The 461,373-nt window shown below is 44.4% G+C and carries 439 protein-coding genes, 11 tRNA genes, 5 pseudogenes and 4 riboswitches (1 of these 459 only partly in view); of the genes and pseudogenes, 114 read left to right on the top strand and 341 right to left on the bottom strand.

The window, feature by feature from the left end; translation table 11 throughout:
• Both fabV and G9G53_RS03630 read right to left on the bottom strand, forming a co-directional pair.
• Positions 1–633, bottom strand: the 5' portion of a protein-coding gene (gene fabV, locus G9G53_RS03635; RefSeq protein WP_029516672.1) for an enoyl-ACP reductase FabV. The gene continues 549 nt to the left of window position 1, outside the view; the window shows 633 of its 1,182 coding nt (coding positions 1–633); its start codon is at positions 631–633; the stop codon falls past the left edge of the window.
• A 219-nt stretch (positions 634–852) separates the two neighbouring features.
• Positions 853–1,209 (bottom strand): winged helix-turn-helix transcriptional regulator, encoded by a 357-nt coding sequence (locus G9G53_RS03630; RefSeq protein ID WP_165145371.1) that lies wholly within the window; start codon positions 1,207–1,209, stop codon positions 853–855.
• A gap of 191 nt (positions 1,210–1,400) precedes the next feature.
• Between G9G53_RS03630 and G9G53_RS03625 the strand changes: the two genes are divergently transcribed.
• Complete coding sequence (locus G9G53_RS03625) at positions 1,401–1,931, top strand: NAD(P)H-dependent oxidoreductase (protein WP_165145368.1); 531 nt, start codon at positions 1,401–1,403, stop codon at positions 1,929–1,931.
• A 92-nt stretch (positions 1,932–2,023) separates the two neighbouring features.
• On the opposite strand, the gene G9G53_RS03620 is transcribed toward G9G53_RS03625, so the two are convergent.
• Positions 2,024–2,108, bottom strand: a tRNA-Leu gene (locus tag G9G53_RS03620).
• Between the two features lie 394 nt (positions 2,109–2,502).
• On the opposite strand from G9G53_RS03620, the gene G9G53_RS03615 reads away from it, so the two are divergent.
• A complete protein-coding gene (locus G9G53_RS03615; RefSeq protein WP_165145365.1) occupies positions 2,503–2,943 on the top strand; it encodes an N-acetyltransferase in 441 nt (146 codons plus the stop codon).
• A gap of 27 nt (positions 2,944–2,970) precedes the next feature.
• On the opposite strand, the gene G9G53_RS03610 is transcribed toward G9G53_RS03615, so the two are convergent.
• Positions 2,971–3,477 carry a GNAT family N-acetyltransferase gene (locus tag G9G53_RS03610; protein ID WP_165145362.1) on the bottom strand — a complete coding sequence of 169 codons (507 nt, stop codon included), beginning with the start codon at positions 3,475–3,477 and terminating at the stop codon, positions 2,971–2,973.
• Between the two features lie 70 nt (positions 3,478–3,547).
• A complete protein-coding gene (locus tag G9G53_RS03605; protein WP_165145359.1) occupies positions 3,548–4,063 on the bottom strand; it encodes a hypothetical protein in 516 nt (171 codons plus the stop codon).
• A 299-nt stretch (positions 4,064–4,362) separates the two neighbouring features.
• Between G9G53_RS03605 and G9G53_RS03600 the strand changes: the two genes are divergently transcribed.
• Together G9G53_RS03600 and G9G53_RS03595 are read left to right on the top strand one after the other, a co-directional pair.
• Positions 4,363–4,857 carry a hypothetical protein gene (locus G9G53_RS03600; protein ID WP_165145356.1) on the top strand — a complete coding sequence of 165 codons (495 nt, stop codon included), beginning with the start codon at positions 4,363–4,365 and terminating at the stop codon, positions 4,855–4,857.
• A gap of 338 nt (positions 4,858–5,195) precedes the next feature.
• A complete protein-coding gene (locus G9G53_RS03595; RefSeq protein ID WP_165145353.1) occupies positions 5,196–5,696 on the top strand; it encodes a hypothetical protein in 501 nt (166 codons plus the stop codon).
• A 201-nt stretch (positions 5,697–5,897) separates the two neighbouring features.
• Here G9G53_RS03595 and nspC read toward each other — a convergent pair whose 3' ends face one another.
• The 7 genes from nspC to G9G53_RS03560 all read right to left on the bottom strand — a co-directional run bounded on the left by nspC (position 5,898) and on the right by G9G53_RS03560 (position 13,663).
• Entirely contained in the window at positions 5,898–7,037 is a 1,140-nt protein-coding gene (gene nspC, locus G9G53_RS03590) for a carboxynorspermidine decarboxylase (protein WP_029516665.1), read from the bottom strand.
• 8 nt (positions 7,038–7,045) lie between these two features.
• Entirely contained in the window at positions 7,046–8,245 is a 1,200-nt protein-coding gene (locus tag G9G53_RS03585; protein ID WP_165145350.1) for a saccharopine dehydrogenase family protein, read from the bottom strand.
• 314 nt (positions 8,246–8,559) lie between these two features.
• On the bottom strand, positions 8,560–8,829 hold the full coding sequence (locus tag G9G53_RS03580; protein ID WP_069012172.1) for a bacteriocin immunity protein: 270 nt from the start codon (positions 8,827–8,829) through the stop codon (positions 8,560–8,562).
• 157 nt (positions 8,830–8,986) lie between these two features.
• On the bottom strand, positions 8,987–10,867 hold the full coding sequence (htpG, locus tag G9G53_RS03575) for a molecular chaperone HtpG (protein ID WP_165145347.1): 1,881 nt from the start codon (positions 10,865–10,867) through the stop codon (positions 8,987–8,989).
• A gap of 180 nt (positions 10,868–11,047) precedes the next feature.
• Positions 11,048–11,671, bottom strand: a complete 624-nt coding sequence (locus tag G9G53_RS03570) for an SMI1/KNR4 family protein (protein WP_165145344.1) — start codon at positions 11,669–11,671, stop codon at positions 11,048–11,050.
• 154 nt (positions 11,672–11,825) lie between these two features.
• A complete protein-coding gene (locus tag G9G53_RS03565) occupies positions 11,826–13,139 on the bottom strand; it encodes a PQQ-binding-like beta-propeller repeat protein (RefSeq protein WP_165145341.1) in 1,314 nt (437 codons plus the stop codon).
• A 38-nt stretch (positions 13,140–13,177) separates the two neighbouring features.
• A complete protein-coding gene (locus G9G53_RS03560; protein ID WP_165145338.1) occupies positions 13,178–13,663 on the bottom strand; it encodes a DUF7716 domain-containing protein in 486 nt (161 codons plus the stop codon).
• A 132-nt stretch (positions 13,664–13,795) separates the two neighbouring features.
• On the opposite strand from G9G53_RS03560, the gene G9G53_RS03555 reads away from it, so the two are divergent.
• Entirely contained in the window at positions 13,796–14,926 is a 1,131-nt protein-coding gene (locus tag G9G53_RS03555; RefSeq protein WP_165145335.1) for a phosphodiester glycosidase family protein, read from the top strand.
• 136 nt (positions 14,927–15,062) lie between these two features.
• Here the strand turns inward: G9G53_RS03555 and G9G53_RS03550 are convergent, their stop codons facing one another.
• Together G9G53_RS03550 and G9G53_RS26305 are read right to left on the bottom strand one after the other, a co-directional pair.
• Positions 15,063–15,509, bottom strand: a complete 447-nt coding sequence (locus tag G9G53_RS03550; RefSeq protein ID WP_238794811.1) for a DUF6386 family protein — start codon at positions 15,507–15,509, stop codon at positions 15,063–15,065.
• Positions 15,510–15,733: 224 nt separating this feature from the next.
• Positions 15,734–15,832, bottom strand: coding sequence for a hypothetical protein (locus G9G53_RS26305; protein ID WP_014599622.1), 99 nt, complete (start codon positions 15,830–15,832; stop codon positions 15,734–15,736).
• Positions 15,833–16,555: 723 nt separating this feature from the next.
• Here G9G53_RS26305 and G9G53_RS03545 point away from each other — a divergent pair.
• On the top strand, positions 16,556–16,894 hold the full coding sequence (locus G9G53_RS03545) for a helix-turn-helix domain-containing protein (RefSeq protein ID WP_023987960.1): 339 nt from the start codon (positions 16,556–16,558) through the stop codon (positions 16,892–16,894).
• A gap of 204 nt (positions 16,895–17,098) precedes the next feature.
• On the opposite strand, the gene G9G53_RS26875 is transcribed toward G9G53_RS03545, so the two are convergent.
• The 8 genes from G9G53_RS26875 to G9G53_RS03505 form a co-directional block, all read right to left on the bottom strand.
• Positions 17,099–17,584 carry a DUF1036 domain-containing protein gene (locus G9G53_RS26875; RefSeq protein ID WP_165145329.1) on the bottom strand — a complete coding sequence of 162 codons (486 nt, stop codon included), beginning with the start codon at positions 17,582–17,584 and terminating at the stop codon, positions 17,099–17,101.
• A 297-nt stretch (positions 17,585–17,881) separates the two neighbouring features.
• Positions 17,882–19,021 carry a 5-methyltetrahydropteroyltriglutamate--homocysteine S-methyltransferase gene (locus G9G53_RS03535; protein WP_165145326.1) on the bottom strand — a complete coding sequence of 380 codons (1,140 nt, stop codon included), beginning with the start codon at positions 19,019–19,021 and terminating at the stop codon, positions 17,882–17,884.
• 123 nt (positions 19,022–19,144) lie between these two features.
• Positions 19,145–20,047 (bottom strand): LysR family transcriptional regulator, encoded by a 903-nt coding sequence (locus tag G9G53_RS03530; RefSeq protein WP_165145323.1) that lies wholly within the window; start codon positions 20,045–20,047, stop codon positions 19,145–19,147.
• Positions 20,048–20,226: 179 nt separating this feature from the next.
• A complete protein-coding gene (locus G9G53_RS03525; protein WP_165145320.1) occupies positions 20,227–21,636 on the bottom strand; it encodes a glycoside hydrolase family 1 protein in 1,410 nt (469 codons plus the stop codon).
• Positions 21,637–21,710: 74 nt separating this feature from the next.
• The gene (locus tag G9G53_RS03520) at positions 21,711–23,591 is read right to left on the bottom strand and encodes a beta-glucoside-specific PTS transporter subunit IIABC (protein ID WP_165145317.1); all 1,881 of its coding nucleotides are present in this window, start codon (positions 23,589–23,591) and stop codon (positions 21,711–21,713) included.
• Between the two features lie 183 nt (positions 23,592–23,774).
• Positions 23,775–24,632: a BglG family transcription antiterminator LicT gene (gene licT, locus G9G53_RS03515; RefSeq protein ID WP_029516650.1), complete on the bottom strand. Its 858-nt coding sequence runs from the start codon at positions 24,630–24,632 to the stop codon at positions 23,775–23,777.
• Between the two features lie 246 nt (positions 24,633–24,878).
• Positions 24,879–25,214: a carboxymuconolactone decarboxylase family protein gene (locus G9G53_RS03510; protein WP_069012182.1), complete on the bottom strand. Its 336-nt coding sequence runs from the start codon at positions 25,212–25,214 to the stop codon at positions 24,879–24,881.
• On the bottom strand, positions 25,211–25,597 hold the full coding sequence (locus G9G53_RS03505; RefSeq protein WP_165145314.1) for a tautomerase family protein: 387 nt from the start codon (positions 25,595–25,597) through the stop codon (positions 25,211–25,213). The genes G9G53_RS03510 and G9G53_RS03505 overlap by 4 nt, the downstream gene beginning before the upstream one ends.
• A 111-nt stretch (positions 25,598–25,708) precedes the next feature.
• Between G9G53_RS03505 and G9G53_RS03500 the strand changes: the two genes are divergently transcribed.
• Entirely contained in the window at positions 25,709–26,584 is an 876-nt protein-coding gene (locus G9G53_RS03500; RefSeq protein ID WP_029516647.1) for a LysR family transcriptional regulator, read from the top strand.
• A 153-nt stretch (positions 26,585–26,737) separates the two neighbouring features.
• On the opposite strand, the gene G9G53_RS03495 is transcribed toward G9G53_RS03500, so the two are convergent.
• From G9G53_RS03495 to G9G53_RS03480, 4 genes are all read right to left on the bottom strand, one after another.
• Positions 26,738–28,666, bottom strand: coding sequence for a PTS fructose transporter subunit IIABC (locus G9G53_RS03495; RefSeq protein WP_029516646.1), 1,929 nt, complete (start codon positions 28,664–28,666; stop codon positions 26,738–26,740).
• Between the two features lie 67 nt (positions 28,667–28,733).
• Positions 28,734–29,645, bottom strand: a complete 912-nt coding sequence (gene pfkB, locus G9G53_RS03490; protein WP_165145311.1) for a 1-phosphofructokinase — start codon at positions 29,643–29,645, stop codon at positions 28,734–28,736.
• A gap of 2 nt (positions 29,646–29,647) precedes the next feature.
• Positions 29,648–30,394 carry a DeoR/GlpR family DNA-binding transcription regulator gene (locus G9G53_RS03485; protein ID WP_029516644.1) on the bottom strand — a complete coding sequence of 249 codons (747 nt, stop codon included), beginning with the start codon at positions 30,392–30,394 and terminating at the stop codon, positions 29,648–29,650.
• Between the two features lie 407 nt (positions 30,395–30,801).
• A complete protein-coding gene (locus G9G53_RS03480) occupies positions 30,802–31,884 on the bottom strand; it encodes an ankyrin repeat domain-containing protein (RefSeq protein ID WP_029516643.1) in 1,083 nt (360 codons plus the stop codon).
• 206 nt (positions 31,885–32,090) lie between these two features.
• Between G9G53_RS03480 and G9G53_RS03475 the strand changes: the two genes are divergently transcribed.
• From G9G53_RS03475 to G9G53_RS03460, 4 genes are all read left to right on the top strand, one after another.
• Positions 32,091–32,765, top strand: a complete 675-nt coding sequence (locus tag G9G53_RS03475; protein WP_029516642.1) for a Crp/Fnr family transcriptional regulator — start codon at positions 32,091–32,093, stop codon at positions 32,763–32,765.
• Positions 32,766–32,841: 76 nt separating this feature from the next.
• Positions 32,842–33,654, top strand: coding sequence for a DNA alkylation repair protein (locus tag G9G53_RS03470; protein WP_165145308.1), 813 nt, complete (start codon positions 32,842–32,844; stop codon positions 33,652–33,654).
• Positions 33,655–33,742: 88 nt separating this feature from the next.
• A complete protein-coding gene (locus G9G53_RS03465) occupies positions 33,743–34,132 on the top strand; it encodes a DUF4183 domain-containing protein (RefSeq protein ID WP_238437662.1) in 390 nt (129 codons plus the stop codon).
• Between the two features lie 111 nt (positions 34,133–34,243).
• Positions 34,244–35,380 carry a hypothetical protein gene (locus G9G53_RS03460; RefSeq protein ID WP_069012187.1) on the top strand — a complete coding sequence of 379 codons (1,137 nt, stop codon included), beginning with the start codon at positions 34,244–34,246 and terminating at the stop codon, positions 35,378–35,380.
• Between the two features lie 169 nt (positions 35,381–35,549).
• On the opposite strand, the gene G9G53_RS26300 is transcribed toward G9G53_RS03460, so the two are convergent.
• From G9G53_RS26300 to G9G53_RS03450, 3 genes are all read right to left on the bottom strand, one after another.
• A complete protein-coding gene (locus G9G53_RS26300; protein ID WP_238437663.1) occupies positions 35,550–36,068 on the bottom strand; it encodes an ABC transporter substrate-binding protein in 519 nt (172 codons plus the stop codon).
• A 10-nt stretch (positions 36,069–36,078) separates the two neighbouring features.
• Positions 36,079–36,630 (bottom strand): hypothetical protein, encoded by a 552-nt coding sequence (locus tag G9G53_RS26295; protein WP_238437665.1) that lies wholly within the window; start codon positions 36,628–36,630, stop codon positions 36,079–36,081.
• 238 nt (positions 36,631–36,868) lie between these two features.
• Complete coding sequence (locus G9G53_RS03450) at positions 36,869–37,747, bottom strand: radical SAM/SPASM domain-containing protein (RefSeq protein WP_039269916.1); 879 nt, start codon at positions 37,745–37,747, stop codon at positions 36,869–36,871.
• Positions 37,748–37,975: 228 nt separating this feature from the next.
• Between G9G53_RS03450 and G9G53_RS03445 the strand changes: the two genes are divergently transcribed.
• From G9G53_RS03445 to G9G53_RS03435, 3 genes are read left to right on the top strand one after another with little or no spacing between them, the layout of a single operon-like run.
• Positions 37,976–38,731, top strand: coding sequence for a helix-turn-helix domain-containing protein (locus G9G53_RS03445; protein ID WP_069011193.1), 756 nt, complete (start codon positions 37,976–37,978; stop codon positions 38,729–38,731).
• A gap of 16 nt (positions 38,732–38,747) precedes the next feature.
• Complete coding sequence (locus tag G9G53_RS03440; protein ID WP_165145305.1) at positions 38,748–39,398, top strand: GNAT family N-acetyltransferase; 651 nt, start codon at positions 38,748–38,750, stop codon at positions 39,396–39,398.
• A complete protein-coding gene (locus tag G9G53_RS03435; protein ID WP_165145302.1) occupies positions 39,395–40,399 on the top strand; it encodes an alpha/beta hydrolase family protein in 1,005 nt (334 codons plus the stop codon). Before G9G53_RS03440 ends, G9G53_RS03435 begins: the two co-directional genes overlap by 4 nt.
• A gap of 341 nt (positions 40,400–40,740) precedes the next feature.
• On the opposite strand, the gene G9G53_RS03430 is transcribed toward G9G53_RS03435, so the two are convergent.
• From G9G53_RS03430 to nrdR, 3 genes are all read right to left on the bottom strand, one after another.
• Positions 40,741–40,813 (bottom strand) — tRNA-Lys (locus G9G53_RS03430).
• 12 nt (positions 40,814–40,825) lie between these two features.
• Positions 40,826–40,901, bottom strand: a tRNA-Ala gene (locus G9G53_RS03425).
• A gap of 129 nt (positions 40,902–41,030) precedes the next feature.
• Positions 41,031–41,498 (bottom strand): transcriptional regulator NrdR, encoded by a 468-nt coding sequence (nrdR, locus tag G9G53_RS03420; RefSeq protein ID WP_013309614.1) that lies wholly within the window; start codon positions 41,496–41,498, stop codon positions 41,031–41,033.
• Between the two features lie 105 nt (positions 41,499–41,603).
• Between nrdR and G9G53_RS03415 the strand changes: the two genes are divergently transcribed.
• Entirely contained in the window at positions 41,604–41,828 is a 225-nt protein-coding gene (locus G9G53_RS03415) for an alpha/beta-type small acid-soluble spore protein (RefSeq protein ID WP_025685069.1), read from the top strand.
• A gap of 116 nt (positions 41,829–41,944) precedes the next feature.
• Here G9G53_RS03415 and G9G53_RS03410 read toward each other — a convergent pair whose 3' ends face one another.
• The 15 genes from G9G53_RS03410 to citZ form a co-directional block, all read right to left on the bottom strand.
• Positions 41,945–42,508: a lytic transglycosylase domain-containing protein gene (locus tag G9G53_RS03410; RefSeq protein WP_029516633.1), complete on the bottom strand. Its 564-nt coding sequence runs from the start codon at positions 42,506–42,508 to the stop codon at positions 41,945–41,947.
• Positions 42,505–43,101, bottom strand: a complete 597-nt coding sequence (coaE, locus tag G9G53_RS03405; protein WP_165145299.1) for a dephospho-CoA kinase — start codon at positions 43,099–43,101, stop codon at positions 42,505–42,507. The genes G9G53_RS03410 and coaE overlap by 4 nt, the downstream gene beginning before the upstream one ends.
• Before the next feature lie 11 nt (positions 43,102–43,112).
• Positions 43,113–43,904 (bottom strand): MntP/YtaF family protein, encoded by a 792-nt coding sequence (locus tag G9G53_RS03400; protein ID WP_165145296.1) that lies wholly within the window; start codon positions 43,902–43,904, stop codon positions 43,113–43,115.
• Between the two features lie 111 nt (positions 43,905–44,015).
• A complete protein-coding gene (gene mutM, locus G9G53_RS03395) occupies positions 44,016–44,846 on the bottom strand; it encodes a DNA-formamidopyrimidine glycosylase (protein ID WP_069011196.1) in 831 nt (276 codons plus the stop codon).
• Positions 44,847–44,917: 71 nt separating this feature from the next.
• Positions 44,918–47,572 carry a DNA polymerase I gene (polA, locus tag G9G53_RS03390; protein ID WP_029516629.1) on the bottom strand — a complete coding sequence of 885 codons (2,655 nt, stop codon included), beginning with the start codon at positions 47,570–47,572 and terminating at the stop codon, positions 44,918–44,920.
• Positions 47,573–47,749: 177 nt separating this feature from the next.
• Positions 47,750–48,409 carry a phosphate signaling complex protein PhoU gene (gene phoU / locus G9G53_RS03385; protein WP_025721993.1) on the bottom strand — a complete coding sequence of 220 codons (660 nt, stop codon included), beginning with the start codon at positions 48,407–48,409 and terminating at the stop codon, positions 47,750–47,752.
• Between the two features lie 39 nt (positions 48,410–48,448).
• Positions 48,449–49,207 (bottom strand): phosphate ABC transporter ATP-binding protein PstB, encoded by a 759-nt coding sequence (gene pstB / locus G9G53_RS03380; RefSeq protein WP_023987922.1) that lies wholly within the window; start codon positions 49,205–49,207, stop codon positions 48,449–48,451.
• A gap of 127 nt (positions 49,208–49,334) precedes the next feature.
• Positions 49,335–50,459, bottom strand: coding sequence for a methyl-accepting chemotaxis protein (locus G9G53_RS03375; RefSeq protein WP_029516627.1), 1,125 nt, complete (start codon positions 50,457–50,459; stop codon positions 49,335–49,337).
• 159 nt (positions 50,460–50,618) lie between these two features.
• Positions 50,619–51,350, bottom strand: coding sequence for a response regulator transcription factor (locus G9G53_RS03370; protein ID WP_013309604.1), 732 nt, complete (start codon positions 51,348–51,350; stop codon positions 50,619–50,621).
• A gap of 128 nt (positions 51,351–51,478) precedes the next feature.
• Complete coding sequence (pnpS, locus tag G9G53_RS03365; protein ID WP_165145294.1) at positions 51,479–53,281, bottom strand: two-component system histidine kinase PnpS; 1,803 nt, start codon at positions 53,279–53,281, stop codon at positions 51,479–51,481.
• 119 nt (positions 53,282–53,400) lie between these two features.
• On the bottom strand, positions 53,401–54,270 hold the full coding sequence (locus tag G9G53_RS03360) for an SDR family oxidoreductase (protein ID WP_029516625.1): 870 nt from the start codon (positions 54,268–54,270) through the stop codon (positions 53,401–53,403).
• Between the two features lie 212 nt (positions 54,271–54,482).
• Positions 54,483–54,899, bottom strand: coding sequence for a hypothetical protein (locus G9G53_RS03355; RefSeq protein WP_023987918.1), 417 nt, complete (start codon positions 54,897–54,899; stop codon positions 54,483–54,485).
• A 315-nt stretch (positions 54,900–55,214) separates the two neighbouring features.
• Positions 55,215–56,156, bottom strand: a complete 942-nt coding sequence (gene mdh / locus G9G53_RS03350) for a malate dehydrogenase (protein WP_028542892.1) — start codon at positions 56,154–56,156, stop codon at positions 55,215–55,217.
• A 16-nt stretch (positions 56,157–56,172) separates the two neighbouring features.
• On the bottom strand, positions 56,173–57,468 hold the full coding sequence (icd, locus tag G9G53_RS03345; protein WP_029516624.1) for an NADP-dependent isocitrate dehydrogenase: 1,296 nt from the start codon (positions 57,466–57,468) through the stop codon (positions 56,173–56,175).
• Between the two features lie 151 nt (positions 57,469–57,619).
• Positions 57,620–58,732 (bottom strand): citrate synthase, encoded by a 1,113-nt coding sequence (gene citZ, locus G9G53_RS03340; protein WP_029516623.1) that lies wholly within the window; start codon positions 58,730–58,732, stop codon positions 57,620–57,622.
• A gap of 345 nt (positions 58,733–59,077) precedes the next feature.
• On the opposite strand from citZ, the gene ytvI reads away from it, so the two are divergent.
• Positions 59,078–60,196 carry a sporulation integral membrane protein YtvI gene (gene ytvI, locus G9G53_RS03335; protein WP_029516622.1) on the top strand — a complete coding sequence of 373 codons (1,119 nt, stop codon included), beginning with the start codon at positions 59,078–59,080 and terminating at the stop codon, positions 60,194–60,196.
• 29 nt (positions 60,197–60,225) lie between these two features.
• On the opposite strand, the gene G9G53_RS03330 is transcribed toward ytvI, so the two are convergent.
• The 7 genes from G9G53_RS03330 to G9G53_RS03300 all read right to left on the bottom strand — a co-directional run bounded on the left by G9G53_RS03330 (position 60,226) and on the right by G9G53_RS03300 (position 66,569).
• On the bottom strand, positions 60,226–60,624 hold the full coding sequence (locus G9G53_RS03330) for an FxsA family protein (protein WP_013309596.1): 399 nt from the start codon (positions 60,622–60,624) through the stop codon (positions 60,226–60,228).
• Entirely contained in the window at positions 60,621–61,139 is a 519-nt protein-coding gene (locus tag G9G53_RS03325; RefSeq protein WP_029516620.1) for an acyl-CoA thioesterase, read from the bottom strand. Before G9G53_RS03325 ends, G9G53_RS03330 begins: the two co-directional genes overlap by 4 nt.
• Positions 61,140–61,273: 134 nt before the next feature.
• Positions 61,274–62,563 (bottom strand): pectate lyase, encoded by a 1,290-nt coding sequence (gene pelA / locus G9G53_RS03320; protein ID WP_029516619.1) that lies wholly within the window; start codon positions 62,561–62,563, stop codon positions 61,274–61,276.
• A 287-nt stretch (positions 62,564–62,850) separates the two neighbouring features.
• On the bottom strand, positions 62,851–63,693 hold the full coding sequence (gene pstB / locus G9G53_RS03315) for a phosphate ABC transporter ATP-binding protein PstB (protein ID WP_039269891.1): 843 nt from the start codon (positions 63,691–63,693) through the stop codon (positions 62,851–62,853).
• 17 nt (positions 63,694–63,710) lie between these two features.
• Entirely contained in the window at positions 63,711–64,607 is an 897-nt protein-coding gene (gene pstA / locus G9G53_RS03310; protein WP_165145413.1) for a phosphate ABC transporter permease PstA, read from the bottom strand.
• Positions 64,607–65,539 (bottom strand): phosphate ABC transporter permease subunit PstC, encoded by a 933-nt coding sequence (gene pstC / locus G9G53_RS03305; protein WP_165145291.1) that lies wholly within the window; start codon positions 65,537–65,539, stop codon positions 64,607–64,609. The genes pstA and pstC overlap by 1 nt, the downstream gene beginning before the upstream one ends.
• A 106-nt stretch (positions 65,540–65,645) precedes the next feature.
• Positions 65,646–66,569 carry a phosphate ABC transporter substrate-binding protein gene (locus G9G53_RS03300; protein WP_039269889.1) on the bottom strand — a complete coding sequence of 308 codons (924 nt, stop codon included), beginning with the start codon at positions 66,567–66,569 and terminating at the stop codon, positions 65,646–65,648.
• Between the two features lie 208 nt (positions 66,570–66,777).
• Here G9G53_RS03300 and G9G53_RS03295 point away from each other — a divergent pair, with 208 nt between their 5' ends.
• A complete protein-coding gene (locus G9G53_RS03295) occupies positions 66,778–67,668 on the top strand; it encodes a LysR family transcriptional regulator (RefSeq protein WP_165145288.1) in 891 nt (296 codons plus the stop codon).
• Positions 67,669–67,767: 99 nt separating this feature from the next.
• On the opposite strand, the gene pyk is transcribed toward G9G53_RS03295, so the two are convergent.
• From pyk to G9G53_RS03265, 6 genes are all read right to left on the bottom strand, one after another.
• The gene (gene pyk, locus G9G53_RS03290) at positions 67,768–69,198 is read right to left on the bottom strand and encodes a pyruvate kinase (protein WP_165145285.1); all 1,431 of its coding nucleotides are present in this window, start codon (positions 69,196–69,198) and stop codon (positions 67,768–67,770) included.
• Positions 69,199–69,323: 125 nt separating this feature from the next.
• The gene (locus G9G53_RS03285; RefSeq protein WP_039269886.1) at positions 69,324–70,307 is read right to left on the bottom strand and encodes an acetyl-CoA carboxylase carboxyltransferase subunit alpha; all 984 of its coding nucleotides are present in this window, start codon (positions 70,305–70,307) and stop codon (positions 69,324–69,326) included.
• Positions 70,308–71,201, bottom strand: a complete 894-nt coding sequence (accD, locus tag G9G53_RS03280; RefSeq protein WP_029516612.1) for an acetyl-CoA carboxylase, carboxyltransferase subunit beta — start codon at positions 71,199–71,201, stop codon at positions 70,308–70,310.
• A gap of 180 nt (positions 71,202–71,381) precedes the next feature.
• On the bottom strand, positions 71,382–71,570 hold the full coding sequence (locus G9G53_RS03275) for a hypothetical protein (RefSeq protein WP_013309585.1): 189 nt from the start codon (positions 71,568–71,570) through the stop codon (positions 71,382–71,384).
• Positions 71,571–71,723: 153 nt separating this feature from the next.
• The gene (locus G9G53_RS03270) at positions 71,724–72,221 is read right to left on the bottom strand and encodes a phosphatidylglycerophosphatase A family protein (protein ID WP_023987905.1); all 498 of its coding nucleotides are present in this window, start codon (positions 72,219–72,221) and stop codon (positions 71,724–71,726) included.
• 165 nt (positions 72,222–72,386) lie between these two features.
• Positions 72,387–76,064, bottom strand: a complete 3,678-nt coding sequence (locus tag G9G53_RS03265) for a DNA polymerase III subunit alpha (protein ID WP_165145282.1) — start codon at positions 76,062–76,064, stop codon at positions 72,387–72,389.
• 137 nt (positions 76,065–76,201) lie between these two features.
• Here G9G53_RS03265 and G9G53_RS03260 point away from each other — a divergent pair, with 137 nt between their 5' ends.
• Entirely contained in the window at positions 76,202–76,531 is a 330-nt protein-coding gene (locus G9G53_RS03260; RefSeq protein WP_013309582.1) for a YtrH family sporulation protein, read from the top strand.
• A 12-nt stretch (positions 76,532–76,543) separates the two neighbouring features.
• Positions 76,544–77,041, top strand: coding sequence for a hypothetical protein (locus G9G53_RS03255; RefSeq protein WP_165145279.1), 498 nt, complete (start codon positions 76,544–76,546; stop codon positions 77,039–77,041).
• 42 nt (positions 77,042–77,083) lie between these two features.
• Here the strand turns inward: G9G53_RS03255 and G9G53_RS03250 are convergent, their stop codons facing one another.
• The 3 genes from G9G53_RS03250 to G9G53_RS03240 form a co-directional block, all read right to left on the bottom strand.
• On the bottom strand, positions 77,084–78,418 hold the full coding sequence (locus G9G53_RS03250) for a DRTGG domain-containing protein (RefSeq protein ID WP_029516609.1): 1,335 nt from the start codon (positions 78,416–78,418) through the stop codon (positions 77,084–77,086).
• A 198-nt stretch (positions 78,419–78,616) separates the two neighbouring features.
• Positions 78,617–78,901 carry a hypothetical protein gene (locus tag G9G53_RS03245; RefSeq protein WP_013309579.1) on the bottom strand — a complete coding sequence of 95 codons (285 nt, stop codon included), beginning with the start codon at positions 78,899–78,901 and terminating at the stop codon, positions 78,617–78,619.
• Positions 78,902–78,973: 72 nt separating this feature from the next.
• Positions 78,974–79,318, bottom strand: a complete 345-nt coding sequence (locus G9G53_RS03240; protein ID WP_013309578.1) for a YlbF family regulator — start codon at positions 79,316–79,318, stop codon at positions 78,974–78,976.
• Between the two features lie 162 nt (positions 79,319–79,480).
• Between G9G53_RS03240 and G9G53_RS03235 the strand changes: the two genes are divergently transcribed.
• Genes G9G53_RS03235 through G9G53_RS03210 form a run of 6 tightly spaced genes read left to right on the top strand, consistent with a single transcriptional unit; the run spans position 79,481 to position 86,254 of the window.
• The gene (locus tag G9G53_RS03235) at positions 79,481–80,851 is read left to right on the top strand and encodes a YheC/YheD family endospore coat-associated protein (protein WP_029516607.1); all 1,371 of its coding nucleotides are present in this window, start codon (positions 79,481–79,483) and stop codon (positions 80,849–80,851) included.
• 43 nt (positions 80,852–80,894) lie between these two features.
• A complete protein-coding gene (locus G9G53_RS03230) occupies positions 80,895–82,049 on the top strand; it encodes a YheC/YheD family endospore coat-associated protein (protein WP_029516606.1) in 1,155 nt (384 codons plus the stop codon).
• 12 nt (positions 82,050–82,061) lie between these two features.
• On the top strand, positions 82,062–83,432 hold the full coding sequence (locus G9G53_RS03225; protein WP_029516605.1) for a YheC/YheD family endospore coat-associated protein: 1,371 nt from the start codon (positions 82,062–82,064) through the stop codon (positions 83,430–83,432).
• Positions 83,429–84,538 carry a YheC/YheD family endospore coat-associated protein gene (locus G9G53_RS03220; protein ID WP_069011206.1) on the top strand — a complete coding sequence of 370 codons (1,110 nt, stop codon included), beginning with the start codon at positions 83,429–83,431 and terminating at the stop codon, positions 84,536–84,538. Before G9G53_RS03225 ends, G9G53_RS03220 begins: the two co-directional genes overlap by 4 nt.
• A gap of 16 nt (positions 84,539–84,554) precedes the next feature.
• Entirely contained in the window at positions 84,555–85,070 is a 516-nt protein-coding gene (locus G9G53_RS03215) for a GNAT family N-acetyltransferase (protein ID WP_069011207.1), read from the top strand.
• A complete protein-coding gene (locus tag G9G53_RS03210) occupies positions 85,052–86,254 on the top strand; it encodes a YheC/YheD family endospore coat-associated protein (RefSeq protein WP_165145276.1) in 1,203 nt (400 codons plus the stop codon). Before G9G53_RS03215 ends, G9G53_RS03210 begins: the two co-directional genes overlap by 19 nt.
• A gap of 103 nt (positions 86,255–86,357) precedes the next feature.
• Here the strand turns inward: G9G53_RS03210 and G9G53_RS03205 are convergent, their stop codons facing one another.
• From G9G53_RS03205 to G9G53_RS03195, 3 genes are all read right to left on the bottom strand, one after another.
• The gene (locus tag G9G53_RS03205) at positions 86,358–87,059 is read right to left on the bottom strand and encodes an HAD family hydrolase (RefSeq protein ID WP_081317560.1); all 702 of its coding nucleotides are present in this window, start codon (positions 87,057–87,059) and stop codon (positions 86,358–86,360) included.
• An 84-nt stretch (positions 87,060–87,143) separates the two neighbouring features.
• Positions 87,144–87,806 carry a class I SAM-dependent methyltransferase gene (locus G9G53_RS03200; protein ID WP_069011210.1) on the bottom strand — a complete coding sequence of 221 codons (663 nt, stop codon included), beginning with the start codon at positions 87,804–87,806 and terminating at the stop codon, positions 87,144–87,146.
• Positions 87,807–87,831: 25 nt separating this feature from the next.
• Complete coding sequence (locus G9G53_RS03195; RefSeq protein WP_165145273.1) at positions 87,832–90,648, bottom strand: bifunctional glycosyltransferase/class I SAM-dependent methyltransferase; 2,817 nt, start codon at positions 90,646–90,648, stop codon at positions 87,832–87,834.
• A gap of 429 nt (positions 90,649–91,077) precedes the next feature.
• Between G9G53_RS03195 and G9G53_RS03190 the strand changes: the two genes are divergently transcribed.
• The gene (locus G9G53_RS03190; RefSeq protein WP_029516598.1) at positions 91,078–92,148 is read left to right on the top strand and encodes a glycosyltransferase family 2 protein; all 1,071 of its coding nucleotides are present in this window, start codon (positions 91,078–91,080) and stop codon (positions 92,146–92,148) included.
• A 249-nt stretch (positions 92,149–92,397) separates the two neighbouring features.
• On the opposite strand, the gene G9G53_RS03185 is transcribed toward G9G53_RS03190, so the two are convergent.
• The 7 genes from G9G53_RS03185 to G9G53_RS03155 all read right to left on the bottom strand — a co-directional run bounded on the left by G9G53_RS03185 (position 92,398) and on the right by G9G53_RS03155 (position 99,091).
• Complete coding sequence (locus G9G53_RS03185; protein WP_029516597.1) at positions 92,398–92,967, bottom strand: manganese catalase family protein; 570 nt, start codon at positions 92,965–92,967, stop codon at positions 92,398–92,400.
• Between the two features lie 45 nt (positions 92,968–93,012).
• A complete protein-coding gene (locus tag G9G53_RS26700; RefSeq protein WP_029516596.1) occupies positions 93,013–93,462 on the bottom strand; it encodes a spore coat protein CotJB in 450 nt (149 codons plus the stop codon).
• Position 93,463: 1 nt separating this feature from the next.
• A complete protein-coding gene (locus tag G9G53_RS03175; RefSeq protein WP_029516595.1) occupies positions 93,464–93,688 on the bottom strand; it encodes a spore coat associated protein CotJA in 225 nt (74 codons plus the stop codon).
• A gap of 240 nt (positions 93,689–93,928) precedes the next feature.
• Positions 93,929–95,278, bottom strand: a complete 1,350-nt coding sequence (locus tag G9G53_RS03170; RefSeq protein WP_029516594.1) for a hemolysin family protein — start codon at positions 95,276–95,278, stop codon at positions 93,929–93,931.
• 16 nt (positions 95,279–95,294) lie between these two features.
• Positions 95,295–96,425 (bottom strand): radical SAM/CxCxxxxC motif protein YfkAB, encoded by a 1,131-nt coding sequence (gene yfkAB / locus G9G53_RS03165; protein WP_029516593.1) that lies wholly within the window; start codon positions 96,423–96,425, stop codon positions 95,295–95,297.
• 97 nt (positions 96,426–96,522) lie between these two features.
• A complete protein-coding gene (locus G9G53_RS03160; RefSeq protein ID WP_039269868.1) occupies positions 96,523–97,683 on the bottom strand; it encodes an HD-GYP domain-containing protein in 1,161 nt (386 codons plus the stop codon).
• The gene (locus G9G53_RS03155; protein WP_029516591.1) at positions 97,637–99,091 is read right to left on the bottom strand and encodes a bifunctional metallophosphatase/5'-nucleotidase; all 1,455 of its coding nucleotides are present in this window, start codon (positions 99,089–99,091) and stop codon (positions 97,637–97,639) included. The genes G9G53_RS03160 and G9G53_RS03155 overlap by 47 nt, the downstream gene beginning before the upstream one ends.
• A 317-nt stretch (positions 99,092–99,408) precedes the next feature.
• Between G9G53_RS03155 and G9G53_RS03150 the strand changes: the two genes are divergently transcribed.
• Positions 99,409–100,473 (top strand): HD-GYP domain-containing protein, encoded by a 1,065-nt coding sequence (locus tag G9G53_RS03150; protein WP_165145270.1) that lies wholly within the window; start codon positions 99,409–99,411, stop codon positions 100,471–100,473.
• A 169-nt stretch (positions 100,474–100,642) separates the two neighbouring features.
• Here the strand turns inward: G9G53_RS03150 and G9G53_RS03145 are convergent, their stop codons facing one another.
• Positions 100,643–101,497: a manganese catalase family protein gene (locus G9G53_RS03145; RefSeq protein WP_029516589.1), complete on the bottom strand. Its 855-nt coding sequence runs from the start codon at positions 101,495–101,497 to the stop codon at positions 100,643–100,645.
• A gap of 205 nt (positions 101,498–101,702) precedes the next feature.
• Between G9G53_RS03145 and G9G53_RS03140 the strand changes: the two genes are divergently transcribed.
• A complete protein-coding gene (locus G9G53_RS03140; RefSeq protein ID WP_029516588.1) occupies positions 101,703–102,542 on the top strand; it encodes a manganese catalase family protein in 840 nt (279 codons plus the stop codon).
• A 324-nt stretch (positions 102,543–102,866) separates the two neighbouring features.
• Here G9G53_RS03140 and G9G53_RS03135 read toward each other — a convergent pair whose 3' ends face one another.
• The 7 genes from G9G53_RS03135 to G9G53_RS03105 all read right to left on the bottom strand — a co-directional run bounded on the left by G9G53_RS03135 (position 102,867) and on the right by G9G53_RS03105 (position 109,541).
• Entirely contained in the window at positions 102,867–103,229 is a 363-nt protein-coding gene (locus G9G53_RS03135; protein ID WP_029516587.1) for a YmaF family protein, read from the bottom strand.
• A gap of 280 nt (positions 103,230–103,509) precedes the next feature.
• Positions 103,510–104,907, bottom strand: coding sequence for a Fe-S cluster assembly protein SufB (gene sufB / locus G9G53_RS03130; protein WP_013309556.1), 1,398 nt, complete (start codon positions 104,905–104,907; stop codon positions 103,510–103,512).
• 30 nt (positions 104,908–104,937) lie between these two features.
• Complete coding sequence (gene sufU, locus G9G53_RS03125) at positions 104,938–105,360, bottom strand: Fe-S cluster assembly sulfur transfer protein SufU (protein ID WP_165145267.1); 423 nt, start codon at positions 105,358–105,360, stop codon at positions 104,938–104,940.
• Complete coding sequence (locus G9G53_RS03120) at positions 105,350–106,573, bottom strand: cysteine desulfurase (protein WP_165145264.1); 1,224 nt, start codon at positions 106,571–106,573, stop codon at positions 105,350–105,352. Before G9G53_RS03120 ends, sufU begins: the two co-directional genes overlap by 11 nt.
• Entirely contained in the window at positions 106,570–107,874 is a 1,305-nt protein-coding gene (sufD, locus tag G9G53_RS03115) for a Fe-S cluster assembly protein SufD (protein ID WP_025719242.1), read from the bottom strand. The genes G9G53_RS03120 and sufD overlap by 4 nt, the downstream gene beginning before the upstream one ends.
• A gap of 23 nt (positions 107,875–107,897) precedes the next feature.
• Positions 107,898–108,680 (bottom strand): Fe-S cluster assembly ATPase SufC, encoded by a 783-nt coding sequence (gene sufC / locus G9G53_RS03110; protein WP_029516585.1) that lies wholly within the window; start codon positions 108,678–108,680, stop codon positions 107,898–107,900.
• Between the two features lie 390 nt (positions 108,681–109,070).
• The gene (locus tag G9G53_RS03105; protein WP_013309551.1) at positions 109,071–109,541 is read right to left on the bottom strand and encodes a Dps family protein; all 471 of its coding nucleotides are present in this window, start codon (positions 109,539–109,541) and stop codon (positions 109,071–109,073) included.
• Positions 109,542–109,853: 312 nt separating this feature from the next.
• On the opposite strand from G9G53_RS03105, the gene mtnK reads away from it, so the two are divergent.
• Together mtnK and mtnA are read left to right on the top strand one after the other, a co-directional pair.
• Complete coding sequence (mtnK, locus tag G9G53_RS03100) at positions 109,854–111,077, top strand: S-methyl-5-thioribose kinase (RefSeq protein WP_029516584.1); 1,224 nt, start codon at positions 109,854–109,856, stop codon at positions 111,075–111,077.
• Positions 111,078–111,082: 5 nt separating this feature from the next.
• The gene (mtnA, locus tag G9G53_RS03095; protein ID WP_165145261.1) at positions 111,083–112,192 is read left to right on the top strand and encodes an S-methyl-5-thioribose-1-phosphate isomerase; all 1,110 of its coding nucleotides are present in this window, start codon (positions 111,083–111,085) and stop codon (positions 112,190–112,192) included.
• A gap of 148 nt (positions 112,193–112,340) precedes the next feature.
• On the opposite strand, the pseudogene G9G53_RS03090 reads toward mtnA, so the two are convergent.
• The 3 genes and pseudogenes from G9G53_RS03090 to G9G53_RS03080 all read right to left on the bottom strand — a co-directional run.
• A pseudogene (locus tag G9G53_RS03090) lies at positions 112,341–112,541 on the bottom strand (YunC family protein); the annotation flags it as partial.
• 75 nt (positions 112,542–112,616) lie between these two features.
• Positions 112,617–113,744 carry a site-specific integrase gene (locus G9G53_RS03085; RefSeq protein ID WP_165145258.1) on the bottom strand — a complete coding sequence of 376 codons (1,128 nt, stop codon included), beginning with the start codon at positions 113,742–113,744 and terminating at the stop codon, positions 112,617–112,619.
• Between the two features lie 99 nt (positions 113,745–113,843).
• Positions 113,844–114,029 carry a helix-turn-helix domain-containing protein gene (locus G9G53_RS03080; RefSeq protein ID WP_013309546.1) on the bottom strand — a complete coding sequence of 62 codons (186 nt, stop codon included), beginning with the start codon at positions 114,027–114,029 and terminating at the stop codon, positions 113,844–113,846.
• Positions 114,030–114,319: 290 nt separating this feature from the next.
• Between G9G53_RS03080 and G9G53_RS26870 the strand changes: the two genes are divergently transcribed.
• On the top strand, positions 114,320–114,712 hold the full coding sequence (locus G9G53_RS26870) for a competence protein ComK (protein WP_425312577.1): 393 nt from the start codon (positions 114,320–114,322) through the stop codon (positions 114,710–114,712).
• Positions 114,713–114,863: 151 nt separating this feature from the next.
• Here the strand turns inward: G9G53_RS26870 and G9G53_RS03075 are convergent, their stop codons facing one another.
• The gene (locus tag G9G53_RS03075; protein ID WP_165145255.1) at positions 114,864–117,212 is read right to left on the bottom strand and encodes a hypothetical protein; all 2,349 of its coding nucleotides are present in this window, start codon (positions 117,210–117,212) and stop codon (positions 114,864–114,866) included.
• A gap of 899 nt (positions 117,213–118,111) precedes the next feature.
• The gene (locus G9G53_RS03070) at positions 118,112–118,843 is read right to left on the bottom strand and encodes a hypothetical protein (RefSeq protein ID WP_165145252.1); all 732 of its coding nucleotides are present in this window, start codon (positions 118,841–118,843) and stop codon (positions 118,112–118,114) included.
• A gap of 135 nt (positions 118,844–118,978) precedes the next feature.
• Between G9G53_RS03070 and G9G53_RS03065 the strand changes: the two genes are divergently transcribed.
• The gene (locus tag G9G53_RS03065; protein WP_165145249.1) at positions 118,979–119,332 is read left to right on the top strand and encodes a hypothetical protein; all 354 of its coding nucleotides are present in this window, start codon (positions 118,979–118,981) and stop codon (positions 119,330–119,332) included.
• A 550-nt stretch (positions 119,333–119,882) separates the two neighbouring features.
• Here G9G53_RS03065 and G9G53_RS03060 read toward each other — a convergent pair.
• The 24 genes from G9G53_RS03060 to G9G53_RS26200 form a co-directional block, all read right to left on the bottom strand.
• The gene (locus tag G9G53_RS03060; protein WP_165145246.1) at positions 119,883–120,167 is read right to left on the bottom strand and encodes a contact-dependent growth inhibition system immunity protein; all 285 of its coding nucleotides are present in this window, start codon (positions 120,165–120,167) and stop codon (positions 119,883–119,885) included.
• A gap of 256 nt (positions 120,168–120,423) precedes the next feature.
• A complete protein-coding gene (locus G9G53_RS03055) occupies positions 120,424–120,720 on the bottom strand; it encodes a hypothetical protein (protein ID WP_165145243.1) in 297 nt (98 codons plus the stop codon).
• Positions 120,720–121,937, bottom strand: a complete 1,218-nt coding sequence (locus G9G53_RS03050; protein WP_165145240.1) for an FtsX-like permease family protein — start codon at positions 121,935–121,937, stop codon at positions 120,720–120,722. Before G9G53_RS03050 ends, G9G53_RS03055 begins: the two co-directional genes overlap by 1 nt.
• A gap of 6 nt (positions 121,938–121,943) precedes the next feature.
• Positions 121,944–122,510 (bottom strand): FtsX-like permease family protein, encoded by a 567-nt coding sequence (locus G9G53_RS03045; protein WP_165145237.1) that lies wholly within the window; start codon positions 122,508–122,510, stop codon positions 121,944–121,946.
• 527 nt (positions 122,511–123,037) lie between these two features.
• Positions 123,038–123,484, bottom strand: coding sequence for a hypothetical protein (locus tag G9G53_RS03040; RefSeq protein ID WP_039272836.1), 447 nt, complete (start codon positions 123,482–123,484; stop codon positions 123,038–123,040).
• A 1,178-nt stretch (positions 123,485–124,662) separates the two neighbouring features.
• The gene (locus G9G53_RS03030; RefSeq protein WP_165145235.1) at positions 124,663–124,917 is read right to left on the bottom strand and encodes a CPCC family cysteine-rich protein; all 255 of its coding nucleotides are present in this window, start codon (positions 124,915–124,917) and stop codon (positions 124,663–124,665) included.
• A 20-nt stretch (positions 124,918–124,937) separates the two neighbouring features.
• A complete protein-coding gene (locus tag G9G53_RS03025) occupies positions 124,938–126,116 on the bottom strand; it encodes a WXG100 family type VII secretion target (RefSeq protein WP_165145233.1) in 1,179 nt (392 codons plus the stop codon).
• 710 nt (positions 126,117–126,826) lie between these two features.
• Positions 126,827–128,170 carry a helix-turn-helix transcriptional regulator gene (locus G9G53_RS03020; RefSeq protein ID WP_165145231.1) on the bottom strand — a complete coding sequence of 448 codons (1,344 nt, stop codon included), beginning with the start codon at positions 128,168–128,170 and terminating at the stop codon, positions 126,827–126,829.
• A gap of 662 nt (positions 128,171–128,832) precedes the next feature.
• Entirely contained in the window at positions 128,833–129,450 is a 618-nt protein-coding gene (locus tag G9G53_RS03015; RefSeq protein ID WP_165145229.1) for a recombinase family protein, read from the bottom strand.
• Positions 129,451–129,728: 278 nt separating this feature from the next.
• The gene (locus G9G53_RS03010; RefSeq protein WP_165145227.1) at positions 129,729–130,061 is read right to left on the bottom strand and encodes a hypothetical protein; all 333 of its coding nucleotides are present in this window, start codon (positions 130,059–130,061) and stop codon (positions 129,729–129,731) included.
• A gap of 739 nt (positions 130,062–130,800) precedes the next feature.
• Positions 130,801–131,052, bottom strand: a complete 252-nt coding sequence (locus G9G53_RS03005) for a helix-turn-helix domain-containing protein (protein ID WP_165145225.1) — start codon at positions 131,050–131,052, stop codon at positions 130,801–130,803.
• A 38-nt stretch (positions 131,053–131,090) separates the two neighbouring features.
• The gene (locus G9G53_RS03000; RefSeq protein WP_075154496.1) at positions 131,091–131,378 is read right to left on the bottom strand and encodes a hypothetical protein; all 288 of its coding nucleotides are present in this window, start codon (positions 131,376–131,378) and stop codon (positions 131,091–131,093) included.
• A 96-nt stretch (positions 131,379–131,474) separates the two neighbouring features.
• The gene (locus G9G53_RS02995) at positions 131,475–132,086 is read right to left on the bottom strand and encodes a hypothetical protein (protein WP_165145223.1); all 612 of its coding nucleotides are present in this window, start codon (positions 132,084–132,086) and stop codon (positions 131,475–131,477) included.
• Between the two features lie 29 nt (positions 132,087–132,115).
• Positions 132,116–132,436 carry a hypothetical protein gene (locus G9G53_RS02990; protein WP_165145221.1) on the bottom strand — a complete coding sequence of 107 codons (321 nt, stop codon included), beginning with the start codon at positions 132,434–132,436 and terminating at the stop codon, positions 132,116–132,118.
• Positions 132,437–132,492: 56 nt separating this feature from the next.
• A complete protein-coding gene (locus tag G9G53_RS02985; RefSeq protein WP_165145218.1) occupies positions 132,493–133,335 on the bottom strand; it encodes a CPBP family glutamic-type intramembrane protease in 843 nt (280 codons plus the stop codon).
• A 100-nt stretch (positions 133,336–133,435) separates the two neighbouring features.
• Entirely contained in the window at positions 133,436–133,600 is a 165-nt protein-coding gene (locus G9G53_RS02980) for a hypothetical protein (RefSeq protein ID WP_165145215.1), read from the bottom strand.
• Between the two features lie 13 nt (positions 133,601–133,613).
• Positions 133,614–134,090, bottom strand: coding sequence for a hypothetical protein (locus G9G53_RS02975; RefSeq protein ID WP_165145212.1), 477 nt, complete (start codon positions 134,088–134,090; stop codon positions 133,614–133,616).
• 88 nt (positions 134,091–134,178) lie between these two features.
• The gene (locus tag G9G53_RS02970) at positions 134,179–134,346 is read right to left on the bottom strand and encodes a hypothetical protein (RefSeq protein ID WP_165145209.1); all 168 of its coding nucleotides are present in this window, start codon (positions 134,344–134,346) and stop codon (positions 134,179–134,181) included.
• Between the two features lie 689 nt (positions 134,347–135,035).
• On the bottom strand, positions 135,036–135,653 hold the full coding sequence (locus tag G9G53_RS02965) for a hypothetical protein (protein WP_238437672.1): 618 nt from the start codon (positions 135,651–135,653) through the stop codon (positions 135,036–135,038).
• 34 nt (positions 135,654–135,687) lie between these two features.
• Positions 135,688–136,092 (bottom strand): hypothetical protein, encoded by a 405-nt coding sequence (locus G9G53_RS02960; protein ID WP_165145206.1) that lies wholly within the window; start codon positions 136,090–136,092, stop codon positions 135,688–135,690.
• A gap of 24 nt (positions 136,093–136,116) precedes the next feature.
• Entirely contained in the window at positions 136,117–137,049 is a 933-nt protein-coding gene (locus G9G53_RS02955; RefSeq protein WP_165145203.1) for a hypothetical protein, read from the bottom strand.
• Positions 137,050–137,090: 41 nt separating this feature from the next.
• A complete protein-coding gene (locus tag G9G53_RS02950) occupies positions 137,091–137,726 on the bottom strand; it encodes a restriction endonuclease (protein ID WP_165145200.1) in 636 nt (211 codons plus the stop codon).
• Positions 137,727–137,915: 189 nt separating this feature from the next.
• Positions 137,916–138,050 carry a hypothetical protein gene (locus G9G53_RS26695; RefSeq protein ID WP_274385761.1) on the bottom strand — a complete coding sequence of 45 codons (135 nt, stop codon included), beginning with the start codon at positions 138,048–138,050 and terminating at the stop codon, positions 137,916–137,918.
• A gap of 43 nt (positions 138,051–138,093) precedes the next feature.
• Positions 138,094–138,741, bottom strand: coding sequence for a hypothetical protein (locus tag G9G53_RS26200; protein ID WP_185156328.1), 648 nt, complete (start codon positions 138,739–138,741; stop codon positions 138,094–138,096).
• 187 nt (positions 138,742–138,928) lie between these two features.
• On the opposite strand from G9G53_RS26200, the gene G9G53_RS02940 reads away from it, so the two are divergent.
• Positions 138,929–139,162: a helix-turn-helix domain-containing protein gene (locus tag G9G53_RS02940; protein WP_165145197.1), complete on the top strand. Its 234-nt coding sequence runs from the start codon at positions 138,929–138,931 to the stop codon at positions 139,160–139,162.
• 159 nt (positions 139,163–139,321) lie between these two features.
• Here G9G53_RS02940 and G9G53_RS02935 read toward each other — a convergent pair whose 3' ends face one another.
• The 19 genes and pseudogenes from G9G53_RS02935 to G9G53_RS02845 form a co-directional block, all read right to left on the bottom strand.
• A complete protein-coding gene (locus G9G53_RS02935) occupies positions 139,322–139,957 on the bottom strand; it encodes a hypothetical protein (protein ID WP_165145194.1) in 636 nt (211 codons plus the stop codon).
• Between the two features lie 32 nt (positions 139,958–139,989).
• Positions 139,990–140,235, bottom strand: coding sequence for a hypothetical protein (locus G9G53_RS26290; protein WP_238437673.1), 246 nt, complete (start codon positions 140,233–140,235; stop codon positions 139,990–139,992).
• A gap of 78 nt (positions 140,236–140,313) precedes the next feature.
• Positions 140,314–140,595, bottom strand: a complete 282-nt coding sequence (locus G9G53_RS26285) for a hypothetical protein (protein ID WP_238437674.1) — start codon at positions 140,593–140,595, stop codon at positions 140,314–140,316.
• A 39-nt stretch (positions 140,596–140,634) separates the two neighbouring features.
• Entirely contained in the window at positions 140,635–141,171 is a 537-nt protein-coding gene (locus G9G53_RS02925; protein ID WP_165145191.1) for a hypothetical protein, read from the bottom strand.
• Between the two features lie 39 nt (positions 141,172–141,210).
• On the bottom strand, positions 141,211–142,551 hold the full coding sequence (locus tag G9G53_RS02920) for an AbiJ-related protein (protein ID WP_165145188.1): 1,341 nt from the start codon (positions 142,549–142,551) through the stop codon (positions 141,211–141,213).
• Positions 142,552–142,992: 441 nt separating this feature from the next.
• Positions 142,993–143,112, bottom strand: a pseudogene (locus G9G53_RS02915) (DUF1805 domain-containing protein); the annotation flags it as partial.
• 196 nt (positions 143,113–143,308) lie between these two features.
• Complete coding sequence (locus G9G53_RS02910; RefSeq protein WP_069012772.1) at positions 143,309–143,857, bottom strand: RNA 2'-phosphotransferase; 549 nt, start codon at positions 143,855–143,857, stop codon at positions 143,309–143,311.
• Between the two features lie 140 nt (positions 143,858–143,997).
• Positions 143,998–144,249, bottom strand: coding sequence for a hypothetical protein (locus G9G53_RS02905; RefSeq protein ID WP_029516580.1), 252 nt, complete (start codon positions 144,247–144,249; stop codon positions 143,998–144,000).
• 13 nt (positions 144,250–144,262) lie between these two features.
• Entirely contained in the window at positions 144,263–145,426 is a 1,164-nt protein-coding gene (locus tag G9G53_RS02900) for a WXG100 family type VII secretion target (protein WP_165145185.1), read from the bottom strand.
• A 122-nt stretch (positions 145,427–145,548) separates the two neighbouring features.
• On the bottom strand, positions 145,549–145,752 hold the full coding sequence (locus tag G9G53_RS02895) for a hypothetical protein (protein WP_165145182.1): 204 nt from the start codon (positions 145,750–145,752) through the stop codon (positions 145,549–145,551).
• 167 nt (positions 145,753–145,919) lie between these two features.
• Positions 145,920–146,705, bottom strand: coding sequence for an LPXTG cell wall anchor domain-containing protein (locus G9G53_RS26280; RefSeq protein WP_230584968.1), 786 nt, complete (start codon positions 146,703–146,705; stop codon positions 145,920–145,922).
• 25 nt (positions 146,706–146,730) lie between these two features.
• Positions 146,731–147,315 carry a C39 family peptidase gene (locus tag G9G53_RS02880; protein WP_238437679.1) on the bottom strand — a complete coding sequence of 195 codons (585 nt, stop codon included), beginning with the start codon at positions 147,313–147,315 and terminating at the stop codon, positions 146,731–146,733.
• 562 nt (positions 147,316–147,877) lie between these two features.
• Complete coding sequence (locus G9G53_RS02875; protein ID WP_165145179.1) at positions 147,878–149,293, bottom strand: tetratricopeptide repeat protein; 1,416 nt, start codon at positions 149,291–149,293, stop codon at positions 147,878–147,880.
• Between the two features lie 539 nt (positions 149,294–149,832).
• Positions 149,833–150,449, bottom strand: a pseudogene (locus tag G9G53_RS02870) (recombinase family protein).
• Between the two features lie 178 nt (positions 150,450–150,627).
• Complete coding sequence (locus G9G53_RS02865) at positions 150,628–150,960, bottom strand: hypothetical protein (RefSeq protein ID WP_165145176.1); 333 nt, start codon at positions 150,958–150,960, stop codon at positions 150,628–150,630.
• Positions 150,961–151,160: 200 nt separating this feature from the next.
• Entirely contained in the window at positions 151,161–151,439 is a 279-nt protein-coding gene (locus G9G53_RS02860; protein ID WP_029516574.1) for a hypothetical protein, read from the bottom strand.
• Positions 151,440–151,457: 18 nt separating this feature from the next.
• Complete coding sequence (locus tag G9G53_RS26275; RefSeq protein ID WP_230584967.1) at positions 151,458–152,630, bottom strand: YncE family protein; 1,173 nt, start codon at positions 152,628–152,630, stop codon at positions 151,458–151,460.
• Positions 152,631–152,695: 65 nt separating this feature from the next.
• Complete coding sequence (locus tag G9G53_RS02850) at positions 152,696–153,427, bottom strand: YiiX/YebB-like N1pC/P60 family cysteine hydrolase (RefSeq protein ID WP_029516572.1); 732 nt, start codon at positions 153,425–153,427, stop codon at positions 152,696–152,698.
• Between the two features lie 1,016 nt (positions 153,428–154,443).
• Entirely contained in the window at positions 154,444–154,761 is a 318-nt protein-coding gene (locus G9G53_RS02845) for a DUF3102 domain-containing protein (protein WP_230584987.1), read from the bottom strand.
• Between the two features lie 436 nt (positions 154,762–155,197).
• On the opposite strand from G9G53_RS02845, the gene G9G53_RS02840 reads away from it, so the two are divergent.
• From G9G53_RS02840 to G9G53_RS02830, 3 genes are all read left to right on the top strand, one after another.
• Entirely contained in the window at positions 155,198–157,474 is a 2,277-nt protein-coding gene (locus G9G53_RS02840; RefSeq protein ID WP_029516571.1) for a preprotein translocase subunit SecA, read from the top strand.
• A gap of 614 nt (positions 157,475–158,088) precedes the next feature.
• Positions 158,089–159,333, top strand: coding sequence for a hypothetical protein (locus tag G9G53_RS02835; protein WP_029516570.1), 1,245 nt, complete (start codon positions 158,089–158,091; stop codon positions 159,331–159,333).
• Positions 159,334–159,923: 590 nt separating this feature from the next.
• On the top strand, positions 159,924–160,163 hold the full coding sequence (locus G9G53_RS02830) for a DUF3139 domain-containing protein (protein WP_230584966.1): 240 nt from the start codon (positions 159,924–159,926) through the stop codon (positions 160,161–160,163).
• A gap of 265 nt (positions 160,164–160,428) precedes the next feature.
• Here the strand turns inward: G9G53_RS02830 and G9G53_RS26800 are convergent.
• The 4 genes and pseudogenes from G9G53_RS26800 to G9G53_RS02810 all read right to left on the bottom strand — a co-directional run.
• Positions 160,429–160,548: pseudogene (locus G9G53_RS26800) on the bottom strand (DUF1805 domain-containing protein); the annotation flags it as partial.
• Between the two features lie 659 nt (positions 160,549–161,207).
• Positions 161,208–161,987, bottom strand: a complete 780-nt coding sequence (locus tag G9G53_RS02820; protein WP_230584964.1) for a hypothetical protein — start codon at positions 161,985–161,987, stop codon at positions 161,208–161,210.
• Positions 161,988–162,704: 717 nt separating this feature from the next.
• Positions 162,705–163,193, bottom strand: coding sequence for a hypothetical protein (locus tag G9G53_RS02815; protein ID WP_029516567.1), 489 nt, complete (start codon positions 163,191–163,193; stop codon positions 162,705–162,707).
• Positions 163,193–164,536 carry a WXG100 family type VII secretion target gene (locus G9G53_RS02810; RefSeq protein WP_029516566.1) on the bottom strand — a complete coding sequence of 448 codons (1,344 nt, stop codon included), beginning with the start codon at positions 164,534–164,536 and terminating at the stop codon, positions 163,193–163,195. Before G9G53_RS02810 ends, G9G53_RS02815 begins: the two co-directional genes overlap by 1 nt.
• Before the next feature lie 386 nt (positions 164,537–164,922).
• On the opposite strand from G9G53_RS02810, the gene G9G53_RS02805 reads away from it, so the two are divergent.
• Entirely contained in the window at positions 164,923–165,162 is a 240-nt protein-coding gene (locus G9G53_RS02805; RefSeq protein ID WP_165145173.1) for a hypothetical protein, read from the top strand.
• Between the two features lie 140 nt (positions 165,163–165,302).
• Here G9G53_RS02805 and G9G53_RS02800 read toward each other — a convergent pair whose 3' ends face one another.
• From G9G53_RS02800 to G9G53_RS02755, 10 genes are all read right to left on the bottom strand, one after another.
• Positions 165,303–165,707: a hypothetical protein gene (locus G9G53_RS02800; RefSeq protein ID WP_165145170.1), complete on the bottom strand. Its 405-nt coding sequence runs from the start codon at positions 165,705–165,707 to the stop codon at positions 165,303–165,305.
• Positions 165,708–165,867: 160 nt separating this feature from the next.
• Positions 165,868–167,238 carry a transcriptional regulator gene (locus G9G53_RS02795; protein WP_165145167.1) on the bottom strand — a complete coding sequence of 457 codons (1,371 nt, stop codon included), beginning with the start codon at positions 167,236–167,238 and terminating at the stop codon, positions 165,868–165,870.
• Positions 167,239–167,671: 433 nt separating this feature from the next.
• A complete protein-coding gene (locus G9G53_RS02790; RefSeq protein WP_165145407.1) occupies positions 167,672–169,003 on the bottom strand; it encodes a helix-turn-helix domain-containing protein in 1,332 nt (443 codons plus the stop codon).
• Positions 169,004–169,226: 223 nt separating this feature from the next.
• Positions 169,227–169,682: a GNAT family N-acetyltransferase gene (locus G9G53_RS02785; RefSeq protein WP_029516562.1), complete on the bottom strand. Its 456-nt coding sequence runs from the start codon at positions 169,680–169,682 to the stop codon at positions 169,227–169,229.
• A gap of 100 nt (positions 169,683–169,782) precedes the next feature.
• Positions 169,783–170,457: a VOC family protein gene (locus G9G53_RS02780; RefSeq protein WP_029516561.1), complete on the bottom strand. Its 675-nt coding sequence runs from the start codon at positions 170,455–170,457 to the stop codon at positions 169,783–169,785.
• A 95-nt stretch (positions 170,458–170,552) separates the two neighbouring features.
• A complete protein-coding gene (locus G9G53_RS02775) occupies positions 170,553–171,077 on the bottom strand; it encodes a hypothetical protein (RefSeq protein ID WP_029516560.1) in 525 nt (174 codons plus the stop codon).
• 233 nt (positions 171,078–171,310) lie between these two features.
• A complete protein-coding gene (locus G9G53_RS02770) occupies positions 171,311–172,486 on the bottom strand; it encodes an MFS transporter (RefSeq protein ID WP_029516559.1) in 1,176 nt (391 codons plus the stop codon).
• A gap of 76 nt (positions 172,487–172,562) precedes the next feature.
• The gene (locus tag G9G53_RS02765) at positions 172,563–172,874 is read right to left on the bottom strand and encodes an ArsR/SmtB family transcription factor (RefSeq protein WP_023987858.1); all 312 of its coding nucleotides are present in this window, start codon (positions 172,872–172,874) and stop codon (positions 172,563–172,565) included.
• Between the two features lie 130 nt (positions 172,875–173,004).
• Positions 173,005–175,053, bottom strand: a complete 2,049-nt coding sequence (locus tag G9G53_RS02760; RefSeq protein ID WP_165145164.1) for an iron ABC transporter permease — start codon at positions 175,051–175,053, stop codon at positions 173,005–173,007.
• Positions 175,050–176,045, bottom strand: coding sequence for an ABC transporter substrate-binding protein (locus tag G9G53_RS02755; protein WP_165145161.1), 996 nt, complete (start codon positions 176,043–176,045; stop codon positions 175,050–175,052). The genes G9G53_RS02760 and G9G53_RS02755 overlap by 4 nt, the downstream gene beginning before the upstream one ends.
• A 168-nt stretch (positions 176,046–176,213) precedes the next feature.
• On the opposite strand from G9G53_RS02755, the gene infC (G9G53_RS02750) reads away from it, so the two are divergent.
• Complete coding sequence (gene infC, locus G9G53_RS02750; RefSeq protein WP_165145158.1) at positions 176,214–176,726, top strand: translation initiation factor IF-3; 513 nt, start codon at positions 176,214–176,216, stop codon at positions 176,724–176,726.
• A 185-nt stretch (positions 176,727–176,911) separates the two neighbouring features.
• Here the strand turns inward: infC (G9G53_RS02750) and G9G53_RS02745 are convergent, their stop codons facing one another.
• The gene (locus G9G53_RS02745; protein WP_029516554.1) at positions 176,912–178,609 is read right to left on the bottom strand and encodes a DUF4179 domain-containing protein; all 1,698 of its coding nucleotides are present in this window, start codon (positions 178,607–178,609) and stop codon (positions 176,912–176,914) included.
• Complete coding sequence (locus G9G53_RS02740; protein WP_238794812.1) at positions 178,566–179,147, bottom strand: RNA polymerase sigma factor; 582 nt, start codon at positions 179,145–179,147, stop codon at positions 178,566–178,568. The genes G9G53_RS02745 and G9G53_RS02740 overlap by 44 nt, the downstream gene beginning before the upstream one ends.
• A 609-nt stretch (positions 179,148–179,756) precedes the next feature.
• On the opposite strand from G9G53_RS02740, the gene G9G53_RS02735 reads away from it, so the two are divergent.
• The gene (locus G9G53_RS02735; protein WP_165145155.1) at positions 179,757–180,527 is read left to right on the top strand and encodes an ANT(4')-I family aminoglycoside nucleotidyltransferase; all 771 of its coding nucleotides are present in this window, start codon (positions 179,757–179,759) and stop codon (positions 180,525–180,527) included.
• Between the two features lie 450 nt (positions 180,528–180,977).
• Positions 180,978–181,526, top strand: a complete 549-nt coding sequence (locus tag G9G53_RS02730; RefSeq protein WP_029516552.1) for a hypothetical protein — start codon at positions 180,978–180,980, stop codon at positions 181,524–181,526.
• A gap of 106 nt (positions 181,527–181,632) precedes the next feature.
• Here the strand turns inward: G9G53_RS02730 and G9G53_RS02725 are convergent, their stop codons facing one another.
• The gene (locus G9G53_RS02725; protein WP_029516551.1) at positions 181,633–182,016 is read right to left on the bottom strand and encodes a DUF423 domain-containing protein; all 384 of its coding nucleotides are present in this window, start codon (positions 182,014–182,016) and stop codon (positions 181,633–181,635) included.
• 219 nt (positions 182,017–182,235) lie between these two features.
• Between G9G53_RS02725 and G9G53_RS02720 the strand changes: the two genes are divergently transcribed.
• From G9G53_RS02720 to G9G53_RS02710, 3 genes are all read left to right on the top strand, one after another.
• Complete coding sequence (locus G9G53_RS02720; RefSeq protein ID WP_069012792.1) at positions 182,236–182,709, top strand: hypothetical protein; 474 nt, start codon at positions 182,236–182,238, stop codon at positions 182,707–182,709.
• Positions 182,710–182,741: 32 nt separating this feature from the next.
• A complete protein-coding gene (locus G9G53_RS02715) occupies positions 182,742–183,593 on the top strand; it encodes a DegV family protein (protein WP_029516549.1) in 852 nt (283 codons plus the stop codon).
• 157 nt (positions 183,594–183,750) lie between these two features.
• Positions 183,751–185,376, top strand: coding sequence for an S-layer homology domain-containing protein (locus G9G53_RS02710; protein WP_165145152.1), 1,626 nt, complete (start codon positions 183,751–183,753; stop codon positions 185,374–185,376).
• A 69-nt stretch (positions 185,377–185,445) separates the two neighbouring features.
• Here G9G53_RS02710 and G9G53_RS02705 read toward each other — a convergent pair whose 3' ends face one another.
• Positions 185,446–187,035, bottom strand: coding sequence for an amidohydrolase (locus tag G9G53_RS02705; protein ID WP_165145149.1), 1,590 nt, complete (start codon positions 187,033–187,035; stop codon positions 185,446–185,448).
• Positions 187,036–187,080: 45 nt separating this feature from the next.
• Positions 187,081–187,779, bottom strand: coding sequence for a 4'-phosphopantetheinyl transferase family protein (locus G9G53_RS02700; protein WP_165145146.1), 699 nt, complete (start codon positions 187,777–187,779; stop codon positions 187,081–187,083).
• Positions 187,780–188,006: 227 nt separating this feature from the next.
• Between G9G53_RS02700 and G9G53_RS02695 the strand changes: the two genes are divergently transcribed.
• Entirely contained in the window at positions 188,007–189,476 is a 1,470-nt protein-coding gene (locus tag G9G53_RS02695; protein WP_165145143.1) for an RICIN domain-containing protein, read from the top strand.
• 109 nt (positions 189,477–189,585) lie between these two features.
• On the opposite strand, the gene G9G53_RS02690 is transcribed toward G9G53_RS02695, so the two are convergent.
• Positions 189,586–190,101, bottom strand: a complete 516-nt coding sequence (locus G9G53_RS02690) for an acyl-CoA thioesterase (RefSeq protein WP_013309488.1) — start codon at positions 190,099–190,101, stop codon at positions 189,586–189,588.
• Between the two features lie 99 nt (positions 190,102–190,200).
• On the bottom strand, positions 190,201–190,749 hold the full coding sequence (locus tag G9G53_RS02685; protein WP_029516544.1) for a helix-turn-helix domain-containing protein: 549 nt from the start codon (positions 190,747–190,749) through the stop codon (positions 190,201–190,203).
• A 336-nt stretch (positions 190,750–191,085) separates the two neighbouring features.
• Here G9G53_RS02685 and G9G53_RS02680 point away from each other — a divergent pair, with 336 nt between their 5' ends.
• The 3 genes from G9G53_RS02680 to G9G53_RS02670 all read left to right on the top strand — a co-directional run bounded on the left by G9G53_RS02680 (position 191,086) and on the right by G9G53_RS02670 (position 193,790).
• Positions 191,086–192,324: an MFS transporter gene (locus G9G53_RS02680; RefSeq protein ID WP_165145140.1), complete on the top strand. Its 1,239-nt coding sequence runs from the start codon at positions 191,086–191,088 to the stop codon at positions 192,322–192,324.
• A gap of 420 nt (positions 192,325–192,744) precedes the next feature.
• On the top strand, positions 192,745–193,470 hold the full coding sequence (locus G9G53_RS02675) for an AzlC family ABC transporter permease (RefSeq protein WP_165145137.1): 726 nt from the start codon (positions 192,745–192,747) through the stop codon (positions 193,468–193,470).
• The gene (locus G9G53_RS02670) at positions 193,467–193,790 is read left to right on the top strand and encodes an AzlD domain-containing protein (protein ID WP_165145134.1); all 324 of its coding nucleotides are present in this window, start codon (positions 193,467–193,469) and stop codon (positions 193,788–193,790) included. Before G9G53_RS02675 ends, G9G53_RS02670 begins: the two co-directional genes overlap by 4 nt.
• Positions 193,791–193,834: 44 nt before the next feature.
• Here G9G53_RS02670 and G9G53_RS02665 read toward each other — a convergent pair whose 3' ends face one another.
• The 5 genes from G9G53_RS02665 to G9G53_RS02645 all read right to left on the bottom strand — a co-directional run bounded on the left by G9G53_RS02665 (position 193,835) and on the right by G9G53_RS02645 (position 201,171).
• Positions 193,835–195,568 carry an ABC transporter ATP-binding protein gene (locus G9G53_RS02665; protein ID WP_238794813.1) on the bottom strand — a complete coding sequence of 578 codons (1,734 nt, stop codon included), beginning with the start codon at positions 195,566–195,568 and terminating at the stop codon, positions 193,835–193,837.
• A gap of 154 nt (positions 195,569–195,722) precedes the next feature.
• Positions 195,723–198,977 (bottom strand): lantibiotic dehydratase, encoded by a 3,255-nt coding sequence (locus G9G53_RS02660; protein ID WP_165145128.1) that lies wholly within the window; start codon positions 198,975–198,977, stop codon positions 195,723–195,725.
• On the bottom strand, positions 198,952–199,629 hold the full coding sequence (locus G9G53_RS02655) for a winged helix-turn-helix domain-containing protein (protein WP_165145125.1): 678 nt from the start codon (positions 199,627–199,629) through the stop codon (positions 198,952–198,954). Before G9G53_RS02655 ends, G9G53_RS02660 begins: the two co-directional genes overlap by 26 nt.
• Before the next feature lie 50 nt (positions 199,630–199,679).
• Positions 199,680–200,942 (bottom strand): lanthionine synthetase C family protein, encoded by a 1,263-nt coding sequence (locus tag G9G53_RS02650; RefSeq protein ID WP_165145122.1) that lies wholly within the window; start codon positions 200,940–200,942, stop codon positions 199,680–199,682.
• Between the two features lie 76 nt (positions 200,943–201,018).
• On the bottom strand, positions 201,019–201,171 hold the full coding sequence (locus G9G53_RS02645) for an FDLD family class I lanthipeptide (protein WP_023987834.1): 153 nt from the start codon (positions 201,169–201,171) through the stop codon (positions 201,019–201,021).
• Positions 201,172–201,368: 197 nt separating this feature from the next.
• Between G9G53_RS02645 and G9G53_RS02640 the strand changes: the two genes are divergently transcribed.
• Positions 201,369–202,730, top strand: coding sequence for a lanthionine synthetase C family protein (locus G9G53_RS02640; RefSeq protein ID WP_165145119.1), 1,362 nt, complete (start codon positions 201,369–201,371; stop codon positions 202,728–202,730).
• Here G9G53_RS02640 and G9G53_RS02635 read toward each other — a convergent pair whose 3' ends face one another.
• The 5 genes from G9G53_RS02635 to G9G53_RS02615 form a co-directional block, all read right to left on the bottom strand.
• Positions 202,731–203,465, bottom strand: a complete 735-nt coding sequence (locus tag G9G53_RS02635; RefSeq protein WP_165145116.1) for an ABC transporter permease — start codon at positions 203,463–203,465, stop codon at positions 202,731–202,733. It abuts the gene before it with no gap.
• Between the two features lie 14 nt (positions 203,466–203,479).
• Positions 203,480–204,187, bottom strand: a complete 708-nt coding sequence (locus G9G53_RS02630) for an ABC transporter permease (RefSeq protein WP_134903595.1) — start codon at positions 204,185–204,187, stop codon at positions 203,480–203,482.
• Positions 204,184–205,107, bottom strand: a complete 924-nt coding sequence (locus tag G9G53_RS02625; RefSeq protein ID WP_165145113.1) for an ABC transporter ATP-binding protein — start codon at positions 205,105–205,107, stop codon at positions 204,184–204,186. Before G9G53_RS02625 ends, G9G53_RS02630 begins: the two co-directional genes overlap by 4 nt.
• A gap of 144 nt (positions 205,108–205,251) precedes the next feature.
• On the bottom strand, positions 205,252–206,322 hold the full coding sequence (locus tag G9G53_RS02620) for a sensor histidine kinase (protein ID WP_165145110.1): 1,071 nt from the start codon (positions 206,320–206,322) through the stop codon (positions 205,252–205,254).
• Positions 206,319–207,038 (bottom strand): response regulator transcription factor, encoded by a 720-nt coding sequence (locus G9G53_RS02615; protein WP_165145107.1) that lies wholly within the window; start codon positions 207,036–207,038, stop codon positions 206,319–206,321. Before G9G53_RS02615 ends, G9G53_RS02620 begins: the two co-directional genes overlap by 4 nt.
• A 164-nt stretch (positions 207,039–207,202) precedes the next feature.
• Between G9G53_RS02615 and yhbH the strand changes: the two genes are divergently transcribed.
• The 3 genes from yhbH (at position 207,203) to G9G53_RS02600 (ending at position 211,053) form a co-directional block, all read left to right on the top strand.
• Complete coding sequence (gene yhbH, locus G9G53_RS02610) at positions 207,203–208,369, top strand: sporulation protein YhbH (RefSeq protein ID WP_029516533.1); 1,167 nt, start codon at positions 207,203–207,205, stop codon at positions 208,367–208,369.
• Positions 208,366–209,808: a SpoVR family protein gene (locus G9G53_RS02605; protein WP_069012807.1), complete on the top strand. Its 1,443-nt coding sequence runs from the start codon at positions 208,366–208,368 to the stop codon at positions 209,806–209,808. Before yhbH ends, G9G53_RS02605 begins: the two co-directional genes overlap by 4 nt.
• A 213-nt stretch (positions 209,809–210,021) precedes the next feature.
• A complete protein-coding gene (locus G9G53_RS02600) occupies positions 210,022–211,053 on the top strand; it encodes an aromatic ring-hydroxylating oxygenase subunit alpha (protein ID WP_165145104.1) in 1,032 nt (343 codons plus the stop codon).
• On the opposite strand, the gene G9G53_RS02595 is transcribed toward G9G53_RS02600, so the two are convergent.
• The 3 genes from G9G53_RS02595 to G9G53_RS02585 form a co-directional block, all read right to left on the bottom strand.
• Positions 211,040–212,221, bottom strand: coding sequence for a WD40 repeat domain-containing protein (locus tag G9G53_RS02595; RefSeq protein WP_165145101.1), 1,182 nt, complete (start codon positions 212,219–212,221; stop codon positions 211,040–211,042). The genes G9G53_RS02600 and G9G53_RS02595 overlap by 14 nt on opposite strands.
• Positions 212,222–212,343: 122 nt before the next feature.
• A complete protein-coding gene (locus G9G53_RS02590) occupies positions 212,344–213,927 on the bottom strand; it encodes a sensor histidine kinase (protein WP_165145098.1) in 1,584 nt (527 codons plus the stop codon).
• Positions 213,924–214,610: a response regulator transcription factor gene (locus G9G53_RS02585; protein WP_165145095.1), complete on the bottom strand. Its 687-nt coding sequence runs from the start codon at positions 214,608–214,610 to the stop codon at positions 213,924–213,926. The genes G9G53_RS02590 and G9G53_RS02585 overlap by 4 nt, the downstream gene beginning before the upstream one ends.
• Before the next feature lie 252 nt (positions 214,611–214,862).
• Between G9G53_RS02585 and G9G53_RS02580 the strand changes: the two genes are divergently transcribed.
• From G9G53_RS02580 to G9G53_RS02550, 7 genes are all read left to right on the top strand, one after another.
• A complete protein-coding gene (locus G9G53_RS02580) occupies positions 214,863–215,564 on the top strand; it encodes a response regulator transcription factor (RefSeq protein ID WP_069012810.1) in 702 nt (233 codons plus the stop codon).
• A complete protein-coding gene (locus G9G53_RS02575) occupies positions 215,561–216,922 on the top strand; it encodes a sensor histidine kinase (protein WP_165145092.1) in 1,362 nt (453 codons plus the stop codon). The genes G9G53_RS02580 and G9G53_RS02575 overlap by 4 nt, the downstream gene beginning before the upstream one ends.
• Positions 216,923–216,944: 22 nt before the next feature.
• Positions 216,945–217,538, top strand: coding sequence for a PepSY domain-containing protein (locus G9G53_RS02570; protein ID WP_165145089.1), 594 nt, complete (start codon positions 216,945–216,947; stop codon positions 217,536–217,538).
• Between the two features lie 118 nt (positions 217,539–217,656).
• The gene (locus G9G53_RS02565; protein WP_165145086.1) at positions 217,657–218,208 is read left to right on the top strand and encodes a PepSY domain-containing protein; all 552 of its coding nucleotides are present in this window, start codon (positions 217,657–217,659) and stop codon (positions 218,206–218,208) included.
• A 206-nt stretch (positions 218,209–218,414) separates the two neighbouring features.
• Entirely contained in the window at positions 218,415–219,425 is a 1,011-nt protein-coding gene (locus G9G53_RS02560) for an aminoglycoside phosphotransferase family protein (RefSeq protein WP_165145083.1), read from the top strand.
• Between the two features lie 18 nt (positions 219,426–219,443).
• On the top strand, positions 219,444–220,340 hold the full coding sequence (locus tag G9G53_RS02555) for an aminoglycoside phosphotransferase family protein (protein ID WP_165145080.1): 897 nt from the start codon (positions 219,444–219,446) through the stop codon (positions 220,338–220,340).
• A 246-nt stretch (positions 220,341–220,586) separates the two neighbouring features.
• On the top strand, positions 220,587–221,462 hold the full coding sequence (locus tag G9G53_RS02550) for an arylamine N-acetyltransferase family protein (RefSeq protein ID WP_165145077.1): 876 nt from the start codon (positions 220,587–220,589) through the stop codon (positions 221,460–221,462).
• Between the two features lie 41 nt (positions 221,463–221,503).
• Here the strand turns inward: G9G53_RS02550 and G9G53_RS02545 are convergent, their stop codons facing one another.
• Both G9G53_RS02545 and G9G53_RS02540 read right to left on the bottom strand, forming a co-directional pair.
• Positions 221,504–222,526, bottom strand: a complete 1,023-nt coding sequence (locus tag G9G53_RS02545) for a globin-coupled sensor protein (protein WP_165145074.1) — start codon at positions 222,524–222,526, stop codon at positions 221,504–221,506.
• Between the two features lie 291 nt (positions 222,527–222,817).
• A complete protein-coding gene (locus tag G9G53_RS02540) occupies positions 222,818–224,713 on the bottom strand; it encodes a PrkA family serine protein kinase (RefSeq protein ID WP_029516521.1) in 1,896 nt (631 codons plus the stop codon).
• Positions 224,714–224,996: 283 nt separating this feature from the next.
• Between G9G53_RS02540 and G9G53_RS02535 the strand changes: the two genes are divergently transcribed.
• The gene (locus G9G53_RS02535) at positions 224,997–225,830 is read left to right on the top strand and encodes a DUF2161 domain-containing phosphodiesterase (protein ID WP_165145071.1); all 834 of its coding nucleotides are present in this window, start codon (positions 224,997–224,999) and stop codon (positions 225,828–225,830) included.
• A 19-nt stretch (positions 225,831–225,849) separates the two neighbouring features.
• On the opposite strand, the gene G9G53_RS02530 is transcribed toward G9G53_RS02535, so the two are convergent.
• Both G9G53_RS02530 and G9G53_RS02525 read right to left on the bottom strand, forming a co-directional pair.
• Entirely contained in the window at positions 225,850–227,103 is a 1,254-nt protein-coding gene (locus G9G53_RS02530; protein ID WP_165145068.1) for an aminotransferase-like domain-containing protein, read from the bottom strand.
• 50 nt (positions 227,104–227,153) lie between these two features.
• Entirely contained in the window at positions 227,154–227,810 is a 657-nt protein-coding gene (locus G9G53_RS02525; RefSeq protein ID WP_029516517.1) for a response regulator transcription factor, read from the bottom strand.
• 275 nt (positions 227,811–228,085) lie between these two features.
• Here G9G53_RS02525 and G9G53_RS02520 point away from each other — a divergent pair, with 275 nt between their 5' ends.
• Positions 228,086–228,493: a hypothetical protein gene (locus G9G53_RS02520; RefSeq protein ID WP_029516516.1), complete on the top strand. Its 408-nt coding sequence runs from the start codon at positions 228,086–228,088 to the stop codon at positions 228,491–228,493.
• Complete coding sequence (locus G9G53_RS02515; protein WP_029516515.1) at positions 228,490–229,557, top strand: phosphodiester glycosidase family protein; 1,068 nt, start codon at positions 228,490–228,492, stop codon at positions 229,555–229,557. Before G9G53_RS02520 ends, G9G53_RS02515 begins: the two co-directional genes overlap by 4 nt.
• Before the next feature lie 98 nt (positions 229,558–229,655).
• Here G9G53_RS02515 and G9G53_RS02510 read toward each other — a convergent pair whose 3' ends face one another.
• From G9G53_RS02510 to G9G53_RS02455, 12 genes are all read right to left on the bottom strand, one after another.
• Positions 229,656–229,904, bottom strand: a complete 249-nt coding sequence (locus tag G9G53_RS02510) for an AbrB/MazE/SpoVT family DNA-binding domain-containing protein (RefSeq protein WP_013309439.1) — start codon at positions 229,902–229,904, stop codon at positions 229,656–229,658.
• A gap of 375 nt (positions 229,905–230,279) precedes the next feature.
• Positions 230,280–230,744: a tRNA (uridine(34)/cytosine(34)/5-carboxymethylaminomethyluridine(34)-2'-O)-methyltransferase TrmL gene (gene trmL / locus G9G53_RS02505; RefSeq protein WP_023987805.1), complete on the bottom strand. Its 465-nt coding sequence runs from the start codon at positions 230,742–230,744 to the stop codon at positions 230,280–230,282.
• A 239-nt stretch (positions 230,745–230,983) separates the two neighbouring features.
• A complete protein-coding gene (gene serC / locus G9G53_RS02500) occupies positions 230,984–232,075 on the bottom strand; it encodes a 3-phosphoserine/phosphohydroxythreonine transaminase (protein WP_185156330.1) in 1,092 nt (363 codons plus the stop codon).
• Between the two features lie 265 nt (positions 232,076–232,340).
• A complete protein-coding gene (gene glnA / locus G9G53_RS02495; RefSeq protein ID WP_029516512.1) occupies positions 232,341–233,765 on the bottom strand; it encodes a type I glutamate--ammonia ligase in 1,425 nt (474 codons plus the stop codon).
• Between the two features lie 271 nt (positions 233,766–234,036).
• On the bottom strand, positions 234,037–235,074 hold the full coding sequence (gene aroF, locus G9G53_RS02490; protein WP_165145062.1) for a 3-deoxy-7-phosphoheptulonate synthase: 1,038 nt from the start codon (positions 235,072–235,074) through the stop codon (positions 234,037–234,039).
• A 261-nt stretch (positions 235,075–235,335) separates the two neighbouring features.
• Positions 235,336–236,292: a 4-hydroxy-3-methylbut-2-enyl diphosphate reductase gene (locus G9G53_RS02485; RefSeq protein WP_165145059.1), complete on the bottom strand. Its 957-nt coding sequence runs from the start codon at positions 236,290–236,292 to the stop codon at positions 235,336–235,338.
• Between the two features lie 111 nt (positions 236,293–236,403).
• Positions 236,404–237,882, bottom strand: a complete 1,479-nt coding sequence (locus G9G53_RS02480) for a sensor histidine kinase (protein ID WP_029516510.1) — start codon at positions 237,880–237,882, stop codon at positions 236,404–236,406.
• Position 237,883: 1 nt separating this feature from the next.
• Positions 237,884–238,573, bottom strand: coding sequence for a response regulator transcription factor (locus G9G53_RS02475; protein ID WP_029516509.1), 690 nt, complete (start codon positions 238,571–238,573; stop codon positions 237,884–237,886).
• Positions 238,574–238,722: 149 nt separating this feature from the next.
• Entirely contained in the window at positions 238,723–240,309 is a 1,587-nt protein-coding gene (locus G9G53_RS02470; RefSeq protein ID WP_029516508.1) for a S1C family serine protease, read from the bottom strand.
• Positions 240,310–240,505: 196 nt separating this feature from the next.
• The gene (locus G9G53_RS02465) at positions 240,506–240,814 is read right to left on the bottom strand and encodes a hypothetical protein (protein WP_029516507.1); all 309 of its coding nucleotides are present in this window, start codon (positions 240,812–240,814) and stop codon (positions 240,506–240,508) included.
• 84 nt (positions 240,815–240,898) lie between these two features.
• Positions 240,899–241,474, bottom strand: coding sequence for a 3D domain-containing protein (locus G9G53_RS02460; RefSeq protein ID WP_013309429.1), 576 nt, complete (start codon positions 241,472–241,474; stop codon positions 240,899–240,901).
• A 61-nt stretch (positions 241,475–241,535) separates the two neighbouring features.
• The gene (locus tag G9G53_RS02455) at positions 241,536–242,417 is read right to left on the bottom strand and encodes a putative sporulation protein YtxC (RefSeq protein WP_029516506.1); all 882 of its coding nucleotides are present in this window, start codon (positions 242,415–242,417) and stop codon (positions 241,536–241,538) included.
• Between the two features lie 240 nt (positions 242,418–242,657).
• On the opposite strand from G9G53_RS02455, the gene G9G53_RS02450 reads away from it, so the two are divergent.
• From G9G53_RS02450 to G9G53_RS02435, 4 genes are all read left to right on the top strand, one after another.
• The gene (locus G9G53_RS02450; protein WP_029516505.1) at positions 242,658–243,053 is read left to right on the top strand and encodes a hypothetical protein; all 396 of its coding nucleotides are present in this window, start codon (positions 242,658–242,660) and stop codon (positions 243,051–243,053) included.
• 208 nt (positions 243,054–243,261) lie between these two features.
• On the top strand, positions 243,262–243,756 hold the full coding sequence (locus G9G53_RS02445) for a cation:proton antiporter regulatory subunit (protein WP_029516504.1): 495 nt from the start codon (positions 243,262–243,264) through the stop codon (positions 243,754–243,756).
• Positions 243,757–243,760: 4 nt separating this feature from the next.
• On the top strand, positions 243,761–244,987 hold the full coding sequence (locus tag G9G53_RS02440) for a cation:proton antiporter (protein ID WP_023987794.1): 1,227 nt from the start codon (positions 243,761–243,763) through the stop codon (positions 244,985–244,987).
• 83 nt (positions 244,988–245,070) lie between these two features.
• Positions 245,071–245,934, top strand: a complete 864-nt coding sequence (locus G9G53_RS02435; RefSeq protein ID WP_029516503.1) for a YitT family protein — start codon at positions 245,071–245,073, stop codon at positions 245,932–245,934.
• Between the two features lie 96 nt (positions 245,935–246,030).
• Here G9G53_RS02435 and mqnC read toward each other — a convergent pair whose 3' ends face one another.
• From mqnC to metA, 4 genes are all read right to left on the bottom strand, one after another.
• Positions 246,031–247,164: a cyclic dehypoxanthinyl futalosine synthase gene (gene mqnC, locus G9G53_RS02430; protein WP_029516502.1), complete on the bottom strand. Its 1,134-nt coding sequence runs from the start codon at positions 247,162–247,164 to the stop codon at positions 246,031–246,033.
• A gap of 432 nt (positions 247,165–247,596) precedes the next feature.
• Positions 247,597–248,775: an aminotransferase class I/II-fold pyridoxal phosphate-dependent enzyme gene (locus tag G9G53_RS02425; RefSeq protein WP_165145056.1), complete on the bottom strand. Its 1,179-nt coding sequence runs from the start codon at positions 248,773–248,775 to the stop codon at positions 247,597–247,599.
• Positions 248,772–249,956, bottom strand: coding sequence for a PLP-dependent transferase (locus G9G53_RS02420; RefSeq protein ID WP_069012830.1), 1,185 nt, complete (start codon positions 249,954–249,956; stop codon positions 248,772–248,774). Before G9G53_RS02420 ends, G9G53_RS02425 begins: the two co-directional genes overlap by 4 nt.
• Before the next feature lie 125 nt (positions 249,957–250,081).
• On the bottom strand, positions 250,082–250,999 hold the full coding sequence (gene metA / locus G9G53_RS02415; protein WP_039269776.1) for a homoserine O-acetyltransferase MetA: 918 nt from the start codon (positions 250,997–250,999) through the stop codon (positions 250,082–250,084).
• 118 nt (positions 251,000–251,117) lie between these two features.
• Positions 251,118–251,243: riboswitch (SAM riboswitch) on the bottom strand.
• Positions 251,244–251,795: 552 nt separating this feature from the next.
• Here metA and corA point away from each other — a divergent pair.
• Positions 251,796–252,731 carry a magnesium/cobalt transporter CorA gene (gene corA, locus G9G53_RS02410; RefSeq protein ID WP_023987788.1) on the top strand — a complete coding sequence of 312 codons (936 nt, stop codon included), beginning with the start codon at positions 251,796–251,798 and terminating at the stop codon, positions 252,729–252,731.
• Positions 252,732–252,891: 160 nt separating this feature from the next.
• On the opposite strand, the gene G9G53_RS02405 is transcribed toward corA, so the two are convergent.
• The 12 genes and pseudogenes from G9G53_RS02405 to G9G53_RS02350 form a co-directional block, all read right to left on the bottom strand.
• Positions 252,892–253,899 (bottom strand): HRDC domain-containing protein, encoded by a 1,008-nt coding sequence (locus tag G9G53_RS02405; RefSeq protein WP_069012831.1) that lies wholly within the window; start codon positions 253,897–253,899, stop codon positions 252,892–252,894.
• A gap of 166 nt (positions 253,900–254,065) precedes the next feature.
• The gene (locus tag G9G53_RS02400) at positions 254,066–254,944 is read right to left on the bottom strand and encodes an ROK family protein (RefSeq protein WP_069012832.1); all 879 of its coding nucleotides are present in this window, start codon (positions 254,942–254,944) and stop codon (positions 254,066–254,068) included.
• 222 nt (positions 254,945–255,166) lie between these two features.
• Positions 255,167–256,063 carry a 5'-3' exonuclease gene (locus tag G9G53_RS02395; protein WP_080710677.1) on the bottom strand — a complete coding sequence of 299 codons (897 nt, stop codon included), beginning with the start codon at positions 256,061–256,063 and terminating at the stop codon, positions 255,167–255,169.
• 72 nt (positions 256,064–256,135) lie between these two features.
• Positions 256,136–256,501 (bottom strand): arsenate reductase family protein, encoded by a 366-nt coding sequence (locus tag G9G53_RS02390; protein ID WP_141695545.1) that lies wholly within the window; start codon positions 256,499–256,501, stop codon positions 256,136–256,138.
• A 12-nt stretch (positions 256,502–256,513) separates the two neighbouring features.
• A pseudogene (locus G9G53_RS02385) lies at positions 256,514–257,467 on the bottom strand (RluA family pseudouridine synthase); the annotation flags it as partial.
• Positions 257,468–257,488: 21 nt separating this feature from the next.
• Positions 257,489–258,052: a cob(I)yrinic acid a,c-diamide adenosyltransferase gene (locus G9G53_RS02380; protein WP_029516494.1), complete on the bottom strand. Its 564-nt coding sequence runs from the start codon at positions 258,050–258,052 to the stop codon at positions 257,489–257,491.
• Positions 258,053–258,070: 18 nt separating this feature from the next.
• The gene (locus tag G9G53_RS02375) at positions 258,071–258,640 is read right to left on the bottom strand and encodes a hypothetical protein (protein WP_069012834.1); all 570 of its coding nucleotides are present in this window, start codon (positions 258,638–258,640) and stop codon (positions 258,071–258,073) included.
• Positions 258,641–258,741: 101 nt separating this feature from the next.
• On the bottom strand, positions 258,742–258,948 hold the full coding sequence (locus G9G53_RS02370) for an aspartyl-phosphate phosphatase Spo0E family protein (protein WP_069012835.1): 207 nt from the start codon (positions 258,946–258,948) through the stop codon (positions 258,742–258,744).
• A gap of 113 nt (positions 258,949–259,061) precedes the next feature.
• The gene (locus tag G9G53_RS02365; RefSeq protein WP_029516491.1) at positions 259,062–260,273 is read right to left on the bottom strand and encodes an aminotransferase class I/II-fold pyridoxal phosphate-dependent enzyme; all 1,212 of its coding nucleotides are present in this window, start codon (positions 260,271–260,273) and stop codon (positions 259,062–259,064) included.
• Positions 260,274–260,285: 12 nt separating this feature from the next.
• On the bottom strand, positions 260,286–260,786 hold the full coding sequence (locus tag G9G53_RS02360) for an Lrp/AsnC family transcriptional regulator (protein ID WP_069012836.1): 501 nt from the start codon (positions 260,784–260,786) through the stop codon (positions 260,286–260,288).
• A gap of 143 nt (positions 260,787–260,929) precedes the next feature.
• Positions 260,930–261,316, bottom strand: coding sequence for a spore coat protein (locus G9G53_RS02355; RefSeq protein ID WP_069012837.1), 387 nt, complete (start codon positions 261,314–261,316; stop codon positions 260,930–260,932).
• Positions 261,317–261,348: 32 nt separating this feature from the next.
• Positions 261,349–261,585, bottom strand: a complete 237-nt coding sequence (locus tag G9G53_RS02350) for a hypothetical protein (RefSeq protein WP_013370103.1) — start codon at positions 261,583–261,585, stop codon at positions 261,349–261,351.
• A gap of 114 nt (positions 261,586–261,699) precedes the next feature.
• Between G9G53_RS02350 and G9G53_RS02345 the strand changes: the two genes are divergently transcribed.
• A complete protein-coding gene (locus G9G53_RS02345) occupies positions 261,700–262,938 on the top strand; it encodes an NAD(P)/FAD-dependent oxidoreductase (RefSeq protein WP_165145053.1) in 1,239 nt (412 codons plus the stop codon).
• A gap of 75 nt (positions 262,939–263,013) precedes the next feature.
• Here the strand turns inward: G9G53_RS02345 and G9G53_RS02340 are convergent, their stop codons facing one another.
• The 4 genes from G9G53_RS02340 to G9G53_RS02325 all read right to left on the bottom strand — a co-directional run bounded on the left by G9G53_RS02340 (position 263,014) and on the right by G9G53_RS02325 (position 267,986).
• Complete coding sequence (locus G9G53_RS02340) at positions 263,014–264,267, bottom strand: MFS transporter (protein ID WP_069012839.1); 1,254 nt, start codon at positions 264,265–264,267, stop codon at positions 263,014–263,016.
• Positions 264,268–264,382: 115 nt separating this feature from the next.
• A complete protein-coding gene (locus G9G53_RS02335; RefSeq protein ID WP_029516486.1) occupies positions 264,383–265,090 on the bottom strand; it encodes a hypothetical protein in 708 nt (235 codons plus the stop codon).
• Positions 265,091–265,144: 54 nt separating this feature from the next.
• On the bottom strand, positions 265,145–265,558 hold the full coding sequence (locus G9G53_RS02330) for a DUF350 domain-containing protein (RefSeq protein WP_013309402.1): 414 nt from the start codon (positions 265,556–265,558) through the stop codon (positions 265,145–265,147).
• 58 nt (positions 265,559–265,616) lie between these two features.
• The gene (locus tag G9G53_RS02325) at positions 265,617–267,986 is read right to left on the bottom strand and encodes an endonuclease MutS2 (RefSeq protein WP_029516485.1); all 2,370 of its coding nucleotides are present in this window, start codon (positions 267,984–267,986) and stop codon (positions 265,617–265,619) included.
• A 149-nt stretch (positions 267,987–268,135) separates the two neighbouring features.
• Between G9G53_RS02325 and G9G53_RS02320 the strand changes: the two genes are divergently transcribed.
• Complete coding sequence (locus G9G53_RS02320) at positions 268,136–268,495, top strand: phage holin family protein (protein ID WP_029516484.1); 360 nt, start codon at positions 268,136–268,138, stop codon at positions 268,493–268,495.
• Between the two features lie 151 nt (positions 268,496–268,646).
• Here the strand turns inward: G9G53_RS02320 and zapA are convergent, their stop codons facing one another.
• From zapA to ilvB, 15 genes are all read right to left on the bottom strand, one after another.
• On the bottom strand, positions 268,647–270,671 hold the full coding sequence (zapA, locus tag G9G53_RS02315; RefSeq protein ID WP_165145050.1) for a cell division protein ZapA: 2,025 nt from the start codon (positions 270,669–270,671) through the stop codon (positions 268,647–268,649).
• A gap of 209 nt (positions 270,672–270,880) precedes the next feature.
• Positions 270,881–273,328 carry a phenylalanine--tRNA ligase subunit beta gene (pheT, locus tag G9G53_RS02310; RefSeq protein WP_029516482.1) on the bottom strand — a complete coding sequence of 816 codons (2,448 nt, stop codon included), beginning with the start codon at positions 273,326–273,328 and terminating at the stop codon, positions 270,881–270,883.
• 28 nt (positions 273,329–273,356) lie between these two features.
• On the bottom strand, positions 273,357–274,388 hold the full coding sequence (gene pheS / locus G9G53_RS02305; RefSeq protein ID WP_273041806.1) for a phenylalanine--tRNA ligase subunit alpha: 1,032 nt from the start codon (positions 274,386–274,388) through the stop codon (positions 273,357–273,359).
• Between the two features lie 451 nt (positions 274,389–274,839).
• Entirely contained in the window at positions 274,840–276,690 is a 1,851-nt protein-coding gene (gene abc-f, locus G9G53_RS02300) for a ribosomal protection-like ABC-F family protein (protein ID WP_165145404.1), read from the bottom strand.
• Between the two features lie 365 nt (positions 276,691–277,055).
• Entirely contained in the window at positions 277,056–278,096 is a 1,041-nt protein-coding gene (locus G9G53_RS02295; protein WP_165145047.1) for a polysaccharide lyase family 1 protein, read from the bottom strand.
• A gap of 269 nt (positions 278,097–278,365) precedes the next feature.
• A tRNA-Gly gene (locus G9G53_RS02290) sits at positions 278,366–278,436 on the bottom strand.
• Positions 278,437–278,543: 107 nt separating this feature from the next.
• Complete coding sequence (locus G9G53_RS02285) at positions 278,544–280,685, bottom strand: bifunctional diguanylate cyclase/phosphodiesterase (RefSeq protein WP_165145044.1); 2,142 nt, start codon at positions 280,683–280,685, stop codon at positions 278,544–278,546.
• Between the two features lie 341 nt (positions 280,686–281,026).
• On the bottom strand, positions 281,027–282,130 hold the full coding sequence (locus tag G9G53_RS02280) for an ATP-binding protein (protein ID WP_039269745.1): 1,104 nt from the start codon (positions 282,128–282,130) through the stop codon (positions 281,027–281,029).
• Positions 282,131–282,467: 337 nt separating this feature from the next.
• Positions 282,468–282,884, bottom strand: coding sequence for a hypothetical protein (locus tag G9G53_RS02275; RefSeq protein ID WP_029516478.1), 417 nt, complete (start codon positions 282,882–282,884; stop codon positions 282,468–282,470).
• 263 nt (positions 282,885–283,147) lie between these two features.
• On the bottom strand, positions 283,148–283,687 hold the full coding sequence (locus tag G9G53_RS02270; RefSeq protein WP_023987763.1) for a peroxiredoxin: 540 nt from the start codon (positions 283,685–283,687) through the stop codon (positions 283,148–283,150).
• Positions 283,688–283,997: 310 nt separating this feature from the next.
• Positions 283,998–285,074 (bottom strand): 3-isopropylmalate dehydrogenase, encoded by a 1,077-nt coding sequence (gene leuB / locus G9G53_RS02265; protein WP_029516477.1) that lies wholly within the window; start codon positions 285,072–285,074, stop codon positions 283,998–284,000.
• Positions 285,075–285,277: 203 nt separating this feature from the next.
• A complete protein-coding gene (locus G9G53_RS02260; RefSeq protein WP_069012849.1) occupies positions 285,278–286,819 on the bottom strand; it encodes a 2-isopropylmalate synthase in 1,542 nt (513 codons plus the stop codon).
• A gap of 124 nt (positions 286,820–286,943) precedes the next feature.
• Positions 286,944–287,936: a ketol-acid reductoisomerase gene (gene ilvC, locus G9G53_RS02255; protein WP_013309387.1), complete on the bottom strand. Its 993-nt coding sequence runs from the start codon at positions 287,934–287,936 to the stop codon at positions 286,944–286,946.
• A 163-nt stretch (positions 287,937–288,099) separates the two neighbouring features.
• The gene (gene ilvN, locus G9G53_RS02250; protein WP_023987760.1) at positions 288,100–288,585 is read right to left on the bottom strand and encodes an acetolactate synthase small subunit; all 486 of its coding nucleotides are present in this window, start codon (positions 288,583–288,585) and stop codon (positions 288,100–288,102) included.
• Between the two features lies 1 nt (position 288,586).
• Complete coding sequence (gene ilvB, locus G9G53_RS02245) at positions 288,587–290,332, bottom strand: biosynthetic-type acetolactate synthase large subunit (protein WP_029516475.1); 1,746 nt, start codon at positions 290,330–290,332, stop codon at positions 288,587–288,589.
• A gap of 613 nt (positions 290,333–290,945) precedes the next feature.
• Between ilvB and G9G53_RS02240 the strand changes: the two genes are divergently transcribed.
• A complete protein-coding gene (locus G9G53_RS02240; protein WP_029516474.1) occupies positions 290,946–291,386 on the top strand; it encodes a GNAT family N-acetyltransferase in 441 nt (146 codons plus the stop codon).
• 34 nt (positions 291,387–291,420) lie between these two features.
• On the opposite strand, the gene G9G53_RS02235 is transcribed toward G9G53_RS02240, so the two are convergent.
• The 9 genes from G9G53_RS02235 to G9G53_RS02195 form a co-directional block, all read right to left on the bottom strand.
• Positions 291,421–291,768, bottom strand: coding sequence for a hypothetical protein (locus G9G53_RS02235; RefSeq protein WP_023987757.1), 348 nt, complete (start codon positions 291,766–291,768; stop codon positions 291,421–291,423).
• Between the two features lie 261 nt (positions 291,769–292,029).
• Entirely contained in the window at positions 292,030–292,989 is a 960-nt protein-coding gene (locus G9G53_RS02230) for an ABC transporter permease (RefSeq protein ID WP_010349245.1), read from the bottom strand.
• Position 292,990: 1 nt separating this feature from the next.
• Complete coding sequence (locus G9G53_RS02225; protein WP_069012850.1) at positions 292,991–294,070, bottom strand: ABC transporter permease; 1,080 nt, start codon at positions 294,068–294,070, stop codon at positions 292,991–292,993.
• Positions 294,063–295,601: an ABC transporter ATP-binding protein gene (locus G9G53_RS02220; protein WP_029516472.1), complete on the bottom strand. Its 1,539-nt coding sequence runs from the start codon at positions 295,599–295,601 to the stop codon at positions 294,063–294,065. Before G9G53_RS02220 ends, G9G53_RS02225 begins: the two co-directional genes overlap by 8 nt.
• 141 nt (positions 295,602–295,742) lie before the next feature.
• Complete coding sequence (locus G9G53_RS02215; protein ID WP_165145041.1) at positions 295,743–296,780, bottom strand: BMP family lipoprotein; 1,038 nt, start codon at positions 296,778–296,780, stop codon at positions 295,743–295,745.
• Positions 296,781–297,158: 378 nt separating this feature from the next.
• The gene (rplT, locus tag G9G53_RS02210) at positions 297,159–297,518 is read right to left on the bottom strand and encodes a 50S ribosomal protein L20 (RefSeq protein ID WP_007429517.1); all 360 of its coding nucleotides are present in this window, start codon (positions 297,516–297,518) and stop codon (positions 297,159–297,161) included.
• Positions 297,519–297,569: 51 nt separating this feature from the next.
• The gene (gene rpmI, locus G9G53_RS02205) at positions 297,570–297,770 is read right to left on the bottom strand and encodes a 50S ribosomal protein L35 (RefSeq protein WP_013309379.1); all 201 of its coding nucleotides are present in this window, start codon (positions 297,768–297,770) and stop codon (positions 297,570–297,572) included.
• Between the two features lie 20 nt (positions 297,771–297,790).
• The gene (infC, locus tag G9G53_RS02200) at positions 297,791–298,288 is read right to left on the bottom strand and encodes a translation initiation factor IF-3 (RefSeq protein WP_010349250.1); all 498 of its coding nucleotides are present in this window, start codon (positions 298,286–298,288) and stop codon (positions 297,791–297,793) included.
• Positions 298,289–298,597: 309 nt separating this feature from the next.
• On the bottom strand, positions 298,598–299,836 hold the full coding sequence (locus G9G53_RS02195) for a glycosyltransferase family 2 protein (RefSeq protein WP_029516470.1): 1,239 nt from the start codon (positions 299,834–299,836) through the stop codon (positions 298,598–298,600).
• 610 nt (positions 299,837–300,446) lie between these two features.
• Here G9G53_RS02195 and G9G53_RS02190 point away from each other — a divergent pair.
• The gene (locus G9G53_RS02190) at positions 300,447–300,974 is read left to right on the top strand and encodes a phosphatase PAP2 family protein (RefSeq protein ID WP_165145038.1); all 528 of its coding nucleotides are present in this window, start codon (positions 300,447–300,449) and stop codon (positions 300,972–300,974) included.
• A gap of 51 nt (positions 300,975–301,025) precedes the next feature.
• Complete coding sequence (locus G9G53_RS02185; RefSeq protein WP_029516468.1) at positions 301,026–302,159, top strand: MGDG synthase family glycosyltransferase; 1,134 nt, start codon at positions 301,026–301,028, stop codon at positions 302,157–302,159.
• 41 nt (positions 302,160–302,200) lie between these two features.
• Here the strand turns inward: G9G53_RS02185 and trmB are convergent, their stop codons facing one another.
• Positions 302,201–302,914, bottom strand: a complete 714-nt coding sequence (gene trmB / locus G9G53_RS02180) for a tRNA (guanosine(46)-N7)-methyltransferase TrmB (RefSeq protein WP_165145035.1) — start codon at positions 302,912–302,914, stop codon at positions 302,201–302,203.
• Between the two features lie 104 nt (positions 302,915–303,018).
• A complete protein-coding gene (locus tag G9G53_RS02175) occupies positions 303,019–303,216 on the bottom strand; it encodes a hypothetical protein (RefSeq protein WP_013309373.1) in 198 nt (65 codons plus the stop codon).
• A 306-nt stretch (positions 303,217–303,522) separates the two neighbouring features.
• On the opposite strand from G9G53_RS02175, the gene G9G53_RS02170 reads away from it, so the two are divergent.
• The 4 genes from G9G53_RS02170 (at position 303,523) to G9G53_RS02155 (ending at position 307,235) form a co-directional block, all read left to right on the top strand.
• Positions 303,523–304,476, top strand: coding sequence for a TIGR01212 family radical SAM protein (locus G9G53_RS02170; protein ID WP_029516466.1), 954 nt, complete (start codon positions 303,523–303,525; stop codon positions 304,474–304,476).
• Positions 304,477–305,058, top strand: coding sequence for a class I SAM-dependent methyltransferase (locus G9G53_RS02165; RefSeq protein ID WP_029516465.1), 582 nt, complete (start codon positions 304,477–304,479; stop codon positions 305,056–305,058).
• A 169-nt stretch (positions 305,059–305,227) separates the two neighbouring features.
• Complete coding sequence (locus G9G53_RS02160; RefSeq protein WP_029516464.1) at positions 305,228–306,202, top strand: type I phosphomannose isomerase catalytic subunit; 975 nt, start codon at positions 305,228–305,230, stop codon at positions 306,200–306,202.
• 25 nt (positions 306,203–306,227) lie between these two features.
• Complete coding sequence (locus tag G9G53_RS02155; protein ID WP_165145032.1) at positions 306,228–307,235, top strand: alpha/beta fold hydrolase; 1,008 nt, start codon at positions 306,228–306,230, stop codon at positions 307,233–307,235.
• A 98-nt stretch (positions 307,236–307,333) separates the two neighbouring features.
• On the opposite strand, the gene G9G53_RS02150 is transcribed toward G9G53_RS02155, so the two are convergent.
• The 3 genes from G9G53_RS02150 to G9G53_RS02140 all read right to left on the bottom strand — a co-directional run bounded on the left by G9G53_RS02150 (position 307,334) and on the right by G9G53_RS02140 (position 312,199).
• A complete protein-coding gene (locus G9G53_RS02150; protein ID WP_165145030.1) occupies positions 307,334–307,864 on the bottom strand; it encodes a YfiT family bacillithiol transferase in 531 nt (176 codons plus the stop codon).
• A gap of 139 nt (positions 307,865–308,003) precedes the next feature.
• A complete protein-coding gene (gene odhB, locus G9G53_RS02145; protein ID WP_165145028.1) occupies positions 308,004–309,302 on the bottom strand; it encodes a 2-oxoglutarate dehydrogenase complex dihydrolipoyllysine-residue succinyltransferase in 1,299 nt (432 codons plus the stop codon).
• 5 nt (positions 309,303–309,307) lie between these two features.
• Positions 309,308–312,199: a 2-oxoglutarate dehydrogenase E1 component gene (locus G9G53_RS02140; RefSeq protein WP_165145026.1), complete on the bottom strand. Its 2,892-nt coding sequence runs from the start codon at positions 312,197–312,199 to the stop codon at positions 309,308–309,310.
• A gap of 520 nt (positions 312,200–312,719) precedes the next feature.
• Here G9G53_RS02140 and G9G53_RS02135 point away from each other — a divergent pair.
• Positions 312,720–313,991, top strand: coding sequence for an MFS transporter (locus G9G53_RS02135; protein WP_165145024.1), 1,272 nt, complete (start codon positions 312,720–312,722; stop codon positions 313,989–313,991).
• A gap of 222 nt (positions 313,992–314,213) precedes the next feature.
• Here the strand turns inward: G9G53_RS02135 and G9G53_RS02130 are convergent.
• Positions 314,214–314,287, bottom strand: a tRNA-Pro gene (locus tag G9G53_RS02130).
• 117 nt (positions 314,288–314,404) lie between these two features.
• Between G9G53_RS02130 and G9G53_RS02125 the strand changes: the two genes are divergently transcribed.
• Positions 314,405–314,710, top strand: a complete 306-nt coding sequence (locus G9G53_RS02125) for a hypothetical protein (protein ID WP_165145022.1) — start codon at positions 314,405–314,407, stop codon at positions 314,708–314,710.
• 43 nt (positions 314,711–314,753) lie between these two features.
• Here the strand turns inward: G9G53_RS02125 and G9G53_RS02120 are convergent, their stop codons facing one another.
• Complete coding sequence (locus G9G53_RS02120) at positions 314,754–315,158, bottom strand: hypothetical protein (RefSeq protein WP_165145020.1); 405 nt, start codon at positions 315,156–315,158, stop codon at positions 314,754–314,756.
• A gap of 284 nt (positions 315,159–315,442) precedes the next feature.
• Here G9G53_RS02120 and G9G53_RS02115 point away from each other — a divergent pair, with 284 nt between their 5' ends.
• Complete coding sequence (locus G9G53_RS02115) at positions 315,443–315,655, top strand: helix-turn-helix domain-containing protein (RefSeq protein ID WP_016820594.1); 213 nt, start codon at positions 315,443–315,445, stop codon at positions 315,653–315,655.
• A gap of 451 nt (positions 315,656–316,106) precedes the next feature.
• On the opposite strand, the gene G9G53_RS02110 is transcribed toward G9G53_RS02115, so the two are convergent.
• The 6 genes from G9G53_RS02110 to G9G53_RS02090 all read right to left on the bottom strand — a co-directional run bounded on the left by G9G53_RS02110 (position 316,107) and on the right by G9G53_RS02090 (position 319,749).
• Positions 316,107–316,829, bottom strand: coding sequence for a hypothetical protein (locus tag G9G53_RS02110; RefSeq protein WP_165145018.1), 723 nt, complete (start codon positions 316,827–316,829; stop codon positions 316,107–316,109).
• Between the two features lie 195 nt (positions 316,830–317,024).
• Entirely contained in the window at positions 317,025–317,399 is a 375-nt protein-coding gene (locus G9G53_RS02105; RefSeq protein WP_165145016.1) for a hypothetical protein, read from the bottom strand.
• Between the two features lie 145 nt (positions 317,400–317,544).
• A complete protein-coding gene (locus G9G53_RS26690) occupies positions 317,545–317,679 on the bottom strand; it encodes a hypothetical protein (RefSeq protein WP_274385797.1) in 135 nt (44 codons plus the stop codon).
• A complete protein-coding gene (locus tag G9G53_RS02100; protein WP_165145013.1) occupies positions 317,679–318,521 on the bottom strand; it encodes a barstar family protein in 843 nt (280 codons plus the stop codon). Before G9G53_RS02100 ends, G9G53_RS26690 begins: the two co-directional genes overlap by 1 nt.
• Positions 318,522–318,585: 64 nt before the next feature.
• On the bottom strand, positions 318,586–319,233 hold the full coding sequence (locus tag G9G53_RS02095) for a hypothetical protein (RefSeq protein WP_165145010.1): 648 nt from the start codon (positions 319,231–319,233) through the stop codon (positions 318,586–318,588).
• Between the two features lie 27 nt (positions 319,234–319,260).
• Positions 319,261–319,749 (bottom strand): HEAT repeat domain-containing protein, encoded by a 489-nt coding sequence (locus G9G53_RS02090; protein WP_165145007.1) that lies wholly within the window; start codon positions 319,747–319,749, stop codon positions 319,261–319,263.
• Positions 319,750–319,958: 209 nt separating this feature from the next.
• On the opposite strand from G9G53_RS02090, the gene G9G53_RS02085 reads away from it, so the two are divergent.
• Together G9G53_RS02085 and G9G53_RS02080 are read left to right on the top strand one after the other, a co-directional pair.
• Complete coding sequence (locus G9G53_RS02085) at positions 319,959–320,717, top strand: DUF2087 domain-containing protein (RefSeq protein ID WP_165145004.1); 759 nt, start codon at positions 319,959–319,961, stop codon at positions 320,715–320,717.
• A gap of 155 nt (positions 320,718–320,872) precedes the next feature.
• Positions 320,873–321,214, top strand: a complete 342-nt coding sequence (locus tag G9G53_RS02080) for a GIY-YIG nuclease family protein (protein WP_165145001.1) — start codon at positions 320,873–320,875, stop codon at positions 321,212–321,214.
• Positions 321,215–321,221: 7 nt separating this feature from the next.
• Here G9G53_RS02080 and G9G53_RS02075 read toward each other — a convergent pair whose 3' ends face one another.
• From G9G53_RS02075 to G9G53_RS02025, 11 genes are all read right to left on the bottom strand, one after another.
• Entirely contained in the window at positions 321,222–321,782 is a 561-nt protein-coding gene (locus G9G53_RS02075) for a GNAT family N-acetyltransferase (protein WP_165144998.1), read from the bottom strand.
• Positions 321,783–321,812: 30 nt separating this feature from the next.
• Entirely contained in the window at positions 321,813–322,370 is a 558-nt protein-coding gene (locus tag G9G53_RS02070; RefSeq protein ID WP_029516448.1) for a hypothetical protein, read from the bottom strand.
• 306 nt (positions 322,371–322,676) lie between these two features.
• Entirely contained in the window at positions 322,677–323,621 is a 945-nt protein-coding gene (locus G9G53_RS02065; RefSeq protein ID WP_029516447.1) for a class I SAM-dependent methyltransferase, read from the bottom strand.
• 115 nt (positions 323,622–323,736) lie between these two features.
• Positions 323,737–324,948, bottom strand: coding sequence for a rhamnogalacturonan acetylesterase (locus tag G9G53_RS02060; RefSeq protein WP_165145401.1), 1,212 nt, complete (start codon positions 324,946–324,948; stop codon positions 323,737–323,739).
• Between the two features lie 60 nt (positions 324,949–325,008).
• Positions 325,009–325,491 (bottom strand): ribosomal maturation YjgA family protein, encoded by a 483-nt coding sequence (locus tag G9G53_RS02055; RefSeq protein WP_029516445.1) that lies wholly within the window; start codon positions 325,489–325,491, stop codon positions 325,009–325,011.
• A 222-nt stretch (positions 325,492–325,713) separates the two neighbouring features.
• Positions 325,714–326,301 (bottom strand): GNAT family N-acetyltransferase, encoded by a 588-nt coding sequence (locus G9G53_RS02050; RefSeq protein WP_165144995.1) that lies wholly within the window; start codon positions 326,299–326,301, stop codon positions 325,714–325,716.
• A complete protein-coding gene (locus G9G53_RS02045) occupies positions 326,298–327,011 on the bottom strand; it encodes an HAD family hydrolase (RefSeq protein WP_029516443.1) in 714 nt (237 codons plus the stop codon). The genes G9G53_RS02050 and G9G53_RS02045 overlap by 4 nt, the downstream gene beginning before the upstream one ends.
• 250 nt (positions 327,012–327,261) lie before the next feature.
• Positions 327,262–327,819: a hypothetical protein gene (locus tag G9G53_RS02040; protein WP_039269707.1), complete on the bottom strand. Its 558-nt coding sequence runs from the start codon at positions 327,817–327,819 to the stop codon at positions 327,262–327,264.
• 25 nt (positions 327,820–327,844) lie between these two features.
• Positions 327,845–328,240 carry a hypothetical protein gene (locus G9G53_RS02035; RefSeq protein WP_029516441.1) on the bottom strand — a complete coding sequence of 132 codons (396 nt, stop codon included), beginning with the start codon at positions 328,238–328,240 and terminating at the stop codon, positions 327,845–327,847.
• A gap of 145 nt (positions 328,241–328,385) precedes the next feature.
• A complete protein-coding gene (locus tag G9G53_RS02030; protein WP_165144992.1) occupies positions 328,386–329,471 on the bottom strand; it encodes a saccharopine dehydrogenase family protein in 1,086 nt (361 codons plus the stop codon).
• Complete coding sequence (locus G9G53_RS02025; RefSeq protein WP_165144989.1) at positions 329,458–330,225, bottom strand: class I SAM-dependent methyltransferase; 768 nt, start codon at positions 330,223–330,225, stop codon at positions 329,458–329,460. The genes G9G53_RS02030 and G9G53_RS02025 overlap by 14 nt, the downstream gene beginning before the upstream one ends.
• Before the next feature lie 172 nt (positions 330,226–330,397).
• Between G9G53_RS02025 and G9G53_RS02020 the strand changes: the two genes are divergently transcribed.
• Positions 330,398–331,396 (top strand): LuxR C-terminal-related transcriptional regulator, encoded by a 999-nt coding sequence (locus G9G53_RS02020; protein WP_238437685.1) that lies wholly within the window; start codon positions 330,398–330,400, stop codon positions 331,394–331,396.
• A gap of 76 nt (positions 331,397–331,472) precedes the next feature.
• Here G9G53_RS02020 and G9G53_RS02015 read toward each other — a convergent pair whose 3' ends face one another.
• The 15 genes from G9G53_RS02015 to G9G53_RS01945 all read right to left on the bottom strand — a co-directional run bounded on the left by G9G53_RS02015 (position 331,473) and on the right by G9G53_RS01945 (position 342,606).
• Positions 331,473–331,652 (bottom strand): hypothetical protein, encoded by a 180-nt coding sequence (locus G9G53_RS02015; protein ID WP_013309345.1) that lies wholly within the window; start codon positions 331,650–331,652, stop codon positions 331,473–331,475.
• A 77-nt stretch (positions 331,653–331,729) separates the two neighbouring features.
• The gene (locus G9G53_RS02010) at positions 331,730–332,731 is read right to left on the bottom strand and encodes a sugar kinase (RefSeq protein ID WP_029516439.1); all 1,002 of its coding nucleotides are present in this window, start codon (positions 332,729–332,731) and stop codon (positions 331,730–331,732) included.
• Positions 332,728–333,789: an SPFH domain-containing protein gene (locus G9G53_RS02005; RefSeq protein ID WP_165144983.1), complete on the bottom strand. Its 1,062-nt coding sequence runs from the start codon at positions 333,787–333,789 to the stop codon at positions 332,728–332,730. Before G9G53_RS02005 ends, G9G53_RS02010 begins: the two co-directional genes overlap by 4 nt.
• Positions 333,790–333,956: 167 nt before the next feature.
• The gene (locus G9G53_RS02000) at positions 333,957–334,622 is read right to left on the bottom strand and encodes an HD domain-containing protein (RefSeq protein WP_165144980.1); all 666 of its coding nucleotides are present in this window, start codon (positions 334,620–334,622) and stop codon (positions 333,957–333,959) included.
• A gap of 146 nt (positions 334,623–334,768) precedes the next feature.
• A complete protein-coding gene (locus G9G53_RS01995; protein ID WP_103047635.1) occupies positions 334,769–335,803 on the bottom strand; it encodes an NAD(P)/FAD-dependent oxidoreductase in 1,035 nt (344 codons plus the stop codon).
• Between the two features lie 189 nt (positions 335,804–335,992).
• Positions 335,993–336,442 carry a hypothetical protein gene (locus G9G53_RS01990; RefSeq protein ID WP_165144977.1) on the bottom strand — a complete coding sequence of 150 codons (450 nt, stop codon included), beginning with the start codon at positions 336,440–336,442 and terminating at the stop codon, positions 335,993–335,995.
• Positions 336,443–336,470: 28 nt separating this feature from the next.
• Complete coding sequence (locus tag G9G53_RS01985; protein WP_165144974.1) at positions 336,471–336,992, bottom strand: GNAT family N-acetyltransferase; 522 nt, start codon at positions 336,990–336,992, stop codon at positions 336,471–336,473.
• Between the two features lie 47 nt (positions 336,993–337,039).
• Positions 337,040–338,038, bottom strand: a complete 999-nt coding sequence (locus tag G9G53_RS01980; RefSeq protein WP_165144971.1) for a phosphotransferase family protein — start codon at positions 338,036–338,038, stop codon at positions 337,040–337,042.
• 2 nt (positions 338,039–338,040) lie between these two features.
• A complete protein-coding gene (locus G9G53_RS01975; RefSeq protein ID WP_069012034.1) occupies positions 338,041–338,532 on the bottom strand; it encodes an 8-oxo-dGTP diphosphatase in 492 nt (163 codons plus the stop codon).
• 267 nt (positions 338,533–338,799) lie between these two features.
• Positions 338,800–339,756 (bottom strand): aldo/keto reductase, encoded by a 957-nt coding sequence (locus tag G9G53_RS01970; protein WP_165144968.1) that lies wholly within the window; start codon positions 339,754–339,756, stop codon positions 338,800–338,802.
• 105 nt (positions 339,757–339,861) lie between these two features.
• A complete protein-coding gene (locus G9G53_RS01965) occupies positions 339,862–340,674 on the bottom strand; it encodes a helix-turn-helix transcriptional regulator (protein WP_069012029.1) in 813 nt (270 codons plus the stop codon).
• A 36-nt stretch (positions 340,675–340,710) separates the two neighbouring features.
• Positions 340,711–341,172 (bottom strand): hypothetical protein, encoded by a 462-nt coding sequence (locus G9G53_RS01960; protein WP_069012027.1) that lies wholly within the window; start codon positions 341,170–341,172, stop codon positions 340,711–340,713.
• Between the two features lie 11 nt (positions 341,173–341,183).
• Positions 341,184–341,612, bottom strand: coding sequence for a GNAT family N-acetyltransferase (locus tag G9G53_RS01955; protein ID WP_165144965.1), 429 nt, complete (start codon positions 341,610–341,612; stop codon positions 341,184–341,186).
• A 296-nt stretch (positions 341,613–341,908) separates the two neighbouring features.
• Positions 341,909–342,262 carry a FlxA-like family protein gene (locus G9G53_RS01950; protein ID WP_165144962.1) on the bottom strand — a complete coding sequence of 118 codons (354 nt, stop codon included), beginning with the start codon at positions 342,260–342,262 and terminating at the stop codon, positions 341,909–341,911.
• Positions 342,263–342,348: 86 nt separating this feature from the next.
• Positions 342,349–342,606 (bottom strand): hypothetical protein, encoded by a 258-nt coding sequence (locus G9G53_RS01945; RefSeq protein WP_165144959.1) that lies wholly within the window; start codon positions 342,604–342,606, stop codon positions 342,349–342,351.
• Positions 342,607–342,893: 287 nt separating this feature from the next.
• Here G9G53_RS01945 and G9G53_RS01940 point away from each other — a divergent pair, with 287 nt between their 5' ends.
• From G9G53_RS01940 to G9G53_RS26865, 3 genes are read left to right on the top strand one after another with little or no spacing between them, the layout of a single operon-like run.
• Positions 342,894–343,469 carry a class I SAM-dependent methyltransferase gene (locus tag G9G53_RS01940; protein ID WP_029516416.1) on the top strand — a complete coding sequence of 192 codons (576 nt, stop codon included), beginning with the start codon at positions 342,894–342,896 and terminating at the stop codon, positions 343,467–343,469.
• Positions 343,470–343,484: 15 nt separating this feature from the next.
• Positions 343,485–344,090 (top strand): DedA family protein, encoded by a 606-nt coding sequence (locus G9G53_RS01935; protein WP_165144956.1) that lies wholly within the window; start codon positions 343,485–343,487, stop codon positions 344,088–344,090.
• Between the two features lie 39 nt (positions 344,091–344,129).
• Positions 344,130–344,219, top strand: a complete 90-nt coding sequence (locus G9G53_RS26865; RefSeq protein WP_367988533.1) for a putative holin-like toxin — start codon at positions 344,130–344,132, stop codon at positions 344,217–344,219.
• Between the two features lie 203 nt (positions 344,220–344,422).
• Here the strand turns inward: G9G53_RS26865 and G9G53_RS01930 are convergent, their stop codons facing one another.
• From G9G53_RS01930 to recQ, 3 genes are all read right to left on the bottom strand, one after another.
• Positions 344,423–345,736, bottom strand: coding sequence for an alkaline phosphatase (locus G9G53_RS01930; RefSeq protein ID WP_185156331.1), 1,314 nt, complete (start codon positions 345,734–345,736; stop codon positions 344,423–344,425).
• A 176-nt stretch (positions 345,737–345,912) separates the two neighbouring features.
• Positions 345,913–347,781, bottom strand: coding sequence for a B12-binding domain-containing radical SAM protein (locus G9G53_RS01925; RefSeq protein ID WP_165144953.1), 1,869 nt, complete (start codon positions 347,779–347,781; stop codon positions 345,913–345,915).
• Between the two features lie 54 nt (positions 347,782–347,835).
• Positions 347,836–349,734 carry a DNA helicase RecQ gene (gene recQ, locus G9G53_RS01920; RefSeq protein WP_029516412.1) on the bottom strand — a complete coding sequence of 633 codons (1,899 nt, stop codon included), beginning with the start codon at positions 349,732–349,734 and terminating at the stop codon, positions 347,836–347,838.
• Between the two features lie 223 nt (positions 349,735–349,957).
• Here recQ and G9G53_RS01915 point away from each other — a divergent pair, with 223 nt between their 5' ends.
• Positions 349,958–350,971: an RluA family pseudouridine synthase gene (locus G9G53_RS01915; RefSeq protein ID WP_165144950.1), complete on the top strand. Its 1,014-nt coding sequence runs from the start codon at positions 349,958–349,960 to the stop codon at positions 350,969–350,971.
• Positions 350,972–351,057: 86 nt separating this feature from the next.
• Here G9G53_RS01915 and G9G53_RS01910 read toward each other — a convergent pair whose 3' ends face one another.
• The gene (locus G9G53_RS01910; RefSeq protein WP_165144947.1) at positions 351,058–351,906 is read right to left on the bottom strand and encodes a hypothetical protein; all 849 of its coding nucleotides are present in this window, start codon (positions 351,904–351,906) and stop codon (positions 351,058–351,060) included.
• 684 nt (positions 351,907–352,590) lie between these two features.
• Between G9G53_RS01910 and speD the strand changes: the two genes are divergently transcribed.
• Positions 352,591–353,397: an adenosylmethionine decarboxylase gene (gene speD / locus G9G53_RS01905; RefSeq protein ID WP_029516409.1), complete on the top strand. Its 807-nt coding sequence runs from the start codon at positions 352,591–352,593 to the stop codon at positions 353,395–353,397.
• 273 nt (positions 353,398–353,670) lie between these two features.
• On the top strand, positions 353,671–355,089 hold the full coding sequence (locus tag G9G53_RS01900; protein ID WP_029516408.1) for an NAD-dependent malic enzyme: 1,419 nt from the start codon (positions 353,671–353,673) through the stop codon (positions 355,087–355,089).
• An 85-nt stretch (positions 355,090–355,174) separates the two neighbouring features.
• On the opposite strand, the gene G9G53_RS01895 is transcribed toward G9G53_RS01900, so the two are convergent.
• Together G9G53_RS01895 and G9G53_RS01890 are read right to left on the bottom strand one after the other, a co-directional pair.
• Complete coding sequence (locus tag G9G53_RS01895; RefSeq protein WP_029516407.1) at positions 355,175–355,855, bottom strand: serine/threonine protein kinase; 681 nt, start codon at positions 355,853–355,855, stop codon at positions 355,175–355,177.
• A gap of 137 nt (positions 355,856–355,992) precedes the next feature.
• Complete coding sequence (locus G9G53_RS01890) at positions 355,993–356,724, bottom strand: HAD family hydrolase (protein ID WP_165144945.1); 732 nt, start codon at positions 356,722–356,724, stop codon at positions 355,993–355,995.
• 358 nt (positions 356,725–357,082) lie between these two features.
• On the opposite strand from G9G53_RS01890, the gene G9G53_RS01885 reads away from it, so the two are divergent.
• From G9G53_RS01885 to G9G53_RS01875, 3 genes are all read left to right on the top strand, one after another.
• Entirely contained in the window at positions 357,083–357,937 is an 855-nt protein-coding gene (locus G9G53_RS01885) for a hypothetical protein (protein WP_165144943.1), read from the top strand.
• 113 nt (positions 357,938–358,050) lie between these two features.
• Positions 358,051–358,806 (top strand): threonine/serine exporter family protein, encoded by a 756-nt coding sequence (locus G9G53_RS01880; RefSeq protein ID WP_029516404.1) that lies wholly within the window; start codon positions 358,051–358,053, stop codon positions 358,804–358,806.
• 20 nt (positions 358,807–358,826) lie between these two features.
• A complete protein-coding gene (locus tag G9G53_RS01875) occupies positions 358,827–359,261 on the top strand; it encodes a threonine/serine exporter family protein (protein WP_013309318.1) in 435 nt (144 codons plus the stop codon).
• Between the two features lie 119 nt (positions 359,262–359,380).
• Here the strand turns inward: G9G53_RS01875 and G9G53_RS01870 are convergent, their stop codons facing one another.
• Entirely contained in the window at positions 359,381–359,893 is a 513-nt protein-coding gene (locus G9G53_RS01870) for a GNAT family N-acetyltransferase (protein WP_069012554.1), read from the bottom strand.
• Positions 359,894–360,090: 197 nt separating this feature from the next.
• On the opposite strand from G9G53_RS01870, the gene G9G53_RS01865 reads away from it, so the two are divergent.
• Together G9G53_RS01865 and G9G53_RS01860 are read left to right on the top strand one after the other, a co-directional pair.
• Complete coding sequence (locus tag G9G53_RS01865) at positions 360,091–360,819, top strand: MBL fold metallo-hydrolase (RefSeq protein WP_069012553.1); 729 nt, start codon at positions 360,091–360,093, stop codon at positions 360,817–360,819.
• Between the two features lie 72 nt (positions 360,820–360,891).
• Positions 360,892–361,980 (top strand): M24 family metallopeptidase, encoded by a 1,089-nt coding sequence (locus G9G53_RS01860; RefSeq protein WP_165144941.1) that lies wholly within the window; start codon positions 360,892–360,894, stop codon positions 361,978–361,980.
• 58 nt (positions 361,981–362,038) lie between these two features.
• Here the strand turns inward: G9G53_RS01860 and G9G53_RS01855 are convergent, their stop codons facing one another.
• The 3 genes from G9G53_RS01855 to G9G53_RS01845 form a co-directional block, all read right to left on the bottom strand.
• Entirely contained in the window at positions 362,039–362,737 is a 699-nt protein-coding gene (locus tag G9G53_RS01855; RefSeq protein WP_165144939.1) for a queuosine precursor transporter, read from the bottom strand.
• A 250-nt stretch (positions 362,738–362,987) separates the two neighbouring features.
• A complete protein-coding gene (locus G9G53_RS01850; protein WP_029516398.1) occupies positions 362,988–364,385 on the bottom strand; it encodes an L-cystine transporter in 1,398 nt (465 codons plus the stop codon).
• Positions 364,386–364,603: 218 nt separating this feature from the next.
• Complete coding sequence (locus G9G53_RS01845; RefSeq protein WP_165144937.1) at positions 364,604–365,839, bottom strand: PTS transporter subunit EIIC; 1,236 nt, start codon at positions 365,837–365,839, stop codon at positions 364,604–364,606.
• A 501-nt stretch (positions 365,840–366,340) separates the two neighbouring features.
• Here G9G53_RS01845 and G9G53_RS01840 point away from each other — a divergent pair.
• A complete protein-coding gene (locus G9G53_RS01840) occupies positions 366,341–368,041 on the top strand; it encodes a methyl-accepting chemotaxis protein (RefSeq protein WP_165144935.1) in 1,701 nt (566 codons plus the stop codon).
• A gap of 121 nt (positions 368,042–368,162) precedes the next feature.
• Here the strand turns inward: G9G53_RS01840 and G9G53_RS01835 are convergent, their stop codons facing one another.
• The 10 genes from G9G53_RS01835 to cobD form a co-directional block, all read right to left on the bottom strand.
• Complete coding sequence (locus tag G9G53_RS01835; protein ID WP_165144933.1) at positions 368,163–369,782, bottom strand: cobyric acid synthase; 1,620 nt, start codon at positions 369,780–369,782, stop codon at positions 368,163–368,165.
• Positions 369,783–369,820: 38 nt separating this feature from the next.
• Entirely contained in the window at positions 369,821–370,690 is an 870-nt protein-coding gene (gene cobS / locus G9G53_RS01830; RefSeq protein ID WP_165144931.1) for an adenosylcobinamide-GDP ribazoletransferase, read from the bottom strand.
• Positions 370,687–371,253, bottom strand: coding sequence for a bifunctional adenosylcobinamide kinase/adenosylcobinamide-phosphate guanylyltransferase (gene cobU / locus G9G53_RS01825; protein ID WP_069012672.1), 567 nt, complete (start codon positions 371,251–371,253; stop codon positions 370,687–370,689). Before cobU ends, cobS begins: the two co-directional genes overlap by 4 nt.
• Positions 371,250–372,320, bottom strand: a complete 1,071-nt coding sequence (gene cobT, locus G9G53_RS01820) for a nicotinate-nucleotide--dimethylbenzimidazole phosphoribosyltransferase (protein ID WP_029516392.1) — start codon at positions 372,318–372,320, stop codon at positions 371,250–371,252. Before cobT ends, cobU begins: the two co-directional genes overlap by 4 nt.
• Positions 372,321–372,363: 43 nt before the next feature.
• Positions 372,364–373,197 (bottom strand): ABC transporter ATP-binding protein, encoded by an 834-nt coding sequence (locus tag G9G53_RS01815; RefSeq protein ID WP_029516391.1) that lies wholly within the window; start codon positions 373,195–373,197, stop codon positions 372,364–372,366.
• Positions 373,194–374,240 carry a FecCD family ABC transporter permease gene (locus G9G53_RS01810; protein ID WP_029516390.1) on the bottom strand — a complete coding sequence of 349 codons (1,047 nt, stop codon included), beginning with the start codon at positions 374,238–374,240 and terminating at the stop codon, positions 373,194–373,196. The genes G9G53_RS01815 and G9G53_RS01810 overlap by 4 nt, the downstream gene beginning before the upstream one ends.
• Positions 374,237–375,244 carry an ABC transporter substrate-binding protein gene (locus tag G9G53_RS01805; protein ID WP_029516389.1) on the bottom strand — a complete coding sequence of 336 codons (1,008 nt, stop codon included), beginning with the start codon at positions 375,242–375,244 and terminating at the stop codon, positions 374,237–374,239. The genes G9G53_RS01810 and G9G53_RS01805 overlap by 4 nt, the downstream gene beginning before the upstream one ends.
• A 206-nt stretch (positions 375,245–375,450) precedes the next feature.
• Positions 375,451–375,642: riboswitch (cobalamin riboswitch) on the bottom strand.
• A gap of 122 nt (positions 375,643–375,764) precedes the next feature.
• Positions 375,765–376,517, bottom strand: coding sequence for a histidine phosphatase family protein (locus G9G53_RS01800; protein ID WP_029516388.1), 753 nt, complete (start codon positions 376,515–376,517; stop codon positions 375,765–375,767).
• Positions 376,518–376,566: 49 nt separating this feature from the next.
• Positions 376,567–377,538, bottom strand: coding sequence for an adenosylcobinamide-phosphate synthase CbiB (gene cbiB, locus G9G53_RS01795; protein ID WP_165144928.1), 972 nt, complete (start codon positions 377,536–377,538; stop codon positions 376,567–376,569).
• Positions 377,528–378,631 (bottom strand): threonine-phosphate decarboxylase CobD, encoded by a 1,104-nt coding sequence (gene cobD / locus G9G53_RS01790; RefSeq protein ID WP_165144925.1) that lies wholly within the window; start codon positions 378,629–378,631, stop codon positions 377,528–377,530. The genes cbiB and cobD overlap by 11 nt, the downstream gene beginning before the upstream one ends.
• 160 nt (positions 378,632–378,791) lie before the next feature.
• On the opposite strand from cobD, the gene G9G53_RS01785 reads away from it, so the two are divergent.
• Together G9G53_RS01785 and G9G53_RS01780 are read left to right on the top strand one after the other, a co-directional pair.
• Entirely contained in the window at positions 378,792–379,793 is a 1,002-nt protein-coding gene (locus tag G9G53_RS01785) for a lipoate--protein ligase (RefSeq protein ID WP_029516385.1), read from the top strand.
• A 162-nt stretch (positions 379,794–379,955) separates the two neighbouring features.
• Positions 379,956–380,756, top strand: a complete 801-nt coding sequence (locus G9G53_RS01780) for a Cof-type HAD-IIB family hydrolase (protein ID WP_029516384.1) — start codon at positions 379,956–379,958, stop codon at positions 380,754–380,756.
• A gap of 139 nt (positions 380,757–380,895) precedes the next feature.
• On the opposite strand, the gene G9G53_RS01775 is transcribed toward G9G53_RS01780, so the two are convergent.
• Positions 380,896–381,807, bottom strand: coding sequence for a DMT family transporter (locus G9G53_RS01775; protein WP_029516383.1), 912 nt, complete (start codon positions 381,805–381,807; stop codon positions 380,896–380,898).
• A 132-nt stretch (positions 381,808–381,939) separates the two neighbouring features.
• On the opposite strand from G9G53_RS01775, the gene G9G53_RS01770 reads away from it, so the two are divergent.
• A complete protein-coding gene (locus tag G9G53_RS01770) occupies positions 381,940–383,433 on the top strand; it encodes an aminotransferase-like domain-containing protein (RefSeq protein WP_069012424.1) in 1,494 nt (497 codons plus the stop codon).
• Between the two features lie 15 nt (positions 383,434–383,448).
• Here the strand turns inward: G9G53_RS01770 and G9G53_RS01765 are convergent, their stop codons facing one another.
• Together G9G53_RS01765 and G9G53_RS01760 are read right to left on the bottom strand one after the other, a co-directional pair.
• Entirely contained in the window at positions 383,449–384,219 is a 771-nt protein-coding gene (locus tag G9G53_RS01765) for an MBL fold metallo-hydrolase (RefSeq protein WP_029516381.1), read from the bottom strand.
• 189 nt (positions 384,220–384,408) lie between these two features.
• A complete protein-coding gene (locus G9G53_RS01760; RefSeq protein WP_029516380.1) occupies positions 384,409–385,470 on the bottom strand; it encodes a sulfate/molybdate ABC transporter ATP-binding protein in 1,062 nt (353 codons plus the stop codon).
• 221 nt (positions 385,471–385,691) lie between these two features.
• Between G9G53_RS01760 and G9G53_RS01755 the strand changes: the two genes are divergently transcribed.
• On the top strand, positions 385,692–386,093 hold the full coding sequence (locus G9G53_RS01755; protein ID WP_165144922.1) for a secondary thiamine-phosphate synthase enzyme YjbQ: 402 nt from the start codon (positions 385,692–385,694) through the stop codon (positions 386,091–386,093).
• Positions 386,094–386,266: 173 nt separating this feature from the next.
• On the opposite strand, the gene G9G53_RS01750 is transcribed toward G9G53_RS01755, so the two are convergent.
• The 3 genes from G9G53_RS01750 to G9G53_RS01740 form a co-directional block, all read right to left on the bottom strand.
• Complete coding sequence (locus tag G9G53_RS01750; protein ID WP_029516378.1) at positions 386,267–386,848, bottom strand: TetR/AcrR family transcriptional regulator; 582 nt, start codon at positions 386,846–386,848, stop codon at positions 386,267–386,269.
• Between the two features lie 5 nt (positions 386,849–386,853).
• Positions 386,854–387,486 (bottom strand): YigZ family protein, encoded by a 633-nt coding sequence (locus G9G53_RS01745; RefSeq protein ID WP_023987635.1) that lies wholly within the window; start codon positions 387,484–387,486, stop codon positions 386,854–386,856.
• A 148-nt stretch (positions 387,487–387,634) separates the two neighbouring features.
• Entirely contained in the window at positions 387,635–388,990 is a 1,356-nt protein-coding gene (locus G9G53_RS01740; protein ID WP_013369975.1) for a glucose-6-phosphate isomerase, read from the bottom strand.
• A gap of 250 nt (positions 388,991–389,240) precedes the next feature.
• Between G9G53_RS01740 and G9G53_RS01735 the strand changes: the two genes are divergently transcribed.
• Positions 389,241–390,140, top strand: a complete 900-nt coding sequence (locus G9G53_RS01735) for an NAD(P)-dependent oxidoreductase (protein WP_029516376.1) — start codon at positions 389,241–389,243, stop codon at positions 390,138–390,140.
• Positions 390,141–390,248: 108 nt separating this feature from the next.
• Here the strand turns inward: G9G53_RS01735 and ppnP are convergent, their stop codons facing one another.
• The 4 genes from ppnP to G9G53_RS01715 form a co-directional block, all read right to left on the bottom strand.
• The gene (gene ppnP, locus G9G53_RS01730; protein ID WP_013309288.1) at positions 390,249–390,563 is read right to left on the bottom strand and encodes a pyrimidine/purine nucleoside phosphorylase; all 315 of its coding nucleotides are present in this window, start codon (positions 390,561–390,563) and stop codon (positions 390,249–390,251) included.
• A gap of 214 nt (positions 390,564–390,777) precedes the next feature.
• Positions 390,778–392,823 (bottom strand): transketolase, encoded by a 2,046-nt coding sequence (gene tkt, locus G9G53_RS01725; RefSeq protein WP_029516375.1) that lies wholly within the window; start codon positions 392,821–392,823, stop codon positions 390,778–390,780.
• Between the two features lie 414 nt (positions 392,824–393,237).
• Complete coding sequence (gene purU / locus G9G53_RS01720; RefSeq protein WP_023987631.1) at positions 393,238–394,137, bottom strand: formyltetrahydrofolate deformylase; 900 nt, start codon at positions 394,135–394,137, stop codon at positions 393,238–393,240.
• A gap of 22 nt (positions 394,138–394,159) precedes the next feature.
• Positions 394,160–395,287 (bottom strand): deoxyribonuclease IV, encoded by a 1,128-nt coding sequence (locus G9G53_RS01715; protein WP_029516373.1) that lies wholly within the window; start codon positions 395,285–395,287, stop codon positions 394,160–394,162.
• Positions 395,288–395,704: 417 nt separating this feature from the next.
• Between G9G53_RS01715 and G9G53_RS01710 the strand changes: the two genes are divergently transcribed.
• Positions 395,705–396,619 carry a TIGR01777 family oxidoreductase gene (locus G9G53_RS01710; RefSeq protein WP_029516372.1) on the top strand — a complete coding sequence of 305 codons (915 nt, stop codon included), beginning with the start codon at positions 395,705–395,707 and terminating at the stop codon, positions 396,617–396,619.
• 74 nt (positions 396,620–396,693) lie between these two features.
• Here the strand turns inward: G9G53_RS01710 and G9G53_RS01705 are convergent, their stop codons facing one another.
• The 15 genes from G9G53_RS01705 to G9G53_RS01635 form a co-directional block, all read right to left on the bottom strand.
• Positions 396,694–398,496 (bottom strand): DUF6382 domain-containing protein, encoded by a 1,803-nt coding sequence (locus G9G53_RS01705; protein ID WP_165144919.1) that lies wholly within the window; start codon positions 398,494–398,496, stop codon positions 396,694–396,696.
• Between the two features lie 63 nt (positions 398,497–398,559).
• Positions 398,560–399,072: an A24 family peptidase gene (locus tag G9G53_RS01700; RefSeq protein WP_029516370.1), complete on the bottom strand. Its 513-nt coding sequence runs from the start codon at positions 399,070–399,072 to the stop codon at positions 398,560–398,562.
• Positions 399,073–399,158: 86 nt separating this feature from the next.
• Positions 399,159–400,154 (bottom strand): TadE/TadG family type IV pilus assembly protein, encoded by a 996-nt coding sequence (locus G9G53_RS01695; protein ID WP_029516369.1) that lies wholly within the window; start codon positions 400,152–400,154, stop codon positions 399,159–399,161.
• Positions 400,123–402,339 carry a DUF5702 domain-containing protein gene (locus tag G9G53_RS01690; RefSeq protein WP_165144916.1) on the bottom strand — a complete coding sequence of 739 codons (2,217 nt, stop codon included), beginning with the start codon at positions 402,337–402,339 and terminating at the stop codon, positions 400,123–400,125. Before G9G53_RS01690 ends, G9G53_RS01695 begins: the two co-directional genes overlap by 32 nt.
• A 40-nt stretch (positions 402,340–402,379) precedes the next feature.
• Positions 402,380–403,048, bottom strand: coding sequence for a TadE/TadG family type IV pilus assembly protein (locus G9G53_RS01685; RefSeq protein ID WP_165144913.1), 669 nt, complete (start codon positions 403,046–403,048; stop codon positions 402,380–402,382).
• Positions 403,048–403,239 (bottom strand): Flp1 family type IVb pilin, encoded by a 192-nt coding sequence (locus tag G9G53_RS01680; RefSeq protein WP_013309278.1) that lies wholly within the window; start codon positions 403,237–403,239, stop codon positions 403,048–403,050. The genes G9G53_RS01685 and G9G53_RS01680 overlap by 1 nt, the downstream gene beginning before the upstream one ends.
• A gap of 13 nt (positions 403,240–403,252) precedes the next feature.
• Positions 403,253–404,137: a type II secretion system F family protein gene (locus tag G9G53_RS01675; RefSeq protein WP_080658600.1), complete on the bottom strand. Its 885-nt coding sequence runs from the start codon at positions 404,135–404,137 to the stop codon at positions 403,253–403,255.
• A gap of 6 nt (positions 404,138–404,143) precedes the next feature.
• On the bottom strand, positions 404,144–404,935 hold the full coding sequence (locus tag G9G53_RS01670; protein ID WP_029516365.1) for a type II secretion system F family protein: 792 nt from the start codon (positions 404,933–404,935) through the stop codon (positions 404,144–404,146).
• Positions 404,932–406,179, bottom strand: coding sequence for a CpaF family protein (locus tag G9G53_RS01665; RefSeq protein WP_029516364.1), 1,248 nt, complete (start codon positions 406,177–406,179; stop codon positions 404,932–404,934). The genes G9G53_RS01670 and G9G53_RS01665 overlap by 4 nt, the downstream gene beginning before the upstream one ends.
• 15 nt (positions 406,180–406,194) lie before the next feature.
• Entirely contained in the window at positions 406,195–407,352 is a 1,158-nt protein-coding gene (locus G9G53_RS01660; protein WP_029516363.1) for a hypothetical protein, read from the bottom strand.
• Positions 407,353–407,885: 533 nt separating this feature from the next.
• On the bottom strand, positions 407,886–410,213 hold the full coding sequence (locus G9G53_RS01655; protein ID WP_165145395.1) for a histidine kinase: 2,328 nt from the start codon (positions 410,211–410,213) through the stop codon (positions 407,886–407,888).
• 215 nt (positions 410,214–410,428) lie between these two features.
• Positions 410,429–411,316 carry a metal ABC transporter permease gene (locus G9G53_RS01650; protein ID WP_029516360.1) on the bottom strand — a complete coding sequence of 296 codons (888 nt, stop codon included), beginning with the start codon at positions 411,314–411,316 and terminating at the stop codon, positions 410,429–410,431.
• On the bottom strand, positions 411,313–412,242 hold the full coding sequence (locus tag G9G53_RS01645) for a metal ABC transporter permease (protein ID WP_029516359.1): 930 nt from the start codon (positions 412,240–412,242) through the stop codon (positions 411,313–411,315). Before G9G53_RS01645 ends, G9G53_RS01650 begins: the two co-directional genes overlap by 4 nt.
• Positions 412,243–412,247: 5 nt before the next feature.
• Positions 412,248–413,012 (bottom strand): metal ABC transporter ATP-binding protein, encoded by a 765-nt coding sequence (locus G9G53_RS01640; RefSeq protein WP_029516358.1) that lies wholly within the window; start codon positions 413,010–413,012, stop codon positions 412,248–412,250.
• Between the two features lie 14 nt (positions 413,013–413,026).
• Complete coding sequence (locus tag G9G53_RS01635; RefSeq protein ID WP_069012200.1) at positions 413,027–413,998, bottom strand: metal ABC transporter solute-binding protein, Zn/Mn family; 972 nt, start codon at positions 413,996–413,998, stop codon at positions 413,027–413,029.
• Positions 413,999–414,236: 238 nt separating this feature from the next.
• On the opposite strand from G9G53_RS01635, the gene G9G53_RS01630 reads away from it, so the two are divergent.
• Positions 414,237–415,013 (top strand): DUF3153 domain-containing protein, encoded by a 777-nt coding sequence (locus G9G53_RS01630; RefSeq protein ID WP_049816931.1) that lies wholly within the window; start codon positions 414,237–414,239, stop codon positions 415,011–415,013.
• Positions 415,014–415,021: 8 nt separating this feature from the next.
• On the opposite strand, the gene G9G53_RS01625 is transcribed toward G9G53_RS01630, so the two are convergent.
• The 3 genes from G9G53_RS01625 to G9G53_RS01615 all read right to left on the bottom strand — a co-directional run bounded on the left by G9G53_RS01625 (position 415,022) and on the right by G9G53_RS01615 (position 416,446).
• Complete coding sequence (locus tag G9G53_RS01625) at positions 415,022–415,447, bottom strand: thiol-disulfide oxidoreductase DCC family protein (protein WP_029516356.1); 426 nt, start codon at positions 415,445–415,447, stop codon at positions 415,022–415,024.
• Between the two features lie 129 nt (positions 415,448–415,576).
• Complete coding sequence (locus tag G9G53_RS01620; protein WP_013309265.1) at positions 415,577–415,903, bottom strand: hypothetical protein; 327 nt, start codon at positions 415,901–415,903, stop codon at positions 415,577–415,579.
• Positions 415,904–416,026: 123 nt separating this feature from the next.
• A complete protein-coding gene (locus tag G9G53_RS01615) occupies positions 416,027–416,446 on the bottom strand; it encodes an organic hydroperoxide resistance protein (RefSeq protein WP_013309264.1) in 420 nt (139 codons plus the stop codon).
• Between the two features lie 584 nt (positions 416,447–417,030).
• On the opposite strand from G9G53_RS01615, the gene G9G53_RS01610 reads away from it, so the two are divergent.
• The gene (locus G9G53_RS01610; protein ID WP_165144910.1) at positions 417,031–418,350 is read left to right on the top strand and encodes an Nramp family divalent metal transporter; all 1,320 of its coding nucleotides are present in this window, start codon (positions 417,031–417,033) and stop codon (positions 418,348–418,350) included.
• 107 nt (positions 418,351–418,457) lie between these two features.
• Here G9G53_RS01610 and kdpC read toward each other — a convergent pair whose 3' ends face one another.
• The 5 genes from kdpC to G9G53_RS01585 form a co-directional block, all read right to left on the bottom strand.
• Positions 418,458–419,186, bottom strand: coding sequence for a potassium-transporting ATPase subunit KdpC (gene kdpC, locus G9G53_RS01605; protein WP_029516353.1), 729 nt, complete (start codon positions 419,184–419,186; stop codon positions 418,458–418,460).
• 19 nt (positions 419,187–419,205) lie between these two features.
• Positions 419,206–421,236 carry a potassium-transporting ATPase subunit KdpB gene (gene kdpB, locus G9G53_RS01600; RefSeq protein WP_029516352.1) on the bottom strand — a complete coding sequence of 677 codons (2,031 nt, stop codon included), beginning with the start codon at positions 421,234–421,236 and terminating at the stop codon, positions 419,206–419,208.
• A 37-nt stretch (positions 421,237–421,273) separates the two neighbouring features.
• Positions 421,274–422,950 carry a potassium-transporting ATPase subunit KdpA gene (gene kdpA, locus G9G53_RS01595; protein ID WP_165144907.1) on the bottom strand — a complete coding sequence of 559 codons (1,677 nt, stop codon included), beginning with the start codon at positions 422,948–422,950 and terminating at the stop codon, positions 421,274–421,276.
• A gap of 150 nt (positions 422,951–423,100) precedes the next feature.
• Positions 423,101–423,178 carry a potassium-transporting ATPase subunit F gene (locus G9G53_RS26860; protein WP_071559652.1) on the bottom strand — a complete coding sequence of 26 codons (78 nt, stop codon included), beginning with the start codon at positions 423,176–423,178 and terminating at the stop codon, positions 423,101–423,103.
• 183 nt (positions 423,179–423,361) lie between these two features.
• Positions 423,362–423,757 carry a hypothetical protein gene (locus tag G9G53_RS01585; protein ID WP_023987603.1) on the bottom strand — a complete coding sequence of 132 codons (396 nt, stop codon included), beginning with the start codon at positions 423,755–423,757 and terminating at the stop codon, positions 423,362–423,364.
• Positions 423,758–423,872: 115 nt separating this feature from the next.
• A riboswitch (cyclic di-AMP (ydaO/yuaA leader) is annotated at positions 423,873–424,045 on the bottom strand.
• A 466-nt stretch (positions 424,046–424,511) separates the two neighbouring features.
• On the opposite strand from G9G53_RS01585, the gene G9G53_RS01580 reads away from it, so the two are divergent.
• The gene (locus tag G9G53_RS01580; RefSeq protein WP_029516350.1) at positions 424,512–424,997 is read left to right on the top strand and encodes a glutathione peroxidase; all 486 of its coding nucleotides are present in this window, start codon (positions 424,512–424,514) and stop codon (positions 424,995–424,997) included.
• A gap of 145 nt (positions 424,998–425,142) precedes the next feature.
• On the opposite strand, the gene G9G53_RS01575 is transcribed toward G9G53_RS01580, so the two are convergent.
• A tRNA-Leu gene (locus G9G53_RS01575) sits at positions 425,143–425,225 on the bottom strand.
• A gap of 342 nt (positions 425,226–425,567) precedes the next feature.
• On the opposite strand from G9G53_RS01575, the gene G9G53_RS01570 reads away from it, so the two are divergent.
• Positions 425,568–425,789 carry a hypothetical protein gene (locus tag G9G53_RS01570; protein WP_029516349.1) on the top strand — a complete coding sequence of 74 codons (222 nt, stop codon included), beginning with the start codon at positions 425,568–425,570 and terminating at the stop codon, positions 425,787–425,789.
• A gap of 124 nt (positions 425,790–425,913) precedes the next feature.
• On the opposite strand, the gene G9G53_RS01565 is transcribed toward G9G53_RS01570, so the two are convergent.
• The 6 genes from G9G53_RS01565 to G9G53_RS01540 all read right to left on the bottom strand — a co-directional run bounded on the left by G9G53_RS01565 (position 425,914) and on the right by G9G53_RS01540 (position 427,901).
• Positions 425,914–426,297: a helix-turn-helix domain-containing protein gene (locus G9G53_RS01565; RefSeq protein ID WP_013309253.1), complete on the bottom strand. Its 384-nt coding sequence runs from the start codon at positions 426,295–426,297 to the stop codon at positions 425,914–425,916.
• Between the two features lie 93 nt (positions 426,298–426,390).
• Positions 426,391–426,765: a helix-turn-helix domain-containing protein gene (locus G9G53_RS01560; protein WP_029516348.1), complete on the bottom strand. Its 375-nt coding sequence runs from the start codon at positions 426,763–426,765 to the stop codon at positions 426,391–426,393.
• Between the two features lie 185 nt (positions 426,766–426,950).
• Positions 426,951–427,406 (bottom strand): MarR family winged helix-turn-helix transcriptional regulator, encoded by a 456-nt coding sequence (locus tag G9G53_RS01555; RefSeq protein WP_023987598.1) that lies wholly within the window; start codon positions 427,404–427,406, stop codon positions 426,951–426,953.
• 163 nt (positions 427,407–427,569) lie between these two features.
• Positions 427,570–427,652, bottom strand: a tRNA-Leu gene (locus G9G53_RS01550).
• Positions 427,653–427,667: 15 nt separating this feature from the next.
• Positions 427,668–427,743, bottom strand: a tRNA-Lys gene (locus tag G9G53_RS01545).
• 86 nt (positions 427,744–427,829) lie between these two features.
• Positions 427,830–427,901, bottom strand: a tRNA-Glu gene (locus G9G53_RS01540).
• Positions 427,902–428,143: 242 nt separating this feature from the next.
• Here G9G53_RS01540 and G9G53_RS01535 point away from each other — a divergent pair.
• Together G9G53_RS01535 and G9G53_RS01530 are read left to right on the top strand one after the other, a co-directional pair.
• The gene (locus tag G9G53_RS01535) at positions 428,144–428,905 is read left to right on the top strand and encodes a DeoR/GlpR family DNA-binding transcription regulator (RefSeq protein WP_029516347.1); all 762 of its coding nucleotides are present in this window, start codon (positions 428,144–428,146) and stop codon (positions 428,903–428,905) included.
• A gap of 69 nt (positions 428,906–428,974) precedes the next feature.
• The gene (locus tag G9G53_RS01530; RefSeq protein ID WP_165144904.1) at positions 428,975–429,850 is read left to right on the top strand and encodes a Cof-type HAD-IIB family hydrolase; all 876 of its coding nucleotides are present in this window, start codon (positions 428,975–428,977) and stop codon (positions 429,848–429,850) included.
• A gap of 179 nt (positions 429,851–430,029) precedes the next feature.
• On the opposite strand, the gene G9G53_RS01525 is transcribed toward G9G53_RS01530, so the two are convergent.
• The 3 genes from G9G53_RS01525 to G9G53_RS01515 form a co-directional block, all read right to left on the bottom strand.
• A tRNA-Ser gene (locus G9G53_RS01525) sits at positions 430,030–430,118 on the bottom strand.
• 1 nt (position 430,119) lies between these two features.
• A tRNA-Asn gene (locus G9G53_RS01520) sits at positions 430,120–430,195 on the bottom strand.
• A gap of 44 nt (positions 430,196–430,239) precedes the next feature.
• Positions 430,240–430,764: a SprT family protein gene (locus G9G53_RS01515; RefSeq protein WP_029516345.1), complete on the bottom strand. Its 525-nt coding sequence runs from the start codon at positions 430,762–430,764 to the stop codon at positions 430,240–430,242.
• Between the two features lie 144 nt (positions 430,765–430,908).
• Here G9G53_RS01515 and cmpA point away from each other — a divergent pair, with 144 nt between their 5' ends.
• Positions 430,909–431,043 carry a cortex morphogenetic protein CmpA gene (gene cmpA, locus G9G53_RS01510; protein ID WP_007429337.1) on the top strand — a complete coding sequence of 45 codons (135 nt, stop codon included), beginning with the start codon at positions 430,909–430,911 and terminating at the stop codon, positions 431,041–431,043.
• A gap of 104 nt (positions 431,044–431,147) precedes the next feature.
• Here cmpA and G9G53_RS01505 read toward each other — a convergent pair whose 3' ends face one another.
• The 8 genes from G9G53_RS01505 to G9G53_RS01465 all read right to left on the bottom strand — a co-directional run bounded on the left by G9G53_RS01505 (position 431,148) and on the right by G9G53_RS01465 (position 440,473).
• Entirely contained in the window at positions 431,148–433,370 is a 2,223-nt protein-coding gene (locus tag G9G53_RS01505; RefSeq protein WP_039269623.1) for a Tex family protein, read from the bottom strand.
• 179 nt (positions 433,371–433,549) lie between these two features.
• On the bottom strand, positions 433,550–433,900 hold the full coding sequence (locus tag G9G53_RS01500) for a type II toxin-antitoxin system PemK/MazF family toxin (RefSeq protein WP_007429335.1): 351 nt from the start codon (positions 433,898–433,900) through the stop codon (positions 433,550–433,552).
• A gap of 6 nt (positions 433,901–433,906) precedes the next feature.
• Positions 433,907–434,188, bottom strand: a complete 282-nt coding sequence (locus G9G53_RS01495; protein WP_007429334.1) for a CopG family ribbon-helix-helix protein — start codon at positions 434,186–434,188, stop codon at positions 433,907–433,909.
• A 291-nt stretch (positions 434,189–434,479) separates the two neighbouring features.
• Positions 434,480–435,676 carry an alanine racemase gene (alr, locus tag G9G53_RS01490; RefSeq protein ID WP_039269622.1) on the bottom strand — a complete coding sequence of 399 codons (1,197 nt, stop codon included), beginning with the start codon at positions 435,674–435,676 and terminating at the stop codon, positions 434,480–434,482.
• A gap of 269 nt (positions 435,677–435,945) precedes the next feature.
• The gene (locus G9G53_RS01485; RefSeq protein ID WP_165144901.1) at positions 435,946–437,232 is read right to left on the bottom strand and encodes an outer membrane lipoprotein-sorting protein; all 1,287 of its coding nucleotides are present in this window, start codon (positions 437,230–437,232) and stop codon (positions 435,946–435,948) included.
• A 486-nt stretch (positions 437,233–437,718) separates the two neighbouring features.
• Positions 437,719–439,350 carry a formate--tetrahydrofolate ligase gene (locus G9G53_RS01475; protein ID WP_165144898.1) on the bottom strand — a complete coding sequence of 544 codons (1,632 nt, stop codon included), beginning with the start codon at positions 439,348–439,350 and terminating at the stop codon, positions 437,719–437,721.
• A gap of 212 nt (positions 439,351–439,562) precedes the next feature.
• Entirely contained in the window at positions 439,563–439,871 is a 309-nt protein-coding gene (locus tag G9G53_RS01470) for a hypothetical protein (RefSeq protein ID WP_029516338.1), read from the bottom strand.
• A gap of 98 nt (positions 439,872–439,969) precedes the next feature.
• Positions 439,970–440,473 carry a DUF6933 domain-containing protein gene (locus tag G9G53_RS01465; RefSeq protein WP_029516337.1) on the bottom strand — a complete coding sequence of 168 codons (504 nt, stop codon included), beginning with the start codon at positions 440,471–440,473 and terminating at the stop codon, positions 439,970–439,972.
• Between the two features lie 305 nt (positions 440,474–440,778).
• On the opposite strand from G9G53_RS01465, the gene G9G53_RS01460 reads away from it, so the two are divergent.
• From G9G53_RS01460 to G9G53_RS01435, 6 genes are all read left to right on the top strand, one after another.
• The gene (locus tag G9G53_RS01460; RefSeq protein WP_029516330.1) at positions 440,779–441,486 is read left to right on the top strand and encodes a response regulator transcription factor; all 708 of its coding nucleotides are present in this window, start codon (positions 440,779–440,781) and stop codon (positions 441,484–441,486) included.
• Between the two features lies 1 nt (position 441,487).
• On the top strand, positions 441,488–442,432 hold the full coding sequence (locus G9G53_RS01455; RefSeq protein WP_049816929.1) for a sensor histidine kinase: 945 nt from the start codon (positions 441,488–441,490) through the stop codon (positions 442,430–442,432).
• A 108-nt stretch (positions 442,433–442,540) separates the two neighbouring features.
• Entirely contained in the window at positions 442,541–443,464 is a 924-nt protein-coding gene (locus G9G53_RS01450; RefSeq protein WP_165144895.1) for an ABC transporter ATP-binding protein, read from the top strand.
• Entirely contained in the window at positions 443,457–444,152 is a 696-nt protein-coding gene (locus G9G53_RS01445) for an ABC transporter permease (protein WP_165144892.1), read from the top strand. Before G9G53_RS01450 ends, G9G53_RS01445 begins: the two co-directional genes overlap by 8 nt.
• Before the next feature lie 122 nt (positions 444,153–444,274).
• A riboswitch (FMN riboswitch) is annotated at positions 444,275–444,419 on the top strand.
• Between the two features lie 170 nt (positions 444,420–444,589).
• The gene (locus tag G9G53_RS01440) at positions 444,590–445,537 is read left to right on the top strand and encodes a DMT family transporter (protein ID WP_165144889.1); all 948 of its coding nucleotides are present in this window, start codon (positions 444,590–444,592) and stop codon (positions 445,535–445,537) included.
• A gap of 240 nt (positions 445,538–445,777) precedes the next feature.
• Positions 445,778–447,808, top strand: coding sequence for a methyl-accepting chemotaxis protein (locus G9G53_RS01435; RefSeq protein ID WP_165144886.1), 2,031 nt, complete (start codon positions 445,778–445,780; stop codon positions 447,806–447,808).
• Positions 447,809–447,896: 88 nt separating this feature from the next.
• Here the strand turns inward: G9G53_RS01435 and G9G53_RS01430 are convergent, their stop codons facing one another.
• Together G9G53_RS01430 and G9G53_RS01425 are read right to left on the bottom strand one after the other, a co-directional pair.
• Positions 447,897–449,378 carry a carboxylesterase/lipase family protein gene (locus G9G53_RS01430; RefSeq protein WP_165144885.1) on the bottom strand — a complete coding sequence of 494 codons (1,482 nt, stop codon included), beginning with the start codon at positions 449,376–449,378 and terminating at the stop codon, positions 447,897–447,899.
• 153 nt (positions 449,379–449,531) lie between these two features.
• Positions 449,532–450,095, bottom strand: a complete 564-nt coding sequence (locus G9G53_RS01425; protein WP_028543060.1) for a GbsR/MarR family transcriptional regulator — start codon at positions 450,093–450,095, stop codon at positions 449,532–449,534.
• Between the two features lie 515 nt (positions 450,096–450,610).
• On the opposite strand from G9G53_RS01425, the gene G9G53_RS01420 reads away from it, so the two are divergent.
• Positions 450,611–451,834, top strand: a complete 1,224-nt coding sequence (locus tag G9G53_RS01420; protein WP_029516322.1) for a quaternary amine ABC transporter ATP-binding protein — start codon at positions 450,611–450,613, stop codon at positions 451,832–451,834.
• Entirely contained in the window at positions 451,809–454,406 is a 2,598-nt protein-coding gene (locus G9G53_RS01415; RefSeq protein ID WP_165144883.1) for a glycine betaine ABC transporter substrate-binding protein, read from the top strand. Before G9G53_RS01420 ends, G9G53_RS01415 begins: the two co-directional genes overlap by 26 nt.
• A gap of 97 nt (positions 454,407–454,503) precedes the next feature.
• Here the strand turns inward: G9G53_RS01415 and G9G53_RS01410 are convergent, their stop codons facing one another.
• The 6 genes from G9G53_RS01410 to G9G53_RS01385 all read right to left on the bottom strand — a co-directional run bounded on the left by G9G53_RS01410 (position 454,504) and on the right by G9G53_RS01385 (position 461,230).
• On the bottom strand, positions 454,504–455,727 hold the full coding sequence (locus tag G9G53_RS01410) for an ABC transporter permease (RefSeq protein WP_029516319.1): 1,224 nt from the start codon (positions 455,725–455,727) through the stop codon (positions 454,504–454,506).
• A 1-nt stretch (position 455,728) separates the two neighbouring features.
• Positions 455,729–457,093 (bottom strand): HlyD family secretion protein, encoded by a 1,365-nt coding sequence (locus G9G53_RS01405; protein ID WP_165144881.1) that lies wholly within the window; start codon positions 457,091–457,093, stop codon positions 455,729–455,731.
• 23 nt (positions 457,094–457,116) lie between these two features.
• Entirely contained in the window at positions 457,117–457,701 is a 585-nt protein-coding gene (locus G9G53_RS01400; protein WP_069011115.1) for a TetR/AcrR family transcriptional regulator, read from the bottom strand.
• A gap of 255 nt (positions 457,702–457,956) precedes the next feature.
• A complete protein-coding gene (locus G9G53_RS01395; RefSeq protein WP_165144879.1) occupies positions 457,957–459,321 on the bottom strand; it encodes an ABC transporter substrate-binding protein in 1,365 nt (454 codons plus the stop codon).
• Between the two features lie 125 nt (positions 459,322–459,446).
• A complete protein-coding gene (locus G9G53_RS01390) occupies positions 459,447–460,268 on the bottom strand; it encodes a carbohydrate ABC transporter permease (protein WP_029516315.1) in 822 nt (273 codons plus the stop codon).
• A complete protein-coding gene (locus G9G53_RS01385) occupies positions 460,265–461,230 on the bottom strand; it encodes a carbohydrate ABC transporter permease (RefSeq protein ID WP_069011113.1) in 966 nt (321 codons plus the stop codon). The genes G9G53_RS01390 and G9G53_RS01385 overlap by 4 nt, the downstream gene beginning before the upstream one ends.
• Positions 461,231–461,373: the final 143 nt, after the last annotated feature.

The following is a 461,373-nucleotide window of genomic DNA, read 5'->3' as shown; positions in this document are numbered from 1 at the left end:
ATCAGCTTCTTCCAACGCTTTTAGCCACAAGGACCAATCTTCGCCACCCATTACCGTGATGGTGTTCTCAATTTCCTCCTGCGTAGCCGGTTCCAGCGTAATTTCTGATACGACACCTGTATTCGTATTCACTGTTTTATTAGAAAAAGACTGTCCGATAGGCTTGAGAACGGAATTAAAAGTTTCACCCGTATCGGGATGTGTCCGTCGCGGTGAAGCGACACTATACACAATCAGGTCTACCTTGCCCAGCTTTTCCTTTACCAGCTTCAATGTCTCCTGCTTAATTTCATGAGAAAAAGCATCTCCATTAATGCTTTCTGCTATGTAGCCAGCTGCTCTGGCCGCTCTTTCAAAGGCTACTGTATTATACCAGCCTGCTGAAGCCGTGCGCCCCTCTGATGCGGGACGTTCATAGGATACCCCTACGGTATCCGCTCCCAGCCCAAAGCTCGCAGCAATACGAGAAGCCAGCCCATATCCAGTAGATGCTCCGATCACAAGTACCTTTTTAGCTCCTTGTATTGATGTACTGTCTTTGATGTAGTTGATCTGACGATTAACATGAGCCGCACATCCTGCAGGATGTGCAGTCGTACATATGAAACCACGAATTTTCGGTTTAATAATCATTGTAAATGGTCCCCCTACTTTGGCATTCATTTAATATGGATGGAATGGTTGTCCAGTCATTACTATATAGCAAATCAGCTTGTGGCTCAACATATAACATAGTCTTGAAGGTAACCGTTCATATACTACGACAACAGACATCCCCGAACTACCGACTCTATGAAAAAAAAGAAAATCGCCGTAAACATCATAGTCTACAGCGCTCTTTCACTCCACTATTCATTTTGGCTCACTTTCTAGCAACATTACATCTTCTCCTTGCTGTTGTCTTTTTTTGATATTCGCTCTTCCCCAGGTACACATTAAATCAATTATTTCATTTGCTGTTATACCATATTCCGTTATATAATACTCCACTTTTGGAGGCATCCGATTATACACATGTCTGCCAATGATGCCATCCTTCTCAAGTTCACGGAGCTGCTGTATAAGAACCTTTTGAGAAACGCCTGGAATACTACGCTGTAATTCACTTGTCCTCTTTCTACCAGACATTAGTAAGCATATGATTAAGGATTTCCACTTACCTCCGATGATCTCAAGTGTTGCTTCTATGCCTAAATTATATTGTTTCATAGTACCACCTTTTCAACGCTAAAATAACAAAGTTTATCTAATCTATAATTGCATATCATCACTCTAAGTCCAATGCACACTTTCAAGTAACTATCTTACTTTATTGTGTGTATTTACTTTTTTTAAAGCATACAGAATAATAATAGAGCATCTACTAAGGCAAATATGTTACGTAAGAAAGGTGATTTATGATGAAGACTCTCGTGATTTTAGCACATCCGAATATTGAAGATTCCAGAGTAAATCAAAGATGGAAACAAGAATTACTTCAGTATACCAATGAAATTACAATTCATGAGATTTATAAAGAGTATCCAAACTGGAGCATTGATGTTTTGAGAGAGCAAAAGTTACTTGAAACACATAGTAATATCATATTTCAATTCCCTTTATATTGGTATAGTTACCCACCTTTATTAAAAAAGTGGTTTGATGATGTTTTTACTCACGGATGGGCTTATGGTTCACAAGGTGATAAGTTAAAACGAAAGAAGCTAGGGATAGCCATGTCCATTGGCGATAAAAAAGAAAATTACATACCTACTGGTTCCGTTTCTTTCACTGTTGATGAAGTTATAGCACCTTTTAAAGCAAGCGCAGTACATGTTGGCGCCATAACATTACCCTATTTCGCTGTCTTTGGAGCCTCGTTTCAAGCAAGTGACGAAGACATTAATCAGAGTGCAAAGGATTATATCAAATATATATTTCAGTATAAATAAAATAGTTATAATAGTACACGCATCTTACCCATATAAAAACAGGCTCTTGGTGGCATCCAGCCAATCCAAGAACCTGTAAATGTTAGGCATGATGCGGTCGAGAGGACTCGAACCTCCACGGGGGGTTAGCCCACACGGACCTGAACCGTGCGCGTCTGCCAATTCCGCCACGACCGCATATTATGTATTCACACCGATGTTTTTCAATCACGGTAATTTAGATTATATCTTCCATAGAACATAAAATCAAGCTATTTTTATCTTATATTTTCTATGAATCATTCCCGTAAATATAAGAAAATCACTGGATATCACAAACCAGATATGGTAAAATGGGTCCATCAGGAAAGGAGGTGCGTCAACATCAATAATCACATGTTGAGCGTATCCCTTACCCGGTCCGTTATTCTCTAATTTACAGAGTTGACGGAGGCGCGGGATACGGATCAAGGCTTTAATTAAGCGCCACGGGTAGAAAGACCGTCCTCGGACGGTCTTTTTTATTTCAACAACATCTTTCTCATACTTGACTATCGGAATAGGATTACATACTGTGAAAAGAGGCGTTAAGATGTCGATTAGACCCGCGAATGTAGAAGAGTTCAAGGAACTGGCAGCCATCTGGCTGGATGCTTCCGTAGAAGCCCACCATTTTATTGCTCCGCAGTATTGGGCATCACAAGCTACTGAGATGGAGAACAGGTACCTTCCCCTCGCTCAAAACTACGTTATCATACAAGATGATCATAGCATCGGCGGCTTCGTTTCCATGTTGGATGGATACTTGGCGGCTCTATTTATACGTGTTGATTCTCAAAGAAAGGGCTATGGCAAGTTACTATTAGATTGGGTTAAGGAGCAACATGATGAGATTCAATTAAAGGTGTATCAGTCAAACACGAAAGCATTTAACTTTTATACTAAAAATGGATTTACCGTTCAAGCAGAATCTGTGGATGCCGAAACTGACGAGAAAGAATTTGTAATGGTATGGACAAATCATGAACGATAATGAAGTACCTTTAGCTATATAGTCTTCTTATTTAAGCCCATAAACCTCGGTATATAAAATCTTTTTAAACGGAGCAAAATCCTGTTCAGCCAGCGCACCTGGATAGCTCATAATTTGAAGCCGCAGATCAGCCTGTCCTTCTCTTAAAGGGGGCTGTACATAGTCAAAATGGTTCAGATGAAACCCCAAACGTTCATAAAAACCAATTCTTCTCTGAGCCCATTCATCCACTGGTGGCTCAACTTCCAGCATTACCGGTTTACCGGACTGTAAAATAAACTTGCTCATAAGCTCTTTACCTAACCCGCCACCCCGTATAGCCGAATCTACGGCAATATGCTCTACAAACCGAAAATCTGTAAACTCCCAGCCCGCCAAAAAAGCTATTGTTTGCCCTTGTTCGTCTTTTTTGGTAAGTAAACGATAACACGGATGATGAAGAAGAGCCCTCTGTGACTCGAATGTCCTGCATTCCGTTTCAGGAAAAGAAGCCTCCATAATCGCATATACTTGAGAGAATTCAAGTTCATTCATTTATACTTTCAACTCCTCTAACGTTAACTTGTTGGTCTACTAATGTTATCTACATTACGGTCCTAACCCTTTAGACCTTGTTTAATTCCATAAGCGTCAGCAATATGTGTTCCAACAGCTCTGGAATGTCTTCCATCTGATCTTCGTTAATTTGTCTGGAAAATCGGAGTTCAATCCTGTTTTGATATGTAGATGTCTTCTCTCCGTAAATCTGACTAAGCGTTTGTACCGGTCGAAGATCGGGCTTCCAAATTTCGGTCAGTATATTTTCAATCCGGTTGCATTGTGACTCAATTTCACGAATTTCCATGTAAAAACTCAGCAACAAGAGACATCCCGGAATTTGATCTTTGATTTCCAAAATTTCCGCAGCCAAGTTGTTTAAATCCGCCTTTAGTTGAACCTCTGCTGTCACACTCGGGTGTTCTCTCAGTCTGAATTGGACAGCAAATTCACGTGACATCACGGACATTTCCAATCTGTCGATCCGCTGTGTAATGTCAATACGTGAATTCAAATTATCCAGATCATAAACTGCATTTTCCATGGCTACTTTTAAATTATCAAAAACGGTTGGGTCGAACATGTGTAATTCACCTCCAGTTGTTGAGTATAACATAGCTTGTGTTACTCCTAAAATAGGATGCCCCTTTTCACAAAAGCATATTAAGACGGGATTTTATAGTATACAGTAAGTTGGCTAACTCTTAATTGATGTTTAGTTAATAAATTTGTAAAAACGCATAATTGTGACAAAAATATATATATTTTTGTTTAATGTTACATTTTTATTCCAATTCATTGGAATAAACTATATAATACTGGATGGGATTAGCAAATTCCATTGTATAAATCCCAAAATAAAAGAAGGGAAGAGATGATTAAATGAAAAAGGCAGTTTTTTCTACACTAGGTCTTGCACTTCTATTAAGCACATCCACCGCTGTTGCATCTGCTCAAGAAGCTCAAGAAGCAGCACCCGCATTACAAAAGGAATCTATCCAGCTCTTTGGAAATGGAACTGACAGAGAGCCTAATAACTGGTTCGATGAAGCTAGTGAAATACTGGTGGGAGTTGACATCTATGGGGAAATAGGCAAACACATTGATGGAGGTTATGACAATAGCGATTATTATAAGTTTAAAGCCTTTCAGTCTGGTTGGTATCAATTTAATATTCAAGGGGACATATATCCTAATACATGGCTGAGACTTGGTTTGGCTGACAGTAACGGACACTTCATTAGATATGCAAATGATCGTGAATACTCTTTAGGTAAAAATCTTGAAGCTGGCAAATGGTACTACCTGGTCGTAGAAACACCCGGTGCTGAGTTAGGACAATTATTCGACTATAGAGTTACTTCTACGATTAAATAGCTTAAAAGCTAAATTTGAGCATAACAAAAAACGTGATCCTTCTTCTTGGACCACCTTTTTACATTTTTGAACACCTATTGTCTTATGACAAAAGCAGCTATATCCTCGTAAGAGAACTGACGGATTACGTTAATACCTTCTTCGTGGTTGTAACTTGTTTCTACTTCTGCATCATAGAAAATCAACACCTTGTAACAATTTTATTATATTCATTCAATATAACTGTTCCTTTTTTAATAGCAAACATCTATTTAATTACACATAAAGATAATTTTGAAATAAATAACTAATATAATCACGTAAATGAATATAAACCAAAGAAGAGAGGTAGTTTATTCATGAAAAAAACGTTGTTAGCTTCATTAGGCCTTACACTTCTGCTAAGTACTTCTGCCAGTGTTGCTTTAGCCGAAGAAGCAAATTCCGTACCAGTTGCAAAGGAAACAACTATTGCCCCTTTACTTGAATATGATGAACAGGAGCCAAATGATACTTTTGAACAAGCTAACTATTATTTTATAGGTGATGGGGTCATTGGAACCCTCGGTGAAGAGAAGCATGGGGTGTGGGAAAACTACGATGTATATAAAATAATGGCAGAAAATAAATCAAGCGAAGTTCACTTTACAATTCAGGGACACAGATATCCCGACTCTTGGTTGGAACTAACCCTTTTCGATAGTAATGGTCAAAGCATTAAAAGTTCAAAAAATGGTCAATATTTTTTAAATGCAACTCTTGAGCAAGGTAAAGATTACTACCTAACCGTCAATGCGCTCGGGCTTCAATACGGAGGAAAAATGTTTGACTATAAACTCTCTTCTGAAGCTGTAAGGTAGACTAACTAAATTTATATAACTTTTCAAGTAGTGAATCATTATTTAATGCCCGTTGTCGTATTGGATACATGCAACAGGCACATATAAAAACTAAAAAATCCCTAACTACACCAAAAAGCCTCACCCCTTTCTCAAGGGGCGAGGCTTTTGTGTTCAGTCATTCTATTCGGTGCACTCAGTTCTTTTACCCCTGTATAAGTCTTACGACAAACGAGAGCTAAAGTCCTCGTAGGAGAACTGACGGATTACCTTAATGCCTTCTTCGTCGTTGTAGCTGGCGATGGCTGGCAGGTTGACTCCGTTGAACATATGGTTTTTGACCATGGTGTAATGGGCCATGTCGCAGAATACAAGCTTGTCTCCCGGCTTCAATGGCTCTTTAAAGGAATAGTCACCAATTACATCTCCGGCCAAGCACGTAAGCCCACCAAGTCTATAAGTATGTGCATACTCACCAGGTTTGCCTGCATCAATGATATTCGGGCGGTAAGGCATAGCCAGCACATCAGGCATATGACATTCAGCCGAAGTATCCAGAATGGCAATATCCATTCCGTTCTTCATCGTATCCAATACAGTAGCCACCAGATATCCAGTATTCAAAGCAATAGCTTCGCCCGGCTCCAGATAAACCTGCACACCATATTTATCCTGAAAATATTGAATACAGCGTACCAGCGTGTCCAGATCATAGTCTTCTCTGGTAATATGGTGACCGCCGCCGAAATTGAGCCATTTCATGTTCTTAATGTATGGCCCGAATTTCTCATCCACGACTTTAATGGTGCGCTCTAGCGTATCTGAATTCTGTTCACACATCGTATGAAAATGAATACCGTCCACGCCATCCAGATCCTCAGGTCTAAAGTTAGCCAGAGTCACACCCATTCTGGAGTTGTTGTAGCAAGGATCATACAACGGCGTTTCGATTTCCGAATATTCCGGATTCACCCGAATGCCGATGTCGATTTTTTTGGAAGTTACGCCTTGCACTCTGCTTTTGTAGCGTTTCAGTTGATCAAAGGAGTTGAAAACAATATGGTCAACATACTCCAATAGCTCATCAAATTCACTGTCAACATAAGCAGGTGCGTATACGTGAACTTCCTTGTCCATTTTTTCGCGACCAAGTCTAGCCTCGAACAACGAACTGGAGGTTACCCCTTTTAGGTATTTGCCAACCAGAGGAAAGGTCGAAAACATCGAAAATCCCTTAAGAGCGAGCAAAATACTGCAGCCTGTCCGTTCTTGAACGGAATTTAAAACCTCAAGGTTTTTGACAAGAAGTCTTTCGTCAACAAGATAACAAGGTGATGGAAGTCCTGTAATATCAATATTCATCGCAGACCTCAATCAAGCAACGTTGGCGTAAAGTTCTCTTGCCATGGCAATCCGTGTTTATTTAGGGCTTCCATAAATGGATCTGGATCAAATTCCTCAACGTTGTAAACGCCTGGTTTTTTCCAGAGACCTTTGATGATAAGCATGGCGCCGATCATGGCAGGAACACCAGTGGTGTAAGAAATGGCTTGGGAGCCAACCTCTGCATAACATTCCTCATGATCACAAACATTGTAAACATAATACGTTTTTGGTTTTCCATCTTTCATACCTTGGATGATGCAACCAATGTTCGTTTTGCCTTTTGTTCTTGGACCCAGAGAAGCCGGATCTGGCAAAATAGCCTTCAGGAATTGCAGTGGAATGATTTGTTGTCCTTCGTAATCAATAGGCTCGATCGAAGTCATGCCTACGTTTTGAAGTACATTCAAATGATTCAGATAATTGTCCGAGAACGTCATCCAGAAGCGGATTTTTTTCACGCCTTTAATATTCACTGCAAGAGATTCCAGTTCTTCATGGTACAAAAGATATATATTTTTCGGTCCAATTTCAGGAAGGTCGTATACCTTTTTCTCAGAAAGTGGCTCAGTTTCAATCCATTCTCCGTTTTCAAAGTAACGGCCCTTCGCCGTAATTTCACGAATATTGATTTCCGGATTAAAATTAGTTGCAAAAGGATATCCGTGGTCCCCTGCATTCGCATCCACAATATCAATCGTATGAATTTCATCAAAGTAGTGCTTTTGAGCATAAGCCGTAAATACTCCAGTCACGCCTGGATCAAAACCGCTGCCCAGCAGAGCTGTAATTCCTGCTTTTTCGAATCTTTCTTTGTAGGCCCATTGCCAGCTGTATTCAAACTTCGGCGTATCCGGCGGTTCATAGTTCGCCGTATCAACGTAATGAACACCTGTCTCAAGGCAAGCATCCATTATCGTCAAATCCTGATAAGGGAGAGCCACATTGATAACTACATCCGGTTGAAAGCTTCGAATCAAGTCAATGACCATGTCGGTGTTGTCAGCATCAAGCTGAGCCGTTTGAATCTTCGTACGACCTCCACCCAGCTTCTCTTTAAGCGCATCGCATTTCTCAACAGTTCTGCTTGCGATACAAATTTCTTCAAATACATCTGGGTTTTGGCAACATTTATGCACCACAACGCTGGCCACGCCACCGGCGCCAATAATCAATGCTTTTCCCAAAATAAAAAACCTCCTTATTCCATACGCTAATCGCTAATCATTCTTGCAAACAAAATGATTATAAAGACATCCCACCAAATAATCAAGAAAAACGATAATTTGCTGTGTCAAAATTCACAGGAGCATGTCACAAAAACTTTACAAAACCCAAAATTAGGCATAAAACTCCGTAAAGTGAACAGAAAACAACTATTACCCCATACACCCCAGGGAAGTCAGCACACGTTTAACGGAAGTTTTTTTGAATATAATGCTCATAGCCCTAAAGAATTAATACTATCTTATTTCTAAACAAAAGACCACCCCTCCACATCCTATGGAGAAGATTCATGGGGTGGTAAAATGATGGGCTGATAGCGTAATGCCTCATCTACGATCTCTGCCGCACTCAAATCACGATCATCCCAGTAGATCAAATTACTGATCCCCGGATGGGGCGTATTTTGCTTCACTATGGTCAGCATACTGTCGATTTCCTCTTCTGTTCCCTCATCTCTGATGATTTTTTCCACTAACTCTATAAGCTCACTTCGTTCTAAACGGTCTAAATTTTGGAGTTCCTGGTTGGCTTGATCCAGACTCATATAATTGCCCTCCTTTGTATTGAGTATGATCGGCAATGTGTGGGCCCATCCCTTCTTCTGTAAGCGCTATATGATCTATCATGAAGCTTTAGGAAACGTTTATGATAAATAAAGCCGCTCCCAGTACGGGAACGGCTCTATATAGTAATAAAGCTTGTTAAACCATGATTTTGCAAATATCGTTCGTGAATTCAACTGGATCTTCCAGTGGCAAGCCTTCGATCAGCAAAGCCTGATTATACAGTAATGCCGTATAGAGATTTACCTTCTCCTTATCCTTGTCAAAAGCTTCTTTCAAAGAGTTGAACACCGCATGGTTTACGTTGATTTCCAGCACTTTATTCGCTTTCACATCGGCGTTATTAGGCATGGCGTTCAAGATTTTCTCCATCTCAATCGTCACTTCGCCGTCTGCGGACAGACATACCGGATGTGTCTTCAAGCGCTTGGAGGCTTTAACACTGGATACCTTGCCTTCTAGCAAGCCCTTCATATACTCGAACAGCTCTTTGTTGTCGTTTTGTTCCGCTTCTGTTTCTTTCTCGTTTTCGTCAGGCTCAATGCCCAGATCGCCGCTCGATACAGATTTGAATTCTTTTTCTTTGTAGCTTAAGAGCATTTTAATAGCGAACTCATCAATATCATCGGTGAAGTACAGAATTTCGTAGCCTTTGTCAGCCACCATTTCGGTTTGCGGCAGTTTTTCAATACGCTCATTGGACTCCCCGGAAGCATAATAAATATACTTCTGATCCTCTGGCATACGCGATACGTATTCGTCCAAAGTAACCTGCTTTTTCTCTGTAGAAGAGTAGAACATGAGCAGATCCTGCAGAGTTTCTTTATGTCTGCCGTAATCGTTGTAGACACCAAATTTCAATTGTCTGCCAAATGATTTGTAGAATTGATCATATTTCTCTCGGTCATTTTTGAGCAAGGTCAGTAATTGGCCTTTGATTTTGCTTTCGATATTTTTGGCAATCAGCTTCAGCTGACGGTCATGCTGCAGCATTTCTCTGGAAATGTTGAGTGACAGGCTTTCGGAGTCAACCATACCTTTGACAAAGCTAAAATAATCCGGCAGCAGATCAGGAGATTTTTCCATAATCAGCACACCGTTGGCATACAACTCCAGCCCTTTTTCATATTCCTTGGAGTAGAAATCAAACGGGATATTCTCAGGAATAAACAGAATAGCTTGGTACACTACCGCGCCGTCCGCGCTGACGTGGATATGCTGGAGCGGCTTGTCGTAGCCATAGCGTTTTTCCGCATAGAAATTTTGATAATCCTCGTCGGTCAGCTCGCTTTTGTTTTTTCTCCAGATAGGAACCATGCTGTTGATACGCTGTTCTTCTTCGTAATCCTCGAACTCGTTGTCGCTTCCCTCTTTCAGACGCTTGCCTGTAATATCCATTTTAATCGGATAGCGGATAAAGTCGGAGTATTTTTTAATCAGTGCTTTTAAACGGTACTCGTCCAAATATTCGTCGTAGGACTCATCTTCGGTGTTTGCCTTGATTTTCAGAACTATTTCGGTTCCGACCTCTTCCTTTTCAGCTGCCTCAATGGTATACCCGTCTGCACCTGTGGATTCCCATTTATATGCAGTATCGCTTCCCAAAGCCTTGGTAGTCACTGTAACCACATCGGCTACCATGAAAGCTGAATAGAAGCCCACGCCGAATTGACCGATGATATCATGACCATCCTTGGATTCATTTTCATTTTTGAATGCCAATGAACCGCTTTTAGCAATAACACCCAGGTTATTTTCTAGTTCTTCCTTGGTCATACCAATCCCGGTATCACGCAGAGTTAGCGTTCTGTTATCCTTATCGGCAGTTACTTTGATATAATAATTTTCTTTGTCAAAGACCAGTTGATCATCCGTCAATGCTTTATAATAAATTTTGTCAATCGCATCACTTGCATTGGAGATCAGCTCTCTTAGAAAAATTTCCTTTTGCGTGTAAATCGAGTTAATCATCATTTCGAGCAGACGCTTGGACTCAGCCTGAAACTGTTTTTTCTCCATTCGGATATCTCCTTTCAGATATAAACCTATGTAAGGCCAGCGGATAAGAGCTATGCAAACGATCTATCTTTGTTAGCACTCCCATCATTCGAGTGCTAGCCTACCTTTTTTATATCATTCCTCATTTTTTATGTCAATATCTCGGTCGGCTGAACATTAAAATTACATTTTAGGAAATCACTAGTGTCTAATGTGCTTAAACATAACGTTAAACATTTCGACAGAAGATGGAAACAGCCCCTGTACATGGGGAAGCAGATTACTCCTGATCCGCAGCTCATCCTCATTTAAATGCTGTAGGTCCTCATGAAAGAACCAAACAATAGGATAATCGCCGTCCTTATGTCTGCTGCCTGCATTTAAACAAACGGGACCCTGGTCGTCCTCTGCTATTGCAAAAGGAATGTAGCCTGCTGACAGAAGAGGTGACCATTGATCAAGCAAATCATAAAAGGCCTTTAAGCCTTGACCTACAGGCAGGCGTGGAAACTCAACAAACGTACAATCGCTCCAGTATACTCCCGGAATGGACTCATTATCAAATTGTAAAGATACATAATGGTAGGACATGATAAAACTTCTCAGCAGGGGCGGCAGCTCAAAATGGTACTTTTCCTCCATCTCCAGAACTTCCTGTTCAGTAATCTGTGAAGGAAGAGGCTTCCACTTGATCCATCCCTCCTCGTCGACATTCCCATCACGCATTTCAATCGGTACATTTTCTTCCACATCCATAAAAAAGGCTTCATCCATCTGAGCAAATAGTTCCTTCATGGATGTGCGTATATCTGCTTTCTTGTCCATGTTCTCACACCTCTTTCCTCTCAATTCGCATTTTGCATCATGGGTTAATGCCAGATGCCTTTATCTGAAAATAGCATTGTAATCATGTGCTACTACACTTTTTAAGTTCAGCTTATCAGAACTTGCTTATATCACCATTTGCGGAATATTAGTATTACCAGCGCAACGGCTCATAGTTACGCCAGATCATCCAACGTTCTGTCTCGTGAATTAGAGCGGTGCCAATGCTATATTCGTCCTTCGTGCTGCTCTGCAAATCAATCAAATGTAGCATACCGCCGTACGTTCCAACCGCCAACATGCCTTCATCGGGTGTAACTGCCAGCCCGGATATCGTACTGCCGACAAAATAGCGCCAAAGTTCACGCCCCTCCCTGTCAATCAGACGGAGATAACCGTAGGCATCACCCAAAATAGATCCTTGCGTCAGTGCTGTTGCAGCGTATACTCGCATTTCTTCATTTATCATCGGCCACTCTTCCTTATTCTGAGCAAGACCCTGATCCACCTCAGCAATCGACACTTGAATGGTGGCGCCGTTGTAGAAATGACAGGCATTGTACCAGACATTCAAATCATCTTTGGAAAATACAGCATAATGCGGATAACTAGAATTTGGCTCCAATGTATGCACCGTCTTATCGGACAGATCTATAAGCATATGCTCACTCATCTGGCTACCGTAAGCGATCCAGCGTCCATCCCTCGACACAGCTCCATGGGCCATATCCACAATCGTGTCTTCCAGCTCTAGTTCTCTTCGTTCAGACGTCTTGGGATGGATCAAATCCACCTGATCACCAGCCAACAAATAAACGCCGTAACCGCATACCAGCAGAACTCGCTGTCCATCGCCAAACGGAATCACTTCATCTAATATATCCTCTGGATGCTCTTCATCTCCCAAGCACTCCAAATCAGGAATGGATGCTTTTAAGCGTCCTTGTATATCCTTCCACTGAAAATGTGCTGTCTCTTCTCCTTGCAGATTTAAGTCCGGTTGACGAACAATACGAATCCCCTGTCCATCCACCAACGCAAAATAAGTCCCGTCCGGCGAACAGCCTACTCGATGCAGTCCGGGGATTTGCAAGATTCTATCTTTTCCCGCCACATAGATCATTCCACATTCCCGAGGATTGCCCGCATGTAGAATGACTTCATTGCCTCCATTCATAAAAGCTATCGGCCTAACGGCTTGCAAAGCCTCCTCAAACGCTGCTGTAAGCGGCCAGGATGCAGCCGGAATTTCCCGACGTAACTGCTCTGTTTCCTCTGCCTGATTTGCGTCCTGAATCATACGAAAAATATCTTCAGCCAGTTTGGAGCGTTCGTCTTGCTTTGGCTCTGGCTGCTCCTGCTGCCACTGGCTTTCCATACCGATTCTGACAAATTCATTCACATCTGCAGCATACCTTTTTCCTTCCTGTCGCCACTTTGCTGCCATTTCATGATCCAACCAACTCATTCGCTTCCCCCATCCAGTGTATGTATGCCCCGTTTGTTCTACAGGCTTTGTTCATTCTGTTGGTGGTTTCTCACCTTTGTCAGCACAGACCACAGGTCTGTCACTGCCTTCACCTCTTCATAGTCCAGAAAGGTATCTCGTTTGTCATAGTATTTTACTGCCATAATCACCATCTGAAGCGTCACTGGCTGTCCAGCTGCCTTAAGGACTTCCACAATACTTTCGAAGGTTGCCAACTCAAACCAGGTTTGAACCTGACGATCCGGCACCCACTTGGGAATATACTCGCCCTGTTCGTTGGTTACGGCTGTACCCTCCTCTGCACATTCCTCTAGCCAATGCTCATCCCAATAATAAATCGGTGTGTGAACAGGGTCCTGATCCCATTGATCCACATTCACATATAACCAGTTATTATGCAGTTGCCCCACGCTACGCACCAATTCCTGCAATCCTTCAAATACACGATAAGACGGGCGCTCTCTGCGACGGTAATCCTCAAGTCTTGTCTCATACCTGCTCATCTTCAACCTCCCGCTTCCTATATCAGCTAAACACTCAAAATTCGCATAACATACATTTACAACTTATAAAACCCGATATAATTACAAGCACCTCGTAAAGTGTCAAGACTACATAAGGAGATTGATCTATTCATGAAAAGAATCACCGCACTTGTTATCCTGTCCTTGCTATTACTTGTATCCCCGATCTACGCTGCTGCCCCAGCGCCTATGCTGGTCTATGTGGACCAGAGTAACCACTCCTTCATCCCGCTTCGTCTCCTGAACAGCTATGAAGGAATCACATTCAACAAAACGGCAGCAGACAAAAAAATAGAAATTGCGCAAGGCAATACTCGGATCACCCTATTTACCGGAAAATCTACTGCCAAAGTGAACGATCAAACGGTCCGTTTGCAAAATGCTCCTTTTACCGATTATGGTTCGACCTATGTACCCTTGCAGTTCATCAGTCAATATCTAAACCTGCAAGTCTCATGGCAAAAGGAAACCTCAGCTGTACGCATTAAGCAGGGTACAACGTCCGTCACTCTTCCGGTACTTACCGGTAAGCTACCCGGAAATACTACACCCATTACGACGGCTCATAAAAGCTTCAAGGTCGGATCTCGTACCTTTTCCGCTAAGGTGGTCACCATCTCTATGCTCCATCCCAAGGTAAGCCTGGATGTGGCTCTGGCAGGCAATACTATCGGCAAAGTGGAAGACTTAAGCAGTCTCGCCAAACGTAATCAAGCGGTTGTAGCCATAAATGGCACATACTTTGATGCCTATACCAAAAGCTCTTACAAAACGCCTTACGGCTACCTGGTCAGTCACGGAAAGATGTTGAAAAAAAGCTCTGGCGACCAACGGACGGTCTTCACCTACGATGTTAATCATTTATCCGAGCTAATGTCGGGTTCTGCCTTCGAACAACGGTTAAGCCAAGGCAGTGTCGAAGGTGCCCTTCAAGCCGGGCCTCGTCTGGTCACGAACGGTCAGGTTTCCCTAAATGTCAAAGCCGAAGGCTTCAAGGACCCTAAAATATTAACAGGCGGCGGCGCCCGCAGCGCACTCGGAATGAGTCGGGATCATAAGCTGATCCTCCTGACCACAAGCGGAGCGACTATACCGCAGCTCGCCCAAATGATGAAGCAGGCCGGCGCTTATCAGGCCATGAATCTGGACGGCGGTGCTTCCAGCGGGCTGTATTACAACGGATCCTACCTCACCACACCCGGCCGCCAAATCAGCAATGCCATTATTGTAAAGTATCAATAGCCAATAGAATGATAAAGGGCTGTCTTCACGGATGTGTAAGCCGTGGGGATAGCCCTTTTTCCATTTTCTCTGGCTTCGGTTGTTCCTGCTTTCACCTGTTGAGGCGGCTGTATGGGGCGTTCGGGTTGCCTGCAACCTACAATCGAATCAGACCTGTAAAGCTATTGCTGCCTTCGCTTCCTTTTTTTAAAGAAAGATAAATACGGTTGTCTTCTCTGCTCGCCAAGCATTCATAAAGTCCCGGTTGCACAGAAAGGAACGTCCCTCCCCATACACATTCAGGCTCCAGTCCACCACTTGTGGCTTCCTCCCCTGCTCCAATAAATAGATTGCCTGAGGGAACCTTCAAAAACAGCCGCACAGCAGGCTTGTCGATATGATCTGTCATCACAACCTCATAGGTCCCATCCGCTCCCAGATTTAAAAAAGCTACATTTCCTTCGTTCAACTCGCCCAGCTCGTCCTCTTCGATGGACCACCAATCCGGATCATCGTCCAAACGATGCTTAAGTGCTTGCGTATCAAATAAGCAAAGAGTCGCCGTGTCTGTTGTAAATTGAAATGGACTGCTTGCTGTATTCATCATGCGATCCTCCTGATTTTGGTCAGCGAATTTCTGTTTTTCCACGTCTTACGCTATCCGTATTGCCATATATTTGAGGGAAAATCTCCCTGTATGTAAAGTATAGCAATGCTTGCAGGACCAGACAACATGTTGGGCTAACACCCATTCTGCATAAAAAAGCCCTCCTTCACGATGTCGTGAAAGAAGGCCGATTTGTGGATTTAAGCGATGCTAACCTGCTGTTAGATCAGAAAAGACTTAGTAATAATTACCAACAAAATGAACAATACCAAAATCGCTCCTGTGGATGTCCATGCTCCACCGTAACCTACTTCACCCATGTCTGAATCCCTCCTTGCATTAAAGCTTACTCTTATCGTATGTAGAAAAGCGGATAACGACAGGGCGAATCGGCAAGTTTATTTGCCATGGAGGGGCTTCTCAGAAAATGGACTGATACGTCTCGGATGGATCGCTAATCACTCGGGATGACAACTGGCAGAGAATGTCGTCCGTTCTTCGTAGTAACCTGCTCACATCCTTGTGCTTCATCTTTTGAAGGATCGGGGTTTCTAACTGGGATGAAAGAAATTGAGTGGTCCCTATAAATACGACAACATCCAATCCCGGGTTGGTTTCGGTATGTAATAAGTGCAGCAGATCAGTCATGGACATGAACCTGGGAGGGAAAAGGCTGTTGTTTTCTTTCATATAAAGAGCTTTTAACATGGAGGTTAACGCCCGGTCACATAGGATAATGCAGCATTGGACTTGATTGTGCTTGTACAGGATTTGGGCTAGTTTCATGTGGTAATGGGATAGAGTGTGGAAATCGGTTATTGATTTATGTAGGTGTTGTGAGGGGCTGGATGGCTGAGTGGGACTTGGAATACAGGTAGAAGGACCTTCTTTCATATCTATTCCTCCAGAGAATTTCAAGAATAGTCTTATTATACTCTAAAATAATACTTATAGATATAATTAATACTAAATATACGATTCTTAATCTCATGTTTACCCAAGAAAATCTTGTCTACACTTTTTAGTATGAAGGGGTGTAGATCATGCAGGACAAAGAAGTACTAAAGCTAGTTGGGGCTAGAATAAGAGTGTTACGCAAAGAAAAAGGCCTCTCACAAGAAGCTCTTGGGGAAAAAGGTGGCTTTCATTTTACATACATTGGACAGATCGAACGTGGAGAAAAGAATGTTTCTTTGATAAATGTAGCTAAAATCGCAAAAGCACTAGACGTAAACTTAGTTCAGTTGTTTTCATATGTAAGCGAGGACCCAAAAATCGTGGAATCTGATGAAGATATTATAGAAATTATTACGATGCTCAAAAAGTCGAGTCCAGAGAAAGTACGATTGGCGAGGAATGTGATACGGGAGATTACAAATTAAAAGGATTTTTTTGCACTAAATAAAAGAACCACCTTTAGTTAATAAGGCAGTTCCTATTGCACTATTGTTTTACGTAAGTTCAATACCCTATCGAAAATTAAATTAACATATATACATCCAGTATTAACTTAATTCAAGTTTCTTATATAAAAGTGCGAACTGAATCGAATACGAAATTACAAAGGATTCCCCTCCATTATGAAACTATTGGCTTCTAGGTAGTTTCTTGCGGTCATTCAATTTAGATTTTCTTTTTACCCTTTTTGTGGGCAATACCATACGAACATTTTTTAGCTTCGTTTTTCTTTGAGCACTATTTGTAATAAGGTTGACTGTAAAGTTCACAAAACCGCGTTGGATGTTAAGTGTTTTAAAACCAACTCTTCTGCAATTATTGCATAGATTCCCATTAATATTCCAGATCCAACATCCACTGAAGTTATAATTAGGAACATGTATGGGGAAACTACCTGACCACACAAGATTTCTTGATACGCTCTCAGCGTAATAATATATTGTTCTATCCCCTACGTTGCCAGTAACAACTTCCCTCGTTTGACCAGGCGCCAAACGGTACCAGGTAGACAATATACCAGTTTGTCCCACAAAGACAAACCCACATCTACTCGCGTGATAGAAAATAGCTACTTGTACGGTAGAATTGGTGCTGTTTCGAAAATAAAGACTCATTTTTTGTCACTCCCTCTTAATGCCATTCTACAATCCATTGTATGCAAAAGTTGTAAATAGGAAGTGGACAAACATAAAAGAGTCTTAGCCTTTTTTAGGATATTCAGAAATTATGCTTTTTTAGAGTTTCCCGCCATCAGTTTGGCGAAACCATATGACCATATTGTTTATGTTATGGAATTCATTCAAAAGAATACACCCACCTAATCTTGTAAAGATTAAAAAACACGTCAATATATGACGTGTTTTTTAATAAAATATCTTTAACTAATAGAACCTTTTAATTCCCCTAAACCCTTACTTCCAAATCTCGTCCGCAATCTCTTTAATGAAAGCAAGCTTTTTCCACTGCTGCTCTTCTGTCAGAATATTGCCCTCTTCTGTCGAAGCGAATCCGCATTGTGGGCTGAGGCAGATGTGGTTGATGTCGACGAATTGAGTCGCTTCCTTAATGCGGTTAATGACCGTCTGCTTGTCTTCAAGTTCACCCGTTTTGGAGGAAACGAGACCCAGTACGACCTGCTTTTGATCTTTCAGATGCTTAAGCGGTGTGAAATCGCCTGCACGGTCGGTATCGAATTCGAGATAGTAGCCGTCGATGTTGTCGATGCCGAACAGGGTTTCGGCTACAGGCTCATAGCCGCCAGAAGATGCCCAGGTGGAATGGTAGTTACCACGGCATACGTGGGTCGTAACGACCAAATCGGCTGGAAGATCCTTCACCGTTTCCTGATTCACACGGGCAAACAGCTTTTTGGTATCTTCCACATTCTCACCCGCATGCTGTCTAGCTTCCCAATAGTTTTTATCACAGAGCATCCCCCATGTGCAATCATCCAGTTGCAAACTACGGCAGCCTTCATTATACAACGCTTGGATCACGGATTTGTAGGCTTTGGCGATATCCGTCACCAGCTCATCCAGATTGCTGTAATACGTATCGGTTGTTTCTTTATTCTCTCCGCGCAACAGCTCGGCCAAAAACTGCGCAGGTGCCGGGATCGTTTGGCGCGCGATGGCATCCTCACCCGCTACTTGTTTCAAGAATTTGAAATCTTCAATGAAAGGATGACGGGAATGTCCGATTTTACCGGACAAGCGTGCGGTTTCCGCTCTTGTTTCCACACCTTGGAATTGGTAGCCGTTCGAAAGCTGTACCTTTTCCACACCGTCCAGACCCCACATAAAATCAAGATGCCACCAGGAGCGTCTGAATTCACCGTCTGTCACAGCTTGAAGTCCTACAGATTTTTGCTTTTCTACTAGCTTGATAATTTCGTTATTTTCAATCTTTCTCAGCTCGTCCGCAGAGATTTCATTATTTTGAAATTGAATTCTGGCGTCTTTAATCGCTTGCGGGCGCAAAAAGCTGCCGACCATATCATGTCTAAAAGGGGTCACTTTACGTTGGGATGCATTATCAAGGATGCTGCTCATTAGGGTTATCTCCTTTTTCGCTTCTGTAGTGAAGTTCTTGTAAGAAAGATAACATACATTTTCAGTTATAAGGTAACTCTAATAAACTATAGCTAGTTATAGCCTAAGGCTATACCGAACCTTTTATTCCCCTATCGCCTCATGCAGCGCTTCTACATAGACGGTGGCCAGCTTGGAGAGCGCAGCGTTTTTATGACAAATCCACCCCACATTAATAGACTCATCACATTCCAGAGGGACGGAAATAATTTCGTTACCGTTCAGATCCGCACTGATCACTCCGGTAGAAATCGTATAGCCGTTCAAGCCAATGAGCAAATTAAAAAGGGTCGCCCGGTCATGGACGCGAATGCTTTTGGGATGTGACAACGTACTGAGAATCTCCTCGGAAAAGTGAAAGGAATTGTACTCCCCTTGCTCAAAGGACAAATACGGATACGGATGAAGCTGGTCAATGGTCACGATGGACTGTTGGGATAGCGGATTATTGGCACTGATAAAAATATGTGGCTTGGCCGTAAACAGGCTGTTGAATTGTAGATTCGCATCTTTTAGCAGCTTGTTAATGACCTTGGCGTTAAATTCATTCAGATACAGAATTCCGATCTCACTGCGCAAGCTTTTGACATCCTGTATGATTTCATGGGTTTTGGTCTCTCGCAATGCCAATTCATACTCTTCTTGACCATATTGATTCACCAGATTCACAAATGCATTTACGGCAAAAGCGTAATGCTGCGTGGACACAGCAAAATGCTGTGGTGTAGGCTTGGCATCCAGATAGCGACTTTCCAGCAGCTCCGCCTGCTCAACGACCTGACGTGCATAACCGAGGAATTCCACGCCTTCCTTGGACAAAGAAATCCCCTTATTGGTACGCTCAAAAATGGTGATATGAATTTCTTCCTCCAGATCGCGAATCGCGTTCGACAGACTGGGCTGGGAAATGAACAACCGCTTCGCCGCCTCATTCATAGAACCGCGATTGGCAACCTCGATGACATATTTTAATTGTTGTAAGGTCAATGCATGATGTCCTTTCCGTTTGTGTTTCTTCTATTATATAATACACGATCACACTTCTAAGAAAAGGTATAGTCGTTACTTAAATGAGAACAGCCTCTCTCCCTAAGGTTTAAAAATATAAACACCTCCCTAAATGGAAATCTTCCTTCCAGGGAGGTGCTCTAGTTACGATGCTTTAATTAACGAATTTCACCATTCGTGGAGATCAGCTTTTGATACCAATAAAAGCTTTGTTTACGAATACGACGCAGATCCTTGAGATCAAACTCCTCACGATCCACATAGATAAACCCGTAACGCTTGCTGGAGCCTTGATGGGTACTCACCAGATCAATTGCAGACCACGGACAGAAGCCGAACACTTCTACACCATCTGTAATAGCCAGTTGAATCTGCTCGATATGTTTGTTGAAAAAGTCAATGCGGTAAGGATCATTCACTAGATCCCCTTCTTCAAGCTTGTCAAAAGCGCCCAAGCCGTTCTCTGTCACGATCAAAGGCAAGTGGTAGCGAGAATAAATTTGGCGTAACGTGGATCTAAAACCGACCGGATCAATCTCCCAACCAAACTCCGTCGTTTGCAGATTGGGGTTAACGGAACCTCGATATGCTCCGGGTTCACCCACAATTTCATGCTGATCTCCTGTATGTGAAAAATCATTCCCGTCATCTAAACTTTCTCCTACGGTTTGAGAGGTATAATAATTAAATGCGATAAAGTCCGGGTTCCCCTTCGCTAATATATCCATATCCCCTTCTTCAATGACAGGCTCATAGCCTTTCTCGACCAAATAGCTCCAGGCAATATGGTTGTATCGGCCAAACACAGCCATATCCAGATAGAGCCAGTTGCGAATGGCTGCATAGTTGTCCGCCGCCAGCGTATCTTCAGGCTTGGAACTGGCTGGATAAATGACCCCAATATTCGGTGCTGGTCCAATTTTCGCATCAGGCAGCATCTCGTGGCACAATACCATGGCTTTCGCCTGGGCTACTAACATATGATGATTTTGTTGGTACAGTACCTTTTGCGGATTTTCCAGACTTGCATCTAATGTGCCAATAGAACCGGGATGGAGAATCAGCATGTTCTGCTCATTAATGGTTAACCAATATTTCACCCTGTCTCCAAAGTTCTCAAACAATGTTTTGGCATACTGTTCGAAGGCATCAATCGTCTCTCTCTTGGACCATCCGCCTTGTTGTTCGAGAGCATAAGGCAGATCAAAATGATACATAGTAACAATCGGTTCAATCCCGTATTTAATTAGTTCGTCAATTAATGAGCTGTAAAACGCGATTCCCTTCTGATTCACTTCACCTGCACCCAGGGGATAAATACGTGTCCATGCAATCGAGAAACGATATGCTTTAAAGCCCATTTCAGCCATCAGGGCTACGTCTTCTTTGAACATATGGTAATGATCACTGGTTATCTTAAAATCAGTGACCCCTTCGACGTGATTAGCCATGTCAATGACAGAAGGTCCTTTTCCATCTTCGTCCCATGCACCCTCTACTTGATAAGCGGAAGTGGAACCTCCCCAGAAAAAGTTTTCAGGAAATGCCTTCAATTGATTATGTTTCATGCTATAGTCCCTCCAGTTATCGTTATATCCTTCTGATTTTGCAATTCATGAATGTGATGATAGGCTTTCCTGTATCACACAACCAACGTTAGCAATACTTCATTTTTTTGAATTTGCTCCTGATTTGTGTCAAACACATCCACTTTATTTTTTGTAAGCGTGACGATGACAGGGGTCACGATTTCGTATCCTGCTTCAATAATCTGCTCTCTGTCAAACTGGATTAGCAAATCGCCCTGTTTCACGCTGTCGCCTTCTTTAACCACTGGATTAAAATGCTTCCCTTTCAGCGCAACGGTGTTAATTCCGATATGAATTAATATCTCCGTACCCGCCTTTGAAGTCAAGCCGATGGCGTGTCCTGTGGGAAACAGCGAGGTTACAACTCCATCTATAGGCGCTACGACCTCACCGACAGACGGCTCAATGGCTAAGCCTTTTCCCATCGCCCCTGTAGAAAATGCCGAATCATTCACTTGGCTCAATGGTATCGTCTTGCCTGTGATCGGGCTGTAGATCGTTTCTTTCTTGATGTCAACAGCCTTGGTTGCTGTAACAACAGGTTCTGGTTCTGCTGTTTTCACGGATTCAACTGTTTCTGGGGTCTCCTCCTTCACCTTGCTTTCATACCCAAAAATAAGGGTTAGTGCGGTTGCTGCCGCGAATGAGCAGGCAATGGCAATCACGTATAACAAGGTTGGCGTATACACTGGAATCGCAAAAATGTTGTGAAACACATACGCCGTCATTTTCACTCCAAAATGTCCATTGATGGCACCGCCTAGAGCACCTGCGATAATGACAATCGGAATGACACGTTTATAGCGAAGCACCAGACCATACACAATCGGCTCTGTCACACCCGCCAGCAATCCTGTAATACTCGTGGAACCGGCAAGAGTTCTAAGTGTTTTATCTTTTCTCGCCTTCAGGAAGATACCAAATGCGACCCCAATTTGAGCAAATACTGCTGCTGCAGCCATCGCCTCAATCGGATCCCCGCCAACACCGATATTTTGAATCGTGATGGGTGTAAAACCCCAGTGAAGTCCGAAGACGACCATAAAGGTCATAAAACCGCCAAGAACAATCCCTGACAAAATGCCACTTACACCGATTAACCATGTCACACCTGAAGAAATCCAATCTCCTACCCCTGTACCGAAAGGTCCGAAAGCCATCGCAGATAGCGGAACCATAATCATTAAAGCCAACATCGGAACTAAAAACAATTGTAAATCTTTAAGAATGATCTTCTTCAAAAACTTATCTACCAACGCATAGATGCTAATGGATATAAAAATCGGGAAAACACTGGCGGAGTAGTTCATCATGACCACCGGTATTCCTAAAAACGATACATCAGAGCCTTTGTCCATCAGCCCCGTAAAGTTGGGTTCCATGAGAGCCGCACCGATCACACCAGCTACATAAGGATTCGCCTTCAGCTTTATACCAAGCGTAATCCCTAGTAAAATCGGCAAGAAGTAAAACACAGCATTCCCTGCAGCAGACAGGATCATATAAGTATCACTTGTTGCAGACATCCATCCTAGCAAGGTCAAAACCGTCAGGAGTGCTTTTATCATTCCCGAGCCCGCCATCGCTGGAATCAATGGGGAGAAACTACCGGAAATGACTTCAAAGATTGTGGATATGACCGATGTTTTTTTCCCACTGGATTCACTGGCTGCAGGGGAATTCGATCCAAAATCCCTATTTTTCATGATCTCTGCATATACATAGGCAACATGGCTGCCAATAACAACTTGGAATTGTCCTCCGCTTTCAACAACGGTAATGATTCCTTCATGCTTCTCAAGCGCTTCTCTTTCGGCTTTTCGTGAATCCTTCAGGTCAAATCGGAGTCGTGTAGCACAATGGACAAGTCCATTGATATTTTCTTCTCCTCCAACGAGACGTACGATGTCTTCGCCCATTTTCTTATGATCCATGTTCATTCTCCTCTTGGGCAGATTGCCTGAAAACAAAAAAATACCTAAACGAAAGGCCTGTATGATCAAAGAAAATGATCACTGCCATTCATTTAGGTATCGCCTGCTTAACCAGTAACAATCCTTATATTTAAGTTGTGAGCCTACTATAAATCACTTAGAAATCGTTTGCAAGCTTTTTTTCTAAGAACTAGCTATATCATTTCTGGAGGTTACACGCTGTATATGAATCGTCAAATACACTTTTTCATCAATCGACATAGCACTTTCATGCTTTAACTCTAAATATTGATTGATTAATTGGGTGCATTGAAAAGCCTTCTCGTATTTATCTTTGACTTGGTCATACAAGAAATTATCCCCTGAAGCTAGTTGTTCTTGTTCATTGCTCAGCAATCGTTGGGCAAAGTACTGCAAATGAGTAATAAAACGGGAATAATTGAACGAAGTTTCATCCAGTGTAATCTCGTAGTAATCGGTTACAATGTTGAAAATGTCATCAATAATCTCGGTAATCTCAACCGTTTGTTTCATTCCCTGACCGTCTTGTCTTGCATTTACAAAATGCATAGCAATAAAGCTTGCTTCATGCTCATCCATTTGGATGCCAAATTGAGCATGGATGATGTCCAATGCGTTCATTCCGATCATAAATTCTTTTTTGTAAAATTTTTTAATTTGCCATAACAGTGAATTTTTAAGTCCTACGGATTTTCTGTATCGAGAGATGGCAAATTGAATATGGTCAATCAGAGAAATATAGATATTGTCACTAAAAATATCTCCCATTTCCTTTTTTGCGCTGCCTACAATTTCATCCGCCACCTTTAAATACTCTACAGATGTTTCCCCAATAAGATCTATTAATTTTTGTGGAATTTTATCGGACTTTAATACAAAGGTTTTTTCTATTTTGTCTTCATCGACCCTCTGGCCATTTTTCTTTTTAAAGCCTAGACCATTCCCTATGACAACAAATTCATGACCCACCTGATTTTCGACTCGGATAACATTGTTGTTAAAAATTTGCCGGATGATCATTTATCTGCTCACCTCATTGATGTAATGACAAAGTTTGTAATAACAAAAAAAAACCAAATAACGACTAAATCAATTAGTCATTATTTGGGTATCGCCTGCTCACCAGTAACAATCCCGAAGGGCACTTCACCCCTCATTCAATTACTCTTACTATACCGCTTTCAATGCAGAATAACAATACAATCATGCCAAAAAACCGCCAAACACTCGGAATCCTTTGTGCTTAGCAGTTTTTTAGGTTCATGCTTAACTTTCTTGCTCTTTGCAAAACACCTCTTTGGCAACCTGAATGGCTGAGGCTGCCCGGGGCCATCCTACATAAAAGGCAAGCTGTGTAATGACTTCAACCAGTTCTTCCTCCGAAATCCCGTTTTCCTTGGCCAGGTTCAGATGATAAGGAAGTTGATTCACATGCTCACCCGCCACCAGAGCGGCAACTGTAATAAAACTCCGTTCCCTAAGAGACAACTCACTTCTTCTCCATACATCTCCAAAAAGAACATCCTCCGTATAGGTTACAAAAGCGGGTGCAAAATCACCGATCGTTTCCCGAACACTCGATTTGATTAATTTATGCTTCATACAATCATCTGGGCAAGTCCATTGCCAAAGGACCAATCCTCTAATTCAGTCTCTACCAGTGTCACAAAAACATCCTCCGGTCGGACTTTACATTCAATAGAGATGAGTTCGGCTAATCTTTGGTAAAAATCCTTTTTTTGTTCCGTAGTTCTACCCGATCCCATCGTAATTTGGATGTACAGCAGCTTGTCTGTTCTGGATACATTCAAATAATCGGGACTATAATAAAACTCGCTTTGCTTATGAGCATGAAAAACCTGAAAGTAATCCTTGGGCGGGACCTGAAAATGTTCGATCAAAGCATTCATGATACAGCGGCTAATGTCAGGCAGCTCTTGCTCTGTGTATTGTTGCTCCATGTAGCCAACTCGTACAAATGGCATGTTCATCTCTCCTATCCGTTGGGATAAGATGATTGTACTCCTCTACCCTTCATCTGTATAATTGAAAATAATCATAAATATATTCAATTTCATCGATGGAGATGAGCAAGCGTGGATCTGAAAGAATTAACTACATTTCGTACCATAATCGAAGAAGGAACGTTTTCAAAAGCTGCTGTCAAATTAAACTACGCTCAGTCTACAGTCACGAACCAAATCCAGAGGCTTGAAAAAGAGCTGGGATTTCAACTTTTTAAAAGGGGTTGGGATGCGGAGTTAACGTCCCCGGGCAAACTATATGCCGAGGAGATAGACGGACTTATTCAGCATTGGAATTTTGTAATGGACCAGGCGAAGTCGCTGAAAAAGGAGGAGATCGGCACGCTCCATATCGGTGTGCTTGAAACGGTAGCGGCTACCTTACTCCCCTTGGCTCTGCAGCAGTTTCGAGAGCATAAACCGAATATTACATGTCATTTTACAGTTGGAAACACGGATGCACTCGCACATGCTTTGGTGGATGGTAAGCTGGATTTTGCTATCTCTGGGGAACCTCACTCCATTCCTTCTTTACACTTTGAATCCATATTTCACGAACACATCGCCTTTATTGTGTCCCGTAATCATCCCTTCGCGGCAAAAAGTGAGCTTCAGCTCGAAGATCTGTACGCGTATCCGCTTATCGTCGGAGGTAAGAACTGCTTGTACCATATACGACTGGAGAAAGAGCTTTCACACTTCCCGTCGATGCCGTTTTTTTATACTGTCAGTCAAATCTCGTCGATCCCCACGTTCGTAAAAACGATTCCTTCAGTTGGAGTGGTTCTATCGTCAATGCCTTTGCCGGAGGAACTGGTCACCGTCCCCCTCCAGTTAACAGACCCTAATATTGCCGTTGGACTATTACAAAACAACCATCACCAGCAGTATATGTCTTCGGCCCGAAAGCTATTTATACAGCTGGTTAAGGAGCTTTGCAGGCTATAGCATCTATGAGAGACTACTAATAAGTTATATCATCTTTGCATAAAGAAAAAACCGCTAAACACTCAGAAACCTGGTGTTTAGCGGCTTTACTATTTTGAAGGCCTAAGAAAATGTGGCCCTCTCTTTATTTTTATACTCTTGTTGTCATACCTGTTATTTCGCTTCAAGCGGTTTTTTCCACAGTCCCAGAATGAGCGCGGAAATTACGGAACCAATCACCACTGCAAGCAAGAACAGCAAAGCATGATTGGCAAGAGCTGCTACAAAAATTCCGCCATGTGGAGCTGGAAGATTGATTTGCCAGAACTGCGTCAGACCACCAGCAATCGCTGAACCTACAATACAAGAGGTTAAGACACGCAGAGGATCAGCAGCTGCGAATGGAATGGCTCCTTCCGTAATGAAGGACAATCCAAGTACATAGTTCGTCAAGCCAGACTTGCGCTCTTGCTCAGTAAACTTATTTTTGAAGAACGTCGAAGCTAATGCGATTGCCAGCGGAGGTACCATGCCGCCCGCCATAACAGCCGCCATCATAGCTCCGTTCGTGTTACCACTGGAAGTAAAGACACCGATCGAAAATGCGTAAGCTGCCTTGTTGAAAGGTCCACCCATGTCAATCGACATCATTCCGCCCAGGATCAGACCCAAAATAACTGCATTACCTGTTCCTAAATTGTTCAGAACGTTGACAAGCCACGTATTAATACCACCGAAAATTGGATCAAACAGGTAGAACATAATCGCGCCTGTAATTAGGAGTCCGAATACCGGGTATAACAAGATTGGTTTTAAACCATCCAGCGTTTTTGGTAGACCTGCAAAAGCTTTACGCAGGAAGATCACCACATAACCAGCCAGAAAACCTGCTGCCAGACCGCCAAGGAAACCTGCATTGGAGTTTACAGCCATCAGACCCCCAACCATACCTGGCATCAGTGCCGGGCGGTCTCCAATACTCATCGCGATAAATCCGGCCAGTATCGGAATCAGGAAGTGGAACGCACCTGTTCCGCCGCCAATCGTTTGTAACAGTTGGAAGAATACATTATCTTCTCCCGCTACCTGTTCAATCAAGAAGGAAATGGCTAGCAAGATCCCCCCGCCTACAACGAATGGTAGCATATGAGAAATACCGTTCATTAAATCCTTGTAGATTTTGCTGCCTACGCTGCTCTTCTCCGCTTTCGACTCTTCAGCGCTGCCTTTACCTTCACTACGATAAATTGGCGCATCGCCGTTCAGCGCTTTGCGGATCAGTTCCTCAGATTTACGAATACCGTCACTTACCGGTCTTTGTAATACAGGTTTACCATCAAATCTGGCCATTTCAACCTTCTTGTCAGCTGCGACGATTACTCCTTTGGCACGACGAATTTCATCCGCTGTCAGTACGTTTTGTGCGCCTTCCGAGCCATTCGTCTCTACACGGATATTTACACCCATTTCTTTCGCTTTCTTAATAAGAGCATCTTCAGCCATAAACGTGTGTGCAATGCCTGTAGGACAAGCGGTCACTGCAACCACAAACTCGTCAGAATTCGGATTGCCAACGATAACGTCTGGCGTTTGCTGCGCTTTGGCTGCCTCTTTCTTAGCCTCTTTTGCTTTTTTGGCAGCTTCTTCTTCCGCCTGCTTGGTATCAAACAACACAGATACTTCATCCGGTGTTTGCGTTTTCATAAGGTTCCCGATAAAATCGGTATCAATTAAGAGCCGGGAAAGGGCTGCCAGTGTGCGAAGATGCGTATTTGCTGCTCCCTCTGGAGCCGCAATCATAAAGAACACTTTTGCCGGCTCACCGTCCAACGATTCGAATTCTACGCCTTTACTGCTTTTGGCGAAAACGACAGTCGCTTCATTCACAGCTTTGGTCTTGGCATGCGGCATCGCAATGCCGCCGCCGATTCCAGTGCTGGACTCTGCTTCACGTTTGTAAATCATTTCTTTAAACAAGGCACGGTCATTAATACGTCCACTTGCTTCGAGACTAGCGATGAGCTCCTCAATCGCCTCGTCCTTTGTCGTCGCCTGCAGGTCCATGATCATCGTTTCTTTAATCATCAGGTCTGTTATTCTCATTTTTCACACTCTCCTAAGTTCGGTCAGCGTGTCGATACACGCATAATAAGCTCATGATGCAGCCGGATTACCGTTTTGAAATCGTGACTTGCGGCCGTAATTGTTCAATTTTCTCTCTAGTAGCCAGATCATCGGAAAACGCAGTTGCGCTTCCGGATGCCACTCCTGCACGGAATGCTTCGATCGGATCGCCATGAAGAGCCAGCGTACCCACGAATCCAGCAATCATTGAATCACCTGCGCCTACAGAATTTTTAACCGTTCCTGCTGGTACATTTGCGTGATACACTTCATCTGCCGTAATGAACAAAGCCCCTTCTCCTGCCATGGAAATCAGTACATTTTTTGCACCTGCTTCCAGCAGCTTACGACCGTAAGTGACGATCTCCTCCTTTGAGTGAATACTTACGCCAAACAACTCAGCCAACTCGTGGTGATTTGGCTTGATGAGCAGCGGTTTATGAACCAGTGCCTTCATCAGCGCCTCACCTGTGGTGTCGATGACGAATTCAGCCCCAGTTTGCTGGCATACGCTAATCAGCCGATCATAGAAGTCTCCTCCAAGTGACGGCGGGATACTTCCCGACAAGACGACAATGTCATTTTTCTGGAGTGCGGCCAGCTTTTGCACCAACGCATCGGCCTCTTGCTCACGAATCACAGGTCCCAAACCGTTAATTTCCGTTTCATCGCCATGCTTGAGTTTAATGTTAATCCGTGTGTCATCTTCGATCATTACAAAATCAGTTTTAATGGATTCTTCCCGCAATGTATCGTCGATAAACCTGCCTGTGAATCCTCCTAGAAAGCCGATCGCCGTGCTATCTGCTCCCAGCTGGTTTAGTACACGTGATACATTAATTCCTTTACCACCTGGCAATTTCAAATCACGTTTCATCCGGTTCAAATCACCAAGCTTCAAATCGTCAACTTCCACGATATAATCAATGGAAGGGTTCAGCGTTACTGTATATATCATTGTTATCCCTCGATTATCTTAGTTTTCTGAGCGATGGATCGGCGTGAGCGTTCTGGCATCGATTCGGTAATAAGTATAGCTTCCTTGAGCTCGAACAGTTTGGCGAAGGTTACTTCTCCAATTTTGCTGGAATCGGCCAACACATACGTTTTGCCTGACAACTGATGGGCTCGCCGCTTGATTAGCGCCTCTTCAGGATCAGGAGTTGTATACCCCATTTCCATATCCACCCCGTTCGTTCCTAGAAAGCACTTGTCGAATCGAAAATTGTCCAAATTTTGTAGGGCAATACTGCCAATTACGGCTTTGGTATGAATTTTCATCATCCCTCCCAGTAGATAGCTTCTGATTCTTTTACTTACCAGTGCTTCTACGTGGGATAGACCATTCGTCACGACCGTCACGTCTTTAGCTTCAATGTAAGGAATCATCGCCATCGTTGTTGTTCCCGCATCCAGATAAATACATTCGCCATCCAAAATTTCTTTGGCTGCCATGCGGGCGACTGCGTTTTTTTGTTGAACGTTTTTGAATGTTTTTTCTTCCATGCCAGGTTCCTGACTTTTCTGATTCAGTAAGGTTGCCCCACCATGAATCCGTTTTAGCAACTGACGGCCCTCAAGATCTATCAAATCGCGCCGAATTGTTGATTCAGAAGCTCCCAACAGATCAGCCAATTCCTGCAACTTTACAACACCACGTTCTTGTAAGCGCTGTATTATTAACTTGTATCTTTCCTCCGTCAGCATCTTCATTCCCCCAACTGTTTATATCGTACCACAAACCTGATAAAAAACAATCATTTTTCTCCAAAAAGATTCAAAAAAATTCATTCCAACTTCATTTTTTTACAAAATGGTGAATTCCCGCTCTAATCGACATGATTGCGTTTACATTTTAAAGAAAATTCATCTACTTTTATGTAAATTCATTCTTCTTACATAGGAATTCAGCAGTAAACGTTCAAAAACGTTCTAAAGCTTCCATCAGTACTATTTTACCATTATGCGCACAATTCGTCCCAATTTCCCTGAAACCTCATTCAGCTCATACGTAACCATTCCTGATGAGCATTAGGCACCTGTGTACACTAGCGCTGTATTTTAAAATAACAAGAGCCATGACTGCGTGCATACCGCATTCATGGCTCACCTTGTTATGATACATATTCACCCTCAATAATCTTCTCCAGATAATCTTCCGGCTGTGCAAGAAACTCAGCAAAGCTGCACACATCCGCATATTCCTGATGCTCCTCGTCATAATAACCCAGGCACTTCTGCTTTGGATTCCACACCAATATAATATCCGAGTAATTATCTACGTTTAGAGACAGACGCAACAGCTTTTGCCGACCTACCTTCATCTCAACCGTATCGATAATTGAAAAGAACTCAACAAATTGAATATCAAGATCATTTTCTGGCAGGTTCACACGGAGTTGATTCCCTGTCAGAAAGGCTATTAAATCCTTCGGAAGCTTGTAGCTTTTCAAAGCATGTCGTTTATTTTCCAGATTATGAAATGCCGGAGGCTCTACAGACTTTAAATACTCAGCCATTTCTACGTTTTTATTACTTAGTGCAATTGTATATGCCCGTTCTCCATCTTTTTCTGCCAGCGTCACATCAGCGCCTAGTTGAACCAAATACTTCACCATCGAAAAATCGTTGTTGCGCGCCGCCACTGTCAAAGGCGTGGCTTTATATGGATATACCATATTAGGGGCATTGAAATTAATATCTACGCCATGTTCCAATAGTAAAGCTACTGTTTTCAAGTCATGCTCACTAACTGCGTTGCGGAGTGTTGCTCCAGCATGCTGCTTCATATCGAGGCCCAGCTCATGGATAAGCAGCATATTACTTTTGTTACCGTAGTAGGCTTGCTCATAAGCACCAGATTTGACATGATTTTTACCGTCCTGCTTGGCGCCATGGGCGACCACATAACGGACAACCTCTTCGGTACCATAGCGAACAGCCGTCAGGAATGCGGGATTATCCTTTACATTAAGTTGAACCCCCTCATCGACCAGTAGCTTCAAGACTTCCATTTGCCCAGTGATGAGTGTAATATCCAGTGGACTTAATGTCGTATATTTGCTGAGTACGATCCCTTGTTCTATATCCCAGCCTTCGGTCAGCGCCTGGCGTAAAGCGGATATATTGCCTTGAACGATATGCATCGCTATCTCAGGAAGAACCTTGAAATTGCCTACATCTTTTAATTTAATCATGGTTATTACCTCACTCTTTATGTATCTACTATTAATCATGTATATCTATTTTATACCAACCTCTCTTTTATATAAATCCAACAGATTCCCCAAAATTCATTATTCACTCTATCGCAAACAAGTGAGTAATAGAGGTCAAAATACCTTATAGAAGCTATAATTGTATTATGATTCTGTATACCCTGTGCAACCGAAAAGGAGAACATATGAATAGCATTCAATATTTGTCCCAATTTAATTTGCTTCATAGTCTCTCATTAGAAGATTTAATTGAAATGGATCAAATGACCTCCATTACGACTATACCGAAAAAAAACTTTATACAAACTCCAGAGACCTTTTCCGAGGGACTTTATTTTGTGAAAAAGGGCAAAGTACGTCTATATAAGCTAAATGCTGACGGGAAGCAATTTACTTTGGATATCCTCCGCGAGGGAAATGTATTTGGTGAAATGGATATGATTTCACTAGGAACAAGGGAGATGTATATAGAAACGATAGAAGAATGCGATATCTGCCGTATGGACAAAGACCGATTCGAGCATTTTTTAATAGAACATCCCAGGTTCATGATGAACATGATCAAGGTGTTAAGTGACCGAATTTCAGGAATGAGCAGTCTGGCCCAGCATTTAGCTTTGGGAAATTTACAGGATAAAATTTTGTATATTCTTCTGAAATTGTCCGATCAGTTCGCCCTCCAAAGCCGTGATGAGTATTGCAAAATCAATTTCCCTCTCTCTCATCAAGAAATTGCGAATCTGGTCGGGGCCACCCGTGAGGCTGTAACAGCTGCTCTTCAGGAGCTTGTCAAAGAAAAGGTCATTAAAACCGGCTTTAAGACGGTTTACATCCATCGCGAAAAGTTAGTGAAGTTGTAAACTACATTACATCTATACTCCACCCCAAAAAAGTATCGTATACCTATCAGACAATTTACGATATGGAGTGGATGAAATGTTACAACGAAAAGGTGCTCGCAAAGGGTCAGATATTCCTAGTGATGTGCTTCAGCTGCTACAGCAGGGGCGGCTTCAGACGGCGAATCTCACCGAATGGCTGGCTGTCGATCATGTTGTACTATTGCAAAATACTCTTGATGAATTTGACTTGCAGCAATCATTCGATGTCTTCCTGACCGAATTGAATGAGCTGAAGGAAAAGAAGATCATGAAAATGATACCCGCAATCGCGCGAGCGTGGCTTCATGTGTTTGAGCAACAAGCGATAGAAGAACGTATTCGCATCTTTGATGCGATGGCCTCGCATCTTTCAGACAGCATTCGCTGCTGGGCTGCCTACATCATCGGGGTTGATCCCTGTTTAAGTGTAGAGGAAAAATTGGCTGGCATTCGCCCCTTTGCAGCGGATTCCCATTTCGGAGTACGTGAAATAGCCTGGATGGCCGTGAGAGAATCCATATCCTTGCAACTGCTTGAAGGGCTTGCCCTGTTAGACAGTTGGGTGCGAGATGAGGATGCTAACATACGTCGTTTTGCCATTGAATTAACCCGGCCACAAGGCGTTTGGGCCAAGCACATCCCTGAACTAAAAGAACATCCCGAGTTGGCTCTTCCTCTCTTGAAGGCTGTTCAGTCCGATCCGGTCAAATATGTCCAGGACTCCGTTGGCAATTGGTTGAATGATGCCAGCAAAACCAACCCGGAATGGGTTCTTCAAGTTTGTAATGCATGGCTGATGGCTTCGGATACTAAAGAAACGAAGCGAATAGTAACCCGTGCCCAAAGAAGCTTGAACAAAGAGAAATAATTATAAGACTCCTCCCCATCCAATCCATATCTAGAATATTCACATAAACTATGATATTTATCTGGAGTATTGGGAATGAGGAATTCCTATGTCTATTATTCGAATCTATCTGGAAGCAGACAGTATCGTATCTGGAAACATTGCTATCACAACAAGTATCAATGTCACTCCAGTGGTTAATCGTTACACAGCTATTGTCGTGCTTGGTAATATATTTGGTGGAGTGACCACTATCCCAGCACAATATTTCATGAATGATAGTGGTACTTCAGTCGCGACAAACAGTCTTGTTGTTCCGACCAGTAGCGGATACTACAATGTATTTGTAAATGGGACGTTGCAGCGAGGCGGCTTAACAACGCTTTCTGCTACAAACCTAATTATAAATACAGGCCTGATTGTTGGCGCGACAGTAGTCGTTGAAGTTATTAATTTCAACTCTAGTGCCTCCTCAACCTCTGTCAACAATGTTCAGTAACGACTACCATAAGCGACTGAGCTACGTAAAACAGGACAAACGCCTCTTTTTTATAATTTTATAAAAGGGTAAAATTTCCTTTGTAAATATGAAACAGAGGGAGTTATTTCCATGAAATTCAATTTTGCGCATTTCCGATTTTATGTTATTGCACTGATCGCAGTGCTCATGCTTACCAGCTGCACCTCAAAAAATGCTGCAACTGCAGTCCAAACAAATTCTGATGTAGACAATGCGACTCATAGTACAACAGTTGTAGACAAAGAAAGTCAGCCTGTTCTACCCGTCACAGAGTCGCTGCCTCATACCGTTACCTCGGATAAGGATCTTGTGGCTCTTACCATTCCCGCTGGCTGGCGTAAATTTAAACAGGGACAACTGGATTCGGTGCTTAGTGTTTGTGACAAAGAAAAAAAGAATGTAGGTCTGGTTTTCCGTGTCCCCAAGTCAGCTTTTGCAAATAATATGACGCTCGACGAATTCGTACAGCAACGTGAAGAAATCTCCGCATTGGGCCTAGAAAACTTTAAGGCTGTGGATACTACCCCAATCCAGATTGATTCCACAACCGCCAGAACAGCCGATTATAGCGGGAAATACAATGGCCAACAGGTCTATTACTTCAGTGCCATGTTAGAGAGTAAGCAGCACTATCTTCAAGTATTAATCTATTCAAGGGGAGGCTCTGCAGTAGAACAACATCACGAATTTGCAACTATAGCCAGCTCCTTGAAAGTCTTAAGCGACTCACAAGTTAAGCCAGACCTTCGCTCAACAACTATTTTGAAAACATTTAAAAGTGAAGATGCCACGCAACAAATTCGTCTCCCTTATATATGGAAGACTGGTTTAATTCTTAATCCAGATGCGCTAATTCAAGCTTGGTATGAAAAAAACGATGCATACATGACGATCATCAAGGATTGGAAATCTGAACTGCCGTATGAGAAATCCTCAATGATCACATTAAAAGATTACGCTGAGTTTTCAGCTCAATTAGTACTCAAAAGGTCTGGAAAAGGGATTATTTCGACAGGACCAGTAAAGGTCAATATAAACGGGAATCAAGGCTTGCAATACGAAGTATGGGTAGAGAGTGATAAAGTAAAAATTGTATATCTAATCACTTATTTGGAACATTCCGACTCATTCTCTCAAATTATTTTTTGGACGAGAGCTGATTATTACGATAATCAAAAATCTGAATTTCAAAGATACACCAAAACATACAGAGAAGAAGAAATATAGACATGATAAAATCCGCCAAACACTTAGGAATCTTTGTGTTAAGCGGATTTTGTCTATATGACTATCACAGCTTGAAATTCTAAAAGCTTCCCCTTGTTTAGATAGGAGATGTTACTTGTACATCCTTTTATTTTTTGTGGGCTAATAAGAGATTAACTATGGTATCCAGCTAAAGGCCTTTCCATAGCTCACTATGCAGAATCTGATTAGCCCCTTCATCTTCTGAACCGTATACAAAGATGTGATCTCCCATATACTCGGGTAAAACCTCAAGTGAAATATTTTCAAATCCTTCTTTCATATTCAATGCCTTCTTGGTAGGTGGCAGCTTTAGCATCTGATAAATGGTCGGACTTCCGTAATTGCCGCCTTTCGCTGCCAAAACATATATCGATTTATTGGCGACTTGTACAATTGAAACCGTCTCTCCGTCCTTAACGATACCTTGAATTTTCATTCTGGCCTCTGCAGCTTTCTTCTCGTATTCAGTAATCCACTGCTCGGCTTCTTTCTGCTTGCCAAAGATTTCACTGATTCTACGGAATTTATCCAGTGCTTGCACTGCCGCTTGTCCATCGCTGTTGGATGTTGTCGCTGTATGATTAGCCTTCGTTTGCGAACTTCCATTTGTATTCGTCGGAGCCGAGCAAGCTCCCAGCATCAATGATAAACACAGCATAATCATCATGGCCGTTATTTTAACTCTTCCGTGCATGAGCCTGCGATACAAGGTCGGGCTTAAGAGGTTCGATGCCCTGCCAATACAACTGCTGCAACAACTCGTATACAAATTGATGAAACCAGGCTTTAACATGCAGTTTGCCAAGTCCAGAAGCTCCAGGCCATTCTTGCTCCAACAGCTTCACTTTCTCGTACAGGGACAGCGGGTAATGTGGTGCGAAAGCATACTGATTCTGAAAGGGATTTTCCTTTTCCAGCAATTGTGCTATCTCTTTGCGATCAGGCAGGGCCAACGTCGCCCTGTACAAAATGATGTAATATTCAAGCACATCCTCCGCCAGGATACTCAGGCACATTCCTTTTCCGCCATGCAGTACATGGAAACGCTCTATCCTGTGAATACTGTTATCCAACCGTACCCGTGGACTTCCACGCACGGCATATAAGAACGCACTGGCAGGAAGTCGATAGGCTCGAAGCTCCTCTCCTTTTTCGATCTTCCTATGATGAACATCCATCACCTGTATAAAAACATGATTCCACAGCAAAATGTGATCGTTCAACTTCATTACTACCGCTCAGCCCCCATCCAAACCGTTCCTTCAGTTCTTATTCCGTCCTATCAGAATTAAATTTATTATAATTGATAATCATTCTCACAAGCAATCGAATATATCCAACTTCCTCTGAATAGTTTAAAACCATTAATTATGTATGTATATATCAAAATATAAGTAAAAAAGCCCTGCAAAAGGGCTATCTTTCTTGCGATTCATTCTACTGTCGATTAAAGCTCTACCTGTATGGCTATGTTCCAAACCGTTTGCGGTACCCGCATTTTCGGCATAACTCTTCTACCGCTTCTCTTTTGGAGAACCCGAAGTACAGACGGTTTGCACGCTCCCCTTCCACAATGTCGGAAAAAGATTGCTCATGCACATTACCTAAATTAATGACACCTTCTCCATCCAGACAGCAAGGGACCACCGTTCCATCCACCAATATCGCTGCTTGGCTACGGAGTGCATGGCAAAAGCCTTTTCCGTCATCTTCCGGGGCACTGAGGCTCGGCCATTCAAATTCGTGGTCCTGATTCAAATAAACGTTTGGTGCGATTTTGACCCCACTACCCGGTATCACCTTTTCCTCAATCCGATAGTCCAGTCCAAACTCTTGCTCCAGTCGTTCAAGTGTTTCCCGATTGCGCTGACGCTGCACATTAGTCAAATTATCTTCAGTCAAGTTCCAGAGACGGAACGAAATAATGACATTGTGTTTCACCGCTTCTCTTACAAACGTGAAAATATTACCCAAATATCCTTCTCGATCCACGGAGCCTTCATGTCCGTCAAAACTATGGAGAGAGAAGTTCATCTGACGCAGCGCTGGTTGCCCAAGCAGCTTATGTCCGGTCTTCGGCAGCAAGGTACCATTAGTGGTAATATTGACCTTTAAGCCTTTCTCATGAGCACTTTCCAGTAAAAGATCAATTTTCGGATGGAGCAACGGCTCTCCTTTTACATGCAAATAGATATAATCTGTATGTGGTTTGACCTGATCAAGCACATTTCGAAAGACTTCCGGATCAATAAATTTTTTGACACGCTGTGTTTGAGGACAAAAGCTGCATGCGAGATTGCAAATGCTCGTTATCTCAATGTATACCTTTTTAAAAGTTTTCAACATGATTTCCCCATTCTAACCTTCATCCTGAGCATCTTGTTTATGCTCACTAATCTTATGATTATAACGGGTTATCACCGACAGGTAAACTCTCCAGTCTCCCCCTTGGTGTGGGCATCAAATGCTCGACACCTACGCCTATCCAAGATTTGTTTGATATTTTCTATTGACCCTAGGTCTGACCTAAGGTTTATAGTGGAGTTATTCAAATATCAGTAAGGAGTCCTCTCATTGAAAGAACACATTACGATCAGCCAGCTTGCTCAGCTTATGAATGTATCTGTACATCAACTGCGATATTTTGAAGAAAAGGGAATCCTCTATCCATCACATACTGAAGAAAATCAATATCGGATGTACGGGCTTCATGAGATTTATCAGCTATCGCATATTTTATTACTACGTAAATTAAATGTCCCTGTCGGTCAGATTCAAGAATGTATGACTTCCTATGCTGCCGATGATTATAACCAGCTTTTAGAGCATTCGTTGCAAAAAGTACAAGCTGAAATAGCTAACTTAAAGATGCATGAACAGTTTATTCACAAAGTGTTAGAAGAATATAATAATCGGACCCAGCAGGGCGATGAGTATCAAGTCAAACGATTAGGTCCCCGTCATTTAAAGCTATGGTTTGCATTGGAGAATGGTCAAGAGTTCACTGCCGGAAACCTATTTGAACACCGCCCTGCCCCACCTCGATTATTTGAAAATGACATGCATTACTTGCCTGATGCTGGACAGTTGAAGCTGTGTTATGAAACGGCGGATGTGGCTGACTATATTCTGGAAGAAGGCAACTATCTTTATAAGCATCTTTCCGTCATTGAAGAACCTGAGATTGATTATGAGATCAAACAAATGGAACGATATGTAGCTCATCACCAATATAACTGCCAAAGCAAGATCATTCTAGTAGAAAAATCTTATCTTTCGATGTTCGACAACAACAAGCTACAATATGAAATTCAAGTCAAAGTAGAATAAATCTTGGAGGTGTTACATGAGTGCAAAATCTTTTGACATTGTTGCATACCAAAAACAAGACCATGAAGCTGTTTGCAGTCTTTTAGTCGAATCGTTTAAAGCAAAATTCCAATCTCTTGTTACACTAGAGGATCAAGCTACACAGCAGTTGTTAATGCAGGTTTGGGTTCAAAATCCTTATTCTACATCTATGAAACAATTTGTAGCCAAAGAAAACGAAGAAGTTATCGGTGTTCTTTCCCTTAAATGGAAACCCTCCTACTCTTCACTTCCTGAAACAAACCCCATTTCTTTGACTCCGCTCCTAAAACAGTTTGGTTGTTTCAATGTATTTAAATTTTTGGCAGGTATGCATGCGCTAGAGTATACCCCCGCTGCAAATGAGTGTTACATTGATCATTTGGCGATTCGTTCAAGTCATCGTAATCAGGGAATAGGACGCCATCTTGTAGCTTTCGCACAGCAATTTTCGGTTGAATCTGGTTTTCATGCATTGACGCTTCACGTAGCGCATAAGAACCAAGGGGCTATCCGTTTGTATCACCAACTGGCGTTTGAAGTAAAACAATCCAAATATAATGGGTTACGGCATTTTTGGTTCAAGGAGCCTGTATGGCATCTGATGAGTTGGCAAGAGAACCTGCATTCGAGGAGAGAGCATCATTGAAAAAAACACTCAAGCTTACTTTTGGTATTGCGGCAGCTCTGGCTGTTGCCTTGGTACTCATTGTTCTATATCAAAATTCCTACAAGATGACAGAAGAAAAAATACAAATCACGACACCTAAAGGGCTGTTAACAGGTACATTAACTTTGCCTAAGAACTACTCGGGAAAGATTGGATTGGTTGTTTTTGTCCATGGGGATGGTCCTATTAATGACACCTATGATGATGGATACAAACCACTGTGGGAAAAGTTCGCTTCCAAGGGTTATGCCTCCTTGTCACTGAATAAGCCCGGTATTAACAGCGCTCCTGGTAACTGGCTCGCCCAAAGCATGGAGGACCGCGCACAGGAGATCCGATATGCAATAGACTGGGCAAGAAGCTTACCTATGATTGATAAGCAAAAAATCGGCCTATGGGGAGCCAGTCAAGCAGGATGGGTCATTCCGAAGATCGTTAAAGAGGAGCATGATATTGCATTCAGCATCCTTGTATCGCCTGCCGTGAACTGGATTTCCCAAGGACAATTTAATACCAGAAAAGAACTGGAGCGAGAAGGAGTTACTCCGCAAGAAATTCAAAAGACATTGAACTACGATCAAGAGATTCTACAGTTACTGAAAAGACAGGCTTCTTATGAAGAATATCTAAGCATAGCCGATCCTGACGATATGATTTCCAAAGAAAGATGGAGCTTTATACGCAAAAATTTTCTGTCTGATTCCACCGAAGAATTAAGTCACTTCCATACTCCTGTACTCTTGGTTCTGGCTGGAAAAGATATTAATGTCGATGCAAAGGATACCGAGCGAGTCTATCGCCAGAAAATACCTCCAGAACTGCTGTCCGTGATTCATTTACCTGAAGCCGACCACTCCATGATGGATGAAAAAATCGCGCGTTCAAAATATCTAACTTTTTTAACAGCCGTATTCGCCCCAAGAAAATTGGTGAATGACGAGTATCTCGAAATCCTTGCCAATTATGTCAGTGAGCGTTAAACAATGATGTTTTTTCCACACTTCTTTTGAATATGCTGATAAAAAATCCATCGAAAGATAAAAGGGTACATTTTTTTTGAGTATACGATTTTCTTAATGCGGTCTACAGACAGTCCGCATTGTTCTGAGAGTTCGTCAATGGGCAGCCCATGTCTGCAAATAACTAGTCCTTGCACTCGTGAATAATGGGTTGCAATTCAAAAAAGACGTCTATTTCCTATAGGATCTGTTTTCTGTGCATTCAGTTACGCGCTCATTCAACTCATAACTGTTCTCGGTTAGACTGGGAATAGATCTATAAACAACAAAAAAACGGCATCTCTGCCGTTTTTCTAAAAGGATGGACTCTCAGGGACTCGAACCCTGGACCAATTGATTAAGAGTCAACTGCTCTACCAACTGAGCTAAGAGTCCATAATAAAATTTTGGTGGAGCCTAGGGGGATCGAACCCCTGACCTCATCGCTGCCAGCGATGCGCTCTCCCAGCTGAGCTAAGGCCCCATCATAAGCAAGTTTTATCAACGTTTCAAGCGACTTCTATATCATATAAAATATTTAACCCTGTGTCAATACTTTTATAAAAAAATATAATTTTCTCCCTTCATGGCCCAGAAAAGATACAGTCAGCGATCAGTCGCTGGCTGTATCTTTAGATAACAGTGTTTTCAGTTCCTTCATAAACATATTGATGTCTTTAAACTGACGATAGACGGACGCAAAACGTACGTAGGCGACTTCATCCACTGGGTAAAGCTGTTCCATGACCAGCTCACCAATCTGCTGGCTATCCACTTCTGTGGCTGCTGTGTTGCGGATAGCGTTCTCCACCTGGGATACGATCATATCCAGTTGCTCGACGGATACTGGACGCTTCTCGCAGGCTCGAATGAGACCGCGCAGCATTTTATCACGACTAAACTCTTCACGGCTGCCGTCTTTTTTGATGACCATGAGAGGGGTTTCCTCCACCATTTCAAAGGTGGTAAAACGCCTGGCACACTGCTCACATTCACGGCGGCGACGGATGGACTTGTTATCATTCGCAGGTCGCGAATCCAGCACTTTCGTGCCATTGTAGGCACAATACGGACATTTCATAATCTCACCACTTTCTTTTTCCAATAAATTCCCGAAGACTTTTAGTAATAATTTTGTCAAAACAGATCATAATATGTTTACCATATCGCGAGGAGGTGAACAACAATGGCACAAGGAAACAATGGCAACTCCAACAATCTGGTAGTCAGCAGATCCTCCGGCGCTCTGGAGCAAATGAAATTTGAAATCGCTCAAGAGTTGGGTATCAGCATTCCTCAAGATGGATACCAAGGTAATATGACTTCCTATGAGAACGGTTCGATCGGGGGCTACATCACAAAACGCCTCGTAACGATCGCCGAACAACAATTGGCAGGTCAATACCAATAATCGCGGTAATAATGCAAAAATAACAAGAAAAAGTGTCTGGATGGGCTGGTAAAAACAGCCTGTCCAACGCTTTTTTCATTTTAAAGCGAAAAGCTCATCATGTCATTAACTTGGATTTAAAAATCATTATAAATTTTCGTGTATTGCCTGTAGTAATAAATGACCCGCTGTACATAATGTCGTGTTTCACCAAAAGGGATTTGCTTGATGGACTCTTCTTTTCCATCCCACACTCCCTTATCCAGCCACTCTTGAACTTTACCCGGCCCTGCATTGTAAGCAGCTACGATTGCTACAGGATTATCCTGAAACTTTATGGATAGGTTATGCAAATACCAGGTTCCCAGCTCAATATTGGTGCCAGGCTCGTGCTTGACACTGTCCAGCGGAACCTTTTGAATCTGGGCGCTGTCCATAATCCAATTTGCCGTATTCGGCATAATCTGCATCAGCCCTAGCGCCCCCTTATGTGACTGCTTACTGGTTTTAAAATTGGTTTCTACACGGATAATAGACGCCACCAAAAATGGGTCTACTTCATACGTCTGTGAATACTGCCGAATCTCATCCTTATATTGAATTGGATAGAACCAGGACATCCAATTTGAATTAAGGAATAGAATCAGGACAAACCCGACAAACAAAATGAGCAGGACTCTTTTCTTTCGCAAAATATTCATGCAAGTCCCTTCCGCTGCCAAAATTGATCAATTTGTCGCTTCGTCTCAGTCTGTGTTCCACTATTATCAATAACGATATCGGCCAAGCTTTTCTTTTGCTCAATATCCATTTGTGCGGACAGCCGAAGTCCAGCTTGCTCCTCCGTCAGACCGTCTCTGAGCACCAGACGCTGGAGCTGAATATCACGTGGTACGTACACAACCATAATTTCCTCGTACAAGCTCTCAAGCCCCGACTCGTACAGTAACGGAATATCTGCCAAAACAAGCTTGTCCGGCTGTTCCCGTTCAAATGCTTCCATGCGCATACGCATTTCCTCACGAATAGCAGGATGTGTAATATCGTTAAGTGCCTGCCGCTGGGCAGGGTCTCCGAATACAATCTCCCCCAGTTTTTTGCGAAGCAGAGTTCCGTCACTGTTCACTATAGCTTGTCCAAAATGCTGAATGACCGCCGCCAACACCGGATGCCCCGGAAGCATCACTTCCCGGGCAATGGCATCTGCGTCGATCAGCAGCGCACCTTTGGCGACCAAAAGAGCCGACACGGTGCTTTTTCCGGTAGCAATACCTCCGGTTAATCCGATATTCATGCTCTTTCACCTCATAACAGCTTCAATATGCCCATCATAATCAGTAATAATGCCGGCAATACACCCAGCGCCTTCATAAATCGAAATGCTGATAGAAAAAAGCCTGCCTTCATCCCTGCAATCAAAAATGTTCCACTGAATAACGTAATAGCCAGCGCAGTAGACAGTGGCTGAAAACCAAGCATAGCTGCCCCGAGTCCCGCTCCGAACGCATCGACCGATAATGCAATACCCAGCCAAACCGCTTCGGTAGCAGATATACTGCCGGAACGGTCCATATCCGCAGCAGACGGGCTTCGAAGAATCCGAATAACAAGCCCCCATTTGCGAAGCTCCAGAGAAAATACTGTTCGTTCCTGCTGCTCCACAGAAGCTTCTGCCGACAGATCTTTTCTTGAGCTAGGGAAAGACTCGGTATCAGCATTCTCTACACCCTTCTTCTCCCCAAGAACAGATCTGCTCGCTGGATCAGTCTGTTTTGTAAGAAGCAAACCCCGAGAGGGCTCCACTGAATCCTCTGGCAAATCCTCTTTGCGGTGCAGAGCTTGAATCAAAGAGTAACAGCCGATACAGATCAGGATGACAGCACCGAAAACGGTAGTATATACAGGAGACAGGGCACGAGATAGTAATGCGCCCAATTGCATGGATATGCCGATCACCAAACCTGAACATACGGAGATGATAGCAATCGACAACAGTGGAATTTTCATTTTGCGCAGACCATATGTAACACCGACTCCGAAACTGTCCAAACTTAGCGCAAATGCCAGTAACAGCAGGGCTCCCCAATGATTAGCCACTCCAATTCCCTCCCATTGCGAAGGCAGGGCCTTATAACAACCGAAACCCTCCGCAGTATTGGTACTTGGAACAATATATGAGAGGGATGGGCTTGGGGTGACTGTGCTTGTTTAGCGCAGAGGCTGGCAGACCGGACAATGATGTGTGCCCCGTCCGGCTACGACAGATTTTTCGATCAATGTACCACAGTTGATGCAAGGCTTCGCGTTACGTCCATAGATTTGCAATTGATGCTGGAAGTCGCCCGCTTCGCCCTGTCCATTCACGAATGATTTAATGGACGAGCCTCCAACCTGAATGGACGCACCTAGCGTGGAGACAATAGCTTCATGCAAGACATGAAATTGGCTATCCGTTAGGCTTTTGGCTGGCTGTGCTGGATGAATCCCCGCCTTAAACAACGATTCATCTACATAGATATTCCCGATGCCCACCACATATGACTGGTTTAACAGCGCTGCCTTGATCGAAGTCGAACGAGTTCCAACAGCGGCACGCAGCATTTCTGGTGTAAAGGCCTCGTCCATCGGTTCCAGACCAAGTTTGTTCAGCGGCTTTTCCAGCAAATCCTGTCCTGCTGGAAATAAGTGCATCGTGCCAAACTGGCGCACATCCTGATAACGCAACTCCGTACCATCTTTAAAATGAAAGATGACATGGGTATGCTTTTCCACAGGATCATGTTGTGAATATAATCCATATCGTCCTTCCATTCGAAGATGGGAGACCAGCACCAGCCCGTCCAGCAAAATCCGCAGAAACTTTCCGCGTCTCTCCACCCCTGTAATCCGGTGATCGGCCAATTCCATCGCAAAAGCGTGGATATCATCGGGCCGTTGAATGATCCGCGGCAGATTCACAGTGACATGATCTATATGTTTATCAACGATAAGCTCGTTTAGCGTTCGTTTAATGGTTTCTACTTCCGGTAATTCCGGCATGATGTCTTCACCTCACCCTATATTATAACGGAAGCAGCGTCAAATTGGGACTATCTACTCATTGAAATATCTTATTTGGCCTCATACCAATTGCTGCCATAGCTTACTTCGGCTTTGAGCGGCACAGCCAGCTTTAATGCAGCTTCCATGGTAGCAGGGACAAGCTCTTTCATCGTTTCCATTTCCTCAGGCGGAACCTCGAATACAAGCTCATCATGTACTTGGAGCAGCATTCTGCTACGAAGATTACGTTCACGTAGCGCTTTATCCATCTGTACCATCGCCAACTTGATAATATCGGCTGCGGTGCCTTGAATCGGCGTATTCATCGCTGTACGCTCGGCGAATGAACGCAGGTTGAAATTGCTGGCGTTAATCTCCGGCAAATAGCGTCTGCGTTCCAACAGCGTTTTTACGTAGCCGTCCCGCTTCGCATCCTTTACAATATCATCCATGTAACGGCGAACGCCTTGGAACACATCAAAATACTGGTCGATAAAGCGAGCCGCTTCCTTCCGCGTAATATTCAAATTTTGTGACAGACCATAATCACTGATCCCGTAGACAATCCCAAAGTTGACTGCCTTCGCAGAACGCCGCATATTGGAGTCCACATCTTCCGCTGCTACACCGAACACATCGGATGCGGTCTTGGTGTGAATGTCCATATCGTGGACAAAGGCTTCCTTCAAACGTTCATCATCCGAAATATCAGCCAGCACCCGCAGCTCAATCTGTGAGTAGTCTGCCGCCAAAATAGACCAGCCCGGTTCGGACGGAACAAATACTTTGCGGATTTTGCGACCTTCTTCAAGACGAATCGGAATGTTTTGCAAATTCGGAAATTGACTGCTCAAGCGTCCAGTTGCTGCAACTGTCTGCCGGAAATACGTATGCACCTTACCCGTTTTCTCCGAAATTTCTTTAAGCAATCCTTCAACATACGTCGATTGGAGTTTGGCAATGGTACGGTACTGCAAAATGTTTTGTACAATATCATGATAGGGGGCCAGCTTTTCCAGTACCTCCGCATCGGTCGAGTACCCCGTTTTCGTCTTTTTAATGACAGGTAAACCCAGTTTATCAAACAAAATCTCACCCAACTGCTTAGGCGAATTCAGATTGAACTCTACTCCGGCAATGCTGTAGATCTCGTTCACCAACGTTGCGATCTGGGCTTCAAATTCTTTACCCAAAGCACGCAGTTCTTCTACGTTCACCAAAATGCCCTGCTTCTCCATATCCGCTAAAATGCGGGACAACGGCATCTCCAGCTCATGAAACAGCCTGTGCATTTCCGTTTTCTCCAGCTCAGCCTGCTGCACAGGCACCAAAGCTTCAATCACCGCTGCCTTACGCGCCACATGATCAGACAGCACGTCCACGTCAGGAACTTTATATTTAGCTCCTTTGCCGAACACTTCTTCGTCAGGACGGATCGAAGACAAGCCATATTTGGCTGCCAATCCGCTCAATGTCTGGTTTGCATCAGTTGGGTCCAGCAAGTACCCTGCCAATTGCACATCAAACTCGGCACCTGCAAACTCAATTCCATGCCAGTGTAAAGCCAAATCCGTACGATGCAGATCATGACCGCGTTTTTTGCGTTCAGGGTCAGCAAGCCATTCGCGAATAGGTGTAGCTGTATCGCTTTGCAGTACATCCAGTGTCATAAAAAACTGCTGTCCCGTTGCGGCAAATATCAGACCTACGATGTCAGCATGATGCGGATTATCGCCATGCGTCTCAACATGCAGCACATCCACATGATCCAACACTTCTACCAATTTGCTAATCCGCTGCTGATCCAGCACTGTTACGTCAGCCGCGGCTTCCTCTACGTCTACCCCAGTACTGCCAACCTCACTTGAAAAAGATAAACGCTCCAGCAAGGACTTGAACTCCAGCTTCGCCAGAGCTGGTCCGGCCGTTTCTGCTTGCAGCCCGCCGAAGGCCACATCTTCCAGCTTCTTGTCCAACGTTACATCCCGATAAATGGTCGCCAAATCCTTGCTCATTCGCGCATCGTCAGCATGTGTCTCAACACGTTCTTTCATTTTGCCCTTCAGCTCATTCGTGTGCGCCAGCACTTCTTCGACTGAACCGTATTGATGCAACAGCTTGAGCGCTGTTTTTTCACCTACGCCGGGAATACCAGGAATATTGTCCGACGTATCGCCCATCAGGCCCTTAAGGTCAATAATTTGCAGCGGCTTCAGCCCATATCGTTCCTGAATTTGCTCAGGTCCATACGTCTCCACCTCAGTAACCCCTTTGCGGGTCAAGCCGACTGTGACATGGTCTGATGCCAATTGAAGCATATCCTTGTCCCCGGTCACGACCAGCACATTGAAACCGGCTTCGTCCGCTGTCTTGGACAGGGTGCCTATAATATCGTCCGCCTCATAGCCATCCAGTTCAAACTGGGCAATGCCAAAAGCGGTCAATAGCTCTTTCAGCAACGGAAATTGCTGAGACAGCTCTGGCGGTGTTTTCTCCCGTCCACCTTTGTAATCCTCGTATCCTTTATGGCGAAACGTTATTTTACCGGCATCGAAGGCAACCAGCATATGTGTTGGTTTGTGCTCCTCCAAGAGCCGCAATAACATCGTCGTAAATCCATACACCGCGTTCGTCTGCTGTCCGCTCGAATTCGTTAACGGTGGCATAGCAAAAAACGCCCGGTAAATGATACTGTTACCATCTATAAGCATGAGTTTATCCATTTAGCACCTCGCAAGTTCATCAATGCATTCGTAACGTTCTTACGTTTTACGCATTCCTCTTCCTATCTTAACATACAAGACTCCTTTTTCAGAAAAAAACGGCTGCTTCCTAACCAAATTTGCCTTTTGCTCAAAGACAAGTCTGGGTCAGAAACAACCGCTATATACCTGAAAGCTCTACTGGTTCAAATCTGGTCTCTCCCCTGTCACGAGATATACAGTGCTTTCACCGATATTCGTAGCATGGTCACCAATTCGTTCAATGTATCGTCCTACAAGCAGTTGCAGCATGGCTTGTGAAGCCTCTGCCGGCTTTTCTACCATAAAGGCGTACAGATCGCTGATCATGTGGCTATACATGGAATCCACACGATCATCCTCTTTGGCCATTTTGTAGGCCAGATCTGTGTTTTCATCCAAATAGGATTTGATCGCATCATCTATCATTTCTTTAACAATGGAAGCCATGTGCGGAATATCCACCAGCGGCTTAATGATCTGCTGCCCTTCCAAGCGAAGTGTCACCTTGGCAATATCAAGCGCCAAATCGCCCATTCGTTCCAGATCACTGGAAATTTTAAATGCAACAATGATCCGGCGCAAATCCTTCGCTACCGGCTGCTGGGTAATAATGAGCTTGGAACCCATATCAAGAATATTCTCTTCCAGCGTATTGAGGGATGCATCATTTTTGACCACCTGCTGAGCCAATTCTGTATTTTTGGTCTGCAAACATTCAATGGCCTGATCGAGCGCCTTCGAAACGTGTGCACCCATTTCGCGCAGTACGGCTCTCAGTTCATCTAACCCTTCATCAAAACCTTTTCTACGTATCATTTCGAAGTCACCCCTTCTGGCATATTCATCAGGTAGGCTTTAGCCAAATCGCCCTGAAATATAATCTTCCGTTCGTGAATCCTGCGGCGTGGAAAACATTGTCTCTGTATCCGCCGCTTCCACCACAACACCATTCAAAAAGAATGCAGTTCTACCAGACACACGAGCTGCCTGATGCATGTTATGCGTCACCATGACAATGGTATATGTGTCTCGCAATTCCTGAACCAGTTCTTCAATTTTCATCGTGGAGATCGGATCCAGCGCAGATGTCGCCTCGTCCATAAGCAAAATATCTGGTTGTACAGCAAGCGCCCGGGCAATGCACAACCGCTGCTGTTGTCCACCGGACAAGCTCAGAGCAGAACGCTTCAAAAAGTCCTTGACCTCTTCCCAGAGTGCCGCCTGCCGCAGGCTTTGCTCGACCAATTCGTCCAACTTGTCCTTTTGCCGAACTCCATGCAGACGCGGGCCGTAGGCCACGTTATCATAAATCGATTTGGGAAACGGGTTAGGCTGTTGAAAAACCATTCCCACCTGCTTCCGCAGAGTTTCTACTTCCATAGTATCGCCGTATATATCCTGGCCTGCGATACTCACGGTGCCTTCAATACGCGTACCTGGTATCATGTCATTCATCCGGTTCAGCGTACGCAGTAGGGTCGATTTGCCGCAGCCGGACGGGCCGATAAAGGCAGTTACCGTTTTTTCAGGAATATCGAGGTTTATATGTTTCAGCGCGTGAAATTTCTCATAATATAAATTCAGCTTATCAATCCGGATTACGGAATCATTCATGGATTTATGATCTCCTTCGTGTTGCAGTTATGATCCTCAAGCATTGCACCTGATTTGCACAATATGAAGATTATATAAGCTGTGTGTAAATTTAGTGTGGTGGATTTGTTAACGGTATGTAAAATGATCAAGAACTTAGCATGAGCTCAAGCTCCTGCGCAATTTCGGCTGCATTTAAAGCTGCTTCCTCTGCGGAACGGGACATTTCGCTGTTTTTGGCTTCAATTTCATCGACGGCCTGCAGTAGTTTGGCAAAAGTTTGTGTTCCGGCAGAAATATATTGAGAACCTGTATGAATCTGCTGCATACTCGTATCCGTCAGTTCAGCGGTGTCACGCAGCATTTGCTCGATATGGGTGAGTAAGCCTGTAATCTGCGTGGAAAAAGCTTTCGTCTGGAGTGACATATTCCGCACCTCCTGAGACACAATCTGGAAGCCTCGCCCGTGTTCGCCAGCATGCGCCGCTTCAATGGACGCGTTGATCGCCAGCAGTCCGCTGTGATCTGCCAATGCACGAATGGATGAGGCCATGCCCGCAATGTCATTCAGCGATTGCGTCAACGCCGTCATTTGCTCATGCTGGCGTTTCATTTGCTCCGTAACCGCACGATAGGAGAGCAAAACATCCTCCAGTTCTACTTTGCCTCGACGGGATAATTCACTCATTGAGCGGGTTAGCCGCACACTGTCATCGGCCTCTTTAGCTGCATCCAGCACAGTCAGCTGAATACGCTGGACTCCGTCATAGCTATGCCGAATCACATCTCCCCGCTCTTCGTCCGCTTCTCTTTGCATTCGCTGCACGACGGACAGGATATCACGAATCGTGAGTACACCGAGTAACCGTGTTCCTTCCTTAATCAACACACAGTCGTAAAAACGCTGATCTTCGCGCAGCATCGCCAGTTCCACAATGTCCGATGCCTGGCTTTTCAGATCCACAATTAATGTATCGGGGTCGGCAAATAGGGCCGCAGGCTTGTCATAGAACAACGCCGCAGCAAATCTGCCCGTAAAATGGCGATTGTACGCATCTCTCATAATAATGCCCAATGGAAGATCATTTTTATCCACAACAATGACACAAGGAATATCTTCCTGTGTTTTCATAAGGGCTAACAGTTCTTTACAAGACATATCCGTACCAATGATCGGAACCTCCCGGCATGGCACATAGGTAGTAATCGACTTGTATGCTTCACGTTCAATCACGGCAGTGGAGCTCGGCTGGGTCTTTGGTTCCGTTATCATCGTTCTGAAGTCCCCTTTTTTTAACTACTTGGAGTGACGGGAACATCATATCGGTCATTTGTTGATTCTAGCGTCTAGTTTTGTTAATGAAATGTAAAATCACAAAATGGACACAAAGGTCCCCGGACACTGCCCTGAATAAAGAAAAACGCTCCTCATTTATAATAAATGAGAAGCGCTTCTTTTTTTATTTACAACCAGCTTGTACCCCACTCCACGGATCGAATCAATATGAACCGAGTCGGGATCGAGCTCCAGCTTTTTACGTAAGGAACTGACGTGTACATCCACGGTCCGTTGCCCGCCAATGTAGTCAAAACCCCAAACAGCATTCATCAGATCATCTCGGGTTAATACCACACCCGGCTTGCGGGACAAATAAAGAAGCACCTCAAATTCCTTGGGTCTAAGGCTGATGGACTGACCTCCAAGAATGACTTCATATTTTTCAGGGTAAATCTCCAGCTCGCCCAATTGAATTTTGGAGCTATCTTTCTGATCAGACAACACTCCTTCATCCCCACCGGAAGTTCTTCGCAGCACAGCCGTCACGCGGGCCAACAGCTCAGAAACGCCAAAAGGCTTCGTGATGTAATCATCCGCACCCGACTTCAGCCCTTGGACAACCTCGGCTTCACCGTTTTTGGCCGTTAAGATAATAATAGGCGTCGTCAGCCCCTGATGGCGAAGTCTGCTCAGAATGTCCAGCCCGTTCATTCCCGGCAGCATCAAATCCAGCAGGATCAAATCGTAGGACTCTCTGGAGGCTTTCTCAAACCCGGCGCTGCCATGATCCTCTGTATCCACTTCGAAGCCTTCTTGTATTAAATTGTAGGATAGCAATCTGGCAAGCGTTGGTTCATCCTCAATAACCAGCAAGCGTTGTCCCATAAATAACTTCATCTCCTGTTTACCTGTTAAAGGCGCATTGGTCAAAATCCTGAAACTTTTTCCATACTCATGCGACACCCGTTTATTTTATCACGACATTGTTAACAGAATGTAAAAAATGTTCTAGTTCATTCTTCCTGTTGCAATAGCGGTAATTCAACTGTAAATGTGGTACCCAATCCAAGCTCACTTTCCACCGAAAGGGTGCCATGATGCAAATCGACCAAGTGCTTGACGATCGACAATCCCAGCCCCGTTCCGCCAGAGTTACGCGAGCGACCTTTGTCCACCCGGTAAAAACGCTCAAAGATACGTGGCAGGTCCTTCTTCGGAATTCCAATACCTGTATCACTGACTGTAAATACGACCTTTTCGGTGTCATTCTCGCGCTGTATCGTTAGAACCTTAATCTTTACCTTGCCACCATCAAGTGTATAGTTGATGCCATTAGACAAAAGGTTCAGGAAAATCTGCTGAAGCTTATCTTCATCTGCCTCCATAAACAGCTCATCCGGGATATCCATGTGTAGTGAAATTCTTTTTTTGGCAGCTACATTGTTCAGTTTTTCCAGCAATGATTCTATGAACGACGAAACGTGCACCGGCGAGCATTCCAGAGGGGAACGCTTGGACTCGATTTTGGACAGCTCCAGAATATCACCGATCAACCGATTCAATCGTTCGCTTTCATCATATATAATTTGCAAAAATGAACGGGCCGTCTCCTCATCTTTAACCCCGCCACCGAGCAACGTCTCGGCAAAACCCTTGACTGCGGCAATCGGCGTTTTTAGCTCATGAGAAACGTTAGCCACAAATTCGCTCCGCATATTTTCCAAGCGTCGAATGGCTGTAATATCCTGTAAAAGGAACAGCATCCCCCGGTATCCGCCTTCATCCTCATACATCGGAACACCGTCCAGCAACACGAGTCTCTCCTCGGGATTGTACAAATGAACTTCACCATGCAGCCTTTCTCGGCTTTGTATACTGCCCTCAATTAGCTTTGTGAGCTCATAATGCTTCTTCAGCTCATGATATGGCTTGTCTGTCACCCGTTTACCCATGACACCGAGCATTCGCTCAGACTCACGGTTTACAAGCGCAATACACTCACTTGCATCAATCATTAGAATCCCGCCTGTCATATTGCTCATAACGCTCTGGAGTAGATCCTCATTGTCACGTATCGTTTTCATTTGGTTTTGGAGACTATCAGCCATACGATTAATGGCTTCACCCAGCTGCCCTACCTCGTCCCGGCGCTGCACACCAACCCTTGCGTCATAATCCAGTCCTGATATACGGTTGGCTACCCCAGTAATATGTTCAATGGGCGAGGTGAGACTGCGAGCAATACGATAGCTCACCAGTCCAGCAGCAATAAACAGCAACACTAGACCAATCCCGATGGCCGTCCAGCCGCGCTGCACTCCCTCCTCCACCGCTTTCAGACTCATGGACAAACGGATATATCCGTCAAAACCCTTATCCGATACAACAGGCTCTGCAACGTATAGCATGTTCCGCTGCAAGGTTTCGCTGTAACGAATCGTGCGTCCAATCTTCTCTGTTGAAGCTTGCTGAATTTCTTCACGAGATGCGTGATTTTCCATCTTACGCGGATCGCTTAACGAATCTCCAACCACCGTCCCGTCCTTGCGAATGAAGGTCACCCGCGATTCCGTAAGACGAGCAATTTCCTTCGCCTTTTGAGAATAATAAGAGACATAATCCGTGCTGGACAGGGCATCTGCATTAACAAAAGGGAATGTAGCTCGAAGCAGGTCGATCTCCCGTCCCATGTTCTCCTCTAGCACCTTCATATTCGAATTTTTAAAAATTTGTCCCATCGTGATTCCAGCAGCAAGGACAGATACGCCAATCAAAATCAGCATGATCAGGGTAAGCCTGAAACGAAACGATTTCATAAAATATGCCCATCCTTTATGTAAGTTAAGTCTCATTCTACAGGCTACCTTCATTATGTTCCACTGTGAAAAGAAAAAAGGCTAGGGCATAACACAGCCCTAACCTTTCCCTTGTCCTTTTATCCGTTTATAACTTCACCGCCATTGATATGAATAACCTGTCCGCTTACATAAGAAGAATCATCTGAAGCAAGGTACACATAGGCTGGCGCCAATTCTTCCGGCTGACCCGGACGCTTCATTGGCTGCGCTCCTCCAAACTCGCTGACCGTCTTGGCATCAAATGTAGACGGGATTAACGGTGTCCAGATCGGCCCTGGTGCTACAGCGTTCACCCGAATGCCTTGATCCGCCAAATTGAGTGAAAGGGAACGTGTAAAGGATGTGATTGCCCCTTTGGTCGATGAATAATCAATGAGTGTTTTGTTCCCAGCATACGCGGTAATCGATGTGGTGTTGACGATCGTGCTCCCTTTCTTCAAATGCGGCAATGCTGCTTGCGTCAAGAAGAACATACCGAAAATATTCGTTCGGAACGTGCGCTCTAACTGTTCTTTGGTGATATCCTCCAGCTTTTGCTGTGGATGCTGCTCCGCTGCATTGTTCACAACGATGTCGAGCTTGCCCAGTTCGTTAACTGTCTGTTGAACCGCTTTTTTGGCAAATTGATCATCTCCGATATCGCCAGGAATCAACACGCATTTGCGTCCCTCCTGTTCCACCTGACGTTTTGTTTCTTCCGCATCCTTATGCTCATTCAAGTAGATGATGGCTACGTCCGCACCTTCTTTGGCATACGTGACAGCTACAGCCCGACCAATTCCACTGTCCCCACCAGTAATAAGTGCAACTTTACCTGTTAGCTTGCCAGCGGCTTTGTAAGTTGGTTTTTCAAATTGGGGTGCAGGCGACATTTTGGACTCAATCCCCGGTTGCTGGTCCTGATGCTGTGGGGGCAAAGTTTGCTGAGGTTGATTACTTTTAGACATTGTACATTCTCCCTTCAAAATCAGATATTTTTTAGGATGCAACATTTGCATCCACTCTACTCCTGAATTACCACACAAAGTTATTCGTTAAACGAAAAAAGAACAATGTAGTGATTTGAGCGCAAAAAAACGGCCTATGCTTATTCAGCACAGACCGTTTTTCAATTTAGCATTTGTCATCATTCGATTATAGACTCTCACTAAATGCATAATTAAATAATATGGCTGTATACCATTAAAAACGTAATTAAAATCAGGAAGACAGCAAGCAGCGTACTGAACATTCGCATTTTGCCAGCATATTGCGTAATAGGCTGTTGGCTACGAATCGCTTCCAGCGACAGCCGTAACGGCTTACCCATGGCTCCCGCAATACCAGAAATGGCGAGAAACAACAGCAAAACGACAACAATCCATGCTACCGAATAAGAACCCCAGGGAAAAATCATATAGATACCGCTAACAAGCACTAAGATCAGCGCAAATTGAGCCAAACGGTTCAATAGCTGAACAGCCGATATCGTTCCTTCCTGCACGCTAGGAGCCAATTTGTCGATTTTGCCCACCACGAAGGGGAGCAATAAATAAAAACCCATCGCCAGTGATCCAATAATGTGAATAAAAAACATTTTACAACCTCCACTTCTTTGTTTTCTTACAAACTTTTTTTCCATAGAACGATCATATTCCAACGAATGACTACCATCTTTTTCAGTGTTTTGGGACATGCTTTTCTATGTCAGGATTTTGCAAAGTCCTCATGTAACTATCAATGCATATGAACTCTATTATACCGGGGAAGTGAGTCAAAGCAAAGGAATAAGGAAGAAAACGAATAGATTCCCTATATTCTGTTTATGAGTAAAAGAGGTGTCCCGCGGCCATGACTATGGCTTAGGGACACCTCTTCAGGTAATAGTCACCGTTTTAGTAGAAAATTGAATCTAAACGGTAACTATTTTAATCACACTGCGGACCGACTCCGCGGATTGATCGAGCGCTGCTTTTTCTTCGGCTGTCAATTCCAACTCGAACACTTTTTCGATGCCATTGCCACCAAGAAGTGTCGGTACGCCAAGGAATAAATCCTGATAGCCGTACTCTCCCTCCAGATAGGCGATGACTGGGATAATCCGTTTTTTGTCTTTTACAATCGCTTCCGTCATCTGTGCAAGCGAAGCTGCCGGAGCATAATATGCGCTACCATTACCCAACAGGTTGACGATCTCTCCGCCACCGCCGCGTGTACGTTGTACGATCGCTTCGATACGTTCCTGCGAAATCAGGGTTTCGATAGGTATACCTCCAACACTGGAATAGCGTACCAGGGGCACCATATCATCACCGTGGCCCCCCATAACGAAGCCGCGCACGTCTTCGACGGAAACGTTAAGCTCTTGTGCAATAAAGGTACAATATCGCGCTGTATCCAGCACACCGGATTGGCCAATAACCCGATTTTTCGGGAAACCCAGTGTTTGGTAGGCAGTATAGGTCATAGCATCTACCGGATTGCTCAGAATAATAACAATAGAATCTGGCGCATACTTCTTCACGTTCTCACAAACGGATTTTACAATTCCTGCGTTCGTATTTACCAAATCATCACGGCTCATACCCGGCTTGCGTGCAATCCCAGCTGTAATAATGACGATATCTGAGTTAGCTGCATCCTCGTAATTGGAAGTGCCCGTGATCTGACTGTCAAATCCCTGTACCGGACCGGCCTCCAAAATATCAAGCGCCTTGCCTTTGGTCGGATTCTCTAGTTGCGGAATATCGATCAGTACGATATCACCTAGCTCCTTTTGAGCCAGCAGCAATGCGGTAGTGGCACCGGTAAAACCGGCGCCAACAATGGATATTTTTTTACGTTGAATGGACAAGTGGTATTCCCCTTCCTTACAGGTTACTAATAATGGTATCTGCGAACTCGGAGCATTTCACTTGTGTAGCACCATCCATCAGACGAGCAAAGTCATAAGTTACAATCTTCTTATTAATGGACGTCTCCAGCCCTTTGTAAATCAGGTCAGCCGCTTCTTTCCAACCCAAGTGTTCAAGCAACATTACGCCCGACAGAATGACGGAACCAGGGTTCACTACATCTTTGTCGGCGTATTTTGGTGCTGTACCATGTGTAGCTTCAAAGATAGCATGCCCTGTTACATAGTTAATGTTCGCACCTGGCGCAATACCAATTCCACCAACTTGGGCAGCAAGAGCATCGGACAGATAGTCCCCGTTCAGGTTGAGCGTAGCAATCACATCAAATTCAGAAGGACGAGTCAGTACTTGCTGAAGTGCGATATCAGCAATCGCATCCTTGATAATGATTTTGCCTGCATCTTCAGCTGCTTTTTGAGCTGCATTAGCCGCATCCTCACCGTCTTTTTCCTTGATTACGTCATATTGGGCCCAAGTAAATACTTTATCTGCAAATTCTTCCTCAGCCACTTCATAACCCCAGTTTTTGAAGGCACCCTCGGTAAATTTCATAATGTTACCTTTGTGTACAAGCGTTACACTCTTGCGTCCGTGGTCAACTGCATACTGAATGGCTGCCCGTACCAGACGCTTTGAACCCTCGGAAGAAACTGGCTTAATGCCAATACCAGAGGTTTCAGGGAAACGGATTTTGTTCACACCCAGCTCTTGCTGGAGGAACTGAATAACCTTTTTCACGTCTTCGGACCCTTCAGCATACTCGATCCCCGCGTAAATATCTTCTGTGTTCTCACGGAAAATAACCATATCTACCAATTCAGGACGTTTCACTGGAGAAGGAACACCGTTAAAATAACGAACAGGACGCAGACATACGTATAAATCCAGTTCCTGACGCAATGCCACATTCAACGAACGGATACCACCGCCAATAGGTGTCGTAAGCGGACCTTTAATGGCTACAATATACTCACGGATGGCTTCCAAAGTATCGTTAGGGAGCCATTCGCCGTATGTATTGAAAGCTTTCTCACCAGCGAATACTTCATACCAGGCAATCTTTTTGCTGCCGTTATATGCTTTTTCTACAGCTGCGTCCAGTACGCGCTTGGAGGCTTTCCAGATATCGCGACCCGTGCCGTCACCTTCGATAAACGGAATTACCGGATGGTTCGGAACCTGTAGTTGACCGTTATCAATCGTAATTTTTTCGCCTTCAGTTGGGAGCTCAAACTTTTCAAATTTCGCCATAAGTTCCTTTTCCTCCTCAGATATGAATGGGTACAGGACGAAAGACATGATCTTTATCACAGACAAAAACGTACATCTCTCGTCGTCCCCTCTATTGTACCTTATTTTTTAAATTCAGGGTATACAACCTCAATCTTCCTTCGACAAGGGGTTAGCGCAACTCTGGTGATACGTATTTTTGATCCATTGGACCTGTATATTCGGCGCGAGGACGAATCAGGCGATTATTTTCATACTGCTCTAAAATGTGCGCTGTCCAACCGGATACACGACTCATAGCAAAAATAGGTGTAAACAGGTCTCTCTTGATACCCAGTTGGGTATACACAGAGGCAGAATAAAAATCCACATTGGGCTTCAAGCCTTTTTGTCCTGTTACAATTTCCTCAATTCGAACTGACATATCAAACAACGTTGTGTCGCCGTTCATTTCCCCCAGCTCGCGGGACATTTTGTGCAAGTGCTTGGCACGCGGATCACCGTTTTTATAGACTCGGTGTCCAAAGCCCATAATTTTTTCGCGATTATCCAGTTTCGCCTGGATATAGGAGTCCAACTGATCCAAACCACCAATCTCCTCCAGCGTTTTGGCCACAGCCTCATTGGCTCCACCATGCAGTGGTCCTTTTAAAGCTCCAATTGCAGACGTGATTCCGGAATAAATATCCGACAATGTGGCTACCGTTACACGCGCAGCAAAGGTAGAGGCATTTAATTCATGATCGGCGTGCAGCACGAGAGCCTGATTGAACGCTTTAATAGCCGTCTCCTCTGGATCCTTGCCAGTCAGCTGATACAAAAAGTTTTCAGCGATAGAAATACCTTTTTTAGGCGCAATCGGCTCCAAGCCCTCGCGTATACGTGCTATAGCTGCCACAATGGTAGGCAATTGCGCCTGAAGCTTGACGGTTTTGGTCACATTAGACTCTCTCGACATATCATCCGCCTCTGGGTCATACAAAGCGAGAGACGATACGGCTGATCTCAAGGCAGCCATCGTGCTCAAATCTTTCGGATATAACTTTAATTGAGTAACAATTTCATCCGGAATAGCAGCGTATTCGCTTAACTGGTTGCGAAGCTCCTGCAATTGCTCTTTATCAGGTAATTTCCCAAACCACAACAAATAAGCTACCTCTTCAAAATCGGCGTTAACAGCCAAATCATCAATGTTATAACCCCGGTACGTGAGAACGCCATCTACGATAGAGCTTATGGAGGAAGTGGTCGCTACGATCCCTTCCAGACCTTTAGTCGCTGTCATCGTTACATCTCTCCTTTGTAAAAACATTGTGAACGGACTTGCAATGTAAACATTTTCAAAAGTAAGATATGCCTTTTAAATAGCCGAGTAATGTTAACGCCATATGTCAATATTTAAACCTTCTTTCACTATACTGGATTTTGTCGTTTATGTGAACATTGAGGGCTATTCCAACACATTCAAATGTTTTATCGCTTCCATAAATAAATTTTTGAAACCCCTTACAAAAAATATTGATTCATTTGCACTTTTTTACACAGGTCTTGTCTCCCCCCTTTCCCGCATATGTATAGTAGAGCATTTATTTTATGAAATACTATCGTAAAAGAAAGGAGTCGTGAGAGCTTGAGCCGGTTAATCCTGAATCGCATATTTCGTGCTCTATGGGTGGCAATCGTGATTGTAGCTCTGTTATTGGGCATATATGTGCTTTTCCCTCTCGTCTATCCTTTCCTATTCGCCTGGCTTGTGGCTTATGCCATGAATCCATTGGTTGGTTTTCTGCGTAACAAAGCCCGTATGCCACGTTGGACGGCTGTCACGGTCTCATTATTTGTATATTTAGGTGGAATTGCAATTATCCTGTCTGCAGCAATCACCCGCATGGTTCGAGAAGTTATAAAGTTAGCCATGACTTTTGACGGGCATATTGAGCGTTTTAAAAGCCTGTTTATCGATTGGACACAAAGCGATTTGATTCAAAATGTAATTATTGAAATTAACCATTTCATCCGGGATAATCCGGATTACCAACACACCATTAACAGTAATATTGATAAAACAACTCAAACCGTCAGTTCGGCTGTCACTACGCTAGTCGCTCAATTTTTTAATGGGGTTTTGAACTTGCTGACCTCTCTGCCTAATATGGGAGCAGTTCTAATGGTTATTGTATTAGCAGCTTTTTTTATTAGTAAGGATTGGGACCGACATAGTCGGATGCTCGCAAACACGGTTCCTGATACGATTCGCAAGCCATTGTCGGATATATGGCACGATCTACGTAAAGCACTGTACGGCTATTTGCGTGCACAGTTTATTATCATCTCCATTACGGCATTAACGGTCATTGTTGGGCTGTTCATATTGCGTGTGGAATCCGCCTTTACCATCGGTTTAATGATCGGGCTGGTGGACTTGCTACCTTATTTGGGGGTTGGCATTGTGATGATTCCGTGGATACTGTATACGTATATGTCTGGTAATTTGGCGCTAGGGGTAGGATTGTCGATCCTTTATATCATCCTGTTGATTGGACGACAGATCGTGGAGCCTAAGGTGCTGGCCAGCAGCGTGGGCTTAAACCCGCTTCCCACCCTTATCGGTATGTTCATCGGGCTCAAGCTATTTGGCGTTTTAGGACTCATTATCGGACCTGTATCACTCATTGTCGTTGATGCACTGAATCGTGCGAATGTCATTCAGGACTTGCGCAATTATATTCTCGCAGGAAGAGTCCGCTAGATCATGGATAGGAAAAACGGCAGCTCACGTCAAAACCGCCGAAACGTAATACTGCCGTTTTTCATTTTTTTCTCCAGCCACTTTAATAAAAAACGTCGGTACAACGCTCGTGTTAAAGGGAACACCAACGTAAAACCAATAATATCTGTTAAAAATCCGGGGATAAGCAGCAAACTCCCACCAAAAAAGACACATAATCCATCCAGCATTTTACGGCCGGGCATTTGTCCCCGATTCATTTCATTTTTCGCATCGGCAATCACCTTACGACCTTCAAATTGCATCATGGCAGCCCCGATTAGCGTCGTCAGAATGATGAGTAAAATCGTTTTGCCTGCTCCAATCCAGTGACTTACCCATATAAACCCGTATAGCTCCGCCAAAGGAATGAGCAGCAGCAACAGCCACAGACGTTTACGCATCATCATGACTTCTGTCCCTCCCCGCCTGTAAAAGCAAACCTTAATGCAGTGTACAGCTCAGGTAGCGCCTGGTCCAGTCGAACGGGCTTCCATTCGGTGTTCACCCATACGTGACGTGTCATCCCAGTGACGAGCAGCTCTCCCGGCAGCGTGTCTGCCTGGGTCCATACCTTTCCCAGATACCTTTGATGCTCATCATCCGTTACCCGCCGAACCTCATAGATATAGTTTAGACGCAGTCTGGAGAAGTCGGTAATTGCGGTATAAACGGTAATTAAATCATCATATCGAGCAGGACTCGCATATTTCGCATTGATTTCAATAACTGGCAGCAAAACTCCACGTTCCTCCATGCTCCGATAGTTAAAACCCGTCTGTCGGATCATTTCGGTACGCCCGATCTCAAACCAGTTCAAATAATTTGCATGATATACGACCCCCATCTGGTCGCTTTCCTGATAACGGACACGTAGCGGTGCGCCATACCAGCGTAATTCCGTTTGTTTCTCCTCTTGAGTCATACAAGCTCTCCTATCTTTGTGCATCTTTATCTCTATTTTGCCCTCTCTCCATTAAACCATATTTACAGCCCGGGAACAAAAAGAGGGCAGACCGACCGGTCCTCCCTCGCAAATCATATATAATAATGCCTTTATTATTGTGGCAACGGCTTGGACAGTTTATAATATCCGCTATCCGAAGCCAGCTTAAGCAAGCTCTTAGCTTGGCTTCCCGCCCAGGCGTAACCGAGTCGTCTTTCCTCACTAATTTTCATGATGTCGGTATACTTTTTGCCATCCCGGTCTGAAAAGAAGTATTTATTGTCTTCCACATTATAGAACCGATACCACATTACACTCGATGCGTCCTTTTGGAAAAACTCCGGACCTTGACGATTGTATTTCATACCGTCGATTCGGTTCGCGTCAAACCATTTCAAAGCACTTTGAGCCGCTTTTTTCACTTCAGCGGTTTGCGGCTGGGACATGAGAAAAGCAGTAATGCCTACTGATTCCGTAGTTGTTTTGGAAGGTAACTCAAATGCCCGGGCTTCAACAGATGCATAAGTAGCCGGATCGTGCTGTGCACCCCAGATTGTTGGTGTACCATTATTTACAATTTGAGATTTAATTGTGTACTGGATACCTTTGTTTAGCGCTTGCTGAAGTCTGGAGCGGTAAGAGTTATCCAGAATATCGCTATCAAACGGCTGCTTCTTGTTCACGATATCGTCAGCCAAAACCATAACTCTGACCATTGCATCATCATTATAAGTTACAGCATCGGAATAATTACCACGTTTAGGGTATACTTGAGGCCAGCCACCGGAGGAATATTGAGAAGTTAGTACGAAGTCAACTGCTTTTTGTACACTGATCTTAATGTCTTTATTTTTGGTTTTTTTGTATACATCCGCCAAAAAGCGAATCTCGGTTGTCGTCGCCTCGTTATCGAACGTTCCGAGTTCAACACCATCCTTGCTCTTCCATGTGGAGCGTGCAGCTTTGCCATCCCATTTGGATTTATAATTCTTTTCCATAGCTTTGAAGAATCCGCCATGTGGCAATTGCCAGGATACAATATTTAAGGCAAGTGTAGTATCCTTGGATGTATTCCCCGTAGAAAACTTACTGAAATCGCGCATCTTGTTTAGGATGCTGTCTGTATTGACAACAGCGGTTGGCTTCGCCACAGCCGACAGCCCAAATAATTGCTCACGATCCAACACACCTGAATTTACATCGTCACCATAAACGTCCCGTCCCACAGCTGAATCTGTGGTAAGCTCATAAGAAGCAGTAGCCGATTCACGTACTGAATCATATGTAGCCGGCACAATCTCCTGTGCCGCAGCCCATGAGGGACTTAGGAGCCCTGACGTTACTGTAATCGCCAAACTTGAAAGCGCTATCATCTTTACAGTTGGACACATCTTCTTCTTCATTTGAACCTCTCCCTTATTTTAAGTTGGGTCATTGCGTTCAGTTTAACCTATACATTCTTGCTGAGGATTCTTTTGGATAGTGAGAGGGACTGAACCACTATTTATGCATGATAAATAGTTAGTTGTATTATATGAAAATATATCCAAACGATCAATATATTTTAATTTACTAATAGATTAAAAAAGTTAAAAAACTTTGAAAACAATAAAAATCCTCTTACTAATGCCGGATTAGTAAGAGGATTTTACGTAAAGCTAATATAAAGTAGGTCGATGAGCAACATCGCTTACCCAAATCGACCCATGATGTACTCCTGAGTCAGCTCATTTTCAGGATTCGTGAAAATATCGTTCGTTTTCCCATGTTCAACCAGACTTCCGATATAAAAATAAGCAGTATAATCGGAAATTCGTGCAGCCTGCTGCATATTGTGCGTCACAATAACGATGCGCAATTCTTTTTTCAATTCGGTAATAAGCTCTTCTACCTTGCCTGTAGACACAGGGTCCAGCGCTGAAGCTGGCTCGTCAAGTAACAGAATTTTCGGTTGAACGGATAGAGCACGTGCAATGCAAAGCCGCTGCTGTTGCCCGCCAGACAGCGCTAGAGCGGAGTCGTGAAGGCGATCCTTGACCTCATCCCATAATGCTGCTTTACGCAGGCTGCTTTCGACGATTTCATCAAGCTGTTTCTTCTTGCGCACCCCACGATATTTAGGACCGAAGGCGATATTATTGTAAATGGATTTGTAAAAAGGGTTGGGACGCTGCCACACCATGCCAATTTGCTGACGCAGCTTGATCACGTCCGTTTCCGGTGCCGTCAAATCCTGTCCATCCATCCAGATGTGTCCCGTTGTAGAGGAAGATGCAATCTCATCATTCATCCGATTAAGGGAGCGCAAAAAGGTCGATTTACCGCAGCCGGAAGGCCCGATCAGGGCAGTCACTGTCTGCTCGGGAAAGGCTAGATTCACTTTTTTCACAGCCTCAAAGCTGCCATAATAAATACTCAAATCCTCAGTACTGAACGGATGCGGCGGTTGCCCCACAAGCTGTTCCGAACGCGTAGACTGAACGGATGTTGCTGGTGCGGCGGTTTTTGCCGTTCGCGTAATCACATGTTCCATTGTTCTCCATCCCCTTTCTAATCCATACGTTTGGCAGCTGTCAGACGGCGGTATACAACTCTTCCGAACCATCTTGCACTCAAGTTGAATGCAAGCACAAGCAGCACCAGTACGGCAGAAGCGCCTGCAGCAATATCTTTGGAGTCAGGAGCAATCCCCTCACTATTGACCTTCCAAATATGAACAGCCAATGTCTCAGCAGGTCGCATCGGGTTAATAGGCGATCTAGCATGCAATGGATTCCAATCAGTAAAATCAAGCGGCGGCGTACTCATCCCTGCTGTAAACAGCAATGCTGCGGCTTCCCCGAAAATACGGCCTGCGGCCAAAATGGTACCCGTAATCAAGCTTGGCAGCGCAGCTGGCAACAAAATGGAGGTAATGATTTTCCACTTGGACAATCCAAGCGCAAGTCCAGCTTCCTTTTGCTCCTTCGGTACAGCTCGGAAAGCCTGCTCCGTTGTGCGAACCATCAGCGGCAGGTTAAATACGGCCAAAGCCAAGGCTCCTGATATGAGGGAAAAGCCAAAATCAAACGTATTTACGATAAGTAGTAGTCCAAACAATCCGATGACGATAGACGGGAACGAGGACAATACTTCGACAACAAGTCGTATAAAGTCCGTAATTTTTCCCGGCTTTGCATATTGCGCCATGTAAATACCTGCGCCCCAGCCAATCGGAATGGTGATAATCAAAGTTAAGATTAACAAAAATACGGAATTAAATAATTGTGGTCCAATGCCACCGCCTGCACGTAATGTTTGGGGAGCACTGGTTAGAAAGTCAAAAGAAATATGACTGACTCCGCGGGCCAAAATGAAGCCCAGTAATCCCACCAAAAGTGCAACAATGAACAAGGCGAAGAAACAGATTACAAATGTAGCGATCTTGTCGGTCGTTTTAGCTTTCATCAAACCCGGTTTCTCCTTTCAAGCAGCCTTACCAGCAGCACGAAAATGAATGTCATGAGCAGAAGAACAAGCGCCATACTCCAGAGAGCATTGTTATGAACAGAGCCCATCGCTGTATTCCCCATGCTAAGTGTAATGACACTGGTCAAGGTCGAAGCGGATTCCAGCAAGGAATGTGGTATGTGCGGAGCATTCCCGATTACCATCTGCACAGCTAATGCTTCCCCGAAGGCACGAGCCATACCGAGAATAATTCCTGTTAAAAGAGCAGGCAGCAGCGTCGGAATAATAACACGGGCAATTGTCTGCCAGCGGGTAGCACCCAAAGCATAGGAGGATTCACGCAGCCCCCCCGGCAAGGAAGACAACGCATCCGCCATAATACTCGTAATCGTCGGCAAAATCATGACTGACAACACCAGGCAGCCTGCCAGAATACCGATCCCTTGTCCTCCAAACACGTTCCGCAGCAGCGGGACGATCACGGTCAAGCCGACAAAGCCATATACAACAGACGGAATACCAGATAATAATTCAATCGCGGGTTGAAGGATACGTTTACCCGATTTCGGTACAATTTCCGTCATAAATAAAGCCGCACATAAGCTGAGCGGACTGGCAATTAAAGCCGCCAGTATGGTTACTGCAAAAGAACCCGTAATAAACGGAAGTGCGCCGAAGGACTTAGGCTCGCCATCCGGACTCCATTTGGTTCCAAAGAAAAACTCTCGCAGACTGACTCCATTCACCGCAAATGTAGCTACACCTTTGGAGGCAACAAAATATACGATGGAGACAATAACCGCAACTAAAAAAACGACACAAACCGACGTATATATGCGGCCGGTCCATTCTTCCCAGTAATGTCTTTCTTTCATAACTCGGGATCGTTTATTCTGTTCCCTGTATGCCTTCCCTTCAATTGGTCCCATACTGTAACTCCTTTAACCGAAGAATAGAGGCCGGACGCTAGTCCGCCTCTTCTTCGTGAATATACTCGCGTTAGCTGCGTTCATCGAACAGGAGGTGTGACTCTCCTTATTTCGTGATATTACCGTCAGCATCACGTTTCACTTGCATACCTGCTACTGGAATGTATCCCAAGTCTACGACATCCGTTTTTTGGATTTCATCTGACAGAATGTAGTCCAGGAATGCTTTCACATGCTCTTTTGGCTCACCTTTAGTGTACATATGCTCGTAAGCCCACACTGGATATTTACCTTGTTCTACATTTTCAACGTTAGCTTCAACGCCATCGTATTTCAAAGCAGTTACTGTGTTGTCGATGTAGGACAGAGCCAGATAACCAATCGCACCCGGTGTTTCAGCAATCAGCTTTTTCACAGTACCGGAGGAATCTTCTTGAATGGAGCCCGGCAGATCTTCTGTTTTTTGTCCCAATGCGTATTTTTCAAATGTTGCACGAGTACCGGAGCTGCTTGGACGGTTTACAATAACGATTTTTTGATCCGCACCGCCAACTTCTTTCCAGTTTGTGATTTTACCTGTGAAGATTTGTACCAATTGATCTTTTTTCAGGTCTGTAACGCCTACTTTAGGATTCGCTACCGCTGACATGGCTACAACAGCTACTTGGTGATCGACCAGCTCATCTGCACCGCTCTCCAGTTTTTCTTTTGCAAACACGTCGGAGTTACCGATGTCCGCTTGTCCGCCGGAAACCTGAGTCAAGCCAGTACCGCTACCGCCGCCCTGTACTTGAACTGCAATGCCTTTATATTTATCGACAGCCATAAATTTTTGTCCCGCTTGCTCTACCAATGGTTGAAGTGCAGTGGAGCCCACAGCCAGAATGTTTCCTGTCAGTTCAGCAGCTGCTTTATTGTCTGTTCCTGTAGCAGCTTCTCCTTGTGGTGCAGCATTGTTACCTGATCCACAAGCTGCAAGTGCAAATACCATGGTGAGAGTCATCAGAATGAACGGCCATTTTTTCAACATTTTTTATTGTCCTCCCCTTAGTTAAGTGACGGTTTTTTATTTATGACCATCAACACTTTTACATTGTAGGCCTGGAATGTTAGACGAACGACGTGGTTTTGTAAAACAAATATAAAATATTGATAGATAAATTATTTTTCGGTATATAATTAATCTATAGTTTGAAATTCATATATGAATGGACATATAAGGAGAGCTGTTGGATTCCATGAATATTCTAAAATTGCGTATCTTGATGCTGATCGACAAATTCCATAAGGCGACGGATGTGGCCGAAGCTTTGCAAGTCAAACAACCTACCGTCAGCTTTCATATGAAAAGCTTGGAAAAGGAAATGGGTGTTTCCCTATTCTCTCTTCAACAAGGCAGGATTATGCTAACGGAAGCTGGAAAAAAATTATTACCTTACGCAAAGCAAATCATCTCTCTGGAGCAAGAAGCTAGACAAGCTGTAGATGAACTGACAGAAGAGTCACAGGGTCAATTACATCTAGGTGCTGAGTCGATATCAGGTACGTATCTCCTCCCCACTTTGATGGCTAAGTTTGCTGAGCGGTATCCAGATTGTCGTATTCAGTTAGAGATTCAATCCCCGGATGCAATTAGGCAGCTACTGAAACAGGGGGAAATTGATTTTGCTTTTCTCGACGATAGAGGATCTCTTCCAGAGTATACAGTGGCAGAGCCAGTGGCTTCAGATCAAGTAGGAGTTATCCGTTCTGCACGTGCACCTGAAGTCAAATTAGAGGAGTTCGATGGAACCGATATGCTGGACAAGCACACATGGGTAAAATATAGCGGTTCATCCGTTGTAGATCTGTACTCCTCGCTAGTTAAGCCCCATCTGGAAATCAACTCTTGGGAAGCGGTAAAGCAAGTCGTAAGCGGCGGAGAGGCGCTTGCCTTCTTTCCTGCAAGCGGAGTCGATAATCATGAAAATGCTGCTTCCTCGGTGGAGTGGCTTCCTTATCCCGAGGCTGATAACAAAAGGAGCCATTATCAAATAAACATCGTGTATCAACAAGATACACACATGAACTTAATGCAACAGGCATTCCTTGATTTCATACGACAAGAAGGACTAGAAATAAAAAGCTAGAGAACATAAAAAAGAGCATCCAAGTCTTATTGACTTGAATGCTCTTTTGCTTGTTGTAACGATACATACAGCCTCGGTATTATTTCACGGAGGCTTTAATTACGCTTGTGCTGGAACGCAGCTAATTTTGATCAGGTTCGTAGAACCGGAATCACCAAGAGGTACGCCCGCAGTAATCACAACCAAATCGCCCTCTTTAACGAGGCCAGATTTGCGACCACCTTCCAGCGCGTTGTCAAACAGACTGTCTGTTGTGTCAACGATTGGTCTGCCTTGTACTGCATGTACGCCCCAGATCAGAGCCAAACGGCGAACTGTTCTTTCCTGTGTTGTCACAGCAATAATCGGAGCTTCTGGACGGTATTTAGAAATCATACGCGCCGTTGTTCCGCTTTGTGTGGACGTCAGAATCGCTTTAGCATGCAAGTCAAGTGCAGAAATAGAAACGGATTGGCTGATTGCTTCTGTGATACTAATCTCTTGAGCCGTTCTTTGTTTTTTGAACAAATCACGGTAGTTCAGAGAGGACTCAGCTTTTTCTGCAATACGTGACATTGTCAATACGGATTCTACTGGATATTTACCCGCAGCTGTTTCGCCGGACAGCATAATTGCATCTGTTCCGTCAAAAATAGCATTCGCCACGTCACTTGCTTCCGCACGAGTCGGACGCGGGTTACGTTGCATGGAATCCAGCATTTGTGTTGCCGTAATAACAGGCTTGCCAGCTACATTACATTTGTTAATCATCAATTTTTGCGCCAGAGGTACTTCTTCAGCAGGAATTTCCACACCAAGGTCACCACGGGCAACCATCAGGCCATCCGAAGCTTCCAAAATTTCGTCCAGGTTGTCCACACCTTGCTGATTTTCGATTTTGGAAATGATTTGAATATGACTTGCGTTGTGTTTCGCCAGCAATTCACGAATTTCCAGTACATCACTTGCTTTACGAACAAAAGAAGCCGCGATGAAATCAATGTCCTGCTCAATGCCGAAAATGATATCATTAGCATCTTTCTCCGTAATACCAGGCAAAGAAATTGCAACGCCTGGAACGTTAACGCCCTTCTTGCTTTTGATCGTTCCGCCATTGACAATGCGGCATTTGATTTCAGTGCCTGATACTTCAATAACGGTGAGTCCGATCAGACCATCGTCGATCAGAATGGTGGAGCCGGGCTCCACGTCCGAGGGAAGATCTTTGTACGTAATAGAAATACGATCTTGCGTACCGAGAATTTCTTCCGTTGTCAGCGTAATGAACTCGTCCTGAACAAGCTCAATAGGTTCAACTTCGAGCTTTCCTGTCCGGATTTCCGGCCCCTTCGTATCGAGCAAAATAGCAACATTTTTGTTAAGCTCCTTACAAGCTTGACGGATGTTTTTAATCCGGTTGCCATGCTCCTCGAAATCACCGTGAGAGAAATTCAGGCGGGCTACGTTCATACCAGCCAAAATCAGTTTCTTCACATTTTCCAATGACTCACTGGAAGGACCGATGGTACATACAATCTTAGTTTTGCGCATTTGGGTTTTTCCTCCGTTTTCAAAGGTGCTACTCTTTATATCTTTTTCCAACAATTAAATCTACTACACTTTTTCCTATTTGTATAGGAAGTTCGTCATATTTATTGTTACCCGTTTACAGCGTATTACAACATAGGTTCAGTTTCCGAAGACTTCAAGAAGGTGTATTGACCTATTTTTCGGAATTTCTGATACCGATCTTCCCTCAATTCATCGCAGCTCATATTGGTAAGTTCCGCCAAATGACGTTCCAATAGCTCCTTGATTGCGGCAGCGGTCACTTCATAGTTACGATGCGCGCCCCCTTTCGGCTCCGGCACAATATCCTCGATAATTTCCATGCGCAGGAGGTCATTAGCCGTAATCTTCATGGCTTCAGCTGCCTGATCGGCCTTGGAAGCATCTTTCCATAGAATCGAGGCTGCACCGTTTGGAGAAATGGCCGAATAAATGGCATGTTCCAGCATCAGCACACGGTTACCGACTGCAAACGCAAGCGCACCGCCGCTTCCACCCTCGCCGATGACCACACAAATAACAGGCACCGAAAGCTTTGCCATCTCCCGCAAGTTGCGGGCAATCGCTTCCGATTGACCTCTCTCCTCTGCTGTATTACCCGGATAAGCGCCCTTCGTATCAATGAATGTAATAATAGGGCGTTTAAATTTCTCAGCCTGCTGCATCAGACGCAAGCCTTTACGGAATCCTTCCGGATGGGCACTACCAAAAAAACGTGCAATGTTATCTTTCGTATCCTTACCACGCTGCTGGCCAATGACGGTCACCGGAATACCATTCAGCTTGGCAATCCCGCCTACAACCGCCAAATCATCTCCAAACAAGCGGTCGCCGTGTAATTCAATAAAATCCGTAAACACCTGCTCTATCAAATCAAGAGACGTTGGTCTTTGATGATGACGAGCCAAATGCATTTTTTGTGGTGCTGTAATGTTCGAATATATTTCTTCTTCCATCTCGAGATAACGTTCCTCGAGACGGTTGATTTCATCTGTAAAATCAATTTGCTTATCCTGTCCGAATTGCTTGAGTTCTTCGATCTTCTGTCGCATCTCGACCAGGGGCTTTTCATAAGGCAATTCGCCAGCCATCTATTCCTCCCCTTTCACACTGTGTAGATCAAGCAGTTGCCCAAGGGTATCGCGCAGTTCCTTGCGATGTACAACCATATCCAATTGTCCGTGCTGCAAATTAAATTCGGAAGTTTGAAAATCATCCGGCAGCTTCTGTCTGATTGTTTGTTCAATTACAATACGCCCTGCAAAACCGAATACAGCTCCTGGCTCTGCGATATTAATATCTCCAAGCGTAGCAAAGCTAGCGGATACTCCACCTGTAGTCGGGTCGGTGATAACAGAAATATAGAGCAATCCCTGCTCATCCAGACGAGCAAGAGCAGCACTTGTTTTTGCCATCTGCATCAAGCTTAAAATACTTTCCTGCATACGTGCTCCGCCGGAAGTTGAGAAAATAATTAGCGGCAGACGCTTGTCTATTGCTTGCTCAATGGCGCGCGTAATTTTCTCTCCTACGACCGAACCCATACTACCAGTAAAGAAGTCAAAGCTCATCACAGCAACGACAACAGGATGTCCATAAATAAGGCCGTCGCCCGTAACGACAGCCTCTCGCAAGCCAGATTTCAGGGTCTGTTGCTCCAGCTTGCTCGCATATCCCGGAAAGTCCAGCGGGTCAACCGAAATCATATCGGCATCATATTCCGTAAACGTGTCTTCGTCGAGCACCATGCGAATGCGATCCATTGCATTCAAACGCATATGGTATCCGCACACCGGACACACTTTCAAATTTTTCTCTAGTTCTTTGCTGTATTGAATACTTCCGCACTTGCCACATTTGGTCATAAGACCTTCGGGAATTTCCCGTTTGGGACGATCCGGCATGTCCGCTTGATCGCCGCTCAGCGCCCGTTCCGAAGGGATGGTCGCGTATTTACGCTTCTTTTGGAATAAATCTTTAAACACAACTACACCTCTCCAGCCGTTTATTTGTCAGCCGTAACCGATACAAGGTCCTCTACCGTCTATGCGGCACCTCTAAGCATTATGTTCATACACACGTCAACGCCTGTTCCTAAAACATTACCGCCGATCGTGCATCCTTTGTTCCACTCATGCTGCTGTATCACTTCCGCCGTTCCGGACTCAAGGGCGCAAAATCGAATTAAGCACTTCCTGAATTTCTTCGACTTCACCCGAAGGCACAAGTATCTCAAACTGTTGCTTGGATGCGCTGATGGCCCGGGCCTGCACCATAAAACCTTCTTCAGACAGTTTGAGCTTAATCATGTCAGCCAGTCTGGCCGTCGGTGCAATATAAATCACCGTCCACATGCCTTGTTTCTACCCCCTAAGCCTCAAGTTTTGAGCCCATATAATAGACTCATGATAACATACCTTACTTTTTTCCCGCAACAAAAGCCCTCCTGATCATTTAAGTTCCGTCGGAGGGCCTAGAAAATCATCAACTCTGTTTACACAGGTCAACTAAGCGTCCAATGATGCAGGATAATGCTTGGCATGGAGACTCCGATGTGCAATTCGCGAAGAAGCAGCGGCAGCCAGTCCGGCGACAAGATCGTCTAAAAACACATGAATACCACTGCCTTTTTGGTTCAGCTGTTCGATAATCCCCGTCTTTTCCTTATCCAGATAACCAAAACTGGTTAAGCCAATCATGCCGTACACACTCGTAATTCCAAGAGCTAGTGTCTCGTCCACTCCGTACAGCGGTTCGTCTGCCTCCATAATGGCTTGCAGCGGCTGAGGGAGAAGTTTTTTTTCAGCCAATTCATCGAGCGCAATGCCTGTGAGCAACGTATATTGAACCTCGCGCTTTTGCAAAACCGCTTTGACACTGTCTATACATTCTTCCATCGTCAAATGAGGATAATATTTTAGCTGAAGCTGAAAAACAATGTCCGCAATGGACTCGATACGAATGCCTCTGCGATTTAGCAAAGTTTCTGCATATTCATAGGACATAATTTCCCTCCCGCTTTCACCGTGCAGTTCTATTCTTTCACCGTGCGGGACCTTATGGTGCAGTGTGCGTGTTGAACCCCTGTTCCGCCAGTTTTCCAAGTGTATGCGGGAGGGAAGGAAAATGTTCATTAAACCGTTACAATAAGGGCGGGTACTGTGTACCTATTATTTGACTTTCACCGTGCCTTCACCCAACATCGACTCCATTTGATCAAAAAGCTGAGGAGAGGGCTTAATACTGTAAGCATCGCTCAACGCCAGCAGACGCTGGTTGCTCTCATAAAAAAGTACGGTAGGCATAGCACCGGGATGCTCCTGTAGCAGCGCCTTGAGACTGACCAACAAGCTGGCGTCCTCCTCAGCCTGGCGGGTGATCTTGACAAACACCCGCTGACGAGTGGTCGGCTCCGCGCTGCGCGGGACCGGCACCTGCTCACCGCGAGCCGCTTCGACTCCGCGCGGTGAAGCCGCCGCCACGGGGCGATCCGCCTTCGATTGAGGCGAAGCAGATGCAGTGGCTGCCGAAGGCGGGGACGACACACGCGACGCGCTCCCGCCTGGGCCGCCAGCGGCAGAACCAGCAGCTGGTAAGGATGCTCCAGCTGCGGCGGACGAGCGCGTACTGGCACGTCGGCGCTGGAGGAGCCGTGCCAGCGAGTCTTCCGCCAGCGGGGCGGTCTCATCCGCAAGGAGCTTGAAGTGCTCGTCCTGCTGCTGCATCTTGGCTCGAAGCGTAAGCAAAGCCCCCTTTTCAATCCACTGCTGGCTCCGCTTCCACACCTCAGGAAACAACACAACCTCACAGCGCTCAATCTGATCCTCCAGCTCAATGAAGGCCATAGCCTTACCCTGCTTGGTCGTAATCGTTTTGAGTGACACTACCATGCCTGCGGTCACAACAACCGTTTCATCTGGCACATCGCCCAGCTCCATCAGACGATCCGCCTCGCTGTTTTCCAAAAGCGACTCAAAATCATCCAACGGATGCCCGGATAAATACAGTCCCAGCAGTTCACGTTCCAGCTCTAACTGCTGGCTGGCACTGAATTTGGGTACATTGGGGTATTCGATATCCCAATTGGGCATTTCCACAAAACCAAACATATCAATTTGCAAGTCATCCCGTTCCTTGCGCCACTTGACGGCTGCATCCACCGTTTCATCCAGCATGGCAAGCAACTGTGCCCGATGACCCGTCAATGAGTCAAAGGCCCCTGCCTGAATAAGCGATTCAATTACTCTCTTATTACATACTCGCAAATCGACACGTCGACAAAAATCGAGCAGGCTGTCGAAAGGCCGTTCCTTGCGAACAGCGAGAATGCTCTCCATCGCCTGTGTGCCAACATTTTTAATTGCAGCCAGGCCGAAACGGATGCTTCCTTGCTGTAATGGAGTAAACAGCACCCTGCTTTCATTTACATCAGGCGGCAACACTGCGATATCCATACGACGGCATTCGACGACATATTCAGCCACTTTCCGATGACTTCCCATCACCGCCGTCAGCATTGAAGCCATGAATTGTACTGGATAATGTGCCTTTAGATAAGCCGTCTGAAATGCTAGCACACCATAAGCAGCTGCATGAGCACGCGGGAAGCCGTAGTCAGCAAAACGAACAATCATATCGTAAACCCTGCCGGCCTCCTCCTCCGTGTATCCCTGCTTGATACTGCCTTCAACAAAATGTCCGCGCTCCAGATCCAGCACTTCGCGCTTTTTCTTGGACACAGCCCGGCGCAACAGATCGGCTTCTCCCAGGGAAAAGCCCGCCATGCGCGAAGCAATCTGCATGATTTGCTCCTGATACACAATAATACCGTACGTATCCTTTAAGATCGGTTCCAAGTCAGGATGCGGATAAGAAATCTCGATCTGACCATGCTTGGCCTGTATAAAGTTAGGAATAAAACCCATTGGACCCGGACGATACAAAGCCAGGACAGAAATGATATCCTCAAATACACTCGGCTTCAAATCCTTGAGTACCCGGCGTACACCGGCCGACTCCAGCTGGAATACACCTCCTGTATCTCCTTTGCCCAGCAAGTCATAGGTATGGGGATCGTTATCGGGAATACGGCTAAAATCAGGCGTGTCTCCATGCTCTTCCGCAATCCAGTGTATGCACCGTTCAATAATGGAGAGCGTACGCAGCCCAAGGAAATCCATTTTAAGCAAACCAATGCGCTCTAGATTTTCCATCGAGTACTGCGTCAAAGGTACTCCTTCGCTCCCCTCTTGCAGCGGAACCGCATCGGTCAATGGAGTCCGCGAAATGACAACACCCGCTGCATGTGTCGAAGCATGACGAGGCATTCCTTCAACCTTGATCGCCATATCCAACAGTTCACGTGTCTTGTGCTTCGTTTCATATAGCGTTTTCAGCTCCGGGGTAATTTCCAGCGCATGACGGATATTAATACCTAGCTGCGCCGGAATCAGCTTGGCTGCCTTGTCCACCTCGCCATACGGCACGTTCAATACACGGCCGACGTCACGGACAGCGGCTCTTGCCGCCAGCGTTCCAAAGGTAATAATTTGCGCTACATGCTCATTTCCATACTTCTGTACTACATAGTCGATAACCTCGTCACGCCGTTCATCACTAAAGTCAATATCTATATCCGGCATACTAATTCGTTCAGGATTCAGAAATCGTTCAAAGAGAAGGTTGTATTTCATCGGATCAACATTCGTGATGTTAAGCACATAGGCAACCAAACTGCCTGCTGAGGAACCACGCCCTGGTCCCGTTGCAATCTTATGCTTATGTGCGAAGGCAATAAAATCCCATACAATCAGGAAATAATCGCTGAAACCCATACTGTCAATGGTATTCAACTCATAGTTTAGCCGTTGGTTCAGCCTTTCCCGTTCCTCCGGCTGCTCCCATCCGGAATCGCTTCCATAGCGACGCTCCAGCCCTTGCATGCACAGATTGCGTAAATAGGACGAAGAGGTCATTCCTTCCGGTAGCGGGCGATATTCAGGTAAAATGGATTGACCGAATTCCAGCTCCAGTTCGCATTTTTCAGCAATACGCACCGTGTTGGCGATGGCTTCTGCCACATGCGGGAATAAACGAGCCATATCCTCCTGACTTTTCAGATACAACTGACGTGTTGGTATACGCAAACGCTCCTCATCGTCAACTGTCTTTCCTGTCCCGATACAGATCAGAACATCCTGCACGTCCGCATCTGGCTCAGTCAAGTAATGCACGTCATTCGTCGCGACCAGTGGAATATCCAGTTCCTTCGCCAGTGCGATCAAGAGAGGATTTACACGTTTTTGCTCCGAAAGACCATGATCCTGGAGTTCCAGATAAAAATCATCGCCAAAAATATTACGATATCGTTCCGCTGCGCGTCGTGCCTCGGCTTCCCGACCATGCAGTAAATGCTGCGGCACTTCACCGCCCAAACAAGCGCTCAGGCATATGATGCCTTCGTGATGGGCAGCCAAAGCCTCCATGTCGATGCGCGGCTTATAGTGAAAGCCCTCCAAATGGCCGATGGAGCACAGCTTCATCAGATTTTGATAGCCTGTTTTATTTTTGGCGAGCAAAATCAAATGATATATGGGCTGATCCTTGCGGCTGCCACGCTCCTTGCGCGATCCTGCCGTCATATAGGCCTCACACCCAATAATCGGCTTAATGCCGTTCTCTACACACGCTCTATAAAAAGGAATGGCACCGTACATGACTCCGTGATCTGTAAGGGCCAGCGCCTTCATTCCGTAAGCTGATGCCTGTTTGACCAACTCCGCGGTACGAGCCGCGCCGTCCAGCAGGCTGTACTCGCTATGAACATGCAAATGCACAAATGAACTCATGCGCTTCTCTTCCTTTCACCGCTTGATTTTCTTCAAACTATTTTATCATATCCGCGTTAGTAGCGCCCATAGAATAAAAGTACAGACCTCGGCGGACAAGCGCGGTCTTGATTCGTATACCTAAGGAGGAAAAGAGCATGAGCACTTTTATATCCAAAGCGATTCTCGACTTCTTCATTGCTTTCGGCATCGTGCTCGGTGGAGCCATGCTCGGCGGAATGGGAGCTGTGGTATCGCTTCAGCCGCCCACCCAGACGATGCTAGAGGTTGCCGGAAGAATTAAAATATGGGCGCTTGCTGCCGCTGTGGGGGGAACGATGGACCCGATCCGGGTCATTGAAAGCAATATGTTGGATGGTAATTTGTCACCTGCCATTAAGCAGATATTGTATTTGATTTTCGCCTTTTTAGGCGCTCATATGGGTGCAGAGCTGGTCAAGTGGGTATGCGGCAACGGACGACCGTGAGGTGAAACGACTATGAGAGTTCCCCCTTTTGAGCGCCTGCGTCCTTTTATGCAATTGTCCTCCGTCTTTGTACTCGGTATGATTACGGGAGGCATGATCTACAACGTCATCTGGCATGCCAGCTTCAATCAGCTATGGACGAACAACCAGGATCTCCAATTCCAGCTCCAGCAAGCCGAGGAGGACAACAAAACATTGCGCAAATACAGCAAGCGCCAAACCGTTGTCAAAGAAATCAAGCTGATCGCGGAGGAAGCTTCGGCCGAAAAAATTGATCCTATCAACCTGAAGGAACTTCTTCGCCGTGTCAGTCGTGATCTTGAGGTGCTGCGTGGCAGAGATATGTTCGAGATTGACTCTGACAGCAAGCTGGTACGTATGTTGCTGCACCAAAAAAAATACACCGTTCGTGACAAGGAGTATACGATCCAGGTCAAAACGATGCTTGTAATGGAAGGCGTGCTGCAAATTTGGCTGGAAGCAAAAGAAAGATTGCCTGAAAGCCACTAGTCGATCTATTCGACTTCACACCTTACTCCGATCCATTGTAGACTAACCATGTTCAATGGAATGAAGCGTCATCACTGCTTTGCATACCAAATGATTTTCCCGTGAAATTGCAATTTCTAGCTTGCAGGTGCGGCGACTCATCTCGAGCAGCATCGGACGAAGAACGACAGCATCTTCTATCTGTACGGGTCTAATAAAATATGTCGTCAAATTGTCCAGCACATAATCCTTGCCGCTCATGTCTCTAGCTGCCCGGTAGCCCGCTTGTGTCATCACGTTGACCAGTACGCCTTCCGAGATCGTACCTAAATTGGTCGCCATTTGCGGAATGATAAACCCGCGAAAAAATAACGATCCGTCCTCATTACGCTCCTCAGCAAACCCGTTCCAGATCAGCTGGTCGAACGTCTCGCCAAGTTGCGGCTGCTTTTGGGCGTTACGCAGCGCCTCCAGCACCTCACGCCGTGTAACGGACCCGAGCAGCTTGCGGTTGCGGTCCACGACCGGCAAATAATCCACACCTTCCCACGCCATCATTTGCGCGGCTGAAGCCAGCGAGGTCTGGTAGGTGACCGTTATCGGATTGCGGATCAGACATTTATCCATCGTATGCTCAGGTTGAAGCCCCTCCACATCTTTGCGGCTGACGATACCAATTAAACGATTCCATTCATCCACGATTGCAAAATGATGATGTCCGGTCGTCACCGAAAGTTCTTCAAACTCGGTAAGTGTGCTGTTGATTTTCAAGGTCAACGTTTTCGGTTTGCCTGCCGCAATGTCTTCAATCAGCATAATTTTCTTTTTGATCAAGCGGTCAAATATGGCTCTATTAATCATAGATGCCACTGTAAAAGTATCATGGCGTGAGGAAATAATTGGCAGACTGATCTTGTCTGCGAGCTGCTTAACCTCTCGGCTCGTACCGAAGCCCCCTGTAATCAGCACACCTGCCCCCTGCTCCAATGCAAGTGAATGCGCATCCTCACGGTTACCTACGATCAGCAAACTACCTGCGTCAATATAACGAGCCATAGCTTCCTCGCGCATCGCTCCGATCACATACTTGTGCAAAGGCTTCTCCAGCCCCTCACTTCCGCCCAGCACATGTCCCTCTACAATATTCACGACATCTGCAAAGGTCAGCTGCTCGGACAAGCCGCGAGGGCGCTTCTCCACTCGTACTGTTCCGATCCGTTCCTTGGTAATGACAATTCCTAGGTTTTCAGCTTCCTTCACGGCCCGATAGGCCGTTCCTTCGCTGACGCTCATTTCTTTAGCCAACCTGCGCACAGAAATTTTGGAGCCTATTTTCAACTGCTCGATATGTCGCAATAGCTGCTCATGCTTCGTAACTGTTTCATCTAGCCCGTCCAACTCTGTTACACCCCCAACGTTCAATCTGTATCATTCTGTATCTATTATAGCACAAAATCCCTTTATTAAGACCTTTGTTCATTTTGAGTTCTCTGCTTTGGAAATAGCAAAAAAGCGATCCCCTCTTTTACAAGGACCGCTTCTTACTATGATTGATTTGTAATCTGGGAGGCAAGCCCAGGACAAGCTAAAAAAAACTCACTGCATGCTGCCTTTGTCAGCTTTTTTATCCCATTTCATCTGCCACTGCTGCATTTTGGCCCGCCGCACACGCTCCAGCGTTTTGCGCTTTTCCTCATCCACACCCAGCAAAAAATGCATGTTCGCTCCGATGACTAGTAGCGCAAAAAGCACCCATACTATCCCAAAGCCGTTGACCCAGTTCAAACCGCCTGCAAGCGAGATGCGTGGTAACGCGACCAAGACCATAGCCAGCGCAATCAGTGTATACAAACCATGTTTCCATTTTTTAAAAGAACCCAATCGTATCCCTTCCTCTCCCTGTGACTCTATGTATCTAGTCTATGAGAGGACAGGAAGGAATATGAGACAAACTTACAGAGATGAACCGTACAAATCTTGAAGGCTGTCTGCAATAATTTTGTTAACGTCCTCAATAATCACACTCAGGCGACGTTCAGCGTCGAACAGGCGACGGATGTTGAGATTCAAACTTAACACCTCGAACAGCTTCTCCATCTTTTCCATCTCTTCCTGTGCTGGCATATCGCCGCTCATCATGCGTTGTTGTACTTCCATTTGGCGTTCACGGAAATCGTCGAGCATTTTCTTGGCTTCTGGATCGGTTTCGATCAGCTTCATCGCTGACGTAATTTCCTCTACCTCTTTGCTTTCCTTCAATGCTTTCGCTAAATCATGGGCTTTGTCGTAGATGTTCATGATTGTTTATTCCTCCAATACAAGTTTAGTGTCAACATTTCACATTGTCCGTCAATCACCAAGGGATATATGTCCTCATATGATGAATCAGTGCTATTACAGCCCATTCACGTTTCCCGTTACTTTCAAGACATCAAGTTGCTGCCCGGAAGGAGATCCACGATGTCCATCAAAAAAACAACGATTCAAATCATCGGATCGGGCATCTTGCAGGATGACGTACTCATGGTCGGCGAGTCCTTGCTTCGCAAATGGAAAATATCCGCTGGCCACCCCGTTCAGCTCGCCTTCGGTTCGTTCCGCCAAGAGGTTACCGTCATATCGGTGCCCCGCTATAGCGGCCTACGTGTGGGAAGCGTGCTAGCCCGAAAAATGGGGCTTCATGCCAATTGTGATCTGCGAGTAACCTACAGCCGAGGTCGCCGGACACTTCGAGTGGGCCCACTTATTAGCGTGCTGGTCAGTCGGGACTATCCCGAACAGCCCGACAAGCCTTTCGGGTCGATCACCCTGTTCTGCCGTGAACTAGTCGGGGAATGCCGCAGACAAGGAGCATATGTGTATTTCTTCACCCCGGAGCATATCGGAAGTCAGCCCGGGCGAGTTCAGGGATGGGTGTATGACGGAGGCTGGAAAAAGACGGTCATGCCCGCCGGCGATGTCGTCAATAATCGTCTTACCTCCCGTAAACTCGAGAACAGAACTAGCGTACAGCATTTCATGAAAGAAGTAAAATCGCAGTACGGCACGACCATTTTTAACGAAAAGTTTTTGGATAAGAATGAAGTATTTGATGCGCTTAAATCAAATTCTTCCCTGCGCAAGTATTTACCCGAGTCCCACTTGCTGCAAACTTTTGTTGTTTTCAAAAAAATGTGCAACCAGTATCCCGCTGTTTTTCTCAAGCCAGTGCGCGGAAGCCTGGGTAAAGGCATAATGCGCATTAACAAGCAAACCGATGGCACCTTTTCGGTGCTATCCACAACAGCAGGCACACCCCGCAAGCAAACGTATGCCAACGTCGATAAGCTGTACAAAAGCTTGGCGGGAAAAATGAAAACAACACGCTTTCAACTCCAACAGGGACTTACCTTGATTGATCACGGTAAGCGTCCGGTCGACTTTCGTGCGCTTGTGCAGAAAAATTCGTCCGGAACCTGGACCGTAACATCCATTGTCGCCCGGATCGCCGGAGGAAGCCACTTTGTGTCCAATCTGGCAAGAGGCGGCACGCTGAGTACTGTCAAGGAAGCACTTGCCAAGACCACGCTGCCCGCAACCGTTAAATCGAATGGGCATACCTCTCTCAAAACAGCAGCACTGGATATCGCAAGCGGAGTGGAAAAAGCAATTCCCGCCCATTTCGCAGAATTTGGTATTGATCTGGCAATAGACAGCACGGGGCGCATCTGGTTGCTGGAGGTCAATTCGAAGCCATCGAAGAATGACAACACGCCGTTAAATGATCAGAAAACTCGCCCGTCCGTTAAAAAAATGATTGAATACTGCTGTTATTCAGCCGGCTTCAAATGAATTCATCTCTTCCAGAGTCTGGCTGCCAAAGGAGCTGTTGTCGGTGTCTCTTGTTGTGCCAGGCACGCTGGGCGTGCTTGTTAGCCGGAATCAGGCCGCCACTCCCCCTATTACCGAAGCCGATTTTTGCCGCAGGCTAAGTCTGTTGGGCAGGCGCTCTGATCTTAGCGTAATGGCGTTTACCGTCGAAGGAGTTTCACCTGAAGATCACTCCATACGAGGTTATGTTTATCGTAACGGTGTATGGACATCCGGCCGCTTTCCGTTGCCGGATATTGTGTATAACCGCTGTCTCCATGTCCACGAGAGCCAGAATGTCAGGCGCACACTGGAAGACATGGCGGAGCAAAATTCGCGCAAGCTCATCTACTGGTCGCGTAACTTACCTGGCAAATGGCAGGTGTATCGCGCTTTGCATGCGGTAGATAAAGTACGTCCTTTTGTGCCGCCTACGGCGCCTTACCGGGACACGGCCCAGCTTGTGGAATGGCTAGGACGCCATTCGGAGCTGTTTATGAAGCCACAGACCGGAACACATGGCAAGAGCACACTGTATCTCCGACTGGCAGAAGGAGGCCAGGGACTACTTGTACAGGGTAGAGACTCCCGTAACCGTCCGTTCCGGCGTTTGTTTCCCGAATTGGATGCAGGATTGTCATGGATCCACGGAATTGCACACAAACGCGCTTATATCGTGCAGCCTTATTTGAAATTAACAAGCCAAAGCAATCATCCCTTTGATGTTCGCGCACTCATGCAAAAGGATGGCAACGGCCATTGGCGCCTGACGGGCTTTGCTGTAAGAGAAGGCAGAAAAGGAACTCTGACTTCTAATCTGCACGGTGGGGGCGAAGCCCATCCGGCTGAGCCTTACCTTCGTGAACAATTTGGCGCGGACACCACGCGTCTCATCATCGGGCAGATGAGGGCGCTGTCCTCGACCATTACCAGGGCGCTTGAGGAACGTTATGGCCGCCTTGGCGAGTTGGGAATTGATTACGGTATTGACCAGAGCGGGAACATCTGGCTATTGGAGGTTAATTCCCGACCTGGTCGGGCCGCCTTTTTTCAGACCCGTCAGCCGGAGTGCGCTTTCCAGTCGGTCAACCGCCCGCTCGAATATGCTCGATATTTAATGACCCATTCCAAAGCGACAGGGCCAAAGGGCGCGGGCGCCTCCCTTGAACATACGGTATAGGAGGATAAACAGATGAGTTTAACGCATTGCAATGTGCATTTCTCACAGCAGCCCGACAAGGTGGCGTATATATCCACTGCCTTGTTGAAAAGCCTTAAATTATCCGGAGCCAAGTCCGTTCGTCTGCGGCTCGGTAAGGATCAGATTCCCGCTACAGTAAAACCAATTCAGAAGGCGGGACGCCATCTATACTTGACCTCCGGCTTACGTAATGCAATCCGTGTTCCCAAAAGCGGGGCCATCTATTTGCGGAATCTGGATGGTGATATACAGCTAGGGCCGTTGATTGGCGTGCTGTCTGACGGTACCACCTCCACCACTCGCCCTTTCGGATCGCGCACAGGCTTTATTAAGCAACTGCTGAGGGAAGGCAGCAAAAAATCTTATATTTTTGCCTTCACCCCTCGGGATATCAACTGGCAAAATGATACGATTAACGGCTATTTTCTGTCATCCAGCGGGGAATTCACACGTAAACTTGTACCTTTGCCGGACGTGATCTATAACCGTTTGCCGAGCCGTCGCTCTGATTTTTCCCCGGCGATCAATCAACTACGCGAACGCTTTTCCCGCAAACGAATTCCCTTTTTTAACTGGAGTTTTTTCAATAAGTCCGATATCTATAATCTGCTGGAGAATAACCCAGATGTTAACCGCTATGTCCCTGAATCATATATGAATCCCAGCTCTGAACGTATCCGAGGTATGCTGGAGCGACATCAATTTGCTTATTACAAGCCAAGTGGAGGCAGTCTCGGTAAAGGAATCTATCGTCTGTCCCATGTTCCCAAGCAAGGATATTATGTGAGGTACCGTAAGAAAAGTAGCAATGTATTGCTAAAATTCGCCTCTTTTAATTCCATGCTCAGGATGCTTCACTCCAATCAGGGACAGATGTTAAAGGGTTATGTCATTCAACAGGGTATCCAGCTGATCGAGATTGACAATTGCCCGATTGATTTCCGGTTTCACATGCATAAAAATGGAAATAATCAGTGGGTCGTCGTCGGCATTGGAGCCAAAAAAGCCGGACGTGGCAGTGTCACAACCCATATCAAAAATGGCGGTTCTCTTATGACACCTGAACAGGCGTTGAACCGGGTATTCGGAGACCGGGCGGGTGAAGTGCTTCAACGTGCCAAGAACGTAGCAGTTACACTCGCTGAAGCCATTGAACACCATCACCAGCATCTATTGGGTGAAATCGGTTTTGATCTGGGCATTGATCAGGATGAAAAGGTATGGATGTTTGAAGCCAACTCCAAGCCAGGCCGATCCATTTTTCAGCATCCATCGTTGCGTGCGGAGGGTAAAGCATCCGTGGAGCATATTTTGGACCACTGTCTTTACCTCAGTAAATTCCGCAGAAAAGAGGAACTATGAATACCCGGGCGGAGCATAAGCCAGTCGTTGCTGTATTGACAGTGCACGACGAAGGGCAATTTTTCAAGGGCAATCAGCGCAATTTCAGGGATATTCTTGAAACGGGAACACGGATGGGATATCAGGTGTACATTGTTACCGTCAGGGACCTGAAACTGGCAGATGAGACGATTAAGGGCTATGTCTTCAACAAGAGCTTACAGACGTGGGAGGAACAGGATTTCCCACCTCCACAGGTCATTTATAATCGCATCCCCAACCGTAATTATGAACTTAAAACCTCTGTGCGCACAAAGTTGGATGAAATTTCACATGCCTCGGGCATTGAGCTGTACAATCCAGGCTTTTTTAACAAATGGGAACTGTTCAAGTGGTTGCGCACCTCAGAAACGACTCGTCAGCTTGTTCCGGCAACCAAACGGTTAAGCAACCTGTCTTCCTTAGGAAAAATGCTGTCTACGTATCCATACCTGTATCTCAAGCCGGAAAACGGTAAGGCCGGAAAGGGGATTATGATTCTTAAATTCCTCCCAGACCATCTAATGGCTTACAGACTGACCATTCAGCATGACAAAAAAAGTGTAACCTACAGATCTGTATCGCTATCCCGGCTGTGGGGACGTATCCGACGGGAAGCAGGCAACTCACCTTATATCATTCAACAGGGTATCGATCTGGCAACCCATCAGAAAAAACCCTTCGACCTGCGTATCCTGGTACAAAAAAATATCCGTGGCTCCTGGAGTATCACCGGAGTCGGTGCCAGACTGGCCGGTAAGGGGAGCATTACCACACATGTCCCGCGTGGCGGGAGTGTAGAGGACCCTTTCAAGCTACTGTCCTCACTGTTTGGGCCTGAGGACAGCACGGATCTACTGAACAAAGTTAAAAGTACGGCCATACAGATTGCACGTCAAATTGAACGCGCATCCGGTCTTTCTCATGGCGAAATGTCCATGGATCTGGGCGTGGATACGCTCGGAACCCTCTGGTTTTTTGAGGCCAATGCCAAACCAATGAAATTTGACGAGCCGGAAATCCGCCAAAAGTCGCTTAGACGCATATTCCAGTACAGCTCCTTTTTGGCCGGACGAATGAAATCATGATCAAGGAAGTGGAATCATGCCGCAAATTAGCGATGTTCAACATTTGCCTGCCCGGAGCTGGCTGCTGAGACGACGACAGTTGCTGTTTTTGGCCCGCAGCTCAGGGGGCATGCGCATTACTCGTAATGCTCTGCGGCAGTTGGCCGTTTTAACGCCCGAGCAATTGAACACCCCTGGCTCCTCCCTCCTGTGTGCATTTGTGCGCACGGAGAAGGGGCTGCGGATTGCCGGATTTTCCCTCGCTCTGAATTACGGGGAGGATGCTTGCATCGTAATTGTTCGTCCGCTTTACCGGGGCCGCAGACTGGGCGCTAGACTGCTGTCCGCCCAGCTCAAACAGCTGCGCCGTCTGACGTGCAGCGTAGCCGCCGACAATATGTCCAGTCTCAAAACCTGTTTCCGCGCTGGGCTTGTTGCGCATGAAATGACGACTGGACCAACCGGGAAACCCACGCTGATATTTCACGGAGAGTTATCCCAAGATAAGCAGACGGCAGAGGAAGGTGGAATGCTGTGCCAAAACCTGTCCTAGGCATCATGACTTTGTATTTGAACAACAAGAAGCAATTAGAGGAACGCGACATATATGAGCGCATGATTGCAGAAGGGAAACGGCTGGGACTGGATATGTATGTATTCACTCCTGCGGATGTCCATAAGGATCGCAGGCTGCTCCTTGCCCAAATCTATGATCCACACAGCGGAAAATGGAGCCGAAAGTGGCGAGAGTTCCCAGACATGATTTTCGACCGTTGTCGGGTACAGCGCAGTGAGCGATATCGTCAGTTGAAGCAGTTCCGATTGCAATACACAGACCTTGTATATTTAAACCGACCCCTGAGTAACAAATGGGTCATTCATCAGCAGCTTGCGAGAAGGTCTGCCTTTCGCCCCCATTTGCCTGCAACAGAGCTGTTCAGTGGATTTCATAGTGTCAAACGGATGCTCAAACAGAATTCACTAGTGTACCTCAAACCGATTAACGGTACGGGAGGCCGAGGTATTTTACGTATTGAACCTGTTAACAAGCAAGGAGGCCTGTATCTGATTGAGGGCCGCAATCGCAAACGCCATATCATTCCCCAGCAGCGGGTACGTCTTGACCGTCTGGAGCCGCGTCTGAGCAGCTGGAACATGGATAATTACATTGTTCAGGAAGGCATTCCTGTGCAGTTGCCGAATGGCAGAGTCCATGATTACCGTATGCTGGTACAGAAAAATGGCCAAGGAGTATGGGAGCTAACCGGATGCGCCGGGCGCATCGGGGCGCATCGGAGTGTCACTTCCAACCTGCATGGTGGAGGCAAGGCAGTACCGATGAGCCAATTGCTAACGCAATGGATTCGTGATGAAAGCCATAGAGAGAAAATCATCAAGCAAGGGGAAAAACTCGGACTGGACATCGCTGCGTATCTGGAAGAAAGCTACGGGGCATTGTGTGAGCTTGCACTCGATTTGGCAATTAATAAGCACGGTCATATATATGTGCTGGAAGTCAACCCGAAGCCAGCCCGCGAGGTCTTTTCGCGTATTGGTGAAAAAGAAACCTATCGCCGCTCCATCGCCAAGCCCATGGAATATGCCTTGTGGGTCTACCACACACAAATTAATCCAAAGCCTCAGGCTGACCACAAAGCAGAAGATAAAACAGAAGATAAAGCAGAAAATAAGACAGAGAATAAGACAGAGAATAAGACAAAGGAAGGCTCCGCGTAAAGTGGCTGCCTTCCTTTCTTTTTTTCATCTGTCCGACAGTAACAGCATGTTTAATTATATGGTGCGTCGAGCCTATTTATAACCAATAACCTGTGTTTCACAGTTACTCAGCGTTTTTATAAAGTGTAAGCAGTTGCGTAAAGTCTGTAATAATCGCATCGGACCCCTTCAACTCATCGTCCACACCAAATCCCGCATAAGCGCAACCGATCACCGTCTGTCCGTTCTTTTTGCCTGCTTCCACATCTGAGGAACGATCTCCTACCATCCATACGTTCGAAATATCGTGCTTGCTCAATAGAATTTCCAGCAAATTCACTTTGGAAAGCGTGCTGTACTCCCCAGCGCTGTACAGTCCTTCAAAAATGGGAACCATTTCATACGCAGCAGCGATCCCCTTTACATAGTCCTCCAGACCGTTACTAGCTACGAACAATCGGACACCTTGCTCATGAAGGGCCTGGAGTGTTTCTTTTACTTGTGGATACAGGGCATGACTTCCGCTCTTCAATCCCTCCAGTTCCAGCTGAAGCAGCAGCTCGTCCGCTCTTCTATGGGCCGCTTCGCTGGCTTCCGGCATCACTCTTCTCCAGATTTCATCCAGCAGCATGCCCAAACTATTCAAAATAAGCTCCTCGGGAGGAGTCTCTCCTTCATAAAGCCCTTCGGCGCGCAGCGTATCAAACAGCTTGTGGTACGCAGGAAGCAATAGCGTCTCCGTCTGAAAAAGTGTACCGTCCATATCAAATACCATAGCCTCAGGTTTCTTCAACACAGGTGCATTGTTCATGTAGTTATCAGTCATTCCTTTCCTATGTAGGTTTACAACTCTAACCCCTCTCATGATAAGCAATAAGAGAGGTCCGTGTAAACCTCATTGCGCATACCGCTAACTCTTATATTTTTTTAAAACAGTCCTGAAACAATGCAAACCACCCCACATATCCGTGTGTAAGGCACCCCTTGGAAGGTTGAGATCCACACCATTCCAATACGAAAATCCCGCCTGCTCTATCCATTGCTCCATCGCTGATAGATCCACTGTAGGGTAATCAAACGTCAGCAGAAGCATTCCGTCATCGCGTATGGTCCGGTGAAATTCATGTAAGGCTGCCAAAGACTCCTCAGGTGTTAAATGTTCCAGCACTGAAATACATACAATTTTGTCAAAACTGGCATCCTCATAAGGCAGAGCTGTCAGATTGGCATGTGCGGAGTGGAGCCGAACCGGTAAAATCTCCTGAATGCGCTCGGCAGCCTCCTCTCCGATATCCCGCCGCACCTCGGCCAAAATGGCATCCACGGAAACGATCCGTATATCCAGATCGCAAGCATAGACCTGAGCGCAACGGCGGGCCAACTCAAATTTGAATGGATGTGGAATTCCACACGCTGCATCCAGCACCGAATCTTGACCGGACATAAATTGAAGACACCACTCATACTCATAGGGGCGACTCCACCAGCTTTGGGGGAGTCTGTAAATCATGCTGGAGGAGTTGGGGTCAGAATATACAAAAAATCGAGACAGATACGGGTCAGACATGTTCATGGATGCTGCCTCCTTTTGGAGAGATTTAAATTACTCTTGCAACACAGCACAGTTCATGACCCCGTTTCTCGCCTTGGAGTTTGGCCAACAATCCCATTTGCTCCGTAAAGGCAAGATCACCGTACAAAGGATGGGCTTGCAGCAAGGCATCCAAACCAGAGGGAAGCTGGCGGGTAAACATAGCCACCGAGCGCAATCCAGACTTTTCCAGTAAGAGCACCAGCGTATGCTCAGAATAATGATATAAATGATCTTCCTCAGTAAATAAAGGTGAATAAACACCATAAGCCTCATTGGTGAACGAGTTTTTGTTGGGCACTGTAATATATAACGTCCCGTCAGGTTGAAGCTGTTCGCGTAAATCTGTCAAAAATGCAACAGGGTCCGCAATATGCTCCAGCACATGCCAGCATGCTACGGCCTCGTATTTGTGATCCAGTGGTAATTCAGTATCTTCTTCTACTTCTTGTATTTCTTGTGCTTCATTCAATTCCTGCATATCACATGCTTCATCGGTTTGAGTATCTTCTTCGGTTTCCCCGTTCCAGTAACCCGGCAATAAATCCACGTCATATTTGTGTTTGGCGTAAGCACGCGAGTCTATGGAAGGTTCAATACCCACTGCATCCCAGCCGGCTTGAAGGGCAGCATGGATAAATTCTCCGGTACCTGATCCAATCTCAAGCAATTTTCCTTTACCGGAGCTGAACATATCCAGTAGCATGAGTCCAAAAAGGGCATGATCCCCATAAGTTGACGCTGCTGCACTATCCCGCATAGCAACCCAATCGGCATTATAAATCTCTGCAATCATATCCTCCGGCTGTATATGATCCACATCATTACGAAAAACCAAGCCACAGGAGCCGCACCCCATCAAGGTAAAGCGTTCATAGTTATGAAATACTCCCGTGTCAGACGAACCACACAGTTTGCATTTACTATAAAATACGTTCTTTGTTTCACTTTTAATTTGTAGACCGGAATTATTCATAACCTGGACACTTGAAATCTCGGCAACATCCATGGCGTTCACATCATGGGTAGCTTCATACTCTGGTGTAGTTTCTTTTTCTCCATTTATGTTGTCCTGATCTACCCAAAGCGTGAGTCGGGGGTTCGGGTCCAAAATAGATTCATATTGCTCTTTCCAGCCATAACGAGCACTTGGATCAAGCAACTGATATCGCTGAAATTTGGCCATGCGAATAGCAGGTGTACACCATCCCCAATGCTGGATGCGGTAGTTGCTGATTTCACTGGGAAGGTCAAGCACATTTTCCGGAAATCTCCCACAGTGCAAGGACTGCTCCTTCCATTTATAAGAGAACCCTTCCTTATATCGAATTAAAAAAGGACGGTAATATTGATGAGCCTGCCAATAATCATCATCGCGGTAATGCGTGGAATTCCACATATCAAACAACCTGAAACAAATCGTATCCGCTTTCGTTCCCGCTAACAAAGAATGTACCCCTTGAGCAAAACGGGATTCGAACATTTCGTCAGCATCCATATTTAATATCCATTCCGGAAAAGAAGCCAACGTCTCTCTCCACTGTTGCTTACGTAGTTCCAATTCATTGGTAAAAGAAGCTGTTTCATTGCGTATTAAACGTAATGGGATTCCCTTTAGGATCTCACGGCACAACTCTCCGCTATCATCCTGACTGCCATCATCAATAATGACCGCTTCATCAATATATTCCCGATGACTCCGCAACACGTCAATGAGTTTGCGATCTGCCTCATTGTATACCGTCATGGTCAGCGTCAATTTGGGTTTGGAGACAGGCGGCGTATGAAGTTCACTTTGTCGTGGACCAGGGAACGTTTGTGGTATAACAAAAGAATCTGCCGTGTACTTGGCAAAGACAGCTGACTCACGGAGGTCATACGGTATAACAGGAGGTTCAGGGAACTTAGAGGGACTTGATGATGCAGAAGGATTCAAGGCAGGCGAGTTAGTAGAAGTATCGGAGTGATTTAGATATGCTAAATGTTCTGATTGGTCCGTATGAACAGCGCTCGTTGTAAAATAATTTAGGGTGAATAGTAGCTGCTCTGCCTTCATTCTGTCCGCTTCCCGGTACAGATGCATCGCCGGATAGTGTGTATCCACAAAAAGTGGAAATCCAAATGCAGCTGCCCGAATACAGAAATGTCGATCTTCTCCCCAATAGGAAACGTTTTTGATTTTACCAAAGTGAATCCCTGCTTCCAGTGCACGTCTGCGGATTAGGGTGCAAGCGCCTAGCCCCCCCACTTCGTACAAACCAGGAACATGCAATTGGTGTATAAAATGCAACTCGCGTTGTGCTCGCTCCTCTGCCGACAACACTTCGCCTTCTTCACGATGGAACAAATTATATTCATCACTAACCCACACCTGAGGCAATAGAGGCCCCTCCGGCTGCCAGCGTGTCCAGAAAATCTCAGATACAATATCCTTCTCCGCCTCCACCAGCTTACATAAGGTACGGGAATGGAGAATCAGGTCTGAGTCGACTAAAAACAGCGCGTCATAATTATGCTGAAGTGCATAATCAATAAGACGATTTTTGAAGTCGGCCACTTTCCAGACGAGAGCTGGCGGCCAATAATGAGTGTGCTCATCACTTCGGTTCTCCACTTGCTGTGGACCTGTTAACAAGGGCAAAACCCTGCCCGGCAGCCGATTGGAAAAATCGGCAAGCCATTGGCTTGAAGTCGGATTGTCATTATCATCGACAAATAAATAATCGGGCAGCACATCAGGTGCCTCCAGTCGCTCTAAAGCTTGAAGAAATAAAGACAATATTTCCGGTTTCTGGTGCACCGGGCTACCGATTAGTATACGCATGATTCAACGCCTCCATCAGGCAGAAGCCTCATAACCGTTCCCCCTCCATATCCTAAGGCATACCATAATTGCAACCGAGCGATATGGGAGTGAGCGTAGTATGAATGGACTTGCACCTGGAAATATCAATGAAAACGACATCCATACAAAAATACAATCTTACCATCCAAACAACTACTCTTTTTCAGTTTTCCACCCGTTTTCTAACTACATTTAGCCATCAAATTTATTTCCCGGTCGCTTGATAATATCGAATTTCGCACAATCTCCTCCCCCTCATATCAGACTTTGATTTTCTAATTTATTAGAGCAAGACTGAATTTATGATTATCACCATCCTCTCAACGAGCCCTCGGAATTACTACATAATGAGCAAGCTATCCTAATAAAATGGAGATTATACCAAGTTTTTTGGGAGGGACAAAGAGCATGGTAACTGTCAGCTTATGTATGATTGTCAAAAATGAAGAAGAAGCCCTTCATACCTGTCTGAAATCAGTCCATGACCTGGTAGATGAAATCATTATCGTAGATACTGGTTCCACTGACAGTACTCAAGAGGTCGCTGCATCGTTCAATGCTCGGGTATACCATTTTGAATGGTGCGATGATTTCTCTGCAGCCCGCAATTATGCGTTTGATCAGGCAACGCAAGAATATCAATTTTGGCTGGACGCTGATGACATACTGGAAGAAAAAGACCGAATATCATTTCTCAACTGGAAGAAACAAGCCACCCTCTCCTATGACAGCATTACGATGGATTATGTGCTGTCTGTAGATGAACAAGGACAGCCGTTGTATAAGCTCAAAAGAAACCGAATTGTGCGGCGTGATCGAAGATTCAGATGGATCGGCTTTGTGCACGAATTCCTGCATGTGACTGGCAGCACCTTTCACAGTAATATAGCGGTGACTCATAAAAAGACACGTGCCTACACTGATCGTAATTTGCATATATATCTCAAGCATCGGGAGCAAGGCACTGCATTTTCTGAGCGAGATCACTACTACTTCGCAAATGAACTATATGATAACGGACGCATACTAGAAGCCATCCAGCAGTACGAGCACTATCTGGGACTCGATCAAGGATGGATTGAGGATCGGATTGCTGCTTGCTTTAAGCTAGCGGATTGCTACGCCCACCAGGGTCAAAAACAGGAGCAGCGTATGGCTCTGCTTCGCACACTTAACCTTGATGTACCACGCGCCCAGTTCTGCTGTGTCTTTGGCAATTTGTTGATTGAAGACGAACAGTATACTCAAGCCATTTACTGGTTTCACCAGGCAACGTTGATAGAGCCTCCACAAGATGTGATGGCCCTAACCAATTCGTCGTACTATACCTGGTTTCCACACTTGCAATTATGCCTGTGTTACGACCGAATCGGTGACATCGAAAAGGCAAAATCGCATCATCGCATAGCTCAGTTGCACCACCCTACTCATCCAAGTGTTTTATATAACGAGAAGTATTTCGCACAACTGAAGCAATAGGGATGAGAAAGACGCGCCGGGGAAAGGTCGTTCAATGTAGCCGACCTTAGTCATCATGCCGATATGTGCTCGGCACGATACCCGGCGGACAGCCTGCAATTTTTCGGGGCTTTTATTTTTACCCCCTCTTATATATAAATGCCCATTGCTGCTCCTCGGGAAGGACCATTTCATTAGCTTAGATTACTTCAAAAGAAAAAAAGTCTCCTGCAAGCTTAAGCTCACCAAGAGACCTCGTATATCATTTTATCAGAACACTTTCTTCCGGTCTCTTTCCCCCTTCAAAATTTCCACTGACTCACGGAAACGGAGCGAATGGATTATTTCACGTTCACGTAGAAACTTCAGACTATCTTGCAAATCCACATCGTCTGTCAGATCAATCAGCCACTGATATGTAGCTCGAGCCTTTTCCTCTGCCGCTATGTCCTCATATAGATCAGCAATAGGATCGCCTTTGGCTTGAATATAAGCCGCTGTAAAAGGAACTCCAGCAGCGTTTTGATAATATAGCGCATGGTCGTGTGCCGCATAATATTCACCCAGACCGGCAGCCTTCATTTGCTCCACGCTCGCATCCTTGGTCAGCTTATAAATCATAGTCGCAATCATCTCGAGATGCGCAAATTCCTCCGTGCCTATGTCGTTCAGTACACCAATCACCTTATCGGGAATCGTATATCGCTGATTCAAATAGCGCAATGCCGCTGCCAGCTCGCCATCCGCTCCACCATACTGCTCCATAAGCAGTTTGGCCATATGAGGATCACATTTGCTGACACGTACGGGATATTGCAATTTCTTCTCATATACCCACATTCATGTCCCCTCCTTTATAAAAGGTTGTTAAAAGGTTGTACCTGCCTAGACCTGCCACGGCCAAGGGGATTGACTCCACTCCCAAGGATACTTGGAATAGGCACGACCAAAATTTTGTAAAGGCCCATATAGCATCTGATACTCGTTAGCAATCGCCGTTCTTTCCTGCGTCAGCTTATTGAACTGCTCGATGGCCTGTAAATCATCTGGGTGCGTATTCAGATACAAATTCAGCTCCACCAACACAAAATCCACCGCTTGGAGCTTCTCCAGCAACGCATAAAACTGGGCATCCCCCGGCTTGGTTTGGGGCGTGCAGCCTTGGGTCGGGTTTCCGGCTTGACTATAGCCCTGAGTTTGGTTCTGATACTGGTTCTGGTATGGATACGGATTTGAATAAGGGCTTTGATATGGATTCGGCTGTTGCTGTCCACTCTCATGCTGATTTTGCTGCTGGAATTGGAATGGGGACTGACCCTGATTTGGATTCTCCATTCTATTCGCCTCCCCCCTGGTTTCTTCTAGGCTCATAAGGGCTGTAAAGCAAAGGCCATAGCGTTCCCTTCGTCAGCGCCTCATCTGGACTGAATTGCGGTAGACCAGGGGGCTGAAATTGCACAAACAAGTTTGGCGGAAGCACATAAGTCTTGCACAGAACGGGCGGACACGGATCGAACGGGCCGACAAACGGGGCATACTCACCTTGCTGTGGAAATTTCACGGGCCGGGACCTCCTTTGGTTGATCCATCTGCTTTACTATTCAACATATGCCGCATCGCCCAAGTCTCGAACAAAAAATCACAGATAAAAATAATTGTTCAAAAAAAATAACTATAAAACTGTTTCTAATCAAAAAGAACCTTTAAAACCACGGTAACGTGGATCTAAAGGTTCTTGCTTCAGCACACTATAATAACTTACATACCTGAACTGATCTTACCTATCTCTGTGGATCAGGACTCAATCGGTAGAAAGCTCATCTTCAATCACAGGCTCAGGCTTGCGGTGAATCTTCACTCTCATTATGCGAAGCCTTGTTGCTTCCTCCACCTCGAAGGTAAGGTTATAAAACTCAATTTTCTTCCCTTTCACCGGAATGCCTTCCAATTCCTTGAACAGCCATCCTCCGATGGAATCCACCTCGTCGTCTTCAATGTTTACTCCAGTCAAATCATTGACATCCTCAATGAGCATACGACCGTCCACAGAGATGAAGTTCTCCTTGATTTCCACGCTTGGGCGTTCATCCTCAAACTCATCATAGAGATCCCCGACGATTTCCTCCAAAATTTCCTCCGCTGTCAGCAGCCCGGCCGTTCCGCCGTATTCATCTACCACGAGAGTCATTTGGGAATGTTTTTTCTGCATAAGGCGTAGCACGTGACTCACTTCCATAGACTCCGGCACATTCAAAATAGGACGTACCACCGAAGCCAGATCCAGTTGTTCCCCCTGCTCAGCTAGCAGAAGATCCGTGATATGGACAAAACCGATAATCTGGTCTTTATCCTCAACCGCTACCGGGTAGCGGGAATGCTTGGTCTCGCTGATAATCTTGAGATTTTCCTTAAACGACAAATTCGTATACAAACAATCCATATCTGTACGCGGCAGCATGATTTCACGTGCAAGCAAGTCGGAAAAATCAAAAATATTATCCATCAGCTTAATTTCGTCCTTATCAATCACACCGCTTTTGGCGCTCTGATTCATCAATATACGAATCTCTTCCTCCGAATGAGCCGCTTCGGCTTCACTCGCCGGCTGAATCCCGAATGCACGCAACAGCAAGTTTGCCGCAGCATTCAATACCCAGATCACAGGTAGAAAGACCTTATAAAAAAGCAGCAAAGGCGCCGATAAAAACAACGCCACACCTTCAGTCTTCTGAATCGCTAAAGACTTGGGAGCCAATTCCCCCAATACAATATGCAAAAAGGTAATTACGCAAAATCCGACGACAACGGATATCGTTGTAATCAGGGTGCCGTCAGTTACACCGAGTTTGTGCATGAGTGGCTCTATCAGGTAGCCGGATATTGCTGGCTCTCCAATCCAACCCAAACCCAATGAAGCCAGCGTAATGCCCAATTGGGTGGCGGACAGATAAGCATCCAACCTTTGGTTCACCTTCAGCGCATAGCCTGCCAGGCGATGACCCTCGCTTTGGAGCTGCGTCAATCGGGATTGGCGCATTTTGACCAACGAAAATTCTGCGGCCACAAATACACCATTTAGAAAGACAAGCAGCAGTACCAAGAGGAGATTCACAGCTAGCAATCCCCAATGAAACTCGGTATGACCATCCAATACGAACTCCCCATTTCTATAGTTGTAATGCTTTTCTTGATTTAAAGTCTATTCCTTTGTAGTACATATCCGCTACGAGCAGGTTCGGTCCACAACAGGCAGCGGCATCACAATGACAGTTCACAGTCTGATTCAACGGATGCTCATTCAGCCATTCACCAAAAATATCGTCCAGACTGTCTTCCTGAATGTTGCCGAAAGCCGGAATGTCTGCAAAATCCGTCACATACACGCTACCCGTGAACATATTCACATTCACACGGTTTCTTCCGTCTGGATCATTACGCACCGTAATATTCGGTTCCTGACACAAGCGGCGAAGCAGTTTGCGATCTTCTTCCCGGTCCGAACAAGCAAAGAACGGTAATGTGCCAAACAACATCCACATGTCCTGATTACGTACATCCAGCAGCTTATGGATAGAGTTCCGCATGTCGTCGAGTGAAAGCACAGGCAAAGCAGAGGCAAAATTTGACGCATACATTGGATGAACCTCATGCCGTCGGCATCCCATTTCTTTGATCAACTGATGAATGCCCTCCAGCTTCGTGTGTGTCCGATAATTAATCATGGATTCAGCTGAAATGAACATTCCCATTTCACTTAATCTGCAGGCATTCTCGATCATTTTTTCATACAGGCGAACAGCACCCGCACGTGGGGTCGGCCGGCCTGTATTTGCAAAACCCACTTCATAAAAATCGTCCGCATTCAAATAGTTAAACGAAATATGCATCACATCTAGATAAGGAAGCATCTTCTCATATCTGCGAATATCTAACGTCAGATTGGAGTTGATTTGCGAGCGAATACCGCGCTCTTTGGCGTATTTCAACAGTGGAACGATCACTTCATCCACTGTTTTATCGAGCAAAGCAGGTTCCCCGCCTGTAATACTGATGGTCTCCAGATGCTCGACTTCATCCAGACGCTTCAGCATTAGGTCTAACGGAAGGAAAGGGGCCTCCTTCATAACCAGCATGTCGCCAACAGCGCAATGCTCACAGCGCATATTACACAGATGCGTTACGGTCATTTCCACACTCGTAAGCAAATGACGACCATGTGTACGCAATGAGACAATCGGGTCCCACGGATCATAGGTTGGCGATATTTGGGGTAGCGTGTTATTTTGTAGAACTGTCATTATGTTTTCACCTTATTTCTGTTATTAACCTCAAAAGACGTATAATTATCATATCATGATGTGTAAAGTGTCTGCATGCTTTCTTCCACATCATCTGCTAATCTACGTGTACTCCTCCGAAAGGGGCCACAGTAGCACCCAATGTATTTGTAATCATAACCGAGAGGGATATGGACAAATCCACATCATAAGGTGCTTTCACTTCCTGCCCATCCCGGTCCCTTACAATGCGAATGACGGGTCTTTGCGGGATTTTGGAATGTATACGCACCACGACCCCCTCTTCCCCCGTGTTGAGCACCACAGAGAGTCCCAAGGGGTAAATAGCCACACAGTCACGAAAGGCTTCTAGCATTCGCTGCTCATATAACGTTCCTGCCCCGGCGTACAGCACTTCCATCGCCTCATAAGGCAACAAAGCCTGCTTATATATCCGACTTGCTGTCATTGCGTCGTACGAGTCTGCCAGGCCGATCCATTTCGCATATTCGTGGATCTGGTCCTTTTTCCAACCGTGTGGGTATCCGCTGCCGTCAATACGCTCATGATGCTGTAATGCACAATGAGCCGACAACAAGGGAATTCCAGGTTCGTCTTTAAGCAGCTTGTAGCCGATCACCGTGTGTGTTTTCATATGCTCATATTCCTCTTCGGTCAATTTACCCGGCTTATAGAGTACTTGAGGTGAAATTTTCATTTTACCGATATCGTGCAGTAGTGAACCTATTCCCAACTCCATCAGCTGATTGTTATCGTAGCCGTTGGAAATTCCCAGTACAAGTGAATATAGACATACGTTCAAAGAATGATGATACAAATCCTGATCTGCGGCCCCAATATCCATCAACATAATGACGGCGTCCTGCCGGCCTCCAATATCGTCCAGAATAGATTCCATCACCTTATAAAATGACTTGCCAAAATATTTGTGCTTATGATCTACGGAGTAGGATGACAACCCTTGAAATTGCTTTTTGATTTCCTGTAGCGCCGCCGCCCTTGTCTGTTCATGGATCATCTCAGGAATGACGATATCTTCTGTCACAGCATCCTCAATGTATACATATCCAATACCGACTTGGCCTAGACGTTCAATCAATCGCGAAGTAAGCTCAACACCTTCCGAGAGCAGCACCATTCCATTTTCATTGTATATTTTTTTGCCCAGCTTCATGCCGGCTCTCAATAATGTAACAGGTACCAGTCGCAGCTTAATCCTCTCCCGATTGTTTTGATACCTGAAGCCACCTAGCTGCAAAACATTCTTCCATCGCGCCCGGACGCTTCAACTCCATTTCAATCAAATCCCGTAAAAATTCTGGAAGCATAAATCGGAGATCTGTTCCGTTCGCAAGCACCTCATAACCTGCTTTGAAAGTGAACATATCCAACGTGCCCACTGTGTATTCCTCATGCTCTTCCAAAGGTTGACCTGCTACACGAATGTCCGTTACTTTTTCATAAGGAGCACGGCCAGGGTCATACTGAATAGCCAAGCCTTCCACACACATCGTACCAAGCACTTTGCCTCTGAAGCCAAAGCCCGTCATAGGCTTGTCCGCAAATTCAGGCAGCAAGGACTGCTCCAGCGCCAACCGAATATCGCTCCCCCGCAACTTCATAACACAGGCATTAATCGGTGAAGGGCATAAGGAATGCAGGATTCCTTTACTGATATCCCCTTGAGGTAATGGGCCGAGCAGTTGTCCCGCATTGACGAGGGCAATTTCTGTTCCTGTAAAATGGGACACTGATTGTGCCAGCATATTCCCGAAAGGGGATTCCTGATCATATGCGATCTCCAGTTTCCGATCCGTCACAGCAATCGTGCTCTCCATGGCGCGCTCTGCTTGTCTGCGATGCACCACAATGGCCGATGCCACTTTTTCGTCCAGTATTGTCAGATCCACAGGAACTACACCGCCTGACGTGACTCGAAACGGTTCGAGGCTATTGTTACGACTTAGCGTCACTTCACCCAGCAGCGTTCCGAACTTACCCGCCCCACATAAAGCTGTTTTCCCGATCCAAAGCGGTTCCTCCAGCACATGATGGGTGTGACCTCCAAGGATAACGTCAATCTCAGGAAATTGCGACGCTAACTTTTTATCGGAAGGTAGGCCCAGGTGCGACATCACGACCAAAACATCAACCTGCTTTCTCAGTGCCGCGATCTGCTTCCCCAGCACATCAAACGGATTGAGCACATCCCAGCCCAGCAATTGATAATACTCTACAAAAGGAGCCGTCACACCAAGTAAACCGACCTTGATTCCTGCTTTGTCTACAATAAGGGATTCCTTCATCCACGCAGGACTCATCCCTGTGGCACACTCAGTCATATTGCCACATATGACCGGACAATGAATGCCCGCATATGCCTGTTCAATCATATCCGGGGTAAAAGTCAGTCCCTCATTATTACCGATCGTAATGGCATCATATCCTGTTAGATTCATCACATCCACATTTGCCCCACCTAGCGTTCCTTCCGTTTCGGGGGCCATCCGGTCCATGTGGTCTCCTATGTCAAGCACAAGTAGCGCATCCCCTAATGCAGCTCTTCGTTCATTAATCATCGCGGCTATCGAAGGCATACTGCCAAAATGACTATGAATATCATTGGTATGCAAAATGGTCAACGTTTGCCGAGTCGTCATCTCCATAACCGCCCTCCTCTATATTTTATATATCGACTTTGGAGCTTCTAATGTTTAAGCATATCATGTTATTTAGCAATATGGTACATATGGGTAGACATAGTCCTTAAGCTTCGCTGTAGTCTCTGGGCAATCTCATATTACAAACATAGTGAAAAGTATTGACGTTATCCACTGTAGGTATCTGATAGGAATTGGGTTCCTGGGACCTATTTTACAGCTTGGAATAATAGTAAATTAGTCGTTGTCATCCCATATAATTCTTGATATATTAAGTTTGTTTCGTATTTTCGACAAATTTACGACAATAAGGAGGTTAGCGCATGAGAGTACACGTTACCGATGCCAAGCCAGGAGATCGCCTCAAATCCGATACATACAATGGGCACGGTGTGCCTGTCATGGTTCAGGGCACCGAGCTACAGCATGACGATATTTCCAAGCTCATTATGCACGGTGTCGATTATATCGACATTGATGCCGGTTCTGCGAGCATTCCGGTTGACTTTGCCCCCGATGTTCCAGCTTCCCCCGAGTCCCTCAAACGTGCCGTTCCTCTCATGGAGCAGACGATCAGTGGCTTTGAAAGTATGTTTCTCGAAGCTTCCTCAACTGGCAAATTTGATGAATATCGAGTTGATGAGCTGTTCGGCCCTCTCGTTTCAGAGCTAGCTCGTCAAAAAGATGTCGTATCTCTGCTGTTAATTATGGAACGGGGAGATCACTATACCTATAATCATTCTCTCCAAGTAGGCGTACTGTCATATTACATTGCCACATGGCTTGGGTATACGGAAGAAGAAGCATATGCCGCCGGTAAAGCTGGATATTTACATGATATAGGCAAGTCCATGATACCCGATGAAATTTTGAACAAACCGGATAAACTGACACCTGAAGAATTTCATGAAATGAAGAAACATTCGCTATATGGCTATGATATTATTCGCAATTCAACCAGCGATGAGATTTCTGCAATTGTCGCCTTACAGCATCATGAGCGTGAAGATGGAAGTGGATATCCCCATGGTCTGTTCAAGGAAGAAATTCATCCTTTTGCCAGCATAACAGCTATTGCCGACGTGTATAGCGCGATGATTTCCAATCGTGTGTATCAGACGAAGCAGGAGCTACTCACCGTATTACGCGAGCTGCACAGCATGAGTTTTGGACATCTAAACCCAGAAGCTACCCAAGTGTTCATCAGACACATACTTCCTAATTTCATTAATAAGCAGGTTCTGTTGACTACAGGTCAGACAGGAACGATCATTCTGAACAATCCTGCTGATTACTTCAGACCCTTAGTAAGAATTAACGATGATGAATATGTAGATTTGTCTAGGGAACGCCATGTATCCATTGATGAAATTTATTTGGAATCCTGATCCGCTACTGCCTCCCGGCGTTACTTCGGTGGAACGAAATGTTTTGCCGAAGCACAGACTACGCGAATAAAAAGAGACTGTCCTTGATTCGTAGGTTCTTCTACGAAGGACAGCCTCTTTTTAAGTTACGGATATTAACCTTGTTACTATCTTTATTTATGGTTTAATCCTAAGTGGTAAGATCGTGTAGCCCTGGACTATGTTCATTAGGTAATTCAGGCATATACGGAAGAGGAAAACCCTCAGGAGGATCTATTACACTCAAATCCCCACCGTTTCTGCTTGGAGTTTGCCCATTGAATATTTCCCCAATACGGGTAGAATCCAATCGAAAATTAAACTGCGCATTGTGAAAGCCCATCTCAACATACTTCCGGCATTCTGGATACTTGTTAATATCGTAATTTGGAACCGGGAACAATTTTCCCCAATCAACTCCAAGTGTCTCTAATGCTTTGGCAAACGCGTTTTGATGAGCATTATCCCTCACAATCAAAAAAGCCAACGTTTCCCGGAATGTTTTGTTCGAGCTCATTTCGTAAATTCGGGATTTTTGCAGGACCCCTGTAGATTCGAGTACGAGATTATCAAGCAAATCACTAACCAGATTCCCGTGGGAATAAACATAACTACCTAGCCAAGGATTCCCACTTGCATCAACAGGTAAGGAACTTTGGGCTCCCATAATAAAATGATGAGGATTTGCGTGTTTTATCGCCTCATCTAAAGGAGCATGATCCATTCCCGCATCGCCGGCTTGGTCTGCGCCTGAGCCAGTCAGAAGTTGATTTATAGTATGTTGGACCAGTTCAACATGACTAAGCTCCTCTAGAAAAACTCCTCGTATCAAATCCCTGTACTGCACAGCATTACCACGAAAATTATTACTTTGAAAGAAAAACTGCATCATAGTACGCATTTCTCCGAATCGACCACCTAACACTTCTTGAATCACTTTAGCAGCAGCAGGATCGGGCTTATCGGGTACTATTAAGTTAATTAAATCTTCTTTATAAAAATACAATTCAAATCCCCTCCTTAGACTCTTCATTTTAAAGTGAAACATAGGCTTCCCTCTTTAATAATTTATATACAAACCAAACAAACAGAAAGTTAAATATAAAGACCCGTATCGATTTTTGTGATGCTGCTCCTCGTTTTATTACATCTTGAAAAGGTTAAATACAGTTAGAATTCACTAAGTTGCTTTAGCTATAGGAGGAGTATATATGTTTAGACATCAAAAAGAGTTGCAGTTTGAAGTGAAAGTAGAGCGTCCTGATCCTCTTTTTGCCCGGCAGGTACAAGAAGTTTTGGGAGGGCAATTTGGAGAAATGACCGTGATGATGCAATATTTATTTCAAGGGTTTAACTGTCGCGGTGATGAAAAATATAAAGATATGCTGATGGATATTGGAACTGAAGAAGTAGGGCATGTGGAGATGCTGTGTGCTTTAATTAGTCAACTACTTGATGGAGCTAAACCAGAAGATCAAGAACAAGCTGCAAAAGACCCTGTTACAGCTGCCATAATGGGGGGAATTAACCCACAGCACTTGCTGGTCAGCGGTCTAGGCGGATTGCCTACTAATTCAAATGGAGTTCCATGGAACGGTTCTTATATCGTCGCAAGTGGCAACCTTTTGGCGGATATGCGATCCAATTTGCACGCAGAGAGTCAGGGTCGATTGCAGGTAGCAAGGCTATATCATATGACACAAGATGAAAGCGTCAGAGCTACACTACGGAAAATGCTAGCGCGTGACCGCTATCACCAGTATCAGTGGATGGCGGCAATCCAAGAATTAGAAGAGAAAAACGGTGTTGTGGTCCCGGCTTCTTTTCCTCCTGAGGCAGAGCAAGAGTCTCAGCCTGAAGCTTATGAGTTTTGGAATTTGTCTGAGGGCGAAGAATCTAGTGAAGGTTTGTGGGCAACAGGAAGTGCGCCGGATGGAACCGGGAGCTATGTATACATCTCAAAACCTGTTGCCAAAGGACAAATCTATAATGCCAAAATACCAGCAACCGAGTTACATCATGACTTAGACCATAAAACTTCAGATAAATAAACAAGTGGCAGACGAGCTGTCCCAACATTAAAGATTGCTTATTGGTGACACTGACCATAAAAATAAAACAAAAAATATATACTTAAAATTCGAATAAGGCGGCTTATCATAAGGCATAAAATCATAGCCGGTCATAAATCATGAAGTACAGAATTAATGTAAGACTAAAAGCCCTGCCGACCAATTATGGTTAGCAGAGCTTTTTGATTTATTTCGAGTAATTTACACATCACTGAAAAATCGAAGTCGATGCTCTCATTCTGTATGAGCAGATGTCTATAACAATCATTTGTGTTACCTCAGCTTCGGTCAAACCACCGTTCATTAAATAAGAGGTGCCTGAATCAATGTTGCAAAATTAAACTGGTGTACATGACCATCATTTAATGTAGTTTGGCCCGTAACAAAATGTACATGCTTACCATTTCCGACTGGAATAGCGGGCCCTGTTCTAATCCTTCTCAGATTATGAAAATGGTTCACGAAATCAGTTTTGGTAAGATCAATTTCATGGACATGACTTCTTCCAACTCGAATCGCTTGCCCAGTAACACCTGCAAAGCGGTGGTTATGTCGGTCTGCACCTTCTTCGGCCAGTTTGGTGCTACCTTCAAATTCATGTACATGTCTCTGTGTCTGCTTAGAAGAGAGGGTTTTCTTCTTCACTCCAGCTTTATTCTTCTGCATCTGTTGGCATGCCTCCTTATGTTTATGTCACTCACAACATCCTATTAAGCAAACATACATAAGTGCTAGGCAACTATCTGCAGTCCTAAGCATAATTTTTTTTGTAGTAGAAGAAGGCTTATGGACTTAGGTATCATAGTAAAAAACAAAAGAAGACGAACTTAAAAAGTTCGTCTCCTATACTAGCAGGAAATCCGAATCGGCATAAAATCGGCACGACTCGGATTTAACAAGCTTTAGAATACCTCAAGAGCCTTGACATACCAAGGGTTACTGCGTTTTAACCGATACTACCTTCCATCTCGAACTTGATCAAACGATTCATCTCTACCGCATATTCCATCGGCAGTTCTTTTGTGAATGGCTCAATAAAGCCCATAACGATCATTTGCGTTGCCTCTGCTTCAGTCAAACCACGGCTCATCAGATAGAACAGCTGATCTTCCGATACCTTGGAAACCGTTGCTTCGTGCTCAAGCGTGATGTCATCATTCATGATTTCATTATAAGGAATAGTATCTGAGGTTGATTGATTATCCAAAATCAACGTATCACACTTGATATTGGATTTTGCACCTTGAGCCTGACGACCGAATGAAGCTAATCCGCGATACGTTACTTTACCGCCGTGCTTACTGATCGACTTGGATACAATGGTGGACGTGGTGTCTGGTGCTAAGTGGATCATTTTCGCACCTGCATCCTGATGCTGGCCTTTGCCTGCAACAGCGATGGACAAGACCATCCCTTTCGCTCCACGGCCCTTCAATACAACGGCTGGATACTTCATCGTCAACTTGGAACCGATGTTACCATCGACCCATTCCATCGTTGCATTTTCTTCTGCAACCGCACGTTTGGTTACCAGGTTATAGATGTTTGGTGCCCAGTTCTGGATCGTCGTATAACGAACGCGTGCGTTCTTCTTACAAATAATTTCGACTACGGCACTATGCAGCGAGTTCGTGCTGTAAATCGGAGCCGTACAGCCTTCTACATAGTGCACAAAGCTGTCTTCGTCAGCAATTATGAGCGTACGCTCAAATTGACCCATGTTTTCCGAGTTGATACGGAAGTAAGCCTGCAATGGAACTTCACATTTCACACCTTTTGGTACATAGATGAAGCTCCCGCCTGACCATACCGCACTGTTCAGTGCTGCAAACTTATTGTCCGCAGGAGGTACAACTGTTGCAAAATACTCTTTCAGAATCTCAGGATGCTCACGCAACGCCGTATCGGTATCCATGAAAATAACGCCCTGATCTTCCAGTTCCTTTTGCATACTGTGGTAGACAACCTCGGATTCATACTGTGCGGATACACCAGCCAAAAACTTTTGCTCCGCCTCGGGAATACCCAGTTTATCAAAGGTTTCTTTAATTTCCGTAGGAACCTCTTCCCACGTCTTCCCTTGTTTCTCGGAAGGTCTTACATAGTACTGGATATCGTTGAAATCCAGTTCATCCATATCTCCGCCCCAGTTTGGCATTGGCATTTTTTCAAACTGCTTCAGTGCCTTCAGACGGAACTCCAGCATCCATTCTGGCTCATCCTTAATTTTGGAGATTTCCTTTACGATTTCCGGAGTGAGACCCTTACCTGTTTGGAAAATGGACTTGTGCTCGTCACGAAAGCCGTATTTATACTCTTCCATTTCCGGTGCTTTCTTGGCCATGTTTCTCAAACCTCCTCTGTTCTATTTAAATTATTTATCTTCATCAATCCCTTTGCGCAGCGCGTTCCAAGCCAGTATCGCACATTTGATGCGGGCCGGGAACTTATTTACGCCTGACAAAGCTTCCAATTCTTCATAATCATCAAATTCGACGGCTTCCCCCTTCATTAAAGAAGAGAAGCGGCTTGCCATATCCAATGCCTGATCAATCGTTTTTCCTTTGACTGCTTCTGTCATCATCGAAGCTGAGGACATACTAATCGAGCAGCCTTCACCAGTAAAACGGGCATCTTCGACCACGCCGTCTTTCGTTTTGAGTTGAAGGGAAATCCGGTCACCACACGTAGGATTATTCAAATCCACCGTAACGGCATCATCCTCAAAACGTCCGCGATTGCGCGGATTTTTATAATGATCCATAATCACGCGTCGGTACAAGTCATCAAGTTGCATCGCCAAAATACTCCTTTGTTTGGATTAAGGCGCTGACCAGAGCGTCGACTTCTTCTTCCGTGTTATAGAGATAAAAGCTGGCACGTGCAGTTGCACTGGCTTTCAGCCAGCGCATCAATGGCTGGCAGCAATGATGTCCCGCACGTACAGCCACCCCTTTGCTATCCAGTACAGTAGCTACATCATGCGGATGCACATCATCCAGGTTGAATGTTACGAGCCCAACATGACGTTCTGCCGGTCCGTATATCGTCAACCCCTCCACTTCACGGAGACGTTTGAGGGCATAGTTGGACAAACGGCTCTCATGCTGTGCAATGGCGTCCATTCCGATGCTTTCCAGAAAATCAATAGCAGCTCCCAAACCAACAGCTCCAGCGATAATCGGAGTTCCACCTTCGAATTTCCAAGGCAGCTCCTTCCATGTGGATTCATACAATCCCACATCGTCGATCATTTCCCCGCCGAACTCAATGGGCTCCATATTTTCCAGCAGCGCCTTCTTGCCGTACAGTGCCCCGATCCCAGTAGGCGCACACATTTTGTGACCCGAAAAGGCATAAAAGTCAGCATCGATGTCTTGCACGTCTACTTTCATATGTGGTGTGCTTTGTGCACCGTCTATAACGATAACTGCGCCTGTGCGATGCGCAATAGCTGCAATCTCTTTGACAGGGTTCACAACACCAAGCACATTGGAGACATGCGCAATCGCTACAATTTTGGTGTTTTCTGTAATAGTATTCTCCACATCAGCAAGATCAACGCTACCATCCTCTTGAAGTGGAATATATTTTAAAGTTGCGCCTGTGGCTTTGGCTACCTGTTGCCACGGGATCAGATTACTGTGATGCTCCATTTGTGTGATGACAATTTCATCACCCTCCTTACAGTTAGCTCTACCATAAGAAGAAGCCACCAGATTCAGCGCCGTTGTTGTTCCGCGTGTAAAAATAATTTCCTGACTGCGCTTGGCATTCAGAAAGCGAGCTACCTTCTCCCTCGCACCTTCATAAGCATCCGTCGCCCGGCTACCCAAGGTATGCACACCACGGTGAACATTTGAGTTATCATATTCGTAGTAGTGCTTGATCGCCTCGATGACCGCCAGCGGTTTTTGCGAAGTAGCCGCATTATCCAAATAAACCAGCGGATGACCGTTAATCTCCTGATGTAAAATCGGGAATTGTTCACGGATCAATGCAGTATTCATTGGCCTAACTTCCTTTCAACAAGGCTTTGCAGCTGATGTTGAAGTCCTTCGAGCGGAATCTCAGATACGACAGGTGCCAAGAAGCCATAAATAATCAGACGCTCAGCTTCTGCCCGGCTAATTCCGCGGGACATCAAGTAATACACTTGTTCACGGTTAACCTGACCAACCGATGCTGCGTGACCTGCTGTTACATCATCTTCATCAATCAGCAGGATTGGGTTAGCGTCACCACGCGCTTTCGGGCTGAGCATCAGAACACGTTCTGTTTGCTGACCATCTGCTTTGGTAGCACCTTTTTCAATTTTTGTAATTCCGTTAATGATGGAAGACGCTTCTTCACGCATCACTGCGCGCGTTATCATCTGACTAGCGGAATTTTTGCCGAAATGCTGTGCTTGTGTCGTATAGTTCAGCTTTTGTGAGCCGGAACCTACAGCAATGATCTTGGCATCCGAATTGGAGCCATTGCCTTTGAGCACGGACATGGTATTGCTTGCTGTATTGCCGTTGTTCATTTCGCCCACAATCCATTCGATAGCTGCGTCATTTCCCAACGTGGCACGACGAATTGAAATATCCGTTACTTGCTCTCCAAACTGATGGACTGTCGCATAGCGAACTTTAGCCCCAGCATTTGCAACAACTTCTACCGCACCGTTATGAAGAACAGGTGCCGCCAAATCCGCAGATACATAGTTGTCTACGTACGTCACGGAACTATGACTTTCGACAATAAGCAGCACATGCGGCGCAAACGTTGCAGTCGCATCGTCTGTCAGGAATACAGCTTGAAGCGGAACGTTCAGTTCTACATTTTTAGGCACATAAGCAAATACTCCACCGTTCCAGAGTGCTGCGTGCAATGCAGATAATGAATTCTCTTCTGCCTTAATCACTGTGTTCAGATGAGCTTTAACCAAATCAGCATGCTCTTTAACCGCTGTTTGTAAATCCGTGAAAATGACGCCTTGCGCCGCCAATTCCTCACTCAGCTTCACATATACCGCACCGGAGTTGCGCTGAATAATCAGACCGCCCTCCTGTTGCTCTTTAACCAGATCAGCAATGGCTGCAGGAACCTGCCCTACCGATGCAATGACCTCGCTCTGTTTATGTTGACCGTAATCGTTTAATTTCCAACGTTCGATTTTTGTTTTTTCAAATACCGGAAGCTCCAGTTTGCCTGCAAGCTCAAGTGCTTTTTGTCTGTCTTCAGCCAGCCAAGATGGTTCGCCGTTACGTTCGGACAGAACACGCAGTTGCTCGGAATCTACCGGAAGGATTGTTTGTGTAGTCATTAGTTTTCCTCCTCGCTTCCGGCTTACGCCTCTTGTCCTACAGTTTCATCAACGATACCCAGCTCTTCCTTGATCCAGTCGTAACCGTCTGCTTCCAGACGCTCAGCAAGCTCAGGACCCCCGGATTTAACGATACGTCCTTGCATCATCACGTGTACATAATCTGGTTTAACGTAGTTTAACAGACGTTGGTAGTGAGTAATCACGAGGAAACCACGATCTTCGGAACGCATAGCGTTCACACCGTTAGCCACGATTCTCAAAGCATCGATATCCAGACCGGAGTCGATTTCATCAAGAATGACAATTTTCGGATCAATCATCATCATTTGCAAAATTTCATTCCGTTTTTTCTCACCACCAGAGAAGCCTTCGTTCAGGTAACGGTGAGCAAACTCAGGGTTCATTTCAAGCTCTTTCATTTTGCTTTCCATTTGACGGATAAACTTAATCAAGGAGATTTCTTGTCCTTCTTCACGGCGCGCGTTGATCGCACTACGCAAAAAGTCGGAGTTCGTTACCCCTGCAATTTCACTCGGGTACTGCATCGCCAAGAACAATCCTGCACGTGCACGCTCATCCACTTCCATATCCAGCACGTCTTCTCCATCCAAAGTTACTTTACCATCTGTGACTTCATATTTTGGATGACCCATCAAAGCAGACGCAAGTGTACTTTTACCCGTACCGTTAGGACCCATGATGGCATGGATTTCTCCGCCCTTCATTTCGAGGTTAATACCTTTCAAAATTTCCTTGCCTTCAATGGTCGCTTTGAGACCTTCAATCTTAAAGTTTGTAGCCATATTCGCAATACCCTCCAAAAAATGTAGTGTGGTGTCGAAATCAGAAAGTATATTTAAACAGGGGAGCCCCCTGATTTCAAGTAATATTTAAAAATTTATTTATAATCATTCTAAACTGATTCTCAATGATTCTCAAGTTATTTTATAATAAATATCTTGAAGGGTGCAACCAACAGACACACGTTATCCAACTTTCTTCATAAAATGTTCACCCTACCAAGCACACAAATGGCAAAATACATCCTGCGAATGTTTATATAATTATAAATTTGTACAAAAAACACGAGGTACATGATCTCTTTTCAGCCATAAAAACGCTACTGACAGCATCACGTCAGTAGCGTTTTACATGTAAAAAGTTTATTTCAAAGCGTAATCCCATCACTACAATTAGCCCAAATAAGAGCGAAGCATCCACATATGTTTCTCCAGATCCGCTTTATAGCCGATCAGCAAATCTGCAGTTGGCTGGTCGGAATTGCTTTCCGCCAGTTCAATACCTTCCTGAAACTCCTCGCATACCGTTGCAAAATCCTCGATCAAGGTTTGTACCATCTTGGGAGCATCTTCGTTGCCGGTTGCTTCCTGAATCGACGACAGCTCCAGGTACTCCTTCAATGTTGCGGAAGGTGAACCTTTCAACGCGAGCAAACGCTCGGCGATCTCATCCATTTTCAATGTCACTTCATTGTATAACTCTTCAAATTTAACATGGAGTGTGTAGAAACTGGAGCCTTTCACATACCAGTGATAGTTATGAATTTTTACATATAACACATTGAGGTTAGCGACTTGACGGTTTAAAAGTTCCTCCACCGATTTGGTTTGCGTATTTTTCGAGTTACTTGTTGTTTTAGCCATCATAAATCCCTTCCTTTTTCATCAAATTGATTTTCAGGAACGTTTACGTATCCATCACCGTCATTGCTGACGGTAAGACGCCAGCGGGCATCCTAATCACCTGCCGGACGTCTGTTTCATACTTACCCTCTCTATACGGAAACGAAACAAAAAGAAGAGTTCTCCTTTCTCCCTCTTTCGATCCTCCATAAAAAAAATGTACAAAACTTCAATGATTTTCGTTATACTTTCTCTATCCTATCAAAATACTTGGTTTAATATTGTGATATTCCCAGACTATTTACATGTGCACAATTTATGGAGGTGACTTCGTTGTCCCAATATCATCCTTTAACGACTGAAGAAGCAATCGAATTCGTGAAGAACATCCCCGGATTTTTTAGTCAGGAAGCTCGTCTGGAATGCCGGGAAATCGGTGATGGTAACCTAAATCTGGTTTTTCATATTACGGATTCTGAATCTAACAAGAGTATCATTGCCAAGCAGGCACTTCCTTATGTAAAAATTGTGGGTGAATCCTGGCCGCTCTCACTGGATCGTGCCCGTATTGAACGCGAGGCCCTTCAGCAGGAGCACCACATTTGCCCCGAATTGGTTCCTGCGATACTGGCGTATGACGATGAGCTTGCATTGACCGTGATGGAGGATCTTAGCTCCCACACCATCATGCGCAAGGGGCTAATAGAAGGAAACACATATCCATATTTCGCTAATCATATTGGGGAGTTTCTGGCACGCACGCTCTTCTTCACCTCAGATTTGGGCATGAATCAGCAGGATAAAAAAGACCTAGTCAAACGTTTTATCAACCCGGATCTCTGCAAAATAACTGAGGATCTGATTCTGGATGAACCGTATCGGTTCTCAGATAATAACAACTATGGTGCGTACATCGAAGACGAAGCAGAGGCACTCCGTACAGATCAAGCGCTTCATCTGGAAGTGGCTTTGCTGCGAGAAAAGTTTTTGACACGAACCGAAGCGCTTCTGCACGGTGACCTTCATACTGGTAGCATTTTTGTAACGACCGAATCGACTAAAGTCATTGATCCTGAATTTGCCTACTACGGACCCATGGGCTTTGATATCGGAGCGGTGATCGCCAATCTGCTGTTGAACTACGCTGCACAGCCCGGATGGACCTCTGGTGAGACGGCTCTAAAAGAAAGGCGCGACTGGGTTCTGGAGACTGCCATTCAGGTATGGGAGCAGTTTGAGCGTAGGTTCCGCAAACTGTGGGACGAGCATGTCACCGATCATATGGCACGTACAGCGGGATATCAGGACTTGTATCTCCAGAAAGTACTGCAAGATACGATTGGTTTTGCAGGGTGCAAAGTGATCCGCCGTATCATCAGCCTGTCGCATGTGGCAGATATCGAGACAATAGCCGATCCTGACCTCAAGGAAGCTGCGGAACGTCTGGCGTTATCTATCGGTAAATCCTTGGTTCTTCGCAATCGCGGGCTTCATTCGATTCGGGAACTGGGAGACATTGTTCGGACAGCAACAGCTGCCCAAACTAAAGGAGCTTAATGAATATGAGTGAAAAGAAAGAATCGGCGCCCGTGACCTCTGGGAAAGCTGCAGTGTCCAGTCAGGCTCTATCTTCGCTGGTGTGGAAAGGCAACCACTTGTCCATGCTGGATCAGCGTCTGCTACCCGAAACGATTGTCATGCTGGATTTATTCACGGCTGATGAAGTTTGGGATGGCATACATGCCATGAAGGTACGCGGTGCGCCCGCCATCGGGATGGCTGCGGCCTACGGCGTTGTGCTGGGGGCTTCCGCCTACAGCGGCATCGACGCTGATGGGTGGCTGGAGCATGTACACGCCGTGTGCGGACATTTGGCTACTTCACGGCCGACGGCAGTGAACCTGTTCTGGGCCCTGGATCGCATGAAGAAGCGGGCTGGGGAACTCATCGTTGAAGCTAGCGGAGGACGGATCGAAGACTGGAATGCCGGGCTGGAGCGTGAAGCCATAGCCATTCAGGCAGAGGACGAAGAAGTATGCCGCCAGATCGGCATCCATGCTTTACCTCTGTTCGAGGACGGGATGGGCGTACTCACTCACTGCAATGCAGGCGGATTGGCGACAGCCAAATACGGGACAGCGCTCGCTCCGATGTACCTTGCGCAGGAGAACGGCATCCACCTCAAAGTATTTGCCGACGAAACCCGCCCCGTGCTGCAAGGTGCGCGCCTGACTGCTTTCGAGCTTCAGCAGGCAGGCATTGATGTCACCCTGCTCTGTGACAATATGGCGGGCATGGTGATGTCCAAAGGATGGGTACAGGCCGTTATTGTCGGCACAGATAGAGTCGCTGCTAATGGCGATGTCGCCAACAAAATCGGTACCTATAGCCTAGCTGTGCTAGCGAAGGCGCATGACATTCCTTTTTATGTCGCTTCGCCACTATCTACCATTGATTTGCAGACCGCAACAGGCGCAGATATTCCGATTGAGGAGCGTTCTGCGGAGGAAGTTACCGAAAGCTTTGGTAAACGGACCGCCCCGCAGGGCATCAAAGTCTACAATCCAGCTTTCGATGTTACACCTCATGAGTACATTACCGCCATCATTACCGAAAAAGGGATTGTCCAAGCACCCTTTAGCGACAACCTCCCCGCTTTGTTTGCCGATTAATCGTTCTTGCAGATCATACCGTTCGTATAAAGCCGAATAATCTGCTCGATAGAGTGTAACTTTTCATAGAAAAAAACCGGAGCCAAAAAGTCCGGTTTTTTTCGGTTCTTGTTCCTCTACTTTTATGCAACATTGCACATAGGCTTCACTACACCAGTTTCAATAGTGCTTCATAGCCTGGCATCCCTGGTTTAATCCCCAGTTGCTCGGCTTCTGCCGTCACTGACTCCATCGGCGCTTCCAACAGTTCCTTTAGTGTTTTTACCCCCACAGCTCGTGCGGCCAGGATTTTCCGATCCGCCAGCCGTTCATTGAGCAATCCAACATCCAGCGCACCACACATGATGTGAACCATCAGAAAAGCCTTTTATATCAACAGTTTTTAGGCAACAACCCATTTGAGTTCACAAAAAGGTCACAAAAATCACAACATGATCATCTGCTCAAGCTCATCGGCTACCTCTTGTTGCATACTAGGAAGTACATGACTGTACGTATCCAGCGTGACAGATATCTTACTGTGACCTAATCTCTCTGAGATCACTTTGACATTCATTTTCTTTTCCAACAGCATCGTCGCATGGGTATGCCTCATATCATGGAAACGGATATGCGGAAGCTTGGCACTTAAAACATCTCTTTTATAAGCCTTGGACAAATTAGCAGGGAACACTGTTTTACCATTTTTTAAGTTGAAAATAACAATATCCATATCGATAAAAGCGTCTCCAAACTCTCTTTTCCACTTTACTTTGTAAACTTCATGTAGCCTACGCTGTTCTTCAAGAATTGCAATCAGTTGATTAGGTATAGATATTTTACGTTCCCCGGCGGTAGTTTTAGCTCCAGATTTGATCCGAGTTCCATAATGAGCAAGCGTTTGTCTAATGATAATTGTCTTTGATTCAAAATCAATATCCTTCCATCTTAATCCTAAAATCTCCCCTTGCCGCATTCCTGCTAATAAAGCGAGTCCATAAACACAATGATAACGATCTTCTTTGGTACATTGGAGAAAATGATTCACTTGTTCCAGCGTCCAAATAGACATTTCTTTTTTTATTCGCTTGGGAAGTGTCACTTTTCGCATGGGATTTTCTTCTATGAAGCCATATTCAATTGCCTTATCAAATACTTTTTTGACCATCGTTGTAATGCGATCTATCGTATTCCTCGCAAAATTCTTCTTGTGCAACTCATTCACGAAATTTTGACATTTCAATAAATCAAAATTTTGCAACTTTATTTTTCCGAATTTAGGCTTAATATGATTTTTGAAATACAACTTGTTATTGTAAAGCGTTGTTTCTCCACATTCATGAATCCGGATGTTATCCAGCCAGTAAACCATAAACTCATTGAGTGTAGTGTTATCTTTCCTGATATATTCTTTATTCTTCACATCATTCTGAAGCTCAATCATCTTATCATTTGCTTCACGTTTTGTCTTAAAGCCTTTTCTGCGGATTTGCCGCCTCTTCCCCGTTTCATCGTAATAACCGAAAACAAAATCCCATTTTTTTGTCTTCTCATTAACAAAAGGTTCTGCCATTTAAAACTCCCTTCTTGTGACAATAAGAAAGGAGGTCAAGCATGTGACTAAAAGTAATCATACCACATGAAAGCCTCCCTATAACCTACTTGTAATCAGCTATAATCGACCTTTCATCCAGTCTTCAAACACATCTTCATGCACCAGATATCTGGTTCCTAATTTTATGGTGTAAAACTGCTTGGATTTAATTAACTCATATGCCTTGTCTCGCCCAATTCCCATCTTACGCATAATATCGGTCACACCAATCATAACTCTTCCACTTTCCATCGTTTTAGTCATCACGCTCACCTCAAAATACTCCTATGTATGTTTTAATTTGTCCTATTCCATTCCTTGTTTAACTACTTCATAAATCTTGCCGTGCTATTTCTCAACTTCTTATGTATAGACTCTAGCTTGTCTTCTTAGCTTCCAAATTTATAGTCTTCCCTCTTGTGCTAATCGAAACCATATACGCCCTAAAACAACATTTACGCCTGTGTGAGGCCACTCTATGTTCATGCTCACTCTGCTGGTCAATCTTTAAATACAACAACTGATTGTAAAATGCCAATTTTATAAACTATCCATTGAACATTAACCAGAGAAATCCATACATTAAAGCGATTAGTCCTATAATACCGAACAAGCAAAAAAGTAAAAGTATAAGAACAAATTTTTTACCTTCCATAATAACCACCTCATTAAAGAATATAAAACAGGTAGAAGAAATCGACTACTTCATTTCATCTAATTCTACAAACCGCCTCTATGGTAAAGTCTATGCTGCTTGCATGGGAAACGTAAAGATGAGTCCCCAAATTAATTTTAACGCTCATAACCCTATAGATTTATCTATGAATAAACAGGTGTTGTTCTTCCCTATACAAATACCCATCCCAAAACGAAGCATCTTGATTTCTTATAGACTAATCAGAAAAAAAAGATCACTAAAGACAAGTCAAACATCTATTTATTTTTGACTAATACTTTGCTTATTCTGTTATCTACCTGTCAACTAAATGTGCCTATTAAAGCACCTCATAATGTTACTACTCTTTAGTCTAATGATATGAGGTGCTTAGGAACAGCAATTTAGTTGACACTTCTATAATCAGATTATCAATATAAAGTTTAATCTCTGCATTTAAGAACATTAGATACATATTGTCTCGAACATCCAACTAATGAAGCTATCTGAGCATTAGATAGACTTAAATCATGTTGCTTTAATCGTAGGATATGTGAAGCTTTGTCTTCTAATTGTTTACCTTGTTCTGATATTTCTTGATGATAAACGAAACCTTTTATATGTATAGGAATGTCAAACTGCTTTCTCAACAGCTTATTTACTCTTGCCCTACGATACTCCTGATTAGAAATAATTGCTGGTACATTCACAGATAGTTTTTTAGCTAGAAACCCATAACGCCACTTCTGAAATCCAACATCATTATCTAGTACAGCTAATGAATCTAATTCATCCGACTTCTTTTTAGGTATGTACTTGAAGCTGTCTTTGTATCGTTGCTTCATATTGAAATCTGAGATATCTATATGCTCAATAATCTCATTGTCATATGTCCATCCCTTGACCTGAATTAACTCATTTACAATTCGCTTAATTTCCTGTGAAATGGATTGATTTAGACCGGGTATCTCCTCTTCTGATCGGTCAGGGAAAACACGATTTCCCTCTTCTACTCCACACAGGCTGATCAATTGTTCACGATTAAAGTTTGAAATTGTTAAATGATTCTGATAAAAGAGTTGGCTCATCTCTTCAGCTAGTATAAGCCGTTCAGTATCCATGCTAACTATCTCATAATATCTCGCTATATTATTATAATGGAGATTACTATTCTTACGAGATTCCTTTTGATACTGTTCAATTCTTCTTTGCATTTCATCGGGTAATTGGTCAACCCCAACACAATTGAGCAGATACATAAATATCATGATTACTACTTTGGTATTGGCCTTATTAATGCTGTGTAAATCTGAATTCTCGCTTAATAACTCCTCTATGACCTTCCTCATTGGTGCGAACACAATAGCGTTACTTGAATCCATATTCCTCATTTTAGAAAGTTGGGGAAGTTTTCTCCTTGCTATCTCATGGATCTGGATCAGCAGCCCCAATGTACCTTTAGTTTTCAGAAACTTCGTTAGGTATGGATAGTTCTCTTGTAAATCTATGTCGTACTTGAATCGTTCCAGAAACTCAATGTTAAATTCAATAAGTCTCTCTTGATCTAATTGCCATTCTGTTTTAACCTCGGCAATATTGTACAATTCTTTTAAATAGTCGAATGCTTTATGTATAGGAAGCCTTGTTATTCTCTCTATAATCTGAACAATATTATAATGGACTCCACATCGAGAACTGTGGCATTTATAAAACCACTTATCGTCATAGGAGTATATGTTTCCGCTGGTTGGATTGCTGCTATTGTGAAAAATACAATACAACCTATCAGAGTCTATCCCAAGTAGGTGCTTTAAATTTTGCTTCTTCAAGAATTGCCTGATATCATCCCGGTCTATATAGCACAGATCATCTTGGTTATCTAATCCTAGCCTTTTCTTTAGTTCTGGAATTCCTTCAAACCCTTTGCTGATTATAGGGATGTTACCGATATTCATTGAAGAATAATCTATCCCTACTCTGGATGGAAGACCTTTCTTTTTTGATAGGAGCTTAGTATTATATGTGGGTGCTTTACGTGAATTAACACATAACAAAGTGTCTGTTTGAACATGTACCTTCTCAACAACTTTCCTAAGACGAATAATCAAATCTTCTGCATCATACCTGACACTTCGATTCCATTCCTCAAGCTTTATTGTAAATGGATCATTTGAATCTTTAAGATGTAAAGTGTCAGGTACTCTCAGCAATCGAGCTGTATTCTTTACAGCCATATCCCCGTTATATATGTAAATTAAAAGCCCTTCTAGTGTTTCAAATTGGTGTCTCTGTGTATCTTTATTGAGCAAATAATATACATGAAACCCATTTTTCGTTTCCACAATTGCGCTTGGAGGAATCCCACGTTGTTTTAATTCAGAAACACGACACCTGAATATCTGCTTATAGTTGAGTTTCTCGGTTTTATTAAGCGAATAAAATTTGGATTTTACCTTCTCCTGTAATTCATTAGGGCTTCCAGTAAACCCAGCAGCAACAAATGCATACTCAATCTCATCTTTGATATCCATATCGATAAAATAAGCACGAAATTCAGTTATGTTATCATTTTTGTAACCGCCACCATTAGGCAAAAAGTAAATACCGTAACCGTTTTTATTCCATTCCTCAAATTCTTCGTTTGCTTCTTTGCTGTAGTATTTCATTTTACTTTTATAAACCTTACTTTTAAGCAAGCGTTCTTCTTCATTACCTTCAAATATGTATGAAAAATTTGTTTTTCCGTTGTTAGCTGTAACTTGGATAAAATCTCGTGTCTGTTCATAAGCCAAAACTATATACTTCTCCCTTCAATTTTTATACTAAAAAATATCTTTGACTAAAGATAAATAAAGAAAGCAAAATCATGAGTCACTCCACTTTTATTATAGAGCTATCCTATTTCTTTATAATAAAATTTTCAAAGATCGCACAACAAATAAACTTAACGAGCCATTTCAGATAGAACAAATAAAAACAATATTAAGTTTACCAATATTAAAACTATTTTAATTCCATCTATCCAATCTAGTAGGCATTCTATCTACTTGCTGTATTTTAAAATCTACTTTTTAATTGTAACCGTGGTAAAGCAATATGTATTGTCAACTACTTAACTTTCATTCTCTTTGATTCCGTTTCACCTTCGCCCCACTTTGTTTCTCCTTTTCTTTGTGATTCCAACTGAAGCCTGTCACGCTTTGGTTGATATATCCATAGTATATCATGGGAATATATCTGTCAACAGAAGATTGAAATAATCCAATTTTTTTACAATCTGAAGTTGTGCGTGTGCATCGGCATGTGAATATCAGAAATGTATATAATAAAGAAAAAATTTGAGTCGCTATTAATTGGCTCTAATTGAACCCACTCTATTCATTTTCTCCAATGCTTTCAGCAACATCTTTTAGATGATACTTTGGGTCTCTCCAATAGTATTGGCGACATCCTTTATAGACCACCGTCCAAAGGTCGGGCGCTCTGTCGACCACCAAATACAACAATTTTCTCGCGTGGAATATTGGAGCAAGGTGAATGCAAATACTATTCCCCTTTATTCAGATTAAATTACTATAAAAAAGTTCACCCCATTTTCCTGGAGTGAACTTTCATATTGCCATCTCATTAATCTTTCTAACCTGAAAATACTTTTTCCTACATTATATGAGATAGTACATTACAATTCAGATTAGTAATTTACATCTATTGGATACTCAATGTTAATAGGTTTTTTTGTTCCATTAACATAAGTGTACCCAGCATTTTCCGCTTGTCTTCCTTGGTAAACATTACCAAGATAATAATCATAATAATTATATCGAACAACAGTTGTATTATACTGATCGTAGTTGATAGCTGCGTAATAGTTTCTTGTTTTGTACGGTGAGCTTTCAGGAGGGCCAGAGTATACATCTGTAGTATTGTAAGTTTTAGACACTGTACCACTTACATTTCCTGTCAGACTTTCCTTAACTATATATGCAATATTTGCATCAACCGTTGCTGTAATTGAAACTGTTCCACTTACTGTAAGGCTAGAACTACGTGTTGCAGTTCGTCCTTTGGCTACACTAACAATAAGTGTTTGTTTTTGAATTGGCCCAACAGAATATCCAGTAATTTTGTTACTACCAAGTGCATACTCTGACTTCACATAAACGCGGTGATCCCCAGCTTGAGGTGTTATCACAGAATTTTTCTCAACGAGCTTTGGATCAACAAATTCAACACGCGCGTTCGGATTCCCTTGTTGTTCAAATCTGGTAATTGCAGATGATGGAACATCTTGAATACTGGACTCTGTAATTTCAGCGGTTGTGTTTTGAATGGCATTGTCTGAATTTTCTTCAGCAAAAGACACTGGAGCAAAGACAGCTAGAGCAGTTGATAGGGATAAAATTACTGCGGTAAGTTTCTTCAAAAATCATCATCCTTTTTTCTAATTTTTGTAATAAAATGTATTTATTCTGCATAAAAATTCTATTTCCTTCTTTTTGTAGCATAAATTTAGAAAAAAATGCCATAGTATAAATATCATTACCAAGGAGTGGTGCAAATGAATAAAGATAAAGATTTCAAAATAGTAATATCCTCAATAATACTTGGTGGTTCTTTTATAATTGGAAGCTATATTAATGCACATTTTAGTTCCAACGAAAAAATTCTTACCCCTCAGATATCGCAATCTTCTTTAAGCGATAGCGTTTTAAACAAAGAAGAAGCAGCAGCATATCTAAAGATTCCCGTGACACAACTAGACAATATTATAAAAAGAGACACAGAACAAAAAAAGAAACTATCGGTTTATGACACTTATCAATTTATTCCTTACGCTGATCTAGATGGACATATAGTATTTCAAAAAGATAACTTAAATAAATGGTTGGATTTCATCACGCAAAAAAAATAATGCCATCAACGTTTGCTTCGGGGTTACAAAAGTATACTTAAAATACGGAACGTCTGATCTTCTAAAACAGACTCTACAAAAAGAAGTATAAGTTGTACTATTATATCTTTATACCTTTATAAGGAGAGATATTATGAATTATAGAGTTACTGACACTCATGTTTATGTCTTGGATTCCCATGATACAATTCACGATGTACTGTGCTTCCCTAGATCAAACCAAGACTATAAAGATTTAGTTGATATGACAGTGAAACACATGAGATAACAAACATTGACGATTTTAAAGTATTTGACCACAGTCGAGTGACTGCTCCTTCAAAGGGCGGTTTCTTTTACACCCAGGAGTTCCTAATCCCTATCTTAAAACTGGTAAATGAGAATAAACTGTAAGATGAACACAAAAGGACTCTGCCAACATAATACATGGCTGGAGTCCTTTTGCTTTGAGGAATATTCATGATGGTGCTTTAAATTCCTCCGTGGTGACCTGTTAGTTCGTAATTAGACCTTTTTGTCGTATTTATTCTATCGCTCTACAAGATAATTTTTATTTATCTCCGTGTAATTTTGTCAGTAACAACTCAATCATGCGCTCAATCTTTTTAATGTTCAAATTTTTTTGTCCATATAAATAAACAAATTCTTGTACACTATCCCAAGTCTTTAGTTCATTTATTTCTTCGATCTCCTGAGTCAGACCTTCAACATAAGCAGGTAACTCCCTACTTTTGAACTCCTCAATTAAGTTCTCTAAATCAGCGAAATCCATACTCCAATTAAAGTAACTCTCTATAAAATACTTCAAATTTTCATAACTCACTTCTTGTTTCATATATTACTCTCCTCTTTTATTTAAATACAGGATAACCCGTAATAATTCTATATCCGATAGGCATAGAGGAATCTTTTACTAAATACAGTTGGGACTTTGATAAGTCATTTGTTACATGCTTTGAAGATGAGTTTCCTCCATTCTTTGAATATGGAGATCAGCAGCAATTTGACATAAAAATGCCACATCCAATTAACAGGGATGTGGCATTCTATTTTGGTTGTAACTTTACACTAAAGCATTTGTAGTATATTCGCTACACAGGAACGATTTTTCCATCTACTATTGAATATAATTTCTTGCATATATTTGCAACAACTTGATTATGAGTTACCATTGCAATTGTGACACCCGATCTATTAAGAGCTTGAAGTATTTCCAATATGTCTGATTCTGCTGACTCGTCTAAAGCACCTGTTGGCTCATCTGCCAAAATTATTTTCGGTTTTCTGATAAGCGCCAAATCTCCATGATCTACATTGAAAGAGGCGTCGGAAAGTATCACTCTTGAACCGTAAGATTTATTTATATTCTTTAATGCAATTACACTCATTAGTTCCCACCTCGTATTGTTTTCGACAACTTTATTCTATTCACAGAAATACATGGAGGAATAAAAGATAGTAGTGAAAGTGTGAAGCTGAAAATAAGTAGAATAGGAATATTTATATTTTGAGAAATCATAAATGAAAACAAAGCTGCAATACATAATGATACCAAATTAACAAAAAATATCTCAAAAAGAATTGAAAGATTTATTACTGCTCTTCTTGTACCGTTTGCAATCATGATTCCATATGTGTATTTACGGAGAGTGATTTTAGCTATGAGATTTGTTGAAATGCTGAATAGCGAAACAAAAGCAATGACAAATGAAAATATAAATAGAACTTTTTGTAATTGCTCTCCTTCTAGCCCCCACATCGTAAGATAAAAATTTGAGACTCCTTCTACAACATATGGCTCGACATCAAGTTGTAAACTTTTTTGCGTGAACAGATCTTGGATTTTTTGTGCCGAAAGAGAAGATTGGATGTAGCCACTTGTTTTATCCAAAAATAGTTTTAACATAAAACTTCTATCTTGTGCATGAATATTGTCTACTTCCAACGATGGGAATACAACAAGTTTATCCAAGTATTTCAAAGCGTATCCATTATTATAAAAGCTGTGCTGCCCCAAAAAGCCAATTACTTTACACTTTAAATTTACTCCCATATATCCCACGTGTATGATTTGTTTCAACTTAAAATAATCTTTATATTCATAACCCAAAATTATAGGAATAACGTCATTTTTAACGTTATAATCTCCAGCTTGAAATAATCTACCTTCAGAAGTCTGGATAGCAAAATGGTCAATAAACTGTTGATTCACTTGAATACTTTCATATGCGTCTGGGGTTTCGTGTCCAGCTTCATATCCATATTGAAACTTTGCAGGCAAGCCTTGCACATCTAGAAAAAGATTTTGTCTGCTTGCAATAATGTACTTAAAACTTGGATTCGTTTTTTCCCACTCGTACAGCTCATTTAAGACCTTGAGGTTATCCGATTGAGCAAGAAAGTTTTTCTCCTCATCATTGAAAAAATTGTCATTAACCTTGTATAAAGAGGAGGTAGCATTTTGAACATTTGATGCAAGTTCATGTGTATGTGTAGCCAAGCTTAATGTCAAAATAACCAAAATGTACGAAGCAGTACATTGTAAGATGGAAAGTATGGTTTTTCGTTTATGTTGTTTTAATGAATCAATAAGCAAATTGAGCATCACAGATCACCTTTGTGTCATCTTAATATAAGAGATACCGATCACTAAAAATGAAAACAATAAAAGCAGGATCGTCGCCCCTAACATAGCCGGTTGAAGGCTTAGCTCGACATCATGCATATATTTTCCGAAAAACCAAGAAGAGCCAAGAGCCGATATTAAGCTCAACAATAGTATTGGGAAAAAATCTTTCCACACATCTATTAATATTTTCTTTTTAGTGTAACCGTTGCTCCATTTGATCTTCATTTCAGTATTCTTTTTTTCGTTCCAAAAGATCATTACCGATAAGCTATTTACAAAGAGTACGAAAATAAAAATTATGGATGTAATTAATTGATTTTTACCTCTATCAATTAGATGCAAAATATTAACATTTTCCTTATTGTATACAGAAACTTGCCCAAACATTTTTTCGTTGCCAATAAAATTCAAACCATTTTGTATGGTTGAACTGCTAACAATATATTCAACACTGGAAGTGATATTATCGGCACTCAAGTTCAGTAAAATTGTCCGATCTATTCTAGTAGGTATATTGTAACCAATAATCCCTATGACCTCATAATCCATATGATTATATTCGACATATTTTTTTCATTTATGGTTTTATTTATGGGGACATCTCTACCAATAACTGCAACATGCGAATTAGATATGAAATCAGATTCAGAAAAAAACCTTCCACTTATTAAATTGGGTGGAACATAGTCTCCCTTATATATAACACCTCGAATATCCTCTCCTTGCCCGTAAAACCTTCCGAATAATACAGTATCATTTGGTAATGCCTCATATAAAGAAGTAAAGTCAAGTTCAGTTTTTGATGTTTTGAAAAACAAGGCATTATCATCATAAAAGTTATTGCTTAGTTTTTTACGAGATTTACGTTTTCATTATAAAACAATGTAAATAAGCAAGAGAAACTGAACAGGGTAATAGCGATAAATAAAAGCACATCTAAAACTTTGAAACGAGTTATACGAATATTGTTCATAATGTATCCTCCAAGGTAGGTAACAAGGTGAATTGTTTGGTGAATTTTTTATTATAGAATTACTAAAAACAGAGATTCATATCAGAAATAATTCGTTGAAAAATTAGATACCGTAGTATGTTTTGGCTACACCGGATCTGAGTGCGTTATAGTTTTCCCAATCAGAACGAGCATAGGATCTTCCTTGGTTGGCGCTCCATACTCGTCCAGAATCTCCATACACTGATCCAGTCAATTGTTCAAAACGTGCTCTCGTATAACTGTCTAGCTTTGTCTTCCCTTGCTGGGCCTGAGTGTTTCCCCAAACCTGTCTGTTGTTTCCATCCCAATCAATTCCGTGATTGTGATCGTATGTTATAGAAGCATTGTCTAATGGAGTAATTGAATTAACAGTTACGTTACTAGGGATATGCAATTCTTCCTTGGTTGAGATCACCAAGTTTGGATCAACTGCTTGGTTAGGTTCTGCCGCACTGTCGGCAGCATACGCGGGAACACTCGCTAATAAAAGACATGAACTCAATGCAAGGCCCATAATTTTTTTCTTCATGAATAAATAAACTCCCTTTCTTCTAAATTCACCTTGATACCCATGAAAAATTATACTTCTAGTCCATTTTCTTGTAAAGTAGGATTATCAATCCACGTGTGTGGTTCTTTTGAAAAAGTAGTGATTCATTAGCAATATCCTCCTGTGTTTTGCCAAAGTCAAATTATTTGACTTTTTATCTTTTCGTGAATGCTGATTTCCCCTATCTCATAAGTTATCTCCTCTCCAACTCAGCAATGACTTAGCAAGTTTTCAGCAATACAAAAAAGGTTAGACGGACAATTCCATCTAACCTTCACACAAATTTTTTATGATTTATTGATCTTCCTTGCTTCCCATTGACTCGTTTTAGGAATGATTAAAATCCTCTGCGGTAACCTGTAGGGTTCGCAATTAGACCCATTTGCTTATATGAGATTGTTAAAGCAGTGTTTTTAAGGTTTGAGTTGTACGTGTGGTCTGCTTTTTTAGCTATTGAATTACTAACACCTGCTGCTTGTATGCTTGCTCCAAAAACAAAAACAAAGAAAAAGACAATAAAAAGTATGTTATTTTTCTCATAAATATTCCTCTTCATCCTTCCTTGATATAATTACTGACCAAATTCAGATTGATATTGGAGCAAGACAAGTTAAAGTTGACGCACTTGTTTTGAATCAAGGTGTATGCAAATACCATCCCCCTTTATTGAGATTAGATAACTATATAAAAAAAGCTCACTCCCATTTTTATTATTAAAGGAGCAAGCTCACAAATAAATTATTTTGTAACATTAATTATCTTTTCAGCAATTAACAGACATTCTTCAATACTTTTATCGAATTCCTTTTTAAAAGATTGAGCAAATACAAAATGAATCTGCTGCTAATTCTTCTATAGAGTTTGTTTCCTTACTTTTTTCATATATTTTACGTATTTCTGAATAATATTCATCTTCTAGTAGAGATATATTTCACTTGGGTTCCATTCATTAATCATTTGTACGATATCACTGTTCATTTCTTCTATATAACCTTATTTCACGGAATTTAGCTGTTGAACAGTACTTTTAAAAAAACAAATGATTCCTACCATTACCCTGTAAGAGGGGATTTTCCATACTTCACTACAGAATCCACCAAATTCCGTACTAGTAATTCTCACCAAACGTATCTCATCCTCTAAGACTCGCTTTTATATTAATCACTCTCAGTATTGTTTTCTGGAAGTTCTTCCGATACTGGTTTTCTGACCTTATCTATAAATCTCTCTTCGGAAGCTCCAAAAGTTTTATAATTTTTTTGCGCTATGTTCAAAGAAATCTTATTTGCTCCCATGACTATATCAGGATTATTGTGTGCAACAGTATCATACTGCCAATAACAAACTTCACAGATATCAAAATCCTCTTCAACTGTAAAATTACCGCAACAAGGGCATTTTTTCGTATCCATCTTAATTGCCTCTCTTTATTTTATTTTGGACTATATAAACTAATTTGCTCTAACCAGTATTCCAACCCATCCTCAGGTTTGAAATAAGTTGAGATTCCTCCGTACTTATTAATTATCCCAAATTCATTTGTAGCAGAATCATATCTGAAGTATGTTCCTTCGTTTGAGACAAAAGTCTGAGTTGTGGACGTTGGGCGTTTTTCTAAAAATTCTCTTGCATCATGTAAATATGATTCTGGTGAATCATAATCGTGCTTATTGGCATGTTTATCTAATGTACTTTTACCTTTACTATTCATAAAATCCACTTCTGGATTACGAGTTCCGTCATAGGGTTTAGCATAATTCCCCCCTTCGTCCCCCCCCTTAAGAGCATGAGGCGTACTCTCTGGCTTAGCTCCCGAAGAAGAAGTAGATTTAGCTGAGCCGCCACCCTCTCCTTTCCCCATCTGCCACAATTCTGCTGAGCTTTCTCCTACTCCTTTTGCACTTTTAACCGCAGTTGTAGCTCCATGCGCCGCCAAAGCTGCCGACCCAATTAATCCGGGTACCCCAATTATACTCCCTACACCTGTAGATGAAATAGCAACGGATAATCCTTCTCCACCTAATCCAGCTACTACCTCACCTGCACCTTGCAATGTTGTAGCTACATTTCCGAGAATTTCTCCTACTTTAGCTGCCATGGGATGATCATAATTCCGTTCTTTATCAGGCCATATCCCCAATGTCAAATTCCCCTGAATAGCTCCTTTTGCTCCCTGTGCAGTATCCCAAAGGATTTCTCTTTGAAGTTTGCTAGCTTCCAATTGAGCTTCAGACTTGGTAATCTCAGCTTGTCCAATCTGTTCAAAGATTTTATGTAACCAACCTTCACCTGTGGATGCCGTTTTAACAGGGGTGTCAAGCCACGGCACATCCAGTACAACTTTTTCCCCGTCCACCTGTGTAAAACTTTTTGAAATAAAGATGAGTTCTTGTGCAACCATAGATAATCGCTCAAGCGTCACACTCATGGATTGTCGAGAAACCTGAAATTCCTGAAAAAATCTCTCTTGGGTGGCTCCAGACCAGCCTTGTTGGACAAAATCAATTCGTCCATTCAAAAGATTCAGCATACGTTCCATTTCATGCTTTCCGTGTAAGAACTGATCAGCAACTTCCATCAGTTTGTCAGGTGAAACTAATATTCTCCCCATTCTACCACGCCCACTTTAATTTTGATGGAAATAATCTTATCAGAAGGGGCGATTTAGGGAAATCCATCTACTATCCTGTTATTTCCTTTTTATATTATGTGACCAATGGACTGAAATAAACAGGTTACTATGTCAAAAGTATTATACCTCTTGTTATAAGTTACATGAATCAACGTAGGTAGCACTACTATTAGCATGAATGAAAATATTTAATGATCTGATGACTAATTCTTTGAGTTTTTCCATTTTAGAAATGTATTTAGGGCAATAACAATAATTAGAACGGTTAGTAAAACATTAGTTATAGTAAGAGTGGTATCTAAGTTGCTCAATCTAATTTCGATGTCCTGAAAACCTGAACTAGTTTTATCCCCTATTTCACTTAAGCTAGAACTCATCCGATTTAAATACTGCACTAATTCACCTATATCCATCCAACACACCACCAGTCAATTGTTTACATTCAAAAAAGGCTAAACGGATAATCCCGTTCAAGCCTTAAATGTAACTTAATATTCTTCATTTGAATAAACGCTTTCACACTATTTAAAATGTACTAACTTCCAATATGCCAACCAAAAACTGAGATACCACCGTTAGAAATTGGCTGTGACATACTAAAATCTTGAATGTTTATTGTTTGTATGCTCGCTAACAACACCAATAAGTAAGTAGTTGCAAACAACCCATTAATTATGCGTTTCATACCATTACCCCATTTCCACTAAATTTCGATACTCCACTTTGACTTCATTTGAGACAAATTGGCGACAACGTTCAAACATTCTCACGCAACGAAGTATAGAGTGCTCATTATTAATTATAGTGGATAATCTCATACAGTCTAATAAGTAACTAATTCCCTTTTCGTACTGACCATTGGTCAAATAATAGTCAGCTATTTCACTCAAAAACCCAACAAGCTGATCATTAATATTCTGCTTGTCATTCGTTTGTCTTCCTTCTTGATCATGTATCTTGGATATTTCCCACTCAAATTGACTCAAAATACTGTCAACATTTAATTTATAACGATTGGCTACTATCATTATATTCCACAAACCCGGTAGTAATTCCTCTCTATTTGTTGAAATGAGATCAATGTATAAAGGAAGTGCCTCTGTATCTCCAGCCATGAGTTTGGTTAAGCATATGTTAGCCTCGCCCCATTCTTGAAACAAGCTTTTCCAGCGCAATGCTTCTTCGTCGGTCTCTTTCACCCAATCCAAATCACAAGACTCATACGCAATTTGTAACGCCAACTCATACTTTCCTTGTTCATAATAAACGCCGCCAATAAGTGATTTACTGAATGCTATATAAAAAAATAACGGTCGCAGAGGCTTGCGCTCTTCCCTTTCCTGAGAATGTTCCAAGGAGTATTGAGCTTTGGCTAAAGTCCTTAAATCCTTAGCAACTTCCTTAGCGCGTTCCCATTTTCGCAATGATCGGTACACATTAGCCAAATCTATAAGGGCATCTAATTGGTCTATAGCATCAAGACGTTTGACAAAAGGCTCAAATTGGAGTGCTGATTGGAAATTCTTTTCTTGGTTATCTCCAATCTGAATCTTGAATATACGATATTGACAGATGGCTAGGCGTTCAGAGTGTTGATATTTCTCCGCTTCAGCTACCCCCTCATAGAGTATCAATGCCGCTTCTAGTCGTCCCTGCGCCAACAATCCTTCTGCAATTTCGAATAGTTTGGGCGAATACAGTAGATTATCCATGATGGCTCCCACCACTCGACGGATCGCATCCAGCTTGTCCAACTCCGCACAGCGATATAAAAACGGTTCAATTCGCCTCATATTAGGAGGATGGTCAATAATGTAGTTTTCTATAAATAGATCATAAAAGTGACCCTCTGGTAAGCCCATAGCTTCAGTAATTCGATCGAGCTGATTAATAGACATAGATTTATTACCTGTTACAATGCTACTTATTATTCCCCTATTCATCCCTGCGATTTGTCCAAATTGCGTTAGACTCATGTTTTCTTGTTGTAGAAATTGTTCCAATTCTGCTCTAATCGTGGGTGTAATTTTCATCGATAAACCACCCTTTCAACATAGACTAACAATACGATGCATAGTTAAAATTATTATGTAGTTGTGAAACAAGTAGTACAATGCTTTAACGATCTTGATTGTACCATCTTTTGGAACAAAATCATATACTTTTCATATATGTACTTAAGATACCTTTCGAGATAGTTTTCGAGGATTTTATGGTTAAAAGTATCGTCCTCATATTGATGTATAGTTTATTGGAAAGATCAGAATACAACTTATCCAATATAAAGTTACCAGATTAATAGTTATGTTCATCTTCCCTTGTAATTAATCTATGATTTGAGCTTAGATTGGATGTATGACATACAAGCAACCTTCATAATATTTGGGATGGCATCGAGTTAAATTGAGGCTATGTCGGGGAATGGAAGTGCTATGGGGATATTTGTAGAAAGTGAATGGTCAATTGATTTTAACTACCCCCGGGTATCTATAGAAGCAAAATCAGTTCATAAAATAACTTCAGTGTGTAGGTAGATGTGCTACTGCATTATTTGGAAATTTAATAGGCGCTTTGGGTGTAAACTATCCCCCTTCTTCAAATTATACACTAATATATGGTTATTAAAGCACAAAGAAACCTAGACATTAATCATCTAGGCCGTGAGTGTGTACGTAGTGTACACATGATTATTATTTTATCCTACTTGTTTCTGTTGCTCATATTCCTTTACCCTACGATAAAATGTGTTAGGCTTCATTTCTACACGTCTCATGGCTTCCACTGCTGTTATGCTGCCTTGTTTCCATTCCTCATATACCATAATGAAGTCATCGCTTATTGCCTGTTTAGGACGACCAAACACAACGCCATTGTTCTTAGCTGCTACTATACCTTCAGATTGTCTACCGTTTATCTTCTCACGTTCACGTTCTGCCATATACGAAAGCAACTCAAGCACAATACTTGATATAACCTTCTCTAAGCCATTATGGTATTGTCTAGTGTCAAGAATTGGCATATCAAGAATAACGATGTGTGCGCCTATCTCATGCGTAATATCTTGCCATTCACGTTTGATTTCTTCTGCATTTCGTCCAAGTCTGTCCAGTTCCTTGATGAACAGAATGTCGCCTTTTCTAAGCACACTCTTCAATGCCTGATATTGTGGTCTGTCAAAATTCTTGCCGCTTTTCTTATCAATGAAATAATCACGTTCCATGATACCTAAATCTTGCATTGCTTCCAATTGTCTAGCTTCGTTCTGATCTTTCGTCGATACCCTTATGTAACCATAGTGTCTAATCTCACTCATATGGATCATCCTTTGCTATGTCATTGGTTATATTATAGCAAAACTATGTCAAAATGTATATTGTTATATATGAAATGTTTCAAAATTATTTATATACTATTTGACATGTATCATAACCACTTATGACATACACTAAACTACTATTGCAAAAGGTATACTTTATGACATAGTGTTGAAAAAGACCTTGGCTAAATTGAGCATAATAAAAAGGGCAACCGAAGTCGCCCTAGATATTCCAATTATACAACTTAACTTTTCAAATGCTTTAGTACACAAATCTATTTACTGTCTTCTTCCTTGATATAAGTAGCGTCATATTGAATGATCGCTTTAGTTTCATCAGTAGCCTTTGAAACGTCGTAGACTACTTCATCTTGATTGAATTTTTCTTCATCATGGAGAGATTGCGGTTTTTTTATAAATAATGCATCTTTAGTATAAATTTTATCAGGGTGATTAAGTCCTTCTAATACAATATCAGGGACTACTGCTTTTGTAACGCTCTCCATTTCTTCTGAAGTATCATCACTAGCAAAAACATTATTACTAATAACTACAGCAAACGTAACAGTAAGGGCAGCCAACCCCAAAAATTTTAATTTAGCCTTCAATTCTGTCCTCACCCTCCATTAATTAATTTGCATATCCATTTACATACATCTTTTAATGGTTTATATGTATTCATAACCAATATATTCAAATTGTATGCATGAATTCAACAAAAGTCAAATTGCTCAACTCTTTTTTCCATACATTTGTAATCATAGTTTGAAAGTAATATTTTCACATTATCAGCAATGAGGATAGGAAGTTGACGCTGTGTCAATCATATGAAGGTATCACCAACTTTGAGACACTGTAAAGATATCCTATATCGACACCCGTATCGAACCTCAATCGTCAAAATTGATAATATGTGCATAAATACTATATTCTATATGGTTTTTTGAGTCATTGTGGTTCAAAATTGTACCATAATATATTCACATCGTTGCCGTATCGAGAAAATAGCTAAAACATAGATAAATGAAGGATTTTTTGTGAAAATAGTTGGAATCGTAGCTTCAATCGTACGAATTGGAAGGAAATTCGCTAAAAGGCTAATGAATCAATGGATTTTTTAATTTTTAGCAATTGATTTATTCAAAATTTTAATTTTAAAAACCCTTTATTTATCTATGTTTTGTATCGTAGCTCAATCGAATCATGAATCGTAACAAGAATCGCGAAGTGGAAGTGTTATTGATGTTATTTTCATGTTTTTTCATATTTCACTCTAATAGTCTAACTCAATTCATATATGTATGTATGTCATTTCTAGGACAAAATGCCCCAAAGACTTTTAAGAAATTATTTTGTATCATCATACTTTAAGATTCCACTTGTTAGTTCCTCAACTGTCGTATTCAGTATCGAGGCTACCTGTATTAATTTCTCAATACTAATTCTTATTTCCGCTCTCTCATATCGATGAACAGTTTTCTTGGTTACTCCTATCTTTTCAGCCAGTGATTGTAAGCTATCGTTTTGAAGTTTACGATACTTCTCAATATTTCCACCTACGACTACATAAAAACCTTGAGCATTCAAATCATTAGCCATTTAATGTCCAACTTTCATATTTGAATAAAGGAAAGATTTCATCTGTTCTCATAACGAATCAACTTTTCAATTACATCAGCAAGCATCATTTTAAATTCCAAGGAACTGTTTTTTGCCAGCGAGAATTGTTCGTCTAGTTTCTTGTTATAAATTAGTTCGTTTATTTCCTTGATCAATAATGCATCCTTTCTCTTGTCGTCAAATAATGGGTTTGCTTTCAAAAGGCCGGGGACTCTGCTTATCAGCTCTAGTGAAAGTGAATCAAATAAATCCAGCAATTCAATGCTTCCATCTTTCTTTACCTTCACGGACAAAGTTGTGGTCAAGACTACACCTCATTTCTGTAAAAGGAAAATTTCATCTGATTTACTGCCTTCACAGTAACACCTTTAAGTGATATTACCTTTTCACCAAATTTCATTTCATCTTTCCTTTGAGTCTTTATACGCCTTGACAAGATCTTCAATATATACCTTGCGATGATTTTTCTTTATTGATATAACCGAAAGGTCAAAGTGAGACATTTTAGCTAAGTACTCCTCTGGTAAGTTCTCGCATATTTCATCTACCACTTCATCAATAATCTTATCAAAATCATACTTTTCATCGTGGCGGTTGTCATGGAACCATGTTCTATAGTAGTCCTCGTAAAGCTGTCTATACTTTATATCGAACGGCACACATCCCATTAAATCAAATGTATAGTAACCTTCAGAGTACTTTCCGTTTCGAGTGTCCTCGTCGGATTTCCATTTAATATTGTCATGATATCTCTCTTTAAGCTCATCCAATCTTGAATCATCGTTCCAGTATAAACACAAGACATAACCACTTGAGAGTGTCATAGGTTCATCGACTACTTTAGCCCAATAGAATCCATTTTGCTTTATTTCTGTTTCAGCTATCTGAATCAGTGAGCCTCTATCGTTTGAGAAGAATAGATACTTTCCATGCGTTGCTTTATTGATATTCATGTCTTTATAACTGCCAGAATAAATGTGCTGCCATCTACCATATTTCTTATATTTCAGCACCCTCGCCACTTCCTTTTGAAATGTACGATTTATCCAAAATAAACTTTTACCTTGCCTTCGTTGGTAGCTATGCTTAAAAGTCCATCGAGAAACTTGGCTAATTTGTCTTTCTCATACTCAGGCTCGGTTTGTTCAATGTTAGACCAATCAATTGTTTCGGATTTTAGAATAGCATCTTTAATTTGGTTTTCATCGAAATAAATTTCTTCACCTACACCACTAACCCCACCGTCTAATGATTGAACATCTAGAACTCTATATAAATGCCTTGCACATTCGTTCCACGATCCGTATCGAGTATATGCAATTTCTTTGTTTTCTTTGTTATACCCACTAATATCGTGTCCCATTTCCATATACTCCTTGTAGTAAAATATTTGTTTTACTACGATCATACCTAATAAGATTAAGTATTAATTGCAGCTTTGCCTTTTCTTTTTGTCAACAACAATACAATTGAAATTGATAAGCAAGTTACTATTAAAATAGAAGATACAATAGAACTATCATACGAATTAAACGTAGTATATACATCAAACACTATATGAGTAAGAATCGCGCTCCAAATTCTCTTTGTAATAAACATTATTGTTGCAAAGCATAATCCCATCAGACCAATCATAATTGTAATATCCAGATTAATCCAACCATCAGAATATGCAAATGTATGCATCCAGCCGAATAGAAAAGAACTTAAAAGAAACGATAAAATTAGCGACAATATCTTTATATTCTTCTTTTTACTAAGTTTCCTAAATCCATAATGGAGTAGTAAATAAATAATTAAAATGCTTGAATATCTCCATATTTCTTCGGCTCCAGCAAGAACATCTGTTACTAAGCTAATAAAAATTTCATTTGAAGATATGTTTGTTATTCCTTGTGGATTGCTGTTCTTAACAAACATTCTACCGACGAGACCTACTATTAGTATTGCAGCAATCGGGGCTAACAAGGGAACATATATGTAATAAATAAGAAAATTCATTTTTTTGTTTTTTGCATCAAAGCTATTTTGGGGTAATCTGAAATAAATATTTTTAGATTGCCATAGAGAGAATAAAAACATGAAAACAAACAGAATTATCTGTGCATAGTCTGTATCGACACCAAAGCGGAATCTTAGAAGGACAAGCAATGGTATAGAAATGAAGATCATAACATTAACTAATACAAATACCTTATTATTGTTGGTGAACGTTTCCGCTAGCCTTTCTAGTAAAGCATCTTTCTTCTCTCTTGTCTGCATTGTCTTGCCTCCATAAAACATTAAAGTTTGTTTCTCATATTTTATCTCAATGAGTTCAGTGAACAGCTTCCTCTGTTTTCTTTCTTGTAAAAGTCATATTTTATTCTTTAATATCATTTCCATCTTCATCTATTAATCTACTTCCTCCACCAAATTCCCAGCCATTAGATTCAACAAACTCTATAAACTTATCAATAAATTCATCATGATCAACGTTTCCTTTAGTAGCAAAAACTGCTCCGCTAATTTTTATGCCTTTTTTCATGGAATTCTCTCCTTTAATTGATATATAGCTCATAGCTTTTCGTCGCTTTCCCAGTTGAAATTACCAGTTTGTTTTCTCCTTCTTTTACTGCTTCGCTTAACTTAACAACAAAGTGTTTTTTTAAGTAATACCTTGAATAAAAATTAGCTGATTCATTTTCAGGTTTGTCGTTATATATGACATTATCATTCAGTACTACAACAAGTGGTTCCACACTATTGATGTACCCACCATAAATATACAAATCTGCCTTTCTTTTTTTGTATCGAGAGACATCAATTGAAACTTTATTTTGATCATCTAAATCAATTTCTTCTTCGTAATAGTTATTAGTTTCATCTAATAAAACACCTATTCCAACGCCATAAAAGAAAGTATGAGGGTCTCCAAAGTTTTTATCAAATTGATATCTAATATAATTTGGGACTTGTAAAGCAACTAAAATGATTAAAACAATAAACAGACTGAGAAAGAACTTTTTCTTATTCATTTCACTTCCCTCTCACTTTTGATGAAGTCGCTTATCTTTTGATTCATTCTATCCCACTTATACTATTTAAATAAGTCTCAAATTTCTTTCAGTCTTCTAATCTTTCAACTGTGATTCGCACTCTTTTACCTGCCAAAACTAAGAACAGATATTCATTTAAAGAACAGCCTTCCTCTCGATTATCTACGTCTGCGTAAGCTGATTCTCCATTGACTAAAAACACATCAACAATCCCCTCAAAAACGTTACCATCCAAGACAACTATCACTTCCCTTAAAAGTTTCGTTTTACATAGAGTTTTCGTTTGACTTATTCCGTGTTCGTCTTAATATTTCCCGTTTGATTTTATTGCGATATTCCTCATGTTCCCATTCACTTAAGTTCTTTTTGAAACCACAATGTTCACATTCTAGTGTATTAATATTATAGGAGTGTCTATTGTCTATAAGATATCCATTGCAATGAATACATACCGCGTCTATTCTGTTTGAAATGCTGTATTTTCCATAATAGCTAAACCATTCCCATTCCCAACGGATTCCTTCAATGATATCACTTTTGTAATTCAGAAAATCAGGACTACTATTTTTATTAAAAGAATTTGATATCGGATTAATAAGTTTGAAGTAGATTATGAGAATTAACAGTAACATCCAAACAGGGACACCAAAGGTCAAAACTGAGTGAAATAATGATATGACCCATTTCCAAACCGTTATAGAAGCACTCATAAAGGATTCCGATTTTATGTAGGCGACTATAAGAGCACTAATTGTTGAGCTAATAACACCGGAAGAAACAGCAATTCCGATTGGATGCTTAAATATCTTCTTGAAAATCTTCTTCAATTAAACTCCCCATTCCCACTTAAATTCACATCACTGAATTACTCGTCAATCTTCGCCTCTCTTGATGAAAGACTAATTTGATTTACAAAATATGAAATCAAAAATGCTTAACCAGGCATTCGTAACCCTTGTACTCAAGTTGATTTCTCATCGTTCCCTCTTCTTCAGAGGCATGCAAAGAACCGACAATGATAATTCCCCACTCACATCTATTCTCTTCAACATAAGCAAAGATTGTGCTTGCAAACTTAATATCTCTTTCTATAGTCGGAAGATCCGAGCATTCGTTCTTTTTTAAATTTCGACTCAGTTCTTCAATAAAGTTAAACTTCGCATCGTTGTTACAATGCATTTTCAAAGTCTGAAGTCTCAGTTTTGCAAAATTGTCAACAGCTTCTTGATCCACGACTCTCGAATCGTCAAGCCATAGAACATTTACATTATCAAAGATACCTTTGTGGCTATCTCCTTCATAAGCCAATGTTTTTGAGATAGATTCTATTTGTTTTTGATTTAAATCTGGCCACTCCTTTTCTAATAATTGTGAAAGATATGGCCTCTGGGCAGCTACCTTTGTATATACCTCCTCGTCCCATTCTGAAGCAATAAAGTCGGGCTTAGTTTGGTTTTCAGCTTTAATCTCGTGTAGCCATTGAATTAGCCCTGTCCTTGAAACAGGGTCATTGTGGTTGATCCCAGCAATATACAACTTCATATAGACATCTCCTATAAAAGAATTTTTTTATCAATCATTTAACATATCTATTAAATAACAAATCAACTATTTCCATATAAAATGCAAATATCATTGATAGAAGTGCTAGCCCCATACCCCACGTTAAAATAATTACAACAAAAAATAAAAAAGAGAGATCCAAATTAAAATTCTTCGGAGTTGATGCATAAACCATACCGCCGATAATTAGTAATGAGAATACTATTAAAAGTGTTGTCAGTAGAAATAGAATAGAAAGTTGAAAAAGATCTAAATTTAATATTTTTCCTATCGAAAGATTTGTGTAAAAGAAAGCCCCAGATACACCCGATACAGTAAACAAACTACTCACGATTCCAAGTTTATTCGACGAAGTCCCGTTAGAAAATTCTGTCGATAATTCTTTGAAAAATCTTGTTTTTTTTGTTTCCACATTCATTTGTTAATTCTCTTTTCTTTAATTTTAAGAATCCAAATTTCGATTTACTCCATTGAGTTTTAAAATTAAATAATCAAAAAACAAAATACATCTCAAAGCATTCAATTTATACCCATATTTAGTATCCGCTCCATGCAAGATAGCATGTCTACTTAAAGGTGACTTAATTATCTGACCATGTTTAAATGAATCCAACACACAATCTATATAAAAAAGTTTAACCGCATCATCTAATGAAAAACTACCTGTATCTTTTAGAACTTCCTCACCTAATCTTTTCAATTCCTTTTGAGAGACATAACCTGTAACATTGCCTCTTTCTATAATTATCCCTTCAATTTGCGGTAATAATGTTGAGATTGCACTGTGATATCTGCCTTCGAGATAATTAGTAATTGATTCATCTAATATTGCTATCCTTTTTTTTAACCAACCTATTGTTTTCCAATTTTCATAATAAGACTTAATTTTCGAGTCAACATAGTTATTAAGTATTAGTTGATATATTTTTTCTTCCATCTCTTCTTCGCCATTTGCGATATAAAATTCATAAATCCCTTTAAAATCTTTATAATCCATATCATGATGAGGGGGGAAATTCAGTTTTACCATTAGCTTCTTATATTGTTCAAAATCTTTAGAGGCCTTTTTTAAAAGCTTAGGTACTGTTCCAAAAGATCTTTGGATAATATCCTGTTGCTGATTTAAATAATCTGCAATAGGTTTCATATTTCTCAGCAACTGTAAATGTTGCTCTTGCAAATCTCTAAACGGACTCTCCATTAAACTCTTAAACTCTCTTTGTTGTTTCATCATTTTTCTCATTGAAATATTTAATACACTCTCTAGCGCTTGTTGCTGCCTTTTCCATTCTCTAACTGGGTTTTTAAACGCTTGACGTATTACTGCTTGCTGCCTTCTAAATTCCTTATACGGATCATTTTGATCCCAGTTCAATTCGTTCACTCCTTATGATTTACTTCAAAAGTCTTCAGTAACTAGTTACCTGAAGCGATGCGTCTTTCAGACTTATGATCCTTCTTAATTATTTTATCCTTATTCCTATAATCGTCCCATGAATCCAGACTCAAGTAAGGCTCTGCTTCGATGATATCTTTTACCTTGCTATGCTGCTGTGACTTGAAAAGCTCAATCATTTCAATTAAATCGTTGCGATCCAACAACTTCACTCTATTAAAACTGGCTAACTGTTCACACGAGATTGTGTATTTGCTCGAAGTAATAACAGTAGATTTCTTAGCTCTATAAAATCGCATAGAACTATACACTTCCTGAACTGCACTCAAACCCACAGGATTGCTTACTGCATACCGTTTAGCCTGAATGACATTGCGGTATCCTTCTCTATCTGTAAATACCAAGTCTGCTCCAAAATCTCTGCTGTCTTGTGTTTTATACGCATCACCATAGCCTAAACACTGGAACAGCCTAAACAGATACATTTCGAAGTCCTTGCCATCCTCCATACGATCTATTTCGTTAATGCTAATTTTATAAGGATCAATATCCTGCGTTACTTTATATTGCTCTTGAACTCTAGGCTTCTTAAATAAGCGTAGCAATACCAAAGCAATCAATACAACAAAAACACACAATATCACAAATATAGACAACAATGCTCCTCCTTAGCTGCTGGTACTTTTTCATACTACTTTATAATACAACAATTAGGTACAATTTCCCATATATTTTGGATAAGTATAGTAAATTAGTAACAAAAAAAACGCCTATCTCTAGGCGCTCAAACACGGGGCTAAATTCCATCCTCCCTGACTCTTTATAACATGTAGTCCAAATACATTTTACACAGCCTTTTTGTCAGCCTGAGCCAACATCTTGAGACTGATCCAGTTACCAGTTATTGTTTTGAGGTAGAGTTTACCGTCCATTAGCTTCCCAGTTTTGTACATTGGTGTCGCTCCTTTCATGGTGGACATATGTATCTTCTCCTTTAGGAGAATTGTTGTATCACGCGACATACTAAAAACCAGAAACAATCCCTCTCGCTTCATCCTCAGCACGTTCAATAGCTTGGATAAACGGCATCAATGGTTCCTCACGTTTGTACTGAATAGCCTTCTCACATGTACCTCCAGCTGCTTCCCATTCCCAATATGTAATAATATCAATGGATTGTAAGAAATACATGGTCAGAGCTCCCACAGGATTCACAGCGTACAATTGCATAAAGTGTTCATATGTAAGTTGATCATGTTGTAAATATTCATCCTTCATTTGGTGAAGCAAAAGAAATCTACTTTCACGATTAACATTGACGATACGATTTACATACTCATTACGGCGTTCAACTGTGTTCAATATGATTTGCATGTCATTGCGAATACGCCAAGCTTCAGGGGAAATATCGAGCATATTGATTAGGTCATTGATGGACAGGTCAGGATTGTACGGCGCTGGTTCGATAATACGAGTCCAATTGTCGTCATTGCCCTGTTCAAACACTTGAATAGCATCCGAGACGTTCAAGCCAATCGTTTGCCATTTGCGATTTAGAGCATCGATAATATGGTAATAGTGTAGTTCCTTTTCAGCATCTTCTTCTGATTCCCAAACTGGCTTCATTCGTATAATGTCGATGATGGCTTGCTTGTTAGCTTTTTTGGTCACTGGGTATCTTCCTCCTTGAGAAATTGGTAGAATGGCAATAGCAAAGCTAAGGAAATGTATATACATTCCTTCTCAATAATGGTATGATCGTTTAATAGTTATAATCATTTAATGTCTATATAAACAATATACGACTATAGACGTTTAATGTCAATAGCTTTATTTAAGCATATTTAGGAGGTAAATAATGAAGTCTAAATTCACACTTACATGTAATCTAGATAAGATACTTAAAGAAAAAGACATTACTCCCTATAAATTATCGAAGGAGACTGGTGAAAGAATCGGAACTATTTATAAATTAGTAAATAATCAGGATCTTGATAGCTCTCGTCTTTCTACCTCAATGATGGCTAACATTTGTGGTTATTTAGGTATCGGCTTAGGAGAATTGTTCGATATAGCAGAAGAAACAGGTTGATAAACTACATTCCACTAAATACATAGACATAGTAAAGAGCCTAGACAGTAATCATCTAGGCTTGTTTGTTGTAAATCATAGTCATTATAAGATTGATATTGTAAAACTGGATTTTGGCTCTAAAGGAACAACGTTGATAGTTTAAAATCTACATTTCATTTACTTTAGAAGATCTCTGTATTTAAAAAAGTAGTCCTTCAAAATAAGGTCATCAATCATTGTAAATTCTTCAACATCATTTGATGTCGTGTCAACTCTCCATATACGGTTTTTGATTGACTTTTGATGATTCCATAGATCATCATAGTTATTTAAATTTGACTCAAAGACAAAAAACTTTCCTTGTTCTTTGAAAACGCCATAATTAACAAGAAGTACATATGGAACATACTTAAATATTAAACCTTTGTAATACCAAATATCGCTTTTATTTGCAGCTATCAACATTTCCTTGTACTGACTATAACTTAAATTGTTATTAAGTAAATGTTTACATCTTAAATAGACTTTATCTAAATGTTGAGATGTGAGTTCTTTCATTAAATGTGCGTTATATTCATCACGTTCTGTTGGCCTTAGTCCCTCATACCGCTTACGATTTGACTCAATTGATGGACAATTTGTATTACTTTCATGATAAAAATGTGCAGCTACGTTACCTACAGATGATTTCGCCCTAATCTTTAGGATATTTTTGCACAAATCGCATACTGGAAACTCTTCTGGAAAAAAGCGAAGCCAGTCATCAATATGGTATTTCATCCCTGTGGTTTGGTGGTATGCATAAAACGGCAATTTAGGTCGCACCTTCTTCCTTCAATTTTACTCTATTTAAAATCTAGTTTTCTTTCTTTATATTCCTCGTACATTGAGTCTTCCATCATACTTCTGTGCATTTCGGCTATCTCGTTAGAATAATCATCAACAGTAATTTCGTATCTTGCGTCTTCAAGAAAAAAACGTAAGTCTTCGATATGATCCGTGAAAAAATCATAACTTAAGTCATATGCGATTCTCATTTTAACCAATAATTCAAGCATCTGCTCATTGGAAAGATTGATTTCATAATGCATAAACTGATTCCTTATCTTATTGAGATAATTAATTGCTATTACATAGGTATTTAATTCGTCTTATTGCTTCGTTTAATGTCACAATCTCCAAAAGAGGATTAACATCCATAACATTCTCTTTTCCTTTTTCCAGCTATTCTTTTTTGCTGTCATATATTTATCCAAATCAGCAAAAATTAAATACTCTTCATAATTCTTAAGGATTAATTTAAAAAGAATTTCTATACCATGATTGAGCGATATTACAGCATCTTTTAAATTATGAGATAGCCCATCTTCTAAAGAGGGCAATTTTTCTATTATTAAATAAGCCGCTTTTAGTGAATCAGCGCCATTTTCAGCTAACCCCATTTTAATCATTACCTGTTCACCTCTATTGTTAATAAATCATGCCTTTGATCAATTTTGTTTCTCTAAAGTTTGAAACAGGCTGTTTATTTCTTCTATAATTTGAAAAATAGTGTCATAGGCAACTAATCCCCATTGCGATTGCATGGATGGATGAAACGACATGTTTCTTAGTTCTCTAATAGCATCATACCGGGCTTTCTTCTCATGTGGAATATTCCCACTATTTATAAGTTTTTGAATCATGTCTGAAAGCTGAAGTCTCTTTTTACCTCTAGTGCTAAAATTAGATCCATAAACCCTTTTATGTACACTAGATATTGCAGCTTCAAACGCTTTATAAGATTGCTCTTGCGAAAGAGTAAAAAAAGTCCAATATAAATACCCATAAGCATATAATGCCTTAGATACTTCAATCAATTCTTTTATGTCATCAGGAACTAATTCATCAATTGTAATTTTATCAACGAAATTAAGAATATCGTCCTCAGTGACAGCCCACTGTTCACCTGTCTCAAAATTCACTGCTCCAAAGTTTTTTATTATATCATCAGGTTTATAGTAATTCTCAGTGGTTATTTTCTTCATATGCTAACCTCTATCCTCATACAATATAAAATAGTTATTTCAATTGATCTCATACCTTAAAAAGAGCTTACTAAAAAAATCAAGTACCATTTTATCTACATTGTTTTCATTTATAAATTCAAATCCTCCGAATCTGAAAACTTCATACCCTAAAAGTCTAAGATCTCTATCAGCTTTCATCATCTCAGCATATTTCTTAGGGTTTGGTTTATTATCCTCAGTAGAATAGTGTTGTTTACCATCAATCTCGATTACGATTCGAACGTTATTTGGTAATAGCAATAAAAAGTCCATTCGTTGTCTCACTAAGCGTGTTTCATTCGGTACTATTTTAGTAACATAGGGGTCATAATGAAGATATACCTGAGGTATCAAAGCAGGTAAACTATTACCCATTCTTTCTCTAAAGTGCTTGAAATAAAATTTAAAAAAGTTTCTTTCTGGCCCTTTATCTAATGACCTAATCAAACGCTTGTACATCGCTCGTTCAACATTTATTCCTTCTTCCTCAGATTGCTTATCTCCCCACCAAGTTACTAATTCTCTCCACAATAATCCTTCCAAAATTGGCAGATCATACACTAGACAAAACTCTTGATTTTTAACTATAGCTATCTCATTGTTAATCGAATCGCTTATAACAATTTCAGGTTTAGGGCCATCTGCAGCGAATATAAGATTTTTAAATTCTCCTTTAACACCTTTAGTAGTTTTTATAATGGTGTATAATGGATAACCTGATATCTGTGAGGTCACTTGCATTTTGTATCCATCTTTAACTAAATGATAATTCAATTTTTCAATAAATTGAGGATCAACCTCGCTTCTGACACGCGGATGGACAATTTGTTCTGTGAAACGAATGAATTTTTCATCTGTAATATTATAAATCTCAAGAACATCTTCAAATAATTCTTGAAATGACCAATCATCATTTGCTATCATATGCTGAGTTATGTCCCCAGTTGCATTAAAAAACCTCGAATCTGTTGAAGGCATGGAATCTAAATCCCATGTTCTCTTCAGAAAGTCAATTAAATTCATATCACCTTCAATGTACCCTAGCGACAATATTTCTTTAACAATGTTTTTTCTTGTTATCTGTGTGATATTAAATATTCCCCTTGGAGAGATCGTATTTAGCATTCTATTTAAATCAACAGAATTATAATCTTTTGCCACTCTCTTGGCTAAATCAATTAGAAATAATTGATCTTTACCTCTTAGTCTACGTTCTACATATTTAGACTTACCCGCAAAGGCCTCGCTTTCTTCACCGCCGTCTAAGCCGTAACTAGAACAGATGTCTGGTATATCGTATGACTTCACCTCAGATGCTAGAAAAGATGCTATATGTTGAACTAACTCTATATGATTCATTTTTCACCTCGAAATCTGAATAATGATGAAATAAACCTTTAATAATAGGAACAATATACCATAAATCAGTACACGTTCGAGTATAAATTTTTTGATTCCGAACACTTTACAATTGACATACTCCTTGGACGCTCCCATGTTCGTTCTAATGCTGTTGTCCACATTATGAATAGGGAAAATCTTAAAATCCCCGTAACTCTCACCTGCGTTGGTTATCAGATTCCTTTGATCAGAACTCACAGGAGTATAATGCACAGTCACATGCTTGTCCTCCTCCAAAAGGTCACAAATACGGTCACAAAATTCAGTCATTTATAAGATTTTAATAGTATGAATCAGTACAGATCAGTAAATTGAAAATTGCTATGAAAGCTTGTCCTGCTTGACTTTAAAGCTTAAACAGCGAAAAATTTCACTACCCTAAATTCGGTACATCTTAGACGCACCACACATGATGTAACCACGGGAGTTAGAGATCGTCAACAGCGTTGTTTTAGGCAGTTTGACCTCGACTCCGATAAATGTATGCTCACCCACTTGAATGGGTTCCATGTGTATCATGGTTATTACATGCACCTCCTCTTTGTTCATCCGGGATATTTTATGCGGCATTTGCGGGTGAGTGTGGACGCCCGTGGATACATTCAAAATATTAGGAGGGGAATGTATGTACAGCAAAATAGACGATATCAAAAAGACCAGACGAATTTTTTCTCATCTAGTCTCGGTGATCATCGTTAACGGTCTGGGTTACGCTTTATTCAAACTTTTTTAAGTACTGTGGCGGCACAAGGTCGGCAAGCCAAACACCGTGGTTGGCTTTATAAAACTTCACTTGATTAGCCAATGCCTTTTCTGTATCTACTTCAAGGATCACCAGTTCCCCACGTCTTTTACCTGCCAGAATTGCAAACTCAAGGGCTTCAGACAGATGTACATACTTTCTGCCCATTGGCTTAATTCCTTCAGTAAAAATGTTATGGATTACCTTTGTGTTTGTACCGTGATAGAGAATGGTTGGTGGAGTGGCCTCCTTATAATCCAATCTGCCTGCACTGTGCCCATAATTAGCTCTTATGTACCCATTAACAATCTCATATCTTTGTTTTGGACAATGGCTTACTACTTGCTTGATATCCGACTCGCTTACGTCAGACCATCTATTCTCTGATCTTATTCCTTGAATCAGGTCTTGAATGTCACAATAACCCTCATGGTCTAGCTCAAGACCAAACTGTTCTGGTGTATGCCTAAGAATCTTACTCATAAATTTACTAAGGCTCTCTTCTTGTTTTGGCGTTAACATGATATGCTCCTTCTAAAATCGTCTCTTAATTCTAGGGTGGATAAAAATTTTCCTCTTTAATCAGATAGATTGCAATGAAAAAAGCTTACTCTCATTTTATTATCAATGGAGCAAGCTCGGTTCGTATTCCTGAAGCTACTTTATGATTCAAATGTCATCTTGTCAGGAAATATACCACCTTCTTTAACGAAGCAACGTGCCATCCGCTGTGCAGCCCTATCAAAATAAAATTTGTTTGAATGATTCGAATCTGGTAAAGGTTCAATTTCAGAGAACAGCTTAGTATCCTTGTTTAATTGAATTTTCCCCATAGTGTGTTCGTTTGGACCATATTTATAAATAACTACTGTATCATCTTCATGTTCTTTAAAAAGTAAAACAAATGCTCCCATTATAAAATCTCCTCTATTCTATTTCCCATGGACGACCCGACCTTACCGCAGCGTTATGAGCAGTCTCATAGTCTGTTTTAAATATACCCTCAAATCTAGATTCAAACAATTCATGGTTAAGCAAATCCATATCTTTTTCTGTTTGTATCCCTTTTTGTAATCTATCCCATGCTTGAGCTATTTCGTAATCAGAATGAAATCTGCCATAACCACTTGATTTTATGTGTTCTTTTATGAAAACGTGTTCTTTGATTCTTTGAATCCTACTTTCCTTCATTCCAGAATTCTCAGCTATTGCTCTTACATCACTATCTGAAGCTCTGATTTGATCATACATCTCATCTGCTTCAGCTTCTCTACGAAAATATTCATCAATTGAAAGATCGTTTCTCCCACCTGTTTGTACTTCTGTTTTAGATTCAGATTCTATTGAATTCCGTAAGCTGGAACTCGTATTATTCTTCGGAATCTCATACTGAATAGATGGTTTCAAACCAATTTTAGGCTTAATAACTGAGCTGACTCCTCCAAACAATCCTGCTGTACCAATCATATTAGCCCAATGTTCCTTTGACCACGCATTGGTAGGATTAAATGCGCCCTGAATCATACCCGTTATTCCAAATGTACTGAAATTGAGCATGTCATTCCACGAATCGTTTTGTTTAGCTGCTCGTTCCATGTACCCTTGATACATTCCTTTTGGAATACCATACGACATATAATCTAAGAAGCTCCAAACCGAATCAAACTTTTTCTCATAACGTACTGAATTAGCATCTACAAAATCCTGACCTAGTTCAGTTAAGCTATCTACCGATTTCTGGAATGCATTTCGTGTATCTGGAGCAGGAACAGCACATGAATTCGGTGGAGGTGGTAAACAACTTGCATCAATGTTACCTGTTTCCATCAGATCTGCTAATCTGAATTTATCTGCATGGTGACGTAACTCCCTAGCAATAGAATCCATCAGGGTAACAAAGTCATTCATATTCTTCTGAGAGGTCTGGAAGGAATAGTAAAAGTGCTCTTTAGTCAGTCCTTCCCACAATTGTCCCATAGATGAAATTTGTTTTACTAAATTGCTATTCACTTGAGTTGCCGTTTGCTGTGCTAACTCAAACTGCTTGGAGATGGTCATAAGTTGCTCAGGCGTCACTTTAATAGTTGTCATAGGTTAGTTACCTCTAGTCATGAATTCGTTATGACATAGTAACACTATTCCGATTTATGGAAAATGAACTTAATTCCTAATTGTTATATGAAGGATTAACCTTTCTACCTACGTCTAAAGACTTAAAACGTGCCATGATCTTCAACCATATCTTGCAACCCAGGGATAAGCGTAAGGAGTTTTTTGTAGTTTCTTAGTTGCTGAGTTGTTATATTTAACTCATGTGCAATATCAGCCTGTGTTTTTTGCTGACCAAAATTATTTTGCTCAGCACTTTCATATGTATGCTGATTATTCCCTTCTAGATTGGCGCTCCCATCCCTCACTCCAGATTCTTTCCAACTCAACACAAATCAAAAAGGCTAGACGGAATATCCATCTAGCCACCTACAACACTTCATTATCTGAGTTGAATTTAAATAGATAATTCCAGCCCGCCAAGCCGTCTAATTATATCAAAACTATTACACAGTTTATTGTATACAAGATTAATCTATAACTTTTTTCTTCTTTTAATTACGAAAAAAATGCCACCAATAATTGCTAACCCTGCAATAGAAAATAGTGACACTTTTTCTGTGCTGATTTTGCTTGTAATGAGCTGCGAAGTAGTCGAGTTTAGATTAGATGGACTCCCCCCAGAGATCAGTTCATCTGAATCATTTTTTTCAGAAGCTTCTTGCCGAGCCTTCTCATTGGCAGATAGAAACTCTACAAACTCCTGTAAATTGTATACTTTCAATGGCTTAAATTCCATGTATACGCTCTCTCTAAGAGGAACCACAACTTCCTTCCCATCTATATCAGAAATTAGAGCAACCGTAGCCAGTCGATCATCATATATCAGTTTGCTGCTTTCATCGTAGCCAATCAATTTCTTTGCTTCTTCGAATTGACTCGGAAACTCAAGATCACTATAAGCTGATCGTATTCTTTTCCCATCTTCTGAAAAAACAATACCATTATTTTGTTGTCCACTTTTTATGGAAAATAAGTACCCTTTAGATTTTAAAATGTCATTAGCTCTATCTGTATTCCCTGATCTAACAGCTTTAGAATTAACAGTGTAAACCTTAAAACCTTCATCAAGAGTTAAATTTTCCGCTTCTTTAGTAGTTGTTATTTTAAATCCTGTATTCTTTCTAATATCATCTTTGAAATTCCCCAAATCCTTTTCAATAGATTGCTCAACTTCTTTCGGAACCTCATTTGCCGCTAAGACGGTTATAGGTAACAATAAGATACAAGAAAACGCAATACCAATTATTTTTTTATACATTTTATCAGTCCTCCTTAGTCTCGTTTTAATTAACATAAATTTCGTTTATAGTGCTGTACCAACTAAAATCTCTATTATTAACAAATCCATCATAGTAATCTATTTTATCCATCTTCTCACCAACGGCAGGGTCTTTGTAATATACTTTTTGAAATCCTAAATTTGTATTATCGGAATATCCATTTATTAGATACATATGTCCAAGATCAGAGTCGTCCTTCCACACGATATGTGCTAATTGCGGTTGATTTCTTTTTATTTGAGAGATAATAGTTCCAAAGGGTATCGGCTCTTTATCAATTGTAGAGTTCAACCCCCCATATGCTAACGCGCTTTTTACTTCCTTATCCGTGCCTCCCTTATTTACGAGGCTACCTTTAATATATTTTACGATTTGAGATTGAGTTTTATTTCCACCTAAATGTTCTATAGCCATCTGTGAAGTAGCAGCCCAGCACCAATTAGATTTCTCTTGTTTATGCGAAGGCACAGGAAGAGATTTGTAATCTATGTAACTAGGTGTGATTTTGTCTGAATTGATCTCTTGGGCTGATGTTAATGGAGCGATAGCACTAAGTGCTAATACCCCCATAAGCACAAATGCTGTCATTTTTTTTTTTCATGTAATGAAACTTTCTTTTTTCTTATTTGGAATACAATATAATAATAATACAGAAAATACAATAATATAACATTTCATTCAACATTATTGCAAAAATAGTAAGTCGGCACTATATTAATCATTTTCCTGTAAGTGTTAAAATATCAACAATTTTAATAAAACAGTATCCTGCTACTTCCTTAATTACGCACAACGTTGAAGGTATCCCATCCTTTGACGTAAACCGTCGTCCCTTTTCATAATGCACCTCCTTCTTCAAACCCTCGTCTTGGTTAATAATGGATTAGTTCACAAAAAAAGTTTTAACAAATCATAAAGAAGACCTACTTTAGTTGTAGGTCTTGGAATAGAACATTATTTAATAATAGAATTTTTGAGGTTCCCCTGCGTTGGCCTATTGGGTTCCGTAATTAAACCTATTTCAGGGGTGCAGTTTTAACGAATTTTCAAATCAATTCGTATTTAAGCTCCTCCATGTGTTGCAAAGACTTGAAATCCTCCATCATGACTATCCAGATAAATAGGTACAGCTAAGGTGAACAAAAAGCTACTAACAACGATCAACATTACCACTTTTTTCAACATTGTTTAACCACACCTTTTCAATGAGATTGTAAAACTCTGTTTTGGTTTCAGATACCGCATGGGCTTTGAAACGCACAAACAACCCCATACAATTTATAAAATATGTCTCATTATTTAGTATATGCGCTTTTACCATTGCACAAAACAAATGATTAAAGCCATCATTGTGCATCCCATGATCTAAATAATAATAAGCCAATTCATATCCACAAAGTGCAGAGTATTCCGGTATTACTTGCTGGGTATACATATCATCTGATGATGGTCGCTGAGATAAAGACGCAATCTCTGTTTCAAATCGTTTAAGTATATCGTTTAAATCAAGCTCATAACGGTTAGCCGCCGTCATTATGTTAAGTAGTTGAGTTACCCTATCTTCTTGAATCGTATCTGATGAGTCATCAATAAAGTTTAGATATTCATGAAGCACACTCACATCACCAGATAAAAGCCTATATGCAAGTATGTTAGCTTGTGACCAATGTTTAAACAAGCCAATCCAGTGCTGGGTATCCTCATCGGTCTCTCTAACCCAATCTAAATTGGAGTAGGCATATGTATAGTGTAATGCCTGCTCATAATTACCCTGCTCTTCACATGCATTAGCACAGAGCAAGTCTGCATAAGCAATGTACACAAACAAGGGACGACTTAGCTTGTCGCTAGATTCGATCTGTTCTCGGCTGTTCTGTTGATGGTTCAGTGTACATTGTATTTCGGCTTTAGCTCTCATTTTCCTCGCCATCTCATCAACCTTATCCCATTTACGCAATGATCTGTACACGTTAGCCAAATCCTTCAATGCGTCAAGCTGGTCTATTTCATCTAGTCTTTCGACAAAAGCTTCAAATACGGCTGCCGCCCCAACATTTTGATTTTGATCGTCATTAATCTGAATTTTAAAAATACGATATTGGCAGATTGCCAGGCGTTCAGAATGTTGATATCTCTCCGCTTCAGCTACCCCCTCATAAAGTATCAATGCCGCTTCTAGTCGTCCCTGCGACAACAATTCTTCCGCTATTTCAAATAGCTTGGGTGAATAGAGTAGATTGTCCATGATGGCTCCCACTACTCGACGGACCGCATCCAACTTGTCCAACTCCGCACAGCGATACAAAAACGGCTCGATTCGCCTCATATTTGGAGGATGATCAATGATGTAATTTTCTATAAACAATTCATAAAAGTGACCCTCTGGTAAGCCCATAGCTTCAGTAATACGATCGAGCTGGTTAATAGACATAGATTTATTACCTGTTACAATGCTACTTATTATTCCCCTATTCATCCCTGTAATTTGTCCAAATTCCGATAGGTTTAAGCCTTCTTGTTTAAGATATTGTTCCAATTCTGCTCTAATCGTGGGTGTAATTTTCATCGATAAACCACCCTTTCAATGTAGACTCACAATACGATGCATAGTAAAAATTATTATGTAGTTGTGAAACAAGTAGTAAAATGCTCTAACGATCTTGATTGTACCATCTTTTGGTATAAAATCATATACCTTTCATATAGTACTCAAGATACCTTTTGGGATAGTTACGTATGATTTCATGATTAAGGATATCGTCTTTATGTTGATGTATAGTTTATTTAAAAAATTAGAACACAACTCATCCAATACAAAGTACCAGATTAATAGTCAGGTTCGCATTCCCTTGTGTTTTAATCTATGAATTGAGCCTTGATTGGATGTATGGCATACAAGCAACCTTAATGATATTAGGGACGGTATCGAGTCAAAAAATAACTTGAGTGTGAAAGTGAATGTGTTAGGGGCAATTTTGGAAATTAAATAGACGTTTATGATGTAAAATACCCCCCGTCCTTTTTATTGTACCTGCTAGTATTTGATCAGCAGACATAACAAAGAAACCTAGACATAATCATCTAGGCTCCATACACATGAACAATTTATCCTACTTGTTTCTGTTGCTCATATTCCTTTACCCTGCGATAGAACGTGTTAGGCTTCATTTCTACGCGCTTCATTGCTTCGACTGCTGTTATTCCACCTTGCTTCCATTCCTCATATGCTGTAATAAACTCATCACTTATTGCCTTTTTAGGCCGACCAAATACCACACCATTATTTTTGGCTGCTGCTATATCTTCAGATTGTCTACCGTTTATCTTCTCACGTTCACGTTCTGCCATGTAGCTGAGTAATTCAAGCACGATACTAGATATAACCTTTTCCAAACCATTTTGATATTGTCTAGTGTCAAGGATAGGCATACAAGGATAACAATGTGTGCACCTATCTCATACGTTATATCTTGCCATTCACGTTTGATTTCTTTAGCATTCCGTCCAAGTCTGTCAAGTTCCTTAATGAACAGAATGTCTCCGTGTCTAAGTACGCTCTTTAATGTTTGATATTGTGGTCTGTCAAAATTCTTGCCACTTTGCTTATCAATGAAGTAATCACGTTCCATAATACCTAAGTCCTTCATCGATTCTAATTGTCTAGCTTCATTCTGATCTTTACTCGATACTCTTATGTAACCATAGCGTCTAATCTCACTCATATGGATCATCCTCTACTATGTCATTAATTGTATTTAGCAAAGTATGTCAAAATGTATACTATATGACAAAGTGTTGGAAAAAGACTTGGCTAAATTGAGCATAATAAAAAGGGCAACCGAAGTCGCCCTAGATATTCCATTATACAACTTAACTTTTCAAATACTTTAGTACACAAATCTATTTACTGTCTTCTTCCTTGATGTAAATAGCGTCATATTGAATGATTGCTTTAGTTTCATCAGTAGTCTTTGAAACGTCGTAGACTACTTCATCTTGACTGAACTTATCTTCATCATGGAGAGATTGCGGTTTTTTTATAAATAACCCATCTTTAGTATAAATTTTATCAGGATGATTAAGTTCTTCTAATACACCGTCAGGGACTATTGCTTTTGTAACGCCCTTCATTTCTTCAGAAGTATCGTCACTAGCAAAAACATTATTACCAATAACTACAGCAAACGTAACAGTAAGGGCAGCCAACCCCAAAAATTTCAATTTAGCCTTCACTTCTTCCCTAACCCTTCATTAATTAATTTGCATATCCATTCCCAGAAATTTTAATCGGGTAACCAGACCCATCATTTCCGGAATGATTTCCAATTAGCAAATAAACTGGATTGAACTCAAAAGATGCATCGTCGCCTGTTATACCTAAGTTAGTGTGCGAAAATTTGATCGTGGTGACTATTGATAATAGTGTAAAAAAATCAACTCGATTTTCCTAACTGTGAAAACGCCATCTTATAAGCCACAAACGTAATAATTGCGTAGATAAAACCATATAGAAGCCAAGCATCTATATTAACTGCAATGGTTTCTAAATTGGTGGCAATAAATATAAGAGGCAGTAGCAAGGCTAGTATTAATCCTAAGTAGATGTTTCCTTTGAAATAGGCGAAACATACTCCGATCAAGATTGCCAGAATGGGGCAAAATATAAAAGTAGGGAAGAGGGGATTAAGTTTTGGAAATAACCAGTAAATCATAATAATCACTCCTTAAAGTTAATTAGTCAGAAAAAAACGAATCATTTCCTTGTTTGATTTAAATGCTAGAGGAATGACATGTAATTCTTTGCCTGTCAATAAGTCATATTCTCTTATTTCCCTTATTCTATCAACAGGAGAATTTTTGACATAATCATATAGGACAAAAACAGATCCTGCAAAATACTGTACTCCAGATATTACTCCTTTCTCATTTTGTATTTTTTCGGAGACGGAATTGCTTTGTTTTAATCTCAACTTTTTAGGCTTTTTGTTGAGGTCATTGAAAATAGTATAATTTAAGTCTTCAGAGAGAATATATAATTTATCGTTGTAAATTTGGCTGTCATAAAACAAAAATGAAGTATCTGACAAAGATGTTTCATTTTCCAACTTACCATTTTTAGGGTCAATTATCTGCATTATAGGATGAAATTGTGTATCAGATGTATTGCCATCAAGAAATACAATAAGCTTGCCTTTAAATATTTGTAGTGATGCTCCATTTTGGCCTACCGGAAAGTATTCTTTTAAACCATGTAAACGATTTTCTATAGTGAATTGTTTGATCTTCTTTGATGTTTTTAAATCAATGACATAAATACCTACAGAATTATCATTATTGTTCACATATAAAGTGTATGCCATATTATTGTATTCAACGGTTGATAATAAATATCCATTCAAAAGAATATTTCTATATTTCAAATTTTTTTTATCGAAATAAACCAATTCATTGGTGTACTGTGTGGGAGAATAACTCGGATTAATACCCACGTTCATGGAGAAAAATAGATGATTGTCGCTTTCTTTCAAAAATGAAGTTCCGATATTCCTATCTTTTCCATATTTATTAGATCCAAAAAATGGTTGAAGAATTCCATTTTGATTAAGTATGTAATGTCTATTTTTTCGTTCAGACATTAAATAATAGTCATTCTTTACTTTGGCAAAATAATAAAGTGACTGGGCATTAACTAAGTTTTTTTTGTCTAAAATCTCGCCTTTATTACTGTATTTCACAATTTCTGCACCGTCATCCATTGCATTTGAATAAACAACAGTAAATGTCTCGGATTTTGTTATATTTTTCAATGAATGATGTGTTGTAGTAAACCAAAACGTTGAAACTGCCAATGCAAGTAAAAATAAAGTTGCAAAAATAATTCTTATTCTTTTTTTAAAGAGCATAATGTCCCCCCTTAGTGAAATCACTCACAGGAAAAAATATATATTCCTGTGAGTGATTAGGTTTGTTAGTTACTATAGTAAATTGAAGTATTACCGGATTTAGCTATTTCCATTGGGGTAACAATAGGATCAATTGTTATATAATCAACATCAATCCCCTGAGTTTTCCAAGCCTTCCACACCAATTGTGAACAATAAAATTTAGCTTCTGTCCATGGATTAACAAAATTCCAGTTATAGGGTTTTCCAATTTGATTAGCTGCATATTGTGCAGCTGCCCTATATTGGGAACCCGAAGCCCCTTTAACGCTCATTCCATAAACATTTGAGCGACCTCTCCAATCATTTGTGTGATATTGAACTCCATCAGCTGGGAACGATTCTACTGTTTTACCACTTAGTAAGGAAACAATAGCAGCATGTCCTGGATATCCGAAATCAATACCCCACGAACTTGCGTTATAGGCAACCAAAATATCACCGACTGTTCCTAAACTTGATGCTGCTAGCCTAGGATTCTCCGAGCTATCAGTGAGCGATTGGCTAGTTTTTTGGTCATTCAATGCCTTCTCTTCCAATTCCCCGCTTTTTAGGATCTGAAGATCATTTTCATTATGTTTACGGAGTAACTCAATATCATTATCACTCATTCCAGCATCTTTCATTTTCTGATAAGAATTGTCATTAACACTGAAAGAAGGCGATGTTTCATCGGCGGCATAAATGTTTGCACTGGGAAGAAGAAGGATACTTAGAGCAAGACTAGCGGAAAAAGCCAAACTAAGAACATTTTTCATGATTATACCTCCAAATGGGATTTAATTGATATAAGAGAGTACTTGTTCAAAGTTTGTCTACATGTTTATCCATACTTCATTTTTTGTCCCTCCATATAACAAAGTCTCGTATGTCTATTTTTTGGAGGATGATGTATGTTAAATTTAGTTAGTTAGCTCCATAAGTCAAATAGAAATACGAGCTTACGCAATCACCTTCTAAGTAAGAAGTAGCAATTGCGAATATATTGTTTATGTCCGGCAGGATAACCGTCCAATAACAATCAATTTTTTTAAACAGAGATTTATGTAAAAAAGTATGTACCAGTAAATATAGATTTGGGCGATCTATACATGTGCTATAATCTCTAATTTTGATTAAAAATGTATATTCTAAGCTACTGGATAAAAATTCCTATCCAATATATTCAAATTATATACATAGATTCAATAAAAGTCAAATTGATCAACATTTTTTAAGCTATTTGTAATCATAGTTTGAAAGTAATATTTTGATGTTCTCAGTAAAGTGGATAGGAAGTTGACGCTGTGTCAACCATATGAGGGTATCACCAATTTGGGAGGCACTGTAGAGATAGTCTGTAACTACACCCGTATCGAAGCTCAATCGTAAAAATTGATCTTATGTGCATAAAACACTTATTTCATATGGTTTTTTGAGTCATTGTGGTTCAAAATTGTGCCAGAATATATTTAAATTGTTGCCGTATCGAAAAATAGCTAAAACATAGATAAATAAAGGGATTTGTGAAGAATTGCTTTACATCGTGGTTTCAATCGTAGGTATCGAGGAGTAATGTGTAAAAAAGCTTGATGCATCAAGTGAATTTTAAGTTATTATAAATTAAATTGTGCGAAATCAAAAATTAGAAAATCCTTTATTTATCTACATTTTTAAACACAGCAAACACGTATCGTAAATCGTAACAAGAATCGCGGAGTGGGAGTGTTATAATAGTCATTCCGATATTATCAATAAGAAAATCGATTCAAACACTCTATCATACTTACTCAACTCATATGTAATAGCTGAAGCCTAAGACAAATTGTCTCAGCGTTGAATCATACCGCAGCTCACGCACAGTCATTTCATCCACTGTTTTCTGTTCACCAGTTGAGGGGATGGTGTGTTCCTGATCAATAAACTCTAAGCGGTCTACAGATTCAGGCAAAGATAGCATTTCAAATATTTTACTGTTTGCCAAAAGCGACGACGTCGTCGCATTTCCGAATTGTTCAAATGCTTTAATCATTCTTTGTGCTGTTCTGGGAGTAAAATCGACTGTCTTTAGCCACTTCTCCCACTCACCATGAACTAAGTCATTCTCTTTCACATGCTTCAATTGTCGTGCCCAATCTCAAATAGCGACTGTCCAGCTATTTGTTTCTCGTGAATTGCGATTAAGCCTCCTATTTTAAATGTAATCATTATGTTAACCACGCTTCCACTTTAATAATACAAAAAGCCTTCCCAATAAAGGAAGGCTTAATATCTTTGGACACATTGTAGTTATTGAGCAGGAACATGCAGATTATTAATCGCCCATAAGTTAAAAAGGAAAAAGACGATAAAAATTGCTAAAACGACTCCGATAATGATAAAAATAGTTTTCTTTTTCATAGGCTTTAGTTGAATACCCAACTATCAAGCTGACCCTTGACATTTCCATATATTTTTTTTATTCCAAACTTTGCTATTGTTATAGAGTTTGATTATACTTTAGCCACTATTAGAATTGCGTGTTTCTAGCGAGGAGGGATCAAATTCCAATGAATTTAGCCGTCAAGTTGATGCAAAAATTCAAAGACCGCGATACTCAGAATAAGCTGAAAGGCTATCGGGACAAAGCGGAGCTCATTAGGAAACGGAATTTGGAAGCATGGGACGATCAGCGGCTGAAAGCGGAATCTCTCCGGCTGAAAAAGGAAGCAGAATCGGGTACGCCTTTGGACGAACTGCTTGTCGATGCCTATGCGCTAGTCTGCGAGGCAGCGAAGCGAAAGCTCGGATTACAGCCTTACGATGTTCAGATTATGGCTGCCATCGCTCTGCACGAGAGATTTGTGATCGAGCAACATACCGGCGAAGGAAAAACGCTCTCTGCTGTTATGCCTGCTTATCTAAATGCGCTGACCGGCGAAGGCGTTCATGTGCTCACTTTTAACGATTATTTGGCAAATCGGGATGCGGAGTGGATGGGTCCGATCTATCGTTTCCTCGGGTTAACGGTAAAATCGGTTCAAGCGGGCATGAGCTTGTCCGAGAAACGAGAAGCGTACGCCGCGGATATAACCTATGTGACGGCCAAAGAAGCGGGATTCGATTATTTGCGCGACACGATCACACTAAGCGAAGCCGATACCGTGCATCGTCCTTTCCACTACGTCATCGTCGACGAAGCGGATTCACTGCTTCTCGACGAAGCTCGGGTGCCGCTAGTCATCGCTGGCGAGCCGGATTCTTCCGGCAACGACGTAATTCGTTTCGCAGATGTGACTAGGCAGCTCGAGCAAGATAAGTATTACGACTTCGACGAGTTCAAGCGGAACGTTTATTTGAATGAGGCGGGCGCTGCGAAAGCGGAGGCGCTGCTGGGGTGCGGCAATTTGTACGAAAGCCATAATAGTCATTTGTTGTCGTCGTTAAATTGCGCGTTGTATGCGGAAACGTTATTGAAAAAAGACGTCGATTACATCGTCCGGGACGGGAAAATCGAGCTGATCGACGAATATACCGGCCGCGTGGCGGAGAATAGGCATTTGCCAGAAGGACTGCAAGCCGCGCTTGCAGCCAAAGAAGGGCTGCACTCGAAAGTCGGCGGGAAAATTCTCGGGACGATCACCCTTCAACACTTCATTAGCCTGTATCCAAAAATTTGCGGAATGACGGCTACCGCGTACGCTTCCGCCATGGAATTCAAAGAGATTTATGCACTGCAGGTCGTGCAAATTCCGCCGAACCGGCCAAACATACGGATCGACCATCCGCACCGAATTTATACACATAAAGAAGCCAAGCTTAAGGCGCTTGTACAAGAAATCTCGTCCGTACATGCGACGGGACGCCCAATTCTCATTGGTACGTCAAGCGTGGAGGAGTCGGACATGCTGGCAAAGGCGCTAGCGGTTGCCGACGTACCTTGCCATATCCTGAATGCGAAAAACGACGCAGAAGAAGCCGAGGTCATTGCCAAAGCGGGAGAAATCGGCGCCGTGACGGTGTCTACGAATATGGCGGGACGCGGCGTCGACATTCGGATCGGCGGTGGCAACCCTACGCAAGCAGAAGTTGTCGCCAAGCTGGGTGGGTTGTACGTGATTGGTACGCATGTGCACGAAAGCGTGCGGATCGACGACCAACTGCGCGGGCGTTCTGGGCGCCAAGGCGACCCTGGAGCTTCCGTATTTTTCGTAAGCTTAGAGGACGAGTTGTTACTTCGATTCGGCATCGATAAAGCGATTCGCGCCCACAGGCAGGATGAGACTCTCGAAGACCCGGTGCTACGCAGCAAAATCGCGCATATTCAGCGCGTTATTATGGGCCAGAACTTCGATATCCATCAAGAACTAAACCGTTATTCGGATATGGTAGAGGAACAGCGACGAATTCTATACGAGGAGCGGCTCGCAATTTTAAAAGGCAAGAAGCTGATGAGTCCTTTGGAGCAACGCGTACGGCTTTTTTATATTGACAAGTTCTGGGCCGACCATCTAGCATACGTTTCTTACCTTCGTGAAGGCATCCACTTGGAAAGCCTTGTCAGCGGCAATCCGATCGACGAATTTCATGCACAAATCACCCAAGCATACGAACAAATTCCAGCTAAAGTAAATAGCGAGTCGGCGAATATGCTTGTAAGGCTCGGAGGTTCGAATGATCCGGCGGAGTGGGAAGAGTTCGGTCTGAAGAGCCCTACTTCCACTCGGACTTATATAATCAACGATCAATACATCCAGAATATGCGCAGCTCATGGACCGCTATGACTGTATTTGCTTTTGGGATTCGCAAGATTTTGAGGCCTATATTCAAACTGTCAAAGTTTTGATGCAGCGTAGCTTTTTCGAGGATGAGCATTGACTCTGTGTTGACTTCGGACGTCCGCTTGGATTCCTCAATTTTATAATCGGTATAAACATACCTACCAATCACGGCCGCCAAAGCTATGGCGGCTTTTTTGCACTCATTTTGAGGAGGGATTTATATGCCAATGGCAACAAGCGTATCCGCTATAAAGCAGCCATTCTATAGAATGTAACCGCCATCGGATGTTGGGCTAATAGTCAAGCCTGATTTTGAGATTGATCCGTTATTCTTCTCTTTTTCTCAGCAATAAGTAAACCTAGCAGTACATATCCTCTGTACACTAATCCAATTAAAAGCACTCCGCCAGCAATAGAAAGGAGGATAACTAAAATGTTAAGTATAAATAGAAATAACTCCAAAAAGACACCTCCAAAGTAAATTAGTCTTTTTTATCTTATAGTAAAAGTCGTGTCGAAGTATCATAAAGCTTGTCATAAAACAAAATAAGAAAGCAGTTGAATGAAAGAACTAAGTTATTCAAAAAGGCTAATGGTCAGAGTAAAAGACTATATATACGCAACTTTTTTTCGTTTTTCTGGTATATATGATAAAAAAATGAAACTGGGTGTTTATTCAATGAGACGAATTTTTGTTTCTCTACTTGTATCTTCCTGCCTTCTTATTTCTGGCCTGCTTCTAGCGCCTCTGAGTTATGCGGAGAATTCAAATTCCAATCTTCCCGTTGTAGTAGAGGATGCGGCTGTGTTCTATCTGGTTCCGCACCAACTGACTGCCGAATTAAACAAATCTTCTTTATCGCTGGATTCCGTCTCCATAAAGACCGCTCCCCTGCTGAAGAAAAATAATCACTTGTATTTCCCGTTCAAATGGCTGGAAACAGCTCACTTGGCAACCACCAAGTGGGATGCAAAGACAGGCAGCACGTGGGCGGAGTTTGACACTGAGAACTCGGTACCTTTTTCCTCATTTCGGTTGATGCCTAACCAAGCAAAGATTTTCAGATACGAAGACGGAACCATGACAGCGCTGGATGAGCCAATCCCTAAAACGTTTATGAAAAACGATCAATTGTATATTCCAGCGTCACTTCTGCCTAAGATGGGAATAAATTATACATGGAGTAATGGAGTCATGCACTGGGTCTGGAACGACAAAGTAGTTAAAGCGCTTCATCCAACGTATACAACGGATAAGGAAAAAATCACTTTTAGTGCATTAGTACAAAAAGAGTTCGGGCATGCTTATCTTATGGTAAATACAGGGCACGGTGGCATGACAAGTTCCATTGGAGGTAGCATTAGCACGTTTAAGGGAAAAGAAAAAAGCATTGGAAAGCCGATTATAATAAATGGGCAAACATTTCGGCGGATTGAATATTCAGTTGAGCTTCGTCCCGGTCCAAATCCGTTGGAAATTACCACTAATGATAAAGGATCTGTTAAGATTATGGTGCATCGCAAAGTATTAAACCCGTCCTCCGTCCCTATTAGATACAACCATCCCGAGAACGAGCATGACATCCGCTTCACCAAGCCGACACAGGGGTACCTCCGTGTACAGGCTGGAGACCCAATAGCAATTGCTGGAGTCGTGACAGCTACGTATCTGGAAAGCAATGAAGTTTCTTTTGGAGTGGCAGCATTTCAGAACGGTGATTTTGTTGAAGTTGAAAAAAAGACCGTTATCCCCCTCAAACAGGATAAATTCTTTAGCGGTTCTGTCGTTATTCAAAAACCTGGCACTTATCTGGTCAATATTCTAAGTCCAGATGTATTTGTGGGAGGTAGTTCACCGTACGGCTCTGTCAAATGGGCTGAGATAGCAGTCGAAGTGTTGCCTAAAACCAAGAAAAACCCATAATTCTTCTCTTCCAGATCTAATACCAGCTAAATGGTAACAATAATCTTCAAACTTTGTTTTTCATTCATGTAACATTCCTCTCAATGAACAGATTTCAACTAACGTTTCCCGTTAGCTTAACAAAGATTTTTTTTAATACTAGGCTTTTCCTATACTAATTTGAATGGCTTCATAGTACAAGAATTCTACTTTTCCAAAAACATTATTGGAGGCTCACAAATGAGTAAATTTGAAAAAAATCTAATTAAGTATTTGTCTTACGGTTTTATTGTAGGAATATACTATTCCTTTATTAAAGGGCCAACAACAACGAGTACTCCGATCAACGGTATGTTTGAATTTTATACGGTACCCACTTCTACTTTTATTTTTAGAACATTATCAACCTCGTTTCTACTAAGCCTCTTTGCTGGAGTAGTGTATACAATTACTTTTTTGTGTATAAGAGGAAATAAGTAGATTCTTTGAATAACTCCAAAGCAAAAGAAGCTGTCCAAATCGCAACGGCTCCTTTTCTTAAGTAACGGTTCGAAGCAAATATTACGTCATTGGTAGCGCCACTTTAGCTTGCTCCAACAAAGGAGATAGTTATGAGAAAATATGGAATAGCAATCTTTATAGTAATGATATTCGCAAGCGTTTGGATGCTTAGTAGTTACGCTAAAAGTGATACTCAAAATAAAGTATTCGATTATCTTGTAAAAATTCAAGGATACAAACCATCTGAAATTTATTCAGTTAAAACTCAAATAGGTAAAGCTCCCTTAGTTAGTACACAAGTTATTTTTAAGGACGAAACCAATGCAAGGTATTTTAAAAGAGCAAGATAAAATTATTCAGCGTAGCTAAGCCCCCATTAAAGGAGTAGATGATGGGGCGTATAATTATTCTTTGAAGGATTATAACGGAAATGCAATGCACAGTCACATGCTTGTCCTCCTCCAAGAGGTCACAAAATTCAGTCATTTATAAGATTTCAATAGAATGAATCAGTAAAGATCAGTAAATTGAAAACTGCTATGAAAGCTTGTCCTGCTTGACTTTAAGGCTTAAATAAAGAAAATTTTATATCCCCTGAAATAGCCGCATCTTAGACGCACCACACATGATGTAACCACGGGAGTTAGAGATCGTTAACAGCGTTGTTTTAGGCAGTTTGACCTCGACTCCGATAAATGTATGCTCACCCACTTGAATAGGTTCCATGTGTATCATGGTGATTTCATGCACCTCCTCTTTGTTTATGCTATAAGCCTCCAATATTTTTGCAAGTCCCAGCCCACAATGAAAATAACCGAAAATACTTCTTATCAAATCCATGATAAAGAATTTTCCGATTCTTAAATCCCTCCTCTCTAATAGTTGTCCGATGAAAATAAAGATTTAGACTGGATTTGTTGGTCCTAAGCTGATTCTGAATTGCTAAATCGTCAGACTTGGAATAATAAGTTTTAGACTGACCCAAATATAAAACCAGCGGCAGTCAAGGACCTGAAAATAAAGTCCTAGACTGCCGCTGGTTTATTGAACTAACGTTCTCTGTTAGCGTAACAAGTGGTGCTAAATTATTTCATGCGATATATCTACAACCGTTTCGGTGCTGCCGATCGGCTTACCGTCAGTAAGAAACACCGAGGCGATAAATTCTCCCTGAATCGCTAGGCTTCCAATCGCCTTAAATCGTTCTACCTCTATTGGTTTTGCCGAAATAATCGGCTGGATCAACGTCTTCCATCAGTCCCCATTCGACCATATCTGGCGTACGGGTCAGCACTTTCCGATGCGACTGTCGAGAATCCTCTCTATCGCTGGATATTCCTCGAATCTTCGTTCAATGAAATGTTGAATAACCACCCCGTAAAGGGGCGGTTTTCTTATGCTTGCATGAATGCTTCTAACGGCTCCAGAGTCGCGAACGTCTTCTTTGCATCCTTCTTCCGTTGCTCATCATAGAGTTTGGTCAACTCTTCGAATGATTTAGCTTTAATCTTCGTATAACTCGATTTGGTGTATCTGATTATGTACGTCTTTACCCCTTCCTCTTCACTCCACTCGTAAACGACATCATATTTGTCCCTCAAATTCTTTAAATGAAGTGACCGGCGCAACACTGCAAAGTGTTCTTTAATGGCTTCATCACATTCCTCCATAATCTTCTCGTATGTGCAGCCAACTCGCATCAGAATCTCCAATGCCCGTTCATCGCCGTATCTCGCGAGAAATTCCTTCAACGAAACCAGCGCATATAGCATTATTTGTTCCTTGTCATTCGGATTCCTGTATTCATAACAGCCTACAACCAAATTGCGGTCGGTCATTTCCTCCTTACTGAATTGCATATTAAACAAATACTCGAGTGTCTTTTGCTTCATAACGGTTTCCAACATCTGTTCTTTATCAATCCTGATGCCCGTTGTCACCCACGGAAACGGTAGTTGGCCGTTACTTTCACGCGGTATGCTACCCCTAAGATTCAAAATCGGCATACCCGTAGCCATTGCGTACGATCTGTTATATCCGTCGCCCGCGAATATTTCCTGTTCTTCTTGCATGTGTCCTGCCCCTCCTTTTAGTACCAAGTTCCATTCGGCGCGTAGTGCCACCAGTTGTCTGCGAAGTGAATCTCCGCTCGATTCCAGCGAATTACGATCCAAATTACCCTCCGCATTTTCCAGTAATTTCTTGGTTAAGCTATAGTTCTCCGTTCGTATTATGAGCTGTGACCTACGCTTACGGGCTTTGCCACTTCACTTCCGCTCTTCCAATCCCGCTCTGTCCATTGTCAGACAACACTTTTATTTCCATCTCTCCAGGCACTTCATGAATCTCCGTTACAATCGGTTCAGACGAACCGAGAATAAGATCCTATAGTAGACTATTGCATATCCATAAACTACCACTTTTTTGTGTTGGTCTCCTATTAGTTCATCACCGCTGCTTTTCATTAACCCTCGAAGATACTTCTGGGATAAATTGTATCAAATGAGAACCATAAGTCCATCTGATGGTTGCGTTATCCTGCCCGTTGGCTAATGCCGGCTGCCAGTCTACAACTTTATTTTTCACGGTCTAATGCTTTGTTTTTCAGTCTAACACTTTATTTTCACAGAACAATAGTCTCATTAGACTATTTTGTTCTTCCCATAATTTTAAGAATGTATCATACTTCATAACATTCACGCACCTTCCGTATACTTTACCCATATCGCTAAGTTAGTAGCCTGATTGGAGACTCTCCTGTTTAAACCCGCCTCTTAATTCTTAGGTGCATGCAAATTATCTTCTTTATCAGATAAATTACTATGAAAAAAGCTTACTCCCATTTTATTGTTAAAGGAGCAAGCTTATAGATATTCATTAATCGTTGTGAATTATATTGATTTAGGATTTTTATAGCACCAGTTTGGATCATAGGGCAGAGATCTGAACTTCTGCATATCTTCCCAACTGTAGACCCAATCGTAATCAGGAATCCAAAAATAGTCAGTAGGATTTAGCTTGAGATATTCATATATAAATCGAAAAATCAGCTCTTCAACACCATAAACATCTTCAATACATCCTACTTGATACAAGGACAAGCTTGAATCTAATCCACTAATATCCTCATCATGCTCATAATTAATTTCGTAATTATAAATTCCATCAATATAGAATATAAACTGCTGGTTATTTTCAGCACCTAGTGGGTTATAAGATATATTTAGAGTTGTTGAAAAAAACTGTTCGTTCTTATATTTTTTATCATTGTCAAAATATAATCCAGCATCTGCATGAAAGGCAGCTACGATTGCATCTCCTAGTAATTTCTCAGGTGTATATTTTTCTCGTTCTATTAAAATAAAAGCCGAACTCCCCATCACTTAACCACCTTTCTTAATTCCTCCAAGGAATTTACAACAGTTACTCCTAGCTTCTTGATATTATCTAATTTTTCTATATTACTTTGAGATAGATTGCCCAAAGGCTTATCAATATAAAGTATAACTTTCTTCTGTTCTGGATTAAAATAAAGCTTATCAGTAGTAATTGTCATTTTCTCAAGTTGTCCTTCTTTAACTGCTTTGATCGAAGCCTTTACCTCAATTAATTCATTTTTTGTAACCACATCTAAATCACCTGCAAATTGACCATCTTTCTTTAATATTTTTTGCCCAAAACCAGTGACTTCACGTTCTTCTTTTAAAAAGCCAGCTACTTTTGCTTCAGTTGCCTTTCCTACATCTGAGCTATTCATAAAGTTTTCAATATCACGGTTAATATTTTTGGGATGTTGATCAACCCATGTCAGTTCATTGCCAGCAGGGTTTGTATATTTCGTCTTATTTCCTTCCTTAATTATGCTACCCCTATTGTAATTGTGGGTTCCCTCGACGACATGCGGTGCCTTTTCTGCCTTAGCTCCCGAAGAAGGAGTGGATTTTGATGAGCCTCCACCTTCTCCTTTCGCCATCTGCCACAATTCTGCTGAGCTTTCCCCTGCTCCTTTTGCACTTTTAACCGCAGTTGTAGCTCCATGCGCCGCCAAAGCTGCCGATCCAATTAATCCGGGTACCCCAATGATACTCCCTACACCTGTAGATGAAACAGCAACGGATAATCCTTCTCCACCTATTCCAGCTACTACCTCACCTGCCCCTTGCAATGTTGTAGCTACATTTCCGAGAATTTCTCCTACTTTAGCTGCCATGGGATGATCATAATTCCGTTCTTTATCAGGCCATATCCCCACTGTCAAATTCCCCTGAATAGCTCCTTTTGCTCCCTGTGCAGTATCCCAAAGGATTTCTCCTTGAAGTTTGCTAGCTTCCATTTGAGCCTCAGCCTTAGTGATCTCAGCTTGTCCAATCTGTTCAAAAATTTTATGTAACCAACCTTCACCTGTGGATGCTTTTTTAACAGGGGCTCCGAGCCACGGCACATCCAGTACGATTTTTTCCCCGTCCACCTTTGCAAAGTTTTTTGAAATAAAAATAAGTTCTTGTGCTACTGTCGATAGTCGTTCAATCGTCACACTCATGGATTGTCGAGAAACCTGAAACTCCTGAAAAAATCTCTCTTGGGTAGCCCCAGACCAGCCTTGTTGGACAAAATCAATTCGTCCACTCAAAAAATTCAGCATACGTTCCATTTCATGCTTTCTGTGTAAGAACTGATCAGCCACTTCCATCAATTTGTCAGGTGGAACTAATATTCTCCCCATTCTACCACGCCCACTTTAATTTTGATGGAAATAATCTTATCAGAAGGGGTGATTTAGGGAAATCCATCTGCTATCCTGTTATTTCCTTTTAATCCATGTGACATTTGAACTGAAATAAACAGATTTATTATGTCTAAAGTAGTGTATAACGCTGTTAGATGATGCCTAAGTCAGTTTTAGCTGTTCTATCCATATGATAGTGATCAAGTATTGATTATATCATTATTACTTTTTTTGATTTATAATAATATAATTGACATAATATCAATAAACATCCTTACTATATAATTCTAGGACGCTATATTTAAAGGCTTTTCCTATATAACTTTGAATGGCTTCATAGTACAAATTTCACCTTTTCCATAAACATTATTGGAGGCTAGTAAATGAGTAAATTTGAAAAAAATCTAATTAAGTATTTGTCTTACGGTTTTTGTGTAGGAATTTATTATTCCTTTATTAAAGGGCCAACAACAATGAGTTCTTCAATCAACGGTATGTTTGAATTTTATACAGTACCCACTTCTACTTTTATTTTCAGAGCTTTATCAATCTCGTTTATACTAAGCCTCATTGCTGGAGTGGTGTATACAATCGTTTTTTTATGTATAAAAGGAAATAAGTAGATTTCCCAGAAAAATCCCAAAACAAAAGAAGCCAACCCATCGCAATAGCTCCTTTTCTTTATCGACCCTTTATTTAATTGACTAACTATGCAAAAAAGCTTGCTCCCATTTTATTGTTAAAGGAGCAAGCTTATAAAATATTAATCATACTCAATGAACACATTGCCGTTTCCATTGACGGCTTTCTGTAACAATATAATTATATCGTTCTTAAGATCAGGAAGTACAGGTAATATATTAGTCAAACTTTTCGCTTCTTCCTCGGTCAAATATTTAATATCAAATGAATCAAACAATTGTAGGGTCTCTCTAATATTTTCCACTTCCCATGGACTTTCCTCATACCAGCCTTCGTGGGCATAATATTCACTTAGTATATTACTTTGTGCAGATTCTAGTTGAACCAAACAATCCATTAATGTATCAAAGTATCCATTCCATATCTTCAATACATAGCATTTATCTGAATTTGTATAAATCAATCTTATTTCTGGTTCTCCTTCAAATCCAGCATAGTAGGTATCATTTATTTTATCTATCTTCATCCTATTACTCCTTCTAATGGCTGTGATTTTGAACTTGAGAGCATTTTATTCTCAGACTGCCACGTGGTGACCCGTTGGTCTGTAATTCGAGCCATTCTCTCAATGCTCAATAGGAGGTGCCTTCACTGCTACTAACATAAACTGGAATGGTGGGATCAGCTTACTCTTCATCTTCGTTGACCGCTTTAATCAGATTTCCATAGACTTCCTTCGTGTGAGCAGATGCATGTTCTTTAAAATGTGTAAACAACCTCATACATCTGATTGCTTGTATTCTATTATTAGATTCAGCAGACTTTTCCAAACAGCTAAACAAAAATGCGAAGCCTTCTGAAAACCTCCCCTTGCGCAAAAGATAGATCGCCAATTCCCTTAAAAAATGAGTAAAACGTTCTGTAGTAAATTGTTGATTGTACACCCCCATACACTCAGGCTTATCCAGCAACGTGAAGATTTCCTTTTCAAATTGCTTTAGAATATGATCAATATCTAAACGAAATCGATTTGCAGCTTCAATTATATTATCTAATCCAGGAAGTATCTCTTCACTCCTGGAAGAAAAGGACGCTACATAATCATCCAAAACACTAATTTCACCAGCGTGAAGTTTATTTACATAAGCGTTGGCTTCAGACCACTCTTCATACCGCCTTTTCCATTTAAAGGTGACTTCATCGGTTTCCTTCACCCAACTTAAATCAGCATATTTGTACGTATGTTGAAGTGCCTTTTCATAATCTTTACGTGCTTCACAAACTTCAGCACGAAGCAGATGAGAAAACGCCCAGTAAGCAAAAGGTGGAGAAACAGGTTTCTTCAAGTTCTCTTTTTTTACGTCATGAGCTTGGTCTAACTTATATTGAATATCTGCTTTAATCTCCAGAGCTTTGGCGAATAGTTCTACTTTATCCCATTTTCGTAACGAACGGTATGTATTCGCCAAGTCTTTTAATGCCTCTAACTGATCTACCTCATCTAACCGTTCAATGTAAGGCTCAAATTGAACGGCTGCATCATAGTTTTTCTCTTGATCGTCTCTAATACGAATCGTAAACAATCGATACTGGCAAACTGCCAAGCGTTCTGAATACTGATACTTTTCCCCTTCTGCTACATTTTCATAAAGGAACGCCGCTGCTTCAGTATAACCTTTTTTATAAGAATCCTCGGCCACTTCAAAAAGTGAAGGAAGATAAACAGGATTATCTAGCAACATACCTACAACTCTTCGCAAGCAATCAAGTCGCCCTAACTCCGCGCACCGGTACAAAAAAGGGCTGATTCTTCGCCAGTTGAGCGGTTCTTCCTCAATACATTCATCAATATAACGTTCATAAAAATAATCCGGTGGTAAATCCATTCCCATAGTGATGCGATCTAGCTGGTGAACAGAAATAGACCGGTTGCCCGTCACAATGCCACTAACTGTACCTACGTTCAAATCAATCATGTGACCAAACTCGGTCATGGTTAAGCTTTTCCGTATCAGATAGGTTTGTACTTCTGCTCTAATCGTAGGTGTGATCTCCATAGATAAACCACCCTTTCAACATAAACTCAACATATAATATGCAGTTAAACGATGTAATAGAGAAATGGTTAGTAAAAATCACTTTATCACCCATAATTGTATCGTCTTTTAGAACAAAGCCATACACCCTTCAGTTGTGTACAATAACACACATTACATTTTTGCACTTTTTACATATATTCCTCAAAAGAAGATTTCCTCATATTGCTGATATACAGCAAAATAAAAAGGCTAGACGGATCATTCCGTCTAACCACTTAATAATGGTGATTTTCTAGGTTCTACTGTGACCTTGAACTTGAGACCTTTTTATTCTCACATTCCTCCGTGTTTTCCAGTCGGCTCGTAAGTAGATCCTTTGTCTTGATACTGAAGGGGGATAACCATTACCGCTGCTAGTGTAAAACTTGTTACCAAGAAAGCTATCATCACTTTACGTCCCATCCTCATCCACCTTATTAATCAAATTTCTGTATGCTGCCTTCGTTTCAAACGATGCATACTCCAGATAGGATTCATACAGCTTTACACATTTAATTATATACGATTTATTGTTTGCTAATGTAGATTTTTCCAAACAACTTAATAAAAAAGTAAATCCATCTGCAAAATTATTTTTATTAAAGTAGTAAACCGCTAATTCAAATGTAAAATGAGCATAACGTTCTATAATAAATTGTTGATTGTAGACACCTACACCCTCATGTTTATCTCGCATAGCTAAAATTCCCGTTTGAAATTGATTTAGAATATGATCAACATTTAAATTAAATCGATTAGCAGCTTCAATTACGTTATCTAATCCGGGAAGTGTCTCTTCTTTCCTTGAAGAAAAAAACGCTACATAATCATTCAAAACACCAATTTCACCAGCGTGAAGTTTATTTACATAAGCGTTGGCTTCAGCCCATTCTTCATATCGCCTTTTCCATTCCATGGTAATGTCATCAGTTTCCTTCACCCAACTTAGGTCAGCATATGTGTACGTATGTTGAAGCGCTTTCTCATAATCTTTATGTGCTTCGCAAACTTCATCACGAAGTAAATGAGAAAAAGCCCAATAAGCAAACAGAGGAAAGCTTGGTTTCTTTGCATTTTCTTTTTTGGAAGGATGCCGTTGTTGCTCCATGTTATATTGAATTTTTGCCTTGTCTCCCAAAGCTTTAGCGAATAATTCTACTTTGTCCCATTTTCGTAACGAACGGTATGTATTCGCCAGATCTTTTAATGCATCTAACTGTTCTATCTCATCTAGTCGATCAACGTATATTTCAAATTGAACGGCTGCTTCATAGTTTTTCTCTTGATTATCTCCTTGCCTTGTATGGAACAAACGGTACTGGCACATAGCCAGACGTTCTGAATATTGCTTTTTCTCACTTACAGCCACATTTTCATAAAGTATGGTTGCCGCTTGATACATTTTTTCATGAAATAGTTCTTCGGCAAGCTCAAATAAAGATTCTGAATAGCCTAGTTTATCCATCAATAAATTAACCACATCATGAATGCAGTCCAATTTATTTAATTTCGCACAATTATGTATAAAAGGACTCATTCGACGCCAATTCGGATTAGCCTCTGTTAAATACTCAGACACATACCGTTCGTAGTAATAGCCAACGGGAAGCCCCATTGCTTTTGTAATTCGATCTAACTGATCGACTGAAAGTGTGCGGTTCCCATTAATAATACTGCTCATGGTGCCCGGATTCATTTCTGCTTTTCTAGCTAAATCACTTAGGATTAAATCATGATCTTTCATATGTTTTGTTATCTCTGTGAGTATCGTGGTTGTTGTGTTGTACAAAGTAACCACCCCTTGTCAGGAACTTAGTAGGATATCAACTCATTAAAAAAGGACTATTGCAATCCAATGATTGTATAGCCTTTCCGCAATTCATTGTACCATCTTTTGGCACAATATCATATACCTTTCAGAACCTTACTTAAGATACCTTTGAAGGGTTTGTAAAGAAAATTAAGCTCTATAAATCCTGAGACATACGAATCATATCTCTACACTGTATGCCATTCTCATAAATTTCTTCTAGATAGTTATGTCTGATAAAGAAATCTAGATCTACACCTACAATTCTAAACCCGCATTTTTGGTAGAGGGCTAACTGCCCAATGCTAGAGTTTCCTGTGCCCATTTCCATCGTTTTATAACCTTGTGCCCTAGCTGTTTCAATGGCATGTGTCACTAATAGTCTGCCTATTCCTTTACCATGCATATCTTCTGATACTGCTATATTCACTAACTCAACTGTTTCAGGTCTTGTAGGTAAAAGAACATAGACTCCAACAATATGATTGTCAATTTCTGCTACATAACACTGCCCTCTTTTCAAATATTCCTCAACAAGTTGGCGCGAAGGATCAGCTAGTAACAAGAGATCTATTGGATATTTTTCATTTGAATTAAGTAGTCTAATATTCATATATTCTCTCCTGAATGTATTATGGCCCCCGGGTTTCCCCCCTTATCGTAAGCTTTATTCCAGAAATCCGGGGGTGATGGCGATGAGATGAAGCCTTAACTCAGGTTGACCTCAATTCATACAAACCATTATGCAGTGAAAGACGGGCAGAGTATGGACCTTCAAACAAGACACTGGTATTAAATACGGCCGGAAGCCTATCATCAGGAAACCAAGGCCGTTGCTTGTCTATGACTATAAATGATCCTTCTACATTCCCTAGCGGCGCGAACTTTTGTCCAGCCCCTCCCCATGGATCAAGTTGGAACGTTTCGGTGATTATCCTAGATACTTCAGGGACATCATCGACAGGAAGACCGATCTCGCTTATATGAAGTAGAGAGTTGGGCCCGAAAGCTTCAGTGACTGCATTGTCGAGTGTATGGTGAGCGATGAACTCGACAAGGTTATGATCCGGATCATAGAAGTAAAGCGCTGTTGCATTCCAGTTTTCGAAAAAAAACTCATCTTCTTCGGATCTTGAAATCAATGAAATCCCACGGTCGATGACCCACTGTTTTGCTTCTATAAATTTATTCGTTGGAATCGTAAACGCAATATGATAAAATTCATTTTCTATGTGGGAGGATTCCTGAAAAGCAAGAACCGATTCCCCTACTTGAAACGACAACCGCGAAGGACCTTCCTCCACAACCTGCAAATCCAAGAGAGAGCCGTAAAAAGCTTTTATCGCTTCGAAACTGTGGGTGCCTAAAAGCACTTCTTTTAATTTCAATGCATTGGTCCTCCCCATAAATAATATTGAAGCCCATTAGTCCGTCGTATCCAGATCAGCATTTTATCTCAGATTGTATGAGATTATTACATTGGTTATTGATTATCCTTTAAATCGCTTAGAAGTTTGGCGTTCACATCCAACGCCGCAAATTGAAGTAATATATCCTGTTCATCCAGAGCTTTACTTTTCGCCATTTTGAGATAAAGCTTGGGCTGGTCCCGAAATGCTCTTGCACTTCCAATCGAGTATGCCTTCTTGAGATATTTATGAGCTAATACAGGGTTGCTCTGATGAAGAAGTGTTTCCGCCATCTGAATATAAGGTTCAGCATGTATAATCCGGTGCCCTGTACCTTCCAAATCTAAAATCTCCTCATTTAAAAGCTCTACTGATCGCTGAGTATGCCCGTTATAATTGAGAATTTGAACGTATTGATGCAAGGTTACACCTGTGATGCCCCATTTATGCTTAGGCTCGGGTATTAGATCCCAAGCCTTCTGTGCTTTTTCCACAGCCAAGTTGCTATCTAATGGGAGTGTATGAGCTGCATCCTCTCCAAGCTCCCAAATCTCTTCTTCCAATTGAGCCTCCAGATCGTGGTACATTCGAATATTCATCTATTCCTCCCAATTGGATAATATAAGTTCAACACATAGAGATGTCTACTCCTCATTGCGTTTAGCGAAAGCGCTTGATTAAGGATATCACTCCCCAGATGAGCAACGCCAAGATCCCGCTAACGATTACGAATGTCATTAAGATCGAAGTCCATACGATATGCAATCAACATCACCCCATGCATCATTTTATGGTCATCTTGTAGAGTACTCTTCTAATGTCTCTCCATATTTTAACGCACGTTGGCTTCCGCTGCATTCGAATTGAATATTTTTATTTTTATGATAATGGATAAAAAAGCTAGTAATGCAAACATCAGCCCGCTCCAGATGAGCTGGTGTATTCCCAAGTGAGAGATAAACCACCCGCCCGTAGCAGCCCCTATCGTAATACCTAGATTAGAAAATGAGACAAACAGGCTATTACCAAACTCTGGAGCTTCTTTCGCTTCCGTGGTTAACCATGTTTGACTAATAATAAGCCCCCCAGAATGCACGGCCCCCCAAGTGAGCACAACCACAAACATCGGTAGGAAAGAAGCACCCAGAGCATAGGTGAATACGTAAATGACCGTATATAGCAATGGGAACATAATTACGGTCTTGGTCAGATTTTTATGTAATAATCCCCCGAATAAAAAATTCCCAAAAATCATGACGATTCCAAAGACCATCAACATCATACTGATCCATGACCCGTTCATCAGAGTTACTTCTCCAAGATATTCGGCAAAATAGCTATACACCGAAAACATAGCTGCAAAGATAAAAATAACAGTCACAATGTTGAACCACAATTGAGGTTTACGTAATATACCAAGCTGTTTGCCATAAGACATCTTTTCCTGAACTGGCAGGGAAGGAAGCCATACGAGTATTCCCACAAATGCAATCATGCTTACGACAGCTCCAAATAAGAAGGCAGCTTCTAACGATATCTTTTCAGCAAGATAGGAAGTCAAAGGCACGCCAAACGCAAATCCTACCGTAATTCCAGCGAAAACCTTGGTGACGGCTTTACTACTCTTTTCAGGGGGGACCAGATGAGCTGCAGTCACGAGGGCGACCGAAAAAAAGACAGGATGAAAAATAGCGGGAAGAACACGAAAAATGAGCATGACCTCAAAATGAGTGGTATAGGCATAGACAATATTGGAAATGACAAAACTGAATACAGCGATTAATAGAATGATTTTACGATTCATACCAGAAACGAGTAAGGTCAAAAATGGACCTGAAATGGCAACAACGAAAGAAAAAATACTGACGAGCCAACCAGCCTGGGCAGCTGATACATTGAATTTTTGGGTTACTTGAGGGAGAACGCCTATAATTCCCATTTCCGTTGTAATAATGCCGAATACGCCTAAAGCCAGAATGATAATAAGTAACGGGTTAACCTTTTTCATTTTAAGTATAAGCCTCCAATTTAATTATATATATAGATTTGTAGATATGTATTGTGAAAAAAAACCTCCTTTCTATTTATAATTCCTTTTGAACATACTCGGCAAATTCCCGGATTGTTTTTTCATTCCGACGATAGTACGTCCACTTCCCAATACGCTCAGACTCTAACAAACCGGATTTTTGCATCGTTAATAAATAACTTGAAATCACAGACTGCGCAAGTCCCGCTTTAGCCTGAATATCTCCCACACATACACCAATTTGAAAATTAAGCCCTTGCTTCAGATAAGCCTGTTCATCAAAAAACTCTTCTGGTTTTTTTAACCACAGCATAATTAGACGGCGAGTTTCGTTTGACAATGCTTTATAAATCAATGACGGTTCCATATAAAACATTATATCTATTTTATTAGATTTGTAAATATAAAGTCCAATGATTACGTAGAAAAATAAATAATAAAGGCTGCTTTCCCACGGGAAATCCGTTGGGAAACAGCCTGTTCAAGTACATATTCAACTACACTGACTTACTCTTATTGGAGCGATACATCAAGTACAGGAAATACGGTGCACCGATCAGTGCGATCAGTAATCCGGAAGGAATTTCAGTCGGCGCAAGCACTGTCCGTCCAATCGTATCAGCCAGCACCAGCATTACCGCTCCCAAGATGCTAGACAGAACGATAGAGCGACGTACATGGTGCCCAATCAACGTACGCACGATATGCGGAGCAATCAGCCCGATGAAGCCAACTGTACCTACACAGGCTACCGCTCCGCCCGCCAGCAGCACCCCCACTGCCATCGCCAGCAACCGGGTGCGGCGCACCGGAAGTCCCAGTCCCATAGCGCTGCTGTCGTCAAACACCAAAAGATCGAAGCGGCGAGCTAGCCACCAGGCTATTGGCAACAACACGAGCAGAAAAGCCAAAATCGTCGCCACCTGCCCCCAGTTTCGAGCGTAGGTACTACCCGTCAGCCAAATATAGCCTGTGCTGCCCCAAAGCGAACCTTGGATAATCAGTATCTGAATGCCAGCTGCTCCGATCGCTGATACAGCAATCCCAAGTAGGATGACCACAGACGGGTTTAGGTGCTTGTTCCATGATAAAAAGAAGATCACCGCCGCCGACACCGTCGCTCCGGCAATCGCCGCGATAGGCAGCATATAAACAGGCAGCCCAGGCCAAACGATAATCACTGCAAGCGCGCCAAAGCCAGCCCCTGAAGAAACACCAATGATCGAGGCATCCGCTAAGGGATTACGAACGGCTAATTGGATCAAGACACCGCTGACCGCAAGCGCGATACCAGCCCCGGCTGCCACCAGCGTGCGCGGAATTCTAAACTGCAGCAGGGCCGAATTTGCGTTCTCACCGCCAAATAGGCCAGATAGCAAATCGCCAACCGGAATTCGCATCCCTCCAAACATCAGGCTGAATACGGTCAACAGCACGGCACCGCACCCAAGCAACGTGACCAGCCTGCCATAGGGTAATTTCCGAGAGCGCACACCTATGTTCATTGAAGATTGTCCATTAATACCAGAAGGCAGCTTCATCTTCCACAGAATCAACCAAATTAGCCAAGGAGCCCCAATCAAGGCCATCATTGCTCCGGTCGGCAGATCCATGCTTGATTGGTGGACCATCTTCGCCAGCACGTCAGCGCCTGTCAACAGTAATGCTCCCCACAGAAAGGAACCAGGCAGCACCCAGCGATGCATTTTTAGGCCGCTTAAGCGCACCAAATGTGGAGCTACCAAACCCACAAAACCAATAGGTCCAATGACGCTAACTGTAATGGTCGACAGCAGGACAGCTAATACAATACCCACCGCCCGGGTCAAACTAACCTTTTGTCCAAGTGACGTGGATGTGGACTCATCCAGATCCAGGACATCAAATTGTCTTGACAGCAGAAAGGCAATGACCGAGAGTCCTACGACCCAGGGCCAGGCGTAAGTCGTCCCGCTCCAGTCGTTTTGCACAAGCGAGCCAGAACCCCAGAGAAACAGTCCCTGCGTTTCAAATGAATAAAAGATATGCAAAGCTCCGGTAAACGAACCGAGAACCATGGATACAATCAAGCCGGCAAGCGCCAACCGAATCGGACTTCCCGCTCGTCCCCCGCCCATGAAGTAAGCGAGTACCGCTGCCAGCAGGCCGCCGACAGCGGCAAATAGAAACGGCGCCTGATGCAGCAGTCCGGGAAACATCACCGCGCCAAGGACAACCACAAAGTAGGCACCAGCGTTAATACCTAGTGTATCAGAAGCCGCCAGCGGGTTTTTGGTGATGGCCTGGAGCAAAGCACCAGCGATGGCAAGCGCACCACCAGCCATAATTCCGATGACCGTACGTGGCATCCGGAGATCCCACACCATGTTATGTTCAAGCGTATCCTGACGCTGGGTCAACGCCTCAATTACCGTGTGAAGCGGGATCGAAGCCTCTCCATAACACAAGCTTACAAAAAAAAGCACGATGAGGACGATCAATCCGCCCCCAAAGATGCTTCCTACACGCCAAGTCTTCGATAAACCCGTTGTGTCTGTTCGGGTCATTTCGTCAGAGCTCCGACTACCTGATCAACCAGTACTTTGGATGAGATTGGGCCGCCGAACGTCCATGTTGTGCCGTCCAGTGGGTAGGTCCGTTTTTCTTTGACAAAGTTTAGTCCGTTCCATACCGAGTTGTTCTTCATCGCGGCTCCAAATACATCGTCCGTCTTTTGCGTAATATAGATAAAATTGCTGTCCTGCACAGCTGGAAGAGCTTCAATGCCAACGGTGCTAAACCCATATTTCTCGGTCTTGTCCGACTTCCAGTCGTTCACCATGCCAATTTTCGCGAGCGTTCCCACTACAACCGAATTTTCCTTGAACATTCGCAGACTGGCAGCATTTTGAGCTGTGAAGGCCTGTGTCAGCGCATAGTGAAAGTCTGCTTTGCCCGCTTTCTCTAATGTAGCCTTTGCCTCTACGTAGTGCTGGTCAAGTTCGCTTAGGACCTTATCAGCCTGTTCCGTTTTTCCAGTAGCCACAGCGACTTGCTTGAAAATCTCGACCATACGGTCGTAATCATAGCCGTTCCCCTTGTAAGGATCGAATTCTATCGTTGGTGCAATCCCCTTAAGTTGTGCATAGATCGCTGCATTGTTATCGGCGTTAGTGATAATAAGATCCGGCTTAAGCGCCGCAATCGCTTCTAGATTCGGTTCGCCCCGTGTGCCGATATCAGTTACGGTATCAGCCAGCTTCGCCTCCGGTGTTACCCACAGCTTGTAGTTTTCATTGTCCGCATTACCGACAGGCTGTACGCCAAGTGCAATGAGGTCCTCGGTAAACGTCCATTCGAGTACAACTACACGTTCCGCTGGCTTGTCCAGCTTGACTTCCCCATGGTCATCCTTAACCGTAACCGGACCAGCCGTTGTGGATGTCTGCTCAGACCCTGCAGTACCTTCCGTCTTCGAGCTATCCCCAGCCGCACCGCAGCCCGCCAATACAATAGTAAAAACTACAAATAATAATAGGCTATTCAACATCTTTTTCATTTCTCTCAATCACCCCTGTATGTATATTGCATTGGAAAATGATAATCATTATCAGTAAAAGATTATAGGGCTTAGTGACTTTTGTCAATACAGATAAATCTAAAATTGAATCGCAAACAGGTTCCGTATATGATAGCTTTATCATTGTTTAAGGGAGGCTTCATTTACGTGGCGGTATTAACCAACGAGCAAATTAAAGCTGACGAAGTGGTACTCACTGGACTCGCAGGGGAGAAGCTCGGCGTTGTATCCAAGTCAGAAGCCTTGGCTATGGCCCGATCCCAAGGGGTGGACCTGGTCTGCACCTCATTGATGAGCAGTCCACCACCCTGTAGCTTGGTCGCGAAGGGTAAAGGAAAAGCGCTGGCGCAAAAAGAAGCCGTAGCAAGCAAAAATGTCGGCCGAGCCGCAAAAAACAGCGGCAAAGAAAAGATCAAGGAGCTTCGCTTCACTGCTCATATTGAGGAACATGATTACGACACGAAGCTGCGTCAGGCAGACAAACATCTGCGTTCCGGCAAACCGGTGCAGCTGGTCGTTAAAGCGTCTGGTGCAAAAGAAGCGCCTGTCGCCAAAGCGGTACTAGAGCGGCTACTAATCGATTTGAAGGAAGCCGGAGTGAAGGATACTGGAATCCAGACGGGCGGCAAGGGCTCACAAGTGAAATTAAACCCTCGCTGAATGGCGAATCAGTAAATTGGACCAGTCACTTAGACCGTAGGAAACAGAGGGCCCATTCGGCCCTCTGTTATAAATTCCTTGGTTACAGGGTATGATTCAGGCTCTTTCTTGTCATAGCTACTTTGCACCAAGGGAGCATACCAAAAACGCTTCTCATCCATCAACCTCGATACATACCCGCTTGCTTATTTCAGGATGACGCCGTTCGTTCCCGTTTGCGGTATGACAAACGACCAATCGGCATCCTTGTACAAATGGTTGACGACCTTTCGTTTTAGCGTGAGCTGTTTCGGCATTTGATTTAGCCCATCAACGAAATATCCGGCATCCTCCTGCAGCTCGATTACACCTGAACGATCTGTTGTGTAGCCTCCGCCAAAAAACATCGAATACTCCTTATTATTTTCGTCAACGGCAACCCAAATGTCTTGCGTGAAGTTAGGACTACTGAAGATACCGCCTATCGGAATGGTCGCATACATTTTGCCCGAATTAGAACTGTTGGAACGAAGTTTGAGCCCCTTGAACAGATAAGCATCACCCGAGTCTTCGAATTTAACGGGATGCACAGCTGAAGTTTGAGCCGGGTCGAGCACGACCGACGCCTCGCTTCTCTCTCGAATTATATAGCCGTCCAATACGAATCGAATTTGCTGCTTATCATAGGCAAAATCATTAAACTGGTAGAACCAGTGCGTCTTGCCACTCCAACGGTCCAATCCAGATCGACGTCCGAATTCAGGGTCTCTGTTATCCCCAAGCCATTTCCCGTGTGCATCTTCCAGATGATACTTAAGCTCGTGGAACCCGCTTTGTCCGTTCAGCGCTCGGTCTGCGGCTTCTGGGGTCAACTCTGTAGTATATTCCAATGATCCGCCGCTCGGCGTCCGGGTAGCTCCCTGCATGTGAATACGTAAGCCGCTTGGCGTCTCATACGTTTTATCAATCGGAGTCAGCAACGTTTGCGCTTTGGCTTTGGTTAGATCTGCCTCCACATCCAGTCTCCAATCTCCTTTTACCGTTTTAATAGGAGCTTCCACATTAAGTTTGTCCGCATACAGCCTCAATTCACGGATATGTGCACTAAGCTGCAGCTTGTCGGTCAGTACCGGCCGCATAAAGTCGAACTCAATCCTACTAATATTCTCGTTGCCCCCTGTGCTTACTTCAAAAGGAACAGCGCCAACATCACCTCTCTGGTTATCAAAGAGGCTGAAATCGACATCTTGAATACTAAAATCCCCGGTTACAGCATTTCCTTCAACATCGAAAACTTCGATTCCGATAATCATTCTAGTCGAATCGGCGATAAGTTCGTTGACTTTCAGAGTGTAACCCTGATCTTTAGCACTGGCACCCGAAATCTGTACCAGTCCTGCTTCACGGACCTTCTTCATGCCATTATCCACATAGCTGTCTTTCGCAAACAGCGACCTCACCATATCTGCAAGAGTCGGCTGCGTATACAGCAGTGTGCTAACCACAAATACAACGACGGCGACCACCAAACTCCATACTTTAAACTGTGAAGTGCGTCTGGCAGCGCGGTAATGTTTCACCTGGGCGACGATGGACGTGTCATCGTACGCGGCTGCGTTCTGTTGCCGATTCCTGTATTCAGTCGGTCCCGTCAAGATCTGTGCCTCCGTTTCCGCTGGTTGCTCGCTCGGAGAGTATCTGGATACATCATGATCGCTCGCGTCGGCTCTGTCAGCTGGTTCGATCTCGATTCCTTCCAGCGCCAGCATCACCTGGTCGGTAAACTCATTAGATAGCCTTTCGTGAAACAACAAAATTTCCCAGTTTCTGTCTTCTATCGTCGATTTGCCGTCCTCTGTTTCAAGATTGGCTTTTTTCGTTGTTGTACGATCCCAGACTCTCATAACGTTGCCCCTCCTTGGCTTCTACGGTTTTGCGCAGACTGATTTTAGCACGGTGGACGGCGTTGTTAACCTGCCGAACCGACATGCCAGTAATACCAGCGATCTCCTTGTGACTCAGTTGGTTGGTGTAGCGCAGAATCAACACAAGTCGATAATGCTCGGGCAGCGTCTCTAACAAGCAATCCAATTCGAAACGCAGTTCCTTTTGCAGCAACTTCGATTCAGGTGTTTCACGTTCATATGTATCTTCCTGTGTCAGAGACTTTGGATCTTTTCGGCGTCCACGGTCCTTCTGCAAATTGACAGCAATTGTATACATCCAACCGGCAAAACTCTGCGTCGGGTTATGCGCTCCCAGTTTACGATAGGCTTTAAGTAGTGTCTCCTGAGTCAGATCCTGAGCATCCGCTTCGGAAGACCCCATCTTGCGGAACAATCCGTAAAGCTTATTCTGATAGCGCCGGACAATGCCCGCGTACGCTTGTTTATTGCCTTTTAGTACAGCTTCAATAATTGAATGATCGTCTGTCAGCTCCACGCGTTCCCCTCCTTTTAGGTCTGGCTTTTGTTTGTCTTGCTTCTAAGACTCCTAATCTGCATTTTTTCTCTCACTCGATCCATATAAAAAAGACCTTGAGTTTTTGTTGCCCTCGAGGTCTGAACATATGACTCATTCCTCTATGCCTAGTTCAGCTATGAGAAGATCAGCCTGTCCCGTTTTCATCTGTTTCTTTCTGGGCTAGTCCCATCCAAGTGCTATAGCGTAGGGCACAAGTATTGGGTTTACGAAGATTGATTCGAGAAAAGAAAATTATTGACCATAATTTTTCTAGTTCCCTTAAAAAATAACTTCTTCAGATCATCGCTTTACTCATAAAATATATGCATTAAACTTGCCGCTATTTTCCACAGCTCTCCAGCAACAATTTTCAGCTATGGATTCACCCTATAACCGCCCTATCATAGCCGTAAGCAAGATAGAAAAGGCAACTATGCTTGCTAAAATAAACCCGTTTGGGTACAATCCCCATAACAAAATCGCTTGGGAGGAATTCGAATGAATCGAAAAAATGTCCCCCGTTAAGCCCGAGCTCCTCCATCCATGTTTTAGTTTCAACTCACCCTAATAAAACAGAGGAGGATACTAATGAACATGAATGGACCTGTCAACATTTCTCGAAGTGAGAGACTTCAGACTTGCCACGATATAGCTGCGAGGTTACATGAAGTATATAGAGACAAAATTCTGGCTATAGGGGTCTATGGATCTGTTGCCAAAGGTACTGACGGCCCTTTCTCGGACATTGAAATGTTTTGTGTACTAAGTGAATCAAACGGCCCCGTAGAATTTAGCCATGAATGGTCAGCGGGACCCTGGAAAGCGGAGGTGAACGTCTGTAGTTCAGACGTTCTTCTTAAAATTGCCTCTACTGTTGAGGGCGAATGGCCGTTGACACATGGCCCCTTCTTTTCCCCACTTCGTCTGTATGATCCTGAAGACTTTTTTTCTATATTAAAGGAAGCTGCCGAATCCCCCACAAAGGAAGATTTCAGGCATGCCATCAACGAAGTGCTTGTAGGTGAAATGTACGAGTTTATAGGAAAGCTTAGGAATGTCCGTGTACATGGTCCTCATACCTACTTGCCATACTTGGTAATGCAGTTTGCCCAATATGGGGCTATGTTAGTTGGGTTACACAATCAGAAGCTCTTCTCAACGGGTTCAATGGTTCTACCGGAGGCCCTGGAACTGCCGAGTCGTCCAGAAGGACTTGATCATGTAGTTAAGTTGGTTATGTCCGGAGATTTAGCTGAACCAGCGAAGATCATTTCAGCCTGTGAAGATTTCTGGAGTGGTCTTGTGAATTGGGCAGTCGAACATGACTACCTTATTCGATCACAACGGATCCCCTTTTGATCGAAAATAAAATTCGCTTTAATTTCACTTACTATAATATACCATGTTAATATATCATGTTTTTTATATGCCCAGTCCCCCTTTCGTTAAGGGGGAATTTTACTTTTCTTCTGGATGAATAGTACTTCTCCGTTATGTTTTTACACTGTAATATATTTAAAATTTAAACTACTTGATTTCACCCACTACCTCCTTTATTCTCTGTATATGTAACTCTGTCTTTGCTTATCTATATCCGATGCTCACATACTTTCCTCATTCGTATACACATGCAAAAAATGTACAATTCCAGTGTACTCCATTAAAATTTTACACATAAAGCTTTATATAGATTTTATTTTTGTTAATATCCAACAACAGGGCCTTAGGCACTATGATAGATTACATTTTAATGATATATTGATAGGTACCATAAAAGACTAATTACCCATGGCTTGGGCTGGAGGATGTATGAAAAAGGAATCAAATCAAGACGAAACCAGTTATTTATTTAATGTAGATGTATTAGTTAAAGGCCGTTCGAATGTAGAGGCCCTTCAGTTCCTGCTTAATCTCTTGAGCCAAAACGAACACATTGCGGATAGCCGGATTCAATCCGGTATCGAACTTGGCAATTTAATTGAAGCTGCACTGTACCTAAAAAAACAGTCAGCCGTGAATAGCCCATCTGATGCAGCCGCTACGCTCGCGGAAAAATTTTCTAAAAAGAAATCAGCCGCAATTACGAACAAGCCGCCAGTCGTTCAAGAGATCAAACAATCCCACGTACAGCCAAAGCCTGCAACACAACAAGACCTTAGTACGTATGAATGGATCAAACGCTATATACATGATAATACGCTTGTACGGTTAATCGTAAACCGCTATGGTGGACAACGCAGCATTCCTTGCCGCATCCTCAATCTGGACCATGATAATAGCCTGCTGAGTGTGTATCATGTAGATGAGAAGCAAGTGTACTCCTTTAAAATGAATGAGATCGATGAAATCACATCGTAAATGTAAATACTTCACCAAAAAACGAAGCATGAAAAAAGAGAACGGTCAGGAAAAACATGATGTCTTTCTTGTCCACTCTCTTTTTTTGTATTATCCGAAAAGAACTTTAATCCTCTTTCTTCAGACCCATGGCAGCCCATGCCAGCAATATCCATCCTGCTATAAAACACACGCCTCCTAGAGGGGTGATAGCTCCCAGCACACGGATTCCGGTCAGACTTAGCACATACAAGCTACCAGAAAACAAAATGATACCCGTCAATAACAGACGAGCTGCCCATCTTAGACGGTTGGAAGGCCCCCACTGTCCAGCAGCCAACGCAATGATCAGCAAACCGACAGCGTGAATCATATGATATTTCACACCTGTTTCATATACGGCCAAAGCATCCGCGTCGATCCGGGCTTTCACAATATGTGCCCCGAACGCTCCAATGGCTACCGCCAACATCATCATTATAGATCCCGTAAATATCCATTTTCGTTGCATGTTTGTGTACTCCTTTTCATCTCATCCTTTTAGCCGAATGTTCTTCTTATTTTATCGAAACCGTATGAAGTTTACCAGCCAGCGTGTGTGAACAGACCGCATACAGAATTGGATGATTAGACCCTGTCTTTTGAAGGGTAATGTGTAGGGTGGCTTGCTTTTTTGTTTATTTTGTGGAAAATTAGTACCTGTTCGGACTATGTTCAAGGAGTGGAAAAAATGAGTAACCAAGATCCTAATTTGCAAAAGCCTGCTGCGTCTGAGGAGCACCCTGTTTTTTCAGAATCTCCTGTGTTCCAGCCTCCGGTCAAGCTCAAACATTCTGGTCCCGGAATTGCTTCTTTTATTATGTCGCTTGTCAGTCTGATCGGATATATTATTCTGGCTATTATGGTTATTAATCTACTGGCTCATTTCGGCCAATACCAGACGATGAACCCGGAAATCGCTCTGCAGCAAACCGGAACGGTATTGCTTCCTTTTATTTTTTTAGGCAGCCTGTTGCTGAATTGTAGCGGACTTGTCGTTGGTATCATTGGAATTGCGTTAAAAAACCGTAAGAAGACCTTTGCTATTACAGGCTTAATCATTAATGCACTTATTATTGTAGGCTTTATTGCACTTCTTGCCATCGGTCTTTCCGTTCCGAATAGCACAGCGGATATCTATCCTTCCTCCGTGCAATCTTTATAATTTTTCTGCATCACACAGAGAGGATTCAATGTATGAACAAAATTAAAATTTTTGCCGACAGTACCAGTGATATTCCAACTCACTGGCGGCAACAGTACGAGATTAGCATTGTACCTTTGTATACGGTATTTGGTGATGAAGCATTGCAGGATGGGGTGAACATTCACCCGGAACAATTATTTCAACGTGTAAGTCGCGAGGGACATTTACCACGTACCGCCGCACCTTCTCCGTCGGATTTTATTCAAGCCTTTACGCCCTACATAGAACAAGGGGACGACATTTTATATATCAGTCTGTCTTCCGAGCTATCATCAACGTACCAGAATGCGCTACTCGCTGCCTCCGAATTTCCGGAAGGCCGCATTACGGTTTTTGATTCCTTGAATTTGTCGTGCGGCTTTGGCCTGCTTGTGATGAAAGCTGCTCGTGCGGCAACCAACGGCAATACGATAGAGCAGATTGTAGACATGTTGACGAAAACCAGGCCGCTAATAGATACGGAATTTGTCATTGATACACTTGAATACCTGTATAAAGGCGGAAGATGCTCAGGCATGCAAAATCTGATCGGCAGTCTTCTCAAAATTCGTCCGGTGATCAAAGTAATTGACGGAAAAATGACGCCAGCCTACAAAGTCCGCGGCAAACGTGAAAAAGCACTGGATCAGATGCTGCAAAACGCTCTGAATCAACGAGATCAGATGGATAACGATATCATTATTGTCGTGCACGCTTTGGCCGAGGAAGATGCGCTGATGCTGCAAGCTCGCTTGAAAGAAGAAACGAACGCACATGAGGTACTGCTAACTACAGCAGGCTGTGTTATTTCCAGTCATTGTGGTCCACAGACTATCGGTATTATGTATGCCAAAAAGGCATAGTTTATCCAATATCAGACCCGTTGCCGCATAGGTAGCGGGTTTTTTGGTATTTTTCCAGCAATTTAGCAATGAATAACTTTCCTCTTTTTGATAGTATTATTCGTCGAGTAACGAACTATGAATCTACAATCTATCATAAAAAAGAAGGTTATTTGGTATGAGTTCCAAACGATCACGTTGGTTAGCCAAGCTTACCCTATCAGCAACGGCAGCCATCACAATATTCACAACATTCTCTTCATACTTAGCTGCTCCAGCAGCAGCATCCGGCGCTACGTTCCAAGATACTGCACACAGCTATGCCTATCAGTCTATTATTTCCCTGCACGCTAAAGGAATTTTGAACGGTACACGACCTGGTTACTTCTCTCCTAAAAAGGCTGTTACCAGAGCCGAATGGGTTACCGCACTGGACCGTACACTCGGTCTGGAGCCTGTACAAGCACCCGTTCCCTCCTACCGAGATGTTGCCAAAAAGACGTGGTACTATGGATGGATTGAAGCGGCTTCGCAGCTCAATATCGTTCAGGGGGGAACGTCTGCCACATTCCAACCTAATAGTCCTATAACCCGTCAAGAAGCGGCTTTGATGATCGCACGTCTCATCCGCTCTTCGGGCGGATCAGGAGATGCTACTTCCTCCTTTACAGATACTGGCGAAATTGCAGATTGGGCTCTTGATGCGGTAATCACCGTAAATCGTTACGGCTTTATGAAAGGTGAAAGTAACTATTTTCGTCCTGCATCCTCTCTGACTCGTGAAGAAACAGCTGTCTTACTGGAGCGACTGCTAACGTATTCAACAAAACATGCTAACCAAACTGCTTCCACCGCTTCTTCCATCCGAATTGGCTGGCAATATGATCAAACCATTCAGCAGTTTGAAAATACGGTGCTCCAATCCAACATCAACACCCTGTCACCACGTTGGTTTTTTCTGAATGAAACAGGTATTATCAGCGATTATACCAATTCATCGCTGCTCACCTGGGCCAAACAGCATCATAAAAATATCTGGGCGATGGTAGGCAACCGTTCCAACCTGGCACTGACGCACCAAATTTTGTCCAGTGAGGTTCTACGAAATACAACCATAAGTCAGCTTGCTAATGCTGTATCTGTATACGGTTTGAACGGACTTGTCATTGATTTTGAAAATGTAGATGGTCAGGATCGTGCCCATTTAACATTGTTCGTCCAACAATTAAAAGCTAAGTTGAAGAGTCAGAATACGGTACTGGCGATTTGTGTATCTCCTGATTACGGAACGGACTGGACTGCCGCCTTTGATTATAAACAGCTTGGCGCTGCGGCAGACTATCTGATCCTGATGGGATATGACGAGCATTGGGGAGGTAGCTCGATCCCCGGCTCTGTGTCCTCACTGCCATGGCTTCGTGAAAGCGTGCGGCGTTTTGTACAAACCACCTATCCGGAGAAAGCGATCTTGGCGTTGCCATTATTTACACGGAACTGGACGCTTAACGCTAGCGGGCAATCAATCGCTTCCTCTGATATTTCACTAGATCAGCAAAACCAGCTCGTATCTCGTTACGGCTCCAAACCAATCTGGAATGAGGATATTCAGCAGTATACCATGTCTTACAAAGACACACAGCTTCATAAGTTGTGGCTCGAGGAAGGACGATCCTTCACTCGTAAGTATCGCTTGGGACAGGATGCTGGGTTTGCTGGCTTCGCCTACTGGTATGCGGGCGGAGCCAGCTCTGATCTGTGGTCCAGTGTAAAAAACGCTGACCGATTTATACAGCGTGGTTTATAAAATACAAAGCCTTCAACCTCACATGAAAAGTGAAGTTGAAGGCTTTTGGCATACATACTTAGCACCAGCCTATGACCGATATGCAACTTTCCCGTTTACAACTGTCATTCGTACCTTAACATCAAGTAAAGCTTGCGGGCTTTCCGATACATCACGGTCAATGACTGTAAAGTCAGCGGCTTTCCCTTCAGCTATCGTCCCTCTTTCATCAGCCTCACCAGCTGCTACTGCGCTTCCCGTGGTAAACAAACGAATGGCTTCATGTACATCCAGCTTTTCAGCGGGAAGATAGCCCTCATGCATTTCTTCCGGTTTGGCACGAGTCACTGCCGCGTGAATACCAAGAAAAGGGTTTAACGGCTCAATCGGCGCGTCACTACCTCCAGCACATGGAATACCTGCTTCCAGCAGCTTTTTCCAGGCGTATAAATATTCCGTCCGCTCTTTCCCCACCCGATCCAGTACCCAAGGGAAGTCACTTGCGACAAAACGGGGCTGGATGTCCGCAATCAGCGGCAGCTTCGCCATTCTCTTGACCAAATCCCCCCTAAGCACCTGTCCATGGATCAGGCGATCTGGCAAACCGCTTTCCTCCGTGAGCGCATGGGCCTCCATCGCTGTCAAAATCATGTGCGCTGCCCCATCCCCTATTGCATGTACAGCCACGGGAAAGCCTGCGGCCCTGGCAGCTGCCACCATCTGATTCAGCTCTGGCTGCGGTTGAATCGCCATTCCGCAGGTACGTGGAGCATCACTATAGGGTTCAGACAATAATGCCGTTCTTCCGCCAATAGCCCCATCGGCAAACATTTTAATCGCACCAATTTTAATCCACTCATTTCCAGTACCTGCACGCAGCCCTTGCATTTTCGCTTCTTCCAAAAATGGATGATAGATGAGCTGGTGTGTGCGAAAAGGAAGACCTTCTTCCCTCAGCTCCCTGTAAATTCGCTGCATCGTCTCCACGCTGCCCAAAAAACGTAAATCTTCCGTGTGTGCAGCAGTCAGACCAAGCCGTAGCGCATCCAGGCAAGCCCGCCGAATCGTGTCCTTCTTAACCGAATAATCCGGTTCTGGCTGCACGCTAGTAAAGGCAAAGGAGGCTTCCTCATAAACCAATCCGTTCAACCGTCCATCTGCGTCTCGTCCATAGGCTCCCGAAGCCGGGTCAGGGGTGTCCTCGTTAATACCCGCACGTCGAAATGCCTCTGAATTGGCCAAAAACGTATGAAAGCACGTACGAGTGAGATATACCGGATGCTGATCTGTAATGGCATCCAGCTCGGATATATCCGGAATTTCAACAGGAATAAAAGCATTTTCGTTCCAGTTAAGTCCTAAAATCCACTCTCCCGGCGGTGTTACAGCGACCCGTTTGCGTAGCATAGCCAGCATCTCACCCTTGGAGGTAGCTGATGTTAAATCGAGCATAGATAACTTCATACCATGCATAGACAAATGCATATGTGAATCGGTTAAGCCTGGCAGTACATAGGCGTCTTCCCAATCCACGGTTTCATATTCCTTACCGGACAACTGCAATTCAAGCTCCCGAGCATATCCGACGGCCTGTATCCGACCCTGCTGTACAACGATGGAGTCTCCTTTGGAAGCCCACTCCCCATACAACCGGCCGTGCTTGAACAAAACGAATGTCAACGCCACTCATCTCCTTTTTTCAACTATACGCATACCCACTTCATATTACGCCTGTGTTGCCACTTCCAAGCGTAGTGTATTTATATCTATCTGCTGCACCTGCTCGGCAAATTGGTCATGAGCTGCACAGACAGCCATTTTATAATCCTGATCCAGCTCATACTGCTTAAAATGATAATACTCGGTGGTAAAGCCCTCTGTCGTGAAGCCTATGAATGGTTGTGCCTTTAGCTCAAATGAAAAAGACTTCAACGGTAGGGTTAGTCCCTGCCCCTCGGCCTTCACAAAGCTTTCCTTAAGCGTCCATAGATCGTAAAAATAGGATAAGCGGCTGTCTGCATCCTGACGCATTAACGCATCATACTCTGTGTCCGAAAAGCACACCCTACCTACCTCAAAATCAATAGGACGGAGCTGCTCAATGTCGATTCCAAGCGGGTGATCATCAATAGCGCATACCACCCATTTTCCCGAGTGAGAAACATTAAAATGGAATGCAGGTGCATTTATTAAGGAAGGCTTACCGAATGCATTGTATGTAAATTGAAGACTGGCATTCGATACCTTCAATTGCCGACAGGCCAACCATCTTAGCAGTAAATCGGCATATAAGCCCCTCAAAGCATCTTCCCGATGTAAAAAACGATCTAACTTGTGCTGCTTTTCTAGTGAAACCCGAGGTACCAGTAATTCGTAATGCTCCTCAGCTTCCGGCTTGCTCGTATCAATCGCGTATATTTTCATGGTCGCCTCCTATATACCTAATGAATATCAGCCAGTTTGTAACACTCACCGTTCGATGGAAGTCTGTTAGATATGGATGGCGTGTGCCGTGTACATGGTCAATATACTACTCTAGCACTTTCAATTCAATATGGATACAATTGGGATAAGTAGCTCTATTAAAACTACTTTATAGAGTCCATTAATGAAAGCGCTTTAAAATAAAGCATACAGAGGAGGACGAAACAATGAAATATGATTTTGCCCGCTTGCTGTGTATTATGCTCTCTATTTTGCTGACGTTGAGCATTTTTCAGATGTTTTCACCTAAGATCGCTTCAGCCGCTTCAGCGAATGTCGTGAATGGCATTCAGTTTAAAGATACAGATGGAAACGTAGTCCATGCCCATGGGGGTGGTATGATTAAAGTAGACGGTTACTATTATTGGTTTGGTGAAAATCGTAATCCCAACGGCACGTTCAAGGCGGTATCCGCCTACCGTTCCTCTGATTTAAAAAACTGGGAGTTTCGTAAAAACGTACTGACCAGCAGCTCCGCCGTAGAGCTGAATGTTTCGAATATTGAACGTCCGAAAGTGATTTATAATGAAAAAACACGCAAATACGTATTATGGATGCACAAGGAGAATGGGGTTAATTACAACGAGGCCCGAGTGGCTGTCGCCTCCTCCGATACGGTGGACGGCGATTACACATATCAGGGTAGCTTCCGTCCTCTGGATTACGATTCGCGCGATATGACCGTATACAACGATAACGGTACAGCTTACCTTATTTCGGCTACCCGGGTAAACGCGGATCTGAACATTTATCGTCTGACACCGGATTTTCTGCAAGTTGAATCGCTGGTGACTACACTTTGGCCTGGACAATACCGTGAAGCTCCGGCGATATTCAAAAAAGGAGACGTCTACTTCCTGATTACATCCGGGGCAACCGGCTGGAATCCAAATCAGGCCAAGTATGCTACCGCATCCAGCATTGAAGGAACCTGGAGTAATACGATAAACTTTGGGGACGGTACGACTTATGGTTCACAGTCGGCTTACGTGATTCCTGTTGAAGGGGCCCAGACAACTTCATACCTGTATTTGGGCGACCGATGGGCGGGTGCGTGGAGCGGTCCTGTGCAGGATTCTCAATATGTATGGTTGCCACTACGTTTTCCAACAGCGACTTCATTAGCCATGGATTGGCACGACAGTATTAATATTGACACTGCCAGTGGTGTGGTCGAGGGAATAACAACGCCCCCCATTGCCATTGATCCGGATGCCTATTATCAGCTAGTGAATCGCAAGAGTAATAAGCCACTAAGCATTATTGGCAATGCAACGACGGACGGCGCAGACCTGGAACAGCGTGCAGATGCGGGAACAGCAAGCCAACAATGGCAACTCAAAGATGCAGGCAGCGGATATTATAAAATTGTGAACCGCAACAGCGGAAAGCTAATTGGTGTTGAAAGCGGTACTACAACGGATGGTACAGTTATTGAGCAGTGGAGCGACGGAGGCTGGTCCAGTCAGCACTGGCAATTAGTATCCGTAACCGGTGGTTATTACAAGCTGAAAAATCGGGCAACCGGCAAGCTGATCGATATTTCTGAAGGCGCCACCGCCGATGGAGCCAAAGCCATTCAATGGGGCGATAATGGTGGGACGAATCAGCATTTCCGTGTAGTTAAAGTAGAATAGCCCAAGTTATTTTCAAAAGGAGCCGTATTCCGAGCAGATCATGGTGACTGCTAACGGAAATAACGGCTCCTTTTTACGTAAAACGATGAAATTGATAATCTTTAGTACGTTATAGTTCCCACGGATAATCTGTTGTCAGAAAACTAGCCAGCTGCTTGCTTTCTTCCCTCCGCTGACGCCGTATGGCTGCGCGTGATGGAGCCGTCTGGTGCAATTGTAACTGCTCTTCTGTTTCTGGAATCACCTGCGGCACGGTCACTTTACGGTTGTTCTCGTCCAATGCCACAAAGGTCAGGAAGGCGGTGGCTGCGATTTTTCGGTCGCCAGTCATTAGTCCTTCACGAATTACCTTTACGAACACCTCCATCGAGCTACGGCCTGTCCAGGTTACGAACGCTTCTAGCGTGACAGAATCACTCGGATGGATAGGTAGCAAAAAATCCACCGAATCCGTAGAGGCTGTAACTGTGTTCGTACGACACAGCTTAGCAGCTGCAATAGATGCGATATCGTCGATATACGACATCAATCGGCCGCCGAAGAGCGTGTTATGATTGTTGATATCGTTGGGAAATACTCGGGATGTCTTAAAGCAGTAGGTTTCTCGGATGTACTTGCTTTCCATGGGTTCTTTCCTCTCTTTTCCTCGTTGCTCTCTTTTATATCTCAGGATTTTGCAAAATCCTGATGTGGAAGCCTGTTTTAGACTATGCTAATCATCCCACTAATCCGCATAATAAATCAATACATAAAAATCGGCATCCTCATCCGAATCATTGCGGTAGGTATGTATGTCAGATACTTGAAATTGCACGGCATCCCCTGCACTCAGCTTGAGCTGTTGCCCCTGCATCTCAAAGTACATTTCCCCACGGATCATGAGAATCGTTTCCTCTCCCAGATGCTTCTCTGCCTGGTGTGTAAAGCCTGGCTTCAGACTTACCGTGAACACCTCAAACTTCTTTTCAGCGTGATACGGGAATACAGGGTAAACAAAATAGTTACCGTCCTCATCAATAACCGGATGCAGGTCTTCCCTTCGAATCTTCGTGATTTGCGGCGGGTCTTCTTTAAGAAAGGTGGAGAAGGATACGTGCAAACCGTTCGCAATTTTCCAAAGGGTTGTTACCGTAGGATTGGATTTCCCCTTCTCAATCTGAGCCAGCATCCCTTTGCTGACCCCTGTCAGTTCAGCCACCTTATCCAAACTAAGTCCTCTAGTCTTCCTGATTTGAGCCAAATTAGAACCAATAATATATTGCATTGAATCCACCGAATTATACCTCCTCGTATCCAAAAGTCTATATATGAAGAATACACAAAAGACTGTGTGTTCGCTATATATAGAAGCCGATCAAGGTATATACAAGGCTTAAACGGGAAGTAGGCATGCTATAATTTACTGTAATATGGTCAGGTTCCTCGTTAACTTCAACATGCCAATAAAAACATTTGACATTGAATATAAATGTCCTTAAACTTCACTTATTAAAACGTTTTTGAAAACTATTGTAATATCCTGAAGGAGGGCTGCTATCCTATGACTTTTCCGTCCCTGAACACCCAACAGGTGAGAAAACCAACGTTGACTATCTAGGAGGGACTAAATTTGAATTCGCAAACCCGCAAGTCCCGTTACATGTACACGATGCAGCTGGCGACAATTTTTATTGGCTTTATTGTATTTGGCATCTCGGAAAATATTAAAGGCCCTGCTATTCCACGCATTCAATTCGACTTCAATCTGGATGAACAGCAGCTCGGAACATTGTTGTCTCTAAACGCACTTGGTTATTTGATTGCCTGCTCGTTCACCGCCGTTCTTGTCCGTAAGTGGGGAATCAAGGCGGTCAGCATCATTTCCTTTGCTTCCATGATCATCTCGGGAGTGTTCATCTATCTGTCGCACACGTATCCTTTCTTCGCCTCGTCCTACTTCTTGATGTATATTGGGAACGGCATGCTAGAGATTGCGCTCGCCATTTTGGGGGCGAGGATTTTTGTGAAAAATACCGGCACGATGATGAATTTGTCCCACTTTTTCTATGGGCTCAGTTCAACAGTCGCCCCTTTGCTGGCGACGGGAGTCATGTCACTGACGGTATTTGGACATACGCTGGACTGGCGGGGGATGTATCTGGCTATGTTGTCTCTCTGCCTGCTGCCGATTGTGGCCGCGCTGCTCAGCACCTTCCCGGGAGACGATCTGCAGCATGAGGAACGGACCTCACTCAAGACCCTAACCCGCGATCCGGCACTCTGGATGATGGTAATGATCCTGTCGTTTGGGGTAGTCTCTGAGCTCGCAGTTGGGGGCTGGCTAGTCAACTTCTTAGAGAAAGCGTATTCATGGAGTACGGTGAAGGCGTCCAGCATGCTCTCAGCGTTCTTTCTTACCTTCTCGTTGGGGCGCCTGTTGCTTGGTCCGCTCACTGACCGGATGGGGTTTGTGCTTTCGACGATTCTATTCTCCGCCTTCTCAGCGATATGTACGTTCGCAGCAATCGCGGGTGGGGAGAGACTGGCGTTTCTCTTTGCCGTATCGGGTGCAGGCATTGCAATGATCTATCCGACCGTGATGGCGTTCATAGCACGGAGATATCCGAAGGACAGTGATACAGCTATTACGTTCGTCGTCACGCTGATGGGTATAGGTAGTGTCATTGGCAACTATGTGATCGGCTGGGTAATCGAAGGGGTCAAGATAGTCTACGGCGCAACTACTGAGCTTGGCATGTTGCGCGGGCTTCAGGCGGGATATGGAGTTATCGGTCTATGCGCAGCCATCTGCGCGGTCTCGGGAATTATTCTCTACAGATATCTGAAAAAACGGCAGGAGCTTATATAAGTTACCATCTTAGGGTTGTCCCATAAGTCATGAACTGACTGGGACGCCCTTTTTTTACGAACTCCCCATTCAGTCAAAACAGTCCTTGTATGAACACATCCGATTTGAACACCGCTTTTGGATGCTGGCTGCTGCCAAATCGTCTGCAACCGGAACACGAGCGAAGCTTTTTGGTAAATACATAGCCTTCCTTGGGTCATCAATAGTAAATCAAACAGCTTTTTAAGGGCAATTCTCCTGTATTCTACTCTATTAGGCTGTAATTTTTCTGAATAGAAGAGTGTAGCCGAGAGCGGACAATAATACTGTGTGTTCGCTATAGGTGATATTCAATATAACATACAATTGTGTAATATATTGATACTTTACGACTTCCGTTATATACTATTAAAAAATTTATACACTGGGGGTAAGATTAAAATGTCCATAGCTTCGGAGTTGAGCGGAACGAAGCATGATTCACTCAGCTTTTTACAAGGGGTTAAAGATTGCATTCCTACATTGCTTGGTTATGTATGCATTGGGTTCGCGGCAGGGATTGTGGGCGCTTCGTCAGGGGTTAGCACCATGGAAATTGCCCTGATGTCGGCGCTTGTATACGCAGGAGCCTCCCAGTTTATTATGTGCTCAATGCTGGCTGTAGCCAGTCCTCCATCCGTCATTATTTTAACGACATTCATTGTGAATGCCCGCCATCTGCTGCTAAGTGCATCGCTGGCTCCTTACTTTTCTAAATATTCACTATGGAAAAACATAGGTATCGGCGTTCTTTTGACGGATGAATCCTTTGGGGTAGCGTCTGATAAATTGGCTAAAGGCGGACAGGTCAGTGACCGTTGGATGAACGGGCTTAATATTACAGCTTATCTCGCCTGGATTGCATCCTGTGTGGCAGGAGGGATTCTCGGAAACTGGATTTCCCGACCGGAGGCTTTTGGTCTGGATTTTGCCTTGCCTGCGATGTTTCTTGCCCTACTCATTTCCCAGCTCCAAAGTGTCCATACCTCCAAACTCAAGCATCGTCTGCTGCTTGTGCTATGTATGGCTGTTCTGATGTACCTTTTGTCCTGGTGGGTGCCGTCACATATTGCTGTCATTGTAGCGACCATGATCACCGCAACGATTGGAGTGTTAACCGACAAATGAACATTAATCCCCATGTCCTGTATATCATTATCGGTGCCATGATTGTCACGGCGATCCCAAGGATCATTCCCTTTGTCGTGCTGCAAAGGCTGGCGCTACCCAAGCCAGTGCTACAATGGCTTTCCTATATTCCTATTTGTATTTTCACTGCACTCGTGATGGAAAATCTGCTCGTCCGAACCGAGACCTCCGTCACTTTTAATGGGCAAGTGCTTATGGCTGTCTTTCCAACGCTAGTGACCGCCTTGTGGAGCAAAAACCTGCTGGCTACCGTCGTTGTCGGTATTGTGAGTATGGCTGTAGTTCGACTTTTATGGTGAAAATAAAAGTTACCCTCCTACAATAGGAGGGCGTCTGTCCTTTCTTAGGTTCCATCTGTCGTCCTTACTAACGAGGGCGACAAATCTCCTTCCTCAAAACCATGCGCTCGTTGTGAAAGATACGAGGAGGCTTGCAGCCTGAACATTTCTGCATACACTCCGTCTATATCCATTAAGTGTTCATGACTACCTGCTTCTACAATTCTGCCCTCCTCCATTAAAATAATGGTATCCGCCATACGTGCGGAAGACAATCTGTGTGAAATAAACACTCCTATTTTCTCATGAATAAGCTGATCAAACTTTTGAAAAACCTCTTTTTCCGCGTGTGGATCCAAAAAAGAGCTCGGTTCGTCCAAGACATATATATCGGCATTTCTCATAAAAGCCCTGGCTATTGCAATACGTTGCCACTGTCCTCCAGATAGCTGCTGTCCATCTTCAAACCATTTTCCAAGCAAGGTATTCATTTTATCAGGCATGCCGACTATCAAATCTGTAATTCCCGCCTTATCTATAGCTGTCCAAATAGCCTCATCATTTTCTCTGGAAACCACATTCCCAAAGCCTATATTATCTCTAACAGCCATCTCATAATGTACAAAATCCTGAAAAACAACGCCTATTTTTTCTCTAAAACTGTCTTTATCCAATTCATGTATAGAGTGTCCATTAATTAAGATTTCTCCTTCAAAATCGGAATACAGATGAGTTAGTAACTTCACAATCGTTGATTTACCCGATCCATTTCTCCCTACAATGGCCAGCTTCTCTCCTTGATGAAGCTTGAAGCTAACATTAGAAATGGCATTCTCCTCCGTGTTCGGATATCTAAACGATACATTCCGAAATTCAATACTGTGAATAGCGGACAAAGGCAATTGCTGAACTGATTTTTGTATTTTTGCCTCTTCTGGCATATCCAAAAAGTCAAATAGCTGCTTGATATATAAATTATTTTGACACAAGCTTAAAATCCCTTGTACAATGCTCTGCGATGTTGACTGGGTTAACGTGATACCCTGAATTAAGCTCACCAAGTTCCCCACTAAAATTTGACCAACATAAGTGGCTTGTATGGCCATGAAAATAATAAATGCACACGCACCCTGATTTACAATCTGAAATACAAGAGAAGTATAGGATCTACGAACCGCTAGCACTTTATCCTCGCGATAAAACCCTTCGAGTATCGTTTTGTATCTTTTTCGCAGATAGTCTCCCAATTGAAATATTTTCACTTCTTTAAAACTATTATCTCTTGTCACTAAAAACGACAAATACCAGGATTCACGTTGTCTTCCTGCTCTTTGAAAGTGAACATTAAATTCTCTTTGCCCGATACGTAAAAAAGAATAGAATGATAAGCATGGAATGAGAAAAATGAATAAGAACGCCCACCATCTCCATGCGATGAGAATAGCACCCGTCGAGAATAAGGTTACAACACTGCTAATAATGGCAAGAATTTGAGTAAATATTTCAAACGGCCTAAAATCTGCCTCTCCCTGAGCACGTTGGAGCATATTTTGCACATCTGCATCCTCAAACGACTGCAAAGACATCTTTTGTGCTTTTTCAATAATTCTGATATTTACCTGGTTCGATAGCCGGCTTTGAAACATTTTACGAAAAAAGCTTTCGCCAATATTGATCAGATCGTACAGCAAATTGACACCGATCAAGACGCCAAAAGCTATAAAAACAGGTTGAAAGCTGCCCCCTGACGCTCCGGCCACGACACTGTTGATTAATTCTCTCGTGGTTAAAAGGATCACAGCAGGAATTGCACCCTTCAATAAATTCGTAATGAGTATAGCAATCAAAAAGGAAGGATGTGTGTCCCAAAGCAGCCTGAATATACGAGGCCAAAATAAAAAGGTACGAAATATATTTTTATAGGACAAAGAGATCAGGTCATTGGTTTGTCCATTAGACTGTGACATAGCTTACCCCTTTCCTATGCAACAGGTTAGCTACTGTATGCTTAGCTAAAGCCATACATTTTATTTCTCGCTCCCTATTTACACCAAGCAGACGATTCAAATGCATATGAATGATACTGCCTAAAATATCATCAGGAGGATTGGTAAGTTCGTGATTATTTTTAGCCAGGATTATCGCTTGAGCATACTGCTGAATCATAGTCTGTCTTTTTTCTACAAGCGCTAAGAAAGCAACCTGTGTGTTCGTATCTGCTTGTCCAATCCATTCATAATTCGATTCTACAGCGGTAATCAATGTTTTTTTGACATCCCTGAACGCCTTCATATGAGGCTTGCAATCAATTCTCTCTTCTAGCCATTTCACTTGCTCCTGAATCGTTAAACCAAAACCACTCAGATAATGAATAATGTTAATCACAGCCGCAATCTCTATGTCCAGATTGAAAGCATTAGAGCGAATTCCCTTCATATAGGCGATGACCCATTGACTATCCACGTCAAAAACCTGTTCTGCCAGCTCCATAAGTGTCTGTCCTCCATACCTCTCCAATTCAGGATGGTATGTATCTATGACCATATTCGTTATTAGCCCCTCTTCACGTAACTCGGCTGCCCACTGATTTAATTGCGCCAAACCAGCTGCCCATAGCTTATCGGGCTCTCCCTGAAAACGTAAACGGATATGATGTTCAGGATCAACGTATCGCAAAAAGTAAAATTTTCGACTCCAATCCTTAAACCCCGGCTGTTTTAAGAGATGCCCTAGGCTTAAGCCTACCAGGTCAGTCTCTCTTTCCTTGACTCCGTACAATTTAAGGTATAGCCACTCCCCTCCTGGAAATATGCCTCTATGAATGCTGGAAGGAGGATGAGCAATGAAGTTTTGAGAATCCATATGGCTTTGTGAACTAGGGATACTCGGTTTCACCTTTATTTTTTTCTTCTTTAGTGGAAACACAAATTCTCCCATATATCTTCCTGCCGTCCCCTGTACTGGGGTATGGAAGGGATTACCCAAACACTCGGTAAGAAGAAGTTCCTGTCCTTCACGTGTCTTGCTCACCTCATGTAGCAATTCTTTGATATGGAAGAGGTTACATAGGTCTAATAAAAGGCGATTATCCCCCATCGTTAGATAAACATAGCGCGGTACATTCCATTGTTTTCTCCACATATGGAAAAGTTCTTCCCCTTCTTTGGACTCGCATGATTCTGAAATATTCAATGAAGCTTTGCTCAGTTTCCACTGCGCAGCACTAATAATGATCTTTTTATAAACTAGTCTTGGCAAAAAAGGGGACTGCTCTAATGGCCCCCAGTCAAAATAAGACCATGTACCAATCTCTTTATTGGTAATATCCGTTAGAAATCTGAAAATATGTGGTGAAAGCTTGTAATTCAGCATATGTGTTTGCAAGGGGATTATTTCCTTACCCAAACGTCTGGACTTGACATAAAAACGATCATGAGTAGCACCCACCACTAAATCATCAATACAGAGCGTATGGTCCTCATCTTTAGAAGAGGTGGTTCCCGACACAATCTCATATGCCATTAAATTTTTGCTTAATGAGATATTTGATATTTTCCCCTGTTCCGGCATAAAAACCATCTCTGACAATAACGCATCGGGATGAAAGCATCGGTGATGATCATATATTTCAGAGAATTTTTGTACAAACTCCTCACTAAACATATCCAGAAAACGTCCAAAGGTTTTACCCGCTCTATTCGAGCCAGCACTGGCTCCAAGTAAAAGTGAATAGTCTCCAGAATCAACTTTTTCAGGAGAATCAGCAAATATACTGTAATAGATCTCCATTGATTCTGGGGAAGTGTCGTAGTTATCAGAAATCATCAGTTGCTCTAACTGTTCATCTGTAAGGGCGAGTTCTATTTCATGATTAGAAATGACATTCGAAACCCATTGAAAGAGAACAGCGTTGCGTTTAAATGCCTCCATGCCCATTGATTTTTTTTCATTTGAACGATACATTTCCGGTATACCCAGACCCCAATCCTCATCAAACAGTTCATGAATAGGAACCTCCTGATACACACCGTACTTTTCCAAGAAACGATTCAAATATTCAGCCAATTCATCCGTTTTGGGGGATGCATACAATTTGCACATGACTTCAGCCCCTAATGAAACCTCATCAAGCACATGTTTCGGCAGCGTTACTTCTTTATCCAATTTAACATCAACTTGTACAGGTGTTTTTACAGAAATGATATCCAGCATTTTGTCACATAATTTCCGGTAGACCTTCTCTCCTTCTCCAATCGTGCATTGATTATATTGAAGTAACAAAGCATCAATTTCGTGTAAAATGTGAATCCAAGGATCGGAAATGTCCAGATTTTTAATTTTTTCGAATATGTAATGAAAGGGTGAATGATCCATTAACGGAGGTCTAAGCTCGCTCAAAATAAACTCTTGCTCTACTAGTTGCTGCAAATAATCAGCTATGATTTCCAAAGTAGCGTCAGGGAATGCCTTTAATAGTATTTCTTTCAGTTCCATCACCCGAATTGGATGTTCCGCAGCTTCAAACGTCATTCGAACAACGTCAGTAAGCCGAATGGAATTAAAAATTTCTGCCGAATCATCAGCTTCTGCTGCTCCATGCTTAGGTCGGAATGGTAATTTGGCTCGATTTCCTTTGATCATAACCGTTTTGTTTAGGAAAACCTTTAGTTGATTAAATATGGCCGGATCAGCTTCTATTTTTTGAATCAGTTTATATATCCATTCCATGTCGGGTCTAGCTCTCTTCAGATGCTTAGGATAGCTACCAATATCCAGATCGGTAGTCTTCCCGCAAATCCCCTGCCCCACTCCTGAAAATAACCCAAATGGAGTCGTTCGGGTAGTCATCCGAATAAAATAACGATAAAAGCTATTCAGCGTCTTCTCATACTTTTGTAGCTCTCCTTTATCATCCAAAGCATGACCATCATTCAAGTAATGTAAAAACTGCATTAGGGACGGAGAGGCTAATGATATGGCTTCTTGAACAACAGCTTCTTGGGATATCAACTTTAATCGACGAGTTATTTCCTCCAAAGTAAGCTGGCTGTCCACATCTTGATCCGAAAACACCTGAAAATATCGGTCTAGCGATAGTAATGGAGCTCTGATTAGAAAAAAATCACATGCACTAAACCATCTTTCATCCCGATCTCTCACTTCATTATGTAGTTTATGCGCATCAGTGTAATGCAGTTGTCTCTTCACAACTGACCACCTCCAAGTTTTTAGGAAATATATTCAACTTGTAACCGATTCCATGACATGTTACCAGAATTTTTGGATGACTTGGATCATCTTCTATTTTCTCTCTCAATTTTCGGATGTGCACATACACCGTATTAGACGTAGTAAAAGCATCCACTCCCCAGACTCTGTCTATAATGTGATCAATCGTAGAAGCACACTCTTTTGCAGTTAGAAGATACATTAATAATCGGAATTCCATCATAGTCAGCATATGCTCATGCCCTTGCTTCCAAATAACCTTTCCAGCAGGATCAAAAATGACATTGGGTGATAAACTAATAGCCTGCTGTTCTCTTTCCACTCCATATGCAGATGAAGCCATTGAAAACAGTTGTTTGAGGAGATCCAATTGCCGTTGGTCATCACTATGATAGGAAAGAAAGATAAATGGAACCGTGAATTTTTCTTTAATGGTGTGCCAGTAAGACAAGTCCTCTAGCGTTATATGATCCTGATTCAAAGCTACACCGATACACTGCTCATCAATCTCCGGTAGAGCCTGGTAAAGCGAATCATAAAACATGATTCGAATGTTTTCTGGAGTGCTTAAAGTCTCAAAAAAATGCTTAATCTTCCTAAAAGATGATATAACCATAAATTTTTGTTTCATCTAATCCCCCCAAAACCAATGCTTCAGATAAGCAATAAGGTAGAGCGCCCTTAAGAAATTAGAAACAATTCACTCCATCTCCCTGAATATTTAGGATGTTCTTTCCCAATTCCATAGTCCAGCAAACTTAACCCAATCCCTGTTGCTCCTTGCAGTATTCCTACATTATGAACATGAGTTGTCCCCTCCAAATCCCGGTATCCAAATGGGAGCTCTTCGTCGTATAAATTTACTAACTTTAAAGCTATCTGATCGGCAAAGTGTAAGGCTGCTATATTACCGGTTAAGCTATAGAATCTATGAGCCATATGAAGCAAACCGGCCAACCCGTGACAGAAAGTAGGGGATAGCGCGTTTAGTAGCTCATCATCTAAGCAAAATATGGATTCCATAGCTTTTTCCGCTATCTTTTTCCATTCTTCATTACTACACTCAATTCCTGCTCTGAATAATGTCCAAGCTATTCCAAAGGTTCCATGACACCAGCCTTCAATTTCTCTCATCCCTACTTTTTTCTCTCTCTTGTTCATTGAAGACGCTTGAGAGTTTACAGGCCAATACCAGCCATATTGATCCTCCTGAATTTGAATAAGCAAAAAATCAGCTATATGTTTTATAGCCTCATGTAGTCCTTCAACTTTGATCTTTTTTTGTAGGGCAGTGACAAGCAGTGCAAGTATTCCGGTGATACCATGCGCCAAACCTAGATGGATTGAAGCCGAATCTTCCCTTGACGACAAATGTATATATTCAGGTATAAAGTGCGTAATGGTGTCTAATAATTGACGAGACAGATCACACATCGTCTTGTCTTCAGCAACCTCCAGAGTGTATCTGCCCACTCCGAGCAGCCCATTGATGATATCCATTTGCCTACTGAACTCTGTAATTGTGTCAATTACAGGTAAATCCCCCCACTTTACTTCAATATACTTATTAAGCTGAGAGATTAGTTTGTTATAATTAGCTCTGTTATTGGAAGCTAATAATATGCCATAAGCTACTCCTGTTGTTCCATAATAAAGAGAAATACGAGGCAATAATAATAGAGAGTTAGTATCTAAGTACCGTAACTGACTATGCACATGCTCTGCCCAATTTTGATCTGGCTCCAGGTAACCCCATTCGGACAACAGCGCAAACACACCCGGAATTCCATCGGCAAGCGAGCCAGGATTCCAAGGGGGATTTCCACGTGAAGGTGAAAGGTTGTTTGTATGATTAACTATCTTTTCTGTATATGATAGGTCTATTAGCTTTTGTGCTATATACTTACTGATTTCAACTGATCTCCCCTTCAAATCTTCAACCATAAATCCTTCCCTCATTTTCGTAACTGGAAAAGACACGGTTATAGAAACCGTGCCTTTTTTCCATGTATTTTCGTTATTAACACGTTTTGCAGAAGGTAAGACTAACTTGACAATTCAAAGTACCTGTTGCACATGAAGGAGTACAGATAATACCACTGGCTGGTTGAACTCCTTTTGGAGCAACCTCATTTTTAGCTACTTGCAAGTCCAGATCAAATTGATTTTTCATCTTGTTACCTCCTTTTATTTTTTACAATTTTATTATAAGTTATATAATCTTAACTAGACTTTATATAATTCTTACATTTGTCTTAATTTCAACGAGTACATTTAAGATAAACCTTCATTATTTTTTAGTATTTTTAAGGACAACACACTAGATTTTAGTGACAATATAATGAAGAAAAAAATAATGGAGGCTTTCATATGAAAATGGATAGTTTTGTTATACAACAATCCGACCAAGTTCGTGCAAGAGATATTAGTAAAAAAATTGCTTTACGTCTATGCGAGCCCGAATCCGTCTATGCAGCAGTCCATGCGGAACACAATGTTTCGCCAGAAACAAAGTACCACCCATGGGGAGAAACTTCACTTTCGCATGGTTACCCTGGTAACATTCATTTACTATCGCAATGGCGTGCCTCAGACCCTTCGTATGATTGGAATAGAGCCATACATTCAAACATGGCTCAGATCCAATCCTCACTTGCTAAAAATGGTCTTCACGATCTCTCTCTTTACAGTGGCTGGGCAGGCATCGCTTCGTCCGTAAGAGAGGCTTCTAATCATGGAAAATACTACAGTAATTTCTTACAGCAAATACATCAATGGATGATGCCTCTTACAGAGCAATGGCTTCAGTCGAACACAGAACAATTAAGCCTTCACGAAGGTATGCCCATGCAAGCCTTTGACACCATTTCGGGAGCTTCAGGGATTGGAAGATATATTTTGATGAACTCAACCGATCCTATCTGTACTCCTCTTGTTGAGCCAATTCTTCAATTTCTTACCGATCTTACACATCCCATACATATTCACAATCGTTATGTCCCAGGGTGGTACTCCCCGCAAAAGTTTCAATTTTTAGACCGGGATAAACGTAACTATCCTCTGGGCAATTTTAATTGTGGAATGGCACACGGGATTCCTGGACCGTTGGCTTTATTATCTGTAGCTTACAGTGCTGGAATTGAAGTAAAAGGCCAATATCAAGCGATCGAAACCATTACGGAATGGTTGCTTAAGTATAAATATGAAGATACCTACGGCTACTACTGGCCTCATGTCGTTCCATTTGAAGCTGAAACAGGCTCTTTGCAGTTTGATTTGGAACGAGCAAGAGAAGCATGGTGCTACGGTACACCCGGCATCGCCTGTTCCCTATTTCTTGCCGGAAAGGCTCTCCATAACGATAATCTGCAAAAATTGGCTGTGAAAGCTTGTGTCGGTGCAATCTCCTATGAGATAGCTAAGCGGGAAATGGACTCTTCTGCACTCTGTCACGGTCTTGCCGGATTACTTACCATCTCTTGGCGAATGTGGTGTCATAGTAAAGAGCCTGCGTTTCTCCCGCTTATTCAACAGTTAACGAATTGTCTGCTTGATCGCTTTCAAATGGATAGCCCACTTGGATATCTGGACCCCGAGCCAAGGTCAGATGGCTCTTTAACTTGGCTGACAAAAGCGGGCATGCTTGAAGGCGTTGCTGGGATTGCAGCTGCTTTATTAAGTGTTTCTGAGAACAAAGAGATCGGTTGGGATTACATCCTCATGCTATCCTAACTACAACCAGTCCCTATTCACAAACATCTTTCTTCCACCATACAGATAGGCTAAAAACGTAAAAATGACAATCAGTCCGAGACTATAAGGCTCAACTCTGGGTGCATAAGTCGCTGTTTGCGGCATCATAATATAATAAGGAATCGTAAAAGGAAACCACGCACCTATGGAAGAGTGAAAGCCTGTTATGACAATATTAGGAACCACACAACAAATGGACATTCCCAGAGAAGCTCCAAAATTCCGAATTTTTATCGAGAGCATAAGCTGTAGTGCTGCCAGGGGAAAAATCCCAAGCCACCCTCCCAAACCGGTAGAAAGAACGACAGACCAAGGGATTTCTCCTGGAGCACCTACTATATTTCCACTTACAAAATAGCCTACTATAAATATAAGCTGATCCAGACCCAGTATGAGAATGAGCAATATATATTTTGCATAATAAATTTGTTGACGAGGATACGGGCTGCTTAATAAAATCTTCCATCCCCCATCCCGATGCTCATACGCACACAAAAGAGAAGCGATAATTCCACAATAGAGCGGATAAAAAAACATAGAGTGAAATTGCGCTGAATACGTATATAAAGTTAACCAACTGGGCGAAAAAAACTGCTTCAAATCATTCAGTTCCAGGACTCCCATTAAAGAATTTATGACCGCATCCAATATAATGAGAATCCAAACCATGATCCATTGAAGCTTTATTGTCTCCACGCGTAAAATAGAGCCCATGTATCTTTTCCTCTCTATTTGAATTCATGCTTGGTAAACTGTAGTGTACCAAGTCCCGTAAAGATGACTCCCGCACTTAAAGCAACGATTACCCAAATCATGTGTTCCTTCATTAGAGGACTTGATAGGGCAGGGTACGACCAAGGCAATATTTTAATCCACAGAATACTTGTGCGTGCCAAAAACAAGCTTGCAATAGAGCCGAATATACCAAACGCTAATGGGAATGCCTGATTAGTGAAAAGTGTAGACAGCCAAAGTTGAATTGCAAGTACTGGTAGGGTAGCCAAGCTTGCATTAATCGGCTGTAACAGCATGATCCGCCAAGGAATGGGTTCGTTTGTATATAACACCCAGATGAGGCTCATACCTGCTACAGTGATCAAGGCGGTACCCAATTGCAGAATCACGATCCATACGATTTTGGATAAATAGATATGGCTTCTGGGAACAGGCATGGCCATAAGCTGCTTCCATGTTTGAGTATCATGCTCTGTACCGGCCATAATGCTCGCCAAAAGTGTACCGCCAAGCAGCATCACAAACGAAAGGAACATAAACATAACGGCAAAACCAGCATAGACACCTCCTGGTCCTTGCCGAAAGTAAAGATACCATTCCACAGCAGTCATGCCTGTAAGTACACACCCCTGTATAAGAGGAATCCACCAGCATATTTTCTTCAGCTTAAGCCCCTCTGCCTTTATAACCCGGAGTATCATAAGCTTCGCTCCTTACCTGTCAGTTCCAGGAATATCTCCTCCAATGTTTTTTTCTTCTCTGTGACCCGATAAATGGGATGATTGTGTTCCACAAGCACCTTGATCATCTCCGAAGATTGTTGCCGATCTACAATAGGGGTCACGACCTCATTTTGTTCAATCGATTCAGCTCCGGCTGTCCATCCATGCTGAATCAGTGCACCGGCAGCCAGAACAGGATCTGGGGTTTCAATGAATAATTGAGGCTTGCTTTTGGCGGTGAGTTCCTTCATCGTTCCCTGGAAAATCATTTCACCCTGATTAATAATTCCTACATAGGTTGCAATCTGCTCAATTTCGCTTAATAAATGACTCGAAACCAGTACCGTCATTTCGTAAGCGCCAGGAAGGCTCATAATTAACTCCCGAATTTCCTGAATACCAGATGGGTCCAAACCATTCGTCGGTTCATCAAGTATCAATAATTTGGGATTCGCAATAAGCGCCATAGCAATCCCCAGTCTTTGTCGCATCCCCAAGGAATATCCCTTTACCGGACGATACGCATCCTTGCTTAATCTCACTAAATCCAGCACTTCATGAATTCTTCGGGTCGGCAGTCCACGCATCGTTGTAACGATTTCCAAATTTCGATATGCGGATAAATGGGCATAATAGGCAGGTGATTCAACCAAGGAACCCACATCCTTCAATATTTCCATACGCTGATTCTTCAGCTTTTTCCCGAAAATCTCAATTTCTCCGGATGTGGATTTAATCAGCCCAAGTAGCATACGAATCGTGGTTGTTTTACCTGCCCCATTAGGTCCTAAAAATCCATAAATTTGCTGACCAGGTACCTGAAGATTTATTCGTTTTACAAATTCCCGCTTTCCAAAACGCCTAGTTAGCTGCTGTGTATGTATTACATATGCAGACATTTCCTGATCTCCTCTCGATTTCTAATGCTGAAGTTTAAGTTATATACAGTTTACTGTAGTAAAGTTAACATCAGGTAAACAGTCCCTAAACAGCAGGCAAAAAAACCGAGCAAACAGCAAAATGTGGGGTTAGATGTTAAAAAGTTAGATGTTTAGCGGCAGTGAAATCTCCATCCTTGTGCCCGCTTTACTGCCTGGAAGGATATGAAGCGTTCCGTTGTGCACTTCAATAAAGCTTTTAGCAATAGGTATTCCATGCCCTTGGGAGTGAGATGCCTGTATGAACTCATTGGAATTCATTCCTATTCCGTCATCTTCGATAGAAATATGAAGCTTATCGTTCGCTTTGTTTACTTCCATGGAAACGTGTGTACCTGGAGGATTATGAATGATTGCGTTAATCAAAAAATTCTGCAGCGCTCTGCCTAATAATTTACTATCGAAGGGCATAATACATGCCGCGTCCATTGACGTAAAAGAAAATTCGTATTGCTCGGCTGAAGGATGGTTAGCGATATCTATGACTGTACTACGGAGAAACTCCACAATGTCCTCCTTCTCCAATTGGATTGGCAATGGACCTTCCTTAAGCTGCATAGAAGCATTCAAATCCTGAATCAACTGCTTCATTTCCGTCACTTTCTCACTGATACCCATACTAAAGCTTCTTCTTTCTTCATCAGACCAGTCATACTCTTGAGCAGTTAGCATAGCCGCATATCCTTCAATATAAGATAATGGTGTTTTGAGATCATGGCTTACACCTGCTACCCACTGCTGTTTTCGTTTCTCTAATTCCACTCTCTCTTCCTCATTGCTGCGCAATTGAGCCGATAAGATGTTCATTTGTTCAAAAACTTCTTTATACAATTGATACGGAGGTTTATAACTATTTTTCTGATTTTTTTTGCCCTCCGGCAGTTCCAGTTCACTTAGCGGCGCTTGGAATTCCCCTGTCGCAATATTTCCAATCCATTTGATTACATACACCAAAGGTTTGCCTATATACCATCCGTAAGCAACTATGAACACAACACTCTGCACGATACCAAGTCCTGCCCAGAAGAGATCAATATTTATATTTTGAGATGCTCCAAATATACTTTTTATAAAAATATATAAGATCGTGCAAATAACAAAACATAGGACATAGGCCAGTACAAAGCACAACGTTACTTTCATAAAACGAAAGGACATCTTAACCAGAGAGTTCATCCTTGCTCCTCCATCTTGACTGACATCATTTTATAACCAAGCCCTCTTACATTGATTAAAAATTGCGGGTGCTTGGGATCAGGTTCTATTTTTTTCCGCAAACGGGAAATATGAATCACTACAGTCTTCTCATCACCCAAGAAGGCCTCGCTCCATATCGCCTCGTAAAGCTGCCGTACACTGAAAATACGGTTAGGGTGCTTGCACAAAAATACCAGCAGCAGCCATTCACGTGCCGGACACTCGACCTGCTTGTCCTCCACATACAACACACCGGATTCCAGTTCCAATCGAAAATATCCAAAATCTAAACTGCGTAAGGTCGGTTTCATGACCACTGTCGAAACTTTCCGATATTTCATTCGAGCCTTCATACGGGCAACGACTTCCAGCGGGTTAAACGGTTTGGTAATATAGTCATCTCCTCCGATACCGAACCCCATTAATTTGTCTAGGTCTGTATCTCTTGCCGTCAAAAAAAGAATAGGGGCATCGGTATATAGTCGCATTTGACGACATATCTCAAACCCATCGTTATCAGGCAGCATGACATCAAGTACAATCACATCTATATGAGATTCCATCACGACTTGCAGCGCTTGCCGCCCCGTTGCAGCATGCCTGACTTGAAGGAACCCTTCTTTTTTTAACACCGTTGTCAGCATATCCCGCAACCCCTGCTCATCGTCTACTATAAGTACTGCAATTTCTTCCATAACCCAAGGTTCTCCATTCTTTTTTTACATTTTTTACTTTCATTATAAAAGCAAACGGGCAGAATTTAAATCGAGTTCCATCACATATCGTTCATCCCCGTGAATATACTTAATAACCAACAAGGCCAAACTGTGCCGTGTATCCACTTGGGGGGTGCCTAATAATGCCGGAACCACGCCAGCCATATTCATTCGTCGTATCCCGCGAAGATTGGTCGCTGCATCGCAAAGGGTACCAGGACCAGCAACGTCATCAGCAGAAGGTCAAAGATGTCATTAAGCAAAATCTACCCGATCTGATAACGGAAGAAAATATTATTATGTCGGACGGTCAACAGATTATTAAAGTGCCGATTCGCAGCCTGGATGAATATCGCTTCATTTATAACTATCAAAAGCAAAAGCATGTAGGCCAAGGGGATGGAGATAGTCAGGTGGGAGATGTCATCGGGCGTGATTCTGCCTCCCAGAAGCCTGGTAAAGGTGAGAAAGCCGGCGACCAGCCGGGACACGATATTATGGAAACGGAAGTCAGCATAGAAGAGCTGGAAGATATGCTGTTCGAGGAAATGGAATTGCCGAATTTACAGCAAAAAGACAAGGATCAAATTGAGGTTGAATCTATCGTGTTCAATGATATACGTAAAAAAGGCATGCAAGCGAACATTGACAAGAAACGAACCATTCTCGAAAATCTACGTCGCAACGCCCGTGAAGGGAAGCCCGGCATTCATCATATTAGTCCGGACGATCTTCGTTACAAGACATGGGAAGAGAAGACCATTCCCCAATCCAACGCGGTCATTATAGCCATGATGGACACCTCAGGCTCAATGGGCGCTTTTGAAAAATATTGTGCTCGCAGCTTCTTTTTCTGGATGACCCGCTTTTTGCGCCGTCAGTATGAAAAGGTGGAAATTGTCTTTCTCGCGCATCATACCGAGGCTAAAGAGGTTACGGAAGAAGAATTTTTTACCCGCGGAGAAAGTGGCGGCACGATCTGCTCTTCCGCTTATTTGAAAGCACTAGAGATTATCGACAAACGATATCCTCCTTCCAGCTACAATATTTATCCCTTCCATTTCTCGGATGGCGATAACCTGACCTCAGACAATGAGCGGTGCGTGAAGCTAATCGAGGAACTTATAAAGCGGAGCAATATGTTCGGCTATGGCGAAGTGAATCAATATAATCGCAGCAGCACGCTGATGTCAGCCTACAAGAATATTAAAAAGGATCAGTTTATGTACTATGTCATCAAGGAAAAAGGTGAGGTATACCAAGCCTTACGCACCTTTTTTCGCAAACGGGAAGGGGGAACGGTGGGATGAGCACCGACCAGAAGGAGCTAGAATATGCGATATCAGAAATTATGGAGATTGCCGATGGATTCGGGCTCGACTACTACCCGATGCGATATGAGATTTGTCCGGCGGATATTGTATATACGTTCGGAGCCTATGGTATGCCCACGCGCTTCAGCCACTGGAGTTTTGGAAAAACGTTTCACAAGATGAAAATGCAGTACGATTTTGGATTGAGCAAAATTTATGAGCTGGTCATTAACTCCAATCCCTGCTATGCCTTCCTGCTGGAAGGAAATTCTTTGGTGCAAAATAAACTAATTGTCGCTCATGTACTGGCACACTGTGATTTTTTCAAACACAACGCCCGCTTTTCAGCTTCTAATCGCAATATGGTGGAGAGTATGTCGGCCACAGCAGATCGAATCAACAGCTATGAAATGGAATATGGTTCAAAGACTGTTGAATCCTTCATTGACTCTGTACTGGCGATACAGGAGCATGTAGACCCACAGCTTATCAAACCAAGGCATCTGGATAAACAGCGCTATATGGAACTCAAAATCAAGGAGCAAAAAGAACCCAAAAAACACCAGCGTCCCATCGGACCTTACGATGATCTGTGGTCACTGGACACAGTAAAGCAGCATGATTCGGCCGAGACCGAGGGTATTAAGGTACGCCAGTTCCCACCGGAACCTGAAAAAGATATCGTCTGGTTTATTCAGGAATTCTCCGAGGTACTGGAGGACTGGCAGCGAGATATTATGACGATGCTGCGGGACGAAATGCTATATTTCTGGCCCCAAATGGAGACCAAAATCATGAATGAAGGCTGGGCCTCCTATTGGCACCAGCGGATTGTCAGGGAACTGGATTTGACCGGGGAGGAAACCGTTGAATTTGCGATGCTGAACGCTTCTGTCGTACAGCCTTCCAAGCAAAGCCTGAACCCGTACTATTTGGGACTGAAAATATTTGAGGATATTGAAAAACGTTGGGATAACCCAACCCGTGAGGAGCAAGAGCGACAAGGGCGCAAACCGGGCGAGGGTCGAGCTAAAATGTTCGAGGTGCGAGAGTTTGACTCAGACACCTCTTTTATACGCAATTACATGACCAAGAAGCTGACAGAGGATTTGGATCTGTACGTGTTTGAGAAACGAGGACCTGATTGGAAAATTACCGATAAATCCTGGGAAAACATACGGGATCAGCTCGTGTTTTCACGTGTGAATGGAGGCTCCCCTTATATCGTCGTCGAGGATGGAGATTACCTGCATACGGGCGAGTTGAAGCTCAAGCACCAGTACGAAGGCATTGAGCTAGATTTAAAATATATGGAGCGCACGCTTCCGTATGTATATCAGCTGTGGGGGCGCACCGTTCATTTGGAAACGATGATTGAGGGTAAGCTCGCCTTATTCTCATATGACGGTAAGAAGCATCATCGTAAGTTTGTATAGTCATGCAAAATCAAATAGCCAGCCTAATTTAAAAAAGGGGCATTCCTAAAAGGATATGCACCTTTTTTTACTATTTCATACAACCTTAAGCGACCTTCGTTTCTTGCCAATTTCAGGACACCTGTTTCGTTTTGGATCAGGGGTGTATTATACTAATATAATAAATGACCCACGGGTCATAATTGAGAAGCAGAACGAGGAGCGCTGATATAGATGAACACCCATCCCAGCTTTCGTGAAGTTCGTGAAAGTGATCAGCAGGTATTCCCGATCGCCTGGTATGCCGTTGGCTGGTCCAAGGAACTAAAGAATAAACCGCTTAAAAAGCGACTGCTTGGCAAAGATATTGTCCTGTACCGTGATGATCATCGTCAGGTACATGCCATCCATGCTTATTGCCCGCACCGAGGAGCTGATTTGTCGCTCGGCTATTGTCAAAACGGGCACATCACATGTCCATATCATGCATGGTCTTTCGATGAGAGTGGGCAGTGTGTGGATATTCCGGCACATCCGGGACGGGCTATTCCTGAATTTGCTCATACCTATGCCTATCCCGTGATTGAAAAAGCCGGTCTGCTGTGGGTATATCCTCAGGCCGTTGGCTCAAAGTCTGAGATAAACTCAGGGTTGGGAACATCCACATCCCCCCCTCCTCTGGAGATTTTTCCCGAGCTGGAGGACCCCTCTCTCATTTTGTCTCCCTACGATTCCGTGTGGAAGGCACATCTGACGAGAGTTGTGGAGAGCGTGCTGGATGTCGCTCATTTGCCAATTGTCCATAACAAAACGATCGGTAAAAAATCCTCCACCGACATTCATATCGAGTTTGAAGCAGATGACAATCATATTCGAGTGAAAAACGGGAAAGGTTTATTACAATATACCTTTCCACAGCAATGGATTTTGACTCCCGTAAAAGAAGGACGCAGCAAGTTTATTAATTTCGTCACCTTCACTCCGATTGAGCAAGAGTTAACTGCCATCTACGGACTGGCTGGACGTAATTTTGCCAGATTTGTACCGGGCATGAGCCACATTTTTTCCAGATACAGTGGCAAGGTGCTGGAAGAGGATCGGGCCGTGGTGGAAAGCCAGCATCCGCGTCCAATCCCAGAAGCGCTGCGAATGGAGGCACACGTCCCCGCTGATGGACCTCAGGTTCGGTTTCGCAACCGCTGGTATGATTTCCTTGTCAACGATGAGCCTCGTGTACGACTGGGTCCAGAAACTACTTCCTCTTAAATTCGACGATGTAGCTTTGATTGAGCTGTTTTCCACCTTCCGAGATGTTCTGGTACATGGATAAAAACCGGGCGGATGGGCTCCATACCGTTGGGCTGTCATAGGATTGGATATCGGTCGTAACCGGAGTGGTTTTACCCGTGGACTGGTCAAACACATACAGCCCTCTCATGCCTTGCTGATCCTCATCATAAATGGAATAAGCAAGCTTGGACCCGTCGCTGGACCAGCTTCCACGACTCATTAAAGTGCCTTGACCGACGATTCCTTTCTCTTTGCCCTGTTCATCCAAAATGATCATACGGGCTGGTTCGGATGTATTCCATTTCCGTTTTTCAATGGCAAAAGATTTACCATCAGGCGACACGGCAAAGGACATGACACCCTCTGCAATGGTCACAGCCTGAGGATGATTGAGGGTGAACCGATTCAGCACCGGATACCCTTGTTTATCACTGCCTGTATAAAATATGACGTTACCCACTTTTTCGACATGAGAAATCAACTCAGAGCGATTCGGATCTTGAAAACTCAATTCTTCAGCTTTGCCGTCGAGACCAATCAGCTGGATTTTACCATCCGGTGTGCCTGTAATGAGATGATTCTCATCGCTCCAACTCACTTCATTAGTCATATCCAGCTTGCCAATCGATGTAACCTTACCACTGCTTAGTTCCAAAATGTAGCCCTGAATATCATATTTGCTGTTGGGGCTACCTTCAGTAAAGAAGACATGGCGCTGATCCGGTGATACCACAGCAAGTAACTGTGGAGCTTTACGACCTGGTGTTAAAATCCGCTCCTTGTCTGTCTCTACATTATGAATCCACAGCTGGGTTTTACGCTCCACAATCAGCTCTTCGTCGCTCAGCCAAGACCTCGCGTAGACATCCCCCAGCCTGTCGATAGACGATACTACCAGCTCATCCGTTACTTGCTTCTGAGCCGCATCCGTGTCAATCACAGTAAGCTGTTGGCCCGGTTTCATACCGAATGCTGGATTTGTCTCTCCTGCGCTCTTCATGCCGCAACCGCTGAGCAATCCCACGGCGATTAAGCCGATCATAAGCAGCCCCGTGGCTTTCTGTCTGAAAATTCTTGTACGGGAATCTTCGCGATGAGAGGAACCGTTCTTTTGCCCATAGCTGTCTATGTTTTTCTTTATCATGTACAACGGCCTCCTTGTTAACGATACCCCCAGTTTAATGCCCGAACATCTCATGAATACATCGAATTGTTTCCAAGTTGTAAACAAGACACCATTCTAGCCCTGTGCTAACAATCGGCCGTTTACAGGGAGCTATCGTGAACCAAGAGGGGAAGTCTAAGCGAAAATTCATTACCACTTACATTCGTATGGCCGTTTCCATTTTCCAACCCACTATGGTCTGAAGCTGTAAGCTGCAACTCTCCCCCCATGCGCTCCGCCAGTCTGCGCGCCAGAGGAAGACCGAGTCCCGTACCGCTGTCCTGACGAGATCGATCACGACTTAAAGTAGCAAACGGCTCAAAAATCATGTCCCATTGCTCCCTAGGAATCCACGGACCGGAATTGCGTACATACACAATCACAGTGTCCTGTTCTACCCGATTCGATAACGTAATCCATCCACCGTCTTGATTATACTTTACTGCATTATCCAGCAAATTTAGTACAATATGCATCAGATGCTTAGGGTCTCCCCACACCTGGGCAGGAACGGTATCTATCGAAAAATTCAGTCTACGCGCTGCTGCTTTTCCTCGAATACGGCTCCCTGCATCTTCCAGTAACGAATGCAATTCCACAGCCTCCGTATGCAATTCAAAATCATATTTATCCAGCACAGATAGCCGCAGCGAGTCCTCGACAAGCTCGTACAACCGTTTTGTTTCCTTACTGATGCTTTCTCTCGCTTCACGCACCAGTTCAGGATCATCCCCATACATATCCAGTAAATCAGCATAAGCTTGAATAGAGGTTAACGGAGTCTTTAGTTCATGACTGATATTTCCAATAAAAGATTTTTGCTGCTGCTCTAGCTCTCTCAAACGCTGAACCGCTTCTTCCAGCCGAAGCTTTTCGTTTTCCAGCGCGGTAATGCTCTCCCGGATCACATGGCTCATCTGGAGCATTCCTTCATCCAGTCTTCCCAGCTCATCCTGCCGCCGCAGCAGTCTGGCTTCCGGATAATGCCCTGCCGATATCTGTTCAGAAGCACGAGTCAGTCTTCCGATGTCCCTCGTCTGGCGGCTGACATAGCCTAAACCCAAGATAAAGCTCAATACCAGCACCGCACCCCCCGTCCATAGAAACAAGTGGGCAATGGCCCGGTAGAACTGCTGCTGCGCTTCTGTTGAGCTGTGAAGCTGTACCACTCCCAGTAAGCCGTCCGGACCTTGAAGCGGAGCCAAATAAGTGATTGCGCTTCCTTCCGTAATGTATGCAATTTTGCCTTGGATCGCATAGGAGAGCGCCTGGCTGACATCTGTTCTAAAAGCCAGCGGTAGAGAATTGCCAACCTCATGCCCTTGACCATCATATAAAATAACGCGCATATTACTGGATACGCCCAGTTCCACTGCGAGTTGAGGTCCCTGCTTCTTCATAAAGTCTTCCGGTGATTGGCGCACTCCCAACAGGTAAGACTGTTTTACACGCATTTCTACAATTTCGGCCTGACGCTTTAAGCTGCGTTCCATTTGATCTGTCTGGTTAGCGCGAATACCAGTAAGCACGAGCCAGCTCAGCACACCGACAGTAAACAGCAGCAAAGCCGCAAGTACCAGCGGAAATTTCCAACGCAGGCTCAAGCCTGTAGGTTTGCATTTGCGCTTCTGCTGGTCGGTGGACCGCAAGTTTCCTTGCTGATGGAGTGAATGATGTTCGTTCACGTCATTTTCTCTGCCTTATAGCCGATACCATACACGGTCTGCAATATCGCCTGATGCGGCTCAAGCTTCTTGCGCAAACGCTGGATATGAATATCCACCGTCCGCGTTCCGCCCACATAATCGAAGCTCCATACCTGCTCCAGCAGCTCGTCCCGTGTATACACCCTTCCGGCATGAGATACCAACAGCGCCAGCACATCAAACTCCTTGGGGGTCAGATCCAGCGCTATGGATCCAAGTTCAGCTGTTCGGCTGGACGGACGTACCCGTAATGGGCCGAGTACCATTTCTGTTCCTTCAGGGGCAGGTGCTCCTTCTCGCTCCAGTCTCCGTACCAATGCTTTAATACGAGCGAGCAGTTCCCTCAGATCAAACGGTTTGCTCATAAAATCGTCCGCACCCAGCTCCAGTCCGAGCACCTTATCAACGATATCGTTTTTGGCCGTCAGCAGTAAAATACCGATGCCCTTCCGACTTTCCAAACGGCGGCACACCTCATATCCACCCAGTTTGGGCATCATCACATCCAGTATGAGCACATCCGGATGGAACAAACGTACTTTTTCCAAGGCGTCCTCCCCATCAACGGCGGTTTCCACCAAAAAACCCTCTCGCTTTAACGCATAAGCCAGCGCATTTCGAATGCTCGCCTCATCGTCCGCTATCAGTATTTTTTTATCCATGTCCTGCCCTCCCTGCTCTCGCTTCATTTTATTTTACGCTCCTGGCGACAAAGGGCAAGCCCGCGGCCTGAACTTATGTTACTGCAACTTTCCATAGCGCTATCGTTACACTTTGTCCCTTTTTAATGTCAAGGAAATATGACGCAGTATAAACGTCTCTTCCCTCACTGCCTTGCGCTTTGAAGTGTCTTACCTGTCCGTATATGCTAAAATACTTCCGTATCGGCTATTCGCCTACAGGAGGGCATGATCATGAAACATTCTATTTTGATCGTAGAAGACGAAGAGAAGATTGCCCGGCTTCTAGAGATCGAGCTTCAATTTGAAGGCTATCAAGTATGTAAAGAAAAAAACGGAATTGATGGGTTGGAGACGTATTGCAAAGGCAATTGGGATCTAGTATTGCTGGATATTATGATTCCCGGTCTCAATGGCATCGAGCTACTTCGGAGGATTCGTAAGCATGATGCGAACGTTCCTGTCATTTTGCTGACGGCTAAAAGTTCCATTGCAGATAAGGTCGAGGGACTCGATTTGGGAGCCAATGATTATGTTACCAAACCGTTTGTGATCGAAGAGCTGCTTGCACGTGTACGGGCCGCACTCAGAGTGGGTGCAACGAAAGACATGGCTCCACAAGTGGTAGATCAATGGCTTAGTGCCGGGGATTTACGTCTCCATGAAGGTACTCGTGAAGTTCTTCGAGGAGAGCACAACATTGAGCTTACACCGCGAGAGTTTGACTTGCTCGTTCATTTACTCAGACATCAGCGGCAGGTACTTAGCCGTGAACAATTACTGGAGAATGTATGGGGCATAGATTATATGGGCGATACCAATGTGGTCGATGTGTATATTCGCTACGTGCGCAATAAAATCGACCCTACGCGCCAGCTCCCTGAGCTGATCCATACTGTACGCGGAATTGGTTATGTTCTGAAGGAATCCTTATGAAGCTACAAAACAAAATCCATACGTATACCTCGTTATTATTCGGGATTTTACTTGTGGCCATTCATTTCTCAGTCTATTTCCTATTCAGCCAACTTTCGATAGACAGTCGAAAAGACCAGGTAGAGGCCGCAGCAGAGAACATGATTCGTGGGATTCAACGTGCTCCGGTATCCGTAGCCGCTGAGGATCTTCTCCGAGCCTATGTACCGCTGGATGGCATGCTTCGGCTAATGAAACCAGAAGGCGACTTTCTTCCCCCTATCACCTCTTCTTCCGAGCAATCTCTTAGCTTGATGAAGGGCGTTTTTGATGAAACACGGCAGGTTCGCATCATTACCTATGAAAGCAACCGTTACATTCTTGTATCGCTCCCCATGATTTGGACCAATGGCGAGGTTGTCAATCTCCAGGTGACCGAAAGTCTGCAACCGACGATGCAGACGCTACAGGTACTCAGAATCGTACTTGTTGCTGTCACTGGCATTGCGCTCATTCCTGTCGTGGTATCGGGAAGACTGCTCGGCAGACTGATTACACGTCCCATTACATCTATGATTAGCACGATGAAAGAAATTCAGCGCAGCGGGAAATTTAAACGTCTTCCGCTCCATTCATCATCACGCGACGAACTGGTCGAAATGGGTGAAACATTTAATGACATGATTGAACTGCTGGAGCGAAATTTCGTCAGGCAAGAACAATTCGTATCTAATGCGTCCCATGAATTGAAGACGCCGCTCACCATTATTGAAAGTTATGCCAGCCTGCTCAAACGGCGGGGGTTGCAGCATCCCAAGATTTTTGCCGAATCCGTTGAAGCGATCCATTCCGAGGCGATCCGAATGAAGGACATGGCAGAGCAGCTTCTTTTGTTGGCCAGAAACGAAGAACAGTGGAATGTCGTGCTGGAGCCTGTACGCCTGACCAGAATAGCGACAGAATTAAAGACTACATTTGAAAATGCGTTCGCCCGACAAATTCAACTGGATGTTCAGACAGAATGCATTGGCTATACCGATGAAAATAAGCTGAAGCAGCTCCTATTTATCTTTTTGGATAATGCACGCAAATACAGTGACGAGCCGATACACCTGATGATTGATACCGTGGACGGCACAACTCAACCCTGCATAAAAATCACAGATCAAGGAATTGGAATCCCGGAAGAAAAGTTATCTAAAGTATTCGACCGTTTCTATCGTGTGGATGAAGCCAGAAGCCGCGAGGAAGGTGGGGCTGGGCTAGGCTTATCATTGGCTACAGGAATTGCACAAGCTATACATGCTCAAATTGGGCTAGAAAGTGTAGAGGGAAGCGGAACAACTGCAACGATCATCCTCCCTACCGTTCCAAAATAATAAGTCAAAGGTGGGAATACCGATGAAAGCTATCTATGTGTGGATGATTGGAGGTACGCTGGCGGCTGTGTTGATTACAATTTGCCTTTTACAGTGGCCTTGGGCACGGTCGTTAGCAGCTTCTCCATTGGAAGAAAAGGCCGTCATCCAATCCGTTTTGCATCAGTATCCCGGTGAGGTGCTTGAAACGCAACGCTTGGGTGATTTTTATCTGATCAGGCTGGAACGCGCCAAAGGGAAATACGATATAAGAGCCAATGCCTATGACGGTGTCATCGACTCTATTAAGCGGACACAGGCTTATACAGATGCGAAGCAGGAGCCCCAGGACCACAAGCCCGGTACCTCACCAACCAGAGACACATCGAATCCAACTAATAAACCTGACCCAGCCTCTCTCGTCATTACGGAGAAAGAAGCAGCCAAGCTTGCTGCCCAAGCAGTTAACGGAACATCCGATGATATTGAGCTTCATCGCAACGACAAAGGCCTCTACTATCTGGTTGAGGTTGAGGTAAAAGATGGGCGTGAAGCAGTAGTACAGGTCAATGCAGTATCGGGCTCTATTGACTCTATAACTTGGGAAAAAGAAAAACAGGCGCACGACGAATCATGACGATTTGACGATCATCTTAGCTCATGTTTCTCATGGTTTTCTCATGATTCTATTATGTTCCTCTCATGTTCAAGAGATAAGCTGTATTCATGCTTATAGCACAAGGAGGAATGATGTAATGAAAAAAAATTATACATTAGGAATTATGGCAGCCACGGTTCTGCTTGGAGTTACGGTTACGGGTGTCTCAGCGAGTGCCGTATGGGCCGCTAAACCTACGGGTCTTATTGGAGCGACCGCCGCTGCCAACATTGCCAAGAAAGCTGTGGGGAATAATGCACAAGTTGAAGATGTCGAACTGGAGCGCAAAAACGGAAAGGTCTACTATGAGGTGGATCTCCAACAAGGAGATAGAGATTGGGATATAGATGTTGATGCTTATACTGGGGAAACCATCCGTTCCCATTCTGAGCTTGATCATGACTCGAATGACGAGTCCATCCTTAACAAGCCAAATCACATCACCCTGACTGAAAAGCAGGCTGGGCAAATTGCGCTTAAACACGTGCCCGGGAGTACCCTTTTGTCTTCTAAATTGGATAAGGAAGATGGACAGTTCATCTACGAGGTAAAGGTACTCACCAACGAAGGAACCGTTGAGCTTGAAATCCATGCATCATCTGGCGCAATCGTGGATACAGACGAAGATGATGATGACAACGAATATTAATCACCCAGGTCATAATCAGGGTAACTAAATACAGAGTTAATTAAAACGGAGCAGCGAACTTTCGCTGCTCCGTTTTTTTGACCCATGTGACACAGGAAAAGAACGAAGATGGCTCCATAAAACTGCACCTATTATTTCTTCATGAATAGACTGATAACTAACAGAGGATTACCTTGTTCTTCAATTCAAAGTCAAGTGAGGTTCTTATGGCGAAATCCTATACTAAAGCACAGATTCGCAAAATCACCCGTCGTTTCGGCCTGATTCCATTAAAATCAAGCTTAGTCTCATCATTATACCGAAAAAATGCAGTGATCCAGGTGAAAACGAAAAAAGGAACTTATGCATTAAAACCCTTTAGTCGTACAAAGATGGTCCGTTCAAATACGATTCAACAGATGGAACGAGCTGCGAGCCATATAAGGCTTTTGAAAAAGAGAAAGTATACCTATATGCCCGCATGGCTCCCCATTCATTCCGGCAAGTTATGGACTCTATATCAAGGAACGCCATTTTATGTAAGCCAGTGGGTCAAAGGACGGGGACTGGAGACCGCTGAAGATTTCGAAAAACTGGGGCGGGCACTTGCCACACTTCACGCCACCTCCACCGGCTTGCATCGGATGGATAAAGGAAAATCCCCTCCGACCATTCAACAATTGCGGATATGGAAAAACCAGGATCGTCTTTTTCAAAGAAAAATGATAAAAAACAGTCGCCATGATAAAACGTACCGCAACTGGTACAATGCTCACGGCGAAAACTGCAAACGTTTATCCAGGCGAGCATGGAAGGATTTGCAGGATGCATCTATCATAAGGCTGCTTCGGATGGAACATCGGCACCCCTCCTTGATACACAGTGATATCACTACCCCAAATGTCATTATTTCGGATGGTGGTCATCTCAAAATCATTGATTGGGATCGGGTTAAGATCGGCTCAGTCTATGCTGATTTGGCAAAGGCCCTTATGAATACGACTCAATTCAATCCTGAATTTGTGCAATCCTTGCTGAAGGGATACCAAAAACGCAAGCCACTAAGCCGAACTGAACGGAAGATTGTTACGGCTTTATATAAACTACCACGAGAAGCCTGGCATGCTTCCCGACACCCGCACCGTTCAAGAGATCGTGAAATCCTGGACCATTGGGATCAGTCGTGGCCTCTTCGATTACAAATCATCCATATTTTGCAGGAGTGGGCTCATGTATAAAAGAAAGTGAGGAGCAAAATGTCGATTTTATCGAACGTTGAGCAGATGTATGGAATCAAAATTCAGCGTACCCGTCAAATGAAGGACATTCACAAGATTGAGACCGCTAATACGACTTATTGCTTAAAACCCTACAAATTCCCGGAAGAAGAGATCCGTTTTATTACACGTGTCTTGTCCTACCTGGATGAGCGCGGGTTTACACGCAGCCAAAAGGTCTATCCAACAGTACAACAAACGGCTTACATGACCTATGAAGGTGTTTCGTATACATTAACCAATTGGGTTCATGGACTCAGACCAGAATTCACAAAAAGAATAGACTTCAAAAAGGGAATTGCTACTTTAGCCAAATTCCATTCCAGTGCCATGGGCTTTCCTATCACTGAAGCTCCGCCATCCAGAATCCGTTATGAAGGCTTGAGCGATGAAATAGCTGGATACAAAAAACGCCTCATCCCATACAGAGGCACAGCACATCTCGTAGCACTTTGTGAAGAAGTGTCCCATCGTCTACAGCAGCCCAAAGTTAGAGAAGCCATTGCTCGGGAGCAAAAAGCCGCCGCATTTATACACGGCGACTATAATTATCCCAATCTGATTAAAGACAAACAGCTCAAAATCCATTTGATCGACTTTGAAAATTGCTCCCTACATGTAAGGATGAAAGATCTCTCCCATCTTCTTCATCGGAATTGTCTTTGGAATGGGACAAAGATGCTGCGCGCGATAGATTACTATCAACGATATCGTCCATTGAGCACCCATGATTTGCATCTGCTTCACGCACTATTGATCTCTCCCTATCATGTGGTCCGCAATATCAGAATAGGCGGCTTCCGTTCTGCCAAACGAGTCATTCCCTCGTTCGTTCATTTGAACAAATACCGACGTGAACTCAGATCACTATTATAATCGGTCAGCTTGGAACTAAACAAAAAAACAGACCCGATGAAACGGTCTGTTTTTTTGTGTTCTGACAACAACTACAGGAAAAGCGCATGCCGCTAAAGCCAATCGATTTGCTAACTGTACCGGTACAATCAAAAATGTATAGCATTGTAAACAGCACTTCCCCCTTCTACAATGATGCTAAGACTCAATGCTCAATGGTTTCGAGAAGAGAATCTGGGAAACTAACAACAATAGAGGTGACTGTACATGTACACCATGACAAAAGAAGAAATAAAAGCTTATTTAAACAGAATCGGAATTCCCGAAATTCAACCTCCTACCCTTCCCTATTTAGTTGAGCTGCATAAGGCTCATGTAAAACATCTTTCATGGCAAACATTGGACATTTATGCAAGGAAGCCGGCAGCCATTGGTTTTCAAGAATCCATTCAACTCATTCTACATGGGAGAAGTGGTTATTGTTTTCATCTGAATGGTGCCTTTAGTGCACTACTATATTCACTAGGGTACAAAGTTTCTCTGCATCGTGCCGGGGTACAACCTCTGGGAACTGAACCACGCATTAATTCATTTCATCTTGGACTAACAGTGAACTTGCTAAATGAGCATCATGAAGATGAAGTATGGATTGTTGATGTCGGGCTGGGCGATATGCCATATGAGCCTCTTCCACTCCGTATGGGAACTTATGAACAGGCTCCTCTTCATTATAAAGTCATGGAATCCGGGGTTGTTACAAAAGGTTGGCGGTTAGAGCATGACTCGCTTGCTTCATTTGTTGGCGTTGATTTTGCTCCAGCGGTTGTTCAGGATTTGGAAGAATTCATGCCGAAACATCATTTCTATAGCCGCTCAGCGGAATCTCCATGGTTTAACCTATTTCTGATTCGGCAAAGGCAAGCATTAGAGGCGAATGAACTCAGAGGATGTATTTGGAAAAAGCGCGGGCTAAACGGTTTGGAAAAAATAGAGCTGGATCAGAAATCGCAGTGGCTGGAAGTGTTGGCAGATGTATTTGGCGAGCCGCTCGTTAACTACAGTCACCAGGAACGGGACGAGTTATGGAAAAGAGTACTTGCGGCTCATATAGAATGGAAAAAGTCTATGACTGAATCGTTATAGCAGTGAAGCCTCCAACGTAAGGTTAGCCTTCAAGCCACATCTTACACCTTTAGCATTTCCGAGGAATGTTGCAGCATTTCCAATTCCTTCACCATGTTTTCGATCAGCTTTGTGAACGAAGCCAATTCCTCTGAGCTGGAGGCCTGTTGCCGGGCACTGGCTGTTGTTGCAGCGGTTTCGGATTGCACACTGTCAAGCATACGGGCAATATCCAGCACCTTGCGCTGAATTTGCTCCTGTGCTTGCTTTGAATTAGATGCAAGCTTTCGTACCTCCTGTGCCACAATTTGAAACCCGCGTCCTGCTTCCTGCGCATGGGCTGCCTCAATCGCCGCATTCAGTCCCAGCAGGTGAGTCTGATCGGACAGTTCCCGGATTGTACCGCTCATCTGCTCAATATGTTTAATCTCGTCACTCAAATGCTGTACCAGTTCCTCCGTTTGTTCCTGCGAAGAAGCAGTGTTGCAGGCACTCTCCGCGATATTATCCGTATTTTCCCTAAGCTCAGCAATCATCCCGGTCAAATTTTGCGCAATTCGGGACACAACGGTCAGCACCTGCGTTTGTTCGTCGGCCAGGTCGTTGATTTGTTCCTTTTCTTTTTCATGATAAGCTTCCAGTACAAGCTGGGAATCCAGGTTGAACATTTTGGAAAGAGCGTGCACAATAGAATACCAGTCCTCTATCCCCGAACGCTTTAAAATGTCTACTGCAATATCAAGATAAGCAATGTATGTGCCCAAATAATAATCGGAAGACAATCCGATTCGGGAATGTACCTGCCCCACAAAAAGACGGTGTTCGATAAACGGATCATCTATTTTTCCATCTGCGAGAGAAAGCCAGTATTCACGTTGTGTTTGTTTTAGCCGTTCAATATTTGACCATTTGGAAATAATCGACATGAGATGCGGAACCTTTTCTACATGTTCATAAAACCGATCCACGACCTCGTTCACAATAGATTGGAATAGTCCCTGATAATGATGCAATAAAGCCAAATCATCATCAGTAATACCAATATATTGTATCTGTTTTAATCTACTCTCCACGACATGAATCATAAGTTCCTCCAAATAATAGTTTACATAGATTTTACATTACCATATTTATCGGCAACTTTTTAGAAAATGTTAAAAAAGCAGAAGATTGATTATGATTTTTTTCATAGCAATTTCAGAAAAAATACATAATTCCAACTGTCTATGGATACAAAAAAAAGAATCCAGCAGCACCTAACTCCCTGTGCTTGCCGAATTCCCTCTAAAACAAGTTCATCGGATACCTCACGACTGTGTGGAACCATCCAGATCAACCCATAGTTTCACCATACTGTACTTATTTATTATTTCGTCTTACCGATTCAGGAGGCTACCTACATACCTTAACAGATCGTTAGCGCTGGCTCCTGTGTAGCCATGCTCCTCAATCAGTCGTTTAATCACCTCATTCATCCGTTTGAGCTGATTAGCGTCAGGCGTTTTGGTTGAAGTCGTAATCTTCACAATATCCTTCAAATCGGCGAACAGCTTCTTCTCAATGGCTTCTCGAAGCCGATCATGATGATGATACTCAAACTTCCGTCCCTTGCGAGAATACGCAGAAATACGGATTAATATTTCTTCACGGAATGCCTTTTTCGCATTTTCCGATACCCCGATTTGCTCCTCAATAGAGCGCATGAGCCGCTCATCCGGGTCGAGTTCCTCATCTGTGAGCGGATCGCGAATTTTCGCCCAATTGCAAAAAGCTTCGATGTTATCCAAATAGTTGTCAAACAGCGTCTTGGCTGATTCCTCGAAAGAGTACACAAAGGCCTTCTGCACTTCTTTTTTCGCCAATTCGTCATACTCCTTACGAGCCACGGAAATGAAATTCAGATAGCGCTCCCGTTCTTCCTTTGTGATGGAGGCATGTTGATCCAGACCATCCTTGATTGCTCGTAAAATGTCCAGGGCATTGATGGATTCCACATTTTGCTTAATCAATGCACTAGAAATGCGATTAATGACGTACCGCGGGTCTACCCCGGACATACCTTCCTCCAGAAACTCACTTTGCATTTCTTTCAGATCGGCTTCCTTGTATCCTTCGACCTCTTCACCGTCATACATGCGCATCTTTTTGACCAGATCCATCCCCTGTTTCTTCGTCTCCTTCAAGCGGGTAAGCACGGAGAAAATGGCAGCCGTACGCAGCGCATGAGGCGCAATGTGGATATGTCTCATATCACTTTGTTTAATGAGCTTGGCGTAAATCTTTTCTTCTTCAGACACCTTCAGGTTATAAGGAATCGGCATTACAATCATCCTTGATTGCAATGCCTCGTTCTTTTTGTTTGCAATGAAACTTTTATACTCGGATTCATTGGTGTGAGCCACGATCATCTCATCTGCACTGATGAGCGCAAACCGCCCGGCCTTGAAATTACCTTCTTGGGTCAGAGAAAGCAAATTCCACAAAAACTTCTCATCGCATTTCAGCATTTCCTGAAACTCCATCAGTCCACGATTTGCTTTGTTCAATTCTCCGTCAAACCGATACGCACGCGGGTCGGATTCCGAACCATACTCCGTAATCGTGGAAAAGTCGATGCTGCCCGTCAAATCAGCAATATCCTGTGACTTCGGATCAGAAGGGCTGAACGTACCAATACCAATCCGGTTTTCTTCCGATATAAACACCCGCTCCACGCGGACCTTTTCAATATCGCCATCAAATTCTGTACGCAATCTCATCTGGCAGGATGGGCAGAGATTACCTTCAATCCGTACACCCAGCTCCTTTTCAAAATCGGGACGCAGCTCATGGGGAATCAGATGAAGCGGGTCCTCGTGCATCGGGCAGCCTTCAATCGCGTATACGGCTCCCTGATCCGTTCTCGAAAATTTCTCCAAGCCACGCTTTAGCAACGTGACCAGTGTCGATTTCCCCCCACTGACGGGTCCCATCAAAAGAAGGATACGCTTGCGCACATCGAGTCGCCTGGCTGAGGAATGGAAATATTCCTCCACCAACTTTTCCAGCGCTCGGTCCAGTCCAAAGATCTCCTGCTCAAAAAATTTATATCGCTTATGTCCCCCAACCTCTTCTACACCAAAAGATTCAATCATCTTGTAAACCCGTGCATGAGCTGTCATCGCCGGCGTCGGGTCTTTCTTGAGTATCTCAATATACTCTCTAAAAGTGCCGCTCCAGGCCAGACGGTTGTTTTCCGCCCGGTACTCCGCAACGCGTTCAAAAATATTCATGCTCGGTTCCTCCCATGACTGCGTAATGACTATCCTCCACTCCTGATGATTATGGCTACACTCGTCACGCCTTTCAGGATATGATGCAATCCCCTTAAAAAAAGTGTAATACATACCTATGCAGATTGATTTCAGAATTGACCTATTTTTTGTGACAGGTCTCTCTGCTTTTTCGAAAAAACCAAGGGATACACTGTGCTAAAATATACAACAACGACGCGGACCTGACGCATTATGGTACAATATAAGCTCGGAATAATGGGATAAAGGAGCGGAAGAAGTCATGGCGGTTCGGCATGAGACGGAGCTGTACGCTCCGGTGAAAGCCTTTTTTGAGAGCTTGGGATATGAAGTCAAAGGAGAGGTGCGCAACTGCGATTTGGTGGGTATCAAGCCAGGGCAACAGACACCACTGATTGTAGAGATCAAAAAGACGTTTAACCTGGCGCTTGTGCTGCAAGGCATGCAGCGTTTGAAACTAAGCAGCAATGTATATGTGGCTGTAGAACGGAATCGTGCCAAAAAAGGGGCCGTGAATCAGCGCTGGAACGAACTGGTGGGACTGTGCCGCCAGTTAGGACTTGGCTTGCTTACCGTCACCCATTTCAAAACGAAGCCGCCGCTCGTTGAGGTACTGTGTAACCCTGCGCTACCTAGCGACAATGCCCGCAATGCAGCAGCGGTACGCCCGGGCTCGCGCAAGGAAAAGCTACTGCGGGAATTTCACGCACGCAGCGGTGACCACAATACTGGAGGCAGCACCCGACGCAAGCTGGTCACTGCCTATCGGGAAAAAGCGCTGCGCGTAGCGGCAGCCTTGCAGAGCTTGGGGGAGGCCGCTCCGGCGCAGCTCGCTCGCATAGCAGCCGTCAGCACAGCTGCTGCCGTGCTTCAGCATAACTACTACGGCTGGTTTGAGCGCGTATCCCGCGGCCGCTATCAACTGACTCCGTTTGGCGAAGCTGCCCTGAACGAGTATGCGGCAGTACTGCAAGAACATGGCATTAAAACGGCCGCTGGAATGGACGCAGAGCTTGACGAGGACAGTGGACAGCGCCAGATTGCGGAAGCGCCAATCACTTACTCCACCGTTGCTGCGGAAACGGTGGATGACTGACATGGGGCGATGGTTTTTGCTAGCTCCGTGCAGTAAATTCACTAATCGTCTCACCGATCAGATTCATGCCCATAAGCAATTGCTCACGGCCCGGATGGCTGAAATTGAGGCGAATATGGGACGCGCCTTCACTACCAACCGCACATAGCGCACCTGGCATAAAGGCTACGCCTTTGGGTAACGCCGCCTTTAGCAGCAATGCGCTGTCCAGCCCCTCGGGCAGCTGCACCCATACATACATGCCACCGGACGGAATATGATACGTCACGTCTTTCCAAAACGGACGCTTGAGCAACTCCAAGATTAATTGAAGTCGAGTCGAATATTCCTTGTTCAGCATCGCTAAGTGCTCGTGCCATTGAAAACGCGAGCTGGTCAGCAATTGGAACAGCAGCCGTTGGTTCATCGTACTGGATTGCATATCAGCCAACTGCTTCAAGGCGTACATTCCTTCAATCAGCGGCGCAGGACCAGCAGCCCAACCCGTTCTCAGCGCAGGAGCAACGGTTTTATTGAACGAACCGATATAGAGCACTTGACCGCCCTGACCCGCATGATCCAGCGCAAATAGTGAGGGGTAAGTCTCTGCGAATTTTCGACTCTGACCATGCGGACTCTTGTCATGGGACTCATTTTTTTGCTTCAAATGCAATTCACCATAAGAATCGTCCTCAACTACCAGTACCTCATGATGCCTACACAGGTCCAAAATTTCCTGCCGCCTTGCCGCGCTCCACAAGGAGCCCGTGGGGTTCGTAAACGTTGGCGTGGCAAAAAAAAGCTTGGGTCGATAACGGATCATTAAAGCTTCAAGCTTATCAGGAATGACACCTTCCCCATCTGATTCTACAGGAACGATCTGTGCACCCTGCATAGATAGTACTTGTAAACATCCAGGAGATGTAGGATTTTCGACCAATACCGGATCACGCTCATCCACCATCAGCCTTATGATCAGGTCAATGGCCTGCTGACTACCTGTCGTGAGAAGGATTTGACCTGGTGGTACTCTTACTCCTTTACGCTGTTCCCACTCACCCGCAAGCCATGCTCGCAAAGGAAAATAGCCCTCCGGTTCACCATACTGGAGGGCATCAGGGCCGGAGCCAAACACATCATGGGCCGCTTCTTCCAGCAACTTCACCGGAAACAGCTCTTGTGCAGGCAATTCTTCAGCCAGAGATATAAAGGAGTGTCTTCTCGCATTTTCCCGGATATGACGCACTGGAGAAGCCAACATCGCAGCCGTTCGTGAAGCAAAGGAATATTGCATGAACATCCTCCTTCTCCTGAAAAATAGGTCATGATCTCCGGGCTGACGCATCAGGCATATAGCTGCTTCCTCTGACGCGCATATAAGGCATAACGTTCAATCGCCTGCGCCCGGCTGGACACGCCTAATTTTGCATAAATTTTACGTAGATAATTATCAATGGAGCGCCGGCTAACTTCGATCTCGATAGCAATTTTGTCATATGTAATTCCTTGTACAATACGTTCCATAATAAACACTTCGGTTTGTGTCAATTCGTCAAAAGGCTCGGATGCCATTAACGGCATAAAGGGCCAGTTTCCATACCGAATCCAATCCATCGGCAAGGAAGCAAATCCTTCGCGTAAACCGTTGATCAGATGGATTAACTGGCTCGGTGATGCCTGTTTGGATAACATTCCATTTGCTCCGAGCGAAATTAGCTGCTGAAACAAAGTAATATTATCCTCATCCGTCATAATAACAATATGGCTGTCCGGAGACAAGGCCCGCATTTGTGTCAAAAATGGTTCCGCCGTTCCCTCAGGCAACCTGTAGTCCATTAAAACGATTTCTGGTCGAATGGAGCAAGCCAGCTCCAAGCCTTCCGTTCCGGAGGAAGACATCCCTCTGACAAGCAAATCCTGCTGGTCTTCCAAAATAAGCTTTGTTCCCAGCATACTTGTAGGATGGATATCTATGATGACCACCTGCCATACTTTTCTCATATCTAAACCTCCTGATTTTACAAAAAAATACATAGTTAATAGCGAAAATAATCCTAAAATTGGTGATTACATATGTAGAAATTGCGCGAATGTGAACGTATAGGAAGCGAAAAACGTTTAAGGAAATTGTATCCTAGGACTTCCTTCCGATGCAATCTCTTTTTCCAATATTTTTATACGACTATTTCGCTTTTGCGAAATAAATAGGCCCATGATAGAATTGGAACTGCAAATAAAGACTGGAAATTTGACTTTACACGGGAGTTGAAAATCGTATGCAAGCTTCACCTGAACGTCCTTCTGCCGAAGCTCGGCGGAGCAATTCAAGAAAGGGGTTACCCATAAAGGCTTTTCTGCTATTTTGGTTCATTCTTATTATACTAGGTGCTCTAGCAACCTATCTGTATAGCAATCACTTGAAGCAGCAAATGCTAAACGAGATGCAAACCCATACAGACCAACAGATTCAAGCACTCAAATCTGACTATGAAAAGCAACTGACTGCTCTTTCCAAGGAAGTTAGCGGATTGCAAGGCAAAGTCCAGTCCTTCAATGAACTACTGACCTTTACGAAGGATAATGCAAACAATAAGACCGATAACAGCAACAAATTGTATACCCAATTAAACGAAGTTAAGCAGCAACTTAATACACTTCAGAAAAAAATGGACTTGCTAAAATGAATGTAGACGCAAAACAAGTGAACCGGTTCTTTATGTTGGCCCTTGCTCCTTTTATCGGTTTGTTAGGGTGTATTTTGTTAGTGCATCCCTCATTGAGCTTTCCTGGGTCTACTTCTTCAAGTCTGCAAAAAGCTGAAGTCACTCTACAAACGCAATCAGTAGGCAAGCAGCTTGATGAAGCCAAGCAAACGGCAACGTACACCTTATCTACAATTCGCCGGACTTCTGAGCTCTACAAGCAAACGACCCAAACGATGAATCAGCTTGTCGTGACTGCCTCTACGCAGTCCAAGCGGCCCGCGGTCATCTATGATCGACGCATCACCGCCAAACTGGGAGTTCCCTATGAGCGGGTAGATAGCAACCGGATTACCATTGAATTGTTTAAGGTAAACCCGGGAATTTATCATGGCTACGCTATGAAGGTCAAACTTAAAGATCCTACTGCTATGAAAATGTCTTTGGGAAGTGACAAATTGGGTGGCTCCGAAACCACCATGCGTGCAGTCTTGAGACACGGAGCTATTGCAGGCATCAATGCAGGCGGCTTTGCGGATGGAGACGGCAAACGCTATCCATTAAGCACTACTGTCTTGAATGGCCACTACCTTACTGGCTTTCAGTCCAGTTTTAAGGATTTATCCTTCGTCGGATTGAGTAACGATGGCAAGCTTATCGGTGGCAAATTTTACAGTCAAGGTGCACTTGACAGCTTAAAGCCTACCTTTGGGGCTACCTTCGTTCCCGTCCTGCTGCAAAGGGGACAAAAAATGCCTATTCCTGACAAATGGAAAGTCTCCCCCAAGCGGGCCCCACGTACGGTCATTGGCAACTATAAAGATGATCAGTTGCTCATTATTGTCGTAGACGGCTACAATGAAAGCGGGGGTTCGGGCGCGACGCTCGAAGAACTGCAAGGAAAAATGTATAATCTAGGTGTTCAAGATGCCTATAATTTGGACGGAGGCGGTTCCTCGTCGCTTATACTTAACGGTCGAGTCGTAAACAAACCGTCAGATGGTAATTTGCGTCCAGTCCCTACTCATTTTTTGTTCTATAAATAGTTATGTGTAGTCTGCTACCAAATTAAATATGCTTGCCGACGTACGTCTCTATCCGAAAAAAAGCATCACGAACGAATGTCGTGATGCTTTTGCCTCATTTAGGAGGAATACTGTGTCATTTCTGTCAGGCATTGAGCACAAATATAACGGTCTTTGAAATCGTTCACTTGTTCTACTGACCCGCAGAATACACATTTTGGACGGTAACGCTCCAAAATAATGTGGTCACCCTGAACCAAAATTTCGACAGGATCTCCCTCATTCATTTGATATCTTTTACGCAGTGACTTAGGCAAAACTATTCTCCCCAGCTGATCAACTTTACGTACCACACCGGCAGGTTTCATCGTGATCGTACACCTCTCCTATTGAGTAATAACTTACAATTTCTTACCATGCGAAAAACTAGGTACAAAGACACTATTCTTTATGTAGTATTCGCTGTCTTTTTGTCGAATCCTGCTGATCACAGGAAATTTTATTACATTTTTTCATAAAATCATGAACCATATCAAAGTATGGTACAGAATGTCTATAATATTTTTATCGACCGGAAAGCCAATTATCATTAGCCCTAGTTGAGAAATTTCGCAAGTTTTTAACCATACAAGCTTGATTTAAGCTCTACTGTCATGTACTTTTGAGCAATAAAAGTGAAACTTTTATTAGCAACTAAGGTCCTGGTTCTTTATTCGCATTTATACTTGTTCACCTGATGCTCTTTATGATAAATCCGGAAAATCCATTTGTCTCAGCGCTTCATATACGATAATTGCAGCGGAATTCGACAAGTTTAGAGATCTTACTTTATCAGACATAGGCATCTTGATACATGTATCTGGATTAGCAGCTAACAATTCAGGAGGCAAGCCTTTCGTTTCCTTACCAAATACCAAAAAATCTCCATCCTGAAATGCAATATCACTATACCGCTGATTTGCTTTGGTCGTCGCATAAAAAAAGCGACCTTCCTGATATTTCTCCTGCACTTCAGCAAAAGACTCGTGATATTCAATGTGGACAGCGTACCAATAATCAAGTCCGGCGCGTTTTAACGTGGCATCGTCGGTACGGAAGCCGAGTGGCTTCACCAAATGCAGATGAGTTCCGGTTGCAGCACACGTTCTGGCAATATTCCCTGTGTTGGCCGGGATTTCCGGCTCGACAAGCACAATATGTAATGGCATCTCGTTTCGTTCCCTTCATCATTAAATTCATCAGACAAATAACCTACAGTTTAACCAAAGTGTATACATTGAAAACATACACATTCTTCTATTTTAACAAAATCAGACAGATATGAACATCAAACGACAAAAATTTCAACCCACACCACTAAAAGCCTTCCCCTATACACATTCAGGGAAGGCTCTACATTTACTTTTTCGATTTCAAATATCGTGTATCGAAATATATGTCGACGTAATCAACTGTTACGTTGCTTGAATCCGTCCATAAACTCGGCTAATGCTTGACAGTTCTCCAATGGAACAGCATTGTAGATTGAGGCGCGAAGCCCTCCTACGCTGCGATGTCCCTTCAGTCCGATGAACCCGGCCTGTTCGGATTCCTTAATAAATTGTTTTTCCAGCTCCTCATTCGCGAGGCGGAAGGTTACATTCATAATAGAGCGATCAGCGCTGTCCACACAACCACGATAGAAGCCTTCGCTACTGTCAATACGGTCGTATAGCAAAGCAGCCTTCTGCTGGTTCACACGCTCAATACCTTCCAAACCGCCTTCTTCCTGAATCCATTTCAGCACTTCATTCACCATGTATATGGCAAAAGATGGGGGGGTATTGTAGAGAGAGTTATTTTTTTCATATGTGCTATAACGCAACATGGTAGGAATATTGTCCGGTGAGGAAGTCAGCAACTCTTCACGGGCAATCACGACCGTCACACCAGAAGGTCCCAGATTTTTTTGTGCGCCAGCATAAATCAATCCAAATTGAGTAACATCAAAAGGCTTGCAAAAAATATCACTGGACATGTCCACAATCAATGGTACGGAACCCGTATCCGGAAATTGCTTAAATTGTGTACCTTCAATCGTTTCGTTGGACGTCATATGCACATAAGCAGTATTCTCAGGCAAGTCCAAGGAATCCACATTCGGAAGACGCATGTACTTCTCATCAGCGGAGGATGCAGCAATATGAGCCTTGCCCAGTAGCTTGGCTTCTTTATATGCCTTGTCCGACCAGCTACCTGTCATTACATAGCTCCCAGTCTGTCCTTCGCGCAAGAAATTTAAAGGTAGCATTGCAAACTGCGTACTTGCGCCCCCTTGTAGGAATAACACCTTGTAGCCCTGTGGATTGCCCAGCAGAGATAACAGACGTTCCTGCGCCTCATTATGAACAGATTCATACACAGCTCCACGGTGTGACATTTCCATGATCGACATCCCTGTTCCCTGGAAATCTACGAATTCAGCTTGTACACGTTCCAGTACTTTGAGCGGCAATGCCGCTGGTCCTGCATTAAAATTGTAGGCTCTCTTACTCAACAAATTCCCATCCCTTCTCTACTCTGGTGTGGATATTATCGCTATGATAGCAGTATTCATAAATGCGTTCAAGACTTGTATAAAAATGTTTTCAATTTCATTTATGATGTGACAGAGTTGTGAATGTTAACATATTTAACATCTTTATTCTGTGATTTTCACTTTAATATTAAAAGGTCCCCGGCATAAGACCGGAGACCTATTTTGAATAACAAGTGTTACCCGTAAGCTAATGTTTTTTATTCAAAGCAGCTATGCTATCGACTTATTAGCAGTCGAAATACAGGCTGTATTCGTGTGGATGAACACGGATGTTCACCGATTTAGCTTCAGAACGTTTGAGCTCTACATAGTTATCAATAAAGTCCTTCGTAAATACGCCGCCTTCAGTCAAGAATTCGTAGTCAGCTTCCAGAGCGTCCAGAGCCTCATCCAATGAACCAGGTACGCTACGGATTTTACCTTTTTCAGCATCAGACAGCTCGTAGATGTTGCTGTCAAGTGGACCATATCCCAATTCGATTGGGTTCAGTTTGCGCTTGATGCCATCCAGACCCGCCATCAGCATTGCTGAGAAGGCAAGGTAAGGGTTAGCCGTGGAGTCCGGTGTACGGAACTCGATCCGACAGCCTTTAGGAGTAACAGCTGCTACTGGAATACGTACAGCCGCAGAACGGTTACCTTTGGAGAATACCAGGTTAACTGGTGCTTCGTAGCCAGGAACGAGACGTTTGAACGAGTTGGTGCTTGGGTTGGTCAAAGCGATCAACGCAGGTGCGTGGTACAGAATACCGCCAATGTAATGAAGAGCCATTTCGCTCAAATTAGCATAACCACCTTTTTCGTAGAACAAAGGAGTGTCCCCATCGAAAATAGATTGGTGAACGTGCATACCGCTTCCGTTATCCCCAAAAATCGGTTTCGGCATGAATGTTGCCACTTTACCATATTGACGAGCTGTGTTGTGTACAATGTATTTATAAACGAGCAGGTTATCTGCTGTTTTCTTGAGTGTGTCAAAACGGAAGTTGATTTCCGCTTGGCCTGCCGTAGCTACCTCATGGTGATGGCGCTCAATTCTCAGACCTGCTTCTTCAAGCAAACGGCACATTTCACTACGGATATCTTGTTGGGTGTCTACTGGCGCTACAGGTACATATCCGCCCTTCACTCCCACTTTAAAGCCCAGGTTGCCGCCTTCTTCCTTACGGTTCGTGTTCCAAGCTGCTTCCTCGGAATCTACGAAGAAGGAGGAGCTATTCATGCCGCTTTCGTAGCGTACATCATCAAAGATGAAAAACTCGGACTCAGGTGCAAAAAATGCTGCTGTGCCGACTCCTGCGGATTGCAGAAATTCCTCAGCTTTTTTTGCAATGCCGCGAGGATCGCGGTCGTATTTTTCGCCATCTGGCGTAGCAATGTCACACAGAATATTCAGTGTAGGATGCTGAGTGAAAGGGTCAATAAAAACCGCTTCTGCATCGGGCAGCATAACCATGTCGGATTCCTCGATGCCACGATAGCCGGGAATGGAAGAACCGTCGAAAGCAACACCGTTAACAAATGTTTCTGCATCTACTTCGGAAGCTGGCAATGAAATATGGTGAGCACGACCAGACAAATCTACAAAACGAAAATCTACCCACTCAATATTATTTTCCTGAATTGTTTTCAATACGTTTTCAACGGACATGTCTTCTTCCTCCCAATTTTTCCGAACATTAAGTCTTATACAACCCTGAAATGTTCATGATCGAATGTTTTTTTCTGTCGTCATTATAAATCTCAAACATGACACGGGTCAATAGCTATGTAAGGTATTTTTTAAACTAATGTTAGATATGCTTACGCCCTTGATAACATTTGGATAGCACAAAAAGCCCGAAACATCGGGCTTTTAGGCAATTTAAATCTCATTACTGCGTTGCAGCAAAACTTTTATGCATTAATGTTAAACATTGGTTTTAGGCAATGGTACTAGGCGTGTGAAATGTTTTCCCCACAGCAGGAGCCAATATTTCCAAATCTTTTAGTAAATCTGAAAATTGATCCGGGAACAGGGATTGCACACCATCACCCGTCATCGAGTTGTCGGGATCTGTATGCATTTCAATAATTAGTCCGTCCGCTCCGGCAGCAACCGAAGCCTTCGTCATAGGAACAACCAATTCACGTCTACCCGTGCCATGGCTAGGATCAGAAATAACTGGCAAATGGCTCAATTGTTGCAACACAGGGATCGCAGACAAATCGAGTGTATTTCTGGTGTAGGTTTCAAATGTGCGGATACCGCGCTCACACAGCATAACATTCGGATTGCCACCTGCCAGGATGTACTCGGCAGCATTCAAAAACTCGTCATAAGTCGAGCTAAAACCGCGTTTGAGCAACACTGGCTTGCCGCAAGTTCCCAACTTGCGCAGCAGATCAAAGTTTTGCATATTACGTGTACCTACTTGCAGGATATCGGCATATTCCGCACAAATGTCTACGTATTCAGGTGTCATGACCTCTGTGATGGTCAAGAGGTCGTGCTTTTGGCCGGCTTCAGCCATCATGATCAGTCCTTCTACACCAGTTCCCTGGAAGCTGTAAGGCCCTGTACGCGGCTTAAAGGCACCTCCACGGAGAACTTGCGCACCTGCTGCTTTGACCAATCCGGCAATTTCATCTATCTGTGCAGCAGACTCAACGGCACATGGTCCACCCATAATGACAAGCTCGCCCCCACCGATATTTACACCTTTAATGGAGATAACCGTATTTTCCGGATGAAAATCACGGCTTGCCAATTTATAGGACTTCGATATTTTAACCACATTTTCTACGCCTTTCATTTGATGCAGATGTTCAGCCAGCTTGGGCTCTACGCTACCGATCAATCCGATGATCGTGCGATCCGATCCCCTTGATACATGAGCCTGCAATCCTTCTTTCTCAATAACTTCAACAATAGCTTGAATATGCTCTTCAGGTGTTTGAACACCAGCGATAACGATCATTTTTTTCTTCCTCTCTATGAAACATATTTTATTAACCAGTAATAGATTGATATTATGACACTTAGACGCTTGTTCGCTTTTAAGCTTTTATTCGTTAAAGCAACTATACCTGTTTTAGCTATACTCGTCAAGGTTTAATTATCCCGAATTATTCAATATTCAAACCTAGTGAAGCTACCGGATAATATCTATAAATTTAAACGATTGAAAAGCCGCTATCCGGATGGTTGTATCCGAATAACGGCTGTAATCAATCACATACTATTTCGTTGTTTTTGACTTCTCTCGTACAGGAGGCAGCAGTTTTTTCATATCTATGGTTCGCTGAATCTCCCACGTATCCGGGTTAGCCGCATCATACTGCTCCAAATACGTAATAACCTCTTTGGTAATCAGTGTCGGCGTTGAAGCCCCAGAAGTCACAGCTACTTTGGCTACGCCTTCAAGCCACTCCCTCTTCAGCTCGCTTACATCAGAAATACGATAAGCTGTTGTACCAGCAATTTCCTCCGAAACCTGAGCTAATCGGTTTGAATTGTTACTGCGCGGATCACCGACAACGATCACCAGATCCGCCTGTCCAGCCTGCTCAGCTACCGCTTCCTGACGTACCTGCGTCGCCAAACAGATTTCATTGTGTATCTCAGCACCCGGGAACTTCTCCAGCAGCTTCTTCATAATGTGCTTGATGTCCCATTGGCTCATGGTCGTCTGATTCGTGATAAGGATTTTGCCAGCTGGCAACGTAAGACTGTCGATCTCTTCTTCCTTTTCAATCAGATGAACATGGTTAGGAGCAATACCGATAGCTCCCTCCGGCTCTGGATGATTCTTTTTGCCAATATAAACAATCTGGTAGCCTTCGGCAGACTTCTCCCGAATCAGATCATGCGTTTTTGTGACGTCAGGGCAAGTCGCGTCTACCGTAGTCAGCCCCTTGTCTCGTGCCAACTTGCGTACCTCTGGTGATACGCCATGAGCAGTAAAGATAACAGTGCCGCTCTCTACCTGGCTTAAAATCTCCATACGGTTCGGGCCGTCCAGTGTAATAATCCCTTCGTCTTCAAAGGAATTCGTGACATGACTGTTATGCACGATCATGCCCAATATATAAATAGGCCGGGGTAAGTCCAGATTTCTGGCTGCCTGACGAGCCAATACCATGGCATCGACTACGCCGTAGCAGTAACCCCGGGGCGAAATTCTGAGTACTTCCAAAATGAGCCCCCGCTTTCTTCGACACAGTATACAGCTCCGATAACTCGGTAGCTGTGGGCATCCAAGCCTTTACCGGCCAATTCTATGATGTAGTTGCCTTCCTATTATAGCCTATTCCAAAGGCGCGGAAAAGCTGACCGGAAGCCAGATGACAAATGTCGTTCCTTCTCCTTGACGCGTAACCACTTCCACAGACCCGTGATGTTCATCAATAATCCACTTGGCAATAGACAGCCCCAACCCAATTCCCTCTGTCACCCCGCGCGACTCATCTGCCCGGTAAAAGCGGTCAAAAATAAAGGGAACCTCACTCTTGTCCATTCCAATGCCCGTATCACTGATCCGTAGCCCTACCTGTCCTTGATAAACAATGGCATCAAATCGGACTGTACCTTCAGGTGTGTATTTGAATGCATTATCAATGAAAATGAATAGCATTTGCTGTAAATAATCCTTGCTCCCATCCATATAAATACCATTCAGCAACGAAAAATCTCCCACATTCCATTCGGCCGTTCGCTCTAAAAACTGAGCACGACGGGCAACCTCACTTACAAGGGGTTCCAGCGCAACGGGAGTCTTATCGAACGTTTTCCCTGTGTCTGCTCTCGCAAGTGACAACATATCACTCACCAAACGACTCATCCGTTTGCCTTCATCTGCCATGTCATTTAATGCCTCCATAGAAAGCTCACGAATCATCTCTTCATCCATATTCGGTCGCTCTCCTGGTTCGGTAGTCCACATTTTGAGCAAAAAATCAACGTTGCCACGGATCGTCGTTAGCGGCGTACGAAGCTCATGGGAAGCATCAGCCACAAAACGGCGCTGTGCACCGTACGCATCTTCCAACTCCTTGTAAAACACCTCTGTACGCCCCAGCATGTTGTTAACTGTCCCGATTAATTGTCCAATTTCATCTGGTGGTCCGTCATATTCAATCCGAACACTCAAATCATTACTGGATTGAATCTGATTTGCCCCCTCAATTACCTTGACCAGCGGCTTCATAGACTTGCGAGCCAGAAAGAGACCTGAAGTCGCAGCAGCAAGTAATGCAAACAACGAACCATATACAAGCACATTTTGCAACCTGTTCATGAGTCGATCCTGAGAGCCCGTGAATTGTCCTACCTGTAGCAACCCGACTACCAAGCCCAACTCCTCGGACTTAATGGGCTGTTGGTAAATCATAAAGGTATCCCCATTTACGTTCACACGCCGGATTCCCTCATTTTGAACTGCTCCTGTCGCTGTAGATGGAACAGGGAAGGTGATATTGAGGTCTTTCATGTTTTGGGTGGTTTTGGTAACACCTGATGTATAATTGTAAATTTGTACATATAGCTGTGAATCATCAATTCCACGTTCTTGCACTAAACCCAAATCCAGATTGGGGACTTCAAATAATCCCCCTTTAATTGTAAGCAGTAGCTGCTTGTTAATCCGTGGCGCCTGAGTCGTAAGCTGACTTTTTACTTCATTGTATGTGTAATAATAAACCAGTCCGTAAATAGCCAGACCAAAAATGACAAGCACTATAGCCAAGATGCTCGAATACCAAGCTGTCAGCCGCCACCGAATAGACATATTACACATCACCTCTTAAAATGTAGCCAGCTCCCCGAATTGTACGAATGAGACGTTTACCGCCATCCTGCTCCGTTTTTTGTCGTAGCATGGCAATATATACTTCGAGCACATTCGATTCTCCGCTATAGTCATAGCCCCAAATTTTGTCCATAATCAGATCACGCGACAGAACACGCTTCGGGTTTTGCATGAACAAATGGAGCAGTTCAAATTCTTTGGCCGTCAGTTCCAAGCGTTTGCCGCCACGAACCACTTCACGGGATTCGTTATCCAGTTGTAAATCCTCGAAGGTAAGTCTATTTCCGTTATTGCCCTGTTGTTCGGTTTTACGCCGCAAAAGCGCTCGCACTCGTGCCAGCAACTCCTCCAGAGCAAACGGCTTGACGAGATAATCATCGGCCCCTAGATCCAAGCCTTTAACCCGATTCTCAACCTCATCCTTGGCTGTAAGCATTAGGACAGGTACCGTGCTCCCCCCCTCCCGCATGCGACGGCATACCTCAAAACCATCGACTTGCGGCATCATTACATCCAGCACGACTACATCAGGCTCAGCTGTCAGCATTTTATTTAATCCCTCTGCTCCATTGGCGGCTGTCAGCACTTCATAGCCTTCAAATGCCAGTCCTCTGCGCAGCATGGAAACAATTTTTTCATCGTCATCAATGATCAAAATAGTAGAACGCATACACGATCGAACTCCTTTATCTCTTCTTTTCCCTCTATTGTAGCAGGAGTACACGCGCGTAGCATCTTGCTACTTCATACAGCAAGAAACGGAAGGGATCTTCCTTCCGTTTCTTGCGTGCACATGTTCATTTTTGTAAAGTTATCATCTTATTGCTGGAGCGTCGAGCTAAAGTCATTTTTATTGCCTATTTTCAGTTGAACATCTTTTTTCTGCCCAGCTCGTTCGATGTTAAGCGTCAGTGCTGTACCCACTTTTTGTTTTTGAATGAACTGGATCAGCTCTTGTGACGTGCTATAAGGCGTGCCATTGGCTCCGATAATCACATCGTAAGGACGCAGATCAGCCTGATAAGCTGGTGATTTGTATATAATATCTCGTACAACCGAGCCTTCGGTCAGGGTTGTTCCCAGTTCTTTGGCTACTTCAGGACTCAAATTTAACAGACTTGCACCAATGAAAGGTACAGGTTCTTTAGGGATAGGCTGGTTATTTTTCAGCTTATCGACGACTTCCAAAATCGTATTGGACGGGATCGCAAACCCGATTCCCTGTGCGTCTGCACTAACAGCTACGTTCATACCGATAACTTGCCCTTGCAGATTTAACAGCGGTCCACCAGAGTTACCAGGGTTAATGGACGCATCCGTCTGAATGAGATGCTTGTATTGCGTCGGTTTTCCAGTTGATTCACTATTAATGGTGATCGTACGTTCTTTCGCACTTAGCACCCCGGCTGTTACCGAATGCTCAAAGCCTTCAGGGTTGCCAATTGCGACCATCCACTCGCCGACTTTAGCGTTATCCGAGTCACCCAAAGTTACTGTCGGAAAGTTATTTTTGCCTTCAATTTTAAGTACCGCCAAATCAAGATCAGCATTTTTGCCCAAGACTTTGGCTTCGTAAGGCTTATTAGTTCCCTCTACTGTAACCTGAACCACACTCGCGCCTTCAACAACATGGTTATTGGTTAGGACGTAACCCGATTTATCAAAAATAAAACCGGAACCAATACCAAGCGGAGTCAGCTGTCCGCTGTTGCTACCTTCATTTTCATTACTGTTACCGCTGCTGCCACTGTCACCATACTGATTACCGAAAAAGTATTGATACAGCGGGTCATTGTAATAAGGGCTACTTTGTCTGCCGCTGCTGCCACTGGTTTGTTTGGCAAGCGTTTCGATTTTGACGACTGCCGGTCCAGCCTTAGCCACAACAGATTGAACATCAGCGGTACCTGAAGGCATCACAGCCGGAACTGCGCTTGGAGTCGAGCTGGTTGTTCCTGAATTAGTCGTTTCTCCGCTTTCAGCTGCCGCCGAAGTCAACGCCGTCTCGGGTGTGAACATATTTGTTCGGTCAGCTGTATACATCAATACTGTAATGACCAGCATCCCGGCCAAAAAAGATAAGAAAATTGTTTTCACCTGCGACTTGGGCTTATTCGGTTTGAATTGCCAGTTGCCGCCATTTCGACCCGAACCATCCTGTTGCTCAGGCATAGCACGATGGTATGAGGGAGGAAGGGGTCTTACTGCCTGCGGTGGCGTGATCTCAACATCTTTTTCCACCGACTGCCCTTCCTTACGTTGTCCGTCCGATTGAACTGAAGAAAAAGGGCCGTAAGAATAATAATATGAGGAACCGTTCGAATCGTTTTGCCGAGTTACGTTATCGGTATCAACCTGATCGTTGTCGTTCCGGCGTCCGGAGTTATTATTTTTAAATTCGTCCATTGTATATCTCCTCCCAAACCCTATGCTTCAAGGTGGTGTTGTTTAACTGACTTTATTTTGCACTTTAAACCTTAATTCCACCTTAAAAACAATTAAAAAGGAGATAAAACCTTAGACCTATTTGTACCTAACCACTTTTACTCAAAACGAAATGCCCCGGATATAATCCGGAGCATTATCGATTGTATATGCTTTTTTATTTCGTGTTAAAGTTTTCGTCGAACTTTTCATTCGGTGTTTGAGCATTGTTTTGAATTTTGTTGCGACTAGAGTTTTGAACTTTTTGTGCTACTGCACCTGTACCGCCTTGATCTGTTGCAAATTCTTCATCATACTTCTCATTTGGTGTCTGGAAGTTGTCTTGAATTTTATTTTGTTCAGACTGCTTTACCTTTTGTGAAACAACACCTACCGTATTGTCTTGTGCAAATTCCGCTTTGAACTGATTTCCTGTGCTTGCATTGAAGCCTTTGTTCGTGAAAGAACTTCCGCCTTGATTTGGCATAATTCTCAACCTCCCAGTATGTTTTGTGGGATAAACTCATCCCGCAACATAGTATGTGATGTTGGAAAAAACAATATTCAAGGATTATATGGAAGCATCCAGTGTCGCGGTCGGAATGGTTTTATGCGTTTCTATCGCCTTTTGGAGCGATTTCACCATCTTTTCCGTACATTTTCCGTTACCTTTTTTTATAATTTGAACATCCACATCTTTCTTGCCCCATTCAGAATACACCTGCCGGGTTGTTTTAAAATACAAATCAATTTTATTGCCCTTAATCGCAGAACCTGTATCTGCTACAATCCCGTATCCATAACCAGGAATGTACAATATGCTTCCCAAAGGAAACGTTTTGGGATCAGCCGCAATCGTAGACAGCGTGTTCTTGTCACGACGCACTTTTACACCGGAATACGTAATACCGTAACCGGGATGACTTGGCCGTTTGCCAGTCGATTCATAGCCTGCTGTATATCCTGTTGCTGTGACCGTCATGGTCGTAATAACCTGCTCTTCACGTGGAGCTAAAACAGGTGTGGACTGCCATTTCTTATGCTGGACCGGTTCTTTGTGACCGTAAACTTCATTACCGGGCAATACCAGACAGGTTGCGATTAGCACGGTTCCCAAAATCCGTTTCCATACCAACATGGATCTCATAAAAAACCTCCCCTTGAGGCAAAGGCTTTCCAGAAATCCATTGGTTTATACGAACAGATTATTATTTTTGAACATCCTGACCTGGATAAAATCTGCTCAGCTTCACTTTATCTTCAAAAATATGCAGGAGTGTCCGCACTATGGGGGTGTGCTCATCGTCTGTATGCAATATAATGGAAGCAGGAGAAATCGAAATAAGGGTGCTCACGATTCGATCCTCGACCTCCATTTCCAGTTCAATGCCTGGCATCTCGACAATGATGTCATCTGCATCGGGAGTCGGTATCGGCACCATGGCACTATCCAGAATCGTAAAATTATGTCCGCCTTGGTGAAGTACGTGTACGAGCGGAACTTTGCTTTCCTGAAAAAAAACAAAATATTTAAGCAACCCCATAAATTCTTCGTATTGCCGATCTGCCCAGAATTCTTCCATGGCATAGTCGACGATTTCTTCAAGCTCTTTTTTATACGCATGGAGCCTAAATTGAATCAGTCCTTCCAAATTGATCACACGAAGCTCCTTAAAATCCTTCTCCAGGAGAGTGGTCAGCTTACCATGACGCTTCAAACGACCTCTCGGGCCATCATCGTTTAACAGTGAACGAATCATACTGCGAATTTGCTCTGTATCCTCTTTCTCCAGCAGCGAACAGGCTTTGGTGAGAATGAGATTAAGCAGCCCCCACTCCTTGACCTCGATAATATAATCCGCTATTGCCGAAGACATGATGCTGTATACACAGGGGAGAAAGCTTTCAAACGCCGAATTGCTTTCTGTGCCCTTGCAGGTCCATGCCACTTTGTTGTCCAGCTGTCTGAAAGTGAATCGAAATCCGCGCCGTGACATATGTAGTCCCTTTGTTCTACTTTTGACCACTTCGTAAAACCGGTCGGGTTCCTGATCTCCGTCTGTATTGGTCCACACTGTAAACAGTTCCATTGGCTCACTCCTTTCGATCACTGCTTTCAGTATATGGCGGCCTCTGAAGGGTTATACGAAGTGAACGACTGGAAACAGAAAGACATAGTCAAAAGAGGATGATCAGGTTTCAAAAAGCCGGTTGGCGTGTTATAAACAATTACTGTGGTATAGGAAAAAAACGAAAGACGTTTGAATATTTAGGGTGGGGTATGTTAAGGTTAAATTAATATGAATTTTTCACAAGAGGGAGGAGATAAGATGTCAACGATGCTGAACATGCTGCGTACATTCATGATCGTCATATTGAGCCTCGTTCAGATTTTGTCCCTTCCTGTGACGTTTCATGCGGAAGACACTACTCAATCCCTTCAGTTTACTGCGGGATCTTCTCTCCTGTCTCATGCTGATGTTTCCTCGTTAGAAACCGATTCTCACGGTCTGGAGCACCATCCCAAACCAGCTATACGCAAATCCTCCCCTTTACTTCATCTGGTGATCGCTGCGGCCAAATCACTTCCCTTTGTCATTTTGATGGCGTTTGTGCTGCTATTGAGCATCCCTAAACTACGTCTGCCTTTTATTCCTGTCATTTGCAAACTAAAGAAGCAATTGTACTTGTTCCCCATCAAATTTACCTCTAGTTATGTGGCTTAACCTCCCTTAAGCATGCACATCACTACATTTGCATGTCTATTTGTTAACCGTTCCCAATAAGTGTAATACGTTAAGTATATTTATCAGGTTTTCTATGTTAATTTATAAAATTTAATACAAAAAGAAAGTTTTCATGTCACTCCCAAAGCATGTGATTTATTTCCCATACCATTCATTTAAATAACGTATCGTACAGGAGGCTTTACAAATGGATATTCGAGAGTCTATTTTGCCAGGAATCGGGATTAAGTATCGAATAGATGCAGAGAGTGGCGACCGAATTGTCATTATTATTCATGATGATGGCAGGCGTGAGTTGTATCACTTTGATTACGAGGATTTGGAACAAAGTATTTCTATGACAACCCTGAATGATCAGGAAGCACGATTGGTAGCCTCCATCATCGGGGGTATGACATATAAGCCGAAACAGCTTGAAAGTGTAGAAATGACGTTTGACGATTTTATTATCGAATGGTATAGAGTGGAATCTCACTATGCAAGTGTTGGCAAATCCATCGGTGAGCTGGATATTAGACAAAATTCGGGAGCCACTGTTATTGCCATTGTGGAGAAAAAGGGAATGAAATATGTAAATCCTGGTCCTGAAGTGATTATTAACGATGATGCCATTGTAGTTGTTGTTGGGGAACGCGATCAGCAAAAACGCTTTAAACAAATCCTTATGAACGGAAGCGGGTGATTGGATGGATCATCTGGTATTTGAGGTTGGATTGGCTATTGCTCTCATCGCTGCAGCCGGACTTATTTCCTCCAAACTGCGCTTCTCGGTCATCCCTTTTTATATCCTGATCGGAATGGCAGTTGGACCGCATGCGATGGAGCTATGGCATTTTGATTTTCGCTTTATCGAAAGCGCCCCTTTTATTGATTTTATGGGAAGAATCGGAGTGCTGTTTCTTCTCTTCTACTTGGGTCTGGAGTTTTCAGTAGGTCGGTTAATTAAATCAGGCCGCTCCATTGCCGTGGGTGGCACCATTTATATTGGCATCAATTTCACACTGGGGCTGGCTCTTGGCTTCCTGAGCGGCTTTCCTGTAGCAGAAACACTGGTTATCGCCGGAATTACAACCATATCATCCAGTGCTATTGCTGCGAAGGTGCTGGTAGATCTCAAGCGGACTGCCAATGCTGAAACTGAAATGATTTTGGGCATTATTATGTTCGAGGATGTTTTCCTCGCCGTATACATCTCCATCCTCTCCGGATTGGTTCTTAGCGATTCATCCTCGCTCGGGGGTGTACTGCTATCAGCTCTAATCGCGCTTGGCTTTATGCTTGCAGTCATTATTATCGGTCGTAAGGCCGTCCCTCTGTTAAATCGGATTCTCCGTATTCGCTCCAATGAGGTATTCGGACTTGTTGTTTTCGGCTCCCTGTTTCTGGTGGCTGGTTTTTCGGAAACGATTCATGTGGCGGAAGCTATCGGCGCCCTGTTAGTCGGTCTCGTACTGGCCGAAACGGAACATGCCAAACGGATCGAGCATTTAATTGTTCCTTTCCGCGATTTCTTTGGCGCTCTGTTCTTTTTCAGCTTTGGGCTATCCATTGATCCACTGTCCCTAGGAGGAAACGCGATATGGCTTGCGCTGGCAGCAGTCGTTCTCACGTTATTTGGGAACATTTGGGCAGGAATGTTGGCTGGGCGTACGGCCTCCTTATCTCCCAAAGCGTCAGCAAATATCGGCCTGACCATTGTGGCACGGGGTGAATTTTCGATTATCATGGCCAACTTGGGTAAAGAAGGTGGTTTACTTGATATTGTTCAACCTTTTGCAGCCATCTATGTACTCATACTGGCCATTCTTGGACCACTTCTCACAAAGCAGTCAAAACCTATTTTTAATATGTTAAACAAAATATTCAAGTTCAAGGACCCCCGCCTACGAAAAGAAGAAAGTAACTCGGCGTAACTGTAAAGCTGGATACGACAATCCATAGGAGGGAAGGCTATGCCGCACGCTATTAAACATGCCGAAACTCTATGAGGCGGCTTGTGAAGCCCGCTTCAGAAGATGCGAGCAGGTTCCCTGTCTTTTATACGGTGATTGGCGGAATTACGGCATCCGTCGGTCTGGAATTGTTTTTGCATCCGCATGATATGATCGCTGGAGGCGTCACGGGGATCTCCAGACTCATGTCGCTTTATACACAAGAGCATTTTGGGTTATTGCTATTCGTTTTGAACTTGCCACTCATGCTGCTGTATTCTTTATCCACTCACAAACCCATGCTGCTCCGTGCACTACCCGGCTTGTTCGCCTTTTCAGGCTCAGCCATCATTCTTTCGCCTTTTCCGGCAGTGAGCGGCCATCCGGTCGTATGTGCTTTGGGCGGCGGAATCTGTATCGGTCTTGGCGCAGGACTGGCAGCTCGTCACGGTGGTCTGCTTGATTCACTAGGACTTAACGAACCAGGCGATGGCCGTCCATCCACATTGTTGCTAACACACCGCAAGATTCCGTTAATACAGATTGTTATGCTATGTAACGGTCTGCTGCTCATTACAGCTGGCTTTGTGCTAGGCTGGGAGCCAGCTCTATATTCAGCCTTATCCTGCCTCGCCGCCTACGAAACGACCCGGCTGATGTTTACCGGTCTGACGCGTATGGTTTGTGTTGTCAGCAAGAAGCAGCCAACCGTCGAGGATGCTATATATCGCAGGTTGCGTATACACAGCACGCCTGTTGAAGGCTCTGCCCAGATAGAGGGCAAGATCAAAAGCGAATCTGAGGATAAAAAAGAACAAATGGTCATCGTTTACAGCGTTCATCTGTTGGATTTGCAGCGCTTTAAGGCAGTCATCCAAATGGCAGACCCGCAAGCTGAGATCATGTATATGAAACGATGGAAAGCATAGCAAAGTAACACATCAAAAAAACGCTTATCTGCACTAATCTATGTATAACGATTAGTACAGATAGGCGTTTTGTAATGAACACTATATTAACGGATATTAATTCTGCATGATAAAATCATGTTCAATACTGCTGGCACTGTCAAAAGTACGAATAATATCATAACGGGTATTACGCTGTGCCGGAATGTGACCCGTCTCGCGGATCAACTGTAAAATGGATTCAATGTTAACCTTATACGTTGCGCCTGCAGCGGAAACTACGTTTTCCTCAATCATGGTGCTACCAAAATCATCGCAACCGTAGTACAACGATTTTTTACCGATTTCAGGTCCCATAGTTACCCATGAGGATTGAATATGCTTGATGTTATCCAATACAAGACGACTGATCGCAACGGTCTTCAGATATTCCTCCGGCGTCTGACGTTCCTTCTTCAGGTTGGTATTGTCTGGCTGGAAGGTCCAAGGAATAAAGGCCAAAAATCCTTCAGAATTATATTTGTTTTCAATGCATTCGTCCTGAGCATCACGAACACGCAACAAATGCAGCGCACGCTCCTCCATCAACTCGCCAAAGCCAATAACCATCGTAGCAGTCGTGTTCATCCCAACCTTATGAGCCGTTTGCATGACATCCATCCAATCACGCCAAGAGCCTTTGAGACGGCTAATTTTGCGGCGTGTGCGGTCATCCAAAATTTCTCCACCTCCGCCCGGAAGCGAATCCAATCCAGCTTCATGAATGGCGCGGATTGTTTCTTCCATAGAAAGACCAGATTTCTCCTTCATTTTGTGAATTTCAGCTGGCGAGAAGGAGTGCATCGTAATATCGGGAAAACGCTCCTTGATACCTTTCAGCAAATCGGTATAATAACTGAACGGCAGATTCGGGTTCACACCGCCTTGCATTAGAATTTCGGTGCCACCTACTTCCTGCGTTTCCTTGATCTTCTGAAAGATCACCTCATCCGGCAAAACATAACCTTCATCAGAACCTGGTCTACGATAAAAAGCGCAGAAGCGACAGTATACGTCACACACGTTTGTATAGTTAATATTTCGTCCGATAACGAAGGTTTTAACGGGATCGGGATGCATGCGATTCATGACTTTATTCGCCGCATGACCGATTTTTTCTACCTCGTCTGATTCGAACAAAGCAACGGTATCCTCTAAATTCAGGCGTTCGCCGCGTAGGGCTTTATCTAAAATATGGTCGATTACACTCATGGTGTATCCTCCTTCGCTGTCACAGGGCGACGAAATGAACGACAGGACTTATGAACGAGAATGCTTTCACAAACCTGCGTTCGAACCCTGCCGTAATGTATGTTCATGACTAGCCTTGTATGTTGTCTGTGCTATTTAGCATAGTAAAACCTAATGATAATACTAACATATCTTTAGGTAAGGAACCATACTTATTCCCGCTTCTTTCTGCTTTTCACCTAGGAAAACAGGCAACTGCCAAGCTTATCTCAACGTTGCATATAGCCAAAAAATAAGAAAACAGAACTGAAAAGTGTCTTTTTTCACACTGTCGTTCATGTTATTTTATAGAAAACAGCAAGCCTCCTGAAATACTGGAAACTTGCTGTTTAGTACTGTACATATTTGCTCTCAGCGTGAAAACGACAAAGATGCTGCGGATGTGCTAACGCTCTAGCGCAGCGCCTCATCCAGATCACTGATCAGGTCGTCAATATCCTCCAAACCTACGGAGAAACGGAGTAGTCCGTTCGTAATCCCGCGCTCCAATCGTACACTATGGGGCATAGCCGCATGTGACATCATCGCCGGATACGACAAGATGCTTTCCACAGCTCCCAGACTCACCGCTACAATTGGAATACGTACGCGACTGAGGACTTCTTTTGCACGCTCACCAGAACCCACATCAAAAGATATCACTGCACCATAACCGCTGGATTGGCGCTCATGAACTTCACGCCCTGGATGATTCTCCAGACCCGGGTAGTATACCGCCTCAATGTCGTTGCGCTCGTTCAGCCAGTTAGCGAGCTTCGCTGCGCTCTTTTCGCTGTGAGCCATACGAGCCTCCAGTGTCTTCATACCGCGCATGAGCAACCATGACTCCTGCGGAGCCAACACGGTACCCAGTCCATTTTGGAGCTGCTTGATTTGTCTTCCCAACGATTCGGTACGTGCTACCGCAAGTCCTGCCAGCACATCGCTGTGTCCGCCCAGAAACTTGGTCGCACTGTGCAATACAATATCAACTCCCTGCTCAATCGGACGTTGATAATAAGGTGTCATAAAAGTATTATCCAATAACGTTAAAAGCCCGTTGTCCTGTGCCCAAGAAGTTATTCCTGCCACATCGGTAATTTTGAGTGTCGGATTGGACGGAGTTTCCATATATACAGCCCTTGTATTCTCCTGCAACGCCTCTTTCGCAAGGTTGAGGTCCGTCATGTCGACGAAGGTCGTTTCGATATTCATCCGTTTCAAAATGGAGGTCAGCAGTCGATATGTTCCTCCATATACGTCCTCGGAAACAATGACATGATCTCCAGCAGACAAGAGCATAAATGTAGTAGAGATGGCCGCCATACCTGATGCAAAGGCAAAACCGCACGCCCCGCCTTCTAATAAAGCGATATAATCCTCCAAAGCTTGTCGTGTCGGATTACCTGAACGGCTATAGTCATGCTGTGGAGGATTAAAAATATCGTGATGGTGGAAGGTAGAAGCTTGATAGATCGGGACGCTCGATGCCCCCGTAACGCTGTCAATTTCAGAGCCAAAATGCAGCAGCTTGGTAGCGAACTTCCGCTCTTTGTTCAGATCCTGCCCGATCCTCCTCGCATCCTCTATCATTGCAGCTCTCCTCCTTCTACTTCTTGACGTGCCGCTTCCAACGCCGAACGTAAATCTTCAATTAGGTCGTCTGTATGCTCAATGCCTACGGAGAAACGCAACAGCCTGTCATCTACCCCGACTGCATCCCGAATTTCTGCTGGTATGTCCGCATGTGTCTGCACAGCGGGATAGGTCATTAACGATTCCACACCGCCGAGACTTTCCGCAAACGCAATGAGCTTAATGTGACGAAGCAAAGGTTCCACATAACGAGCATCCTTTACTTTAAAGGAAAAGATACCCGTATTTCCGCTGGATTGTTTATTTTGAATCTCACGACCTGGATGGCCTTCTAGAGCTGGATAAAATACTTCCGCCACAGCCGGATGCGTCAGTAAATAGTTAGACAGCACTGTTGCATTATGCTCGTGCCGGTCCATACGCAGCGCTAACGTCTTCATGCCCTTCATTAACTGGTAGCAATCGCTTGGGGAAAGCACTGCCCCTATGGAATTGTGCAGGAATGCAATTTCAGCTGATAGCTCTTTGCCTTTGGTTACGATCAACCCTGCCAGCACATCGTTGTGTCCGCCCAAATATTTGGTTGCGCTATGTACCACAATATCCGCGCCCAGTTCCAATGGCCGCTGGAAATATGGCGTTAGCAGCGTATTATCTACAATGGTAAGCAACTGATGTTGTGATGCCCATTTAGCCACCGCTCGAATATCAGTAATCATCATTAACGGATTTGTAGGCGTTTCTATGAATACAGCTTTGGTATTCGGTCGACATGACTGTTCGAGCGCTTCAAGATCGTTCGTATCCACATAACTGGCTGTCACACCAAATTTAGACAAAATACGCTCCAGCAAACGATACGTCCCGCCATACAGATCCAGCGATACTATGAGATGATCTCCCTGTCCAAACAATGCAAATACCGTTTGCAGCGCCGCCATACCTGAGCTGCATGCAAAGCCTGCATCACCCGATTCAAGTGCAGCAGAAGCCTCTTCCAGTACCTTTCGCGTGGGATTGATCGTCCGAATGTAATCAAATCCTGTGCTTTGACCCAGACGGGGATGGCGGAACGCCGTAGATTGGTAAATCGGGTAATTAACAGCCCCGGTTACTGGCTCTTCTACTGAACCGATTTGTGCCAATCTACTTTCGATTTTCCACTGTTTCTCACTCATATGAATCCTCCTGTTAACTTCCATAGTGGGTGCTATAACCAATCCTGCAAAAATGGATGTCAAAGACTATACTGCTGCGCTACTGCAAGGTGATACTCTACAAAGGTAAACTACATGCTCCTTTTTTAAATCTGGGGCCCGATATCATAAGGTGTTTCTTGGTATACATAATAGTTCAGCCAATTCGAGAATAATAAATTGGCGTGCGCCCGCCAAATTGAGGGGGGGGTGCGCTCAGGATCATCATTAGGAAAATAATTTTTGGGGACTTCAATATCCATTCCTTTGGCTACATCGCGGTCGTATTCCCATTTCAGTGAAAGCGGGTCATATTCAGAATGCCCAGTTACAAAAATTTGTTTACCGTCAAGCGTGGCTACGAGGTACACTCCAGCTTCTTCGGATTCGGATAAAACTTCTAATTCGGCGATATGATCAATATCTTCCCGACGAACCTCCGTATGCCTGGAATGAGGAGCATAAAACAGTTCATCAAAGCCGCGTAACAATTTTACTTTAGGTTTAATCACGGTGTGTGGAAATACACCGAAGCATTTGTAGTCGAGCCCATATTTAGGGACATCGAAATGATGGTATAAGCCTGCCTGTGAGGCCCAACAGATATGCATGGTCGAAGTTACATTCGTTTTCGTCCATTCAAAGATTTGCCGGATTTCCTCCCAGTAGTTCACATCCTCAAACTCAAGCTGTTCAACCGGGGCTCCTGTAATGACCATGCCGTCAAAACGACTGTTCTTGATCTCGTCGAACGTTTTATAGAACATGTTCAAATATTCTTGCGATGTATTTTTGGATACATGAGACTTCATGTGCACCAGCGTGACATCCACTTGCAACGGCGTATTGCCGACCAGGCGCAACAGTTGGGTTTCCGTCGTTTCCTTTGTAGGCATTAAATTCAAAATGGCGATACGCAACGGACGAATATCCTGATGATAAGCCAAGCTTTCATCCATTACGAAAATATTTTCGCCCTCCAGCACTTCCTTAGCAGGTAATGTGTCTGGGATTTTAATCGGCATGTAAACTCACTCCTTGTTAGGTAAGTTTTGCGAAAATCGTCTTGTTGAGATGCCGGGCATATAATAAAAAGACCTTTCTCTGGTTAGAGAAAGGTCATATTTGTATCCATATGCGCCTCTCTCATCTGTCAGGGCAACGCGCTTTGTACAAAGCGCGCGTCCTGCAAGAATTAGCACCGTGCGATTAAAATCGCCGGTTGCCGGGTATCATCGGGCTAGTCCCTCCACCTGCTCTTGATAAGATTTCGCTATATTCATTTTGGGTTCACAAAGTTCTTGTTGTTCACTTTAATGCATCGGCTGGGCTTCGTCAAGATGGGACTTGCAAATTTGTAACCTGCATTCACATTTTGTCTACCTTTTCCATAGGTTAAATCATATCCCTCCTATCGCTGAAGCTCTTGCCACTACTGTTGATTTTGCCCATGATTTTGCGCTTGAAAGGCCGTAGGCCGAGCGTTATACTATACAAGTGCTATTAGGCAAAAATATGGAGCAGTAGTGCAGACTTGAGTGTTTCCTGCGATACTGTGGCAATCTAAAAAAAGAACATTTGAGAGGTGAATCCGGAATGGAAGGCGACCCGAGTCCGAATAGGCGGCGATCCCTGAACAACAGCATAGGAATGACTTCAGCTTGCCGAAAGACGGGACGCCAGGCTCTGCATGCTCCAAAAGCCTCCGGCTTTTGATGAGAGTGCACGCTTACCCGCACCGGCTAACTGGCTAACTGAGTCCATTCCTTATGCTTAAGGTAAACGTATTTCCGTTACGGCGGAGCATAAGGAGTGACGTATATGAAAATCCGTTTGGTCAACAACGGGGTTTTTACCCCTGTCGAAGAAATTGAAATGGCGCTTACTGCACCGGCAGAAGGTTTTTATTGGATTGATGCCGATGTCGATGATTTGGCAGTGCTCCAGCCTTTATTTTCCATGCATGATCTTGCAGTAGAAGACTGTTTGAGTGAAGAAGAACAGCGTCCGAAGATTGAAATTTATGAAAGCCATTATTTTATCGTTGTAAATAGCATTCGTTTTGATGATGAAGAAATATTTTTGCGAGCTTTGAACATTTTTCTCGGCCGCCATTTTATCATTACGGTGACCAAGCAGAAAATCAATGAGCTTCGTACCCTCAAGCCTATGCTGTGGGAGCAAGAAGTCAGCCAGCCTGACCGTTTTATGTATCTGTTGGTCGACTTAATTGTTGACAACTATTTTCTGGTTGGTGACCGGATTGAGGTCCGCATTGAAAAGCTGGAAGAAGATATTCTAATGCATACGAAAAAGTCGCATTTGAACGAAATCATCGGCTTACGCAGTGAGATTCTGTGGCTGAAAAAAGTGTTGGGCCCGCAAAAAGAAGTCATCAATACCCTGAACAAGCGGGATTTGCGGCTCATCGACGATCAATTGCAAAAATATTTTAGCGACATTTATGAAAATGCTGTGAAAATTTCGGAGACTTTCGAAACTTACCGCGACTTGATGGGTAACCTTCGAGAAGCTTATCAATCCAGTATCGCCAACCGTGCCAATGAAATTATGCGTGTGTTTACAGCAATTACGACCGTATTTATGCCATTGACGGTCATTACCGGAATATATGGGATGAACTTCGATAATATGCCTGAGCTTCATACACGTTATGGCTATTTTGTCGTCATTGGTATTATGGTGGCATTAGGCGTCAGTATGTTCTGTATTTTCCGTAAGAAAGACTGGGTTTAAAAATAAAAGGGGAAAAAGTATCAAATTGGATACTTTTTTCTATTTTCAAGCTTGGTCATAAAAAGCAGCAGCCGTGTCCTGTGAGGAACTGGCTGCTGCTTTTTAGTATGTTGGACCCTGAATATACTTTAATACCCAGCTTTATCCAACTAGTTCTATATTATCCAACATGTCGGCCGGGTACCTGCTGATGACGAAACCGTATACGGATCAGACGCAGACGCTCATAAATCTGATCCAGTCCTGTTTCGGTTGCCTTTTCTTCCCCATACACTTTCAGCATGACGGGCTTGAGCAACGTATCCCCCAACTCTTCATAAGCAGACCAGATAGCTGCCTGCTCCGCCTCAGATACATTCACCAATTCCTTGTGGATCAGCTTGTCCATATCAATACCGTCTCTATCCAAATGCTCCACAGCTTCAATCATCTCTCTACGATGCAAACCTGTCTTCATTCCGATATGCTCCAGTGAAAGACCGTCCGAAATGCCTTCAATAATCGTTCTAGTTAAGCTGAATTTGTTCAGCTCCTGCCTGTACTGGTTCTCTTTTTGCTTGTATAACCATGACAAAAAAACTTCTTCTTCCAGCGTCTCTGTTACCCAGTTCAACGGAAATGGCGTGGTGCGGTCATTTTGTGTCGTAATAGCCAATAGCTCCGTCCCATATTGCGACACCTTACCCTGACCCATACCAGGCAGCTCCAACAGTTCTTCTTCGGTATGGGGAAGATAAACGCTAATGAGTCGAAGCAATCGATTCGTAGCGATAAAATAAGGTGCTTTTCGTTCCGTTGCTGCTTTTTGCCGTCTCCACATCGTCAATTGCTCATACACTTCATCACGTGGAAACAAATCACTGTAGCAATACAGCTTTTGCAGCGTTTGTCCTCGTCCTGATGATCCTTCTTGCTCATGAAATACACCATGGATTAGGGGCCTGTAGCCCTCAGCCATTTTGAGCGCCAGCTCATGACGGTATACATGTAGTAATTCCTGCCACAAGCTGCCCTCATACCAAAGGTCGTCTATACTTTCATCCGGGACATGGTGTGTGCTCCAGCCTGCACTCCATTCCCCTTCATGCTGCCCAATCCATACCTGAGCAAAGTCCTCATAGCCCTGTTCATTCCGTTTGGACAAGCGATTTAAAAATACTATCTCCATGATTTCTTCCTCCCTCATATCGTTGAAAGACAGTCCCGCACAACACAAAAACGCAAAAAAAAGCACCTATCCTGCGTATTCGCAAGAAAGGTGCTTCCCTTTTTGAGCCGTACTATACTGTTGCCTATATAATAACCGTACCTTGGAGTGCCGTCAACCCTAAATTCTAATGATTCAGTTTTTCCTTTGCCAATGCCAGAGCACCGCACAATCCAGCATTATCACCCAATCCTGGAGATACGATATATTGCTCAATACCTGTTGTCAGACTCGAATGCTGCACGTATCCGTTCAAAAGTTTTTGTAGTTTGGTACGAATGAGCGGGAACAATTGGTCTTGCTTCATTACTCCCCCGCCCATAATAATTTTTTGCGGGGACAGGATTAATACATAGCTCATTAAAGCCTGTGCCAGATAGTACGCTTCCATTTCCCAGGCCGGGTGATCGACAGAAAGCTCATGTCCTTTAACCTTCCATCTTTTTTCGAGCGCAGGACCTGCTGCCAGACCCTCCAAACAATCTCCGTGATAAGGACATGTCCCCTCGTAAGTATCTTCTGGGTGACGACGTACCAGAATATGCCCCATTTCCGGGTGAGATAATCCATGTATCAGCTTTCCACCAACCAAAGCACCTGCCCCGATGCCTGTGCCTATCGTGATATACAGACAGTTGTCCAATCCTTTGGCGGCACCCCAAATAGACTCACCAAGTGCTGCTCCATTCACATCCGTATCAAACCCCATAGGCACATCAAAATGCTCTTTCAGTTTACCAATCAGATTGTAATTTCCCCAATGTGGCTTTGGCGTTGTTGTAATATAACCATATGTATCACTACCTTCGATAGGATCAATCGGCCCGAACGATCCTACGCCCAATGCTTCAATGCCCTTGCCTTCAAAAAATGCGATGACATTCTCCATTGTTTCTGCTGGTGTGGTTGTTGGAAAGCTCGCTCGTTCCAGTACCTCTCCACGTTCGTTGCCAATTCCACATACAAATTTGGTACCGCCTGCCTCAATTGCTCCCAATACTGTCATAGTTGCTGTTGTCCCCTTTCGATAATCCGGTTCTCTCTCCACTATATTCACCTGAAATGTACCTGAGGTCAATCCCCTAATCGCAATTGTATATAATCCTTCACAAGACGATATAACTCCGTTAACATAACGGTATACAAATAAGGACACTGACGCATCCAGCCTCAGCATCCCTATATAACTTACTTTACTTAAATTGTCGTACCAAGCCTAATAGCTTCATTATGATCCGGTTGCGACACCCATCAATGTACACAAGCTTTTCATTTCAAGCTGCTCAAACTTGTCTACAATTTGCACGTGATCCAACGTCAGCAGACAACTATCCAAAGCACATGCTACAGGTACACCACAGTGAATTTCAGCGAGTTTGCGTGAAAGATGCAGCATATCCAAATCACTCTCAATTTTTTTGCGGACCGATGGTGTTAATTGATCCAGATTCTCCAGAATGCCCTCAATAGAGTCGTATTCCTGCACCAGCTTGAGTGCCGTTTTCTCACCAATACCTCGTACTCCTGGATAATTATCGCTTGCATCCCCCATCAGGCCTTTAAGGTCCACCACTTGGCGTGGCTTAAGTCCTTTTTCAGTCAGCAGGGTCTCCGGGGTGTATACCATATAATTGCCGTGGCCTTTTTTCATAATAATGACCCGTGTCCGATCATCCACTAATTGAAGTAAATCATGATCTCCCGAGAGAATCATTACATCCATGTCCTCATTTTGCGAATAATGGCGTGCAAGCGTACCGATACAATCATCGGCTTCAAAGCCTTCCGCTCCAATGTTGGGAATGCCGAGGCTGTCCGTCACTTCACGAATCAATGTAAATTGGGGAATCAAATCATCGGGTGCGTCGGCTCGGTTTCCTTTATACGCAGCAAAATGTTCCCCACGGAATGTCGTTCCGCCCATATCCCAGCAACAAATAACATGTGTAGGATTAAACGTTTGGACTGCATCCCAAAAATATCGAATAAAACCATATATGGCGTTCGTTGGCACCCCAGCTTTTGTACGACGGATATAACCGTTTGCGGCGGTTGCATAATAAGCGCGAAATAGCAGGGCCATGCCGTCAACCAGCATTACGGATTGTTCATTGCGTTGTGTCACAGATTGTATTGCTCCCATTCATCATAATATTTAACCCCCACAGTATAACATATCGTGGGGGTAAATTGGGCGTTATTGAGCTCCCCATGTGCCCTCAAATGTTTCCTCTTTGAACCCTACCGTTACTTTGTTACCGTCGGTTACAATCGGGCGTTTGATTAATCTTCCATTTGAGGATAAAAGCGAAATTTGCTCTTCACGGCTCATGTCTCCCAGCTTATCTTTCAGCTTTAACTCTTTGTACACCTCACCGCTAGTATTGAAAAACTTTTTCAGCTCCAGCCCGCTTTTGCGAATCAATTCTTCCAATTCCTCCGGGCCGGGCGGCTGTTCAAAAATAGGAATCAGTTCCGTCTCATGCCCCTTGTTTTGCAGCCATTTCACTGCATTACGGCAGGTACTGCATTTAGAATACTGATATACTTTCAGTTGGCTCATCGCTAGTTTAACCTCCATTTGGTTTTCTCTTAAAAGCTCCTGCATTTCAGCCATATCGTCAGGTAGAGGAGCATAGAACGTCAGCCGCTCCCCGGTTACAGGATGCTCCAAGGACAGCTCTGAAGCATGTAAGGCTTGTCGAGGCATCTTGACATCAAGCTGATCATATCGCTCACGTTGCGCAGCATCATCAGGTGTAATCCGGTACATTTTATCTCCGATCAACGGGCAGCCGATATAAGTCATATGCACTCGAATTTGGTGCGTACGCCCGGATTCCAACTTTAGTCCGATACGGCTTCCCCCGTTCCACACTTCCTCCAGCTTATACAGCGTAAGGGCAGGATAACCATCCGGAGTCACCATACGCAAATGCGGATCATCCGGGTTGCGGTCAATCGGTCCGTCTACCTTACCTTCCTGCAGCTCAGGGCGCCCATGCACCAGAGCCGTATAGCGCTTATCCACCGTTCCCGCAATCATCTGTTCAGAAATATGCTGGTGTACATATGGATTTTTGGCTACGACCAGCACCCCCGTCGTCTCCTGATCAAGACGATGAACAGGACGAAACCGGAACAGCTCCCCCTTGGTCTGCCAATAATGCACAACCCCGTTAGCCAGTGTTCCTGTGTAATGACCATGAGTCGGATGGACAATCATGCCCGCCGCCTTATTCACCACTAACAGATGTTCATCCTCAAACAATATCTCAAAAGGAATGGGTTCAGGTAAAATATCATCAGAACGCTCGCGCTCCATGCGAATTTCTACTCGATCCCCGGATTTCACCTTTACGCTGATGTACACACGCGTCCCGTTCAGCATAATACCTTGCTCGGTCAGCTTGAGTTTGGATATTAACTTTCGAGAAATGTTCATACGTTTTTGTAAAATAGTCTTCAACAGCATGCCCTCCTCCTCCGGAGGGATCGTATATACGATAGGTTCATAGTACAAGCTCATCACAAATTCCCGGTTGCCTCCTTATTTGCGGAACACTTTTTTGCTGCGCACATATTCGACATCGGGTACGCCCTGACGGACATTCGCTGTGCGAGCGACGGCAAAGAAATAATCGGAAAGGCGGTTTAAATACCGACGTACCGCCGGATTGATGTCCGTATGTTTACCTAGTGTAACCGCACGGCGTTCTGCGCGTCGGCAAACCGTACGGCATACATGAAGCGTTGAGGATAATGTGCTACCACCTGGTATAATAAAACGCTCCACCTTCGGATTTTCCTCCTGACATGCATCAATCCAACCTTCCAGACGCTCTGCCAGCTCGTCCTTCACCTTATATTTGCTTTCACTGATTTTAACAAATGCCAAATCCGAACCACAATCAAACAGCTCCTGCTGTATTTCTTCCAATTGAGTCCGAATATCCGCAAACTCTTCCCCTTCGGCAAAGCTGATGGCTTGTCCTACAAAGCTGTTCAGCTCGTCAATTGTTCCGTACGCTTCCACACGATCATCATCTTTGGACACTCGACCGCCGATCACAGAAGTTTGTCCTTCATCACCTGTTCTAGTATAGATTCCCATTCCATTTCATCCCCTTTATCATTCCGTAAGTGCTTTCAGCACCTTGATGGCTTCTTCCTTATTGCTTGTACGAGGCGGAACGGTAGCAAATAATGTTTTGGAGTTATATTTTAGCTCCTTAAACATCTTCATCTGCTCCACCGGAATTCCGAACAAATGAGTTTCCTTGCTCACATCTGTTCCTTCTTCCTCCTGCCCCTTCTTCTTAAATACGCCGCCCTCGAACACGCCCCGGGCATACGTCTTCTTGTCAAAAGCATCATCTAACGGCAGATTCGAACCATTCTGTCCATACAGCTTCATGTCCTCTTCCGGCAAAAGAAACAGATCATGCTCCCCGGCCGCATATTCTACAACCAGCTTCTGCTGGTTATACAGCGGACTGACTGAAATCTCAATAGTCGGAGCCTGTTCGCCCAGCTTATCCTTAAGCTTTTGTGCCAGCTCCTCACGGATGACTGAAGCATCCCCTTTATCCATAATAAAAATGGAGAAGCTGTCCTTGTCCCGTCCCCCACATCCAGCCAATAATACAAGTGTCAGCATTCCGATGATCCACGGCGATAGCCTTTTTAGCCCCGCTCTCATATGTACGCCCCCTCTTCCATGCCATTAATATATCATAAGTTGTGAACGCAAAAAAAGAAGGCTCGACGGCCTTCTTCTTACATTTGGCTGACTTCACACAGTTAAACCTTGCATTCCGTACCATACAGCTTCATATATTCATTGATTTTCAAATCGAGCTTGCAACTGATCTCGATGACAAGATCAGAGGTGAAGGACTGCTCTTTCTGAAACGTCCGCATCATCTCATTGCGCAGGAACAAAATTTCATCTTCCAGAGAAATGTCGTATCCTATTGAACTAGACGAATTAAATCCAACATATGACATGAGCATTCCTCCTACAATTGAAAAATTGAACTTCCTGCTATCGATTTCAAATTATAGCATAGAAATTAGAAATAAAAGACTATTTTTTATGAATTACCCATAAAAAAATAATTTTAACCTTCTTTTCTTACTTTTTCTACAAAATGACCAATCCGATCCAGTGCCTCCGTCAGCTGAGCAACAGAAGTCGCGTATGAGCAACGAAGATAGCCTTCGCCTCCCAAACCGAACACATTACCTGGTACAGCCGCAACTTTAGCCTCTGCCAAAAGACGCTGTGCAAATTCATCTGAGCTGAGTCCCGTGCTTTGAATACTAGGGAAAACGTAAAAAGCCCCTCTTGGCTCATGGCACTCCAGGCCGATTTCCCGAAACCCTTCAACCATCAGACGGCGACGCTGATTATAGGCTTCTACCATACGATCTTTCTCACCCAAACCATTCCGCAACCCTTCCAGTGCCGCAACTTGCCCCATAGAAGGCGCACACATTACGGTGTACTGATGGATTTTGAGCATAGCGGCAATCAGATCGGGATGTCCGCATGTATATCCAATACGCCAACCTGTCATGGCGAAGGCTTTGGAAAAACCACTGACGAGAATTGTACGATCCATCATACCAGGCATAGCCGCAAAACTGACGTGCTTCTCTCCATAATTCAATTCAGCATAAATTTCATCAGAAATGACGATCAAATCATGCTTTTCCACGACTTCGGCAATCGGAAGCCAATCTTCATAAGTCATCGTAGCCCCAGTTGGATTGCTCGGATAGCATAAAATCAGCACCTTGGATTTAGGTGTAATTTTTGCCTCCAGCGCCTCAGCCGTCAGCTTGAATTCATCCTTAGCAAAGGTTTCAATACCTACCGGAATCCCGCCTCCAATTGCAGTGATTGGAGAATATGAAATGTAGCACGGTTCGGGCACGAGAATTTCGTCGCCAGGTACAATTAACGCACGCAAAGCAAGATCAATCGCCTCGCTTCCCCCAACGGTCACGATAATCTCATTTTTAGGATCATAACGGACTTCAAATTGCTCATTCAGATAATCACTGATCGCTTCACGCAGTTCTGGCGTTCCCGCATTAGACGTATAGCTGGTAAAACCTCGCTCTAATGAATAGACACAGGCTTCCCGCATATGCCAAGGGGTTGTAAAATCCGGTTCGCCTACACCAAGGGTAATAATATCCTTGTTGCCACCCACCAAGTCAAAAAACTTACGAATACCCGAAGATGGGATCTCGCGCACCAACGGGGACAAATAGGAACTCATAGCTTTGTTACTGTCGGTAAATGCTTCTGTTTTGAGATTCATCATGATCTTCCTTTACGGCGAAATCATCAGACGATTATCTTCCTGATGGTCCTCAAAGATAATTCCGTCCTGCTTGTATTTTTTAAGCGTAAAATTAGTCTTGGTAGACAAGACCGAATCAATAGGCGACAGTTTCTCCGACACAAAGTTAGCGACCTCACGAAGATTGCGGCCTTCAACCTCTACCAGCAAATCGTATGCTCCGGACATGAGATAGACCGATTTAACTTGCGGATACAAATAAATCCGTTCTGCAATCCCTTCAAAGCCTCTTCCACGCTCGGGTGTAATTTGCACTTCGATCAAAGCGGTAACCTTTTCGTCGTCGACTTTGTCCCAATTAACTACAGCGGCATATTTGACAATCACGTGTTGGTCTTCGAGCTCTTTCATTGAGATGCGTACATCCTGCTCGTCAACCCCCAGCATAGTAGCCAATAAAGTCGGTGTTCTTCTTGCATCTTCTTTTAACAATTCCAGCACTTTTAATTTCAATTCATTCAGCTCTGTCATTCTACATAAGGCCTCCATCGAAAGAGATTACTATACATCATACAATACGCACTTTAAACCTGCAAAGAAAAACCGTCCACTCCGGTAAACCCGGCAGGTGGACGGCTGTTATGGGAATCTGCTTCAAAAACAGAAAATCCCGTTTACATATAATAAGGGTTGTTTTGGTGTGTAGACTGGCCTTGCTGGTGCATAGATTGACCATATACTCCCGCGGATGTCGACTTTTGCTGAATGAACTGTTGGCATTCTTGTTGGGTCTTGCGAGCTTCTTGAATCTGTTTGTCCAAATCGATGCGCAGTGCTTTAGTTGGAGTGGCGTACATATTATTTTGGCTCATCAGATGATACAAATCACCTTGCAGACGCAATGTATCATTCGTAAGGTCGGTGAACATCTGACGCACAGACGGACAATTGGATTCTGTCGTCGCCGTTGTGTATTCGCGCACTGTACGTTTCATATCAGCAAGAATGGTATAGAGCAAATCTTCTTCGGGCATAAATGACATATTGTTTTGTGAATACATTCTGTCAAACCTCCTTTATTGGTAAATCCAAATTACTGCTGTGGTTGCATTGGAGCAAGCTGCTGATGCTGTTGAAGAGCATTAGAAAGCAGATTCAAGTGGTGCTCATGAGTTCTTGCCAGTTGTAAACAGGCTTGTTGGATGGCTGGGTGCTGAATAGACGCCGCTGTGGCCGCACATTGTTTGAGTAGTAGTTCTTCATTGGAGATGGAGTCCACGATGTACTCCAGCTCTTTGCCTGACAGGGGTTGCATGTTCGTAGATTGCATAATCTCTGTGCCTCCTTAAAAGTTTTGTTGCACGCTGGTTATCTTGTCCGTTTGGCGAAATACTATGTACACATAAGAAATACTACATATTGCCTATGAGGAGTGCTATTTTATATGGAGTTGATAAGCGGGAATACATATTGGCCGAATACATTGGAGCAGGCGCTGGATTTTCCGCCTTTGGCAGAGGATTTAAATTGTGATGTATTGATCATCGGGGGAGGGATGGGGGGGGCCATCTGCTCCCGGTTATTGGGAGAACGACAGGTAGACACCGTGGTTATTGACAAACGCAAACTGGTAACTGGAAGCTCTTCGGCCAATACTGGCCTGCTGCAATACAGCAATGACAAGACCTTAACCTCTTTCATCAATACGTTTGGTGAAACGAACGGTGTACTGTTTTACCGCATGTGCAAGGATGCACTAGATCAGTTAGATAAGCTGGCTGCCACACTGGATACAGACCCTTCCTTTATTCGGCGAAGCAGCCTGTACTATGCAAGTACACTAGAAGATGTACAGGTGCTTCAGGAAGAGTACAAACAGCTAACCCGGTTTGGATTTCCAGTGGAGTACTGGGATGAGCAACAGGTTGCTGCCCGATTTCCTTTTCGAAAACCGGCAGCCTTGTACACACACGAAGATGCTGAGGTTAATCCATTTTTGTTTGCCCAGGGCCTGCTGCAATCTGCCAACCGTCTCGGTGTTCGCTTATATGAGCATACGGAAGCCAAGCATTTTGAATTCCATGATAATGAGGTCGTTTGTCATACTAACGGTGGAATGATCCGAGCAAAAAAGGTTGTTTTTGCAACAGGTTATGAAACACAAGAGATTAAAACCGATCAGGGAGCCGTTCTGCAAAGCTCTTATGCTATCGCCACCAATCCAATCGGAGATGCTCCCTTGTGGCATGAGCAGTGTCTGATCTGGGAAACGGCCCGTCCTTATCTATATATGCGCTCCACACCGGAAGGACGTATCATTATTGGTGGTTTGGATGAACCTGTATTGGACGCCAACCAACGTGAAATCAGGCTACTACACCAACAACAAAAGCTGCTGCAAGCACTACAGGAGCATTTTCCCAGTGTGCCATTTCAGATCGACTACGCTTGGGCGGCTGTATTCGGCTCCTCTCACGACGGCTTGCCGTATATTGGTCCACATCCGCGTTTTCCAAACTGCTATTTCTTGGAGGGTTACGGGGGAAATGGGACGGTTACGAATATGATGGCCGCACAGCTATTGGCTGATGAACTGACGGGCACACACCGACCTGAAATGGAGCTGTATTCTCTGACCCGTACGACCAAACCCTCGCCAGAAGCAACAAAACCAATGGTTTAACATATGAATACAAAAAGAACCTCCTTTCGCCTATATAAGTGAATTCTGAGGTTCTTTTTGTGTTGAATTTTCCTGTTACTCCGTTTGCTTGCGCCAGCGTTGTGCATGGGAATGAGAATTGCTTCGCTTTGTCTTCTGTTCCATCTTCAGCACATTTCGCATAAAAAACCAGCCGATCACTGGCATTAATGCAAGTCCAATCAACAACCAAATCATCGCTGTAGGAGCCTTGCTGATACTTAGGACGCCCAAGAAAATGAGTGTACCGGTCAACCGTCCTACCATTAAGCACAGTTCACGCAGTACAACCAGTTCCACTCTCTGATTCGCATCTCCTTCACTCGTACCCATTAAATCAAAACTCGCTGAGATCATAGGAATTAAATACAAGGGCAGGAATATAGCGGTGCCGATCCCCATAATCAGTAGCGTGATATACTCCATACGCCACAATAAGGGTAACAGCGCAATCACCAACAATACAGCACCCAACAGCATACCAGCCGAGCGATAGTGTGGCTTGAGCCATTTTCCGACAGCCCAAAAGCTGAAAAATGAAACCGCCGAGGTGATAAGTGAAAACTGTGCCAGCTTCCATTCCTGTTGAGTAGCTACATACACGAGCAGCGTAATCAGGAAGGCAAAAACCCCTTCACGGATGCCCTGGGTAACAAGCGATAACGACAAGGGACGCCACATGCTCCCTTTTTGTGACAATCGTTGCTTAGGCTCCTTCCAATTGTAGTTTCCTGTCGGCTTACGCTTGCGAAGAAAGAAACTAAGTACCACTCCTACGACATAAAAAGCTAAGGAAATACTGAATATTACTCGATAACCCGCATCATCCTCCATACGAGCAATAATCCAACCAGACAGCCAAGGACCCACGATACCGGAAAACGAACCCAGCAGACCGACCCATCCGTTAAAATGATCGCGACTTGCCTGATCTGTGACTTCGAAAAAAATGACATTAAACGCCAGCCAGAATAAACCTAATGCTGCACCCAATAACATTCCGAGCGGCCATATGTAGTTTACAGCCTGCGGTCCCGTATATAACACGATTAAATAAAACAGACCGGACAGTGCTGTCCCCACGCGCAGGGCATTCATTTTGTTATGTTCCTTGACCCATTTCCCAGCCACCCAGACCATAATTCCCAGCGCAATTTGTTGGCTGACATTAAACCAGCCAATCATCGCGTAATCCTGCCTGCTCTTCCATAAATATACGTTGAGAAATGTGCCTGACAATGCTGCTGCAAACACAAACAATCCATTCAAGCTTAATAGCAGAATGGATTGTCCGTTCAGGTTTGATTTCAATGCAGTTCCCCCTAACCGAAAAATCACCAATCAGCTTATTTCAAGCCAGCTTGTTCAAAGATTTCTTCGATTAAGATGCCCGTATTGAGCTTGAGCCTATCCGGGGGATTGCTATTTAATTGTTGGAAATACCGCTGAGCTTCTCCAGCATCCGCAGTCGGTCATTCTCTGACAATGTGTGCTGGACATGAAAACAGCTAGGACAAACATAAACATTCAAGACGAATGGCAAGTCCAGAACAGGTTTGCCAAGTGCTGGCGACATCGACGGTTCAAAGCCTTCTCTGGTTACGGTTTGCGAACCCGCATGCAGCATGTATTCTCCACATTGGAAGCATTCAAGAACCTCATCTTGTCTGTCGAGTATTTGTTCAGCGCCTTGTTCATAAGCCATCAGATCCGCACCGCTTTCTTCAAATTTTTGCAAAGTATGCAGCACAGGCAGCTTATGAAGCTCATTATCCTGCAACAACGGTGCATCAACTGGTTTATCAACTACGATTTCATCCTCTGCCTCATATAAAATATCCTGCTCCTCTTCATCACCGAGCTGAATACTCAATGTACGATAACCCTTCAGGTCTTCTTTTCCATGAGAGTGTGGTACCGGGGTTACAGAAGCCGAATGATCATGTTTTGTCTCTTCATGTCCATGCTCGCCGGCATGTCTATGAACAGGTGGAGAAACAGACTCCTCTTCATCATCGGTGATGTCAGAGTAACCTTTCAGATCATTATGGCAATAGGGACACTCTTCCTCAGGGCCCAATTCTTCATCCCAAATAATTTCCATGTTACACCATGGACAAATAGTCATTTCCAAGCTTTATCATCCTTCCGTTCCAAGCGTATACCAAGCTCTAGTATACAGGATGTGTCAAGTTACACTGGCACCGATCACATAAGATAACGATATTGAAATAATCATGGAAAACAAGCCGACAGCACGGTTATCCTCTTTAATCTGTTGATCGATAGAAAATACCGGTGTCAGAAACTCAAAAAGAAAGTACGCCGCAAGTAGCAGTAAAAAGCCAACGAACGACCAAATCATCGTATCGTACACGCTGGATTTGGCTTCCATTGCAAAGCGGAGCACGTTGCAAATACCGAACATTTTCCCTCCCGTAGCCATGGCTACTGAAACATTGCCGCGCTTGATCTCTTCCCAGCATTTATAGCGGGTTACCAGCTCAAAACACGACAAAAATACAATTAGCTCCAGCACCGCCACCGAGAAATAACCCAGCATCATCCCCAACGGATGTGACAGCAATTCATCAATCGCCATCTTCACTTCGTCCCTCCCGTTCTACCAAGCGTTCCCGAGCAAAGCCGGCAACCCATAGCTATTCCAATTCAGCAACGGTTACGCCTGTGCCGCCTTCATTGTAATTACCGATACGGTAGCTTTTCACATGTTTATGCTTGCGGAGGTACTCCTGAATACCGGTTCTCAGAATACCCGTACCTTTGCCATGAATAATGTGTACCTGACCCAGATTGGCCAGAAACGCTTCATCCATGAAGCGGTCCACTTCCATCAAGGCTTCCTCCACGTTCGCCCCCCGAAGATCAAGTTCACTTCGTACGTTATCATCCCGTGTCCGTTTAACGCCAGTGACTGGTTTTTGAACTCTTGGAGTCGTTGTTTGGGCAGGTTGCAGTAGTTCCAGATCATCCAGACTGACCTTCATCTTCATGATCCCCAATTGAACCACAGCTTCCTTGGTACCGGACAGTTCAACCACGTGGCCTTTTTTATTCAGACTGTGAACGGATACTTCATCGCCAGCCATGATAGAACGAGTACGCGTAGCGGCCGGGCGTTTGACAGTACTTTTCTTGCGTTGCTTCGGTTCAGCCTCATCCAGTTCTCTGCGAGCTGCAATCAGCTTGTGCTCCTTAACCGAAGCCCCTTCTTCCTGAGCCAATTTACGCAAATCAGTAATGATTTTCTCAGCTTCGCTACGAGCCTTATCCACGAGAACTCTTGCTTCATCCTCAGCTTTTTCCAGCATACGGTCCCGTTGGGACTCCAGCTTATCCAGCTCCATCTGATGACGGCTACGCAATGCTTCCATTTCTTTACGCAACTGCTCCGCTTTTTCCCGTTCTTGCTCAGCTGTCAAACGGTTCTGCTCCAGTGACGCAATCATGTGCTCAACGCGCTGGTCTTCTTCTGTTACCTCACCACGGGCATAGTCTAAAATGCGCCCTGGCAATCCCAATCGCTCGGCAATGGCAAATGCGTTACTTCGTCCGGGGACACCGACCAGAAGGCGGTAAGTCGGGCTTAAGGTAGCAACATCAAACTCCATGCTTGCATTAATAATTCCTTTACGCTCATAGGCATACGCCTTCAATTCACTATAGTGAGTCGTCGCAACCATACGGCAACCCATGGCATGTATATGCTCCAAAATGGACACAGCCAAAGCCGAACCTTCCGCGGGGTCCGTTCCTGCCCCCACTTCGTCAAGCAATACAAGACTTTTGGGCGTCATATTTTTCAGGATGCTAATGATATTGGTCATGTGGCTGGAAAATGTACTTAAGTTTTGCTCAATGCTCTGCTCGTCACCAATATCAGCATAGATTGCATCAAATACACACAGCTGGCTTTCATCCTCAACAGGTACAAACAGTCCAGACATCGCCATCAAACTAAGCAGGCCAATGGTTTTCAGGGTAACGGTTTTCCCCCCTGTGTTCGGTCCGGTAACGATAATGGAGGTGTATGAATTGCCCAGCTCCACATCTATGGGAACGACCTGCTCCAACGGAATTAGAGGATGTCTGCCTTTTTTCAGCTTCAAGTACCCTCGGTCATTCATTAAAGGCAAGGTTGCCTTCATTTCACGGGCGAGACGCGCTTTTGCAAAAATAAAATCAAGATTGCCCAAAACGTCCACATCATACAGCAACATATCCGCTTGTTCTGCGACAAGTGCGGTCAGCTTTTGTAAAATGACTTCAATTTCACGCTCTTCTCTCAGCCTTGTTTCCCTCAGCTTATTGTTCATGGCTACGATAGATTCAGGCTCGATAAACAATGTTGCACCTGACCCGGATTGATCATGAACAATTCCGCCAAAATAAGAACGGTATTCGGCCTTAACCGGGATCACAAACCGATCTCCACGAATCGTAATCAACTGATCTTGAAGCATTTTGGATACAGTTGAGGAACGAATCATGGAATCCAGCTTCTCACGAATACGCACTTCTCCCGAGCGCAGCTCCCGACGGATTTGTGAAAGCTCTGTGCTGGCAGAATCCAACACTTCTGCATTTTCGTCAATACAGCCTTTGATGGAGTTTTCTAAACTTCTCTGCTCCGAAAGCTGCTCACTCCAATACAGCAATGTTTCGACAGGATTTTCTTCATGCAAACTTGTCACGTATACTTGTATACGGCGTGCGGCCTGAACCGTTGTCCGAATGCCAAGCAACTCATGCGGGCTTAATGTTCCACCAATACGGGCACGCTTCACCGCCGGAGTGATATCCACTACTCCGTTAAATGAAGGCACTCCTTTGAGGCGATCAGCAGCATAGGCCTCATCCGTACCTTTCAGCATTTTCTTGATATGCTCCAAATCATCGCTGGGCTGTAGCCGAAGGGCTGTCTGTTGTCCCGTTGCCGTTTGGGCATAGTGACTTAGTTTATTTAGAATTTTTTGATATTCAAGGGTTTTGAAAATTTTAGAGTCCAACTTCACTACTCCTTTCACTTATATCTATATTATACCGAAAGCAGCAAACTTACGCTATTTGCCAACTCTGTTTTACACATAAGAAAGCTCTTCATGCCACACACTAACCTTTGTCTAACCCTGATTCAAAAAACAAAGGAGGTTATTCCGTGAGCATTCTCGGGCACATTGTACGTTTCATCGTTGCCGCTCTGGTGCTGATGGTCGTAAGCTGGATCGTTCCCGGATTTAGTGTAGGCGGCTTTTGGAGCGCGCTGATCCTAGCCATTGTCATTGCCTTGATTGGCTATATCGTCGAGGCGGTGTTTGGTCGACGCGTCTCCCCATTTGGACGCGGTATCGTAGGTTTTCTTGTGAGCGCTCTGGTGATCTGGGTCGCTCAATATGTCGTCGCTCATGTCAGTGTTTCCGTTCTGGGCGCATTGCTCGCTGCATTGGTTATCGGGATTATCGACCTGTTCATTCCGGTATCGACACCGTTTGAAGCCGGTCGGAAAAACGGGAATTAATTTCAGTAATCGCTTCTGGCAAAGCTGTCCCGAAGCAGAATTCATCTGCCAAAGGACAGCTTTTTGTCATTTACACCTCTGAGTGGATACAATAAACAAACAATCCCCGGCAATGAGCAGCCGGGGATTGCCTTACATGTATAATCCGTATCTACTGATCCTGTTCGATAAGTTCAATCCATTCATTATACTCAGTTTGAAGCTTGGTGTATTCTTCCTGTAATTGACGTAATTCCGTAGAAATCTTCTCCGAATTTTCCCGATCTACGTCCTGTTGTACTTGCAACAGACGAAGCTGATGCGCTGCCATTTCATATTTTTGACCCACTTCGTCCAATTCAGACTGCAAGGCCATTCGTTCCTGCTCTATGGACTGCTGTTCAGCCTTCGCCGTTTTGGCAGTTTCAACAGCCAAACGAATCTCCTCCTGAAGCTGTTCCTTTTGTTGAACCGTTACCGCTATTTCCCGCTCCCAAGAAGCAAATTCTTCCTTACGGGCAGCATCTTCGGCTTCCAAACGTTCCGCTTCAGCCTTCAACTGATCGTATTTAAGCTGCCATTCCAGGGATTCTTCCTCAGCACGTTCCAGTTCACTCCGCCGTTCTCGATTTTCCTGCTGGAGCTGCTTGATATTTTGCTCCAGCTGTCCAGCTCGGCTCTTCATGCTTCCATATTGCTCCTGAAGCGATTGATACGCCTTAGTTCCCTCTTGCTCTCGGACTTTGGCTTTCTCAAGCTCATCCTGAACGCGAATCAGCTCAGGTGAAAGCTCCTTGATTCTCGCTTCGAGTTGAACTAGCCGTTGCTGTTGTGAAGCAAATTTATCATTAATAGCTTCGAGCTCAGCCGCTGCGTGCTGTAATTGCACTTGTATTTCTTCCTTCTGCTCACGTGCTTCCAGCAGGGAGAGCTCCAGTTCATCAACTGCCACCTGGCGTTCTTCTGCAAGCTTCTTCCATGACTTCTCGCTTTCAGCTAGCGTAGCCAGCTCACTTTGCAGCTTGCGAGAAGATACGTGAGCTTGCTCCAACAGCTTCTGCATCCGTCGCTGTTCTTCCTCCAGCTTAGCCGTCTGCTGCTGCTTAGCCTTGGCTTCAGCTTCTAATTGATCATATCGACTTTGCAATTCTTCACGTGCAAGCGTATCTGCCTGCTCTCGCTCTATCGCAGCCTGTCGCTGTGTTTCCAGCACAGACTCCAGCTCGGACTGTTGTTCCTTCAGTACTCTTGCTTGCTCTTGAGCCTCTCCCAGACGAGAAGAAAGCTCTGTACTGCCTGCCTGTACTTGTTCTAATTGTTCCTGAAGCTCCTCGACCCGAATCTCCTGCTCCAGTGCAGCTTCATCAGCTCGTTTCTGCGCTTCCTGATGCTGGAGCTTTTCCTCATTCAACGCCAATTCAGCCTGTTTACGTTCCTGCTCCAGCTGCTCATTCAGTCCGGAACACTTGGTTTGCCATTCGCTTACCTTCTTGCTATGCTCTTGCTGCAAAGCAGATCGCAGCTTGTCCAGTTCTGTGCGCTTTTGCTCCTGATGAGTCTTCTCTGCAGCTGACAGCTTGGCTTCTGCCTGTTTAGCCGCTTCAGATACTTCCTTCTTCATCTGCTCTTCTATCTGCCGGATACGCGCATTGGCCGCCTCCTGCTGCTCTTTCAGCTTGCGAGAAGCTTCTTGACGGGACTCCTCCAATTCACGTTTAGCTTGTTTTTGTCCATTTTCAAGTTCAGCCGCTTTTTTCTCCTGCTGTTCCAGCTTTGCCCTCAATTGGGCAATCTCCTTCGCTGATACAGATTCGGTTTCCATCAGCTTCTTCTGCGTTGCTTCCTTTTCTTCCTTCAGTTGAATAAGAGATTGATGCATATCTGTATTTTTCTGCTGTTGTTCCCCTAGAGCTGTCTGGAGTTGCGCCAGATCTCCCCGGAGCTCTGCTCGTTCCGCTGCTAAGCGGTTCATATGACTCTGAATTTCCTGGATTTGTACAGCTTCTTCTGCCATATGAACCGCAGCCAGCACGGCAATTCGGGGCATATCCAGACGCGAATGAGCTTGAGAAATGCTGTGCATACGCTCATCCACGTAATTGGCAACCTGCTTCATATAATCGGTATTGCTGCCGACGAGTTTATAAGAAGTACCGTAGATCTCTACAGTGACGCGAGTACGATCTGGTGTAGTCACAATTATGCCCTCCTTCAATACTACTGTATGTTGATTCTAAGGTGTGTCCGGTACTATGGTAACCCGCCTTCCGTGAAGCGTTCAACCTTATTAGTCCGGCTTCCCCGCAGCGGGTAATTATCAGAGTAAGAGAGCTCCTATGATGATAGGCCAAAAAGCCGTATCGAACCTCTGTCACTAAGATTCGATACGGCTTCCCGCATTTCCTGCTACTTTCTCAATTCCGCTCCAAAAGTTTGTTCCAGAGACGTAACGACAGGAGTATGCGCCGCATTGATCTCTTCATCCGTCAACGTATGTTCCCAGTGACGATAGGTCAGAGAGATAGCTACGCTCTTCTTATCTTCACCAAGCTTACTGCCTGTAAATACATCAAACACTCGTGCATCCTGCAACAGCTCTCCGCCTGCAGCGTGAATAACACGAAGCAGTTCGCCTGCCTCAACGTCTTTATTGACCACGAGGGCAATGTCACGTTCCACGGATGGGAAGCGAGCCAGCTCTCTGAACTGAATATGAGAGTTTGCGTGTTCAATGACCTGTTGCAACGCAATTTCTGCAACATACGTATCGTTCAGCCCATAAGATTGTTGGAGCTCCGGATGAATCTGCCCAAGGGTACCGATCCGTTGAGAGCTTCCATTCACATCCAGCCATACCGAAGCGGAACGGCCCGGGTGGTAGCTTTGCGGTTGGTCAGCGACATAACGAATGCTGGCACTCAATCCGAAATAGTCAAACACCGTTTCAAGCGCGCCTTTAATATCAAAGAAATCAACCTTTTCAGCACCAATATTCCATTGTTTTTCACGGCGAACCCCAGTCAACAACAGACTCAGCACTTGAATTTCCTGCGGCTGGCGGGTTAATGTTTGTTCCTCTGTATAAAATACTGTTCCCATCTCGAAAATCGCCAGATTGTCTTGCTTCCGGTTCATGTTATACACCGCTGTATCCAGCATCTGCGGAATGATACTCGTACGCAAAACACTACGGTCTTCGCTCATAGGCATAGCCAAACGTACCGGATGGCTGCCTTCTGTCAGGGCATTAAATAACCCCGTACTTTGCGGATGTACAAAAGAGTAGCTGATCGTCTCCTGCCAGCCACCATGAGCCAGCAATCTGCGCAGGGAGCGGCGCAATGATTGTGATGCTGTCAAAGCTCCCGGAGTTGTAGGACCTTCAATCGGCGTGGTCGGGATATTGTCGTAACCATACAGACGAGCAACCTCTTCGATTAAGTCCACGTCAATGGTGATATCTCCACGGCGTGTAGGAACTTGAACTTCCAGTACCCCTTGCTCTGCGTCGCCACATCCGAAATGAAGTCTACCGAAAATCGTTTTCACCTCAAGCAGCGACAGTTCGGTTCCCAAATATCGGTTTATCTTATCTAGCGACAGCTTGATAATGCGGTTTTCAGCTTTTGCAGACGCAGATTCTACGATGCCCTGGTGTACAGTGCCTCCTGCATAACGCTGAATCAGCGCAGCTGCACGATTCACAGCAGGCACAACAGCGCCTGGATCAACCTCTTTTTCAAAACGCAGACTTGCTTCTGAACGCAGTCCAAGTTGACGAGACGTTTTGCGAACTGTACCGCCGTCAAACTTCGCAGATTCCAGCGCAATGCTGACCGTCGCATCCGTAACCTCGGAGTTGGCTCCACCCATCACGCCTGCCAATGCTATTGGTTTCACACCGTCTGTAATCAGCAGCATATGCGGCTCCAGCTTACGCTCCTGATCATCAAGTGTAATCAATGTTTCGCCTGCACGAGCGAGTCGAACTTCAATATTTCCATTTTCCAGCTTATCCGCATCAAAAGCATGCAACGGCTGACCGTATTCCAGCATGACGTAGTTCGTAATATCTACGATGTTGTTGATCGGACGAACACCTGCCGCCATCAGACGGTTTTGAATCCATAATGGGGAAGCCCCCACTTTTACACCTGTAATATAACGGGCCGCGTAGTGTGTACACAGTTCAGGAGTATCTACCTTCACAGACAGATGATCTGCCGCTGCATCGCTAATTTCCACCAGATCCTTAGCCGGATCAGCCAGAGAAATATCACGTCCCAGAATCGCACTCACTTCATATGCTGCTCCGTGCATGCTCAGGCAATCCGAACGATTGGGTGTCAGATCAAAATCCAGCACCTGATCATCCAGCGCCAGCAGCTTCGTAATTGGCATACCAATTTCAGCATCCTCAGGCAGCACCAAAATACCTTCTTGCAATTCCTTTGGAAGCAGCTTGTCATTCATGCCCAGTTCTTTGGCCGAGCAGATCATACCCATGGATACTACACCACGCAGCTTGGCCTTTTTAATGTGGAAATCTCCCGGCAACTTGGCACCTACAACTGCAACAGGAACCTTTTGACCTGCATCCACGTTTTTGGCACCGCACACGATTTGCAGATCTTCCTCCTGACCTGCATCGACAATACATACATTCAGCTTATCAGCATCAGGATGCTTTTCCTTGCTTTTAACATAGCCGACAACGACGCCAGTAATCCCTTGATTGCGCTGCTCGACCTCATCAATTTCTATGCCCGAACGGGTGATTTTCTCTGCCAGATCCTCCGCGCTTACCTGATCCAGCGATACATACTCGGACAGCCACTCGAATGATACTTTCATATGGGTTCACTTCCCTTGATATAGTTGTTTATTGACGCGCAAACTGTTTCAGGAACGACAGGTCACTGTTATAAAAATGACGAATATCATCGATACCGTATTTCAATATAGCAATCCGCTCTACACCCATACCGAATGCAAAGCCGCTGTACACCTCGGGATCAAAACCGCCCATCTCTAGCACTTTCGGATGGACCATGCCACAGCCCAAAATTTCAATCCACACGCGTTCGCCATTTTTCTTCACAAAAGTTACGTCTACTTCAGCACTCGGCTCTGTGAACGGAAAGAAGCTTGGGCGCAAACGGATTTCGGTCGATTCTCCGAACATTTCGCGTGCAAATTGAAGTAAGGTTCCTTTCAAATCACTCATGCGAATGTCTTTTCCAATGACAAGCCCTTCAATCTGGTGGAATTGAAAAGAATGTGTTGCATCGTCATCATCACGTCGGAAAACCGTACCCGGACAGATAACCTTAATAGGTGTTTCGCCCTTCATCGCTTCCATCGCGCGAATCTGAACTGGTGACGTATGGGTACGCATCAACAGATCCTCAGTCAGGTAAAATGAATCCTGCATATCGCGTGCGGGGTGATTTTTAGGCAGGTTCAATGCTTCGAAGTTATAATAATCCGTCTCAGCCTGTGGACCCTCAGCCACTCGATATCCCATGCCTGTAAAAATATCCTCGATTTGCTCAATCACTTTGTTGAGTGGGTGCAGTCCGCCTTGCGGCAGTGTGCGTCCAGGTAGCGTAACATCGATCTTTTCCGCTTGCAGACGCTCATTCGTTTCCGCTTTCGTGAACTCGTCTTGCTTACGGTTAACGACTTCTTCAATCGCCTCCCGCACCTCATTGGCTACCTGTCCAACAACCGGACGCTCTTCCGCGCTCAGCTTGCCCATACCGCGCAAAATTTCAGTCAATGCGCCCTTTTTTCCCGAGTATTTGACCCGTAGATCAGCCAGCTCCTTAGGTGTTGCCACCTTCTCCAATACTTCCAGTGCTTCTTCCTTCAAGGCCAGCAAATGTTCCTTCATTTGGATGGTTTCGCTCATCGCCTGTTCAGTCCCCTTTCTTCATATCCAGCTTTTCAGACAACAAAAAAAGGTCTTTCCTCCCGGTAAGGGACGAAAAGACCGTGGTACCACCCTCGTTAGACAATAAGCTTAGCTCACCCGGCGTTTTGCCTTACGGCAACATAGTTACAGGTGATTGTTCATGCTATGCATCATCGTCTCGCTCTGCACGTTATAACGGTCGTGAACCGGTATCCCCTACTTGCACATTCGCCATTCACATGGCGCCTGAGGTTCAAGGAACTGCTCCGGAGCGAACTTCAACAGCCCAGTATTTGCAGAAACGCTCTCAATCCTACGACGCTTCCTCCCTGTTCAATCGGACACTGTCTACTCTTCTCCATCAAGACATTTTCAAAAATTCGAACTATTGTTCATTATTATATGCAAACTACCGCGCTTTGGCAAGCAGGGCATACGTTTCAACCCTTTAGATATCGAGATCATCCAACCGCTCCAGATTTGCACGAATGCGCCTGATTTCGCTCAACAACTTTTCATTTTCGTCATTCGTGCCTGTCATTCCCATCAACTCTGTAAGACGCAATTGTAATCGAAGACGTTCCTCACGCCGCTCCTGGTCTTCTGGCTCCCGTTGACGGCTCCGTTCATCTTCTTGCTTTTCGTCGGCTGTCCCCTCATAGATTTCATATCTGCCCCCCGGCTTCATATCGAGTAACCGAGTTGCCGTGCTCCTCACCAGCTCCCGATCATGTGAGACGAGCACCAGTGCTCCATCATAGTTACGCAAAGAATCCTCTACAATTTCACGGGTTTCAATGTCAAAATAATTCGTCGGTTCATCCAGCACCAGCAGATTGGCTCCACTAAAGTACAGACGCAGAAAAGCTACCCTGCATTTTTCTCCCATACTAAGTGTCCCGATCCTTTTAAACACGTCCTCTTTCGCAAAAAGAAAGCAGCCCAACACTGTTCTCGCTTCTGTTTGCGTCATCGTCGGAAGCGCAAGCAGACTGTCCAGCAACGTTTGATCCTCTGGGAGCTGCTCCAGCTCCTGTGAAAAATATCCGATGTTCAACTGTGGGTTGGCTGTGATTTTTCCTGTCTGCGGCTCCAGTTGACCTGTTAATAACCGAAGCAGTGTGGTTTTACCAATTCCATTGGGCCCCCGAACAGCCAGACGGTCTCCACGTGCAACGATCAGATTTAGATTTTTCACAATGATACGGTCGTCGTAGCTAAAGTCAACCTGCTCAGCACGCAGCAAATATTTTGCCTGAAACCCGCTGTCACTTAATTTCATGTGCAAAGACGGAGCTTCACGTGGTTGTTCTACCCTGTTAGCCTCCAGTCGCTCCAGTTCTTTTTCTTTCGCATGATAACGGGAGATATTTTTTTTAGCCTTGGCCTTATAGAAGCTCTGTGTAATAGCCACTTCGACTTTGGATGCGCTACGATGTGCCTGGTGAAACCATTCCCTGTAATTTCGAATCGTTTCCTCCAGTGCCTGTTTCGCCAGCTCCTGCTTTCGATAGCTGGCTTCCTGCTCTCGCAGTTCCCGCTCCTTTTGCGCTTTATATTCCTTATAGCCGCCTTTATAGCGTCCAATACCTGTCGATGCAAGCTCAACTATACTCGTAGCCACTCGATCCAAAAAGGCTCTGTCATGCGATACAAACAGCAGCGTTCCCGGATACGTAGACAGCCACTGCTCCAGCCAAAGCAAGCTTTCGGCATCCAAATGGTTGGTCGGCTCATCCAACACCAGCAGCTTCGGCTGCCTGACCATGAGTCCGGCCAATCGCACTCTCGTCTTCTGTCCGCCACTCAGGTCACCATAAGCAATGGACCACGTCTGGACAGGCATTCCCATTCGAGTGAGCGCCTTTTCCACCTCAGACTCCCAGGCAAAGCCTTGCAGGTGTTCGTATTCATCCATCAGCTCGCCGTAACGCTCCAGATGATGCTCCATATCCTTCCCAGCATCGGCTAGGTCAGCTTCCAGCTGTCCCAACGCTTGCTTGAGGAGCCAATGCCGAGGGCTGGCCTGCTGTGCGGCCTCCAGTGCGGTTCGAGACCAATCCACCGTATCCTGCTGCTTCAGCCAGCCCCGCTCTTCCAGTGGCAAATCATGCTCTACTTGACCAGAGGTTGGCACTTCATCTCCCAGCAATATTCGCAATAACGTCGTTTTACCTGCTCCATTTCTTCCAAACAGTGCGAGCCGTTCTCCTTCCATCACATCCAACGACACATTCTCAAATAAAGATGTCCCGTTCCAATCCTTTACTACATTGCGAATACGCAAAATCGTTCTCATACCGATCATCCTTTCCCAGCCCGGTTTTTTGACCCCGGAAGCAATAAAAAAAGCCGCAGAAGGCTGCGGCTTGCATACAAGGAATATAGAATGACTGTTATGAATCGTTTCAGAACATACGCTTATGAAAAATAACACCGTAAACGAATAAGCCAAATCCCGTTCCGGAATAAACGCATACGTCCCTACATTCATTTTCAGACACACTTCTCCCGTTGCAGCTTACAGCCGCCTGCCAGTAACTGTGCAGTTAAGTGGGAAAATCAGTGTGCTTACTTCATCGGACGTATGGTTACCTTCCTTTTCATGGGATAATTACTTGCGGTTAGTATAGCAGATCACAACACATTTGCAAATAACCCTCGTTATTTTCCAAATACCAAAGTTGTATTCGACGAGCCTGCATATTTCGTTACAAACTCTTTAGTATATTCAGGAGTCTGAACTTGATAGCTATAGTTCTTGCTTGGATTCCAGTTGGTTACACGCGATTTTTGATTGTTGATGGTGGGAAAACTCCCTACATCTTTAAACTCGCCATTGCCTTTATCATCAAGAATACCGCCCTTTTCACTACCTTTTCCCAAGTAGTTGTACTCAGAATAGATTCTTGCATTCGTAGCAATGGTATAAGCAAGCTGAAAATTATTAATATAATTATTTTTAACATGGAAATATCCATATCTCATGAGTCCTGGACCACGTACAAGTAAGTTTTCAAAATAATTATTAGCGATCGTGATATGGGGCATGCCATCATAATTTTTATTGCCATCATCAGGATATCCCAAAATGAGACCATATTTATGATTAGCAAATTTGGAGTTACTAATGGTTACATAATCAGCCGATTGGCCTATGTACAAAAGTTTGTCCAGATCCGAGCCATTTGCATTATAACTGTGACCTGCAAACGTAACATGATCAATCCAATAATTTGTGCCCGCAGTAAGATAAAGTTGGATGTCATCGTTACCGTTAATGTTGGCACTGTGCTCAAAAGTTAAATTTTGAAAGATCACATTTCCCGAATTATTTGTTGTTTTCAAATGAATGTTAACCAGTTTGTTTTGCGCATAAGAACCAATGAGCGATTTGTTAGTACCAATGTTGACCACGGTTTTAGAGGAGGCAGAGATATTTTTTTCGATGACCAGAATTTTAGGAGTTGAATCCCCTAACTGGTTTTTCAAATCGTTTAGATTATTGATATAGATAATCTGACCGCCTTTTCCCCCTGTTGTGGCAGGCTTAGTAGCTCCATTTTCACTTTTAGCCTGTCCGGCAAAACCAGTCATTCCATTCGTCGACGTATTCGGAAAATCAGCAGCGGCGAACGTAGAACTTGCAGGGAAAGTAAGCAGCACCAAAGTTAATGCTAAAAACAGAAAAGAAATTTTCCTCATTGCAGCTACACCATCCTTTTTTAAGTTAAATCCCAACAATGCGACTATACTTATTTTTTAGTAAATGGTAAATAGTTCTTTTTATCTGTTTATTTATAGCATATAAGCTAAATGTTTTATATTTTATTTTGTGTGGCAATGTAAAAATAGTTCGTAAGAACGCAAAAAGCCGTGATACCCCATTGGCACCCCGGCTATAATGTATTTATCTACTCCAAACAAAACAAAAACCCTTGCGTCACAAGGGTTTCGAACTTCTTAAAATAGTAAGCGGGTGATGGGAATCGAACCCACGCTATCAGCTTGGAAGGCTGAAGTTCTACCATTGAACTACACCCGCATTTTATAATATCTCGATTCTTATGTATGGCACGCTTAACCTATCGTCAACCAGCTGAATCAGGATGTTATTTAGTATAACTTACCTTTCAGCAAAATGCAAGCATACTACATACTATCCTGAGCCAGCCAATTCATAGGTTCACGTAAAAACAATTTTTCAAAGATTTCTGCCGGAATGGGGCGACTAAAATAATACCCCTGACCCTCATGACAATCTTGTGCCTGCAAAAAATGAAGCTGCTCCTCATTTTCTACCCCTTCAGCCGTAACCTTCAGCTTCAAATGGTGAGCCATGGAGGCAATAGTAGATACAATTGCTGCATTTTTGCTGTCGACCAGTACCTCATTTACAAAGGAACGATCAATTTTTAGACGATCAATCGGGAGATTCTTCAAATAATGCAATGAGCTATAGCCAGTTCCAAAATCATCAATACTGATTGCGACACCAATAGCCTTTATTTTTTTTAACTGTTCAAAGGCTCGATCCTTATCAAAGGTCATACTTTCGGTAATCTCCAGCTCTAGATAGCGTGCTTCAAGTTCCGTATAGGTCAAAATGCCCCGAATTACATCCACCAGCTTTTTTTGCTGAAATTGGCGCATGGATAAATTGACCGAAATCGGGATTGGTGGGTACCCAAGCTCCTGCCAATGCTTATTTTGCAGACAGGCCTCCCGTAACACCCATTCCCCCAAGGGCACAATTAAACCACTTTCTTCAGCCACCGGAATAAAATCGCCTGGCATCACCATCCCACGATGAGGATGATTCCAACGCACCAGCGCCTCCAAACTCGTTAGCTCGCCACTTTGCAGGTGGACACGAGGTTGATACACCAATGAAAATTCCTCATTTTCAAGCGCTCGCCGCAGATCATTTTCCAGCTGGAGTCTTTCATGCGCTCGCATCTGCATCGAACTAGCATACCGCTGAAAATTCACTCCCTGCTCTTTAGCACTATGTACAGCCGTATCCGCCTGCTGAATAAGCTGTTCACTCTGATTCGCATCCAACGGGTACAAAGCTATACCAACGCTCACCGTCACATGATAAGACTCACCATCAATATCGAAAGGCAGATCGAACAGCTTCACCATATCATCAATACGACTTCTCATAGCATCTGTATCTTCGTATCCCGTTAGAAGAAAGGCAAATTCATCTCCGCCCATGCTAAAGACAGCTTCCCCTTCATGGCTAAAATGCCCCAAGCGTTCGCCTACTGCATACAGCAAATAATTTCCTGCCATATGTCCAAGCGAATCATTAATCGCCTTGAAACGATCAATATTTAGAACTAAAAGTGCTACTGTCTCATCCGATTTCAATGATTTGCGCAATATTTTATCTAAACGTTGGGAAAGGCGGCGACGATTGGGGAGTCCTGTTATATCATCATTATAAGCAATGTGATTAAACTCAGATTCTGCTGCCTGCTTTTCACGATAAGGAACCAGAACCATCAACCGGACCAGCCCGCTCAACATGTTATAGAATGCTATCGCGTTGGTCAAAAGTCCCAATAGGTGATTAATATCGCTCATTTGCTCAGAAAATAAATAGAACAACTGACTCACAACACACAGTCCAATTCCACGAACCATAAGCAACATGCCCAACTCCGCCGGGCGGACTTTCCGATATTTTCGCACCCCGAAAATAAAAGTGAACACAAGTAGTAACATGACAGCCAGATTTAACGTCCAGCCCAGGTTGCCTATTTCGTATCGTATACGTAGATCCGGTAAGCCTGCACCAAATATCTTAATAACTCCTAGAATCAGCAAAGTGCAGCCTATCCCTGCCCACAAAGCCACTGTCTTGTATTCAGACTTCGTCTTGCTAAACGGGAGGAAACAAACACATAAGAGCAAGACAGAAGTAAAGGCACGATTTACAAACAGCAGCCATAACGAAATGCCCGGAGACAAAGCAAAGTCCGTCAGGCTTACGAAACTAAACGAAACAATATGAACAAGGTAAAGCAGACCAGCCACCAAAAACGTCGGGGCAATAAGAAGTCTCTGCAAGGATAACTGTTCCAGTAAAACGGACCAGGATTGATAAAAAATAGAAAAACAAATCGCAGCACAGGCAAACCCTATGATCGGATATAACAAGAAAAAAACATTATGGGAGTATATCTTATTCAAAGTTACGTGAAATAACTGAACCAAGACAAACAAAACTATCGCAGCAATGCCGATACCTATCGTTTTTTTTACTTCCAGCCGTATACTCATTCAGCCTCTTCAGCCCCCTGCATATCGGAGATTCCGATCATCTAAGACGTTTGACAGCTTTGGAAGCCGTTGTTTAAGTCTATAGTATCAAAAATAATGTTGTATTCTGGTATATAATAGCATTTAATCTGTGAAAGGTGAATCATTTTTTTGTCTTAAATTCATGAATTCATTTTCGCATTTACGCAAATAACCGAGCTTACAGCACCAAAAAAGCGCATCATCTTGTCAGATTATGCGCTTCAGATAACCTTTTCCAAAAAGGTGATACCTATACCCCAACGCTGCACAACATAAAAGAAATAGTATGTACAGGACCCCTCTGCGAAAACCTCCCCATATTAAACTACAGGAAGCGTGATTTTGAATTGTGTGCCACTTCCATGTTTACTGTCTACATGTATGAAACCTCCGTGATTTTTGATAATTCGATAGCTCACAGCCAATCCCAACCCGGTTCCACTTTCTTTTGTTGTAAAAAAAGGATCAAATAAACGCGTCAATGTATTGTGATCCATACCTAATCCGTTATCTTCAATACAAATGTGGACATAATTGCCCTCAAGCACTGTATGAATATCGATGCAGCCCTCTCGTTCCCCACCCATGCTTTCAATGGCATCCATTGCATTTTTAATCATATTGAGAATAACCTGCTTAATCTGCTTCACATCAATGGAAACCTTCATGAGCTCATCATTTTCGTCCAATGCAATCTGGCAACCCTTCATCAATGCTTCGCTTTCTGTCAGCATCACTACTTCTTTCAGCAGCCCCATCACAGATACAGCCGTTTTTTGCGGAGCCGAAGGCTTGGACGAATTTAAGAACTCATAAATAATGTCGTTCGCACGATCAATTTCTGTTAATATAATGCGGGCATACTCATCCCTGCCCAACTCCACCAAATGCGGTCGAAGCAATTGAATAAAGCCCCGGATTGCGGTAAGCGGGTTACGAATTTCATGAGCAATAGAGGCCGAGATGCGTCCCAGCATCGCCAGCTTATCGTTTTGATATGCTGTCTGCTCAATCTGCTTATAATCCGACACATCCTTGACGCTAAACAAAAAATCGCCATCCATCTGATCACCATAGGTTACTGTTATCAACCAATGCCGACCATACTCATCAATTAACTCATGATAGCGCTTTCTATGAAAGATAGTTTCTTTATAAATCCGCATGATTTTCTTCTTCTTAAACCGGCTTAACTCAGGATGATGCAAAATTTGCATCAAATTGCGACCTGCTAGCGAACTCCGTGGTAGCTCCAGCAATTTCGCCATTTGCACGTTAATAAAGGTCAGTACCCCGTCACTGTCAAACAGCATGATACCACTATCCAGGTTCTCCAGCACATTTTCATACTTGTTATTGGCGATCTGTGTGGAAGGACAAGCTCCCACGGTATCAAGCAAGGCTTCTTGGAATTCACTGATCATGCCAGGCTTCCCCCTTGTTTCGGAATGACAAACTGGCCGTATCGGACGCGTAATAATCTTGAAGAAAAGAAAGGCATCTATCGACTACCCTTCAATGGTGTAGAAAACAGTTACACAGAAATCCGACCATCTCTTTCCAATTCCAGTCTTATTTTATGATAGACAAGATTAAGGATCGCAGTCAATCGGAAAAAGTGTCGAATCCAAATTTTTATCCTGTTTTCTTTCGTCATAATATCTGCGCAACATTACCAAAATGAAAAATGAAGTTAGGAACAAGCGCCCTACACACCAAAGAAGCTCTCCAGAATTGAGAGCTTCTTTGGTGTGTAGGATGTCAACTGCCGCTCTTATTATGTTGAAGCCGGGATCGTCTTTGGCTCATAACGGCCAGTCTTCTCTTAAGCTCTCCCTGCCATTTTTCATCATTCATCTGTTTGGCTACCATCAATAAATCCAGGGATATGTCAATTTGACGCTTCACAATTTCAAACGCATCTTCACTTTCACGATTCACACAATTTTCAAATATCGTATCATCGTCTTCCATGACATAATCCTGAAAATCAATCTCGCTTGCCCCATCTCCATGTGCATATTCAGCCAAAATTTCATACTCATTTTCGACTTTATAATGAACTTCAATGCGACGACATACCGGGCAAAACAGCAAAGGAACATTATGAACTTGGGTGCGGTAATGCTTCAGCGTTCCCTTGGTTCCTACCATGCTTGCTCCACAGCAATAACTCATCCGGGCTCAGCCTCCTCTGAACAAAACCTGTTCTGCCTTGCTTATCTTCTACAATACCTTATTCGCTTTCGCCAGGCAAAATTCCTCCAGAACACAACAACATTTCCATAATTATTTGTTACCTCACTCTGCGTTGCCTCATTAAACAGGCTGTCCTCACATTTTCAGCTGCACAGAGCAGGCAAGCAAGCCCCCAATAACGGTAGAGTAACCGCTAGTTGGGGGCTTGTTTGTTTAATTAATTTCAACTTGTGAAGCTTATATTACAGATTTTGATCGCCTGGTTTCCAGTTCATTGGGCACAAGCCACCGGATTGCAAAGCTTGCAGTACACGCAATGTTTCTTCTACACTGCGACCTACATCGTTGTGGTTAACCACTTGATATTTCAATTCGCCTTCTGGATCAATGATGAACAAGCCGCGCAATGCAACGCCTTCTTCTTCGATCAGAACGCCATAATCGCTTGCTGTTTTTTTCGTGATGTCAGAAGCCAATGGGAAGTTCAGTTTGCCTAGACCGTTGTTTTCTTTAGCTGTGTTGATCCATGCTTTGTGACTGTGCACGGAGTCTACACTGATACCCAGAATTTCAGTATCCAGCTCTTTGAATTGGTCAGCAGCATCGCTCAATGCTGTAATTTCCGTAGGGCACACAAAAGTGAAATCCAGTGGATAGAAGAAAAATACGAGCCACTTGCCACGGTAATCGGAAAGCTTCACCGAACCAAATTCTTGACCGTCTCCAGTCACTGTTTCCAATGCAAAATCAGGGGCGGGTCTTCCTACCAATCTTTCTGCCATAATATGAAATCCTCCTTTAAAATATGTAAGAAAAACACCAAATGTGCTTTCCTCAATCATCTGTATTGTAATAAACAACAACTTACTTGATAAATGTTATCATTCGCTGAAATCAAAGTCAATATTGTAACCATTACTTTTTTATAATTATTTTAAACTAGCTTAAAAATTCACATTTTATTCACATTTTGAACCTTTGAATATACAAATAGCTCCTGATTGCTCAGGAGCTACTGTGCTAAACATTTGCCAAAAAGCTAGACTATATAATAGGAAGCTTTTTTTCAGAACGGGTGCATTTACGGAGCTTTTAGCGAATAGCTGCAGCGATCAGATCACCCATTTGAGTTGTCGAGATTGCTTGAGATTTATCCACCGCAATATCCGCCGTACGGTGCCCTGCATCCAGTACCTCAGCTACGGCTTTCTCAATGGCATCTGCTGCTTTCTCGTACCCGAAGGTAAGACGGAACATCAAAGCAACGGACAAAATCGTTGCAATGGGATTCGCCAGGCCTTGACCTGCAATGTCAGGCGCCGAGCCATGTACCGGCTCGTATAGGCCGAAGCTGCCTTCTCCCAGTGATGCGGAGGAGAGCATGCCGATGGATCCAGTCAGCATAGCCGCTTCGTCACTGAGAATGTCACCAAACATATTTTCCGTCACGATGACGTCAAAGCTAGATGGACGACGCAGCAATTGCATGGCGCAGTTATCAACCAATACATGCTCCAGCTCGACATCCGGGTAGTCTACAGCAACCCGGTTCACTACTTCACGCCATAAACGGGAAGTTTCCAGTACATTAGCCTTATCCACCGATGCAAGTTTTTTGCGACGTTTTTGTGCAATTTCGAAAGATTGGCGCACGATACGCTCTACTTCTGTTACATTATATGCGCAAGTATCAACTGCTTCCTCACCCTGAGGACTTTCTCGTCTGAACTTCTCGCCGAAATAAATGCCGCCCGTCAGTTCGCGCACCACGATCAGGTCCGTTCCTTCCAACACTTCCGGTTTCAATGTAGACGCGTCCTTGAGACAGTCAAAGACGACGGCAGGACGAAGATTCGAAAACAGACCGAGCTCTTTGCGAATGCCCAGCAGCCCGGTTTCAGGACGAAGTTCCTTTGGATTGTTATCCCATTGTGGCCCTCCTACCGCACCCAGCAGAACAGCATCTGCAGACTGACATACTGCCAGTGTTTCTTCCGGTAATGGTGTGCCCTTCTTATCAATGGCAATCCCGCCGAACAGCGCATGCTCCGTTTCAAATGAAAAGCCGAATACTTCTTCCGTACGTTTCAAAATTTTCTCTGCCTCTGCGACCACTTCAGGTCCAATTCCATCTCCCGCTATTACCGCAATTTTTTTAACGTCTGCCATCACGTACACTCCTCTTGTTATACAGCCATACAACCGTATTTTTCATACCTTCTTTGTAACATATATGGCAGGGCTTTGACCAAGATATAGAATCTATCAATTCAATAGGTACAGCCTATAAGCTGGTCTCTTCATCAGAAAAAAAGAAAACAGGACCGAAAAAACCCGATCCTGTAAACCCAACTCTTAAGTCTGCATAAAAACTAAGATTTATAATCTACGCGATTACTGTAGTTTTTACGCTTGTCGATTAAACCATTCAGCGCATCCACGTAAGCCCGAGCACTTGCTTCCAGAATATCGGTGCTTACCCCGCGTCCCTGTACAGACAGTTCGTTTTGCGTCAGCACTACATGGACTTCACCCAGAGCGTCCTTACCATGGGTAACAGACTTGATGGAGTAATCTGAAAGTACAACGCTCTCACCGCTGGCTTGATCAATCGCATTATAGATCGCATCGACTGAACCATTTCCTTCAGCTTCTGTCTCAATAACCTGATCTTCATCGTTAACCAGACGCACTTGTGCGGAAGGCGTAGCCTTATTCCCGTAGGTAACAAAAATCGTTTCCAGCTTGAAGACTTCAGGTGCATCAGCCAATTTTTCTTCCAGCAATGCCAAAATATCATCGTCCGAAACTTCCTTTTTCTTATCAGCCAAATCCTTGAACTGCCCAAAAGCGCGATTCAGATCTTCTTCGTTCAATTCGTAGCCCAACTCGATCAAACGCTCACGGAAAGCATGACGACCTGAGTGCTTACCAAGTACCAGCTTGCTTTCTTTTAGACCGATACTTTCTGGTGTCATGATTTCATAAGTCGTTTTCTCTTTCAGCATGCCGTCTTGATGAATACCTGATTCGTGCGCAAAAGCGTTGGCTCCAACAATTGCCTTGTTGCCCGGCACTACCATCCCCGTCAAACGGCTAACCAAACGGCTCGTGCGCGCAATTTCAGACAATTGAAGAGACGTTTTGGCCTGGAAAAATTCCTGTCTCGTCTCCAGTGCCATGGCGATTTCCTCAATGGCCGTGTTTCCAGCACGTTCACCGATACCGTTAATGGTTCCCTCGATCTGATCCGCGCCGTTCAGGATGGCAGCAAGTGTATTAGCAGTAGCCATTCCCAGGTCATTGTGGCAATGTGCACTCAATTGAATCTTCTCCACATCGATTACATTTTCCTTAATATGTTTGAATATATTTCCATACTCATAGGGTGTCAAGTAACCTACCGTATCTGGAATATTGACGACAGAAGCTCCTTCTTGTACAGCCATGGTGACCATTTCAACCACAAAATCAAGCTCTGTACGGCCTGCATCTTCCAAGGAAAACTCCACTTTAGGCAAATATTTCAACCCATAGCGTATGGCAGCACGAGCAGTTTCCAAAACCTGTGCCTTCTCCATCCGCAGCTTATGTTGACGGTGAATAGGAGAGGTTGCCAAAAAAATATGGATACACGGGTCCTGAGCTCCCTTGAGTGCCTCGCGAACTGCATCAATATCCTGTTCCCTTGCACGCGAAAGACCAATCACCGTCGAATTTTTTACAGCTTTTGCTACTGCATTAACAGCTGCCAGATCACCCGGAGAAGCAGCCGGGAACCCAGCCTCCATACGATCAATTCCCAGCTTCTCCAACTGATGAGCGATCTCCACTTTTTCACGAGTATTCAAGTTCACGCCAGGTGACTGTTCTCCGTCTCTCAACGTTGTGTCAAATATATATATTTTGCGCAACCTAACGCACCTCCTCAGGATTAGGACCCTTAAATTACAATGCGGCTCACGCAATAAGCAGGGCCGCATTGTAATTAATATTTATAAATAATGCATGTAGTCGAATTCATAGTACAAAAGATTATTACTTTTTGATCCAATGCATCATTTCACGCAATTGTCCGCCCACCACTTCAATCGGATGGTTAGCTTCATTACGACGAGTAGCCGTCAGGAATGCACGTCCAGATTGATTTTCAAGGATGAAGTCACGAGCAAATTTACCTTGTTGAATGTCAGTCAACACATCCTTCATGGCTTTCTTCGTATCTTCCGTTACCACACGTGGTCCAGTTACATAATCGCCATATTCCGCTGTATTACTGATGGAATCACGCATCGTTGCCAATCCACCTTCATACATCAAGTCAACGATCAGCTTAAGCTCATGCAAACATTCAAAGTATGCCATCTCAGGAGCATAACCTGCTTCAGTCAATGTTTCAAAGCCCGCTTTTACAAGTGCGCTCACGCCGCCACACAATACCGCCTGCTCACCGAACAGATCCGTCTCCGTTTCTTCACGGAAGGAGGTTTCAATTACGCCCGCACGTGTACAGCCAATGCCTTTTGCGTAAGCAAGTCCGATTTCTTTGGCCTGACCCGTTGCGTCCTGCTCAATTGCGATCAGCCCCGGTACTCCAAACCCTTCTACATAAGTACGACGTACCATATGTCCTGGGGATTTTGGAGCAACCAGCAATACATCGCTATCTTTAGGAGCTACGATTTGTCCAAAATGAACGTTAAAACCATGGGAGAACAAAAGAGCTGCGCCTTTTTTCAGGTTAGGTTCAATTTCATTTTTGTACACAGAAGCTTGAGTTTCATCAGGTAACAAAATTTGAACCACATCTGCACGGCTTGTTGCATCAGCTACGTTCAGAACTTCAAAACCGTCGTTTCTTGCGACATCAGCCGATTTGCCTTCACGCAAACCAATAACAACATTCACACCACTGTCACGCAAGTTTTGTGCTTGAGCATGCCCTTGGCTACCGTAACCGATAACGGCCACTGTCTTTCCTTTCAATACGCTGAGTTCTGCATCTTTTTCGTAGTACGTTGTAACTGCCATGGTTAATTTCCTCCTTTTAATTGGACCCTTCATAATGAGCGGGTACTCCAAGAGACTTTCCCTCGTGATTAGCATCTAAAAATCTCTTCGAGTCCCCGCTCTTATGCGGGCGGTTCTTTATTGATGTAATGCGCTATAAGCGGTAATTCGTTAAAGCTCCATATTAAGCATTGCCACGTATCATAGCTGTAACCCCGGTTCGAGTCAACTCCCGAATACCGTAAGGCTTCAACAACTCGATCATGGCATCAATTTTTTCTGTATCGCCAATGACCTGTACAATCAAACTCGTCGTTCCAACATCAATTACAGCTGCTCTGAATGTTTCTACCACGCCCATAATCTCTGGCCGTTGAGGCGGTTCTGCCTTTACCTTTATCATCGCCAATTCCCGGGCTACCATTGGTTTGGAACTGAGATCGATGACCTTGATCACATCAACCAGCTTGTAAAGCTGCTTTTCAATCTGCTCTAGGTTGTTCTCATCCCCTACAGTCACAATGACCATACGGGATAATCCAACTTCTTCCGATTGTCCCACAGTTATGCTCTCAATGTTAAAGCCGCGGCGACCGAACAGGCCGGACACACGTTGCAAAACGCCGGGTTGATCATTTACCAGTACAGCAATGGTATTTTTTGTTGTCATTTTACTCGTCCCCCATCAGCATTTGATCAATTGTCGAACCTTGCGTCACCATTGGATATACGTTCTCTTCCTTGCTGACTACAAACTCGACAACGACCGGTCCGGGTGTATCAAGCGCCTCCTGCCAAGCCCGACGTGCCTCTTCCTTATTCGTAGCACGCAGCCCTTTGACACCGTATGCTTCGGCAAGTTTCACAAAATCCGGACTTCCCGCCAGGTCAATGTGACTATACCGATTGTTATAGATCAATTCCTGCCATTGGCGAACCATTCCAAGCACCTGGTTGTTGATAATTACGATTTTAACCGGAATGTTATTGATTGCACAGATGGCTAATTCCTGCGAACACATCTGCATACCGCCGTCCCCGTTAATCGATATTACCAATCTGTCGGGATTGGCCATTTGAGCACCGATTGCAGAAGGGAAACCAAATCCCATCGTACCGAGTCCACCAGAGGTGACCCATGAGCGTGGCTGATTGAATTTGTAATACTGCGCTGCCCACATTTGATGCTGTCCCACGTCTGTCGTTACGATTGCACCACCCTTGGTCGTTTCATCCAGCAACTCAACAACCCATTGTGGTTTAAGCACCGTTTCAGAATCCTTATAAGAATAAGGTTTCTCATTCTTCCAATGCTGAATTTGCGCTCTCCATGCATCTGCCAGGTCCGCACGTTTCACATCCTGATTCAGCAATTCCAGCACTGCCTTCACGTCACCCACGATAGGAATATCCGCTGCAACATTTTTTCCAATTTCAGCAGGATCGATATCAATGTGGACGATTTTAGCTTGAGGAGCAAACCCATCCAACTTGCCTGTTACCCGATCATCGAAGCGGGCTCCGATACAGATCAACAGATCTGACTGTTGAATCGCCTGATTGGAGGTGTATGTTCCATGCATCCCCGGCATCCCCGTCCACAGTTCATGTCCACTTGGGAAACCACCCAATCCGAGCAATGTTGTCGTGATAGGAATTTCCGTTTTACGAACAAACTCGTAAAGTGCTTCATGTCCACCGGAGTATACAACTCCTCCACCTGCCAGAATGAATGGACGTTCTGCTTCGGAAATAGCTTGAGTTAGCTTGTCTAGTTGAATTTTGTTGGGCAACACTTTCGGGTTATAACCCCGCATGGTCACAGGTTCCGTTTGTGGGACAAACAACGTCTGGGCTGCAGAAATATCCTTCGGAATATCAATCAGTACCGGTCCCTTGCGCCCTGTGTTGGCAATATGAAATGCCTCATGGATGATTCGCGGTAGATCCTCTACATCTCTTACCAGATAGCTATGTTTCGTAATCGGCATTGTAATTCCCGTAATATCGGCTTCCTGGAAAGCATCCGTACCGATCAGGGAAGATACAACGTTACCCGTGATGACCACCAACGGCACCGAATCCATAAAAGCCGTCGCAATACCAGTTACCAGGTTTGTCGCGCCAGGTCCGGAAGTCGCAATACAGACGCCCACTTTACCGCTCGCCCGTGCATAACCATCTGCCGCATGAATAGCTCCTTGTTCGTGACGAGTGAGGACATGCTTGAAATCCTTAAAGCCATACATGGCATCATAGATATATAACACTGCACCACCAGGATATCCGAAGACACAATCTACTCCCTCCAGCAACAGGCTACGGAGTAAAATTTCCGAACCTGTAATCACTTCAGGCTTCATCCACTTTTCACGTAATTCATTGGTTGACCTAACTTCAGGAATTTGTGCACTCATTGGTCATCCTCCTTTACAAAATTTACATACATCTGACATTTGTAAAAACAAAAAAACCTTTCATCCCTAGAACAGACTTGCTGTTACTGAGGGACGAAAGGCTGTAGCTTCCGTGGTACCACCCGTGTTTGCCCGATATTTCGCAATATCGAACCTTGGCAGGTACAGAAATCACAAAGGATCTCCATATCTGGCGTCTGTAACGTAGACCGTACGATTTTCCCTAATAGGTGATTCAGCGCACCGTTAATGTCATCGGGCCCAAATACTTTTCAGGAAAACAGCTCCAAGGTGAGCTCGTTAAAAAGGGATTTTGGTGAAGCTTGCAGCTAATGCCTCACTCTCTGAACAAAAGAGCCCTAATCACTTCGTCCTCTTCATTGCCGTTGAGTTCATGTCATTCTTTCAAATGTTTAGACACATTATATGTCTCCCATCTGGGATAGTCAATACCCATATTTCATAAAAATTTATGTTTCTTTTCTGAAGCACCTCCGAATCGCACGCTTGTAAGAGGTACCCGCATATTATAAAAAAGACCACACGGTGAGACAGTACACTCCTCCAAAGCCACGTCTTATCTTGTTAAAAGGGTAGAAAAGGAGGCCCGTTTATGATTCGAAAACGCAGCTCTCAAGATGACAACATCATCTTTCGTCTAATCGAGCAAGAGCTTGTCCCCCTATCACATTTAAGCGCCCAGGAAATGGAACAAATACGCAAAGAATTACCCCGGCGCTTAAACCGGGGCATCACTTTTGTAGCTTGCAGACCGGATAATGCACAGGTTGTTGGCTTCATTCATGTTATGCTGCATGGCGAACTATTATACATTGATTTGATCGCAATCTCTTCGGCTCATCAAGGTATGCGATACGGAAAAAAACTGCTTGAGCATGCCGAACACTACGGACGACTGCGTCGCTGCAAGCGGGCTAAAGTGATGGTGGATGAAGACAATATCAGGGGGATCCACTTTTATCTGCGTCATCAATATCAAATGCTGCGATACGTAGCTTTGAGCCGATGCCACGAACTCGAAAAGTTACTGTAAAAAGTATCTTTTTCGGGCTCAGGATTTTGTATGACTAAAATAAATTAGGGTAATACGGATATCCTACCCCGGGGTATCCCCCGTCTGTATACGGGCCTGGTTGCGGACCATATCCTGGTCCTCCATAGCCCGGACCGTAGCCACCATATCCCCCACCATAGGCACCAATGTATGGAGCTGTGCCGATGGCAAGCAAGTCAAACAGCACCAGAGGAATAATTGCCTTCGTGTTCACTTTTTTCTTGCGGTTTGGTTGAAGAACCAGTCGGTTACCCGAAATGCGAATCAGCTTGCCGCTGACCTGGGAACCATCCTTGCGAGTAGCAAAGATGACTTTGCCGACAAGCTTCTCCACCTGCTTTCTGGTTACTGCCTGTTTCATCGTATTTCCTCCTTCTTCTCAACGGATGGACAGATTGAACGGCTCCTTGATAGCTCATCACCACCACAAAATAGACCGGAGCTGACAGGGGCCGAGCGTCCCGTCCAATCTGCATAGCACAGTCTATTCCATTCATGCCAGTAGCGTATGTTTAAATGCCTGCACAATATAAAAAAATCTGATACCTGCATATGCAGATACCAGATTTTTTATAGACCCATGTACATTTTGCAAAACATACAGCATCAGTTGTTTATAAGTTTAACGCTTGCTTGGATCATAAAGTTGACCCAAAGCGGCCGGAGCGCGTGAACGTCCGACAGCCGCTACCAGTACAATAATCGTCAGGAGATACGGCAACATAAAAATAATTTCCTGGGGAATACTTTGTGACCATGCGAACAGCTGCACATAGTTGCGAATGGCTTGTGAAAAACCAAAAAACACTGCTGCGCCAAAAGCACCGAGCGGATTCCATTTACCGAAAATCATAGCGGCAATAGCAATATATCCCTGCCCCGAAACTGTATTGTGTGAGAACATGTTGGTTGTAGTCAGAGTGATTGTAGCTCCACCAATCCCAGCCAACGCCCCACTAATCATCACACCAATATAACGAAGACGATTTACTTTAATTCCCACGGTATCGGCCGCTCCTGGATGCTCCCCAACGGAACGCAAACGCAAGCCAAACGGTGTTTTATACAAGGTGAAATATCCAATAATAACCAATAGAATAGCTAGATATGTCGTTGGGTAAGCTTGGAAAAAGGCTTTTCCTGCAATCGGGATATCCACAAGGTAAGGGATGGATATTTCGTTGAAACCCTGAATCCGACCGGTGTCACCATCACCCTCAAATAAAAGCTTGACCATATACAGTGTACTACCTGCTGCCAGAAAATTAATAACTATACCACTTATTACCTGATCAGCTTTAAAGGTAATAGAGGCTACAGCATGAATTAGCGAAACCAGAATACCGAACACCGCAGCTGACAGCACACCTACCCAAGCCGCAGAGGTGCCTCCTAGTCCAGCTTGCTCGGCATAGAATCCGCCAACACCCGCTGCAAACGCTCCAAATACCATAAGTCCTTCCAATCCGAGGTTCGTCACACCGGATTTTTCTGAAAAAACCCCGCCGAGAGACGCAAAAATAATCGCCGTCGCAAAAACGAGCGTTGTATGGATTAATTCACCAAGTGTTAACCAACTCATTTTACAACACCTTCTCTTTCTTCCGCTTGGAGTAGAGCGGCTTCACAACCCAACGTACAATACCTTGGGCCGCAATGAAGAAAATAATCGAGCCAATGACAACCCGGATAATTTCGGGCGGTACATCTGCGCTAAAGCTCATCCCCGCAGAACCATACGTAAGCGTTCCGAACAAAACAGAACCGAGCAGCACACCAAATGGGTTATTCATCCCAATCAGAGCTACGGCGATACCGTCAAAACCGGTTCCTGGTGATCCTGCCATGACAGATTGGTAATGGAATACTCCCAGCACTTCAAAGGCCCCTGCTAATCCGGCAAAAACTCCACTAATGAACATCGCTTTTATAATATTACGATTTACATTCATACCTGCATAACGGGATGCATCCTGATTAAATCCGACAGCCCGCAGCTCATAGCCCTGCTTTGTTTTCCACATAAAAATGTAGAAAAAGACTGCTGCCAGCACAGCAATAACCGTACCCCAATGTACCCGAGCATTCCCCATCATCTGGGACAGCCATTCGATGGAAATTGAAGCAGAAGGCTGAATATCCACAGAACGATTCTCACCTTCCATAAGTGCGAACTGATTGATCACCAAATTAGCCAAATACAGGCCGATCCAGTTCATCATAATACATGTAATAACTTCATTCACGCCTCGTTTGGCCTTCAAATAGCCAGCAATCGCAGCCCACAGGCCTCCGAAAACTGCGCCTGCAATCACAGCCAAAGGTGCATGAATGATAGCTGGCAACCCATGGAGTTTAATGCCCACAATCGAAGCAGCTGTCATACCTACCAGAAACTGACCTTCGCCACCAATATTAAACAATCCGGCGCGGGCCGCAAAAGCAAATGCCAACCCCGTCAAAATCAGCGGAGTCATCTCGCGGATAGCCTCTCCAAAGTTATAAGAATCTCCGTATACACGGCTAAACAAAGCAGAATAGGCCACAATAGGGTCATACCCGCCAATCAGCATCACGATAGCACCCAGAAGGAGACCCAAAATAATAGAGACCAGCGCCAGTACAAAGGAGTCTTTTGTGAATATTTTCAATAGATTAGCCATTCTCTACTCCTTTCTTCACTGCACTTCCTGCCATCATCAGCCCCAGTTCCTGGTCATTCGTTTCTTCTGGCAGCACTTCCCCGACAATCTTGCCCTCATATATGACAGCAATTCGGTCGGATACATTCATAATCTCGTCCAGTTCAAAAGATATGAGCAACACAGCTTTACCTTGGTCCCTCTGCGCAATCAGTTGTTTCTGGACAAATTCAATAGCTCCAACATCCAGACCGCGTGTAGGCTGTGCTGCAATGAGAAGGTCCGGATTTTTATCAATTTCACGTGCAATGATAGCCTTCTGCTGGTTCCCACCAGATAATGCTCTTGCCTTCGTGTGAATATCCGGTGTTCTAACATCAAACTTTTCGATGAGACTTTTAGCCTGTTTCTCTATAGCATCTTTGTTCAAGAAGCCATTTTTACTGTAAGGCGCCTGGTAATACGTCTCCAGCACCATATTTTCACTCATAGAAAAATCCAGCACCAACCCATGCTTATGACGGTCCTCTGGTATATGTGAAACGCCTGCCTCTGAAATTTTGCGTGGTGACTGATTGGCCACCTCTTGTCCGAGCAAACGAATGCTCCCGCCATCCACCTTGCGTAAGCCTGTCAAAGCTTCGATCAGCTCACTCTGTCCATTACCATCTACTCCGGCAATCCCCAAAATCTCGCCCGCCTTGACCTGCAGGTTCAACTCATTTAGAACATGAATACCATCCTTGTTTTTAGAAATTACATTGTTCATTTCCAATACCGTTTGTCCTGGTTGCGCAAGCTGCTTGTCCACTTTAAAGGACACACGACGGCCCACCATTTTCTCAGCCAGCTCATTTGGTGTTGTTTCAGACGTCTTGACCGTATCAATAACCTGACCTCGGCGAATGATCGTAACGGTATCCGCAATTTGCATGATTTCTTTAAGTTTATGAGTAATAAGAATAATTGATTTGCCTTCAGCCACCAAACGTTTCATAATATCCAGCAACTCAGTGATCTCCTGTGGTGTCAGTACAGCTGTAGGCTCATCGAAAATCAGAATATCTGCACCGCGATAAAGCGTTTTAATAATTTCTACACGTTGCTGCATACCCACAGATATATCCTCAATTTTGGCATTCGGATTCACCTGAAGGCCGTACTGCTCAGACAACCGCTGTACTTCTGCGGCAGCCTTTTTATAATTGATTTTCAGACCCTTACGTGGCTCCGAGCCCAGGACAATATTTTCGGTAACGGTAAACGGCTGTACGAGTTTAAAATGCTGATGCACCATGCCAATCCCCAGATCAATCGCCTTATTTGGACTATCAATCTGTACAGGTTTACCTCCGATTTCAATGGTCCCTTCATCCGGCTGATACAGTCCGAAAAGAATATTCATAAGCGTAGATTTACCCGCGCCATTCTCACCCAAAAGGGCATGAATTTCTCCCTTATGCAGCTTGATGCTGATGGAGTCGTTGGCAACGATGCCGGGGAATCGTTTTGTAATTTGCTTTAACTCAACGACGGGGGTCGCTGCATCCATGAGATCACCCTTATACACTTTATAGTATGTGCTCCAATGAGCTGATTTTGCCCGTTATAATCCATATAACTCCAGACGTAAGAACAAGGCTAGTCTTATGAACCAGCCTTGTCGCCACCTCTATATTCTTCAATCCAAAACTTATTTCGAAGGAACTGTAATTTCGCCCTTAATAATTTTTTGCTTGTATTGTTCTACAATATCAAGCACGTCTTTAGGTACGTTTTTCGTTGATGTGTCTGCCAAACCAATGCCATTATCCTTCAGAGCCAGTGTTTCGACACCGCCCTTAAATTTACCGTCAATTACTTCTTTAGATACGCGTTTTACAGCTTCATCTACACGTTTTACCATCGAAGTCAATGTTACGTCGTCACCAAATTCAAGCGATTGGTCTTTATCCACACCAATAACCCATACTTGCTGACCTTGTTGCTTACGTGCGAGTGCTTCGTTAAATACACCTGTACCAGATCCGCCAGCTGCATGGAAAATAATATCTGCACCGCTGTTATAGATCGTCGCAGCCGCTGCTTTACCCAGATCCGGCTTATCAAATGCACCTGTGTAGTTAACTTCCAATTTTGCATTTGGATTTACAGCTTTAATTCCTGCTTCGAATCCTTTTTCAAAACGTTTGATCAACGGGCTATCTTGTCCACCCACAAAACCAATTTTGTTTGTTTTGGTAAGCTTACCAGCTACAACCCCCACCAAGAAGGAACCTTCATTTTCAGCAAAAACAACCGATTTTACGTTAGGCGCATCCACGACACTGTCAATGATCGCCAAATTCTTGCTCGGGTTGTCTTTCGCTACTTGTCCAATCGCATTCGCCAGATTAAAACCGATTCCCCAAGTCAGGTTAAAATCACCCTTAACAAATTGGTTCAGGTTAGGAATATAATCTTGATCAGATTTACTTTGCAGGTATTTAACTTTAACGCCTGATTCTTTCTCAGTGGCTTGTAGTGCCTCCCAAGCAGATTGGTTAAACGATTTGTCGTTTACTCCACCCACATCTGTAACCATGCCGATTTGGACATTCGATGTTTTGGCAGAACCACCTGTGTCTCCACCATTTGCGTTGGACGCACCTTGATTTTTGTTACCGCAGCCTGCGAGAATGACCGAGATCGCCAGCAGCATAACCAAAGACATACTGAACATTTTCTTCATGCTGATACTGTTCCCCCTTAGTGTTAGATCCCTGGACTGTCTCTTTTCTTTGAACATGTACATGCTCATGCATGTCATTTACTGACGAGACAGATCGTACAGAAGACTTACTTTAGAGATTATACAATTATGATCGGCTAAAATCTAGACAATTAATAACCTTGGGTCAATTTTTTTTAAAACCTCAACAATGTAAGCGCTACAATCTTAAAAAAAACATACATTCTTCCATCCTACGTCATATTTATTCGTATTTTGGAGAAAACAAAGTCTTTTCCGTACCATTGAGTATGTACAAAAAAAGGCATCCCTACACAGCGTACTGCTTGGGATACCTCTTTACCACTTTCGTGGTTTCCACGCCTTCATTATGAATAATTAAGCGTTGATTTTGCCTTTAGCAACAGTTGCCAAAGAGTTGAATGCATTAATATCATTGACTGCAAGATCAGCCAAGATTTTGCGGTTAATGTCCACACCAGCCAATTTCAGGCCGTGCATCAATTTGCTGTAAGACAAACCGTTCAAACGAGCTGCTGCGTTGATACGCACGATCCACAGTCTGCGGAAGTTACGTTTCGTCTGACGACGGTCACGGTATGCGTAAACAAGCGATTTCATTACCTGCTCGTTAGCTGTTTTAAAAATGCGGTGTTTGGAACCAAAATAACCTTTAGCAAGCTTCAATACTTTTTTATGACGACGACGAACGACGAATCCGCCCTTTACTCTTGCCATATCAAATGACCTCCCAAATAATGTTTATACTTCATTCATTGCCGTGCTGTGCTATTTCAGGTTAGCAAGACCTTGTTTCAGACGCTTAACGTCCCCAGGTGCCATCTCAGGGTTAGTACCCAGAACGCGTTTTGCACGTTTGGATTTGTGGGAAAGCAAGTGGTTTTTGTAAGCTTTGTAACGCATTACTTTACCAGTACCGGTAATTTTGAAGCGGCCTTTAAGGCTGCTATGTGTTTTCATTTTAGGCATTGAACTTCCTCCTTAATTTGTCATTGACTCTTTGGAGCCAATATCATAATCATGCTGCGTCCTTCGAGCTTGGGTTGGCGCTCCACGGTACAAAGATCAGCAACTTCCAATTTCACACGTTCGAGAATTTTTTGACCCACGTTAGCATGAGTAATTTCACGACCGCGGAAACGAACGGAGCATTTCACCTTGTCCCCTTCATTCAGGAACTTCACCACATTGCGAAACTTGGTTTGGTAGTCATGTTCCTCGATGTTGGAACGGAACCATACCTCTTTGATGTCAACGATCTTCTGGTTTTTACGGGCTTCCTTTTCTTTCTTCTGTTGCTCATAGCGGAATTTTCCGTAATCCATAATCCGACACACGGGCGGCTTCGCTTGAGGCGCCACGTTCACGAGATCCAAGTTTGCGTCAATCGCCATTTGCAAAGCTTCACGCGTCGGTTTAATCCCGATTTGCTCACCGTTCGCACCAACTAGACGTACTTCTCTCACTCGAATCTCATCATTGATCATATGTTCCTTACTAATAACCCTCCACCTCCAGAACCTGTTATTGTTGTATTGTGTTTAAGCACAAAAAAGGGATGACGACTACACAGCCGACATCCCTGTCTGATACTCAATTCATCATGAAAGTTCAATTCACAAATCATTGGATCATGACCAGCCGGCAATACCGGGCAGGTGAGAAGTCGGACCTTCTACTTGTTAATCCATACTTTTCAATTAACATACTCAAATATCTTATCACGGTGCAATCGAGGTGTCAACACTTTAATAAAAATTGATGACACCGATCTCTAGTCCTATTCCACCGTCTAATTACCCTTGCTTGCTCTGAACCTCTTCTAGGCGAACGACACGCGTATGCTGGGTATGGCTCCATTGCTTGTTGTTTTGTGTGAAGAACGCATAGACCGTAATTGGATACCACGATATCGCATAGACCGGGAACAGCAATAAGTACAGATATACTTTTTTGAATGTGACCTTTTCCAAAATCATTGCGAGCACAAAAGTAGCAACATTCAGACCAATAGCTATAACACCGGTCCAAGCTGGTAACTGTACATAGATGTTCTCGATATTAGGTCCACCAAAGAAGGCGATATCTATCCACATAGCTACTGTCATCAAGAAGGTGAGCAGTACGATATACACGTTCAGACCATAAAGAGCCATATCGAATTTAATCAGGCTTCTATGCTTGATACTTTGCCACAGCAACGGGAAGAAATAACGACGAGCGACCGTGAAATGACCTTGCATCCAGCGCAGACGCTGTCTGGACGAGGCTTTGAACGTCAACGGCTTTTCATCATATACCTTGGCATCGTAATTAAATCTTGGATATACGTTGCACTGCGTGCAGCGCATGGTGAATTCCAAATCCTCTACGAGACTTGTCGCACCCCAGCCCATTTCCTTAAGCAGATTTGTTTCAAAGCACATGCCTGTACCACCGAGGAAATTAGCCATGTTCAGATTGTGACGTGACAGCTGCCACAAACGGTTGATGTACCAATAAGATACCCCGTATGCCGCTGTAATCCAAGAATCCTCAGGATTCTTAGTATCAATGTACCCCTGGATAACACGGGCACCTGTACACAGATCATTGTTCATTTCACTCAAAAAATTGGTATGCGCCAAATTGTCAGCATCAAACATGACAATGGCATCATATTGGCGTGGCATAGCCCATAATTCCTTGAGCATCCACTCAATAGCGTAGCCTTTACCACGCAGATTCGGATTCGTACGTTCACAAGCATTCATGCCGTGAGCGCGAACGATGTCCGCAGTCTTATCTGTGCAGTTATCACAGATTACGAACACATCGTAAAGTTCCTTCGGATAATCAAGTTGCTTCAAATTTTCCATCAACGCTCCGACAACCTGTTCTTCATTGTGGGCAGCGACTAAAATGGCAAATGACTTTTCTGGAGCCGCGTGCTCTTTCCTTTTCTTCCGAACCAATCCGAACAAGGAGAATGCAAACTGATAGACTGCGATCACCGCCAGTATGACCTGGAGCGTCACAAAAATAGCGTCTAACATGATCTCTTGTTACCCCCTTTTTATACCCCTTAAAATCTTGCGTTTGTTTGTTTTCTATCTGTGTAGCGCAAGTTGCGGCGCTTTTCGCGCCTTTTCTGTAGTTTTTGACCCGACCCTTGCTTTCTTCATTGGCTGTGCGCAGCCCCCTTTTGGCTGACACAGGAACGCCATTACGATTTTCGTTGGTTTTCAATCTTTTGTCAAAGCCCTTAAACCGGTCTCAGCAGCAAAAAAACACAACAAACTCCCGTTTAAACCGGGAATGCAGCGCTGGACTTCTCATTCATGACGTTTAGGTCTTATTTTCATCCATTTGCTAACTTTTTATTTCTTTGGTCCCTCCTTTTTGTGGGCCAATTAGCAACCACTTCTAAACACTCTATCTTATTAGACGGTTGAACGCAAAGAAAGTTATACAATACAGCTTATATTCCATTAACATTTTTGTGTAGAATTGAACCAAGTAAGTTATGAATCTTTAGTGATTCTTGAAATGAACAGCGTTTAAAAATATGATGAGAGCAAGAGAATAATTACTTATGGTCTGATTATGTCAAAATGACTCAAAATATTTGCCGACTGACCTGAACCGGCAACCGGAGGAAACCAAATGCAACGTCTAGTCGTAAAACTTGTAAGTCTGGAGCAGCAGTTGTTCAAATGGATCAACGGACGCTTACACAACCGTTTTTTGAACTTCTGGCTTTATTATCTCACACATTTAGGCGGGGCTACCTTTACTATAGCCTCCACACTCCTTATTTGGTGGCTCGCTCCGAACCCGTGGAAAGATTCCGGTATGAAGGGAGCCATCGCTCTTGGGGTCAGTCACATCCCCGTAGCTATCGTTAAAAGGCTGTACCCGCGGATTCGCCCGTATTTAGCGCTACCAGGTACAAATACATTCCGCAACCCCTTGTCGGACCATTCTTTTCCCTCAGGGCACACGACCGCTATTTTTTCAGCTACCGTGCCTTTTATGCTACAGTCACCGATGCTAACACTGCTGCTGTTGCCTGTAGCGACAATTGTAGGTTTTTCTCGGATTTATCTAGGTCTCCACTACCCAACGGATGTACTTGCAGGAGCGGTGATCGGAACGTCTGCAGCAATAGGAACGGTTGCATTCTGGCCTTAAAGCCGATATGGTATGATTGAGAACATCCCAGCAGGAACAGGTGAAATGAGAGTGGCTAAAAAACGAGTGTTATTATTATCGGAAGGTTTCGGTGCCGGACATACTCAAGCTGCCTACGCGCTCTCAAGCAGTTTGCGGAAGCTTTCTCCGAATGTGCAGACAAGAGTGCTGGAGCTGGGGAGTTTTTTGAATCCAAGAATGGCCCCCCTTATTATTACAGCATACAAGAAGACTGTCGTATCGCAGCCTCGCCTAGTCGGATTGGTTTACCGTCATCAGTACAAAAAATCATTAAACCGTCTTACAACGCTCGCTTTGCACCGTCTGTTCTACACGCAGACCCGAAACATTCTCCGGCAGCTTCGTCCCGATTTGGTGGTATGTACTCATCCCATCCCAAGCGCGGTAATTTCACGTTTGAAGCGCTTAGGTTTACATGTTCCGCTTTGTACTGTTATTACAGACTACGATGCACATGGAACATGGATTAGTCCCGAGGTTGACCGGTACTTTGTATCTACGCCTGAAGTCATGCGTAAGCTGCGAGCACGCGGAGTACCCGTCTCGAAAATCCAGGTGACCGGTATTCCCGTTCATCCAAATTTTTGGGAACATCCTGGGCACGATGAAATTAGAGAACAATTTGGACTTAAACCCATCCCGACCGTACTCGTTATGGGTGGCGGCTGGGGCCTTATGAATGACGAAGTTATACATCGTTCGCTTACTCAGTGGAGAGAGAACATTCAATTTATTTTTTGTTTGGGGCATAATGATAAAATTCGTCGTAAAATGCAATTAGATCCCAGGTTTAATCATCCAAATATTCATATCTTCGGATTTACACGGGAAATCGACAAATTAATGGAGGTATCGAATCTGCTCATCACCAAACCCGGCGGAATGACATGCACCGAGGGATTGGCTAAAGGGATTCCGATGCTGTTTCACAAACCTCTCCCTGGACAGGAGGAGGAAAATTGTCAATACTTTACGGCTCAAGGCTACGGAGAACCGATTACTTCGCTGGATGTTGTCGTGAAATGGATGAACCGACTGCTACACGATTTTCCAGAAATCGTCCGTAAACGACAGGAGCACGTCCACAATGTAGCGCGATATTATCCTCTTCAGAGCGCACAGAGTATTTTGGATATACTGGAACCGAACAGGGTGCTTTCCTAAAAGGAAGCACCCTGTCTTATTTTATCCATTTGATCTTTTTTTTATTTCCCGTACTTTTCAAGGCGTGTTTTTCCGTACTCTTCCAAAGCATCTTGGCCGATCAGCACTTCGACTCGATGAATATTCATACCCTTGCCCATGAACTTTTGTTCATATTCCGTCATGACATGCTCCTCGTTGATCCCCTCACGATGAAGGTTTAACGAAATATTCGTCTTTTGTAAACCGCTATCGGCAAACGAATTCAAAGAAAACTCAAATAGTGTCTCCGAATCAGTCTTAAAATGAATTTGTCCTTTGCTGTTCAAAAGCTGACGGTACTTGTCCAAAAAACGCGGATGCGTCAAACGACGACGTGCATGCTTGGCTTTAGGCCAAGGATCACTAAAATTTAGATAAATGCGTTCAATTTCTCCTGGTTCAAAAACATTCTCGATCTGTTCAATGTTTGCCAGTGCCAATTTAATATTAGGCGGCGTATCAACCTCTGAATTACTCCAGGCCAGACGGGACTTTTCTGTTGCACGGCGAACCAGCTCATCATACATATCAAAGCCAATATAGTTAACCTCCGGATTCCGGAAGCTCATTTGGCTTATAAATTGCCCTTTACCCATACCGAACTCTACATGAATGGGACGATCATTACCAAAAAGCTGTTGCCATTTCCCCTTATACTGTGCCGGCTCCAAGATGACTAGGTCCTGCTGTTCTTCCAGACTTTCCCGTATTCCTTTTCTTCCGCGTAAACGCATGTTACTCCTCCATATACTCTGTTATCAAGGAAAAAGGAATTTCACCCCCGCTTGAAGATACGGAAATGAAATTCCTTTTTCAATATATTTGGATTGGGGTCCAACTAATTTAATTGTTCATAGTCTACCCCATCAGCAGGTGAAAAATCAATTGTCTTTTGGCAAGCCGCTCTGATTTTTTGACGTGCGGTCGTTCCAATCTGACGATCCTGCCCAAAACGGACACCAGTCAATGCCAACGCCTCATCAAAGGTTAACTCAACAGTAACTTTATCCATACGCGTCTTATCCTGCGCATTCATAAAAGATCACCTCACGGGTTATTTGTGATGGAACCGACGTGCACTTACCCTAAAACAGGCGATAGAAACAGCACAGCTGCCTCCCTGAAGAATAATCATTAGCAACGGATAACTTTTATCTTCAGGATCGAAAACAGTCCTTTTATTGTATGTCTGGTACCGCTTACAATATAACATATTGTGTAACCTTTTTCAATCCGAAACGCCATGAAATCCGCACATTTTATTGACTTGTTCGGTCAAATGATTCCCAATGAAGACTAATTTTTGTTACAATAGGGTGATCGTAAAAAAAGGAGTACACCCATGAAAACAGATTTATTGCCTGCTCCTCTCCTGTGGGGAGATAAACGGTTCCACACTTGGAATTACGAAATGCGTGAGCAATTTCAAAATAAAGTGTTCAAAGTCATGCTAGATGCGGGTTTTACCTGTCCGAATCGCGATGGCTCCATCGCTAAAGGGGGCTGCACCTTTTGTAGCGCACGCGGATCGGGTGATTTTGCCGGGCGTCGTCGTGATGATCTGGTCACCCAGTTTAATACGATTCGGGATCGACAGCATCTAAAATGGCCAAACGCCAAATATATTGGCTATTTCCAAGCCTACACGAATACGTATGCCCCGGTTGAGGAACTGCGAGAATACTTTGAGGTAATTCTGGAGCAGCCCGGCGTTGTCGGTCTGTCCATCGCTACACGTCCTGATTGCCTGCCTGACGATGTAGTGGATTACCTTGCCGAGCTAAACGAACGCACGTACCTGTGGGTCGAAATGGGTCTGCAAACCGTCCATGAATCGACCTCAGAGCTGATTAACCGCGCTCATGATACTCAATGCTATCTGGAGGCGGTGGAAAAGTTGCGCAAGCGGAATATCCGCGTGTGCGCCCATATTATTTATGGTCTGCCCCAAGAGACGCATGAAATGATGCTTGATACGGGACGTGCAGTAGCGGCTATGGATGTGCAGGGTATCAAAATCCACCTGCTGCATCTCATGCGCAAAACGCCTATGGTCAAGCAGTATGAAGCGGGATTGCTACGCTTTCTGGAAAAGGACGAATACGTGAAGCTGATTGTTGATACGCTGGAGTTTTTACCTCCCGAAATGATTGTTCATCGGTTAACCGGAGATGCCCCACGCGATTTGCTAGTGGGACCCATGTGGTCGCTCAAAAAATGGGAAGTGCTCAATGCCATTGATCATGAACTGAAGTCACGCGAAACGTGGCAGGGAAAATACTGGAGGCAACCTTAAATGGGATTCCTATCCGTCCTGAGCTACGCTCATCAATTGGTGGCTACGCGGGTGCAGCCAGGCGATACTGCTATAGACGCTACCGTCGGTACAGGAGCAGATACGTTATTTCTGGCAAAAGCTGCTGGCAAACGGGGCCGTGTCTATGGCTTTGACATCCAGCAAGAAGCACTGCATTGCGCCCGTCGTCGACTGGAAGAAAACGCTTCACCTTCATTAGCAGAAGTATCGCTACTACTACAAGGTCATGAGCAAATGCGGGAGGCCGTTCCGGACATGCTGCATGGCAAAGTCGCTGCGGTCATGTTTAACCTCGGCTACTTGCCATCCGAAGGCGCCGATCCTACGGTCATCACGCATACGCATAGTACGCTCGTCGCACTGGATGCTGCCTTACAATTGCTGCGACCACGCGGCATTCTGACTGCCGTACTCTATCCAGGGCATGCTGGAGGAAGTGAAGAAGCAGATGCCGTTCTTCAATGGGCTTCTGCTCTCCCGGTCTCCAGCGGTCAAAGCATTATTTATCGTCAATTACAACGAGCCGCTTCACCTTACGTAGTGGCAGTTGAGAAGAAATAATGTCGGATTTTAAACTCAGGTTATGAGCGGCTTTTTTAGCCGCCTTACATATATCATTTTTTTAGCTCGTTTGGGCGCTATTCATCCCAGTTTATTGCCCATCAGCACGTTATTGATTTCCCTATTCTGTTAGATCACACTCATTTACTCATTATGGAGGAGAGAAATTATGCTAAAGCCATACCCGCTGCAATTTCAACCTGAGTTCAAAGAGAGAGTTTGGGGAGGACGGGCCTTAGAGCAATTTGGTCTAACCCCACCAGAAGGACATATCGGGGAAGGATGGATGATTGCCGATCATCCAAACGGAACAACAACGGTCATCAATGGTGAGCTGGCAGGCAAAGGACTGGATGAAATTCGCGAGACCTACGGGCAAGATTGGCTCGGGGCCAAGGGTGTATCGGAAAAAGGCGGACGATTCCCACTTTTGATCAAACTACTGGATTGTAATGATGACTTATCCGTTCAGGTGCATCCGACAGATGATTACAAAGGACTTCCAGCCGGAGAATTAGGAAAAACTGAAATGTGGTACGTGCTTGATGCCAAGCCGGATGCCAAGATTATTTATGGTCTGACCGAAGGTGTAACCCGCGAGAGTCTGCGTACAGCTCTTGAAAGTGGGGACATCCTCGGCAGTTTGCGCCAGGTTCCAGTCGAAGCAGGCGATACATTCTTCATCCCCGCTGGAACCGTACATGCACTGTGTGCAGGCGTTGTCGTTGCTGAAATCCAGCAAAATTCGGATACTACCTATCGCTTATATGACTATAATCGCCCCGGACTGGATGGCAAGCCTCGTGAGTTGCATATCGAGGATTCCCTCAATGTAACCTCCTACGCAGGTGCAGGCGCAACAACGATGAAAACGGACGGCTTACAGCCTGGAAAATGGCTCCAGCTGGCAGCCTGTGAGTATTTTGTTGTGGAAAAGGGTATCGTAGATGGAAGTTGGGCACTTTCTACAACGGAAGACAGCTTCACCATTCTCGTGATTTGTGAAGGCAGTGGGACCATAACATGGAACAATAATACCGAGTCTCTTTCCTGTAAAGCTGGAGATTGCTTCCTGTTGCCCGCTAACCTGAGCGGTTACACGCTGAATGACGGAATGACCGTACTTAGATCTTATCTTCCTTAAGGCTTAAAGGATGTGATGTCTAATTATGCGGGAATACACCTTCACCATCGCTGAAAATGATGGAACAGAGCTTTTTGCCTACCGCTGGCTGCCCGATCAGAATTTGCCCATTAAGGGGATTGTTCAAATTTCGCATGGTATGTGCGAGACGTCCTATCGGTACATCCGACTGGCCGAAAAGCTTACTGCTTGCGGTTACGGTGTGTATGCCAACGATCATATCGGTCACGGGCGCACGGCTGGTGATCCTGATAAGCTGGGTATGCCAGGAGCTGATGCGTTTAATCGAATGGCAAATGGCATGCTGGAGCTAGGCGAAATTGTGGCTAAGGAATTCCCTGAACAGTCTCGTTTTTTGCTGGGTCACAGCATGGGGTCCTTTTTAACCCAGAAAATTATGTATGACGATCGGCAGACGTATCATGGGTTTATTTTATCGGGAACCAACGGAAGACGTGGTCTTCTAAAACTCGGAGAGCAAGTTGCTCTACTGCAAGCCAAACTGCAAGGAATGGATCATCGCAGTATGTTGCTCAACGCTATGGTCTTTGGAGGCTTTAATCGTGCCTTTCGTCCGGTGCGCACAGCGTTCGACTGGCTGTCCCGTGATCCTGAGGAAGTAGATCAGTTCGTGCACGACCCATTATGTGGAGCTATTTGCACGACAGGCTTTTTTCTGGATTTTTTCAGGCTATTGCAAGAAATCCATTGGCCTTCCTCGCTGAAACATATCAATCCCAAACTGCCAGTTTATATTTTTGCCGGGGATCGTGATCCAGTGGGTTTGTTCGGTAAAGGCGTGTTGTCACTAGTGCAAATGTATCGAAGCCTAGAGCTTCAGGACATAGAGTATCGCCTCTATCCTGATGGTCGCCATGAGATGCTTCATGAAACAAACCGCGACGAGGTGATGAGTGACATCGTAGACTGGCTCGACCGTCATGTTAATACAGAGGTGACCTCTGTTTCCACATTGTCTGGAGCCTCCGATGAACCTGAACAATCAACCTCGTCCAAGTCATCAGCCTTGTGAGGAAATAAGAAAAGAAACCTTTAAAACCACGATTAAAGTGGGATTGAAGGTTTCTTTTCTTATTCCTTTTTATTTTCCATTTGGGTTAGTTTTAAAAATCACCATGCATTTAGTTCTCTCAGGGAAGTAATATGAGCTGTGTGATGTTTGCCATGCCAGGCATAGATACCGATGTTTCGTTCCAGGCGGATCGTCTGGCCCGATTCAGGATGAATAAACGATCGGTGTAGCTGATCCTCTCCCAACGATCGCAACACGGTCACCCACCGTTCATGCAGTCCTTCTAGCAATTGCAACGAGGGCTCCAGTGGAAGTTCCCTGGCGTCTGGTATTTCGGCCCAACGTCCCTCATCATATGGCTTGATCGTCGGTGTATCCTCCGTCAGCGCCAGTTTAAAACGGATATAGCTGTTCATATGGCTGTCTGCCACATGATGAACTACCTGCCTTATCGTCCAGCCCCCTTCACGATAAGGCGTATTTAGCTGCTGCTCATTCAGTCCTTCGACCGCCAGACGCAGCTGTGCAGGCAATTCAGCAATGTCGTGAATCCATGCGATAAGCTGTTCTTCTGTAATGGTGTCTGGAACAACGAATGATCCTATCGGATAGCGCAAGTCTTTGTCCAAAACAGTTCCCGCCCTTCTCTACATCTACTGACAGTAATGTCTGTAGCCTTATGTGATAACTATGCAGGAAAAAAAGCAAACTCGCAAGAGTCTGCTTTTGTCATACACGTAAAGAGGAGATACACTTACCCCATTTATTTTATCCTTCCAGTAACAATGATTCCGGATCTTCCAGCAATTCTTTGACCGTTACCAGGAAACGAACTGCCTCACTGCCATCAATAATCCGGTGATCGTAGGACAACGCGATATACATCATCGGACGATTTTCCATTCGTTCCTCGTCGATGGCAATCGGGCGAAGTTGGATTTTATGCATTCCCAAAATCCCCACTTGCGGCGTATTGAGAATTGGCGTAGACAGCAGGGAACCGAAAATACCTCCATTGGTTATGGTAAAAGTTCCTCCTTGCAAGTCGGCCAGAGAAAGCGAATTGGAGCGTGCTTTGCCAGCCAAATCTGCAATGCTCTTCTCGATCTCAGCAAAGCCAAGACGATCGGCATCCCGTACAACTGGCACAACCAAACCTTCCTTGGCAGATACAGCAATCCCAATATCATAGTATTTTTTCAGTACGATATCATCGCCATTAATTTCAGCATTCACGGTAGGGAAGCGCTTGAGAGCACCAACCACTGCCTTTGTAAAGAAGGACATAAAACCCAAGCCTACATCATGTTTTTCCTTAAACTTATCTTTACGGCGTTTACGCACATCGAGAATGGCGGTCATATCCACTTCATTAAAAGTGGTCAGCATGGCAGCTGTCTGCTGTGCTTCAACAAGACGCTTAGCGATCGTCGCTCTGCGACGAGACATGCGCTGGCGTTCCACAGGCTTGCTGTACTCCGTTTGAGCTGAAGACGGAGGCGCAGGCTTGCTAGTAGCGGGAGACGCAGATATAGATGCTGCACGTGATACTTCAGCGCTGTTATGCGTTTTTACGTCCTCCTGGAATACACGTCCGAGCGGGTCCTTTCCCTGTACCTGCTCAAGATCAATCCCGCGCTCACGCGCTAACTTCCGTGCAGATGGTGATGCCGTCTGGCCATTTCCGTCGCTATTCGATGAAATAGGCGGTGCAGACTTTTCTTCTACTTTAACGCCGCCTCCTACGGAAGACGGTGAAGTCGCTACGGACGGTGCTTCAGGCGCTTGAGTCGCTGCAACTTCTCCAGCACCGGTTGAATCCGCACTACCACTGCCGCTTCCGATCAGACCAACAGCTTCACCAATGACCACAGTATCTCCCTCCTGACGAAGGATTTTCTGCACCACACCTGCTTCTTCCGCACTAATTTCCAGATTGACCTTATCGGTTTCCAACTCCAGCAGAACATCTCCCTGTCCTACGGAATCCCCTTCCTTCACAAGCCATTTGGAGATTGTTCCCTCCGTGATGGATTCTCCCATTGCCGGCACTATAATATCGCTCACAGCCGCTACCTCCCCAGTGTAATATTGTTTTTGGAATCCTGCTTCAACGCCGATTGAATAATTCGCTGTTGTTCTAGGCTGTGTACTTGCTGATAACCGCTGGCCGGGCTTGAACGATCTGGTCTGCCTGCGTAACGAATTTCCGCTCCCTGTGGCACAACATTCCGCAGGCGAGGTTCAATGTAACTCCAAGCCCCCATATTTTTAGGTTCTTCCTGAGCCCATACGAACTCCTTAACATGCGGGAAGCGACCGAAAATATTCCGAATTTCCTCTTCCGGGAAAGGGTATAACTGCTCCACACGAATAATATGCAGACGCTCTTCTGCCTCATTCTTATCCTTTTCCAATGCTTCTTCGAGATCAATGGCAATCTTGCCACTGCACAGTACAATGCGTTCTACACGATCCGGACGTGCACCCAGACCAGGCTGTTCCAACACAGGACGGAATGCTCCTTCGCTAAATTCAGAAGCAGGCGAAGCGACACGATTATTACGAATCAGGCTCTTCGGCGACATCATCACCAGCGGGCGGGCTTCCTCACTTTCGCTTAATGCAGCCTGACGGCGCAGCAGATGGAAATATTGGGAGGCACTGCTCAAATTAGCGACAGTCCAGTTATTTTGTGCGGACAACTGGAGAAAACGCTCCAGACGTGCGCTCGTATGCTCTGGTCCTTGTCCTTCGCTACCATGCGGTAGCAGCATCACCAGACTCGATTTCTGTCTCCATTTGGCACGGCCTGCGGAAATAAATTGGTCAAAAATAACCTGTGCACAGTTGGCAAAATCGCCGAATTGTGCTTCCCAAATCACTAACGTTTCAGGAGAATACACGTTATAGCCATATTCAAAGCCAAGGACAGATGCCTCAGACAATGGACTGTTATGAATACTGAACGAAGCACGTGCTTCCGGCAATGTATGCAACGGGCAATGTGTACGGCCTGTTTCAGGCTCATGCAGCACAAGGTTACGGTGAGCAAATGTAGCTCGCTCCGCATCTTGGCCTGTCATACGAATAGGCTTGCCGTCTGCGAGAATGGTAGCCAAAGCCAGCGTCTCCGCCAAGCTCCAATCTACCTTTTCACCCTCGTTCAGAGCGGTTTTTCTACGCTGTAAAATTCGATCCAGCTTCGGATATACGTGAAAAGACTGTGGCCATTTGAGTAAGTTTTCATTGATTTGGCGCAGTTTTTTCAATTCCACTGCAGTACGTACCACAGAACTCTGATTCTTTTTCGCCTTCACAGGAGTAATCTCCGGCTCTTGTTCCGGTTGATTCTTCACCTGCTCATGCGCTTCCTTCAGTCTGTTTTGCACCTTTTCAATGAGGCCGGCACTAAACGCTTCGTCCACAATCCCCTGCTTCATCAGCTTTTGAGTATACAATTTGCTCACCGTCGGATGATTCTTCACCTTACGATATACCAGCGGTTGTGTTGTTTCCGGGTCATCGGATTCATTGTGACCATAACGACGGTAACCAATCAGATCAATCAGAAAATCCTTCTTGAAACGATTGCGATATTCGCCAGCCATACGAGCAGCTGCAATACAAGCTTCGGGATTATCCGCGTTCACATGCACAATTGGAATTTCATAACCTTTAGCGAGATCACTGGCATAACGGGTCGAACGGGAATCAACACTCTCTGTCGTAAAGCCCAGACGATTATTCACAATAATATGAACTGAACCGCCATTTCGGAAGCCGCGCAAATTCGTGAAATTAAGTGATTCTGCCACGATACCTTCACCTGGGAAAGCAGCATCACCGTGCATAATAATGGTAGCTGCCTTGCTCACATCCAGCTTCGGATAACCAGCCTCACTGCGGTCTTCCTGTGCAGCTCGTGAAAATCCTTGTACCACCGGATTCACATATTCCAGGTGACTTGGGTTATTCGCCAATGTCAGACGGGCCTGCACCGCTCCCCCATCTTTTACAAAACGATCAGCACCCAGATGATATTTCACATCGCCAGTCCAGCCATAGTTAATTCCTGTGGAACCTTCCGACGGGATCAAATCCTTATTCGGCGAATGATGAAATTCAGAGAAAATTTTACTGTAAGGCTTGCCCAGCACATGTGCCAGTACATTCAAACGGCCGCGATGCGCCATACCCATCAGGACATGACTTGCTCCTGCATTTGTGGTTAGACGAATGATCTCATCGAGAACAGGGACAAGCACATCATTACCCTCGATGGAAAAACGTTTCTGTCCGACGAATGTTTTATGCAAAAACTCTTCAAACTGTTCTACTTCTACCAATCTGCCCAGCAACGACTTGCGTTCCTGTGTGGTGAGGGGCTTGGAGGACCAACCAGATTCTGCATAGCTGTTCAGCCAGCTGCGTTCCTCCTCGTTATGAATATGGCTAAATTCATAGGCAATCGGACCTGTGTATGCTACACGTAACCGTTGAATGGCTTCCCATCCGTTAAGTGTTCCCGCAGGAGCGTTATCCCATATTAAAGAGGCTGGAAAAGCCTTCAAGTCTTGTTCAGTTAAACCGTAAGATGCTGGATTAAGCAAGCGTGTATCCTGCTCTGCATCCAGTTCCAGCGGATCGATTTGGGCGGCTAAATGTCCGTATTCACGGATATTCCATACCATTTTACCCGCTGTAACCGCTTTCTGTAATGTATTCGAATCAAGATGCCCCAAAGCACTTGTGGGGGGGCCTTGCAATTTGTTGTCTATCATGGAAGCAGCCGAGTATTCGGATTGTGGCGGCTCACCCCATTGATCAAATAGCTCGCGGTAAGCCGGGTCAACCGTTCCGGGGTCCGCTACATACTTTTCATACTGGTCCTGCACATAACCTAGATTAGGTCCGTAATACGCCTGCCAAGGTACCTGTCTGCTGCTCTCTTCCATTGTCATCTCGTTCCCTCCGTCAAATTTTGAAATTCATAGCTGGACGGAAATCATTTTCATTTTTTTATTAATCTTCAATTTAAGTTGTTCACAATATGCTCACATTATATGAAATTCTTCATCAAAAGTCGAATTTCACAATTCTTATTCCTCTTCCATTGTATAAAGTTTTCTAGCTATGAGCATTTCCTTTTTCTCAACATATCCATGCGTAAATGAGATGAATCGGGCTAATCTGTAATCAAACACCTGGCAACTTAAATAACCAGCCGTCGAATATCAACTGACAGCTGGTTATTTAGTCTATGTTGCACCTCATAACGCCAAACGAGTTTGAATGCAACTTCCGAGTCCACCCCACTATGATTACCGTCAACAGCAGAATTTAAAAGGCAGAAGGTCCGATACGATGCAAATTCAAACGTAAAGTGACATTAAAGTCACTTTTCTGTACAATATTCCTACTTTTCACTATTATTTTAATTAGGCATCTAAAAACCGCTTTGAAAGCGAAAGGGATGGAACTGTGACTGGACTAAAACAAGTACTCAGAAACAAGAATTATGTCAGGTTTTTTCTGGCAACCTTCGCCTCACAAATGGGAGGAATTATCGGGGTTACTGCATTCATGTTTTATTTGTTGAAACGGTTTACAAATCAGCCTTATTATGCAACGCTTGCCGAGTTAATGTATTCGCTTCCTATGCTGGTAGTATTTCTCGTAGTTGGAGTGCTGGCAGATCGGATGGACAGACAAAAAATTGCTGTTAATTGTGACTGGATCAGCGCTTTTTTATCCTTATGTTTGCTTATTTTTATTTGGGTCGATTCGATTCCTTTGATATTTGCCCTCCTGTTCATCCGTAGTGCTGCCTCCAAATTTTTCTTCCCGGCCGAAAGTGCCATTATACAGGGAATATTAAGCGAAGATGATTACACCATTGCCGCAGGCCTCAATCAAATGATGGGGAGTCTTTTCATGCTATTCGGAGGAACTCTCGGGGCCGTCGTTTACTGGCACTTTGGAATTACTGGAGCCATCCTAATTGATGCTGTTTCTTTTATTGTGTCTGCACTGCTTATTCGTTCCTGCAAAATTCCAAAGGAAGTACGCCTTCCGAACGGGGCACATCAATTCAAACAATTAAAATTCAAACTTGTCATGATCGATTTTAAACAAGGGTTTCTTTACATATTACGCAACAGACTATTGCTTTGGTTGGTTTCAGGCTTTTTTATGTTCGGTATTTTAAATGGTGGTTTTAGCGTTTTACCGATGTTTATTCTTAAATACAAGCTAGCTCCAGGCAATTACGAGCAGTATATGGTATGGACGGGTATTATTTTTGGGGCTGGTGTGTTGCTTGGTACCCTAATCGCTTCTCTCATCTCTGCCAAGCTAAAACTACACCAAATGATTGCAGCGGGAGTTCTGGTAGCCGGAATGGGTATGTGCACACTTGGATTTGTTAACCACATCTATGCTTTCCTGATTATCAACTTTGTCATCGCACTGATACTTCCGTTCATTAACATTGGTATAGGAGGATGGCTTCCTCGTATTGTAGATCCTCAAATGATGGGACGTGTGCAAGGTTTGATTAATCCGTTAATGATGCTGTCCCAGTCTCTTACATTAGGTTTCATTGCTATAAGCTTTCCTTCATTTATTTCAATTGAAGTCTTGTTTTTATTAGTTGGGATCTGTACCGTTATTGTAGGAATATACTACACTATTGTGCTTCCCCGTTATGCTGATTACAATACTTCTTCCAAGACCCTTCAGGAAACTTTATAGGGAAACTGAAAAAGTCATACAGCAGACCATTCCGCCAGCGATTGCGATTGTTGAGTTGCCACTTCTGCCTCCGAATCCAGTTCAGAGGTGGCTTCATACATTCGTTGCATACGACTAGCTCGTCAAAACCCAGTAGAGACAAAGACTAATAGGGTATGTAATATTCAAAAAAAAACGCCCGGCAGACGCATTAGCTGCATCAGCAGGACATTTTGATTGAAATCGGAGTAGCGGGATTCGAACCCACGACCTCACCCACCCCAAGGGTGCGCGCTACCTAGCTGCGCTATACCCCGATAACCCAGTGTATGTAGATCGATGCTGTTATTTACTATTATATTCTGGTCATAAAATCCTGTAAAGGGATTATTTTCACGTTAAGAGGTCAAAAACAGAGATCATAGGAGCTAACCATGCAAAGCAAAAAATTACTTATCCCCATTGCATTACTTCTTTTAATACAGTTAAGCGTTCCTATCTGCTATACCTTTGCACAGGATAACCTTGTCATAGATCATGAAACGAAAGAGAGATTCAAAGAACAGTATGGCTTGGAAGGACCTCAGTCACCTATATTAGAGCAGCAGCAAAACATTTTATTCGGAGGTGATTGGGGCTTTAGTCCTTCTGCCGATGCTGTGATGCTGGAATTGACCATATGGATTCGGAATCCGCTCATTTTCATCAGTCAACAACTGATATATTCGGTGAAATCATAAGCTTTATTTCGACAAGTTCCATGATATAAAGCATAAGAATCATTTATTTCGTAGCAAATTGTCTGCCACCTAAGGTCACTTCATCCTTCTTATTGAAAAGGTTTAATTCAATAGGTCCCCTACCATGTAGCCACAGCAGTTCATCGAATAAAAATGTCAGTCCATCCTTGCCGCGTAAGCGTTCGATGATCTCCGTGACAACTTGCATAACTTCCCCTTGTACACCCTCTGCCAGTTGCAAACCTCCGCTTTCTCCATCCAGGTAAAGATGCGTATGATATGACTGCTCCACCTTCTTCACATGGCGCAGACACAGTAAGCCATTTTCGAGGTAAAAGAAATATTGACGGTCATAAAGAACCCCTTCGCATATCTCATACATATGAGGGTAATCATACGGCCCCTGAACCATGGATACCCGTTCCAATTCCATTACCGATTCTGTCATACATCCTCGCTCCATTCCTTTGTTCAAAGTTTCTTATTTGCCAATATGCTCTCTTTTACAGGTAGTTTTTCAAACTAGGCTGTTGAACGATAATTAATTGCTAATTGTAAAACGTTTTGATACGATAAGCATATTACTATGACGTTCACAAATAACATCTCAATAAACCAAATGCACATTACAGTGTTATTTTTGTTGTTTCTAGAATACATTGAATAGTGTTTATTGTCAATACTTTGATGGGTTTTTTTAACACTATAGAGTGCATTTATCTGGAGGAAAATATGATAAAGATTCATCTTTCCCGTATTATGGGCGAAAAACGAATAAATATTGCCGAGCTTTCTCGCATGACTGGATTACATAGAAACGGAATCACCAAACTTTACAACGAAGAAACAGACGGTGTGAAATTTGATACGCTAGATAAAATTTGTAAAGCTCTAGACTGCCATGTTCAAGATGTTATCGAGTATGTAGAGGATGATACAAATTAGTAAAATGGACTTCTCTTGTTATGGGAAACTGTTTCAATTAGGTTTAGAACCGGCGTACTCCCTAGTGAACTGATCGAATACTTGCCAGAGAGAGCCGTTAACATTCTTACGGCTCTCTGTTCTTTGTGTAATATTCAAAATACTTTTTTACCGATCTTCCACTCAATTAAATTTGAACAATGTAATCCCTTTCTATCAGGCCACTTTAAATATATTTCTCCCACATATTATAAATGTCGAATAAAGCATTGGGTCATTTATATTTTCTCATTTCACCCTTTTTTCCTGTATAAACTTGTACAATCCATACAGTTTCAACTCCTCTTAAACCCATAGAAAAGAAAAACCACATAGAATCAATCCATGTGATTGGAGTGCAAACTCACTATTAAAGAAACATCTTGGACCGAATAAAAAATCGGAACATGTTTTTGCTCTCAATTTAATTTGATTATTTCCTATTACCTTGAAGATTCTTTACAGTTCCAGTAATGGCCTGATAGTGATTAATAATTGAGTTATTTTGAGGATTAGAAGCAAAACTGTTAGAGATTTTATAAGGTCTTCTATTAAAACTATTAATTCCACCTATATTTTTAATAGAAGGGCCATAATTTTGATCGTAGTACCACTCACCATCTAACGTATGGATAAAAAATTCTCCTAAGAAATAGCTTGATAACAGAACGTTTTCCTCCGTCGGTTCTGAACTTAGCAAAGCTTCGATGGTTTTTAGCGACTTTTCATCTTTAAAGTTCAGATTATTTACCTCGACAAATTTCTGTAGCTTCTCAAACCATCCTTTATCCAAAAAATTTGCAGGAGGAAGCGTATCTTTAGGCACATTCTCTTCAAACCATTTTAGAGCATGCTCATCAATAATCTTTCCTAGGGTGATAAATATATCTCGTAATGACTCTTCATCCTCATAGTAATGGAATTTATCTATCTTTGATCCATCAATGAAATAAAAGCTATACACTGATTCGGACTCAGTCATAAAAGTAATGCGTATTGCATTCTCTGTCCAATAACTTTTATCGATTTGGATTGTTTCCTTAAATCCATTGACTACTCTTGTAAAAAACCAAGTATTGTTTAAATGCTCATAAGTAAAGTTCAAAGCAGCTAATTTGTTCCCTATGGTTTTTCTGATAATATTTGATATTTTCACAAAATATTCTCCTTACAAGATAATTGGAACATGCATCCGTGGAACAGGAAAAATCCTCCTACTCTCAATTTAACGAGCAAATGATCATCTTAGAGCATGTTGTCTCCTAATTATATATTTTCAGAATGAGGAGCTAAAAAGAAACCTCATAGAGATTTATACTCCATATGGTCAAAATAACTATACAATTAATTTTTAATCGTTCAAGAGTTCCTGATTTATTCTTTTCATTTCTTTAAGGCACAAATCAATTCTGTCTAAATCTATGACTGTTTTATCAACGCCAGCTACAAAAAACAACTTTAGCCAGAAAGCATCCTCCTGAGCGTAATTTTCAATAGCTTGTTCAATAGTTTCTTCTGTTAATGACTTCACAATAATATCTGGTGGCGATGCAGGAATAAAATTAATATTCTCTTTGGTCATATAACTAATTAGATTTTTTGGGGTACATACAGCAACAGAAATATTAGTCCCATCTTCAAGTTCAATAAATACATCTATATTATCATCCTCAATATCTGCTATCTGAGATAGTGAAGTTGGATATACAATTTTTTTCACTTTCATTTGGGCCTCCTCATTTACCGTAAACTTTATATATGATATCAATAACTTAGCCATATTAGCCTTAGCCAAAATGTTCATTTGGCCATTATTCATTCTAAAAAACACTCTTGCTCCTTTTTCCCCCTTAAGTAATTAATATCTCTTGTTAGATTTCTTTTTCCATTTCCCGTATTAAAATTTCTTTTAAGGAATTTGCCACAAGTTCATCTGCTTCTAAATGTTCTTTCCCTTCGTTTTTACTCATTTCAGAGTATTCTTTCATGTCAAAAGGTGGTTGCATTAATTTATATCCATTTCAAAATCCCCTTCTTGCTTTGCTATCTTATTCGAAAAAAAATTCACGGTAACACCACCTGATACTAAGATCGTTAAAAGATCCATAAAATATTGCTGTGGTGAAAATCCATAACATCTCTCTTCTTGATCCCATTCTTCCTCGAATCTTTCCAAGAAATAATGTGCGTTTTTCCAATGGATCGTGAACGGTCCTACTGTTCCAAAACCTCCACAGAGACAGTCCGATATACTGTCCAAGCTAAATCCATAGTACCCTCCGGGTCCATTAATCGCTTCACCAAGTGCTATGAAAACTGTTGTAAAATCAGATATGTATTCGCCGTCCAAGGTGTAGACTTCTCCTCGTTTATCCAGTCTAGCAAAATGATTAGATGCAGAATGTATTCTAGTCACGTTTAGCCACCCGGACCGTTCTTCTTTAGAAAAGCCTTGCCATATATTATTTTCAAGCGACTGAGCACCCTTTAAAAACTCCCATAATCTTAATTCCACAGGGGAGGGCTTCGTTTCAAGTATACCTGTTAACTCCAGATTGAAGTTTCCTTTATTGTAGTTTAGTTTATGGATTATGTAGGATTCAGGTAGGTGATAATGATAGCTTCCAATCACTTTTTCTTCATCATTTAAAATAGCAATGTACAAGTTGTGTACAGATTGTTTTGTCTTTATTATGTTTCCTATGAAATCCTCATTAAAGACAAATTGTTCAAAAATAACCTTTTCATACGTTTCGACAATGATATCACCCGTTAAGCCAACCACATCTCTACAATAACCAACCGTGAGCCCACTTTCATCGTCAATGACAGCAAATCTATATTTCATATCATATCTCCTCACAATAGTTTTAAGGAATGTAGCATTTAGCATTTCGGAATAGAGCCAATAATTAATCAATTTGAAGCCTATAAGGATTGAGATCCTCTACACTTTTTATCTTTTTTAGATCTTCTGTAGGTATTGCAAAATAAATTTTTTCCTTCTCGGACTTAAATGTTAACGAAGCATCATACTTCTTTTCAACAATCCACTGCTTTATTTCCAACATCTCTTGCAGATAGTGAGTGGCCGAAAAGTTACCTTTAATACAAATTGAAGCTTCTGAGGAGAGTTTTTGACTAACCATAGAATAGCTTGGAACCTCGTCATGGTAGGTTAAAGCATCCTGCCCCATACTAGATACATTTACGATGACTTCTGCATCTGATCCTGTAACTTGCTTTGTTTTTTGTGTTACAGCTTCTTTTAGCTCATCTCTCCACACAGAAGAGGCATAGTCATCCATCATTTGCCCATAATAGTCTTCTTCCACCAAAAAAGAAATCCCTAATCCAGAGATCACATTAGCTATAAATTTATCATTCTTAAGGTCATAATCTACTGAATCAATTTTCCAGTTCATAGTGTATGTTTTATGTAGGTAGTCAGTAACGTTGCTCCGAAATTTGACTCTTTCAATTGGACTTCCTGTTGTAATGGATACAACTATATATGCAATGACAATGATGATCACGAATAAAACAGCTTTTTTTACCACTCCAACCAAACCTCTCTAATAAAAGAATCATGTAAAAAGCTCTAAAGATTCCAGCAAAAAGTCACGCTTATATTTGTTTTTATGATCGGTCAGCTTTCTTCTTATCATTTGTCTACATATATCCTTTTGAGCCTCAGAGATTTTATCTTGCACGGTACTTATCAGTTGGTAGGATTGTCTACTCGCTTCAAAGGTATCATCCAGTAAATCTACCAACATCACAACATAAGTAGATACGTCAAAAAATTCTAAAGCATATAACAGCGTTCCTCTATTCCCCTTGGTCTTTGGATTTTTTAACAAGTCGATAAGAGGTAACACCGCTTCACTGTCTCCTAGATCAGCTAGCGTAATGGCGATTACATTTCTTAGCAATACACTATCCGTCGTTACTAAATATCTCAATAATATTGGAGTGAATGTATGATCCAGCTTTTCACCCACATCCTCTATAATCTTTACCGCTTCCTTTAAATCTCCACTTTCTATGACTTCTTCTAATCGTATTTTGTTCATAGTTTACCAGCCCACCTTATTACAATATATAGCAACTATCCAGACTTAAATGTAATTCAATAATTTACATATGATAACAATCTGATGTCTCTTTTGTATATAGCGAACATTGTCGAAACCCTAAAGAGATATCCACTCATTGATTTAAAATAAACAAAATGTTATATTGTCTATAATATAATCATCATTTAATTGAGGTGTTTGCTAAAATGGATCATTCCGAACTATTCTGGAATGCTGGTATCGAAGAACTGAAGCGTGGATATATTCGCCAAGGAGAGCAGGTAATTTGCCTATTGGACGGACAGCGATTTGAGCAAGGCATCATATATCAGGATCAAGGGGTATTTTATGACGCGGAGAGGTACATGCGACTTCATATTGAGCGGACGTACGGTTCGGTCTTTGACTATTTGATCGGCCTGGACAAAAAGCTGACTGGACTGACAGATCATCAGAATCGGTTGCTTCAGTTATTTTATCAAGGCATGGGTGATGCGGATATTCAAAAGGAAACCGGAATCGGTAGCGCATCCACCATACGTAATCATCGCTTTGGTCTCAAAGAAAAAGAACGGCAGGCCAAGGTATTTCTCACATTAATGGAGCTGCTAAAGGAGAAGGACCGTCACGCTCCCGCCATTGTAGAAGTACCCATAGGAGCACGGATGGTGGACGAACGCTACAACATTACAGAAGACGAAAAGCAAAAGGTACTCACGAAGTATTTTCCGAATGGTACAGACGGGCGCCTTAAGACCTTTAAAATGCAAGAAAAGCACAAGCTGATTGTGCTGCGTGAAATTGCGGGCCGTTTTATGAAGGGACAAATATATCATGAGAAGGATATCAATGCGATTTTACAGGAAGTGTATGACGATTATGTCACGGTGCGAAGATATATGATTGAATACAGTCTGTTGGATCGCAAACCGGATGGCAGTGAATATTGGTTGAAGGAATCTTGAAGCTAGGCGCTTATGAAATCAGCATTTTGCATAATTCGATTCCCAACGCTCGTAGGTACAATATATAGACGAACTAAAGCGTTTCGATCTATACATTGCTGATTTGAAAATGCTCTTGGGATTTATGCAAAATGCTCAAATAGGAGGATTCGACAATGAATCGAAGAAAAGAACTGGTGCAGCAATACATGGAGATGAAGACAGAGGCAGGAATCTATTGCATTCGCAACACACGTAATGAGAAAATTTTCGTCTCTTCTACGCCGAATTTAAAGTCGCTGAATGGACGGCGTTTTGAGCTAAATATGGGTGGATTTAAGAATAAACAACTACAACAGGAATGGAATGAGTACGGCGAAGATTCGTTTGAATTTGAAGTGCTGGACGTTTTGAAGAAAAAGGAATCCGCGTTCTTTGATGTCAAAGATGCACTAGCAAAGCTGGAGCAGACCTGGCTTGATCGACTCCAGCCTTACGGGGACAAAGGGTATTTGTAAACTAAACTTACCGATTCACGGGATGCTCTTCCCGAAGGTATCCAAAAATAACAGCGTCGACAAATTGACCCTTTTCATAAAAATAGTCTCTCAGGTGACCCTCTTTAGTAAAGCCACTTTTGAGTAGCAGCCGTTTGGAGCCTTCGTTATCTGGATCAATGAAGGCTTCTATACGGTGAACCTTCGGCAATTGAAAGCCATAATCCACTACCACCGTCATCGCCTCTGTCATCAGACCTTGCCGCCAATATTCCGGTGCCAGCTCATAGCCGATTTCAATACGGGAGTGCTCCTTCTGCCAGTTATGAAATCCAATTGTACCCACGATCCGCTCAGGAGCTTCTTTTAACGTAATCCCCCAACGAAAGCCCTCTTGCTTCTCATATCTGGTTAGCATCGAACGAATAAATTTTTCGGCTTGCTCTACCTCTGTAAAGCTTTCCAAGTCGTAATATTGTGTGACCTCATCCTTGGAGAAATAACCGAACACATCCTCCGCATCCCCTACTGTAAGCTGTCTTAAACGAAGCCGATCGGTTTCTAAAACCGGAAACGTTTCCATTGCCATGATCTATCTCCTCCTTCACATCGAAGAACCCTATCTTATCAGCCACCAGCCAATCCCAACTATCACTCCATTGATGAAGAATAATGCAATACATGCTCTCCACTTGCTGATTCCACTTGTTTGAAAAAAACCTGTTACTTTACTACGACACATGAACAATGTAAACAACAAATTCCAAATAATACGCATACCATATTTTACGTAGTATAAAGCAGGGTTTAACTGTACACCGCCCAACGTTGGAGGGACATCTGGAATAAACAGAATTGCACACGTATAACGCATGGTCTCATATGTAAAATAAAATACTGCCAGCCACCAAGCCCACTTCTTACCAAATAACATGCCGATACCGGCAGTCGTCCCTGCCAAACCAAGTAACGCGATAAATCCTTGAAACATGCCCCTACAAATGCCTACTAACGTAGCAGCCTCATTTAATGCATTAAGCGTCAATAGCTGGGTCACCAACAGAAGTGCTCCATTAAAGATCAATAAAATGGCTGAAATGCTTACACCTAAAGGTCGTTCGAAAACCACGTTGGTTACATAATCTTCTACTTCTTTTTTCGTATACAGATCTGACACTTCTTCTACTCTCCTAACCCAATTATATACATCCATTTTCGGGCGGGTTTAATAACAGTATGTTCTCGCCTCATTCCCATATATCGGCTTTTAGGAAAATATGGTTTAATCTTCCCTAAAATTCAGTTATCCGTAGGCTAATCATTATTATTCAGTGCAGCCATGCTGCTAATGATCATCCTCTATGGTGTCAAATTAGCGTCATGAGAATTTCTATCATCAACTGAATCCCAAATAGAGTAATATCTATCCTTATAATACCATTCCAAGAAGGAATCTGACAAATGAATGGACTACTACTAGCGCTTATGAATGTATACGCGTTATTTTCGTGGCCCTGTAACCTTCAGATGACTGGATATATTCTACTTGATAACCCATTCGGGCATCCAAAAGCCCTTCCATAAATGGAAGGCACGGACTGTAAATAAAACTCCCTCCGGGCCGAATGGCTCTAAGCAATTCCATATATTTGCGAGCGTACTCATGAATATTACCATCTGCCTTCAGATGATGATGTATAAAATGATTGGAGAATGCCATATGTGAAACGATCGTTCCCCATGTGCGTTCCCCAAAGGTGGTCTCTAACCAATCTCCTTGAGTGACCCAACCTTCTGTTTCAGCCAACCGATCTGTTCCGTAAGCCTCAATTCCACAGGCACGTAAATAAGTAACCAACCGTGCCTCAGATCCGCAACCAACATCTAGAACAGGCTCTTGCAAACGAGCAATGTCCAATCCTAGCAGATTGGCTTGCAACTCCGGCGTATATTCCTCACAAGGTATCCAAAAGGTATACTCACACTCTGCATACTTAGCAAACATTTCACGTCCGTTGGTACGAGTTAAAAAATCTCTCAAATGCCCGTAATGCTGCTGAAGCAGTAAGTCCAAGGTTGCTCTATCTATAAATTTCTTCTGGAACAGTTTCTCAATACGGGTGAAAAGTCGATCATACAGCTCCGTAAGCTCCCTCACATGAGCTGTGTGAAAATGTAGATATTGATTGGTATTTACAAACTGGGACAGTATTTTAGCCGCTACATCCGTCACAAAAGCGTTATACATATGCTGGCGCTTCAAGCCTTGAAGCATGAGCATCAGTTCTGAGCTTCTCTGCGTCAGCCAGTACGTCATTTCCGTTGAAGGTCCTAACAGAACAGAACCCTCGCGCATATAAAATAAACTCCGATGCTGATTGTACAGGAGTTGACCGTTAATAAGTTTATGAAGTTGAGCGACTGTCATTCTCGCTTCCTCCTTAAGATCCAGAACATTAAAGCCCTACCCAAGCCTAAACAATGTTATCTTTGGGTAGGGCCAGCTTATTTTCTAAGTATACCATGGCTATGGAAATAATGTTCTATTGCGAATCTTCCACCTGTACATAAGAGGATAAAGGAATATTCAGCTCACGTATTCCCTGAGCTACCAGCCGAGCTATTTGCTCCGCACCATATTCCTGAAAATGAGTATCATCCTTCACTCCATCAGGAAATGCAGGATACACCCCTGGCTCCACATGCAAAAATAACGGGAGTGTTCCTTCCAGTCCAAGTGTATCATAGTACGCTACGCTCAAGCGGCTAAGATCGACCAGTGCAACATTTGTCTCCGATGCTGTTTCCTTCATGGCCTGCACATATTCCGGGAAACTAATCCGAAACGAGGCACTTGCCGCATCATAATCCCGGCGGCCAACAGGAGTAATTAGCACAGGTGTTGCACCGCGTTGGATGGCTCCTTGAATGTAGGTTTTTAAGTAAACTTTGTAATCCGCGGGTGAAACATAACGCTCTTGGTTGTTGATCGCGGCATCATTATGCCCAAACTGAATGAGCAGATAATCTCCTGGACGGATATTGCGTAAAATATCATCTAACCGCCCTTGTACCAGAAAGGTTTTCGTACTTCGTCCACCAATAGAACGGTTCACAAAAATAGGCTCATCTGTGAAGAACGGAGCAATCATTTGCCCCCAGCCCGCCTGAGGCTTCATCGCGGATTTATAGGTTTGAACCGTAGAATCTCCCGCAAGGTATACCGAAGGATGTTCTCCAGCCGTTCGAGCATCCTTTGGGGTAATAACCAAAGCGTTAATCTTCGCTTCATTACCTGAGAAATACAATTCGAGCTGACCGTCGATGAGTGCAAGTTCAAATCCAGCCTCGACAAATTGTCCAGCTGTTTTGGCAGTAGGTTCTACCTTGACGATGGACTCGGCTTTAACCGTAATGTCTGTGTTTCCGGCAGTATCTCCGGCAATCAGGGAAAGCGTGTAATCCGCAGGTGGTAAATTGACAACAAAGGATGATCCTTGAACACGAACAAAATCTGAGCGTATAGCATCACTTCCACCACGATCTTCTTCATTCACTTTGGAAAGATCGGTAAATCCATAGCCTCGCTCAGGCGTGTAAACATCATTGGCAGTGACTTGGGTGTAGCCGTCAGCAACCTTGCCGGGGCCAAAATCAAAACGAAGAGGTGCCACAAGCTGTTTTTCGGCTAATGCCTGCCCTGGGATAAGTATGGTTGCAAACAACAAGCAGAACCCTGCGCATAATCCAATCATCTTACCGAACAACCTGTGACGCTTTCCCTTTTGTTTCAAGCGCAACCCTCGCTTTTCAGATTATTTGAGTGGTTTGTCATCGTCTATACGTGTATTGATCCCCGCCAGCTTTTGACAGCCTTGGTCCAGCGCCCAGGATACCACAATGCCAACCGTGTACCTGATCAGATCCGCGGTCAGGAATCCTTTCCCAAGCACCAAGCCGCCCAGAGTCGTTGCCCGAATGTGGTTAATCCAGGGAGCCTGGTACATCTGGCTGAACTCAATGGCGAAGCAAAACAGCAAGCTGCCCCACAGGGCTACGGACAATTGACGATTCACCCCCAACATTCTCAGCCCAAAATAAATCATGCACGCCCACAAGGCATCCCCAAAGTGATTAGCAACGAATTCAGGCAACTGGGAGGAGAAAACTCGGCTTCCCAAACCCAACAAGATCGTGACCAGCACAGCAACAAGGTACGCAGCACGGGCCTTCCAGCGGAATTTCGCCTTTATTTCCCGATTGGCCTTCCTGCTGACGCTCTTACGAACGCTCCTCATGCTAAATCACCTGTCCTAATGCTGGGACATCTTCGCCAAGCTGCTGGAAATTCGTAAAGCATCCTCTTTTGGTTAGCGCTTGCAAGATTGCTGAACCTTTTGCTGATGACATATTGTATGCACACCAACTTGTCTGTATTTTTCATAAAATAATTAATCATAATGAGCCTCCGTAATATCGTACAAACCATCAGCAACTTCCAAACTGTTCATGTGAGGATACTAAAATTCAATACCACGCACCTTGGCAAAAACCATTTCGTGTGCCATGCTTCCCTCTTCATCATACTCGACGTTTCTTAAAATCCCCTCCAGTGTAAAACCTGCACGTTCCGCTACCTTGGCGCTGCGTGTGTTTCTGGAATCACAACGAATCTCCACCCGATTGGCATTCAAATGCTGTATGGCAAAATTCGTAATACCGTGCACGGCCTCTGTGATAATGCCTTTTCCGGTCCATGATGTTCTGAGCCAATACCCAATTTCAAATCTTCGTGCATCCCAATCAATACGATGCAGACCGCTGCTGGCTACAAGTTCTCCCGAAACCGTATCAAATATATACAACATCATATCAGACCGATCCAGAAATTTAAGTCTGGCTTGGCGCGAACGGATTTCAGATTCCTCTGCCGTAGGAAGATTTCTTGCAAACGGAAGCCAAGGCCGCAGTTCATTCGCACTCTCTCGCATCGCCTCATTGACTGCCGCCCCATCCCCCCACTGCGGGGCGCGTATGGTCAATCGTTCCGTTTGGAATTGATCAGGGAACGATAAGAGAATCGGATTCGGTTGCTGCTCCATACTCATGATGCACCCTCCTCCTTATTCGTTGAATAACTGCGACGATCCAGCCAACCTGTGATTTCACGCAAACTCCCAATCTGATAGTCCGGTACAATGCCCGTTTCCTGCCACGTCATAAAGCCTTCCAGCCAGATGGTATGCAATCCTGCACTTTGTGCACCACGAATATCATTTGTCGGGTGATCGCCTACATAACAGGCATGGTCGGGATCGACAATGTCCAGCTCATTCAGAGCCAACTCGAAAATTCGAGGATGAGGCTTCTGGATGTTGACGCCACCCGATACGATAATAGAATCCACATAATCCCTCAGCATAACTCGGTCGATTTTCGCTTGCTGCGTGCGGAGTGAGCCGTTGGTAATAATACCGAGCTTCAAGCCACGCGACCGCAGTTCGGACAATACTTCCTTGGCCCCGTCCATCAACACCGTAAACTTATGAAATTCACTATACCAAAAGCCCAGCATCTCTTGTACTGACGTATCGGGATTTTTCAGTTCCAAGTCTGTATGCAGCTCGGTATATAGTTCCCTCTTATCCCGGTATCCGTCCCGATCCGCCAATCGTATCTGTTCAACGACAGCCGCGCGGATCGCCGGTTCTTCTGCCACTATAAATCGTTCTATAAAGCGCTCTGTATATGCGGCAAACGCCTGTTTACGATGAATAAGAGTATTATCCAGATCAAAAATGATTGCTTCTATGGACATAAATAGCTCCCTTCCTTCATCCTCTTACACCGATTAGGCTGAAACAAACTGAATAATTCCTATTAGAAGTAAAAGAAAAAAAATAGACAAGAAAATAATGATCATGTACTTCAAGATTCTCTTGGAGGTCGACTTTTGTTCTAGTTTGGTCTCGATCTGGGTCAACCTTTCTTTGATTTCTTCCAAATCCTGCTCCACCTTCACATCATGCTCCCCTTCCTTCGTTTCGACTTATTCATCTTCCTGACACTCACTCACACAAGTTGCTCCAAAAACGCACTTTTTTTACGGCATTAAAATCAATTTGTTCATAAGGCTTCTCCCCAAATTCCAGCTTGAAATACTCCTGCAAACATTCCCCATACACGATAATATCCGTTTGATATACGGAAAATACCGGATTTCCTTCTTCAGATGGCTGCTCTGGGATATATCGATGTCCATTGATTGGGATTAGCTTGGGCACACGTAAAAACTCACGTTTACATATATCAACAGCTTCCGCCGAATCTGTCGGTTTTTCGCCCCATTCGGGAGGCCAGAATACATGCTGCTCTACATCAAAAATCATACCTTCCAGCGGCCAATTCAACCTTTGCCGGATTACACCCATCCGCTGTGGTGACGTATCTCTCCAAGGGATAAAGCTTTTACCGATGGGAAGAACACTCATCAGAAGCTCCCTCAAATCGGGCGGGAAGTGAATATCATACCTGCCTTCGACGTCGGTAATCTCCTGCGTGGATAAGCCTGGAGCTAGGGTCACATCGTGTTTACGTAATAAATCTATGATATAAGCGATATCCATCTCTTATCGACTCCTCAGCAACTACCTAGTTGACCGGATTGGTCAAGAGGCCTACCAGGCTTGTAACTTCAACTTCACCAACACGGCGCGGACCTTCCATGAAATATCCCCTTGTTCCTACCTGTATCCGATGTCGGTGTACCTTTTTCCTCATTTCTCCAAACAAAATCCACATTCTCGCTTGCCCTTCCCGCTGAACAGGACGACCAACATCCATAATCAGTTGACCATCTCCATCTTCAAACTCAGGATGTATGGCATAAATTCCCGTATTCCCGATGTCGTCACCCTCATAGGCAAAATCACAGCGATAACCCTGAATAGGCAGCTGTTTCCTGCCTCCTTCTTCCGGTGTGTAAAATCGATATTTTATTATAAAATCGTGCGGATGCTGTCTGCTATTTTCATAGGGGTTCCACATTTCATATCATCCCCTTAGGTCTTTTCCAAAAATATGTACTTCATTCTAGTGTAATCTAACAGGAAAAGAAATCCAAGACCTATCCGCAATGCGTTGCTGAATAAGCTTGGATTATATGAGATTCATTTATTAGAATGTATGACTTCTATGCTTGCTGTCCGTTCACCTGAATATCTGCGGCTACTTGCTGCCCTAACCAAGCCCGCATGCGATTCCATGAAAAAACCTGCTCCGTATGAAATACACCGAATGGAAGTTCTGAACGGTACAGGGCGAGCGCTGCAAAGACGGCTGCCTTAGCGGTTAAATCAGACTGATGGTGACCCCTTAGCTGACATTCGACCTTCGTCTCCTTGCCATTGAGAGTTCCTCGAGCATCTACCTTGACCGCTACAGCATTCCCACCTATATGTACCTTGCTAAAGCTGCGAACCACTGCATCACGCACGGTTTGCTGTCGGAGTAGACCTGAAACTCCTATCGTCCGAAGCCCTGCTAGAAGCCGAGTGGTCAAGCGCGAATCGAAGCAAAGGCGTGTGCTAACCGTAGGAACTTTGAGCGTACGAGGAAGTGTCTGCTGATCTGAAAAAGGAAATCGATACGCCCGATGACGACCCACTCCTGCACCAAAATCTGCCACTATTCCGCCAGTAAAGCTTTTTCGAGTCACAAAACGTCCCTGTTCTATAACCTCCAAATCGGCATGAATCTGATCTACTGTCCACTCAATAGCAGCCTGACCGTGTCGATCTCCCAAACCCAGCATCAAAGATATATTCAACTCATCCGTCTGATCCATGAGCTGTGTCGCTTGCAGTGCCAACAGATTGGTCAGTCCCGGAGCTAATCCTACACTTAACAGGGCTGTGGCCTGATGAGCTCGGGCCTCCTGATGACACTGCTCCACCTGACTCAAAAAGTCCGCATTCGCGGTAATATCCATGTAATGCACCCCATGTCGAAGGCAGGCACGTACCAAGGCCGTATTGTCCTGATCCAAACACATGATTACCAATTTGGCTTGCTCTAATATCGACGGGTCCATCGGCTCATGAATATTAAGCTGCAAGGGCCGTATCTTACCATTCGATTGTTGGCTAAATTCAGTGGCCCGTTCCAGACTACGACCTGCGGCAAATACCTTGCCGGGAAACATTTCACTTAACTCCGTGCATACCATTTTTCCAACATGGCCATACCCGCCAATGATGATGATGTTATCCTTTGTCATAAGCCGTTTCTCCCTCTTTAACCGCAAACCATGCGTTTACTAAAAAAGCGCCATAATACCGGGTGATGTGGGTAAAACCCGCATCTATCAACAGTTCCTGTATTGCCGCATTGGATACCGGGTTTGACTCACGACCGATGGAAGCAGAGAATCGTTCCCAATCCTCCAGCGAAATGCCTTGACTTAGCATATGACCTTTCCACGCCTGCATTTGGATGGAAAAAGAAGGCTCCTGCGGATTCCCGTTAATAGAAGCTAGACAAAAAGGCGCACCTGGCTTGAGTCGAGCGGATATCTGACGTAGCAATGCCTGTTTACTTTCCAAGTTCTGAAGAAAATGAAGCACCAGCAGGCAGGTTGCAGCGTCATAGAACGGTCCTCTGGATGACTCTTCCAACGTACCTGCAACAAACGATATTGTTGAACTGATGCCCGCATGTGTCACACGCTTACGTGCCAAATCCAGCATGTGCTCAGAGGGATCTACTGCCGTAAAGGACCATGCTTCATGGCGCTCTCCGAGCGTAATCAATTCCTGGCCGCCTCCAGCTCCGACAATTAGCACATTTGGATCTATATTTCGAATATGAGCTTGTGCCTCAAGCTGTGCGGTTATCAAACCGTCTGTCATCTCGTACAAATGAGCATATCCAGGTATTTTTAAAGCAATCGTATCCGCGTACTTATGCACATTCGGATGATTCCAGCTCATAGGTTGATTTGAGTCCGTATTTCCAATAGGGGTATGTTTCATATGTACTTTCCTCCAATCATTTAGCCTTGATCTTTCCGGGCCATTCGTTTATTGTAGATTTAATTAAGAATCATTCTCAATTATAAAGACAATACAAATATCCACCATCCCATAAATGTGGGATTTAATAATTACGCTTGAGAATCTCCAACTTTCTCGATAGGAGTAAATGATGAACGCACACTACAAGCACACCCTAATCGACCGCTTGCGTACTCAGGTTACTTTCGATGCGGCGTGCTGTACCTCGGTAGATCCGCGTACGCTGCTCTCCACAGGGGCATTTACAGAGTCGGGTGTGGAGGACATTCATAACAAACTGCTAGAATACGAATACCTGCACGACGATATGATGAAATATGATCAGTTGGTGCGAGAAGGACAATCTGTAGCGACGCTACATGGGTCTACACAAGGCCAACCGGATCGGAGCACACGATATAGAGATGTTTTGCAACCCGCCGGATTCGGGGACGAGCTACGTGTTCCGTTTATGTACAAAGGGAGCTGTTGGGGATTTCTTACGTTGTTCCGTCATCACGGAAAGCCTGTATTCAGCGTGGAAGAGCAACAACTGCTTGAAACGTTAGCGCCGTCCATAGCCTACCATCTGCGTCAGGCCAGTGTCGGTTTATCTTCAGCCCCTGTCATGACCACGGAAAATGAACTTGAGCCAGGAGTTCTAATGCTTTCCGATAAGCTAGAACCGATCTCGTCCAATACAGTAGCAGTACAGTGGCTAAAGCTGCTTCGGCAGCAGGAGGGAATCCATGAAGAGGGTCTTCCAGCTCCCGTCCGGGTCGTATGCTTGCGAGCGCTATCCACTGCCACTGCACCAGCACGACTATGTATCCCTTCCACAGACGCAGGAACCCCATGGGTAACCATCAGAGCCACCCTTCTGCAAGGCGGACAGAAGCAGCTAGCCGTATGGTTTGAGGCTGCTAAAGCAACTGACATGCTACCGCTTATGGCTGAGGTGTACTCATGGTCCGAACGAGAGAGACAAATTGTCCAACTCATTGTTCAGGGCTTTTCGACCAAGGAGCTGGCCAGCGCACTTCATATTACTGCCTACACGGTGCAGGATCACCTGAAAGCGATTTTCTTGAAAACAGATGTAAGCAGCCGTCGTGAGCTAGTATGGAAGGTATATTCCAGATTCAATTAACCTATGTAAAAAAGACAGATGACCCGATTAGGGATCATCTGTCTTTGCATCACTGCTCTATTGGAATGCCAGAGCCTTATTTCTTCGAAGAGGAGTTCGTATCATCGTATGACACTGGTGAGGGCTTCGCAATCCATTCATCAGCCTCAGGCTCGATATCCACGCCATTTTCCAGCTTCGTTTTCTCCATCAAGGAATCTCCGTCCTCGTCCTTCTTGTTGCGGATTTTCGCTTCGTCTTGAGTGTGGTCGCTCATGTTGATTCCTCCTTTTTTAATTTCATCTGATGGTTGTACCTTACTCATAATTACCCATTGCCGTCCTGTACAAACCTCTACACGACCAGATGCCCTTTTTTCTCCGCGGGTTCAATGATCGCCTCAATGCCAGCATTAAACTCCAGAAAGTCACTTTCTACTCCATCACTGAAAATAACTCCGTTTTCCGGCATCTGCGATGCAATCCGTAACGGTTTTTCGGCTGCTACCTGACCAAACACGAGATCCGCAGCAGTCGTTCGGCTGGGGAATGGTTCTCTCACCGTAAAATAAAGCGATGGCGAACTCCAGGTTGCACGATGATCATGACTCATTCCGTCTGCTGTCCCTTCCTGACTGAAGGCTGTACCGGGCATCAGCTGGCTTGGAGTCAGCGAGATTGGATGCCGTGTAGCACTGCCGACAATTCCGGCCGCTCCAGCCAGTACGCTGGTCAGCCAGCCTGTCGCTCCCAATCCGGTTGAAACGATAATGCCGCTGGAGGATTGCTGCTCTACTTGATCCTCCAGCCTTAGCTCATATCTCGCGGAAACATGAGTTTTGCGTCCAATGAACAAATCATTTACAGCATACAAGGATTGGCCATCATTTAATCGGGCCTTAGCCAGCGTAACTTCCTTAATTGGCCGTCTGTGCACGAATACATCCGGCACTACCCAGCGCAGGTCGGATACGGTAAACGGCAGCAATACCCCGTCCCAGCGCAATGGATCTGGATTCACGCCGATAAGCGGCTGCTCGGTCAAATATTTTAAGGTGTTGGCTACCAGCCCATCCTGACCCAGCACCACCACTGTATCCTGCTCACCAAAAATAAAGTTCGGCACATGCTCCCGCTCCACAATCTGAACACGACCCAAGGCCGTTAACTCCGACGTTGCCGTTGCCACCGCCCTGCGGTAATTTTCGTCCTCCAGCACATAATCACTGAAATCCGCACCCAGCCGTTCCATAAAGAAGCGAGCCTGCTGCACCGTATTGTATCGGACAATCAGTTCCTCCAGTCGCGTTTTACGCTTCACCAAAATGATCTTCTGCTCTGTCATTCGGCCGCTCATCGTGTTCTTCCTCCAGACCCTCTCGATCCTCCTGATCCGCTTGCTCCCGTATCTGACATGAGACCTTGCAGCAGATCCGGCGTAATATTCAGCTGACCGATTTTCCCTGCATTTTCTGCAAGCTCCTGGAATGCAATCGCAATTAGTTTATCCGGGCTCATATCCATGTTAGCCATAGCTTGAAGTACGTTCGGTTCAACATCCTGCAACGATTTCATGACGGCTGTCAGCTCATAGGCCTTGGCATCGGCTTCTGCCTTTTTATTCGTTACGGTCAGCTCAATCAGCTCGCGTTTTTTCTCCTCCAAGGCCGTGTCAAATCGTAGCTGCTCCTCTTTCATCTCACTTTGCTTTTGCTTTACGGAACGCTCGGCATCAAGTTGAGTTTCGCGGATTTGTTTCTTTTTCGTCTCCACTGCAATCTCAGTGTTCAGCTCGTTTTCCTTCACACGCCGCTCTTGCTCAATAGATGCATTACGACGCTCATATAAAGCATGATCCGCGTTGCGAAGAATCTCTTCCCTCGCTTGAGCCTCCAGCGCTCTCATCGTCTCCTTATTAGGTAGAATCGCCAAAATCGACAGCCCCATAACCTCAATGCCGAGCTTTTCCATTTCCGTATGCTGAGCAATATCCTTCGTCATGTTTTGGGCCAGACGTTCACTGGACTGAACAGCTTCTTTGAGCGGGACACGCTCCAAATATTTTTTGGTAAGCACCTTGGCAATGTTAATCACCCGTTGGGCCAGCTTGCTTGGATCATCGGAAATGTACCGTCGTTCCTTCAAGTCATACGTATAGTTTAAAATCTGCGTCGTTCTCCGATAATCCACAATTCGATAAGTCAGTTGCCCCTGTACCGTCACCGCCTGAAAATCATTTGTCATGTCCTCAAACATGAACGGCGCATCAATAGAAGAGACGGGCACGACAATAACCGAGGTGGTCGGGGCGTAGTAATAAAAGGATAATCCAACACCCTCCCGAACCACCTTCCCGTTTTTCACCTTCATCACATATTCACTGGGCTGAAATTTAACAAAATTAAATCCAAACATAGTCGCTTCCTCGCTTTCTTTATAGTTTATATTATTTTGTTATTATCATTTTGTTATTAACAATAAAATAACACATGTTTCCGATAATATCAATATGACATTTATATAAAAAAGGCCGCTTTCTCTCCGATATGCTCGGTTAGAGAAAACAGCCTTATTAAATCACTTTATTTATCATCCACATTCCATTCTCTATAAAATTGCTCCAAGTACATCTCCATCCATTGATGCCGAACCTCCGCCAGCTCTTGAGCATAAGAGGTATTCATAAGATCTTTGAGTTTTAGCAGCTTTTCGTAAAAATGGTATATGGCACTTTTACCTGCGGCACGATACTCATGCTGTGAAAAATCTTTATCCGGGTGATGCATCATACTGCCTTTTGAGCCTGCATACATAAAGGTTCTTGCAATCCCAATTGCTCCGAGAGCATCCAACCGATCTGCATCCTGCACAACTTGACCTTCCAGCGTCTCCATGGGCGGGTTTTGTCCACCATTGTAGGACATCGTAGCTATAATGGTCATCACGTGCGCGATTACCTCCAGATCATTTACATGCAGAAGCAGCCACTGCTCTACTTTATCCAGCCCGGCTTGTTTGGAATCATTTAATTTTTCATCCGCTACATCATGCAGCAGTGCTGCCAGTTCACAAATAAACGAATCTGCGCCCTCTTTGGCAGCAATTTTAAGAGACAGCTTTCTCACCCGGTCTATATGCCACCAATCGTGACCACTATGATCATGCTCCAACTGTTGCTGTACAAAGGGCTCTGCCTTTTGAGTAATATCTGCACAAATCGCTTCCTGTTGCTCCGTTCGTCTCTTCATATGTCACCTTTCAATCCAGTCCATACTTTCTATGGTAGGTTCGTTTGATTTTTTAATGCAAACCACATCAATCGTAGTCGCGGAAGTTCTTTTACATTTTCCCTACCCTATCTCTAATCCTATATAACTTAATTCCGTATCTTACTCTACTCCACGACACCAAGCTCGCGGTTCTTCTCCTTAAAGCGGCTGTTATGAGAAGAAACATATGCCGCTTTGTCAGCTGCCGGATCAATATACAGCTTCGCGCTGTTCAGCGCAAGGGCGGCATCTGTGAACGCACCGGCAATCAGATACAGCTTACTTCCGTACTCGACAAAATCGCCTGCCGCGAAAATCCCCGGCAGATTCGTTTCCAGCTTTTCGCTCACTCGGGCATGCCACTCCCCCATATCCAGTCCCCAATCCCGAAGCGGACCGAAATCGGATTTTAGTCCATGATTTACGATGACTGCATCGACATTCAGCACCTGTATTTCGTCCGTATCTACATGACTGATCGTTACCTGTTCAATCGTCTCTCCATTGTTGCTATGTAGCTGACTCACCGCGTATGGCGTGAGAACACGGACCGAAGATGATTTCATACGCGCTACATTTTTCTCATGTCCACCAAAGTGATCCCGACGATGTACGACGGTCACACTCGCCGCAATAGACTCCAGCTCATTCGCCCAATCCACTGCTGAGTCGCCCCCACCGGAAATCAGGACGTGCTTGCCCCGAAATGGCTCTAGCTCTTGTACAGTATAATGCAGGTTCGTAACCTCATAGCGGTCCGCCCCCTCAATCTCCAGCTTAGCCATTTTGAGAATACCATAGCCTACTGCCAGAACGATCGTGCGTGTCCAATGCTGTTCCCCTGTGGCAGAAGTTAGCAGGAACGTGCCATCCTCTTGCCGATCCAAACCAGTGATCTGCTGCCCCAGCACAATGGTAGGCTCGAACGTCCGCGCTTGCTGCTCCAGCTGATCAATCAGCTTTTCACATAAAACCGGGGTAACCCCTCCGACATCCCATATCATCTTCTCTGGGTATATGCGCATCCGTCCGCCCAACTCATGCTTGGCTTCGATCAGCTTGGTCTTCATATCTCTCATTCCACTGTAAAATGCGGTATACATACCGGCAGGACCACCGCCGATGATCGTTACATCATATAATTCCAAGGACACTGTCACTCTGCAACTCTCCCTATCATAGCGTAATATGTCTGCTTTTATTATAAGTGATAATAATTATCAATATCAATTAGGAAATAAAAACATGGCCCTTGGAGAGGTTTTCGTGACCTTAGAACTACATCTTATGGGTTAATATAGCTACTCATGCATGGAAGCATCCATATATTCATTTCCTCTTTCGTTCTATCAAGTGAATGTTTCAAAAAAGTTACTTCCATCGATCATCCAATACTGTTCAGATGAAGGTACCTCGTTCATAAAGTTTTGATATTCTCCTTTCCACCCCACTGGGACATAGTGTTCAAACGAAGCTGGCTCAGGAAATAGCGAATAGAGAACTTTCTCATCAAAGTTAACATACAGAGCAGGATAAAACTCCAGCACTTCATCCTGATGCTGAATAGCATCATCCAGCAACTGGAGCATTGAAGTTAGCTCCCCTGTAGCCACCTTATATTCACAGATGTGATCCAAAAATGCTCCTGCTGTGGTTTCATCCAAAATAGGGATACCAAACCGTTCCTCCATCTCGGTATTCAAAAACCAATATTCTCTTTCCGTCACATACCAATTCCAGTTTCCTTCAAAAATAACACCAACAATGATGTTTTGCGCATATTCAGGCCATAATTTCATGAGCTTCTCGCGTTCCCCTCTTTCTCACTCACAGTTCGATCCAAAACCGGTTTACACGGTTTCCGTCTTCCTCTATGTAATCCTTGTCCGGCATTCCGCCGTTTTGTATGATTGTTTTTTTGGAGGCAATATTATCGGAGTCGCATACGACCAGGACTCGGGAAATCCCCAGCTCTTTTGCTTTTTCCAGCGCCAAGGCCAGCATTGTAACAGCGTACCTGTTCCCTCGTGCAGAAGGACGGATACCGTAACCGATATGACCTCCGGCATTCATTAGGTGTTCGTTAAGGACATGCCTGATATTCACCGCTCCCTCAACCTGTTCATTCGCATTCACAAGCCAGTATGTGGAGCTTTTAACCCAGCCTTCAGACAGGTTCATTCCATTTTCCTGATTACTTAAAAACGTCAGCATACCTTCAAAATCGTACGGCTCTACAGAGATCACCCAAGGTACCATATGCTCCTGGCTCTGTTTCCATTCCTCATAAAATGAAAGATAAGCTTCCTTCCAGTCCTGATCCGGCTTTACCAATCTGACAGTCTGCATCCCACTCACTACCTCCTCTTTAAATACTCAATTTGTCTGCTATTGCTTTATACCTTAATATCCATGAATTTTTGCGCCCAATCTGCAAAAGAGAGCTTATCATCCCAAGTGATTTGCTTCATCGCTTTGGCACATCCCCAGTTTAGAACCTGCTGATGCAGCATATGCACCCGGAAACGCTCAGTAAATCCTTCTTTAGCTTCCATCCCTTGTGCGTAAGCAGTAAGAAAACCTTTTGCCAATTCTTCTTCGCCGTTCTCCAGATACATGATGGTTATTTTCGGAAGATCTGCAACCCCATCCCCAAAATAGGCTGTCGTAAAATCAAAAAGACCACTGACTCCCCAGCCCTTATTCCCATTCTGCACAAGGAAATTTTGCGGTTTAAAATCCCCCATCACGAAAGTGGCAGCTTCCAGCTGATCGAATGCTTGACGGGAGCCTTCCAATATTTCCTCTACCCATTCCATATCCTGTACAGAAATGTTCGAGTATTTTTTGGCATCCTCTAGCCAATAGCGAATTCGTCCATACAACCATACTCGATAAGAGACTTCAAAAGGACGAATGCCTAGAGTTGTTGTATCCAGCTCTCCACTGTTCTTAACCTTCCATCTATGAAGCACTAACAAAACAGTAGCAAGCATTTCAGCCATTTGCTGTTTATCCAGCGAGGTCAGCTTTGCTTGCAACTCAGGTGTATGTATATGCTGACCGTATAGACGGGGCATAACTGCATAGCTCCAGCCAAAAATGTCCTCTGTATGATCCACAAGATACGGTGTTGGCACGGGAATTGGAGTCCGCGCTTGTATTTGCTCCACCATAAATTTTTCTTCTACCCATTGCCCTGGAAAAAGCGGGTTCCCCTTCAGCACAAACTGCCCAGCCGTTGAGGAAACATAGAGAGTTTGCCCTAGGACACCTTCTGCCGTTTTTTCGTAAGACAGCAAACGTCCCAAATCAAAACGATTCAGCATCCTTTGCACTTGATCAATTGTTACCTCGCCCAGCCGATTAGATGAGAAATATATGGTCGTCGTCATCTCTATACACCATAGCTCTTAATCGTTGCTTCCAGAGTTTCATCTGTATCCGCCAGCCACACGGAACTAACTTCAAACGTTCCTGGCTCAAAAAACAATGGAAATCTCCGCTTAAACCAATCCTGCATCGGCAGATTTAGCGCTTCTTTCATATCCACCCACAGCAGTTCTCCCTCGGGGGGATTTTTTAATAGTTCACCTTCAGTGGCTGTAGCCAAATAGTTAAAGACCATATATCTCAGCCCTTGGCTTGGGTCACAATATTCGTCGATTCCTTTAAATACGATTTTCGTAACGGTTAAGCCTGTTTCTTCCCTTACTTCACGAATGGCCCCATTCACAATGCTTTCTGGAAACTCTACTTTTCCTCCTGGAGCAATATAACCCGGAAACCCCTTTCGATTGGGTCTATTCATAAGCAATACCTTACTTCCGTCCTGAATCATACACATGGTATATATTTTGTGTGTCACTTCTGTTGTCAATCCGATCATACCTTTCTTTATTCACGATTCACTAAAATCTAGTTTTACTTTCACACCGACAAACTGTGGTTAAATATGGCATTTCCCATACTTTAACTCGTTATTTTGTAGAGCGCAATAACTCTAACCATAGACTAGACTTGAGAACTCATGCCTAAGTCGGTCAAAATTAGTAAAAAAAAGACCGCCTTTCTACAGAGCCGCTGGTACTACCAAGCGGCTCCAGAAAGGAACGGTCTTATCCTAAACTTAATCATCATGCCAATACTCCGTTTTCTAGGCACGCTCCGGATAACGAGAACCTGCTGCGAAACCTTTAGGCGAAATACGCTCGATCTCTTGAAGCTCTGCTTCCGACAAAGAGACCTGTAGGGCACCAAGATTTTCACGCACTCTTTCCATTCTCTTCGTTCCTGGAATCGGGACGATATGGTCGCCTTGCGCAAGCAGCCATGCCAGCCCCAACTGAGCAGAAGTACAACCTTTTTGGGCAGCCAGCTTTTCGATCAGGAGGACAACCTCTAGATTTTTGGTGAAATTCTCGCCTTGGAAGCGAGGGAAATGACGGCGGTAATCATCCACTGGCAGATCGTCAAATTTTTTGATCTGTCCCGTGAGGAAACCTCGACCCAGTGGACTGTAGGGGACGAAGCCGATTCCCAGTTCGTTTAGTAGCGGAAGGACATCGTCTTCCACTTCTCTGCTCCACAAGGAATATTCGGTTTCTACTGCGGTAATTGGATGCACCGCATGCGCGCGGCGGATCTGTTCAGCCGACGCTTCCGACAAGCCGATATAACGGATTTTCCCTTCCTTAACCAAATCGGCCATCGTTCCGACGGTCTCTTCAATCGGAGTATTGGGATCGACTCGATGCTGATAATACAGGTCGATATAATCAGTCCCCAGATGAAACAGACTGGCGTCTACGGATTTTTTAATATATGCCGGATCTCCCTTGGGTCCCTGAGTGTGTGTGATCCCGAATTTAGTGGCAATCACTACCTCCTCCCGACGACCCTTGAGCGCACGTCCAACTAGCTTCTCATTGCCGCCGAACTTCTGCTGTGCGTATTCCTCACCATAAAGATCTGCTGTATCAAACAACGTTACACCAAGGTCCAACGCTCCCTGAAGTGTGCGCACCGACTCCTCGTTGTTCGGCATCATCATCGTGCCAAGGCCCAGAGCTGATACCTCCAGCCCTTCACATCCCAATTTCCTTTTCAGCATATCATGGTTCCCTCTTTTCTTTGGGTAAATGGATGGAATGAACATGTACTCATTCTAATAGACCCTTATGGAGGCAACCACAGTACGTTTATACTAGTAACAAGATTACCAGGCAGAGGATTGGCTTACTGGCGTGTAGATACAAAAGTGCAGACCCGGTTGGTCCGTAATACTTGCTAAAGAATTAATATCATAGGAAACTGCTTCCACAGCGCCAGGGATTTGAAGGGAAACCCGATTCACCTTTTTGAGCTGGATATGATGCTGCTTCCACATGGTGTCAAACTCCATACTTTCCACACGCAGCCGTTCTACCGTCTCCTCAAACCAAGGATCTCCTAAATACTTGTCATAATAGGTTCTAAAAACAGCTACCGAATAGGACGCGAATTCTTCCCAGTTAACCATTCGACGACGTAATTCGGAATCCACGAACAATAAACGAATCATGACACGTTCAGAAACGGACAGGGAAGAAAAATCGGTAATCACCTCATTCGCCGCGCTATTCCAAGCAAGCACTTCCGCTTTTTCATTGCTGATAAAGGAAGGATAGGACAACTGATCAATAATATGTTGCCACTGTGGATTCAGCCTTGTATGGATGGGCGAAATCGCAACCGCCTCATTGGGATTCCACAATTGAATTAGATGTGCTCTCTCATCATGAGTTAATTGTAGAGCTTCTCCTATACTTTCGATAATCTCCTTAGATGCTGTTACTTCTCTACCTTGTTCCAGCCATGTGTAATACGTCGCACTGACACCTGCCAGCATCGCAACTTCTTCTCGGCGAAGCCCCGGTGTTCTTCGCTGACCCTGTGAAAGTCTAAGACCTGCCTGCTCTGGTTGAAGTCGATTTCGACGTGATTTCAGAAAAGCTCCCAACGTTTTCGATTTACTATTATCATTAGACATGTGTTACCTCTTTTCGAATCAATCGCTATAGAACGCTCACAGTCCCTCGTCAAACAACTGTAGGCCTATGATTTCAAAGGCGACACCGTCGCCCGCTTTAACGTTGACATCACCATTCACTTCTTCAGAATCCAAAATAAACGTAGTGTCTCCTACTACAATCTCCACACATTCTATCTCGTCTGCTTCGCCTTGCATCACTTGATGTATCGTTCCTTGAATCCAATAGTCGCCTAGCTTTGGTTGAGGTCGAAAAATCCCTGTCTCTTCAGTAGGCTTCAGCCTCCTGAACCCCTCTATACTGGATTGAGAAGTCTCGACCGAAATTACACAACCGGGAATCATCTTATTTAAGCTTTGTTCATACGGGACAACATACGCATATCCAGAAGTCAGTTCATGCCAAAAATATGTCCAGTAGCCGTATACTTTTTCCTTGCCAATATTACGAATGGTGATATGCTGATCTTTATTTATTTCCTTGATCTGTACGCGCATCTATAGAATCCTCAGTAGATATTTTTCTTATAATAATAGTGTTTAAAGCCTCTCGGAGCATCGTCAATGACACCAACGACTTCATACCCCTGCTTTTCATAGAATTCGGGCGCTTGGAAAGTAAAGGTATTAAGTTGTATAAAATCGCACCCTTTTTCTTTAGCAATTTGTTCAATTTCACCAAGTAGTTGTGAACCGTAGCCCTTTCCTCTGTAGCTCTGATCTACCCACAAAATATCAACCTCCACCCAGTTCCAACATAGTACACTTAGAAGACCGCCTATCACCTGACCGTCTTCATTTTTAAGCGTAAGATTAATCTCTTCGTATTGGGTTCGAATATCTGCTGGAACGTGTTTCGCATTAAACTCAATCAACTTGTTTCTGACTAAACGCGCTTCATCTCTACTACTTCGATTCATCTGAGGTTCCAGCGTCATGGCATAAATCCTCCAATTTGAAATGATTACTAGCACTTACTGATTTAAATATAGAAAATAATAGGGTTAAAATACTTTCATCTTCCTACTGTTATATATTGTATATACTTTTCTATGTTTAGTCACATGATTCAATTTAGATGGACAGAATTATTCTAATCTAAATATCGCTGATTAAAGTCGTTCCCTGGATTCATGCAAAATATTTAGTAACGAAAAAAGCAGGCCCCTCTGAAACGGAGAACCTGCTATCCTTTATATCCATCGTCTGCCATACAGGAGAAGAGAGGGGATGATTAAATTGAAATATCCAGTGATTTCCCAACTCCCGTAATATCGCTGCTGTTAGCGCTGTTGATACGAGTTGTTTCTGTGTTACTTGGAGCGGGCTTTTCCATTTTTGGAGTTGACGTACTGCTGGATTGCGAACTTTGCTGTGCAATTTGAGCTTCAATCTGTTTAATTTGTTGCTGAAGCTGCTTCATTTTTGTTTCTTTTGTATCTTTATTATCCTTACTTTGCTGTACCTTGTTGTACTCCGCTTCAAGTTGAGCTTTTTGCTTTTCCAGACTAGCTGTATCGTTGGTACTGGATGAAGATGAAGTGCTTGAAATAGATATAGAACTGCTGGATGTGGATGAAATGTTCATACGAGATTTCCCCTTTATAAAAGTATGAGTTTACACGTGTGGGCTAACCGGTTCTAAGCTATGGTGTTGCACTCTAATGACTATGACTACGATGATACAGATTGTTCAAAAGTCTTAGCGATTTTATCGAATAAAGCCGATATTTCTTCATCTGTGGCATTCGTAGGAAGCGGAGCCTGCATTCCTCCCGTGTATTTCATGAATTCCTTGCTCAGTTCGAGTGAATCGTTAGATTTCTTGTGTGTGGTATGCCCCGTGGTATTTAGTCCATTCTCATATGACTTCACCATGTTCGAATGATCATAGGAAGTCGTGATGAGATGCCTGTTAATGGATAGTGACAAAGTAGATCCCCTCTCAGTGTACATAATGTTTTTAGCTGCCCACCTACCTTTCATCGGTAGCAAATCTGAATGCAACCTGAGGGTATGCTGAATGATAACTGAATCAATACAGACTCATTAATACCGTAACCCTTTTATTATTTCCTAGACCATAGTCAAGGAAAATCCCCTCCGCAAGACGGGGGGATCAACCCTACTTGAGACAGGAGTAAGTAAAGGGATAATTTGTTACTCTTAGCAAAGAATAAATGAACGTATTTTAAAAATTGAAAGTAGGGAAATGATGTATGATCCGTATTAGCCATTTGGTTCACGAGAGACTTATGTTCCTAGTCAAATTTTTGTACTCGCCTGCATACGTGGGTAGTGTAACACCAAGTTCCAGATTTTTAGCTAAAAATATGATAGAATCCATTCCATGGAGTGAAGTTCATGCTGTTGCCGAGCTTGGTGCTGGAACAGGGGCAATTACCCAATACATCCCGTCTGCTGCTGAATTTCAACCTAAGGTTTTACTCTTTGAGAAAGACCAAACCATGCAGCAGAGTTTAAAAAGAAGATTCCCGAATTATCTATGCTATTCCGACTCGCGTGAGCTTCAGCTTGCTATGAAAAATGCTCAAATAGAACAGCTTGACTGCATAATCAGCGGGCTGCCTTTTTTCAATTTTCCACAAGCGATGCGGAATCAAATTGTAGAACAAATTCATCTATCGCTCAGGGATGGAGGAATGTTTGTGGCCTTTCAATACTCTAAACAGATGAAGCAGCAGTTAGGTGAATGGTTTGATATTGAAGAAATCAAGTTTGTGCCAATGAATGTTCCACCCGCATTCGTGTATGTATGCCGAAAGAAAGCTTAAGAAAGGAGTACGGGTATGGACGTGGAATATTTAATTTCCATCATCGAACAATACGGCTATGCAGCATTATTCTTTTCTCTATGGCTGGGGATTGTGGGTCTGCCCATCCCGGATGAAGTCATCGTAATGACTGGCGGGGCTGTAACAGGCATGGGCATACTTCACCCGTTACCCGCTTTTTTAATTGTATATCTTGGGGTTATATCAGGCTTGTCCTTAGGTTATGTATTGGGGAGAACCGTGGGCACACCGATTCTAGAACGTTTACGCCGGAAGAAAAAAATGGACAGGTACATTACGTTTTCGGAAAAATTGATACATAAGTATGGAAACTTCACTATTTGCATCAGTTATTTGCTGCCGATCGTCCGTCACATTATTCCTTATATTGTCGGAATCAATAAAATGAGCTTCAAGCGCTACGCCCTCTTCTCTTATTCAACGGGTTTGATCTGGACGCTGATCTTCTTTCTACTCGGACGTATCTTTGGCGATCATGTACAGGCAGTAGGAGAACTAATCCATCGTTATGGCTTGCAGATGGCATTGCTTGTCATCATGCTGACCATTATATTTTTTATAATGAAATTGGTGTGGGGGAAGAAAACAACGGAGGAGTAAAGGTAGAACACGGTCGGCTAGTCTCCTGCAAAGGAGGTGATGCCTGTGGAGGTTAAAGATACATTGATGTTGATGATTCAATTTGCGACATTGGTGATCTTGATTCTTTCCTTCAACAAAAAGAAATAGACCGCCCTCTGGAAAAGGAATGCGGTCTATTTTACTAATCCAACCCTACAACTACCGCCCTTATAAGCGGCTGTTGCAAAAGAGTGAGGATGTTGGCAGCATCCTTGCTCTTTTTCAGTATATACTTATTAGCTTTAATTTATCACAGGAAAAACCATATTGCCAATATGGAAAGCCTTTAAAGTGGCGGCTTACACCCCGAGCTATTTCTTTAATTGAAGCAACTTAACCAGCTTATCATGAATGGCAGTATTCGGGTAATTCCCGCTAAACTGAGAAGAGCCTGGGCCCATCGCGGTTAACGCCACATCAACAGATGTATGTCCTCCCGTGGTCCAGTCAATATAAAACTTTTCATTAGAGCCTTTTACAGTAAAAGGACCATCCTCTTTGGAAACACCTTCACCGGATTCATCCTCCGCATCTTCGCCTTCAATCGCCAAACCGCCCGTTTCATGATCTGCTGTCACCAACACTAATGTATCTGGATGTGCTTTGGCATACTCTTTAGCTACTTTAACGGCCTTATCGAGCTGTTGCCCAGCCTTAATCGTTAGCTCACCTTCATTGTCATGCGCCATCTCATCCGTTCCTTCTTCTTCTACCATCAGGAAAAAACCTTTTTGGTTTTTGGAAAGAACATCAATTGCTTTGGTCGTCATATCCGGTAAAGAAACCGTTGGATTGTAAGAGTTACCCTGCTTGTTGTGAGCTTGGAACATCTCTTCATTGGCGAACAGCCCCAGCAACTTAGAACCTTTGGCTGCTTTCATTCCTGTCTGATCCGTCACATAGCTATAACCCAGCTTCTTCGCTTGTTCTACCAAATTCCCTTGAGTTCCCTTACTCGCTTCCTCAGGATCTTCTGCCGGAGCATCTGGATGTTTGCCTACTGTTCCGGCAGGGTACCAGAAATCCTCACCACCGCCCAGAATAACATCCAGCTTGCTTTTCTCCAAATACTGTTTGGCAATCTCGCTTTGAGCGGAGCGTTTTTCGACATGCGCACCAAAGGCAGCCCCCGTTGCGTCTGTCACTTGGCTTGTCGTCACGACACCTGTAGACATGCCTGCTTTTTTAGCCAGCTCCATAATCGTTGTCACTGGTTTTTTATTCAAATCCATTCCAATCGCGCCGTTATACGTTTTCACACCTGTTGCAATGGCAGTCGCAGCGGCGGCAGAATCCGTAACCAGGTTATCCCCTGAACTTGTGCTAACCAGGCCGGTTACAGGCATGTTGTCCATTTCAAGTAATCCCGATTTCCCTACCGTCGCCAAGCGAATCGCGTTGCGACTTGCTTCTCCCATACCATCGCCGATAAAGAGAATGACATTCTTAGGGGCATCGACTTTCGCTGACGAGGTTTTCTGTCCTTTGGATACCTGTGTCGTAGTAGACTTGGTATTAGATGAGGCTGCAAAAGCGTTAGGGATATTAGCAGATAACAATGGCGCACTCAAAACGGTAATGGCACCTAAAGCAAGGATACTCTTTTTCATCGAACGCTTTTTCACAAGGTCACACTCCAATAAATTTAATATTCATATATGATAAAGTAATCATATATCTGCTTTGTAAAGTATCGTAAAGCAATAGATTACACGAATGTAAAATTTGGAGTGCTCACCTGTTTTTTATAAGACAAAAGAAGGCACCGACTTTTGGTATATCAAAGTCGATGCCTCTTATATTAAATCGCAGCGATATTTTTGCCGATCGGCATGGTGTAGTAGAGCGGCTTTTGCTGTCCATTTTGCTGATAGACTACAAGCAGAAGCGTGCGGCCTTCGGCAGTCAATGGGCTACCCCCACTCAGGATATGATCCAGACTGAACGGCAGTACATCTAGAACAGCGTGCTTTTGCAGTTCTTTTTCACTCAGCTTCAAGGAAGCAAAGGCTGGGATAATCTCGCGGTATGGCTGCGGCTGTTGAATGCCTACATCCGTTTCGCCTGTACTCTCCTTGCTCGCATCTGCCACAAAATCTGCAACCACAGGTGACAACAGCGCATCCGGGTGCTGGAGAACCATTTTCATATAGCTGGACCAATCATTCTTCTCCAAGCTATGCTCCCACCAAATTTTACGCGGCTTATATTTATGGTTAAGGAAATAATCAAGCTTCATCAGTCCAAGCACCATATCCATTCGCTTTGTTCCACGCGATTCCAGAAAGGACTGGAGACGTGTGAACAAGTCTTCGAGCTGATGTCCGATTTTTTGCCAGCCCTGTCCTTCCCAGTAGTCTCCGAATTCCTGAAAGAAATCAAAGGCGGACGAGAATTCACGCTCAATCAGATAGTTGACTGTATGATCCATACGATGAGAGTTCCAATATTTTTCCAATACATCTTCCAAGCGCTTGAGTCGGACGATATCGGCAAAGGAAAGGACGTCATTGCTCAGCATTTCATAAGGCGCCACGTCCATGTACGTGTAGTTGTACTTATCTGCGTCGATACGCAGTCCAGTGCCACGCAGCATTTTGAGGAAGCCAAGTTGAAGCTCTTCCGGGCCGAGCGCAAAAACGTCATTAAACGTTTTACGGAATGTGTTGTAGTCCTCCAAGGGCAACCCGGCGATCAAATCCAAATGCTGGTCAATTTTACCGCTTTGTTTGACCTTGGTAACAGTACGGGAAAGTTTGGTAAAGTTCTGGCGACGCTTAACCAACTCATTGGTAGGATCATTCGTTGATTGGACGCCGATTTCAAAACGAAATACGCCCGGCGGCGCGTTTTCCGCCAAATAATCCAATACCTCGGGACGCATAATATCTGCCGTAATCTCAAACTGGAAGACACAACCACGGTGATTTTCAATCAAAAATTTGAACATTTCCAGCGCATAATCGCGTTTAATATTAAACGTCCGATCCACGAACTTAATTAGGTTGGCTCCATTGTCGATCAGATACAGAATATCTGACTTTGTACGCTCGATATCGTAATAGCGCACCCCAACTTCGATGCTTGACAGGCAAAACTGGCAACTGAACGGACAGCCTCGGCTCGTTTCAAAATAAACAACCCGTTTCCCAAGTTCCGGTATATCCTCTGCAAAACGATAGGGCGACGGCAGCTCGTTCAAGTCCGCTTTCGGGCGACCGGGCATCTGAATGACCTCTTCTCCCTTACGGTAAGCCAGTCCATACACAAAATGGAACTTGCGATCCCCTTCCAGCTCCTGCAGCAGTTGATGGAAGGTTTCCTCTCCTTCACCAACCACGATAAAGTCCACATTCGCCAAACGCTTCATCCAGTGATCCGTATCGTAGGATACCTCTGGACCACCCAGAACAATTTTGACTTCGGGCATAATCTTTTTCAATACATCGATGACTTTAATCGTCTCTTCAATGTTCCAAATATAACAGGAAAAGCCGATGACATCTGCCCCCCGTTGAAACAAATCGGATACGATGTTCATCACCGGGTCCTTAATCGTGTACTCCGCCAGCTCGATATCAAAGTCCTTTTCACTGTAGGCTTTGAGACATCGGATGGCCAGCGAGGTATGAATATATTTTGCATTTAACGTTGATAAAATGACTTTCATAGGTCACAACCTTCTATAGTTTGCATGGACTGTTATATCCTTACCTTAGTATGGCTATTCAAAATCCTCGTACACATCGTCTGCATAAATCTCGTCCTCACTTACCGTTCCCCCGATATTCCCCTGATTATGAAAAAAATCAAGAAACGGCTTGCCGTACTTGCGGAACTTCACTTCTCCGACACCCTTGATCCGCAACATCTCTGCCTCGGATTGTGGGCTCGCTACGCTCATCTCACGCAGCGTCGCATCATTGAAAATGATATAAGACGGTACATGCTCCTGAGCGGCCAGATCGCGGCGGATCAGGCGCAATTGCTCGAACACGGTTTCGTTGACTGCAGCCGGGTATGCATCGCGTCCCTGTCGTCCGCGTGAACCTGCTCCACCTGCAAAAGCCGTGGCATGTCGCACAACACGCTGCATGACTTCTCGCTGGCCCTTCAGCACTTCAGCGGCAAGCTGCTGCAAGCGTACGACCGGATATTGTCCCTCGGACAACATCAGATAGCCTTCCGAAACAAGAACATTGATGATTTCGGCGATCTCTTTTTCCGTCCGGTTGCCCATCACGCCATAGGTTGGTAGGCTGTCAAAACCATACTGCAGCACTTTTTTGTTACGCGAGCCTTTCAACACCGAGGCGACCATCGAGACCCCATAACGTTCCCGCATGCGATGAATGCACGAAAAAATCTTTTGCGCATCTATGGTCATATCAACCAGTTCCCGTTCATCTGTACATGAACTGCATATGCCGCAAGCTTTATGCTCCTCCGCTTCTCCGAAATACTCAAGCTGTGCTGTACGTAGGCAACGAGTCGTGTAGCAATAATCAACCATCTGCTGGAGCTTGCGATAGTCATTACGCTTGCGGTCTTCATCCTGTGGATTTTGCTCAATCAGGAACTTCTGCGTCACAATATCTTGCGGTCCGAACAGCAAAATACATTGACTCGGGTCGCCATCACGTCCTGCGCGTCCCGCCTCTTGCACGTACGCCTCCATATTTTTAGGCATGTTGTAGTGAATGACATAGCGTACGTTCGATTTATCTATCCCCATGCCGAAGGCATTGGTTGCTACAATGACACGGATATCGTCGTACAGAAACCCTTCCTGGCTATCTGCACGTTCCTGATCTGTCATCCCGGCATGATAGCGTCCAGCCGCCATGCCTGCGTCACGCAGCCGTTGGTACAAATCGTCCACGTCCTTACGTGTCGCAGCATAAATAATGCCGGATTCACCCTCATGCTCACGGGCGTAATTCAGTAAAAAGCTGCGTTTGTCTTCCCCGCGCAGCACACTGAACGCCAAATTGGGCCGTCCAAGGCCTGTAACGAACGTCTCCGGTGAGCGCAGACGAAGCAAGCGCACGATGTCATCCATGACCTGCGGTGTCGCCGTTGCCGTAAACGCAGCCACGATTGGACGTTCATACAGCCCGTCCACGAATGGAGCCACAGCCAGATAGCTGGTACGAAAATCATGGCCCCACTGGGATACGCAGTGAGCCTCATCTACCGCTACGCAGGAAATCGGCAACTGAGCCATTTCATCGCGAAACCAGTCCAGTTCGAGTCGTTCCGGTGCGACATACAGTAACTTCAAGTCACCATTCCGTGCGGCTCGTATGCGATCATTCACTTCTCGACCACTCAACGTACTATTGATGTAGGCAGCAGCAATCCCCATCGTGGTCAGCGCATCCACCTGGTCCTTCATCAGCGAAATGAGCGGTGACACGACAATGGTCAGCCCCTCATGCAACAACGCGGGGATCTGGTAGCATATCGATTTTCCGCCCCCTGTCGGCATGATGCCCAACGTATCGTTGCCCTCCAGCATACTGGCCACAATTTTCTTTTGTCCCTCCCGGAAATCGGGATAGCCATAAAATTTTTGCAGCAAGTCCTGCGCCCGTTCCAAGGTTGGTGCTTGTACACTCATAGTTTCAAAACTCCTCATATTTCTAGCGTCCTTGACGCATATCGGCTTTTCTTTCGTTACCTTTAGTTTACCGGGGTTCAGGGTAATGTTCAACCGCTAGAAGACTGCCAATCTGGTTTAGTCCCTTATGGCGTTCGCTGTTTTCTCATGATATAGTGAACACGGTGCCGAAAATTTGTCCATAATTATGAAGAGACACGGTTCCAAGAAGGAGAAAGAACCCATGAACAATCGGAAACCCCAACGGAAAAATCATACAAAATCTACGTCAAACGCAAGCCATTCCAAACGCAGTCATAAACCTGCCGGAAGATCTGGCTCCCATAGACCGGAAGCTCCACGGAGAACGAATGCTTTTGATAAAGCCCCTGCCAAAACATACATCGTCCAGGAGCCTGCCGAGCTGTTAAGCTTTTTAGTAGAGCATGTGACTGGCATGGGTCGCAACTCCATTAAATCAGCACTGGCTCGTGGGCAGGTGTCCGTCAACGGCATTCCGCGTACCGTGCATAATTTTCCACTGGAGCAAGGTCAGACTGTCGCTCTTTCCAAGGAAAAGGTAATTCCCGTCGTACCACTGACTGGGCTACGTATTTTGCATGAGGATGAAGCCATTATCGTTATCCATAAGGATGCCGGGTTGCTGTCCGTGGCTTCAGCGCAGGAGCAGGAAGTAACAGCCTATCGCCAGCTTACGACCCATGTGAGACGCGAGCATCCGTACAATCGTATTTTTGTACTGCATCGTTTGGATCGTGATACATCAGGAGTGATGATGTTTGCGAAAAGCGAAGCCATACAGCAGGAAATGCAAAAAGCGTGGAAGGAAGTTGTGTATGAACGAACATACATTGCTCTTGTAGAAGGACAGGTTAAAAAAGCTGAGGGTACAATCACCTCATGGCTGAAAGAAAGCAAGACGCTAAAAATGTATTCCAGTCCTTATCCGAATGACGGACAACACGCAGTCACTCATTACAAGCTACTTCAAGCCAATCGGCATTTTTCTTTGCTGGAAGTACGTTTGGAGACCGGACGCAAAAATCAAATCCGCGTACATATGGAGGATATCGGTCATCCCATTGTTGGAGATAAAAAATACGGTTCCAAATCCAAGTCGATTGGGCGCCTTGGCCTACATGCGAGGGTATTGTCTTTTATTCATCCCGTCACCGGGGTATTGCTGCGTTTTGAATCCGACATCCCTAAAACCTTTTTGAATCCGTTCCGGGAGTAGAATTGAGCAAAGCATACGGAGATTAGATAGAAAAATAGAAGAGGAAATGAGGGGGCTGTAGAAGGACAGCACCCTTTTTTGATTGATTAAGCGGTATACCTCCGAACACCATCAGCCATTTTCATCAACTCATCCCATATATATATGGGCGTATTACACACTGGACAATCTACCCAACCATTTAAATAGGGTAATTGGGCAATCAGCTTGTTCTCTTCAATTTTTTGGACATATTCGTGCAACCACTGCATATTAGCACCTCTATGGTCCAATGAACGGGGGCGAATCGGTTGGGGAACCAGATTATCTGAATTTACAGGATCCTTATCATAGACAACCAAGGTGTCATTCTGTTCATCAGGCCAAATATAGAGCGGGGTACCGCAATGCGGACAATCCAGCGTATATTCGTCACCAGTATCGAAGCTTTGTAGCATATAAGCTACGCAGCGATAACCCTGAAAAGCGGCACCCGCAGCCAGAACATAGCGTTTACCGACATCTCCTTCGTGTTCTTTCGCATACAGCACCATTTCTTCAGTCAATTCTGCAAGTCGGACAATGGCACACCGATATTGCGCGTAAATATATTCAGCCAGACTAGAATCCACTTTCACCTGATCCCTTGTAAATTCCAAAGGAACTTTGGTATGTAAGGGATTGTTATTCTTCGCTTCGAATATTCCGCAAATGTTATATATATCTGCACGAATCCCTATATCAGAACTTTTTAACGCAATGTCTACAAGGTAAGGTACAGCCGCAAATGTACAAGTATACAACGTATTTTGGTGATACAGCTCCTCCCAATACAAGGTGTCAGCCATTTCGCCATCATATCCGGCTTGGAGCTGCTTCAACATTTCCGGGACGTATTGAGAAGAACCATAAGGGCCTTGGAGCAGAGTCCAGGCCGGATCGGACAAAGCCAGCATCTTGATACTCCTTCCACCGTTTTTCTTACAGTAAAGGATTTTGCAAAAATCCAATAAGCGACTTCCAATGAACAAAGGTATAGAACGAAGTAGTTTAGTTCGTCTATATCTTGCACTTCGGAGCGACTGGAATCGAATTGTGCAAAATCCTGACAGTAACATGGGATCGGTTTGTAAATTAAACTCGCTAACAAATTCATTTTAACTTCATAATTCTCAGCTTCTTACGTTTATTTTATTATACGCATATTATTAGCTGAAGTTGCTTTCTCGATTTATGCAATATACAAAATCACTATTTTTCCGGGTCTATAATCATATTCGGTTAAGCTTTCGGCATTGTGAAGGTGATACACATTAAATTACTGAATTACTAACCTGGTTCTTAAGTTCTACTACGAGTTCTCTGTCAGTTCAGTTCCTTCTTCGTATACATAGTTCATATTATAAGTCCTGTTACTTAAAAATTGCTGAGTAAGAAATAAAGTATATATACATTAAAATTTCCATACATGTAAAAACAAAGCCACTCCCCTGCCTGTTTTTAATTATGCCAAACGGGTAAGACATACTTGTTCAAGCCTTTAATCTAACAGCTACAGAACTGATTTTATGAATCGGTATATGAAAAGGCGTGTTGGGAATATTATGTATGAATACTGCGACTATAAGGGGAAATAGCCTATGACCATAACACCGGAACAGCGGATTACCCTGCACGGATTTAACAACCTGACCAAATCATTGAGCTTCAATATGTACGATATTTGTTACACCAAAACCAAAGAAGAACGCGAGGCGTATATTGAATATATTGATGAACAATATAACTCAGATCGGCTGACAGCTATTTTAAAAAATGTATCTGACATTATCGGCGCCCATGTGCTCAACGTAGCCCAGCAGGATTATGTTCCTCAAGGAGCCAGCGTGACAGTACTTATATCAGAGGGACCCATTGTGGAGGTTCCGACTGAATCTTATGCCGAGTCACCAGGCCCCCTACCTGAATCTGTCGTGATACAGCTGGATAAAAGCCACATTACGGTTCACACCTACCCGGAATATCATCCAGACGAGGGGATCAGTACGTTTCGAGCAGATATTGATGTCTCTACCTGTGGGGAAATCTCCCCGCTCAAGGCACTCCACTATTTGACTCATTCTTTCGACACCGACATTATGACGATTGATTACCGGGTACGCGGCTTCACACGTGATATGAATGGACATAAGCTTTTCATCGACCATGATATCGGCTCCATTCAAAACTATATTCCAGACGAAGTGCGCAGTCAGTATGACATGATCGACGTGAATGTGTATCAGGAAAATATTTTCCATACCAAATGTAAGCTAAAACAATTCGATTTAGACAATTACCTGTTCGGCTACACCAAGGAAAGTCTGACTGAAAAAGAGCAACAAAATATATCAACACGTCTCAAAATTGAAATGGACGAAATTTACTACGGTAAAAATATGACGTAACAGATCGAATGTGTGAAAATAAAGTGAATCATTTCATTGAAAAAAAGGATGATCGCTTGGACTGAAATACAGCCAGGCTTTCGTCCTTTTTTTGATACAAAATAAAAGATATTACTCAACTTAATCTGTACAAGCGAGTGATTGTTCACTATGATAGGGGAAGAAACCACTAATTTGAAATATCAGCATAGATTTTACATCCGCTTCATATTGTAAGCGCAATCAATCGATCCTACGTATGATTTTGTCATGGAAGACAAAGGAGGAATTTGCATGCAAGGCGGTATTGGCGGTAAAAATATCATTTTACGACTGGAAATTTCCACAGAGCACATCCAATTTGGTCAATTGATTACGTTGGTAAACGAACATGGCGGGGATGTAATTGCCATTGACGTCATCCGCACCTCTGAGAAGGTCACTGTGAGAGATATTACAGTCACCATTGCTGATCCAGCAGAAATCGATCAAATGATTGCCCGGATTAAAAAAGCACAAGGTGTTAAGGTATTATCCATCTCTGATCGTACCTTCCTATTACACCTCGGAGGTAAAATTGAAATGCAGCCCAAGGTCCCCATTCAAAACCGCGATGACTTATCCCGGGTATATACCCCCGATGTGGCACGCGTATGTATGGCGATTCACGAGGAACCGGACAAAGCTTTCCGTTTGACGATCAAGCGCAATACGGTCGCCGTCGTCTCTGACGGAAGCGCTGTCCTCGGGCTAGGCAACATCGGTCCCTATGCAGCCATGCCAGTTATGGAAGGCAAAGCTATGCTGTTCAAGCAGCTCGGGTCCGTCGATGCCTTTCCCATCTGTCTGGATACGCAGGACACCGAAGAAATCATTAAGGCCATTAAGCAATTGGCCCCAGCCTTTGGCGGTATTAATCTGGAGGATATTTCATCGCCACGATGCTTTGAGATTGAGCAGCGGTTACGTAACGAGCTGGACATACCTGTTTTTCATGACGATCAGCACGGTACAGCTGTCGTTTTGTACGCAGGGCTGATCAATGCGCTCAAGGTTGTCGGCAAGGCCCTGTCTGACGTCAAAATTGTCGTCTGTGGTATCGGGGCTGCGGGTGTGGCCTGTACGAAAATTTTGCTATCTGCAGGAGCAGTCAATATCATTGGCGTAGATCGTCACGGAGCGCTTACAGCGGATGAAACATACGAGCATCAAATGTGGAATTGGTATGCGCAGCATACCAACCCCGAACGGCTGTCTGGCACGCTGTCCGAGGTTCTGAAGGACGCTGACGTGTTTATCGGACTCTCGGCAGGCGGACTACTGCAACGAGAAGACGTGAAACGTATGAAAGAAGCCCCGGTACTGTTCACTATGGCTAACCCGGTTCCCGAAATTGCGCCAGAGGACGTCGAGGACATTGCGGGTGTCATCGCCACCGGACGTTCGGACTATCCTAACCAAATTAACAATGTGCTTTGTTTCCCAGGCATCTTTCGAGCAGCGCTCGACTGCCGTGCCCGTGAAATCAACGAAGAGATGAAGCTGGCGGCCGCCGAGGCCATCGCAGGCACGATCCGTCCTGAAGAACTAAACAAGCTGTATATAATCCCTGGTGTATTTAACGAGAGTGCGGTTCAACGGGTGCGTGAAAAGGTAATTCAAGCCGCAATTGCGAGTGGTACAGCGAGAAGAGTGCCTCGGGATTTCAGATAAAAGAAAAGGATTGCTCCCCTAAATGCGGGTGCAATCCTTTTTGCTATGGAAAGATCAGACTGCATATCCGTTATCTTCACAGCGGTTATGACCTCCATTTAGAGAACAATTGACTGGCACGCTGGGCAAATTCCTCCAGATTAAAGTTGGAGTTGTCCAGCTTGTAGTACCATTTTTTAATCGTATCCAAAATCCATGAGGGAACTTTAACCTCCGAGATACCGGAATAAAACGTATGATACGCCCACACCAAATGCTCCCAGCGCTTGTCATCGCCTTCCTTCACGTATTCAGATACGTCCAATACCTTGGCACGCCCGTCTTGCATGAGTACATTCTTGAGGTGGATGTCACGGGGGTTTAGCCCCTTGGATCGGACAAATTCTCTCGCCTTTTCCACATCCAGAATGACCTGCTCTGGCACAGGAATTCCTTGCAGCAAACAATCCAGCAGCGTAATACCGGATTCATAACTTATGACAATATACTTGTCGCCTTTTCCGTAATAATGAGGAAAAAAGTCAGACCCTCGCAAACGCTCATATACGTCGGCCTCCGCATCTTTCTTGTCGATCGCCATGTCTGAGTACACCTTGAATGCGTAGCCTGGCAACGTATCCAGCGTAAATACGGCCGCATCTGTCCCGATGCCAATACAGCGGACGTCTTGAGTGGCTGTTTTAATGGTAACCGGATCATTATCCTCTGTACTGTATACGGTCACTTGACTTATGATGTCTTCTGCCTGCCTCCATTGTTCTACCATGCGCGATCCCCTCCTTTTCTGTTCTAAACCATTACCAATGAAATTAGATCTATAACAGATAAATAGTATTACGGGTTAGCTTTGGGAATGGCTTCAAAATAGGTTGATTCTTTTAGAAAAAACGGTATGTGCCGTGTCTAACGAGCGTCCGGCAAAAGCAACCTTCTTAACTCTGCATAGCTTGCTGCTGTTTTATAGATCCCTAGCACGTCAGTTTCCGGGGGAGCGTTCCTGTGATTGAACCAGATCACCTGCCAATTCGCAGCTATAGCTCCCGCCACGTCATTGCGCCAGGAATCCCCAATGTAACAGCAGTGCTCTGCTAACGTTCCTGTCCGTTCGTTCACTACTTCAAAAATGCGCGGATCAGGCTTGGCATAGCCAACGGTTCCAGATACAAAGATATGCTCTCCTGCAACATGATTTTCCAACGCCATAGCCTTGATCTTGCTCATCTGGTGTTCTTCAAGACCGTTGGTAATTAATCCAACTAAAAAGCCAGCCGAGCTCAAATCATTTATTAACGAGATAGCCCCCTCAAAAGGCTCAATTCGGTACTGACGATCCAAATATTCTTCTTGAACATGTTCTGCCTGCTCACGGGTAATTTCTATCCCGAATTCTTGTAAAGCCAGAATGAAACGGCCTTCTCTCATCTCATCCAGTTCATGCGTCCCTGCCTTCCCCTCCAGTAGTCCTCCTTTAGCCGATAGTACATCGCTATAATAGCGAATACGATGGTAGGCTTTCTCAAAAGGAAAACGCTCACTCAATCCTAATACTGTTCGCAATGCATCGCGTGTAGGGTGCAAATGATCGTACATCGTATCATCTACATCAAAAAAAATAGCCTTCTTTTGCAAGTTCATATGCCCACTTCTTTCTGTTAAATCTTCGGATGTCGCTCCTTTTCACCTTGTCCTGATATTATACCCGTTGGCCTGTTGCGTTGCACCCTGTCCTTCACACTGCGCTCCTGCATTCACACTTCACGGTTGCTAACATACACTGAAAAAGACCGCATTTTCGCAAACTCACTTTACTTCTCTACCGAGCTAATATAGGTATCTTGTCCTGCTTTGCCCGAAAGCGTTTTATTTGACAACACACGGGTAAAAGGTCACATTTTTGAAAAGATTCGTCATACAGGTTTACATTTCGTGTAAAATCACGTACCTTTTAGGGATGGACGCTTTATGGATGTATTGGATAAGGGAGGCATACACGATGGATTCCGGTTCTAACCTAGCCTATGGATCAGCTACACCTTTGATTGAGGCACTTATAGAATTTGAAAAGGAGCTCGAAGCGAACCGGCATTCTTTGAGTTTTGATTTGGGATTGATTATGGAGCAGGGCCGCGCGCCACGATATATGGCTACACCACCAGATGTTATTCCTTTTGCCCATGCAGGGGTGGACGGAATACATTATGGCTTTTTAACGGATTTTGGTCTTGAAAAGGACCTTGCACAGGCCCCTATCGTATGCGTATCTCCCGTCGATTGGACGGGTGTATGGGTGGTTGCCCGTCATTTGCAGGATTTTTTAAGTGTTGTTTATACAGAGAACAGTTCATTACAACGATACTACGCCAGTGGAGATGACTATTCTGGACATGCAGGTCAGCGACTGCCTCAGGTTGTAGATGAACGTACCGCGTTTGTACGCGAATGCTTCCGGGAACGCTTTGGTATCGAACCGATTCAGGATATGGCTGCCTATATCGATAGTTTGCGTACAGAACGGAAGCACAATGAAGCAGCTCCTACGCTGAACGGCTTGGGCATTCAGGTATCTTCTTCTGCGAAGCATAGCTCTTCTAAGGAGAGTGCACTCTTGACCGTAACGGAGCCTTTCCTTTGGGAACAACAAGGCGAAGCTGTGCGTGAGTTATTCCACAACGGTTCGCGTGAAGCCAGACTGGCCTTTATTCGAGATGCCCAGACACGGCATCTGTTCACCCATTCTGCCCTTCGTGCTTTTGTAGCTGGACAGCTTAAGTTGATGGGCCTATCTGAGGCCGCAACATATCTGGAAGAGTCCTACTATACCGTTATTCCTGATATGATAGAATCATGACGAATTCCTTGGATTTCCCCTAACCTAACCGCCTCCGAAAAGGCGGCTTTTTGTGCTACAATAAATGAAAATAATAGGGTCGAACGGCCCGGTACGAATGAAAGAGAGCGAGCATGAATAATCATTCCTATCCTACTCCTGAAATCATTGAGGTTTGTCTGTTGGCGGGCAAACTGATGATGCAAAATGGAGCCGAAACCTATCGTGTTGAAGACACGATGTCCCGCATTGCTTCGGCCTATGGCATATCCCAGTCCCATAGCTATGTCACACCAACTGGGATTTTTTTTGCCATTAATGACTCGGAGCCTGCCACGCTCATTCGCATCGTAGAGCGGACCACCGATTTGCACAAGGTGACAGAGGTCAATTCCATTTCACGTAAAATCAGCACAGGTGATTTGTCTCCCCGCGCTGCCGTCAAGGAGCTTTCGGAGATTGAATGTGGTCCCCTCCGTTATTCTAACCGTATACAGCTGATGGCTGCTGCGTTGGCCAGCGGTTGCTTTATGATCATGTTTGGTGGAGTTTGGCGAGATTTCCCCGCAGCTGTGTTATGCGGAGGTATCGGATTTGCAGCCGTACAGTATTTTCACAGGCTCGTTAAGGTTAAGTTTTTCTCAGAGTTTTCTGCATCTTTTCTAATCGGTTTGCTGGCGGCTCTATTAACGATAGTAGGCTGGGGACAGATGATGGATAAAATTATTATTGGCTCTGTCATGCCACTGGTTCCAGGCTTGTTAATTACAAATGCCATCCGTGATTTAATGTCCGGGCACCTTGTTTCGGGTCTTTCCAAGGGAGCCGATGCTTGCCTGACGTCTTTCGGCATTGGAGCTGGCGTTGCGGTGATCATTTCTTATATGTGATTCGGAGGAGATTCAAGTCTATGCTTGCACAATTATTCACAAGCTTTATTGCCACCGCTGCATTCGGCATACTTTTCCATGCCCCTCGGCGCTCGCTGCTGCAATGCGGTTTCGTCGGTATGCTAGGCTGGCTGGTCTATTATTCAACTACGGACAGCATGGGACCTGTGAGCGCCAGCCTTTTGGCAACGATCCTCATCGGCATCGTCAGTCAAGGCTTTGCGCGGCTGTACAAAATGCCTGTGATTATTTTCAGTGTCGCAGGCATGATTCCGCTCGTTCCAGGGGGAATGGCCTATAATGCCATGCGCCAGTTCGTACAACAACATTATCCGCAGGCACTGGAGCTGGCGATGAGCACGCTGATGATCGCAGGAGCGATTGCTGTCGGTTTGGTGCTGTCTGAAGTGCTTAATCAGATTTTTCACAGTATACGTTTTAAACCACAGCGCTAAAAGCGATGAAAATAGAAAAGCAAAAGAGGCTGCTCCCAAAATCATCTGCAGTGTATGAGACGATTTTGGAAACAGCCTTTTTCTGTACACGTTACAAAGAATATTTATATGTCATAAGCTTATTCATCCACTCGCTTACCCAATATCGCCAAATCTCGCTCTATGCTGTCCAGCACAGCTACACGCGGATAGTACCCCCATTGCTCAAAACCAAACTTCCGTAGCAGCCCAATACTTGGCTCATTATGACCAAAAACAAATCCCAACAACGTGGTAATCCCCAGTCTCGGACATTCATTTAGCAAGTGCTGCACCAGTCGACTTCCTGTTCCGGTTCCACGAGAATCCTCATGGACGTATATGCTAATTTCTGCTGTACCGTTATAAGCTGGACGCCCATAAAAGGACTGAAGACTGGCCCATCCGGCAATTGTACCCTTTTGTTTTAAAACCCACAAAGGCCGGTGGTTTTCCTGATGAGCCTCAAACCATGGAATTCGACTTTCCACTGTCACCGGTTCCAGATCTGCCGTGACCATTCGTCCTGCGATCGTAGAATTATAAATGTCCACAATATCGGGAAGATCCTCTTTGCATGCAAATTCAATGGAAAAAGATTGGTCGTTATTCATTATTCGTATCCGCCTCCTATTGTGTGATTTATTTATTGTACAAGACAAGCGCCCGATCAGCCATATCGAGTTGTTTTGCGGATTAGTCCCAAAGGGTTTTATAATAGAGCTTGAAGAAAAACAAAAACGTAGTAAGCGATTTAACATGACGAGACGGGAGGTATGTTTCGGAGTCAAGGATTCTGAAGCAGCTTAATATGAATATTGGAACTCAACTCTTGATTTTGGAAATACCTATGGAATCTTTTTTTGGAAAAACAACCATTTATCCTGTACTGCTCAAGGACGAGGATGGACTTACACTGATTGACACGGGAATGCTCGGCCAATTGGAGCCATTGCGCAAGGCTATTTCAGATGTGGGTGAGGATATCAGCCGCCTGAAAAGAATTATTTTAACACATCAAGATATTGACCATATCGGAAATGTTCATGCACTGCTGGACTTGCTGCCGAATACTGCCCTGTTAGCCCATAAGGATGACGTCCCTTATATGACAGGAGAGCGACCATTTGTGAAGCTAACGCCGGAACGGATTAATCAGTTGGATACTACGCTCAAGCAACAAGCAGAGGATCTGATTCGCCGCCTGCCAGATTTGCGCTTTGCTCATATTCTTGAGGATGGTGAGCATCTACCCTATGGTGGAGGAATACAGATTATACATACACCCGGCCACACGCCCGGGCATATCAGCTTGTATGTGCCCGCACAAAAGCTGCTCTTGGCAGCAGATGAGTTGCTTGTAGTCGAAGGTGAACTGGTCGGTCCCGCTGAGTCGGCTACGCCGGATATGCCACTGGCCCTAAAGAGCCTCGATAAACTGACTGTATTGGATGTTGATAAGGTACTCTGCTACCATGGTGGTTACTATGATCAGAATGTACAGGCACGTCTGCAAACATTAAGTCAGGAAAGAGAATAAGTCATTCCATGCTATAAATAATGATGTATGAAGAGCTATAATGAATAAATAGGCAGAAAGGAATGAGACTTTATGAATGAGAAAATAACCCGACTGTATGATGAACTGAAGTCACAGTCTTGGGACGGCCTGCTTGTGACCGATCCTAAACATATTTACTACCTGACGGGCTTTGCCAGTGATCCGCATGAGCGTTTTCTTGGTCTGGTGTTGCTTCGGGACCAAGAACCAGAACTGATCGTACCCGCCCTGGATGCAGAAGCCGCCCAAGCTGCTTCTTCTGTGACTCGTATATCCACCCACACCGATACGGACAATCCATATGATCTGCTTCGTCAACGCACAGGCACCGGTATGAAAGCATTCGCACTGGAAAAGGAGCACGTCTCCGTCCTCCGTTACGAACAGCTACATACTGCCATTGGCGCGGCTCAATATGTGGACCTGGGTCCAGTGCTTCAAGAAATGCGTGTGAGAAAAACTCCTGAGGAAGTACAACGTCTGAAACATGCAGCTCGTTTGGTGGAAGATGCCCTTCGTCACGGTCTCACCCATGTGCGTGAAGGGGTGACGGAAGTCGAGCTGGTGGCCGAAATCGAATACCAGATGAAAAAAATCGGTGCAGATGGCCCGTCTTTTGACACAACAGTGCTGTCTGGACCCAAAACAGCCTTGCCTCATGGTGTTCCGGGTACCCGCAAGCTGCAACACGGCGATCTGCTCATGTTTGATATGGGCGTATATTCCGATGGCTATGCTTCGGATATTACACGTACTTTTGCTTTTGGAAAGCTATCGACTGAGCTCGAAACAATTTATAATACGGTTCTTCGCTCGAACGAAGCAGGAATTGCCGCCATTCGCCCGGGAGTTTCCTGCGCATCCGTAGATCAGGCAGCACGGGCTGTTGTTGAATCCGCTGGATATGGCCCTGCCTTTAACCATCGAGTTGGACACGGCCTTGGCATGAGTGTTCACGAATATCCATCTGTACACGGAGGCAATAGCGATCTGCTTCATGAAGGCTTCGTGTTCACAATCGAACCCGGCATCTATGTGCCAGGCCTCGGCGGTGTGCGGATTGAAGATGACGTTCTGGTCACCTCTGATGGTGTTGAAGTGCTTACCTCTTTTCCAAAAGAACTGACAGTGCTCGGATAAATCCATTTGCTATTCATTATATAAAAAGTATGAAAAAAGGAGGGGTAACCCCAAGCCATCATGGCTTTAGGGTTTGCCCCTCCTCTTCTATAAAGCTGAAATTGCGTGCAATGTACAAAATGGGTGTACCCGCCGCAGTCAATACAAATTTTAAGATGTAGGTGGTGAATAATATCTCGATCCATATCCCCCACGCATAACCGTAAAAGGCAATAGTACAGAAAATGAGCGTATCTATAAACGAGCTGATCATCGTGCTGCCATTGCCGCGAATCCAGAGCTGATGACGTTCCGGGAAAAACTTGCGAATCCAGGCGTACAGACGCACGTCCAGCAATTGACTGACTGCATAGGCTGTCAAGCTGGCAAGCGCAAGCCTTGGCAACAATCCAAACAGCTGTTGCATCGGGGTCTGGGCAAAATCCGTTGCAGTTGGCTCGAATTGCAGCACCATTTGCATCGTGACCGTCGTCATAATCAGAGTGAAAAAGCCGAACCACACAGCTTTACGCGCCTCTTTAGGCCCATATTTTTCATTCAGCAAGTCGCTGGCCATATACATAGAAACATACATCGTATTTCCCAATGTCGTGGTAATGCCGACCAGATCAATCGTTTTGGTTACCTGAATGTTAGCTAGTACAGTAGCAACACCAATCCAGGCGTACAGCCCTTTTTTACCGAACAACCGAAAACATAACAAAAAGAACATAAAATTGACGAGGACAAAAGCTGCCCCCCATAAAAGATTAAACATAAAATCCTCCTAGTTTTGATAGCGCGGGATGGTTGCGAACCGCGGTTCATCCGAAGCAAGCCGGAAAAACATTATTTTAATGTATCATAGATTAGGATTCGTGAACAGCTATAATTCACACTGTCCTAAGCCTAATATAAAGAGCCGACCTTAAGGTCGACTCTAAGTATTGAGGTGCACAGTGCATGTGTTACATATGCGATAGATGCGATATGAGACTGTAGTTTACACCATCTTGTCTATCTTTTACTTAAGAGTGCGCCGTTGCATCCAAATCCATACCTTGATTGTTGAACACGTCTTGATCGTTCTCTTTGAGCACCTTGCCTGAAATGAGACCTGCGGTAATAGAATCATTGACATTTAACGCTGTGCGACCCATATCAATCAACGGTTCGACTGAGATGAGCAATCCTGCCAATGCCACTGGAAGATTCATGGTGGAAAGCACGATCAGGGAAGCGAAAGTGGCACCACCGCCTACACCCGCCACGCCGAACGAGCTGACCGTAACGACTAGAATAAGCGTGAGGATAAAATCCCAGCTCGTTGGATCAATACCCACGGTTGGAGCAATCATAACCGCCAGCATCGCCGGATAAATACCAGCACAGCCGTTTTGTCCAATAGTCGCTCCCAAGGTCGCAGACAGATTCGCGATGCCATCGGACACACCAAGTTTTTTCGTTTGCGTTTCAACATTTAACGGAATGGTCGCCGCACTGGAACGAGAAGTAAAAGCAAAAACCAGTGTAGGCAATACCTTTTTCACATACGTCACCGGATTATAGCCGAACAAGGCCAGCAAAATAAGATGAATGATAAACATGACCAACAAAGCCACATAAGAAGCGAGCACAAACTTGATTAGCTTCAAAATTTCATCTGGATTGGTCGTAGCTACTACTTTAGTGATCAGTGCTAAAATACCGTAAGGTGTCAATCTCAGCACCAGCGTTACAATCCGCATCACTACAGCGTACACTGCATCGATCACTTTACGGAAGGTTTGCGCCTGTTCCGGTTTTTTACGATCCAATCCGAGCACAGCCACCCCGATAAAAGCCGAGAAAATAACCACCGCCAGCGTCGACGTACGACGTGCTCCCGTCATATCCTCAAAAGGATTTGAAGGAATAAATTCCAGCACCTGCTGTGGAATGGTCATGTCCTGAACTGTTCCAAGGCGCTCTTCCATCTTCAAGCCCTGTGCTTGTTCCTTTTCTCCACCTTGAATCTCAATGGCCTTTAAATCAAATGACAGACTGGTTACAATACTCACTGAAGCAGCAATTGCCGTTGTAATCAGTAGTACTGCAATAATGGACACGCTGATTTTGCCAAGGTTCTGTCTTCCCTTCAAATTCATAATAGCCGAAATAATCGACACCATGATAAGCGGAATAACGACCATTTGCAGCAAACGGACATAACCATTACCTGCGAGGTTGAACCAATCAACTGATTTTGTAATGACCTCTGAGCCTGCCCCATAGGCATATTGTAGAATAGCCCCGTAGATCAGTCCGAAGCCAAGTGCGGCAAATACCCTTTTTGTAAAGGAGATGTGCTTTTTCTGCATCCAGACCAACACGCCGAGCAGTGCAAGCAGCACGATGACATTCAAAATAATAAAGAAGGTATCCATATATCATTTCCTCCAAACTTAAACGTAAGATGTTTTCTAAAGTGACCCTTCAATCCGAAGATTACTATATCACAAAGCCAACTATTTTTGTAGGTTTTATTGAAATAAAAATAATAAATCTGCTCCAGCCTTAGATTTATCAAAATGACAAACAGCAAGCCTTCGTAAGATGAAGGCTTGCTGTTTTTTTGTCCTGAACAGAACGACATGTATTCAACTTAGCTGCCGGGGCTCTTTTCCACAACCGAGTTCGGAGAAGCATTCATGCCAGATGTAGATGCTACTTGCGAATGTTCATCTTTCTCATCCACAAAGCCCATAAAATACGTAATTACGCCAGCCGTAACAAACGAAATCAGTATACCCACAATACCGTACACAAGCGTGGGTTCAGAAAATAAAGGTAAGCTGAGCAGCCCAGCAGAGGTACCAATAGCAGTAAGCTCTGTTTCAAACAAACACATACAAGCCCCACCAACGGCTCCACCAATCATAACTGCTATTAACGTTTTTTTGAAACGGATATTGACACCATACATGGCCGGTTCAATGATTCCCAGCATGGCTAACAAACCTGTGGACGCAGCCAGCGTTTTGACTTTGGGATTTTTGGATTTAACACATACGCCAAATGTTGCGCCAGCCTGAGCGAAAGCCGCTGCAATGACCACGGGAAAAATATGGTCGTAACCCAATGTTGTAAGCGAGCTGATCATAATCGGTAGCATTATATATTGCATGCCTGCAATAATAAGCCAAGACATCGCGCCTCCGAGCAACAACCCTGTAAACACTTCTGCATTGTCAAACAACCAGCCTAGTCCATCCGATACATGTTGGCCGAGATAACTCCACAGTGGCCCGAAAGCGAACACCATCAAAGGTATAGTGATTATCAGTGTCAAAGTCGGGACAACCAATAATTTAAGTGAATAAGGGGTATACCTGTCTAACCATCTTTCGACACACGATGCTATCCAAACGACAACAAGTATGAGTACTATAGATGAAGCAGCTTGTGGGTCTATAACTGACAGACCGGCAAAACGTACCTCCTCACTTGACTGGAATAAACTTGTTAGTTGGGGATGGAATACGGATACTGCGATGGCTGCCGCAACAAATACATTGCTGCGCAGCCTTCTTGCCGCACTTGCCGCAACAAAAATAGGTAGAAAGTAATACACCCCATCGCTGATAGCCATTAAAATAGTATATACCTGCGGATCAGACAACAATAAACCGAAGGACATTAAAACTAATATAATTACCTTGATCATTCCTGCCCCAATCATTGCCGGCAAGATCGGAGTGAATACGCCTGATACATAATCTAATAGACGACTTATCGGATTTCCCCCTGCAGCAGCTCTGTTACTACCGGAAGTCGGCTCTAGTTCATCTTCGCCTCTGACCTGCGAAATCATTTCTTTGGAAAGTAAATCCCCATTCATAACTACCTTTTCCCCTTTTATATGTATATTGAAGACCACTTTCGAACTTACCAAACCAAGCTTAGAAGAATATTGTCGTAAAAGTGGTATTCCTTATGCTACTTATATTACTTCTTTTTTACAATAGTTTTATAGAAGGAGTAATCTATTCGTTTTTATGCACCTGATAATTTACATCAAACTTACATCTAAACACCTAAGACCATAGTTATATATTTTTTGTTTGTTTTTGGGCAAATATGACTATTCAACCGCCTGTTAATTATGTAAAATAGGTCTAACCTACTTTTTAGTAAATCATGGATTACTTCCCTTTCACATTCTTGTTCCTTGAATACAGCTGAAATATACATAGAATCCGAACATTTTCAGTCTTTTCTTCAAGCAAGGAGAGGAAAACAAGTAGATCATGGCGTGTCTAGCATCTTATTGGACAAGCGGCCTACATCAAGCAGGGGAATTCGTCTGACTTTATTACCATCATGTGAGAGGAGAATTTTCATGAAGAGTTTTAATCGTTCCATTGGCGCGAAATTACGAATTATGTTTTTGCTGATTCAGCTCTTTGCATCCCTTTTGTTCAGCATCAGTTTCTATGCAATATCCATGAGTATCATTAATAACAGTGTCATGCCTCAGGTAGACCAATTGCTAGAAATTGGAGCTAAAAATGTATATCAGGATCTCAATATTTCCTTAGCTGTTCAGGCCGGGCAAGGAAGCGGTTCTGATTCCGGCTCCGCTATACAGATGGAATCCTATCTGCAGGACAAAGTCGATACTCTCAAATTAGAATCGGCATATATCGCGGTAGTGAAGGATGGTAAAGCCGAAGTCGTCGCACGGAATGTAAAATCAGTATACAAGGTCAAGGATGCACTCATTCCTGTAGAGGATGTAAAAAAGGCAAAACAAGGCGAGATGAATATCAGTGAAATTTATAGCGATTCGTACGGAGTACACAAAACCGCCTTCTTTGCTATATCGGGTAGTAATTTAGTTCTGGGCGTGAACGAAGATGTTGGATTCGTACAAGAAAAATCCCAACAAATTCTATGGATTTGCATAGGTATTACAGTGGCAACACTCCTGCTGGGCGGAATTATTTCTACCCTCGTGATACGTAAAGTTGTAAAACCCATTGCTGAATTGGTTCGTCATAGCGAAAAAATTGCTCAAGGTGATCTTTCACAAGAAGCGAAGGTTCATGGCGTCAATGAAATTGCGCAACTTGCCCGCAGCTTCCAATCGATGTCTCATAACTTAAAAGAAATGATCGGCCATGTGCTTTCTACATCCGGTGCGGTTGTTGGAGGATCGGACGAGCTGCTTCGTCGGACTGAGGCTATGAGTGTAAAAGTCCAGGATTCTACAGTTGCCGCAGAGGAAATAGCAAAGGGCAGTACCAGCATAGCTACAGCTGCTGCTGAAAATGCGCAGGCTATGGAGGAAATCGCTCAAGGTGTTCAGCACATCGCCTCCTCTGCCAATGATGTATCCGATCAAATCAGTGAAGCGACAAAAGAAACGGTTAACGGTACTACGCTCGCTCAAAAAGCTGTAGCTCAAATGTCACAGGTAGGACATGCTGCCGATGAATCGCTTCGATACATCCATAGTATGAATGAGCGCTCAGAAGCCATTGGCAGTATCGTTTCGGCTATTTTCGATATCACGAAGCAAATTCAAATGTTGTCCCTGAATGCCTCCATTGAAGCTGCCCGTGCGGGCGAACATGGACGGGGCTTCGCCGTAGTAGCCGGAGAAGTGCGCAAGCTTGCGGAGCAATCTAAAGAAGCCACACAAGAAATTTCCGACTATTTAGTTACCATTCAAGAAGTATCGCAACAATCTGTGGACTCTGTGACCCAGGTGAGCCGTGAAATTCATTCGGGAACGGAAATGGTTCAACAAGCGAGCTCAGCCTTTAACCAGCTAAGTGAGCTTATGCAAAAGATCAATGCTACGATTCAAACGGTATCTGCAGCAACGGAACAAGTATCCGCCAGCTCGGAACAAGTATCTGCTTCCGTGGAAGAGACAGCTCTCATCGCTGCCAATGCACAGCATATGATTCAGGAAATCGGATTAAATGCCGATGAGCAACTGAATGAAATGGAAAGCCACAGCGAGGTTGTTCGCCAATTAAGCAAACAAGCAACCGAGCTGCAAAAGGCTGTCCAAAAATTTAAAATTACGTAAGCCGATACCATAGAGGATTTTGCAAAATCCTGAATAAAGAGAGGTATCTCTCAGTCATGAAAACGGCTGTAGAGATACCTCTTTATTTTTAAGAGCGATTTAAATAATCATTTTATGAAGTTTATGAATTCATTCCCATCATACGATAAATTTGCTCCATATCTAAATGAGCCCGAACCACCTCTGCGACACGGTCAAACTCTCGTTCCTTGGCTTCACGTACAGTAAAAGTGCTTTCTAAAGGTGCCAAGCCCTTGGCTTGTCGCAATCCATCCAACCAGCATCGGCGAAAACGGTCATTATCAAACACACCGTGCAAATAGGTTCCCCATACTTTACCGTCTGTCGTACCCCAGCCTTCCTCAAAAGCTGTTCCTTCGTCACGCCGGATATGGAATAACCTTTTCATTTCGCTTAGGTTTAAAGTTCTACCTGTAGGTGCGTATGGTTCCGTAACATACTCCGTAACGCCCATATGTATTTCATAACCTTCAATGCTTGGCTTGGAGGCATAACCCGAATCAGGCGCAGTGCCAAGCAAAAGCGGACAATGATTAGACAGGGTTCCTTGTACGCGTACGGTTTGCTTTTCCTTCAAAAAGGTCGTGGACAGAGTCAGCCAACCTAACCCCTCTGCCTGCTGCGGCAACCCAGATTCGACGGCTTCGGGATCAAATAGCGCTGTACCCAGCATCTGGTAACCTCCACAAATGCCAACTAGCTGTGTGCATCCGGTATTCATAGCCTGCCGAATGTCTTTCTCCAGGCCTCTCTCACGCAATTCCAGCAGGTCTCCAATGGTGTCTTTGGTCCCCGGTAAGATAATGGCGTCCGGTACACCCAACTGTCCGGCTTCTGTGACATAACGAACACTCACATCCGGCTCTGCGGCCAGAGCATCCGTGTCCGTAAAATTGGAAATCCGCGGATATCGTATCACTGCAATATCCAGTTCTTTATCCTTTGCAGATTGCTTGGGCTTCTTATCCAGTACTACCGAATCCTCTGCTTCAATGCGAATGTCTGGTAGATAGGGCAATACACCGAGTACAGGAATGCCTGTCCGTTCCTCCAGCCAGTCTAATCCCGGTTGCAGCAGAGACAGATCACCTCTGAATTTGTTAATGATAAATCCGCGGATACGTTGTACTTCATGGGGTTCCAGCAACTCGATAGTTCCTACGAGAGAGGCAAAAACACCGCCCCGGTCGATATCTGAAATAAGCAACACTGGAGCATCCGCCCAACCTGCCAGATTCATATTTACGATATCGCGGTCCTTCAAATTAATCTCTGCCGGGCTGCCTGCCCCTTCCATAAGGACAATATCATAGGTATCGCGCAACCGATTCAGAGCATCCATAACGGTCTGTTTGGCTTTTGGCAAAAAATCCTTCCGGTAATCGGAGGCGCTCATATAGGCATAAGGTACACCGTGTACAACAATTTGTGAGTGCATATCTTTGACCGGCTTAATCAGAATCGGATTCATGTCGGTCGTGGCCTCAATACCGCAGGCCTCAGCCTGCACCCCCTGAGCGCGTCCAATTTCCTTGCCGTCTTCGGTAACATAAGAGTTTAACGCCATATTTTGCGACTTAAACGGTGCTGGACGATATCCGTCCTGCGTAAAAATACGGCAAAGCGCAGTCGTCACCACGCTTTTGCCCACATCCGACGCTGTTCCTTGAAGCATCAATACGGCTGCCGGGCTCGTGCAGGACGGTTCGAAAGTTGACAATTGCCTCTTCCCCTTTAACGAATTCATTTCAAATCTGGTCACAACCCGTACAAAATGACAATAAACAACAATAAAACAGTCTCCAGCAATTCGTTTAAAGTTCCGTATATATCTCCCGTAAGTCCACCCAAGCGGCGGTTAATACGGTTTGCCGTGAAGGTTCCAACACCGTAAGCCAAGACCGGAATCAACACAAAACCTATCGAGATTGGAAGGCTTTCAGAATATGAAAGCAAGGTTTGTAAGTATGATCCTGCCAACGACAGATTCCCAGTCCCCCTTGTTGCTGTAGCCAAATCTGCCAGAAGATATTGTCCTACGGCAGCACTTAGGGTCACTAATACTGCCCAAAATACGGCCAACCCTACGCGGCCACCACTCATATCAGCAAAACGCGCAGCCAGCCCATCATCATTACGGGCTTTAGGCCAGCGCTTCATCGCATGTACCATAAACCAGCGGCTCCAAACCATCGGAAGCAGCAGCAAGCTAGACACATTCCGTTCAACCAGCACCGTATATAGCAAAGAAGCCTTGAGCATGAGCAGCAACACACAAGCAATAACGCCCATTGCCCCTACACGGCTATCCTTCATAATCTCCAGCATCCGTTCACGGGATCGGTAGCTGAACAAGGCATCAGCCGCATCCATCCACCCGTCCAAATGCAATCCACCCGTCAACCAAACCCAGACAACAAGAGTAAGAATCGTACACGGCAACGGCGGCAGCACCATAGAAGCAAGCGCCGCAAAGCCCCAGACGATGATGCCAATGACCACTCCCACCAGCGGATAATAACTTGCACTGCGTTTAAGCAAATCCGGGGAAAAATCCAATTCCGCCTTCACCGGAAGACGCGTTAAAAATTGAAAAGCAGCAGCAACAGCCTGACGTTCGCGGCTCATAGCTTATATTCCAGCCGTTTGAGTTCTACGGGAATACCCGCCGTCACCAAAAATACTTCATCACAAAGACGGGCAATCCGCTGATTCATAACCCCACTCAAATCTCGATACAGCCGACCAAGCGGATATTCGGGCACTATACCGTCACCAACCTCGTTGGTGACGATGACAAGCTGCCCCGGATACTGCTCCACAGCTGCCGTCAGTTCATTAATGGCAACTTTGGACGCAGCTTCGCCGTCCTCGCCTGCGGCCAGCAGCACGTTCGACAGCCACAGGGTCAGGCAGTCGACTAACACCATAGGCGCGGGTGATGGCTGCGACGCTTGATCGCCGCCAAGCCGTCGCAGCAGCTCCGGCAGCGCCTGCGCTTCCTCCAGCGTCTGCCAGTCGTACCCGGCAGACTCGCGCTGGACCCGATGAAGGGCGATGCGCTCCTTCATCTCCATGTCGTAGGCCTGCGCCGTTGCAATGTAGCATGCGCCAGGCGCGCGCGACATGCATAATCGCTCGGCAAAGCCGCTTTTCCCGCTGCGTGCCCCGCCGGTCACGAGCGCTTTCATCGCTGCGCGGCTCCCTGACCGTCCGATACGCCTGCATCGGCAAAGGTCGCCATTTCGCGCATAATGCGGCACGCCGCATCAATCAGGTGCAAGCTAAGCGCACCACCTGTGCCCTCCCCGAGCCGCATGTCCAAATGAAGCATGGGCTCCAGCTTGAGCTCGCGGAGCACCGCCGCGTGCCCGCGCTCGTCCGAGGCGTGCGAAGCGAGCATGTACGCAGCGCTTGCAGGCGCAAGTGCACGCGCTGCGAGGGCAGCTGCGCCGGAAATAAAGCCGTCCAACACGACTGGACAGCGATGTGCGGCTGCGCCGAGGATAACTCCTGCCAAGGCGGCAATCTCCAGACCGCCGACCTTAGTGAGCACGTCGAGCGCATCATTTGCATCTGGCTGGTTCACGTCCAATGCGCGGCAGACAACCGCTATTTTGCGGGTAAGCCCAGCCATATTTACACCCGTTCCCCGGCCTACGATAACTTCCGGCTCTAGCCCGGTAAGAGCACATACGACCGCAGCGCTGGCTGTGGTATTCCCGATGCCCAGCTCTCCAGTAACGAATAGCCGTGTGCCACCTTTGACCGCTTCTATTACAGCTCCAGCTCCGGCCAAAATCGCCTGTTCCGCTTCCGTACGCAGCATCGCTGGCCCTTTAGCTATATTCGAAGTACCCATGCGTACCTTTCGGTCCACCAGATTCGCGTGAGCGACATCCGCATTCACGCCAACATCTACCACCTTGACATCTGCGCCCGCATGGCGTGCCAGCACATTAATTGCTGCGCCACCTGACAGCATGTTATACAGCATTTGCTGTGTAACCTCAGCCGGAAAGGCACTGACTCCCTCTTCACACACCCCGTGATCCGCAGCCATGACCATAACCGTTTTACGATCGAATTCAGGCTTATCCACTCCTGTAATTCCTGCTAGCTGAATGACCACACTTTCCAACTTTCCAAGACTTCCCGGTGGCTTTGTTAATTGGTCCAAATGGGCTGAAGCTGCCGAGGCCGCCACCCCATCCGGCTGGGCAATGCTATCGATCAGCTGACGCAGCTTGTCGTTCATACCTTCCACTCCCTGCTCTTTTTAAGTGTGTTTCATCGTTTATTTAATCTGCTGTATCCGAAGCGCTCCTGCGCAGCAAGAGCTGCGGCACACCGCTATCAGGATGCGGAAGCATCACAGGCTCAACACCGTATACTCGTCGAATCCGATCCTCAGTTAATAACTTCGATGAAGCTCCCAATCCTTCAACCATTCCATCCTTGAGTACAAGCAAATCTTCGCAAAATTGGGCTGTCAAGTTAAGATCATGCAAGACCGCAATGATCGTCACACCCGTTTCTTGGCGCCAATCTGCCAGCAGTTCCATAAATTCAAGCTGATAGCGCAAGTCCAGATAGGTCGTAGGCTCGTCCAGCAGCAATATTCGTGGCTCCTGCACCATTACTTTTGCCAAAGCTACACGCTGTCGCTGTCCACCACTCAAACGGTCTAATGCTCTGTCCGCCAGCGTGGTAAGACCCAATCGCTCCAGCACGCGATCCGCGATCGCCTCCACATCAACACCCTTTTCCCTGCCTAGCCAGTCCTGATGGGGAAAACGTCCCATTTCTACGACTTCCCTGACGGTGTATCCCACGGGAGGAAGCCCTTCCTGTTGGAGTACGGCTATGAGTCGGGAAAGCTCTTTCCTGCTGTAGCTACCGACCTTTTTGCCATAGATATGAACGTTTCCCGAAGTTGGCTGATCTACACCGGAAAGCAAATGCAACAAGGTCGATTTTCCACTGCCGTTCGGACCAATAATCCCCCACCAAGTTCCTTCGTCGACGCTCCAGCTTATATTTTTTAAAGCATGGAACTCTCCATAGGCACGTGTCAGACCCACTACCTCTAATGCCCGATCACGCACCTTCTGTGATTCACTTTGTTCTGTCACAGCAGTCCCCCCCTGCGCAGCTTCTTGTTTCGGTACAGGAGATATGCGAAGAACGGTGCCCCAACAAAGGCCGTCATCACGCCCAGAGGAATTTCTGTGGGGGCTAACAATGTGCGAGCCGCCGTATCTGCCCAAGCCATAAAAACAGCTCCGCCGAGCGCAGATAATGGAACAATCATACGGTAATCAGGACCTGTCACCAGACGAATGATATGCGGTACAACGAGTCCAACAAAGCCAATCACGCCACACACCGAGACAGCGGCTGCTGTCAGCAGCGTGGAAATAATCAGAACAGATAGCTTCGTCGCATCTACATGAACTCCCATGTGCGCCGCCTGACGTTCACCCAAAGCCAAAATATTCAGCACACGTGCCCGGTTCCATAGAAATACCAGCCCTATGACCACATAAGGTAAAAGGATTCCTGTATATGACCAACCGCGCAGACTAAGACTTCCCATCGTCCAGTACAATATTTCATTGACCGTCTCCTTCGACATGGCTGTCAGAAAGGAAACAACCGCTCCCAGAAAGGATTGCATCACCACACCCGACAAAATGAGACTTTGTGTCGGAATTTTCCCACCTTCCCGTGCCAACGTCAGCACCATCCACAGCGTAAGCATTCCGGTCGTAAATGCCACTAGCGGCAGCGTCCATATGCCAACAAATGAAAATTGAAGGCCCCAATAAATCAGTACTGCCGCTCCTACCGAAGCCCCCGAGGATACCCCCAGTGTATACGGATCAGCCAAAGGATTACGCAGCACACCCTGAAATCCGGCTCCCGCCAGCGCCAGCGCTGCTCCTACCAACATTCCCAGTAACACTCGTGGCAATCTGACCTTCAAAATAATCTGCTCTGAGGATGTATTCCAATCCGGTGTAAACGTATCGCCTAACCACGGTAGGTGGTTAACCAGAATGCCCGTGATTTGGCTGACCGGAAGCTTGGCCGAGCCGATGCCAAGACAGAGCAGCAGCGTCAGCAACAGCAGGACAAGACCTGTCCCTCCAAAGCCGATCAGTTTACGGTTCATTTGAAAATTTCAGGATACACGCCCTTGGCCACTTCCTTGAGACCTTCCGTTACGCGTGGACCCGGACGACTGATCAAATTATCATCCACGGCAAACACCCGGTTGTGGCGAACAGCCGATATTTGATCCCATCCACTGCGAGCTTTAATGATATCACCGAGCGTCTGGCCCGTTTTGTCGTCCTTGACACTTTTGCTGTACAAAATCACGTCAGGGTTCGCAGCAATAATATTTTCCTCACTGATTTGGTACCACCCCTTCTGCGTGGCACCTACATTTTCGCCGCCCGCCAACGTAATCAGCTCGTCCATAAACTCGCCTTTACCCACTGTCCAGCCTGGTGAAAACTCGACGTATACCCGCAGCTTCTGCCCTTTACCGATATTTTTAATTCCTTCTTTTACTTCTGCTACATCTGCTCTCATCTTGTCAGTCACCGCTCTTGCTTCTCTCTGATGATCGGTGATTTTCCCATACAATTCGATGTTAGCCATGACATCTTCCACTGTCTTCGGTTCCGTTTTAAAAATCATAATTCCCATGTCGCGCAGCTTGGTCGTAGCCTGTTCACTAAGTGATATCCCTGCAAAAACGACTTCCGGGTTCGCAGCAATGATCGCCTCTTCGTTCGGTTTCATAATACCGCCCACTTTAGGCTTTTTCGTAGCTGCTTCCGGGTAATCAGAGTAGTCGGAGACGCCGACAATTTCCTTATCCAGCCCAATGGCGAACAACGCCTCGGTTTCTGCCGGGGAGACGGAAACGATTTTATCCGGCGCTTTTTTGAATGTAAATTCCTGTCCTGTTGCATCTTTAACTGTGAGCGGGTAAACCGTTTTGCCCGGAGGCTCTTGTGCGTTTACTGCCTGTCCCGGCTGCTGTGAAGAAGCCTGACCCTCTTTATTTTCTGCATTTTTTCCATTAGCGCCACATGCACTCAGCACAACTGCCAAAATCAGAGCCAATAGACCTGTTGTCCACACCTTTATTTTTTTTCCTGCCATGATTTGCACCCCTTCATAAATAAATCGTTAAGAGCGTTACTTGAACATCATCAGATATCTTCTAAATCTAGCCTTTTTTCCTATCAAAAACCCCCGCATCCTCATATCAGGACACAGGGGTCACGTTAGCGCAGATCGTGCGCAGGCGGCAGCTTCTTTCCGCATGGACAGTCACTGCGAACACGTCATCCTTTCCTCGAAGGATTATGGTGACAGGCGGACGGGCAGGTATCCTGACTTATGGTAAAATACATGTCCTGAAATTCTTTCATATGCTTAGTAACATATAAAGAGGACTAACGGGCATGTTTCCATTTACAGTGGCGGGACCGCGCCGGATTCACACCGACTTCCCTTTTAACAGCGCAGGGAGGGAAACCATAGTTTCATCACGCTGCGCCGACCTCGTCTGCTGGATATTTGATGTAGTGGTAGTCAAGCCGTTCTTTTACTTGATGATTATAGGTTAAAATGAGGCGGCTTACAACCCAAACAGCCTCTTTATCCGCTGGTGTCTAACCTAATGAGGAAGCATTTCCGCTATGTAATTGTGCGGTCCTGCCAGCCTCAATTGAATCCTTAATGCTTCTCCCGGCTTCGGATTCAGACTCCAAAAATCATGGCCCGGTATCAGCATGCAAGCTAGCTGACGAATTACGCCACCATGCGTAACGACCAAAACAGAGGGCGACGTAGCAGTCAAATCCATGGGTTGAACTTCCATAGCAACACGCCATTCATACAGAGAGTCAAGAAATTTGCGCAGACGATTTACAAAATCTGTCCAAGACTCTCCACCAGGTGGGGTGATCCGTTGCGGCTCATCAATCCAAGCCCGATACAACGACACATCCTTGAGCATGTCATACGTTTTTCCATCCCACTCGCCAAAATGAAGCTCTCGCAGACATGGTTCCATCATAGGAGGCATAGTAGATAGGGAACGCCCAGACGTCAACTCTGATTCCGGCACAATGATCTGCAAGGTCTGGCGACATCGCATTAAGTCGCTGCAATAGATTCGAGCAAAGGACTGACCTTGCAATTTTTCCTGCAAAGGCTTTAATTCCTGCTCTGCCCCCGGTAGCAAACCTAAGTCGGAGTGTCCCAGATATCGACGTTCCTTGTTCCATAAGGTTGTGCCGTGACGAACTAACACGAGCTCCATATCCCAATGCAGATCTTCTTTAGCATCATACGGCACCTTATCCTCCTGTGAGTTCGGTCTTTGTGCGTATTCTACTGTCCTTTTTGCTGCTATATCTTGTTTCAAGAAATGTCACTTCCTGCTCGATCATTATTCAGTGTGTCACTCCTCACCCTCACCGCACCCATCCCAAGGCAAAACAACCTGCGGCTCCTAACAAACACAATCCTACAAACATACTGGACACGGCGAACATCAGCTGGATCGTATGCCGTATATCTTTCGACTCTAGCGGTCGTATCCAATCCCCCATGTATGCACGAAAGGAGCGCACGCCATGATACACATTATATCCTCCAAGACGAATCCCCAATGCACCAGCAACAGCCGATTCCGGGAAGCCACTGTTCGGACTTGGGTGCAGACGAGCGTCTCGCTTGACTGTGCGCCAGCTTCTTGCAGCATCTCGTTTGTACATCAACGCCGCTATCACAAGCATTGCCGCTGTCAGGCGTGCTGGAATGTAGTTAGCCACATCATCTAGACGTGCTGAAGCCCAGCCTAAATGCAGATACTTTTCATTTTTGTAGCCAACCATGGAATCGAGCGTATTCACAGCACGATAAGCCAGCGCCAAGGGTGCTCCCCCGATCAAGGCATAAAAAAGCGGGGAAATAATCGCGTCCACGATATTTTCAGCGACCGTTTCAACCGTACCGCGTACAATCTCAGGCTCATCAAGTTGCTGCGTATCCCGCCCGACTATCATGCCCAGCTCCCGCCGTGCCGCAGCCAGGTCATCCGCCTGCAACGCTCGGTAGACTGCCATTCCTGCATCCTTTAGTCCTTTGGAAGCAATCGTGGTCGCAATCAGCACTATTTCTGCGCCGACAGATAACCACGGATGAATCCAGGCAAGCAAGTGCAACAGCGCCCAGGCGAGCGCAAAGGAGCCTCCCGCCACAATGAGTGGAAGCAGTATACCCGCACGTTTCAGCCCCCGGTCACTTCGGACCTGGCGGCGAATCAATTTTTCCAATGCCGAAATGGCATGTCCCATACCGATGACTGGATGCGGCAACCACCTCGGATCACCGATCATCCTGTCCAAAAGGTAGGCTGCCAGGATAATCAAGCTAACTGTCAAGCCGCTGTTCCTCCTCCAGCACTTCACCCAATACAGATAGCAGCCTGTCGTTGGCTTCTGCATCCTTGACCGCAATCCGAAAATGGCTCGTCGTCAGTCCCGGATACATAGCACAGCTACGTATAAGAACTCCGCGTTGTCCAAGCGCCTGCTGAATAGCCGATGCACTCCACGTACCCGGCGCCCTTGCCAGCACGTAATTGGCTTCACCGGGAACGACACCGCAGCCCCATTCCGCCAAGCCGGTTAACAGACGGTTGCGCTCCGCAGCAATCAGCTCCTGTGTTTGGTGCTCATATGCTTGCCCACTTCTCAAACACGCCTCGCCAGCCAGCAACGCCAATCCATTCACACTCCAGGTCACCTGTTTGGCCGTCATTCGCCGGATATAGTCCGGATGAGCAATCGCATAACCCAATCGTAGGCCAGGAATGGCATAAAATTTGGTCATTGACCGGATCAAAATCACATGAGGATAGCGATCCAGCACAGGCAGCAGTGAGATTCGCCGTTCCAGCGGAATAAAATCAATGAATGCTTCATCCACCACCAGCACAGTACCCGTTGTGCCAGCCGCCTCTGCCAGCTCGCACAGCTCCTGCTCACTATATTGGACGCCATTTGGATTATTCGGCTGCCCGAGGAACAAAACATCTACCTGCTCCATGAGCTGAAGGATGTCCTCCACGTCCGCCTTCCATTGAAGCGAGGCCTTCCCATACACCCGGTTGACCTCAGCTCCGAATTTGCCAGCCAGCTCGGCATATTCCGAAAAACACGGCTCCACTGTACCCACACGCTTAGGAGCTAGTCCCAATAACAAGAGCGCCATGCTCTCAGCCGCTCCGTTTCCGATACTTAACGACTCCGGTGGAACATGCAGTCGCCGTGCGAGCATATTTTTAAAATTCCGATGCCCAGGGTCTGGATAGCGAATCACAGTGTCAAATGAGTGTTGCAGCGCCTCAAGCACCTCAGGCGGTGGACCAAGCGGATTAATATTTGCACTAAAATCTACAAAATCAGCAGCAGTCCCGCCAAATGTCGCCGCAGCTGTTTCCCTGTCCCCGCCATGACCGTAAACCTCTATCATTGCCTCTCATCCTTTCCGCCCGTTTCCAATCATTTAGCTCCATTATGAGGCTGCTTTTTGCGTCCCGTCAATGCAAATGAGCTTTTGTACATGGCTCACTTGGGTTACAATAGAAGGAGGCACACATAAAATTACACAGTTTATATACGGAGGAATGGACATGCTGTTCATCGACAACCAAGGGATACACGATCCAGCCATTAATCTTGCTATTGAGGAATACGCGCTCAAGCATCTACCGCTGGACGACAGCTATTTGCTGTTTTACATTAATCAGCCTTCTATTATTATAGGCAAGCATCAAAATACCATTGAAGAAATCAACGCCGAGTTTGTCAGAGATAACAATATTCAAGTCGTTCGTCGCCTGTCCGGCGGCGGTGCTGTATATCATGACCTCGGTAATTTAAATTTCAGTTTTATTACCAAGGATAACGGGGAGTCCTTTCATAATTTCCTCAAATTTACGCAACCTGTGATTGATGCTCTGCGCCAAATGGGAGTAGAAGCTGAAATGACAGGCCGCAACGATCTGCAGGTCGGAGAACGTAAAATTTCAGGAAACGCCCAATTTGCCACACGCGGACGTATGTTCAGCCACGGTACATTGATGTTTAACCTGAATCTGGACAATGTGGCTGCATCACTGCATGCCAATCCCGAAAAATTCAAATCCAAAAGCACTAAATCTGTCCGCAGTCGCGTAGCTAACATCAGCGAACTGATGGACCGTGAGATGACCATAGAGCAATTTCGCGAGGAACTGTTGCGTTTCATATTCGGATCAGAATTGGATCAAGTACCTCAATATAAGCTCACCGATACCGATTGGGCCAAAATCCATGAAATATCCAAAGAACGTTACCAATCGTGGGATTGGAACTACGGTCTATCCCCCGAGAGCAATATAAAGCACACACGTAAATTTCCAGTCGGTATTATTGATATCCGCATGGATCTTAAGGAAGGCTACATTCGTGATATTAAAATCTATGGGGATTTCTTCGGTGTGGGTGACGTTGCTGATATTGAAAATATCCTGCGCGGCAAGCGTTATGATGAAGGTGAGGTACGTCAAGCCTTATCCTCTCTCGATTTGAAGCACTATTTTGGTAATATTGAGTTGGACGATTTTGTTGGACTTGTATTTTTGGAAGACTAACCGTTACTTTTTCCCATCGTTTCAAACCAATACTTCAGTGGTTATAAGGGGACAGGCTCTTATAGGAGCCGTCCCCTTTTCCTTGCGATATTGTCATTTTGAATATTATAAGATACAATTTTAGCATTGCCCCATGATAGAGATAAAGGAGAGAATACCGATATGTATAAATTAATTGCCATTGATATTGATGATACACTCATTAACGACCAAAAAGAAGTTACACCAGCGACACAACAGGCATTAGAAGCTGCTGTAGCGAAAGGTGTGGTGGTTACCCTCGCTACTGGACGAGCTTATGCCTCTGCACACAAAATTGCTCGCCAGACTGGTTTGAACGTGCCGATCATTACGTATCAAGGAGCTTTGGTTAAAAACCTGCTGGACGAAAACGTGCTGTATGAGCGTTATGTTCCACTCGTGGCTGCACGTCGTCTGTATGAATTCTGCGTGGAACGCAATCTGCATCTACAAACGTATATTGATGACAAATTGTACACACGTGAAGATAATCAGAAAATCAAAGATTACACGGAGCTGAACAACACGGAATATTTTGTAGAGCCTGTATTCAGTAAAGTTATAGAGCAGCCGGCTCCTAAATTGCTGATTATCGACGAGCCGGAAGTGTTGGATGAATTAATTCCTGAACTTCGCGTACTGCTTGGCAATGAAGTTCACATTACAAAATCCAAGCCTCACTTTCTGGAAATTATGCACCATGAAGGCACCAAGGGTCACGCGCTTACCTTCCTTGCAAACCATTTTGGCTGTGAACTGTCGGAAACGATTGCCATCGGCGACTCTTGGAACGACCATGAAATGCTTGAATGCGCTGGTCTCGGCATAGCGATGGAGAATGCCATTCCTGATTTGAAGAAGCTGGCTGATTACATCACTCGCAGCAATAACGAAGATGGTGTTAAGCACGCCATCGACAAATTCGTACTCAATGTTGAATAAGCAAAAAGTGCCTGCTCCCATAATTCTTAAATGAAGTAATACAACAACAAAGCCTCCAAACTGTCGCATGATCAGTAACATACGACAGTTTGGAGGCCTTTTCTGTCAGATCATATAATAACCTGACCGCTATAAAATATCAGGCAGCAGAACGTAACTTACGCCTGTTCACCAAACGGATAATTCCATTGTTCATAAGGATTAGTCCGGTCACAATGAGCAGCACCCCAACCAGCATCCACCAGCTTACATGCTCTCCATACAACAACGCTCCCAAGCCCACCGCAATCGGCGGTGATATATACAGCCACGTCGTCGGAAACAGGGGATTTGTACGCTCCATGAGCCAGTAGAACAGTGTATGTGCAATCATCGAACCAAACAGGATCAGATAGAGTAAAGACCCCATGGCAGGAAGGTACTGCCACCCCTCAGAACTCCACGGTTCCGTGATCGCAGACAGTAACAGCAGCATCCATCCCCCATGGATCATTTGCGCCGCATTCAGGGCAATCGGGTTCGTTTCACGAAATACATCCATCACTCGCTTGGAATAAAGAGCTCCCCCTGAATAACACAGCTCCCCCAGCAAAATAACAAGGCATCCCGCCAGCCACAGACCACTGATCTGAACCGCCAATCCGGGCAGCACAACCAGCACCACACCAAGAAAGCTGATCATGCAGCCAACGACCGTAATCCGTGACGTTTTTTGCCGTAGCAGTACAGATTGCAAAATGACGATCATCATCGGCCCAGTAGCTGACAGAATAGCTCCGATCCCGGAGCTGACATATTGCTCTGCCCAATACAAGGCCGAAAAGGTACCGAAGGTGGTTCCTGCTCCAATCAGCAACATTTCCTTACGCCATAATAACGACCATTTCACCTTTCCGGTCAGCTTCATAGCAATAAATAATATCGCACCTGCGGCGAAAAAACGTACCCCTGCCGATAAAAACGGCGGAAGCCCGGCTTCCACTCCCACTTTTATGGCCAAAAACGTTGTGCCAAAAATAAGACACATTACTGTAAACGCGATCCCAATCATGATACGTCCCTCTCCCTTCAGTTGCTTTTAAGCATACAGGGAGACGAACAGAACAGTTGTATAACTACAGAACAGTTGTATACGTTTTTGAAGTGCTATATAGTACAATACACACAAAGGAGCGTGGATAGCATGGGTAAGAACAACAGCGAACTACTTTTTCCAGCCGATCATGCCTTAAAGCTGTATGAGCAGGTTATCCATTATGTAACTGTGCGGATCGATCGCGGGGATTGGCAAACAGACATGAAGCTGCCGTCCGTACGAAGCTTGGCTCAGGAGCTGGGTGTACATCGGCTAACTGTTTTCCGGGCATATCAGGAGTTGAAGCAACGAGGACTGGTCTATGTAAGGGACAAATCAGGATATTACGTTCATGCTTCCCAAGCGACTGGACATGCAAAATATGCTGGCTACTCGAGACATACGTCCATAGACCTCACGATTCACTCCAAATCTGCCCATGCGGCAGATGATCCGTCAGTTTCAGCCTGGAGAGGAATGGATGGACTTACCCGCGTTCAATCAGTGAATGCGAATTTCCAGTTTTCCAAAGCGCTGATTGACCCCTCTCTCCTGCCCAACCGATTTTGGGGAGAGCTGATGATGCAGGTTTTTGAAAAGCATCCGAAAGTAGCAGCCACCTATTCCGCTGTACAGGGTGATACCGAGCTTCGGGAGGCCATGGCGCAGCATTTTAGCGTGGATAAGCATTTTGCTTTATCACCGGATGAAGTGATGATTACCTCGGGAGCACAGCAAGCCATTGATTTAATTGCCCGATCTCTGCTCCATACAGGAGACCGTGTATTGATCGAACGCCCTGCTTATGGTCCTGCCATGGAAATATTCCGCAGACAAGGCGCACGTCTGACCATGACCGATATTCGACCAGAAGGATATGATATGGACCAGATTGAGTGGTGCATGAAAACGGAAAAACCACGTCTCTTTTATATGAATCCGACATTCCACAACCCGACGGGCTTTACGGTCCCCGATGAGCAACGCAAACGACTGCCTGAACTAGCCGAGCGCTACGGCTGCCTCATTGTTGAGGATGACAGCACCTATGACATCAGCTTTGGGCAAAAGCCTCCTTCTCCGATTTTCGCCTATGATGTTTCGGGAAGCGTCGTCTACATTCGAAGTTACAGTAAATATGTCGCACCCGGTCTACGAATCGCAGCCGTGACCTGCCGACCACAGCTCATGAACAGCCTGCTCAACGTCAAAGCGTTGGTGGACAATGGATCGCCACTGCTGAATCAAAAGCTATTTTTAGAATACTTTCAATCTCCACGTATGCAGCAGCATATTAAAAAACTATGTATCGCGCTCCAGATTCGTAAGGAAACGATGGAAGACAGTCTCCGCGATTCCGGTTGGACATGGACCAGCCCAGCGGGAGGACTCAACCTGTGGCTCCAGCTGCCTTCTACGTTGAAACCTAATGAATTACTTGCCAAAAGTGTACAAGAATCTGTATCCTTTGTCCCCGGCAATGTATTTGATCCCATCGGCGCAGAGGGTAAAACGCATGTACGACTGTCCTATTCATACGCCAACGAGCTACAAATCAAAGAAGGAATCTCCGCCCTTCTACGTATCAGTCGAACGATGTAAAGGTAAAATGCACCTTTATTCTAACGGCAAACTCATGCCGGTGTGTGCCAAACTAATCCCTTCCAGAAGCCCATAGTTGCGTGTGACATCCACATCATGGGACATATGTGTAAATACTGTGCTTTGGGGTTTAAGCCTTCCTATAAGCTCCTGAGCCTCCAGCATGTCGTATACGGAACGGGTGGCATACTCGGCCTCCTCATGATAAAAACTCGTTCCCAGGACGAGCAGATTCAGATTGTGCAAGGGGAGAATTTCCGCCTCATTTAATCCAATCGAATCCGAACAGTAGGCCCACGAGAAGCCGTCCTTTTCCAGGCGATAAGCGTAGGCATATCCGTTCTTCCCGTGATTCACACGCCATCCCCGGATATTCCACCCGCCAAGTTGGGCTCCCTGATCTACTGGAATAAGATCCAAATTTCCAGAGAGCCAGGAAAATTGCCGCAAGATCGTGTCGATCACTTCCTGTGGCGCGTACAATCGACCTCTGTTCCCAGTCCAGCGACAGGCATCTGCCCATTCTGGTAATCCTCCAATATGGTCAAAATGTGCATGTGTCACAAGGATCGTAGGGATAAAACGCAGATCGCGTAATTCTAGCTGTCTGCGCCAGTCCGGGCCACAATCAATCATAAAGTCCTCCGTCTCGCTTTCGATCAGCACAGACGATCTCAATCTTATGTTCGCCCCTGTCGTGCGAGCTTCTGTGCATACGAGACAATCACAATATACACGCGGAACCCCCATTGCATCCCCCGTGCCAAGAAAAATAAGCCGATTCATGGTTTAACTCCTATCTATTTGGGTCTTTTTACTACTATTATAACGAACAGACCGATTCTACGTAAATCATCTGCATAAATCCTTCCAGCGTCCAACGCCAAAAGGAGCATGCCCAAAGCCGTGAAATCAGGCTAGACATCCCCCCAAGCGTGATCATATATATTTGAGAATTTTGCAAAAGCCTGATTTTTAAATGATGATAGGCATGGGATCTTCCTTCAGGCGGTTTTCCACCATCCAGCTGGACTGGTCATTATATAGATAGGCTCGATGCACCAACACTCGCACCTGCTGACCAGGTTCCAGCGTAGACTTCTCCAGCGAACGGTACGTCATGAGACGATGGTCCCCAACTTGTACTTCAACCATCCACTCACTTCCACGAAAATGCAAATGCTTCACTACGCCTTCCTCGGTCGCCGACAGAAGCGTAAATTCCTCGCTTGGCCCGACATCAATATACTCCGGACGGATCAAGGCACGTGTTCCCACTCCAGCAGCTTCTTCGAAGCCTTTGAGACTGCCTGCCTGTTCAATCACCGTAGATTCCCCAATGAAGGAAGCCACGAACGGGGTACCCGGTTTTTTATAAATATCCCAAGGCGTTCCCTTCTGCTCCAGTCGTCCCTGATTAATCACCATAATTTCATCCGCTACTTCAATCGCCTCATCCTGATCATGGGTGACAAAAATTGAAGTAATGCCCACCCGCTCAATCAACTCTCGCAGCCAGGTGCGCAGCTCCTGACGAATCTTGGCATCAATAGCTGCAAAAGGCTCATCCAACAGCAGCAATTGAGGCTCTGGTGCCAAAGCACGCGCAAAAGCAACTCGCTGTCGCTGTCCACCTGACAACTGATGCGGATAACGATGCTCAAATCCTTTGAGCCCCGTTAGTTCGACCAACTCCGTGACCCGTTCCTTGATACGGGTTTTGGAGCTTTTTTTCACTTTCAGACCAAAGGCAATATTGTCGTAGACGCTCATGTGCTTGAACAAAGCATAGTTTTGAAATACAAATCCGATTCCACGTTCCTGCGGGGACAGCTCGTTTACCCTTTTTCCATGAAAATGAATTTCTCCCGCATCCGGTTGCTCCAGACCCGCCAAAATGCGAAGAATGGAGGTTTTCCCCCCACCACTTGGACCGAGTAAGCCAATAAGATGGCCCGCCTGAATATCAAAAGATACGTCCTTTACTGCATGAAAATTACCGAAATGCTTGTTTAATCCTCTTACTTCCACATGCATATCCGTACACTTCCTTTCCGCTTCTGGACCTGTTCAGGAACAGCAGCAGCCTTGCTTACCGCAAAGCACGTACCTCATTTAAAATCATTTAATTATTCCAATGCATATACTATGTTTTTTCTTATGTGATACTTTATCAAAGGAAAGTAATTTTCGTCAACTCTATATATTATCTTAGGAATTAAAAGGGTAAAGTATTAAGAAGAAAGGAGATGGAGTTATTGTTGCATACTTTAGAAATATCTACTACACAGCGAGATGAAATACGCGATATTACACGAGAGGTTGCTTCATTGATCGAAAAAAGCGGGGTGCAACAAGGAACCGCACTTGTTTATTGTCCACACACGACAGCCGGCATCGCCATTAATGAAAATGCAGACCCAGATGTCAAACATGATGTGATGTTAAGACTAGATGAAGTCTATCCGTGGGAGCATCCCCAATATCGCCATATGGAGGGAAATACAGCGTCCCACCTAAAATCCATCACGACAGGCCCCTCACAAACGATCATCATCCATGATGGAAAGCTGTTGCTCGGACGATGGCAGGGACTTTATTTTTGTGAATTCGACGGACCACGCAGACGTCAATACCATGTGAAAATCATGAAGGGCTGACGGAAACGGGTAAAAAAACAGACCATGATGTTTTCCTACTGGATGCATCATCGTCTGTTAAATTCTTAGTCGCTTTCGCAAAGTACCGTAATGATAAGTCACCGTCATGAAGTGCATACACCTAGAAAAGCGCCCTACATGTTCATGGGTGAAGCGTGTGAATGCAGGTACGCTCATAGGTGTCTGCACAGCAGCTTTACATGTGCTAAAGCAGCGGGCCTAATTTCTTCAAATGTTAAACCGTCCTGAATATAAAAGGATACAAAGCCATGCATGGATAAAAACAGACTTTTCGGTACCCTTGAGCAATCTTCCTCCGAATGCCCCTGACCACTCAATTCTTGACGGATCATGGATGCAAATAGTTCGACACAACGGTTTTGCTCTGTGCGACAGTATGCAAATAGTTCTTCATCGTGCATCATGAACATAATTTCGTATTGATATGGATTTTCCAAACCAAAACGGATAAATTCCAGCATCAAGTACTCTAGTCTGCTCAAGCCATCATCAGGTGTGCCTGTTGCTGCTTGCAGTAGAATCCCACGCAATGTATTAAAATCTTCAATCACAATGGCATAGAACAGTTCAGCCTTCTCTTTAAAATGATAGTATAACGAACCATGACTGTAACCCAGATGCTGGCCAATGCTGCGCATTGAAATCGCACGGTAGCCCTTGGTAATAAACAAGTGCCTGGCCGCTTCCAGAATCCGCCCTCTTGACAACTCCTGTTCTACTGCTCTTCTAGCCATATTATTTATTCCCCTTCAATAAAGTAAAGCTGCTCTCCCTCCGACACAAGCGATTGCCCCTGCGTCAAGTCTGTTATCCAGTTGCTAAAGGATTCCGCATCACCAGCCAGCGGCAGACAGGTTAAGGTAACTTTATCCGTAAACATTGTTTCTCCAGTGCGGATGCTGCGATTGCGTAATTCATTTTCCACTTTGCCCAACCAGGTATAATCCAATTCTACAAAAACTTCACGATGCAGCACACGCGTAATTGCATCCCCTGCCTCGATTGCTGCAACAGCACCATCTGAATACGCGCGAATCAGACCGCCTGCTCCCAGCAAAATCCCACCAAAGTAACGGGTAACAACAATAGCGACATTTTTCAGCTTCTGGTTGCGGATTACCTCCAAAATAGGCTTTCCAGCCGTACCGCTCGGTTCTCCGTCATCCGATTGCTTTTGGATTTCGTCTCTTTCCCCAATCATGTAAGCAGAACAATTATGGGTAGCGTTCCAATGCTCTTTTTTGATGCGCTCTATGAAAGCAGTTGCTTCTTCCTCAGTTTGAACAGGCTGAATGTGGCCGATAAAACGGGATTTTCGAATCACAATTTCCTTGTTGCCGGCACCGCGTACGGTTCGGTATTGTTCCAACATACACGTATAACCTTCCTTACTTCATTTTACAAGAAAGCAGTCCCCCGCTTCTGGCAGCTGGTGAACTGCTTTCCTGTACTTTAATTGATGCTATACACTATAACACTTCTGACCGAAATCCTGTTTCGCATCAGAGATTACAGCACTCTTATTCAGACAATCTCGCTTCAAGCTCAGCTTTTTCTTTTTCGAAGCCTGGTTTGCCGAGCAGCGCAAACATGTTCTTCTTGTAAGCTTCTACGCCCGGTTGATCGAACGGATTTACGCCCAACAGGTAGCCGCTGATGCCGCAAGCTTTTTCGAAGAAATAAGCAAGATAGCCGAAAGAGTAAGGGCTCAAGTCAGGAATATTTACAATCAAGTTCGGTACTTGTCCGTCTGTGTGAGCCAGCAATGTACCTTGGAATGCTTTTTTGTTTACAAAATCCACAGTTTTGCCTGCCAGGAAATTCAGTCCGTCCAGATCATCCTCATCTGCTTCGATGGTGATGTGACTAGGTACATTTTCTACTTGGATTACCGTTTCGAAAATATTGCGGCTGCCTTCCTGAATGAATTGTCCCATGGAGTGCAGGTCTGTCGAGAAATCAACAGAAGCAGGATAAATGCCTTTGTAATCCTTGCCTTCGCTTTCTCCGTACAACTGTTTCCACCACTCGGATACAAAATGAAGAGACGGCTCATAGTTTACGAGAATTTCAATTGCTTTACCTTTGCGGTACAAAGCGTTACGAACGGCTGCATATTGATAAGCCTCGTTCTCAGCTACATTCGGGTTGCTGTATTCTTTGGAAGCGTCTGCCGCCCCCTGCATCATTTCTTCGATGTTAATGCCTGCAGTAGCAATCGGCAACAAGCCTACTGCTGTCAGCACGGAGTAACGACCACCCACATCATCAGGTATAATGAAGGATTCGTAGCCTTCTTCGTTAGCCAGTTTTTTCAAAGCGCCACGTTCTTTATCGGTCGTTGCATAAATACGTTTGCGCGCTTCTTCTTTACCGTATTTTTTCTCCAGAGCTGCACGGAATACGCGGAATGCGATAGCTGGCTCTGTTGTCGTACCTGATTTGGAAATGACGTTCACAGAGAAGTCTTTACCTTCAATCAGTTCCAACAGATGATTCACATATGTAGAGCTGATGTTGTTGCCTGCAAAATAGATAGCTGGGCCCTTGCGTTGATCTTTAGGCAGTGCATTGTAGAAAGAATGCGACAGCATTTCGATCGCAGCACGTGCTCCAAGGTAAGAACCGCCGATACCGATTACGATCAGTACTTCGGAATCGCTTTGAATTTTAGCAGCAGCCTTTTGGATGCGCGCAAACTCTTCTTTATCATAATTGGTAGGCAGGTCGATCCAACCTAAGAAATCGGAACCTACACCGGTTTGGTTGTGCAGTTGCTCATGAGCCAGCTTGATAGGCTCTGCAAAATAATCAATTTCGTGCTGACCTACAAAGGAGAGAGCTTTAGTGTAATCAAAAATAACTTTTTTAGACATGTTTGGAACCTCCTGTTTGGTATTACTAAGACCATGAATACGAACATAAGGACTTAGGAATAGGATACTTTAATTTGCTGGGCCTGACAAGCTTGCGTTACCTATGTATCCTGTGCTTGACAGCCCCTCCTGTAGATAGGGTAGCATGCCCATGCTACAATTAACTGAGATCAACCTGTTTCAATATTCAATTCAGGGCCGACTCGCATCTGCATCGGACGGCAACTTCCAACAAGAAAGGTGATTAGCAATGAAAAACATCGGATTTATCGGACTGGGCACCATGGGCGCCCCGATGGCATCCAATCTGCTAAAGCAGGGATTCGGAGTCACAGTTTATAATCGCACCGCTTCGCGCTGCGAGCCACTGGAAGAGCAAGGCGCACGTACAGCTTCAACCCCTCGTGAAGCAGCTGAAGGTCAGCACTTGGTCATTACCATGGTCAGTGATGATCATTCCATTCGTGACATCTATTACGGCGAAGACGGTGTGTTTGCCGGCCTTACGGCTGGCATGACCGTGATGGACAACAGCACGATTTCACCTGAGCTGGTCAAACAACTAGCCGCCGAAGCGGACAAGCTGGGCTGTTCCTTCATTGATGCTCCCGTAACAGGCAGTAAGCCTGCCGCTGTAGACGGCACACTCGTGTTCATGGTTGGTGGTAATGCAGAAGCCATTGCGGCACAATCAGATGTTTTTGATACCCTGGGCAAAAAGGTACTTCATATGGGACCTAATGGAAGCGGGGCCGTAGCCAAGCTCGCTCATAATACGATGGTCGGTATTCATAACCTCGCTCTGGCTGAAGGCTTTGCTATCGCGGCTAAATCCGGCATCCCGGCAGACAGCTTCCTTGAATTGGTACAACTCGGATCGGCAGGCAGCAAGGCCGCTGACCTGAAAGGGCGCAAAATCATTGAGCATGATTTTAGCAACCAGTTCTCACTTGCCTTGATGCTTAAGGACTTGAAGCTTGCTTCCTCACTAACAGACAGCCTGTCCATCCCCGCACCTATGTTATCCATTGCCAAAAGCCTATTTCAAGCCGGGCAAACGCAAGGCTACGGCGACGAGGACCTATCCGCTGTCGTGAAGACATACGAAGCATGGATTGGCCGCACCATTGGTGGTCAACCTCTCGAATAAGCTGTACCTTTCTGTGTAACTATACTGCTGTGCTTGTGTACATATGGCATAGCTTTAGGGTAAGCACACTTAGCTTGAAGGCTGAGTGTGCTTACCCGTTTTAGCTTACTATTCGGGATAAGAACAGCAATAATCAGTTACACTTCGTACTTCCAGCTTGAAGGAAGACTTTGCAGGTACGTGAAAGGTTGCTGTCCCTTGTATTTCCAGCCATTCCTCAGTACCTGGAAGTAACACTCTCAGATCCCCTGCCAAAATCTCCATAATCTCACGGGAATCCGTGCCGAACTCGTACGTTCCTGGCAGCATAATCCCCAGTGTAACCTTACTACCGTCACCCAGGATGACTGTACGGCTTGTAACCTGACCATCGTAATAAACGTTTGCTTTTTTAACTACGCTTACTCCATCAAACTGTGTCATTCGTTATCCCCTCATCTGCTCTCAATGGTTGAATGAATATTGGTGCATCATAACATAGATTTGATTCCAGCTTCAGTATGAAAATACACACTGTATCACGTATACAATACACTGGAATTCCAAAGTGATCTTTTCGCAAAACATCAACTGTATGAAACAAACAGCCGTAAGCCTTACTCAGGTTACGACTGTCTGTTTTAGATGCTCCAATGTTTTATTTCAACAAAGCTTTCACACGGCTAACAACATTCTCTACTGTAAAGCCGTATTCCTTAATCACGCGATCGCCAGGTGCGGATGCGCCGAATGTACTGATACCGAGAATGTCGCCTTGGTCGCCAACATATTTTTCCCAGCCCAGTGGATATGCCATTTCTACAGCCAAACGAGCTTTCACTTCTGGCAGCAGAACGGAATCTTTGTATGCTTTGTCTTGTTTTTCGAACAGATCCCAGCTTGGGAAGCTGATAACACGTACTTGAATACCTTGTTCTGCCAGTGCTTCCTGAGCTTTAACAGCCAATTGCACTTCGGAGCCTGTAGCTAGAATTTGAGCAACTGGTTTGCCATCTGTTGCATCTGCAACCACATAAGCACCGCGTTTGATACCTTCGCGTGCATGCTCAGCACTAGCAGCCAGGATTGGCAGGTTTTGACGAGTTAATACCAGAGCAACCGGGTTTTTCTTGTTTTCCAGCGTGTAAGCCCAAGCAGCAGAAGTTTCATTACCGTCCGCTGGACGAATTACTGTCAAGTTCGGGATAATACGCAGGGAAGCCAATTGCTCGATCGGCTCATGAGTCGGACCATCTTCACCTACAGCAATACTGTCGTGAGTCAGAACGTAGGTTACAGGCAATCCCATCAGAGCTGCCAGACGAACAGCTGGACGCAGATAGTCTGTAAATACGAAGAATGTACCGCCGAATACTTTTACACCTTGGTGCAACGCCATACCGTTCATCGCAGCAGCCATACCAAATTCGCGGATACCGAAATAGATGTTACGACCGGCGTAGTCTTCTGGCGTAAAGTTCGTCAAGTTGTTCAAATGTGTCATCGTGGAGCTCTCCAGATCGGCAGATCCGCCTGTTAGGAAAGGTACGTTTGGAGCTAATCCATTCAGAGCATTACCAGAAGCTACACGAGTCGAAACGGCTTTGTCTTCAGTCGTGTACTTCGGAAGGTCACGATCCCATCCTTCTGGGAGATCGCCGTTTACAGCTGTTTCGAACTGAGCTGCCAAATCAGGGTGAGCTGCTTTGTATTTGGCGAACTGTTCATCCCATGCTTTGTTCGCTGCGATACCGCGCTCTTTTACTTTAGCAAAATGCTCGCGAACCTCTTGTGGTACGTGGAAGTCCTCTTCGTATACCCATTTGTAGAATTCTTTAGTCAGCTTGGCTTCTTCTGATCCCAGCGGGGAACCATGAGTACCGCCGTGTCCGCCTTTACCTTGTTTGTTCGGGCTTCCGTAGCCGATGACAGTTTTCACTTCAATCAGCGTAGGACGTGTCGAGTCGCCTTGCGCTTCTTCAATGGCTTTTTGGATGGCTGGAAGGTCGTTACCATCTTCTACGCGCAGTACTTGCCAGTTGTAAGCTTCAAAGCGTTTGGCAACACTCTCGGAAGAGGACAGATTAAGCTTGCCGTCCAGTGTAATATCATTGGAATCAAACAATACAATCAGCTTGCCCAGTTGTAAGCGACCAGCCAGCGAGGCAGCCTCGTGGGAAATACCCTCCATCAGATCGCCATCGCCGCAGATTGCATACGTGAAGTGATCTACAACTTTAAATTCGTCCTTATTATATGTTGCGCCCAGTTGAGCTTCAGCCATTGCCATACCTACGGACATTGCGAGACCTTGTCCCAGAGGACCGGTTGTAGCATCTACACCAGCAGTGTGGCCAAACTCAGGGTGGCCCGGTGTAAGGCTACCCCATTGACGGAATTGTTTCAGTTCTTCCATAGGAAGATCATAGCCGCTCAGGTGCAGAAGGCTGTATAGCAACATGGAACCGTGTCCTGCAGACAATACAAAACGGTCACGGTTAACCCATGTAGGTTGATCGGGATTATGATTCATCGTTTTAGCAAAAAGTTGGTATCCCATTGGCGCGGAGCCCATCGGCATACCAGGATGTCCCGAGTTTGCTTTCTCGATGGCGTCAATTGCCAACGTACGAATAGTTGTGATGGACAAATTGTCGATCGTGGAGTTTTCATCCTTTTGAATCGCTTGGTTCTGGTCAGTCATGGTTAGCCTCCTCATATTGTAAAAAGTATGTCAATTGCATTCGGTCATACTCCCCAACATCACCGCCTGATACAAAAACGATATCTGTTGAAGTGAGTGAATCTGCTTGAATGTTTCAATATGACTTATACATTCTTAAGTATTGTACCATTTGCCGTGAAAGTTTGCCAGATCGTTTATAAAGATGATTGTGGGAAATGTAGTACCGTGTCCTCATATAAATATACCCGTAATGTATTAACCTCATTTAAAAAAATATAAAATCACAAAAATATTATGTACTGACCGGCTATAAGGCTAATAATTCACATGAGGATTTTGCAAAATCCTTATATAAAAAAACAAAGCCCGTTATGCGATGGGCTTTGTTTAACAAAAAATATAGATTCACAAATTTTTTCTAAAATTTTAAGATTAGTTAAAAACGACTGTTTTGTTCTCATGAACCAGAATACGATCCTCTGCATGCCACTTCACGGCTCTTGCCAAAACGACCCGCTCTATGGTGCGACCGATCCGTTTTAGCTCATTTACATCATCTCCGTGGCTTACACGCTGCACGTCCTGCTCAATGATCGGGCCGCCGTCCAATTCTTCAGTTACATAATGCGCAGTAGCACCAATAATTTTCACACCGCGATTATAGGCTTGGGCATATGGCTTCCCACCCACGAATGCAGGCAGAAAGGAATGATGGATATTGATAATTCGGTTGCGATAATGCTCAATAAACTTGGGAGATATAATCTGCATGTAACGGGCCAAAATGATAACGTCAATGTCTTCGCCAATAACCTCTAGTTGGCGACGCTCCGCCTCCGGCTTGGTATCGGCGGTTACCGGAATATGGTGATATGGGATACCAAACGATTCCACATACTCCTTCATATCCGGATGATTACTAACCACCAATGAAATATCCGCGTCCAGATCTCCTGCCTGCCATTGCCACAGCAGTTCTACCAAACAGTGATCTTCTTTGGAAACGAAAATAGCCAGTTTTTTCTTGCGGCTAACCGCAGAAATCGTCCACTCCATACGGAATTGCTCAGCAACAGCGGCAAAATCCTGCTCCAACTGTGGCTGGGTTGCACTCAAATTCGGCAGATCAAATTCAATCCGCATAAAAAACATACCGCCCGACGGGTCCATTGTATATTGGTCAGATTGAACGATATTGGCCCCATGCTCGTACAAAAAACGGGACACGGCCGCTACAATACCTGGTCCATCTGGACAAGATACAAGCATACGCGCGCGGTTTTCATGGGCAGATAGAGTGCTATTTGGCTGATGTTTTACGTGAATTTCCATGTGGCTATTAATCCCCCTTAGCTTATACCGTCACTGGCAAATGACTGCCGGCAAACCAGGCAATCAACCGTTGATTAATGTGTTCTTCGCTCAAATCTGGAAATAGTGCTGCTTCCGTTATCATGTCATACAGACGCTCCAACGGCTCACGTGGATCGGCTTTTCTTGCTTTGGCATCATTTTTCAGCAGAGCCCAGGTGTCCAGAACAAATTTACGGACATCCACATCCTGTTTTTTGAAAAACGAATGCAATTGCTCTACCTGACCCAAAAACTCATCCCCAAAGCGCTCCTTTACATTTCCGCGAAGCAGGGCAATTTCAACCTCATACATCGGACGCTGAGTTTTGGCTTCCTTCCCAATCCATGGCGTCTCCAAAATAAACGGACGTCCTTGAAGTGCTTCATGATGCACCACATTATGAATAGTCTGATAGCCAATCCAGCCTGATCCGATCGGAGTATGGCGGTCTTTATGAGCGCCAACTGGATTTTTACTGTCATTAATGTGAACAACTGCAATGCGATTCAAGCCGACAATACGGTCGAACTGCTCCAATACACCGTCCAGATCATTTACGATATCATAACCCGCATCGTGAATGTGACAGGTGTCCATACAAACCGTAAGACGCTCGTTACGCTCTACTTTATCTATAATGGAGGCAATCTCCTCAAAGCTACGCCCCATTTCCGTTCCTTTGCCTGCCATCGTTTCAAGCGCGATGTTAACATCTGTCTCCTTCACGCCGTTCAGTACCTCGTTCAAACCATCGGCAATACGCCCGATTCCATATTCCGCATCCTTATCGGTAAAAGCGCCCGGATGCAGCACAATATTTTTCACACCTATCGCGTGTGTGCGCCGAATTTCCTCCTGAAGAAAGCTGACCGCAAGCTCATAGGTATTTTCTTTGTAAGAGCCAAGGTTGATGATATACGGGGCATGCACCACGATATCTTCCATTCCCTTCTCAGCCATTAACTGCTTGCCTTCCTCCAAATACATGGACTCCATCGGCTTACGACGCGTGTTTTGCGGTGCTCCCGTGTATATCATAAAGGAGCTGGACCCGTAAGTAGACGCTTCTTTTGTAGCGCTGAGCAGACCCTTGTCCGAGAAGGACACATGAGAACCAATTTTCAGCATGACCCTGATTCATCCCCTTATCCTGTTATGCTTGTCTTATTTTAATTTAATCATTTTAACGTGATTATTGAAATCAAACAACATAGCTTTTATGGCAACTTTCTTAAATCAGGATTTTGCAAAATTCGATTCCAGTCGCTCCAAAGTGCAATATACAGACGAACCAGACCATTTCGATCTATATATTCTTCATTGAAAGTCGCTTATTGGGCTTTTGCAAAATCCTCAAATAACTCTATTAAGGGAATACGTAGATAAAGTACACATCAGAATATATGTTAGTCAAACAGGGGTAAATAAAATCATGGATTGACACTTAACCGTATAAAGGACATTCATATGAAGTTTTTTTCTCTCGAAAAGGGTTATATTCTATAACAGATGTATTTTTTGTGAATTGGAAGGAGAGCTGGCTCCATGAACATCATCGTATGTGGAGGAACTGGATTGGTGGGGAGTGCACTGGTCAAAAGCCTGCTAGACGACGGATACACCGTGAAAGTCGTTACCCGCAAGCCACTGGTAGGACACGAAGCGAGCCCCCGCTTGCAATATATGAGCTGGAACGAATTAAAACAAAAGCCTGAAGTACTGGAAGGCACAGATGCGGTCGTTAATTTAGCAGGCGAAACGCTGAATCAGCGCTGGACGGATAAGTCCAAACAAAGAATTCTTCAATCTCGACTGCTATCTGTTGCCCGGTTGGCTCAAGCATTGAATGCTCTACAAAAAAAACCGAAAGTAATCATTCAGGCTTCTGCTGTTGCCGCCTATGGTACATCCCTGACCGAAACATTCGATGAAACGAGCCCGCGCTGTTCGGGAGATTTTCTGTCTCAGGTGGTTGAGCAATGGGAAGAAGCAGCCAATGCCTACCCTTCTGAAGCCCGTTTAATTAAGTTACGCATTAGCCTTGTGCTGGACAGAAAAAAAGGGGCATTCCCACTCATGAAGATGCCTTATAGCTTCGGATTCGGCGGCAAAATAGGTAGCGGCCATCAATGGATGAGCTGGATTCATATTGAAGATATCGTTCGTCTGATCACGTACTGCATCCATACGACGGAAATTGTCGGGGCAGTGAATGCTTCATCACCACAACCCTTGACGAACGACCAGTTTGGGAGGACAGTAGCTACGGTATATCACCGTCCGTACTGGTTTCCCGTCCCCAGCATTCTCGTTTCAAAGCTAGTTGGTGAGATGAGCACGCTAGTATTGGATGGTCAGAAGGTGATACCGCGCAAAGCGCTGGAGCACGGATTTAAGTTTCACTATCCTTCACTTAAGGACGCTCTTAAAGAACTCCATTCTTCCCAAAAACAGCATTGAATTGAAAAAGAGGAAAAGAAAGAGGCTCTGAATATAACAGGCCTCTTCTTGACATATATCCATATAACCTTCATTTATGATGCATTGGAGGATTTAAAAGAGTCCAACCGGTAAGTATAAGAAACTCCAGCGATTTTAAAAGTATCTCCATCCTTCATTGTGTACTCCTTATAAGGCACCATAGGCTCTCCATTCAGAACAGTTCCATTCGTCGAGGATAAATCCTTAACAATGTGGCTATGTTCTCCTGTAACTATGCAAAGCTCAATATGAGAACGGGAAGCTCCATCCGTATGCTCTACAAACTGAACCAGTTGCGGATCTCTCCCGATGATAAAACTGCCTGCAACGAATTGGTCTGGCTGCAACCGGATGCGCTCTGTCCCTCCACTACCTGGTGGCTTGCGATCCAGGCAAGCCATCGGTGATTGCTGCACTGGTGAAATCTGCATCTCTTGATCTGCACGAAGCAGCATCGTTTCCTGCTTAGATGCAGCATTTAGAAGCTCCGTTACCCCGGAGAGAGACTTATAATAAGCCTCGCTGGTATCACTGGCTTCCAATTCATTTCCCCGTTCCGCACCTTTCCACGATGGCTCGTGTAAGTCACAATTTGCTGAAGTTTTCTTACTATTTTCCGTAACTCGATTTCCCACGCTCTTAGATTCTGAGTTTGGAAAAGTCCATCTCCAGTCCTCCGGCCCTTGATCACTCGAATCGGAAGATTGCTTGTCTTGATGATGACGTCCCGCTACAAATCCGGTCAGCTTATCTACCTGATAACGATCATTTTTGCGCTGTGCTGGGGAAGAAGTAGTTCCTAACCATTCCGAATCCAATACAGGTACTGAATCGCTGTACATATGAGATGAAGTTCGATTGCGCTCCCATTTCCCCGTCCAGCTTATATAAGCAACAGCGGCAAGTACCAAGGTCAGCACCATGGAAATAATCAACGGTACCGTCTCTGGATGGTCCAGATAAATATAACGCCACACGATGGCCGAAGCGAGCAGACATCCGAGAGCAATGTAGGTTTTATATTTTTGCAATCCAGACTCCACATCTTCTACTTCGTTTTCTGTTACATGCTCGGAATTCTCCTCTGGTTTCACGGACGGTTTGAGCCGATTGATCCGTTTAAGCTCCTGAATCTCCTGTAGAGTTTCCCGATGCTCTCGCGCGTATGTTCCGCCACGATCCGTATAGTTCCCCTGTGAGGTATGGGCAGATAGGATAGGATCAGCTGATGAAAAAGCTCGCTCTTCCATACTTTCTGCCTGCACGCTAACACTCTCTGTACCAGCCTTCATTCCTTGCAACAGCAGTTCCTTTAGCAAACCCAATTCAAATTCATTTCTATCACACAGATCGAGTATGCGTTGTATATTTTCTCCCTGAAAGTGGGCCACACGAGTCATTAAACGAATAACCATCTGCTTAAATTGACTGCCTGTTTGCCCTGCATACTGTACACTGCGTAAAGGAACATAGGTTAAACTGGCGGTTTCCCTTGTACCTGAACCACTTAGAAAAATATAATCCTCGTGCAAAATAAACTGGCGAATATCTAACATATATTGCGGGCTGCGATGGAGGGCATCTGCCACTTCAAAAAGAATCCGGTAGAAATCAGAAGTCGACACGCCCCCACCTTTCCATAATTGGGAAAGCATGCGTTGCCCCGAAATGTCGTAATGTAACTCAATCTGAAAATCGACTTCCTTTATTCTAAGTTCCAGTAGACCGGGAATCCGATTACCAGTCATCATTCCAGTTTGTACGGAATTTAAATCATCGGTTTTGAGCCCGTCTTCCTTGTTTAGAATCATAAATGTCCCGCCGTTCCGGGCAAAATCCCTGCTTAAACCAAACAATTCATGACCTCCTTAACAATTTCCTATCTCCGTGAGGTAGCATGATCTCCCCCAGCGGACATGTCATGGCAAGAAGTAAAGATAAGCACTGATCGCCCCCGGAATGACTGCCGTCATAAAAGGAAACCTGAGGTGTGCTTCATTTCCACTGGTCAGTGCTTTTCCGCTGCGAAATAGAAAAAATCCTCCTAAATTAAAAGCTACGCGCTGCAGTCTCATGATGGTTTCCCTCTTCCATAGCAAAATCCCTATGCCAATAATACCTGCAAAAAAAATCGAATATAAAGCTGACTGCCATGCAAAAGCGGCACCTGTCCATGCTCCAATCAAGCCGAACAGCTTCACATCTCCTGCACCAACAGCTCCCATCCAGTACAAAATCAGCATGAACCCAAATCCGGTACCCAGTCCAGCAACAGCAAATAAAAAACCGTGCCACCCCCCAAATAGAGTATTGAATACTAAGCCTACCACTATGCCGGGTAATGTAAGCTTATTAGGGATTTTCATGCTACGTAAATCCGTAACTAACGCAATCGCGAGCAGAACTCCGCATACAATATACATCCACGTCAATGCGATCTTCCCCCTTTATAAAAATAGAACTAGCAGACTGCCAAATCATTTTCCATCGTAGCTATCCCTACAAGTCTATATCCATCCTATCCATCAGCTGGCTTTTCCACGGTAAACGGAACTTCTATACGTTGACCAACCTCTGTTTCAATTACAAAGCTCCATTGACCAGGTGTTGTGTTCGTTCCCACAAACCAGTTCCATTCTATAATCCCGTCCGCGTTGGCAGAGGTCCAGCCCAAGTGCTGAGCTGTGCTTTCACCCGACTTATAAAGCACAGAAAGGTTAGCAGTCGTCCCAGGCTCAACCTTGGCCTTGATTAAATTGTACACACCCTTCACAGCAGGTTCAGGCTTAACGAGCAACTGTATGGAATGCTCCGCATCCTTGTCCCCCGTCGCATTTCCTGTACCTGCTCCTTCCCCTGTGTCGCCAATCCAAAGACGTTCCTCAGCTGCCGCCTGAAGCACAATGCTGCGATACAGAAAAGGAACCTTCATCGGCAGTTCATACGACAGTTCTACTCTAAAATAAGGGTCCTTAGTTCCTGTAAGAGCAGGTACATGTACGCTCGTTATATGAATACGGTCATATTCCAGAATGCTTTCCTCCATAAAAGGCTTTAGCATCGGCTTCAAAACAGGATCGAGTGCAGCTTCCGTAAATCGCCCCCGCAGTTCCTCCATCGGCTTTTGACCGCCCTGAACAGCGCTTTCTACCCAATCACCAATTGGAGGTGGCAACTGGGCAGCGAATTGGCTTGCATATTCACTCACAGATAACTTGGGCAGTTCATCCAGCGGTTCACGCACTGCATCTATTTTTGCGGACGCCGCCTCCACGGCTAGAGAAACTGGGTAGATTTTAGCCGAAACCTGTTTAACCGCTTCTGAAGCGGTGGTCTGCAACGCTGTAGATACCAGTGTCATCTGAACCATATAAATGAGAAAAATAATAAAAAACAGAAACATTGGCAACACCAATGACGCTTCTAAAACAATACTTCCTTGTTCACATTGCTTTTGCCCACAAACTTTCCGTAAACACCGATTAATAGGAAAAATGCGCTGTTTTCGTGACATAGTACACACTTCCCTTAATACTCTCGCCTTCTTTTGAGGCGGTCCCGAGCATCTTCATTACCCCAGGTAGAAACCACAGCCTCATCCCATTCTTGACCTCACCCGTTGCATACGTTTGCCGCTCAGCAGGATTGACATCTGTATTCAGACGGATCAGAGCCAGCATACGGGACATTTTTCGTTCATTATTGCTATGGAGCATCAGGAACAATCGCAAATGATCCTTGTATGTCATTCGAAATTTCAGAAAATCAGACAATGGCACGTCCCCCTTTTGTGCCAGCATAATCATGTCTTCTATCGCTTTTTCTACTCCATATAACAAAGCTGCCGCCAAAACGACCAGCGGATTACCTTTTGAGCTGTTCTTAACCAATCCCTCCATTGTTCGAATGGCAAGTCTCATAGCAAAAATTTCTCCATAGGCGGATGCCAGATTACCCGTCGGATTATGGAACCCATACAAGATGTACTCAACTTCCTGATTATTCACCTCCAGCTGATCTCCCAAAATCTGTGCAGCATTTCCCACATTTCCACCCGATCCGGCCAAACTGCCAAAACGACTAAAATCCACATGATGGAAGTAAGAAAGCGCGTATTCATTCTGGTAAAACTCGTCTCCCAGTTGAGTCAGTAAATTGGATGCCGCACCGTATAGACCATCCATACTATCCATGGAAGATCCTGCTGCATCATAGGTGTCATAGGACAAATCAGCGGATACAGATGGACTGGATGTAGACTGGTTAAACGAAATACTTTCATTGTAATACTGCTCCAGATTTTGGAATTGTTCTGCACTTTGTTTACCCTTGGATAGAACCTCAATAATCCGATAGGCTTGTTTGAGTTTGTTTTTCGCCTCTTTTTCCATTTTCTTGCGTTCTTTGTCCGGGCCGCGTCGCGTATCCATCGTCCTGGCTTCACCGTCGAGCACATTGGCGGGTCCCGCCCAAGCATACGCATTTAAGTATTTATCTATCTCCTTAAGCGTAGAAGCGACTTCTTGCTTGAGCATGTCTGCATTCAAAAATGGATCTGTATAAAAGGATAACGTACGCATCATACTCGTTATTCTATTGTTAGCAGTATTTATAGAAGTCCGTTGCTTTTCAATTTCTGCTTCCCATTGCTCAAATTCCTTGTCTGGAATCAACAAATCCTCTGCTTTTTGCCGTGCGCTTCCTACCGAAGGATCTGCGTTGGAGCCTGTCCCGCTTGGAGTAGGGGCTGCTGAAACCTCATCGTAGCCTGCATTGGCCGCCCTCTGCTTATATTGGGCAATGACTTTGCGCATCTCTTCATTAATCTGTTGGGCCTCATTTAACGGTTCCTTGGCTTCCAGAAGCAACTTATCATGTTCTTCCCCAGCCTGAACCATGATCTGACGCAGGCGATCAAGCGCTGCCCTCGCTCTACGTGCATACTTTTCCATCTGCATGATTTTAACGTCGTCCACACTCTTCTTATTGTCTTCATATACATGTACGTAATGCTTATATTGAGCGGCAATATCGGCTACAACCTCAAGCGGGTCCCATATATACTGATTGGGCATATAGGTGCCCCTCTGTTTAATAATCCGCTTGCGAACCTCTTCCATATAAGCTCCTGCTTTACGCTGCTTCTCCAGCATGTCATCCAGTTTGGCCTCTCGTCTGTCGTATAGCTTTTGCAGCCGTTTCAGCAAATCTACCGTATGAGAAGCCTCTTTCATATTTTGAGAGAGCGGCTTCAGCTTTTCGAGCACTTCAAACGTAAAATCGACAGGTGCTTTATACTTCATCTCTTCACGGATCTGCTCGTTAAATATGGCATATTTACCAAGCTCCCTTTCCATTTGCAGGGAACTAGAATCCAGCTTCATATTCATAAGCGGTAGCGTTTCTGCGCGTGCCGTACGCCGCGCGCTATCATTCAGCACTTTGACCATAATTTGTTCTCCGCCGCCTTCGCCATAAGCAAACAAACCGTACTCCTGTTGTAATGTCGGATCATAAGCAGACATCACTGAACGAACCGCCGCATGGGTCAGCCGTTCGGTCTGCACATGCAGTGCAGCAATTCTCGCGTAATCAATAAATACAGCAATAAAACCGAACATGACCGCCAAAATCAGAATTAAAAAGACCGTGACAGCACCTGATTCCCCGTCCTTTGTATTGTGACCCTTACCAAACACCCGCTTCCTCCTTCCCAGTTACATTCCTATTCCTTACTTCTCACTGACCATTTTGACCATATTGCATCAATACTTTGCCTACAACTGCCGAATCTACCTTTTCACCTGATCCTCTGCCCATAAACTTCGCACCATAATAACGGACCAACTCCACCGTACGAATCCATTCCACAGGTTCGACCACGCCAGAGCTCATTTTCCCTTGCAAATCTGTCTGATCTAAAAACTGATTCAGCAAAGGTACCTTCACGATCTTATTTAACTTTGTGGTCACCTTACGGTGAATCATACTGTTCTCATATGTCATCTGCCCCTGCATGCCCGCAGGCATTTTATTTTCTGCATTGGACAGCTTTTGAGCAGGTAACGAGCCTCCCCCATTGCCGCCCGGCACCTGTACATTTTCCTGATTGTTGGCTCCGGTCCAGCCAAACAGGGCTCCCAGCATAACATCATCCTTCAAGCGCCAATAGAGAGAATCCCGTTGCCCTTGCGCAAATGCTCCTGTACGTGGGTCCTTGAAGCTGTTATCCCAGCTGTAAGCGGCTCTTTCTGAAGCAGTAGAAGCGACTTGCACCAATATAGATTTTTGATATATATATAGGCAAAAAAATAACATCACAAAAATGACCAGCAATAGAATGGGAAAGACGAGGGAAGCTTCCAAGGAGAAGCTCCCGTCCTCTTTTTGTGCTAATTTGCGCAGCATTATGAATCCATAAAATCGTTACTTTTTTTATCCGCCTTTTTCAAAAGCCCTTCTACAATTTTCTTGATCTGATCCTTAAAAATAATTGCCACCGCAATCAGAATGGCAATGATCAGGATCATTTCTAACGTACCCAGACCATCCTCATCCTTGTACAATTTACGAATACTGCCTGTTACTAATGTCATCATCGTTGTATTCCTCCTACATATTCATCATCATTAAAGCCGGAGCGCCCACCAGCACAATTACCGTTAGCAAAATCAGCGCCATCGGGAATACCAGCTTAGATGAAGCCTGCTCCCCTCTTGTGCGGCTAATTGAAGTCCGCTTGCCCCATAACGTCTGGGACAACTCACGTAAAGCCATCACGAAATCGCTCCCGCCGCGCCTCATATTCAACAAAACTGTCGTCGTAAATACTGTCATTTCCTGAATACCACAACGTTTGCTCAGGTGCTCAAATGCCTGTTGAAAGGAAAAGCCGCTTTCCCATTCTGCCACCGTCTGCCTCAGTTCTCGATACAACGGATGTTCCGTATCCGCCCCTTTACGTTCCACGCAATGTAGCAATGCCCGTTGTACCGTCTCACCTGCACCTACTAAAAGCATCATTTTACTCAACAGTTCAGGCAGTTCCATTAAAATTTGCTGATCCCGCTTCTGTACTTTCCCGTGCAAATCCTTGATCAGCGCGATGGGTACCAGAAGACCAAGTCCCAATCCGAGCACCAGCCCGGTCGCATCCCCACCCAGCAAAAGCGATATTATAGCTCCACCAGCAGCCATCATATATCCGTAACCCAACATTTCTGCCAGAAAAAGCATCGTTTTTTCTCCGCTGTTACGCATACCATACAGCTTTTGCACCGAACGCTGGAGCTTGAACATTAGCAAAGGCAGTCTATGAGTAGCACGTGAAGCATGAATCATGTGTACAAATGGGACTGAAAGTCTTTGCAGCCGCAGTCCCTCCAACTTCATATGGCGAAAATGCGCATACTTAGCACCGTGCATCTGGTTCAGCACCACCCAACCTCCCACTTGCAGAACCAGCATGACCAGACAAATCAACATCACCACACCCATCTCTCCTTACACTTCAATCTTCATAATGTGGTTGATCCACACGAGACACCCACCAAGCACCAATAAACAAAAGGTTGATAAAATCATACCTGTACCGCTGTATAAGGGCATCATGTAATCACCCGCTGTCATGGTCATAAACAATACAAACAAAAAAGGCGCCGCAAACATAACCCTCGATTCAAAACGTTTCTGCGCAATCATTACACCGATCTCCTGCTGAATTTCCAGCTTCTCACCAATGACACTTGAAGCTCGTCTTACGACTTCCACCAGATCACCTCCGGTTCGTTTGCAAGCCGCAAATACATCCGCAAAATTAGTAATATCCTCCATCTGGGCCCGACGGGCCAAATCCTGCAAAGCGGTTTCTACAGGCTGTCCGATTTCGATACAGGCGGTAATGATGTTAAATTCAAAAATCAGGTCGTGATCTCCATCTGGACTAAGCAATCTCAAATCCTCTACAGCCTCACGAAAACCATTCTCCACCGACCTTCCCGCTGAAAGAGAAGACGAGAGCGAATATAAAGCCTGTTTGAATTGGATGCTTAGGGCAGACCTGCGTCTTTGCAGCAAAAATTGCCTAAAATAACGAGGCATCACCCCAGCCCCGGCAGCGCACAGCAACGATAATATCCATTGGTGATAAAATAGATAACCGATCATCGCGAACAACACGCCACTAAAGAATATGCACAGACTTTTTTGGACTGTCGATAATGTATACACCGTATAATCTGGCAGAGAAGGGGCCTCACGTGATACTTGCTTGGCCGCCGTTTTTCCTGACTTCACGCTGATACGCCTCCCCTGTGCCAGTTTTCCGGATTGATCCCGGCCATTTGCAGCTTCAAAGTATGTTGCAGACCCTCGCCACAACGTTCCAGACCTCCTACGATTCGCCCCTTGCTTTCTCCTCGCTCCTGAAACCGATAAAGGGGGTTAAGCGTCACCTCACCCTTTTCAAAACCAATCACTTCGCTAATTTCCAGCACTCGTCTGGATTTGTCGCGCATCCGTGACAGATGAACAAATATATCAATAGCCGAGCTGATCTGCTGTCGTACTACTCCAAGCGGAAGCTCTGCCCCTCCCAGCACCATCGTTTCCAGCCGGCTGACCATATCGCGGATATTATTTGCGTGGCCAGTTGACAGCGATCCATCGTGTCCTGTGTTCATCGCTTGCAGCATATCCAATGCCTCACTCCCCCGGACCTCACCCACCACAATGCGGTTGGGCCGCATACGCAGGGAGGAACGAATCAGATCACGAATTGTGATTTCTCCCTTCCCCTCGGTGTTCGCATTCCGTGTTTCCATGGAAACCAGATTAGGGACCGTCACAATTTGCAGCTCTGCTGAATCTTCAATGGTAATAATCCGTTCAGATGGCGGGATAAATTGGGATAATGCATTCAGAAAAGTTGTTTTACCAGAACCCGTTCCTCCGCTTATAAAAATGTTGTACTTGCTACGTACCAAGTCCTTGAGCATAGCAGCGGCTTCTGCATCCAGCGCACCCATTCGTATCAAGTCATCCATCGTCATAGGACGCTCGGGAAACTTCCGTATGGTCATCGTCGGACCCTTGAGAGCAACCGGAGGTAGCACAATATTTACGCGTGATCCATCCTTTAATCGGGCATCCACAATGGGGGAAGCCTCATTCACAATTCGATTCACCCCGGCTACAATCGTCTGGATTAAATCCTCCAGTCGCTCGCGGGATTCAAATTGATCGGATACCTGCATCACCTCACCAGCCCGCTCCACAAAGATTTCCCGGTGACTGTTGATCATAATTTCCGTAACGGTCGGGTCGTCAATCAATGGCTGGAGTACGTCCAGCCCACGGAAAGAGTTAAAAATCTTGCGGACAAGTGCGTGCTTCTCACGGGAAGTTAAGCCCACCAGCTCTACATCGTGTAAAATTCGATTTTCAATATGCCGTACCAGATCTGCATCCTTTACCGAAGACGTTACGTCCAGCCCGTTTCGGATATCTGCTCGCAATGCCTTAAATCGTCCCTCATTCATGTTCATCAGCCCCTTTTAAGACCAAACGGTGGCCGGATGTGTTACACCGTCCACATTCAGCAGCTCGCGGCATAGATGACGAATTTCCCGCTGATAAATTGGTGAACTTAGCAACAGCTCACGGTGCTGCATCTGTTTCCATGAAGGTATATAGGGTAAGGCTCCGTTTAGCTCCATGAAGTCACGAGGTAACGAGTTGATCATAGTTCCCATATAGCGGTTCACCACAAAGCTGGTTTTGCATATCATGTCTTCAAGCCCTTCAGGCCGCGTGGTTTCTAAAACATCCAGCCATAATCCGCACTTGTGCATGCTCATTAAATCGTCTGCCAGCAGCCAAATCAGCTTATGACTAGCTTCAAGCACGGCTTGAGCCCGATCACCTTTTTCAGAATCGCCATCTACGATCACTACATCATACTGTCCACTTTCGGCAACTGTTCGAATCAGCTCTTTCGCTTCATCACAAGTCATATCCGTCAGCTCCTTGCGATTATAGACAGGCTGAAAAGTATCCGCCTGAATTTCAGGGCGACGAACACAATAGGAAGCAATGGATAACGGAGTCTCCTCACTCCCTTCTGCCTTGAGATCATAGAGCAGCCTGGACAGCCCTTCTCCTTCTGCTCCGCTAGCACTGCCTGAACCAGTGAATAATGAGCTTGAATCCACCGTCTCCAGATTCAGATAGAATACCGAATATCCCTCATTCCCCAGCTGTTTGGACATATTGAGTGCGGCCGTTGTCTTGCCCAGTCCTCCGGAAGCTGCTACCATGCCGATAATCATCCCACCTTCCCGGCTGTTTACACTTTTCCGACCATTTGACTTCTGTCTCGCCGTTTCCAAAATAAAACCGACCAGTTCAGATAAAGGCTGATATTTTAATAAAGGCTGTCCATATTCGCTCACTTGTTCTCCCTCATGCAATACCAAACAAGGAATATCAGCAGCTTCCCTGTCTGTCCATAGATTCAAAAAGGGAGTTTCACCAACCACCACATCCGGTCTTTTCATTCCGCTGGTTTCCATCATGTATTGATGAAATGCCTCCGGTTGCGAAAAAGCCGTTATTCTCAGCCTTCTAGCGTACTCGCTTACGTGAACATAATTCAGCAGCGGCTCAATATAATCCCGACCTTCTACGGCTAATACCACTTTCACTGGAATCATAATGCTCATCCCTTCCCTAACACAACAACGCAAAAAAGCACCGTTCATCCATCCGTAAGTACATACGGTTGGTGAACGGTGCTTCCGTCACGTGCAATCTATTTACTGGTAGAATAGCATAGCGCTTATATTAGAGCAAGTATTTTTTGTGCAAGTATCTTCCAAAATCCTCGTACTAAGAGAAGGCGGGCAGTCTAGCCCCGCCTCCTACCATCTTCATCTTAGTAGAATTTGTGGTGACGACGATGACAGTCATGATGGCGATGATGGCGATGATGACGTTTCCGGCAATGACATTTCTTATCAAAATCTTCATGTTTCCGATGATCACGTTCAAATTTAGGTTTAAACTTAATGACAGTCACCTTAATGATCTTCTTAAAGACACGTTTTTTTGGCTTTGGAAAATGACAATGATGCTTACGATGTTTAAACATTTAAATTCGCCTCCATTTCTTTGAGATAGAATATACTATGGAAGCAGCGAACCATCGGTAACCAGCATATGACTATTTATGAATTTGCTGGGCTAATTAATGATCTACCTCCAGCTTAATATCCGGATCATAATCCGCCACAATTAGAACATCCATATGACGTGCTTGACGGAGAATCCTCGGCACAACCGCAGACTTACCCCAACAGCTACTTCGGGAAGACTGCCCCACGATAAGCTGCGTTCCTGAATATCCTTCCACCGGAGCAATCAAAATGTCGGCAATCTCGCGTCGGCTGGAAACAAGCCGCATCTCAAAGGTTCCCCCCAGTCGGTGGGTCAGCAACTTTAGTTGTTCCAGACGAGGGTTCAGTCTCTCGGGTATACACTCACCGACATGAGCATACGTCACAATCCACACAGCCTTTAGCCGAAAGGCGATACGAAAACCACGGCGGATCAACCTTTCAGCATTTTCGCTTAGCGTCACGCCTACGAAGATCACTTCCTCCCTGCGCCACGGTCCCCGAAGTGATTCGTGTCGATCCCAGGATTCTAGCCGCTCATCTACGTCATCTGCCAATTCCCGCAAAGCAAGTTCACGCAACGCAATCAGATTGCCCAGTTTAAAAAAGTGGCTAAGTGCCTGTTCCACCTTCGCAGGATCGTATATTTTGCCCTCACGCATACGTTGCTGCAACGATTTGGGAGCCACATCAACAAGCTGCACTTCATCGGCCAGACGCATCATATGGTCTGGAACAGTCTCTCTCACTCGTATGCCAGTAATCTGTTCTACCGCATCATTTAAGCTCTCCAGATGCTGTACATTCATTGTGGATATCACAGAGATCCCTTGTTCCAAAATGGCGAGCACATCCTCATAGCGCTTGGATCTCAGACTTCCTGGGACGTTGGTATGAGCCAGCTCATCAATTAGCACCACCTCGGGATTGCGCCTGAGAATAGCTTCGGTGTCCATTTCTTCCAAGTGTGCGCCATGACGCTCAATGGACTGACGAGGGATCATCTCCAGAGAGCCTACCTGGGCCAATGTTTCTGCTCTTCCGTGCGTTTCCAGCAATCCGATAACCACATCAATCCCGCTCTCCAGCAGATCGTTTCCCTCTCTCAGCATCGTGTATGTTTTGCCGACCCCCGGAGCAGCGCCAATGTATACCTTGAGCTTGCCTCGCAGGATTTTGGCTGCCTCAGCCTGTGCTTCCTCAACGCTCAAACGATGATACGGGTCATTCTCTTCTACCTCCTGTCTCATCGTTGGTAAAATTCGCTCACCCTCCTGCTCGGCTCGGTCCGCAATCAGCAGTAGATCCATATTTTTCATTCGTTTTAAAATCCCGTTCACCAGCGATCCTTTCATCAGCTCCTGCCACGGAGTCTGCCGAGAATGTCCCATAACAATACGGGTAACATTGTGCGTCACCGCATAATGAATCAGTTGGCGAGGCAACCTTCTGCGGGAAAAAAGCGGGATTTCTTCAAATGTTGATCCTATCTTGTCAGCCAATTGCTCAATTGAGCGCTTAAAGGCTGCTGATTCCTTGGACAGCTTGCGCTTCGAGCTGACAAAGGAGACTACTAGCATATCTCCACCCAACCGCTTGGCGACCTGTTCCCCCCTGCGTACATAAATGGACCCATTCCAATGATATTGGACAGGTACTAAAATACGCTCTGCGGCTCCTGACGCCCCGTGCAAGCCCAACTCCTCCCGGTGCCGTTCCAGCGAATCATTCACATCCTCTGCTACCAATCGCAAGGCAAGCTCACGCAATTTACCCAGATTTCCCCGGTGAAACATCTCAGGATTGGGCGTATGCATGTAGCCTTTCGCCAGCCGTTCCAAAATCATCTCCGGGGTGGCATCAATCAGACGAATTTCATCCGCCAGCTCCAGTGTATCAACCGGAACCGTATATTCCGCTTCAAAGCCTGTCAGCTGATATACCCACTCCGTAATTCCTTCGAGTTCATAAACATTGACCGTCGTAATGACACTAATCCCCTGCTCCAGCAAATACCGAATATCCTCCAGCCGTGTTGGAAATGGGGCGTCTTTGCGGTTATGATGTGCCAAATGATCCACCAGTACCACCTCGGGATTTCGTGCCACCAAAGCTTCCACATCCAGATCCTTTTGCTCCTCACCATCTTTTATCCAATGAATACTAGGCACGCGCTCCAACGTGCCGACCTGTTCCACGGTCACAGGCCGCTGCATGGTCGATACCGCACAAATCACAACATCGATACCTTCATGCTGCAGCGACCGTCCCTCATGCAGCATGTGATACGTTTTACCCGAGCCACTGACCGCACCCATGTATATTTTGAGTCTGCCTCGATGCAGTTTGTTAATCGAATCCAGTATTTCCTCTGGTGATTTACGTTTGAAGCTCTCCACTTTCGTTCCTCCCCACAGCGTAGCCGCTCGTTCCGTCCATCTTATATGGTTGTAATGAATGTACTCCCGTGTCCCAATCAATTCAAGATGATCAATCAAGCTTGCCCCAAAAAAAGCCGCACAGGGTAGCATAAGCGCAAAAAAACGTGCATTCGGGTCTCTTATGCCTGAATGCACGCTATATTGGGTAACTCATATGGGATCACTTCCTATAATCACTTGCTATCTTCGCCAACGATCCCCCGCTGTTGAATTAACTTTTGCCATACCACACCGTGAGACGGGGAAAAGAGAAAAGCCAAAAGCAGCAACACACCCGATACACACAGCATACATGCCGCAATAGAAGCATCCAATACACTTGCTGTGTAAAAGCCTGCGACCGAGCTGATGGCTCCAAGTCCGACACTGTATACAATCATACGGGACAACTTCTCCGTCAGCAAATAAGCGGTAAGAGGCGGTACAACGAGCATGCCAACCACCAGAATTGCGCCCACGCTCTCAAATGACGCCACCGTCGTTAGTGAGACGAGACTCATCAGCAGATAATGAAAAAAAACAACTGGAATGCCTAATGAAGCTGCCAAAGCGGGATCGAAGGAAGTAATTTTAAATTGCTTGAAAAAGCCCCCTATCACGAGCAAATTGATCAAAAACATCGCACCCGTAATCCACACAGCCCTCGGACCTACATCAAAGCCGGCTATCTCTAACGTATTCCACGGCACATAAGCAATTTCCCCATATAAAACGTGATCCATATCCAGATGGGCATTGGAAGCAAACACGCTGATCAGCAAAACACCGATAGCAAACAATGACGTAAACACCACGCCAATGGCAGCATCACTTTGCAGACCGCTTTGTTGGAACAGCTGAATCAAATACACCGTTAGAAGACCCAGCACTGCCGCACCAAACATCATCCACACCGAATCTCTCGATCCGCTAATGAGAAAGGCAATGACAATCCCCGGTAGTACCGCATGACTGATTGCATCACCGATCATAGCCATTTTTCGGAGCACAAGAAAGCACCCAACGATACTACATCCCCCTGCCACTAACATTCCCGTCAAAATTACATAAAATGAACTCATAGGGCACGCTCCTCCCTTGGCTGTGTTCCGACTGTCAGCTCCAGATTTTTCCTGGCGTTCAACCGAACGATAGCCTTGGAGATCATCCCGCGCTGCGGCGCAAAAATCAAGCTCATTCCAAACACCACAGTCGCACACAACACACATAACGGTCCTGTAGGCAGATTTTGCCCCAGAGAGCTAATGAGCGTCCCACCAAGCCCCGCTATAGCACCAAACAAGCCTGATAGACACACCATGACACCCAGCTTCTCTGTCCAGTATCTTGCCGACACTGCCGGGGTAATCAGCAAGGCAGCCATCATTATGACTCCCACGGCCTGAATGCCAGCAACCACCGCAATGACAATCAATAGCATCAACAACTTATCCAGCCAACCTGCCGGAAAACCAAGTCCGCGCGCAAAGCCAGGATCAAAGCTGAGCAACTTAAATTCCTTAAAAAATAATATACATATTCCGATGAGTACCACTGAAATTACCGCCATCGTATAGACATCAGACAATACCATTGCCGCAGCTTGACCAAATAGAAATTTGTCCAATCCGCTTTGGTTTCCTGCGCCACTATGCTGAATTTCGGTCAACAACATAATGCCAAAGCCAAAAAATACCGACAGCACCGCTGCAATCGCCGAATCGCTTTTAATTCGCGAATACCGGGTTAACGCACTGATAGCAAAGGTCGCAACAATCCCTGCAATGGCGGCCCCAATCATAAATCCAAACACAGATTTTGTACCTGTGATCATAAATGCCACACATACCCCCGGCAAAGCCGCATGTGCCAAAGCATCTCCCATGAGCGACTGCTTGCGCAAATACATAAAACTGCCAATCACCCCGCTGCTTAAACCGAGCAAAATGCAGCCCAGCAAAATCCACTGCATGTTTGGATCGGTCAAAAGCGTTGCCAAGCTTGTCATACTGCTCACCTCACTCCAAGTATCGTGCCGGAATCCGGGCCTGTTTTGAGTATACTCAGACGCCCGCCATACGTACGCTGCAGATTTTCCTCGGTAAAAATATCTGTCGTCTCTCCAAACGCCATAAGATGCCCGTTCAACAGCATAACCTGATCAAAATAATCCGTGACTGTAGATAAATCATGATGAACGACAAGCACGGTTTTACCCTGCTGTTTCAGATCGTTGAGCAATGAAATAATGGCTTTTTCCGTTGCAGCGTCCACACCGACGAACGGTTCATCCATAAAATAAAGCTGAGCGTCCTGCGCGAGTGCTCTGGCTAAAAAAACACGTTGTTGCTGGCCGCCAGACAATTGACTAATCTGTCTGTCTGCATATTGGCTCATTCCAACTTTGTCCAAACTCTCCATTGCAGCCTGACGATCTGCTGCTCCCGGACGCTTAAACCAGCCCAATCTGCCATACCGTCCCATCAAAACCACATCCAATGCGTTCGTCGGAAAATCCCAATCCACCGACTCCCGCTGTGGTACATAGCCAACCTTAAGCAGCTGTTGCTTATAGGGCTTGCCGTAAACTAGCACCTCGCCCCTAAGCTTTGGAATCAATCCAAGCGTTGCCTTGATCAGTGTAGATTTCCCAGCCCCGTTCGGGCCGATAATACCAATCAGCTTGCCTTCCGGCACCTCAAAGGAAACATCGAACAAAACGGGCTTTTTTTGATAAGCTACCGATAAATCACGAACGACAAGTGGTGAATGCCCCATGTATCTCTGCCTCCTTATTTAAGAGCTTTAACAATCGTATTGACGTTATGCTTGACCATTCCGATATATGTTCCATTTTCTGTGCCCTCTTCACCCATGGCATCCGAATACAGCTCGCCACCAACCTCAATTGTATGACCTTGCTGAGCGGCCCCCTGAATAACCGCATCTATGGCCTTTCTCGGAACACTAGATTCTACGAATATGGCCTTGATTTTATGCTCCACCAAATAATCTCGCAGCTTGGTCACATCTTGAGAACCCGCTTCTGATTCTGTGCTCATACCTTGAAGTCCTCTCACTTGAATGTGGTAGGCATCTCCGAAATAGCCGAAAGCATCATGTGCCGTGACAAGCACGCGCTGGGCTTCCGGTATACTGGCAATCTGCTCTCTCGTGTAATCATCCAGCTCTCGCAGCTCAGTAAGATAGGCTTCTGCGTTGGCCTTATATTCCTCCGCATGAACAGCGTCTAGCGCCGACAATTCATCTCTGACGGTTTCTACCGCAGACATCCAATTCTGTACGTTAAACCAGATATGTGGATCATGCTCAGATCCCATTTCCGGGCTACCTGCACGCAACTGATCCTGTGCGATGTTTTTGGACACGGGTATGACGGGTTTTTGCTTGCTGATTTTCTCCAGAATGTCCTGCATTTTTCCTTCCAGATGCAATCCGTTATAAAAAATAACGTCGGCCTGATCCAGCTTGCGCATATCTCCCTGTGAAGCCTTGTACAAATGCGGGTCAACGCCTGACTTCATAATTCCCGTGACCTCCACATAATTACCGCCGACCTTGCCGACAATGTCAGAGATCATACCGATGGTAGCCGTAGCCTTTATTTTTTGTCCCGTCTCTCTCGCACTTCCCTGCTCCTTCTTCTTAGCATCGGTACATGCAGTCGCTAGAACCAGAGCTAGAGACAATACTCCAACTGTCGTTACCCAGCGCGGCAAAGCCTTCTTAAACTGCTTTTTCATGTTTTAAAATCCTCCTTTGAATTTCGTTTTGGGACAAACTATTTCCTTGATTCAATTATTTTTTATCAATACTATATTTTAGAGTATACACTAAAGTTTTTACCTAGGGAAACATTTTGTGAAATATAATTCTTCTTATGTATTTCGTTATACCGTTCGATTTTCGTTCTCCCAATGTGTAATATATAGAAGATATCCAATCGTTAAACCAAAGAATACATATAAAGAGGTGTAGGTCATGAAGCCAATAGGGTACAGCCCATATCGGAACAAACGTCGGCAAGTTCGGATACGAAAAATACTGCTCATTTTTATGCTGGTATGCTGTCTGCTTGCCCTAACTTCCTGTGCTCGAGGTGACATCCATGTAGATGTTCATCTCGATCAAAGTGTAGATATGGATGCGACGTTCAGCGTAAACAACCAGACACTGATGATGTTGGACAATCCCGGGGTGCTAGATCAATTAGTCAAGCGTATTCAAAGCAACAATGTAGATGTACAGCCGCTAGCTGAACAGGGAAGAAAGGGATATCAAATCAAGGGGCATTATCAAGGAGATTGGAGCACAAACAAAAAAAATCCCAGTCAGGGATTACATCTACCTGAGGGATTAGAAATAAAGCGCGCTGTGAGCCAACATTTTTTCACAACGAATATTGATCTTACCATGAAGCTCGATCTACCACGGATGCTTCCTGAAGAAGCTCAAGGACTGAGTGACAAATTTAAGCAAATGAATGTGTTTGCGCGCAAATTACTGGAGCGGCAGCTGGATCTTAACTTCAGCCTATCCTTACCCATCCAACCTGCTACCCATAATGCGGACCGTGTGTCGGAAGACGGAAAAACACTGTACTGGAACATTGCTCCATTGGAATCTAACGAGCTAAAATTGTCTGTTAACGTGCCCAATGTACGACATATCATGTATGTAGCTGTTACGAGCCTGATATTGATCGTGATCGCTGTGATCTTACTAATTCGTAGACATCGCTCCAAAAAAGAAACTTAAAAAAGAAACTAAAAAAATCGTTGTCTAATTTCTGGTGGGGGGATCAGACATTGATCCTCTTCATCCTTGCCAAACCAACGATATCGGTTACGCGCCACCCAGTTATAGACTGCGTTGCGCACAAAGCGGGGTACCAGGATGAAACCATAGGCCAGCGGGTATGGAAAACGAAGACGTTTGGCAATTCGCAAAGCCGCGGTGGACCTTGTATAATACGTACCGTCTTCAATCAGCACGAACGTATCCAGCTGATCCGCAGATAGTCCTCCTGCACGTAATAGTTCTTGTCCTGCCTCGGATTGCAGGGAACCAAAATGAAATGTTCCCTTAGGGTCACGCTTGATAATAAAGCGGACTGCTCCCTGACAAAAGTGGCATACCCCATCCACCAACACAATGGAGTGATCTGAATGAGCATGATCAGACTGGTTCATATAGCATTTCACCTCCAGGGAAATCAACGGCATGAATACCATCAACGCAACCATATGAATATAAACAAAAAAACGCCGAAATTATCCGACGCTTGTTTAGAAATGTATAGTCTTTACCTGTTCGAAAAACTAGCTCAATGCTTTCTCAAACAGCTGTTTCGTATTAATTTGCTCTAAAAACTCCTCATGGAACTTATCCATACACTTGCAGATAAAATCCTTATGGCATACCGGGCAAGGCGTCGTTAGCAGTCGACTAATATTCGTCAAGGTCCACTCCGGATGACGTTGAGAAAAAACGCGGCACTCCGTTCCATCGGCCAAACTCATTTTAAACTCATAAAGCCCTTCTTTTTCGTTGCTGCCAGCCAGCGTGAAATTAACAATATTCGGTCTGTAAGACATCATATCACCCGTATTTTTCAAATTTGTTTCGTACCTGATGACCAGAATCACCTAAGCCATCTTAATGAATTTTGGCGATGATGTCAAATGGCCGTGAATCTCAGCGAATCAAGATCTATGTGCAAAAGCCCCCGATAAATCGGCGGCCAGAGTGTAGAAGTTATAGAAATGCAGTCAAATGACATTAAGCTCGACATCAATGTTACCGCGTGTTGCTTTGGAGTACGGACAAAAATCATGCGCTTGGCGTGCCAAATCTTCGGCCTGGGCGCGTTCAATACCGGGTATTTTCACATCCAGACGTACCGCCAACTGGAAGCCGCCATCGCTTGGATCCTTGCCGATCGATACGTGGCTGGTGACCTCAACATTGTCCACCTTCACCTTAGCCTTCCGGGCCACATTAGCCAATGCGCTCTCATAGCAGGCACCATAGCCTGCCGCAAACAATTGCTCTGGATTCGTAGCTTCTCCACCTGCGCCACCCAGTTCCTTCGGCGTGCTGAGCTTATGCTTCAAAACTCCATCGGATGAAGCGACTGAACCGTCTCTTCCACCATGTACCGTTGCTGATGCTGTGTATAATGCTTCCATGATTTCATCTCTCCTTCACTATATTTTTTGCATTCCGCAGGAACCTATCGTCATGTTAATACATGATTTCCTTCTCGTATGTACTTTAAACGAACTACATAAAATGAATCATTTGAAATATGGATGTAAACTAGTACATTTACCGTTTAGTTCCACCCCACCATGTTTACACTATATGTTATAGGCCCCTACTTGGGCCGTCTACATTGAACAAACATCTCCACCAGTCGTTTAATTTTCGGGGACGGAATAAGGTAAGACCATTTCATAATCCTACCCATTCGATGGGATAACTCTGTCGCACGTGAGAAGGAAATTCACAAAATATGGAACGGGCCTTCACCCGGTAGATGGACAACAATTCAAAAAATCCAAAACGACCAAGCCGCTCCCCTCAGAGCGATATAGCTTGGTTTTTCTAGGTTCAGCTTATACGATGGCCATATTGCTTCAAAAATACGATTAACTTGCTTGACCACACAAAAGTTGTACTAGACAAAAACTATTGGGAGTGTACAATAGGGATAACACAATCGTTATGTCACTAATAATATATTTCAACATCCATAAAGAAGGTGAAGCGTATGAAAAATACAAAGGGTAACTTCGCGGAAATCGCTTCACTGTCGGAAGTGAATCGTTCCTTGAGCATCCCAAAAGACGGGACCTGGTTTCGGAAGTTTCTTGCCTTTGCTGGACCCGGCTATATGGTCGCAGTCGGCTATATGGACCCCGGCAACTGGGCTACAGACATCGCCGGCGGATCAAAATTCGGCTACACGCTGCTTAGTGTCATTCTAATCTCCAACCTAATGGCCATCCTGCTGCAAGCCTTATCTGGCAAGCTTGGCATTGCCACAGGTAAAGATTTGGCTCAAATGTGCCGTGATGCCTACAGTCGTCCTGTCGCGATCGGCTTATGGCTCTTGTGCGAAATTGCCATAGCAGCCATGGATTTAGCCGAGGTCATCGGTTCAGCCATTGCGCTGAAGTTGCTGTTTGGTCTACCGTTACTATACGGAGTTATCATTACCGCATTTGATGTTATGCTCATTTTACTGCTGCAAAACAAAGGCTTTCGGGCATTGGAAACCCTCGTCATTGTACTGATGGCGACGATTGCCGGCTGTTTTGGCATTAATCTCATTTTGGCACAACCGGAATGGGGCGGCGTATTGGGTGGCTTTGTACCAGACTCGCAAATTTTGACGAATCCAAGCATGCTGTATATTGCTATCGGTATTATGGGTGCTACCGTAATGCCGCATAACCTGTATCTGCATTCTTCTATTGTACAAACTCGCAAATTTGAGCAGACTTCAGCAGGTAAACGGGAAGCTATTACATTTGCAACTTGGGATTCCAGTATAGCGCTGATGTTCGCATTATTTATTAATGCCGCCATCTTGATCGTGGCAGCTGCTGTATTCCATACGGCAGGAAGAACAGATGTAGCCGAAATTAGCGATGCCTACTATCTGCTTTCGCCCCTACTGGGAACCACACTGGCGAGCATACTATTTGGGGTAGCGTTACTGGCCTCTGGTCAAAACTCGACCGTAACAGGCACTTTAGCCGGGCAAATCGTGATGGAGGGCTTTTTGAATCTTCGTCTTTCACCTTGGTTGCGTCGTCTGGTGACCCGCCTCATCGCGATCATTCCAGCGGTTATCGTCACTGCCATCGCAGGGGAAAAAGGTGCGGAGGAACTGCTTGTGCTGAGCCAGGTCATCCTATCCATCCAGCTTCCCTTTGCCATCATTCCATTACTGCTCTTTACCAGCGACAAAAAGATTATGGGTGAATTCGCAAATAAAATGTGGCAAAAAGTACTAACCTGGATCGTGACCGCTATCATCATTATCTTGAATGTAGTGCTCATCATCCAAACGATTTCAGGTTAATCGGTAGCCAAATATGAATATATTAAAAAGGTATCTCACTTGCCCCAATGGCAGCGAAATACCTTTTTTGTTTCCTATTTTATTTGTCCTGTATACATAGAGAATGCTCAACGCTTGGCAGGCTCTACCTTCATTTGCGCCTCAAGCGCAAGATTTAGCTTGAGCACGTTGACACGCGGCTCGCCGAACACGCCGGCGTTGCGGCCTTCTGTCTGCTCCTGCACCAGTGCTCTCAGTTGATCCTGCGGGATACCCGTCAAGCCGCTAATGCGCGGAATTTGCACCCATGCCGCCTGTGGCGAGATGTGTGGGTCCAGACCGGAGCCGGAGTTCGTAATCAGGTCCACCGGAACCTGACTAACAGGCACATCCGGGTTATGCTTCTGCCAATCCGCAATAGAGTCCTTGACTCGCTGTATCAAGGCCGGATTCGACGGTGCGTAGTTACTAGAGCCTGAACCAACCCCATTATAATCAACGCTCGATACCCGACCTTGAAAAAACGCCGAATCAGTGAAAGACTGCCCAATCAGTTCGGAGCCGACCACCCGCTCCTCCGCGTCACGAAGCATACTGCCGTTTGCTTGCTGCGGAAACAGAACCTGCGCTATTCCTGTACTGGCTAGCGGATATGCCAAACCGCACAAGAGAATCATCAGCACCGAAGTTCGCAAAGCCACTCCAATAACTGTACTTCCTCGCATCTCTTGTCTCTCCGGTTTTCCTTCCGACACAGTCCCGGTCCCTGTATGTTTGTTATGACCTTGTCCGCCAGATTCAGCTTTTTCGTGTGCAGCAAATCTGCGTCCAGACATCATCCGATAAAAACCACTCATGTCGTTCACCCTTTCTGCGCTAAATCCACAAATGCACCAGCAAATCAATGGCCTTTATACCGACAAACGGTACGACCATACCGCCCAGACCGTAAATCAGCAAATTCCGTCCCAGCAGGCGATCCGAGCTCATCGGCTTATACTTCACGCCCTTCATGGCCAGCGGAATCAAAAGCGGAATAATAACCGCGTTAAAGATCAACGCCGACAAAATAGCCGACAGCGGGGAGCCAAGCCCCATGACGTTCAAAGCGCCCATTTGTGGAATGGCTAGCATGAACATCGCCGGGATGATGGCAAAATATTTGGCAACATCGTTCGCAATGCTGAACGTTGTCAATGCTCCGCGCGTCATAAGCAGCTGCTTGCCGATCGCGACCACCTCAATAATTTTGGACGGATCGGAATCCAAGTCCACCATATTAGCCGCTTCTTTGGCCGCGACTGTGCCGCTATTCATGGCAAGACCTACATCGGCTTGCGCCAACGCAGGTGCATCATTGGTGCCGTCTCCAGTCATGGCAACCAGCTTACCCTGTTCCTGCTCACGTCGGATAACCGCGATTTTGTCCTCCGGCTTGCTCTCAGCTACAAAGTCGTCCACACCCGCTTCTCGAGCAATTGTAGCTGCTGTCAGCGGATTATCTCCGGTACACATGATCGTACGGATACCCATTTCCCGGAGCTGATCAAACCGTTCCTTCATGCCTGGCTTCACTGTATCCTTTAAATAAATAATACCGTATATCTGATCATCTAGCGCGACTGCCAACGGTGTACCTCCTTCAGAGGCTACCTGATTCGCTTTTTCCTCCAGATCGGCTGGAACACTGCCATTTTGCGATACGATCCATTGCCGAACGGAATCCACTGCGCCCTTGCGTACCTTTCGTCCATCGGCCAGATCCAGACCACTCATCCGGGTCTCCGCCTTGAATTCGATAAAGGTTCCACCTGCCGCCAAGGATTCATCCAACGTATGCTCCTGTTTGCGCATCAACTCGAGAACCGAGCGACCCTCTGGCGTCTCATCCTTCATAGAGCTAGTCGCTGCCCACTTCACTAGCTCTGCCTTCTCCACGCCCTCTACAGGCACGAATTCACTCGCCATCCGGTTCCCGAAGGTGATTGTACCTGTTTTATCCAGAATCATCGTGTTGATATCCCCAGAAGCTTCTACCGCCTTGCCTGACATGGCTAGCACATTAAACTGGGTGACCCGGTCCATACCGGCAATCCCGATGGCTGACAACAGTCCTCCAATCGTGGTTGGAATCAGACAGACTAGCAACGAAATCAGCACAGGAACAGGCAAATCAATGTTAAAATGACGGGCAATCGGCGCTAGCGTAACCACCACAATTAGAAAAATAATCGTCAAGCTAATCAGCAAAGTGTTCAGCGCAATCTCATTCGGCGTTTTTTGCCGCTGAGCGCCTTCCACGAGCGAAATCATTTTATCAATAAATGTCTCGCCCGGCTCTGTCGTAATCCGCACCTTAATCCGGTCACTAACCACTCGCGTTCCGCCGGTTACCGAGCAAAAATCACCACCCGATTCCTTGATGACCGGAGCCGATTCTCCCGTAATTGCAGATTCATCCACCGAAGCCAAACCTTCAATGACCTCACCATCGCTTGGAATCATTTCACCCTGGGAGACAATAACTACGTCCCCCTTACGCAACTCGGTTGAGCTAACCACCTGAATGTCATTTCCGACGAGCTTGTTAGCTTGCGTGTCCTGCTTGGATTTTTTTAAAGAGGCAGCTTGTGCCTTACCCCGCCCCTCCGCGAGCGCTTCGGCAAAGTTGGCAAAAAGCAACGTAAACAACAGAATAACAAACACGGCCAGGTTAAAGCCTATTTCCTTGTCAGTTCCAAAATAACCGGGAAACAGTAACATTAGCAGCACGACCAATGTACCGATCTCCACGACGAACATGACAGGATTTTTCATCATCATCATCGGATTTAATTTTATAAAGCTATCCTTGATCGCATGCTTCAAGATGCTTCTGTCCAGCATGTGTTTGCGTTGTTCCTTCATGGTCAAACACCCCGTTCATCCATTCTCATTTTCTTCTTCACATGGTCAAAAATTCAGCAACAGGTCCCAATACGATGACAGGTAAAAAGGTCAACGCGCCAATCAGCAGCACGACTCCGATCAGAATGGCTCCAAATAACTTGTTGTCCGTGCGCAGTGTCCCCGTCGTCACCGGAGTCGGCGCTTTGGCATTCAACGAAGCCGCCACAGCCAACAATGCAATCATAGATACATATCGCCCGAAGAACATAACCATCCCCGTTGTTACATTCCAGAATACGTTGTTATCTGAAAGACCTTCAAACCCCGAACCATTATTTGCGGCAGATGACGCATATTCATAGAGCACCTGAGTCAACCCGTGATAGCCAGGGTTAGTGACCGCATCATATCCCCAATGACTCATAAACGCAAGCGCAGTTGGGACGAGAATGAGAAACGGATGTACCAAAATGGCAATGGCGATCAGCTTCATTTCCTTGCCTTCAATTTTCCTTCCCATAAATTCCGGAGTTCTCCCGACCATCAGTCCGCATATAAACACACCCAGAATCGCATACATCAGCATATTCATCAGCCCGACACCCTTGCCGCCAAAAATGACGTTTAGCATCATTTCTCCCAAAGCAGCCATGCCACCTAGCGGGGTTAGTGTATCATGCATATTATTGACCGAACCTGTCGTTGCCGCTGTTGTGACCGCAGTGAATAAAGCCGATTGTCCAATACCGAAACGAACCTCTTTCCCTTCCATGCTTCCCTGAGAAGCATCCACACCCAGTGTCTGGATTAACGGATTACCTGTCTTCTCAGACACATACGTAATGGATAGAAAAATTAGAAACAATACCATCATGGAGCTAAAAATAATCCAGCCCTGCTTACGATTACGGGCAAACAATCCAAAGGTATACGGCAACGAAGCCGGCATTACCCACATTGCCAAAATTTCCAGCACGTTCGTCCAAGGACTTGGATTTTCAAAAGGATGCGCAGAGTTAGCTCCCGCATAACCGCCCCCGTTCGTCCCCAAATGCTTGATGGACTCCAGAGAAGCAATGGGTCCCATAGAAATTTGCTGTTGTGTTCCGCTCAGCGTCGTAAGATCCGCCGTAGGCTGTAGCGTCTGTGGTATCTTCAATCCCACCAGCACCAGCGTAAGCACAAAGGCCAGCGGCAGGAAAATCCTTATAATAGCTTTAATAAAATCTTGAAAGAAATTGCCCATCCCTTCACCGCGCCGCGTCAATCCTCTCATAAAAGCCGCAGCAACCGAAAAACCGGAAGCAGCCGAAGTGAACATCATCATCGTGACGAACGCCATCTGTGTCAGATACGTAAGCCCGCTTTCTCCGCTATAATGTTGGAGATTCGTATTCGTCATAAAGCTGATTACCGTATTAAAAGCTAGTGATGCTTCCATATTACTGTTTCCAGCCGGATTACCGGGAAACATTCCCTGTAAACGCAACAGCAAGTAGCTGATTGCCACAAGCACGACGTTCGTAGCAATGAAACTCATAACATACGTAGTCCAACGCATGCTCTCCACTTTCTTCAAGCCTACTACCTTATAAATCAGCTTTTCTGTTCTGCCAAAAATCCGATCCGTCCGATTCGGTTCATTCGAGAATACATGATACATATATGTACCCATTGGCTTTACCAAGAGCAGCAATATAACGATCACAATTCCAATTTGAAGCAGCTCCATCCTCTATTCCTCCTTCAAAATGCTCCTGCGTTTGGAACAACAGACCCGATTAGACCATCTATGAAGTGCACACGTTTGCGAAAACCTGCTACCAATGATGCTTTAATGCTCAGATCTGTTGTTCTTCGCCCGCTCTATCCCTACAAGTGACTAGAACTTTTCAGGGTTCAGGAGTGCGTAGATTAAATACATAAACACAATAGCCGTAAGCCCGAGTATAACGATCATCCTCTTCGTCCTCCTTTAGAGGTCTGCGCATCACACCAGCGTACAAACAGCAGTATCACTCCATAACTCACAGCCATGACGAGCAGCATGTATATATCCATCATGTTTATACCCTCCGTATCGATCCTCAGATCGCCATTCTTATTCCATCATAAAATCATAAAACAACTATGTCATAAGTGCTTATCCGTTCAGCAGAAAACCCACCTCTCCGTTCAATGTGTAGATCACATGGTCCGCTCCCAATCCCCGATAAATTCCTTGTGGATTACAGCCGTGTGTAATAACATAGATCGATTCCGATGTTAGTGGTCGACATATTTGCAGGAAACGGCAAGTCAGATTCAAGCTGTTCTCGAACAAATACACACTACCAATTTCTTTTTTTGGAAAATTCCATTTTCCCGCTTGCATGGTATTGATGCGGACAATGTGCTCCACACCCATTTTTTTGAGCTGTCGTTCCTCCTGGGCGCTATTCGTGAGAACTGCAAACGCCAATTTTTTGAAAATAAGCAATTTCACAAAACTTCTGCCCGCTTCATTCGGTGCAGTGACAATAATTAACCGACCTTCCATCAGTAGCTCCTCTCCCGGTATAAAAAGACAACAAAAAGAAGCCGAAGGAAAAAGGCTTTCCTCCGGCTTCTGACATATCCATGATAAAATAAACCATGGCTGCACACGGCGGTTTGTTGCCTCTCCCTGTACGCTTACGAGGTTAGCTGTCGGATTCGGACGTGAGAGTCGCCCTATTTCTGGCACTTGACCGGAAAATTCACCCCATGAGACACACGGCTTCCGAAGCCGTACAGTCTCGATTGGTTCCCCCGCTTTTGCAACTGCAAAATTCAGCGCTATAGACATTTCGTTGTTGCTTCATTCAAGTTAATTTGAAATTACGTCTTGAATCATACACCCGCGCATGGAAGACTGTAAAGCTCAACTGCAGGGTTATAAATCGGGCTTTAGAGCATAGAAGATTAATAATAACGCTTACAATGCAACTATGCTTCTCACATCTCCTTTAATCTCTGTTTTTCATCCCTTTTTGAAAATGACAAGCATGTCAATATTGGCGTAGGGTAAAGCGTTATTGGCCTTTTTTTGTAAAAAGAGAAGAAAATACGCTATATGTACCAGCTAAACACCGATTTAACCCGCTTTTATAAGAAGAAACAACTTAATTCGCTCCATTTGCGGTGCGATTTACTGTTTTGAGCAAAATACGATTTTACAGCGCCTGAAGGCTTTATACAGCTTTTCCAGGCTTGCAACCCTTCTTTAAATTGTCTAAAATTTAATTGCTGAATATTGAATGAGGAGAGATGCTATGACCGTTTATGAATATGATGCGCAAACCCTGCAAGGGAAACAAATTCCGTTATCCACATTTGAAGGGAACGTTCTGCTTATCGTGAACACTGCCAGCAAATGTGGGTTAACCCCCCAATACAAAGCGCTACAAGAGCTATATGACCAGTATCATGAACAGGGGCTCGAAATTTTGGGATTTCCCAGCAACCAGTTTGCCAAACAAGAGCCAGGTTCCAATGAGGAGATCTCCGAGTTTTGCCAGATCAATTATGGTGTCACCTTTCCGATGTTCGCCAAGACAGATGTCAATGGCGATCAAGCACACCCCTTATTTCGCTACCTGACCCAAACAGCTCCGGGGGTATTAGGGTCCAAAGCGATCAAATGGAATTTCACTAAATTCTTAATTACAAGAGAAGGTAACGTATTTAAGCGCTATGCACCGCAAACCACGCCAGATAAGCTGGCGGGAGATATAGAGAAGCTTTTGCAGCAAAACTGACATTCTTCATTATCACAGTTAATAAACGACCTGTTGCAACCGTGGCTTCCGTGACTAAAGAATATAACGAAAAATACTTAACAAAAAAAGCACCCTTTCACGTAAACCGTGTCAGGATGCTTTTTTAACTAGGTCTTGCATATAATGCGGTCGAGAGGACTCGAACCTCCACGGGCGTACGCCCACTACCCCCTCAAGATAGCGTGTCTGCCATTCCACCACGACCGCAAATCATAATGTATTGAGGCAACAGATTTATTATACTCTCTCATCAACTATTTGTAAACAAAAATATTATAATTATTTTAACTTACATATATGAGCGATAATAATACCGTCCTGTATAAAGATAACCGCTTGCTGAACTATGCATTAATGTTGCCCCCTTACGGATTATCAGAACCACTTGGCACTTAACTAAGTAATTAATTTGACAAAATAACGTATTTACGATTGTAAAAACACGTATAAAAGTGTATCATAGTTTCAGATGGTTAATTCTAACATGTTTACTGATGATTATTATAACACACCAATTATTCCGTAAGAATCCGTAAGGGGCGATTTCTTTTGAACAACAAAATGCCTGTCACCTCCTTCGGGTGGGCCATCAAACAACGGCTTGTCGAACTTCGACTGGATCAGAAAACATTTTGTGAGACTCACAATATTCCGCCTTCACGCTTGTCCAATCTGATTCACGGCACCCGCAAAGCACAAAGGTACAGAAAACAAGTTGCTGCAATTCTGAACATCGACGATAACGATTATAAGGAGGCATCACCACTCTAAATCCAACAAGCATTCCAGTTACATACAGGTCATTCCATATCACCAAGAAACCAAATAAACCCGTAAAGCGAACCCCTCCAGTTCGTTTACGGGTTTTCAACCCAGACAATCTTTAGCCAAAAAATCATTCCGGCTTTGTTTTATCCTTCTCACTTTTTTGTTTACGATATTTCGCAAATTCAACATATTCTAAAATAAAATTCTGTTCTTCCGTCTCAAGATCCTCTGCCTGGCAATTCAGTGGCCCCATCACTCCAAAAAAATAAGCAGCCTTCTGCTCCTGAAGTACGCCTTCTCCCGGCTTAATCCCTTTCATTAACCAATCGAGCGATACATTAAAAAAGTCCGAAATCTGAATTAAATGAGTGGTACCCGGCGTTGTTTTCCCCCTTCTCCAATCACCGAGATTCCCTGAACTGATTTTAAGTTTTTCACAAAATGCCTTCTTGGTCATTCCCCGATCTTTAATCAAAGCTTCAATCCGCTGATAAATAGTTTGATCTCCCAAAATGTTTCCCCTCCGAAACAGTAACTTTTTCAAAAATAATTTTCATTTTTCAGCCTTACTCATTAGTAATCCCCATCAAATCCTAAGCAACCATTACCCCATAGTAGAATTGCGCTGGTTTTTCTCTTTACGAAAGCGGGTAAATTCAATATACTCAAGTATAAAATTTCTTTCCGCCTCACTAAGCGGTTCCTCCTGGCAATTCAGTTGCCCTGAAGCGTCAAAAAAATAAGGGTCTTGCGACTCCTTTAGCACCTCACCCTGTATATCTCGACCCAGCATAATCCAGTCCAGACTCGCATCAAAAAAAGAAGCGATTTCAATGAGTTTATTCGTGCCCGGCGTCGTTTTTCCTCTTTTCCAATCCCCGAAGTTCCCTGTACTAATGCCTAACTGCTGGCAGAACGCCTTTTTCGTCATTCCCCGTTCCTTGATGAGTTCCTCGATGCGATGGTAAATAGATTGCATAGAAGTTCCTTCCTCCCTAGCAGGCTCTCAAATAACGATATCATGTTCTCTGTTCCCATTTCAAAGATCACGTATGCTAAAATTACCGAATTATGTATGTTGGTTTCCATTATACCACAACGAGCAACAAAAACCGCCTGTTTTCCGAAGAAAGGGCGGTCTTTAAGCCAGTCCACTTACGCCAATCACGTAGCAGAGTTGTCGATTTTAAGTAAAATATGCTTCAATTCATTCAAAGTTTCACTCAGATGCAATAAATCTTCTTCTGGCAGATACACCAGTCTTTCTTGAATTTTATTGGAGAAGGTATGAAATACCTGTTCACAAAAAGCATCGCCTTCCTGTGTAATCGCCACATTCACGACTCTGCGATCCGAATCACACGACTGGCGGTCAGCCAACCCATGCTCCACCAGTTTGTCCAGAAGAGGAGTCATGTTCGGACGTGAGACATTGAGCTGTTTGGACAAATCTGATACCGTAGACGAACGTACTTCACGCAGGAGCATTAGCACCTGAAAGTTATTAGGCGACAAGTGTAATGGGAAATCGAGCGGACCGTAGGTGAAAAATTTCTTCTTCACAATCGGAAACAAGCCCAAAATATTTTCTGATATATTTCCTAACAGTTGAGTGTCCATATTTTTCACCGTCACTTCATAAGTTTATACTTATCATTCTATAACATTATGGCGTTATATTATACTATGGAATCATTATTTCATCATAATCATTACTTTATTACATCATTACACAAATAAAAAAAGCCTCTACCGTGAGAGACTTTTCCGTTCATTCCATTGATGCGGTCGAGAGGACTCGAACCTCCACGAGCGTACGCTCACTACCCCCTCAAGATAGCGTGTCTGCCATTCCACCACGACCGCATAACAAAATATAAATGGTGAGCCATGAAGGACTCGAACCTTCGACACCCTGATTAAAAGTCAGGTGCTCTACCAACTGAGCTAATGGCTCATGCTGTTCATCCAAGCTGTCCGCCATTAGACCAGACCTCAGGAATTTCCCTTAAGCATGCAACATGTAGTCTATAAAGACAACAATGACCCGTAGGGGATTCGAACCCCTGTTACCTCCGTGAAAGGGAGGTGTCTTAACCCCTTGACCAACGGGCCTTATTATGCGCCAACTTGGCGACAAGAAAGAGTATATCAAATAGAATAACAAATGGCAATACTTATTTTTGAAATTTTAAAAAAAGCAGTTTTTATCATTACAAAATGCATGTCCACTTACATTAACTTATCTAGAATCATTTAATCCCTGAAAAATCATGATAAATGATTGCAATATCACTTACATTTACTTATAATCACTTACGGGATACCGAAATCATTATATATCAGAGGAGCTTTCTATGTATCAGGAAGAACGAATGTTAAAAATCGTTGATTACTTACAGCTTCACAAGCGTATTTCGGTGGATGATATTTGTGAAATTTTTAATGTTTCACGGGATACGGCCCGTCGAGACCTGGTAAAACTTGAGGAGCATCAAAAAATTATTCGCACCCGCGGCGGCGCCCTTCTCCCTAAACTGCATCACGATCCAATTGGAAATTATAACGAAAGACTGCTTACTGTATCTGAGGAGAAACAAGTGATCGGACAATTGGCTGCCAACATGGTACGAGATAGGGATCGTATTATATTGGATTCCTCTACCACCGTACAGGCGTGTGCAGAAAGACTGAATGTGCAGGAATGTTCGGTTATCACCAATTCAATTAATCAGGCCGACGTACTATCTGGAAAAGACGGTGTCTCCATTCATCTGTTGGGAGGCCGCCTGCAAAAAGAGCACCGGTATGTATATGGCTCGTCCGTAATCGCCACTTTGTCTCACTATTTTGTAGACAAAGCTTTTATCGGGATTGGAGGCATATCATCCCACGGACTAAGCCTGATTCATGAAGAAGACGGTATGCTGAAGCATCAGATGATGAAACAGGCGGATCAGGTGATCATCCTTGCGGACCATTCGAAATTCGGAATTAATTTCCCGTATCGTTTTGCTGATTTATCTGAAGTTAATATCGTGATCACCGATCGCTTGCCAGAACCAGCAATGCTGGAAATTTTGCAACATCATGATATTGAAGTTGTTGTCCCCTCATAAAATATGAGACTGCTTAGCTAGAACTCAAGATTTATCACAGAGATATCGAAAGACAGGAGTTGGAGAGAAATGAAACTGTTTGCGATTGATATGGATGGAACACTGCTGAACGAGGAAGGAAAAATAAGCAAAGTGAACGCGGAGGCTATACGCCAAGCACAAAAGCAAGGCGTTCAGGTGACAATTGCCACTGGTAGAGCCGCTTATGACGCCTGGACAAAGCTAGAGGAAGCAGAACTTATAACTCCCGTCATTGGAGCAAACGGCGCAACCGTACACGATGTGCATCGTCGTCAGTTAACCTCTACTCCTATGGGCCGCAGTGAAACGTTTGAAGTGCTGAGCTGGCTGCACGATAACGACTTTTACTATGAGGTCATGACAGACCGCGCTATTTATTCTCCACAAAACGGACATCAGCTACTTGCTGTTGAAATGGATCGATCGCTGAGCGCCAACCCGGATATTTTGCTGGATACATTATTACACGCAGCCGAAAAACAATATGAACAGACCGGACATACCCGCATCGCTTCATATGAGGACATTCCACTGGATGTAGAGATTTATAACGTGCTCTGTTTCTCCTTTGATCAAGCCAAATTGGATCGGGGCCGTGAGCGTTACCAAAGTTTTCAGGGCCTGAACATGGTCATCTCTTCAGACCGTAACTTTGAAGTCGAGCATAAGGACGCGTCTAAAGGTAATGCATTGCGTTATCTGGCGAATCATCTGAGCATTCCCATGCAGGAAGCTGTAGCGATTGGGGACAGTTACAACGATATCTCCATGCTGACAATGGCAGGAAGAGGCATTGCCATGGGCAATGCAAAAGACGACATTAAGGCCGTCTGCTCCGAAGTGACTCTGACTAATACGGAAGATGGCGTCGCTCATGCTCTGTTGAACATACTTAAGACAGTTGAGGCTGACACTGTGAAATAGAAGTCATTGGCTGCTTACAAGACAGGTTGACGTCGCTTCATGGCGTACGCAGCACGTTCGTCTCTCCATTTAAACGAATTTCAGTCCACCGTTATTTTCAAAGCAGATCTAGACAAAAAGGACGCTCGCAAGCATCATTACAATGCATACGAGCGTCCTTTTTCTACTTAAAATACCAACGGAGAGAGAGGGATTCGAACCCTCGCACCGCTTTCGCAGCCTAACCCCTTAGCAGAGGGTCCCCTTATAGCCACTTGGGTACCTCTCCATGGCTCCCCGAACAGGACTCGAACCTGTGACAACTCGATTAACAGTCGAGTGCTCTACCAACTGAGCTATCAGGGAACATTACTGTAAATTATCTTACAGTATGGTTAATTTACCATGATTCAGGGGGTGCCGTCAAGTGCCAGCAGGCGAAGCTTACCTCCACATTTCCCACAGCGATATCGCTGAGGATTCATCTTACGCTTGCGCATATACTCCTGTTTACAGGAAACGCATACTAGCTTGTAACGATAAGGCTGAGGCTTACGTTCCGTTCTTCCCGGCAGAGTCTGACAATGCCTGCTTCCTCCTACACGGGCCAACCATGCTTTGAAGTCAGCATCTCGATGCTGATAGCCCATCCCGCGCAAATGTAAATGATAATGGCACAGCTCATGCTTAATAATTTTCTCCACCTCAGAACGTCCGTAAGCTGCGAGTTGATGTGGATTAATTTCAATATGATGACTTTTCATAAAATACCTACCGCCTGTGGAAGACAGACGTACATTAAAGGTGGCTTGATGTCGAAACGGCACACCGAAGCTCTCCAGCGAAATGCGCTCTACCCATTCTTGAAGCTCTTCATTACTCATAGAATGGCTCATTGAATGGTTCATTGAATTGTTCAGGGACTTGGACTCCATCCTTACGGTCTCTCCTCCTTTGCTCCTTACTGACAAGCATATTATAAAATAACGACCGAAGTCTAACCCCCAATTCATAAGCACACTTTAGGTACCCACCCCATATGCTAAGCATACAGATGTAACGCAGAGGAGGAGATCGGCTTGCCTCAATGGCTCAGCAATCAGCTCATGCGGGCCTTTTACAAAAAGGACCGGCGCCAAATTAAACTGTTGAACGATTGTTGGTTTTTTTATCATAAAGCACCTGGCGTGGAGTTCGATGCCAACAACGGGTAAAAGCTAAAGGCATCCAAAATGAAAGCCGGAATCTCCGATGCAGTTCGGAGATTCCGGCTTTTGTTAACCCTTCACAAGAAGGTTGCACAGTTTTATTTAAAGTATTATGCCTGCGATTGCGCCTCTGCAGGAGGTTTCATCGTCAGACCAACCCTGCCTTTTTTCAAATCAACATTTAACACCCACACCGTTACGTTATCACCGACAGATACGACATCCATCGGATGCTTTACGAAGCCACTGCGCAGCTGTGAAATATGAACCAACCCGTCACTTTTAATACCGATATCGACAAACGCGCCAAAATCAATGACATTGCGGACGGTTCCCTGAAGCTCCATACCCGGTGCCAGATCCTCGATCTTCAGCACATCCTTGCGGAATACAGGTAACGGCAGCTCGTCACGCGGGTCACGGCCCGGACGCTGGAGACTGTCCAGAATATCCTTCAGTGTCGGCACGCCGACTTCCAGCTTCGCAGCTAGTTCGTCAATGTTGGACACGTTCAGTGCTTCCGTTGCAGCCTTGGTGCCTAGATCGTGGGCATTGATGGCCAGTTCCGCCAACAGGCGGTCTACGACAGCATAGGATTCAGGGTGAATCGGTGTGCGATCCAGCGGATTTTCTCCACCCGGTATACGGATAAAGCCAACAGATTGCTCGTAGGTTTTTGCACCAAGACGCGGCACCTTCTGCAACTGACGACGGTTGCTGAATTTACCGTTTTCCTCACGGTACTTAACGATGTTTTTGGCAATCGTCGCATTGATCCCTGCTACATAGGATAACAGCGCAGAGGAAGCCGTGTTCACATCTACACCGACATGGTTAACGGCTGATTCGACAACGTCCTTTAAGCTTTCATCCAGATGTTTCTGCGACACATCATGCTGGTATTGGCCTACACCAATAGCCTTCGGCTCAATCTTGACCAACTCAGCCAGCGGGTCCTGCACACGACGTGCGATGGAAGCCGCACTGCGCTCGGCCACGTCCAAATCGGGAAATTCCTCCTGTGCCAGCTTGGAGGCAGAGTATACGCTTGCGCCCGCCTCATTGACGATCAGATACGCTAGACTGCTGTCACCAATGTCCGCGATGACTTCCGCTACGAATTGCTCTGTCTCGCGCGAAGCGGTTCCGTTACCAATGACAATCAATTCGATCCCGTATTGGGCAATCAGCTGCTTGAACTTTTCAGCAGCCTCGCGCTTCTTGTTGTTCGGTGGTGTCGGATACGTCACAGCCACTTCGAGCAGCTTGCCGGTGTCATCGACAACCGCCAGCTTGCAGCCTGTCCGATAGGCCGGATCGACACCGAGCACACGTCGGCCCTTGATCGGAGCCTGTAGCAACAGGCTGCGCAAGTTGCCTGCAAAAATGGAGATCGCCTGCTGCTCGCCCTTCTCCGTCATTTCAGCGCGCACTTCACGCTCGATAGACGGCGCGATAAGTCTTTTATACGCATCCTCAATGACACTGCGCAGCAGATCTTGCACGACAGACGATCCTTTAATCACTTGGCCTGCCACGTAATTGTAAATGGAATCTGGCACTACCTCCAGACCAACCTTAAGAATGCCTTCCCGCTCCCCGCGATTAATCGCCAGAATACGATGAGGTGGCATTTTCTTAGCGAGTTCACGATAGCTGTAGTAGTTCTCATACACAGATTCTTGCTCTGCGTCCTTCGCTTCGGAGGTCAGCATACCATGGTCCAGCGTATATCGGCGTACCCATTGGCGAATAGCCGCATCATCCGCTATATTTTCAGCTAAAATGTCCAAGGCTCCTTGGATGGCCGCCTCGGCGCTGTCCACTCCCAGTTCCGCATTTACATAAGACTCGGCTTCTTTCAGAGCATCGCCCTGCTTCGGCTGGCTCCAGATCCAGATGGACAGCGGCTCCAGTCCCCGTTCCTTTGCTACACTGGCGCGGGTTTTGCGCTTTTGCCGATACGGACGGTACAGATCCTCCACTTCCTGAAGTTTAACCGCAGAGGTGATAGCCGCCTGCAGGTCTTCCGTCAGCTTGCCCTGCTCATCAATAATGCGGATGACCTCTACCTTACGATCCTCCAGATTACGCAAATACACTACACGATCTTCAATTTCACGTAGCTGATTTTCATCCAGCTCTCCTGTCATTTCCTTACGATAACGCGCGATAAAAGGAATTGTATTCCCTTCATCCAACAAACTGATCGTTGTCCGGATTTGCTTGAGTGCCAGCGACAGCTCTCTCGCCACTTGTTTGACAATCCGCTCTTGGCGTTCTGCTTCGTTCGGCTCCTGCCGGATTTCCGTCTTCGTTTCCTCGTTAGACAAACCTATCCCTTCTTCCTCACAACTCTTGTCATACAGCATGTCTTTCATTATCACAAAAAATGATTCAAAGCGCCAGCAGGTGCCGTTAGAGCAAGCCCTACCTGCATTTTTCATCAGACACGCAAAAGGACAGCGCCCAAGCGCTGCCCTTTTCCCGTTTCACTCGTCGTTCCATCACGCTAAAAATCAATCAAACCGAGACTGATTTGTAGCGAATCGCTCACTTTGCGCATAGTTTCTTCATCTAAGTGGGTGATTTTGTCGGTAAGCCTTTGCTTGTCGATCGTCCGAATTTGCTCCAGAAGAACAACAGAATCACGATCAAAGCCATGCGTCGCCGCGTCGATTTCCACGTGTGTAGGCAGCTTTGCCTTCTGAATCTGAGCGGTGATAGCTGCCACGATCACGGTAGGACTAAACCGGTTGCCGATATCATTTTGAATGATCAGCACAGGTCTGACGCCACCTTGCTCGGAACCGACTACGGGTGAAAGGTCTGCAAAAAAAACGTCGCCGCGCTTTACGATCAATATGGATTACACCCCGCTAACTGTACGGCCCAAGGTGCTGTTTGCATCTTCCTCCGCGTGAAAGGCTTCGGATGCCATGGTCAAGTTAATTTTAGCCATTTCCATGTATCCACGCTGCATAGCTTCACGAATGTAACGTTTTTTACGTTCGCCTACATACAGCTTCATGGCCTGCCTGATAAATTCACTGCGGTTGGAATTTTCCATAGCTACGATCCCGTCCACTTCCTGCAAGAGATGATCTGGCAAACTGATCATTATTCTTTTGGTGTTCTGCAAATTGGCCAACTTCTCTTCCACCCCCAAAACCTTGTCGCCATTGTACCATTATAACGTTATTCCCGGTAATTTATTCAAACGGAATACAAGAATGTATATGATATTCGTATATCATCTATGCTGCATTCCATTATAAACTACGCAGTTCGTTTTCGTACAGGCGTTTGATCCCCGAAATACAAGTGTCAGCGGAGCCTGATGCGTCTTTTGACAGTTATAGCGCTCTTTTCTTTCCTTTGTACATATTTCGGGACGTTCTGCGAAAACTCCTGCTTTTATTCGGTAATTTGCGTTATGAAATTAATTCCAGTGGGTTGGAAGAAGCGAGTTCACTCGAATAACAGGAACATGGCCTCGTGTGTATACACGCGGTACCCTGTCTGCGATCATGCAGATCACCTCATAGTGGATCGTACCAAGCTTGGATGCCAGCTCATCCGCCGCGATAGTTTCGCCGGACTGCTGACCGATGAGAACAACCTCTTCGCCGGTTTGGATTTCTTCCGCATCTTCTGCGAAAGATTGTAAGGATACCATACACTGGTCCATGCAAATCGTGCCGAGTACCGGGACGCGGCGACCGCGTATCAATACTTCGATCTTCCCACTCAGCATGCGGGAGTATCCATCCGCATAGCCGATTGGCAGTGTACCGATCCGTTCTTCACTGGAAGTCACATACCGGGTGCCATAGCTAACTCCCCAGCCGGGAGGAAGCGTCTTGGTATAAACCACCGCCGTCTTCAATGACAATACAGGCAGCAGTTCAATGGCTTGCCGGTTAACCTCATCAGACGGATACAGACCGTATATACTGATACCAATCCGCACCATATTGGGGGAAAGAGAAGGGGTATCAATGGTAGCGGCGCTATTAGCCGTATGTATAATGGGAATGGTGATACCTTGTTCCCTTAGCGCTTCCGCCACGCCCCGAAACCGATCATATTGTAGCAGTGTATAGCTTTTGTCTTCTTCATCCGCGCGGGCAAAATGGGTGTACATGCCTTCCAGCAGCACCTGCTCTAATTCGTGAGCCTGCCGGACAAAAGCCATAGCCTCTTCTCCAGGCAGCAAACCCAGTCTTCCCATGCCGCTGTCTATTTTGATGTGCACCTTCAGCTTGCGTTCATTTCCTTGGCAGTCCAGTCTGCGGATACCCTCCAGCACTTCTTCACTGAACACAGTCAATGAGATATCATGCTCCCAAGCCGTTTGTACAGCTTCCGGTGGGGTATAGCCGAGTACAAGAATCGGTAGCTGAACCCCCGCATGACGAAGCTCCAACGCTTCATCCAGAAAAGCGACGCTCAAATAATCCGCACCAAGGCGTTCCAATTCCTTTGAAATTTCCACGGCACCGTGTCCGTAGGCATTCGCCTTGACACAGACCAGTATCAGCTTATCCGCTGGCAATGCCTTGCGAAAAGCTTCATAGTTGGCGCCAAGGTGATCCAGGTTGATTTCGGCCCGGGTCGATCTGTATTGTGCTTGCAAATCCAGTCACCTTCTTCAATTGTTAGCCTGTAACATAACCTTTTACCATTCGGAGTGTGGCAAAAGTGCTTGCTTCCAAAGGTTAATGGTAATGTTCAAAAACGTGGCTGTCAATGGCAGGGGGGCTTTACCAGCCTCCTCTACCATCTCTACAATAGAACAGGATATACAAGCGATGCACATCTTAGACTGCGAATGAACAAAAGACGGATACGGGCGGCAGCAGAGCATTTTTACACTCTAGACCGTCTGCATCCGTCTATAAAATTTTATTTACCCGATTGATCCTGTATAGAAGCGGCAATTTGTATCATTTCGCTCACAGGCAGGTCAGCACTGGTGATTCTGAACTCGATTCCGTCATTCATCCAGGTCATCGTCTGCTGTTCGCTTCCGGTCAGCACGGCGAAGCTTCCTCCAATATCAACCAGTTCGCCTGCGGCCAGTGCGACCGCCCGATCTTTTGGACGTGCCTCCACAATGGTATAATTATATGTTCCACTATACCGTAGCATCACGGCATGTGTACCATTATCCTCCAGCTCCGGCGTATCCTTGATCTGTACTCCGGCTGGCGTGTAGGACGGTTCGATCAAGCCGAACTCACCCATCACAGCTTCTGCCGCATCTGTTCCCGCTGACGTTCCGTTTGCAGCATCCGATGTGCCCGGGGTTTGTTGCTGCCTCTCTGCGTTGGCTGCGTTGGCTGCTTTGTCCGGTTTGGACGTATCGTTTGTGGCAGTACCGTCCACCTTGGCTTGCCCTGACGGTTGCTGGACTGCATCCCCTGCGGTCCCCTGCTCTTGTCCGGGTTCGCCAGTCGTCACGCCAGTCGTCCCATCCATCGCACCGGAAGGATCAAGCTGACCACTGGGATCTACTGCTCCGGAAGATGGCGCTCCTGCGCTACCTGTACTCGTCTTACCTGAAGCCATATTCCGCTCCATATCAAAAGAGTCCTTGTCAAACTTCGTATCAAAAGCAAATTGATCGAATTTCAGATCAACAACTACCTTGGCATTCGCATCAGACACCTGTACCTGAGTGGGTGCATAGTCATTTTTGGACAGCCATATCTTTTGTCTCACCAGCGCATGGCTGTTGTAATTCGCTGCCACATCAAACACATAGGATTTATCGTCGGTAGCCAACTGACGGGAGGCATCGCCGATAATGCTGCGAACCAACGTTTCATATAAATATACTTGACCCTGATTGTTTGGCCAGTCGCTTTTGAAACGGAAGCTTTTGTTCAGGCTGGGTGTTAGTACAAATACACCCTCATCATTACGAAGCACAATTTGCGTAACATCCTTTTTCTCGTTCGTCATGGCAATTCGGTAATAGGACGGCTTGCGGTAGGAAATATCCACCTTGTATTCCTGCGGCGTGTCGCCGGTATGCAGCGTCATCAAAGCTGTACCGTGGTAGCTGTTCAGGTCGCTCACCACGTCACTCAAATCTTTAACCACATCGTCCGCGCTCTTCTTGCCGCACCCGGCCAGCAGCAGCGTTACACACATGACCATGGCGAGCATCCATGAAATCCGGCGCATGTCATCAACCCCTTCAGCACATGTTTTAAATGAATTAGTACATGTCTATGAAGGACTTGTTCGATTTATGCAGACTGGCATGACAAGCTTGAACGTATCCTTACGTAATGCTATAAAATCTTTTGGAGAGTGATCATAAATTCATACAGAAAATAAATCGAAAAACCGATCAAAACCACGCCTGCACCGATCGTAACCCACTTGATAGCGGTTCGATTCATGGCTTTCCGTGTTGTGGCTACGAGGGTCATCAAGCCTAAATCATGGATAAGAATACCAAACAAAATACCTAAGCCAACAATCCACCGAACAGTTAATGAAAAGCAAGCGGTGGCTCCAGCTCCCTGCTGTACGTCAAGGTCGGGTATATTTCGTAGAAGCTGAACGCTGGAACTGGAGCGATGCCATAACCCGGCAAAAACTGCTTACTGCACTGCCCAAACTGCTTGGCACTTCATCCTGAGAAGCTGTCATTTTCTAAAGATACTACATTAGACCTTGAATGCTTCCATCTGCCTCCAGAGACATATGCTCAGCTGCTGGGGATTTTGGTAATCCTGGCATCGTCATAGTATTGCCTGTTTCCACGACCACAAAGCCTGCCCCTGCAGACAAAGCAACGCTGGACACGTGAATGGTAAAGCCTTCCGGTGCACCTAGCAGAGAAGGTTGATCTGAGAAAGAATACGGCGTTTTGGCCATGCATACAGGCAGTTGTCCAAAACCAAGCTGCTCCATACCGGCCAACGCCCGTTTGGCCGCAGGAGTGTAAGCTACCTCTGCCGCACCGTAAATCTCCTTCGCAATAACACTAATCTTCGCTTGCAAACCAAGGGTATGCTCATACAATGGTGCAAAATGGGCTTTGTCCTCCTGGAGCAGGTTGAGCAGGCTTTGGGCCAGCTTTTCTCCCCCTTGGCTTCCCTGTGCCCACACCTGTGACAACTCTACGGGTACTCCCAGCTTGAGGCATTCCGAGAAAATCAGTTCCAGCTCGGCTTCGCTATCTGTTACAAAATGGTTGACCGCTACCAGTACTGGCACGCCAAACTTTTGCAAATTCCGTACATGCCGATTCATGTTGGCTAATCCAAGTTGCAATTGCTCCAGATTTTCTGCGTCCAGCTCATTTTTAGCTACACCGCCGTTATATTTCAGCGCTTTGGCGGTTACGACCAACAGAGCCGCATCTGGCTGCAAACCGGATTGACGGCACTTGATGTCAAAAAACTTTTCTGCCCCCAGCTCAGCCCCGAACCCAGCCTCCGTGACAACCACCTCTCCCAGCTTCAGGGCTAGCTTCGTACCGATCAAACTACTGCATCCATGCGCAATATTCGCAAAAGGTCCGCCGTGCACAATAACTGGAGTTCCCTCCAACGTCTGCACCAGATTGGGTTTCAATGCTTCCCGAAGCAGCACAGCCATACCTTCCACCGCATGTAGTTCCTCAGCTGTTACCGTTTCGCCATCTTCGTTATAACCAATCACCATCCGACCCAATCGCACTTTAAGATCGTCCATATCTTCACTTAAACATAATACGGCCATCACTTCTGAAGCCGAGGTAATCAGAAAACCACTTTCTCTCACTGCTCCATTACCTGACCCCAATCCGGTTACAATGTTTCGTAAACTCCGGTCGTTCATATCGACAGCGCGTTTCCACACAATCCGCTCGGGTTTCAACCGCAAAGCATTTCCATGAAATAAATGGTTATCGATCATCGCTGCCAGCAAATTATGCGCTGCCGAAATCGCGTGAATATCACCTGTAAAATGGAGGTTAATGTCTTCTGCTGGAACAATCTGGGCTTGTCCTCCCCCAGTTGCTCCTCCTTTCATGCCGAAGCAAGGGCCAAGGGACGGCTCACGTAACGCAGCAACGGTTTTATGCCCCAGCGCATTCAGCGCCTGCGACAGTCCAATGGTGGTCAGCGTTTTGCCTTCTCCCGCTGGCGTGGGGTTCATCGCCGTAACCAGCACCAGCTTTCCATTCGGACGATCCTTTAACTGCTCCCACAGGGACGGGTTCAGCTTTGCTTTATATTTTCCATACGTCTCTAGATGTTCTTCTTCAATTCCTGCTTCTTTGGCTATATCAATAATCCTCTTCATCTTTCGTTATGTACCCCCCGTTTTATAAGTCTGACCGATGGTGTCAAACCCTGTATCGTTTTATTTTACCAAAGTGTGCCGCTTATTGCGCTATGATTCATTTCATCGCAAGCGTTGCTATCATGTGAGTTATTAAAAAAGAGCCTCCCCCGCCCGTATGGACTTTGGTGGATGCCCTTTTGATACGTCTCGTTTAACAAACAGCTCTCAAATTAACCTGCAAAGTTAGCAGCGTAATTTTCAGCAATAAATCCCTTAGAAATCAGGATAGATTGGGATTTCTTAGTAGCAGGGCCATAGCCTTGGGACAGCAGATCATTAATATGTAAGCGATTATAAATGAAGCAAAATACAAAGTTGGACGCCCCACTCGTAAGGATCGATACCAGAAAAATAATAACAGCCCACTTCCAATCCCCTCTAAACAACGCAGGGAAAAAACCGAAAAAGAGCGTAGTCCATGAAAAACCTACTTTGCGTTCCTTGATCATTCCAGTTTTATTTCTTAATTTAATCTTCATTTACCCCTTACCTCTCTTTATATAGTCTTTTAGAACTATATTAGATTATATAGGACAGAGGGAATAAATGGAACTCATTTCGTAAAATCATAAATTTCTCAAATACGCTCTAGTTTATAATGCTTTTCCAGCACTTCTTTAAAAACATCAACAGGGTACTTGTATTCAACAGTTTTGAAAACAATCCGGTTATTCCACTGGTTTTTTTCCAGTTCGCACCCATGCTCCATATCCAGTTCCTTCATAATAAATATAATCTCATCTAAGGTTACCAACACACTATGTCTATTCGTCGTAGTTGCCAGCATCTGCTCGCCTTCCTGTGTGTATGCCTTCACGATCTGCTCATCAAACCCTTCGCTGATCATTAATTCCTTCAAGGCTTGTATAAAAAGAGTCGGCAAGTTTTTGTACTGCGATTTTTTAATCCCAAACAGCGTGATGCTTAAGCGGGATATATCATGCATAAACACTATATTTTTTCTTCGATTCAGTAAAAATAAGCTGGCATGCCAACTATTTAAAGGCGGATAAATGTCAACTTGAAGTGGTTCAGTCTCCCATTCCTTCAGCAGTTTTTGTGTTCCCCGTATGACAAACATCTTTGCTCTCCTTTATTGACGGTCCTGTGCCGTAGCTCGTGATTAGACATACCTGATTTCTTGCATAAAGCATGTCACGTATATCATAACACCGTATTCCAAACACCGGATTATAAACTCTTTCAGTATAATAGAGGAAAGATATATTGCCAGACACAGCTGATTACGTAACTCCCTGGGACGATCCAGGGAGTTTCCATTTTTTCTTTGGATATTTTTTATGGAAATCCCCTCCACTGCTCTATATAATTCAGGTACAGTTCGTCACACGAGCTTAATCTAAAAATTAGGGGTGTTCCACACCTATGCCACAGCATATTTTACTTATTGAAGACGATCTATCCATTGCCGAAATGCTACTTAAAGCACTCACTAAGGAAGGATACAGCCTAACCACTGCCTATGACGGGGAAGAGGGGCTTCTTGCCTTTGAACGTCATACCTATGATCTGGTACTGGTGGATTTGATGATGCCGAAGGTGGACGGTATGGAGGTGATTCGACGAATTCGTACCCATAGCGCCGTCCCGATTCTGATTATGTCAGCCAAGGACAGCGACGTGGATAAAGCGCTTGGACTGGGCTTTGGGGCAGACGATTATATTGCCAAACCTTTTTCAATGCTGGAAATGACCGCTCGTATTCAGTCCGCGATCCGAAGATCTACTACATATGCCCGTCAGCAACAGCAGGAGGAACAGCCGCAAGCACAAGTTTTGACCTACGGCAGTCTGTGCATTGATTTTGATCATTTTACAGTCATACGCAATGAAAACGAAATTCAGCTAACAGCCAAAGAATCCGATATTTTGAAGCTGTTTGTAGCCAATCCAAACCGGGTATTTACAAAAGCACAATTATACGGATTTATTTGGAAGGACGATTATATGGGCGACGAGAACGTGATTAACGTCCATATTCGCCGCCTGCGTGAGAAAATTGAAGAAGATCCCTCTCATCCTGTCCACATTAAAACGCTATGGGGCATTGGCTACAAATGGGAGAATGGCTGATATGAACATCGAAAACATTTCTGAATGGATTGTCGGTCTCATCATGTCAGTCGTTATAGTATGGCTTTGGCGGGAGCGTATGGCCAATAAGCGCAAAATAAGGGATATCCGAGCCCTACTAGAGCGAATAGTGACGGTGAATCATGCGGAAAAGCTGCTATATGTCACAGGTGACGTTGAACTGCAACGACTCATGACGGAAATTAATCGACTGCTGGACTTGAATCTCAGAGTGTCTGCAGATTACAACCGTAGCCAAATTGCTATGCGCAAAATGATTTCGAACATTTCACACGATCTCAAGACCCCGCTTACGGTTGTGCTTGGATATGCCGAGATGCTGGATGGCGATCCGACTATTTTGCCGGAAGAACGTATAAAGCTGCTATCCAAAATTCATCAAAAGACAAGCGAAGCGATTGAGTTGATCGGAAGCTTTTTTAATTTGGCGAAACTGGAAGCTAATGATACGGATATTCCGTTGACACGACTGGAAGTGGGAGAACTGTGCAGACGCAGCATTTTAGAGTTTTATGACCTGCTGACTGCACAGGGGTTTACTGTGCATATTGAGATCCCGGAGTACCCCATTCATGCCTTGGGGAACGAAGGAGCGATTGGGCGGGTGCTGAATAATCTGATCTCGAACGCCATTCGCTACGGGGCAGATGGACGGACGCTAGGCCTGACGCTGTCAGAACAGCAGGATACAGTGCGTATAGAGGTATGGGATCGTGGCAAAGGCATACAGGAATCTGAGCAAGATAAAGTTTTTGAACGTATGTACACACTGGAGGACTCCCGCAATAAGGCGGTACAAGGCAGCGGACTGGGCCTTACGATTGCCAAACGTCTGGTTGAAACGATGAACGGAGAAATTCAATTGACCAGTAGACCTTATGAGCGGACAGTCTTCTCTTTTACATTGAAGAAAATCAACTATTAATCGAACTCAACATACTCAACTTAATAAATTTGTAAGAATCACGAAAGAAAAATGAACATTTCGCCCTTTATCCTTGAATTATCAGCAGTATACGAAGGGAGAACACCCATGACTTACGTAATACGTACACATCAGTTGACCAAAGCCCTGAAGGGCAACGAAATTGTAGCAGGAGTCAGCATGAATGTGCGCAAGGGAGAAACCTATGGCTTTCTCGGCCCCAACGGGGCAGGCAAGACAACGATAATGAAAATGATTACGAATTTACTCAAGCCGACATCGGGTGAAATTGAATTATTCGGTGAGAAATTAACGCCAAAGTCGTATCATCTGCTCGGACGGATGGGTTCGATTATTGAATACCCGATTTTTTATGACAGGCTGACGGCGCAGCAAAATCTGGAACTTCATTGTGAATACATGGGCTACTATAATAAGCAGGCTGTCCGAGATGCCCTAGAATTAGTGAACTTGCAGAATGCGGGTGACAAGTCGGTAAAAGACTTTTCACTGGGAATGAAACAGCGCCTCGGGATTGCCCGCGCTATTGCGACTAAGCCAGAGCTACTCATTTTGGATGAACCGATTAATGGTCTGGACCCCGTGGGAATCAAGGAAATCCGCCAATTATTCCACATGCTATGCAAGGAATATGGGATGACTCTGCTCGTGTCCAGTCATATTTTAGCGGAAATAGAGCAGATTGCGGATACGGTAGGCGTGATTAATCACGGAAGGCTGATTGAGGAAGTGTCGATGGAGCAGGTGCGGGAAACCAATACGGAATACATTGAATTTACGACCAACGATTGTAAAAAGGCGGCCTACGTCCTCTCCCATCATCTGAATCTGAATAATATAAGGGTGCTCAATGAACAGAGTATACGTATTTACGATTCAAATGTACCGCAGAAGCAAATTACGAAGACGCTCATTTTAAATGATATAGAAGTGGATTCCATTCATCAGAAAAGCAGTACGCTGGAAGACTACTTTTTGCGGCTGTTAAACGGAGGTGATCTTCATGCTTAAGTTGATGCAACTGGAGCTCAAAAAATTTCATCTGGCGGGTTATATCCGTTCAGCACTGATCGCCAATGCATGCATTCTTGGGCTGCTCTGTATCATCGCGCTGGACAGCCAAAGTACAGGAATACCCGAATTTACACAGTACACTCAGCTTCTCGATCTCATGGACATGCTGGTCAGAGCCACATTTATTGTGTTTGCCTCCGTTCTCCTGTGCCGCTTTATCGTAGGGGAATTTAAGTCCAAATCGATTACGATCCTGTTCATGTATCCGATTCACCGTCAGAAGCTGATGATCGCCAAGCTCTTGGTTGTGCTGCTGTTTACCTTCTTGTCTATTATTATTTCGGAAATAATCATTACGGCTGCTATTCATCTGCTCAACCAGTTTGTCTTGATTGTACCCGATAACCTTACTCTTTCGATACTGGGTCAACAATCAGCACGGACGCTGATCAATGCCGTTGCTGCCAGTTTTATGGGGCTGATTCCGCTGTATATGGGGATGCGAAGATACTCTGTACCCACCACCATTGTGACCTCAATTCTGATTGTAGCATTGCTTTTCTCCAATAATAACGGCGCTACACTCAGCTCCATTGCCCCCGTGCAAATCGGCTTCTCTATACTGGGAATGCTTGTGGCTTATGCTGCGATTCGACGTATTGAGTATAAGGATATTGCTTCGTAGTATGTAACTTAGTAAAACGCTTTCGAAAAATAGATGAAAATCATTGTTAGATATACACACATTTTTCACTGGACTTCATTCTAAAACAGGTATATCCTATAGGAGAAATTAAAAAACGGAATAAGGATCTTCGGGGTAGGGTGAGATTCCCAACCGGCGGTATGGCTCATGGAGCTAAGCCCGCGACTCTGTATCTAGCAACAGGATACAGACTGATTTGGTGAGATGCCAAAGCCGACGGTAAAGTCCGGATGGAAGAAGATCGAAATATCAACATGCCGCGAAGTGGATGAATGCTGCTTATTGGTTTTGCAGTAACTTCATTTAACTTGCATAAAGCGGCAAGTTTATTTGATCAACCCCCGTCTTGCATGGCTTTCGCCATGGACGGGGGTTTTTGTGCCACCGGTCCTGTATTCGCAAGGAGCTAATTGAGTATGAGTCAATCTTCTACTGTACTAACATCCAAAGGTTTTGATCATAGCTCCCACATGAAAAGCGGTTTTTGGCTGGTCGCAATAGGAGCAGCCTTGTGGGGCGCTGATCCGCTGTTTCGTATTATTTTGCTAAAATCATTTACTTCAACACAAATTGTACTAATGGAGCATATGCTGCTTTTCCTTGCTCTGACACCGATGCTGTGGAAACATCGTGAGGAACTCAAAGCGGTACGGCTTCGTCAAGTTTTCGCTATTTTGTTCGTCTCGTGGGGCGGCTCGGCTCTGGCCAGCGTGATTTTTACCATGGCGCTCAGCAACGGTGATCTGAATGCTGTACTCTTACTCCAGAAGCTTCAACCATTGGTCGCTATTATTCTGGCCCGCGTTATATTGAAGGAAATGCTGCCGCGTCATTTTGGATTATTAATTGTCGTCGCTCTGTTCGGGACGTATCTTCTGACCTTCGGTTGGTCGCTCCCCTTCGGGCATGTTCGTGATTTTGCCCAGGTCGGTAGTCTACTTGCACTGGGTGCAGCGGTTCTGTGGGGCGGTTCGACAGTCATGGGAAGCTACTTGCTTCGTTCAATGAAATATGAAACGGTAACCTCCCTCCGCTTCATGGTGGCGCTCCCTCTGCTGATTGTCCTCACCTCTGTAGAGCATGCGCCATGGAATATGCCTGCCGGTACATGGGCAGGCGCAGCTGTGATTATCAACTTGCTATTGCAGGCATTGCTTCCGGGTCTTCTTAGCTTATTGCTGTATTACAAAGGCTTAAGTACGACCAAAGCGTCTTATGCTACGATGGCAGAATTGAGCTTTCCCATGGTGGGGGTCGTGATTAATTGGATCGCATTTCAGCAAATCGTTACTGTAGCGCAATTGACTGGTTTTATGCTCATCTGGATTACGCTCTTTATGATTTCACGTCAGCAAAAAAATTAACAGTTCAATGTCCCCTTCATGACTCACCCAAGCCAAATTGTGAAGATGCTTTTGCATCTCCGATTTGGCTTTTTATGTGTTCGCATTAATATTAATCATAGTTCTTTAGACCTGTTTTTCAAAAAAAGTGTCTAAAATATGCTACTATTTCTCGTTTCCCAATGATTACATCTATAAAATTCGTCGGTTTATGTCGAATAAAACAATGTAGTGATCATCAGACACAGAGGAGCAAGAACTATGACTAAAACAAAACAAACAGTTCCGTGGTGGAACAGGTTTCTCAAGCAGTTTTATTTAATGAGGACAAGATTAATAATATCTTTTTTAGCTGTGTTATTGATTCCGAGCGTACTTATCGGGTACTTTTCTTATCAGGGGGCTACGACACAACTCAGTCAGCAAATGGGCGGTTCCGTATACACGAATCTGTATCTGATCCGGAGCAATGTCAATCAGTATGTAGCGCCTATTATGAAAGACCTGGACGTGCTTACCACTGAAATCAATTCTGATTCCATTGGTACCAACCAAGAGACCCTTCAGAAAAAGTTAGATGTTATCGTCAAGGCTCACCCCGAGCTAGATGCAGCGCTTCTCGGCAATGAGAAGGGGCAATACATACGTTCGCCGAAAAAACAGGAGTCCGATTATGATCCCAGGGAGAGAAAATGGTACAAAAACGCGATGCTGGAAAAGGGTAAAGTATTCGTCGGTGTTCCAGTTGCCAGCGTCACGACAGGGAATTTAGTCGTTAATATATCGGGAACGCTGGAGGACGGTGAAGGAGCTGTTGCCCTGGCTTTGAACCTGGACAAAATGAGTGAAAGTCTGCAGTCTGTTAAGATTGGTGAGCGCGGAGGACTCATTATTGTTGATTCTGAACATAAAGTTGTATCTGGGACTGGAACAGCTTTCAACAAGACAGGCAAAAAAGCGGCTGACGCCATAGAAGGACTTCCCGAAGTGGCGACAACCGTCGAAAATGATACTCCTTCCATGTCGCAAATTCAATTTATGAATCGAGATATGCTGGCCTTTACACTTAAGGACCCTCTCACCGGTTGGAGCATTGTCGCACTGTCGGATCTGGAGGATTATAGTGATGCAGCCCAACCAATTCTGAAACAAAGCCTGATTGTGATTGTTATTTCCATACTTGCCGCGGCGATCATCATTGTGCTTATGGTCCGCTCATTCTTAATTCCGCTGCGCAAGCTGCAAGCAGGAACACGCATCGTCCGTGACGGAAATCTGACCGAACGTGTTAATCTATCCAGCAAGGATGAGTTCGGCGAACTGGCACAGAATTTTGACCAGATGACGCATTCCTTGCATACGATGGTCTCAGAGGTCAACCAAACCTCCTCCCGACTTGCTTCCTCTTCCCTGATAATCAAGGAAAGCACAGAGCAAACGACGGAGTCCGTACAACATGTAGCGGAAACGGTTATGGAATCCGCGGAAAATGCAGCCACCAGCGCCGAGGCATCCGAGCAGACCGCTAATGCCGTTGAAGAAATGGCGAAGGGTGTCAGCACCATTGCCGAATCGGCAAGCTCCATCGTGGATTCAGCAGGACAAACCGAGCATGATGTGGCTCAAGGCAGCCAAATGATCAGTAGTGTACGGACCCAAATGGACCGTATTCTGGAGGCTGTCAGCCAAACGGCTAGCTTAATGGATGAGCTATCCCAGCTCTCGGACGATGCGAAGCAGATGAATACGGCTATTGCCGCCATTGCCAAGCAAACCAATTTGTTGTCTCTGAACGCGTCTATTGAAGCTTCCAGAGCTGGCGAAGCCGGGCGTGGATTTGCCGTAGTCGCTATAGAGGTACGCAAGCTGTCTGAGCAATCCAAGGAAAGCGCGGATTCCATCAGTCAGATTATTACTCAGATGCTCGATTTGATTCAACGCTCTACCGCTACCATGAACGGTAATGTTCGTAACCAGGTAGGTGAAGGTATGCGTATTAGCCAAGATGCAGAAGGTGCATTTACGAATATTGAGCGCTCTACTTCTCATATCGTGGAACAAATTCAAAGTGTGTCCGCTGCTGCTGAACAAATCTCAGCCAGTACAGAGGAAGTCTCCGCCACTGTTACCCATTTGGCAAGCCTGTCTCGCAATTCGGCGGACAGCTCGCAGACAACATCTGCTGCTGCTCAGGAACAAATGGCAGCTATGGAGGAAATTGCCTCTTCGTCACAGGAGTTGTCCAACATGGCGCAGGATTTGCAACAGCTGGTTAAGCGATTTAAGATTTAACTTACTACTAACAAAAGCCTTCGTCCGTATACAAATTACGGGCGAAGGCTTTTTACATTTGAGTTCTTGATATGCTCTCTCTTGTTACTTATAGGGTCATCTGACCGGTTAAATGACGGCGTCTATCTCCTTCAGGGTCGTGCTCCACCTTAATATTCTGATGGAAAATAGCTGTAGTCCGCTCTTCTCTGTCGTACATCGGCCAAGCCCCCTCGGACAGCACTGGCTTCCCATCACGTGCAAAAGCAACCCATGCCTGCTGCATATCTTGAGCCAGCTTCTGCATCGAAGGTTGAATCTCTAATCCAAGCTTATCTAGCAGCTCCAGATTATCGAAAACAAACGCAATCTCTGCACCGTGAACCGCTTGTCCAAAGGTAGGATGCCCCGGCAATGTCCAATCAAAACGATACATCCATACAGGCGCATGCGCCGACTGTGCAACAGCAAGAGCCAACGCAGGACGCCAAAAAAATAGATCGGTCAACATTTGCGCCTGTCCCTCAATCGTAACCGGAAAAGGTTCTATCAGGTCGCCGATGTCTGACATGCCCGTCATCATTTCCAATGCCTGTCTCGCTGTCGACTTGTTCATTAGATGGGATTCTTTTCGGATGAAATAGCCCCCCTCATGCAAGTTCGTTCCAATCAAAACGGAAACCTGCTTTGCTGAACCTTGCGCGATTGCAGACAGGGGTACATCTGGCAAGGTCACACCGTCCACAACGGGTTGATAGATCATCGCCATCCCTGGTCCGATGACTTCATGCGTCTTCGCCATCGCTAGCATCAGCGCATCTGTCGGCAGGCTAAACAACCTCTCTGGATGCTGAGTGTCCACACCCAGCTGCTGTAGATACACAGCCGTCACTTGCTCGGCCTGTGAAGTTGGCAATACCTGCGACGCACCGCTCTGCAAAATTGCACGCTGGAACAGTCCTTTAGCTGCTGGCATCGCCAATAAAGCGGCAATACTCATCGCGCCTGCTGATTCACCGAACACCGTCACTTCGTCCGGATTGCCGCCAAAGGCAGAGATGTGATCCCTAACCCATTCCAGCGCAGCGATCTGATCCAGTAGTCCCGCATTAGAGGTCAGGCCATCTCCCTTTGGAGTCAGATGCAAAAATCCTAACGGCCCCAATCGATAATTGATCGTAACAACCACAACATCGCCATTCTTCGCCATGCGTTCCCCGTCATATAAAGGTATAATCCCGGACCCCGTGACAAAGGCACCGCCATGAATCCACACCATCACTGGACGTCCCTTCTCAGGAGTCTTCGAAGCAGGTGTCCAAACGTTCAGGTATAAGCAATCCTCTGACTGCTCAGGCGGCTCCACCAGATTTCCAGTCATACTTTCAGCGGATGGCATAGGTTGCGGACAGATTGGCCCAAAACTCGTCGCAGCCCGCACACCCTCCCAAGACTCCAAAGGCTGGGGCGCGTGAAAACGTAGTTTTCCAACAGGAGGCTGTGCATATGGGATACCTTTCCACACATGATATCCATTTCCCGTTTCCCCACGTAATTGACCTAAACGAGTATGTACCGTAATACTTTCCATTATGAAGCCCCCTTTATTTCGTATGTTCAACACAACGGTATAATATCAATCTTTACATATCTCTATTATACCCTTTGCACACGGCCAAACCAAAAAATACCGGAAGCACTTTTGCGCTCCGGCATTTTTATAAACAAGATAGGGAAATAGCGATTAATCCCGAACTTCTTCTTTTGGAATCAGCTTGTAAATTTCTTCGCTTTCCATAGAGTCAATTAGTCGATCTAGCCACTTGTAATAAGCGACGGCCTGCTTCATTTTCATACGATCTTGCTGAAGAATCGCCTTAAATTCCTCGTACTCTTCACCCTGATTCATCAATCTGTCCAGCTCATCAATGGCTTTGCGCAGTACCAGTAAATTTGTTTCTACCGCTTTTCTCCATTTAATAGCGAAGAAGTCAGTAAATGTTTGATGCCAGTCATATTCAACTTCATACAAATCCTTGCGTGAGCCTTTGCTCCATACCTTATTTACCATTTTCAGATCCAATAATGTGCGAACTCCTGTACTCATGCTCGTTTTGCTCATTTCCATTTCACGGCCCATCTCGTCCAGCGTCATTGGTTTATCCGCAAAAAAAAGCAAACCGTATAAATGCCCCGCAGACAAAGTAATCCCATACAGGTCCATGTTTTTACCTATAGCTTCTATGACACGTTTGCGAATTTTTTGCAGCGAAGCCTGCTGCTCATCACCTAACTGGTACAAGCTCATGCTTGCAACCTCCTAATTTTAGAGCATTTTGCACAACCTAGTATGAACGATTTACCCGTAAAAGATTAGCTTTGACGCAATATATGAAATCTTTCAACAATAAATGAAATGTTTCAAAAGCAAAGCTTCTGTCTATATTACAACAGCATGGGTCGTTCAAAATCATAATTCGCAAAATTGCTAATGATAGTAAACTTTTTAAATTATGGATATACATAAATCTTTTTCTTATGGTTATATTTCATTGTCTATTTTAAAAAAAGCACTATCGGTTGTAAAGTTCCGAATGTTTGAGCATTCTATAGAACGAAGGAGCATATCGAAGGAAACTTTGTACAGTTTTTTCTGTACGTACTTTATGAACAGTTTTTTTGTTTGAAATGTAAGCAATGCTTCTGTTACAATTAATTTTGTCATTAACCGTTCAGGATGTTCAGAATTATGATTTTTATACTCAATCCTTAATGCAACATGGGGTTAATACCAAGCAAAGTATAGAAAGAAGAGGTGTATGTATGACGATTTTGGAAGTCAAAAATGTCAGCAAACTCTTTGGTCCTCACGCAGAGCAAGGTGTTCCGCTCCTGGAGCAAGGCTGGGGCAAGGAAAAGTTGGCCAAAGAAAAACAGATTACTGTTGGTGTCAATAAGGCCAACATGGAAATTAAGCAAGGTGAAATTTTCGTAATTATGGGGCTATCGGGCAGTGGCAAGTCTACTTTAGTGCGAATGCTAAATCGCTTGATTGAGCCTACCTCTGGTGAAATTCTGGTCCACGGCAAAGATCTCCGTAAGATGAACAAAGAACAACTTCGCGAAGTTCGTCGTAAAACCATCAGCATGGTTTTTCAAAAATTCGCCCTGTTCCCACATCGGACTGTACTAGAAAATGTAGAATATGGTCTTGAAATTCAAAAGGTAGAAAAAGCACAGCGTCAGGAAAAGGCGCAACAAGCGCTGGAACTGGTTGGTCTTAAAAACTGGGGCGATAAAATGCCCGATGAATTAAGTGGCGGTATGCAACAGCGTGTCGGTCTGGCACGGGCGCTGGCTAATGACCCTGAAGTGCTCCTGATGGATGAAGCATTCAGTGCATTGGACCCTCTCATTCGCCGTGACATGCAGGATGAGCTGTTGGAGCTTCAAGATAAAATGAAGAAAACCATTGTGTTTATCACCCATGATCTGGATGAAGCGCTGCGGATTGGTGACCGGATTGCATTGATGCGAGACGGTGCGGTCGTACAAATCGGTACACCGGAAGAAATTATGATCCAACCGGCTAACTCTTATGTAGCCCGCTTCGTCGAGGATGTGGATCTGTCCAAGGTATTGACGGCTGCTCATGTCATGCTTCGTCCAGAAACCATCACCATGGATCGTGGTCCGCGTGTGGCTCTGGAATTGATGCGGGAGCGTGGGATTTCCAATTTGTTCGTCATTGACCGCACCAAAAAGCTACTGGGTGTTATTAACGCCGAGGATGCTGTTCATGCACTGCGCAATAATTTGAAAATTGAAGATATTTTGATCACGGACGGACCGCAGGTTGCTGCCGAGACAGTCATTAATGATTTATTTGAAATTACAAGCTCGTCCAAGGTGCCGCTGGCTGTGGTCGATGACAAGCAAAAGCTGCTGGGCGTTATCGTCCGTGGAGCATTGCTCGGCGCACTTGGTGGAGATGTTACCACTACGAAGGAGGTGAATGCCCATGATACCGAAACTGCCAATCGCTGAGTGGATTCAATCCATTGTAGACTGGATGGGTATTCATCTGGCTGGATTGTTTAATGTTATTTCTTCCATTATAGAAGCTGTAGTTGGCTTTTTCTCAGGCCTGTTCATGCTTCCGCACCCTCTGGTGTTCATCGTAATCATCGGGATTATCGCCTTTATGATCGGGCGGGTTCAGCTTACGCTATTTACTGTCATCGGCTTCCTGCTGATTGATAATCTTGGTTATTGGAGTGAAACAATGAATACGCTCGGACTGGTCATCACGTCTGCGCTCGTATCCATTGTTATCGGGATTCCCATCGGGATCTGGTGTGCATACAGTAAATCGGCATCACGCATTATCACGCCTTTACTTGATTTTATGCAGACGATGCCTGCGTTCGTGTACTTGCTCCCAGCGGTTACCTTTTTCAGCCTGGGTGTTGTGCCGGGTGTTATCGCATCTGTTATCTTTGCTATCCCCCCAACCATTCGCATGACCAACTTGGGGATTATGCAAGTATCGGGTGAGCTGATCGAAGCATCAGACGCTTTTGGTTCAACATCTGCGCAAAAGCTGTTCAAAGTTCAGCTTCCACTTGCATTGCCTACCTTAATGGCTGGTATTAACCAGACGATTATGCTGTCACTGTCTATGGTTGTCATTGCTTCCATGATCGGTGCGGAAGGCATCGGTGCTGTTGTGTACCGTGCTGTGACACAGCTGCAAATCGGTAAAGGTTTTGAAGCCGGCTTAGCTGTTGTCGTTCTGGCTATTGTGCTTGACCGTTTTACGCAAAACCTGTTTAAACCTACGCAAAAAGGCAAAAGCCGCGTATCCAGCAAGCAAAAAGTATGGATTACTTCTGCAGTTACAGCTGTCATTTTGATCGCTGGTGCATCCCAATATTTTGTGGGTACAGATCATTCCGCATCTGGCAAAGGTAACGCTGCTGCCAACCCGGTTGGCGAAGAAGTCGGTTACAAAATTATCGGTATTGATGCCGGGGCAGGCATTATGAAATCGACTGCCAAAGCAATTCAAGACTACAATTTGTCTGATTGGAAGCTGGTTGAAGGTTCCGGTGCAGCTATGACGGCCACACTGGACAAAGCCATTAAAGCGAAAAAACCGATCATTATTACAGGTTGGACTCCACACTGGATGTTCAACAAGTATGATCTCAAATATTTGGAAGACCCTAAGAAGTCTTATGGTGAAGCCGAGGGGATTCATACGATTGCCCGTAAAGGCTTGCAGCAGGATGCTCCTATCGCTTATGAGTTTCTAAAACGTTTCAAATGGACACCAGAAGATATGGGTGAAATGATGGTCGCCATTCAAGCCGGAACCAGTCCTGAGCAAGCTGCCAAGGATTGGGCGGAGAAACATGCCGACAAGGTTCAGGAATGGACTCAAGGACTGCAACCTGTCAATGGTGACACCTTCAAGCTAAGTTATGTGGCTTGGGATTCTGAAATTGCCAGCACCAATTTGCTAAGTTATATTTTGGAGAACAAACTGGGTTACAAAGTAACCGCACTTCAAGTTGAAGCAGGTCCTATGTGGACGGGTGTCGCTAGTGGTGATGTAGATGCTTCACCGGCTGCATGGCTGCCGTTAACACATGCGGATTACTGGGCTAAATACAAGGATAAGCTCGACGATCTTGGGGCTAATATGAGCGGTGTTAAAACCGGATTGGTCGTTCCAGCTTACATGGATGTTAAATCGATTACTGATTTGCAGGATAACGGAGCCGAAGCGGCTCCGGCTTCCGCCACAACTGGGGACTTTGGCAAAGAGGTCGGCTACCGCATTGTCGGTACCGACCCTGGCGCCGGACTAATGAAGCTGACCGCTAAAGCTATGAATGACTATGGCTTATCCGACTGGAAGCTGCTTGAAAGCTCTGGAGCTGCTATGACTGCTACACTGGATAAAGCTATCAAAGCCAAGCAGCCTATCGTCGTAACAGGTTGGACTCCTCACTGGATGTTTAATAAATATGATTTGAAATACTTGAAAGATCCTAAAAAGGCGTACGGTGATAAGGAAGAAATTCATACAATCGCCCGCAAAGGCTTGAAGCAGGATGCTCCTGTGGCTTATGAATTTCTAAGCCGATTTAAGTGGACTGCTGAAGATATGGGTGAAGTGATGATCGCGATTCAGGACGGTACTGCCCCACAGCAGGCTGCCAAGAATTGGGCTGATAAACATCCTGACAAGGTTCAGGAATGGATCAAGGGTCTGCAGCCCGTCAACGGCGATCCTTTGAAGCTAAGCTACGCTGCTTGGGATTCTGAAATTGCCAGTACGAACGTATTGAAATATGTATTGGAACAAAAATTGGGCTATAAAGTAACAGCTCTGCAAGTGGAAATCGGCCCGATGTGGACTGGCGTGGCCAGCGGAAGTGTAGATGCTACCGCAGCCGCTTGGCTTCCATTGACGCATGCTGATTATTGGGCTCAATACAAGGATAAGGTGGATGACATCGGAACCAGCATGACTGGCGTTATGTCCGGACTTGTCGTTCCATCCTATGTGCCGATTGATTCTATCGAGGATCTTCAGCCGCCGCAATAATATTTTTTCTGCTTTTAAACCATACGAACAAGCAAAAGGCAGATCAGGGTTTACTCCTGATCTGCCTTTTTGTGATATCCAATATTTAGAGTTGCTCTCAGCCTTTTAGCGTGAATCCTTCTTGAGCGGACACATCGGCATGCTGCTCTGTCGTCTGGTGCTGTCTAAAGAATAACGGATAGATCGCGAAAGACACCAGCAGACTTACACAACCAATGACGCCTAGAGCAATCATATCTTTGAAGATGTATGTGATATCCAGTCCTTTGAGCGTGATGTTCCGTACAGCATCCAGGTAATACGTCAGTGGCAATATCTCAGCAAGCCCCCGCAAGAAGCCGGGCATTGCCTCTAATGGCCACGTATAGCCTGACAGCATAAAGGAAGGAACAGCAATCAGCATCAGAGTTTGGGTCGCATCTACTCTGGTTTTGGAAAAGAGACTGAACAGGAAGCCTAATCCGCACAAGGCAAAGTTAAAAACCAGCGACACTAAAATCAACGGCAATACCTGTCCCCTAAACGGAATATCGAAGCATAAAGCGCTGATACTGAATACAGTCAGCACATTGAAAGCTCCCGCTGCATAATACGGTGCCAGTTTGGCAATAGCCAAACGCCAAGGGGTATTTCTCCATGCGCCAAATCTCCCCCAAGTCCCTGCTTCCTTATCACGCGTGCAGGACAACGCGATACCAAGCAGCAAACACTGCTGGAGAGCCGCAGAGATAACCCCTAGGGGCATGAAAAGCTTATAATCATATACCGGGTTAAATAGCACTCTGGATCGGAACGGGATGGTAGTCAGCGTCGATGCGGCCTGATCGGCGTTCATTCCCTTTTGTTTCATGGAATTGACTGATACTCCGGCACTCACGCTACTAATAACCTGATTCGCAATCCGACTGGCACTATTGGAATACATCATATTACTGCCGTCAATCAGCGTGAGCACGGGTGGATTCTCCCCATGCTTAAGCCGAGTAGTAAAGTTGTCGGGAATGACGATTCCGACCTTAGCTTCTCCAGTCTCTACTTGACGGACTACATCATCCTGATTGTTTGCTTGCCGTGTAACGGCAAATGAATCGGTCGAATCAAACGCCTGAATGATCTGGCGACTGAGTTGCGAATTATCTCCGTCGTACACGGTGACAGGCATCTCGGTAATCCGCTGATGTGAATATAGGAAGCCGAATAGTATCGTATACACAATCGGCGTAATCAGCAGAATAGCCATAAAGCGGCGGTCCCGGAAGATGCTCAGCCATTCCTCGCGAAACACATCGCGGATACGAAGTCTTTCCTGTGAATCCTGCATATTACTGCGCCCCTTTGCCTGTAAACAGAACCGTGGAGCCTGTTGGAACCGATGCAGCAAGGTCTGGCAATGCTACTTTAACACCGAAGGAACGGACATCCTTGTCACCGGAGCTTTGGCTCGGTTTTTGAATGGCAAAGTCAGCAGCCGATTCTAACAGAATGACTTTACCCTTCAGCTCCTTACCGCCAGACAGCAATTTAATTTGGACTGTATCCCCTGCTTGAAGACCGTTCAGAGACGTTTCAGGTACATAGAATTTAGCCCAACGTTGTGTCGAAGTTTCAATGGTATAAACCGGGAACCCTGCACTAGCCATTTCACCTAAGCTAAGCGACTTGGATTTTACGATTCCATCCTCAGACGCACGCAGCGTAGTGTAGCTCAAATAGGTCTGAGCCTCCTGAAGCGCGGCTTCCGCTTGGGCTACCTGTGCATTGGCACCTGCAACCGCAGATTGAGCCTGCTCAACTGTGGATTGCGCCGCCTTCACCGCAGATTGCGCTTGTTCTACCGAAGCCTGAGCGGCTTTGACATCTTCCTGTTGCAGAGCAACTTTGCCCGCTCCTGCCTGTGCTTCCTTCACCGCAGCCAAGGCTTGGCGGTATTGAGCTTCAGCCGCCGTAATTTCCTCCTTGCGGCTTCCCTCCCGTGCCATATCCAATTTTTGCGACTCTGCATTATACTTGGCCACTGCCTGTTGATGTTCCAATGTCGCTTGATCCAAAGATGCCTGGGTTGCTGCACCGGCTTCTTGAAGCTTTTTGGCACGCTCCAGATTTTTAACGGTCAGGTCCAGCGTTTCCTTGGCTACCTTCACAGATACTTGCAATTGCTCAAGCTCCTGTGGTCTTGCCCCGCTCTTGAGGGCATCCAGTTTTGCCTTGGCAGCGTTCGCAGCCGCTTTGGCCTGTTCAATCTGGCTGGAGGAAGCCTCTGCGGTCACACTGACCGATGTCGTGCCTTGGCTTTTCTTGGCCTGAGCAGCACTCACAGTAGCCTGTGCCTGGCCTACGCCTGCTTGAGCCTGCAACACTCCAGCTTTTGCTTTGGATACATTACTCTTGGCTGCCAGCAATGCCGCCTGTGCCTGCTTCACCTTATCTTCCAACTCGCGACTTTCCAGATGGGCTAACACCTGCCCTTTTTTCACCTGATCGCCTTCTTTGACGAGCATCTGGTCAATCCGTCCTGCCATTTTAAAGCTGGCATTGAGGGTATCCGACTCCACATAAGCCGTAGGAATGGAAGAAGACTGATCCGCAGACAAGCTGCTTCCACCCCGTGGAAGAGCAGTTAAGGCATATATCCCAACCGCGATTAAAATAATAAGTACGACATAAATCGTATATTTTTTAGCTTTCATGTTTTCATCACTCCATCTGTATATTAATGTTGCATGCCCAATGCATTACACACAAAAACTTCAATACTTTCACGAACCTCTTGCAGATTCATCGTTTCGCCCCAAACCATTGACCTCATCGGTGCAAAAATGTAAATCCCAAATAAGCAATTGGCTGTTGTTTTGGCATCCAGCTTACTTGAAATTTTCCCATGAAACTTGCCGGAATCGATCTCTGCCTCCATAAAATCAAAATAGTCAGCCAGCACCTGCCTAATATTAAAATGCTGCTCTTGCGAAACCCAGCCCTTACTGACCAATAGACGGCAAAAGTCCGGTTCTCTCACAATAAACTCAATATGTACTTGGATTAGCTTGCGAATCCTAAGCTCCACCTGATCTTTAGGAGTATGAGCCATTGCTTCATGGATATCCCGGACAAAACGCTCCATCCCCATCTTCAAAATGTAAATGTACAATTCTTGCTTGTTTTTAAAATTGTAATACAGGGTTCCTTTGGCTATGCCACAAACTTTGGCAATTTCCTCCATATTTGTTTCATTAAATCCTCGTTCAGAAAAAGCTTTGAGTGCGCCGTTAAAAATAATTTCCTTTGTCTGCTGTTTCATGCTTCCTCCTTTTTTGAACTGACCGTCCAGTACAAAAATTATGTATTTATTATAAGCCCATTTTTAGTTATCCAGCAATAGGAAAAATAAAAATATTTCATTTTAGACAATTCGTCTAAACGCTTATTCTAAAAGTGAAAATGCAAAAACGGATCGAATAAGTGAGGGGGTCACTCATTCGATCCGCTATGTCATAAAATCGGATGATAAGGGGGCCATTCTACGGATTATCAACCGATTTTAAGGGAAGGCCGACTATTTTTTCACGGTTTGATTATATTGCGCAATTTTGCCTGTAATTTCTTGTGTAGCTTGATCCAATGCCTGTTTTGGTTGTTGCTGGCCACTCAGCACAGCCTCGATTGCACCTTCGACGATTTGACGCGCTTCTGGGAATACGCCCATCACTGCGCCCTGTGTAGCGGTGGATTGTGCCGATGCATGCAATTGGTCAACCGCCGTCTGGAATTGCGGATATTTTACCATATTGTCTTTAAGTACCTTTTCGTCATAGGCCGCTTTCGTGATCGGGAAGTACCCGGTATTCACACTCCATTGTGCCTGTACAGCTGGGGAAGCGACGAATTTAATGAACTCCCATGCTGCCTTCTGCTGGGCTTCGGGCTTGTTGTTCATGATGTACAAGCTTGCGCCGCCTACAACCACGCCGCCTTCTTTAGCTTCATTGGCTCTTGGCAGGAATCCTGTGCCTACTTCAAATTTATCGCCAACCTGCTCCACAATATTACGCAGCGAAGCGGTGGAATCCAGCGTCATTGCAATTTGCCCTGCGGAAAAAGCCTTTGCCGTATCGTCCGAGTTACGTCCCAGATTGGATACAACCTTTTCATCGATCATTTTCTTCCACCACGTTAGGGTTTTTACACCTGCATCCGAATTCAGCATGGATTCCGTTGCCGCTTGATCACGACCATTGCCATTATTCACATAATCTGCGTTCTGATTGGCAAACAGTTGTTCCATAAACCAGCCGTAGATGGCAATGGAAGCACCGGATTTACCATCCTTGCTCAAGGCTTTAGCAGCCTTTTCGAACTCATCATACGTTTTCGGAGGATTAGCTGGCTCAAGTCCTGCGGCTTTGAATGCATCCTTGTTGTAATATAAAATCGGGTTTGACGTATTGAACGGCATGGCGTTCAGTTTACCATCAATCGTATAGTATCGTGTAATATTCGGCTCTAGCTGTGACAGATCGAACTTGTCTGCATCAATAAATTGTTGTACGGGTGTGATCATTTTGGAGTCGATCATGAATTTACTACCGATTTCATATACCTGAATGATGTCCGGTCCGCTGTCGGAACCAAGCGACGCTTTCAGCTTGTTCAAGCTATCATCATATTTGCCTTGATATACTGGCTCTACCTGAATGTCCTTATGACTGGCGTTAAAATCAGCAGCGATCTGCTTGATTGCTTTTTCACCGTTACCGGACATCGAATGCCACCAAGTCAGCTTCACTGGGGAAGCCGCTGCTGCTCCATCACTACCATTACTCGGCTTCTCTGCAGCAGTATTATTGCTACAACCTGCTGCAACCACCATGGCAGTCAGAATAAGCAGGGTCAATGCACTTTTCAGACGAAAAAATCTCATAATCTCTCTTCTCTCCCTTTGATTAAATGATTCTTGAATTGGCATTCTCTTGCGATATTCTTGTGTGTTGATGCTCTGTATATGGGCTGCTTGCGCAGGTGTTGCTTATCATTTTAAATATGTGGTCAGCCTTTAAGTGCACCCGCCGCCATTCCACGAACCAACTGTTTTAGTCCAAAGATCAGCAGGAGCAGAGACGGTAAAATGACAAGAGCCGTACCCGCAAATACCAGATTCCATGAAGTCGATTCCTGAAATTCGAGCATGGATATGCCGATCTGTACCGTGCGCATATTCTCGCTATTGGTGATCAGTAAAGGCCAGAGGTACGAATTGTACATATTCAGGAACGAATACACAGCCAGTGTTCCGAGCGCAGGGCGCGATAACGGAAGCACATGGAACAGAAAGTAACGGATATGTCCGCACCCATCCATACGAGCCGCCTCGAACAGTTCCTTGGGAAGCTGGAGAAAAAATTGCCTTAACAGGAATGTCCCGAATGCCGTCGCCAGAAAAGGAACCGTCAACCCTTGATATGTATCAAGCCAATTCCAGCTCCGTACCGTCAGGTAGTTTGGAATAATGGTCACTTCCCAAGGGATCATCATTGTCGCAACAAACATGCTGAAAATGAAGTTTTTTCCCTTGAATTCCATTTTGGCAAAGGCATAGGCCGCCAAGCTCGCTGTAATCAGTTGCCCAATCATTGTAAGACCCGAAATGAGAAATGTATTTCCAATAAAGGCTGCAATCGGAACGATTTCAAACACTTCAGTAAAATTGGCCATATGAAAAGAATGCGGGAAAAAGCTTGGTGGGTAAGCGCTCGCTTCCTCGGGAGACATGACTGCCATAAAAAACGTATATATAACCGGATACAAAATGAGAGCAGCTGCAATCGTAAGCAGCACATACAGCAATGTAGAATTCAGGTGTCGTTTCATTGGTAATGCACCTTTCTTTCCACCCATTTGAACTGAATCATCGTGAGCAGCAGAATGACAGCAAACAAGACAATGGCCTGCGCGCTCCCCGTTCCGAACCGGAAATTAACGAAAGCTTCCTGATAGATGGAATACACAAATACATTCGTACTGTTCACCGGACCGCCTTTGGTCAAAATGTTAATTTGAGCAAAAGACTGGAAGGCTCCAATGATAGAAACTACGGTTACAAAAAAGATCGTCGGTGATAACAGTGGCATGGAGATACGCCAGAACGTGACGAGCGGGCCAGCTCCGTCCATTTTGGCACTTTCATACATATCATCTGGAATCCCTTGAAGTCCGCTCGATAAGATAATGTAATTGAAGCCTAGATTCATCCAGATGGTCATTATGGCTACTGAAAACAGCGCCCAATCGGGGCTGGTCAGCCACGGAACCGGATGGATATGTAGCAGGGAAAGCACATAGTTGAACATCCCCAGTGTTGGATGAAAAAGAAATTTCCAAATGACCGCAGATGAACCGACCGACAACACCATCGGCAGCGAAAAGGCAAACTGGAAGATACGCATTCCCCGCAATTTACTGTGTGTAAGTGCAGCCAGTACCAGCGCCAATAAAATACCTACTGGTACGGTTAACAGTGCAAACAGGAGTGTCACCTTAATCCCTTGCAGAAACAGTCCCGAGCTGAAAAGTGTAGTGAAATTATCTAATCCTACATATGCTGCAACGTTTCCTGCGGGATCTGTAGAATGCAAGCTGAGATAAACGGACTTGATCATCGGATAAAACATAAATACAGCAAACAAAATAAGCGATGGAGCCAAAAAGGTATACGCCAGCGCGTTTTCGCGCAGTCTTTGAATTTTTAGCGAACCCGTGCGTATGCGGGCTTTAGACGAAGTCTGTTGCTGACTCCTCGTCCCCAGTCCCATAGATTTGTTAAGCTCACCCAAAACGGAGCGCCCCTTTCTTTTCAAACCAACCTCAGTAAGTGTATCGTTTCGATGTAAAGGGAACGTCAAGTGGGCTGGAGTAAAATGTTAATGTTTTTTCTTATTGTAAAAGCAACTCTCTATAGGTATGAGCACAAGGACGG

The organism is Paenibacillus sp. EKM206P (genome assembly GCF_011066155.1).
Classification (GTDB): domain Bacteria; phylum Bacillota; class Bacilli; order Paenibacillales; family Paenibacillaceae; genus Paenibacillus; species Paenibacillus polymyxa_D.
Note: the sequence above shows the minus strand (reverse complement) of the source record. Positions and strands in the feature narration are given on the sequence as shown.

What these genes read in the sequence shown, in the direction of transcription:
- G9G53_RS03630 (WP_165145371.1), bottom strand. Translation starts at nt 1,209, where the DNA reads ATGAAACAATATAATTTAGGCATAGAAGCAACACTTGAGATCATCGGA.
- G9G53_RS03625 (WP_165145368.1), top strand. Translation starts at nt 1,401, where the DNA reads ATGAAGACTCTCGTGATTTTAGCACATCCGAATATTGAAGATTCCAGA.
- G9G53_RS03615 (WP_165145365.1), top strand. Translation starts at nt 2,503, where the DNA reads ATGTCGATTAGACCCGCGAATGTAGAAGAGTTCAAGGAACTGGCAGCC.
- G9G53_RS03610 (WP_165145362.1), bottom strand. Translation starts at nt 3,477, where the DNA reads ATGAATGAACTTGAATTCTCTCAAGTATATGCGATTATGGAGGCTTCT.
- G9G53_RS03605 (WP_165145359.1), bottom strand. Translation starts at nt 4,063, where the DNA reads ATGTTCGACCCAACCGTTTTTGATAATTTAAAAGTAGCCATGGAAAAT.
- G9G53_RS03600 (WP_165145356.1), top strand. Translation starts at nt 4,363, where the DNA reads ATGAAAAAGGCAGTTTTTTCTACACTAGGTCTTGCACTTCTATTAAGC.
- G9G53_RS03595 (WP_165145353.1), top strand. Translation starts at nt 5,196, where the DNA reads ATGAAAAAAACGTTGTTAGCTTCATTAGGCCTTACACTTCTGCTAAGT.
- nspC (WP_029516665.1), bottom strand. Translation starts at nt 7,037, where the DNA reads ATGAATATTGATATTACAGGACTTCCATCACCTTGTTATCTTGTTGAC.
- G9G53_RS03580 (WP_069012172.1), bottom strand. Translation starts at nt 8,829, where the DNA reads ATGAGTCTGGATCAAGCCAACCAGGAACTCCAAAATTTAGACCGTTTA.
- htpG (WP_165145347.1), bottom strand. Translation starts at nt 10,867, where the DNA reads ATGGAGAAAAAACAGTTTCAGGCTGAGTCCAAGCGTCTGCTCGAAATG.
- G9G53_RS03570 (WP_165145344.1), bottom strand. Translation starts at nt 11,671, where the DNA reads ATGGACAAGAAAGCAGATATACGCACATCCATGAAGGAACTATTTGCT.
- G9G53_RS03565 (WP_165145341.1), bottom strand. Translation starts at nt 13,139, where the DNA reads ATGAGTTGGTTGGATCATGAAATGGCAGCAAAGTGGCGACAGGAAGGA.
- G9G53_RS03560 (WP_165145338.1), bottom strand. Translation starts at nt 13,663, where the DNA reads ATGAGCAGGTATGAGACAAGACTTGAGGATTACCGTCGCAGAGAGCGC.
- G9G53_RS03555 (WP_165145335.1), top strand. Translation starts at nt 13,796, where the DNA reads ATGAAAAGAATCACCGCACTTGTTATCCTGTCCTTGCTATTACTTGTA.
- G9G53_RS03550 (WP_238794811.1), bottom strand. Translation starts at nt 15,509, where the DNA reads ATGAATACAGCAAGCAGTCCATTTCAATTTACAACAGACACGGCGACT.
- G9G53_RS26305 (WP_014599622.1), bottom strand. Translation starts at nt 15,832, where the DNA reads ATGGGTGAAGTAGGTTACGGTGGAGCATGGACATCCACAGGAGCGATT.
- G9G53_RS03545 (WP_023987960.1), top strand. Translation starts at nt 16,556, where the DNA reads ATGCAGGACAAAGAAGTACTAAAGCTAGTTGGGGCTAGAATAAGAGTG.
- G9G53_RS26875 (WP_165145329.1), bottom strand. Translation starts at nt 17,584, where the DNA reads ATGAGTCTTTATTTTCGAAACAGCACCAATTCTACCGTACAAGTAGCT.
- G9G53_RS03535 (WP_165145326.1), bottom strand. Translation starts at nt 19,021, where the DNA reads ATGAGCAGCATCCTTGATAATGCATCCCAACGTAAAGTGACCCCTTTT.
- G9G53_RS03525 (WP_165145320.1), bottom strand. Translation starts at nt 21,636, where the DNA reads ATGAAACATAATCAATTGAAGGCATTTCCTGAAAACTTTTTCTGGGGA.
- G9G53_RS03520 (WP_165145317.1), bottom strand. Translation starts at nt 23,591, where the DNA reads ATGGATCATAAGAAAATGGGCGAAGACATCGTACGTCTCGTTGGAGGA.
- licT (WP_029516650.1), bottom strand. Translation starts at nt 24,632, where the DNA reads ATGATCATCCGGCAAATTTTTAACAACAATGTTATCCGAGTCGAAAAT.
- G9G53_RS03510 (WP_069012182.1), bottom strand. Translation starts at nt 25,214, where the DNA reads ATGAAGCATAAATTAATCAAATCGAGTGTTCGGGAAACGATCGGTGAT.
- G9G53_RS03505 (WP_165145314.1), bottom strand. Translation starts at nt 25,597, where the DNA reads ATGCCATTTGTACGAGTTGGCTACATGGAGCAACAATACACAGAGCAA.
- G9G53_RS03495 (WP_029516646.1), bottom strand. Translation starts at nt 28,666, where the DNA reads ATGAGAATAACAGACCTGATGATTAAAGAAACGATGATCATGGACCTG.
- pfkB (WP_165145311.1), bottom strand. Translation starts at nt 29,645, where the DNA reads ATGATATATACAGTAACGCTGAACCCTTCCATTGATTATATCGTGGAA.
- G9G53_RS03485 (WP_029516644.1), bottom strand. Translation starts at nt 30,394, where the DNA reads ATGCTGACGGAGGAAAGATACAAGTTAATAATACAGCGCTTACAAGAA.
- G9G53_RS03480 (WP_029516643.1), bottom strand. Translation starts at nt 31,884, where the DNA reads ATGATTAAATTAAAAGATGTAGGCAATTTCAAGGTTCTTCCTGAGATA.
- G9G53_RS03475 (WP_029516642.1), top strand. Translation starts at nt 32,091, where the DNA reads ATGAATAGCATTCAATATTTGTCCCAATTTAATTTGCTTCATAGTCTC.
- G9G53_RS03470 (WP_165145308.1), top strand. Translation starts at nt 32,842, where the DNA reads ATGTTACAACGAAAAGGTGCTCGCAAAGGGTCAGATATTCCTAGTGAT.
- G9G53_RS03465 (WP_238437662.1), top strand. Translation starts at nt 33,743, where the DNA reads ATGTCTATTATTCGAATCTATCTGGAAGCAGACAGTATCGTATCTGGA.
- G9G53_RS03460 (WP_069012187.1), top strand. Translation starts at nt 34,244, where the DNA reads ATGAAATTCAATTTTGCGCATTTCCGATTTTATGTTATTGCACTGATC.
- G9G53_RS26300 (WP_238437663.1), bottom strand. Translation starts at nt 36,068, where the DNA reads ATGATGATTATGCTGTGTTTATCATTGATGCTGGGAGCTTGCTCGGCT.
- G9G53_RS26295 (WP_238437665.1), bottom strand. Translation starts at nt 36,630, where the DNA reads ATGAAGTTGAACGATCACATTTTGCTGTGGAATCATGTTTTTATACAG.
- G9G53_RS03450 (WP_039269916.1), bottom strand. Translation starts at nt 37,747, where the DNA reads ATGTTGAAAACTTTTAAAAAGGTATACATTGAGATAACGAGCATTTGC.
- G9G53_RS03440 (WP_165145305.1), top strand. Translation starts at nt 38,748, where the DNA reads ATGAGTGCAAAATCTTTTGACATTGTTGCATACCAAAAACAAGACCAT.
- nrdR (WP_013309614.1), bottom strand. Translation starts at nt 41,498, where the DNA reads ATGAAATGTCCGTATTGTGCCTACAATGGCACGAAAGTGCTGGATTCG.
- G9G53_RS03415 (WP_025685069.1), top strand. Translation starts at nt 41,604, where the DNA reads ATGGCACAAGGAAACAATGGCAACTCCAACAATCTGGTAGTCAGCAGA.
- G9G53_RS03410 (WP_029516633.1), bottom strand. Translation starts at nt 42,508, where the DNA reads ATGAATATTTTGCGAAAGAAAAGAGTCCTGCTCATTTTGTTTGTCGGG.
- coaE (WP_165145299.1), bottom strand. Translation starts at nt 43,101, where the DNA reads ATGAATATCGGATTAACCGGAGGTATTGCTACCGGAAAAAGCACCGTG.
- mutM (WP_069011196.1), bottom strand. Translation starts at nt 44,846, where the DNA reads ATGCCGGAATTACCGGAAGTAGAAACCATTAAACGAACGCTAAACGAG.
- polA (WP_029516629.1), bottom strand. Translation starts at nt 47,572, where the DNA reads ATGGATAAACTCATGCTTATAGATGGTAACAGTATCATTTACCGGGCG.
- phoU (WP_025721993.1), bottom strand. Translation starts at nt 48,409, where the DNA reads ATGATACGTAGAAAAGGTTTTGATGAAGGGTTAGATGAACTGAGAGCC.
- pstB (WP_023987922.1), bottom strand. Translation starts at nt 49,207, where the DNA reads ATGAATGATTCCGTAATCCGGATTGATAAGCTGAATTTATATTATGAG.
- G9G53_RS03375 (WP_029516627.1), bottom strand. Translation starts at nt 50,459, where the DNA reads ATGATAACGGAACCAAAGACCCAGCCGAGCTCCACTGCCGTGATTGAA.
- G9G53_RS03370 (WP_013309604.1), bottom strand. Translation starts at nt 51,350, where the DNA reads ATGGGACAACGCTTGCTGGTTATTGAGGATGAACCAACGCTTGCCAGA.
- pnpS (WP_165145294.1), bottom strand. Translation starts at nt 53,281, where the DNA reads ATGAAATCGTTTCGTTTCAGGCTTACCCTGATCATGCTGATTTTGATT.
- G9G53_RS03360 (WP_029516625.1), bottom strand. Translation starts at nt 54,270, where the DNA reads ATGTCTAAAAGTAATCAACCTCAGCAAACTTTGCCCCCACAGCATCAG.
- G9G53_RS03355 (WP_023987918.1), bottom strand. Translation starts at nt 54,899, where the DNA reads ATGTTTTTTATTCACATTATTGGATCACTGGCGATGGGTTTTTATTTA.
- icd (WP_029516624.1), bottom strand. Translation starts at nt 57,468, where the DNA reads ATGGCGAAATTTGAAAAGTTTGAGCTCCCAACTGAAGGCGAAAAAATT.
- citZ (WP_029516623.1), bottom strand. Translation starts at nt 58,732, where the DNA reads ATGACAGCGACTAAAGGTCTGGAAGGGATCGTAGCGACCACTTCCTCC.
- G9G53_RS03330 (WP_013309596.1), bottom strand. Translation starts at nt 60,624, where the DNA reads ATGATGATGCGTAAACGTCTGTGGCTGTTGCTGCTGCTCATTCCTTTG.
- G9G53_RS03325 (WP_029516620.1), bottom strand. Translation starts at nt 61,139, where the DNA reads ATGACTCAAGAGGAGAAACAAACGGAATTACGCTGGTATGGCGCACCG.
- pelA (WP_029516619.1), bottom strand. Translation starts at nt 62,563, where the DNA reads ATGAAGAAGAAGATGTGTCCAACTGTAAAGATGATAGCGCTTTCAAGT.
- pstB (WP_039269891.1), bottom strand. Translation starts at nt 63,693, where the DNA reads ATGGAACATGTGATTACGCGAACGGCAAAAACCGCCGCACCAGCAACA.
- pstA (WP_165145413.1), bottom strand. Translation starts at nt 64,607, where the DNA reads ATGAAAGCTAAAACGACCGACAAGATCGCTACATTTGTAATCTGTTTC.
- pstC (WP_165145291.1), bottom strand. Translation starts at nt 65,539, where the DNA reads ATGGGACCAATTGAAGGGAAGGCATACAGGGAACAGAATAAACGATCC.
- G9G53_RS03300 (WP_039269889.1), bottom strand. Translation starts at nt 66,569, where the DNA reads ATGTTGAAAAAATGGCCGTTCATTCTGATGACTCTCACCATGGTATTT.
- G9G53_RS03295 (WP_165145288.1), top strand. Translation starts at nt 66,778, where the DNA reads ATGAATATTCTAAAATTGCGTATCTTGATGCTGATCGACAAATTCCAT.
- pyk (WP_165145285.1), bottom strand. Translation starts at nt 69,198, where the DNA reads ATGCGCAAAACTAAGATTGTATGTACCATCGGTCCTTCCAGTGAGTCA.
- G9G53_RS03285 (WP_039269886.1), bottom strand. Translation starts at nt 70,307, where the DNA reads ATGGCTGGCGAATTGCCTTATGAAAAGCCCCTGGTCGAGATGCGACAG.
- G9G53_RS03275 (WP_013309585.1), bottom strand. Translation starts at nt 71,570, where the DNA reads ATGTGGACGGTGATTTATATTGCACCGACGGCCAGACTGGCTGACATG.
- G9G53_RS03270 (WP_023987905.1), bottom strand. Translation starts at nt 72,221, where the DNA reads ATGTCCTATGAATATGCAGAAACTTTGCTAAATCGCAGAGGCATTCGT.
- G9G53_RS03265 (WP_165145282.1), bottom strand. Translation starts at nt 76,064, where the DNA reads ATGAGTTCATTTGTGCATTTGCATGTTCATAGCGAGTACAGCCTGCTG.
- G9G53_RS03260 (WP_013309582.1), top strand. Translation starts at nt 76,202, where the DNA reads ATGAGCACTTTTATATCCAAAGCGATTCTCGACTTCTTCATTGCTTTC.
- G9G53_RS03255 (WP_165145279.1), top strand. Translation starts at nt 76,544, where the DNA reads ATGAGAGTTCCCCCTTTTGAGCGCCTGCGTCCTTTTATGCAATTGTCC.
- G9G53_RS03240 (WP_013309578.1), bottom strand. Translation starts at nt 79,318, where the DNA reads ATGAACATCTACGACAAAGCCCATGATTTAGCGAAAGCATTGAAGGAA.
- G9G53_RS03235 (WP_029516607.1), top strand. Translation starts at nt 79,481, where the DNA reads ATGTCCATCAAAAAAACAACGATTCAAATCATCGGATCGGGCATCTTG.
- G9G53_RS03225 (WP_029516605.1), top strand. Translation starts at nt 82,062, where the DNA reads ATGAGTTTAACGCATTGCAATGTGCATTTCTCACAGCAGCCCGACAAG.
- G9G53_RS03220 (WP_069011206.1), top strand. Translation starts at nt 83,429, where the DNA reads ATGAATACCCGGGCGGAGCATAAGCCAGTCGTTGCTGTATTGACAGTG.
- G9G53_RS03215 (WP_069011207.1), top strand. Translation starts at nt 84,555, where the DNA reads ATGCCGCAAATTAGCGATGTTCAACATTTGCCTGCCCGGAGCTGGCTG.
- G9G53_RS03205 (WP_081317560.1), bottom strand. Translation starts at nt 87,059, where the DNA reads ATGACTGATAACTACATGAACAATGCACCTGTGTTGAAGAAACCTGAG.
- G9G53_RS03200 (WP_069011210.1), bottom strand. Translation starts at nt 87,806, where the DNA reads ATGAACATGTCTGACCCGTATCTGTCTCGATTTTTTGTATATTCTGAC.
- G9G53_RS03195 (WP_165145273.1), bottom strand. Translation starts at nt 90,648, where the DNA reads ATGCGTATACTAATCGGTAGCCCGGTGCACCAGAAACCGGAAATATTG.
- G9G53_RS03190 (WP_029516598.1), top strand. Translation starts at nt 91,078, where the DNA reads ATGGTAACTGTCAGCTTATGTATGATTGTCAAAAATGAAGAAGAAGCC.
- G9G53_RS03185 (WP_029516597.1), bottom strand. Translation starts at nt 92,967, where the DNA reads ATGTGGGTATATGAGAAGAAATTGCAATATCCCGTACGTGTCAGCAAA.
- G9G53_RS26700 (WP_029516596.1), bottom strand. Translation starts at nt 93,462, where the DNA reads ATGGAGAATCCAAATCAGGGTCAGTCCCCATTCCAATTCCAGCAGCAA.
- yfkAB (WP_029516593.1), bottom strand. Translation starts at nt 96,425, where the DNA reads ATGACAGTTCTACAAAATAACACGCTACCCCAAATATCGCCAACCTAT.
- G9G53_RS03155 (WP_029516591.1), bottom strand. Translation starts at nt 99,091, where the DNA reads ATGGAGATGACGACTCGGCAAACGTTGACCATTTTGCATACCAATGAT.
- G9G53_RS03150 (WP_165145270.1), top strand. Translation starts at nt 99,409, where the DNA reads ATGAGAGTACACGTTACCGATGCCAAGCCAGGAGATCGCCTCAAATCC.
- G9G53_RS03140 (WP_029516588.1), top strand. Translation starts at nt 101,703, where the DNA reads ATGTTTAGACATCAAAAAGAGTTGCAGTTTGAAGTGAAAGTAGAGCGT.
- G9G53_RS03135 (WP_029516587.1), bottom strand. Translation starts at nt 103,229, where the DNA reads ATGCAGAAGAATAAAGCTGGAGTGAAGAAGAAAACCCTCTCTTCTAAG.
- sufB (WP_013309556.1), bottom strand. Translation starts at nt 104,907, where the DNA reads ATGGCCAAGAAAGCACCGGAAATGGAAGAGTATAAATACGGCTTTCGT.
- sufU (WP_165145267.1), bottom strand. Translation starts at nt 105,360, where the DNA reads ATGCAACTTGATGACTTGTACCGACGCGTGATTATGGATCATTATAAA.
- G9G53_RS03120 (WP_165145264.1), bottom strand. Translation starts at nt 106,573, where the DNA reads ATGAATACTGCATTGATCCGTGAACAATTCCCGATTTTACATCAGGAG.
- sufD (WP_025719242.1), bottom strand. Translation starts at nt 107,874, where the DNA reads ATGACTACACAAACAATCCTTCCGGTAGATTCCGAGCAACTGCGTGTT.
- sufC (WP_029516585.1), bottom strand. Translation starts at nt 108,680, where the DNA reads ATGGCTACAAACTTTAAGATTGAAGGTCTCAAAGCGACCATTGAAGGC.
- G9G53_RS03105 (WP_013309551.1), bottom strand. Translation starts at nt 109,541, where the DNA reads ATGGCTAAAACAACAAGTAACTCGAAAAATACGCAAACCAAATCGGTG.
- mtnA (WP_165145261.1), top strand. Translation starts at nt 111,083, where the DNA reads ATGAGTGAAAAGAAAGAATCGGCGCCCGTGACCTCTGGGAAAGCTGCA.
- G9G53_RS03085 (WP_165145258.1), bottom strand. Translation starts at nt 113,744, where the DNA reads ATGGCAGAACCTTTTGTTAATGAGAAGACAAAAAAATGGGATTTTGTT.
- G9G53_RS03080 (WP_013309546.1), bottom strand. Translation starts at nt 114,029, where the DNA reads ATGACTAAAACGATGGAAAGTGGAAGAGTTATGATTGGTGTGACCGAT.
- G9G53_RS03065 (WP_165145249.1), top strand. Translation starts at nt 118,979, where the DNA reads ATGAATAAAGATAAAGATTTCAAAATAGTAATATCCTCAATAATACTT.
- G9G53_RS03060 (WP_165145246.1), bottom strand. Translation starts at nt 120,167, where the DNA reads ATGAAACAAGAAGTGAGTTATGAAAATTTGAAGTATTTTATAGAGAGT.
- G9G53_RS03055 (WP_165145243.1), bottom strand. Translation starts at nt 120,720, where the DNA reads ATGAGTGTAATTGCATTAAAGAATATAAATAAATCTTACGGTTCAAGA.
- G9G53_RS03050 (WP_165145240.1), bottom strand. Translation starts at nt 121,937, where the DNA reads ATGCTCAATTTGCTTATTGATTCATTAAAACAACATAAACGAAAAACC.
- G9G53_RS03045 (WP_165145237.1), bottom strand. Translation starts at nt 122,510, where the DNA reads ATGGATTATGAGGTCATAGGGATTATTGGTTACAATATACCTACTAGA.
- G9G53_RS03040 (WP_039272836.1), bottom strand. Translation starts at nt 123,484, where the DNA reads ATGAAGAAAAAAATTATGGGCCTTGCATTGAGTTCATGTCTTTTATTA.
- G9G53_RS03030 (WP_165145235.1), bottom strand. Translation starts at nt 124,917, where the DNA reads ATGGATACGAAAAAATGCCCTTGTTGCGGTAATTTTACAGTTGAAGAG.
- G9G53_RS03025 (WP_165145233.1), bottom strand. Translation starts at nt 126,116, where the DNA reads ATGGGGAGAATATTAGTTTCACCTGACAAACTGATGGAAGTTGCTGAT.
- G9G53_RS03020 (WP_165145231.1), bottom strand. Translation starts at nt 128,170, where the DNA reads ATGAAAATTACACCCACGATTAGAGCAGAATTGGAACAATTTCTACAA.
- G9G53_RS03015 (WP_165145229.1), bottom strand. Translation starts at nt 129,450, where the DNA reads ATGAGTGAGATTAGACACTATGGTTACATAAGGGTATCGACGAAAGAT.
- G9G53_RS03005 (WP_165145225.1), bottom strand. Translation starts at nt 131,052, where the DNA reads ATGGCTAATGATTTGAATGCTCAAGGTTTTTATGTAGTCGTAGGTGGA.
- G9G53_RS02990 (WP_165145221.1), bottom strand. Translation starts at nt 132,436, where the DNA reads ATGGGACACGATATTAGTGGGTATAACAAAGAAAACAAAGAAATTGCA.
- G9G53_RS02985 (WP_165145218.1), bottom strand. Translation starts at nt 133,335, where the DNA reads ATGCAGACAAGAGAGAAGAAAGATGCTTTACTAGAAAGGCTAGCGGAA.
- G9G53_RS02980 (WP_165145215.1), bottom strand. Translation starts at nt 133,600, where the DNA reads ATGAAAAAAGGCATAAAAATTAGCGGAGCAGTTTTTGCTACTAAAGGA.
- G9G53_RS02975 (WP_165145212.1), bottom strand. Translation starts at nt 134,090, where the DNA reads ATGAATAAGAAAAAGTTCTTTCTCAGTCTGTTTATTGTTTTAATCATT.
- G9G53_RS02965 (WP_238437672.1), bottom strand. Translation starts at nt 135,653, where the DNA reads ATGAAGTTGTATATTGCTGGGATCAACCACAATGACCCTGTTTCAAGG.
- G9G53_RS02960 (WP_165145206.1), bottom strand. Translation starts at nt 136,092, where the DNA reads ATGAATGTGGAAACAAAAAAAACAAGATTTTTCAAAGAATTATCGACA.
- G9G53_RS26695 (WP_274385761.1), bottom strand. Translation starts at nt 138,050, where the DNA reads ATGTCCACCATGAAAGGAGCGACACCAATGTACAAAACTGGGAAGCTA.
- G9G53_RS02940 (WP_165145197.1), top strand. Translation starts at nt 138,929, where the DNA reads ATGAAGTCTAAATTCACACTTACATGTAATCTAGATAAGATACTTAAA.
- G9G53_RS26290 (WP_238437673.1), bottom strand. Translation starts at nt 140,235, where the DNA reads ATGCATTATGAAATCAATCTTTCCAATGAGCAGATGCTTGAATTATTG.
- G9G53_RS26285 (WP_238437674.1), bottom strand. Translation starts at nt 140,595, where the DNA reads ATGATTAAAATGGGGTTAGCTGAAAATGGCGCTGATTCACTAAAAGCG.
- G9G53_RS02925 (WP_165145191.1), bottom strand. Translation starts at nt 141,171, where the DNA reads ATGAAGAAAATAACCACTGAGAATTACTATAAACCTGATGATATAATA.
- G9G53_RS02920 (WP_165145188.1), bottom strand. Translation starts at nt 142,551, where the DNA reads ATGAATCATATAGAGTTAGTTCAACATATAGCATCTTTTCTAGCATCT.
- G9G53_RS02910 (WP_069012772.1), bottom strand. Translation starts at nt 143,857, where the DNA reads ATGTTAACGCCAAAACAAGAAGAGAGCCTTAGTAAATTTATGAGTAAG.
- G9G53_RS02905 (WP_029516580.1), bottom strand. Translation starts at nt 144,249, where the DNA reads ATGGGAGCATTTGTTTTACTTTTTAAAGAACATGAAGATGATACAGTA.
- G9G53_RS02900 (WP_165145185.1), bottom strand. Translation starts at nt 145,426, where the DNA reads ATGACAACTATTAAAGTGACGCCTGAGCAACTTATGACCATCTCCAAG.
- G9G53_RS26280 (WP_230584968.1), bottom strand. Translation starts at nt 146,705, where the DNA reads ATGTATAAAAAAATAATTGGTATTGCGTTTTCTTGTATCTTATTGTTA.
- G9G53_RS02880 (WP_238437679.1), bottom strand. Translation starts at nt 147,315, where the DNA reads ATGACAGCATTTGTGCTTATGGGGGTATTAGCACTTAGTGCTATCGCT.
- G9G53_RS02875 (WP_165145179.1), bottom strand. Translation starts at nt 149,293, where the DNA reads ATGAAAATTACACCCACGATTAGAGCAGAATTGGAACAATATCTTAAA.
- G9G53_RS02860 (WP_029516574.1), bottom strand. Translation starts at nt 151,439, where the DNA reads ATGATTTACTGGTTATTTCCAAAACTTAATCCCCTCTTCCCTACTTTT.
- G9G53_RS26275 (WP_230584967.1), bottom strand. Translation starts at nt 152,630, where the DNA reads ATGCTCTTTAAAAAAAGAATAAGAATTATTTTTGCAACTTTATTTTTA.
- G9G53_RS02850 (WP_029516572.1), bottom strand. Translation starts at nt 153,427, where the DNA reads ATGAAAAATGTTCTTAGTTTGGCTTTTTCCGCTAGTCTTGCTCTAAGT.
- G9G53_RS02840 (WP_029516571.1), top strand. Translation starts at nt 155,198, where the DNA reads ATGAATTTAGCCGTCAAGTTGATGCAAAAATTCAAAGACCGCGATACT.
- G9G53_RS02835 (WP_029516570.1), top strand. Translation starts at nt 158,089, where the DNA reads ATGAGACGAATTTTTGTTTCTCTACTTGTATCTTCCTGCCTTCTTATT.
- G9G53_RS02830 (WP_230584966.1), top strand. Translation starts at nt 159,924, where the DNA reads ATGAGAAAATATGGAATAGCAATCTTTATAGTAATGATATTCGCAAGC.
- G9G53_RS02815 (WP_029516567.1), bottom strand. Translation starts at nt 163,193, where the DNA reads ATGGGGAGTTCGGCTTTTATTTTAATAGAACGAGAAAAATATACACCT.
- G9G53_RS02810 (WP_029516566.1), bottom strand. Translation starts at nt 164,536, where the DNA reads ATGGGGAGAATATTAGTTCCACCTGACAAATTGATGGAAGTGGCTGAT.
- G9G53_RS02805 (WP_165145173.1), top strand. Translation starts at nt 164,923, where the DNA reads ATGAGTAAATTTGAAAAAAATCTAATTAAGTATTTGTCTTACGGTTTT.
- G9G53_RS02800 (WP_165145170.1), bottom strand. Translation starts at nt 165,707, where the DNA reads ATGAAGATAGATAAAATAAATGATACCTACTATGCTGGATTTGAAGGA.
- G9G53_RS02795 (WP_165145167.1), bottom strand. Translation starts at nt 167,238, where the DNA reads ATGGAGATCACACCTACGATTAGAGCAGAAGTACAAACCTATCTGATA.
- G9G53_RS02790 (WP_165145407.1), bottom strand. Translation starts at nt 169,003, where the DNA reads ATGAAAGATCATGATTTAATCCTAAGTGATTTAGCTAGAAAAGCAGAA.
- G9G53_RS02785 (WP_029516562.1), bottom strand. Translation starts at nt 169,682, where the DNA reads ATGAATATTAGACTACTTAATTCAAATGAAAAATATCCAATAGATCTC.
- G9G53_RS02775 (WP_029516560.1), bottom strand. Translation starts at nt 171,077, where the DNA reads ATGAATATTCGAATGTACCACGATCTGGAGGCTCAATTGGAAGAAGAG.
- G9G53_RS02770 (WP_029516559.1), bottom strand. Translation starts at nt 172,486, where the DNA reads ATGAAAAAGGTTAACCCGTTACTTATTATCATTCTGGCTTTAGGCGTA.
- G9G53_RS02765 (WP_023987858.1), bottom strand. Translation starts at nt 172,874, where the DNA reads ATGGAACCGTCATTGATTTATAAAGCATTGTCAAACGAAACTCGCCGT.
- G9G53_RS02760 (WP_165145164.1), bottom strand. Translation starts at nt 175,053, where the DNA reads ATGACCCGAACAGACACAACGGGTTTATCGAAGACTTGGCGTGTAGGA.
- G9G53_RS02755 (WP_165145161.1), bottom strand. Translation starts at nt 176,045, where the DNA reads ATGAAAAAGATGTTGAATAGCCTATTATTATTTGTAGTTTTTACTATT.
- G9G53_RS02745 (WP_029516554.1), bottom strand. Translation starts at nt 178,609, where the DNA reads ATGAGAGTCTGGGATCGTACAACAACGAAAAAAGCCAATCTTGAAACA.
- G9G53_RS02735 (WP_165145155.1), top strand. Translation starts at nt 179,757, where the DNA reads ATGAACATGAATGGACCTGTCAACATTTCTCGAAGTGAGAGACTTCAG.
- G9G53_RS02730 (WP_029516552.1), top strand. Translation starts at nt 180,978, where the DNA reads ATGAAAAAGGAATCAAATCAAGACGAAACCAGTTATTTATTTAATGTA.
- G9G53_RS02725 (WP_029516551.1), bottom strand. Translation starts at nt 182,016, where the DNA reads ATGCAACGAAAATGGATATTTACGGGATCTATAATGATGATGTTGGCG.
- G9G53_RS02720 (WP_069012792.1), top strand. Translation starts at nt 182,236, where the DNA reads ATGAGTAACCAAGATCCTAATTTGCAAAAGCCTGCTGCGTCTGAGGAG.
- G9G53_RS02715 (WP_029516549.1), top strand. Translation starts at nt 182,742, where the DNA reads ATGAACAAAATTAAAATTTTTGCCGACAGTACCAGTGATATTCCAACT.
- G9G53_RS02710 (WP_165145152.1), top strand. Translation starts at nt 183,751, where the DNA reads ATGAGTTCCAAACGATCACGTTGGTTAGCCAAGCTTACCCTATCAGCA.
- G9G53_RS02700 (WP_165145146.1), bottom strand. Translation starts at nt 187,779, where the DNA reads ATGAAAATATACGCGATTGATACGAGCAAGCCGGAAGCTGAGGAGCAT.
- G9G53_RS02695 (WP_165145143.1), top strand. Translation starts at nt 188,007, where the DNA reads ATGAAATATGATTTTGCCCGCTTGCTGTGTATTATGCTCTCTATTTTG.
- G9G53_RS02690 (WP_013309488.1), bottom strand. Translation starts at nt 190,101, where the DNA reads ATGGAAAGCAAGTACATCCGAGAAACCTACTGCTTTAAGACATCCCGA.
- G9G53_RS02675 (WP_165145137.1), top strand. Translation starts at nt 192,745, where the DNA reads ATGTCCATAGCTTCGGAGTTGAGCGGAACGAAGCATGATTCACTCAGC.
- G9G53_RS02670 (WP_165145134.1), top strand. Translation starts at nt 193,467, where the DNA reads ATGAACATTAATCCCCATGTCCTGTATATCATTATCGGTGCCATGATT.
- G9G53_RS02655 (WP_165145125.1), bottom strand. Translation starts at nt 199,629, where the DNA reads ATGAAACAAAAATTTATGGTTATATCATCTTTTAGGAAGATTAAGCAT.
- G9G53_RS02650 (WP_165145122.1), bottom strand. Translation starts at nt 200,942, where the DNA reads ATGGTTGAAGATTTGAAGGGGAGATCAGTTGAAATCAGTAAGTATATA.
- G9G53_RS02645 (WP_023987834.1), bottom strand. Translation starts at nt 201,171, where the DNA reads ATGAAAAATCAATTTGATCTGGACTTGCAAGTAGCTAAAAATGAGGTT.
- G9G53_RS02640 (WP_165145119.1), top strand. Translation starts at nt 201,369, where the DNA reads ATGAAAATGGATAGTTTTGTTATACAACAATCCGACCAAGTTCGTGCA.
- G9G53_RS02635 (WP_165145116.1), bottom strand. Translation starts at nt 203,465, where the DNA reads ATGGGCTCTATTTTACGCGTGGAGACAATAAAGCTTCAATGGATCATG.
- G9G53_RS02630 (WP_134903595.1), bottom strand. Translation starts at nt 204,187, where the DNA reads ATGATACTCCGGGTTATAAAGGCAGAGGGGCTTAAGCTGAAGAAAATA.
- G9G53_RS02625 (WP_165145113.1), bottom strand. Translation starts at nt 205,107, where the DNA reads ATGTCTGCATATGTAATACATACACAGCAGCTAACTAGGCGTTTTGGA.
- G9G53_RS02620 (WP_165145110.1), bottom strand. Translation starts at nt 206,322, where the DNA reads ATGAACTCTCTGGTTAAGATGTCCTTTCGTTTTATGAAAGTAACGTTG.
- G9G53_RS02615 (WP_165145107.1), bottom strand. Translation starts at nt 207,038, where the DNA reads ATGGAAGAAATTGCAGTACTTATAGTAGACGATGAGCAGGGGTTGCGG.
- yhbH (WP_029516533.1), top strand. Translation starts at nt 207,203, where the DNA reads ATGCCGGAACCACGCCAGCCATATTCATTCGTCGTATCCCGCGAAGAT.
- G9G53_RS02605 (WP_069012807.1), top strand. Translation starts at nt 208,366, where the DNA reads ATGAGCACCGACCAGAAGGAGCTAGAATATGCGATATCAGAAATTATG.
- G9G53_RS02600 (WP_165145104.1), top strand. Translation starts at nt 210,022, where the DNA reads ATGAACACCCATCCCAGCTTTCGTGAAGTTCGTGAAAGTGATCAGCAG.
- G9G53_RS02595 (WP_165145101.1), bottom strand. Translation starts at nt 212,221, where the DNA reads ATGATAAAGAAAAACATAGACAGCTATGGGCAAAAGAACGGTTCCTCT.
- G9G53_RS02585 (WP_165145095.1), bottom strand. Translation starts at nt 214,610, where the DNA reads ATGGATAAAAAAATACTGATAGCGGACGATGAGGCGAGCATTCGAAAT.
- G9G53_RS02580 (WP_069012810.1), top strand. Translation starts at nt 214,863, where the DNA reads ATGAAACATTCTATTTTGATCGTAGAAGACGAAGAGAAGATTGCCCGG.
- G9G53_RS02575 (WP_165145092.1), top strand. Translation starts at nt 215,561, where the DNA reads ATGAAGCTACAAAACAAAATCCATACGTATACCTCGTTATTATTCGGG.
- G9G53_RS02570 (WP_165145089.1), top strand. Translation starts at nt 216,945, where the DNA reads ATGAAAGCTATCTATGTGTGGATGATTGGAGGTACGCTGGCGGCTGTG.
- G9G53_RS02565 (WP_165145086.1), top strand. Translation starts at nt 217,657, where the DNA reads ATGAAAAAAAATTATACATTAGGAATTATGGCAGCCACGGTTCTGCTT.
- G9G53_RS02560 (WP_165145083.1), top strand. Translation starts at nt 218,415, where the DNA reads ATGGCGAAATCCTATACTAAAGCACAGATTCGCAAAATCACCCGTCGT.
- G9G53_RS02555 (WP_165145080.1), top strand. Translation starts at nt 219,444, where the DNA reads ATGTCGATTTTATCGAACGTTGAGCAGATGTATGGAATCAAAATTCAG.
- G9G53_RS02550 (WP_165145077.1), top strand. Translation starts at nt 220,587, where the DNA reads ATGTACACCATGACAAAAGAAGAAATAAAAGCTTATTTAAACAGAATC.
- G9G53_RS02545 (WP_165145074.1), bottom strand. Translation starts at nt 222,526, where the DNA reads ATGATTCATGTCGTGGAGAGTAGATTAAAACAGATACAATATATTGGT.
- G9G53_RS02540 (WP_029516521.1), bottom strand. Translation starts at nt 224,713, where the DNA reads ATGAATATTTTTGAACGCGTTGCGGAGTACCGGGCGGAAAACAACCGT.
- G9G53_RS02535 (WP_165145071.1), top strand. Translation starts at nt 224,997, where the DNA reads ATGGCGGTTCGGCATGAGACGGAGCTGTACGCTCCGGTGAAAGCCTTT.
- G9G53_RS02530 (WP_165145068.1), bottom strand. Translation starts at nt 227,103, where the DNA reads ATGCAATATTCCTTTGCTTCACGAACGGCTGCGATGTTGGCTTCTCCA.
- G9G53_RS02525 (WP_029516517.1), bottom strand. Translation starts at nt 227,810, where the DNA reads ATGAGAAAAGTATGGCAGGTGGTCATCATAGATATCCATCCTACAAGT.
- G9G53_RS02520 (WP_029516516.1), top strand. Translation starts at nt 228,086, where the DNA reads ATGCAAGCTTCACCTGAACGTCCTTCTGCCGAAGCTCGGCGGAGCAAT.
- G9G53_RS02515 (WP_029516515.1), top strand. Translation starts at nt 228,490, where the DNA reads ATGAATGTAGACGCAAAACAAGTGAACCGGTTCTTTATGTTGGCCCTT.
- G9G53_RS02510 (WP_013309439.1), bottom strand. Translation starts at nt 229,904, where the DNA reads ATGAAACCTGCCGGTGTGGTACGTAAAGTTGATCAGCTGGGGAGAATA.
- trmL (WP_023987805.1), bottom strand. Translation starts at nt 230,744, where the DNA reads ATGCCATTACATATTGTGCTTGTCGAGCCGGAAATCCCGGCCAACACA.
- glnA (WP_029516512.1), bottom strand. Translation starts at nt 233,765, where the DNA reads ATGTCCGTTGAAAACGTATTGAAAACAATTCAGGAAAATAATATTGAG.
- aroF (WP_165145062.1), bottom strand. Translation starts at nt 235,074, where the DNA reads ATGATCGTTATCGCTGGTGTTCAAACACCTGAAGAGCATATTCAAGCT.
- G9G53_RS02480 (WP_029516510.1), bottom strand. Translation starts at nt 237,882, where the DNA reads ATGTCTATTCGGTGGCGGCTGACAGCTTGGTATTCGAGCATCTTGGCT.
- G9G53_RS02475 (WP_029516509.1), bottom strand. Translation starts at nt 238,573, where the DNA reads ATGCGTTCTACTATTTTGATCATTGATGACGATGAAAAAATTGTTTCC.
- G9G53_RS02470 (WP_029516508.1), bottom strand. Translation starts at nt 240,309, where the DNA reads ATGGACGAATTTAAAAATAATAACTCCGGACGCCGGAACGACAACGAT.
- G9G53_RS02465 (WP_029516507.1), bottom strand. Translation starts at nt 240,814, where the DNA reads ATGCCAAATCAAGGCGGAAGTTCTTTCACGAACAAAGGCTTCAATGCA.
- G9G53_RS02460 (WP_013309429.1), bottom strand. Translation starts at nt 241,474, where the DNA reads ATGAGATCCATGTTGGTATGGAAACGGATTTTGGGAACCGTGCTAATC.
- G9G53_RS02455 (WP_029516506.1), bottom strand. Translation starts at nt 242,417, where the DNA reads ATGGAACTGTTTACAGTGTGGACCAATACAGACGGAGATCAGGAACCC.
- G9G53_RS02450 (WP_029516505.1), top strand. Translation starts at nt 242,658, where the DNA reads ATGTCAACGATGCTGAACATGCTGCGTACATTCATGATCGTCATATTG.
- G9G53_RS02445 (WP_029516504.1), top strand. Translation starts at nt 243,262, where the DNA reads ATGGATATTCGAGAGTCTATTTTGCCAGGAATCGGGATTAAGTATCGA.
- G9G53_RS02440 (WP_023987794.1), top strand. Translation starts at nt 243,761, where the DNA reads ATGGATCATCTGGTATTTGAGGTTGGATTGGCTATTGCTCTCATCGCT.
- mqnC (WP_029516502.1), bottom strand. Translation starts at nt 247,164, where the DNA reads ATGAGTGTAATCGACCATATTTTAGATAAAGCCCTACGCGGCGAACGC.
- G9G53_RS02425 (WP_165145056.1), bottom strand. Translation starts at nt 248,775, where the DNA reads ATGATAGAGGATGCGAGGAGGATCGGGCAGGATCTGAACAAAGAGCGG.
- G9G53_RS02420 (WP_069012830.1), bottom strand. Translation starts at nt 249,956, where the DNA reads ATGAGTGAGAAACAGTGGAAAATCGAAAGTAGATTGGCACAAATCGGT.
- metA (WP_039269776.1), bottom strand. Translation starts at nt 250,999, where the DNA reads ATGCCGATTAAAATCCCAGACACATTACCTGCTAAGGAAGTGCTGGAG.
- corA (WP_023987788.1), top strand. Translation starts at nt 251,796, where the DNA reads ATGAAAATCCGTTTGGTCAACAACGGGGTTTTTACCCCTGTCGAAGAA.
- G9G53_RS02405 (WP_069012831.1), bottom strand. Translation starts at nt 253,899, where the DNA reads ATGGAGATAGTATTTTTAAATCGCTTGTCCAAACGGAATGAACAGGGC.
- G9G53_RS02400 (WP_069012832.1), bottom strand. Translation starts at nt 254,944, where the DNA reads ATGACAGTATTGGGAGCAATTGAGGCAGGCGGTACCAAATTTGTATGT.
- G9G53_RS02390 (WP_141695545.1), bottom strand. Translation starts at nt 256,501, where the DNA reads ATGAGCCAACTGAAAGTATATCAGTATTCTAAATGCAGTACCTGCCGT.
- G9G53_RS02380 (WP_029516494.1), bottom strand. Translation starts at nt 258,052, where the DNA reads ATGGGAATCTATACTAGAACAGGTGATGAAGGACAAACTTCTGTGATC.
- G9G53_RS02375 (WP_069012834.1), bottom strand. Translation starts at nt 258,640, where the DNA reads ATGAGAGCGGGGCTAAAAAGGCTATCGCCGTGGATCATCGGAATGCTG.
- G9G53_RS02370 (WP_069012835.1), bottom strand. Translation starts at nt 258,948, where the DNA reads ATGTCATATGTTGGATTTAATTCGTCTAGTTCAATAGGATACGACATT.
- G9G53_RS02365 (WP_029516491.1), bottom strand. Translation starts at nt 260,273, where the DNA reads ATGAATCTCAAAACAGAAGCATTTACCGACAGTAACAAAGCTATGAGT.
- G9G53_RS02360 (WP_069012836.1), bottom strand. Translation starts at nt 260,786, where the DNA reads ATGACAGAGCTGAATGAATTGAAATTAAAAGTGCTGGAATTGTTAAAA.
- G9G53_RS02355 (WP_069012837.1), bottom strand. Translation starts at nt 261,316, where the DNA reads ATGTATTCACAAAACAATATGTCATTTATGCCCGAAGAAGATTTGCTC.
- G9G53_RS02350 (WP_013370103.1), bottom strand. Translation starts at nt 261,585, where the DNA reads ATGCAATCTACGAACATGCAACCCCTGTCAGGCAAAGAGCTGGAGTAC.
- G9G53_RS02345 (WP_165145053.1), top strand. Translation starts at nt 261,700, where the DNA reads ATGGAGTTGATAAGCGGGAATACATATTGGCCGAATACATTGGAGCAG.
- G9G53_RS02330 (WP_013309402.1), bottom strand. Translation starts at nt 265,558, where the DNA reads ATGGCGATTGATGAATTGCTGTCACATCCGTTGGGGATGATGCTGGGT.
- pheT (WP_029516482.1), bottom strand. Translation starts at nt 273,328, where the DNA reads ATGAAAGTATCATTCGAGTGGCTGTCCGAGTATGTATCGCTGGATCAG.
- pheS (WP_273041806.1), bottom strand. Translation starts at nt 274,388, where the DNA reads ATGAGCGAAACCATCCAAATGAAGGAACATTTGCTGGCCTTGAAGGAA.
- abc-f (WP_165145404.1), bottom strand. Translation starts at nt 276,690, where the DNA reads ATGAGAACGATTTTGCGTATTCGCAATGTAGTAAAGGATTGGAACGGG.
- G9G53_RS02295 (WP_165145047.1), bottom strand. Translation starts at nt 278,096, where the DNA reads ATGAGGAAAATTTCTTTTCTGTTTTTAGCATTAACTTTGGTGCTGCTT.
- G9G53_RS02285 (WP_165145044.1), bottom strand. Translation starts at nt 280,685, where the DNA reads ATGAGTATACGGCTGGAAGTAAAAAAAACGATAGGTATCGGCATTGCT.
- G9G53_RS02280 (WP_039269745.1), bottom strand. Translation starts at nt 282,130, where the DNA reads ATGATCAGTGAATTCCAAGAAGCCTTGCTTGATACCGTGGGAGCTTGT.
- G9G53_RS02275 (WP_029516478.1), bottom strand. Translation starts at nt 282,884, where the DNA reads ATGAGTTATTGCTGTGGAGCAAGCATGGTAGGAACCAAGGGAACGCTG.
- G9G53_RS02270 (WP_023987763.1), bottom strand. Translation starts at nt 283,687, where the DNA reads ATGGCAGAAAGATTGGTAGGAAGACCCGCCCCTGATTTTGCATTGGAA.
- leuB (WP_029516477.1), bottom strand. Translation starts at nt 285,074, where the DNA reads ATGGCAGACGTTAAAAAAATTGCGGTAATAGCGGGAGATGGAATTGGA.
- ilvC (WP_013309387.1), bottom strand. Translation starts at nt 287,936, where the DNA reads ATGGCAGTTACAACGTACTACGAAAAAGATGCAGAACTCAGCGTATTG.
- ilvN (WP_023987760.1), bottom strand. Translation starts at nt 288,585, where the DNA reads ATGACAACAAAAAATACCATTGCTGTACTGGTAAATGATCAACCCGGC.
- ilvB (WP_029516475.1), bottom strand. Translation starts at nt 290,332, where the DNA reads ATGAGTGCACAAATTCCTGAAGTTAGGTCAACCAATGAATTACGTGAA.
- G9G53_RS02240 (WP_029516474.1), top strand. Translation starts at nt 290,946, where the DNA reads ATGATTCGAAAACGCAGCTCTCAAGATGACAACATCATCTTTCGTCTA.
- G9G53_RS02235 (WP_023987757.1), bottom strand. Translation starts at nt 291,768, where the DNA reads ATGAAACAGGCAGTAACCAGAAAGCAGGTGGAGAAGCTTGTCGGCAAA.
- G9G53_RS02230 (WP_010349245.1), bottom strand. Translation starts at nt 292,989, where the DNA reads ATGAGTTGGTTAACACTTGGTGAATTAATCCATACAACGCTCGTTTTT.
- G9G53_RS02225 (WP_069012850.1), bottom strand. Translation starts at nt 294,070, where the DNA reads ATGGCTAATCTATTGAAAATATTCACAAAAGACTCCTTTGTACTGGCG.
- G9G53_RS02220 (WP_029516472.1), bottom strand. Translation starts at nt 295,601, where the DNA reads ATGGATGCAGCGACCCCCGTCGTTGAGTTAAAGCAAATTACAAAACGA.
- G9G53_RS02215 (WP_165145041.1), bottom strand. Translation starts at nt 296,780, where the DNA reads ATGAAGAAAATGTTCAGTATGTCTTTGGTTATGCTGCTGGCGATCTCG.
- rplT (WP_007429517.1), bottom strand. Translation starts at nt 297,518, where the DNA reads ATGGCAAGAGTAAAGGGCGGATTCGTCGTTCGTCGTCGTCATAAAAAA.
- rpmI (WP_013309379.1), bottom strand. Translation starts at nt 297,770, where the DNA reads ATGCCTAAAATGAAAACACATAGCAGCCTTAAAGGCCGCTTCAAAATT.
- infC (WP_010349250.1), bottom strand. Translation starts at nt 298,288, where the DNA reads ATGATCAATGATGAGATTCGAGTGAGAGAAGTACGTCTAGTTGGTGCG.
- G9G53_RS02195 (WP_029516470.1), bottom strand. Translation starts at nt 299,836, where the DNA reads ATGTTAGACGCTATTTTTGTGACGCTCCAGGTCATACTGGCGGTGATC.
- G9G53_RS02190 (WP_165145038.1), top strand. Translation starts at nt 300,447, where the DNA reads ATGCAACGTCTAGTCGTAAAACTTGTAAGTCTGGAGCAGCAGTTGTTC.
- trmB (WP_165145035.1), bottom strand. Translation starts at nt 302,914, where the DNA reads ATGCGTTTACGCGGAAGAAAAGGAATACGGGAAAGTCTGGAAGAACAG.
- G9G53_RS02175 (WP_013309373.1), bottom strand. Translation starts at nt 303,216, where the DNA reads ATGAATGCGCAGGATAAGACGCGTATGGATAAAGTTACTGTTGAGTTA.
- G9G53_RS02170 (WP_029516466.1), top strand. Translation starts at nt 303,523, where the DNA reads ATGAAAACAGATTTATTGCCTGCTCCTCTCCTGTGGGGAGATAAACGG.
- G9G53_RS02165 (WP_029516465.1), top strand. Translation starts at nt 304,477, where the DNA reads ATGGGATTCCTATCCGTCCTGAGCTACGCTCATCAATTGGTGGCTACG.
- G9G53_RS02160 (WP_029516464.1), top strand. Translation starts at nt 305,228, where the DNA reads ATGCTAAAGCCATACCCGCTGCAATTTCAACCTGAGTTCAAAGAGAGA.
- G9G53_RS02155 (WP_165145032.1), top strand. Translation starts at nt 306,228, where the DNA reads ATGCGGGAATACACCTTCACCATCGCTGAAAATGATGGAACAGAGCTT.
- G9G53_RS02140 (WP_165145026.1), bottom strand. Translation starts at nt 312,199, where the DNA reads ATGACAATGGAAGAGAGCAGCAGACAGGTACCTTGGCAGGCGTATTAC.
- G9G53_RS02125 (WP_165145022.1), top strand. Translation starts at nt 314,405, where the DNA reads ATGCAAAGCAAAAAATTACTTATCCCCATTGCATTACTTCTTTTAATA.
- G9G53_RS02120 (WP_165145020.1), bottom strand. Translation starts at nt 315,158, where the DNA reads ATGACAGAATCGGTAATGGAATTGGAACGGGTATCCATGGTTCAGGGG.
- G9G53_RS02115 (WP_016820594.1), top strand. Translation starts at nt 315,443, where the DNA reads ATGATAAAGATTCATCTTTCCCGTATTATGGGCGAAAAACGAATAAAT.
- G9G53_RS02105 (WP_165145016.1), bottom strand. Translation starts at nt 317,399, where the DNA reads ATGAAAGTGAAAAAAATTGTATATCCAACTTCACTATCTCAGATAGCA.
- G9G53_RS26690 (WP_274385797.1), bottom strand. Translation starts at nt 317,679, where the DNA reads ATGCAACCACCTTTTGACATGAAAGAATACTCTGAAATGAGTAAAAAC.
- G9G53_RS02100 (WP_165145013.1), bottom strand. Translation starts at nt 318,521, where the DNA reads ATGAAATATAGATTTGCTGTCATTGACGATGAAAGTGGGCTCACGGTT.
- G9G53_RS02090 (WP_165145007.1), bottom strand. Translation starts at nt 319,749, where the DNA reads ATGAACAAAATACGATTAGAAGAAGTCATAGAAAGTGGAGATTTAAAG.
- G9G53_RS02085 (WP_165145004.1), top strand. Translation starts at nt 319,959, where the DNA reads ATGGATCATTCCGAACTATTCTGGAATGCTGGTATCGAAGAACTGAAG.
- G9G53_RS02080 (WP_165145001.1), top strand. Translation starts at nt 320,873, where the DNA reads ATGAATCGAAGAAAAGAACTGGTGCAGCAATACATGGAGATGAAGACA.
- G9G53_RS02075 (WP_165144998.1), bottom strand. Translation starts at nt 321,782, where the DNA reads ATGGCAATGGAAACGTTTCCGGTTTTAGAAACCGATCGGCTTCGTTTA.
- G9G53_RS02065 (WP_029516447.1), bottom strand. Translation starts at nt 323,621, where the DNA reads ATGACAGTCGCTCAACTTCATAAACTTATTAACGGTCAACTCCTGTAC.
- G9G53_RS02060 (WP_165145401.1), bottom strand. Translation starts at nt 324,948, where the DNA reads ATGATTGGATTATGCGCAGGGTTCTGCTTGTTGTTTGCAACCATACTT.
- G9G53_RS02055 (WP_029516445.1), bottom strand. Translation starts at nt 325,491, where the DNA reads ATGAGGAGCGTTCGTAAGAGCGTCAGCAGGAAGGCCAATCGGGAAATA.
- G9G53_RS02050 (WP_165144995.1), bottom strand. Translation starts at nt 326,301, where the DNA reads ATGAGTATGGAGCAGCAACCGAATCCGATTCTCTTATCGTTCCCTGAT.
- G9G53_RS02045 (WP_029516443.1), bottom strand. Translation starts at nt 327,011, where the DNA reads ATGTCCATAGAAGCAATCATTTTTGATCTGGATAATACTCTTATTCAT.
- G9G53_RS02040 (WP_039269707.1), bottom strand. Translation starts at nt 327,819, where the DNA reads ATGGATATCGCTTATATCATAGATTTATTACGTAAACACGATGTGACC.
- G9G53_RS02035 (WP_029516441.1), bottom strand. Translation starts at nt 328,240, where the DNA reads ATGTGGAACCCCTATGAAAATAGCAGACAGCATCCGCACGATTTTATA.
- G9G53_RS02030 (WP_165144992.1), bottom strand. Translation starts at nt 329,471, where the DNA reads ATGACAAAGGATAACATCATCATCATTGGCGGGTATGGCCATGTTGGA.
- G9G53_RS02025 (WP_165144989.1), bottom strand. Translation starts at nt 330,225, where the DNA reads ATGAAACATACCCCTATTGGAAATACGGACTCAAATCAACCTATGAGC.
- G9G53_RS02020 (WP_238437685.1), top strand. Translation starts at nt 330,398, where the DNA reads ATGAACGCACACTACAAGCACACCCTAATCGACCGCTTGCGTACTCAG.
- G9G53_RS02015 (WP_013309345.1), bottom strand. Translation starts at nt 331,652, where the DNA reads ATGAGCGACCACACTCAAGACGAAGCGAAAATCCGCAACAAGAAGGAC.
- G9G53_RS02010 (WP_029516439.1), bottom strand. Translation starts at nt 332,731, where the DNA reads ATGAGCGGCCGAATGACAGAGCAGAAGATCATTTTGGTGAAGCGTAAA.
- G9G53_RS02005 (WP_165144983.1), bottom strand. Translation starts at nt 333,789, where the DNA reads ATGTTTGGATTTAATTTTGTTAAATTTCAGCCCAGTGAATATGTGATG.
- G9G53_RS02000 (WP_165144980.1), bottom strand. Translation starts at nt 334,622, where the DNA reads ATGAAGAGACGAACGGAGCAACAGGAAGCGATTTGTGCAGATATTACT.
- G9G53_RS01990 (WP_165144977.1), bottom strand. Translation starts at nt 336,442, where the DNA reads ATGAAATTATGGCCTGAATATGCGCAAAACATCATTGTTGGTGTTATT.
- G9G53_RS01985 (WP_165144974.1), bottom strand. Translation starts at nt 336,992, where the DNA reads ATGCAGACTGTCAGATTGGTAAAGCCGGATCAGGACTGGAAGGAAGCT.
- G9G53_RS01980 (WP_165144971.1), bottom strand. Translation starts at nt 338,038, where the DNA reads ATGACGACGACCATATATTTCTCATCTAATCGGCTGGGCGAGGTAACA.
- G9G53_RS01975 (WP_069012034.1), bottom strand. Translation starts at nt 338,532, where the DNA reads ATGATCGGATTGACAACAGAAGTGACACACAAAATATATACCATGTGT.
- G9G53_RS01970 (WP_165144968.1), bottom strand. Translation starts at nt 339,756, where the DNA reads ATGCTGAAAAGGAAATTGGGATGTGAAGGGCTGGAGGTATCAGCTCTG.
- G9G53_RS01965 (WP_069012029.1), bottom strand. Translation starts at nt 340,674, where the DNA reads ATGTCTAATGATAATAGTAAATCGAAAACGTTGGGAGCTTTTCTGAAA.
- G9G53_RS01960 (WP_069012027.1), bottom strand. Translation starts at nt 341,172, where the DNA reads ATGCGCGTACAGATCAAGGAAATAAATAAAGATCAGCATATCACCATT.
- G9G53_RS01955 (WP_165144965.1), bottom strand. Translation starts at nt 341,612, where the DNA reads ATGACGCTGGAACCTCAGATGAATCGAAGTAGTAGAGATGAAGCGCGT.
- G9G53_RS01950 (WP_165144962.1), bottom strand. Translation starts at nt 342,262, where the DNA reads ATGAACATTTCATCCACATCCAGCAGTTCTATATCTATTTCAAGCACT.
- G9G53_RS01940 (WP_029516416.1), top strand. Translation starts at nt 342,894, where the DNA reads ATGATCCGTATTAGCCATTTGGTTCACGAGAGACTTATGTTCCTAGTC.
- G9G53_RS01935 (WP_165144956.1), top strand. Translation starts at nt 343,485, where the DNA reads ATGGACGTGGAATATTTAATTTCCATCATCGAACAATACGGCTATGCA.
- G9G53_RS26865 (WP_367988533.1), top strand. Translation starts at nt 344,130, where the DNA reads ATGCCTGTGGAGGTTAAAGATACATTGATGTTGATGATTCAATTTGCG.
- G9G53_RS01925 (WP_165144953.1), bottom strand. Translation starts at nt 347,781, where the DNA reads ATGAAAGTCATTTTATCAACGTTAAATGCAAAATATATTCATACCTCG.
- recQ (WP_029516412.1), bottom strand. Translation starts at nt 349,734, where the DNA reads ATGAGTGTACAAGCACCAACCTTGGAACGGGCGCAGGACTTGCTGCAA.
- G9G53_RS01915 (WP_165144950.1), top strand. Translation starts at nt 349,958, where the DNA reads ATGAACAATCGGAAACCCCAACGGAAAAATCATACAAAATCTACGTCA.
- G9G53_RS01910 (WP_165144947.1), bottom strand. Translation starts at nt 351,906, where the DNA reads ATGCTGGCTTTGTCCGATCCGGCCTGGACTCTGCTCCAAGGCCCTTAT.
- speD (WP_029516409.1), top strand. Translation starts at nt 352,591, where the DNA reads ATGACCATAACACCGGAACAGCGGATTACCCTGCACGGATTTAACAAC.
- G9G53_RS01900 (WP_029516408.1), top strand. Translation starts at nt 353,671, where the DNA reads ATGCAAGGCGGTATTGGCGGTAAAAATATCATTTTACGACTGGAAATT.
- G9G53_RS01895 (WP_029516407.1), bottom strand. Translation starts at nt 355,855, where the DNA reads ATGGTAGAACAATGGAGGCAGGCAGAAGACATCATAAGTCAAGTGACC.
- G9G53_RS01890 (WP_165144945.1), bottom strand. Translation starts at nt 356,724, where the DNA reads ATGAACTTGCAAAAGAAGGCTATTTTTTTTGATGTAGATGATACGATG.
- G9G53_RS01885 (WP_165144943.1), top strand. Translation starts at nt 357,083, where the DNA reads ATGGATTCCGGTTCTAACCTAGCCTATGGATCAGCTACACCTTTGATT.
- G9G53_RS01880 (WP_029516404.1), top strand. Translation starts at nt 358,051, where the DNA reads ATGAATAATCATTCCTATCCTACTCCTGAAATCATTGAGGTTTGTCTG.
- G9G53_RS01875 (WP_013309318.1), top strand. Translation starts at nt 358,827, where the DNA reads ATGCTTGCACAATTATTCACAAGCTTTATTGCCACCGCTGCATTCGGC.
- G9G53_RS01870 (WP_069012554.1), bottom strand. Translation starts at nt 359,893, where the DNA reads ATGAATAACGACCAATCTTTTTCCATTGAATTTGCATGCAAAGAGGAT.
- G9G53_RS01865 (WP_069012553.1), top strand. Translation starts at nt 360,091, where the DNA reads ATGAATATTGGAACTCAACTCTTGATTTTGGAAATACCTATGGAATCT.
- G9G53_RS01860 (WP_165144941.1), top strand. Translation starts at nt 360,892, where the DNA reads ATGAATGAGAAAATAACCCGACTGTATGATGAACTGAAGTCACAGTCT.
- G9G53_RS01855 (WP_165144939.1), bottom strand. Translation starts at nt 362,737, where the DNA reads ATGTTTAATCTTTTATGGGGGGCAGCTTTTGTCCTCGTCAATTTTATG.
- G9G53_RS01850 (WP_029516398.1), bottom strand. Translation starts at nt 364,385, where the DNA reads ATGGATACCTTCTTTATTATTTTGAATGTCATCGTGCTGCTTGCACTG.
- G9G53_RS01845 (WP_165144937.1), bottom strand. Translation starts at nt 365,839, where the DNA reads ATGAATGGGGATTTACTTTCCAAAGAAATGATTTCGCAGGTCAGAGGC.
- G9G53_RS01840 (WP_165144935.1), top strand. Translation starts at nt 366,341, where the DNA reads ATGAAGAGTTTTAATCGTTCCATTGGCGCGAAATTACGAATTATGTTT.
- cobS (WP_165144931.1), bottom strand. Translation starts at nt 370,690, where the DNA reads ATGAGCCGCGAACGTCAGGCTGTTGCTGCTGCTTTTCAATTTTTAACG.
- cobU (WP_069012672.1), bottom strand. Translation starts at nt 371,253, where the DNA reads ATGAAAGCGCTCGTGACCGGCGGGGCACGCAGCGGGAAAAGCGGCTTT.
- cobT (WP_029516392.1), bottom strand. Translation starts at nt 372,320, where the DNA reads ATGAACGACAAGCTGCGTCAGCTGATCGATAGCATTGCCCAGCCGGAT.
- G9G53_RS01810 (WP_029516390.1), bottom strand. Translation starts at nt 374,240, where the DNA reads ATGAACCGTAAACTGATCGGCTTTGGAGGGACAGGTCTTGTCCTGCTG.
- G9G53_RS01805 (WP_029516389.1), bottom strand. Translation starts at nt 375,244, where the DNA reads ATGGCAGGAAAAAAAATAAAGGTGTGGACAACAGGTCTATTGGCTCTG.
- cobD (WP_165144925.1), bottom strand. Translation starts at nt 378,631, where the DNA reads ATGATAGAGGTTTACGGTCATGGCGGGGACAGGGAAACAGCTGCGGCG.
- G9G53_RS01785 (WP_029516385.1), top strand. Translation starts at nt 378,792, where the DNA reads ATGCTGTTCATCGACAACCAAGGGATACACGATCCAGCCATTAATCTT.
- G9G53_RS01780 (WP_029516384.1), top strand. Translation starts at nt 379,956, where the DNA reads ATGTATAAATTAATTGCCATTGATATTGATGATACACTCATTAACGAC.
- G9G53_RS01775 (WP_029516383.1), bottom strand. Translation starts at nt 381,807, where the DNA reads ATGATTGGGATCGCGTTTACAGTAATGTGTCTTATTTTTGGCACAACG.
- G9G53_RS01770 (WP_069012424.1), top strand. Translation starts at nt 381,940, where the DNA reads ATGGGTAAGAACAACAGCGAACTACTTTTTCCAGCCGATCATGCCTTA.
- G9G53_RS01765 (WP_029516381.1), bottom strand. Translation starts at nt 384,219, where the DNA reads ATGAATCGGCTTATTTTTCTTGGCACGGGGGATGCAATGGGGGTTCCG.
- G9G53_RS01760 (WP_029516380.1), bottom strand. Translation starts at nt 385,470, where the DNA reads ATGCATGTGGAAGTAAGAGGATTAAACAAGCATTTCGGTAATTTTCAT.
- G9G53_RS01750 (WP_029516378.1), bottom strand. Translation starts at nt 386,848, where the DNA reads ATGGCTAGAAGAGCAGTAGAACAGGAGTTGTCAAGAGGGCGGATTCTG.
- G9G53_RS01745 (WP_023987635.1), bottom strand. Translation starts at nt 387,486, where the DNA reads ATGTTGGAACAATACCGAACCGTACGCGGTGCCGGCAACAAGGAAATT.
- G9G53_RS01740 (WP_013369975.1), bottom strand. Translation starts at nt 388,990, where the DNA reads ATGTCTAAAAAAGTTATTTTTGATTACACTAAAGCTCTCTCCTTTGTA.
- G9G53_RS01735 (WP_029516376.1), top strand. Translation starts at nt 389,241, where the DNA reads ATGAAAAACATCGGATTTATCGGACTGGGCACCATGGGCGCCCCGATG.
- ppnP (WP_013309288.1), bottom strand. Translation starts at nt 390,563, where the DNA reads ATGACACAGTTTGATGGAGTAAGCGTAGTTAAAAAAGCAAACGTTTAT.
- tkt (WP_029516375.1), bottom strand. Translation starts at nt 392,823, where the DNA reads ATGACTGACCAGAACCAAGCGATTCAAAAGGATGAAAACTCCACGATC.
- purU (WP_023987631.1), bottom strand. Translation starts at nt 394,137, where the DNA reads ATGGAAATTCACGTAAAACATCAGCCAAATAGCACTCTATCTGCCCAT.
- G9G53_RS01715 (WP_029516373.1), bottom strand. Translation starts at nt 395,287, where the DNA reads ATGCTGAAAATTGGTTCTCATGTGTCCTTCTCGGACAAGGGTCTGCTC.
- G9G53_RS01710 (WP_029516372.1), top strand. Translation starts at nt 395,705, where the DNA reads ATGAACATCATCGTATGTGGAGGAACTGGATTGGTGGGGAGTGCACTG.
- G9G53_RS01695 (WP_029516369.1), bottom strand. Translation starts at nt 400,154, where the DNA reads ATGTCACGAAAACAGCGCATTTTTCCTATTAATCGGTGTTTACGGAAA.
- G9G53_RS01685 (WP_165144913.1), bottom strand. Translation starts at nt 403,048, where the DNA reads ATGCTGCGCAAATTAGCACAAAAAGAGGACGGGAGCTTCTCCTTGGAA.
- G9G53_RS01680 (WP_013309278.1), bottom strand. Translation starts at nt 403,239, where the DNA reads ATGATGACATTAGTAACAGGCAGTATTCGTAAATTGTACAAGGATGAG.
- G9G53_RS01675 (WP_080658600.1), bottom strand. Translation starts at nt 404,137, where the DNA reads ATGGGTGTGGTGATGTTGATTTGTCTGGTCATGCTGGTTCTGCAAGTG.
- G9G53_RS01665 (WP_029516364.1), bottom strand. Translation starts at nt 406,179, where the DNA reads ATGAATGAGGGACGATTTAAGGCATTGCGAGCAGATATCCGAAACGGG.
- G9G53_RS01660 (WP_029516363.1), bottom strand. Translation starts at nt 407,352, where the DNA reads ATGATTCCAGTGAAAGTGGTATTAGCCGTAGAAGGTCGGGATTATATT.
- G9G53_RS01650 (WP_029516360.1), bottom strand. Translation starts at nt 411,316, where the DNA reads ATGAGTTCATTTTATGTAATTTTGACGGGAATGTTAGTGGCAGGGGGA.
- G9G53_RS01645 (WP_029516359.1), bottom strand. Translation starts at nt 412,242, where the DNA reads ATGACAAGCTTGGCAACGCTTTTGACCGATCCAAACATGCAGTGGATT.
- G9G53_RS01640 (WP_029516358.1), bottom strand. Translation starts at nt 413,012, where the DNA reads ATGGGGCATTCACCACTTGTCGTTCGTGATTTATCGGTAGCTTATCAA.
- G9G53_RS01635 (WP_069012200.1), bottom strand. Translation starts at nt 413,998, where the DNA reads ATGAAAAAGCAGTTTAAGAAGGCTTTGCCGCGCTGGGTAACGACAGTT.
- G9G53_RS01630 (WP_049816931.1), top strand. Translation starts at nt 414,237, where the DNA reads ATGAAGCCAATAGGGTACAGCCCATATCGGAACAAACGTCGGCAAGTT.
- G9G53_RS01625 (WP_029516356.1), bottom strand. Translation starts at nt 415,447, where the DNA reads ATGAACCAGTCTGATCATGCTCATTCAGATCACTCCATTGTGTTGGTG.
- G9G53_RS01615 (WP_013309264.1), bottom strand. Translation starts at nt 416,446, where the DNA reads ATGGAAGCATTATACACAGCATCAGCAACGGTACATGGTGGAAGAGAC.
- G9G53_RS01610 (WP_165144910.1), top strand. Translation starts at nt 417,031, where the DNA reads ATGAAAAATACAAAGGGTAACTTCGCGGAAATCGCTTCACTGTCGGAA.
- kdpC (WP_029516353.1), bottom strand. Translation starts at nt 419,186, where the DNA reads ATGAGTGGTTTTTATCGGATGATGTCTGGACGCAGATTTGCTGCACAC.
- kdpB (WP_029516352.1), bottom strand. Translation starts at nt 421,236, where the DNA reads ATGAAGGAACAACGCAAACACATGCTGGACAGAAGCATCTTGAAGCAT.
- kdpA (WP_165144907.1), bottom strand. Translation starts at nt 422,950, where the DNA reads ATGGAGCTGCTTCAAATTGGAATTGTGATCGTTATATTGCTGCTCTTG.
- G9G53_RS26860 (WP_071559652.1), bottom strand. Translation starts at nt 423,178, where the DNA reads ATGATCGTTATACTCGGGCTTACGGCTATTGTGTTTATGTATTTAATC.
- G9G53_RS01585 (WP_023987603.1), bottom strand. Translation starts at nt 423,757, where the DNA reads ATGGAAGGTCGGTTAATTATTGTCACTGCACCGAATGAAGCGGGCAGA.
- G9G53_RS01580 (WP_029516350.1), top strand. Translation starts at nt 424,512, where the DNA reads ATGACCGTTTATGAATATGATGCGCAAACCCTGCAAGGGAAACAAATT.
- G9G53_RS01560 (WP_029516348.1), bottom strand. Translation starts at nt 426,765, where the DNA reads ATGCAATCTATTTACCATCGCATCGAGGAACTCATCAAGGAACGGGGA.
- G9G53_RS01555 (WP_023987598.1), bottom strand. Translation starts at nt 427,406, where the DNA reads ATGGACACTCAACTGTTAGGAAATATATCAGAAAATATTTTGGGCTTG.
- G9G53_RS01535 (WP_029516347.1), top strand. Translation starts at nt 428,144, where the DNA reads ATGTATCAGGAAGAACGAATGTTAAAAATCGTTGATTACTTACAGCTT.
- G9G53_RS01530 (WP_165144904.1), top strand. Translation starts at nt 428,975, where the DNA reads ATGAAACTGTTTGCGATTGATATGGATGGAACACTGCTGAACGAGGAA.
- G9G53_RS01515 (WP_029516345.1), bottom strand. Translation starts at nt 430,764, where the DNA reads ATGGAGTCCAAGTCCCTGAACAATTCAATGAACCATTCAATGAGCCAT.
- G9G53_RS01485 (WP_165144901.1), bottom strand. Translation starts at nt 437,232, where the DNA reads ATGCGCCGGATTTCATGGATGCTCGCCATGGTCATGTGTGTAACGCTG.
- G9G53_RS01475 (WP_165144898.1), bottom strand. Translation starts at nt 439,350, where the DNA reads ATGAAGAGGATTATTGATATAGCCAAAGAAGCAGGAATTGAAGAAGAA.
- G9G53_RS01470 (WP_029516338.1), bottom strand. Translation starts at nt 439,871, where the DNA reads ATGAAGATTAAATTAAGAAATAAAACTGGAATGATCAAGGAACGCAAA.
- G9G53_RS01465 (WP_029516337.1), bottom strand. Translation starts at nt 440,473, where the DNA reads ATGTTTGTCATACGGGGAACACAAAAACTGCTGAAGGAATGGGAGACT.
- G9G53_RS01460 (WP_029516330.1), top strand. Translation starts at nt 440,779, where the DNA reads ATGCCACAGCATATTTTACTTATTGAAGACGATCTATCCATTGCCGAA.
- G9G53_RS01455 (WP_049816929.1), top strand. Translation starts at nt 441,488, where the DNA reads ATGAACATCGAAAACATTTCTGAATGGATTGTCGGTCTCATCATGTCA.
- G9G53_RS01450 (WP_165144895.1), top strand. Translation starts at nt 442,541, where the DNA reads ATGACTTACGTAATACGTACACATCAGTTGACCAAAGCCCTGAAGGGC.
- G9G53_RS01445 (WP_165144892.1), top strand. Translation starts at nt 443,457, where the DNA reads ATGCTTAAGTTGATGCAACTGGAGCTCAAAAAATTTCATCTGGCGGGT.
- G9G53_RS01440 (WP_165144889.1), top strand. Translation starts at nt 444,590, where the DNA reads ATGAGTCAATCTTCTACTGTACTAACATCCAAAGGTTTTGATCATAGC.
- G9G53_RS01435 (WP_165144886.1), top strand. Translation starts at nt 445,778, where the DNA reads ATGACTAAAACAAAACAAACAGTTCCGTGGTGGAACAGGTTTCTCAAG.
- G9G53_RS01430 (WP_165144885.1), bottom strand. Translation starts at nt 449,378, where the DNA reads ATGGAAAGTATTACGGTACATACTCGTTTAGGTCAATTACGTGGGGAA.
- G9G53_RS01425 (WP_028543060.1), bottom strand. Translation starts at nt 450,095, where the DNA reads ATGAGCTTGTACCAGTTAGGTGATGAGCAGCAGGCTTCGCTGCAAAAA.
- G9G53_RS01420 (WP_029516322.1), top strand. Translation starts at nt 450,611, where the DNA reads ATGACGATTTTGGAAGTCAAAAATGTCAGCAAACTCTTTGGTCCTCAC.
- G9G53_RS01415 (WP_165144883.1), top strand. Translation starts at nt 451,809, where the DNA reads ATGATACCGAAACTGCCAATCGCTGAGTGGATTCAATCCATTGTAGAC.
- G9G53_RS01410 (WP_029516319.1), bottom strand. Translation starts at nt 455,727, where the DNA reads ATGCAGGATTCACAGGAAAGACTTCGTATCCGCGATGTGTTTCGCGAG.
- G9G53_RS01405 (WP_165144881.1), bottom strand. Translation starts at nt 457,093, where the DNA reads ATGAAAGCTAAAAAATATACGATTTATGTCGTACTTATTATTTTAATC.
- G9G53_RS01400 (WP_069011115.1), bottom strand. Translation starts at nt 457,701, where the DNA reads ATGAAACAGCAGACAAAGGAAATTATTTTTAACGGCGCACTCAAAGCT.
- G9G53_RS01395 (WP_165144879.1), bottom strand. Translation starts at nt 459,321, where the DNA reads ATGAGATTTTTTCGTCTGAAAAGTGCATTGACCCTGCTTATTCTGACT.
- G9G53_RS01390 (WP_029516315.1), bottom strand. Translation starts at nt 460,268, where the DNA reads ATGAAACGACACCTGAATTCTACATTGCTGTATGTGCTGCTTACGATT.